At 60.5% G+C, this 461,373-nt stretch carries 302 protein-coding genes, 17 tRNA genes and 1 pseudogene (1 of these 320 only partly in view); 179 read left to right on the top strand and 141 right to left on the bottom strand.

Annotation, left to right across the window (positions count from 1 at the left end; all coding sequences use genetic code 11):
* The 3 genes from ACILSO_RS01600 to ACILSO_RS01590 form a co-directional block, all read right to left on the bottom strand.
* Window positions 1-241 carry the 5' portion of a DUF4442 domain-containing protein gene (locus ACILSO_RS01600; protein WP_395735600.1) on the bottom strand. 197 nt of this gene lie to the left of the window's left edge, so 241 of the gene's 438 nt are visible here — the first part of the coding sequence; its start codon is at window positions 239-241; its stop codon lies off the left edge, out of view.
* A 240-nt stretch (window positions 242-481) separates the two neighbouring features.
* Window positions 482-2,128: an FAD-dependent oxidoreductase gene (locus ACILSO_RS01595; protein ID WP_395735599.1), complete on the bottom strand. Its 1,647-nt coding sequence runs from the start codon at window positions 2,126-2,128 to the stop codon at window positions 482-484.
* Between the two features lie 362 nt (window positions 2,129-2,490).
* Window positions 2,491-3,603 carry a PepSY-associated TM helix domain-containing protein gene (locus ACILSO_RS01590; RefSeq protein WP_395735598.1) on the bottom strand — a complete coding sequence of 371 codons (1,113 nt, stop codon included), beginning with the start codon at window positions 3,601-3,603 and terminating at the stop codon, window positions 2,491-2,493.
* Window positions 3,604-3,802: 199 nt separating this feature from the next.
* Between ACILSO_RS01590 and ACILSO_RS01585 the strand changes: the two genes are divergently transcribed.
* Window positions 3,803-4,480, top strand: coding sequence for a hypothetical protein (locus ACILSO_RS01585; RefSeq protein ID WP_395735597.1), 678 nt, complete (start codon window positions 3,803-3,805; stop codon window positions 4,478-4,480).
* A 683-nt stretch (window positions 4,481-5,163) separates the two neighbouring features.
* Here the strand turns inward: ACILSO_RS01585 and ACILSO_RS01580 are convergent.
* Window positions 5,164-7,869: a right-handed parallel beta-helix repeat-containing protein gene (locus tag ACILSO_RS01580; protein ID WP_395735596.1), complete on the bottom strand. Its 2,706-nt coding sequence runs from the start codon at window positions 7,867-7,869 to the stop codon at window positions 5,164-5,166.
* Between the two features lie 90 nt (window positions 7,870-7,959).
* On the bottom strand, window positions 7,960-9,108 hold the full coding sequence (locus ACILSO_RS01575; protein ID WP_395735595.1) for a helix-turn-helix domain-containing protein: 1,149 nt from the start codon (window positions 9,106-9,108) through the stop codon (window positions 7,960-7,962).
* 272 nt (window positions 9,109-9,380) lie between these two features.
* Here ACILSO_RS01575 and ACILSO_RS01570 point away from each other — a divergent pair, with 272 nt between their 5' ends.
* Window positions 9,381-11,249: a serine/threonine-protein kinase gene (locus tag ACILSO_RS01570; RefSeq protein ID WP_395735594.1), complete on the top strand. Its 1,869-nt coding sequence runs from the start codon at window positions 9,381-9,383 to the stop codon at window positions 11,247-11,249.
* A gap of 71 nt (window positions 11,250-11,320) precedes the next feature.
* Entirely contained in the window at window positions 11,321-12,718 is a 1,398-nt protein-coding gene (locus tag ACILSO_RS01565; protein WP_395735593.1) for a serine/threonine protein kinase, read from the top strand.
* 177 nt (window positions 12,719-12,895) lie between these two features.
* On the opposite strand, the gene ACILSO_RS01560 is transcribed toward ACILSO_RS01565, so the two are convergent.
* From ACILSO_RS01560 to ACILSO_RS01545, 4 genes are all read right to left on the bottom strand, one after another.
* A complete protein-coding gene (locus ACILSO_RS01560; protein ID WP_395735592.1) occupies window positions 12,896-13,042 on the bottom strand; it encodes a hypothetical protein in 147 nt (48 codons plus the stop codon).
* Window positions 13,043-13,271: 229 nt separating this feature from the next.
* Complete coding sequence (locus ACILSO_RS01555) at window positions 13,272-13,655, bottom strand: hypothetical protein (protein WP_395735591.1); 384 nt, start codon at window positions 13,653-13,655, stop codon at window positions 13,272-13,274.
* A 162-nt stretch (window positions 13,656-13,817) separates the two neighbouring features.
* Window positions 13,818-15,593, bottom strand: a complete 1,776-nt coding sequence (locus tag ACILSO_RS01550) for a glycoside hydrolase domain-containing protein (RefSeq protein ID WP_395735590.1) — start codon at window positions 15,591-15,593, stop codon at window positions 13,818-13,820.
* A gap of 509 nt (window positions 15,594-16,102) precedes the next feature.
* Complete coding sequence (locus ACILSO_RS01545; RefSeq protein ID WP_395735589.1) at window positions 16,103-17,260, bottom strand: Gfo/Idh/MocA family protein; 1,158 nt, start codon at window positions 17,258-17,260, stop codon at window positions 16,103-16,105.
* An 81-nt stretch (window positions 17,261-17,341) separates the two neighbouring features.
* Here ACILSO_RS01545 and ACILSO_RS01540 point away from each other — a divergent pair, with 81 nt between their 5' ends.
* Window positions 17,342-18,433: a Gfo/Idh/MocA family protein gene (locus tag ACILSO_RS01540; protein WP_395735588.1), complete on the top strand. Its 1,092-nt coding sequence runs from the start codon at window positions 17,342-17,344 to the stop codon at window positions 18,431-18,433.
* Window positions 18,434-18,611: 178 nt separating this feature from the next.
* A complete protein-coding gene (locus tag ACILSO_RS01535) occupies window positions 18,612-19,043 on the top strand; it encodes a hypothetical protein (RefSeq protein WP_395735587.1) in 432 nt (143 codons plus the stop codon).
* A gap of 61 nt (window positions 19,044-19,104) precedes the next feature.
* Here ACILSO_RS01535 and ACILSO_RS01530 read toward each other — a convergent pair whose 3' ends face one another.
* Entirely contained in the window at window positions 19,105-19,980 is an 876-nt protein-coding gene (locus ACILSO_RS01530; protein WP_395735586.1) for a YicC/YloC family endoribonuclease, read from the bottom strand.
* A 114-nt stretch (window positions 19,981-20,094) separates the two neighbouring features.
* Between ACILSO_RS01530 and ACILSO_RS01525 the strand changes: the two genes are divergently transcribed.
* Genes ACILSO_RS01525 through ACILSO_RS01515 form a run of 3 tightly spaced genes read left to right on the top strand, consistent with a single transcriptional unit; the run spans window position 20,095 to window position 23,120 of the window.
* Window positions 20,095-21,006, top strand: a complete 912-nt coding sequence (locus ACILSO_RS01525; RefSeq protein ID WP_395735585.1) for a ParB/RepB/Spo0J family partition protein — start codon at window positions 20,095-20,097, stop codon at window positions 21,004-21,006.
* A gap of 30 nt (window positions 21,007-21,036) precedes the next feature.
* Window positions 21,037-21,528, top strand: a complete 492-nt coding sequence (locus ACILSO_RS01520; RefSeq protein WP_395735584.1) for a nuclear transport factor 2 family protein — start codon at window positions 21,037-21,039, stop codon at window positions 21,526-21,528.
* A 26-nt stretch (window positions 21,529-21,554) separates the two neighbouring features.
* Window positions 21,555-23,120: a fused MFS/spermidine synthase gene (locus tag ACILSO_RS01515; protein WP_395735583.1), complete on the top strand. Its 1,566-nt coding sequence runs from the start codon at window positions 21,555-21,557 to the stop codon at window positions 23,118-23,120.
* Window positions 23,121-23,301: 181 nt separating this feature from the next.
* Here the strand turns inward: ACILSO_RS01515 and ACILSO_RS01510 are convergent, their stop codons facing one another.
* Together ACILSO_RS01510 and ACILSO_RS01505 are read right to left on the bottom strand one after the other, a co-directional pair.
* Window positions 23,302-24,732 (bottom strand): S41 family peptidase, encoded by a 1,431-nt coding sequence (locus ACILSO_RS01510; protein ID WP_395735582.1) that lies wholly within the window; start codon window positions 24,730-24,732, stop codon window positions 23,302-23,304.
* Window positions 24,733-24,954: 222 nt separating this feature from the next.
* Window positions 24,955-28,647 carry a PVC-type heme-binding CxxCH protein gene (locus tag ACILSO_RS01505; RefSeq protein WP_395735581.1) on the bottom strand — a complete coding sequence of 1,231 codons (3,693 nt, stop codon included), beginning with the start codon at window positions 28,645-28,647 and terminating at the stop codon, window positions 24,955-24,957.
* A 157-nt stretch (window positions 28,648-28,804) separates the two neighbouring features.
* On the opposite strand from ACILSO_RS01505, the gene ACILSO_RS01500 reads away from it, so the two are divergent.
* From ACILSO_RS01500 to ACILSO_RS01485, 4 genes are all read left to right on the top strand, one after another.
* Window positions 28,805-30,283: a leucine-rich repeat domain-containing protein gene (locus tag ACILSO_RS01500; RefSeq protein ID WP_395735580.1), complete on the top strand. Its 1,479-nt coding sequence runs from the start codon at window positions 28,805-28,807 to the stop codon at window positions 30,281-30,283.
* A 48-nt stretch (window positions 30,284-30,331) separates the two neighbouring features.
* Complete coding sequence (gene araD / locus ACILSO_RS01495) at window positions 30,332-32,074, top strand: L-arabinonate dehydratase (protein ID WP_395735579.1); 1,743 nt, start codon at window positions 30,332-30,334, stop codon at window positions 32,072-32,074.
* The gene (locus tag ACILSO_RS01490) at window positions 32,071-33,558 is read left to right on the top strand and encodes an IS1182 family transposase (protein WP_395735578.1); all 1,488 of its coding nucleotides are present in this window, start codon (window positions 32,071-32,073) and stop codon (window positions 33,556-33,558) included. The genes araD (ACILSO_RS01495) and ACILSO_RS01490 overlap by 4 nt, the downstream gene beginning before the upstream one ends.
* 103 nt (window positions 33,559-33,661) lie before the next feature.
* Window positions 33,662-34,030: a hypothetical protein gene (locus ACILSO_RS01485; protein ID WP_395735577.1), complete on the top strand. Its 369-nt coding sequence runs from the start codon at window positions 33,662-33,664 to the stop codon at window positions 34,028-34,030.
* Here ACILSO_RS01485 and ACILSO_RS01480 read toward each other — a convergent pair.
* From ACILSO_RS01480 to ACILSO_RS01445, 8 genes are all read right to left on the bottom strand, one after another.
* Window positions 34,027-34,152, bottom strand: a complete 126-nt coding sequence (locus ACILSO_RS01480) for a hypothetical protein (RefSeq protein WP_395735576.1) — start codon at window positions 34,150-34,152, stop codon at window positions 34,027-34,029. The genes ACILSO_RS01485 and ACILSO_RS01480 overlap by 4 nt on opposite strands.
* Window positions 34,153-34,213: 61 nt before the next feature.
* Window positions 34,214-34,981 (bottom strand): hypothetical protein, encoded by a 768-nt coding sequence (locus ACILSO_RS01475; protein WP_395735575.1) that lies wholly within the window; start codon window positions 34,979-34,981, stop codon window positions 34,214-34,216.
* Between the two features lie 298 nt (window positions 34,982-35,279).
* Window positions 35,280-36,284, bottom strand: coding sequence for a hypothetical protein (locus ACILSO_RS01470; protein WP_395735574.1), 1,005 nt, complete (start codon window positions 36,282-36,284; stop codon window positions 35,280-35,282).
* A gap of 473 nt (window positions 36,285-36,757) precedes the next feature.
* Window positions 36,758-39,349, bottom strand: coding sequence for a secretin N-terminal domain-containing protein (locus ACILSO_RS01465; protein WP_395735573.1), 2,592 nt, complete (start codon window positions 39,347-39,349; stop codon window positions 36,758-36,760).
* Window positions 39,350-39,369: 20 nt separating this feature from the next.
* Window positions 39,370-40,122, bottom strand: coding sequence for a hypothetical protein (locus tag ACILSO_RS01460; RefSeq protein WP_395735572.1), 753 nt, complete (start codon window positions 40,120-40,122; stop codon window positions 39,370-39,372).
* Complete coding sequence (locus ACILSO_RS01455; RefSeq protein WP_395735571.1) at window positions 40,119-40,673, bottom strand: hypothetical protein; 555 nt, start codon at window positions 40,671-40,673, stop codon at window positions 40,119-40,121. Before ACILSO_RS01455 ends, ACILSO_RS01460 begins: the two co-directional genes overlap by 4 nt.
* The gene (locus ACILSO_RS01450) at window positions 40,660-41,901 is read right to left on the bottom strand and encodes a hypothetical protein (protein WP_395735570.1); all 1,242 of its coding nucleotides are present in this window, start codon (window positions 41,899-41,901) and stop codon (window positions 40,660-40,662) included. Before ACILSO_RS01450 ends, ACILSO_RS01455 begins: the two co-directional genes overlap by 14 nt.
* Window positions 41,898-42,866 carry a general secretion pathway protein GspK gene (locus tag ACILSO_RS01445; protein ID WP_395735569.1) on the bottom strand — a complete coding sequence of 323 codons (969 nt, stop codon included), beginning with the start codon at window positions 42,864-42,866 and terminating at the stop codon, window positions 41,898-41,900. Before ACILSO_RS01445 ends, ACILSO_RS01450 begins: the two co-directional genes overlap by 4 nt.
* A gap of 370 nt (window positions 42,867-43,236) precedes the next feature.
* On the opposite strand from ACILSO_RS01445, the gene ACILSO_RS01440 reads away from it, so the two are divergent.
* Window positions 43,237-45,000 carry a hypothetical protein gene (locus ACILSO_RS01440; protein ID WP_395735568.1) on the top strand — a complete coding sequence of 588 codons (1,764 nt, stop codon included), beginning with the start codon at window positions 43,237-43,239 and terminating at the stop codon, window positions 44,998-45,000.
* Between the two features lie 282 nt (window positions 45,001-45,282).
* On the opposite strand, the gene ACILSO_RS01435 is transcribed toward ACILSO_RS01440, so the two are convergent.
* Entirely contained in the window at window positions 45,283-46,011 is a 729-nt protein-coding gene (locus ACILSO_RS01435) for a PEP-CTERM sorting domain-containing protein (protein ID WP_395735567.1), read from the bottom strand.
* A gap of 31 nt (window positions 46,012-46,042) precedes the next feature.
* Window positions 46,043-47,095 carry a TIGR02597 family protein gene (locus ACILSO_RS01430; RefSeq protein WP_395735566.1) on the bottom strand — a complete coding sequence of 351 codons (1,053 nt, stop codon included), beginning with the start codon at window positions 47,093-47,095 and terminating at the stop codon, window positions 46,043-46,045.
* A gap of 349 nt (window positions 47,096-47,444) precedes the next feature.
* Between ACILSO_RS01430 and ACILSO_RS01425 the strand changes: the two genes are divergently transcribed.
* The 8 genes from ACILSO_RS01425 (at window position 47,445) to ACILSO_RS01390 (ending at window position 54,271) form a co-directional block, all read left to right on the top strand.
* Window positions 47,445-49,157 carry a GspE/PulE family protein gene (locus ACILSO_RS01425; RefSeq protein WP_395735565.1) on the top strand — a complete coding sequence of 571 codons (1,713 nt, stop codon included), beginning with the start codon at window positions 47,445-47,447 and terminating at the stop codon, window positions 49,155-49,157.
* Window positions 49,158-49,171: 14 nt separating this feature from the next.
* Complete coding sequence (locus tag ACILSO_RS01420) at window positions 49,172-50,404, top strand: type II secretion system F family protein (protein ID WP_395735564.1); 1,233 nt, start codon at window positions 49,172-49,174, stop codon at window positions 50,402-50,404.
* An 11-nt stretch (window positions 50,405-50,415) separates the two neighbouring features.
* Window positions 50,416-50,847, top strand: a complete 432-nt coding sequence (gene gspG, locus ACILSO_RS01415; protein WP_395735563.1) for a type II secretion system major pseudopilin GspG — start codon at window positions 50,416-50,418, stop codon at window positions 50,845-50,847.
* A gap of 6 nt (window positions 50,848-50,853) precedes the next feature.
* Complete coding sequence (locus ACILSO_RS01410) at window positions 50,854-51,330, top strand: Tfp pilus assembly protein FimT/FimU (protein WP_395735562.1); 477 nt, start codon at window positions 50,854-50,856, stop codon at window positions 51,328-51,330.
* Window positions 51,327-51,770 (top strand): type II secretion system protein, encoded by a 444-nt coding sequence (locus ACILSO_RS01405; RefSeq protein ID WP_395735561.1) that lies wholly within the window; start codon window positions 51,327-51,329, stop codon window positions 51,768-51,770. Before ACILSO_RS01410 ends, ACILSO_RS01405 begins: the two co-directional genes overlap by 4 nt.
* 10 nt (window positions 51,771-51,780) lie before the next feature.
* Window positions 51,781-52,581, top strand: coding sequence for a type II secretion system protein J (locus ACILSO_RS01400; protein WP_395735560.1), 801 nt, complete (start codon window positions 51,781-51,783; stop codon window positions 52,579-52,581).
* Window positions 52,582-52,823: 242 nt separating this feature from the next.
* A tRNA-Pro gene (locus ACILSO_RS01395) sits at window positions 52,824-52,900 on the top strand.
* Window positions 52,901-52,936: 36 nt separating this feature from the next.
* Window positions 52,937-54,271, top strand: a complete 1,335-nt coding sequence (locus tag ACILSO_RS01390) for a response regulator (RefSeq protein ID WP_395735559.1) — start codon at window positions 52,937-52,939, stop codon at window positions 54,269-54,271.
* Window position 54,272: 1 nt separating this feature from the next.
* Here the strand turns inward: ACILSO_RS01390 and ACILSO_RS01385 are convergent, their stop codons facing one another.
* On the bottom strand, window positions 54,273-56,360 hold the full coding sequence (locus ACILSO_RS01385) for an ATP-binding protein (RefSeq protein WP_395735558.1): 2,088 nt from the start codon (window positions 56,358-56,360) through the stop codon (window positions 54,273-54,275).
* Window positions 56,361-56,541: 181 nt separating this feature from the next.
* On the opposite strand from ACILSO_RS01385, the gene ACILSO_RS01380 reads away from it, so the two are divergent.
* From ACILSO_RS01380 to ACILSO_RS01370, 3 genes are read left to right on the top strand one after another with little or no spacing between them, the layout of a single operon-like run.
* Window positions 56,542-57,723 carry a Gfo/Idh/MocA family protein gene (locus ACILSO_RS01380; protein WP_395735557.1) on the top strand — a complete coding sequence of 394 codons (1,182 nt, stop codon included), beginning with the start codon at window positions 56,542-56,544 and terminating at the stop codon, window positions 57,721-57,723.
* Window positions 57,720-58,919, top strand: a complete 1,200-nt coding sequence (locus ACILSO_RS01375) for an N-acetylglucosamine-6-phosphate deacetylase (protein ID WP_395735556.1) — start codon at window positions 57,720-57,722, stop codon at window positions 58,917-58,919. Before ACILSO_RS01380 ends, ACILSO_RS01375 begins: the two co-directional genes overlap by 4 nt.
* Window positions 58,912-59,505: a DUF1287 domain-containing protein gene (locus tag ACILSO_RS01370; RefSeq protein ID WP_395735555.1), complete on the top strand. Its 594-nt coding sequence runs from the start codon at window positions 58,912-58,914 to the stop codon at window positions 59,503-59,505. The genes ACILSO_RS01375 and ACILSO_RS01370 overlap by 8 nt, the downstream gene beginning before the upstream one ends.
* Here the strand turns inward: ACILSO_RS01370 and recJ are convergent.
* The gene (gene recJ / locus ACILSO_RS01365; RefSeq protein ID WP_395735554.1) at window positions 59,493-61,223 is read right to left on the bottom strand and encodes a single-stranded-DNA-specific exonuclease RecJ; all 1,731 of its coding nucleotides are present in this window, start codon (window positions 61,221-61,223) and stop codon (window positions 59,493-59,495) included. The genes ACILSO_RS01370 and recJ overlap by 13 nt on opposite strands.
* Window positions 61,224-61,298: 75 nt before the next feature.
* Here recJ and ACILSO_RS01360 point away from each other — a divergent pair, with 75 nt between their 5' ends.
* The gene (locus ACILSO_RS01360; protein WP_395735553.1) at window positions 61,299-61,826 is read left to right on the top strand and encodes a DUF3592 domain-containing protein; all 528 of its coding nucleotides are present in this window, start codon (window positions 61,299-61,301) and stop codon (window positions 61,824-61,826) included.
* On the opposite strand, the gene ACILSO_RS01355 is transcribed toward ACILSO_RS01360, so the two are convergent.
* Window positions 61,812-62,738, bottom strand: coding sequence for a LysR family transcriptional regulator (locus tag ACILSO_RS01355; RefSeq protein WP_395735552.1), 927 nt, complete (start codon window positions 62,736-62,738; stop codon window positions 61,812-61,814). The two genes, ACILSO_RS01360 and ACILSO_RS01355, sit on opposite strands and share 15 nt — an antisense overlap.
* Window positions 62,739-62,808: 70 nt before the next feature.
* Between ACILSO_RS01355 and ACILSO_RS01350 the strand changes: the two genes are divergently transcribed.
* Complete coding sequence (locus ACILSO_RS01350) at window positions 62,809-64,281, top strand: MFS transporter (protein ID WP_395735551.1); 1,473 nt, start codon at window positions 62,809-62,811, stop codon at window positions 64,279-64,281.
* 4 nt (window positions 64,282-64,285) lie between these two features.
* Here the strand turns inward: ACILSO_RS01350 and ACILSO_RS01345 are convergent, their stop codons facing one another.
* Window positions 64,286-65,734: an arylsulfatase gene (locus tag ACILSO_RS01345; RefSeq protein ID WP_395735550.1), complete on the bottom strand. Its 1,449-nt coding sequence runs from the start codon at window positions 65,732-65,734 to the stop codon at window positions 64,286-64,288.
* 68 nt (window positions 65,735-65,802) lie between these two features.
* Between ACILSO_RS01345 and ACILSO_RS01340 the strand changes: the two genes are divergently transcribed.
* The 4 genes from ACILSO_RS01340 (at window position 65,803) to ACILSO_RS01325 (ending at window position 67,939) form a co-directional block, all read left to right on the top strand.
* On the top strand, window positions 65,803-66,390 hold the full coding sequence (locus tag ACILSO_RS01340) for a flavodoxin family protein (protein WP_395735549.1): 588 nt from the start codon (window positions 65,803-65,805) through the stop codon (window positions 66,388-66,390).
* Window positions 66,391-66,738: 348 nt separating this feature from the next.
* The gene (locus tag ACILSO_RS01335; RefSeq protein ID WP_395735548.1) at window positions 66,739-66,933 is read left to right on the top strand and encodes a hypothetical protein; all 195 of its coding nucleotides are present in this window, start codon (window positions 66,739-66,741) and stop codon (window positions 66,931-66,933) included.
* A 31-nt stretch (window positions 66,934-66,964) separates the two neighbouring features.
* Entirely contained in the window at window positions 66,965-67,360 is a 396-nt protein-coding gene (locus ACILSO_RS01330) for a DUF2809 domain-containing protein (RefSeq protein ID WP_395735547.1), read from the top strand.
* An 84-nt stretch (window positions 67,361-67,444) separates the two neighbouring features.
* Complete coding sequence (locus tag ACILSO_RS01325; RefSeq protein WP_395735546.1) at window positions 67,445-67,939, top strand: MauE/DoxX family redox-associated membrane protein; 495 nt, start codon at window positions 67,445-67,447, stop codon at window positions 67,937-67,939.
* 94 nt (window positions 67,940-68,033) lie between these two features.
* Here ACILSO_RS01325 and clpB read toward each other — a convergent pair whose 3' ends face one another.
* Both clpB and ACILSO_RS01315 read right to left on the bottom strand, forming a co-directional pair.
* Window positions 68,034-70,619 (bottom strand): ATP-dependent chaperone ClpB, encoded by a 2,586-nt coding sequence (gene clpB / locus ACILSO_RS01320; protein ID WP_395735545.1) that lies wholly within the window; start codon window positions 70,617-70,619, stop codon window positions 68,034-68,036.
* Between the two features lie 189 nt (window positions 70,620-70,808).
* The gene (locus ACILSO_RS01315; RefSeq protein ID WP_395735544.1) at window positions 70,809-71,999 is read right to left on the bottom strand and encodes an AI-2E family transporter; all 1,191 of its coding nucleotides are present in this window, start codon (window positions 71,997-71,999) and stop codon (window positions 70,809-70,811) included.
* A 63-nt stretch (window positions 72,000-72,062) separates the two neighbouring features.
* Between ACILSO_RS01315 and ACILSO_RS01310 the strand changes: the two genes are divergently transcribed.
* On the top strand, window positions 72,063-72,929 hold the full coding sequence (locus ACILSO_RS01310; RefSeq protein ID WP_395735543.1) for a M48 family metalloprotease: 867 nt from the start codon (window positions 72,063-72,065) through the stop codon (window positions 72,927-72,929).
* Window positions 72,930-73,003: 74 nt separating this feature from the next.
* Here ACILSO_RS01310 and ACILSO_RS01305 read toward each other — a convergent pair whose 3' ends face one another.
* A complete protein-coding gene (locus ACILSO_RS01305) occupies window positions 73,004-74,461 on the bottom strand; it encodes a sulfatase (protein WP_395735542.1) in 1,458 nt (485 codons plus the stop codon).
* Between the two features lie 100 nt (window positions 74,462-74,561).
* Between ACILSO_RS01305 and ACILSO_RS01300 the strand changes: the two genes are divergently transcribed.
* From ACILSO_RS01300 to ACILSO_RS01290, 3 genes are read left to right on the top strand one after another with little or no spacing between them, the layout of a single operon-like run.
* Window positions 74,562-75,356, top strand: a complete 795-nt coding sequence (locus ACILSO_RS01300; protein WP_395735541.1) for a hypothetical protein — start codon at window positions 74,562-74,564, stop codon at window positions 75,354-75,356.
* Between the two features lie 19 nt (window positions 75,357-75,375).
* On the top strand, window positions 75,376-76,095 hold the full coding sequence (locus ACILSO_RS01295; RefSeq protein WP_395735540.1) for an ABC transporter ATP-binding protein: 720 nt from the start codon (window positions 75,376-75,378) through the stop codon (window positions 76,093-76,095).
* 39 nt (window positions 76,096-76,134) lie between these two features.
* Window positions 76,135-76,659 carry a glutathione peroxidase gene (locus ACILSO_RS01290; RefSeq protein ID WP_395735539.1) on the top strand — a complete coding sequence of 175 codons (525 nt, stop codon included), beginning with the start codon at window positions 76,135-76,137 and terminating at the stop codon, window positions 76,657-76,659.
* 4 nt (window positions 76,660-76,663) lie between these two features.
* On the opposite strand, the gene recO is transcribed toward ACILSO_RS01290, so the two are convergent.
* Complete coding sequence (gene recO / locus ACILSO_RS01285) at window positions 76,664-77,209, bottom strand: DNA repair protein RecO (protein WP_395735538.1); 546 nt, start codon at window positions 77,207-77,209, stop codon at window positions 76,664-76,666.
* 50 nt (window positions 77,210-77,259) lie between these two features.
* On the opposite strand from recO, the gene prfB reads away from it, so the two are divergent.
* From prfB to ACILSO_RS01265, 4 genes are all read left to right on the top strand, one after another.
* Window positions 77,260-78,409 (top strand): peptide chain release factor 2 gene (gene prfB / locus ACILSO_RS01280; protein ID WP_395735537.1). Its coding sequence is split into 2 segments (ribosomal slippage): window positions 77,260-77,346 and window positions 77,348-78,409, totalling 1,149 coding nucleotides; the frame shifts between segments, so codons are not numbered across the junction.
* 101 nt (window positions 78,410-78,510) lie between these two features.
* Window positions 78,511-79,377, top strand: a complete 867-nt coding sequence (locus tag ACILSO_RS01275; RefSeq protein ID WP_395735536.1) for a helix-turn-helix domain-containing protein — start codon at window positions 78,511-78,513, stop codon at window positions 79,375-79,377.
* A 48-nt stretch (window positions 79,378-79,425) separates the two neighbouring features.
* Entirely contained in the window at window positions 79,426-80,223 is a 798-nt protein-coding gene (locus tag ACILSO_RS01270; RefSeq protein ID WP_395735535.1) for an Hsp33 family molecular chaperone HslO, read from the top strand.
* 85 nt (window positions 80,224-80,308) lie between these two features.
* The gene (locus tag ACILSO_RS01265; RefSeq protein ID WP_395735534.1) at window positions 80,309-81,394 is read left to right on the top strand and encodes a glycosyltransferase family 4 protein; all 1,086 of its coding nucleotides are present in this window, start codon (window positions 80,309-80,311) and stop codon (window positions 81,392-81,394) included.
* Here the strand turns inward: ACILSO_RS01265 and ACILSO_RS01260 are convergent.
* Window positions 81,354-93,017 carry a tetratricopeptide repeat protein gene (locus ACILSO_RS01260; protein WP_395735533.1) on the bottom strand — a complete coding sequence of 3,888 codons (11,664 nt, stop codon included), beginning with the start codon at window positions 93,015-93,017 and terminating at the stop codon, window positions 81,354-81,356. The two genes, ACILSO_RS01265 and ACILSO_RS01260, sit on opposite strands and share 41 nt — an antisense overlap.
* Window positions 93,018-93,026: 9 nt before the next feature.
* On the bottom strand, window positions 93,027-99,554 hold the full coding sequence (locus ACILSO_RS01255; protein WP_395735532.1) for a hypothetical protein: 6,528 nt from the start codon (window positions 99,552-99,554) through the stop codon (window positions 93,027-93,029).
* 1,741 nt (window positions 99,555-101,295) lie between these two features.
* Between ACILSO_RS01255 and ACILSO_RS01250 the strand changes: the two genes are divergently transcribed.
* A complete protein-coding gene (locus ACILSO_RS01250; RefSeq protein WP_395735531.1) occupies window positions 101,296-101,832 on the top strand; it encodes a YkgJ family cysteine cluster protein in 537 nt (178 codons plus the stop codon).
* 50 nt (window positions 101,833-101,882) lie between these two features.
* Window positions 101,883-104,111 carry a ribonuclease R gene (gene rnr, locus ACILSO_RS01245; RefSeq protein WP_395735530.1) on the top strand — a complete coding sequence of 743 codons (2,229 nt, stop codon included), beginning with the start codon at window positions 101,883-101,885 and terminating at the stop codon, window positions 104,109-104,111.
* Between the two features lie 230 nt (window positions 104,112-104,341).
* Here the strand turns inward: rnr and trpS are convergent, their stop codons facing one another.
* The 4 genes from trpS to ACILSO_RS01225 form a co-directional block, all read right to left on the bottom strand.
* Entirely contained in the window at window positions 104,342-105,307 is a 966-nt protein-coding gene (trpS, locus tag ACILSO_RS01240) for a tryptophan--tRNA ligase (protein ID WP_395735529.1), read from the bottom strand.
* Window positions 105,308-105,577: 270 nt separating this feature from the next.
* On the bottom strand, window positions 105,578-106,012 hold the full coding sequence (locus ACILSO_RS01235) for a universal stress protein (protein ID WP_395735528.1): 435 nt from the start codon (window positions 106,010-106,012) through the stop codon (window positions 105,578-105,580).
* A 7-nt stretch (window positions 106,013-106,019) separates the two neighbouring features.
* Window positions 106,020-107,375, bottom strand: a complete 1,356-nt coding sequence (locus ACILSO_RS01230) for an Nramp family divalent metal transporter (RefSeq protein WP_395735527.1) — start codon at window positions 107,373-107,375, stop codon at window positions 106,020-106,022.
* Between the two features lie 16 nt (window positions 107,376-107,391).
* The gene (locus tag ACILSO_RS01225) at window positions 107,392-108,204 is read right to left on the bottom strand and encodes a transporter (protein ID WP_395735526.1); all 813 of its coding nucleotides are present in this window, start codon (window positions 108,202-108,204) and stop codon (window positions 107,392-107,394) included.
* Between the two features lie 96 nt (window positions 108,205-108,300).
* Here ACILSO_RS01225 and mntR point away from each other — a divergent pair, with 96 nt between their 5' ends.
* From mntR to ACILSO_RS01180, 9 genes are all read left to right on the top strand, one after another.
* A complete protein-coding gene (mntR, locus tag ACILSO_RS01220; protein ID WP_395735525.1) occupies window positions 108,301-108,750 on the top strand; it encodes a transcriptional regulator MntR in 450 nt (149 codons plus the stop codon).
* A gap of 103 nt (window positions 108,751-108,853) precedes the next feature.
* Window positions 108,854-109,186, top strand: a complete 333-nt coding sequence (locus tag ACILSO_RS01215) for a hypothetical protein (protein ID WP_395735524.1) — start codon at window positions 108,854-108,856, stop codon at window positions 109,184-109,186.
* Between the two features lie 116 nt (window positions 109,187-109,302).
* Window positions 109,303-109,800 carry a hypothetical protein gene (locus ACILSO_RS01210; RefSeq protein ID WP_395735523.1) on the top strand — a complete coding sequence of 166 codons (498 nt, stop codon included), beginning with the start codon at window positions 109,303-109,305 and terminating at the stop codon, window positions 109,798-109,800.
* A 334-nt stretch (window positions 109,801-110,134) separates the two neighbouring features.
* Window positions 110,135-111,484, top strand: a complete 1,350-nt coding sequence (locus ACILSO_RS01205; protein ID WP_395735522.1) for a TolC family protein — start codon at window positions 110,135-110,137, stop codon at window positions 111,482-111,484.
* Between the two features lie 19 nt (window positions 111,485-111,503).
* Window positions 111,504-112,694 carry an efflux RND transporter periplasmic adaptor subunit gene (locus ACILSO_RS01200; RefSeq protein ID WP_395735521.1) on the top strand — a complete coding sequence of 397 codons (1,191 nt, stop codon included), beginning with the start codon at window positions 111,504-111,506 and terminating at the stop codon, window positions 112,692-112,694.
* A 5-nt stretch (window positions 112,695-112,699) separates the two neighbouring features.
* Complete coding sequence (locus ACILSO_RS01195) at window positions 112,700-115,912, top strand: efflux RND transporter permease subunit (protein WP_395735520.1); 3,213 nt, start codon at window positions 112,700-112,702, stop codon at window positions 115,910-115,912.
* Window positions 115,913-115,965: 53 nt separating this feature from the next.
* On the top strand, window positions 115,966-116,469 hold the full coding sequence (locus tag ACILSO_RS01190) for a hypothetical protein (RefSeq protein WP_395735519.1): 504 nt from the start codon (window positions 115,966-115,968) through the stop codon (window positions 116,467-116,469).
* Window positions 116,470-116,582: 113 nt separating this feature from the next.
* The gene (locus ACILSO_RS01185; RefSeq protein WP_395735518.1) at window positions 116,583-117,833 is read left to right on the top strand and encodes a TolC family protein; all 1,251 of its coding nucleotides are present in this window, start codon (window positions 116,583-116,585) and stop codon (window positions 117,831-117,833) included.
* Window positions 117,834-117,869: 36 nt separating this feature from the next.
* Window positions 117,870-121,004: an efflux RND transporter permease subunit gene (locus ACILSO_RS01180; protein WP_395735517.1), complete on the top strand. Its 3,135-nt coding sequence runs from the start codon at window positions 117,870-117,872 to the stop codon at window positions 121,002-121,004.
* Here the strand turns inward: ACILSO_RS01180 and ACILSO_RS01175 are convergent, their stop codons facing one another.
* The 4 genes from ACILSO_RS01175 to ACILSO_RS01160 are packed head-to-tail and all read right to left on the bottom strand — an operon-like array spanning window position 121,005 to window position 126,443.
* Window positions 121,005-122,297, bottom strand: coding sequence for a DUF1501 domain-containing protein (locus ACILSO_RS01175; protein ID WP_395735516.1), 1,293 nt, complete (start codon window positions 122,295-122,297; stop codon window positions 121,005-121,007).
* A gap of 13 nt (window positions 122,298-122,310) precedes the next feature.
* Entirely contained in the window at window positions 122,311-125,196 is a 2,886-nt protein-coding gene (locus ACILSO_RS01170) for a DUF1549 domain-containing protein (RefSeq protein WP_395735515.1), read from the bottom strand.
* Complete coding sequence (locus tag ACILSO_RS01165) at window positions 125,193-125,768, bottom strand: RNA polymerase sigma factor (protein ID WP_395735514.1); 576 nt, start codon at window positions 125,766-125,768, stop codon at window positions 125,193-125,195. The genes ACILSO_RS01170 and ACILSO_RS01165 overlap by 4 nt, the downstream gene beginning before the upstream one ends.
* A 51-nt stretch (window positions 125,769-125,819) precedes the next feature.
* A complete protein-coding gene (locus ACILSO_RS01160) occupies window positions 125,820-126,443 on the bottom strand; it encodes a septal ring lytic transglycosylase RlpA family protein (RefSeq protein WP_395735513.1) in 624 nt (207 codons plus the stop codon).
* A gap of 63 nt (window positions 126,444-126,506) precedes the next feature.
* Between ACILSO_RS01160 and ACILSO_RS01155 the strand changes: the two genes are divergently transcribed.
* Together ACILSO_RS01155 and ACILSO_RS01150 are read left to right on the top strand one after the other, a co-directional pair.
* Window positions 126,507-127,478 carry an alpha/beta hydrolase family protein gene (locus ACILSO_RS01155; protein WP_395735512.1) on the top strand — a complete coding sequence of 324 codons (972 nt, stop codon included), beginning with the start codon at window positions 126,507-126,509 and terminating at the stop codon, window positions 127,476-127,478.
* A 94-nt stretch (window positions 127,479-127,572) separates the two neighbouring features.
* Complete coding sequence (locus tag ACILSO_RS01150; protein ID WP_395735511.1) at window positions 127,573-128,343, top strand: hypothetical protein; 771 nt, start codon at window positions 127,573-127,575, stop codon at window positions 128,341-128,343.
* 5 nt (window positions 128,344-128,348) lie between these two features.
* On the opposite strand, the gene ACILSO_RS01145 is transcribed toward ACILSO_RS01150, so the two are convergent.
* Window positions 128,349-128,723 carry a type II secretion system protein gene (locus tag ACILSO_RS01145; RefSeq protein ID WP_395735712.1) on the bottom strand — a complete coding sequence of 125 codons (375 nt, stop codon included), beginning with the start codon at window positions 128,721-128,723 and terminating at the stop codon, window positions 128,349-128,351.
* 147 nt (window positions 128,724-128,870) lie between these two features.
* Between ACILSO_RS01145 and ACILSO_RS01140 the strand changes: the two genes are divergently transcribed.
* Together ACILSO_RS01140 and clpX are read left to right on the top strand one after the other, a co-directional pair.
* A complete protein-coding gene (locus ACILSO_RS01140) occupies window positions 128,871-129,515 on the top strand; it encodes a hypothetical protein (protein ID WP_395735510.1) in 645 nt (214 codons plus the stop codon).
* Between the two features lie 44 nt (window positions 129,516-129,559).
* Window positions 129,560-130,849, top strand: coding sequence for an ATP-dependent Clp protease ATP-binding subunit ClpX (clpX, locus tag ACILSO_RS01135; RefSeq protein WP_395735509.1), 1,290 nt, complete (start codon window positions 129,560-129,562; stop codon window positions 130,847-130,849).
* Here the strand turns inward: clpX and ACILSO_RS01130 are convergent.
* The gene (locus ACILSO_RS01130) at window positions 130,846-131,817 is read right to left on the bottom strand and encodes a metallophosphoesterase (protein ID WP_395735508.1); all 972 of its coding nucleotides are present in this window, start codon (window positions 131,815-131,817) and stop codon (window positions 130,846-130,848) included. The genes clpX and ACILSO_RS01130 overlap by 4 nt on opposite strands.
* Window positions 131,818-131,963: 146 nt before the next feature.
* Between ACILSO_RS01130 and ACILSO_RS01125 the strand changes: the two genes are divergently transcribed.
* Entirely contained in the window at window positions 131,964-132,929 is a 966-nt protein-coding gene (locus ACILSO_RS01125) for a sugar phosphate isomerase/epimerase family protein (protein WP_395735507.1), read from the top strand.
* A 41-nt stretch (window positions 132,930-132,970) separates the two neighbouring features.
* The gene (locus ACILSO_RS01120; RefSeq protein ID WP_395735506.1) at window positions 132,971-133,522 is read left to right on the top strand and encodes a PH domain-containing protein; all 552 of its coding nucleotides are present in this window, start codon (window positions 132,971-132,973) and stop codon (window positions 133,520-133,522) included.
* A 61-nt stretch (window positions 133,523-133,583) separates the two neighbouring features.
* Here the strand turns inward: ACILSO_RS01120 and ACILSO_RS01115 are convergent, their stop codons facing one another.
* Window positions 133,584-134,084, bottom strand: coding sequence for a hypothetical protein (locus tag ACILSO_RS01115; protein ID WP_395735505.1), 501 nt, complete (start codon window positions 134,082-134,084; stop codon window positions 133,584-133,586).
* Window positions 134,085-134,263: 179 nt separating this feature from the next.
* Here ACILSO_RS01115 and hflX point away from each other — a divergent pair, with 179 nt between their 5' ends.
* Together hflX and ACILSO_RS01105 are read left to right on the top strand one after the other, a co-directional pair.
* Entirely contained in the window at window positions 134,264-135,595 is a 1,332-nt protein-coding gene (gene hflX / locus ACILSO_RS01110) for a GTPase HflX (RefSeq protein WP_395735504.1), read from the top strand.
* A gap of 33 nt (window positions 135,596-135,628) precedes the next feature.
* On the top strand, window positions 135,629-136,402 hold the full coding sequence (locus ACILSO_RS01105; RefSeq protein ID WP_395735503.1) for an SDR family NAD(P)-dependent oxidoreductase: 774 nt from the start codon (window positions 135,629-135,631) through the stop codon (window positions 136,400-136,402).
* Between the two features lie 415 nt (window positions 136,403-136,817).
* Here ACILSO_RS01105 and ACILSO_RS01100 read toward each other — a convergent pair whose 3' ends face one another.
* The 5 genes from ACILSO_RS01100 to ACILSO_RS01080 form a co-directional block, all read right to left on the bottom strand.
* Window positions 136,818-137,294 (bottom strand): hypothetical protein, encoded by a 477-nt coding sequence (locus tag ACILSO_RS01100; protein WP_395735502.1) that lies wholly within the window; start codon window positions 137,292-137,294, stop codon window positions 136,818-136,820.
* An 86-nt stretch (window positions 137,295-137,380) separates the two neighbouring features.
* Window positions 137,381-137,887, bottom strand: coding sequence for a hypothetical protein (locus ACILSO_RS01095; RefSeq protein WP_395735501.1), 507 nt, complete (start codon window positions 137,885-137,887; stop codon window positions 137,381-137,383).
* A gap of 708 nt (window positions 137,888-138,595) precedes the next feature.
* A complete protein-coding gene (locus ACILSO_RS01090) occupies window positions 138,596-139,030 on the bottom strand; it encodes a hypothetical protein (protein ID WP_395735500.1) in 435 nt (144 codons plus the stop codon).
* A 465-nt stretch (window positions 139,031-139,495) separates the two neighbouring features.
* Window positions 139,496-142,747: an NACHT domain-containing protein gene (locus ACILSO_RS01085; protein ID WP_395735499.1), complete on the bottom strand. Its 3,252-nt coding sequence runs from the start codon at window positions 142,745-142,747 to the stop codon at window positions 139,496-139,498.
* Between the two features lie 405 nt (window positions 142,748-143,152).
* On the bottom strand, window positions 143,153-144,598 hold the full coding sequence (locus ACILSO_RS01080; RefSeq protein WP_395735498.1) for a Gfo/Idh/MocA family protein: 1,446 nt from the start codon (window positions 144,596-144,598) through the stop codon (window positions 143,153-143,155).
* A gap of 158 nt (window positions 144,599-144,756) precedes the next feature.
* Here ACILSO_RS01080 and ACILSO_RS01075 point away from each other — a divergent pair.
* Together ACILSO_RS01075 and ACILSO_RS01070 are read left to right on the top strand one after the other, a co-directional pair.
* Window positions 144,757-144,828, top strand: a tRNA-Arg gene (locus ACILSO_RS01075).
* 436 nt (window positions 144,829-145,264) lie between these two features.
* Window positions 145,265-187,882 (top strand): autotransporter-associated beta strand repeat-containing protein, encoded by a 42,618-nt coding sequence (locus ACILSO_RS01070; RefSeq protein WP_395735497.1) that lies wholly within the window; start codon window positions 145,265-145,267, stop codon window positions 187,880-187,882.
* A 424-nt stretch (window positions 187,883-188,306) separates the two neighbouring features.
* Here ACILSO_RS01070 and ACILSO_RS01065 read toward each other — a convergent pair whose 3' ends face one another.
* The gene (locus ACILSO_RS01065) at window positions 188,307-188,744 is read right to left on the bottom strand and encodes a GAF domain-containing protein (protein WP_395735496.1); all 438 of its coding nucleotides are present in this window, start codon (window positions 188,742-188,744) and stop codon (window positions 188,307-188,309) included.
* 84 nt (window positions 188,745-188,828) lie between these two features.
* Between ACILSO_RS01065 and ACILSO_RS01060 the strand changes: the two genes are divergently transcribed.
* Both ACILSO_RS01060 and ACILSO_RS01055 read left to right on the top strand, forming a co-directional pair.
* A complete protein-coding gene (locus ACILSO_RS01060; protein ID WP_395735495.1) occupies window positions 188,829-189,470 on the top strand; it encodes a hypothetical protein in 642 nt (213 codons plus the stop codon).
* A 16-nt stretch (window positions 189,471-189,486) separates the two neighbouring features.
* Complete coding sequence (locus ACILSO_RS01055) at window positions 189,487-192,222, top strand: helicase-related protein (RefSeq protein ID WP_395735494.1); 2,736 nt, start codon at window positions 189,487-189,489, stop codon at window positions 192,220-192,222.
* 53 nt (window positions 192,223-192,275) lie between these two features.
* On the opposite strand, the gene ftsH is transcribed toward ACILSO_RS01055, so the two are convergent.
* Window positions 192,276-194,435, bottom strand: coding sequence for an ATP-dependent zinc metalloprotease FtsH (gene ftsH / locus ACILSO_RS01050; RefSeq protein ID WP_395735493.1), 2,160 nt, complete (start codon window positions 194,433-194,435; stop codon window positions 192,276-192,278).
* A gap of 116 nt (window positions 194,436-194,551) precedes the next feature.
* Entirely contained in the window at window positions 194,552-195,415 is an 864-nt protein-coding gene (locus ACILSO_RS01045) for a phosphoenolpyruvate hydrolase family protein (RefSeq protein WP_395735492.1), read from the bottom strand.
* Window positions 195,416-195,599: 184 nt separating this feature from the next.
* On the opposite strand from ACILSO_RS01045, the gene ACILSO_RS01040 reads away from it, so the two are divergent.
* Window positions 195,600-196,418, top strand: coding sequence for a helix-turn-helix transcriptional regulator (locus ACILSO_RS01040; protein WP_395735491.1), 819 nt, complete (start codon window positions 195,600-195,602; stop codon window positions 196,416-196,418).
* Window positions 196,419-196,600: 182 nt separating this feature from the next.
* On the opposite strand, the gene ACILSO_RS01035 is transcribed toward ACILSO_RS01040, so the two are convergent.
* From ACILSO_RS01035 to ACILSO_RS01025, 3 genes are all read right to left on the bottom strand, one after another.
* A complete protein-coding gene (locus ACILSO_RS01035; protein ID WP_395735490.1) occupies window positions 196,601-197,179 on the bottom strand; it encodes a SixA phosphatase family protein in 579 nt (192 codons plus the stop codon).
* A 94-nt stretch (window positions 197,180-197,273) separates the two neighbouring features.
* On the bottom strand, window positions 197,274-198,377 hold the full coding sequence (locus ACILSO_RS01030; protein WP_395735489.1) for a 6-bladed beta-propeller: 1,104 nt from the start codon (window positions 198,375-198,377) through the stop codon (window positions 197,274-197,276).
* A 46-nt stretch (window positions 198,378-198,423) separates the two neighbouring features.
* A complete protein-coding gene (locus ACILSO_RS01025; RefSeq protein ID WP_395735488.1) occupies window positions 198,424-200,094 on the bottom strand; it encodes an ATP-binding protein in 1,671 nt (556 codons plus the stop codon).
* Window positions 200,095-200,282: 188 nt separating this feature from the next.
* Between ACILSO_RS01025 and rpmI the strand changes: the two genes are divergently transcribed.
* The 5 genes from rpmI (at window position 200,283) to pheT (ending at window position 205,672) form a co-directional block, all read left to right on the top strand.
* Window positions 200,283-200,498, top strand: a complete 216-nt coding sequence (rpmI, locus tag ACILSO_RS01020; RefSeq protein WP_294385490.1) for a 50S ribosomal protein L35 — start codon at window positions 200,283-200,285, stop codon at window positions 200,496-200,498.
* A gap of 121 nt (window positions 200,499-200,619) precedes the next feature.
* On the top strand, window positions 200,620-201,012 hold the full coding sequence (gene rplT, locus ACILSO_RS01015; RefSeq protein WP_395735487.1) for a 50S ribosomal protein L20: 393 nt from the start codon (window positions 200,620-200,622) through the stop codon (window positions 201,010-201,012).
* 280 nt (window positions 201,013-201,292) lie between these two features.
* A complete protein-coding gene (locus ACILSO_RS01010; RefSeq protein WP_395735486.1) occupies window positions 201,293-202,150 on the top strand; it encodes a metallophosphoesterase in 858 nt (285 codons plus the stop codon).
* A gap of 63 nt (window positions 202,151-202,213) precedes the next feature.
* Window positions 202,214-203,239: a phenylalanine--tRNA ligase subunit alpha gene (locus ACILSO_RS01005; RefSeq protein WP_395735485.1), complete on the top strand. Its 1,026-nt coding sequence runs from the start codon at window positions 202,214-202,216 to the stop codon at window positions 203,237-203,239.
* Window positions 203,240-203,281: 42 nt separating this feature from the next.
* On the top strand, window positions 203,282-205,672 hold the full coding sequence (pheT, locus tag ACILSO_RS01000; protein ID WP_395735484.1) for a phenylalanine--tRNA ligase subunit beta: 2,391 nt from the start codon (window positions 203,282-203,284) through the stop codon (window positions 205,670-205,672).
* Between the two features lie 14 nt (window positions 205,673-205,686).
* Here pheT and ACILSO_RS00995 read toward each other — a convergent pair whose 3' ends face one another.
* The 5 genes from ACILSO_RS00995 to ACILSO_RS00975 form a co-directional block, all read right to left on the bottom strand.
* A complete protein-coding gene (locus ACILSO_RS00995) occupies window positions 205,687-207,747 on the bottom strand; it encodes an InlB B-repeat-containing protein (RefSeq protein ID WP_395735483.1) in 2,061 nt (686 codons plus the stop codon).
* A gap of 140 nt (window positions 207,748-207,887) precedes the next feature.
* The gene (locus tag ACILSO_RS00990; protein ID WP_395735482.1) at window positions 207,888-211,775 is read right to left on the bottom strand and encodes an RHS repeat-associated core domain-containing protein; all 3,888 of its coding nucleotides are present in this window, start codon (window positions 211,773-211,775) and stop codon (window positions 207,888-207,890) included.
* A 714-nt stretch (window positions 211,776-212,489) separates the two neighbouring features.
* Window positions 212,490-213,659 carry an aminotransferase class V-fold PLP-dependent enzyme gene (locus ACILSO_RS00985; protein WP_395735481.1) on the bottom strand — a complete coding sequence of 390 codons (1,170 nt, stop codon included), beginning with the start codon at window positions 213,657-213,659 and terminating at the stop codon, window positions 212,490-212,492.
* A gap of 65 nt (window positions 213,660-213,724) precedes the next feature.
* Window positions 213,725-214,096, bottom strand: a complete 372-nt coding sequence (locus ACILSO_RS00980) for a type II toxin-antitoxin system RelE/ParE family toxin (protein WP_395735480.1) — start codon at window positions 214,094-214,096, stop codon at window positions 213,725-213,727.
* A complete protein-coding gene (locus ACILSO_RS00975) occupies window positions 214,093-215,100 on the bottom strand; it encodes a peptidylprolyl isomerase (RefSeq protein WP_395735479.1) in 1,008 nt (335 codons plus the stop codon). The genes ACILSO_RS00980 and ACILSO_RS00975 overlap by 4 nt, the downstream gene beginning before the upstream one ends.
* A gap of 149 nt (window positions 215,101-215,249) precedes the next feature.
* Here ACILSO_RS00975 and acs point away from each other — a divergent pair, with 149 nt between their 5' ends.
* Window positions 215,250-217,262, top strand: a complete 2,013-nt coding sequence (acs, locus tag ACILSO_RS00970) for an acetate--CoA ligase (RefSeq protein WP_395735478.1) — start codon at window positions 215,250-215,252, stop codon at window positions 217,260-217,262.
* 274 nt (window positions 217,263-217,536) lie between these two features.
* Complete coding sequence (locus ACILSO_RS00965) at window positions 217,537-219,426, top strand: hypothetical protein (protein ID WP_395735477.1); 1,890 nt, start codon at window positions 217,537-217,539, stop codon at window positions 219,424-219,426.
* Here the strand turns inward: ACILSO_RS00965 and ACILSO_RS00960 are convergent, their stop codons facing one another.
* Complete coding sequence (locus ACILSO_RS00960) at window positions 219,427-220,785, bottom strand: apolipoprotein N-acyltransferase (protein WP_395735476.1); 1,359 nt, start codon at window positions 220,783-220,785, stop codon at window positions 219,427-219,429.
* 143 nt (window positions 220,786-220,928) lie between these two features.
* Here ACILSO_RS00960 and ACILSO_RS00955 point away from each other — a divergent pair, with 143 nt between their 5' ends.
* The 10 genes from ACILSO_RS00955 to ACILSO_RS00910 all read left to right on the top strand — a co-directional run bounded on the left by ACILSO_RS00955 (window position 220,929) and on the right by ACILSO_RS00910 (window position 235,115).
* Window positions 220,929-222,068: a glycoside hydrolase family 75 protein gene (locus ACILSO_RS00955; RefSeq protein ID WP_395735475.1), complete on the top strand. Its 1,140-nt coding sequence runs from the start codon at window positions 220,929-220,931 to the stop codon at window positions 222,066-222,068.
* 28 nt (window positions 222,069-222,096) lie between these two features.
* Window positions 222,097-223,845, top strand: coding sequence for a hypothetical protein (locus ACILSO_RS00950; protein WP_395735474.1), 1,749 nt, complete (start codon window positions 222,097-222,099; stop codon window positions 223,843-223,845).
* A gap of 33 nt (window positions 223,846-223,878) precedes the next feature.
* Window positions 223,879-225,120, top strand: coding sequence for a PQQ-binding-like beta-propeller repeat protein (locus tag ACILSO_RS00945; RefSeq protein ID WP_395735473.1), 1,242 nt, complete (start codon window positions 223,879-223,881; stop codon window positions 225,118-225,120).
* A 578-nt stretch (window positions 225,121-225,698) separates the two neighbouring features.
* Complete coding sequence (locus ACILSO_RS00940; RefSeq protein ID WP_395735472.1) at window positions 225,699-227,210, top strand: DUF4139 domain-containing protein; 1,512 nt, start codon at window positions 225,699-225,701, stop codon at window positions 227,208-227,210.
* 51 nt (window positions 227,211-227,261) lie between these two features.
* Window positions 227,262-229,907, top strand: coding sequence for a hypothetical protein (locus tag ACILSO_RS00935; RefSeq protein WP_395735471.1), 2,646 nt, complete (start codon window positions 227,262-227,264; stop codon window positions 229,905-229,907).
* Window positions 229,908-229,986: 79 nt separating this feature from the next.
* On the top strand, window positions 229,987-231,306 hold the full coding sequence (locus ACILSO_RS00930) for a bifunctional UDP-3-O-[3-hydroxymyristoyl] N-acetylglucosamine deacetylase/3-hydroxyacyl-ACP dehydratase (RefSeq protein ID WP_395735470.1): 1,320 nt from the start codon (window positions 229,987-229,989) through the stop codon (window positions 231,304-231,306).
* A 15-nt stretch (window positions 231,307-231,321) separates the two neighbouring features.
* On the top strand, window positions 231,322-232,125 hold the full coding sequence (lpxA, locus tag ACILSO_RS00925) for an acyl-ACP--UDP-N-acetylglucosamine O-acyltransferase (protein WP_395735469.1): 804 nt from the start codon (window positions 231,322-231,324) through the stop codon (window positions 232,123-232,125).
* A 9-nt stretch (window positions 232,126-232,134) separates the two neighbouring features.
* On the top strand, window positions 232,135-233,268 hold the full coding sequence (locus ACILSO_RS00920; protein ID WP_395735468.1) for a glycosyltransferase: 1,134 nt from the start codon (window positions 232,135-232,137) through the stop codon (window positions 233,266-233,268).
* Between the two features lie 147 nt (window positions 233,269-233,415).
* Window positions 233,416-234,081: a GDSL-type esterase/lipase family protein gene (locus tag ACILSO_RS00915; RefSeq protein WP_395735467.1), complete on the top strand. Its 666-nt coding sequence runs from the start codon at window positions 233,416-233,418 to the stop codon at window positions 234,079-234,081.
* Window positions 234,078-235,115, top strand: a complete 1,038-nt coding sequence (locus ACILSO_RS00910) for an acyltransferase family protein (RefSeq protein ID WP_395735466.1) — start codon at window positions 234,078-234,080, stop codon at window positions 235,113-235,115. The genes ACILSO_RS00915 and ACILSO_RS00910 overlap by 4 nt, the downstream gene beginning before the upstream one ends.
* Here the strand turns inward: ACILSO_RS00910 and asnB are convergent.
* From asnB to glgX, 5 genes are all read right to left on the bottom strand, one after another.
* Entirely contained in the window at window positions 235,108-237,051 is a 1,944-nt protein-coding gene (gene asnB, locus ACILSO_RS00905) for an asparagine synthase (glutamine-hydrolyzing) (RefSeq protein WP_395735465.1), read from the bottom strand. The two genes, ACILSO_RS00910 and asnB, sit on opposite strands and share 8 nt — an antisense overlap.
* 6 nt (window positions 237,052-237,057) lie before the next feature.
* Window positions 237,058-239,196, bottom strand: coding sequence for a glycosyltransferase (locus ACILSO_RS00900; protein ID WP_395735464.1), 2,139 nt, complete (start codon window positions 239,194-239,196; stop codon window positions 237,058-237,060).
* Window positions 239,193-240,473, bottom strand: a complete 1,281-nt coding sequence (locus ACILSO_RS00895; RefSeq protein ID WP_395735463.1) for an O-antigen ligase family protein — start codon at window positions 240,471-240,473, stop codon at window positions 239,193-239,195. Before ACILSO_RS00895 ends, ACILSO_RS00900 begins: the two co-directional genes overlap by 4 nt.
* Window positions 240,470-241,846 (bottom strand): murein biosynthesis integral membrane protein MurJ, encoded by a 1,377-nt coding sequence (murJ, locus tag ACILSO_RS00890; protein ID WP_395735462.1) that lies wholly within the window; start codon window positions 241,844-241,846, stop codon window positions 240,470-240,472. Before murJ ends, ACILSO_RS00895 begins: the two co-directional genes overlap by 4 nt.
* A 520-nt stretch (window positions 241,847-242,366) precedes the next feature.
* Window positions 242,367-244,526, bottom strand: coding sequence for a glycogen debranching protein GlgX (gene glgX / locus ACILSO_RS00885; protein ID WP_395735461.1), 2,160 nt, complete (start codon window positions 244,524-244,526; stop codon window positions 242,367-242,369).
* 91 nt (window positions 244,527-244,617) lie between these two features.
* On the opposite strand from glgX, the gene ACILSO_RS00880 reads away from it, so the two are divergent.
* On the top strand, window positions 244,618-245,841 hold the full coding sequence (locus tag ACILSO_RS00880; RefSeq protein WP_395735460.1) for a GDSL-type esterase/lipase family protein: 1,224 nt from the start codon (window positions 244,618-244,620) through the stop codon (window positions 245,839-245,841).
* Between the two features lie 157 nt (window positions 245,842-245,998).
* On the opposite strand, the gene ACILSO_RS00875 is transcribed toward ACILSO_RS00880, so the two are convergent.
* Genes ACILSO_RS00875 through ACILSO_RS00865 form a run of 3 tightly spaced genes read right to left on the bottom strand, consistent with a single transcriptional unit; the run spans window position 245,999 to window position 249,584 of the window.
* Window positions 245,999-246,640 (bottom strand): response regulator, encoded by a 642-nt coding sequence (locus ACILSO_RS00875; protein ID WP_395735459.1) that lies wholly within the window; start codon window positions 246,638-246,640, stop codon window positions 245,999-246,001.
* Between the two features lie 12 nt (window positions 246,641-246,652).
* Window positions 246,653-247,621, bottom strand: a complete 969-nt coding sequence (locus tag ACILSO_RS00870; protein ID WP_395735458.1) for a hypothetical protein — start codon at window positions 247,619-247,621, stop codon at window positions 246,653-246,655.
* Window positions 247,614-249,584: an ATP-binding protein gene (locus tag ACILSO_RS00865; protein ID WP_395735457.1), complete on the bottom strand. Its 1,971-nt coding sequence runs from the start codon at window positions 249,582-249,584 to the stop codon at window positions 247,614-247,616. The genes ACILSO_RS00870 and ACILSO_RS00865 overlap by 8 nt, the downstream gene beginning before the upstream one ends.
* A 50-nt stretch (window positions 249,585-249,634) precedes the next feature.
* Between ACILSO_RS00865 and ACILSO_RS00860 the strand changes: the two genes are divergently transcribed.
* The 4 genes from ACILSO_RS00860 to ACILSO_RS00845 are packed head-to-tail and all read left to right on the top strand — an operon-like array spanning window position 249,635 to window position 256,011.
* Window positions 249,635-252,106, top strand: coding sequence for a DUF1592 domain-containing protein (locus ACILSO_RS00860; protein ID WP_395735456.1), 2,472 nt, complete (start codon window positions 249,635-249,637; stop codon window positions 252,104-252,106).
* Window positions 252,107-252,118: 12 nt separating this feature from the next.
* Entirely contained in the window at window positions 252,119-253,516 is a 1,398-nt protein-coding gene (locus ACILSO_RS00855) for a DUF1552 domain-containing protein (protein ID WP_395735455.1), read from the top strand.
* A 47-nt stretch (window positions 253,517-253,563) separates the two neighbouring features.
* Window positions 253,564-254,565 (top strand): leucine-rich repeat domain-containing protein, encoded by a 1,002-nt coding sequence (locus tag ACILSO_RS00850; RefSeq protein WP_395735454.1) that lies wholly within the window; start codon window positions 253,564-253,566, stop codon window positions 254,563-254,565.
* A gap of 21 nt (window positions 254,566-254,586) precedes the next feature.
* Window positions 254,587-256,011 carry a hypothetical protein gene (locus ACILSO_RS00845; protein ID WP_395735453.1) on the top strand — a complete coding sequence of 475 codons (1,425 nt, stop codon included), beginning with the start codon at window positions 254,587-254,589 and terminating at the stop codon, window positions 256,009-256,011.
* Window positions 256,012-256,174: 163 nt separating this feature from the next.
* Here ACILSO_RS00845 and ACILSO_RS00840 read toward each other — a convergent pair whose 3' ends face one another.
* The 4 genes from ACILSO_RS00840 to rnhC all read right to left on the bottom strand — a co-directional run bounded on the left by ACILSO_RS00840 (window position 256,175) and on the right by rnhC (window position 261,633).
* The gene (locus tag ACILSO_RS00840; protein ID WP_395735452.1) at window positions 256,175-256,975 is read right to left on the bottom strand and encodes a DUF1080 domain-containing protein; all 801 of its coding nucleotides are present in this window, start codon (window positions 256,973-256,975) and stop codon (window positions 256,175-256,177) included.
* Between the two features lie 94 nt (window positions 256,976-257,069).
* A complete protein-coding gene (locus ACILSO_RS00835; protein ID WP_395735451.1) occupies window positions 257,070-260,180 on the bottom strand; it encodes a c-type cytochrome in 3,111 nt (1,036 codons plus the stop codon).
* Between the two features lie 85 nt (window positions 260,181-260,265).
* Entirely contained in the window at window positions 260,266-260,640 is a 375-nt protein-coding gene (locus tag ACILSO_RS00830) for an HU family DNA-binding protein (RefSeq protein ID WP_395735450.1), read from the bottom strand.
* A gap of 36 nt (window positions 260,641-260,676) precedes the next feature.
* On the bottom strand, window positions 260,677-261,633 hold the full coding sequence (gene rnhC / locus ACILSO_RS00825) for a ribonuclease HIII (protein ID WP_395735449.1): 957 nt from the start codon (window positions 261,631-261,633) through the stop codon (window positions 260,677-260,679).
* Between the two features lie 88 nt (window positions 261,634-261,721).
* Between rnhC and ACILSO_RS00820 the strand changes: the two genes are divergently transcribed.
* From ACILSO_RS00820 to ACILSO_RS00795, 6 genes are all read left to right on the top strand, one after another.
* Window positions 261,722-262,759, top strand: coding sequence for an A/G-specific adenine glycosylase (locus ACILSO_RS00820; RefSeq protein ID WP_395735448.1), 1,038 nt, complete (start codon window positions 261,722-261,724; stop codon window positions 262,757-262,759).
* Between the two features lie 52 nt (window positions 262,760-262,811).
* On the top strand, window positions 262,812-263,756 hold the full coding sequence (locus ACILSO_RS00815; RefSeq protein WP_395735447.1) for a metal ABC transporter substrate-binding protein: 945 nt from the start codon (window positions 262,812-262,814) through the stop codon (window positions 263,754-263,756).
* Between the two features lie 918 nt (window positions 263,757-264,674).
* Window positions 264,675-264,749: transfer RNA gene (locus ACILSO_RS00810), tRNA-Trp, on the top strand.
* Between the two features lie 385 nt (window positions 264,750-265,134).
* A tRNA-Asp gene (locus ACILSO_RS00805) sits at window positions 265,135-265,211 on the top strand.
* Between the two features lie 10 nt (window positions 265,212-265,221).
* Window positions 265,222-265,296: transfer RNA gene (locus ACILSO_RS00800), tRNA-Ala, on the top strand.
* A gap of 8 nt (window positions 265,297-265,304) precedes the next feature.
* A tRNA-Asn gene (locus ACILSO_RS00795) sits at window positions 265,305-265,378 on the top strand.
* Between the two features lie 186 nt (window positions 265,379-265,564).
* Here the strand turns inward: ACILSO_RS00795 and ACILSO_RS00790 are convergent.
* Window positions 265,565-266,752 carry an MFS transporter gene (locus tag ACILSO_RS00790; RefSeq protein WP_395735446.1) on the bottom strand — a complete coding sequence of 396 codons (1,188 nt, stop codon included), beginning with the start codon at window positions 266,750-266,752 and terminating at the stop codon, window positions 265,565-265,567.
* A 344-nt stretch (window positions 266,753-267,096) separates the two neighbouring features.
* Between ACILSO_RS00790 and ACILSO_RS00785 the strand changes: the two genes are divergently transcribed.
* The 17 genes from ACILSO_RS00785 (at window position 267,097) to ACILSO_RS00705 (ending at window position 275,521) form a co-directional block, all read left to right on the top strand.
* Window positions 267,097-267,170: transfer RNA gene (locus tag ACILSO_RS00785), tRNA-Gly, on the top strand.
* 11 nt (window positions 267,171-267,181) lie between these two features.
* Window positions 267,182-267,257, top strand: a tRNA-Thr gene (locus ACILSO_RS00780).
* Window positions 267,258-267,617: 360 nt separating this feature from the next.
* A tRNA-Ile gene (locus ACILSO_RS00775) sits at window positions 267,618-267,693 on the top strand.
* A gap of 9 nt (window positions 267,694-267,702) precedes the next feature.
* Window positions 267,703-267,778: transfer RNA gene (locus tag ACILSO_RS00770), tRNA-Gln, on the top strand.
* A gap of 10 nt (window positions 267,779-267,788) precedes the next feature.
* A tRNA-Leu gene (locus ACILSO_RS00765) sits at window positions 267,789-267,863 on the top strand.
* 6 nt (window positions 267,864-267,869) lie between these two features.
* Window positions 267,870-267,942, top strand: a tRNA-Leu gene (locus ACILSO_RS00760).
* 10 nt (window positions 267,943-267,952) lie between these two features.
* Window positions 267,953-268,025, top strand: a tRNA-Arg gene (locus ACILSO_RS00755).
* Between the two features lie 10 nt (window positions 268,026-268,035).
* A tRNA-Arg gene (locus ACILSO_RS00750) sits at window positions 268,036-268,111 on the top strand.
* A 110-nt stretch (window positions 268,112-268,221) separates the two neighbouring features.
* Window positions 268,222-268,298, top strand: a tRNA-Glu gene (locus ACILSO_RS00745).
* A 936-nt stretch (window positions 268,299-269,234) separates the two neighbouring features.
* Window positions 269,235-269,310, top strand: a tRNA-Leu gene (locus tag ACILSO_RS00740).
* Between the two features lie 186 nt (window positions 269,311-269,496).
* Complete coding sequence (locus ACILSO_RS00735; protein ID WP_395735445.1) at window positions 269,497-270,033, top strand: GNAT family N-acetyltransferase; 537 nt, start codon at window positions 269,497-269,499, stop codon at window positions 270,031-270,033.
* 32 nt (window positions 270,034-270,065) lie between these two features.
* Window positions 270,066-270,140: transfer RNA gene (locus ACILSO_RS00730), tRNA-OTHER, on the top strand.
* A 200-nt stretch (window positions 270,141-270,340) separates the two neighbouring features.
* Entirely contained in the window at window positions 270,341-271,153 is an 813-nt protein-coding gene (locus tag ACILSO_RS00725) for a hypothetical protein (RefSeq protein ID WP_395735444.1), read from the top strand.
* Between the two features lie 627 nt (window positions 271,154-271,780).
* Window positions 271,781-273,208 (top strand): TROVE domain-containing protein, encoded by a 1,428-nt coding sequence (locus tag ACILSO_RS00720; protein WP_395735443.1) that lies wholly within the window; start codon window positions 271,781-271,783, stop codon window positions 273,206-273,208.
* Between the two features lie 82 nt (window positions 273,209-273,290).
* The gene (locus tag ACILSO_RS00715) at window positions 273,291-274,076 is read left to right on the top strand and encodes a nucleotidyltransferase domain-containing protein (protein ID WP_395735711.1); all 786 of its coding nucleotides are present in this window, start codon (window positions 273,291-273,293) and stop codon (window positions 274,074-274,076) included.
* Window positions 274,077-274,217: 141 nt separating this feature from the next.
* Entirely contained in the window at window positions 274,218-274,802 is a 585-nt protein-coding gene (locus tag ACILSO_RS00710; protein ID WP_395735442.1) for an HNH endonuclease, read from the top strand.
* A 293-nt stretch (window positions 274,803-275,095) separates the two neighbouring features.
* Window positions 275,096-275,521 carry an HNH endonuclease gene (locus tag ACILSO_RS00705; RefSeq protein ID WP_395735441.1) on the top strand — a complete coding sequence of 142 codons (426 nt, stop codon included), beginning with the start codon at window positions 275,096-275,098 and terminating at the stop codon, window positions 275,519-275,521.
* 44 nt (window positions 275,522-275,565) lie between these two features.
* Here ACILSO_RS00705 and ACILSO_RS00700 read toward each other — a convergent pair whose 3' ends face one another.
* Both ACILSO_RS00700 and ACILSO_RS00695 read right to left on the bottom strand, forming a co-directional pair.
* Window positions 275,566-276,483 carry a sugar phosphate isomerase/epimerase family protein gene (locus ACILSO_RS00700; protein WP_395735440.1) on the bottom strand — a complete coding sequence of 306 codons (918 nt, stop codon included), beginning with the start codon at window positions 276,481-276,483 and terminating at the stop codon, window positions 275,566-275,568.
* Window positions 276,484-276,569: 86 nt separating this feature from the next.
* The gene (locus ACILSO_RS00695; RefSeq protein WP_395735439.1) at window positions 276,570-277,385 is read right to left on the bottom strand and encodes an amidohydrolase family protein; all 816 of its coding nucleotides are present in this window, start codon (window positions 277,383-277,385) and stop codon (window positions 276,570-276,572) included.
* A gap of 49 nt (window positions 277,386-277,434) precedes the next feature.
* Between ACILSO_RS00695 and ACILSO_RS00690 the strand changes: the two genes are divergently transcribed.
* Window positions 277,435-277,830, top strand: coding sequence for a DUF4339 domain-containing protein (locus tag ACILSO_RS00690; RefSeq protein WP_395735438.1), 396 nt, complete (start codon window positions 277,435-277,437; stop codon window positions 277,828-277,830).
* Between the two features lie 3 nt (window positions 277,831-277,833).
* On the opposite strand, the gene ACILSO_RS00685 is transcribed toward ACILSO_RS00690, so the two are convergent.
* A complete protein-coding gene (locus tag ACILSO_RS00685) occupies window positions 277,834-278,619 on the bottom strand; it encodes an amidohydrolase family protein (RefSeq protein WP_395735437.1) in 786 nt (261 codons plus the stop codon).
* 78 nt (window positions 278,620-278,697) lie between these two features.
* Here ACILSO_RS00685 and ACILSO_RS00680 point away from each other — a divergent pair, with 78 nt between their 5' ends.
* Entirely contained in the window at window positions 278,698-280,098 is a 1,401-nt protein-coding gene (locus ACILSO_RS00680) for an enolase C-terminal domain-like protein (protein ID WP_395735436.1), read from the top strand.
* Here ACILSO_RS00680 and ACILSO_RS00675 read toward each other — a convergent pair.
* From ACILSO_RS00675 to ACILSO_RS00655, 5 genes are all read right to left on the bottom strand, one after another.
* On the bottom strand, window positions 280,076-280,855 hold the full coding sequence (locus ACILSO_RS00675; protein ID WP_395735435.1) for a cyclic nucleotide-binding domain-containing protein: 780 nt from the start codon (window positions 280,853-280,855) through the stop codon (window positions 280,076-280,078). The two genes, ACILSO_RS00680 and ACILSO_RS00675, sit on opposite strands and share 23 nt — an antisense overlap.
* Window positions 280,856-280,908: 53 nt before the next feature.
* Window positions 280,909-281,562 carry a family 16 glycoside hydrolase gene (locus ACILSO_RS00670; RefSeq protein ID WP_395735434.1) on the bottom strand — a complete coding sequence of 218 codons (654 nt, stop codon included), beginning with the start codon at window positions 281,560-281,562 and terminating at the stop codon, window positions 280,909-280,911.
* Window positions 281,562-282,965, bottom strand: a complete 1,404-nt coding sequence (locus ACILSO_RS00665) for a PQQ-binding-like beta-propeller repeat protein (protein ID WP_395735433.1) — start codon at window positions 282,963-282,965, stop codon at window positions 281,562-281,564. The genes ACILSO_RS00670 and ACILSO_RS00665 overlap by 1 nt, the downstream gene beginning before the upstream one ends.
* Before the next feature lie 88 nt (window positions 282,966-283,053).
* The gene (locus tag ACILSO_RS00660; RefSeq protein ID WP_395735432.1) at window positions 283,054-284,616 is read right to left on the bottom strand and encodes a TIGR03790 family protein; all 1,563 of its coding nucleotides are present in this window, start codon (window positions 284,614-284,616) and stop codon (window positions 283,054-283,056) included.
* Window positions 284,617-284,623: 7 nt separating this feature from the next.
* Entirely contained in the window at window positions 284,624-285,406 is a 783-nt protein-coding gene (locus tag ACILSO_RS00655; protein WP_395735431.1) for an MBL fold metallo-hydrolase, read from the bottom strand.
* Between the two features lie 288 nt (window positions 285,407-285,694).
* On the opposite strand from ACILSO_RS00655, the gene ACILSO_RS00650 reads away from it, so the two are divergent.
* Window positions 285,695-286,216 (top strand): hypothetical protein, encoded by a 522-nt coding sequence (locus ACILSO_RS00650; RefSeq protein WP_395735430.1) that lies wholly within the window; start codon window positions 285,695-285,697, stop codon window positions 286,214-286,216.
* A 33-nt stretch (window positions 286,217-286,249) separates the two neighbouring features.
* Here the strand turns inward: ACILSO_RS00650 and ACILSO_RS00645 are convergent, their stop codons facing one another.
* Window positions 286,250-287,455 carry a homoserine O-acetyltransferase gene (locus tag ACILSO_RS00645; RefSeq protein ID WP_395735429.1) on the bottom strand — a complete coding sequence of 402 codons (1,206 nt, stop codon included), beginning with the start codon at window positions 287,453-287,455 and terminating at the stop codon, window positions 286,250-286,252.
* Window positions 287,456-287,643: 188 nt separating this feature from the next.
* On the opposite strand from ACILSO_RS00645, the gene ACILSO_RS00640 reads away from it, so the two are divergent.
* The 3 genes from ACILSO_RS00640 to ACILSO_RS00630 are packed head-to-tail and all read left to right on the top strand — an operon-like array spanning window position 287,644 to window position 290,860.
* Complete coding sequence (locus ACILSO_RS00640) at window positions 287,644-288,582, top strand: polymer-forming cytoskeletal protein (protein ID WP_395735428.1); 939 nt, start codon at window positions 287,644-287,646, stop codon at window positions 288,580-288,582.
* A gap of 52 nt (window positions 288,583-288,634) precedes the next feature.
* On the top strand, window positions 288,635-290,410 hold the full coding sequence (locus tag ACILSO_RS00635; protein ID WP_395735427.1) for a hypothetical protein: 1,776 nt from the start codon (window positions 288,635-288,637) through the stop codon (window positions 290,408-290,410).
* Window positions 290,411-290,461: 51 nt separating this feature from the next.
* Window positions 290,462-290,860: a polysaccharide biosynthesis/export family protein gene (locus ACILSO_RS00630; protein ID WP_395735426.1), complete on the top strand. Its 399-nt coding sequence runs from the start codon at window positions 290,462-290,464 to the stop codon at window positions 290,858-290,860.
* Window positions 290,861-291,018: 158 nt separating this feature from the next.
* On the opposite strand, the gene ACILSO_RS00625 is transcribed toward ACILSO_RS00630, so the two are convergent.
* The 6 genes from ACILSO_RS00625 to ACILSO_RS00600 all read right to left on the bottom strand — a co-directional run bounded on the left by ACILSO_RS00625 (window position 291,019) and on the right by ACILSO_RS00600 (window position 301,278).
* Window positions 291,019-291,804, bottom strand: coding sequence for an alpha/beta hydrolase (locus ACILSO_RS00625; RefSeq protein ID WP_395735425.1), 786 nt, complete (start codon window positions 291,802-291,804; stop codon window positions 291,019-291,021).
* A 1-nt stretch (window position 291,805) separates the two neighbouring features.
* Complete coding sequence (locus ACILSO_RS00620) at window positions 291,806-293,212, bottom strand: DUF1501 domain-containing protein (protein ID WP_395735424.1); 1,407 nt, start codon at window positions 293,210-293,212, stop codon at window positions 291,806-291,808.
* A gap of 4 nt (window positions 293,213-293,216) precedes the next feature.
* Window positions 293,217-295,760 carry a c-type cytochrome gene (locus ACILSO_RS00615; protein WP_395735423.1) on the bottom strand — a complete coding sequence of 848 codons (2,544 nt, stop codon included), beginning with the start codon at window positions 295,758-295,760 and terminating at the stop codon, window positions 293,217-293,219.
* Between the two features lie 110 nt (window positions 295,761-295,870).
* Window positions 295,871-296,809 (bottom strand): DUF6807 family protein, encoded by a 939-nt coding sequence (locus ACILSO_RS00610; RefSeq protein ID WP_395735422.1) that lies wholly within the window; start codon window positions 296,807-296,809, stop codon window positions 295,871-295,873.
* On the bottom strand, window positions 296,806-298,224 hold the full coding sequence (locus ACILSO_RS00605; RefSeq protein WP_395735421.1) for a DUF1501 domain-containing protein: 1,419 nt from the start codon (window positions 298,222-298,224) through the stop codon (window positions 296,806-296,808). Before ACILSO_RS00605 ends, ACILSO_RS00610 begins: the two co-directional genes overlap by 4 nt.
* 3 nt (window positions 298,225-298,227) lie before the next feature.
* Window positions 298,228-301,278 carry a PSD1 and planctomycete cytochrome C domain-containing protein gene (locus tag ACILSO_RS00600; RefSeq protein ID WP_395735420.1) on the bottom strand — a complete coding sequence of 1,017 codons (3,051 nt, stop codon included), beginning with the start codon at window positions 301,276-301,278 and terminating at the stop codon, window positions 298,228-298,230.
* Window positions 301,279-301,402: 124 nt separating this feature from the next.
* On the opposite strand from ACILSO_RS00600, the gene ACILSO_RS00595 reads away from it, so the two are divergent.
* Both ACILSO_RS00595 and ACILSO_RS00590 read left to right on the top strand, forming a co-directional pair.
* Entirely contained in the window at window positions 301,403-301,966 is a 564-nt protein-coding gene (locus tag ACILSO_RS00595; RefSeq protein WP_395735419.1) for a sigma-70 family RNA polymerase sigma factor, read from the top strand.
* Entirely contained in the window at window positions 301,959-303,539 is a 1,581-nt protein-coding gene (locus ACILSO_RS00590; RefSeq protein ID WP_395735418.1) for a LamG-like jellyroll fold domain-containing protein, read from the top strand. The genes ACILSO_RS00595 and ACILSO_RS00590 overlap by 8 nt, the downstream gene beginning before the upstream one ends.
* Here ACILSO_RS00590 and ACILSO_RS00585 read toward each other — a convergent pair.
* The 11 genes from ACILSO_RS00585 to ACILSO_RS00535 all read right to left on the bottom strand — a co-directional run bounded on the left by ACILSO_RS00585 (window position 303,536) and on the right by ACILSO_RS00535 (window position 313,372).
* A complete protein-coding gene (locus tag ACILSO_RS00585; RefSeq protein ID WP_395735417.1) occupies window positions 303,536-304,624 on the bottom strand; it encodes a serine hydrolase domain-containing protein in 1,089 nt (362 codons plus the stop codon). The two genes, ACILSO_RS00590 and ACILSO_RS00585, sit on opposite strands and share 4 nt — an antisense overlap.
* Window positions 304,621-306,552, bottom strand: a complete 1,932-nt coding sequence (locus ACILSO_RS00580) for an MBL fold metallo-hydrolase (protein WP_395735416.1) — start codon at window positions 306,550-306,552, stop codon at window positions 304,621-304,623. Before ACILSO_RS00580 ends, ACILSO_RS00585 begins: the two co-directional genes overlap by 4 nt.
* A 36-nt stretch (window positions 306,553-306,588) precedes the next feature.
* The gene (locus tag ACILSO_RS00575) at window positions 306,589-307,890 is read right to left on the bottom strand and encodes an amidohydrolase (RefSeq protein ID WP_395735415.1); all 1,302 of its coding nucleotides are present in this window, start codon (window positions 307,888-307,890) and stop codon (window positions 306,589-306,591) included.
* Window positions 307,891-307,906: 16 nt separating this feature from the next.
* Entirely contained in the window at window positions 307,907-308,701 is a 795-nt protein-coding gene (locus ACILSO_RS00570; protein WP_395735414.1) for a DUF1080 domain-containing protein, read from the bottom strand.
* A gap of 139 nt (window positions 308,702-308,840) precedes the next feature.
* On the bottom strand, window positions 308,841-309,551 hold the full coding sequence (locus ACILSO_RS00565) for an SDR family oxidoreductase (protein WP_395735413.1): 711 nt from the start codon (window positions 309,549-309,551) through the stop codon (window positions 308,841-308,843).
* The gene (locus ACILSO_RS00560; protein WP_395735412.1) at window positions 309,548-310,252 is read right to left on the bottom strand and encodes a TrkA C-terminal domain-containing protein; all 705 of its coding nucleotides are present in this window, start codon (window positions 310,250-310,252) and stop codon (window positions 309,548-309,550) included. Before ACILSO_RS00560 ends, ACILSO_RS00565 begins: the two co-directional genes overlap by 4 nt.
* 37 nt (window positions 310,253-310,289) lie before the next feature.
* Window positions 310,290-310,670: a toxin-antitoxin system YwqK family antitoxin gene (locus ACILSO_RS00555; protein ID WP_395735411.1), complete on the bottom strand. Its 381-nt coding sequence runs from the start codon at window positions 310,668-310,670 to the stop codon at window positions 310,290-310,292.
* A gap of 47 nt (window positions 310,671-310,717) precedes the next feature.
* The gene (locus ACILSO_RS00550) at window positions 310,718-312,085 is read right to left on the bottom strand and encodes a hypothetical protein (protein WP_395735410.1); all 1,368 of its coding nucleotides are present in this window, start codon (window positions 312,083-312,085) and stop codon (window positions 310,718-310,720) included.
* Between the two features lie 32 nt (window positions 312,086-312,117).
* On the bottom strand, window positions 312,118-312,558 hold the full coding sequence (locus ACILSO_RS00545; protein WP_395735409.1) for an Rrf2 family transcriptional regulator: 441 nt from the start codon (window positions 312,556-312,558) through the stop codon (window positions 312,118-312,120).
* Window positions 312,559-312,723: 165 nt separating this feature from the next.
* The gene (locus ACILSO_RS00540) at window positions 312,724-312,912 is read right to left on the bottom strand and encodes a hypothetical protein (RefSeq protein ID WP_395735408.1); all 189 of its coding nucleotides are present in this window, start codon (window positions 312,910-312,912) and stop codon (window positions 312,724-312,726) included.
* A gap of 205 nt (window positions 312,913-313,117) precedes the next feature.
* Window positions 313,118-313,372 (bottom strand): hypothetical protein, encoded by a 255-nt coding sequence (locus tag ACILSO_RS00535; protein WP_395735407.1) that lies wholly within the window; start codon window positions 313,370-313,372, stop codon window positions 313,118-313,120.
* A 152-nt stretch (window positions 313,373-313,524) separates the two neighbouring features.
* Between ACILSO_RS00535 and ACILSO_RS00530 the strand changes: the two genes are divergently transcribed.
* From ACILSO_RS00530 to ACILSO_RS00485, 10 genes are all read left to right on the top strand, one after another.
* Complete coding sequence (locus ACILSO_RS00530; protein WP_395735406.1) at window positions 313,525-314,271, top strand: hypothetical protein; 747 nt, start codon at window positions 313,525-313,527, stop codon at window positions 314,269-314,271.
* A gap of 54 nt (window positions 314,272-314,325) precedes the next feature.
* Entirely contained in the window at window positions 314,326-315,246 is a 921-nt protein-coding gene (locus tag ACILSO_RS00525) for a sugar phosphate nucleotidyltransferase (RefSeq protein WP_395735405.1), read from the top strand.
* Window positions 315,247-315,310: 64 nt separating this feature from the next.
* Window positions 315,311-316,300, top strand: a complete 990-nt coding sequence (locus tag ACILSO_RS00520; protein ID WP_395735404.1) for a phosphotransferase — start codon at window positions 315,311-315,313, stop codon at window positions 316,298-316,300.
* Between the two features lie 242 nt (window positions 316,301-316,542).
* Window positions 316,543-317,454, top strand: a complete 912-nt coding sequence (locus ACILSO_RS00515; protein ID WP_395735403.1) for a phosphatidate cytidylyltransferase — start codon at window positions 316,543-316,545, stop codon at window positions 317,452-317,454.
* A gap of 19 nt (window positions 317,455-317,473) precedes the next feature.
* The gene (locus ACILSO_RS00510; RefSeq protein ID WP_395735402.1) at window positions 317,474-318,616 is read left to right on the top strand and encodes a 1-deoxy-D-xylulose-5-phosphate reductoisomerase; all 1,143 of its coding nucleotides are present in this window, start codon (window positions 317,474-317,476) and stop codon (window positions 318,614-318,616) included.
* A 256-nt stretch (window positions 318,617-318,872) separates the two neighbouring features.
* Window positions 318,873-324,872 carry an alpha-2-macroglobulin family protein gene (locus ACILSO_RS00505; RefSeq protein ID WP_395735401.1) on the top strand — a complete coding sequence of 2,000 codons (6,000 nt, stop codon included), beginning with the start codon at window positions 318,873-318,875 and terminating at the stop codon, window positions 324,870-324,872.
* 21 nt (window positions 324,873-324,893) lie between these two features.
* Complete coding sequence (locus tag ACILSO_RS00500; RefSeq protein ID WP_395735400.1) at window positions 324,894-325,124, top strand: hypothetical protein; 231 nt, start codon at window positions 324,894-324,896, stop codon at window positions 325,122-325,124.
* 8 nt (window positions 325,125-325,132) lie between these two features.
* The gene (locus ACILSO_RS00495) at window positions 325,133-326,416 is read left to right on the top strand and encodes a hypothetical protein (protein WP_395735399.1); all 1,284 of its coding nucleotides are present in this window, start codon (window positions 325,133-325,135) and stop codon (window positions 326,414-326,416) included.
* 21 nt (window positions 326,417-326,437) lie between these two features.
* Window positions 326,438-327,304, top strand: coding sequence for an alpha/beta hydrolase (locus ACILSO_RS00490; protein WP_395735398.1), 867 nt, complete (start codon window positions 326,438-326,440; stop codon window positions 327,302-327,304).
* Window positions 327,305-327,363: 59 nt separating this feature from the next.
* The gene (locus ACILSO_RS00485; protein WP_395735397.1) at window positions 327,364-330,843 is read left to right on the top strand and encodes a PAS domain S-box protein; all 3,480 of its coding nucleotides are present in this window, start codon (window positions 327,364-327,366) and stop codon (window positions 330,841-330,843) included.
* 67 nt (window positions 330,844-330,910) lie between these two features.
* Here ACILSO_RS00485 and ACILSO_RS00480 read toward each other — a convergent pair whose 3' ends face one another.
* Window positions 330,911-331,714 carry an alpha/beta fold hydrolase gene (locus ACILSO_RS00480; RefSeq protein WP_395735396.1) on the bottom strand — a complete coding sequence of 268 codons (804 nt, stop codon included), beginning with the start codon at window positions 331,712-331,714 and terminating at the stop codon, window positions 330,911-330,913.
* A gap of 123 nt (window positions 331,715-331,837) precedes the next feature.
* Between ACILSO_RS00480 and ACILSO_RS00475 the strand changes: the two genes are divergently transcribed.
* The 3 genes from ACILSO_RS00475 (at window position 331,838) to ACILSO_RS00465 (ending at window position 337,050) form a co-directional block, all read left to right on the top strand.
* Window positions 331,838-333,112 (top strand): efflux RND transporter periplasmic adaptor subunit, encoded by a 1,275-nt coding sequence (locus ACILSO_RS00475; RefSeq protein WP_395735395.1) that lies wholly within the window; start codon window positions 331,838-331,840, stop codon window positions 333,110-333,112.
* Between the two features lie 95 nt (window positions 333,113-333,207).
* On the top strand, window positions 333,208-333,936 hold the full coding sequence (locus ACILSO_RS00470; protein ID WP_395735394.1) for a sigma-70 family RNA polymerase sigma factor: 729 nt from the start codon (window positions 333,208-333,210) through the stop codon (window positions 333,934-333,936).
* Between the two features lie 42 nt (window positions 333,937-333,978).
* Window positions 333,979-337,050, top strand: a complete 3,072-nt coding sequence (locus tag ACILSO_RS00465; protein ID WP_395735393.1) for a protein kinase domain-containing protein — start codon at window positions 333,979-333,981, stop codon at window positions 337,048-337,050.
* Between the two features lie 57 nt (window positions 337,051-337,107).
* Here ACILSO_RS00465 and ACILSO_RS00460 read toward each other — a convergent pair whose 3' ends face one another.
* Window positions 337,108-338,457: a Gfo/Idh/MocA family protein gene (locus tag ACILSO_RS00460; RefSeq protein ID WP_395735392.1), complete on the bottom strand. Its 1,350-nt coding sequence runs from the start codon at window positions 338,455-338,457 to the stop codon at window positions 337,108-337,110.
* A gap of 91 nt (window positions 338,458-338,548) precedes the next feature.
* Between ACILSO_RS00460 and gmk the strand changes: the two genes are divergently transcribed.
* Complete coding sequence (gmk, locus tag ACILSO_RS00455; RefSeq protein ID WP_395735391.1) at window positions 338,549-339,151, top strand: guanylate kinase; 603 nt, start codon at window positions 338,549-338,551, stop codon at window positions 339,149-339,151.
* 6 nt (window positions 339,152-339,157) lie between these two features.
* Here gmk and ACILSO_RS00450 read toward each other — a convergent pair whose 3' ends face one another.
* The 3 genes from ACILSO_RS00450 to ACILSO_RS00440 all read right to left on the bottom strand — a co-directional run bounded on the left by ACILSO_RS00450 (window position 339,158) and on the right by ACILSO_RS00440 (window position 341,547).
* Window positions 339,158-339,928 carry a carbon-nitrogen family hydrolase gene (locus tag ACILSO_RS00450; RefSeq protein ID WP_395735390.1) on the bottom strand — a complete coding sequence of 257 codons (771 nt, stop codon included), beginning with the start codon at window positions 339,926-339,928 and terminating at the stop codon, window positions 339,158-339,160.
* Window positions 339,925-341,169, bottom strand: a complete 1,245-nt coding sequence (locus ACILSO_RS00445) for an MFS transporter (protein WP_395735389.1) — start codon at window positions 341,167-341,169, stop codon at window positions 339,925-339,927. Before ACILSO_RS00445 ends, ACILSO_RS00450 begins: the two co-directional genes overlap by 4 nt.
* Window positions 341,170-341,268: 99 nt before the next feature.
* Complete coding sequence (locus ACILSO_RS00440) at window positions 341,269-341,547, bottom strand: hypothetical protein (protein ID WP_395735388.1); 279 nt, start codon at window positions 341,545-341,547, stop codon at window positions 341,269-341,271.
* Between the two features lie 320 nt (window positions 341,548-341,867).
* Here ACILSO_RS00440 and ACILSO_RS00435 point away from each other — a divergent pair, with 320 nt between their 5' ends.
* The 9 genes from ACILSO_RS00435 (at window position 341,868) to radC (ending at window position 348,271) form a co-directional block, all read left to right on the top strand.
* The gene (locus tag ACILSO_RS00435; RefSeq protein ID WP_395735387.1) at window positions 341,868-342,758 is read left to right on the top strand and encodes a hypothetical protein; all 891 of its coding nucleotides are present in this window, start codon (window positions 341,868-341,870) and stop codon (window positions 342,756-342,758) included.
* A 47-nt stretch (window positions 342,759-342,805) separates the two neighbouring features.
* Window positions 342,806-343,375 (top strand): hypothetical protein, encoded by a 570-nt coding sequence (locus tag ACILSO_RS00430; RefSeq protein WP_395735386.1) that lies wholly within the window; start codon window positions 342,806-342,808, stop codon window positions 343,373-343,375.
* 12 nt (window positions 343,376-343,387) lie between these two features.
* On the top strand, window positions 343,388-344,125 hold the full coding sequence (locus ACILSO_RS00425; protein WP_395735385.1) for a TlyA family RNA methyltransferase: 738 nt from the start codon (window positions 343,388-343,390) through the stop codon (window positions 344,123-344,125).
* Between the two features lie 155 nt (window positions 344,126-344,280).
* Window positions 344,281-344,703, top strand: coding sequence for a type II secretion system protein (locus ACILSO_RS00420; RefSeq protein WP_395735384.1), 423 nt, complete (start codon window positions 344,281-344,283; stop codon window positions 344,701-344,703).
* 134 nt (window positions 344,704-344,837) lie between these two features.
* Window positions 344,838-345,245: a hypothetical protein gene (locus ACILSO_RS00415; protein WP_395735383.1), complete on the top strand. Its 408-nt coding sequence runs from the start codon at window positions 344,838-344,840 to the stop codon at window positions 345,243-345,245.
* 39 nt (window positions 345,246-345,284) lie between these two features.
* Window positions 345,285-345,785 (top strand): LysM peptidoglycan-binding domain-containing protein, encoded by a 501-nt coding sequence (locus ACILSO_RS00410; RefSeq protein WP_395735382.1) that lies wholly within the window; start codon window positions 345,285-345,287, stop codon window positions 345,783-345,785.
* 6 nt (window positions 345,786-345,791) lie between these two features.
* On the top strand, window positions 345,792-346,415 hold the full coding sequence (locus ACILSO_RS00405; protein ID WP_395735381.1) for an N-acetylmuramoyl-L-alanine amidase: 624 nt from the start codon (window positions 345,792-345,794) through the stop codon (window positions 346,413-346,415).
* A 101-nt stretch (window positions 346,416-346,516) separates the two neighbouring features.
* Window positions 346,517-347,527, top strand: a complete 1,011-nt coding sequence (locus tag ACILSO_RS00400) for a polyprenyl synthetase family protein (protein ID WP_395735380.1) — start codon at window positions 346,517-346,519, stop codon at window positions 347,525-347,527.
* Between the two features lie 48 nt (window positions 347,528-347,575).
* Window positions 347,576-348,271 carry a RadC family protein gene (gene radC, locus ACILSO_RS00395; RefSeq protein WP_395735379.1) on the top strand — a complete coding sequence of 232 codons (696 nt, stop codon included), beginning with the start codon at window positions 347,576-347,578 and terminating at the stop codon, window positions 348,269-348,271.
* A gap of 84 nt (window positions 348,272-348,355) precedes the next feature.
* On the opposite strand, the gene ACILSO_RS00390 is transcribed toward radC, so the two are convergent.
* Window positions 348,356-349,318, bottom strand: a complete 963-nt coding sequence (locus tag ACILSO_RS00390; protein WP_395735378.1) for a phosphoglycerate dehydrogenase — start codon at window positions 349,316-349,318, stop codon at window positions 348,356-348,358.
* Window positions 349,319-349,367: 49 nt separating this feature from the next.
* On the opposite strand from ACILSO_RS00390, the gene ACILSO_RS00385 reads away from it, so the two are divergent.
* Complete coding sequence (locus ACILSO_RS00385; RefSeq protein WP_395735377.1) at window positions 349,368-349,628, top strand: hypothetical protein; 261 nt, start codon at window positions 349,368-349,370, stop codon at window positions 349,626-349,628.
* A 137-nt stretch (window positions 349,629-349,765) separates the two neighbouring features.
* Window positions 349,766-350,182, top strand: coding sequence for a cupin domain-containing protein (locus ACILSO_RS00380; protein WP_395735376.1), 417 nt, complete (start codon window positions 349,766-349,768; stop codon window positions 350,180-350,182).
* On the opposite strand, the gene ACILSO_RS00375 is transcribed toward ACILSO_RS00380, so the two are convergent.
* Entirely contained in the window at window positions 350,179-351,414 is a 1,236-nt protein-coding gene (locus tag ACILSO_RS00375) for a hypothetical protein (RefSeq protein ID WP_395735375.1), read from the bottom strand. The genes ACILSO_RS00380 and ACILSO_RS00375 overlap by 4 nt on opposite strands.
* Before the next feature lie 93 nt (window positions 351,415-351,507).
* Here ACILSO_RS00375 and scpB point away from each other — a divergent pair, with 93 nt between their 5' ends.
* Genes scpB through ACILSO_RS00360 form a run of 3 tightly spaced genes read left to right on the top strand, consistent with a single transcriptional unit; the run spans window position 351,508 to window position 353,951 of the window.
* Window positions 351,508-352,218: an SMC-Scp complex subunit ScpB gene (gene scpB, locus ACILSO_RS00370; RefSeq protein ID WP_395735374.1), complete on the top strand. Its 711-nt coding sequence runs from the start codon at window positions 351,508-351,510 to the stop codon at window positions 352,216-352,218.
* Window positions 352,219-352,245: 27 nt separating this feature from the next.
* Window positions 352,246-353,331 carry a bifunctional chorismate mutase/prephenate dehydratase gene (locus ACILSO_RS00365; protein ID WP_395735373.1) on the top strand — a complete coding sequence of 362 codons (1,086 nt, stop codon included), beginning with the start codon at window positions 352,246-352,248 and terminating at the stop codon, window positions 353,329-353,331.
* A 17-nt stretch (window positions 353,332-353,348) separates the two neighbouring features.
* The gene (locus tag ACILSO_RS00360) at window positions 353,349-353,951 is read left to right on the top strand and encodes a CAP domain-containing protein (protein ID WP_395735372.1); all 603 of its coding nucleotides are present in this window, start codon (window positions 353,349-353,351) and stop codon (window positions 353,949-353,951) included.
* Between the two features lie 15 nt (window positions 353,952-353,966).
* Here the strand turns inward: ACILSO_RS00360 and ACILSO_RS00355 are convergent, their stop codons facing one another.
* The 3 genes from ACILSO_RS00355 to xseB all read right to left on the bottom strand — a co-directional run bounded on the left by ACILSO_RS00355 (window position 353,967) and on the right by xseB (window position 357,896).
* Entirely contained in the window at window positions 353,967-355,307 is a 1,341-nt protein-coding gene (locus ACILSO_RS00355; RefSeq protein WP_395735710.1) for an SUMF1/EgtB/PvdO family nonheme iron enzyme, read from the bottom strand.
* Window positions 355,308-355,650: 343 nt separating this feature from the next.
* Complete coding sequence (dxs, locus tag ACILSO_RS00350) at window positions 355,651-357,543, bottom strand: 1-deoxy-D-xylulose-5-phosphate synthase (RefSeq protein WP_395735371.1); 1,893 nt, start codon at window positions 357,541-357,543, stop codon at window positions 355,651-355,653.
* Window positions 357,544-357,548: 5 nt separating this feature from the next.
* Window positions 357,549-357,896 carry an exodeoxyribonuclease VII small subunit gene (gene xseB, locus ACILSO_RS00345; RefSeq protein ID WP_395735370.1) on the bottom strand — a complete coding sequence of 116 codons (348 nt, stop codon included), beginning with the start codon at window positions 357,894-357,896 and terminating at the stop codon, window positions 357,549-357,551.
* A gap of 177 nt (window positions 357,897-358,073) precedes the next feature.
* On the opposite strand from xseB, the gene ACILSO_RS00340 reads away from it, so the two are divergent.
* Window positions 358,074-359,153: a hypothetical protein gene (locus ACILSO_RS00340; RefSeq protein ID WP_395735369.1), complete on the top strand. Its 1,080-nt coding sequence runs from the start codon at window positions 358,074-358,076 to the stop codon at window positions 359,151-359,153.
* Between the two features lie 255 nt (window positions 359,154-359,408).
* Here ACILSO_RS00340 and ACILSO_RS00335 read toward each other — a convergent pair whose 3' ends face one another.
* The 5 genes from ACILSO_RS00335 to folD form a co-directional block, all read right to left on the bottom strand.
* The gene (locus ACILSO_RS00335) at window positions 359,409-360,704 is read right to left on the bottom strand and encodes a DUF1501 domain-containing protein (protein ID WP_395735368.1); all 1,296 of its coding nucleotides are present in this window, start codon (window positions 360,702-360,704) and stop codon (window positions 359,409-359,411) included.
* 47 nt (window positions 360,705-360,751) lie between these two features.
* Window positions 360,752-362,959 (bottom strand): DUF1549 domain-containing protein, encoded by a 2,208-nt coding sequence (locus tag ACILSO_RS00330; protein WP_395735367.1) that lies wholly within the window; start codon window positions 362,957-362,959, stop codon window positions 360,752-360,754.
* Between the two features lie 118 nt (window positions 362,960-363,077).
* Complete coding sequence (locus tag ACILSO_RS00325; protein WP_395735366.1) at window positions 363,078-364,565, bottom strand: arylsulfatase; 1,488 nt, start codon at window positions 364,563-364,565, stop codon at window positions 363,078-363,080.
* 9 nt (window positions 364,566-364,574) lie between these two features.
* Window positions 364,575-366,134, bottom strand: coding sequence for a S10 family peptidase (locus tag ACILSO_RS00320; protein ID WP_395735365.1), 1,560 nt, complete (start codon window positions 366,132-366,134; stop codon window positions 364,575-364,577).
* Between the two features lie 64 nt (window positions 366,135-366,198).
* Complete coding sequence (folD, locus tag ACILSO_RS00315) at window positions 366,199-367,071, bottom strand: bifunctional methylenetetrahydrofolate dehydrogenase/methenyltetrahydrofolate cyclohydrolase FolD (protein WP_395735364.1); 873 nt, start codon at window positions 367,069-367,071, stop codon at window positions 366,199-366,201.
* Between the two features lie 146 nt (window positions 367,072-367,217).
* Between folD and ACILSO_RS00310 the strand changes: the two genes are divergently transcribed.
* The 5 genes from ACILSO_RS00310 (at window position 367,218) to ACILSO_RS00290 (ending at window position 369,496) form a co-directional block, all read left to right on the top strand.
* Entirely contained in the window at window positions 367,218-367,598 is a 381-nt protein-coding gene (locus ACILSO_RS00310; protein ID WP_395735363.1) for a hypothetical protein, read from the top strand.
* A 21-nt stretch (window positions 367,599-367,619) separates the two neighbouring features.
* Entirely contained in the window at window positions 367,620-368,108 is a 489-nt protein-coding gene (locus ACILSO_RS00305) for a Spy/CpxP family protein refolding chaperone (protein ID WP_395735362.1), read from the top strand.
* Window positions 368,109-368,187: 79 nt separating this feature from the next.
* Window positions 368,188-368,775: an RNA polymerase sigma factor gene (locus tag ACILSO_RS00300; protein WP_395735361.1), complete on the top strand. Its 588-nt coding sequence runs from the start codon at window positions 368,188-368,190 to the stop codon at window positions 368,773-368,775.
* Window positions 368,756-369,061 (top strand): hypothetical protein, encoded by a 306-nt coding sequence (locus tag ACILSO_RS00295; protein WP_395735360.1) that lies wholly within the window; start codon window positions 368,756-368,758, stop codon window positions 369,059-369,061. The genes ACILSO_RS00300 and ACILSO_RS00295 overlap by 20 nt, the downstream gene beginning before the upstream one ends.
* Before the next feature lie 6 nt (window positions 369,062-369,067).
* Window positions 369,068-369,496: a hypothetical protein gene (locus tag ACILSO_RS00290; protein ID WP_395735359.1), complete on the top strand. Its 429-nt coding sequence runs from the start codon at window positions 369,068-369,070 to the stop codon at window positions 369,494-369,496.
* Here ACILSO_RS00290 and ACILSO_RS00285 read toward each other — a convergent pair whose 3' ends face one another.
* From ACILSO_RS00285 to ACILSO_RS00275, 3 genes are all read right to left on the bottom strand, one after another.
* Window positions 369,497-370,420 carry a prolyl oligopeptidase family serine peptidase gene (locus tag ACILSO_RS00285; protein WP_395735358.1) on the bottom strand — a complete coding sequence of 308 codons (924 nt, stop codon included), beginning with the start codon at window positions 370,418-370,420 and terminating at the stop codon, window positions 369,497-369,499.
* A gap of 80 nt (window positions 370,421-370,500) precedes the next feature.
* Window positions 370,501-370,707 carry a hypothetical protein gene (locus tag ACILSO_RS00280; RefSeq protein ID WP_395735357.1) on the bottom strand — a complete coding sequence of 69 codons (207 nt, stop codon included), beginning with the start codon at window positions 370,705-370,707 and terminating at the stop codon, window positions 370,501-370,503.
* On the bottom strand, window positions 370,704-370,955 hold the full coding sequence (locus ACILSO_RS00275) for a hypothetical protein (RefSeq protein WP_395735356.1): 252 nt from the start codon (window positions 370,953-370,955) through the stop codon (window positions 370,704-370,706). The genes ACILSO_RS00280 and ACILSO_RS00275 overlap by 4 nt, the downstream gene beginning before the upstream one ends.
* 180 nt (window positions 370,956-371,135) lie before the next feature.
* On the opposite strand from ACILSO_RS00275, the gene ACILSO_RS00270 reads away from it, so the two are divergent.
* A complete protein-coding gene (locus tag ACILSO_RS00270; protein WP_395735355.1) occupies window positions 371,136-371,834 on the top strand; it encodes a DUF1080 domain-containing protein in 699 nt (232 codons plus the stop codon).
* Here ACILSO_RS00270 and ACILSO_RS00265 read toward each other — a convergent pair.
* Both ACILSO_RS00265 and ACILSO_RS00260 read right to left on the bottom strand, forming a co-directional pair.
* Window positions 371,789-372,421 (bottom strand): hypothetical protein, encoded by a 633-nt coding sequence (locus tag ACILSO_RS00265; RefSeq protein WP_395735354.1) that lies wholly within the window; start codon window positions 372,419-372,421, stop codon window positions 371,789-371,791. The two genes, ACILSO_RS00270 and ACILSO_RS00265, sit on opposite strands and share 46 nt — an antisense overlap.
* On the bottom strand, window positions 372,421-373,533 hold the full coding sequence (locus tag ACILSO_RS00260; RefSeq protein ID WP_395735353.1) for a hypothetical protein: 1,113 nt from the start codon (window positions 373,531-373,533) through the stop codon (window positions 372,421-372,423). The genes ACILSO_RS00265 and ACILSO_RS00260 overlap by 1 nt, the downstream gene beginning before the upstream one ends.
* A 119-nt stretch (window positions 373,534-373,652) precedes the next feature.
* On the opposite strand from ACILSO_RS00260, the gene ACILSO_RS00255 reads away from it, so the two are divergent.
* Window positions 373,653-375,890 (top strand): redoxin domain-containing protein, encoded by a 2,238-nt coding sequence (locus tag ACILSO_RS00255; RefSeq protein ID WP_395735352.1) that lies wholly within the window; start codon window positions 373,653-373,655, stop codon window positions 375,888-375,890.
* Between the two features lie 269 nt (window positions 375,891-376,159).
* A complete protein-coding gene (locus ACILSO_RS00250) occupies window positions 376,160-377,059 on the top strand; it encodes a DMT family transporter (protein WP_395735351.1) in 900 nt (299 codons plus the stop codon).
* On the opposite strand, the gene ACILSO_RS00245 is transcribed toward ACILSO_RS00250, so the two are convergent.
* Genes ACILSO_RS00245 through ACILSO_RS00235 form a run of 3 tightly spaced genes read right to left on the bottom strand, consistent with a single transcriptional unit; the run spans window position 377,056 to window position 386,588 of the window.
* Window positions 377,056-379,140, bottom strand: a complete 2,085-nt coding sequence (locus ACILSO_RS00245; protein WP_395735350.1) for an outer membrane protein assembly factor — start codon at window positions 379,138-379,140, stop codon at window positions 377,056-377,058. The genes ACILSO_RS00250 and ACILSO_RS00245 overlap by 4 nt on opposite strands.
* Entirely contained in the window at window positions 379,137-382,937 is a 3,801-nt protein-coding gene (locus tag ACILSO_RS00240; protein WP_395735349.1) for a translocation/assembly module TamB domain-containing protein, read from the bottom strand. The genes ACILSO_RS00245 and ACILSO_RS00240 overlap by 4 nt, the downstream gene beginning before the upstream one ends.
* 60 nt (window positions 382,938-382,997) lie before the next feature.
* Window positions 382,998-386,588 carry a PVC-type heme-binding CxxCH protein gene (locus ACILSO_RS00235; RefSeq protein ID WP_395735348.1) on the bottom strand — a complete coding sequence of 1,197 codons (3,591 nt, stop codon included), beginning with the start codon at window positions 386,586-386,588 and terminating at the stop codon, window positions 382,998-383,000.
* A gap of 357 nt (window positions 386,589-386,945) precedes the next feature.
* Here ACILSO_RS00235 and ACILSO_RS00230 point away from each other — a divergent pair, with 357 nt between their 5' ends.
* On the top strand, window positions 386,946-394,112 hold the full coding sequence (locus ACILSO_RS00230; RefSeq protein WP_395735347.1) for a hypothetical protein: 7,167 nt from the start codon (window positions 386,946-386,948) through the stop codon (window positions 394,110-394,112).
* A 4-nt stretch (window positions 394,113-394,116) separates the two neighbouring features.
* On the opposite strand, the gene ACILSO_RS00225 is transcribed toward ACILSO_RS00230, so the two are convergent.
* Window positions 394,117-395,337 carry a hypothetical protein gene (locus ACILSO_RS00225; protein ID WP_395735346.1) on the bottom strand — a complete coding sequence of 407 codons (1,221 nt, stop codon included), beginning with the start codon at window positions 395,335-395,337 and terminating at the stop codon, window positions 394,117-394,119.
* Between the two features lie 102 nt (window positions 395,338-395,439).
* Here ACILSO_RS00225 and ACILSO_RS00220 point away from each other — a divergent pair, with 102 nt between their 5' ends.
* A complete protein-coding gene (locus ACILSO_RS00220) occupies window positions 395,440-398,361 on the top strand; it encodes a M28 family peptidase (protein ID WP_395735345.1) in 2,922 nt (973 codons plus the stop codon).
* A 15-nt stretch (window positions 398,362-398,376) separates the two neighbouring features.
* Here the strand turns inward: ACILSO_RS00220 and ACILSO_RS00215 are convergent, their stop codons facing one another.
* From ACILSO_RS00215 to ACILSO_RS00205, 3 genes are all read right to left on the bottom strand, one after another.
* Window positions 398,377-399,417, bottom strand: coding sequence for a hypothetical protein (locus ACILSO_RS00215; protein WP_395735344.1), 1,041 nt, complete (start codon window positions 399,415-399,417; stop codon window positions 398,377-398,379).
* 73 nt (window positions 399,418-399,490) lie between these two features.
* Window positions 399,491-401,002 (bottom strand): DUF1549 domain-containing protein, encoded by a 1,512-nt coding sequence (locus ACILSO_RS00210; RefSeq protein WP_395735343.1) that lies wholly within the window; start codon window positions 401,000-401,002, stop codon window positions 399,491-399,493.
* A 55-nt stretch (window positions 401,003-401,057) separates the two neighbouring features.
* Window positions 401,058-402,587, bottom strand: coding sequence for a DUF1549 domain-containing protein (locus ACILSO_RS00205; protein WP_395735342.1), 1,530 nt, complete (start codon window positions 402,585-402,587; stop codon window positions 401,058-401,060).
* Between the two features lie 86 nt (window positions 402,588-402,673).
* Between ACILSO_RS00205 and purD the strand changes: the two genes are divergently transcribed.
* Both purD and ACILSO_RS00195 read left to right on the top strand, forming a co-directional pair.
* Complete coding sequence (gene purD, locus ACILSO_RS00200) at window positions 402,674-403,924, top strand: phosphoribosylamine--glycine ligase (protein WP_395735341.1); 1,251 nt, start codon at window positions 402,674-402,676, stop codon at window positions 403,922-403,924.
* 7 nt (window positions 403,925-403,931) lie between these two features.
* Window positions 403,932-404,549, top strand: a complete 618-nt coding sequence (locus tag ACILSO_RS00195) for a suppressor of fused domain protein (protein WP_395735340.1) — start codon at window positions 403,932-403,934, stop codon at window positions 404,547-404,549.
* 51 nt (window positions 404,550-404,600) lie between these two features.
* Here the strand turns inward: ACILSO_RS00195 and ACILSO_RS00190 are convergent, their stop codons facing one another.
* Window positions 404,601-406,016 (bottom strand): DUF362 domain-containing protein, encoded by a 1,416-nt coding sequence (locus ACILSO_RS00190; protein WP_395735339.1) that lies wholly within the window; start codon window positions 406,014-406,016, stop codon window positions 404,601-404,603.
* Between the two features lie 67 nt (window positions 406,017-406,083).
* Between ACILSO_RS00190 and ACILSO_RS00185 the strand changes: the two genes are divergently transcribed.
* Both ACILSO_RS00185 and ACILSO_RS00180 read left to right on the top strand, forming a co-directional pair.
* Complete coding sequence (locus tag ACILSO_RS00185; protein WP_395735338.1) at window positions 406,084-406,761, top strand: M23 family metallopeptidase; 678 nt, start codon at window positions 406,084-406,086, stop codon at window positions 406,759-406,761.
* A 65-nt stretch (window positions 406,762-406,826) separates the two neighbouring features.
* Entirely contained in the window at window positions 406,827-407,402 is a 576-nt protein-coding gene (locus tag ACILSO_RS00180) for a hypothetical protein (RefSeq protein WP_395735337.1), read from the top strand.
* Window positions 407,403-407,414: 12 nt separating this feature from the next.
* Here the strand turns inward: ACILSO_RS00180 and ACILSO_RS00175 are convergent, their stop codons facing one another.
* Genes ACILSO_RS00175 through ACILSO_RS00160 form a run of 4 tightly spaced genes read right to left on the bottom strand, consistent with a single transcriptional unit; the run spans window position 407,415 to window position 413,013 of the window.
* Window positions 407,415-409,136, bottom strand: a complete 1,722-nt coding sequence (locus tag ACILSO_RS00175) for a hypothetical protein (RefSeq protein ID WP_395735336.1) — start codon at window positions 409,134-409,136, stop codon at window positions 407,415-407,417.
* 9 nt (window positions 409,137-409,145) lie between these two features.
* The gene (locus ACILSO_RS00170; protein ID WP_395735335.1) at window positions 409,146-409,868 is read right to left on the bottom strand and encodes an ABC transporter ATP-binding protein; all 723 of its coding nucleotides are present in this window, start codon (window positions 409,866-409,868) and stop codon (window positions 409,146-409,148) included.
* Between the two features lie 56 nt (window positions 409,869-409,924).
* Window positions 409,925-411,433 carry a hypothetical protein gene (locus tag ACILSO_RS00165; protein ID WP_395735334.1) on the bottom strand — a complete coding sequence of 503 codons (1,509 nt, stop codon included), beginning with the start codon at window positions 411,431-411,433 and terminating at the stop codon, window positions 409,925-409,927.
* 20 nt (window positions 411,434-411,453) lie between these two features.
* Window positions 411,454-413,013, bottom strand: coding sequence for a PA14 domain-containing protein (locus ACILSO_RS00160; RefSeq protein ID WP_395735333.1), 1,560 nt, complete (start codon window positions 413,011-413,013; stop codon window positions 411,454-411,456).
* 127 nt (window positions 413,014-413,140) lie between these two features.
* On the opposite strand from ACILSO_RS00160, the gene ACILSO_RS00155 reads away from it, so the two are divergent.
* Window positions 413,141-413,686 (top strand): hypothetical protein, encoded by a 546-nt coding sequence (locus ACILSO_RS00155; RefSeq protein ID WP_395735332.1) that lies wholly within the window; start codon window positions 413,141-413,143, stop codon window positions 413,684-413,686.
* A gap of 6 nt (window positions 413,687-413,692) precedes the next feature.
* On the opposite strand, the gene ACILSO_RS00150 is transcribed toward ACILSO_RS00155, so the two are convergent.
* Entirely contained in the window at window positions 413,693-413,950 is a 258-nt protein-coding gene (locus tag ACILSO_RS00150) for a hypothetical protein (RefSeq protein ID WP_395735331.1), read from the bottom strand.
* Window positions 413,951-414,090: 140 nt separating this feature from the next.
* On the opposite strand from ACILSO_RS00150, the gene ACILSO_RS00145 reads away from it, so the two are divergent.
* Window positions 414,091-414,474, top strand: a complete 384-nt coding sequence (locus ACILSO_RS00145) for an ATP-dependent Clp protease adaptor ClpS (RefSeq protein WP_395735330.1) — start codon at window positions 414,091-414,093, stop codon at window positions 414,472-414,474.
* A gap of 1 nt (window position 414,475) precedes the next feature.
* Here ACILSO_RS00145 and ACILSO_RS00140 read toward each other — a convergent pair whose 3' ends face one another.
* On the bottom strand, window positions 414,476-415,744 hold the full coding sequence (locus ACILSO_RS00140) for an MFS transporter (RefSeq protein WP_395735329.1): 1,269 nt from the start codon (window positions 415,742-415,744) through the stop codon (window positions 414,476-414,478).
* A 173-nt stretch (window positions 415,745-415,917) separates the two neighbouring features.
* Here ACILSO_RS00140 and ACILSO_RS00135 point away from each other — a divergent pair, with 173 nt between their 5' ends.
* Window positions 415,918-416,445, top strand: a complete 528-nt coding sequence (locus ACILSO_RS00135; protein ID WP_395735328.1) for a ferritin — start codon at window positions 415,918-415,920, stop codon at window positions 416,443-416,445.
* A 14-nt stretch (window positions 416,446-416,459) separates the two neighbouring features.
* On the opposite strand, the gene ACILSO_RS00130 is transcribed toward ACILSO_RS00135, so the two are convergent.
* Genes ACILSO_RS00130 through ACILSO_RS00105 form a run of 6 tightly spaced genes read right to left on the bottom strand, consistent with a single transcriptional unit; the run spans window position 416,460 to window position 424,722 of the window.
* Window positions 416,460-419,048, bottom strand: a complete 2,589-nt coding sequence (locus ACILSO_RS00130) for a hypothetical protein (RefSeq protein ID WP_395735327.1) — start codon at window positions 419,046-419,048, stop codon at window positions 416,460-416,462.
* Between the two features lie 54 nt (window positions 419,049-419,102).
* Window positions 419,103-421,199 carry a VWA domain-containing protein gene (locus ACILSO_RS00125; RefSeq protein ID WP_395735326.1) on the bottom strand — a complete coding sequence of 699 codons (2,097 nt, stop codon included), beginning with the start codon at window positions 421,197-421,199 and terminating at the stop codon, window positions 419,103-419,105.
* A gap of 5 nt (window positions 421,200-421,204) precedes the next feature.
* The gene (locus tag ACILSO_RS00120; protein WP_395735325.1) at window positions 421,205-422,233 is read right to left on the bottom strand and encodes a VWA domain-containing protein; all 1,029 of its coding nucleotides are present in this window, start codon (window positions 422,231-422,233) and stop codon (window positions 421,205-421,207) included.
* Window positions 422,230-422,790, bottom strand: a complete 561-nt coding sequence (locus ACILSO_RS00115) for a DUF4381 family protein (protein WP_395735324.1) — start codon at window positions 422,788-422,790, stop codon at window positions 422,230-422,232. The genes ACILSO_RS00120 and ACILSO_RS00115 overlap by 4 nt, the downstream gene beginning before the upstream one ends.
* Window positions 422,787-423,707, bottom strand: coding sequence for a DUF58 domain-containing protein (locus ACILSO_RS00110; RefSeq protein ID WP_395735323.1), 921 nt, complete (start codon window positions 423,705-423,707; stop codon window positions 422,787-422,789). Before ACILSO_RS00110 ends, ACILSO_RS00115 begins: the two co-directional genes overlap by 4 nt.
* A 13-nt stretch (window positions 423,708-423,720) precedes the next feature.
* The gene (locus ACILSO_RS00105) at window positions 423,721-424,722 is read right to left on the bottom strand and encodes an AAA family ATPase (RefSeq protein ID WP_395735322.1); all 1,002 of its coding nucleotides are present in this window, start codon (window positions 424,720-424,722) and stop codon (window positions 423,721-423,723) included.
* A gap of 126 nt (window positions 424,723-424,848) precedes the next feature.
* Between ACILSO_RS00105 and araD (ACILSO_RS00100) the strand changes: the two genes are divergently transcribed.
* The 7 genes from araD (ACILSO_RS00100) (at window position 424,849) to ACILSO_RS00070 (ending at window position 438,751) form a co-directional block, all read left to right on the top strand.
* Window positions 424,849-425,547, top strand: a complete 699-nt coding sequence (araD, locus tag ACILSO_RS00100) for an L-ribulose-5-phosphate 4-epimerase AraD (protein ID WP_395735321.1) — start codon at window positions 424,849-424,851, stop codon at window positions 425,545-425,547.
* A gap of 18 nt (window positions 425,548-425,565) precedes the next feature.
* Window positions 425,566-425,802 (top strand): hypothetical protein, encoded by a 237-nt coding sequence (locus ACILSO_RS00095; protein WP_395735320.1) that lies wholly within the window; start codon window positions 425,566-425,568, stop codon window positions 425,800-425,802.
* Between the two features lie 203 nt (window positions 425,803-426,005).
* Window positions 426,006-426,599, top strand: coding sequence for a hypothetical protein (locus tag ACILSO_RS00090; protein ID WP_395735319.1), 594 nt, complete (start codon window positions 426,006-426,008; stop codon window positions 426,597-426,599).
* A complete protein-coding gene (locus tag ACILSO_RS00085; protein ID WP_395735318.1) occupies window positions 426,587-428,197 on the top strand; it encodes a sensor histidine kinase in 1,611 nt (536 codons plus the stop codon). The genes ACILSO_RS00090 and ACILSO_RS00085 overlap by 13 nt, the downstream gene beginning before the upstream one ends.
* Window positions 428,198-428,204: 7 nt before the next feature.
* Window positions 428,205-430,286: a response regulator gene (locus ACILSO_RS00080; RefSeq protein ID WP_395735317.1), complete on the top strand. Its 2,082-nt coding sequence runs from the start codon at window positions 428,205-428,207 to the stop codon at window positions 430,284-430,286.
* A 196-nt stretch (window positions 430,287-430,482) separates the two neighbouring features.
* Complete coding sequence (locus ACILSO_RS00075) at window positions 430,483-433,581, top strand: PAS domain S-box protein (RefSeq protein ID WP_395735316.1); 3,099 nt, start codon at window positions 430,483-430,485, stop codon at window positions 433,579-433,581.
* Window positions 433,582-433,720: 139 nt separating this feature from the next.
* Window positions 433,721-438,751: a PAS domain S-box protein gene (locus ACILSO_RS00070; protein ID WP_395735315.1), complete on the top strand. Its 5,031-nt coding sequence runs from the start codon at window positions 433,721-433,723 to the stop codon at window positions 438,749-438,751.
* A gap of 4 nt (window positions 438,752-438,755) precedes the next feature.
* Here the strand turns inward: ACILSO_RS00070 and ACILSO_RS00065 are convergent, their stop codons facing one another.
* Window positions 438,756-439,556 (bottom strand): ThuA domain-containing protein, encoded by an 801-nt coding sequence (locus ACILSO_RS00065; RefSeq protein ID WP_395735314.1) that lies wholly within the window; start codon window positions 439,554-439,556, stop codon window positions 438,756-438,758.
* Window positions 439,557-439,688: 132 nt separating this feature from the next.
* Here ACILSO_RS00065 and ACILSO_RS00060 point away from each other — a divergent pair, with 132 nt between their 5' ends.
* The 9 genes from ACILSO_RS00060 to ACILSO_RS00020 all read left to right on the top strand — a co-directional run bounded on the left by ACILSO_RS00060 (window position 439,689) and on the right by ACILSO_RS00020 (window position 458,109).
* Window positions 439,689-448,514, top strand: coding sequence for a hypothetical protein (locus tag ACILSO_RS00060; RefSeq protein ID WP_395735313.1), 8,826 nt, complete (start codon window positions 439,689-439,691; stop codon window positions 448,512-448,514).
* 62 nt (window positions 448,515-448,576) lie between these two features.
* On the top strand, window positions 448,577-450,256 hold the full coding sequence (locus ACILSO_RS00055; protein ID WP_395735312.1) for a hypothetical protein: 1,680 nt from the start codon (window positions 448,577-448,579) through the stop codon (window positions 450,254-450,256).
* Between the two features lie 53 nt (window positions 450,257-450,309).
* Window positions 450,310-451,290: an AAA family ATPase gene (locus ACILSO_RS00050; protein WP_395735311.1), complete on the top strand. Its 981-nt coding sequence runs from the start codon at window positions 450,310-450,312 to the stop codon at window positions 451,288-451,290.
* Complete coding sequence (locus ACILSO_RS00045; protein ID WP_395735310.1) at window positions 451,287-452,153, top strand: DUF58 domain-containing protein; 867 nt, start codon at window positions 451,287-451,289, stop codon at window positions 452,151-452,153. Before ACILSO_RS00050 ends, ACILSO_RS00045 begins: the two co-directional genes overlap by 4 nt.
* On the top strand, window positions 452,150-453,859 hold the full coding sequence (locus tag ACILSO_RS00040) for a VWA domain-containing protein (RefSeq protein ID WP_395735309.1): 1,710 nt from the start codon (window positions 452,150-452,152) through the stop codon (window positions 453,857-453,859). The genes ACILSO_RS00045 and ACILSO_RS00040 overlap by 4 nt, the downstream gene beginning before the upstream one ends.
* 45 nt (window positions 453,860-453,904) lie before the next feature.
* Entirely contained in the window at window positions 453,905-454,111 is a 207-nt protein-coding gene (locus tag ACILSO_RS00035; protein ID WP_395735714.1) for a hypothetical protein, read from the top strand.
* Window positions 454,112-454,122: 11 nt separating this feature from the next.
* A complete protein-coding gene (locus tag ACILSO_RS00030) occupies window positions 454,123-454,608 on the top strand; it encodes a hypothetical protein (protein WP_395735709.1) in 486 nt (161 codons plus the stop codon).
* Complete coding sequence (locus ACILSO_RS00025; protein WP_395735308.1) at window positions 454,605-457,112, top strand: VWA domain-containing protein; 2,508 nt, start codon at window positions 454,605-454,607, stop codon at window positions 457,110-457,112. Before ACILSO_RS00030 ends, ACILSO_RS00025 begins: the two co-directional genes overlap by 4 nt.
* Before the next feature lie 40 nt (window positions 457,113-457,152).
* Window positions 457,153-458,109, top strand: a complete 957-nt coding sequence (locus ACILSO_RS00020; RefSeq protein WP_395735307.1) for a D-2-hydroxyacid dehydrogenase — start codon at window positions 457,153-457,155, stop codon at window positions 458,107-458,109.
* Window positions 458,110-458,691: 582 nt separating this feature from the next.
* On the opposite strand, the gene leuB is transcribed toward ACILSO_RS00020, so the two are convergent.
* Window positions 458,692-459,798: a 3-isopropylmalate dehydrogenase gene (gene leuB, locus ACILSO_RS00015; RefSeq protein ID WP_395735306.1), complete on the bottom strand. Its 1,107-nt coding sequence runs from the start codon at window positions 459,796-459,798 to the stop codon at window positions 458,692-458,694.
* A gap of 304 nt (window positions 459,799-460,102) precedes the next feature.
* On the opposite strand from leuB, the gene rpsO reads away from it, so the two are divergent.
* Window positions 460,103-460,363: a 30S ribosomal protein S15 gene (rpsO, locus tag ACILSO_RS00010; RefSeq protein WP_395735305.1), complete on the top strand. Its 261-nt coding sequence runs from the start codon at window positions 460,103-460,105 to the stop codon at window positions 460,361-460,363.
* 180 nt (window positions 460,364-460,543) lie between these two features.
* Window positions 460,544-461,373 (top strand): annotated as a pseudogene (locus ACILSO_RS00005) (polyribonucleotide nucleotidyltransferase); the annotation flags it as partial.

Genomic DNA, 461,373 nt, shown 5'->3' with positions numbered 1-461,373 from the left:
GGAATTTGGATTCGAGACGGCGGACGACGGGGATGACGCCGGAGTCGGGGCCGAGAGCGCGGAGGAGGAATTCGCCGCTGGTGGCCTCGGCGAGGGCGAGCTGGGCGCTGGCGTGGACGGTGCCGAGGTGGTTCAGATATTGAGGGCCGGAGGGGAGGCGGAGGAGGTGCGTGGGGTCGGTGGAGGTGGCTTGTTCGAGGCCGAGGAAGCGGTTGAAGGGGAGTTCGGTGACGCTGGTCATGGGGGAGTTGACGGTGGTTTACCGTTGTTGACGGTTGTTTTCCAGAAGTCGGAGAGAGGATGGCCGAAAGAGGGGGAAGAGGAGAGAAAAGGTGGGGAGGGGCAGAAAGATTTTGGGCAGAAAAATTTCAGAAGGGGGATGGGTTCGGATTTTGAACTGAGGAGATTTGGAGTCTGTGGAGACTCCGGATTGGAGTGGCGACGGAATACACGGAATAAACGGAAGTCGGAATGGGGGCTGCTAGGGCTGGGGTGGGGAGAGGATTTGGCCGCTTTTTAGCAGGTGGGTTTTTAGCTCGGAGTAGGGGACTTGTTGGATGTCGGACTGATGATCGAGGGCGATGGAGGCGGCGGTGGCGGAGGATTGGGCGGCGATCATGAAAGTGAACTCGATGCGGTAGGCGCCGTAGGCGACGTAGCTGGAGGAGGGACAGGTGGGGGTGAGGAGATTGGTGCACTCGGTGGAGCGAGGGACGAGTGAGCGGTAGGGGATGCCGCAAGGGAGCCAGTCGGGGTCTTTGGATTCATCGAAGACGGCGCCTTCATTCCATACGCGGCCGTCTTTGATGATGCGGCGGGCGTGATGCAGGTCTGGCGGCCACCAGATGAGGCCGACGCTGTCGGTGACGGGCTCGGGGCTGGCTTTGCGGGCGTGGGCTTCGGTGAGGACGAAGTCGCTGAGCATGCGACGGCCGTTGCGGATGTAGAAGATGCGGGGCCAGCCGTCGTTGTCGGTGAATTCGTCTTTGCAGCGGCCCCATGAGGCCCAGGTGGCGCGCTGGGCCTCGGGGACGCTGGTATCATGTGCCATGAACCAGTAGACGCCCTGGATGTGGTCGCGGCTGGTGCGGAGCATGTGCTCGCGCTCGGCGTAGGTGGCGATGGGGTAGCGATGATTCCAACCGGTGAAGTTGCCGGCGAGGGAGTGCCAGGAGCCTGGATCGGTCTTGCCATTGGGGACATTGGCGCCGGGTGGTGAGATGATGCCGCCCGCGGCGATGTAGCGGCGCTGAAGCTCGTAGTGCGCGGGATCGTAGCCGGGGGGCTTTTCCATGGGGATGCGGTTGGCGGCGTTTTTGGTGAGGCAGAGGCGGAAGGCGAAGCCCTGGATGCTTTCGTCTGCGGTGCCGTGCTGACCGAGGGGTGAGTCCTGAACGGAGAAGATGATGCCGCTGGTGGGATCGCCGGGGGTTGTGTAGGGATCGATGCGTTTATCGAGCTGGCCGTGGCGGGTGTCTGTGCGGATGCCGTTTTTGGTTTCGTGGTACTTTGCGTTGCCTTCACGGCCGAGGGTGAAACTGATGCCGGCGAAGGCGAGGAGATCGCCCTCGTAGGTGGCGTCGATGAACATCTTGGCGCGGACTTCGGCGCCGTTTTCGAAATGCAGGGCGGTGATGCGGGTGCCGGTTTTGGTGACGCCGTCTTTTTCTTTGAGGCGGTGGCCGCGGAGAACGGTGATGCGGGGGGATTCTTTGACCCAGTCGTCGAATACGGATTCGGCGACGTGGGGCTCGAAGCCCCAGAGGGATGAGTTTTTCGAACGCTGCTGCACCATGGCATCGAACTTGGCTTCGCGGTGGTAGCGTGCGCTGATGCGGCGGTAGAATTCGAGGGTGAGTCCGCCGACGGCGGGGCTGTTTTGGAATTCTTTGTGGTTGTCGATGTCGGTGCCGCCGAGGCCTTCGACGCTCATGCCGCCGAGATGCTGGCCGGGCTCGACGAGGACGACGGTGCGGCCTTCTTTGGATGCCTGCACGGCGGCGATGACTCCGGCGCTGGTGCCGCCGTAGATGCAGATGTCTGCCTCGGTGGCGGCTTGGGCTGGGAGGGTTAGCGTGAGCGTTAGCGCTGCGGTGAGGGTGAAAGTGAAGAGGAGAAGGCGAGTCATGGGGAGACAGACAGTGAGAGGCGGGAGGGAGGGGTTTTTGGACGGAGGGGAAGAGTTTAAAGTTTAAGGTTTGAAGTTTAAAGTTTGATTGGGCTTAAGAGGGCGGTGGAATGGAAGGGCGGCAGACGGGCTGAAGCCCGAACTACGTACGGGGAACCGGACCGGCTAAAGCCGGTACTGCAAAACTGCTTTGTGATGGTTTGGTGGCGGGGGAGATGGTGGGAGCGCTGGGTTCGACAGACAGGAGTGTCTGTCGTACTGCCGGAATGGGGTGCTGCATGTGGAAAGATATTATTATGTGGTATTAAGAGGTTTTGAGGTTTGTTTGAGTTTGTGGGAGGGAGCGGCTTTTTCGGCGGGATTTAGGCGGCGGGCCTTGGGGCTTTGGAGGGGAAGAAACGGCGCCAGCTGAGGGCGAAGCCGGTGTAAACGAGGACGAGGCCGGCGAGGCAGGAGAGGAGGCCAGCTAACTGGCCCCAGTTACCGAAGAATTCGCCGGTGTGGCCGAGGCGGACGATGGAGCGGGCGCGGCCGGAGCCGTCGCCGCTGCTCCAGCCACGCTCTTCGATGATCTGGCCGCTGTGGGTGTCGAACTTGATGTCGAGGGAGCGGGTGGTCTGGCGGAAGGTGCCGTATTTGACGGTGAGGGCGAGGATGCCGTTGGGGTTTGGCTTGCCGCCGTTTTGAAGGAGGATGGAGCGCCAGCCGGGGTATTGCTGCTGGATGCGGTGCATCCAGGCGGGCCAGGTGGTGGCGGGTTCGGCGTGTGGGGTGGGTTTTGTGGGGGCGATCGAGGGGCCGAGGACCTGGGTGCCGCCGAAGCTGCGCCACCATTGGTCGGCGAAACGGAATGACATCACGAAGCCGGTGAGGCAGATGAAGAGGAGGGGGAGGAGGAACCAGAAGCCGAGGGCGTTGTGCCAGTTCCAGTCGCGGGCTTTGCCTTTGACGTCGAAGCGGATGGCGAGGGAGTTGCGGAGGGCTTTCCAACGCCACTGGCGGGGACACCAGAGCCAGAGACCGGAGAGGATAAGGAAGGCGAAGGCGGTGTTTGCGATGGCGATGGTCCAGTTTCCGGTGTGGCCTGAGACGAGGTCTGTGTGGAGATTGGTGGTCCACTTCATGAAGGCGCGGAGGCCGGGGGCGCCGGTGCCGAGGATCTCGCCGGTGTAGCCGTTGATCTGGGTGGCGGTGCGTGTTTTGCTGATCAAGCGCACGGGCATGCCGGGGTCTGAGAACCATTCGGCATACTGGAGTGTGGACGCGGTTTGAGGGCCGGCTTTGGCGAGGAGTTCCTGAGGGGAGAGGAGCGCGGCGGTGGGTGAGGGTGGCTGCGCCCGTGGGTCGCGCTCGGCGTAGTCAACGATCTGGAGTTCGAAGGCAAGGATGGCTCCGGTGAGGCAGAGGAGGAAGATGAAGAGGCCGGTGATGAGGCCTGCGATGAGGTGGGACCAGAAGAGGAGTTTGCGGAGCATCGCGGGGAGGGGGGATGGGGAGGACAATGAGACAATCAGATGGGGAGATAATGAGATGGAGGGATGGCGATAACACCGCGAAGCGGCTAAGGTTGTTTTACGAGCGAATGGGCGAAGGATGAAGGTACCGGATGTTTGAACCACGGAATACTCGGAGCCGGGCCAAGTTTGAGGTGGGGAGTTTGGTTTTGGAAGAACAATGAATGAACAATTGAAGGGGTTCACGTACGAACTGGACATGCAACTTTCCGGTTATTCCAAGGTGCGCTCCATTTGTTGGGTCGTGTATTCTGTTGTCGCCCTGGCTCTCATAAGCTGCGCTTCAAAAACGACACGGTCCTTGGAGGCTGACAGGAATTTTGAGGCGATTGTTTCAACCTTGCCGCTTGAGGGGCCGCTTATTGACAACTCAGGGAACGAGGCTCATCGGCAAGTTAGAACGCACCTTGTCAACGCGACACGATTTGCTTTTGCTGAGCGCTTGGGCCATCGCAAAGTGAGGGTTCTCAACGCCGATGAGGTACTGCCGCCCATTGATGCGGCGCTGACAAAATCAGCTGCACATGCTTCCAAGTGGGGAGAGTTTCCTGTGCGATTGATAGGACGCAATCTTTACGTGGTTTTCTTTGATGAAAATGGCCAGCCCGCGGGTGCTCTCTACGGCAGGGACCGGCATTATGAGGTTTATCTGGGAGCGAAGCCAGTAAAGCCGGGGATCATCGTGTTGTCCGTCGCGGTGGATCCTTTTGTTCGAGCGCCTGATGGAAAATTTTTGGGCCGGAAAGAGTTTGTCGGAGGCATGAGCCGCGTGCGGATTTGTAATCAGGGGATCATTTTCAAGAAAGACCCGTTTGATATGAATCTGGAGAACTATTGACGGCGAATGCGGGCTGGGGTGCCTCGTTTCGAGGAATGAGGTTTGGGTGAGAATGGAGAAAAGGAGACGCTGTTTTTTAAGATGGGAATAGGAGAGCAGAGGATGTGCGGTGGGCGGAGTTTGTACCGCCGAGATTTGGAGGGCGCAGAGCCGCAGACCGGCTGAAGCTGCCACTCCGATACGTGGTGCGCGTTTTTTTGAAGCGCCGGGCGCGGGCAGAGATTTGTGCCACCGCTACGCGGTTCCACAGGATGGGGACGATCGTGAATGCGTGACCGTGGGTTGGCACCCACGGCTACGGTTGTGGCACCGCTACGCGGTTCGGTAAGGAGATGATATGCGTGTTATGTGACAGTGAACTTCTGGCTACATCATGGGCAGAGGATGGAACTGGTTCTGCGGAGCGGCCGGAGTTTGTACGTCAGCGGGCTTGAGAGCTGCACAGGGGGGGGGGGACGCGCTTCGCGAGGTGCGAGCGGATGGTCACAGCGAGTGGTGGCATAAGGTGCCCCGAAGACTCTAAACCTTGCGAAAGCGGTGTCGTCGATGCAGGCTTGCGCCTTGCATCTTTGCCACCGCAGTCCAAGACGCTGTCGCGTTTCTCCGGGACGCCAGTTTATGAAAGCCGCAACGGGGTTGGGCTACACCAAGAAAACTGCATGACCGGCATTGGCGCCTCGTTGTTATTTGAGCTGCTCCAGCTTCAAATTATCAATGAAGAAGGCGGTCTTTGTCGTTCCTAATGCGCTGAAGAGCATGTAGCTGGCGCTGGTCCATTCGGGCTTGCATACCAGGTCAGGGAAAGAATGCTTGGTGCCGTCTTGACGGGTGATCTCTAGGCACCATTTGCCTGCGGCGGTGGTGGCGGTGAGGGAGACGCGGAACCATTCGTTGGCGGGGATTTTGAGGAGCTGGACTTTGCCGTCGGTGCTGGCGGAGAGCTGGCCTTTCTGCCAGCGGAGATAGGGGCCATTTCCGAAGTCGCCGTTTTTGCCGCGGATCTCGAAGAACCAGTCGGCGCCGGGCTGGGCCATGACATCGAACTGAATGTGGAAGATGCCGGTGTCCCAGGTGGTGGGGTAGATGTCGAGGATGGGATCGTAGCTGTGTTTGAGGTCGGGGGCGTCCTGAACTTTGAGGGAGCGCTGTGAGGATGTGGGGGCGTTTGCGGTTGTTTGCGGTGGTTTGCGATTGTTTGCAGTGGTTGGTTCAGAACCAGAGGAGGAGTTGAATGGGGAAGAGACTTCATTGGTGACGCCGATGCTCTCGCCTTTGTTTTCGTGGGTGTATTTGGCGCCGCGAATGCCGAGGGTGCCGAGGCCGGCGTGTTCGAAGTCTTGATCGATCTTGTAGGCGGGAGCGGGCCAGGGTTTGGCGTCGGTGTCCCAGGTGGGGTAGTCGTGTCCTTCTGCGGCGAGGGTGCGCCAGGCGGCGTCGGTTTTACGAACTCCGGCGAGGGTGAGGTCCCAGGACTTGAAGCCGATTTTTTCGGCGGGGGAATTGGGTTTGAGACGAAAGTCGCGTGTGGTGAGGTTTTCGAAGAGGGGATCGGCAAAGAGGCTGTCTTTGTCGCGGCCCATCTTGCGCCACTCGTCCCAGGTGAAGTTTGTTTTGGTGAGCTTCGCGGGGATTTTGCCGTCGGTGGGCCAGTAGAGGTTTTTGCGGAAGACGAGGCTGTCTTTGGGATCGCCGCGCTCGGTTTTGTCGAAGAATTTCCAGTTCCATTCGCCGCCGTCGAGGAGAGGGGATGAGGGATCCCAGACGACGATGTTTTGGAGGTAGCGGAAGCGGAGGCGGGGTTCGTTGCGGGAGGCCTGGATCTGGGCGGTATGGCCGAAGGCGAAGATGTTGTTTCGGACGGTGTTGAAGTAGCCGTAGTGCTGATGGAAGCCGGCGTTCCATGTGTCGTGGACGAGGTTGTTTTCCATGAGGGTGTCGGCGCTGCCTTCGTCATTGTAGAGGCCCCAGCCGCCGTAGCGGTGGCTGGCGACGTGGTGGACGTGATTGCCGCGGATGATGGTGCCGGGGGATGTGCCGAGGCCGTAGTAGCCGCCCATGTCGCTGAGGTAGGCCCACCCGAGGTGGTGAATGTGGTTGTTTTCGACGGTGGTCTCGCGGGAGGCGGTGTCGCCGTAGCCCCAATTCCACCCGGCGCTGATGCCGGTGTAGTAGAAGTCTGCGATGTCGCAGTGGGTGACGGAGCTGTGCTGGGTGTGGGTGAAGACGACGCCGCAGGCGCTGGGGTGGAGGCGGCCGCCGTGCTGGATAATGGAGTCTGAGATGGTGATGTGGTGATTCACGCGATCGTCGGCAGGGCGGCTCGTTTCGCCGATATAGACGCCGCCGCCGCCGAGGTCGTGCAGATGGCAGTGGGAGACGGAGGAACCGGAGCAGCCGTTTTTAAACCAGATGGCGTGGAGGCCGGTGTGGGAGATCTCGCAGCCGGTGAAGTGGATGGCGGTGCAGTCTTCGAGCTCGATCGCGCCCTGAGTGGTCATGGCGGCCTGCATGTCGTGGAGGCCGTCTGCGGGGTAGAGGTACTGGCTGGAGGTGAAGGAGAGGCCGTCGAAAGTGACGTCGTGCGCGCCTTTGAGGGTGATGAATTTTTCAACGACGGGGGCGATGACGGTGGCCTTGGTCATGTCCTCGCCGGGGAGGGGCATGTAGAGGACTTCGCCTTTGGCGCGGTCGAGGAACCACTCGCCGGGGGCGTCGAGTGCGGCGCGGAAGTTTTCGACCCACCAGCGCTGGTCGGGCTCGAACTCGACGAAGGGGTAGCGGGAGCGGCCTTTGATGCGGATGGCGAGTACTTCGTCGTTGAGTTCCTTGATGCGGCACTGGCCAACGGCCCAGGCGTGGGTGACGGTGAGGAGGACGGAGTCGCGTTCGGGCTGCGGGATGGATTTAAGGATGTCGTACTGCTCTTTGGCGATGGAGAAAGCGTGGAAGTTCATGTTCTCCTTGAGGTCAGGGAACACGCCTGCACCGACGGCTTCGGTGATGTGGTAGTAGCCTTTGTTGGGCGAGCGTGCGAGGGTGGCGCGGCGGCCATTGATCCAGAGTTGTTCGAAGGTCCAGGCTGTGTCGGGCAGCGTGGCTTTCCAGAGGCCACCTTCGGTTTTTTGCCAGCCGGTGATGGGTTTGCCGGCGTTGAAGGTGGCGTCTTTGCCGGACCAGGTGACCTGGGAGTCCTCTGCGCCGAGGGTGAGGGTTTCGGTGAGAGGGTAGGAGCCGGGGGCTATGACGATGCGAGCGGGCTTGGGAGCTGCGCGTGCGGCATCGCGCGCGGCCTGTGGGGTGGAGATGGGACCCGCGGGGGAGAGGTAGATGTCTGCGGCGAGGGAGAGCGAGGCCGCTGGCAGGAGGAGGGCGATGTATCTGAGGAACATAAAAAGTGTGGACCCGGCAAAAGAGTCCACACTTCATGGCTCAGCTGAAATGCTGATACAAGTGCCTGCGCAGTGCGCGAAATGGCGGGATTACTGCATCATCTGCCGGATGGTGGTGGCGACGGGGTAGATCCAGACGATCTCGTCAGGAGTGAGGGTGACGGGAGGATACAGGGGATTGAGACTGGAGAGCACGATGGAATGACCGTGGTCCGTGGTGCTGTAGATGCGGAAAAGGACATCGCCGCCGAGGGAGTCGCTGAGGCGGGCGATGACGCGGTTGCCGGTGTGGGGGACGCTGTTGGGGTAAAGAACGGCGAGCTCGCCATCGTGATGCTGGGGCAGCATGGCATCGCCAGCGAGGCGCATGGCGAAAGCGTCGGGGTCGGTGACGCTGAAGGCGAAGTGCTCGGTGGCGGAGAAGGCGGCAAGTCCGGGAGCCGTGAGATCGCGTGCGGCAGGAATGGTGAGAACTGGGAGTGCGCAGATGCGGGGCATGCCGGAAACAGGCGCTGCGGGGATGGAATGATGGAGCGGCTGGGGTGCAGGAGCGGCGGGAGCTTCCTGAACAGCGGCAGGCTGGGCGGGCGGTGTGACTGCCTGGGCAGCAGGAGGAGCCTCGTGAAGGGGGGCGGCAGTGGTGTCCGTGGCTTCGTTGAGGACTTCAGCTTCGAGTTTTTCGATGAGCTTGATGACGGGGAGGGAGGCGTGGGCGCCGTTTTCGATCTTGGTGACGTACTGGCGGGAGACGCCGAGGCGCTGGGCGAGCTTGGGACGCGTCACTCCCATTTTGGCTCGGAGCGCAGCGACACGGAGGGCGAAGGCGGTTTTTTCCCGGAGGACGGGCTTCTCGGCGGAAGGGGCTTGTGGAGGGGAGGCTGGGGCGGGTGCGGGTGCGGGTGCGGGTGCGGCGGCTGCTTCGGACTGAGCAAGGCGGTCGAGGGCTTCGATGGCCGAAGGCGGAAGGCCTGCCAATTCTGTGGAGGGCGAAGTGCTGTCTGGCTGGGGCATGTGCATGGCGAGCTGTTTGAGATTGGCGGCAGCCTCGAGTTTTTCGATCAGCTGGAATACGGGCCATGAAGGAGCCTGGCGGCCTTTTTCCATGACGTTCACGTAGCCACGGCCGACGCCAAGCCAGTGGGCGAGTTCGGGCTTGGAGACGCGGAGTTTCTGACGCAGCGAGACGCAGCGTGCGGGGAAGCCAACGAGCTTTTCTTCTGAGACAGGTGAATGAGGCATAAACGGGGGATTTGAGGGGTGTGCGAGGAACAGGCACCGGGGGGGATTTTGGTGCTGATTTTTTTCCTATGCATAATCTGCGCCAAAAGGACTCGCGCATTTGAGTGAGGGACAAAAGTATTACACTGAGGCACAATGAGCTGACGCTTTTCGTGCGGTGTCTCTTTTTGCGCCGTGGGTGGGCGGATGACTCCCCGTGGATGTGGCGCTCGGTAAGGCTGATTTTACTCGCCGTTGACCCGCGTATCTGTCACAGTCCGCCGCTTTTTCCCATGTCCGAGGATTCCACCAGCCAGCAACAGCCGCCGTTCGACGTTCCAAGCGTTGAGGAGATGGCTGCGTTGCTGCCGCAGTATGCGTTTGAGAAGCTGGCGGCTTATGGGGGAATGGGGGCGGTGTATAAAGCGAAGCAGGAGAGCCTGGACCGGCCGGTGGCGATCAAAATCCTGCCGCCGGAGTTTGGGATGCAGGCGGACTTTGCGGAGCGCTTCAAGTCTGAAGCGCGGGCGATGGCGAAGCTGAACCACACTCACATCGTGGCGGTGTACGACTTCGGCATCACGAAGGAAGGGCACCTGTATCTGGTGATGGAATGGGTGGAGGGGCAGACGCTGCACACGCTGATCCAGAAGGGGAGCGTGCCGGTGAGAAAGGCGGCGAACCTGGCGATGCAGCTGTGTGATGCGCTGGCGTTTGCGCATCAGCACAAGATCCTGCACCGGGACATCAAGCCCGGGAACATCATGATCAACGAGGATGAGCAGGTGAAGGTGGCGGACTTTGGCCTGGCGCGACCGATCACGGGGGAGGCAGAGGAGAATCCGTATGGGACGCCAGATTATGCGGCGCCGGAGATCCTGGGAAAAGGAGCGGTGGACCAGCGCGCGGACATCTTTGCCGCAGGGGTAGTGCTTTATGAGATGCTGACGGGACGCGTGCCGCAGCAGCCGCGGAGATCGGTGCAGGAGTATGCGCCTTTGTCCGCGCGGTGGGATGAACTGATTGGCAAGGCGATGCATGCGGACCCGGCGCAGCGCTTTCAAGAGGTGGGGGAGTTCCGTGCCCACATTGCGATGCTGATCAACCAGGCGTCCCAGGCGGTGAGCGTGGTGGCAGTGGTGGAGGATGCGCCGAAAGCAGCGGCGGGAATCAAGCCGCTGCATCTGGTGCTGGTGGGGGCGGCGGTGATCGTGATCGGCTTTGTGCTGAGCGGTATGTTCAGGTCTGTGCCTGCCCCGGTTCAGGACGTGGTCGTGAAGAAGGGCCGGGCGAGTGCCGAGCACGCTGCTGAAGCGCCGGAAAAGCAGCCGGAGACGAAGAAAGGCGAGGAGACTGCAAAGAAGAATGAAGTGGTTGTGGTGCCGCCGACGGTGGAGCCGGAGACGAAGCCGCCGCAACCTGAGACACCGGCTAAAAACATGACGGCAGAGGCACCTGCGACGGGGCCTGCGCCATCGAATGCACCTGCGAATGCGCCTGCGCCAGCCACAGCACCAGGGAATGAGCCGACGACCGGGCCGATGGCCAAGGCAACGCCCGCCCCCGAGGTGGTGGTGATGCCTGCGCCGGTCACGCCGCCGCCGCCGGAGACACCGGCAGAAGCGATCCTGCGGCTGGAGGAGAGGGATCCGGAGCTGGCGAAGCTGGTGAATGATTTTGGCAGTGAATGGGGGGCCAATGAGGAGATCGACACGGAGCCGGAACTGAAGGAACTGGCGGGGAAATACATTCCGGCGCTGCAGCGGGGCCTGACTGGCACGACGCCGGAGCAGCGTGATTTCATTCTCAGCGAGATCTCCCATGTGGCGAATCGTGAGGCGGGGAATGCGCAGGAAGCGGCGTGGCCGCCTGTGCTGAAAACTTTGCGCAAGGCGTATCAGGCGCAGGTCGATGTGATCGAGTCGCAGGCGAAGGATGCTGCGCATAAGATGCGCGCTGCGCAGTGTGACCTGGTTTTGCAGAAGGCGAGCGAACTCAGGGCCGCCGGCAAGGTGGATGCGGCGAAGCGTGCTGAAGCGGTGGCTGCAGGGCTGGCGAAACTGAAGGCTGCTCCGTCACTCAAGGCGCTGAAGGAAACGGCCGCCGCTCCTGAGGGGAACGCCGGCGCTGTTCCGGACATGGCGGCTCAGCCGGTGAAGTAAGCGTTTGATTTCAAGATGGTTCGCTAAGGTTTTTTTCTCGCGGCGTGGGAAAAGGGACGGTAATAGGGGGCATGCCTGAAGCATCCATCTCCAGTGAAGCGCCTTCGTTTGACGTCCCAAGCATCGAGGCGATGAACGCCTACCTGCCGCAGTTTCAATTTGAGAAACTGGCGGCATGCGGCGGCATGGGGGCGGTGTACAAAGCGTATCAGGAGAGCCTGGACCGGCGGGTGGCAGTGAAGATTCTGCCGCCGGAGTTTGGCAGAGAGAAGGAGTTTGCGGACCGCTTCAAGGTGGAGGCGCGGGCGATGGCGAAGCTGAACCATACGAACATCGTGGGCGTGTATGACTTTGGCATCACGGCAGGCGGGCATTTGTATCTGGTGATGGAGTGGATCGAGGGGAAGTCGCTGCATGACATGATTCACAAAGGGAGTCTTTCGCTGCGCAAGGCGACGAACCTGGCGATGCAGCTGTGCGAGGCGCTGACGTTTGCGCATGAGCACCAGATCATTCACCGCGACATCAAGCCGGGGAACATCATGGTGAATGATGCGGACCATGTGAAGGTGGCGGACTTCGGGCTGGCGCGGCCAAACACGGGTGAGGTGGAGGAAGAGAACCCCTTTGGCACGCCGGACTACGCGGCGCCTGAGATCCGTGGCGGCAGTGTGGTGGACCACCGGGTGGACATCTACGCCGCCGGTGTGGTGCTGTATGAGATGCTGACGGGGACGGTGCCGCAGGAGCCGCGGAAGTCGGTGACGGAGTTTACCAAGGTCTCGACGCGCTGGGACGCCATCATCGCCAAAGCCATCGACCCCGATCCGGAGAAACGGTATCAGGACGCGGGCGAGTTTCGTGCGCACATCAATGTGGCAATGAAGCAGGCGGCAGAGGGTGGAGAGAGCGGAGGGAATCCCATGGCGATTGATCTGGGCATTGGTCTCGGAGCCAAGAAAGCTGCGAGTGCAGTACCCAACAAGCCGGCGGTGCCGGCGCAGGCGCCGGCGCAAAGAGCGAAGCCCGCGGTTCCTGCCAAGAAACCTGCGGCGCCGATGACGCAGCAGCAGCAACTGATGCTGACGGTGGGGGTGGTGGCGGTGGTGCTCGTGGGTCTTCTGGCGCTGCTTTTCTGGCCCTCATCCAGGAGCGGTGGCGGCAGTGCGATGGGCGCCGAGGCGACGGCGGATGAGATCCTGCAGGTGATGGAGAGACTGGAGCAGAACGACAGCGAACTGGCGAGGATGGTGAACTCCTTTGCCGAGGACTGGAAAATGACCGGAGCAGATAAAAGTCCGGCTTCCGCAGTGGCTCAAAAGCTGCGGGAGGCGCAGCTGGCCATGGTGCAGGCGAAAGCCAAGGACCGGGTGGAGGCGGCGCGGAGGGCTCAGATCGTGGCTGCGGAGCTGGAGAAGCTCAAGGGGGCACCGTCGGTCAAAGCACTCAAAGAAGCAGCGGAAAGGTAGTCCTTTGCCCATGCGGGCACCTTTCCGGCGGGTCTTTCAATGCAGCGGTGACGGTCATGGTTTGGCTGCGAGGCAGATGCGATGCGGAGAATGGGGTGCTCTGCATTCTCCCCGCGCTGCATGCCAAAAAAAGCCGCCACCCGATACCGGGTGGCGGCGTTGCTGGCCGGGGGCAGATTACTTGCCCTTGCAGCAGTCCTTGGTGCAGGTCTTTGTGGCTGCCTTGCAGCAGGCAGCGCAGTTGGCGCACTTTTCAGCGGAGAAAGCGCTGGTGGAAAGGGCGGCGACGGAGGCTGCGGCGATGAGGGTGAGGATGGTTTTCATGGTATTGGATGTACTGTGTTTGTGTTGCTGTTTCGTTGCTTGTGCCTGCTTGGAGGATTCCGGCTGCGGCGCAGGCATGCGCGTGCCGGGGGTGCCATCGAGTGGCAGTTGAACTGGCGGTGAGGCCAGACGGCCGGGCAGGCGGTCTGGGTGGCGGCGTCAATCGGTGCCGCAGGAAAAGCGAATCACTGCCCGGAGCGTCTGGCTTCCAGACGCTTGGCGCGTGGCTTCAAATGAGCAGGGCGCAGTGCCGCGCGTAAAGCGGCGGTGCGTGCAGGGGCGGCCCATGGTCGTGACGGGACGCGGTGGTGCAGGTGGAAATGGATGGAGCCGAGGCAGCCGCCGATGGCGCAACCCAGACGAGGTCGGTGAGGAGCTGCAGGGAAGGGGCGGGGGTTTTTACGAAGGTGGAGGCGACATCGCGCGAGTCCTCGTGTTTGGCGCAGGGGCAGCTTGGCTCCCTGGAATGGGACGGAGCATGCTCGGAGGCGGCGTGATGCTTTTTAGCACAACAGCTTGCCACCTTTTCCTGCTGCGGGGCCGCGATGCAGCACCAGCACATCGGCAGGCCGATGCAGAGGGTGAGGATCAAGGCTGTGAGGCGGGTGAGCATGTGTGCTTTGTGGTAAGACGAAGTACGTTATCATTTATTCCGAGGTTGCAAAGGAATGAGTGTGCGGGGTTTGCGGGCGGGTGTGCCAAATTCGACGCGGGCTGCTAGCGGGAGCGGACGTGGCGAGAAGGGACACCGAGCGTGCCTATAACCGTGCCATCCTCACGGCGTGAGTTTTTCGATCCAATCCGCGATCTTCCCACGCCATTCATGCGCCGTGGAGTTGCTTGTCGCGTTTTGGGTTTGCGTTTGAGCCATCGTTTCCGCATCGCCTCCGCCGCGCACGATTTGGGCGGCGGCGGTGTGGAGAAGTTGCTGGGCTTCGGCATTTGGCCGGGCCTTCAAGGCCTCCCGAAGCAGCCACAGGTACTCGTAGTCGTCGCAGCCTTCGCGCATGAGCTCCCAGCGCAGGCTGGCCAGTGGCGCACCGCTGAGCGGATCGGGGTAGAACATCTGCCCCATGCCCCAGACCGTCGCTCCATTGAACTGTGCATACACCAGCACCGGAGCCTCCCATGCGGTGCGGTAACTGCCGAGTGTCTCATAAGTCAGCCAGCCGCGGGCTCCGATCTGCCAGGCCAGCCAGCCGAAGCTGCGGGCACTGATGGCCGGGTAGTCGATGAAGCTGCGGTAGTTGTCGCAAAAAGTGACGATCTCGCCGTGCTTCTCGGCACGTTCCCTGGCCGCTGCGGCGTGATCGAGATTTCGCAGGCACCAGTGGTCGATGTGGCCGATGAGCCCCTCCACGGGATCAGCCGTGCAGAATGTGCGCAGGCCGGGAGCGACCTCCCGCACAAAGTGAACGTAGTTGCGTACCACCTCGTAGTTGTTGGCCGGGATGTCCTGGGCGCGATCACCCGTGTGGTAGGTGTAGGGCTCGTCCATTGTGGCGATGAAGGCGCGGTCCAGCCAGCCGCGATGCTTCAACACGCCATGCATGTGCTTCAGGTAGCTGCCAAAGAGCGTGGTGAACTCCGGCGTCAGCGTTTTGTCCGGCTTGCAGATCACCGCGCCCAGCCACTTCTGATTGGTCACCGCCGGAAAGTGATGCAGGAAGTACATCCCCTGCGCCAGGGCCGGTTCGGGATAAAAACCCCATACGGGCACAAACACATGCGTGCCGCCGTTTTGAAACAGAGCCTCCACCGCCTGCTCCCACGCGGCGCTATCAACCGTGAGCGCGCCGTCCTTGCCAATCTTCAGTTTGGGGGAAGGCACCAGCGGCTCCGGCGTCTGCCGGTGCTCGATGAAACCGCGCTGCATCTCTGCCAGACGCTCCGGAGTGCGCTGCGCCTCAGGGAGCTCGCGCAGATTTGCATAACTCGTGTTCAGCAGTGGCGAACGCTCCGGCAAAGCGAAGCGCCGCACGTTCAAAACCACGCGGATCGTGTCCTCCGGCGCGAGATCGGGCTTCATCCATGTCTCCTTGCGAAACACCAGCTTCACCGTGCCTTCGTAGCGCCCCGGATGCGCATCCCGCGGTACCTGCACCGTGATCAGAAACTGCAGATTGTGCCCGGGCCGCACCTCGCCGCGATTGGCCAGCAAGGGATCCGGAAACTGCCCCACGCCCACCGGATAAGGCATCGGCTGCTTGATCCGCGTGCCGCTTGGCTCGTCGATGAAAACGTAGCCCAGCCGCTGGGCCGTGACGTTTGAAGCAGGGATGACGCTGCCATCGGCATGCTTCAACATGCCCGCCACAACGCTCACCTCCCGCAGCGGCACCGAGGGTCGCAGCACGGCCACAAACGGCTCCCGCTCTCCGCGTGCCGCACTCATCGTCACCGCTGCGGCGACGGGCGTGACGGGCAGTTCCTCATCCGCCTTTACCTTCTCCACCGGATAGACCGCCCATACCCGATGATGCCAGCCCTCCGTGACGAGATCAGCGGCGGCGAGGCTTTGGAAAGCCAGAAGGAGAATAAGGAGGCGCATGGGGGAGTGTTTTGAAGCACACCTTGCCTTCTTGGCGGGAAACTGGCGAGCTTGATCTACCCAGTTTCGAGCAGGATGCGTCCTCGAAGGCGAGGCGGAATGTAAGCAGGCCATGGCTCGAAGAGGACGGGCCGGAGGCGAAAGACGTTTTGTGTCACCGCTACGCGTTTCCAGGAATTTAGGCACGATGTGTGATGCGCTTCCGTGGGCTTGCGCCCACGGCTACGATTGTTACAGCCCTACGGGCTTCTGAATGACTTTAGAGGAGTTTGACGATGGCGGATTGTGGTGTGCGTTGTCGAGAGTAGCAGAGACTCTTGGGCCTGTTTGCGCTGGCAGGAGGGGAGTCGGTGGAATGGATGGACAGGCCGGAGGCACTGTCTCCCCCTGACAGCCGGGACGGCCATCCTCCACGGGCTGGCGATGCATGCGGAAGGAAGAGGGTGCAAAAAACGCCGCACGGTTTCCCGGGCGGCGTTTTGATTTTGAATGAGCGCTGTCCGACTGGATTAGCGGAAGCTTTTGGCGAAGTCGTCGGCGGTGGCCTTGGCGACGACTTTGGTTTTTTGGAAGGTGGATTTCTCGCCCTTCTCGATGAGGAGGCGCTCGTAGTCGGCGGAGGACATGGGGAGCTCGATGGTCTTGTCCTGCCAGGTTGAGAGGAGGATGGCGTTGGCGAGTTCGACACTGCGGATGCCTTCTTCGGCGGGGGAGAGGAGTTTTTCTCCCTTGAGGATGGCGTTGGTGAAGTTTTGCAGGATCTCGACGTGCTGGCCACCGGCCTGATCGACGTGGATGTCCATGTGCCAGCTTTCGGGCATGGCGAAGGCGGCTTCGGCTTCCATGCAGAACTTGCTCATCTGCTGGCGGTTGCGCTGGAAGTGGATGCGGGTGCCGTCGGTGACGGTGAGGCGGCCCTGCTCGGCGGAGATTTCGAGCTTGTTGATGCCGGGGGCTTCGCCAGTGCTGGTGACGAAGGTGGCGGTGGTGCCGTTGTCATACTGCATGACGGCGGTGACGTCGTCTTCGACTTCGATCTCATGGAAGCGGCCGAACTGGCAGAAGCCGCGCACTTTCTGGGGCATGCCGAAGAGCCACTGGAAGAGATCGAGATTGTGCGGGCACTGGTTCATGAGGACGCCGCCGCCTTCACCCTTCCAGGTGCCGCGCCAGCCGCCGGTGGCGTAGTAGTAATTGGTGCGGAACCAGTTCGTGACTTCCCAGTGGACGCGGCGCACGGCGCCGATCTCGCCGCTGTCGATGAGGTCCTTGACCTTCTTGAAGCAGGCGTTGGTGCGCATGTTGAACATGGCGGCGAAGATCTTGCTCTTGTCGGTGTGGGCGGCGATGAGGCGCTCGCAGTCGGCCTTGTGAACGGAGATGGGCTTTTCCACGAGGACATGGAGTCCGGACTTGAGGGCCTCGATGCCGATGGTGGTGTGGCTGAAGTGGGGGGTACAGATGAGGATGGCATCGATGTGACCACTGCGGATCATGGCATTGACGTCCGTGAACGCTTTTTCGCCTTCGATGAGGTTCGGCAGGGTGCCGACGCTCTCGCAGAGAGCGGTGACGCGCAGGCCGGGGATCTTCCCTGCGCGAATGTTTGCAAGGTGTGCCTTGCCCATGTTTCCAAGCCCAACGATGCCAATTCTGACGGTTTCCATGGATGCGAGCCTAGCGGGGCATGCGTGACGGTCAAGCGACTCAACAGTTGCGCTTTTACGAGCAAGCCTGCATTTTACCCCATGCGACCGACCCGCCGTCTCCGTGATCTATTCATCCTGTGCATGGGATGCGTGGCGGCGCTGCTCAGCACACCTCTCATGGCAGACGACCTCCGCATTGGCATCATCGGCCTGGACACTTCGCACTCGGAGCAGTTCACGCTGCGGCTGAACGACCCGGCGAACCCGAACCACATCCCGGGAGCGCGGGTGGTGGCGGCTTTTCCCGGCGGGAGCCCGGACATCGAGGAGAGCAAGACGCGGATCGAAGGATTTACGGCCACGGTGAGGGACAAGTTTGGCGTGAGGATCGTGGGGAGTGTGGCGGAGGCGTGCAAGGATGTGGATGCGGTGCTGCTGCTGAGCCTGGAAGGGCGCCCGCGGCTGGAGCAGATGAAGGAGATCATCGCGGCGGGGAAGCCGGTGTTTATGGACAAGCCGGTGGCGGCCTCGCTGAGGGATGCGGTGGAGATTTACAAGCTGGCGGCGGCGGCGCAGGTGCCGGTGTTCAGCGCCTCGGCGGTGCGCTGGTACCCGGGTGTGCTGGAAGTGGCGAATGCGGAGCAGACGCCGGCGCGGAGCGCCATCTCGTACGGCCCGGCGCATGTGCTGCCGCACCATCCGGACCTTTTTTTCTATGGCATCCATCCGACGGAGGCGCTCTTTACTGTCATGGGAACCGGGTGCGTGTCTGTCGCGCGCACCACGACGGCATCCGCGTCTGTGGTGACGGGATTGTGGACGGGCGGGCGCATGGGGACTCTGGAGGCCATTCACGAAGGGGCGATGGCTTACAAGCTGATCCGCTTTGGCGACAAGCAGGTCACTGAGCAGAAATCGGACGGCGATTACACGCCGATGCTGAGGGAGATTGTGAAGTTTTTTCAGAGCAAGCAGCCGCCGGTCTCCCCAAAGCAGACGCTGGAGATCTACGCCTTCATGGCCGCGGCGGAGGAGAGCAAGCTGCGTGATGGCGCGCGGGTGACGCTGCGGGAGGTGATGGTGAAGGCCGACGCTCCGGAGGCGTGGCTGCCGGAAGATGGAACGGTGCAGCCAAAGCCGGAGGAGCCGAAGTCGGTGGAGAAGGGGCTGCCGAAGCCGGGGGGGAGCTAGGGGGCGACGTTGGTGGTGGGGCAAGAACCGGAGCTCAAAATGGGCTTGAATATTGGCGCACTTTTGGGTGTACTTTCATTAATGAAAGCAGGTCTCTTCGGCTCGTGTGATGCCAAGCTTCTCAAAACGAATGTCACTCTTGGTGCGAAGAGTTCATGAAACTTACAAACACCCGCTTATGAACCTGCGCCGATTGTTGTTCCTCGTGGCGGGTGCCGCATGTGCCGGTGTATTGGGGGCGGGGCTCTTCAGAATCAGCACAGCCCAAGGTCGAATTATGAAGTTTCAAACCTCTGATGAAGAGGGGGTGGAAATCTGGATTGGCAATCGACAGCTCGGAAAAACGCCTCTCGAAATATCTGCGGATCAACTTAAACAAATCATCCTCGCGGAGTTTCCCGATTCAGACTGTGCCAAAGCCAAGGACAACGAATTTGGATTTGTGTCCAATGACGACCGAAAGACGACGAAGTTTCAGTTTTTTTACGATGGTGCCCCCCATATGAAGTTTGTCAGAAACCGAAAGGAAGTGCAGGTAAAAGCAGGTGTCTTCGCGCGATCTGACTCCAACGTCACTCGGTTTACGCTCACCGTGAATAAACAAGGGTAAGGCTTCGGAAAGGGGGCCAGCCAGGTGCGGCACGATGGCTTGCGATTGGCGCCTTTGGGGCTCACTCCGCGTTCTGCACCTGCTCGCGGATCTTTTCCAACTCGGTTTTGGCGGTGACGACGTGGTGGGCGATCTCGGCGTTGTTGCACTTGGAGCCCATGGTGTTGAATTCGCGGAAGAATTCCTGGAGGAGGAAGTCGAGACTGCGGCCGGCGGGGGCGCCGCTTTCGAGGTAGGCGCGGAACTGCTGCACGTGGCTGGCGGCGCGGGTGAGCTCTTCGGAGATGTCCGTGCGGTCGGCGAAGAGGGCGATTTCTTTGACGAGGCGTTCGTCGTCCAGCGGCAGGGGCAGGCCGGCATCCTCCAGGCGCTGGCGGAGGACTTTGCGCTGGTGCTCGGGGACGGTGGCGGCTTTGGCGCGGATGGAGTCGAGGATAGAGACGATGAGGGCCAGGCGGGTCTCGATGTCTTTGCGAAGACTGACGCCTTCGGCGGAGCGCATGGAGTTGAGCTGCTTGAGTGCGGCGGCGAGGGCCTCCTGGATGGGTGGCCAGGCGTCTTCAGTGGCGATCTCGGTCTGCGCCTGGGAGATGACGCCGGGCATGCGGGTGATGTCCGTGAGGGAAATCTCCGGGGGAATTTCCAGCTTCAGCGCCAGTGCGTGCATGGCGTGAAAGTACTGCTCTGCGAGGAGCTGGTCGACCCGGATGGCCTCGGCGGTGGTGGACCCGGACTCCTTTCGCACGGCGACATTGACGCGGCCACGGGAGACGGCGGCGGAGACGTCAGAGCGGATGGCGTTTTCGAGTTCGGAGAGCTCGCGTGGGAGATTCACGGCGACTTCGAGCTGCTTGCGGTTCACGGAGCTGCACTCCACGCTCCAGGTGACACCTGAGCGCTGGGCTTCACCACGGCCAAATCCTGTCATGCTTTTCATAGCCATCAGATGGAACGATATTTGACATTGGTAAAGTGTTGGTATGGGGGTGGTGCAGATTCGCAACGATTCTGGATTGCAAGGTCCCGAGTGCTCCCTAGTCTCGCCCTCCCTATGGCAAAAGCGGTACTCGGCAAAGGTCTCGGCGCACTCATCTCGGCATCTCCCGCGGTGTCGGGAGTGTCGCGTCTGCCTGCTTTGGCCCAGCCTGCGCCAGGAGATGTGGTGAACCGTGTGACGCTGGACCAGATCGTCCCGAGCCCGCTGCAGCCGCGAAAGGAATTCCAGCCGGAGATGCTGACCGAGCTGATGGAGTCGATCCGCGAGCACGGGATCATCCAGCCGCTGATCGTGCGCCGGGTGGACGGGAAGCTGGAACTGATCGCCGGTGAGCGACGTTTCCGTGCCTCGCGTGAGCTGGGGCTGAAAGAGGTTCCGGTGATCGTGCGGGAAGCCAGCGACAAGGACGTGCTGGAGATGGCGCTGATCGAAAACCTGCAGCGCGAGGGGCTGAACCCGATCGAAGAAGCGCAGGCCTACTCGCGCCTGGCGAAAGATTTCCAGATGCGGCAGGAAGACATCGCACAGCGTGTGGGCAAGAACCGCGCGACGGTGGCGAACACGATGCGCCTGCTGGAACTGCCGACCGGCATCCGCGACATGCTGGTGGCAACGAAAATTTCCACCGGGCATGCGAAGGTGCTGCTGATGCTGAAGAAGCACGAGGAGCAGGAGCGCCTAGCGCAGCAGATCGTGGCGAAGAGCCTCACGGTGCGTGCCACGGAGAAAGCAGTGGATGCCATCCTGCATCCGCCGCCGCCACCGCCGCCGAAGCCGACGGAGACCGACCTGATGCGCGCCATTCAGGCGGTGGAGCAGAAGCTGATCCAGCACCTGACGACGAACGTGAGCATCCACCATTCCGAGAAAAAAGGCCGCATCGAGATCGACTATTACGGCGTGGAAGATTTGAACCGGGTGCTGAGCGTGATCGGAGTGCCCGAGGAGGCGTTTGTGGAGGAATAACCGGCGCTGAGCGCCCAAGATGGACTCTGCATGACAAACCTGGAACCGGCCCCGCTGCACCGCGTGATCACGAAGTTTGTCGTGGGCTTCTTCCTCCTGTTTCTGCCTGCGGCGCTGCTCGTGAGCTGTGGTACGAAAGAAGAGGCGCCGGATGGCAAGGATGCGGACGTGCGCGAATTCCTCACGCGCTATTTTTCCACGTGGTCTGCCAAGGACATGGACGGGTATGGAGCGTGCTTTCATGAGCAGGCGCGGATTTCCTTTGTGCATCAGGGGGCGCCGCAGAGCCAGGGGCTCACGGATTTTCTGCACGGGCAGAAGCTGAGCCATGCAACCACGACGGTGCCGATGACGGAGGTGCCGACGGACATGAAGATCCTCCGCGACGAACGCACCGCCCAGGCAAGCGTGCGCTGGAAGCTCACGAAGGGAACCGACATCACCCTCGGCACCGATTGTTTCACGCTCATCAAAACGCCCGCCGGGTGGAAGATCATGAGCCTCGTGTTTTACAACGACTGACCGCCCAACCGCGCCTGCACCCACCCATGTCCCGACCTGCACCCAAGACACCCGCACCACCTGCCGTGGTGGAAGACAGCTCCGCCCGGAAAACACGCCTGTTTCTCGGGCTGGTGTGCTTCTTTGCCGGGGCGGCCATGATGGTGGTGGAGATCAGCGCCTTCAGGCTGCTGGCGCCGAATTTTGGCAATACGATCTACACTTCCACCGCTCTGATTGGAGTAATCCTCATTGCTTTCAGCGTGGGCGGCTACCTGGGAGGCAGGCTGGCGGACCGGAGGCCGGCACTGGACCTGATCGGCTGGCTGCTGGCGGGCGCTGCGGTGCTGACGCTTTTCATTCCCGCAGTGCATATGATCTGCAGTGTGAAACTCAGCGAGTATGGCGTGATCAGCGGGCCGCTGATGATTTCGCTGGTGCTGTTTGCGCTGCCGGGTGTGCTGCTGGGGGCGGTTTCCCCTGCCTCGGTGCGCTTTTACAGCCTCACGCAAAAGGACACGCATGTGGGCGTGGCGGCGGGAACGATCAGCATGCTGGGTTCGCTGGGCAGCTTTGTGGGCACGTTTGTTTCCGGATTTTTTCTGCTCTCCACGTTTGGCGTGCGCGGCATTTTTATCGGGTCGGGAGTCGTGCTGCTGCTGCTGGCGGTGGCGTCGTTCATTCTGGCGCGCAATCCTTCCAAGCCGCATGTGCAGGTGCTCATCGCAGGATTGATCGCAGGCGTCATCGGCGGGACATCTGAAAAGCCGGCACTCAAAGGAGTGATCCATGAGCAGGAGTCAGTGTACCATCACATCAGCGTGTATGAAGAAGGCACCTCTCCAAACAAGCAGCGGCTGCTGGCGCTGGATTCCACCTCGGAGGGTGGGATGAACCCGGAGACGGGGGATCTGATCATGCCGTACCAGGAGTACTGGAAGCTGGCGCTGCTGCGGGAGCCTGCGGAAGTGAAGAGTGCGTTGTTCATCGGCGCGGGGGCTTTTGGCATGCCGGAGAATGTGTCGCGTGATTTTCCGAAGGCGGCGGTGGATGTTGTGGAGATCGATCCGCAGGTGATCGAAGTGGGGCGCAAGTATTTCAAGCTGGACGAGCACCCGCGGGTGAATGCGCATGCGGATGATGCGCGGCGCTTTTTGCGCATGGCGGGAGACCGGAAATGGGACCTCATTTTTGGCGATGCGTACAACGGCCGCCATGCCATTCCCTCCCACCTGGCGACACAGGAGTTTTTTCAGCTGGTGGCCGACCATCTGGAGCCACACGGTGTGTATGTGATGAACATCATTGCCGCGGTGAACGGGCCGAAATCTGAACTGGCCGGCGGCATGCTGACCACGCTGCGGAAGGTGTTTACCTCGGTGGAGGCGTTTGGCGTGGACTACCGGCTGCAGGCGACGCAGAACATCATCCTCTTCTGCTCGCGCGATAATTTGCGCCCGCTCCTGGTGGACCGCTATGTGACGCCTGGGTCATGGCAGGAGCGGCTGATCCGCACGCACATCCGCGCGGGAACGGTGCCGAGGTCCGAGGTCGTTTTTACGGACGACCACAATCCGGTGGATGCGATCATCGCGCGGGGATTGCTGGAGTAGCGGGCCGGGGCGCTGACGCCTCAACAAGGAACTCGAAAATCGATTGTGCGAGAAGCGTCAATCGGTCTGGCACACGAGTGCCCTGGGCGTGCGCGATTGACGATCCGTCCTTCGCTCTTCGAGCTCCGGAGGACAACGTTGATGAGCAAGGATTGCTGATTTTGAAGTGCCGAGCAGGGGCTTACTTCTCCAAGGGTTTGGCGGCGGGAGCGAGGGAGGGGGCGACGAAGGCGTCGAAGACGAGGACGCCTTTGAGGGAGTCGACGGCGCGTTCGAGCTGTTTGTCGCCGAGATTGGCCAGTTCGAGGGCGGCGGCTTCGCCGGTGCCGTGGGAGGCGCGCCATTTGGCAATGCGGAGTTCTTCCTCGGAGGTGAGGGCGGAGACGATGTTGGGCTCGACCCCATTTTCGTGAATGGTGCGGTGGCTGGGGGTGTAGTACCTGGCGGTGGTGAGGCGCATGGCGGCGCCGTTTTTCATGGGAAGGATGGTCTGCACGCTGCCTTTGCCGAAGCTGGTGGTGCCGACGATGATGGCGCGCTTGAGATCCTGCAGAGCGCCTGCGGTGATCTCTGAGGCGCTGGCGCTGCCGTGATTGATGAGGACGGCAATAGGATACTTGCGCGGCTCGCGGCCATTGCGGGAAGGGGTGCGGAAAGGAGGCGGATTCTGCGAGGCGACGCGGCCTTCGGTGGTGACGACGACGGTGCCCTCGGGCAGGAACTCGCCGCAGACGGCGACGGCGCTGTCCACGAGACCGCCGGGGTTGTTGCGCAGATCGAGCACGAAGGCCTGGATGCCCTGCTTTTCGAGATCGTCGAGAGCCTTGCTGAGTTCGCGCGCGGTGGGCTGGTTGTACTGGGAGATGCGGGCGTAGCCGATCTTGTAGGTGCCGGTCATCTTCGAAGACAGAAGCATGGGGTCATGCAGGGAGGTCTCGGCCAGGGTCTCGTGCTTCACTTTGAACTCCAGAAACTGCTTGGTGCCGGGACGGTGGACGGTGAGGGTTACTTCGTCGCCCGCCTTGCCTTTGAGAAGCTGCATCGCCTCCACGATGCCGACGGAATCGGTGAGCACATCGTTGATGCGGACGATCTGATCGCCCGAGAGAACACCTGCGGCGGCAGCGGGGCCGTCTTCGCGAACGGTGATGATGGTGAGATTGCTCTGGCGCAGAGCGATGGTGATGCCGATGCCTTCGGAAGTGTCCCGCTGCTCGCGCTGCATGTCTTCAAAAACGGATTTGCCCATGTATTCGCAGTGGGGGTCGAGGCGGTGGAGCATGCCTTCGAGTGCTCCTTCGACGAGCTCTGCGTAGGTGATCTTGGACTCATCCACGTAGTTCTGGCGCACCATTTCCATGGCGCGGGTGAGCATCTCCATCTGAACGTAGGCGTCTTCAGGTGGAGGCTTGACGGGCGGGGTGGCGGCAGTCTTGGGCTCTGATTTGGGTGCGGACTTTGGCTCGGCGGGTTTGGTGGCGGGCTTGGGGGCCGGAGCTGGTGCTGGCGTGGCTGCTGGAGGTGTGGCGGGCGCAGGAGCAGCGGGTGGCGGAGCCGCGTGAAGGCTCAGGCTAAGGGCCAGGAGGGTGAGGAGTGCGGGAGCGCGACGCATGGAGGCACAGTGCATGGATCAGCGCTTTGGAACAGGGGAAATTCTGGGCAGAATGTGAATGGTGTATGAGGAGGATGCGGGCGGGAAACCGAGTCCAGGCGGAGCGTTTCCAAATTTTGTCAGAGCGTTTTATTGGCGCAAAGGGCGTGAACGCGACGATTGGAGCGCTGACCGACAGACAGGAGTGTCTGTCGTACTCCATGCATTCGCTCGCGCGGGGGGCTACTCGAGAGTGATCGAGCCCCAGTAGGCGAACTCCATGTTCCAGCCGTTGGCGTGGGATTCGAGACGGACGGTGATTTCCTTGCCGGTGTATTGGGAGAGGTCGAGTTCGAGGATTTTCCAGCGGGGCTTTTCGTGGTCCACGGTCATTTCTTTGACGACCTGGCCGTTGACGGTGGCTTTGGCGGTCCAGTCGCCGCGATCATCCGCCGCGACGGTGGCGGTGAGTTTGGTTTTGCCGGGTTCGACTTTGAATTTGCGCTCGAAACTGGCGGGCGTTTTTTTGTCGGGGAAGGGGTGGATGAGGAGGACGTTCTTCTTGCCGTAGTACTCGCTGAGCTTCATGGGGGTGCGCTCGAAGTCGGGGGCGCTGACGATCCACGCGGGATTCCAGAGGCTGACGCTTTCCCAGTCGATGGCGCGGGTGCTGTTGGTCTTGGGTTTGGTGAGGCCGGCGTCTTCGACGCCTTTGATGAGGAGGTCTTTTTTCTCCTTGGTGAGCGGGCCTTCTTCCGGTGGTGCCAGGACATACCAGATGAGATCGCGGAAGGCGGTGTCAGGGAGATTGCCAAAGCCCATGGGCATGAGGCTCTGTTTGCTGTTAGTCAGGGTCGCAACTTGATCGCGTGGGACGATCTGGGTGGCGCCGCCAGCGCTGAGGAGTTTCACGTGAGCGGGTGTGTCCTCCACGACGCGACCGGCGAGGGTTCGGCCGTCTTTGGTGCTGACGGTGAAGTTTTCGTAGCCGTTGCCGATGATCTGGTTGGGGTCGATGACGTTGGCGAGGATGGCGTCGAGATTGCTGCGACCGCTGCCGATGAGGTCGGGGCCGACTTTCTGACCGCCGCCGTGGAACTCGTGGCAAACCATGCAGGTGGCGGTGAACATGAGCTTTCCATTGGCGAGATCGGGCTCGCCGGTGAGGCAGGCTTGTTTCTTCTGGGCGATGAGGGATTTCACATCGTCAGAGGAATCCTGCCAGGCACCGAGGACTCTGAAGGCGTGATCGCGGATGGCTTTGTCTTTGCTGGTGGCGAGGGCGCGGCGGACGGGGGCGGGGAAGCCGGTGGCGGTGACTTTGCCTTCGCCGATGGCGCTGAGCATGGCCTGCGTCCAGGTGGTGCGGCTGCTGAGGGCTTCGATGGCGGCGTTGTAGAGGAGGCCGCGGGTTTGAGGTGAGGAGGGCGAGCCGGAGGCTTGCGCTACGGCGAGAAGCGGGGCGATGAAGTCATCGGTGCCGAAGTCTGCAGCGGCGCGGATGGCGGCGATGGCGAGAGCGGGAGAGTTTTTTTCAGAGAGCAGGTGAAGCAGTGCTTTTTTGACGGTGTCTGACTTCACTTTGGCGATGGACTGGAGCAGGGCGACGCGGTCTTTTTCGGGCTTGGCGGTATCGCGCAAGGCGGTGATGGTTTCCTGCAGGGCGGCTTCATCGCCCCAGAGGACGGCGAGGGTCTGGGCGTGCTTGCGGACGTCGGTGTTTGAGTGGGCGCGCCATTTGGCGAGACTGGCGGAGATGTCCTGGGTGGGCTTGATGACACCGCTTTCCTGGCCTTTGACGAGGCCGCTGAGGGCGTGGGCGAGAAGGATGTCGTGGGCGGAGATTTTGTCGCAGAAGGCGATGGCGAGGTCGAGGTTCTCGGGCTTGCGGGTGTCGCAGAGGCGACGCATGGATTTGTGTGAGAGAACCTGGGAGAGGGGCTGGGTGGATGGCGCGATTTCAAGAAGCTGGTCGAGAGCATGTTGACCTAACGCAGCTAGTTCAGGCTCGAAGACCTCCCAGATCATAAAGGCCAGCACCTGATCTGCATCTTTGGATGTCTTAGCCGTCTCCATCCATTGGGTGAGAATGGCGCTCGGAGTTTTGAAGCCTGCGGCACCGGGCTTGGTTAAAAAACGAGTGCTCTCCACCCTCAACTTTGCCATCTGGGTCAGTCTCACAAGCGGATCCGGATCTTTGGCCAATGGCAGTTGAGTCGCTAAATTCTCTGGGGTGGAATGCCTTGCGGCAATGACCCGATGTTGTGAATTGGAAGATGCTGTCAGGGCGCGCACAATTGCGTCAGTCAACATCCCATAAGATCTGAGCAATAACGATGCATCATTGCAGGCTGACGGAGAAGGAAGTTTGACGAGCAGTTTTTGAAGCAAGGGACCAGCGCTGTCAGAGCGGTTTCTTTCCACCAGCATCCTGCGCGCCATGCGGCGCATCCAGTTGTTGGGGTGTTCGAGGGTTTTGACGAGATCGGGTGTGGAGAGCGATTTGAGGTCGAGTGCCTGTGACCAGCGGGATGGAGATTTGTGATCGGCGAACATTGGGAACGCGATGCCTCCTGGAGTGATTTTATTGGAGACATCTGCTGGAGCGGGCTGAGTCTCGCCATAGCACACCCGCCAGATGCGGCCGCGTTCGCGGTCCACGCCTTCGGGGTTGGCCTTGGCGTTTTGGTAGCAGGGGTATTTGTCGCACCAGTCCATGATCCAGAGAAAGCCGTCGGGGCCGGTCTGGGTGCTGACGGGGCGGAACCAGCCGTTGTTGGCGCGGAGGAAGTCGCGGCGGGGCTCGCATTTGAAGGTGGCGCCGACGGGAGTGAGGACTTCTTCGTGGATGGCGTTGTCGTGGATGTTGCCGATGAAGGCGTGGCCGTGGGTGTCGGCGGGGTAGCGGCCGCCCTGGTAGATCTGGATGCCGGCGTAGGCGGCGCGGAAGTGTTTATGCTTTACGATGCTGGGGAGAAGCTCGTAGGCGTAGGGGTTCTCGGGAGCGCCGCCTTGGCGGGTGTAGATGCCGCCGGGGGCCATGTGGAAGAAGTGGTCGATGACGCAGGCGCTGACGAAGAAGTTGCCGGCGGCGTCGTAATCGCAGCCCCAGGGGTTGCTGGTGCCGTCGGCGAAGACTTCGAATTCCCAGGAGGGGGCGGCACCTGCCGGATTGCCCCCGTTACTGGGGCGTGCGCGGCCGATGCCAGCGTCGAATTTGAAGCCTTCTTTTTCGGGCTGGCCGGGGCGGCGGACCTGGCTGTGGGTGAAGACGCCGTGGGTCATGTAGAGCCAGCCGTCAGGGCCCCAGGTGAAGCTGTTGACGAGTTCATGGGTGTCTTCGCGGCCGAAGCCGGTGAGGATGACGCGCCAGGCATCGGGTTTGTCGTCGCCGTTGTCATCGCGGAAGTGGATGAGGTGCGGCTGCTGGCCGACGTAGATGCCGTTGTCTCCGCAGATGATGGCGCTGGCGAGATTGAGGCCTTCGACGAAGACGGTGCGCTTGTCGGCGGTGCCGTCATTGTCGGTGTCTTCGAGGATGATGACGCGGTCGCGGGGGATGGGCGGGGGCGCAATCGTTGTGGCAACAGGGGTTCCTTTGCAAAGCTCGGGAACGGGGTGGTAAAAGTCGTCTTTGGCTTCGCCGCCGAAGGGGCGCTGGTTCACCGGGAGAGGAGTGCCTTCGGGGTATTCGTAGGCTTCGACGACCCACAGGCGGCCGCGGTGGTCCCAGGTCATGGCGACGGGATTTTGCACCATGGGCTCGTGGGCGAAGCAGCGGACTTCGTAGCCTTCGGGCACGGACATTTTGGCGCGGGCTTCTTCGGGCGTGGGGCAGACGGTGGTGGCGGCGGCGCGCTCGCCTTCGAGTTCCTTGCCTGCGGCGAAGAGGTGGGAGGTGAGAAGGCAGAGCGAGAGGGAGAGCAGCGAGCGCATGGGTGGGGGCTGGTTGTAGCAGAAGCTACGGAGGGAGGGCAAGAGGGATGTCGGACGCGGTTTGGGTGGAATCGGACGGGGAAGGCTTGCAGGCAGCACGGCCTACAGTCACAATGTTTGAACTGGCTCCAGCGTGTTATAAACAATCGAGTGACGCATGAAGTTCATTTTGTTCATCCTACTTTTTGTGGCCACCCGCATTGCCATGAGCCACGAACTGTTTGCCGATTACGCAAGATCGACTGAGCTGACGGTTGATCAGATTTACACAGTCGAGAGTCTGGTGGAATACGCGCGTGGAGAACTGGAGGAAGACTATTACTCCCACGGGTGGCAGGAGCGTGACGATGCGAGAGCCAAACCGGACTATCGCCCTGTCATTCCTCAAGAGTGGGCTGCAAAGGCCGGTCCGTGGCTTGCCAAGGCCAAGTGGATCAGTTTCCAACGACTTAACGAGAAAAAACGGCCGATACGTTCGCTGGATGCTTTCCAATACCTGCGGTCTCTGACAGAGCTGATCCTTCAGAGAAATGAGATCAAAGACATTCAGCCTCTTCATGCCTGCAAGGCACTGAAAAGGCTCGATTTGTCCCGCAATCAAATCGAGGATATGTCTGCGCTCAAAGCATGTCCTGCCATCAAAGAGCTGAACATCGCGGAGAACCCTGTGAAGAACTTGGCGGTTCTGGAGGCGCTGCCTGATCTCGAAACTTTGGAAATCTCATCGGATCAACTGCCTGTTTTCTCCAAGATTCGGAGGCTGTCAAAACTGCGCAAACTGGAGATTCATGGCGATACGTTTTCCTCGTTTGAAGGCTTTCCTGAGATGCCGGGGCTTCGCATCATCTGGGGAGCCCATGTTGATGATCTTGCTGGCGTGGAGAAGTTTCCGAGCCTGGAGAATCTGGCGAATATCTCGGGAGGTTTTGTTTCACTGGCGCCTTTGAAGGGTGTGAAACGACTCACTCACGCCAATTTGCATGGTGGCGTGATCACGGATTTGAGTCCGCTTTCGACATTGAATGAGCTGCGAGAACTTTGGCTCGGGACGAAAGCGGAAAAGGTTGATCTTACGCCTTTGGGCGGCCTGCCCAAGCTTCATGGACTCAATATAAAACGTGACAGCCAAGAGCTGCCGGGTGTGTCGGAGTTTCGGAAAAAGCTGTCTGGCTGGGACATCGAGTTTCAAGCGGAGAAGGTCAGGCATATGCCTTCGACAAGACTGGAGGTTGTCAGTCAGGAGGAGTTTGACCGATTTGATACCCATGAACCGTTTGGAATGCTGCCAACCGATGGAAATTATGAGCTCCTGGAATCTGAGTTGGAGTGGCTGCAAGAGCGGATCGAAACGTCATTTGCATCCGAATTCAAAGAACGTGAGGACTACAACATCCCGCTTCAGTGGGGAGGAGCAAGATCGACCACGATCGTGCTATTGAGTGAAGAAGCGATGCATGCATTTCCTCGCCTTGTGACTGGCATTCAGAAAGCACTCGCTCACGCCCGCAATGACTGGATTATCTACTTTCAGTCGGATGCGTCTGAAGATGATTTTATTGTCTGGGTCTATCCCGACAAGATTGTGACCACGCGTGAATTTGAGGGAAACGTGAAGAAACTGCTGCAAGCTCGCTAACCCCGAGGCATCCTGTTACACCCTCTGAATCTTGTTACTTCTCTCCTCATGTCCTCCCCTATAGATCCCGCACGCAAAACTCCTGAGCAACTTCGATCCTGGCGCTGGTATGGCCGTGATGAGCTTCGCTCCTTTGGGCATCGGTCACGGGCGAAGCAGGCTGGGTGGGGGAGTGAGGATATTGTGGGGAAGCCGGTGATCGGGGTTTTGAATACGTGGAGCGATTTGAACTCGTGCCACATGCATCTGCGGCTGACGGCGGATGCGGTGAAGCGTGGGGTGCTGCAGGCGGGCGGGCATCCGATGGAGATCCCGATCATGTCGGCGGGCGAAATGCTGACGAAGCCGACGGCGATGTTTCATCGCAACTTTCTGGCGATGGAGACGGAGGAGATGCTGCGGGCGAATCCGATCGACGGGGCTGTTTTGCTGGGGGGCTGTGACAAGTCCACGCCGGGGCTGCTGATGGGCGCCTTCAGCATGGACATTCCCGTGATCTACATGCCGTGCGGGCCGATGATCAAAGGCAACTGGCGTGGCGACACCCTGGGCAGTGGCAGTGATGTGTGGAAGTACTGGGATGAAAAACGTGCGGGGAATCTGAGCTGGGAGCAGTGGTGCGAGATCGAGGATGGCATCGCGCGCAGCCCTGGGCATTGCATGACGATGGGCACGGCGAGCACGCTGACGGCGCTGGCGGAGACGCTGGGGCTTTGCATTCCTGGGGCGTCATCGATTCCTGCGGTGGACAGTGCGCATACGCGGATCGCAGCGGCAGCGGGACGGCAGATCGTGGAGAACGTGTGGCTGGACCGCAAGCCGTCGGGGATCGTGAGCGAGCGCTCGTTTGAGAATGCGATCGCGGTGGACATGGCGCTGGGTGGCAGCACGAATGCGATTGTGCATCTGGTGGCGATGGCGGGGCGTCTCGGCATCAAGCTGCCGCTGGAGAAGTTTGACGAGATCAGCCGGAAGATTCCGCTGCTTGCGAACATGCGGCCTGCGGGCAAGTATTTGATGGAGGAGTTCTTCCTGGCGGGTGGTCTGCGCGCCTTGCTAAATGGCATGCGCGAGCTGCTGCACACCGATGTGCCGACGATCACGGGCAAGACGCTGGGCGAGGACATTGAAGATGCGATCATCCACAATGAGGATGTGATCCGCACGCCGGCGACGGCGCTGCAGCCGGATGGCGGCACGGCGATTCTGCGCGGGAATCTCTGCCCGGATGGCGCGGTGATCAAACATGCGGCGGCGACGAAGGAGCTGTGCACGCATACCGGGCCGGCATTGGTGTATGACAGCTATGCGGAGATGAAGAAGCACATCGATGACATGGAGCTGGATGTGACGAAGGACACGGTGCTCATCCTGCGCAATGCGGGTCCGGTGGGTGCGCCGGGGATGCCAGAGTGGGGACAGCTGCCGATTCCGAAGAAGCTGATCATGCAGGGCATACGTGACATGGTGCGCCTGAGCGACTGCCGCATGAGCGGGACGAGCTACGGGGCGTGCGTGCTGCACATCGCGCCGGAGAGCGCGGTGGGCGGACCGCTGGCGCTGGTGAAGACGGGCGATTTGATTGAACTCGATGTGCCGAACCGGAAGCTGCATCTGCATGTCAGCGATGAGGAACTGGAGAAGCGCCGCGCCGAGTGGAAGCCCGCGCCGGTGCGGTATCACCGCGGGTATGCGAAGCTGTTTGTGGAGCATGTGACGCAGGCGGATCAGGGCGCGGACTTTGACTTCCTGCAGTATGGCCCTGCGGTGCCGGAGCCGGATATTTTTTGATCGCGTGGCTTGAGGCGCGATTTCGCGAAAGGGATTTGGGCGACGTGCGGCGGCGGGCTGAGGACAATTACGTCGCAGCGGAAGCCGCCGTGCGTTTCATCGATGCGTATGCCGAGTCGCTCGACTTCAAGGCCCTGGGCTTTGAGCGCTGCACAGCCAAGGGCACCGGGCGTCCGCCTTACCATCCGGCCGACCTGCTCAAGCTCTACCTCTACGGCTACCTCAACCGCATCCGCTCCAGCCGCCGCCTGGAGGCGGAGGCTGCGCGCAACCTCGAAGTCATCTGGATGCTGCGCACCCTGCGCCCGGACTTCAAGACCATCGCCGACTTCCGCCGTGACAACCGCAAGGCGTTCAAAGGCGTGCTGCGCGAGTTCAACCTGCTGTGCCGCAAACTCGAGCTCTTTGGCGCGGAGCTCGTGGCCATCGACGGCAGCAAGTTCAAGGCCAGCAACGGCAGGCGCCGCCACTTCAACGCCGAGCAGCTGCGCGAGGTGATCAAACACATCGACCAGCGCATTGATGACTACCTGCGCGAGCTCGACACGCATGATGCAGAGCAGGGGCCGCCACCGCCGCCTTCCTCTTCGCCACCCGCCGGCGGCAGGAAGCCTGAGACCATGGCCGAAAAGATCGCCGGACTGCGCGCCAGCCGCCAGGAGCATGCCGCGCTGCTTGCAGAGATGCAGAAGAGCGCCCGGACCGAAGTCTCGCTCACCGACGCCGATGCACGCAAGATGTGCGACACGCAGCGCGGCGGGTTCTTCATCGGCTACAACGTGCAGGTCGCCGTGGATGCAAAGCATGACCTCATCGTCGCCGAAGAGGTGGTGCAGTCGGCCTGTGATCGAGGCCAGCTCGGCGCCATCGCCCAGGCCGCGAAGACTGAACTCAAGGTGCCGAGCCTCGAAGTGGTCGCCGACAAAGGCTACCATTCGGCCGACGAGCTCGAAGCCTGTGAAGCCGCAGACATCATCACCTATGTGCCTGCGCAGGGCAGCACCAGCGGACGCAGCAGCAGGGACGGCAGCAGAGTGTTTGGCAAGGAGCGCTTCACCTACGACGCGGTGGCAGACGAGTATCAATGCCCCGGAGACAAGCGTCTCAGGCTGCGGGGCAAATGCCGCAGCCACGGCAAGACCGTCCTGCACTATGCCAATGCAGCGGCCTGCCGCAGCTGCCCTCTTAAGGCCCGGTGCACCGGCGGCAGCTACAGGAAGATCCACCGTCTGCGCAATGAAGCCGTGCTGGAGCGGGCAGCGGCACGCATGGCCGGAAAATCAGCGATCAGCGCCCGCAGGCGCGAAGTGGTCGAGCATGTGTTTGGCACGCTCAAGCAATGGGGGCACGGCGACTTTTTGACCCGCGGACTGGAGCGTGTGAAAGCTGAGTTCAGCCTCAGCGCGCTGGCCTACAACCTCAGGCGCGTGCTCAATCTCAAACCGATGAGCGAACTGCTCAGAGCGCTGCCCAAGGCGGCATGACGGGAGTCAACGGGCCTCAAATGCCCTGCACCCTCCCTCTGATAAGCGCATTACAAGCGCTCAGGAAAGCAGCACAGCACTGAAGGCAAAATCGCTTGGCAGAATGCCAGAATTTAACCGGCATTCCGGGCAGGCCTCTCTAAAAAGAGTGTTTTCACACAGCCTGAAGCGCATTACAAGCGCTCAGGAAAGCAGCACAGCACTGAAGGCAAAATCGCTTGGCAGAATGCCAGAATTTAACCGGCATTCCGGGCAGGCCTCTCTAAAAAGAGTGTTTTCACACAGCCTGGACAGCCCGCCCTACCGACGCTGGGCGGCTGATATATTGGGGCGTTGCCATGCGCTGATGGACGGGCGTGCTTACGCCACACCCAGTCCTACTGGCGGACACAAAAAAACCTCCCGGTTTGCACCGGGAGGTTTTGAAAACCTTGAAGGGTTGAAACAATCGTTCAGAGAACGATTGGATTAGAAGCGGACGCTGAGGGTCACGCCGTAGTAGGCCACGCTGTGGAAAGCGGTGGCTGGGCCGCCACCGAAACCAGCGACGTACGGCTGGGTGGAGGAACGGGCTGCATTGGAGAATGGGCCCATTGGCAGGTTGAAGGCGACGTAGGGGGTGAGGGTCGCACGGCTGTTGAGCTTGATTGGGAAATCAAGACCAACGTTCAGTGCGGTCCAGCCGCTGAAGCCATTGGTAGCAGCGCTGGTGCCGAAGAGGCCACCGCCACCGATGAGGTTGCGGGAAGCCTGGGTGAAACCAGCATTGTAGTGCAGGCCGTAGCCAAGACCAGCGTGTGGGACGATGCTGATGGCATCGGTCACAGCGATGGTGGACTTGGCGTTCACGTCGAAGTACCAGCCCGTTGGTGCTGACGCCCAGAGTGAGCTGCTGGATGTCGTTCATGCCGTAGCCACCGGAGATGGGGGGACCAAACTGGTTGAGGCCCATGCCGTTGGCCAGGGCGCCCATGTTGTGGATGTAGCTGTAGCCGAAGCTGACGCTGGCAGGACCAAAGTCATGCGAGACGGCGGCGCCGAGCTGGAGGCGCTGGAAGGAGTTGGTGGTCTTCACCGGACCAGCCAGGGGGGCAGCAAGGGTAGGAGAGAAGCTGTCGTGGTCACCGGCAAGAGAGCCGTAGTCCACATTCCAGAGGAGGGAGGTGCTGCCTGCACCGTCTTCGGAAGCACCGCCGACGAGGAGGAGAGCGCCATTGAGGCCGGCACGGACCCAATGCTGGCCGTAGTTGATGCCACGCCAGACGTAGTTGGAATCATAGCCGAGGGAGGCGGTGATGCCGAGGTCGTCGTTCGCGGGAGGGGGAGCGACTGGGTTCTTAACGGGGGCGGACGGACCGGCCACAACAGGAGTGGCGGCCAGAGCCAGGAATCCCAGTGTTTTCAGCAATGCATTCAATTTCATGGTCTGATCAGGTTGGTACTAGGTTGGGTTGAGGTCGGGACACTCGCATGAATGGGCGCAAAACAAATGTTCTGGTCCACCTTACGGGGGTCGTTCGGCGGCGATGGTAGCCGGGGAGGTGACTCCGCAAAGCCTTTTTTACATTATATTCGATTATGGTAAATTATATTGACTGTAGAAATTTAGTTGATTGGAAAATGGGGAAAATCATTCGCCAGGGGATAAAAAGCAAAAAACCTCCCGGCTGAAGCCGGGAGGTTTGAGGTACCTTGGAAGGTTGGAACCGTGGAAAAAACGGTTAGAAGCGGACGCTGAGAGTCACGCCGTAGTAGGCCACGCTGTGGAAAGCGGTGGCCGGGCCGCCGCCGATGCCAGGAGCGTAGGGCTGCGTGGAGGAGCGGGCGAGATTCTGGAAGGGACCCATGGGCAGGTTGAAGGCCACATAAGGAGTGAGGGTGGCGCGGCTGTTGAGCTTGATCGGGAAGTCCAGACCCACGTTCAGTGCGGTCCAGCCAGTGATGCCCTTGGTGTAGGCGCTGCCGCCGAAGATGCCATTGACGCCACCGCCACCGATAAGGTTGCGGGAACCCTGAGTGAAGCCTGCATTGTAGTTGATGCCGTAGCCGAGGCCTGCGTGTGGGACGATGCTGATGGCATCGGTCACAGCGATGGTGGACTTGGCGTTGAGGTCGAAGTACCAGCCGCCGTTGACGAGATCGTAGTTGGCGCTGGAGGACAGGTTGACCGGACCAAGGTTGGAGCTGACGCCCAGCGTGAGCTGCTGGATGTCGTTCATGCCGTAGCCACCGGTAACGCCGGGAATGGAGTTAAGACCGCTGCCATTGGCGAGCAGACCCATGTTGTGAATGTAGCTGTAGCCAAAGCTGATGCTGACAGGACCGAGGTCATGGGAGACAGCGGCACCGAGGGACAGGCGCTGGAAGGAAGAGGTGGTCGGAACACCGACAAACGCAGGAAGAGTGGGGGAGAAGCTGTCCTGGTCTCCGGCGAGGGAGCCGTAGTTCACATCCCAAAGGAGAGAGGTGCTGCCAGCGCCGTCTTCACCGGCACCGCCGGCGAGAAGGATGGCGCCATTGAGGCCTGCGCGGACCCAATGCTGACCGTAATTGATGCCACGCCACACGTAGTTGGAGTCATAACCGATGGATGCAACGATGCCGAGATCATCGTCCACAGGAGCTGGAGCGATGGGGTTTTTGGGAGCGGGCGCCGTTCCGGCAAGAACAGGAGTGGAAGCCAGAGCCATGAGGCCCAGCGTTTTCAGCATTGCAGTCAGTTTCATAGTCTGAGTCGTTTGGTCGTGGGGTTGTTTGAGTTGAGGTCGGACCTTTCAAGTGCACCGGACAAAACCGATGTTTTGGCACGAGGCACATGAGAGATTCGGGGCGCTGAAATAGAAGGTGTCCCTGTCTCGCGAAAGCTGTTTGTGCCTCCTGATGGGTGGATCAGGTGTCGCCCCTATCCCCCCTCATTGGGGCCTTATCTTTCCGCCCTTGATGAGGCTGCCGGAACAAAAGCAAACGCCGGTTTGCGCGGGTAAGTTTAATCGTTCTGAGAACGATTCGAAGCGATGAGCCCCGCGCCGATGCAGCCAATGCTGCGGGAGGCATTGGGTGGGCCGTTGCCTCCGTCGAAGAAGGGCACGAGAGGGCCACGTTTCCCATGGACCCCACTTGCAAACTGACTGCGATTCAAAGGGGGAAGCGGGCGTGAGGATCGATCTATCCTCGTTCCCACACCAACGGGAATTCCAACTCAGGGCTGGGAGGTTTTCTTGCGGCTGAAGATGGACTTCATTTTGCCAAAGAAGCTCTTTTTAGGTTCAGCCGCAGGAGCCCCAGCGGGGGCGGCTGCAGGGATGGGGGGAGGCAGAAGATCATTGGGCTTCTGGCTTGCGACTGCAGCCGGCCGGGGCACTTCATTTTCAGGCATGCCGGCGAAGGCGGCTGTCTCGTCAAAGTTGCCGCTGTAGTCGCCGAAGCGTGCCTGCTCGAGCAGGAGGGAGTCGGCGTCAGAGAGAATGCGAGGCTGAACGAAGATCATCATCTCGCGGCGTTCCTTGGCCTGGTTGGTGCTGCCGACGAGATACTTGATGAGAGGAATGCGGACGAGGAAAGGAAGGCCGCTTTTGTTGTTGGTGTCCCGCTCGGTGATGAGGCCGCCGAGCATGGCGGTGGCGCGGTCTGCCACGATGAGGTTGTTGGACAGGCCCTGCTCGGAGATGTTGGGCACCTGGTTGCCGCTGATGGTGGTGTAGCTGGCGATGTCGTTTTTCTGCTGCCGGAACTCGAGCATGATCTCGGAGTCGTTGAAGATGTGCGGGGTGATGTCGAGCTGAAGGCGCACGGGAATGTACTGCGTGGTGGAAGTGAAGCCGCCGCCCACCACGCCGCTGGTATAACTCTGTCCAGCAATGGCGACCTGCTGGCCGATGTAGATGCGGGCGGACTGATGATTGAGGGTGGAAAGAGTGGGCTTCTGCAGGACGTGGAAGCGCTTGGTGCTCTCCAGTGTTTGAAGGAAGACGTTGAGATTTTTGTTGATCTGGCCGTAGGCGGTCAGGCCACCCAGCGCGGCAGGACCACCGGTGCCAAGGAAGCCTGCAATGTCCTTCAAATTGGAGGGATTGGCAAAGGCGGTGCCCTGCGTGTTGAGCACACCGCCGACGAGGCCGTCGTTGCCGACCTGCTTCAGGCTTTGAATCCAGTCGAGGCCGAAATTGAAGTTATCGGTGAGGGTGAACTCGCCGATGATGGCGGAGAGCAGGATCTGGCGGGGGCGCACATCGAGTTCCTCGGCAAGTTCTTCCAGCGCCTTGACTTGATCGGGCGGTCCGCTGGCCAGGAATTTGGAACTGCCGGGATCCGCGATGACCAGGGTGTTGGCGATGAGAATGCTGAGGGGTTTCTTGGTGATCTGCAGGTCCAGGGAGCCGGAACTGCCGCTGAAGCCCTGGCCGAGGCCGGAGCCGCTGCCGAGCATTCCTGAGGAGCTTCCACCCAGGCCGCCGAGGCCGCTGTTGAGCCCGCTGCCGAGACCGCCGCCGAGACTGTTGGAGCCAAGGGAGCCGTTGTTGAACCCCTGGTTGTTCGTGTTCTGATTCGTTCCGGTCTGCTGATTGCGCTGCTGAGAGGCCAGGGAATTGTCCTGCCCTTTGAGGTCATTGCGCATGAGGGCCTTCTCCGCGATGGTGAGGAAGGTGGTGAGGTCCAGGTAGTTGAGCTTGCGCGAGAAGTACCGATTGGTGGTGGGGGCGGCATCCAGCTCCCGCACCAGGGACTCGATTTTAATCATGTCCGAGGGCCTGGCGATGACTATGATGCTGTTCGTGCGCGCCACCGCCTGCATGACGGGTTTGACCGAGTCCGTGGAGGTGCTGCCAACGGAGGATGACTGGGAGGCCCCGCCGCCCGCGGCGGAGGGCTGAATGGAGGCAGGCACTGCACCGCCGCTGGGAGCGGAGGGCCTTCTGCTGGGGGCGGAGCCGCTGCTGCCCAGCCCGAGCAGCACGCCGAGCTGCTCGACGATTTCGTCCGCCTCAGCACGTTCGATTTTGATGGTTTTCTGCACCGTCTCCATCGGCGGCTGGTCGATGCGTTTGGCGAGTTCGACGTAAGCGCGAATGGTCTGCGAGGCCTCGGTGATGATAAGGGAGTGCACATTGGGCACGGCCAGCATCTTGCCGTAGGGATGGAGAGGAATGATGTCCTGGAGTGCGGCCTTGGCATCTTCGGAACCCAGATGGTTCAGCTCCATGACAAAGGTCACGACCTGGTCGGTGGCGGGAAGGTCTTCGCCGCGCAGAATCATGGGCACATTCTGGGTGGAAGGAACGGTGCCCTGCTCGGTGGCGACGAGCTTGTCGAAATTGTCGCCGCTGGGAACCAGGGCGTAGCCATGCATGAGGAGACCCTTTTCAATGATGATGCGGTATTCCTCATCGCTGAATTTTCCCGGCACATCGATGGTGACGGTGGAGTTCTCCAAGCCGCGGTCCTTGAGCACGCGGCGACCGGTGACGCGGTGATACTCGGCGATGACTTCCGCGAGCGGGGTTGCGACGAAGGTGATGACATTTTTGCCCGTGTCCGTGGGACTCGCCGGGCTGGTGGTGTCCGCTGCTGCGGGGGCTGGAGCCGGGCCTGCAGGCGCGGCCGGGTTTGCGGGGGTGCCGGGATTGGCCAGGCCGCCGGGTGTGGGAGGGCCCACGGGGTTGGGAGGAAAGCCTGGGCGGTTCGGCTGCGGGCTGGGAATGCCAACGGGCGGGCGGCTCTGCGCAGCGGCATGAAATGGCAGCGCGCCAAGGAAAACCATGAAGAGGAGGAAGAGAGGAAGGTGCTGTTTCATGGCTGGGAGCGCTCAGGAATTTACTGGGCTAGTGCTGGCTGATTGGTCACGGGGGCCACCACTCGAATGCGAGGAGGCACGACGGGAGGAGGGGCGGAGGGCTGGCCCGATGCGGCAGGCTGCGGCACGTTTCTGGGTTGTTGACCCGTGGAGAGCGCGGGCTGGGTGAAGGGGGGCTGAGAGCCGCTGGCTCCCTGCATGGCGGGGACGCCGGGCGGGTTGCCTGCCGCTCCCTGATTGGGAAGAGGAGGAGCCGGCACCATCGGCCGTGTGTTTGACGCGGCGGGATTCCCATTTGGCAGCTGGCGTGGCTGCTGACCCTGCGGCTGAGCGGCGGGGGCTCTGGCAGATTCGGCTGAAGCCACCTGCTTGCTGTAGCTGTCGTTGAAATGCAGAGTGGCCGTCTCAGGGCCGAGCGTGACGTCGGCAGCCACATCCTTCCGGCTGCTGCCATAGCTGATCGAGTTCAACTTCATGCCGCTCGAATGCACGACGCCTTTTTTGAGGGGGATGCGCTGATTGGTCTTGGTGTTGACGATGACCACGGTGGGATCTTCCTCCGCGCCGTAGAACGAGCCGATGGCGAGATCCGCCGCAAACGAGGCCGTCGCTGCGACGACGGGAGCTGTCTTCAGAGTGAACGGGTTTTTGTTCCAGCCGGCTTCATAGCGGTCCAGCGGATAGGCGGCGGGAGGAGCAAAGCCGTCAGGCTCCTGCTGCGCGAGGAGGCGCACGCAGGGGAGCAGCAGCAGAAGCAGACGAGGGAGGCTCATGATTCGGGAGCCTCCTTGGGTGCGGTGGCTGCGGACGCAGGTGCGTAGAACCGGCTGAATATCACCGTGCATACCACGGCGGATTTGTCTGCTTCATCGGGAGTGATTTTCAAAACGGAAATGGCGCGGAATTTCGAGGGCTCGAGCATTTCATGCAACCAGCGGAACATGGCGGGCAACTGCCCTTTCAGCGTGAGAGAAACGCCCACTTCGCGATAGAACGGCCGCGTCACGGGCTCCTGCAGCGCCCGCTTCTGCACCACAAGGTCGTTTTTGGTGGCGGCTGTCACCAGGGTGTCGAGGAGTTCGTTGCTGGCCTGGCTCTCGCTGGTCATCGAAGGCTGAGTACTCTGCAGCCAGTTCTGGCGCGCATGCCAGAGATCTTTGTCCGCCAGCATGCCATCCGCTTCAAGCTGGCGCAGGGCCAGTGACTCCTCCCGCCGCTCGATGAGATGCTGCTTGCGAAGCAGGAACTGGGAAAGGATGGCGCTGCCAGCCACCAGGGCCAGCACGACCAAAATCGTGAGGAGCCTGCGTTCACTGGGCTTCATGTCCTGTGGCGCCTCCGGTTAAAGTTCCTTCTGCGCGAAATTCAGCACGGTTGTCCTCATCACGGATGCGAGGCTGGGGGACGTTCCAGCTGTAACGCTGCAAGGGGACACAGGCGAACAGCTTGTCCCTGAACAAGGTGGCCATATTGACGGAGGCGGCCTCGCCACTGATGACGATGCGCTCTGCATTGACTTGAAACTCCTTCAAACGGATGCCTTCATCCGGGAGGAGCGAAACGACCTGATGAAACAGCTCCACGGGATAGAGATCGGGATTGATGGCAGGCTCCACATCCATCCACTGCTGCTGGGTTTCACGAACGCTGTCGATCTCCGGCTGGGCGGCGGCCAGGACGGCCTCGGTACGCAGCAAACGGGTCTCGCGCAGGCTGAGGCTGGCCCACCAGGCGCCAAAGAAGGCGAGGTAGATCATGGCTGCGGCCGCCATGAGAAGCACCCTCTGGCGGCGCTGCTGCTTCTGCCTGCGGATGTGCACCATCTCTGCTGGAAGCATGCCGGAAGGCTGGGCGGGGAGAACGGGAGCGGGGCGCTGGTCTTTGATGATGTCCGCAGCCTCAAAAAGGCAGGCCAGCTGCGGAGCGAAGTCGGGCTCGCTGTGGGTCCAGATGTGCAGGGTCTGGACGGCCTCAGCAAAGCCGTGCGCCTGAAGGGCGGCATGCAGATCCCGCAGTTCAAAGGCAGCGTCCGCATCCAGGCTGCGTGAGGTCAGCGTGGTGACGTGCAGCAACCTGGGGCCGTGGGTGAAGGCCGCCACGAAGCGTCCGAGCTCCTTCCATACGGTGATGGCATCCGGCGGCAGCGGCAGCAGGCAGGCGCTGGGCTCAAACCACTCCGGGGAAAGACGACGCCAGTCCGTGAGCATCGATTCGCCATTCAAGGCCACGGTGGCGATGAGCATGCGCTTGCCCGATTTTGCAACGGTCCAGTGCACCCACGGTTTTGCCTGGCCTTCGCTGGCAAGTCCCAGACTTTCCCAGCGGAGGGAGACTGCATCCGCAGCATCGGCGCTGCCCTCGCTGAGCAGCAGCCAGAAAGGGGAGCTGTCAAAAGCCAGGGTTTCGACGGCCGCCACGCCGCCTGTGGTGGCGGGCGCATCTGGGGTGAGCTGCAGCTGCTCACCGGACGCGCCGGTCCACGTCTCCCAGGCTTCCTCTCCCGGAAAACGTAGGAAATGCCCGGACTGGCGTTTCAACTGGAAGCCGCTCATGAGCGCCTCCTTTCAAGCATGAACTCACGCCATTCCGCAATGCGGGCACCGCCGCCGCCATCGCGCACAACTGACACCGCGATGCCGGCGCGTTCATCGCCAGCCGTTCCGATGCTCTCAATGCGCAAGGTGGGGCCGTGCAGGGTCAGCATTGGGAGAATCTGAGCCGCGCCCGGACCGCCTATGCCCAGCAATGCGACGACTTCATCGAGACTGTTCAAGGCCCGGTCATCCTCCGTGTGGGGCAGGCCGTCGAGACCATTGCGCAGGCTGACAAGCTGCTGGGCATTGGACAAAGAAGCACCCGTCAGCGCTGCCAGCACTTCCGCCGATGCTTCATTCACATCGAGCTGACCACTGCCGCGCAGGGTGAAGAGCGAGCGCCAGTCAGGGCGGACCTGGCGAATTTCTTCGATGCGGGCCACCAGATCCACTTCATCCAGGCTGGCCAGCGGGCGGTTGGAGGGGCGGTCACGAAAACCGAGGAACTCGTAATCGGAGCGCTCTGCGCTGTCCGGCCGGATTTTGAGGTCGTCCGCGTCGGTCCAATCCAGCAGGCTGGCGGCAACCCCCTGAGCATTCGCGGGAGAGAGGCCCCACGAGATGAACATGCGCTCAAGAACGGGCAGGCGGTCCTGTGTGAGCAGGCGGTTGAGATTCAAACGGGATTCTTCAGTGGTGACGACGGCATTGAAAGATTCGATCGCGGAAATGCTGGCGGAGAGGGCTGGATCGCCGGGTTTGACCATGGGATTGACCGCCACAGCCACACCCATCTCGGCGAGCTGCCGTGCGCGCAGCAGTCCGATGCGGGTCTGCTGCATGCCGGCATGCTGCATGGAAAGCCCCATGGTCGAAATGATGATGAAGGACAGCACCGTCACCAGGCAAAGCACGGCCAGCAAAGCCGAGCCAGCGGCAATGCGGATCTGATGGTGACGTCGGACTGGGGGCGTGGGCCTCATCAACTACGTAGATTACCCTGTCTGGCGGTGAAGGCCATATGAATTTCGCCATGGAGCCGGGGTCCGCCTCGAGGTTCGCGGACGGGTGTTCGCGGGGGGCACCCACCGTCCCGTCTGCGCGGTGGCTGCGCGGAGGTGAATGCAGGCAGAAAAGCGTGCCAATAATGTTGCACCTGGAATCTGGATTCGTGGCTCACGAGCCAGATTTTGAACTCCGCTGCGAGGCTCTGAATGCAGCAGGTTTTTGGCGTGGGCATTAAGGCAAGTACTTACCGTGGCCTCAGATGCAAGAGGATTTTGCGGAACGAAGCAAGTACAGCTTAAGACTTGCTTTGAGCGTGCTAATCCCCGTTTATGCCGGAGCGAACGCATGACGCTTCGCACCACCTCTGCCTGCGGCATGCCTGAATATCACAACGATGGATTGGTTCCTCCGAAACACGGAGTGCTCTCGCCCTTTGCCATTTTTGCGTGGTGTGCGGTGATCGCCGTTGTGCTAGGCTTCGCCTCTCTGTTTGTGATCAAGTTTGATTTGGAGCGCTTCCGTGGCTCTGCGCATTTTCTTGAGAAGGCGCGGAAGGCGATCGCCCAAAAGGACTGGGCGGGGGCGGTGAGCGGGATCCAGCATATCCAAGGCCGGGACCGGGAGGAGCCTGAGTTTTTGCGAGTGGTGGCGGATTACCTCGAGGCCACCCGTCTGGAACCTGCGGAACTCCACACCATCCTCGACAAACTGGAGGCCAAAGGACGGATGCTTCCAGTGGATTACATCTGGGCCTGCCGGCTCCATCTTGCGGCCGGCAAGATTGACGCTGCACGCCGGGCGCTGGAAAAGGTGCCGGCAGAGGACCGCAGCAGCGCTGATGCCCTCAAGCTGAGCATCACGATTTTGAACGCAGAGGGACACCCGAAAGAGGCGAATGCAGAGGGGGCCCGGCTGTTCCGCCTGTTTCCAGGCGACCCGGAGGTGGTCTTTCGCACCGCCATTAGAGACCTGTCGGGAACATTTCCTGAAATCCAGGAGGCGGCGCTGCGCCGGTTGTGGGACCTGGCGCGCCAGCCCAATGAGTGGGGGCAGAACGCTGTGCGGGTGCTCAGCCAGCAGAAGAACCTCACGGTGGCTGAAGCCAGCAGGCTGCTGGATCTGGCCAACAAACAGCCTGGAATCTCGCCCACTGACAGACTGGGTGTAGTCACGATCCTGCTGCAACTAGATCCGTCCCATCGCGATGACCTGATCAATGCTGAGGTCTCGCGTTACCAAAAAGGAACGAAGCTGGAGAAGGCCCATCTGGGGCGCTGGCTGGCCACGGAGAAGGAATATGACAAGCTGATGTCCCTGGTGCCGGAAGAGGAACTGATGAAATCTCCCGAGCTGTTTCCCATGGTCGCGCAAGGGCTGGCGGCGCAGCAGCGCTGGAGCGAACTGATGAGCCTGATTTCAAAGGACAAGAGGCTGCCGGTGTCCAACGCGCTGGCCGAAACGTGGAGGGCGCTGGCCGCAAAGAATTTGAAACCGGATGATTTCCGCGAACCCCGGGCCCACCTGGAACTGGCGCTGCGTGAAGCAAAAACAGGGAGAGAGCCGTTTGTGCTCTCCTTGGTGGGGCAGATGGGCAACGATGGGAACATGCCTGACATCGCGCTCCAGGCTTATCAGGCGCTGGCGGATCCCGCCTATGGGCAGGAATTTGAGATGTTGGTGAAGTGCTGGGACATGGCCATGCAGATGAAGGATTCGGAGGAGTTGATGAAGATCGCCGTGCGGATGGCGGAACTGCGGCCGGAAAATCATGGGTATGCCTGGAGGCGCGATTACCTTCGCCTGCTTCGGGGAGAAAGGGTGGAAGTTACCCTGGAAGAGGGCCAAGCCGGCCGGTCGGAGGATGAGAAGAACGACGTTCTTCAACTCATGCGGGCCTTGAAGGCTTATCGAATGCATGACATGGCGCAAGTCTCCGAGCATCTCGGCAAGATTCATTCGCCCGAGAGCTTCACGAAGGGGGAAGGGGCGGTGTGCGCGGGACTTCTAGCTGCCAACGGTGACCAGGCCCGGGCGTATGCGATCGCTGAAAAGATTCACCCCGACGTCCTGCTCAAAGAGGAAGAGGTTCTGTGGCGGAAAGCGCTGTAGGAAAGGACTGAAACAACCCGGAGGGTCGAATCAATAAACTGCCGCTGGGACGGGATGAACGTTTGATCTACCTTTTCATTATAGGGGGCTCTGCGTGAGGGAAGGGGCTTTTTTCAACAAAAGAACGCTCATTGATCTCAGTAAACGAAACGAACATGTTGGTTCGCGGATAGGAACGAGCGCGAAACTTTCGGTGATATTGCGGAGTGGCACGAATCAAAATAAAAGAGCGACTATCCGAGGGATAGTCGCTCTTTGTTGGTGAGAAATATTCCAGGAGAACTAGCGACGGCGGCGACGGATCAAGAAAATTCCGAAGCTAACACCAAGCAGGAGTGCGCGAGAAGGTTCAGGAGCTGCAGTAACTGTGGCAAGCTGAACAGCGTTATTTGTGGAAGCAAAACCCGCAGCTGTCAGGTTTGTATTGTTAGCTCCCGAAATGTAGCTGCCAAAAAGCATATTGCGGCTTGCACTGGAGAGGTCGGAGATATCAAAATTCTTCTGCCCGGAGATGTCGGAGGCAGGAAACGTCCAGCTTGGCAGGGTGAAAATCGCCTGTTGGGTTACTGAAGCCTCAGCTGCGCTCAGGGACGAATTATTTGTGGAATTCATCACCCAAAAATACGCTTGGTGACCCGCGATGAACGTAGGATTCGAAGCATAAGAGAAGTTATTGGTCAACTGCTGCCAGCCGCCAGGTCCAGCCGCCCCCAAGCCAGAGTTGGGCGTAGACGTTCCATTTGCAGAGATTTGCAGCGAGCCGAAAGTGTAAAAGTCGGCCGCAAGCGCAGCAGTGCCAGCCACCGTGGCGGCATCAGCGGTGACAGTAGCATCCGACAGGGTCTTGAAGTACCCAATTTGCACCCAACTTCCGATTGGAAGAGCTGCAGCAGTAGAAACGGTGCCTGTGTTAATGACGCCAGTGTCGTTAAAAGCATTCCATGCGACCGAGGCGGCGTTTGAAATATTGGCACCAGCAAGCGCCATCAAGAGAATCAGTGTTTTTTTCATTTTATTGTTCTTTCGGCTCAAACTTGCGGATTTAGTTGAAACTTGCTGGGAATTGAGGAGCTACCCATGAAAATGCGGCGCCATTGCGTTGGATAAACAGCGCGGCACCGGCAGGAATCGGAGTGCTGCTAGCATCGACGTTCGCATTACCCGCTTGCACCCATGTGTTCAAAAGACCGCGGCCGCTGGTCTGATAGTAATACGCAACGAAGGCCGTGCCATTCCAAAACATTACCTGATCTGCGGAGGTTGAACTTCCTCCTGCAACTCCAGTAGACGCATTCCCTGTATACAAATTGGAGGTGCCAAGGGTCATTCCAGTTGCGTAAACGTTGCCAAGAAGGGTGTAACCTGAATTAACGGGAATTGACGTCTGGCCAGTCTTGACGGATCCAGAAATAGTGACTGAAACGTTCGAACTCTGGTTTCGGACGATAAGAATACCATCATCGGGATAGATGACCGTCGTGCCAGCATCAACATTTGCATTGCCACTCTGAACCCAAGCGTTGGTCAAACCACGTCCAGAAGTCTGATAGTAGTAGCTTACGAATGCATTCGCACGAAACAGCTGAACCTGGTCCGCACTGGTGGATGAACCACCTTGCAGTGTGACGGAGGCGCCCGTTCCAAAGACGCTGGCGATGGTCCAATGCTGACGTATTGCATACGAAGTTCCTGCCGTAACGCCGAGTGATGCGAGGCTGACGGAATTAGTGTTCAGCGTCAAAGTCTGGCTTGATGCTGATGTCGCAGTGATATCGATGATATTTCCTGCGGCTGATCCTGACAAAATTTCGATAAAATGAGTCGGAAGCGCACCTGCAGTGGTGCTGTTATAGGCATTGTCCAGCCAAGTTGCAGCACTGTCCGTAATTGTGCTGGTGCCAAAGGAGGTGATTGTCGATTGCAGAAGTGTTGGATTTACAAGCCCCAACGAGGCAAACGTGTATGCAGGTTGCCCGCTTCCACCATTGCCTGCAATGGACATGGTTACGAAGCCCACTGGAGTGGTGGTCACCTGAGCCTGAGCGTAGCTCGCGAGCACAGACAGCAGAACAAGGGTAGGACGGAGGAATTTCATGGCAAGGTGGGCGGAGAATAACAGATTTAGGGAAAGTGGGTAGCAAAAAATTGTCGAATTTTGATCAACTTTTGATTCGTGGCGTACTTACATTGCTGTTTCTATACCCCGCCAGTGCTTCTTCGTTACAAAAAATGTACGAATTCTCCCAGTTTTTGTGGGTGCTGGCGTTCGCGGGTGGGTGGGGGAGGCGATGGGGAGGATGGCGCGGGGGTGGATGGGCGTGAATGCTTAAGAAGAGGGGCAGGGTGGCGTCGGTGCATCATAAATGGCACCTGCCGTATCAGTTGCTTGACGTCTGTTCGCCTTCAGCGTTCAATCATTGCTTTCTGTTGCCCCATTTTCCTCAATGACCACGCTCTTACAATCCAGCGCCCAAGCTGCTGGCGTGGACCCCGCGGACATGCACACCGCCCTGGAACACGCGGCCACAGGCGGAATGTCTCCAGTGCAGGCTCTTATAGAGAGCGGTGCCGTAGACGAACGGCAGTTCACGCGCCATCTGGCGGAGAATCTCCTGTGGGAATGGGTGGAAACTCCGCAGCCAGATCCGGCGGATACCGCAGAACTGAAAAGGCTGATCCCGGCGCGGTTTGCCGTCCGCCACCAAGTCTTTCCGCTGGGATTCAGCGGAGAGGCGCAGCAGAACAACCGCAAACTCCTGCTGGCCTGCCATGATCCGTTTGACCTGACAACCAAGCAGGCGGTGGCGAGGGTTTCGCTGCTGCCGGTGAAATGGTGCCTGACCCCGCGCAGCGAACTTCTGGGAGCCATTCAGCAGCTTTATGGCGTTGGCGCTGAGACGTTTGATGCGCTGATTGAGGCCCGCGGAGACGCCAATGCTGACGGGCACCTGCGCGACGAGGCCAATGTCATTGATGACGAAGACGAGGACGCCTCCGTGGTGAAGTTCGTCAATCAGATCATTCGCGAGGCGCTGGCGCAGAAGGCCACGGATATTCACGTGGAGCCGCAGCCGGACAGCCTGCGCATCCGTTACCGCATCGATGGTTTCTTGCACGAAATTCCCGTGCCGGAAAACATCAAGTCGCTGCAAGCCTCAGTGATCGCGCGCATCAAGGTGATGAGCAAGCTCGACATCGCCGAGAAGCGCCTGCCACAGGACGGACGTATCAATCTGATGGCGGACGGCCAGTCGATCGACGTTCGCGTGGCCTGCATTCCAAGTGTGGAGGGCGAGTCCATCAGCCTGCGTCTCCTGGGACAGGAGCGCTTCACCCTGGACCGCCTGGGGCTGAACCCAGAACACCGCGAGATCATCGAAGGACTGCTGGCCAAGCCGAACGGCATCGTGCTGGTGACGGGGCCGACGGGTTCCGGCAAGTCCACCACGCTCTACACCTTCCTCTCCCAGCTCAACAGCGTGCATCGCCGCATCGTGACCATTGAGGATCCGGTGGAAAACAAGCTGCCGGGCATCGTGCAGATTCCGGTGAAGAGCGAGATCGGCCTGACCTTCGCCAGCGGCCTGCGCAGCATTTTGCGCGGAGATCCAAATGTGGTGATGGTGGGGGAAATTCGTGATCTGGAGACGGCGGAGATCGCCGTGCGCGCCTCGCTGACGGGCCACCTCGTTTTCTCGACGCTGCATACGAATGACGCGCTTGGTGGCATCACGCGTTTGATTGAGATGGGCGTGAAACCCTTCCTGGTCAGTTCGTCTGTGCGCGCATTCATCGCCCAGCGGCTGGTGCGCTGCCTGTGTTCCGCCTGCAAGTCGCCCTCCCGCTACACGCGTGAGGAACTGGTGAAACTGGGTTTCCCCGAGGTGAAAACCAAAACGCTTTATCATGCCACGCCCGGAGGCTGCCAGCAGTGCCGGGGCACGGGGTATGCGGGTCGTATCGCGCTGTATGAATTCGCCATCATGAGCAATGCCATGCAGGCGCTCGTTTCCAAGCGTGGCTCGGAGGCGGAGCTGCTGGCGCAGGCGCGCAAGGAGGGCTTCACCACCATTCGTGAATACGGACTGAAAAAGGCGCTCGAAGGGATCACCACCCTGGAGGAAGTCGCGCGCGTGACGACGGATGAACTTTCCTGACCCGACTCCACGTCATGCCTGCCTTTCAATATCAAGCCCTGGCCGCGGACGGCACCGTCAAAACGGGCTCGCTCGAAGCCAGCGACCGCGGCGATGCGGTGCGCATGCTCTCGCGGCGCGGCTGGCAGGCGCGCTCCGTGCAGCCGCTTTCGGGCGAGCGCCCGAAAGCCGCAGCAGCGCAGGCGGCCGCGGCGGCGCCGGCGGAGATCCGGGTCACCAAGGCGGACGTGATTCGCTTCACCGAAGACATGGGCGATTTGCTGGCCTCCGGCCTGCAGGTGGAGCAGGCGCTGCATGCGATGGAAAACCGCACCTCCTCAGGTCAGGGGGCGCTGGCCAAAAAAGTCCGTGAACTGGTGCGCGATGGCGTGCCGCTTTCCGCTGCGCTGCGGCAGATTTCGACCTCGTTTGACGAATTGTACTGCAACATGATCGCAGCCGGGGAAAACAGCGGCTCGCTGCCGGAGATCATGGACCGCCAGTCACGGCACCTGCGTTTGATGGAGACGCTGCACGGCAAGGTGGTGGGAGCGCTGATCTACCCGGCCTTCCTCATCGTTTCAGGGGCGGCACTGGCCATCGTCATGGTCACCTACCTGCTGCCCAAGCTGGCCGGCCTGCTGGGAGGCGGGGGCAAGGAACTGCCAGCGATGATCAAGGCGAGCCTGTGGCTTTCCGATTTTCTAAAGCACTGGTGGTGGGCCTTGCTCATCTTTTTGGGCGTGGTGTTCATGGCGCTGTTTGCGCTGCGGAAGTCCGCCGCCTTTGTTTCGGAATGGCACAAGCTGCTGCTCACGCTGCCTGGCATCCGGGACATCACGCGTTCGCATTTTGAGCTGCTGTATTTTGAGACGCTGGGCAGCCTGCTGAGCGGCGGCGTGCCTCTGCTCTTTGCGCTCGAACTGGTGCGCAAGGCGGTGACCAACCTGCATCTGCGCAAGGGGCTGTCCAGGGCCGAGGAACTGGTGCGTGAGGGAGCTTCCCTGAGCACCGCCATGCGCAAGACGGAGGTGCTCGGCTCACAGTCCGTCGACGTCATTCGCATCGGCGAAGACACGGGGCACCTGTCCGAAGTGCTGGGGAAAGCGGCAGGCCGCATGGACGTGCAGCTCACGCGGACCATTGAACGAGTGACCGCGCTGATCCAGCCCTGCCTTCTGCTGGTGATGGCCGTACTTGTCGGCGGCCTTGTTTGGACGATGGTGAACATCGTTTTCTCCACTCTCAGCCAGTTGAATCATCGTTAACCACCCATCGTATGAAACACATCCGTCGCCAGCCCTTGCACACCCGTGCATTCACCCTCCTCGAAATGATGATCGTGCTGCTCATCATCGCCCTGATCATTGGCAGCGTGGCAGTGATGGTGAACGGCATTGAAAAGAATGCCGAGTCAGTCGCCGCCGGGGCCAAGATCAAGCAGCTCCAGAGCGCGCTGGTAGCCTACAAGATCGCGAATCTCATCCCGCCGACGCAGGAGCAGGGCCTCGAAGCATTGAACAAACGTCCGACCGCCGCCCCCGCGCCGAAGCGGTGGACCCAGTTGGTGAAAGAGGATGCGCTCATTGATCCCTGGGGGCGCAAGTACGCATATCGCAATCCCGGCAAACACAATGTCGGCGGTTATGACGTGCTCTCCTTTGGCCCTGATGGCATCGAGAACACCGAAGACGACATCGGCAACTGGTAACCGGCCATGCCGATGCAACGCCGCGCTGGATTCACCCTGCTGGAGATGATCGTGGTGCTGGCCATCGCGGCTCTCATCATTGGCATCGGTGCTGGTGCGGTGCAGCGGATGGCGCAGGAGAACGAACTGCGGAAGGTGTCGCAGGATGTGGAGGCGTTGTTCATGCAGGCCGCCCAGAGGGCCTCCGCCACCTCCATCACCCAGATGGTGGTGTTTGATCAGGACGGGGTGGAACTGACGGGCGCCAATCCCCAGGCCGGTGGCGCCGGGATGCGTGTGGCATTTCCGGCAGGCACCAAGTTCCAGCTGAGACGCATGGGCTCGGACCGATGGGGGGCTGCCGCAGGGCAGCGCCTGATGATTCTTCCCGGCGGATTGTGCGAGCCGCTGGGACTTCGGCTCGACTGGCAGAATTCCACGGTGCGTGCCTCGCTGGATCCGCTGACGGGCGGTTTCGTGGACGTGGAGGAGGTGCTGCAATGAATTCTTCCGCACATCTTCGCAGAGGCCTGCGCTTCAGGGCGGCGGCTTTCACCCTGCTGGAGGTGCTGCTCGCTGTCTTTGTCTTCAGCCTGGCTGCGGTCGCGCTGGTGGAGGCGGTGCAGCAGGTGGGGGATTCCACGGTGCTGCAACGTCAGGAAGGCATGGTGCAGGATCGCATGAACTCCCTGCTGACGGAGCATTCCCGTCTGCTATGGAAACAGCCTGCGCCAGCCAGTGCCACGAGCGAAAAGGTGCTCGAAGAAGACGGGGTCACCTACACTCTGCAGGTGGCTCCGCTGGAACTGAAAAACAAGGACGGACAGCCTCTCCCGGAGATGGTCCAAGTGGCGATCGTGGCGACTTGGAAAGAGGGCGCCAGCAAGCAGGAAGCCTCCGCCAGCACATGGGTCTTCCGCCCGCTGTTTCGTCCTGGCCAATAACTTTTCCCCCATGATCACGTCACTCCGCGCCGGCACTTCCAGAAGGGGATTCACCCTGCTGGAAATGGTGATCGTGCTGGGGATCACGGCCATGCTGCTCACGGCGATGTACAGCATCTCGCAGGGGACGATCACACTCGCGGACGACATTGAAAAGCATCAGCGCCGGGAGCGCCGCCTCTACTCCTACATTGATTTCTGCCAGCATCTGTTTTCCAACCTTCCCGCCAGTGCCGCCATGAACCTGAAGACCACGCAGGACGGCTCCTCCTACCTCTGCACCTTGGAGTTTCAAAACGTGCGCTCGCCTTTTGATGGAGCGCCCCAGCAGATCGTGACGCTGAAAACGGCCACGCTGGCAGGTGGAGGCCTCAAGCTCATCCTCACCTCCCAGAAGATGCCAGATCCGCAGGTGCTTCCTGGCCACAGCAGCCATCCCCTGACACAGGTCGTGCTGCTGGACAATCTGGCGCAGTATGAATGGCGGGCGTTTGACACCGCCAGTGGTCAGTGGACTTCCACCTGGCGCGAACAGCTCCCCAACCTCATGACCGCTCCGCCCACACCGCCGGCAGGAGTGGTTCAAGGCACAGGAGGAGCTGCCGGGACCGCCGTCGCAGGGGGCGTCGTCGCCGGTAATATCAATGTGGCGAATCCCAACACCGTGGGGAATGCCGCCGCTGTGCCTGTCATGGACACGGCGGTACGTTCCCTGCACCCGCTCATGCTGGAGTTGAAGATGGCGTCAGGCATTGATCCTCCGCACCGGTGGGTGTTTTGGATTCCGCCATCGGAGCAGCCGATGCGCTGAAGGCAGGCAGTTTTCAGAAGCTGTGGGAATGACGAATCAGCTTGCCCTTAAGAACGGGGAACGCATAATAACGGGCGTTTGACGGGCATGGGCCTGAGCCTGCTCCAACCTTCCCAGACTTCTGCGGGCCGCCTGCCGGGTGTGCCCACGGTTTGTGAAAGTGGAGCTTGCAAAGCCGGTGTTTCCGCGAACTTTTGGGGCCTGCCGGATCAGCTTCAAATTCTTTGAGTTAATGTATGATTCGGGCTGTAGCGCAGTCTGGTAGCGCGCTTCGTTCGGGACGAAGAGGTCGTGGGTTCGAATCCCGCCAGCCCGACCACGGCTCCTGCGCGTAATTGAGTTTCAGAGGCTAGACATGGCGACTCCAACCCCACCCAAAAAAATCCTGCTCGCCGAAGACGTGCGCGCACTCTCCCTGCGGCTTTCGCATGCGCTTGAAACCCACGGCTACATCGTGCGTGTGGCGGAAGACGGGGAGGAGTGCCTGGAGCAGATGGAAGAGTTCAAGCCGGACCTGCTGGTGCTGGACCTGATCATGCCGAAAATGAACGGGCTGGAGGTGCTGCGGCACCTGCGGTCTCAGCAGGCCACGCAGCACATGCCGGTGATCGTCTGCACGGCGAAAGATTATTCCACGGAACTCAAGCACATTCAGCAGACCGGGCCGGTGGACGTGCTGATCAAGCCGTTTGATCCCGAGCTACTGCTGGAAAAGCTGCAGCAGTATTTTCATGAAGCCGCCTCCACCAAGGGGATCACGCACCGGGATCATCTTCCCGTGACCGCGGAGCAGTACGCGCCGGTGCTGGACGTCAAGCGTCCGCACGTGAAGCTGTGGGGCACGCGTGGTTCCATTCCGGTGTGCGGGGCTCGCTACGCGCAGCATGGTGGCAACACCACCTGCTTTGAGTACAACACAGGAAAAGAGCGCATCATGTTTGATGCCGGCTCCGGGCTGCGGGATGCGGGGCAGTCCTTTCTGGCGGGCGGTCCCTGCCACATCCACCTTTTTATCACGCACACTCACTGGGACCACATTCAGGGCTTCCCCTTCTTCACACCGATCTACGTGCCAGGTTTTGAGATCACTGTCTATGGCGAGCGCGGCTTTGGCAAAAACATCGAGTCGCTGCTGTGCGGCCAGATGGACCGCGACTACTTCCCCATCCAGCGCGAAGATTTGCGCGCCAAGATCAACTTTGTGTTTCTGGATGACGCGCCGGTGAAGATTGGCGATGTCTCTGTGACACGCGAGTTCACCCAGCATCCCGGCGCCACGGTGGGCTTCAAGGTGACGCACAATGGATGGAGCGTGGCCTTCGTGCCCGACAATGAATTCCTGCAAGGTTACATGGGGCCTCCGACCCAGCTGACGCGGGACTCCAATCTTGTGGTGCCCTACGAACCCATGCTGGCCTTCCTGGATGGCGTGGACCTCCTGGTGCACGAGGCCCAGTACCTGCCGGCAGATTATCCCAAACGCATTGGCTGGGGACATTCCAATCTGGCCACGGCCTGCGCGCTGACCAGGCTGGTGGGTGCCAAGAAATGGATCGTGGTGCATCATGATCCAGATCACGATGACCCTGCGCTTCAGGCCAAGCTGAACCTGACGCGGCAGATTCTAAAGGAAGTGGGGCACCCGATCCACGTCGTGCATGGCTATGATGGCATGACGGAGTACCTTTGAATCAGATGCCGGGGTCAAACGATGCGGTGAGGGCGTCTCCAAGCAGGGCGCACTCCTTCTTCAACTGATCATACATCATTCGCGCGCCCTTCAGGTCTTCCGCGTGGGTGTATTCGCACAGCTCGTTGGCAAGCTTCAGCGCCTTGTTGGCGGCATAAACTCCCAGCATGCCCTTGAGGGAATGCGCGGCCTCATAGGCGGGTTTGGCTTTGCCGGAGGCAAGCGCCTTCTCGGCTTTGCGCAGGTACTTTTGCGAGTCTTCAGAGAAGATGGCCACCAGCTTGCGCATGAGTTTTTCATCCCCGGTGGACTCACGAAACTCGGCAAGATCAAATGGAGGGTCTTCAGGCTGGGGGCGGTCGGCCGCGGAGGCGGAATCTGCCGCGGCGTGGCCAGGCTCCTCTTCCGTCTTCCGCCTGGAAAACTGTTCCACGACCTGAAACAGTTCAGCGGAGCGCAGCGGCTTGGAAATGTAGTCGTCCATTCCTGCGGCCAGGCAGAGCTCGCGGTCGCCCTTCATGGCATTGGCCGTCATGGCAATGATGGGGACATGCCTGCCGGTGTCCTTCTCTCCCTGCCGAATTTTTGCGGTGGCCTCATAGCCGTTGATGCCGGGCATGTGGACGTCCATGAGAACGGCGTCGAACGGCTCCTTTTTGAGGAGTTCAATGGACTCCCGGCCTGTGGACGCCAGCGTCACCGTGTGGCCGCGTTTTTCCAGCATGCGGGCACCGACGAGCTGATTGATGTGGCCGTCCTCGACGATCAGCACCTTCATGGATGAATGAGCGGTGACGACCGGCTCGATGCGGGGGGACTTGGGCTTGATCGAGATGCCGCTGGTGCGCCCAAAAACGGCGTTGAAGTGGAAGGTGCTGCCCGTGCCGGGCTGGCTCTCCACCCAGATGCGGCCTTGCATGAGAGCAACGAGGTCCCGGCAGATGGCCAGCCCCAGGCCGGTGCCGCCATAGCGCCGCGAGGTGGAGGTCTCCGCCTGGGTGAACGCCTCGAAAATGCTCTCCTGCATCTCATTGGCAATGCCGATGCCGGTGTCGTTGATCTTGAAATGCAGGGTGACGAGGTCTGCGGTCTCGGACTCCACGGAGACCTCGATGGTGACGCCGCCCTTGTGCGTGAACTTGATGGCGTTGCCAATCAGATTGATGAGGATCTGCCGCAGCCGGCCGTCATCGCCGATGAGGCGCGCGGGAACCTCCGGGCTCAGGTGGTGGAGCAGCACGAGGCGCTTTTGAAACGCACGCACTCCCATGGCCTGGGCCACCTCGGTGACGATCTCATTGAGATCAAACTCATGCGAGTCCAGCTCCATTCTGCCGGCCTCGATTTTGGAGAAGTCGAGGATGTCATTGAGCAGCTCAAGCAGCGAGTCGGCGGAATGCTTGAGCATTTCCAGGTATTCGCGCTGGGTTTCGTTCAGGCTCGTCTCCAGCAGCAGCTCGCTCATGCCGATGACGCCGTTCATCGGCGTGCGGATTTCATGGCTCATGTTGGCCAGAAAGGCGCTTTTGGCATGGTTGGCGGACTCGGCGTCGTGCCTGGCCTTTCGCAGCTCCTCCTCGTCGCGCTTGCGCTCGGTCACGTCGGTGTGGGAGCCCGCCATGCGGTAGGGCTTGCCATGCTCATCCCTTAGCGCACGACCGCGGGCGAGAATCCAGCGCCAGCTGCCATCCTTGTGGCGGAAGCGGAACTCCACGGCATAGCGGGGGATGCGGCTTTCGAGGTAATCGTTCAGCGTGGCCATCACCCGGTCATGATCCTCGGGATGAAGGAGGTTTTCGAACGTGCTGAAGTCGTTGGCGATCTCATCGTCCGCGTAGCCGATCATGCTCTTCCAGGGCGGAGAGAAGAAGACCTTGTTGGTGCGGATGTCCCAGTCCCAGATGCCGTCACTGGTGCCTCGTACGGCGAGAGCGAAGCGCTCCTCGCTTTCCGCGAGTTCGCGCACGGCCTCGGCAGGCGCATTGGGCAGGCGCAGGCGGCAGGCATGGAGCATGGTCTCCAGTTCTCGAATACGCTGCTTTAACTCCGGTACGGAGTCTTTGGCGGCATGCTCTTGAGTCTCTGACATGGGGTTGGTGATGTCCGCGGCACGGTTGGGGACGGACACGGGAGATGAATAGACACAATTCTGCGCAAACAAACTCAAAAGGTGAATTCAGAGCGGCAAAGTACCACCCGGGGCCGGGGGAAAGCCGCAAAATCCATCTAAGTGCGTGTTTGCCACCGCGGCTGACGTTCTTGTCCCCCGCATGAACCGCCGCCATCTTCTCGCCTCCCTTCCTGCTGTTTTCGCCGCTTCCAGCTTTGCTGCCGCGGCTGACTCCAAACTCCGCGTCGCCGTAATAGGCCACACGGGCCGTGGCAACTACGGCCACGGACTCGACACGATGTGGCTCAAAATCCCCGCAGTGGAAATCGCCGCCGTGGCCGATGCTGATGAGAACGGGCTGAAGGCTGAACTGAAAAAGCTCGGGGTGGAAAAGGGCTACGCCGACTACCATGCGATGCTCAAGGAAGTGAAGCCGGACATTGTGGCGATAGGCCCGCGTCACCTGGACCAGCACCGGGACATGCTGCTGGCGGCCATCCAATCCGGTGCGCGGGGCATCTACATCGAAAAACCTTTCTGCCGCAGCTTGGCCGAGGCTGACGAGGTGATCGCCGCGGCGGAAAAGGCAGGAACGAAGATCGCCGTGGCGCACCGCAACCGCTACCACCCGGTGCTGCCCGTGATTGCGAAGCTGATCAAGGAAGATGCGATCGGCCGGGTGCTGGAAATGCGCGGCCGTGGCAAGGAAGACCCCCGCGGCGGCTCGCTGGATCTCTGGGTGCTCGGCACGCACCTCTTCAACCTGGCCACCTACTTTGGCGGAGCACCACAGGCCTGCTGCGCCACCGTGCTGCAGGACGGAAAACCCATCACCAAGGCTGATGTGAAGGAGGGCGACGAGGGCATCGGTGCGCTCGCGGGCAACGAAGTGCACGCCCGTTTCGAGCTGGCCGGCGGTGTCCCGATGTTTTTCGACTCCATCCAAAATGCGGGAACCAAGGAGGCGGGCTTCGGCCTGCAGATCATCGGCACCAAGGGCATCATCGATTTCCGCATCGACAAGGAGCCGGTGGCGCATCTTTGCGCCGGGAGCCCGTTCAATCCGGCGCTCAAGGAGCCGCGGCAGTGGCAGCCCATCACCACCGCAGGCATCAACAAGCCGGAACCCATCCCCAATCTCGGCGCGCAACTCGCCAGCCATGAAACCGCCGGGCTGGATCTCATAGCCGCGATCCGTGAAAATCGTGCGCCGCTGATCGATGCGCTGCAGGGGCGTGAAACCATTGAGATGGTCAGCGCAGTGTTTGAATCTCACCGGCTCAACGGCCAGCGGGTGAGCCTGCCGCTGAAGACACGCGTCAATCCGCTCACGCTGCTATGAAAACGGCGCCGCTGGTCATTCAAAATGGCACGCTGATTCTTCCTGATCGTCTGATCGAAGGTGGAGCGGTGCTGTGCGAGCGTGGAAAGATCAAGGCCGTGGGCAAACGCATCGCGGTGCCGAAGAATGCGGTGGTGGTGGATGCCAAGGGCGGTTACATCAGCCCCGGATTCATCGACATCCATGTGCACGGCGGAGCCGGGGCGGATTTCATGGACGGCACGGTGGCGGCGGTGCGGACGGCGCTGAAGGCCCATGCGCGGCATGGCACCACCTCGATCTTTCCCACCACCACGACGGGGGCGCCGGAGCAGATCCTTGCAATGCTGGGCGCATGCCAGGAGGCAAAAGGTGCGTGGCACCCGGAGCATGGCTCCCGCATCGCAGGGGTGCACCTGTATGGGCCGTATTTTGCAGAGGACAAGGTGGGCTGCCACTCGCGCGAGGGGCGGCGTGCTCCCTTGCAGGAGGAATATGCGCGGTGGTTCAAAGATGATCTGGTGCGCATAGCCACCTGCGCGGCTGAGCTGCCAGGAGCGGAGGATTTCTACCGCATGGCGCGCAAGAAGCGCTGCCTGATCACCTGCGGGCACTCCAACTCCAACTGGGCGGAGATGGCGCGTGCGTACAAGGCGGGCATGCGGCATGTGGACCATTTCTGGTGCGCAATGAGTTCCGTGGCCTCCCTGCGCACACGCTTTGGCACGCCCATGCAGGCGAGCATGGAGCAGTTCGTGCTCGCCAATGCGGAGATGAGCACCGAGGTCATTGCGGATGGCATGCACCTCGCCCCGGAGCTGCTGGATTTTGCCTTTCGCATGAAAGGGCCGCGGAGGCTGTGCCTCGTGACGGACTGCAACCGCGCGCTGGACATGCCGCCGGGCAGGTATCGCTTTGGTACCGAGGAGGATGGCTCCTGGTTTGAGAGTGATGGGAAGGTGGGCTTTGTCCCCGGGCAGGGGCTGGCGAGCTCGGTGGTGGGGCTGGATCACATGGTGCGCCACATGAAGAAGAGCACCTCCGCCACGCTGGCGGATGCCGTGCGCATGGCCAGCCTCACGCCGGCGGAGCGCACCGGCATGGCCAGAAGCTGCGGCAGCCTGGAGAAAGGAAAGCTGGCGGACGTGCTGGTGCTGAACCGCCGCCTTGAAGTTCAACGCACCTTCATCTCGGGTGTCGAAGTGCCGCATGACTGACCTGACCCGCCGCAGTTTTCTTTTTTCCGCCTGCGCCACTCTGTGCCATGCCCAGCAGAGCACTCCATCCTTTGCCGAGCGCTTGGTCCAGGCGGCGCTGGAACGCCTGAACCACCGGGTGCGCTACGATCCCGCGTATGTGCAGCTGGACTATCCCAATGGTGATGTGCCTGCTGACACCGGCGTGTGCACGGATGAGGTCATCCGCAGCTACCGTGCGCTGGGCATCGACCTGCAGAAGCTGGTGCATGAAGACATGAAAAAAGCCTTTGCCGCCTACCCGAAGGAATGGGGGCTGCGCACCACGGACAGAAACATCGACCACCGCCGTGTGCCGAATTTGCAGACTTTTTTCAAGCGCCGCGGAGCTTCACTGCCTGTTACGCAGAAAGCGGAGGATTACCTGCCCGGAGATCTCATTACATGCACGGTGGCAGGCAGGCTGCCGCACATCGCCATCGTGGTGCCAGCGCCAGACGGCGGTGCGGAGCCGTGGATCGTGCACAACATCGGCCAGGGGCCCAAGCATGAGGGGCGCCTGTTTGAGTTTCCGCTGACAGGACACTACCGCTATCACCCGCGCTGAACGGAAGCGGAGGTTCGCACGGCCTCCAGCGTGAGCTGCCACTGCTCCGTGCCACGGAACCAGCCGCGCTGGATGCGCATGGCCACATCCCACGGGGCAGGGGGGAGATTGCCGATGGGCGCATTGAACCAGCGTGCCTCCATGGAGGCGCCCTCCTGGGTGAGGATAATGCGCAGGTGCTTTTCCTTCATGGTGCGGCCTGGCAGCTTGGGCTTCACATTCCGGCAGAGGAAGAGCGGCTCGGGGTTCTTCTGGCCAAAGGGCTCCAGCAGCTTGTAGCTGTCAAAAAAGCTTAGCGAGAGATCGCGCAGCTTCACCTCGGCATCGAGCTCCAGAACGGCGGTCATGGCTTCCTTGCTCAGGGCTTCGCGTGCAGCCACCTGAAAGGCGGTGCGGAAGGCGTCGATCTTGTCTTCATGGACGGAAATGCCCGCGGCCATGGCATGGCCGCCACCGCCGAGAAGGTGAGCGCGGCAGATGTCGATGGCCTCCACCAGGGAGAAGCCAGGAATGCTGCGCCCGCTGCCTTTGCCGACGCCATTTTCATCGATCGAAACCAGAATGGTCGGCCGGTGGCACAAGCGTGAAATGCGGGAGGCGACGATGCCGATCACACCCGGGTGCCATTTGCGCGAGGCCAGCACAATGGCGGAGACTTTTTCCATGTCGCCCAGGGAATGGAGCATGGCCTCGGCCTCCAGGTGCACCTGCTGCTCCACGTTTTGGCGGTCCTTGTTGTGCGCTTCCAGCAGTTCGGCCAGTGCCTCCCCTTCTTCTGGATCTGACGCGAGCAGAAGCTGCAGCGCCGTGGCGGCGGTGTCGAGCCGTCCCGCCGCATTGAGGCGCGGCCCCAGGCGGAATCCCACGTGATGCGTCTGCACCAGGCCTTCCACGCCTGCGATCTGCTTCAGGGCCTTCAGGCCATGGCGCGTGGTCTGTGCCAGTGCCTCCAGCCCGCGCCGCACCAGCAGGCGGTTTTCATCGACCAGCGGCACAAGGTCCGCCACAGTGCCGAGCGCCACAAGATCGAGCGTCTCTTTGAGGTCGTAGCTGCTGAGCATGCGCGTCTTCAGCAGCGCATGAGAAACCTTGAAGACCAGTCCCGCAGTGCAGAAGTAGTGGTAGTCCTTGCCCAGCTTCGGATTTACCAGCGCCAGACAGTCCGGCCGGCCAAGCGGGGAAAGCTCGTGGTGGTCGATGATGACGCAGTCCACACCGTCGGCGCGCAGCTTGGCCACCTCCTTGATCGACGTCGTGCCGCAGTCGAGCGCGATGAACAGGTCCGGCTTGCCAAACTGCTCGTAGCATTTGGCGATGCCGTCCATGCTCAGCCCGTAGCCTTCCTCCATGCGAGTGGGCAGGAACAGATGCGTGGAGAGTCCGTAGGCCTTCAGGATGAGATGCATCAGCGCCATCGAGGTGACGCCATCCACATCGTAGTCGCCGTAGAGAACGACGCTTTGTTTGGCATCCACTGCGCGTAAAATGCGCTCCACGGCGGTTTTCATCTCCGGCAGCACGGTGGGATCTCCCAGGGTGGCGAGCTTGGGCACGAGGAAATCGCGCGCGAGCTCCACGGTGCTGAGGCCGCGCTGCACCAGAAGCTGCGCCATGAGCTGGGACAGCCCCATGTCCGCCGCGAGCTCGGCAGCGCCCTCCACTGCGGGCTTCAGAAGCCAGCGTGGCGGACGGATGGAGACGGGGACGGGTTCAGACATGCGGAAATTTGCGAGATGTGCGCATCTCTGTATGGAACACGCGTGAAGCGTAGTCAAAGCCTGCTTCCCGAACGCATGTCGCAGAATCAATTTGCATCTCAATCAGGCCGCTGGTGGCTTGGCACGGTGGGAGTCTTCCTCATTGTGGCAGGTTCCTTCTTTTCGTGGCGCATGTGGCTCTCGTACAAAGAGGCGCAGATCACGCGGCAATGGCTTCAGGTTTCATGCCGCATTCTGTCCTCCCGCGTGGTAAGCGAGCGCCCCACGCCGCACTCAGATCCCGCGCACCGCGCCGAGGTGCGCTATGAATATGAGGTGAATGGAGTGAAGCACAGCGGCATGCGCATCCGGAAGGTGGAGGCTGCGCCGACGCTGCATTTGGAGAACGCACGGCAGAAACAGCAGAAATATCCGCCGGGTTCGGAGCAGGTTTGTTTCGTGAATCCTGCGGCACCGGATGAGGCCGTGCTGGAGCACGCCTCCCGCGCGGCGCTGTACTCCATCTGGTTTCCGCTGCTCTTTGTGCTGGGTGGGTTTGGTATGCTGAGGGGGGCCTTCAGGCAGGTAAAGCAGCCGCTGCAGGGCGCCTCATGCAGCCCCTGAAAAGCGGGAGGAGTGTGCCAGTTCCCGTGCACAAACCTCCCGGACACAGTTTCGCAGCCAGCTATGCGCGGGATCGGCATCCAGCCGCGGGTGCCAGAGCAGCGACACAACAAACGGAGGCGCTGGAAAAGGCAGCTTGAAGCTGTGCATGTCCGTCCGCAGAACACCTGTGTGAAGCGCTGGCACCGTGGCGATAAGGTCCGACGCCCGAGCCAATGAGAGCGCGGTGGCAAAGCCCCCCACGACGACCGCCACCTGCCTTTGCAGACCCAGCGGATCCATGGCCGCCTCCACGAGGCCCTTTTCAAAGCCTTTGCGCGAGACGGAAACATGACGCCCTCCCGTGTAGAGAGAGCGGGTGATCTTCACCTTGCTCAGCGGATGTCCTTTTCTCACCACACCCACAAAGCGATCCTGGAACAGCGCCTTTGCCCGCACCTCAGGGCCGAGCGCTTCGTCCACAACTCCGGTTTCCAGGTCGACCGTCCCTTCGCGCAGCGGACGGCTGTCCTTGTCGGCTTTGGACATGAAGCACACCCTCGCGCGTGGGGCTTCTCTTTCCATGCGGGAAAGCAGCGCAGCGCCAAAGTTTTCCACAAAGCCCTCGCTGGTACGCAGGAAGAAGGTGCGCGTCAGCTGAGAAAGATTGACTGGCCGGGAAGGCCGCAGCACGGCCTCGGCCTCCCGCACCACCTGGCCGACGCGCGCGCGCAATTGCTCCGCCCGGGGAGTGAGCACCAGGCTGCGCCCGGCGCGGACTAGCAGGGGATCTCCGGTGGTCTCGCGCAGCCGTGCCAGCGCCCTGCTCATGGCCGAGGTGCTGAGCCGCAGCCTTTGTGCGGCGCGTGCCACGCTGCCTTCCTCAAGCAGCACATTCAATGTCGGTAGCAGGTTCAAATCCGCCGTGGTCATGCCGCAACGCTAACGCTCTGAGACATGGCGTCAAACGCAACAATGAAGTGCATACAGTGCGTCTTCCGCCATGTCTCAAAAGGGCTTTGCTGCGGGCATGTGGAAAACAAATCTTCAATCTGCCAGTGTCGCCGCCGGGGACGCTGCATCTCCCAAGGTTTCTCAGCGCGGGGCCCTTGCAGGTCTTTCGCTGGGCATGCTTCTGTCCTCCCTCGGGACCAGCAGCGCCAGCGTTGCACTGCCTGAGCTTGCTCGTGTCTTCCATGCTTCAGTGCAGCATGCGCAGTGGGTTGTTCTGGCCTATCTGCTCGCGGTTACCGCCCTCAGTGTCAGCGCGGGGCGTTTGGGAGATGTTTTCGGCAGCCGGAGATTGCTCATGGCGGGAGTCGCCCTCTTCACCACGGCATCCGTGTTCGCAGGTGCCGCTGCGTCTCTCGGCTTGCTAGTCGGTGCCCGGGCACTGCAGGGAGCGGGGGCAGCAATGATGATGTCTCTTTCGGTCGCCCTGGTGGGAGAAACTTTCCCCAAGGAGAGAACCGGCAGGGCCATGGGCTTGATCGGCACCATGTCAGCCCTGGGCACGGCGCTCGGGCCGTCGCTGGGGGGCATGGGCATCGCGGCAGCTGGTTGGAGAGCGATCTTTCTGATGAATGTTCCCTTGGGTCTGCTGACCTTTGCTCTGGTTGGCCACTACCTTCCATCCGATCGGGTGCAGCCCCGGGCGCGGATGAATCTCTCCGCCTTGGACTTGGCGGGAAATGTCTGGCTGGCTGTGGCGCTCTCAGCTTATGCACTGGCTATGACCACAAACCGGGGGCATTTCGGGGTGGGGAATCTGGGGCTGCTGCTCGCGTCGGCGGCTGGAGTCCTGACTTTTTTGCGAACAGAAGCAAAAGCAGAGTCACCTCTCGTGCCGCTGAAGGTGTTTCACCTGGCACCCGAATTGCGAAGCGGGCTGACCGCAGGCGCATTGGTTGCCACGGTAATGATGTCCACCCTGGTCGTCGGGCCCTTTTACCTCGCAGTCTCTCTGGGGCTGGATGCTGCTGCGGTGGGTGTGGTGATGACATGCGGGCCTGCAGTGGCGGCGCTTGCAGGAGTTCCCGCCGGCCGTCTGGTGGACCGCTTCGGCGCGCGGTGGACGGTCTTGACCGGCCTGAAGGGAATGACTGCGGGTTCCGTGCTGCTGGCCCTCCTGCCCCAGGGGGCTGGCATCGCCGGGTATGTCGCTTCTATCGTCCTGATCACAGCGACTTATGCGCTTTTTCAAACGGCAAACGTCACGGCCGTCATGAAGAACGTGGCGCCGGCTCAACGCGGCCTTGTTTCCGGCATGCTCAATCTCTCGCGTAATTTGGGCCTGATCACCGGAGCATCTGTGATGGGAAGCGTGTTCACACTGGCGACAGCGATGGCCGCAGAGCCTCTCCCGGCAGGCCCGGATGCCATCGCCCAAGGCTTGAAAGCGACCTTTGCGGTGGCGGCTCTTTTGGCGAGCATCGCTCACGTCGTGATATCAAGGCAGCGGCGTGCGGAGAGTTAAGCAATCACGGCGCGCGCCAGGAGGCCTGCATGAGCTTTTCCAGCTCCGCCACGATTTCGGGCTTTTCGGCAGCGAGATTCTTTTCCTCGCCGATGTCGGACTCCAGATTGTAGAGGAGTTTTTCGAGAGACCTGGCCTTGCCTTTGTTTTTGACCTTCGTTTCTGAAGGCTCGCCTCCTGTATTGAGGTGGATGAGTTTCCAGGGCCACTTCAGCACGGCAAGCTTGCCCCCTTGCTCATTGAAGGCCCAGTAGAGATGGGAATGCTCCCGCTGCCCCGGTTTGCCGAGCAGGGTGGGGGCGAAGGAAATGCCGTCGATCCGTGTTTCGCTTTCGAGCTTCGTCAGGCTGAGATCCGCCACGGTGGGGAGGAGGTCTTGAAAACCGCTGACGTGCTCGCTCACGGCTCCGGCTTTCACCTTGCCGGGCCACCAGGCGATGAAAGGCTCGCGGATGCCGCCGTCGGTCATGTCGCGCTTGATGCCCTTGAAGTCGCCGTTGCTGTTGAAGAAGTCGCTCTGGTGCCCGCCCTCCTGATGCGGGCCGTTGTCGCTTGAAAATATGACCAGGGTGTTTTCGGCGAGGCCGAGTTCCTTGAGGCGGGCCAGGATTTTGCCCACGTCATTGTCCAGGAAGCGCATGAACTGGGCGAAGCCTTTCTCAGCGTCGGGCCAGTCCTTGTCTTTGTATTCGCCGTAGTCGGGAGATTCCATGCCATGGCCGAGAGGAGAGGTTTTGCCGGCCTCGTTGTTGGCGTGGGGGATGTTGAAGGCGTAGTAGAGGAAGAAAGGTTCTTTCTCCTTGGCACGCTCGCCCAGATAGCGCTGCACATCGTCGGAAAGCAGCTGAGGTGCCCAGGCCTTGCGACCGTCCAGCGGCGCCACGCCGGTGCCCACGAGGTCGCTGTCAGAATAGTCTTTCGCATCTTTGGCGGAGCCTGGGATGACGGTGTTTGGCAAGTTCACGATCTTGCCGTTCCGGACAAGAGCCTTGGTGTAGAAATTGTGCGCGTGGCTGGTGCCCACGTAGCCGAAGAATTCATCGAAGCCCTTGCGCTGAGGGTCATCGAGAGGAAGCGGCTTTCCCAGGCCGTATTTGCCGATGCAGGCGGTGTGGTAGCCGGCCGATTTCAGCACCTTCGGCAGAGTCAGGTCCTCATCCGGGATGTGGCCTTCGCCATTCCCACGCACGCGGCAGTGGCCGGTGTGCAGGCCCGTCATGAGCACGCAGCGCGAAGGCGCACAGACGGTGCAGCCTGCATACATGCGCGTGAATTTCATGCCCTCGGCGGCCATCTTGTCGAGGTTCGGCGTCGTCAGCATTTTCTGCCCGAAGCAGCCGGCATCGCCATAGCCCATGTCATCGGCCAGGATGAAGATGATGTTCGGCTTGTTGTCCGCGGCGTGGGCTAGAGCGCCGAGCAGGAGCAGTGAGAGAATAAGGAAGGGCTTCATGGAGTGACACCAAAACGCGGGAAGTCGCGGGTTGCTTCAGGAAAAGAGGCTGTCTAGCGTGGAGAACCATGAACAAGATCCTCGTCCTGTATGATTCCCGCAGCGGCAATGTCGCGAAGATGGCCGCGCTTGTGGAGGAAGGGGCACTCCAGGTATCGGACACCGAGGTGCGCCTGCGCCATGTCGATCAGGCCACAGCAGATGATGTCGTGTGGTGTGACGGTCTCGCTGTGGGAAGCCCGACGAACATGGGCATCCTCTCTTGGAAGATGAAGCGCTTCTGGGACGAGACGATGGCCGACAAGTGGCTGGAGGTGGATGGCAAGATCGCCTGCGCCTTCAGCAGCGCAGGCGGCTGGGGCGGCGGCATGGAGATGGCCTGCCAGTCCATCCTCACCGTGCTCATGAATTTCGGTTTCCTCGTCTTCGGTGTCACCGATTACTCCGGCAAAAAGATGACACTGCATTATGGAGCGGTGGCTTCCAAGGCACCGCGAGAAGAGGAGACCCAAGAGGCCTGCCGCATCCTCGGCCGCCGACTCGCGGAATGGACCGCGCTCTATGTGCACGGCCGCAAGGATCAGAACCCGCTGACGAAGAAGGTGAAGCGCTTGTGCCCGAGTGATTTTGTGGAGGACAAGCCTGAGGCGATCTGATTTTTGAGGATTACCCGCCACTTGCTGAGGGGTAGAGATTGTGGGATTATGAGCCTTACCAGTGTGACAAATCGCTAACCGTAGGCACAGTCCATGGATAAACTTCAAACCATAGTCGATTGCATTCGCAGCCAGGTGGGCCCCCCACGTGAAATGTCCGAGATGTCGAAAATTGTGCTCGAAGCAGGTCGTGTAGCCACGGAAAAGATGCTCGACTATTACAAGCGCATGGGGATCAGGGTAACGCCGCAGATGACGCTGGCGCCGGAGAAAACTAGGAGGAGGCGAAGGAAAAAGCCTCTAGTCGAAAAGGTACATCCTATTCATGCCATCTCCACGCCTCGAACCATGCTTGCCTCCAACAGCCTTCAGGAAGTTCCACCGATGGAAATGTCGGAGATGGTGCGCATCGGCCTCGAAACCAGCCGGGTGGCTACTGAAGAGATGCTGGACTACTACAAGCGCATGGGCATCAAAGTGACGCCTCAGATGACGCTGGCGCCGGAGAAGCCGAAGAGGGCGAGCAAGAAGCGAGCCTCGTAAAGATCGGGAGGCATGCCGCTGATGGAGACCCATGACAGAAACCATGCGGCGTAACCGGCTTTTACAAATGGGATCGCTCATGCTGGTTCTTGGCGCGGGTTTGGTGTGGAAGTCTCGCTATCTTCCTCTGTCGCCGTTTCTCGCCAAATACGGTGGGGATGCGCTTTGGGCGTTGGCTATTTTTCTCGGAGCGGGGCTTTGCTTTCCCAGAGCATCCACGTGTCGGGTGGCCCTCATCGCTCTTGGCTTCGCGTGGGGAATTGAATTCTCGCAGTTGTATCACGCTCCCTGGCTCGACCAAATCCGCAGCACCCTGCCAGGGCGGCTTGTTCTGGGTTCCACCTTCAATGCGCCGGACCTGCTGGCGTATGTGGTAGGGATAGTCTTGGGAACCGGCGCGGAATTTCTTTGGCGACGACGACGATAAAGCTCAGGTGGTTGAAGGAGGACAAAAATGAATCGAAGGACGTAGGACACAACCGGCATGCCCGCGAGAGCCGTATCATGCTGCATGAGTGCGGCACACGCAGTTCAACCAAGTCACGAAGACAGGGATTCACATCTGGACGAGTATCTGCCGCTGGCGGTGAGCATTTTGCTGTCACTGCTGGCTGCAAGTGCCAGGCAAATGGAGATGGCCGGAGGCGCGTGGCAATGGATGAGCTGGATGCACGACTTCACGGGCATCTTTTTGATCATGTTTTCCATGTTCAAGTTCTTCGACCTTTCGGGGTTCGTGTGTCGGTTTCGAAGGTATGACCTGCTTGCAAAACGGGTGAGGGCTTATGCCTATGCCTATCCGTTCATCGAGCTGGTGCTGGGATTTGCCTACCTTGCGCATTGGCATCCGGGGAGCGTTTATGCAGCCACCATTGTGGTGATGCTCTTCGGAGCCGCGGGTGTGGCAGGAAGGCAAATCAAGAGTGCGCCTCTTTCGAGCGTGCCTCTGCTGGAGGATTTAGGAATCGCGGCGATCGCTTGTGCCATGCTAATCCATGGCATCTAGGAGCGCCTGCAGCTTGATGTGACATCCTTCCACAGACAAAGGTCTGTGGAAGGTGCTGAAGGAGGCGGAATGCAGGCAGGAGGGTTGAGCTGTCTCACCCCTTCACAAACTCCACCTTCCCCTTCTTCATCTCGGCGGTGATGTGGTCGCCTTCTTTGAAGCCGCCTTCGAGGACCGCGAGTGAGAGCGGATCGAGGAGATGCTTCTGGATGGCGCGTTTGAGGGGGCGGGCGCCGAAGACGGGATCGAAGCCAGCATCCGCCAGATAGCGGGTGGTGTCATCCGTGACCGTGAGGTGGATGTTCTGCTTGGCGAGACGGTCGATGACGCGCTGAAGCTGGATCTTCACAATGCTGTCGAGCTGCGCGGCATCGAGGCGGTCGAAGATGACGATCTCATCGATGCGGTTGAGGAACTCGGGGCGGAAGAACTGTTTCAAGCTGTCGCGCACCAGGGCGTCGCGCTGTTCAGGATTGGTGACGTCCTGGATGGCGCTGCTGCCGATGTTGCTGGTCATGATGAGGACCGTGTTTTTGAAATCGACCGTGCGGCCCTGGCCGTCGGTGATGCGGCCGTCATCGAGGACCTGCAGCAGCACATTGAAGACATCGGGGTGCGCTTTTTCGACTTCATCGAACAGCACGACGCTGTAGGGACGGCGGCGCACAGTTTCGCTGAGCTGGCCGCCTTCTTCATAACCGACATATCCCGGAGGCGCGCCGATGAGGCGGCTGACGCTGTGCTTCTCCATGTACTCGCTCATGTCGATGCGGGTCATGGCGCTTTCGTCATCAAAGAGGAATTCGGCGAGGGCTTTGCAAAGCTCGGTCTTGCCGACACCGGTGGGGCCGAGGAAGAGGAAGCTGCCGATGGGACGGTTTTCATCTTGAATGCCCGCACGCGCACGGCGCACCGCATTGCTGACGGCGGCGATGGCGTCCTTCTGGCCAATGACGCGCTGGCTGAGGCGCTCCTCCATTTTCACGAGCTTGGAGCGCTCGCCTTCCTGAAGACGTGAAACGGGGATGCCGGTCCAGTTGGCAACGACGCGGGCGATGTCATCCTCCGTCACTTCTTCGCGCAGCAGTGAATGAGCGGCACGCGGTTGCGAGGCTTCCACAGGGGCGGCGCTGAGTTTCTTTTCGAGGTCGGGGATGAGGCCATACTGAATCTCACCCGCGCGGCCGAAGTCGCCACGGCGCTGGGCTTGTTCGAGCTCGGTGCGGAGGCGGTCGATCTCTTCCTTAACCTTGCGGCCGGCATCGACGGTTTCCTTCTCCTTCAACCACTGGGCTTTCAGAGCGGCGGAGCTTTCCTTCAGATCGGCGATCTCCTTGTCGAGTTTTTCGAGGCGGGATTTAGAGGCGGCATCCTTTTCTTTTTTCAGAGCTTGGCGTTCCATCTCGCCCTGCATGATCTGGCGTTCGATGACGTCAATCTCCGTGGGCATGGAGTCGAGCTCGATCTTGATGCGGCTGGCGGCTTCATCCACAAGGTCGATGGCCTTGTCCGGCAGGAAGCGGTCGGTGATGTAGCGATTGCTCAGCGTGGCGGCGGCGATGATCGCACCGTCCTGGATGCGCACACCGTGGTGCACTTCATAGCGCTCCTTCAGACCGCGCAGAATGGCGATGGTGTCCTCCACGCTGGGCTCGCCCACCTTCACCGGCTGGAAGCGGCGCTCCAGCGCGGGGTCTTTTTCGATGTATTTGCGATACTCGTCCAGCGTGGTCGCGCCGACGCAGCGCAGTTCGCCACGGGCAAGCTGCGGCTTGAGCAGATTGCCAGCATCCATGGCACCTTCGCCTTTGCCGGCGCCGACGATGGTGTGGAGTTCATCGATGAAGAGAATGATCTCGCCTTCGCTGGAGGTGACTTCTTTGAGGAATGCTTTCAGACGTTCTTCAAATTCACCGCGAAACTTGGCACCGGCCATCATGCCGCCGAGATCCATGCTGATGAGGCGCTTGCCTTTGAGAGAATCGGGCACGTCCCCCGCAACAATACGACGCGCAAGACCTTCGGCGATGGCAGTCTTGCCCACGCCAGGCTCGCCAATGAGCACGGGGTTGTTCTTCGTGCGGCGGCTGAGCACCTGCATCACTCGGCGGATTTCTTCATCGCGGCCAATGACGGGGTCGATCTTGCCCTGCTTCGCGCGGGCGGTGAGGTCGGTGCCATATTTTTCCAGCGTCTGGTATTTGCCTTCGGGGTCTTGATCCACCACGCGCTGACTGCCACGCACGGCGGAGAGGCCTTTGGAGACGGTGTCATAGGTCAGCCCGGCCTGCTTAAGCAGATCGGTCAGTTCGGTCTTCGTTTTGAACAGGGCCAGGATGACGTGCTCCACGCTGAGGTATTCGTCCTTCAGCTTTTTCTGCTCATCCTCGGCCTTGGTCATGAGCTCGCGCATCTCATTGGAGAGATGCAGGCCGCTGGTGCCACCGCTCACCTTGGGCTGGCGGGCGAGGAGGGCTTCGACGTTGGTTTTCAGGCTTTGAGCCGCAGCGGGATTGACCGCTGACTTTTCAAACAGCGGCGTGGCGATGCCGCCTTCCTGCTCCAGAAGTGCGAGCAAAAGGTGGGAAGGCTTCAATTCCTGATGCCCATGGCGGGTGGCGATGGACTGGGAGGCATTGAAGGCTTCCTGCAGCTTAACGGTGAATTTTTCGGGTGACATGGTTGATGGGAGAAGGGTTGGTTTCTCTATCTTTCTTGCTGGAAGCATGCCACAGCCACGGCAGGGCCTGCTACGCCTGATTTGCCTAGTGAAGGGCCTCTTTTAATACGTTTGGTGTGCACGAATTGAGTGCATCGCTGTCACTGCGAAAACGCCGAAGTGGCACAGATGTGCAGCACAAAGGTGGCGCTACTTTTCCCGCCCCGGAAACTCCGTGCTCGCACCGCTGCCGATGGTTTCCTCGTCGTTCATCATGAGGTCATACCCCGCCATTTCCACCTCCCCATGGCGCACCTTCTTTTTCGCCATCGCGACGGAGATCCACTGGAACTCGGCGTTGTTGTCCAGCAGCACCTTGAGCACCATGGTCAGAGGCACGGCCAGGAACATGCCCAGCGGCCCCCACAGCCAGCCCCAGAAGATGACGGAGAGAATGACCACCAGCGGGGAGATGCCAAAGCGATTGCCCAGCATGGTGGGCTGCACGAAGTTATCGAGGAAGAAATTGATGCCGCCGTAGCCGAGAGCGACGAAGACCGCGGTACCAGGACCGTGTTGCACCAGCGCCTCCACGATGGCGGGCACGGAGGCCGCCGTGCTGCCCACGGCCGGGATGTAGTTAAAAAGGAAGGCCAGCAGCGCCCAGAGCAGCGGGTAGTGCAGATCAAAGAACCAGCACCAAAAACCTGCCAGCAGGCCTGTCAGCGCGCTGATGAGAGTTTTGACGCCCAAGTATTTCTGGATGTCATCCGCGCTGCGCAGCAGGCCGCTTAAATCAGGCCCTCCGGAAAGCTGGACTGCCTGCAGCCGGCTCTGGGTGCCGTGCGCCTCCATGAGGATGAACATCATCACGATGATGACCATGATGAGGCTGGCGAGAAACGTGGCCAGGGTGCCGAAAGTGCTGATTCCCAGGGAGCCGAGATTGCTCATGACATCCTGCTGGGTGGCCCAGCCGATGAGGTTGTTCCAGTCAAACAGCCCGCTCACCGTCGTTTTGGCGTCTGGCACACCGTTTGCCTCCAGCCATGTGGCGGCTTCATTGGAGTAGCGCTCCAGTCCGCGCAGGTAGTGGGGGAGATCCCGCCAGAAACTGATGAGCAACCGCACACCGACGGTCACCAGACCCGCCAGCACGCTCAGGTTTACCGCCATGGTGATGCCAAGCGCCAGACCAGCCGGCACCCTGCGACGTCGCAGCCAGCGCACCATCGGGTAGCTCAGCACCGCGAGGAAAAATGCATACACAATCGGAACCAGCACATTCGCCGCGATCTTCATGCCCGTGAGCACCACAAACAAACACGCGAGCGTCACCACCGCCTGCGAGCCTTTGCGGCCCCAATCCACGGTGTGGTCCTGATCCTGAAACAATGACATGATCTGCAATGCCGCAAAATAGCTGCTGGCTCAAGATTTTTCCATGAAGTATAGAGCACATCCATGATCTCCACGCACCGCCGCCTGTTGAATCTCAATCAAAAACACGTCTTCGGAGACGATCGCAATTCCCGCGGGCTGGGCCTCAGTCCCCGCGTCATCATGGGTCTGCTCATCATGGCCGGCACGTTGCTCTACTACCAGTTTGGCACAACCAGCTACCATAATGAGTTCACCGGGCGGGATCAGAAGCTCTCGCTGGCCACACCGCAGGAGGAAATCGCCATGGGATTGGAATCCGCCCCTCAGATGATCCGCCAGAGTGGCGGCCTCTCTCGTGATGCTGCCGGTCGCGCGATGGTGGACCGCGTCGGTGCACGTCTGATCGCCTCCACGGCAGCCCGGGAGACTCCTTATCAGTTCCAATTCCACCTGCTGGCCGACACACAAACCGTGAATGCCTTCGCCCTGCCCGGCGGGCAGATTTTCATCACCGAGGCCTTGTTTCGCCGGCTAAAATCCGAAGACCAGCTCGCAGGCGTGCTTGGTCACGAGATGGGTCACGTGGTGGGCCGGCACTCCAATGAGCAGATGGCGAATTCCCAAAAGTGGAGCGGCCTGGCGCAGGGCTTCGGCATCATGACCTCCGATGGCCGCAACAACAGCGGTGCCTATCTTGCCAATTTTGTGGCCCAGTGGCGTGTGATGTCTTTCAGTCGTGAAGATGAATCAGAGTCCGACGCCCTCGGCGTGCGCTTCATGATGCAGGCCGGCTACAATCCTGAAGCGCTCATCGGCGTGATGGAAATCCTCGCCCAGGTGAGCGGTGGCGGGGGCAGATCCGAATTCATGAGCTCGCATCCGAGTCCGGACAATCGCATGGAGCACATCCGGGCGGTGATTGCGCAGGAGAGAGCAGCGCGGCGCTGAGGATTGGGATCATCCTGATTCCTCAAGACTTCGCTCCAGCCAAGGCTCCCAAACCTGAGACGAAGAGACCCGTATTACGGTGCCATTCCCAGCGGGCGGTTTTCCGCGCCTTTCACTTTTTGCAAAGCATCCCCCAGCTCTCTGCGCATCGGCTCAGCAAGCTTTTGCAAACGCTCCACGATCTCCGGATGATCCTTCGCCACATCGCGTGTCTCGCCCGGGTCGTCCTCCAGGTTGAAGAGTGAAAGGCCGATGTTCTCCACGCGATAGCCATGCCGCGAGGCGATGCCTGAGATGCCGCTCTGCGTGATGGCCTTCGGCTTCATCTGCCCAAAGCGTGCCGGTTTCCCATCACGCCCCGGCTCGCCATCCACGGTGATGTAGGGGTGTGGAAAGTGCAGCTTCCACACTCCGCTGCGCACGGCTTGCAGTTCATCGCCACCATAGAAAATCAGCGCCTCATGCGGCGACTTGGCGCCCGCTTTTCCTTCCAGCAGCGGGAGAATGTTACTGCCATCGATTTTGCGCTCGGAGAGCTTGCCTCCGATCAAGGTGGAAATCGTCGGCAGCAGGTCAATTTCCATCACCGGTTCGTCGCACACCTTTGCCGCAGGCACACGTCCCGGCCAGCGGGCGATGAAGGGGCTGCGCACGCCGCCGTCAAAGGTCGTCAGCTTGCCTTCGCGCAGGGGCCTGGCACTGCCCGCGTGGTTGCCGTAGCTGAGGAAGGGGCCGTTGTCGGAAAAGAGGATGACCAGAGTGTCGTCCTCGATGCCGCAGCTCTTGATCGTGCCGAGGATCTGGCCCACCGACCAGTCGAGTTCCTCCACGACGTCGGCATACACACCTGCGCCTGATTTGCCACGGAAGGCCTCATTGGCAAAGATCGGCACGTGCGGCATCACATGCGGCACATAGAGGAAGAAGGGGCGGTCCTTGTTTCGCTCGATGAAGCTCGTCGCGCCTTTCGTGAAGCGCTGGGTGAACTGGCTTTGATCGGGGTCGGTTTCGACGACTTTCAGGCCATCATAAAAGGGCAGGGGAGGCATCTCCTGCGCAAGCGAGGGGTGGTACTTGCTGTTGTCATTGGAATAGGGGATGCCGAGGAATTCATCGAAGCCGTTGTTCAGCGGATTGAAAAGCAGGTCGGTGCCCAGGTGCCATTTGCCAAAGGCCGCCGTCGCATAGCCGCGCGCTTTGCACATTTCAGGCAGCAAGAATTCATCGGGATGGATGCCTTCCTTGCTCGTGTGGTTCAGCGCACCCTGCATGCCCACGCGGTTGGCGTAGCATCCGGTCATCAGCGACGCCCGTGAGGCGCTGCACACCGCCTGAGCCACGTAGAAGCTGGTGAACTTCGTGCCCTCAGCCGCCATGCGGTCGATGTTCGGCGTTTTAATTTTCTCTGCGCCAAAGCAGCCAAGATCAGCGTAGCCCAGGTCATCGAGCAGAATGACCACCACATTGGGAGGACGCTGATCCGCGGCGGAAAGGGACACGGTGGCAAGGAGGAAGGCGAGCAGCAGGCGCATGAGATCATCGTGGCAAGGGCGGGCGGAAGTGGCGAGATTTTTTGCAGCAAAATGCTGTGGCGCTTGCCAGCACGCGCGTTTCCTGGCTACTATTCAGGCAATGTTCTGGCGTGTGGCGGCAGTTTTGGCGGTGCTTTTCTGGGCGGTGATGTCCGGACTGCTGGTGCGTGACATTTATTTTCCGGAGGCCTCGCGCTTCGCCATCGTCCCGCCCAAGATGGTGATGAATCTGTTCTTGCGGCAGTCGGAAACCTTCGGCACCACGCTGCATCTCTATCATCATCGCGAAAAAATCGGCCATGCAGATCTTCAGGTAAGCCGCCGCAACAAGGCGGAAGGCCTGGTCATGTACGACCTGATCGCCCATGGTGTGGTGGAGCAGGCGGAGCCGGGCGATCAGATGCGCAGCATCGCCGCCACCTGGAGCATCGGTTCCACCCTGGCAGATGCGGAGCGCTGGCAGCATCTGACTCTCAAAGCCAGCTTTCCGCACCAGGATGCCAGCATGCACCTGAACTGGAACGAAGACCAGCCCTCGCCAGAAGTTCAGGTCAAGCAGGGAGACCGTGTGGTGATGAATTCAAAGGATGTAAAGATGCTCGTGGACATGGTTTCAGGCAAAGGCGGCGCCATGGCCGTGCTTTCCATGTTTGGCGGCAGCCTGCCGAAATCAGGCAGCACGCAGCCGGAGGCAATGACCTTGCAGGCGCGGGAAGGGCTCATGGCGCTCGCTGGCAGGCAGCGGAAGTGCTTCATACTCACGCTGCCCATCCTGGGAATGTACGAAGTGAAGATGATCTTTACCGAAGCCGGCGAGCTCGCGCGCATCGACCTGCCGGACGACTACGTGCTGCTGGAGCCCACCATCCACGGACTGCAGGACTCGGCGCACTGATCCGAACTTATTCTGACACATGATCGAGATCGAAGACCTCACGATGAATTATGGCGAACTGCGGGCGCTCGATGGCCTGAATCTCACCATCAAGCCCGGCGAGCTGTTTGCTTTCCTCGGCCCGAATGGCGCCGGCAAAACCACCGCCATGAAACTCCTCACGGGGCTGATGAAGCCGGATGCCGGGCGCGTGCGGCTGTGCGGGCACGATGTCCAGCTCGAATCTCTGCAGGCCAAGTCTCTGCTCGGCTATGTGCCGGACGTGGCTGTGTTTTATGAGAAGCTCACCCCGCTGGAGTTCATGGAATTCATCGCCGAATTGTTTGAGATGGATCCTGCCCATGCGCAGGCGCAGACGGCGGCCCTGTTCACCAAATTTGCCCTGCATGAGTATTCCCGGCAGCGGATTGAAAACCTCAGCCACGGCACGCGGCAGCGTCTCGCCATCGCCAGCGCCTTGCTGCATGACCCGAAGGTCTTCGTCATCGACGAGCCGATGGTCGGACTGGACCCCATTCATGCCCGCACGGTGAAGCGGGAGATCAAGGAGCGCAGCCTGGCCGGCACCACCGTGCTCATGAGCACCCACCTGCTGAACATCGCGGAAGAACTCGCCGATCGCATCGGCATCATTCATCATGGCAGGCTCGTGGCTCTCGGCACGCTGGAGGAGCTGAGGCGCGACCATGAGCAGCGCGGCAGCAGGCTGGAAGACATCTTTTTAAGCATGGTCGAATGACCTGAAACCCTCGCGCCGGTCCGCGCGTTCCTTCCCACCATGAAAGCCCTCCTTCTCTCCCTTCTTATGACATCCGTCGCTCTCGCCGCCGACACCAACGTTCAGGACATCAAGGTCAAGGACATCGATGGCAAGGAGGAAACACTGAAGGCCTATTCTGGCAAAGTTCTCCTCATAGTGAATGTGGCCTCCGAGTGTGGCTACACACCGCAGTATGCGGGCCTGCAGGCACTGTCTGAAAAGATGAGCGGCAAGGGCCTGGTGGTGATGGGATTCCCCTGCAACGACTTCGGTGGCCAGGAGCCCGGCAGCGAGTCCGCCATCAAGGCCTTCTGCACCGAGAACTACAAGGTGACGTTTCCCATGTTTGCCAAAGTGGCGATCAAAGGAGATGGCAAGCACCCGCTGTATTCCGCGCTGCAATCTGCCACGGGAAGTGAAGTCGGCTGGAACTTTGAAAAGTTCCTCGTCGGCAAGGATGGCAAGGTGTTGCAAAAATTTGGCTCGGATGTGGAGCCGAATTCACCGGAGCTGACAGCGGCGATCGAGGCGGCGCTGAAGTAGTCTCTTAATGCTTCGCCATCCAATCCGCGAGCTGCCGCCTTTGCACCGGCAGCTTCCTGTGAAAGCTGTCCTCAATCGCCGCCGCCGCCATGCCACTCTCTCCTTCAGGAATAATGCCCAGCATTTCAGCCAGACGCTGCTCAAAGCGCGTGATCAAAGCGGGCACGGGGTCCTTCCCTGAGAGATAGTCCAGCGCTTTGACGAGCAGTTCGTGAATCTCAGGAATGGGCGAATCCGTTTCGGCGACGAGGGTGACGAGTTTGACCAGGTAGGTGGCGGCAAGCACGCGACCGTAGCTTTCACGCAGGCCCAGGCGCGGATTCGTCCAGCGGGCTTCGGCCAGCGTGTGCAGATCGCTGGACTTGCTGCGCACAAAGCGGAGTTCGGCGGAAACAAAAAGGTCCAGCACGCCGGCGAGGGGGGATTTGGGCCGCAGCGCGCCTTTGGCGATGGTCTTGAAAAGACCGATGTCCGGCGAGCACCATTGCACAATGAGGCTGGCCTCCGCGTAGCGCGTGCGCCCGATGAGAATGGCCTCGGTTTTTTCCATGATGACAAAGGCGTTGAAGTCCCGCGCCCAGCCGCTATCTACGCTGCATCATGGAAAAAACCAGCAAGACCATCCTCACCGACCTCCAGGCCCTCGACACCACCGCCCTCAAGGCCAAGTTGGGGGAGCTCCGGAGGTATCTTTGACGTACCGAAATTAAAAGACGAACTGGCCATGCTGGAGGACCGCATGGCGGCTCCCGGCTTCTGGGATGACGCAAACGCGGCGCGCAAGCTGATCGACCGCACCAACGTCATCAAAAAGAAAATCGGACCGCTGCAGGAGCTGGAGACGCGTGCCGCCGACTTTGACGGACTCATCGAACTGGCCAAAGAAGCCGGAGACATGGAAACCTGGCGCGAGGTGGAGCTGGAGCACAAAAAGCTCACGGAAGACGTGGGCACCTTTGAGCTCAGCCAGCTGCTCAAAGGACCCTTTGACCGTGGCAATGCCTTCATCAACATCCATTCCGGCGCCGGCGGCACGGAGGCCTGTGACTGGGCGGACATGCTCATGCGCATGTACCAGCGCTGGTGCGTGCGCCGTGGCTACAAAGTGGAGCTGATCGACCATGAACCCGGCGACGACGTGGGCACTCGCTCCGCCACGCTCGAAGTCATCGGCGAAAATGCCTTTGGTTTCCTGCAGGCCGAGCGCGGCGTGCACCGGTTGGTGCGCATCTCGCCCTTCGATGCCGCGAAGAAGCGGCACACGAGCTTTGCCTCCATCGACGTGACGCCGGACTCCGAAGAGGACATCGACATCGTCGTGCGGGATGAAGACCTGCGCGTGGACACCTATCGTGCTGGCGGCAAAGGCGGCCAGAACGTGAACAAGGTGGAAACCGCCGTGCGTCTGACGCACATTCCCAGCGGCGTCATCGTCGCCTGCCAGATCGAGCGCAGCCAGCCGAAGAACCGGGCCAAAGCCATGGCCATGCTCAAGGCCAAGCTCTACCAGATCGAGGAAGACAAGCGCAAGGCCGAGATCGACCGCCAGTATGGCGAGAAGAGTGAAATCGGCTTCGGTTCGCAGATCCGCAGCTACGTCTTCCAGCCCTACCAGATGGTCAAAGACCTCCGCACCGGCGTCAAAACCAGCGGCATCTCCGACGTCATGGACGGCGAACTCGACCCCTTCATGGAAGCCATGCTCCGCGGCCAGAAAGCCGGGGAAGGGGACAAGGACGACGACGAGTAAAACCCGTTTGCGGTTGTTGGCAGTGGTTTGCTGTTGTTTGCGATGGTTCAACAATCGCAAACCATTGCAATCCATCGCCAACCATTGCAAACTCTCCGCCCATGAAGCCTGTCTTTGAAAAAGTGCCCAAGCGTCAGTGGGAGTCGTTTCACTGTGAGGTGGTGCGTGCGCTGGACTATGGCACGCGCTGGCATTTTCATCCGGAGTATCAGCTCACGCTGGCGATCGAGAGCCGCGGGCATCGGGTGGTGGGGGACAATATTGGGCCCCTGACAGATGGGGACATTGTTCTTATCGGGTCCAATCTGCCGCATGTGTGGCATCAGGACACGAGCGCGAAGTCGCGCCGAGTGAATGCCATCATCGTGCGGTTTGACGAGGACTTCCTGGGACGTGACTTCATGGCGCTGCCGGAAATGGAGCCGGTAAAGCGGCTGCTGCAGCGCGCCGCGCGTGGCCTGGAGGTGCGTGGTCCTGCGCGTGCAGCCGTGACGGAGCACATGAAGCGCCTTGCAGACAGCGAGGGGCTTGCGCGGGTGATCGAGCTGCTGGCGATTCTCAACGCGCTGGCGAAATCGGAAGATTTGAAGGCGCTGGCCAGTTCCAATTTCGAGCCCAAGCTCGAATCCGCCGACCAGGGCCGCATGGAGCGAGTGATCGACTTCATCCACACACATCTGACGGAGGAAATTGATCGCGAGCGCTTGGCCAAGCTGGCGCACCTCAGTCTCGGGGCTTTCAGCCGCTTCTTCCATTCACGCACGGGCAAAACCGTTCCCCAATATGTGAACGAAGTGCGCATCGGCCGCGCCTGCGGCATGCTCGCGGAAGATGTGTCCAACATCACAGACATCGCCATGGACTGCGGCTACCGGAACCTGGCAAACTTCAACCGTCGCTTCCGCGAAGTCATGGGCACCACCCCGAGTTCTTACAGGCAGAAATTTCGCGGCATGGCCGGGAAGTGACATCCAGCGCCACTTGCACCGCCGTTCATCTGGTGAGATATGCAGGACATGAGTCAGATGCTTGAACCGGATCTTTCCGTGGTGGACCTTCGCTCCTACTTCGTACGGAAGCGCAATGCGCTGCTGGTGCGGGGACGGTTCAGTCCGCTTTACCTCGACTACTACCTGCACCTCATGCAGCACGGCATCCAAAACGCCGAGCCTCTGGATCAGATGCTCAAGGACGCGCTGGCCGGACTGGCGCTGCACCTGTGCTCACGTCCGCAGGACGAGGGCTGCGCATGGACCATCCACGTCAAGGAACCGCAGCGGGCGAACATCTTCGTGACTGGGAGCACCCGTCCCGGCCGTGTCGCGGGGCGGGTCTTTACGGAAGATGTGCGCCAGGATGGAGAGGCCCTGTTCATCGCCCAGACAACCCGCCCGGACCAGCCGCCGCGGCAGAGCATGATCGAGTTTTATGGCAGCGACATGCTGAAAGCCGTGGAGACTTTTTACACCACCAGCGAGCAGCGCATCACCCGGTTTTTCCGTCTCGAAGATGAAGAATTTGTGCAAATCTCCGCGGAGCCCGACTGCGATGAAGAATGGCTCAATGCGCTGACGCTGGAGAAGGTGCTGGAAATCGAGACCGCGGAGCACCTCACGCTGCTGGAGACCCGCGGCTATGTGTTTGAGTGCGGCTGCTCCATCGAGCGGCTGATGCCCATCATCATGCGCCTGCCGCAGGATGACCTGGACCATATTTTTGCCGATGGCGTGGCCCAGATCACCTGCCCGCGCTGCGGCGCTGTCTTTCGCACTCCAAAGGAGAGCTTTGAGCAGTGGCGCTCCGCGCACTCGTAGGGCAAGCGTCCCGCTTGCATTTCCCAGCCGCAAACGAGACGTTCGCACAACCACCAGCCGCAAACGGGACGTTTGCGCCACTCCCATGAAACTCGCCCTCATCCGCCGTCAGTTCTCCGCCACCGGCGGCGCCGAGCTGTATGTGCAGCGGCTGCTGGCGGCGCTGACCGCCGCTGGGCATGAGACGCACTTGTTTGCTGAAAAGTGGCAGGGGCAGGCGCAGGGAGTGCAGTTTCACAGTGTGAACGTCCATGGCTCGCGGGCGGAGCGTCCGCTGCATTTTGCGGAAGCCGTGAGCGCGGAGTTGCAGCACCAGCGCTTTGACTGCGTCTTCAGCCTGGAGCGCACGGTGAGGCAGGATGTCTATCGTGCAGGCGACGGCCTGCACCGCGTGTGGCTGGAGCGCCGCAGGCAGTTTGCCCCTTGGTGGAAGCGCCCGTTCGTGGGCCTCGGGGCTTTTCATCGCAACATGCTGGAGCTGGAGGCGCGCACCTTTGATCCGCAGAACACCGGACGCATCATCGTAAATTCCGAGATGGTGCGCGATGAGATTGCGCAGCATTTTCCCGGCTTCCCACAGGAGCGGGTGCACACGATCCGCAATGGCGTCGAGACGCGGCGCTTCACATCCGTGTCGAAGGCCAAGGCACGCAAACGTTTCGGGCTTGAGGAAAACGACTTTGTGCTGGTTTTTGTAGGCTCAGGCTGGGAGCGGAAAGGACTGCCGTGGCTGCTGAAATTCATGGCAGGACGCGGCGATGATCCTCACCTCAGGCTGCTTGTGGTCACTCGAGACCGCATGCGCGGCAAGATCCCGCCGAATGTCATTCTCACCGGCCCGATGCCAGATGTGGAGGCGGCCTATGCCGCCGCCGATGTGCTCACCTTCCTGCCCATTTACGAACCCTGCTCCAATGTGGTGAGCGAGGCCCTGGCCACTGGCACCCCGGTCATCACCACAAGTTTCAACGGCGCCAGCGAGCTGATCGACTCCGGCATCAATGGCCACGTCCTGCACGATCCCCGGGACCTGGCCACCCTGGGCATGTGCGTCAACCACTGGCGCGCGCGCGGCAATGCAGGCCCGGTCAAAACCCGCATGCCGCTGGATCTGGAGGTAAACGTGATGCTCACTTTGCAGGTGCTGGAGCTGTCTGTGAGAGGAGCTTGAGCAGAGCCTGACGCTGCTGCAGATTCGCCAGCGTCAGATTCTGCTCCTTCATTTCATCCAGGCAGACGCGAGCCTCATTGAGTTTTTTCAGACGAATCAGAGCGCTGGTACGATTGAGCCGCCAGAGGTTGAGAAGTTGGCTGGAGGTGGTGTCCGGTGTTTGCTTTGCGGCCTTTTCCCACAGCGTCGCGGCGGTGTCGGCAAGATCATGCGGCCGCATAAAGCAGGCGAGGGCGTGGAGATGATCCGGCGGAATCATCTGCAGCGCCGCGACTGCTGCATCCCGTTGCTGAAGCAGTTCCTGTTCGTCAAAATAGTGCTTCTTCACCAGCGAATCCAATGCGGAAGGGTGGTGTTTTAGCAAGGATGTCTGACTGAGAAGACGGGCGTAAAAATTCAGCCGCTGCGGGTAGGTCAGCCGCTCTGCTCCCGTGCCGCCAATGGCCGCCACCATCGCGAGGGTGAGATCCGGGTCATTGTAACTGGTTATTTTGGGGACGTCTGCAGCGGCAGGTACAGGTTCGTTTTTCAGCACGGACTGCCAGGTCTCCAGCGCGAATTTTAGCTCAGGTACTGAGAAGCGGTGGTCGTCATAGCCCTTCGTGGAATCGTTCAGCACTGCGAGTCGCGCGATCTTCTCCGGTTCGCGCGCCAGACCTGCCTGCCAGAATTGAACCAGGCAGAAAAAAAGCGTGTGGCGATATTCGGACTTCGTGTTTGCGGTGGATGGTTGGTTCTTTAAGACCAGCGGATCACTTTTCACTCGCTGCAGATGGCTGTCAGCCGTCACATAATCACCGGTGCTCAGCTTCAGCGCCGCATGAATGGCCAGGAAGTCCGTCCAGAGACGAAGGCTGGAATTGGTGTCCTTGAACGAATCAGCCGTGAGGACCTTCGCCACGGCATCAAACTGTGCCAGCACGTGTCGCGCTGCCATCGGACTTGCCACTCCGAGTTTCACCAAGGTCCGGGCACGGTCCACGACCTGGACGGGCAGCGGCGTGGCTGAAAGCTTTTTGGCGAACGCTTCAAGGCCCTCGTTCCGCTGAAGCCAATGCTGATGTGGATACAGCACACGGGTGGCATCGTCGTCGATGTCCAAAGCAAGCACTTCGGCCAGCAGGACAGCTTCCGGTGATTGCGACTGTGTGACTTTGATCGGCTCGGCTGCGGGTGGCAGCCAGCCACGAAGGTCGCGGCGGAAGGTGGGCAGACGATGGTAGTCAGAACGCAGCCGTTCGCCAACGGCGTGATCCCAGTCATGCGATTCCAGGAGGATGCCAGTGCATTGGCGGCTGTCATCATCCCGTTGCTTCAGCAGCGTCTCCAGCATCGGGATATCTCCGGACCGGACAGCGAAACGCATGATGAAGGGCAGCAGGCTGCTTTCCACAAAGCGCATCTTCCGTTCATTCATGCTCGTCTCGCGCAGCTGCCAGCGCTGCAGCGCCAGGTCGCAAGTGCGCCGCCAGGCATCAGTCATTGGGAGCACTGAGGCGGACGTGAGGAGTGTTTCCATTTCGAAACGGGTGATGGGGCTGCCTTCGTGCCACGCCCTCGCGGCAGCCTCCCCCCAGAGCTGCCGTGTTTCCTCGCTCAGCAGGCCGGGATAGGCGGAGGTGAGGTGGGAGGCGAGGGCAAGGCGCACGTGAGGCAGAATCTTGACGTCTTGAAGCAGCGCGGCGGCCTCCTTGGCGGCTGAAGCAAAGTTTTTCTCCGCCTGTGGCGAGGAGGGCTGTAGCAGACGTGGGCTGCATGGCTCGGCCTGCAGCGGCTGAGTGAAATCAAAAAGCGTCCCGGCCAGCTTGAGTTCATCGGCGACGATCTTGAGACCTGGCGTGTTCTGTTTCGTCGCCCAGTCGTTCAGCTCACGCCTTTCCTGCGGGCTGACGCGCGAGAGCAAGTCGTGCAGTTGCGGCAGCCAGAGACCCTCTGTGCCGTTAAGGGGGATGAGCTTGGCCATATCCCGCACCAACGCATCCAGCACGGCCGCCGGTGCCGCATGTCCGCCACGCTGCTCCCATTCGGTGAAAACCTCCCCGCCTCCATAGATGTAGTCCTGCCCTCGGAGATCCTCCGGCATCATCCTCACTTCAGGCATTCGGGCCGCTGCTTGAAACAGGCAGGCGAGCAGCGCGGTTTCCTGCCCCGGCTGGAGTTTTGGGTGGCACAGAAAGTGGCTCAGTTTCTCGCCATCGCGGTGATAGCGGCCTTTGCCAAAGAGTGCCGCCGCATCCTCGGGCTCGAGCTGGCGGCGGAACGCACGCACCAGATGCATCGCTTCGTCGGTCTTGGCACCGTTCATCAGTCGGACAATCTCGCGCGTAACCACCACGTCACGCCCACGGCACGGCTCATCCAGCCTCGGCTTTTCCGCCTTCACCGCTTCGAGGTAGGCCTGCTCTTCGGCATCGCGCAGCTGAAACAGCGGCGCAAAGCTGGCCAGCTCTCCAACGGCCTGTTCGGCCTGCTCGATTTTGAGCAGTGCCGGGTGCGTGCTGGAGAATGCAGCCAGAACGGCGCCCGCGGCTTCTTTCCGCACCTGGGCAAACTGGGCGGCGCAGCGGGCGAGGTTTTCGTTCATGCCATGATCAGGTGCGCTGATCACAGCTGCCAGCAGCACGCTGCCAAACGGCGCGTCTTTTTTCTGCGTCAGCTGCAGGGCGATCTTTTGGCGCTGGTCCGCGTCTTTCTTGCAGAGTTTCCAGATCACCAGTTCCAGAAAGCTGCGCGTTTTGAGGTTCGTCAGCAGCACGGGATCGAATTCGGCTGCGCTTGTGCACAGGCCCATCTTAGCCAGCACGTCTGCGGTGGTTTCTGCACTGGCCAGGGTGGTGGCGGGAAGCGCCAGATCGATCAAGGTGTCTTCCGTCCAAGGCTCCCCGAACGAAAATGAGGGGATGCCATCACTGGGGCGTGTGGTTGCTGCGAACTTGAGCGCGGTGGCGGTCAAAGGCGGCGAACTGCACAACCTTTTGAACATCAAGTCCAGCGGGGGCTTGTGGAAGGGATCGTATTCTTCGGTCCGGAACTGGGAGTGATAGATGCTGGCAACATGCCGCAGTCCCTCCCTCGCCTTGTCAGGGTTGAGCGCGGCAAGCTGGAACAACTGCGACACCAGACTTCCGATGGCTGGATTGGACTCTCCAGGCGGGTAGAATCCCGAACGTCGCTGCATTTCTGGGAATGGCTGCTGTGGCATGCCGTTGGGCGGCATTGCTTGGCCGGAAGGTTGCGGTGTCTTATAATACATGTCTTCAATCTCCTCCCATTTTTTGGTGTGGAGCAGGTCAATGATGAATGCCTGCGATTTGGCCGCCTGTTTTTCAGCCGCCGCCTGCTTCTCGGCCTTCATTCTTTCCAGGATCGGAGCCAACTCGGAACTCAAGGCCGGAACATTGACGGCAAAGATTTCCGCCCATTGCTGGCGTGCGAAATAGCCCGCGAGCATCTGCTGCTGGGCGATGGTGCATGCACCGATTTCATCAGCGTACTTTCTGGCAAAAGCTTCGGGCGTGCCCTCCTTCGAGCCAATCGCCAGCATGACCAGATCAACGCCAAAGGTGCGCGGCTGGCGCTTTTGCAGTTCCTCCGCGAGCCCCGGCACGATGCGCTCATCTTTCAAATCATACTTCCAGCTCTCCAGCAGGGTGAAGGGAGTGGTTTGGAAGGTGCGTTGATCCGGCGAGAATCGCCTGTCCGCAGGCAGACCCGCCTGCAGGCGCTGATGCTTTTCCATGGCACGTGGGATGGGGCGCGGGTTGAAGGTGGCCGCTGGATTGAGCATGCCGGCTGCCTCCATCAGCGCGAGGACTCGCTGCGGTTTGCCGCTGAAGTGAGACAGGTGCTGGACGTGATCAAGCGCCTGCTCCATCCAGTCGTCTTTCCCCGCCGCCCCGCTTTCCTCAGCGCGTTGCATGACTTCGCCAAACAGTTCCGGAACATGAGTGGCATCTTTCAGCCATTCGCCCACCAGATTTCGATGTGGCTGTCTTTTCTGGCTGCCATTGTAGTACTGGCCCTCCTGCTGGTCCAACAGCCTGCTGATATGATCGAGCAGCTTGATGGCGCGTGCCTTGTCTGTTTGTGCCAGGCGGTCCAGCAAAGGTGCACAGCGAAGGCTGGCTTCGCTGTCTTCCTGATTCGCATCGCCCGAAGAGATCATCTGCATCCAGCGGCTGATGTCGGATTCAAACTCAGCCTCCTCGGCGATGTGCAAAGGCTGCAGGGCTTGTTTCAGCGCAGAGTCTTTCCTTTCTTTCTCCTCCAGGTCCGGGATGCGCGCCTTGAGCAGCACCATAAGATTGGCTGCCGCATCAGGCTGGAGTTTGCCCAGTTCATCACGGCGTTTCTGGATGAAGGCCAGGATGGCCGAGTCATCCGGACGCGTGTCATTGTAGAAACTGCGGCGGTACCGGTAATCACCCGAAAAAGGATGCAGCAGTGCCAGCAGGAGCTCATTGCCAAACGTGGGCGGCTGTCTGGCCAGGTGCTCACGCAGCCCCGTCGCTATCTCTTCCGAGCCCTCAATCTGGTCCACGAGATACGCCAGCAGAGTGGGTTTGTTGGTGTCGTTATACTTTGGATCACGAAACGTCGTCGCTTCTGCGACCCACGGGACTTCCGTGAAGATAAAGGGCAGGGTGGCGCGATCTGCCAGGGACGAGCTGAGGTAGTGGGCGAGGCGGCCGTTCCAGTCTCGTGATCGGGTCAGACCTTGCTGCTCGGCCAGATCCAGGGTGATGGGCAGCAGTTGCGGCTTTTCCGCGAACTTCCACAGCATCAGCGTGACGGGCGGCCCCTGATCTTTTTTGAGCATGAGCTCCTGCTGTACCGGGCTGGAGCGCAGCAGTTCCTGCGCATGGCGTGATGCGGCCGAGGCCTTGACAGGATCGATGAAAATCATGTCACGCATCATGGCGGGAAAATGATCGGTGAACTGCCACTCGTCCTCGTTCAGGTCGCTCCACGTTTTCGCGGCAAGAACCTGGTCAACTTTGCGCACGAGAGCCGCGGCCTCCATCTTGAGCAGCGGACCCAGAGCGTGAGTGAGATCCTGCCCCATCTGCTCCGGTTGCGGATACCCCTTTAACTCGATGCGCAGCAGCGCGGACAGCTCGCTCAGGCCGGTGGCGGACAAGCTGGCGATGTCACTCTCATGGTTCTGGAGCACCCGGTGCAGAGCCGCATCACGGCTGTTTTTGAGCAGGAGCGCCTGCATGAGATGGGCACCCAGGGTCGGCTTGCGCTGGTCAAGCCGGGCCCGCACGGAGTTGATCGTTTCATCATTCCACGTCTCCCGGTAATGAAGCGCCAGACCACCGAACCACGTCGTGCGTTGCTCGCCCCTGCCCAGAAGATAAACGCGGAAAGAGCCGAACTCGCCGAGGAAGCCGAGAGCATCTGCAATCTCCATGAAATCATCGACGGCATAGGCCCTGTCATTGTAGATGTAGCGACTGGCGATCTCGTTCAGCCACTCTGGCGAGGAGGCCAGATCGTCTTCCGTGATGAGATGGAGCAGTGGCAGGCCGCGACGGTCCGACAGCAGGTTTTGCAGCCATTGAACGTAGGATGCCACGGCCTGCCGGTCCTGCGAGGGCGGCACGGGAGCACGGCTGCGGCGCCGATTCTGGTACTCTCGCCAGGCGGCGATGTTTTGGGCGCGCAGTTCAGGGGTGGCGCCGATCCAGCGGTCACGCAGGCTGCGGATGAAAGTGCGCATGGACTCGGGATCCCGCTGGCCAATAGCAAGGGCGTAGGTGTTGAGAGCCTCGGGGATGTAACCGTATTGAAAGCCGGTGCGCCTCGGGTCCTGCTCCAGGAAGAGCTGGTCGAGGGGAGCCTTGATGCCGCGGATCTGCCAGACGCGGACGAGTTCGCCCAGGCGTCCGCCTTTTTGCTGGGTGCCATAGGGATCGATGGCGCCCGCAGGTTTCAGCCATGTCGTCGCGGCGGAGAGGAAATGGGAGTCGTCCGCAGTCAGAACGGCAGCGTAGGCGCGGCAGTATTCCTCGGCGGTCTTGCCGGAGGATTTGAGGATGGCAGGCAGGACCACTTCATCGAGCATGCGCTGATCTCCGCGCATGGCGACGCTGTAGGCGGCGAAGACAGAGGGCAGAGGCATGGCGATGCGCTCCGGAGTGGCGAACATGGAGTTGAAAGGCGAAACGAGTTCGCTGCCGCCTGAGTACTGCCGGCCATAACCTTGAGACACGAGGAGCCGCTTCACCTTGGGCATGGAGAACAGGCTGAGCAGGTCGAGAGCGATTTTTTCGACTTCATCGAGCCCGCGATTCTCGAAAATGGCCAGACCTGCGAGGGGCGCGAAGCCCAGGCTGGCGAGCTCCGGATGACGCAGCATGGCATGACACAGCTCGTCATGAGCCGCACGGCGCAGATCGCGCGCTTTCTGGCTTTCGGGCGTGAGCTTGAGAGAGCCGTCTTCATTGAAGGACCAGCGGCGTCCATTGCGTGAGTCCTCTTTTGAGAAGGGGGCCCAGAGGTCCGGGTAGGAAAGGTTCTGGCCGGAATCGCTGTTCTGGAGGGCGTTCAAAGCCTGATTGAAGTGCTGGGCGCTGTTTGCCGGCAGCGGGCGGTCTGCGGGCAGGGCGCGCAGCCATGCGGAGAGAAGACCGGAGAGAGCTGCGGGGCGGGGGATGGAGACATCGCTGCGCTCACTGAGCTCGTGGACGAGAGCCGGGACATACAGAGCCTGGGTGGCGGCAGGCATGGCGTTCCAATGTTCAAGCGCGGCCGGGAAATCTCCTTCGACGGCGAGCAGGGTGGCGAGGCGCTCATGGGATGCGTAGGCGCGTGGATTGGCGGCGATGACGGCGCGGTGAGCCTCAATGGCGGGCGAGGTCTGGAGTCCGGTGTGCTCAAGAAGGACAGCATATTCCTGCTGACTTTTCCAACCTGCGGCGGCGGAGGCCTGCATGGCCTTCATCACTTCATCGGCGAGCTTGTGCTGCTCGAAAACCTTGATGACGTTGTGGAGCTGGTGATGGGCGCTGGAGCTGTTCTGGGGATTGAGACAGCCCTGAACGGCGGCGCGGACCTGCTTGACCAATTCGCGCACCGCGGCCGGCTTGTCGCCTTTGTTCAGCAGAGACTCGATGGAGACGCGCCTGGGCTGGTTCTGCTGGTGGGAAAAGCTGCGCGCGTAGGGATTGGTGATCTGCGGGGCGCTCGCGTGCAGAGGGGTGCCGGAACCGGCGCGCGCGGCCTTGCCCATCTTCAGCGCCTCCTCCTGCAGGCCCATGCTGTTCAAGACCTGGGAGAGCTGGAATTTCTCGTCCGGAGTGGAGGCGGCCTGAGCCAGCCGCTCGAGCGTGAACTGCATGGAGGCGGTGAGCTTTTTGAAGTCCGCCTTTCCGGACTTGCGCTGCACATTCATGGTATGAAACAGCATGGCGAGATCGAGCTGGCGAATCTTGTCCGGCTCTGTGACGAGCACCTGGGCGAGCTGGAAATAGGCGAGGGCTTTGTCCGACTGATTGAGCTGCTGGCAGAGCCAGCCGGCGAAGAGGAGATCGTCCAGGGAAGCGTTGCCGCTGAGACGAGGGGCGAGCTCGTCGAGCAGGGCTTTTTCATCTCCGAGCATCAGGCGGAGAATGAACTTAAGCCTCGGGTCCTGGGCCTTGTCCGCAAAGGGGCGCATGCCAGCCCGGAATTCCTTCTGCCATTGCACCTGCAGATCCGAGAGGCGGGAATCTTCTTCCGAAGACTGAACCTGGGAGAAGGGGGAGACCCAGCTGAGGATTTCTGGCGGCAGCCTGAGCGACGTGGAAGGCATGGGCAGGGGGGCAGGATGAAAGCCTGCAGCGCGGCCGGAAAAGCGCGCGCCGGAGCGGGAGTTTGCAAAGGAGGGAAGCTGAGCCTGCGGCTTCTCCGGCAGGCTGAGCTGGAACTGAATGACCTCCACGACGGCCTCCCAGTCTTTGACCGCGGCAAAGGCATTGATCTCCTCGTTGATGTTGTAGTCCCGCATGTCCTCGGAGGAGCGCACCCAGCGTTTTAAAATTTCCTTGATGTCGAGAAGCTGCTCCGCACTGAGCTTGAGCTTGGAGGTGTTGGCATTCTGCTGGGGAAAGAGGTCTGACTGGCTGCGCAGCATGCCCAGGAGGATCTGGCGCTCGGCGTAGCCTCTTTTGGGCGAAGCCTCACAGAGGGCTATGATGCGCTGCGCCCAGACGGGGGACTGATCTCCAGCGACGCGCCAGGCGAGCGATGCGGTGCGCAAGGCCAGAGCAGGGTAGGGCTTCTGGAAAAGCTGAAAGCAGGTCTCCCAGACGGGAAGAGACTCCTCGGCGTCGGTTGAGCGAGGCTGCAGGAGCCATGCGGCATGAAGCGTGGTGTTCTGCGGCTGCTCCGCCAGCATCTCGGGAGTGATGACGAGCTGGGGCGAGGCCTCAGCGGCGGCGAGGAGGAGGTCAGCGTCTTTAATGCCTGCCTGGCGGAGACTGCGCAGTAGAGGCTCGCGGTCGGCAACATTCCACATGGCGATGATCTGCAGAACATGAGCGAGAGCGAGGACGGGGGATTCCGTGACGCCGGGAGCCTGCTGCACAAAGCCATTGGAAGGGAAACCGTTTGAGGCGCTGCCGCCAGAGGAATTGTGTGAGCCGTAGCTGGCACGGCCGCCCTGCTTCTGGCGGTGAACGTACGCGGCCTGGGCCATACCAGGAAGCACCAGCCAGTCCTCCGTGCCGGGCGGCAGGGAAACGCTGCTGAAGTAGCTGCTGCGACGCAGACCAACATTGCGCCCGGTGCTCTGCACACTGGGGAGCTCCTCATTCATGCTGATGATTGCGATGAAGGCGCGTACGGCTTCTTTTTCGCGGCCTGACTCCTCCAAGGCCACGGCATTGAGGTAATGGAGACGGTAGTCCGTCGGGTGCTTTTCGAGCACGGGTTCAAGGAAGACGATGACGCGCTCCCATTCGCCTTTTTCGGCGAGGGTGTCGGCCATCTGCTCCAGGGCGCGGGCGTCCATCTGGCTGCCGCCGGCGAGCTCGAAGAGCATGCGGTAGCCGAGGTCGGCATCACCGCTTTCGATCTGCAGACGGGCGATGTTTTCGCGGGTCTTGGTGGTTTTGTCGAGCTTGGCGGCGGTGTCGAGGGTGCGGAGGGCTTCGGCGGTGAGGCCGATTTCCTCTTCGCTGCGGGCGATGTCCAGAAGCAGGGCGAGATCCTGCGGGCGCAGGCGCGAGGCCTCGTAGAGGCAGCGGCGGCGCTCTTCATCGTTGCCGATGGCGCGGTGGATTTCGGCGAGGGCGAGCCAGGGCTGGGCGCTGGCGCGGTTTTGCTTCTGGCGATGCTGGAAGTTTTCGATGAGGCGGGGCAGGCTGTTGTGCTGCTGGGCGGCGAGTGCGAGCGGAGCGATGAGGCGGAGGCGGGCATTGGCATCCGTGGTTTTTTCGTAAAGGGAGAGGTAGGTCTGCTCCGCCTCCTCGGGCTGGCCGTTTTCCAGGCAGAGAGTGGCGTAGCTGGAGGCCAGCTCGATGTTGTCCGGAAATTTGCGCATGGCGGAGTGCAGGAGATTGAGGGAGTCCTTGGTGCGCCTGAGTGTGATGAGCAGGCGGGACTCATCGAGCCATGGCTGCACCGCGGAGGGAGAGAGCTTTTTCCATTCGGCGATCCAGGTGAGAGCGAGTTCGGGCTTTTCGGCACGGCGGTAAAAGTCCGCGATGCGCTGGACGCGGGCGGTGGTGCGTGCTCCGGGAAGATCGACAACCTGCTGCAGCGTTTGCGCGGCCCTGGCCCATTCCTGGCGGATCTGGAACAACTGCGCGAGCTGGGAAAGGGCGATGAGCTTGTCCTCTGAGGGAGCGTCGTTGAGGGCTTTTTCAGCCTCGGCTTTTTTGCCTGCTGTTTCGAGCAATGTGGCGAGGAGGCAGCGGTCCTGAATGGTGAGAGTGCCGGAGGTCTGAAGCTCCTGCAGGAGAGGAGCGGAGAGCTTGTTTTCTTCATCACTGCGCAGCGCGAGGAGGATGTCTTTGACGGCGGGCTCGATGGATTCGGCATCCTGTGCGAGGCGCAGGCGGGTCCGTGCCCAGGGAAGGGTGCGGGCGAGTTCTTTGTTGGCGATGCCGAGCTGAACGAGCAGTGCGAAAAAGCGGGGTTCATCGGCAAAGTCCTTTTCGCGTGGAAGCAGAAGATCGAGCGCGGTGCGTGACTCCTGGCGTGCCTGCAAGGCCTGGGTGATGCGGAGGAGGTCTTCCAAAGATGCGGATCTGGCGAGGCGGGTCCAGATGGCGAGTGCGGCATCGCGCTGGCCGGCGCGGTGGAGGTAGTGGGCCTGAGCCTCCTGAGCGCCGATGCTGGCAGGGTATTTTTCAACGACAGCGGCGTAAGCAAGAGCGGTGGGACTGCCTGGCTGCACGGGTGATTCCTCCCAGTTTTCCATCAGGCGGGCGACGCGGAGGTAGTCGGCCTCGGTGGCACCTGCTGCCTGAAGGAAGCGCTGCAGCGTGGCCTGCGCTGCGGTGTCATCCCTGGCGCGGTGCTGAAGGCTGGCGAGGCGGATGAGGAGTTCTTTGTCGGCAGTGTTTTGCTGGGAGAGTGTGTGTGCCTGCTGAACAGCTTCCTTGATGAGGTCGAGGGATTCGAGGAGATCAAGGAAGCCCTCCTGGAGATCGCGCCGGCCGGGATTGGACTGGAGGAGGGCACGGGCTTGGGCAAGCGCCGCGTCTTTCTGACCGGACTCGGCGAGGAGCCTGGCATGCTGCCAGGCGAGGGCGGTGCGCTGCGGGTTTTCTCTGGCCAGGGAGGCGAGGAACTTTTCAAGTCCTTCCACGTCATCGCTCATGCGGAAGACGCGGCTGATGCGGCCGAGGACATCGCCTTCGATCCAGGTGTCTGAGCCGGTGGCGGCGAGGGTGTCGCGCAGGTTTTTGAGAGCTTCATCGCGACGCTCCGCGAGAAGGAGGATATCGGTGAGACGAAGCTGGCGCAGGGCTTTGGAAACGGGATCGCGGGTGCGCTTGATCAAGGACTGGGCGGCATCGAGGGCGGAGTCGTACTGGCCTTCGTCGGTGAGGAGGTCGATGACTTCCTCGGCGAGATCTTCGTCATCGGGATGAGAGGCGGCGAGGTCGTGCCAGGTGCGGAGTGCGACCACGTTCTGGCCGAGGCGCATGAGGGCGCGGCCTCGGAGCTTGCCGATTTCGACGGAGCTGGCGGCATCGGGCTTGGCCTTGAGGGCTTCATCGAGAGACTTCAAAGCAGAAGCGAAGTCGATGGAGCGGGCTTCGAGGCGGGAGCGCTCGATCCAGGCGGAGGCATTGGCGGGGTCCATCTCCAGGGCGGCCTTGTAGGAGGAGAGAGCCGCCGGGTCATCGCCGCGATGGGCGTGGTAGATGGCGAGGAGGAGGTGATCCGAGGCAGTGGCGGAGGGGAGCTTGGACTTGGAGTCGAGGTAAGCGCCGAGTTCCGCGGCGCTGTGTTCCTCCAGCCAAGCGGCGTAGAAGCGCTCGAAGAGCGTGCCAGGCTGGGGGCGCCTGACGAGAATGTCGAGGTAACGCTGCGCGGGCGCTGGTACTGCTGGTGCGGGCGCTGGTACTTGTGCGCGTGCACCAAGAGACAGCAGCAGAAGAAACAGGACGATGCGTGGGTGCATGGGGAGGGATTACCGGTCCGATGGTGTGGCGGGCAAAAGCGGCAGGATGATCTTTGCCCACGGCTGAAGCTGGAAAAAATGGGTGAGGATTTTTTGCTGCTCGGGTGCGGCGGCGGCGAAGTCGGCGGCGTAGGATCTGGCGAAGGCGGCGATGCTTTCATCTGTGGGGTTGCTGGTGCTGAGCAGGAGCAGGAGGTCGGAGCCGAAGGTGCGCGGCTTGCGCGCGGTGAGGGCCGCGATGAGGCCGGTGTGGTGCTGAAGCTCCGCCTGCCATGCCTCGACCAGGGTGTGCGGATTTTCGGACTGGGGAACGGGCCAGGGATTGAATGTGGCGAGGGGATCGAGCAGATGACCGGCCTGAAGCATCGGCATGAGGCGTTCGGGCTTGTGCCGCAGGTGGTGGATGTCCATGACGTGGACGAGCGCGCGCTGCATCCAGACACCATTGCGGGCCGCGCCGCACTCAGTGGCACGCTGCATGATTTCATCAAAGACTTCCGGAGTGAGGGCGGCAAACTGCAGCCACTGGGCGACGGATGTGAGGTGCGGCGCCTGCACTTTGCCCCGGCTCTGAGCAAGGATCCCCTCAGTGGCCATGATCTTGCTGACGTGGTCGAGCACTTCGATGGCGCGGGGTTTGTTCACGGGAGCGAGCCGCTCGATCAGCAGCTGGCCCTGCTGCATGAGCTCGTATTCGGTGCAGCGGGCCTGCTTCAGATTGATGAACTGAAGGAAGGCTGCCGCTGCTGCGTCAAGCTGACGTGAGTCGGCCTCGACAAGCGGCTGAAGGGCGGCCTGGAGCGCGGGATCTGATGCCATGCGAGTCTTCAGGTCCGGCAGGCGCGCATGGAGTAAGGCGAGCAAGGGGCCGGCGCTCTGAGGAGAAATGAGAGTGAAGTCGTGGTGGTGCTGGCGGATGAAGTCGAGAAGGTGGGAGCCGTCCGGACGGCGGGGCTCGTCGTAAAAACTCAGCAGCCCCGGTGGATCTGCGGAGCCGCGCTGCATGAAGGCCTGGAGCAGGCGGGTGCCAAAAGTGGGTGGCTGGCGGGCCAGCCATTTGCTGAGCCTTGCGCTGATCTCGCGTTCATGCTCGACGCAGTTGATGATGCGTGCGAGGAGCGTGGGCTCATTCAGATCGTCCACGCGGAGGTCGCGGAAGGCGGAGGCATCTGCGGTGAAGGGGGTGTCCTGAAACACACAGAATGTGGTGTCGGGATTTTTGAGGGCCTCTTCAAAGACAAAGCTGTACTTGCCGCACCAGCCGAGGGACTGGTCCAGGCCGTCCTCTTCGGCCAGGGTGAGTGAGGTGCCGAGCAGCGGCGGCACGCGGGCCAGAGACATGATGAGACGGCTGGAAGGAGTGTCAGAAGATGCCTCTGCTGCGGCCACACGCTGCAGCCTGCCAATGTGCAGCAACTTCAACGCATGGTGCGCAACCGCTGTGGAGTGCGCCTGATCAGTGGCCACGAATTTGACCAGGAACTGGGGAAGGTCTTCACCAGGCCTTTGAGCATGGGTGAACTCCTCCCAGGTCTTGCAGGCGAGCATGGTTTCCGCCTGCTGACGCAGGCCATCGGCCTCGGCGCGCAGGATGGGAGCCACGGCGCGCATAAACGCCTCGTCCGCGATTTCGAGTTTGGGGAAAGCGGGGAGCTGGCTGGCGAGGAAGTCTCCAAGATTTTGGCGCTGTTCCGGAGGAAGAGAGGCGATTCCACTGGCATGACGGAGCAGCACAAGGTGAAACGCAGCCTGCCTGAGATCGCGGTCGCTGGTGGCATCCGCGGCTTGAAGCGGAACCGGTGAGCCTTCGAGCGAGAGGGAGGTGATGTGGGCACGCACCAGCATGGCCTGCAGCAAGTGGGCCGGGAGACCGGAGGAAGGCTCCGCGCCGATCTGGGCGATGGTGGCCTGAATGACTTGATCTTCCTGCAGGTCTCGGAAGGAGGTGGCGAGGGAGGCCATCAGAGCCTGGTGCTTGAGGCGGGTACTGGCAAACGTGGGGAGTGCTGCAGCCTGCGGCTGGTGAAGGAAGCCCAGCGCGCGAGAGACGCGGATGAAGTCATCCGGAGTCCGCATGCGTGCCTTCAGCTCGGCGGGATCGAGCTGGTCCATCCAGTCCGAGGACTCAAGCATGCCATCCTCCGCGGCGCTCTCCAAGGCGGCATAGCAGCTGTTTCCATTTCGAACGAGGAGCCGCAGCCAGTTCTCATATTGCGCGGTGCTGCGCTCCACCGGGGTGTAGCGGGCCTGCCTGCCACGTTGCTCTTTTTCGCGCATGGCGCCGAGGATTTGCCGGCGGGTGGAGGCCTCAGGGCTGACGAGCACATCGCGCATGCGACGGATGAAACGAGGCAATGACTCAGCATCACGGCGCATGAGCGCGAGAGCATAGTCATCGAGTGCATTGCGGTGAAGGTTGTAGGAAAACGGGTTGGTGTCTGGCAGAATGGCTGCGCGGTGCTCGATGAAGAGGTCATCCAAGGGGGCGCTGATCTGGCGGGCCGTCCACAGGCGAACGATCTCACGTGCCATGCTGCGAGAGCTGAAGGTGTTCGCCTGGCGTGCCCAGGGCCGGAGCCAGGTGGCGGCAGCGGCGGAAAACTCCTGATCGCCGGACAAAAGGAGGGCGGCATAGCCACGGCAGAAGTCGAGGAGTGTCTGGCCTCCGGCTTTGAGGATCGCGGGAAAGACGACGTCCTCGAGTGTGCGGACATCGCCACGCTGCGCAGCGCTCCAAGTGGCAAAAACGGCGGGAGACGGCTGTGCGGTGAGATCGCTGCTCTGAAAGCTGCGGTTGATGTCGTCGATCAAAGCCGGGGACGAGCGCGGACTTTTGAGCTGGCGCCGGATCTGCGGGCTGGTCTGAGAGGACATGATCTGCAGGGCGATCTTTTCGATGTCCTCCACATTTCGGCCCTCCAGCATGGCGAGACCAGCAAGCGGACTGAAGCCCTGGCCGGCGAGCGCGGGGATGGATACCAGTGCGTGACACAATGTGTCATGGGCGAGGCGGCGCTCGTGCCGCGCCCTGCGTGCGGACTCGCTGAGCCCGGGCATCCCGGCGTTGTTGATCTCACTGTTGGACCCGCCGAGCCGCGGAGGGGCGGGGGATGAAATCTCCCAAAGGGCCGGGTGGTCCGGACCGCTCATCTGGACCTGAAAAAGCAGCTCAGAGATGCCGGACGAACATCTGGCAAGCATGGGGTCCGAGGGGTTGACGTTTTTGAGCCATTGAGCGGTGAGGCGCGCATGGGCGATGGACCTGGCCGCGGGTTCGGCGCCGTAAACATGCTGCTGAGCGAGGGCGAGAGGCACCTCCGGCTGCCGGGCCTCTGGCAAAGCAAGCCAGTGCTGCAGCGCGGCGCGGGCGTTGGTCTGGGCGAGGAGGAGGACCAGGCGAAAGCGGGCTGCATGCCCCTGAGGATTGGCTTCAAGGACGGAACTGTATTCTGCGATGGCACGGGAGAGCAGCTCGTCGGTCGAAAGCGTGCGGTCGCCATCGTTGTTCGGGAACACCAGACTGGAGTCATGGAGCATGGCGAGCGTGGCGGCGTAGTCCTGGCGCTGCTGCCAGCTGGAGGCGGCGGCGGTCTTGATGCTCAGGAGCAGAGGCTGGCGCAGGCCCTCGACGTCCAGCCGGGAAAGAAGCAACTTTAGAGCTTCCTGGGCTTGTGTGGACTGCTGCTGCGGAAAGGGCTTGTGCCAGTCCGCGGCAATCCTGCGCATGAGGCGGCGTGCTTCATTGAGGGCGCCGGAGGCGTTGTTTTGGGTAAAGAGGCGCTCCAGCGCATCGAGTCCGCCGCCGGATTTTGTTTGCAGCAATGCGCGGGCGTAGGGATTGACGATGGCGGCGGTGGACTGCGCGAGGACGGGGACGGAAGCATTGGGGAGCGACTGGCGGAGCTTTTCCGCCTCGGCATGCATGTCGTTTTTTTCCATCAGGCTGACGAGGCTCTCTTTGTCAGCGCGGGTGGTGGCAAACGGGAGCACGAACTCAAGGGTGGAGCGGATGATGGCGGGAGCCTGGGCGGCCACGGCGGCCTCGTCCGCCCCCGCCAGCTTCTGCGCATTGAAGAGGATGGCGTTGACCGTTTGAAGGCGCAGGTCATTGGACGTGATGAGTGATTTTGCCTGCTGAAGATGAGCGATGGCGGCGGCATGCTGGCTGGACTCCTGGCAGATCCAGCCTGCGGTGAGGAAGTCTTCCGCCGTGGCGGCAGGGGTGGACAAGCGCGGCTGGATCTCCGCGAGCAGCGAGGCGCTTTTTTGGCAGAGCATGCCGAGCATGAACTTGAGGGGAGGGTCGGAGATGGTGGCAAGCCGGGGCTGAATGGCGGCCTGGAAGGCGGCGATGAGACGGGTTTCCTCGTCTTCTTCAGTGGTGGATTTGGCACGGATCTCTTCGAGAAGCTGCGTGAGCATTCTGGCTGCAAAGGGGGGCAGATGAGCGGCGGTGGCGGAGAGGGGAAGGGGGTTCGCCTGCAAGACATTCAACTGAGGCGGCAAGGCCTTTTGCTGCGCTTCAAGGGTGATCATGCGCTGCAGGCATTCGACGACGACATCCCACGCGCGGGCTTCGACGAGCGCCCCGAGCATGTTTTCCATGTCGTCCAGCTGGCTGCTCTCCATGGCCAGCATCCAGCGGCGGAGAATGGCGATGACGGCCTGCGACTGCGCCGGAGTGAGGGTGAGGAGTGGGTATGTCTCTGATGCCGGGGGGCTGCCAGCCTGGCTGGGAAGGAGGTTTTTCAGCGTGGTCCATTCATCGGTGGTGGAGCGTGGCAGCGGCTCGCAAAGACCGATGATGCGCTGCGCCCATGTGCTGGCATCGGCTTCCGATTCCGCATCGGTGAGGGCCCCATGGGCGGCGTTGAGCGCGAGCCTGGTGTAGCTGTCTTTGAACAGTTCGTAGCATTGCTGGTATGAAGTGGCATGAGGTGGCCTGTCCCTGCGCGACTGTTGAGTGAACAGCCATGAGGCATGCAATGCGGCATCCTCCGGATGGGCCGCGAGCAGATCCTCGGTGACAAGAAAATCCGGGGACTGCACGGCCATCTCCATGAGGAGCGGTGCGTGGGCGACACCTTCGCGCTGCAACTGGCGCAGCAGGGGCTGCTGCTCGCTTTTTGGCCATGCGCTGATGATCTGCAGCACGTGAGCCAGGGCGTAGGTGGGGGATGCGACGACGCTGGAGGGAAGGGCGATCTGGGAGCCGGTGCCGTTCGACTGGCGGGGGTTGATCCTCTCGACGCGGTATGCATAAGCCGTGCCGGCAATGTCTGGGAGTGAGAGCCAGTCTGCGGTGCCGGGGGGGAAGTCCTGAAGTGTGAAGGAGTTCTGAGGCCGGCTGTGCGGCAGCACGGGGGCAGGTGCGGGTGCTGGAAGGCTGGGTAGTTCTTCATGCATGGCGAGAACGCGCATGAAGGCCTGCACGGCGGCGGGCTCGCGGCCCGCTTCTTCCAGGGCGACGGCGTGGAGGTAGTGGAGGCGGTAGTCCGCCGGGTGCTTTTCGAGGAGGGGATCGAGAAAGAGGACGGCGCGCTCCCAGTCATCCTTGGAGGCGATGACGTTCGCGATCTGCTCGATTTCGCGAGCATCCATCGTGCTGCTGCCGGCAAGTTCGGAGAGGATGCGGTAGCCGGTGTCGGGATCGCCTTTTTCGATTTGCAGACGGGCGAGGCGCTCGCGGGTGCGGGTGGTTTTGTCGAGCCTGGCGGCGGTCTCGAGGGCGCGCAGGGCTTCTACGGTGAGTCCTTCCTCTTCTTCGCTGCGGGAAATTTCGAGGAGCAGGGAGAGATCCTGAGGACGGAGGCGGGAGGCTTCGTAAAGGCAGCGGCGGCGTTCTTCGTCGTTGTCGGTGGCTCGGTGGATCTCGGCGAGCGCGAGCCAGGGGTAGGCGGAGGCGCGGTTTTGTTTCTGACGTTGCGTGAAGTTTTCGATGAGCTTTGGGAGGCCGTCATGACTGCGTGCGGCGAGGGCAAGGGGGCCGAGCTGGCGGAGGCGGGAGGCGGGGTCGGTGGTCTTTTCGTAGATGGCGAGGTAGATGCGTTCAGCTTCGGCGGACTGGCCCACATTGAGGCAGGCGGTGGCACATGCGGTGGCGACTTCGGTGGCGTCGGGAAATTTGCGCAGGGCGAGGCGGAGGACTTTGAGGGAGGCCTCGGGATGAAAGGTTTCTTCGAGGATGCGGGCTTCGGTGAGCCAGGGCTGGACGGCGGTGGGGGAAAGGGTTTTCCATTCAGCGAGGTATTTGAGCGCCTGCTCCGGCTGCACGGCGCGGCGGTGGAGATCGACGAGTTTTTGGAGGCTGGCGCTGGTGCGGCCGCCGGGAAGATCGAGCATGCGCTGCTGTGTCTGCGCGGCTTTGGGCCAGTCGGTGTGGGCCTGATAAATCTGGATGAGCTGGCTGAGGGAGATCAAGGAAGGCTCGGCATTGAGCAGCTTTTCGGCTTCGACGGTTTTGCCGCTGAGATCGAGCAGGGTGGCGAGGAAGCAGCGGTCCTGGGGGGAGGGCGGGGATGGCCTGCAGCTCGGCAAGCAGTGGGGCAGCAAGTTCGCCGCGCACGATGAAGCGGATGTCTTTGAGGGCTGCCTCGACGCCATCGGAGTCCTGCATGAGGCGGAGGCGGGCGCGTGCCCAGGGGAGGGCGCGGTCGAATTCTTTGTTGGCGATGGCCTGCTGAACGAGGAGGGCGAGGAAGCGTGGCTGGGTGGCGAAGTCTGATTCGCGGGAGAGGAGGAGATCGAGGGCGGTGCGTGACTCGAGACGTGCCTGCAAGGCCTGGACTATGCGGAGGAGATCTTCGAGAGAACCGGTTTTGGCGAGGAGACGCCAGATGGCGAGCGCCTCTTCACGGCGGCCATTGCGGTGGAGGTACTGGGCCTGGGCCTCCTGGGCGCTGATGCTTTGCGGGAAGGTGGTGACGAGGCGGAGGTAGGCTTTGGCGGCGGGTGAGTCGGGCTTGGATGGCGGGTCTTCCCAGTTCTCGAGCATGCGGGCGATGCGGAGGTGGGAGGATTCGTTCTCGGCGTCAGCGGCCAGAAAGGTTTCGAGGGTGGTGCGAGCGGCGGTGGCATCGCCGGCGCGATGCTGCAGGGTTGCGAGGCGGATGAGCAGTTCTTTGTCTCCTGGGTTTTGGGCGACGATGAGCATGGCCTGCTCGACGGCTTCGGGGATGGAGTCGAGCGATTCCAGGAGATCAAGAAATCCATCGCGCAGGTCGCGGCGGCCGGGGTTGGATTGCAGGAGGGTGCGCGCGCTTTGGAGGGCCTCGTCGTTTTGGCCGGTGGCGGCGAGGTTTTGCGTGTGCTGCCAGGCGAGGGTGACGCGCTGGGGATGGGTTTTGATCAAGGAGGCGAGATGCTGCTCGAGGCCGCTGAGGTCGTCGCTCATGCGGAAGAGGTGATCGAGACGCGTGAGGATGTCGCCTTCGATCCAGGTGTCTGCGCCGGTGGCGGCGAGGGCGGTGTCGAGTGTGGCGAGGGCTTCATCGCGCCGTTCGGCGAGCTGCAGGATGTCCGCGAGGCGAAGCTGGCGGGTGATTTTGGCGACGGGGTCGCGGGTGCGCTCTGCGAGGGCGCGTGCGGATTCCAGCGCGGCTTCAAACTGGCCTTCATCGACGAAGAGGTCGGTGATCTCCTCGTGGAGGTCCTGGTCATCGGGATGCGAGGCGGCGAGGTTTTTCCAGAGTGCGAGAGCTTCCTCGCTCTTGCCGAGGCGGAGAAGGGCGCGGCCGCGGAGCTTGGTGATTTCCAGGGAGAGCGAGGCCTCGGGTTTTGCGGCGGCGGCGCGGTCGAGTGAGGCGAGTGCGGCGGCGAAGTCGAGCATGCGGGCCTCGATGCGGGAGCACTCGACCCAGGCGCTGGCATTGGCGGGATCGAGCCTGAGGGCGGTCTGATAGGAGGTGAGTGCGGCGGGGTCATTGCCGCTGTGAGCGTGGAAGATCGCGAGGAGGAGATGGTCGGCGGCCTTGGCATCGGGCTTGGCCGCGCGTGTGAGGAGGTGCTGCTGCAGTTCCGCGGCGGTTCCGTCCTCCAGCCATGCGGCGTAGAAGCGGTCGAAGAGGGTGCCGGGCTGGGGGCGCTTGAGAAGGATGTCGAGGTAACGCTGTGCGGCGGGCGTCACTGCCGGCGTGGGCTGCTGAGCCAGGGCAGGGGAGCAGAGCAGCAGCAGGCAGAATGCGGCACGAAGGAGCATCCGTGTTTTTTAGCGGATGAGGCGTTTGTTTGGCAATAGCGGAGGTTGATTTGATGGGTGAAAAGCATTTAGCAGTTAGGAATGATTCCCGAAGAATTTCCTGCAACCGCAGCGCGCCTCTGCGCGGCCTGCGGGATGTGCTGTGACGGGACCATGTTTCAGATCGTGCGGATGCAGCCGGGAGAGGTGCCGGCGGAGCTGGGCAGGCTGGGGCTGAAAATGAGATGCCGCGATGGCGAATACTTCATGGAGCAGCCATGCAGTGCGCTGGTGGAGAAGCGGTGCACCATTTATGAAAAGCGGCCGGTGAGGTGCCGGCTCTTCAACTGCCAGCAGCTTGGAAAAGTGGAACGAGGGGAGAGCGCCGCGGCGGAAGCGATGGCGATGATCGTGGAAACGCGCTCGATGGTGGAGCGGGTGAAAAATTTAATCGAGCAGTGCGGACTGCGTGAAGACGGGCAGGATCTGGTGACGCGCTATGAGCGGGTGATGCACACGCCGGTGAATGAAGCTCTGGAGCCGGAGATGGTGAGCGTGCGTGAAGAACTGGATGAGACGATGCGGAAATTGAAGCTGAGATTGAACCGGGAGTTTCGGGTGCCGCCGATTTCTCATTGACGGAATCAATCAACATGCGAAGGTAGCTTGATTAGATAGGTAAGAATAAGATGGAAAAGAAACTACTGAGGTTGCTCGGCAGTGAGGATTACATACCCTCCAATGTGCCGGAGCTTCTCTCCCAAATGGGCATGAAGCCCAATCAACAGCAGGTGCTGCAAAGCCTGCTCAAAAGCCTGGAGAAACAGGGTAAAATCGTACGGACGAAAGGCAATCGCTACATTGTGGCGCTAGAAGCTGATCTGGTGCCGGGTGTGATTCAGATCACACGCGGAGGCCGGGGTTTTGTACAGCCGGAGGAATCTGGCATTGGCGAAATCAGCATTTCGGAAAGCAATACAAGCACCGCCATGCATGGCGACCGTGTGCTGGTGCGGCTGGATGTGAAGCCGGGGCAGCAGGAGAAAAGCGGCAGCGTCGTGAAGGTGCTGGAGCGCAAGCGAACGCAGTTTGTCGGCACGCTGCAGCGCTCGAAAAACTTTCTGCACGTAACGCCGGATGATCCTCGTCTGCCTGGGGCGATCTATGTTTCGGAGCCACGGGATGTGGGCCGCAAGCCGAATGTGGGCGACAAGGTGGTGGTGGAAATCACGCAATGGGAGTCGAAGAAAACGGCGCCTGAAGGCGAGATCATCGAGGTGCTCGGTCCGCCGGACGAAGAAGGCGTGGACATGCTCTCGGTGCTGCGGCACTACGACCTGCCGCTGCACTTTCCGAAGAACGTGCTGCATGAGGCGCATGCGATTGCGAAGTCGCGGCCCGACAACCAGCCGAGCGCGCATGAATGCGCGGGGCGTGTAGACTGCCGGGCGCACAACGTCATCACGATTGATCCGGATGATGCGAAGGACTTTGATGATGCCATCTGCCTGCAGAAGCAGGGCGAGCAGTGGAAGCTGTGGGTGCACATCGCGGATGTGTCCCACTACGTGCAGCCCGGCAGTGCGCTGGATGTGGAGGCGAAGAAGCGCGGCAACTCGACCTACCTGGTGGACCGGGTGATCCCGATGCTGCCAGAGGCGCTGAGCAACGAGCTGTGCTCGCTGAAGCCGAACGTGGACCGTTTGACGAAATGCGTCGAATTTGTGCTGTCCAAGGACGGGCATGTGGAGAGCGCGAAATTTTACGCGGCGGTGATCCGCTCGAAGCGGCGCTTCACCTACAAGGAGGCGTTTGGGGTGATCCAGGTGCCGCCGAACAATGAGACGGAGCAGATGCTGCACGATGCGCATGCGATGGCCCAGAAGATCCGGCATCACCGCTTCAAAAACGGCTCGCTGGACATGGATTTCCCGGAGAACAAGATCCGTCTGGATGAGCATGGCAAGGTGCTTCGGATTGAGCGGATCGAGAACGATGAGTCGCATCAGTTGATCGAGGAGTACATGCTGCTGGCAAATGAGGCGGTGGCCGGACGCTTGATGGGACTGAACCGGCCTTCGGTGTATCGTGTGCATGAGTCGCCGAAGGAGAAGAAGCTCAATGATTATCGCGAAGAGGTGCTGAGCCATCGCGTGCCGTGCGGAAATCTCACGCACCGCGCTGAAGTGCAGAAGCTGCTGAGCCGGCTCAACACGCTGCCGATTGGCCCGGCGCTGAAGATTGGCTTTCTTCGCTCGATGATGCGGGCGCGGTACGCGGTGGAGCCGCTGGGGCACTATGGCCTGGCGAAGCCGAAGTACACGCACTTCACCTCGCCGATCCGACGCTATGCGGACCTTGTGGTGCACCGGTCGCTGTTTGAGAAAGTGGAGCTGAATGCGGGTGTGGCGAAGCAGATCGCCGAGCACATCAGCATCACGGAAAAGAATTCATCTGACGCCGAGCGGGACAGCAAGGAGGTCAAACTCTATGCCTATCTCAAGGCGCAGATCGCTTCGAAGAAGCCGCAGCCGTATGCAGCGCTGGTCACGGATGTACGGAACTTTGGGTTCTTTGTGGATGTGCCAGATCTGGGGCTCAGCGGCGGAGTGCCGCTCTCCGCGATCCGCGATGACTTCTATGTCTTCGACCCGGTCGCCCGTCAGATCATGGGGCGCCATACGCGCCGCGTTATCCGCCTCGGGGACAATGTGGTGGTGCAGATCTACAAGCTGGACACCTTCAAGAAGCAGGTGGATTTCCAACTGGTCGTGCCGAAGGAGGAAACGCAACGCACGCGCAAACCCGAGCGGTCTGAGCGTCGTGAAAGAGACCGCAGCGAAATCAAGAGCGCTCCGCCGCGCAAACCCGGCCATGGGCACAAGCGTGCGCAGCAGAATAAAAAGCGGAAGAGATGAGCGGCCGTGGCGAGAGATTGAGGATCGACAAGCAATCGATTTTTGATTGTAACCATTCAGGCCGGTAGGGATCTGGAAACGACAATTCGGGGGGCAAAGACTTCTTGTGCCGCCATCTTCCATCCCATTGCCACTGACATGGCGAGTGTTTTTGATTTTCAAAGTTCCGATGGAGCGGCCACGCATGCCATCATTTTGGCAGGCGTGGGGCTTCAAAAGCATGCGACCGCTTAGCCCAAGCCGACGGCATCGCGCACACGGCTCAGCGTTTTCCGCGCGACCGCCCGTGCCTTCTCAGCGCCTTCGGCGAGGACTTTGTCCACGTAGCCTTTGTCGGCGACGATTTCATCGCGGCGGGCGCGGAACGGGGCAAAGTAGTCGGTGACGCCCTGGAGGAGGCGCTTTTTGAAATCGCCGTAGCCGACGCCGCCGTTGAGGTGGTCGGCCACCATGGCGTCGTAGTCGGACTGTGACGCGACGAGTTTGTAAAGCGCGAGGATGCTGCTGCCTTCGACGGCCTTGGGAGCTTCGACGGGGGTGGAGTCGGTCTTGATCCCCATGATCTTCTTTTTGAGCGGGCCGGGTTCCTCGAAGAGCGGGATGGTGTTGTCGTAGCTCTTGCTCATCTTCTGGCCATCAAGGCCGGGGACGACTGCGGTGGCTTCCTGGATGCGTGGCTGGGGCAGTTTGAAGAGACCTTCGCCGAAGGTTTCATTCATCTTGATGGCGATGTCGCGGGTGACTTCGACATGCTGTTTCTGATCTTTGCCGACGGGGACGATGTCGCTGTCATAGATGAGGATGTCCGCGGCCATCAGGACGGGATAGGCGAAGAGGCCGTGGGAGGGCTTGATGCCATTGGCGATCTTGTCCTTGTAGCTGTGGCAGCGCTCGAGCAGGCCCATGGGGGTGATGGTGCTGAGGATCCAGGAGAGCTCGCAGTGCTCGGGGACATCGCTCTGGCGGAAGAAGACGCATTTGTCGGGGTTGAGGCCGCAGGCGAGAAAATCGACTGCGAGCTCGCGGACGTAGCTGCGAAGGGCCTTTCCGTCGTGAACGGAGGTGAGGGAGTGGTAGTCAGCGATGAAGTAGTAGGCGTCACCTTCGTGCTGCAGCTTGAGGGCCGGCTCCATCATGCCGAAGAAATTGCCGATGTGGAGTCTGCCGCTGGGTTGAAGGCCGGAAAGGATGCGCATGGTCTAGGAAAAGGAAAAATGAGGAGGGAGAGTTTGAATGGCGAATGGGGATTGTCGAATGCGGAATGACGGATGTGGAGCCGGGGCCGTGGAGACGTTCGGTTTGGCCGCAGAGGGGCGGAGAGGCAGAGAAGGCAGAGTTTTTGAACCCCGGAACGGAGGTCGGAACGGGCGCTTTCGAACACGTATGGCCGCGAACGTCCGCGAATTTTCAGGAATGATGACCTCAGGCGTTCGTGCCCAAATGTCTTAAAATGGGCGACATCGAAATTACGCAGGCCGCTTCGGCGGCACCACAAACAGCGGCACCGCCGCCTTGTGGCGCACGGCGTCGATGGTGCTGCCGTGGATGATGTCCCCGATCAACCGGTGTCCGTGCGAGGCCAGCGCGATGAGGTCAATGCGCTCCTCGGCGGCGACCTTGAGGATCTGGTCGGGCGGCTCGCCGAGGACGAGGCGGATGTTCACCGTGAGGCTGGAGTCGGCGCGCAGTCTGGCAGCGGTGGCCTCGAGATAGCTCAGGTCCTGCTTCATCTCCTCGGATTCGGCGAGCTTGAGCTGGTCGAAATTGCGCGCGGCCCAGCCGTCGGCGACGTGCACCAGGAGGAGCTCGCTGTGCATGAGGGTGGCGAGGGCGGTGATGGCGGGGAGCAGTTCCTGATCGGAAGCACCGGTGTCGAGGGCAACGAGGATTTTGCGGTACATGGCGGTGTTAGATTCCGAGGGCGTTGATCCAGGACTGAGGGGCGAAGAAATCGAAGAGCAGCTTGAAATTGAGGATGATGATGACGACGGCGCTGGCCCAGGCGAGGAGCTTGATCCAGGCGGGGTTGGCAAAGCGTCCCATCTTGGCTTTTTCATCGGTAAAGCGCAGCAGGGGCACGACGGCAAAGCTGAGCTGCATGGAGAGGATGACCTGGCTCCAGATGAGCAGGTTGGTGGTTTCCCCCTCTCCATAATAACCGATGACGCAGACGGCTGGGACGACGGCGATGAGGCGGGTGATCAGGCGGCGCAGCCAGGGCTTGAGGCGGATGTTAAGAAAGCCCTCCATGACGATCTGGCCGGCGAGGGTGCCGGTGAGAGTGGAGTTCTGCCCGCTGGCGAGGAGGGCGACGGCAAAGAGCGTGCTGGCGATTCCGACGCCGAGGACGGGAGTGAGGAGCTTGTAGGCCTCCTGGATTTCCGCGACCTCCCTGTGGCCGGTGGTGTGGAAGGCGGCGGCTGCGACGATGAGAATGCCGCCATTGATGAAGAGGGCGAACATGAGGGCGAAGGTGGAGTCGATGGTGGCGAACTTGATGGCCTCGGTCTTGCCGGCGTCATTGCGCTCGAAGTTGCGGGTCTGCACGATGGAGCTGTGCAGGTAGAGATTGTGCGGCATGACGGTGGCGCCGAGGATGCCGATGGCGACGAAGAGCATCTCGCGATTTTTCAAAATGTCGATGGAGGGGACGAAGCCGGAGGCGATGCCGCCGAGATCCGGCTTGGCAAAAAACATCTCGGCAGCGAAGCAGCCGCCGATGGTGAGGATGAGGGTGATGACGAGGGCCTCGACGTAGCGGAAGCCGCGGTTTTGCAGCAGGAGGACGATCATGACATCCAGCGTGGTGATGACGCAGCCCCAGACAAGGGGGATGCCGAAGAGGAGCTGGAGGCCGATCGCAGAGCCGACAACCTCGGCAAGATCGCAGGCGGCGATGGCGGCCTCGCAGAGAATCCAAAGGAACCAGACGACGGGGCGGGGGTAGTGATCGCGGCAGGCCTGGGCGAGATCGCGGCCAGTGACGACGCCGAGCTTCACGCAGAGGTGCTGAAGCAGGATGGCGATGAGGTTTGAGATGAGAATGACGGACAGCAGGGTGTAGCCGTAACGGGCGCCACCGGCGAGGTCGGTGGCCCAGTTGCCGGGGTCCATATAGCCGACGGAGACGAGGAAGCCGGGGCCGGCATAGGCGAGCATTTTGCGCCAGAAGGAGCCGCCCTGCGGCACCTGGACGGAGCGGAAGACTTCGGGCAATGAGTCACCTCCGCGGGAGCGCCAGCCAGTGTCAGGAGTGTTTTCCATGGGCATGGGGATCTAATTAGAAGCGGAAAGAGACGCCGACAAAGGGATTAATGGCCTCCTGGGCGTTGTAGTACCAGTTTACGCCAGCGTCGAACTTCAGATTCGGAGTAACGAGATAGGTGATGCCGCCATCGAGGGAGGACTGCCAGTAGCGCCGTTCGTCATTGAGGTAGCCCTGATAGGTTTCCACATAGAAGCCGAGTTTTTCAGTCAGATCCCGCCCGATCGCGATGGTGAAGGCGGGCTCAAAGTAGCGCGTCTGGTGGTCGGTCACCGCTCCCGCCAGGAAGATGCTGGAGCCAAGCTCCCAGCCGCCGCCGATGTCGAGCTCCTGATTGACGGTAAGGCCGTATTCCCAGCACTGATTTCCCAGGCCCTCCTTGGCGGTGGGCACTTTGAACCAAGGCAGCAGGGCGATGGCGTAGGGACCTTCGTCATTGCCTATGAGATTGGTTTTCGAGCGGAGGTACAAATCACCGCTGCCGGAGGTTTTGCCGATGAGCACGCTGCCCGCATCCTGGCTGCGGTGGAGGATGCGCGGCGCCCAGCCGATCTGCAGGTCGGTGTTGTGGGTGATGCCGTATTTGAAAATGAAATCGCAGAAGGAGGTGTCGTCCGAGCGCTCGCCCGCCTGACGGGAGCGGGTGAAGGAGATGAGATTGCTTTCGACCTGGAACCACCCTTTGGGGACGGTCTGGGCGGATTCGGTCTGGTCGGGGCGGTCGGTGCTCAGGGGGCGCACGTTTTTCCGCTCGGTTTCCAGCCAGTCATCGGCGGCGGCCAGCGGGCTGATGGCGGCAGCGATGAAGGAGAGGATGTGTTTTGTCATGCTACAAGTGTTAGTCATGGCTAATATTGTTTGCAAGAGCGAATATGCCTTTCGTGATTGAAGAGGCGGCGGGGCGCTCCATTTTTAAGGCTGCACATGCCCGCCAAACGCAAGGAACACACCAGCCATCTCGGTTCTCCCGCCATTGAGGATTACCTGGAGCAGATCCATAATCTGATCGCCACCAAGGGGTATGCCCGGGTGGTGGACATCGCGAAAAACCTGGACATCTCGCAGGCGAGCGTGACGAACATGATCCAGAAGCTGGATGCAGAGGGATTCGTTGTCTACGAGCGCTACCGGGGGGTGGTCCTCACGGAAGAGGGCAGCAAGGTGGGGGCGGCGATTGCGCGGCGGCACGAGGTGCTGACGCGGCTGCTGGCGGGGTTTGGCCTGGACCCGAAAACGGTGCACGAAGACGTGGAGGGCATGGAGCACCACATCAGCCGGCAGACGCTGGATGTGCTGACCCTGCTGATGGAGGAACTGGAGGGAAATCCCGTCTTGATGCGCAAGCTGAAGCGCAAACTGGCCGCGCTGGCTTGATTTAGAGTGGATAAAGGAAATCCGAAGATTGGTTGAAGAAGATGAAAAGCCCTTGATAGTCCCATCCACCAACCTTCGTTAAGACACGCGGCCGATATCAACCATGCGCTGGTGCCTGTCCATCCTCCCATGCCTCCTGATCCTGCTTGTGCTGGGGGCTGAGTGGTGCACTTCTCCGGGGGCGATCATGGTGAAGGATCCTTCGCATCTGGCCTGCCTGCTGGACGACGACAACACGGAGAACGAAACCGAGGCGAAGGACGGCATCCCGCGCGACGAATATTCCGGGCTGGACCTGGAGATGAATTTCGCAGGGCTTTTTGTGATGAGCCAGTGTGCAAAAACCGAAATGGTTTTGTCGCTGGAGGGAACTGCGGTGCCGAAACTCCTGATGGGAGTGAGGAGGCACCGGTGGCTGTGCAGGGAGAGTTGCTGAAGAGCGGAACAGATTCTGCTCACTTTTTACAACGGTCAGTCTGCTGAGGCCTCGCCCAGACCATGCCCGTGCAACTTTCTCCCGAACGAGGTCAGCCATACCCATTCCCTGCTACCATGAACATTCGTCTTACCCTTCTTTGCAGTCTTCTCCTCACCACCGCGGCTTCCGCCGGCTCCGTCATGCTCACAGTCAAAGCTGACAGTGAAAACAAAACCGCCGACAAGAAAAAAGCGGAGGTCACCCGCGCCACCTGGCTCAATGTGCGCATGACCAATACCAGCGCCACCAAACTGGAAGGGGTGACTTTGAAGTGGACCCTGTATGCAGCCAACCTCAGGCGTGGGTCGGATGACATCGTGGTGGAAAAATCCGGTGAGATGAAGGTGTCCATTGATGCCAACGGCCGCTATGCCGATGTGGCCACGCCGAAGGTGGCGTTTGTCTACACACCCATGCACACCGAAAGCTCGGGCAGCGGCCGCAGAATGCGTTCCAAGACAGTGGAGGAGTCCGGGCACCGGTATCATGGCTACCATGTCCAGGTGGTCAATGGTGACGCGGTTCTCGGGGAAGCATTCAGCAATGAATCTCTCAAGAAACACCTGAAATAACCGTCCATAGCCCGAACTGCTGATCCGACTGGCAAGCCTGGCTTTCATCCGCAGGTGGAGTTCCGCCGCCTGCGTTTGCGGGGGGGGGGAGGTGCCTTGAAGGGCGAGAGATAGTCGCGCCCTCTAGATATTACCGGAAAGTCCGGCGTGACATTTGAGTCCACGGCGGGCTAAAACCCCAGCTGTTTGTTCAGCGCTTTGAGGGCGGGAGTTACCGCTCAGCGATGCTGCAAATGTTTGAATATAAGTATACTGCCTATTTAACAAAGATTGCATGAAAGGGTATTGGTTGGTATTGCTTTGAATTATTTGTCGTGTTTTCCGCTACAACTTCATGAAAAATGTTACCTCTATTTTGCTGCTGGCACTTTGCCTCACCGTGCGGGCTTACGCGGAAAAACCAGCGGCTGCGCCGGAACCAACGGCAGGGCCTTCGGCAGAGCGCCTGGCTGAGCTGACGAAGCGCGTCACCCAGAAAAAGACGATCAAGCTGGAGGACTACCTGGCCAAGGTGGCAGCCTCGAATTTGGGCTATGCCTCGCAGAGGTACAATGTGTCCGTGGCTGATGCCGCGATCATGGCGGCCAGGGTTTTTAAAAATCCGGAAATCCAGATCAGCGGCATGAAGGATGTGACGAACTATGGGTCCAGCCAGCAGCTGCCCGGCTTTTACAGCGCATTCATCACCCAGACTTTTGAGACTGGGGGCAAGCGGCGCGAGCGCCAGCTGGTGGCGCGCAAAAATTACGCGGCAGTCTCCACATCGCTGCAGGGATTTTTGCAGAACCTTCGTCTGGATGCCGCGGCAGCGTATGCGGATGCGATCGCGATGGGGCAGGTGGCGGCGCAGTTTCAGCGCACCGCCGGCCTGCTGAAGGACCTGCTGAAGGCCCAGGAGGAGCGTCAGAAAGCCGGCGACATCAGCGATGTGGACCTGTTGCAGACCCGGGTGGAAGTGCGGCAATACGAGGCTGAACTGCTGGATGCCCAGGGCAAGGCGGCAAACGCAGAGCTGGGGCTGAACGCGTTTCTGGGACCGCAATTCTCTTCAACGCACTGGGTGCCGGTGGGCACGCTGGACGTCGCACCGCAGACCACCGAACTGCTGAACCTGCTTTCCAGCGCCATCCGGAACCGCCCGGATCTCATCGCCATGCGCTACCGTCGCGATGCGGCGGCGGAGAACATCAATTTGGAAAAAGCGAACCGCGTGCCCGATGTGACCGTGGGAGTCGGCTGGACCAACAGCACGTACTCGGGCAATGCGACCTCCCCTCAGCCGAACTACAACATGGCGGGCGTGCAGCTGAGCCTGCCGCTGCCGATTTGGAACCGGAACAAGGCGGGGATAGCCTCCGCAAAGGCGCAGGCTGAGCAGGCACAGCTGGATCTTGAAGCTGCCGAAGTGAAGGCCGGCGTGGATGTGCGTCAGGCACTTTCGCTTTACAACGTCGCCCGTGAGCGGGTGGGGCTATATCAGGCCGGCGTGCTCAAGGATGTGGATGCCGCGCTGGAAAAACGCGTGGTCAGCTACAAGCGCGGCGGCTCTTCGCTCCTGGAACTGCTGGATGCCCAGCGCAAGGCCAATGAAGTCTGGCAGAGTTTCTACGGTGCACAGAGCGATTACGCGAGGGCGGTGATCGAACTGCACCGTGCGGCAGGCATCTGGATCGTCCGCTTCTGACCCCCTTTTTTATTTCATCATGCAAATCGTCAAATTCTCATGGCCTCTGGTTTTGCTCCTCGCGGCCTGCAAGCCTGCCGCAGTCGTTGAGCCGGATCCTCACCCCATCAAGGTGGAGCAGAACCATCTCATCTTCACCCCTGGTGACCCGCAGATCAAAGCGATCGGCGTGCAAAAATCCAAAGAACGAGACGAAGTGGTGCTGCACCTCACCGGCAAGCTGGTGTGGAACGAGGACGTCACGACGAACATCTTTTCGCCGCTGGCCGGACGTGTGGCGAGCATCAAAGGAGCGCGCGGACAGAAGGTAAGCGTGGGGGATGAACTCGCGCGTATCACCTCTCCGGATTTCGGCCAGGCACAGGCGGACGCGACCAAGGCCGAGGCGGATCTGGCGCTGGCAAAACAGGTGCTGGATCGTACCAAGGATCTGGTGAAGCAAGGAGTGCTGCCGCAGAAGGAGCTCGACACAGCGGACAACGCCTTCCGGGATGCGCAGTCCGAGCGCGACCGCGCGGTGGAAAAGATGGCGGTGTGGGGCGGGCGCGGCGGAGATGTGAACGGCTCCTTTGCGCTGAAGGCGCCCATGGCGGGAGTGATTGTGGACCGCAACGTGCAGCCGGGCGCGGAAGTGCGATCGGATGCCATGCTGGCGGGAATGGCGGTGGTGGCCGCGCCGATGTTTGTGATCTCGGACCCGGAGTCGCTGTGGGTGCATCTGGATGTGAGCGAGCAGGATCTCTCCAATCTGCAGGTGGGGCAGAAGCTGGAAATCCGCTCACGCGCCTACGGTGGAAAAGTTTTCCCCGGCGAGCTGACCGTGATCGGCCAGTCGCTGAATCCGGACACCCGTACGGTGGTGGCCAAGGGCACCGTGTCCAATCCCGAAAGGCTGCTCAAGGCGCAGATGTATGTGGACGTGAACGTGATCACGCATGTGCCGAAGATGCCTCAGGTGCCGGTGAAGGCGGTGTTTCTGCGCGAGGGGAAGGCCTGCGTGTTTGTCCGCGTCTCCGAGACCAATTTTGAAATGCGGCAGATCGTGACGGCGGCGGAGGACTCCGGAAATGTGTTTGTCAGCAAGGGGCTCAAAGCCGACGAAGAAGTGGTGAATGAAGGCGCGCTCGTGTTGGAGAGCCTGCTGGACGCCAACACCAGCACCGCAAACGCCGGCGCAGAGAAGAGCACGGAGAAGAAGGCCGAACACTAACCTCCATGGGCACGCTCACCAAATACGTACTCAAGCATCGGCCGATTGCCTTTGCGCTGATGATTCTCTTTGTGCTGGCGGGAGCGCTGGCCTTCAACCGCCTGCCGGTCGAGGCGTATCCGGACGTGACCAACGTGTCCGTGCAGATCATCACCCTGCTGCCCGGACGCGCGGCGGAGGAGGTGGAGCGCCTGGTGACGGTGCCGATTGAAAACTCGATGAACAGCATTCCGAAGCGTTCGTCCATCCGCTCGGTGTCCCTGTTCGGGCTCTCGCAGGTGACGATTGTTTTCGAGGACGATGCGGACCGCGCCTACTGCCGGAACATGGCGTTTCAGCTGCTTTCCAGCGTAAGCCTGCCGCCGGATGCCGAGACGCGTCTTTCTCCGGACACGACACCGGTCGGTGAGATTTACCGCTACACGCTGGATGCGCCGAAGAGCATGCCTTCGACGGAGCTGCGTGCGATTCAGGACTGGATCGTCGAGCGCCAGCTGCGCACGGTTTCCGGTGTGGTGGATGTGATCGGGTTTGGCGGCGCCACAAAGCAGTATCAGGTGCTGATCGATCCGATGAAGCTGCTGTCGTATGACATCTCGCTGCGGCAGGTGCTGGATGCGCTTTCCGCCGGGAACAAAAACGCGGGCGGGGCCTACATCGAGCACGGACCGGAAATGTTCATCGTGCGCGGTCTGGGCTTTGTGCAGTCGCTTGAAGACATCGGGCTGATCGCAGTGGAGACGCGTGGCGGGACGCCGATCCGGGTGAAGGATTTGGGACGCGTGCTCATTGGCGAGCAGCTGCGGCTCGGACGGGTGGGCCGCAACATTCCTGCCGAACATTTCGAACTGGATGACGCCATCGAGGGCATTGTGATGCTGCGCAAAGGGGAGAACGCCATGGAGGTGCTGGAGCGCGTGCGGGCGAAGATCGACATCATCAACACCAAGTTTCTGCCGCCTGCGGTGCACATCCGCATGCACTACGACCGCACCAATCTGATCAACCGCACCCTGCACACGGTGCATAAAAACATGGCGGACGGCATCGGGCTGGTGCTGCTGGTGCTCATCATGTTTCTGGGGCTGGGGAACATCCGCTCCGCGCTGGTGGTGGCGGCGGTGGTGCCCTTGTCACTGCTGGGCGCCTTCTTCATGCTGGATCTGCGAGGTATTCCGGCGAACCTCATTTCGATGGGGGCCATCGACTTCGGCATCATCGTGGACTCCGCGGTGGTGGTGATCGAGGACCTGCTGCGCATGATGCATGAGCGACGGGAGAAAAAAGAGTCGCTGTTTAAACTGCTGCCGAAGGCCGTGGGGCAGATGGGACGCCCGATCTTGTTTTCGAAGGCGATCCTGCTCACCGCATTCCTGCCGCTGTACACCATGCAGCGAGTGGAAGGAAAAATCTTCAAGCCGATGGCGCTGACGCTGACGTTTGCGCTGATCGCCGGAACCATTCTGGCGCTCACGATCGTGCCGCTGCTGGCCAGTTACGCGCTGAAAAAAGGCCCGGGGCCGCATGAGTCCTGGCTCGTGCGCATTCTGCTGAAATTGTACCGCCCTTCGCTCGGGTGGGCGCTGAACCATGGCAAGATGATCGTCATCTGCGGTGTGGCCATGCTGGCGGTGGCGGGTGTCGTCTCCACGCACACGGGAACAGAATTCCTGCCAAAGCTGGACGAAGGCTCGCTCTACATCCGCTCCTTCCTGCCACAGACGATTTCGCCCTCGGAGTCGGCGCAGATCATGCGGAAGATGCGCGCGGTCATTGCTTCTTTCCCAGAAGCAAAATCCATCATCACGCAAAACGGGCGCCCGGATGATGGCACGGACGTGAACGGTTTCGACGTCAGCGAAACTTCAGTGGACCTCATCCCGCGCGAGGAATGGACCTCTGCGCCAGATCGTGACGGCCTGGTCAAAAAGATGAAGGCAAAGCTGAACATGGAAGTGCCCGGGGTGCAGTATCAGTTCAGCCAGATCATCGAGGACAACGTCAACGAGGCCATCTCCGGCGTGAAGTCCGAGCTGAGCGTGAAGATCTTCGGCGACGAGCCCGAGAAACTGCAGCAGCTCGCGGATCAGATCGTGGACATTCTGAACACGGTGCCCGGTGCCGCCGACGTCGGCACGGACCGTCTGATGGGACAGCCGCAGGTGCAGATCGCCGTGGACCGCTCCGCCATTTCTCGTGCTGGCTTGTCGATGATGGACGTGCAGTCCGTCATCGAAACCTCCATGGGTGGCTCCGTCGCCACCAAGGTTCTTGAAGGCGAGCGTACCTTCGACCTCGTCGTTAAGATGATTCCGCGCTCAGTCGCCAGCATCGACGGCATCCGCCGCATTCCCGTTTCTGGCTCCGATGGCGAGCGCCTTACCCTCGGCGCCCTCGCCTCAGTGGATGTGAAGCCGGGCTTTGCCCGCATCTATCGCGAAGAAAACGCCCGGCTCACCGCGGTGAAGCTGGCGGTGCGCGGGCGGGACCTCGGTACGCTGGTGGCGGAAGCCCAGGAAAAGGTGAACGCCCAGGTGGTGCTGCCCAAGGGTTTCCGGCTGGAATGGACAGGGGCTTTCGAAAACCAGCAGCGCGCTGTGAAGCGGCTGATCCTGGTGGTGCCCATCACACTCGTGGCCATCTTCTTCCTGCTCTTCACAGCGTTTGATTCGGCAAAGCTGGCCACGCTGATCCTGCTCAACGTGCCGTTTGCCGCCGTGGGAGGGATTCTGGTGCTGCCGCTGGCAGGGCTGGCGATGTCTGTGTCAGCCCTGGTCGGCTTCATCGCTCTCTTCGGTGTATCGGTGCAAAACGGGGTGCTGCTGGTGGAGCGAATACGCGAGCTGCGCAAAGAAGGCATGCGCATGGCCGAGGCGGTGCGTGAAGGCTCCATCAGCCGTGTGCGACCGGTGGTGATGACCGCCGCGATGGCCGCGCTGGGCCTGCTGCCCGCAGCCTTGTCCCATGCCGTGGGTGCGGAAACCGCGCGCCCCTTTGCCTGCGTGATCATCGGCGGCCTCGTCACCGCCACTCTGCTCACCCTCTTCATCCTGCCGGTTCTCTACCCGCTGTTTGATGCCGGCGAGGAAAGCCTGCACAGCAAGTACGTGCTGATCGAAGGTCCGGGGCATCAGCCCTTCCTCTCACTGCACAAGAAGAAAAAGCCCGCGGAGCCGGAGCCGCCGGCCGAGTCCCCAGGAGAGCACGGACCGGGGTGATATTTGGCGCTGGACTGTGGATTCAGCCGTGATAGCCTAAAGAAACCACTGCCATGAACCTCCGTCGCCGCGATACCAAGCCTCTGGCTGCGCTGGTGCATTTGCTGCTGCTGATCGGCCTGCTGTTCTCGTCTCAGGGAGTGGCTCCGGCCCTTTGCATGGTGGCCGCGGTGATCGATGGTGACCACCTGGTGAAGGTGGGCGTCTCCCAAGAAGGTGCGATGACGGTGGTGCTGTCCCATGCGGGAAAGTCCAAGGCTGAGCTGACGGCCCATGAGCATGATGCGCTGTGCCGGATGCTGCTGACCTTTGCCGAAACGCCTGCTCCCGGAGCTTCGGACCATGTGCTGGCCTTCAAGAGGGTGGAGGATGTGGCGCGTGCCCAGCGCTTCGTGTCCGGCATGCAAAATGTGGCCAAACAAGCCGCGCCCGCGATGATTTTGAATTCTATGCGCATTCAAGCGCCCGCCGCAGACATGGCGGACCGGCGTCTGCAGAGACGCGTGTGGACGCAGGGGCTGGCGCTCAAGTCCTGCAGGATGGTGATGCGGTGTTGAGAGCGGCAGGATGAACCTCCTGGGTCCGTGCTGCTCACGGACAAAGCGGGCAAGGGACGCGGATCAACTCCGTATCTGCCCGTTACGCGCCACCTATTTTCCAAGCCTGCACCATGAAATTTTCTGCCCGTATTCTCTGCCCGTTTCTCGTTTCCCTTCTGCCCGCCCTCAGCATGGCGGAGCCGGTCTCCGTCAATTCCCTCGTTCTCAAAGCCCTCATCACGCATCCCGAACTGCGCTTCTATGAAGCCCAGATCGATGTGGCCAGGGGAGGTAAAACCAAGGCGGGGGAGATCAAAAACCCTGACATGATGATCGGCGTGGGGAACTGGAGGCTGCGGGATCTGGCCACCAACTACGTCACCGACGGCCCGACCTGGGCGGTGCAGCTGACGCAGACCTTTGACTGGCCGGGACGGCTGACGCTGCGCAAGGCCATCGCTCAGAAGGACGTTGAACTGGCGCAGCTGGGGTTTGATCAGTTCAGGGCGGCGCTGGCAGGGCGGGTGCGCACCATCGCGTGGAAGCTGCTGGCAGCGCAGGAGCAGACGCGTGCGGCGGACGAGGTGGCAAAGCGCTTTAAATCCCTGGCCGATGTGCTGCTGCAGCGCGACCCAGCCGGAGCCGCGCCGCGTTTGGAGGCCCGCATCATCCAGGCCAGCGCCCTCACTCTGGGCGCGGAGGCCACGCTGGCACGCAATGAACTCGCGGCGGCGCGCTTTGAGCTGAACCAGCTGCTCGGTCAAAAGGCTGAGGAACCGGTCGAGATCACCATGGAAAAGCTGACGCTGAATCCACCGCCCCCCATTGAGAGCCTGATGGCCGAGGCACGGCGAAAAAACTTCGCGCTGCGGGCGCGCTTCTTGGATGTGGAGCAGCAGGGATATCACGTGGAGCTCGCCAAAAACGAGCGCTGGCCCAGCATCACCGTGCAGCCCTACATGCAGAAGCAGACCACGCTCACGCGCGAAACGCAGGTGGGCATCGGCGTCTCTATTCCGCTCCCTTTGTGGAACCGGAACAAGGGCGCGATCGACGCCGCCCAGGCCAAGCAGGTGCAGGCGGAGGTCATGCTCACCGCGCAGATGCGTCAGCTCGAGCGTGACGTGGCCGCGCAGGCAAGCCACTACCGCATTCATGTGGAAGAACTGGCCAAATGGCCGGCGGACACGCTGGAGAGTTTCCGCAAAGCCGCTGCCGAGGCGGACGAGCATTACCGCCTGGGAGCCCTGCCGCTTGCCACGTACACGGAGCTGCAGCGGCAGTACATTGCCTCCGTCAAAGCGGTGCTCACTTCGCAGATGGGAGCGGTGGATGCGCGCCTGCAGCTGGAGCAGCTGACGGGCACGGCCGTGGCGCAGTAAGGTCTGGCCTTTTCACAATCCTGAGTCTTTGCGGCCATGCTCAATTTCATTCTCGACTTTTCCGTACGCCAGCGCGCTCTCGTGCTGCTGGGCGCTTTTGGCCTGCTGGGGGCGGGCCTGTATTCCCTCATGCACCTGCCGATTGATGCGGTGCCGGATCTCACCGGCCCGCAGGTGCAGGTGAACGTGTCGGTGCCGGCGCTGGCGCCGGAAGAATCTGAACGCGCGGTCACGCGCCCCATCGAAATGGCACTTTCTGGTATGCCAGGGGTGCTGGACTCGCGGTCGCTGACGAAATTTGGCCTCAGCCAGGTGACGATCCAGTTCGAAGACGATGCGGACATCTTCCGCGCACGGCAGCTGGTGACCGAACGTCTCACTGCGGTGATGCGTGATCTGCCGCCGGGCAGCGCGCTCAGCCTCGCCCCCATCAGCACCGGTCTCGGTGAAATCTTCTACTACACGCTGCACTGGAAGAAAGGCGCCAGGGAGAAGCCTGCCGATGAGCGTGAAGGGCTGATGCGCCTGTGGGAGACGCATGAATACATCGTGAAACCTCACCTGCGCGTGGTGCAGGGGGTTGCGGAGATCAACAGCAATGGCGGCCATCAACGCCAGGTCACGGTGGAGCCCATGCTCGACAAGCTGAAGGCGGCCAACATGACCGTGGGCGAGCTGGCCGCCATCATCCGGGGCAATGTCGAAAACGCCGGCGGTGGTGTCATCAATCGCGACGGCGAGCAGCTCACCATTCGCAGTGTGGGCCGTGTGAGCACGGCCGAGGAAATCGCGAAGCTGCCGGTCAAGTTTGGCGCCGCCATTGAGCCGCTGCGGGTGCAGGATGTGGCGAAAGTGCAATGGGGCGCGGGGTTTCGCGGAGGTGCGGCGACGATGGATGGCGAGGAAGTTGTCCTCGGCACGGTGATGATGCTCATGGGCCAGAACGCGCGCGTGGTCTGCCATCGTGTGGCGCCCAAACTGGAGGAGCTGCGCGAGAAGCTCCCCCCGGGAATGGATGTGACGGTGGTGTATGAACGTTCGGACCTTGTGGAGGCTACGGTCGGAACGGTGGAAAAAAATCTCGTCGAAGGTGCGGTGCTCGTCATCGTCGTGCTGCTGGTGCTGCTGGGGAACTGGCGTGCGGCATTGATTGTGGCGCTGGCCATTCCGCTCTCGTTTCTCTTTGCCATCTGCGGCATGGTGCAGGGCGGATGGTCAGGGAATTTGATGAGCCTTGGCGCGGTGGATTTCGGCCTCATCATCGATGGCGCCGTGGTCATGGTGGAAAACATCATCCGCAGGCTCGGCATCAAGCAGCATCATCTGGGCCGCAGGCTCACCAACGAGGAGCGTTCACGCGAAGTACTCGCAGGCAGCAAGCAGATGGCCAGCCCGATGTTCTTTGGCGTGCTCATCATCACCATCGTCTATCTGCCGATCCTCACGCTTACCGGCGTTGAGGGCAAAATGTTCCGCCCCATGGCCGTGACGGTAATCTTTGCGCTGGCCGGAGCCCTGCTGCTGGCGCTCACGCTCATGCCTGCGATGTGCTCGTTCTTCCTGAGCGGCGACATTGCGGAAAAGGAAAACTGGATCATCGCGGGACTGAACCGCGTGTTTCAGCCCATGCTGCGTGCGGCCATCCGCCTGCGCTGGCTGGTCGTGCTGGTTGCCGTCGGTTTCTTTGCCTTTTGCGGCTGGCGCTTCACCACTCTGGGGGCGGAGTTTGTGCCCAAGCTGGATGAAGGTTCCATCGCCGGCATGATCTACCGCAAGGTGGGCATGAGCCTCAAGGAGTCGCTGCATGAGGATCTCGTGCTCGGTGAGATGGTGAGGAAAAAATTTCCCCAGGTGACGCGCTTCTTCTCCCGCAGCGGCACCAGCGAGGTCGCCACGGATCCGATGCCCCCCAATGAGACGGATTTCTACATCTTCTACACCCCGGTCTCGGAGTGGCCGAAAGGTCCCGGGCTGCCGGCCAACAAGGCCGAACTGTGCGAGGCCATCGAGAAGGAGGCGCTCAGCGAGCATGACGACCAGACCATCGAGTTTGGGCAGCCGATCGAGACACGCTTCAATGAGATGATGGAAGGCTCCAAGGCCGAGCTGACCGTGCGCATCTACGGCATTGAGTTTGATGTGCTCGAAAAGCTGGCGGAGCAGGTGCGGGAAATCATCAGAAGCACGCGGGGCGGAGATGCCGAGCTCGAAACAAACGGGCGGACCAGCACTGTCGTCATGCAGGTGAAACGCGACATTCTTACCAAATACAATGTCCCGCTCGCTGAACTCAATCATGCTGTTTCAGCCGGCCTCGGCGGCGAGGTGGCAGGCCAGGTCGTCGAAGGCAACCGCAAACGTGATATCGTCGTGCGCCTCCCCGAAGAGGAGCGTGCCAAGGAGGAGATCATGAAGAGCCTGCCGCTGCGGGTTGGAGATTTTGGAATGCTCGCGCTGGGCGATGCTGTGGACATTCGCACGGAGAAAACGGTCGAGCCTATCCGCCACAGCCGCACTCAACGGCGCGCGGCTGTGCTGGTAAAAGTGGGCGGAGGCAGGGACATGGAAGGCTTTGTGAACGAGGCCTCGGCACGGATCAAAAAAGAGGTGGTCTTCCCCGAGGGCTACAGCTTCGAGTTTGGCGGAACTTTTGAAAACCTGCAGGAGGCGCGCGCGCGCCTGATCATCGTGGTGCCCACGGCGCTGGCGCTGATTTTGATGCTGATCTTTTTCGCCTTCGGCAGCATCCGGCAGACGCTGCTGGTGGCCACAGGTATTCCGCTGGCGCTGACGGGTGGAATCATCGCGCTGGGGCTGCGGGGCATGCCGTTCAGCATCACGGCGGCGGTCGGTTTCATCGCGCTCAGCGGTGTGGCGGTGCTGAATGGGCTGGTGCTGGTGAACTACTTCAATGAATTGCGTGAGGAAGGCATGGGCGTGCGCGAGGCGGTGCTCAACGGCGTGGCCACTCGATTACGGCCCGTCATGATGACGGCGCTCGTCGCGGCGCTCGGCTTTGTGCCGATGGCCCTCGCGCACGGCGCGGGAGCAGAGGTTCAGCGCCCGCTGGCCACGGTGGTGATCGGCGGCATCATCAGCTCCACCCTGCTCACGCTGCTGCTGCTGCCGATGCTGTATGACTGGATCGAGCGACCGGTGAAAAAAGAATGATCAGATCAGAGCGGCGATCGGCACCCCGCGTTTGGCGCCGGTGCCGCCGTAGATGCTGAAGCTGCCGCCACCACCGGAAATGGTTTCTTGCGCAGGGATGCCGAGAAGCGCGCCGATGGTGGCGTGGAAGTCGAGCACGGTGACGGGATTTTCGACCACGTGCGTCCCCGTTTCATCCGTCTTGCCATACGCCTGGCCGCCTTTGACGCCGCCGCCGGCGATGAAGGAGGAGAAGGCTATGGGATGATGACCGCGCCCAGTTTTTTCGATCTTGGGAGTGCGTCCGAATTCGGTGGTCAGAACCACCAGCGTGCTCTCCAGCAGGCCGCGGGCCTCCAGATCTGCCAGCAGGGTGCTGACACCGTAGTCCACGCGGCTGGCGTTGTACTCGACCTTCGCAAAGTTGTCCTCATGCGTGTCCCAGCCGCCGAGCTCGATCTCGACGAACTTGGTGCCGCGCTCGACGAGCCTGCGGGCCAGCAGAAGTCCCTGGCCGAAGTAGTCGCCGCCGTATTCCTCCAGCGTGCGGTTTTTTTCCTGGGTGATGTCGAAGGCTTCAAGATCCTTGCTGGTCATGAGCTTGATGGCATCGGCGTAGACATCAGCATGCGCCTTCACATCGGCCATGGGATAGCGGTTGAGGAAGTCGCTGTTGAGCTTTTCGGCGAGGCCGCTGCGCTTGCGCAGATTGGTCATGGAGTCGCCGTTTTGCAGCTGGGTGTGCTCCAGGCCTTTGGCGGCATCCAGCACTGGGACCGGGGCATAGCGGGCATCCATGAAGCCGCTGCCGGGATGACCTGCGAGACCTGCGAGTCGGATGTACGGCGGCAGGGTGCCGTGACTTTGGGTGACCTGCCGCGCCACCCAGGAGCCGAGGGTGGGATGACGAACGGACGCGGACATCTCGAAGCCGGTGAGCACTTTATAAACGCCCGGCTCGTGAGCGCCCTGCGTGTGGTGCATGGAGCGGACGACGGCGATTTTTTTGGCATGCTCCGCCAGCATGGGGAAATAGCCGGAGAACTGCAGATCGTCCGCCTTCGTCTTGATGGTGCGCACAGGGCCCTGGTGGCCGTCGGGGGCATCGGGCTTGGTATCAAAGGTGTCGATGTGGCTCATGCCGCCGCGCATGTAGAGATAGATCACGTGGCTGGCGAACTTGGGCGCGCTCGTTTCCAGCGCGCGCGCCAGGCCCGGTGGCGGCACCAGGCTGACGCCGAGGCATGTGCGGGCCAGACGTGTGATCAGCTCGCGGCGGGAGATGTCATCGAGGCGGTTGAGCGAGTGTTTCATAAAAGCCGGGCGGTTATTTTTGGAACATGAATTCGGCGGTGGAGAGCAGGGTGCGGGCGAGCGCCTTGGCGTTGCGTGTTTCTCCCAGCGTCTCCTTGCAGGCGTCGAGTTCGGCCTGAGTCGGCTCACGCGTGAGCACGGCCAGGAAGGAGCCGCGCGCAACTTCGCGGATGTTGTTGAGTCCGCGCAGGCTGTCGGAAAGCGGGCTGCCGGAACGGGCTACATGGTCGAAGAAATCACTGTTCAGCATGAGCAGGGCCTGAGGCACGGTCGAGGCGCTCCAGGCATCGCCGATGAAGTCGCGGTTGCCCTGGCCAAACATGCGCAGGAAGTGGCCGTCCGGAGTCGGCTGCGGCAGTTCAGAGGCACGCTCCAGACCGCCGCCGGCAAACTCTTGCGCCATGTCTTTGCGCAGGCGGGCGCGGCGCTCCTCGACGAGCATGGCGCGCTCTTCCTGGCTGGCGATCTTGCGCGCCATGGCGGTGACCTCGCTGACTTTTTTGGCGGCGACGGCGGCTTCCAGTGCCGCGACACCCGGCGCTTCGAAGTCCAGAGTGGCATCGAGATCCTTCACGGCGAGGGACATCATGGAGTCCCACACTTGCTCGGCCGTGAGTCGGCGGATCACCGGGCCGGGAAAGCGATAAGCCACGGTGGAATCTGGCGGCGGCATGCCGGCCTCGCGCTGGTACGCCCTGGTGAGGCAGAAGATTTGCAGGATCTCACGCACGTTGTATTTCGACTCGCGCACCACGTTGACCAGGTACTGCGCGAGGTCGGGATTCGCGCAGTCCGCAATTTCACGCACTTGATCGACCCGGCCGGCGAAGGGCACGCCGAAGAGCTTTGCCCAGAGGCGATTGGCCAGAGTGAGGCTGAAGCGGGTGTTGTTGGGTTCCGTGATCCATGCGGCCAGCGTGTCCGCCGGGCGTGCACTGTCAGGGGGCGGTGCACCGTAGAGCACTGCCGCGGGAATCATTTCACCCGGCTTGCCATCCGGGTATTGATAGTCTTCGGGAAGCTTGGCAGGGCTGCCTTCTCCATTGACCACGCCCGCGCCGCCTGCCGCACGCTGGAGGGCCAGCAGGGCATCCCGGATGCGCTTGTACTTTTCTTTTCGTTCGTAGTCGTAGTCGTTCTTGGCGTTGGCCAGTTTGTTGTAGTGAGCGACGGCTTCGCGAATTTCTTTTTCGTCAACAGCACCGACAGCTTCTTCCTTGCTGGCCGTGCGGATGCCGGAGGTCCACGCGAGGAACTGATGGTAGTCTTTGCGCGTCCAGCGGTTGTAAGGATGGTCGTGGCACTGCGCGCAGGAAATCTGCGTGCCGAGGAAAAGGGTGGCGGTGCTCTCGATGTTGGCGGCGCGGTTTTCGCCATCGCGCAGGTAGTAGCCTGCGGCGGGTGCGCGCCAGCCGTAGCCCTGCGGGCTGAGCAGTTCGCGCGTCCACTGATCAAAGGGTTTGTTGTCACGGATGCTCTGCTTGATCCACGCGAGGTAGAAGTCTCCCTGCACGTCTTCGGCGAGCTTGTCTTTGGCGCGGAGAAGATCGCACCAGTAGTTGAACATGTGGCTGATGTGGCCGTTGGAGGCCAGCAGTTCATTGATCAGGTGGGCGCGCTTGTCCGTTTCCCTGGCAGTGATGAAGCGTTTGGTTTCATCGCTGGTGGGAATGCGGCCGATGAGATCGAGATACACGCGGCGCAGCCAGACGTAGTTGCTGGCCATGGGGCGGGGCTCCTCCGCGTGCTTGCTGAGATCCTGCTCAATGAGCTGGTCGATGCGCGCGGCGACCGATTGCAGGTGAGAGAGATCAACGGTTTCGTTCAGGGTGGTGATGGTGACCTCCTTGGAGCGCGCCGAGGTCCATGAGCCGAAGTTTGCCCCTTCCTCGACCCAGCGCCGGATGAGAGCGATCTCCTCGGCGCTCAGCGGCTTGCCATCGTTGGCAGGAGGCATGAGATCGTCGTCACCGGGTTTGCGGGAAATGGATTTCACCAGCGTGCTTTTGGCGGCCTTGTGTGGGAGCACGAGATTGTCGGTCTGGCTCTTTTCACGGATCGCCTCCACGTCATCCAGGCGGATGCCGCCTTTCGGCTTCTTCATCTGGCTGTTGTGGCATTCAAAGCAGGAGCGCTCCAAAATGGGAAGGACCTGCTTTTCAAAATGGACCTTGCCGGAGATGCCGGGAATCTCAGCGGACATGTCGTGCACGGGTTTTGATGCAAGACTCTTGGAAGGGACCATGCCGGTCTCCCTTTTCTCGGGCGCCGGTGGTGTGGGGGCTGGAGGCGCTGCCACGGGAGCCGCCTCAATTTTTGGCTCCGCGACGACGATGACGGGTGCTGGCGGTGGTGGTGGCGGAGCCGGAGAAGGGGCGACGATCGGCACGCTGGGTGGAGGTGGCGTAGGCGCAGGCGCAGGTGGCAGCTGAATGGGTTCCGCTTCCACCACCACGGGCGGTGCCGGTGGATTGGCGATGATGCGGCCGTCCATGATCACGCGTTTGCCAGTGCGCTGGGCCACGGTGGGGGCGAGGTCGAGCCAGAGAAAGGCCTGCGGCCACAGGAACGTGCCGCCGAGGAAGCCGATGATCAGGGCTGCCGCCGCTGTCTTCCAGTTTGGCAGGAAGGTGAACCAGCGCCGCTGACGGCGGCCGATGGTGGCGGCCTCGATGCTGCGCATGAGGTCGTCGATGGGGGAGACGTTCACGCTGGCTTCGATGGCGTCCTGCAGTGCGGCCGGAGTGTCGCTTTTTTCCAACTCCAGGCGCAGCAGCGCATCCATGCCGAGCTGCAGCTCAAGCTCCTTGAGCGTGTCAGGATCGCTCATGAGCACCTGCCACTCCTGATTGGAAAGCACTCCTTCCAGGGCTTTGTCGATGGCTTCGTCGAAGTTCATGCGGGGCGTTGCTCCAGCTGGGATTCGATGCATTTGCGCAGCTGCTGGCGCACACGCATGAGCAGGGTGCGCACGGCGAGGGTGCTGCGCCCGGTGCGCTGGGCGATCTCCTCGCTGGAGAGCTGCTTCTCGTAGCGCAGGTCAACGATGGTGCGCTGATGGTGGCGGAGCTTTTCAAGGCAGGCTGCGAGGTGGTCCGACTCCGCGCTCACCGGATGGTCGGAAGCCTCCAGCGCCATCTCCCAGCGCACCTGTTCGGAGTAGCGCTCGTGTTTGACGCATTCGCGCGCATAGGCCTTGAGGCGGTCGCGCAGCAGATTGTGGGCAATGCTGCGCAGCCAGGGCTGCAGGGAGCCTTCGGTGAAGTCGGCCATGTTTTGATAGGCAAACACAAAGGCGTCATGCGCCACCTCGTCGATCAGGTCCGGAACGGGAGCACGCAGGGCGAGAAATCGGCGCAGCGGCTGCAGGTGCCGTTGCATGAGCATGCGAAATGCAGCTTCATCGCCACGCTGGACCTGCCCGGCCAGAGCGGCGTCGTTTGGAGCTTCAGAGTCGGAGGGTGTTGCCATGCACTGGGGATATGGACGCCCGAAGCTGAAGTGTGGCAGAAATTTTCAATTCTATCTCCCCTCGTATCCCGGAGGTGGCGGCGGCAGCCCGGCCGGAGGAGCCATGGTGCCGGCGCCTGCAGGTGGAATCGCTGTGGGCCGGCGGTAGTTCGAAGCTGGAGGGGAGTAGTAGTTTTGCGGTGCTGATTTCTTTTTCACCGCCACGGTCTTTTTGGGTGCGGGAGCCGGAGCCCGGTAGTTGGACGGCGGAGTAGGGTAGGTGGCAGGCGCAGGGGCGGCATAGCCGGAGGACGGAGCGGCACCGCCGGGAATCGTGTCGGCCGTCACCGTGACATCGCTGAGCTGGTGATAAGGAATCTGGATGTACTCGGCCGCTCTGCGCGAGAGATTGATGACCCGGTTGGGATAATAAGGGAAGCGGTCGTTCACGGTCACGTTCACGGTGCGGCCGTTGTAGTTGTTCTTCACTTTGACCACGGTGCCAAAGGGCAGCGTGTTGTGTGCAGCGGTCCAGTCCTGGGGCTGGTAGATGGCGCCGGAGGTGGTGTAGTGACCGGCATACTGGTCGGCGATGTAGGACGCATATCCGCGGGCCTGGTAGGCGGGCTTGGCGCAGCTGGCCAGCAGGGCGGGCAGTGCGATGACGAAAAATCGGAACAGCGCAGAATGATTCATGATTTTCAGGGCGCCGATCATAACCCGATTGGCACCTGGCACAATCCCGCTCATCATCGGCACGTGAAAAGAAAACGAATCGTGCTGGGAGCCGTGCTGCTGCTGGTGCCACCGCTGGCGGGATGGCTGGCGGCGGATCAACTGGCGCACCCGGCGCGCCGGCCCTTGCAGGATTACCACCATGAATTTCTCGCGAATCCGGCCGCGCACGGGGTGGCTCTGAAAGCCTTCACCTGCGCCGATGGCACGCCCTGCCTGATGTGCGAACCCCTGCCGGGCGGAGAGGTGGGAAAACGCGGGCAGTTGATCCGCGAGCAGATGCAGAAGAAAAACATCACGCTGCCACCGTCGGCAAAGATCGTGGGCAGTCTCGTGCTGGTGCATGGCCGGCGTGGGCGGAAGGAGGACTATCTGCTGATCGCGGAGCGTTTCTGCGCGGTCGGCTTCCGCTGCATCCTGCTTGATCTGCCAGCGCACGGCGACCACCCCGGAGCTACCGCCTGCTATGGCGTGAAGGAGGCCCACCTGCCGGCGATGGCGCTGAAGGAGGCGGTGTCCCGCTTTGGGTTTGATCCGCAGCCTGCGGGCATCATGGGCATGTCCATGGGCGGCGCGGTCAGCATTCAGGCCGTGGTGAAGAATGAAGTGCCCTGGCGGACCTTGGTGCTGGTCTCGACCTTTGACACTCTGGACAACGCCGTGCGGAACCAGGCTGCGAGCATGCTGGGCTCATGGTGCGGCGCGGGGCTGCGCAGCCTCGCCGGCCCCGTGTATGAGTGGCAGACCGGGATGAAGATTGAAGAGGCAAATTCCGTGGCGCTCGTGCCTGCACTGAAATGTCCGGTGCTGGTGGCGCATGGGACGGCAGACCGCGTCATCCCGATTGACTGCGGGCGTCGCTTGTACGGCGCCCTGCCGGAGGGCATCGAGAAACGCTGGATCGAAATACCCGGCGCGGATCATGACAATGTGCTGATCACGGATTTTCCGATCTACGCGGAAATGGCGGAATGGATGCTGCGCCATGTGCCTTGAATGAGAAGGCGATTCTAGGATTTTGCCAGATTCGTAATTGGCAGCGGGAGTCCGAGGCGGCATGGTATCGGGTTGTTGAAGCTCTTTTCATCGCATGTCTGAATCGAATCCTGCACCTGCTCCCCGCCGTCGGCCGGGATGCTTTGGTCTGATGGCCCTGACATTTTTCGGGGCCGTGATCGTCGGCGGCGTTGTCGCGTGGAAGTTTATGGATTCGGGGTTCGGCATGAAGTGGCTGGCGGAGCATTTTCAGAAGCAGACCATCTCCCACAGCTTCCGCGAAAACGTGCGCCGCATCGCCTCCACTCAAGGAGATGTGTTGGAACTCGCAACGCTGGACACGGAGGAGACGGTGACGAAATACGATACGAAGACCCTCTTCAACGATGCGGTGTACCTCGGCACCTCCGTCGCGGAAATCCGGGCCATGGTGGTCTTTCGCTACCACTTGAAGCTGTCTGACGAGTGGGACATGTCCGTCGAAAACGGGCGCTGCACGGTGATCGCGCCGCACATCCGGCCCTCACTGCCGCCGGCGGTGCGGTCCGAAACGATGGAAAAAAAATCCGAGGCGGGCTGGTTCCGCTTCAATGCGGCGGAAAACATGGCCGCACTGGAGAAGGGGCTGACTTCGATCTTAGAGGCACGTGCCGCCGCTCCAGGAAAGATTCAGCATGTGCGTGAGGCCAGCCGGCTGTCCGTGGCAAAGTTTGTGCAAAACTGGGTGCTGAAGGAGCAGAAAGCACACGAGTACGGCGCCATCCGCGAAATCGTGGTGATCTTTTCGGATGAACCCGCGGCGGCTCATTCGGCGGAAGCTTCGAAGCAGCCTGCCACCCTCAAGCTGGAAGTGCGCGCTGACTGACCACATCAGGGCTGCCGGCCTTCAGGATCGTAGAGCAGGAGGCCGGCTTCGAACTTCACAAAGGTCAGGGCGCCCGGCAGGTCAGCGGGCCTGAGATTGGTCAGGCGGAAGAGTTTGTCCTTCCACACGCCTTGCTGCCCGGTGACGCCAACGACCAGATTGACCGCCGTGGCCTGCTTGTCTCCCGGCACAATGAAGTCCGCACCGCCCATGGTCGCACACACGCCCAGAGAAACGATTTCCTGCGCATTGCGCTGATGAATCACGCGTTCGATGGCTTCCTGGTTGTTGCCACCATACCAGCCCAGCGCCACGCTGCTGAGAATGCCGACCAGGCAGATCACTGTGAGAAGTTCCACGATGGAAAAGCCCCGTGCCATCTGGATCCTCAGACGAAAGCGCGAATGGAAAGGCTGGTAAAAAGAGGGTGGCACTGGTTTATAATTACCATAAACATCTTTTTGCCGCAATCTCTCGTTTTGACGGATGGCAGTCTGCCATTAGGACAGCATTAAGGACAGCTTTACATGAAACCCAACCCCATCGCAGAACTCCCAAGAACCCAGCGCGAAGCTGTCGAGTCGGCGGGTTATCGCGTGATGCGCTGGAAGGCGGCGCGGGAGGTGCTGCGGGCACGTGTGGACAAAGGGCGCATCGCCGGCGAGCTGGGAGGTTTTCTCAGCCACTGGATGGCGCTGGCTCCCGCCCATTCGCCGGAGGGAGAATTGTGGCTCTCCTTTGATCACTCGCCTGTTCCCATGAAGCTTTCGCTCAGCGGTGGGAACGCAGCGCTGGCGGATTCCCCGCTGGAGCAGGCGCTGCTGCATCTGCCGGCATTGCGCGGGTTTTGGCGGCAGGAATTGCGGCAGAAGCATTTCGCAGCCTTGAGAGCTGTGGTCCCGCAGGCGTGGCTGCTGGACCCGGCGGCCGTGCCGAATGGCGCTGTGATCGCGGGTCTGGGCACCGGCTCCTGGGAGCAGATCATCCAGGAGCGCGGCCAGCAGGGGGAGATCCACAGTCTAAGAGATTCCTTAAAGACTGACTGGCGTGCTGCGTTGGAAGCGCGGGACAGCGTCTGGATCCCGCAAAAGTTCTCCGAAGTAAAACTCAACGCCGGCTATGGGCGTAATGACAAAGGTCAGGTTGTTCTGCGTTCGGTGGAAGCACCTTGACGTGCATCCTGCTTCCGTGCGACATTGCAGCATCCTCCAAAATCATGGCACGCGGTTCCAACGTCACTCTCTGCTCCTTCTGCGGCAAAAGCCATGCAGAGGTCAAAAAACTCATCGCAGGTCCGGGGGTGTACATCTGTGACAACTGCATCCACGTCTGCAAGAACATCCTCGACAAGGAAACCTCCATCGATTCCGAGAGCGGCCCCTCGCTGCTCGTGCCGCGCCCGGCGGACATCGCCGCCTTGCTGGACCTGCACGTGATCGGCCAGCCGCAGGCGAAGAAAGTCCTCAGCGTCGCGGTGCACAACCACTACAAGCGCATCCTCCACACGCAGCAGCAGGCCACTCGCGCCAGCAGCGGCGCGCGCAAAGTGACGACCGCCATGCCGGACATGAACGATGTGGAGATCGAAAAGAGCAACGTGCTGCTCATGGGACCCACCGGCTGCGGCAAGACGCTGCTGGCCAAGACCCTCGCGCGCATCCTCAATGTCCCCTTCAGCATCGCCGATGCCACCACGCTGACCGAAGCCGGCTATGTCGGCGAAGACGTGGAAAACATCGTCCTCCGCCTCCTTCAGGCCGCCGACTACGATGTCGCGCGCGCCGAGATGGGAATCGTTTACATCGATGAAATCGACAAGATCGGCCGCAAGACCGAAAACGTCAGCATCACTCGCGACGTCTCCGGTGAAGGCGTGCAGCAGGCCCTGCTCAAAATCATCGAAGGCACTGTTTGCAACGTCCCACCGCAGGGCGGGCGCAAGCACCCGCAGCAGGAGTACATCCAGGTGAACACCGAGAACATCCTCTTCATCTGCGGCGGCGCCTTTGTCGGCCTCGATAAAATGATGGAGCGCCGCCGCGGCGGCAAGACCATGGGCTTCGGCAATGCCCACCTGATGAAACAGGACACCGGCAAAACCGCGATGCAGGTCGAGCCCGAGGACCTCCTCTCCTTCGGCCTCATCCCAGAATTCATCGGCCGTCTCCCCGTCGTTTGCTCCCTCGAGTCCCTCACCGAGCAGGAACTCATGCGCGTGCTCACCGAGCCGAAGAATGCGCTGATCAAACAGTATGCAAAGCTCATGCACATGGACGGCGTCGAGCTCTCCATCACTCGCGATGCCATGCTCGCCATGTCCAAGGAGGCCGTGAGTCGCGGCACCGGTGCCCGTGGCCTGCGCAGCATCTTCGAGCGCATCATGCTCGATGTCATGTACGACGTCCCCAGCCGCATGGACGTCCGTGGCGTCACCATCAACGAAGGCGTCGTCAAAGGCGAACGCGCCGCCATGCTGCGCAAGCGCGTCGAACGCAAAGCGGCTTAAAGCACGGTCACAGCACCCGCGGGCGTTTTGCTGAAGCCATGCAGCACCCTGCCCTCCGTGGAGACATGGCGCACCACCAGCGCCTGCGCGCTGATTTCCAGATGACTGAAGCCCTGGACTTTCTGTCCAAAAGGCCCGCGCTTTTTGGGATCTTGCTCGATCTCCGTGAGGCTGGCCCCACCCGCACCCGAGATCACGAAAGACGTGGGATGAGCGTCCAGCTCCAGGTGCTGCATGTCATGATCGTGCCCGCACAGATACAGATGCACACCATGCTCGCGGAACAGCGGCTCCCATGCCTTGATGAGCGTGCTGCTGTCTCCATGTTTGCCATTGGAGTAAAGCGGATGATGCGCAAGCACGATGAGAAAAGGCGTCGCGCGCGGACGTGCCAGCTCCACTTTCAGCCACGCCATCTGCGCCGCCTTTTCCTCCTCGCTCAGCCCGCCTTTGCCCTTCTCAGGTTTGCGGTAGTTGCTGTCGAGCACCAGGAAAGTGGCGGTCGGGATCTCAAAGCGGTACCACTTCGCAGGCAGCGTCCAGCGGGTGCCGCCTTTGGCCGCATACGCCAGCTGATCGTCCGGCTTGCTCACGGGCTCCTCGTGGTAGTCGTGATTGCCCAGCATGGCGTAGCAGGGGCAGTCGAAGGCAGATCGCGGATACATCTCTTCAAACTGCGTGCGCCAGCGCGGGGAGTTCACGCCGCCTTCAAATTGGCCGTAAAAATTGTCTCCCAGCAGCAGAAGAGCGCGGGTCTGGAGCGCATTCCTGGCGGTGTAGTCCTGCATCGCGCGTGCGACGGAGCGCTGGCGGTCAAGGCTGCCCTCGGAGCCCCAGTCACCAATCGCCAGGAAATGCTGCGCATCCGGGCTGGGGGCGGCGGTGGAATGAGTGTGCCAGGATGCGGCTGAGAGAGCGCTGAAGGCAAATGTCTGGCGGAGAAAGCGCCTGCGGGTGGAGGGACTCATGGACAGGGGGGAACGCGCTGAGGATGGTGCGTCATGCGCAAGAAACGCACAGGTGCAGCCCCTGCCGCTGTCTTTTGTTACAAAGGGGAGGCGAAAATTCTTCTGGAGGTTTGAGATCGCAGGTCATAGTGCGGTCAACCACGCTTATGAGTTCCAGTTCCTTCTCCCGCCGCCATTTCCTGCAAGCCCTCACCACCGCCGTCGCCGCCGCGGGTTCTCCGTCTGTCTTTGCGGCAGACAAGAAGGAGCCCTTCAAAATCTCCCTCGCCGAGTGGTCTCTGAATAAAGGCATCTTTGGCAAGGGCAATGCGGAGCGCCACGAGCACCTCGATTTCTGCAAGATCGCGCGCAGCCTCGGCATCGATGGTGTGGAGTACGTGAACCAGATGTTCTTCGACAAGGCCACCGACGCCGCCTACCTCGGCGAAATGAAAAAGCGCCAGGACGGCGAAGGCGTGAAGGGCCTCCTCATCATGTGCGACCGCGAAGGCAATCTCGGCGACCCCGATGAAGCGAAGCGCGCCAAGACCGTGGAAAACCACCTCAAGTGGCTCGATGCCGCCAAGACCCTCGGCTGCCACAGCATCCGCGTGAACGCCGCCAGCGACCCGAAGCTGAGCTGGGACGAGCAGATGAAACTCGCCGCCGACGGCCTGCACCGCCTGAGCTTGGAGGGCGACAAACGCGAACTCTTCGTCGTCGTCGAAAATCACGGCGGCCTCTCCAGCAACGGCCTCTGGCTCACCGGCGTCATGAAAGCGGCGGACCACGCCCGCGTCGGCATCCTCCCCGACTTCGGCAACTTCTACACCGACCGTGTGAAGGGCGAGCTCTACAACCCCTACAAAGGCCTGCGCGAGTTCATGCCCTGGGTGAAGAAAGGCATGAGCGCCAAAGCCTACGACTGGGATACCGGCGCCGGCAAATTCTACACCGAGGACCGCCGCGAAGGCCGCGAGATGACCCTCGACTTCGAGCGCCTCATCAACATCGTCGTGAAGGCCGGCTACAATGGCTACATCGGCATCGAGTACGAAGGCGACAAGCACACCGAAATCGAAGGAATTAAGCGCACCAAGCAGGCGCTGGACGAACTCAAGGCGATGCTCTGATTTTTCCGACCGCATCCTCAAACCCGAACACTCCGCACATCATGAATCCTGTCGATCCCCCCATTCCCGCCGCTGCTGTGGAAACCCACCTCTGGTCCGGCCACACTTCCCAGTGGGTGCACTTCTGGTACTACTTCTTCTGCATCCTGCTCGCCGGGGGCATCGGTTTTGCGGCCACCGTGTTCGGTCTGGCCACCGCTGGCATCGGCGCACTCGGCTACGTGGCCCTCGTCATTCCGCTCCTGATGTGGCTGATCCGCTGGTGGGCCACGAAGTGCACCACCTATGAGCTGACCACCCAGCGCCTGCGCATTCGCTCCGGCATCCTCAACAAACGTACCGATGAAATGGAGCTTTTCCGCGTGCGCGACTACACCATGGACCAGCCCTTCTTGCTGCGCCTCGTCGGCCTGGGCAACATGACGCTCATCACCTCGGACGCCACGACTCCCACGCTCAACATGCGTGCCATTCCCGGCATCGAGGATGTGCGCGAAAAACTGCGCACCGCCGTCCAGAATGAGCGCGACCGCAAGAGAGTGCGCCAGATGGACGTGGACAATGTCGAGGACGGCGCCTCTCCGCTGCATTAAAACGAGCCGGGCCGCATGGACTTCACTGGCATGGCATTCGTGTCAGTCCATGGCGCATTCCTCACGAAGAGCCTTCGAGCTTCTCCGCCTTCACCACGCTGGTCTTTCCGTCTTTGACTTCCAGGCTCAGCTTCAGGCGCGCAAATTCCTTCTTGTAGCTCCAGCCGGCCTCGGCCTCCCAGGTGCTGGCGCTGGCGGGTTGGAGTTTGCGAAGCTGAAGAACGAATGCCGGCAGGCGTGTCTCGGGATCGGCGATGGTGTGGTTCGGCTCGATGTCCTTCAGATTCTGCGCGTTGATGAACTTGAGCTTCAAGTCGGCAAAACGCTGGGTGAAGGCATCGCTCGCGGGCGTCATGCCGTCTCGGTTGATCTCGCCGAGCACGATGGAGTAGCTCTTCGCCACGCCGGGATTGAGCTCGGGCAGGCTGGAGATGAGATGGCGCACGGCAGCCTCTCCGGCATCGCATTCATAGAGGTTCAGCGGCAGAGGGGCGGTGTCCGAGGAATCGCAGGCGGCGAGACCAAGGCAGAGGCTGAGCAGGAGGAAAAAGCGGCGGGTCATGTCGGCCTTTTCATGGCATGGATTCGAGGGCAGGGCGAGGGGGAAGTTTGCCGGCACCGACGGTCGTTTGCAGCAGCCGGCGGGTGGGGAGGGGGGAAGGTGGCGGAGCCGCCGTTAGGGGAAAGAGAGGGTGACGAGTTGCTTGGCAATGGTTGGCGGCGCTCCATACTGGGAGCCTCATGTTTGATATCCGAGAGAAACCCAACCAGGTGGAGAATGCGTTTTTGATTGCGGCTTATTTTGACCGTCGGCAGAAAGAGGAGGCCTCCGACTTGCTGGACGAGTTGTGCGAGCTCGTCGGCACCCTCGGCATCAATATCATCGGCAAGGAGCTCGTCTTCGCCCGCGAGCACACCGCCCGCTACCTCATCGGCAGCGGCAAATCCGCCGAGCTCATGAAGCAGGCGAAGGACCTCGGCGCTGACTGCATCGTCTGGGACAATGAGCTCAGCCCCGGCCAGCAGCGCGCCTGGGAAAGCGAAGGAGACATCGCCGTCATCGACCGCCACGAAGTCATTCTCGACATCTTCAACATGCGCGCCAAGACCCGCGAAGCACGCCTCCAGGTCGAGCTCGCCCGCCTCGAATACTCCATCCCCCGCCTCACCCGCATGTGGGCGCATCTTGACCGCCAGGGCGGTGGTGCCGGCGGCGGCATGGGCGGTGCAGGCGCCGCGCGTGGTGAAGGTGAAACCCAGCTCGAAGTCGACCGCCGTCTCGCCAACAAGCGTCTGGACCGCCTCAAGGCCGACCTCGAAGAAGTCAAAAAGCAGCGCGATACCATGCGCAAGGAGCGCAGCCGCGTCCCCGTCCCCCACGCCGCCATCGTCGGCTACACAAACGCCGGCAAATCCTCCCTCCTCAACAAGCTCACCGCCGCAGACTCTTACGTCGAGGACAAGCTCTTCGCCACGCTCGACACCACCACCCGCCGCATGGAGCTGCCCGACGGCCAGCCCCTCCTTGTCACAGACACCGTCGGCTTCATTCGCAATCTCCCACACGACCTCGTCCAGTCCTTCCGCGCCACCTTGGAAGAAGCCATCCAGGCCGACTTCCTCATCCACGTCATCGACTCCAGCTCCCTGCAGGCCATGGAGTTTTACCAGACGACCACCCAGGTGCTGAGCGAACTGGGCGCAGGCGAGAAAAAAGTGCTGCTCGTGCTCAACAAGGTGGACCTCATCGATGACGCGCGGGTGATGGAGCTGAAGCGCGAGTTTCCGGAGGCCGTCTTTGTCTCCGTGAAGTCAGGGCAGGGGATGGAAGATCTGCTGCACCGCCTGCACGACTTCATGATCGACCGCGTCGTGCGCCTCACCCTCAGCCTTCCGCTCGACCGCATGGACCTCGTCGCCCTCGTCCATCAGGAAGGCAAGATGCTCAGCGAAGACTACGAAACCGGCCGCGCCGAAATCCAATGCGTCATCCCCAAACGATTTGAGAGCCGGTTTGCGGCATTTCTGCCGGAGAATCCAGAATTGGCTGGCCGAAAAAAAGGAAAGAAGTAAAAAAGCATCACCAATCTCTGTTTCTTTTTGCTCATGTTTTCACTCGCCAATAAAACCGTCATCATCACCGGAGCCGGCTCCGGCATCGGCCAGGCCATTGCCATTCTTTTTGCCAAGCAGGGAGCGCATGTGGAAGTCCTGGACCTGAAGCAGGAGGCCGCCCAGAGCACCGTCGATCAGATCAAGGCCGCCGGCGGCAGCGCCCGCGGCTCCGCCTGTGATGTCGGCAACTACGCCGAAGTCAAAGCCCTCTTCGACGACGTCGCCAGGACCCACGGCAAGATCGACATCCTCGTCAACAACGCCGGCATTGCCCACATCGGCACCGCCGCCACCACCACCGAGGAAGACATGGACCGCCTCCACCGCGTCAATATCAAAGGCGTCCACGCCTGCGCCCAGGCCGCCCTCGCCCACATGACCCCGAACAACAAAGGCGTCATCCTCAACATGTGCTCCATCGCCGCACAGATGGGCCTCGCCGACCGCTTCGCCTACTCCATGACCAAAGGCGCCGTCCTCATGATGACCTACTCCATCGCCAAAGACTTCATCAAGCAGGGCATCCGCTGCAACTGCATCGCCCCCGCCCGCGTCCACACCCCCTTTGTCGACGGCTACCTCGCCAAAACCTACCCCGGCCAGGAAGCCGAAATGTTCCAAAAGCTCAGCGAAGCCCAGCCCATCGGCCGCATGGCCAAGCCCGAAGAAATCGCCGCCCTTGCCCTCTACCTCTGCAGCGACGAAGCCTCCTTCGTCACCGGCAGCAGCTACCCCATCGACGGCGGCGCCGTCAATCTCCGCTAAAGCATTCCAATCAAACATGCAGCCGGTTGGTGGAGTGAAATCCCCACAGCGCCTCGCGAGTGCGCCAGCATAGTAGTCCGCTCAGTCCCTGAGCGGCATCTGGGATTTCGTACACACTGGAAACCGCACAGAGAACCATGCGGACCACAACCTGCGCCAGCTTCCCCTAGCTCATCTGCCGCAGCTCCATTCGGCCATGAGACAATCAAAACGCTCCAATCGCGTTCGTCGCGCTATCCTCAGCCCCAAAGGGGCGGCATAATAGAGCCCAAGGCAAAACGAGCCTCGGCGAGTGCCGCCCTGGGTTGCCGCAAGCACATCGGGAAGCAAACCCACCACTCCGCCGCATCCATCGCTTGCCAGCAGCGTCTGCACAAAACGCCGCCACACGCCCACACACCTTACAGCGTCCCCCTCACTCAATCACCTTCACACACCGCAGGCACACCCGGTTCGCCGGCTGCAGCTCAGTCGGCAGCAACTCCAGCGCCGCACGGCGGCCATTCGTATAGGCCTCACGCACGCCCTTGTAGGCCTCCCATCCGCCCTTCTCTTTCTTCGACTTGAAGATCACGAGAATGCCGAGCACCACCGCCACAAGGCCCAGCGGCACCAAAGGCACGCACGTCAGCCCCGCCACGATCGCCAGCACTCCAAACACAACGGTGGCTTTTGAATGCCCCGAAGTGGGCAGATGGTAAGTCACAACCCCATTCGTTTTCACCCGCAGGATGTGTTTGGGAACCTCGCCCGTCCAGTAGCTGTCCCACTGATGAACCAGCGAGCGCGATTCCCAATGCTCCGACCACGATTGAAAAGCATGCAGTTCCTCCCCGCTCAGGCAGCCAGACATGCGGACCTTTTCGACGATCTGATTTTGGATGGGATCCATGGTGTTCGATTCAATTCAGTTCAATTCGCAATTTCTCGTGTTTCTCTCAGGCGTTCAGTCCCGCGTCGTGTTCAGTTCAGAGACCGCTACTCCGTGCATTGCAGACACTTAAGGCAGATGCGTGCACCCGGACGCTGCGCAGCCGCCAGCTGTTGCAGCTGCAGGCTTCGAGCCGTTGAATAAGCCTGCAGCAGCGGCCGATACTTCTTGCCGCTTTGAAAGCTGGTCACCGTCCAGAAAAAAAGCACACAAGCCACCACGAAGCCGCCCACCGCAGTCCAGTAACCCAGCGGGCTAGGTGCCACGCCCGCGTTCGTCTGCACCACAAAGAAAACGCCCAGGGCGAAGGAAAGAATTCCAAACACACCATAAGCCACCGTGTCACTGATCGTGGGCACATGCGGCTTCCCTAGCTTGGCCACCCGGTAAACGTGCTGCTTCAGATCAGCCTCCCATTGACGGTCCAGTTGATCAATCTCCAGCAGCGCCTGCCATCCATGCAGCATCCCTTCCTGCCTCTGCATCTCCTCATGGTCCAGACAGCCCGAATCCTGAATTTTAGCCAAAATACGATTCAACTCCTCAATGTTCATGCCTCTCATCAAACAAGCATTCCCAAATCTTGGCCACCGCTTTTTGAATCACAGCATCTAAAGCTTTGGCTCTCCCCTGGGACCGCGGCGCTCCGATGCCGCAGAGCCCCGCCCTCCCACAACACTCCCACCTCCCCCACCCCAGCCTTCACGCGCAAAGCCCCCCTGGGAGCGCGGCACTCCGATGCCGCAGCACCCCGCGCCCGCACAACGCCCCGCACCTCCCCAGCCCGCCCTTCGAAGCTTCAGCGAAGAATGGGCACTCCGTTCGTAGGTCGGCCGTGTTTGGCGTCGAAGTCATTGCCATGCTCCATGACATCCCCCGCCAAACCGCCCGACTGCGAGGACATCCGCACGCCACAACTCACCCTCACTCCGACAGACGCCCCCGGAGCGCGGGCCTCCGAGCCCGCAGCGCTCCGCAAAAACACAAGACTCCCCTCTGCCACAAAACCGTCTCGCTCTCTTCTCAGCCCCAAAGGGGCGGCATAATAGAGCCCAGGGCAAACGAGCCTCGGCGAGTGCAGCCCTGGGTTACCGCAAGCAATTCGGGAAGCAAACCCAGCACTTCGTCGCATCCACAGCTAACCAGCAGCTTGTCCTTCATAGCTTTAGCGAAGAATGGGCGCTTGCAGAAAGCTCCGCCGCATCTGGGAGCATTCTGCGTCCTTCGTCCCGGCCACCCCACCATTCAACGTTGAGCTCCCCTCAAGCAATCACCCACCGCCCCTGATAGCTCACCCTCCCCAGCCTCGCATCCGCAAACTCCGGCAGCCTCCTCAGCCGCAACCAGATCGCTCGCACCCGCTCATCCGAGTATGCTTGGTGATACCGAATCTGCGCCCCTTCCGCAGTCACCAACCCCGCCAGCGCATTCCCCTTGTAATCATCTTCGTAACTCAGGCCATGCGATTTGCAGTCCCTGTGCTGCACCGCCAGCGGAAAAAACACCACCGTCGTATCGCTCAGCAAAAACTTCACACTGGCCCCCTGGCTCGCCAGCGTCTCCCGCAGCAGTTCCGGATGGATGATTTTCATAGCACGGCTGAAAGCCGAATCGAGCATATCAAACTCCCCCGAAAACCGTAAACCGAAATTGTCGTGTAATACCATGAGCAGTTGAAAACAGGTCTGGACGTTCAACCTGCTGCTGAGGCTGCGGGTATGAATGAAAATGGCAGCCTTTGCGAAGGGTTGCGGGACCAAGATGGTCCCGCTCCTGCCAGAGCTTCGCTTCGCGGATGCCTTGGAGGAGAGGGATCATCTTGATCTCTCAACGCTGCGCAATCACCCGGCGTCTTGTGTTGGTGCAAGCTCCTGCTGGACAGGCCGAGACCTGTTTTTAACTGTCTGTGGTATAAAATGCCAGTCCACACTTCCAGAGGACTGTCTCGCCAAAATCTCCGCGAAGACCAGCCTATCGGTCGCATGCCCAAGCCGACGAAACCGCCCTCCCAACCTCTACAGTGACGAAGCCTGCTTCGTCACCGGCCACTACTATTCCATTGACCGCGACGCCGTTAATATATGTAAGGTGAGGCGCATCGCTGGCCGCACCAGCATCGTGACGTCCGGTGACAGAGATGCACGTCGTGAACCCGTATGTGATCACACTTCTCTCAACGCACCTATTTCTTCTATTTTGATAATATTGCAGTCCGGCAAAGTCTGCTTCAGCGCCGCAACTTCCTCTTCAGTCACTTTGGCGCAACCGGTAAGGTCAAGTGACCGCAGGGGCAGCCCACGCAGCGGCTCTAGGTTCGTCACGTCCTCGCAGCCAAAGAGTGAAAGCGATTGCAAGGGCATGGCGATTAGTGGTTCTAAATCCGTGATCCGATGGCAATCCGCGATGAAAAGCTGCTCCAAGCGCAAGCCACGCAGCAGTTCCAAGCTCGTTATCTTTGTGCAGCGTATGAGGCTTAGTGACCGCAAGGATAATGGCAACGACTCTAAATTAGGCAGCTCAGAACAATCACAAAGGTCGAGGGAAAGCAGCTGAGGCAGGCGGGTGAGAAATGTGAAATCGGTGAGTTGGGAGCATCGTTGCAGGCAAAGATGTGTCGAGCTTGCAGCCTGATCGACCAAGGCTTGAACCACCTGCGACTGGTAAGGTGTAGCTCTCAGCAACACGGGGGCAATAAGCCAGTTGTGCCATAATTCATGGTTGAACGGCCAGCGCAAATAGGCCTGCCAGAGACTGTTCCAGATCCTTTGCCGGTGGCTGTCGTGAAGACTCACATCGCGGTTGATCGAAAGACTGGCAAGCAGCTCGGCGGCGGGGAGAGGCAGGCAACGTTGTAACTTGTCGTTTAGGTCGGGTTCCTTTTCTTCCTCATTTGCTGCGTCTGTAAGAAAGATTTTCTGCACTAGCGCCCAGGTGATATGGACATCCTCCTTCTGGCTCTCCACCAGAAAGATGAAGACCTCCCGCCATGTGTTTCCGCGCGACCACTTGATGAGCTTCTCATAGCTGGCCTGAATCGCTTCCACAGGTAAGCTCTCAGGGTCATCGCTGCCGAAGCTGAGGCGGCTGAACTCTGCCTTCAGATGCCGGGCGGCGTAGTATTCCTGAAAGGAAAGATGCGCAAAGGCGAAAACCCCCTCACCACGGGGCAGCAGCAGGCCGGCGCGGCGGGCAACAAACTGGACGAATTCATCCACCGCAGCACAATCCTGTTTTTTTTGCGCTCCCTTGAAACTCCTGGCTAGCCACTGGCGCAACTCCGCGCTTGTAGCCAGCACCTCGCCCTCGTGTTTTTCGTTATACCTTTCTGCTTTACTTGCTAGTTCCCCGCGTCGCACTTGCATGTGCATGGCGATGGTGGCTAGAAAACTCTCTTTTTCCTGGAGCGTGTAGGGTACCGAGAGTCCTGGCTGATGCTGAAGCTGTCGCGCCAGAGTGATGCCCTCTAGATACGCATCCGATATGGCGGCATACACCTGCGCTCGACCGTCGGGCAGGTGCGCCTTGTGTCGGTATAGCAGAGCCAAGAGATAGAGGAGATTCGGCACACGGCCGATCACTTGCGTGGAAGAATGCCGCCGCACCGCTTCCATGAAGTTCGCCGCCCGCTCTATGCCCGCAGTCGCGCCGAGGCGAGGCAGATACCAGTTTCGGGCAAAAATGTCCTGCTGGGTGTCATCGAAGGGGGCTAAGTAGAAAAGCGTGGCAAGATGTTCAGTAACGTTTGCATTAGGCACTCGGGATCGAGGCAACTCAAAAGGGTAACGCTCGGCATCTCCGCGGCTGGTTACATCCATGCCGCCATCTGGGTTGATTAGCGCCAAATGCTTTTCGCCGCCAATTTGCTGTTCCTCCAAGTCTGAAAGCACAGCGTGACGCACATCGACTTGTGCCTCATCATACCCAACGATTCGCGAGGTAACGAGGAACCGTGCCTGAGGATGTGCACCGAACCCTTGCCACAAACTTTTGCGCATTGCCCTTCGTCGCTCGGGATCACCAATCTCATCGAGACCATCAATGAGGAAGAAAGCATTCTCCGAGTTAAGCAGCGTAGCGAAGGCAACCTTGTCATTGACCAACGGCGCAGCTAGAGCCGCGGCAGCGGTGCGGCCGGGTTTGTATTCCTTGAATGCTTTTAACAAGGCTGGCCAGTCCCAATTGTGATGATCCTTCGGGAGCAAGGACACGAGATCTCGTAGGATGAAGGGCAGCGGTATTGCTTTGGGAAAGGGTGTGCTGATCTCGGGGTCAAGCAACTGCCCGGCTAGGCTGCTGATGAGCCACTGTACCAAGGTCGATTTGCCCATGCCTGGATCTGCCAGTAGGACGACCCTCTTGTCTTTTACTAGTAGCGGAAGCAATGGATTGGCGGGATTTTGCTCCTCCCGTAATGAGGTATCAAAGTCGTTAGGAGTGAAATACCGCTCTGTGCATGTAGGGCTGACGAAAAGCTGCCGAATGCGCAGCGGTTCGTCTTTTTCCTCCGGGTTTCCAGGTGGCGGCAGGCCAAGGTTTTCATGGACCTCGAAGACGCGCTGTAACTCTGCGCAGTAAGTCATGATGGGATCATGACGGGCGAGGGTGGTAGCAAGCATTTCATTGCCTGCTTGCTGTCCTGCTTCAAGGCGCGCCTGGTTCTCGTGTGTTAGTTGGTGGTTTTCACAATTCGCCGCATCAAGCGTCTGGACCATGTCGCTCAGTTGCTTATCGTTCTCCGCGCAACGCATGAGCAGTTTCAACGTGATGGAAGCAAAGGCTCGACCGTGTATGCGCGAGCGCTCCGCGTCGAAATCGAATTTCAGCACTTCAAAGAGCTGCCGATGAAACCGGCGCGCGATTTCGCCACCCAAAGCATCGAGCACGGTTTGATTGATCGCTGGCAGGCTGTCGAAAGCCTGGATGACTTGATGTAAGAATGCTGTCCACAGCGATGGTGAACCAGCCTGCTCTTGTTGAAACGCGCTTCCCTTTGCCAAGGATTCTTTAACCTCATCTTCCGTGATCACCGACATGGGCATGTCATCATCAATCTTGTCGTAGTAACTGGCGGCGCTTTCGGCGAGCTTGATCACCGCTGCTTCGGTGGCTGCGTTAAACTCTGATGCCTGCCCCTTGATGATGTCGCTAACCGCCAGCGCACTCGCTTTCAGCAGATCGTGATTCCACCTCCGTGCATCAAGATCTGGGACTGGGCGATTGAGTTTGTCATGGAGGTCCGTAACCAACGAATTACCCGCCAGCCCGCTTAGGGCACCCAAGACGACATTTGACAAGCCTAAGGTCGCGCTCGGAGGAAGGTTCAACATGACCGAGGCAGCACTCAGCCCTGCCTGCACTGCAAGAGTGGTGCCCGTGACAATCATTCGAGTGTGTGTATCTTCGAGCGGATTCATATGGGCTGAAAGGAGCATAGGTCAGCAAATCAGCTACCAGACTTTTTCAAGCTACCCTTAGAACTTGTCCTCGGCGTCTTCCCAAAACGGAAGCTCCGATGGCCCCAAGCCCAATCCAACTGTTCTGCAATCACCAAACCTCGCATCCCTTCGGCCCCCTCTTTTGCCGAATCCGACACACACAATCGCCAAAAGCGTTCCCCAAACTTCCTCAAAATCGATCCCTCAAACGGCCCCTTTTTTGCCGAATCCGACACACAACTCCCCTCCAAACGACGCTCCAAATCACCCAAAAACGGCTTCCTCCACTTCCTCTCAACAGCCCCCAAGGTGCCCTACGCACAAAAAAGCGGCAGCAGGTTGCCCTGCTGCCGCTGAGGTCGTTCGAGGTGCTGACAGGTCCGATCAGGCCTTCCACCCAGCCCGATAAGACGGACGGGTGATGAACTTGTTCGGAGCCTCCACATTCGTCACCTTCATCGCCGACTTGTCCCACTGCACCGTCTGCTGGGCGCGGATCGCCAGATTCCCCAGGAGAACGAACTCCGTGAGCGGGGCCGAGTAGTCGAAATTGGAGGAAGGCAGGCCGCCATTCACGATGTGGTGCGCCCACTCGCCCTGTGGATTGTCCGGCATCACGCTACGCGTCTCCGTCTGCTTGATCTTGCCAGACTTCATGTCCTCACGGACCTGCTTGTACTTCTCCAGAGGATAGATGATCGGGCTCTTGCAGTACGCATCTCCTTCAAACACAACGCCATCCGTGCCGATGAACATCATGCCGCTCGTCGCCTTCTTGAAGGTCTCCTCGGGAATGTCCGGGTGGCGCTCCGGCTTGTTCGGCACACCATCTTTCTCCCCATCGTGCCACGAAACCGTCAGGGCAGGGTGCTTGCCCGCAGGCATGTGATACACCAGCTTGCTCCACATCGGCGCATTAAGGTCCGAGATGGGACCACTTTCCGCCTCGATCTTCTCCGGAATCAACTGGCCCAGAATGCTGAAGCTCGAGTCCATGATATGGCACCCCATGTCCCCCAGCGCACCCGAGCCAAACTGCCACCAGCCACGCCAGTTGAACGGCGCCGGACCCGGGGAGCGCTGCTTCTTCTTGGCAGTCACCGGGTCCAGATCGAACTCAAAGTAAGGCTCAGACGGCTCACAGGACAGCCAGAGGTCCCAGTCTAGATTGGCCGGACACTCCACCAGCTTCTTCTTGATAGGCCCCTGAGGCCAGATCGGCCGGTTCGTCCACAGGCGGATTTCCTTCAGGGTGCCAATGGCACCCTGCTCAATCCACTCTTTCGCCATGCGCTGTCCTTCCATCGTACGCCCTTGGTTGCCCATCTGGGTCACAATTTTCGCCTCCTTGGCAGCCCGGTGAAGGTCTCTCACTTCTGAGATGTAGTTGCACAGCGGCTTCTGCACACAGACATGCTTCCCATGCTTGATCGCATGCATCGCCGCCAGGTAGTGGGTATGGTCCGGGGTCGAAACGATGACCCCGTCGATCTGGTTCGACATCTCATCGAACATCTTGCGGAAGTCCTGATACAGCTTCGGCGCGGGAGGGGCGGGCTGGCTGGAGTCGAGGTGGTGCTTCTCGCGCTTCTTGGCGGCTTCATCGAGGCGCTTGGTGTCCACATCCACCATGGCGACGATGTTGTGATTCAGCGTCACCATGCCAGTATCTGCCAGCCCTTTCCCATTGGCGCCAATCTGGACCAGGTTCAGGCGCTTGGCCGAGGCGTCCTGGCCGCGGAGGAGAAGATTGGGGCCTGTAAAGGCGCTGGCGGCGAGACCGGCAGAGGTGGTGAGGAAGCGGCGGCGGGAGAGGGCGGGGGTGCTCATGAAGGGCGGGTTGGTGTGAATGCGGAACTCTTGGCAGCATGGGGATGCCGCAGTCGCAGGGGAACGTGGAAGCAAAGAAGATGTTGCATCCCCTTGCAAGCTTCATTCCGCTGTTGAATGCTGGTCTGATCCGGTGAAAACATGCCGGGTATCCGTTTGTCCCCGTAGTTCAATGGATAGAACGAGGGTTTCCTAAACTCTAGATACAGGTTCGATTCCTGTCGGGGATACGAGGTTTTAAAAGAATTGGGGGGCGGGCGAAAAAAAATTTAAATGGGTGAAAGGATTAGAGGGATGCGGCGCGGGGGGGGGGTGAACGCCCATTTGGGTCAATTTGTCGTGCTAAAAGCTACAAAACACTGAGTCGCAGGCCTATTTTGCGCCTATTCGTTTAAGGCAAAAGCTTACCGATTAAATGACCCGGTGAAGTTATTCACATCATTGGCAATCAATGAGTTATATTTTTTTTCCAAAAGAAGAAAAATGCGTTGGCGCGTAAGGGTTCATTGTGTTTTCATACAAAGACTACCTTTAGATGTTACCAACCACAGTCTGCTCTCAAACAAAGAAAGCATTTGCCGCGTCCTTTACCCGAAGGAGCGCGCAAATGCTTCGCTGCGTTTGTGGCTTCAGTCCCGTGCGTTGATCCACCCATTTTTTTTACTTATGAATACATTACGCCGCCACCGCTCAATCATCGGATGGTTCATGCTCTGCCTAATGGTCATGTGGATGCCTGTCTCCGCCCGGGGGGCAGTGCTCTTTTACGATGGATTTGATGGTCCTTGGGACACCATCACAGGCACCTGGAACAGCGGGACGGCCACCTGGACCAATGGCGGCGACATCGCCAACTTCACCACTGCGCCATCGGGACTGGTCAGCTTGAACGAGGCGATCACAGCGGGCGGTCTCGTCTTTGGCCGGGATGCTTATCGAATCGACGGTGGAGGAGATCCAGTGAACAACACACTCACCCTCATCGCACCCTTGGGCTCGAATTCGCCGGTGATCAATGTGGCGAGCTTTAACCGGGCGACGATGGATGTGCTGCTTGCGGGCACCTCAGGCTTCACCAAGACTGGCAATGGAACGCTGCAGCTGACCAACAGCAACAACACCATTTCGGGAGATATCGTGATCAATGGCGGCAACCTGGTGATCACCAACCAGGCCCAGCTGGGGACCGGGACCAAGGCCATCTCGGTGAACGGCATCGCCAACACCGGCAATCCTGGTTTCAGCGGCGGCAGTCTTGTTTTGATGGGAAATGCAGTCGGAGCGGGCATGACGATCAATCGTGAGATCAGCATCACAGGTCGTGGTCCTCAGGCCGCGAATGCCAGCGGTGGTTTGATCAGCGTGGGCAACAACACCATCGCCGGGGACCTGATCTTTGGCAGCACCGGTTCGGAAGGCCGTGTGCTCGCGACCTCCGGCATCACCACGATTTCGGGCGGGGTGCAGCTGGGTTTAGGGGCGGGCAACATCATCTATGGCAACGGCAACGTGATTGTCTCGGGCCAGATCACCGGCTTTGACAACAACACACAGGACCGGTTCATCAAGACTGGCACGACGATCGTCAGCACGCTCTGGCTGCAGAACACAGCCAATGCCTTTGGTCAGACGTTGCGCATTGACACCGGAACGGTGCGTGTGACTGACAACGCTGTCCTGGGTTTAAGCAATTCGCTGCGCGCAGTCGATTTGAATACGAGTTCCTCAACCTTGGGATTGGAAATCCGTACCGACACCCCCAACTTTGACACCCGCAATGTGGCGGTTCGCGGTAATGCCAACAGCATCTTTCTCAGCCGCGGCCTGAATGGTTCCGGTCTTAACAAGACCGTTAATTTTGGCATCCTCTCGCTCGATGCGAACGCCAACTTTACCCTGAATGGACGTGACGGCTACAATGCGACCTTTCAAGGCGTCTCCGGTGTCATGAACTGGGCCAATGGTGGCACGCTGACGCTGGCCAATTCCAGCGACGGCATTCTGACCTTGAACGCCAGCATCAACCGACTGAATGAAACCACTGCGAGAGCATTTGCGTGGAACGGCAACGGCGAGTCGGTGCTTACTGGGAGCATTTTGCAGACTGGCACCGGGCCGGTGAGTTTCTCGAAGGGTGGGCAGAGTCTCCTGACCATTCAGGGGAATGCCTCCAGCTATGCGGGCAGCACCTTTGTGAACGCCGGTACTCTGGCGGTGAAAAGCATCGGGGGCGCCTCGGGCGGCAGCCTGGGAGGTGTGGCCGGTGGCGCGCTCAACCTGGGTGCCACCACTGTGACGGGAACGCTCAATTATATCGGCTCGGGAGAAACCACCGCCAAGGAAATCAACCTGGCTGGCACGACGGGAGCCGGGGTCATCCTGGCCAACCAGCAAGGGGCCTCTCCCTCGGCGCTGGTGCTTACCAGCAGCATCAGTGCGGCGGGGGCGGGTGCAAAGAACTTGATTCTCGGCGGCTCGAACACCCTGGCCAATGAGATCGCAGGTGTGATCCAGAGCAGCAGTGGCGCCACCTCGCTGGTCAAGATCGGCTCGGGCAACTGGCTCTATGATCCCGCTGCCTCCACCTACAACGTGGCCAGTTCTCCCGCCACCACGGCGGCCAGCGCAACCAACTCCACGACTCTCACGGTGGCGAGCACCGCAGGCCTCACTGTCGGCCAGACTGTCACGGGCACCAACGTTCCTGGTGGTTCGGTGATCACCGCGATCACCAGCAGCACCACCTTCACCATCAGCAACAATATCAGCACGGCGGTCGCCAGTGGCACCACGCTTACCATTGGTGCGGCTACCAACTTCACCGGCAATGTCACGGTGTCAGGTGGCACCTTGACCTTCCGCCCGACGGCTGCGAGCGGCAATGGTTCGGATCTGATCAACTCTGCTGGCCAGCTCATTTTCGCCGCTGACACGCTGACTGGCAATGGATTTGCGGGCGGTACGTTTGAGTATCAGGGACGTTCCGGCACTACTCTCACGGAATCCTTGGGAGCGCTCACACCGAATGCCGGCCTTGGCATCGTCAAAATCACAGCGAACGGCGGCACGCCAACGCTCAGTTTTGGCTCCTACACGGCACGCAGCGCGGGTGCGGTGGTGAATTTCCAGCCGACGACAGTCGGGGGCATTCAGTTCGCAGCCGTTCCGACGGCCGTGTCGAGTGGCATGGTCAGCGGCACTTACATCACGAATCCCACCACCGGCGCGATCGATTTTGTGGCAACGCCGGGGGCCGCTTCCAACATCGCAGCCTTGGGGGCGGCCACTGCGCTGCCAACAGCAACGGGGTCTGCCACTGGCAATTATTTGATGAGCGCCAACAACACCACCACCAACGGGGTGGCGGCGAACTCGATCCGCATTACCGGCGGAAATCTGACCCTGGGGGGCGACCTGAACATCACCTCCACGGCTGCTGCCACGATGGGTGCCATCCTGCAGGACAATGCAAGTTCAGCATCCACCATCAGCGGTGCCTTCAACATCGGCACGTCAGGTTCGAATCAGGAACTGCTGATCATTACTGGCGGAACTGGAACAGCCCTTAACCCGCTGGCGACCACCAATACTCTGACCATTTCCTCAGCGCTTGCCAACGGCAGCGGCCAGGTGACGAAGGCGGGCAGCGGCGTCTTGGTGCTGAGCGGTCAAAACACTTTCACCGGTGGGCTGAACATTGATGAAGGAGTGCTCCGTGCATCTGGCACCAACACCCAGACGCTGGGGGCTCCGGGTCCCTCGACGGTCAATGTGCTGCGTCAGAATGCCATTTTGGATGTGAATGCTGCGGGAGCGGTTGCTGCTGCGTACACTGGCACGGGGGTCACCTCCATCTCGACTTTGATTACGGCGCCCGTCAATGGAGCCGGCTCGATCACGACCACCGCGGCAGGTGCGCAGGCGATCCAGTTTGGCACCAGCGCGAGCTCGGGCAACGGTGTGTTTTCGGGCGTTATTTCGGATGGATCTGGCACGATGACGGTGATCCGTAACGGAGCCTCGGGTACGCAGGCGCTTACGGGCTTGAACACCTATACCGGAGCCACGATTCTGAGTGGCGGTGCGATTCTGCAGGCCAATGTGCTGGCCAACGGTGGGGTGGCGAGCTCCATCGGTGCCTCCAGCAATGCGGCGGGGAACCTCGTCTTCAATGGAGGCACGCTGCAATACCAAGGCGCCAACTCGCTGGTTTACAGCCTCACGGGGACTCCATCCGTGAGCACCAACCGACTCTTCACCCTGGCGGGGAATGGCACCATCGACTCTTCCGGCTCCTTTGGCAGCAACATCCTGCAGAACACCCAGGACAACGCCAGTCTGGTTTTCAGCAATACAGGATCGGTAGGCTTTGCCGGCAATGGAGTGCGGACGCTGACACTTACCGGCAACTCGACTGGCGACAATGAGATAGCGCTCAAGCTGACCAACAACCCGAATGACAGCTCAGCGCTGTCAGTGACCAAGTCCCTGGCGGGTCTCTGGATTTTGAGCAACGCAGGGAACAACTACAGCGGTCCGACGACCATCACCGCAGGTGCTTTGCAGGCCACGGATGGTGCGGGCCTGTCCAGCGGCAGTGCCTTGCGTCTGGCTGGAGGCGTGTTCCAAACTTCGGGGACGTTTACCCGCAGTATTGGCACCGGCGCGGGTCAGGTGGCCTGGACCGATGCAGCCGGTACAGCGGTGAATCAAAACGGTGGTTTTTCCGCCGCTTCGACCAAACTCACAGTGAACATCGGCGGAAATCCGACTCCATCCACATTGACCTGGGGGACGGGCGGCATCGGCAACGGCACCGGCACGCTGATCTTGAGTTCCACCACAGCGCTCGCGGATGTGGAAATCGTCAACAGCATCGACCTCAACGGTGGCAACCGGACCATCCAGGTGGATGACAACGGTTCCACCGGCCTGGACTTTGCCACTATTTCCGGCACCATCGTCAGCAATACGGGCACCGGCGGCCTGACGAAGACCGGTGGCGGAAACTTGATCCTGGGAGACGCGAACACCTACAATGGCAACACCAACCTTCAAGTGGGTGCCCTGGTGGTAAGCTCCATTGGTGCGAGCGGCGCCACCTCCTCCAGCCTGGGCACCAACGTGTCAGGGGGCAACCTCGTCATGGGTGCAACGACCAACACTCCCAACCTGCTTTATGTGGGCGGCGGTGAAATAACCACCAGGAACATCACCTTTGCCGGCAGCACAGGCACAAACACCATTGACTCCTCCGGCGGCGGGGCGCTGGTGCTGACGAACATCACCAACAGTGCCACCGGGGCTTTCACGCTTCAGCTGCGTGGCACGAACACCGATGCCAACATGATCACGGCTTCGCTTACCAACAGCGGGGCCAACTTGCTGGCTGTTTCCAAGGCTGACGGTGGCGTTTGGGTTTTGAATCCTACGAGCGGCCCAAATACCTTTACCGGCGCAATCACCGCTGGCGGCGGCTCGCTTGGCCTTACCTCAGACGGCATTGGCAGCGCGTCCCAGATCAACCTGAGCAACGGTTCCATTTTTGCCTATGGTGGCGACCTGACGACCGCCGCGCTGGTGCAGATGAACAACAACACGACGGATGTCTTTGCCGGACAGTACAACATCACCATCAACAACAATTTCCAAAAGCAGGCCGGTGCCAACGACCAGACGATCAGCAACAATCTGGAAAACGGCTCAGTGCTCACGATCAACGGCAACATCGTCAATCTGGAAGCAACTGCGAACGCCACGCGCATTCTGAACTTCCGCGGGTATGGCTCCACGGTCATCGCTGGAACCGGGGTGATTGCGGACAACGGGACCAACCTGCTCAAGCTGGATATCCGTCTGGCAAACAGCGCCAGCTTCACCTTGGGTGGCAGTTCCGCCAGCACCTTCACCGGTGGTGTTTTGCTCGGCCAGGGAACGCTCGTGCTGAACAAGGCCAGCGCACTTGGCGGCACGGCCGGAGCTTTCACCTGGGATGGTGGTGTTATTCAGTCCACACTTGACCTCTCGGGCTCCAGCAAGATCACCAATGCGGTGTTCATGCAGGGCGATCCGATGACAGCCAATGGTTCAAACAACATCGAACTTGGGGGCTTGGTAACGCTGAATGGCAACCGCCTGCTGCTCAACAACATCGATTCAGGGGGCATCCTGACCATTTCAGGCAACGTGACCAACTCCGCTGCGGCAACGCTGACCATTGCAGGTTCCAGTGCAACGGTCATCAGTGGCAATGTGACCACTGGCACCGGCGCACAGGGGCTGCAATACGCAGGTACTGGCACCCTGACTCTGACTGCTGCCAACAATTCCATCGGCGCGTTGACCGCCAGCCGTGGGGTGACCACGTTATCCGGGGCCGCTGGTGCCTGGACCGCGGGCACCTTTGCCTTGAATGCTGGAGCCACGTTGAGCTTCGACAACAGTGTGACGAACAACAACAACCGCTTGTTTGACACCGGCGCCATCACCTTCAATGGCGGAACACTGCAGCTCATCGGCAACAACACCACGGAAACCGCGGGTGCGGTGACGGTCAACACGATCATGGGAACGATTCAGATGTCGGGAACGGGCACCAACTCCCTGACCTTCGCCTCGGTCAGCCTCGCCAACACCGGTTCCACGCTGGATCTGAGCAGCATCAGCGGCCTGGGCAGCAGCAACAAAGTCCTCTTCACGACGAGCACGGGACTTAATATGACCAACAATGTTGTTCCCCGAGTTTTCATCGGAGGCACGGATTTTGCCACCTACGGTGCCAATGGTCTGGCGGCACTGCCTGCCGGCTCTTACAACAGCGGCAACAATCTGAACACTGCCGCAGCAACGGACACGATGAACCTGACCGCGAGTGCGACCATCAGCAACAACCGGACGGTCAACGCCATCAAGATCAACGGCTCCGGCCTGACACTGGGCAGCGCCAACGGCAATACTCTGACCCTGAGCAGCGGCGGTCTGCTCAACACGGGCGGTGACAACACCCTGGCCCAGTCAAACATTGCTCTCGCTGGCAACACTGGTTACTTCCAGGTGCAGACTGGCACCACGCTGACTGTGACCGGTGCCATCACGGGCACCGGCAGCTTTGCCTCGGCACTTGGAGGCACTCTGGTGCTTTCGGCACCGCAGTATTTTAGCGGCACCACAAACATTTTGGGTGGAACGCTGAAACTTAACGCCGGAACAAACACGATCTACCCAAGCAGCGGCGTGATGAACATCGCCGTTGGCGCCACACTCGATCTGAATGGTACGACACAGTATGTGGGGCAGCTGCAGGGTGCAGGTACGATGCCCGGCACCGCAGGAACGGTGAACAGCAGCACCGGAGCTGGCACCCTGGTGACGAACATGAATGCGGGCAATTCCAACTTTGCCGGCGTGATCGACGGTGCCAATGTCAGCTTGGTGCGTGTCGGGGGCAATACCCTGACTCTGGCCGCTGCCCAGACTTATGGCGGACAGACCATCATGATGGGTGGCGCCCTGGCCTTGGAAAACGATGCCACCATTCTGAACACCTCCTCCCTGGTGCTCAACTACTCCACGCTGAGCCTGAACAACAACAGCAACCTGCAGACCACTAACAACAACCGAATCAGCGACACGGCGGGGATCACCCTGCGCGGAGGCACGATCACCTTCAACGGCCGCGTGGACGATGCTGCTTCTGAAACCCTTGGAGCTGTCAATGCCGCCCAGGGAGCGAACGTGATTTCCTCCAATACGGGTGGAACTGGCACGGCGGGTGCCTTCGTCTCCGCTGATCTCACCATCGCCAGCCTGACCCGGAGCGCTGGTGCCACGGTCAACTTTACCGGCACGAACCTGGGCAGCCTTGGAAACAACGCCCGCATCTATTTTAGCACTCCGTTGACCACTTACGCTGCGGGTGTGCTCGGCGGGTGGGCGATTGCGAACACGACTGACTACGCCGCTTACAACACGACGAATGGCATCGGTATCGTGGGCAACGGTGGCTTTGCAGGATATGACGCTGTCTTTGGCAGTGGCAAGATCACCGACTTGGGCTCGGTCTCCACGGTGCCGCTTTCCACTTCGCTCACCAGTCCCACCACCACGGCTGCGTTGCTGCGCCTCAGCGGCAACTTCACCAACAACATCACGTTCTCCAGCGGAAGCAATGTCTTGAACCTGGAACTGGGCGGCATCCTGCGCAGCAACAATACTTTTGACACCAGCATCGGCACAGTGGCGAGCCGCGGTGTGATTACTGCAGGCGGAAGCGAAACAAGCGGTGTTCGTGAACTGGTCGTTTACAACAATGCCACGGGCAATCCCACGTTTACGACCACCGGTACAACCACACTCGGCTCCAATGTGATCACCATGGGGTCAACCCAGGGAATTCAGGTCGGCATGACCATCGCCAATGGCAACTTGCCTGCTGGCACCACTGTGGTGTCCATCGACAGCATCGGCCAGGTGACAGTGAGCAATGCGGCCACCGCCACGGGGGCTGGCAACCAGACTTTCACCGGCGGTTCCTACGTTCTTGGCACCACCACTCTGGGTTCGGCGGCCATCACCATGAACTCCACCGTGGGAATCGCCCCGGGTATGACCCTCACAGGCACAGGCATTCCTTCGGGCGCGTATGTGGTTTCCGTGGACAGCCCCACGCAGGTCACGCTCAGCCAGCCGGCGACAGCCGCTGGAACGGCCATTACCTTCACGGCTGGTGTCAGCAACATGATCATCAACTCGGTGATTGCAGACAATGGTGCGGGCAATTCCGTGATGATGGTGAAGTCGGGGGGCGGTGTCTTGAATCTCTCCGCAAACAACACTTACACGGGCGGGACGGTCATCAATCAGGGCACGCTTAACTTGATCGGCACGGGAGCGGTCCTGCCGGCTGGTGGAGTGACTCTGAACGGGGCGACCTTGGTGGTGAACACGGCGGTCAACCAGATCAATACGGCCAACACGGTGACCTTGAACGGCAGTTCAACCCTCACCTTCAACACTGCCTTTGCGGTCGCCAACACGCTTAACAGCCTGGTCTTTAACAACAACGGCGGCACCGGCAACCCGGCCGTGAACATTCCAACCGGTGGCATCCTGGCCCTGACGAGTGCGACGCCGATCACGGTCAACACCAGCAATGCGCTGACAGTGCCGACCATCGCGGGTGGCTTCCTGTCTCTGAGCAGCGGGACAAACACAATCAATGTCGGGGCGATCCAGTCGGCCGGGCAGACATACACCACCATCAATTCGGCGCTGAACATCAGCTCCGCCATCATTGGCACGGGAAGCCTCAACAAGACCGGCAATGGCGTGCTGCAGCTTAGCGGCCAGAACACCTTCACCGGCGGCGTGAATCTGATGGCCGGCGGTCTTCTGCTCGCGGCCAGCAGCAATCCAGCGCCGAGCGCCAACGGTGTTTTCTCCGGCCCGCTGGGGCAGGGGACTCTGACCGCCTCTGATGGCACCTGGATCGTTGCCACGGGCACACAGACCGTGCAAAACCCCATGAACTTCTCCGCAATCACCTCCGGGGTGCAGTTCTACAACCAGACCAATTCGGCCTCGACCCTGACCCTGAACGGACCGATCACCATGCGGAATGGCGCGGTGGTTATCGGCGTCAATCATCCGCTGCTGACGGTGAACCTGGGGTCATTGACCAATGCTGCATCGGTCACTTCCATCACGAAGAATGGACTTGGTGCGCTTAACATCGGCCTGGATGGTTACTCAGGCTCCCTGACCATGAACGACAGCAACACCTTCGGTCTGCTGATGGATGGCAACGGTTCAGGTGTTGCAGAGACGCTGACCTACAGCGGTGCCATCACCTTCACAGGCTTCCCGAACATCACGGTGGGCCGCTCTGGAGCGCTGGTGCCGTATTCCCAGGCCGCAAACAAGATCATCAATGCGACCAATTTCGCCGCGCCTTCGGGTTTTGGTGACGGTCTGAACCTCACTCCGGTGAATGGCTATGGTCTGCAGATCTCCCAGGCCTTCACGGTCAACTCCGGCGCCACGTTCAACGTTGGCGGCTCCGCCACGGCCTCGAATGTGACCCAAGGCTTGTACCTCAGTGGTGCACTGACTGGTACCGCAGGATTTACGAAGGCGGGGGCCGGCACGTTGGTGCTGACTGCAAACAACAGCGCTTCTTTGACCGGAACGCTGACGATCGGACAAGGGGTGCTCTCCGTGAATGCCGACAACCAGCTGGGCAACGCCGCCAATCAGGTGACGATCAATGCCACCACCGGCACCTCCGCACTGCGCGCCACAGGCAGTTTCAGCACCGCCCGCACGCTGAACTTCAACAACGCCACCGCCGCCAACAATATTTTGGAAGTGTCCGACGGCAGCACTCTCACCATCAGCGGCACGAACACCCTGGTAAATGCCGTCGGCTTCGTGAAGCAGGAAAACGGCACGCTCGACATCACGGGCAGCCAGAATTTCGCGGGCTCAATCACGGTGAATGCGGGAGCGGTCAAACTCAGCAACGCCAGTGCGCTGGGAACTGGATCCATCACCGTGGCAGGACAGATCGGAGCGGCCATTCAGCTTAACGGTGTGAGCGTCTCGAACGCTCTCAACCTCAACACCTCCGGGACCAACGTCGCGCGAGGTGGTCTCAACTTTGGCGGCCAGCTGCAGGCGCTCGCGGGCACGACCAATACGACCACCGGTGTGGTGCGAATGGATGCTGACTCCGCGATTGGTGCTGACACAGGCGCCACGCTCAACATCAATGGCACGATCAACAACACCACCACCACGGCACGTGCGCTGGTGTTTAATGCGGCTGGTACGATCAACCTCAACAGCAACGCCACTGCGGCCACGGCCACTGCGAACCAGTATTTCAGCATTGAGAAGTGGGGGGCGGGAACGCTGAACATCACCACGGCAAACACGATTGTTTTCACCAGCAACCTGACCGTCTTCCAGGGGACGATGAGCCTGAACGGAGCCGGCACGCTTGCCGGGGGCAACACGATTGCAGCCACAGTGAATCCCAACGGCACACTCAACCTCAACAACAGCGCGACCAACACCAGCAACCGCCTTGGTGGACGCCCGGTGACGCTCCAAGGCGGCAGCTTTACGCTGACGCCTTCGACCACGGCTGCCGTGGCCGAAACGATTGGTGCCCTGACCTTGGGCCGAGGCAACAGCATCATCACTGAAACTGCCAACGCCGGCTTCCAGTCCAATCTGGTCGCCGCCAGCCTGGCACGATCCAACCAGGGAACTGCGCTGATCCGTGGCACTGGCCTTGGCACAGCGGCGGGCAATGGCGTGGCAACCGTGGCGTTCACGGCAGCGCCGACTTTTGTGGGCGCCGGAGCAGCCGGTACAACGACCAAAGGCATCCTTCAGTACATCATTGTGGATGCCAGCGCGAGCGGTCTGGGCACCAGCTTTGCCACGACTGATGGTGCAGCCTCGAACATTCTGCGCCCGCTGAACACGAGCACGGAAATGGTCACGAATGCCTTCACAAGCGGCACCAACGTGCTGCTGACCAGCACACCGGCGGCGGTGGTGACGGGGACGGCGATCAACTCGCTGACCATCAACACGGGCGGTGGCGTGAGCATCAACCCGCTCGTCACACTCACGAATACGAGCGGTGGCTTCCTGGCCACGGACAATGCAACGATCAGCGGGGGTGTTTTGACCTCGGCTGGTGCTGATTCGATCTTCCACGTGATTGGAGCCGCCAAGACGGTGACGGTTTCCAGCGTGCTGGCTGGAACGGGCGGCCTTACCAAAGCGGGTGACGGCACCTTGCTGCTGACCAATTCCACCAGTGCCTATGCGGGCTTCTCCGGCAACGTGATCTCTGGAAACACCAACCTCGGCCAGGGCACCATTCAGCTCGGCGCCAATAATGCGCTCTTCCCCAACAGCTTCCTGGTGCTCAACGGCGGAACATTTGATTTGAATGGCAAAACGCAATTCATCAGCGGACTCCTGAGTGACACGGTGGCGCCCGGAGCCGGGGGCCGCGTGCTTGGCATCTCGGCAGCTGGAACGCTGGTGGCCAACCAGGATGCGCGCACGTTTGCAGGCACCTTTGAAGGGGCCTTCACCTTCGCCCGCAGCGGCTCGGGAGCTCTGGCATTCACCAACACCAGTGCGCTGTTCACCGGCAACCTGCTGCTGAACAACAACACGACCACGCTGCAGGATCTGGGGGCTTTCACCGGTCTGACCGGCACGTCCACCATCGACATCAACTACGCCACCCTGAGCATCAACAATCAGGGGCTCTATGACATGACCGACCGTTTGAGCGATGCGGCGGGCATCTCCCTGCGTGGTGGTACACTGACCCTTCTGGGGCGCGCGCAGACCAACTCCACTGAAACCGTGGGATCGGTGAGCATTGCCCAAGGCGCCAGCTCGATCACAGCCACCCAGGGTGGTACAGGTGTAAACTCCGCGCAGCTGACCCTGTCTGGACTTACCCGCACTGCGGGTGCGACGGTGAACTTCAGCGCAGCGGGACAGCTTGGCAGCAGCACACGCATCCTGATTGGCGGAGTTTCCAACAACGCGGTTCTTGCGCCTTGGGCCATTGCCAACAGCGGTGATTTCACCACTTACAACAGCACGCTCGGTATCGGGTCTGTGGGCAGCGTGGGCTTCCGCAGCTATGATGGAGCGTTTGCAAGCGGCAACATCACCAACATCAGCTCCACCTACAACATCCTCGCAAACACCACGACGGGCATGCTCCGTCTGAGCGGTGGTGCGACCACGGATGTCGGGTTCCTGGGATCCAACTATGTGCTGAATCTTGAACAGGGCGGCCTGCTGCGCAGCAACAACAACAACAACTCCACGATCGGTGTTTCCGGCCTGGGCCTGTTCCCCGGCGTTCTGACCGTCGGCGGCACCGCCACCAGCGGCACCACGGAACTGATCACCTATAACAATCAGGCCACCATCACGATCAATTCGGTGATCGCCGACAACGGCCTTGGCAATTCCCTCGCCCTGGTGAAATCCGGTGCCAGTGTGCTGACGTTGCAGCCATCCTGGATCGTCACCAATGTGGTGAACAATGCGGGCAGCGCAACGGTGACGGTGCCGGATGCCACGGGATTGACGGCTGGCATGCTGGTGGGTGGTGCTGGCATCCCGGCGGGAACCACGATTGCTTCCATTTCCGGCAATGTCGTCACGCTTTCGGCCGCGACGACCGCCATCATCACGCAGCTGCAGGTGGGTCTTTCAAACACTTATACCGGTGGCACGACGGTGGATCAGGGCACGCTCAACCTGAGCGCCACCAGTGCAACGACGGTTCTTCCCGCCGGTGGTCTGACCATCAGTGGTGCGACTGTGACGATGAACAACGTCTCCGGCCAGATCGCCGCGAGCAACGTGGTGACCCTCAACGGTGCCAGCACCTTGAACCTTTTTGGCACCAATTCGCTTGCCGGGTTCATCTTCAACAACAACGGCGGCGCTGCACCGACTCTGAACGCCAGCGGTTCCATCGGCGGCCTGCTTACCCTGACGGGTGACATCTCGGCAAGCTCCTCGAACGTCACCACTTCAAGCACCATCTCCGGCGGGCTCAGCCTGGGCTCCAGCTCGCGCACCTTCACGGTGAACCCGGTCACAGTGAACGGCGCCGAAGTGGCTCCGTTCGTTTCCGCACTGACCATCACCGGCGCGATCCGCGGTTCCGGAGTGGGTGTCACCAAGCTCGGAACCGGGGTGCTGCAGTACAACACCATGAACACCTATACAGGTGCGACCGTGGTGAACGCAGGCACCTTGCAGTCCGGCGCCAACTCTTCAGGCGACGTGTTTTCCGCGCTGACCATTGGTGCCAGCGGGCGCGTGAACCTGAACGGAGCTTCGCTGCTCTTCGGCAGCCTTGCGGGTTCAGGGCAGGTGACCAATGCATCGGGCACTGCGGCCGCTCTCGGGGTCGGTTTCGACAACAGCAGCACCACATTCTCCGGATCGTTTGCACGTTTCAGCGATGGTCTCTCCAACACGCTGAACATCACCAAGTTCGGCACGGGAACGCTGACGTTCACAGGATCCGGAACTTCACTCGGCACCCTGCTTGTCAATCAGGGAGCCGTTGTTTACAGCGGCAGCGCGAGCAGCGCGTTCCTGGGCAATACTCTGAATGAAGGCGGCACCCTGACGCTTGATAACAGCACGACCAATGTGAACAGCCGTCTCGGCGGTGGTGCCATCCTTGGGGCAGGCACGGGCGCCACGCTGACGCTTGCTGGTGGCAATCTCAACATTCTCGGCAATGCCTCTGTCAACACGACCGAATCCCTCGGCAACGTGGTCAGCCTGGGCAGCGTCACCACGACGGCGAGCACCACGGTCACGGTGGGAAGCACTGCCGGGCTGGTTGCGGGCATGGTGGTTTCCGGTCCAAACATTGCGTCGGGCACCACGATCGCCTCCATCACCAATGGAACCACTTTTGTGCTGAGCGCAGCCGCCACGGCGGGCACCGGCGCGATCACTGCCGCTTCGGGTGGCACCACCACTCTGGCGGTGGGAGGCAGCACCATGACTCTGACTCCGAACGCCACGAAGTCGCTCGTATTCAACACAGGTTCTCTTTCGAATGTGGCTGCGGGAGCGTCCCTGCTGCTGCGCGGCACCAATCTTGGTGGCACCGTTGGTGCGGCCAACACGACGAACTTTGTGGCGCTGACCACGCTTCCTGCGGGCATCGGTGGTGGGGGTGCGGTGGGATCTCTGACCATGAGCATTCGTCCGGACATCCTGGTGGACGGCTCGCTGACCGGCAATGGCACCTCGTTCGCGACCTACATTGGTGCCACGGGCGCCAACACCATCGGCGGACCAGGCTTCAGAGCTCTGGCGGCCAGTGAATTCACTCAGGCAGTCACGTATGCAGCCACGAACAACGTCAGCCTGGTGCATTCCAGCGTCGGCGGCCTGATCGCTGGCGCGCAAAGCACCAACAGCATCACCTTGAATTCCGGTGGTGGATTCACGGCGGTCGGACCTTTGCTCGGCGCGGATGTTCTCACCATCACCTCTGGTGGTATCCTTGCACTGGCTGGCAACACCGGTCTGAATGGTGGCGTGCTCGCCGCTCCGGGCACGTCCATGTTCCTTTGGACGCCGGGTGCTGGCACGAACTTGAATCTGAACAGCGCCATCACCGGCAGCGGTGGCATCACCAAAGATGGTGCAGGCACCGTGGTCGTAGGCACCCGCCAGCTCTTCACCGGCACCACGAACATCAACAACGGCACCTTGAAGCTTTCCGGTGGTGACAACCGCATTTTTGTCAGCGGAGTCGGCGGTGTGCAGGCCGTGAACGTGAACAACGGCGGCACCTTGGATTTGAACGGCACCAACCAGGCTATCGGCACCCTTGCCAGCAGCAACACCACCGTTCAAAACACCGGCGGCTTTGTGACCAACTCCTCCGCAACAACCTCGACCTTCACTTCGGCCTCAGCTGCGGGAACTTTTGCCGGGGCCATCACTGGCAATCTGAACTTCACCCGTTCAGGCAATGCCACCAGCGTCTTCCTCAGCAACAACACCTACACCGGAGCCACGGTGCTGCGCGGCGGCAACCTGACCCTGCAGCAGGGCGGCGCTCTCTCCGCCACCTCTTCTGTGACGAACTATTTTGGCACCCTGGTGCTGGACAGCACCAACAACCCGCTGGCGGACGTCAGCCGGCTCAATGCAGCGGCTCCGATCACCCTGCAGGGCGGTACTTTGCAATACCTTGGATTCAGCGGGGCTGATTCCACGCAGAGCTTGGGCGCGGTTTCGCTGCTTGCAGGTGCATCCACCATCACAGCGACGCGCGGAGTGGGTGGTTCGGCGGTTCTTACGCTGGCCAGCCTCACCTCCAGTGCCAATTCCACCCTGAACTTCACCGCAGGTGCGGGCACCCTCGGCCTTGGCGGCCAGCTGGCCGTGGGCAACAGCCAGATCCTCATCACAAGCACTCCGACGCTGACCAATGGCATCATCGGCGGCTGGGCCATCGTCAATGGCACGGACTTTGCCACCTACCGCAGCACCATGGATGCCAACACGGGAGCGATCGGTGTGGGAGCCTTGGGAGCGAACCCCGTCGGCGCCTTCCCGAATCCGTTCGGTGCTTATTCCACAGCCGCTCTGACCGCAGGTGCGGGTGCGGATAACATCAGCATTGCAGCCAGCGTTGCGGGTGTGACTACTCGGACGATCAACAGCCTGAGGATTAACGCGGCTTCGACGGTGACCATGACTCCGGCGAACACGCTGACGATTGGCACGGGTGGCCTGCTCTCCTCGACCGGCACCAGCGTCATCACCCTGGGGCAGTTGACCGCTGGCGCGACCGCCAACTCCGCGTCCACACTGTATTCTTACAACAACACCGCCCTGACGATCAACAGCCAGATCGTTAACAACGCGAACCAGGTCATTGCCTCCAACACCACCATTGGCTCCAATGTGGTTACTGTGAGCAGCACCACGGGAATGTATGTTGGAGAAGCCGTGAGTGGATTGGGGATCCCTGCCGGTGCAACGATTGCGAGCATCGTCAACGGCACGACCTACACTCTTTCTGCGCCAGCCACCGCCATTGGCACGGTGTCGGCAACCTATGGCAATGGGGCGAGCGGTGCCCTGACCTTGGTGAAGTCCGGCGCCAGCACGCTGACGTTGACACCTGCCAACCAGCAGGTCGCCACCACGACTGCGGGCAGCACTGCGGTGACGGCCATGAACAACACTGCGGGACTCATCGTTGGACAGGCCATTTTTGGCAACGCAAGCATCCCGGCAGGAACGACCATTTCCGCAATCACGGCAGGGACGACCATCACCTTGTCTTCCGGAGTGGGTGTGCTGGCGGGAACCACCCTGGCCACCACCTTTGGCCCAGTGCCCGTGACCGGAACGCTTACTGTCGGGTCGAATGTGATCACGGTGCCCAGCACCAACGGTCTGACAGTGGGTTCCGCCATCAGCGGCGTCGGTGCTTCCATCGCGCTTGCGGGTGGTGTGACCGCCGCAGGCAATAACACTGTGACCGTTACATCGACCTCCGGTCTGGGTGTCGGCATGGTGGTGACAGGTGTCGGCATCCCCGCCGGAACCACGGTCACAGGCGTCACGAGTGCGACCCAGTTTACCATGAGCAACAACGCCACGGCGACCATCGCCTCCGGCGGTGCCTTTACGGCGAACTCGGCCATCCCCGCCGGTGCGGTCATCACCAGTCTGACGCCAACGACGATCACCCTCTCCCAGCCTGTGACTGCCGGCGGCGCAGTGGCGCTTTTCGTGGCTCCGCTGCAGCTGAACACGACCACGACTGCGGGCAGTGCCGTGGTCACGGTCGGCAGCAACGCGAATCTGGTCATTGGCCAGGCGGTGACGGGAGCCGGCATCCCAGCCGGCACGACGATCGCCTCCATTTCAGGCACGAACATCACGCTTTCCGCGGCGGCGACGGCCACGGGTTCGTCCAGCTTGACCTATTCGTCCTCGCTTTCGAACACCTACACAGGCCCGACGATTGTGGACCAGGGTACGCTCAATCTTAGCGGCATCGCCGGAACCATCGTCGTCCCAGGGGACTTGGTGCTCAACAACGCCGCAGCGACCATGAACACGGTGGCGGGGCAGATTGCCGCATCGGCCAACATCACCATCAATGGAGGCAGCACCCTCACTTATGTGGGCAACAACGCTCTCAATGGCACTCTGGCCTTCACTAATGATGGCGGTAATGCCAACCCGACCCTCGCCGTGGGAGCGGGCATTCTGACTCTGGGAGGCAACATCACCAGCAGCAACAACAGTCTCAGCTTCATTCCGACGATTTCCGCCACTGCTCCGGGCTATGTGAACCTGACCGCGCAGAGGACCATCACCACCTCGGGCCTCGCGCCAATCAGTCTCGACATCACTGCACCTGTGCAGGGAACCGGCGGCCTGACCATCGCTGGCACCGGTGGCGTGCGCCTGACCTCGGCCGGCAATGGCTACAGCGGCGCGACAACGCTGAGCGGCGGCACCTTGTTCCTCGGAGTGGCCAACACCATTCCGGACTCCTCGGTGTTTACGATGGCGGCGGGCTCCACCCTGGACATCAATGGATTTGGTGAAGTGATCAGCCAGCTTTCGGGCGCCGGCACCATCACCAACAACGGTGGTTCCGCGACGCTGACCTTCGGTGCCAACAACACCAGCACGACCTTCAATGGCAGCATCAACGCTTACAGCCTCTCCACGCTGGGCAATGCGAACATCACGAAAATCGGTTCCGGCTCCTTTGGTCTGACCGGCGGCACCAGCACCTCCACCGGCACCTTCACCATCAACGGTGGAGCAGTGACCTATTCTGGCAACGCCAATACCGCTTTCACTTCCACTGTGGTCAACCAGTCCGGCTCGCTCATCCTTGATGACAGCAGCACGAACGTGAACAACCGCCTGGGCGGCCTGCTGAAGAGCCTCACGGTTGCGGGTGGCGAGTTTAAAATCCTCGGCAGTTCGGCCGGCAGCTACGAGTCGTTCAACGTGCTCAATCCAGGTTCTGGTGCCGGATTCCTGACCGTCGTGCCAGGGGCGGGATCCACCACGCTGAACTTTGCATCGGTGGCAACACTGGCCGCCAATGGTGCACATCTGGTTGTTCGTGGCTCCAATCTGGGTTCGGCACCTGGCGCAGGCGTGGCGAATGTTTATGCCACAACAGTGAACAACCTCACTGGTGGCGCCAACCTGCCGGGTCTCGCCAACCGCAGCATCCGTACTGACATGCTTGCGGACACGTCCGCAACAGGCACGGGGACTTCCTTTGCGACTTATCTTCCCGGCCGCGGCTTCCAGGCCCTCGGAGCAGGTGAAGTCCTTGGCAGCATCACGAGCATGAACACCACCACGGCGAACCTGAGCCTCACCAGCGGCCAGTCGTTCTCCACGGACACCATCAACACGCTGACTCTTGAAAGCGGTGGTGGAGTCACCGGCTACAACAACGGCAGTATTCTGACACTGGGTGGCCTGGCATTCCTGGCCAAGAGCGGCAACACGGGCTTCAATGGCGGCCAGATCACCAACGGCGGCTCGCACTTCTGGGCCTACACTCCTGGCGATGTTACGGTCAACAGCTACATCATCAACACCGCCAACGGCTTCACCAAGGCCGGGGCAGGAACGATGACGCTGCAGAAACCGATGTTCACCATCGGAACCCATTTCGTCAACGAAGGTACGTTGATGCTCAATGGCGCGGCGGACAACACTCTGGTGGTCAACCCGACCGCCACTGGCATTGGTCTGCAGGCTGTCACCGTCAATGGTGGCGCTCTGGACCTGAATGGCCGCAGCCAGGCCGTGGGTGCGATCTCCAGCAACAACACGCTGCCTGGAGCCGGCGGCATCATCACAAACAGCAGCGGCACGGCGGCCGTTTTCACCACCAGCGGCGGCGGCACATTCGGCGGCAGCATTACGGGCAACCTCGCATTCACCCGCTCCGGTAACACCACCACAACGCTGGTCAGCGGAAACACCTACACCGGTGCCACAACGATTCGTGGCGGTGTCCTGCAGTTGCTGAACGCCGGTGCCATCGCACCTGCCAGCGGAGCGCCTGCGATCAACAACTACTTCGGCACGCTGAACATGGACTTCAGCGGTCTGACGACCTACAATTCCACGAACCGCGTGGCGGACACGCTGCCGATCGGACTTCAGGGCGCGACCCTGACACTCACCGGCGCCCCCGGCCTGCTCACAACAGAATCCGTCGGTGCGGTGACGCTTCTCGGCGGCGCAAATTCCGGCGGGTTCAACACCATCAGCGCCACCGCTGGCAACACCGGAACGGCTACATTGACGATGGCCAGCCTGGCCCGCCAAACGGGTGCCGCTGTGAACTTTACGGGCACGAATCTGGGCCTCAACAACTACGCCAGCACGGCAGTCGAAGGCAATTCGAATATCTTTATCACTGCCACTCCAACGCTGACCAACAACTTGATCGGCGGCTGGGCGGTGGTGAACGGTCTTGAATTTGCCACCTACAATGTGAACGCAGGTGTTGGTGCTCTTGGCTCCGGTGGCTATTTTGCCAACTATGATGGTGTCATTCTTCCAGCCGCATCCCAGGCTGCCTACAACATCAAGCTTTCTGCTGCAGGCGCTGTTCCAGCCATCCCTTATCAGCTCAATTCCCTCAACCTGGTGGGTGCAGCCAACCTGACCTTCACCTCGGATGCCACAGCCAATGCGCTGAATCTCGTGAGCGGCGGTCTGCTCCACAGCGGTGCCACTGCCACGATCGGTACAACCACGGCGGGTGCTCGTGGTGTGCTGACCTCGGGGGGCACGACGGCATCGCTCGCCTCTGAACTCCTTGTTTACAACGCCGCCAACACGCTGACGATCAACTCGCAGATCGTCAACAATGGTGCGGCTGGAGCAACGACGGCGCTGGTGGTGACCAATGCAGGCACCGTCACTCTTTCGCCTCAGGTGGCCAACACCTACACCGGTGGCACCGTCTTCAACGGTGGCACGGTCAACACCACCGGTGCTGCAGCAGTCATCGTGATTCCTTCCGCCGGCGGCCTGACGATTAACAACGCGGCGGTGACAATCAGCACGGCGGCGCAGATCGATACAGCCACCGCGATCAACATCAACGGCGGCGGTTCGCTGACCCTGACCGGAGCGAACACCTTCAACGGCGGCGTCACCTTCAACAACACCGGCGGTGCCGGCAATCCGACACTGACCAGCGGCGGCACCCTGACCCTCGGCAGCAACATCACGGCCAACAACGACAGCTTCAGCACCTTCCCGACGCTGGCAGGCACCATCGACTTTGGCGGAGCGGCCCGCACGTTTACCACCAACGGTCTGTCCACCGTGAGTCTGGTCAGTTCGGCGGTTCTTCAGAATGGTTCGCTGGTGAAAGCGGGTTCCGGCCTCCTCTCGCTCAACGCGCAGAACACCTTCACAGGTGGTGTGACCTTGAATGCAGGCATCCTGATGATGGGTGTCAGTGACACGCTGACGGGTGGTGTCAAAACCACCGGCCCCCTGGGCACCGGCACACTCACCATCGCAAACGACGGTGTGAAGGTCACCGGTGTGGGCAGCACGATCTACAACGCGGTCACTGTTTCCAACCCCAGCAACACCCTCGTTATTGACGGTATCAGCTCCAATAACCTGGTCCTCAACGGACTCGTCACCTTTGGTGCCGGTACAAAGACCATCAACGTGGACACTCCCGCCGTCGTCGGCACCCTGGGCGCTGCCTACACTGGTTCCTTTGCGTTCACCAAGACCGGCCCGGGCGTGCTCGTGCTGGCGAACATTGGCAACACCTACAACGGCACCACCACCGTCAATGATGGCACCCTGCGTGTGGGCAACACCAATGCCTTCTCCCGATTCTCCAGCATCTCGCTGGCGACTGGCGGGACTCTCGATCTCAGCGGTGCATCGACCGCGAGCGGATCCATCACCGGCACTGGATTGATCACCAACAATTCGGGCACGGGCGCCACCCTGAGCACCGGTTTCGACAATTCGTCATTCACCTTCTCGGGTGTCTTTGCCTCCAGCAACCAGACGGGCACGTCCTTCAACCTGTTGAAGCTCGGCACCGGCAACATGACGCTGAATTCAGCCACGGGTATGAACACCATGAGCAACGGCATCTTTACGACCTCGCAGGGCACTTCGACCCTGAGCGGCGCGGGAAGCGCGAAGTTCACCACTTACACGGTGAACCGCGGCGGCATGCTCGTCCTCGACAACAGCGCCACCAACACCAACAACCGCCTTGGCGGTACCGACTATGCGGTTGGTTCCGGCTTGTTTCGCAACCTGACCCTTGTGGGTGGCGAGTTCAAGATGATTGGAAACAGCGCTTCCGACACGGTCGAATCCCTGAACCTCGGCACCAACGGAGCTCTGAACGTCAGTGCCAGCGGCGGCATCATCACTCTGGACGCTGATCTTAACAAGTCGCTGATCCTCAACGTCGGCAACATCGCCGCTATCACTGCAGGCGGCTCCCTGATCGTGCGTGGTGACAACCTCGGTGCCAAGCCGGCTGCAGGCGTCGCCAATCTGTTTGCTCCGAGCATTGTCAACTTCATCGGTGGTGCCACCGGTGACGGCAGCAATACCATGAGCATCCGCAATGACATCATTGCCAGCGCGGACATGACCGATGCCATCGGAACGACAGCCTTTGCGGCCAGCGCAAACTTTGCCACCTATTCCTCGATTGGTGGTCTTCGTCCGCTGACGGCTGCCGAGCTTGCGCCTGGATTGTTCCGTGCGGTTGCCACGACCTCGAACGTTGCGATGACGGGATCGCAGATCTTCGGCACCGCCACGGTGAACAGTCTCACGCTGACCAGCGGTTCTTCCCTGACAGCCATTGGCAATGCCGGGGCTTTGACCCTGGGTGCCAGCGCCATCCTGGTGAAGGACGCCAGCGGGGCCGACTTCAGCGGCGGCATCGTCGGAGCGGGCGGCGCCCAGCTTTACGTTCACCAGCTCGACACGGTGAACATGTTCACCTTTGGCAGCTATGGCCAGTTCTCCAACAGCTTCGTCAAGGCCGGTCCTGGAGCGATGGAGTTCACCAAGCCGCAGTTCTTCTTCAACGCCGGCAATTTCACCACCATCAATGACGGCATTCTGAAACTCAACAGCGGTCAGGACAACACGCTGCCTGTGTTCGTCACAGCCGCCGGCGTTGCGATCAACAACGTGGCGGTCAACGGTGGTTCTCTTGACCTGTTCGGCAAGAATCAGGCGGTGGGTACGCTCAACAGCCAGAGCGTGCTGGCGGGAACTGGCGGCATCATCACCAACAGCGGTTCCACAGCGGTGACCCTGACTTCAGTCGCGGCGGGCAGCTCCACTTTTGCAGGAGTCATCCAAAACGGCACGGGCGTGATGAACTTCACCCGTTCAGGCAACAACACGACCACGCTGGTCAGCAACAACACCTATACGGGTGCCACGATCATCCGCGGCGGCGGCCTGACACTGCGTGATCAGGGCCGTCTCTCCGGCACCAGCGGAGTGACCAACTACTTTGGCACCCTGACGCTGGACGACACCGGCCTCTACACCGCCTCCGATCTCGGAGCCAACCGCGTGGCCAGCAGCATCGACCTCTACGGCGGCACTCTCACGTATCTCGGGGTTCAGGGCAGCGCCTCCACGGGCACGGTCAATCTGCAGCCCGGCCAGAACACCATCACGGTGACTCCTGCCACGGGAACCGTGCTGCCCACATCGTTCACCATCGGCAACCTGGTGCGCAACACCTCCTCCGCTGTGAACTTCACCGGGACCAACCCCGGCCTCGGCGGCACCAACAACAGCCAGATCATTTTGACCCAGGTCAACGGCGTTGCACCAGCGACGACCAATGGCATTCTGGGCGGCTGGGCTACCGTCAACGGAACTGACTTTGCCGGTTACATTGCGCCGAGCGGAACCAGCGGCGGCGTCGGTGCCTTGGGAACGACGGGTTATCCAGCCTATTCCGGCAGTGCGCTTACGGCAGGTGGCGCGACCGACAACATCACGGTTGGGGCGAACGTGACGGACACCGGTTCCCGGACGATCAACTCGCTGCGTATCAGCGCGGTTTCGACCATCACCCTTGCGGGTGGTGAAACCCTGACCCTGGGCACGGGCGGCTTGCTGGCCAATGGCGCTGCGAGCACCATCACCGGCGGCACCGCGCTGACCTCTGGCGGCAGTGAACTGTTTGTGTTCGCCAACAACACGCTGACTATCGCCACGGCCATCACAGGCGCGAACATGTCGCTGGTCAAGAATGGCGGCAGCACGCTGACGCTGACTGCGGCCAACACGTATGGCTCCACCAGCGGCGGCACGGTGGTCAATGGCGGCACGCTCACACTCAATGGTGTCGGAACAACGATCCCTGCGGGCACCACCGGTTTGACGATCAACAACGCTGCGGTCACTGAGACGACCACGGCCAACCAGATCGCAGCGGCTACGAACATCGTGCTCAACGGCGGCAGCACGCTCACCTACACCGGCACCAATGCGGTGAGCGGCAACATCACCTTCAACAACACGGGTGGAGCGGCTACTCCGACGATCACAGGTGGCACGATCACCTTCACCGGTGGCAGCATCACTTCCACGAATGACAACCTGAGCTTCATCCCGACTATCTCCAGCATCATTGACCTGGGTTCTGCACAACGCACGATCAACGTGGGCGGGGTTTCCCCCGTGGGTCTGATTCTCAGCGCGGCCAACATTGGAACGGGCTCGATCCTGAAGAATGGCACGGGCGGCCTCGTCCTGAGCGGTGCCAATACCTTCTCGGGTGGCGTGACTCTCTCCGCCGGTTCGATCATCATCGGCAATGCCGCAGGCTTGGGAACAGGCACGCTGACCATCTCGGGCGACAACACTCGCCTGCTGGCAGGCGGCGGCGCGATCACCGCCACGAATGCGATCAACGTCACGAATCCATCGAACACCTTGAACTTTGGTGTGACCCAGCAAAACCTGACGCTGACGGGTGCAATCACGTTCAACACCGCGACGCCGACGATCACGGTTGAAAACGCCTTCCAGGCCAACACTGCCGTCACTTCCACCATCGGCACCGCCTTTGCAGGAGGCACGATGACCGGCTTCATCAAAAACGGCCCGGGCGTGCTGTCCATCACTGCCGCATCGAACGCTCGTCTCACTGCAGGTGGCAGCGGCATTACCGTCAATGATGGCACGCTGTCCGCCGGTGCCCAGTATGCCCTTGGCGGCTCACTGTACACAGCGGGTTCGACCATCACGCTGGCCACCGGCACCTACAACGCGGGCGTCACCAACACCTTCTTCCTCAATCCGGTCAGCGTTACTTCCTCCGGCATCCTCAGCGCCACCGTCGCGAGCACCGCTGTCGGTGCGGTGACCATGGGATCGGGAAGCACTTCCCTCGGCGTCCAGGGTGGCAATACCAACACCATCTTTGGTGCGCTCACCATGAACGGCACTGCGGCCACGACGATCTTCACCAGCAATCAGCTGAACGTTCTCGGCACGTTCACGGGTTCCACGCCTTCCATCACCAAGGTGGGCACTTCGAACCTTGTTCTCGGCGGTGCCTCCAGCTACGCCGGCAACATCATTGTGGAGCAGGGCGTGCTTGAATCGCGCGTGGGCAGCACAACGCCTGCGAACGAAAAACTTACCTCCGCAGGGACGATCACCGTCAATCCGGGTGCCGCGCTTCGCGTGCTCAGCGCCGCAAACATCGGCACCACGGCCACCACCATCAACACAAGCAACGACGGCATCGGCGCCTTCGGCATGGGCTACAATGGCACGATCCCTGGCAGCGTGACGTTCTCCTCCACAAATGCCAATGTTGATGGCACGCTGGCGATCGACGTTCTCGGATTCAGCACTGCGCTCACGCAGGCTGGCACCAAGCTCTACCTCGGCTCCACCGCAGGCGGCAACTACACTGCCGCCACGCTCGGAGCAGGTTCCGGCAACAGCTACCGCATCGGTACGGGTGGCGGCACGCTGCAGATCAACAGCGCAGTGCTCAGCGGTGCGAATGCAGCGATCTTCGGCGCTGTTTCCGGTACTCCTGGGGCGAACTTCATTGGCAACGGTGGCACGGTGATCCTGAACACCCCAAACACCTACAGCGGTGGCACGACCATCAATGGCAACGCCACCGTGCGTCTCGGCAACGCCGGTGCGCTGGGCAGCGGCACGATTTCCTTCAACAGCGGCACTCTTGAAGTCAACCAGACGGGTCTTGGCGTCACCACCACCATTGGTCTGCTTCGACCGATGACGATCACCAATAACATCAACTTCACCTCCACGGGTGTCATCGGCGCCCTGGCCGGTCCGACAACCACCATCGGAGCATTTGGCGCTGACGCATTCATCGGCGGCGGTGCGCAGGGTCAGATTGATCTGACACTGAGCGGAGCGGTGGATCTTGGCAGCACGACTACTTACCGTGCTCTGAACATTGCGGATGCCACCCGCATCGTCACCCTTTCCGGTGTGGTCTCCGGTTCCTCCACCCTGATCAAGACGGGTGCCGGCATCCTGCGCCTTACCAACGCTGGCAATTCTTACACCAGCACCGCCATCAGCCAGGGTACGCTCGCGCTAAGCTCCACAGGCGTGCTTCCAGGCAGCATCATCCTGAATTCCGGCACGCTGGCAGGCTGGGACCAGAATTTCACGGTCGCCAACAACATGCAGTTGATCCAGACCAGCACCATCGACGTGGGCGCGGCCACGACACTGACGGCCTCCGGCATCATCAGCGGTGATTTCACCTACGTCAGCGCTCAAACCGGATTTGCCAAGACCGGTCTCGGCACGCTGGTTCTCAGCGGCACTAACACCTACCTCGGCACGACGACCATCACCGCTGGTATCCTGAGCATCAGCAATGACGTGAACCTCGGCAATGTCGGCGGATTGAACGTGCTGCCGGGCGGTATTTCGATGAACGGCGGCCAGCTTCTGGTCACCGACAACATCACCACCAACCGTGTGATCACCATGACGGCCGCGGGCAGCATCAATGTGGCCGCCGGCAAGACATTCACCGTCAACGGCATCACCGCCAACAGCACCGGCCTGCTGACCGTCAATGGTCCTGGCACATTGATTCTCAATGGCAACCAGACGGGCGGCAACGCACACGACAACACCGCCATCAGCAATGGTGCCACCTTGATGACCCAGAACACCCAGGGCACGCCGTTCGGCGACGTTGCGGTCACCATCAATGGCGGTTCGCTTCGCGTGAACACCAATGGCCCGGGCGCTGCATTCACCATCCCGACCCTGAACTTTGCCGGTGGTTCCTACCTGCGTCTCGATGCGCAGATGGGCAATGACATTCAGGTCACCGCCACCACCCTTGCCCGCGTGGGTGCCGGTGTTCTGGCCATCGTCCCGGGTGTGGAAGGCAGCCTCGGCAACACTGCCGGCTCGGACGCCCGCGTGCTCGGCACCACCATCCTGAACCAGACCACGGCTTCTCCTGGCAACGGACTGCTCACTCTCAACAACTTGGGAGTCGGTTCCAATTCGGGCATCGTCGCTGGCAGCATCCTCCGCCTCGCCTCCCCGACAGATGCAACGGCCGATTTCGTCAATTATGACCCCGCAGTCGGTTTTGTCACCGCCACGCCGTTCTCAACACTGACCAACACCTTTGCAGGTGCCACCACGGCCAGCGTCGTCAGCATCAACAGCACCACTTCGGTGGGCGTCGGCAGCTTCGCGGACGTATTCGGCCTCAAGGTCACCGGCAACATCACCGACGGCACCATCAGGCTGCGCAGCGTGAACCTGAATGACATGGGTGCGATTCTGTTCAACGCGGGCAGCACCGTTTCTTCCAACCTTGTGGTGAATGGCCAGGCTCCGGCCATCAGCATCACCAATGCTTCCACCAACTCCTCGACGACGGTGACGGTGCCAAGCACGGCCGGTCTGGTTGTCGGCATGCCGATCACCGGCCCCGGCATCCCTGCCGGTGCGACGATCGCTACCATTGCCAGCGCCACCACCATCACCATCAGCGCAACGGCCACGGCCACTGCGAGCGGCATCACGCTTTCGGTTGTGCCATCCACCAGCGGTGCGGGAGAAGGCATCGTCTATGTCAGCGGCACAGCCGGTGCTCCAGCCACCATCAGTGGCAACATCGAGGCCAGGACGGTCACCAAAGCGGGCGCAGGCACGCTGGTTCTCTCCGGCAACAACAGCATCTATGGAGCGCTCAACGTGAACAACGGTACGCTCGCGCTCGGCAGTGCTGTGGCGACCACCCGGCAGACCACCGCCCTGGTGCTCACAGACACCGGCACGCTCGACCTTAATGGTGGCAAGGCCACCTTTGCCAGCCTGGCTGGGACCGGCGGCGGCATCGTGGGCAACTCTTCCAGCACGGCCAACGGCACTTTGACGATCAGTGGCATCACCAGCACCACCTTCCTCGGCAACATCGTCGATGCGATCGGAGCCGGCACCAAGAAGACATCTCTGGTCAAGAACGGCTCCAGCACGCTGACACTCGGCAACATCACGGCCAACAACACCTATGCGGGGCAGAACAGCTTCACGGGTGGAGTGCTCATCAATCTCGGCCAGCTGACGGTTCAGGATCCGCTTGGTCTGGGTGGTGCCAATGGCACGACACCCGGCACGGTCACCCTGAATGGCGGCACGCTGGCACTTAACAGCAACGGTGGTGGCCCGAACGGCGTCATCATCTATGGCAACCAGTCCTCCAGCGGCATCTCCCTGGCGGTGACCGGTTATGGCACGGTCAATGTGGACCGTCCGTCGGCCAATACTGGCAATCAAATCCAAATCGGCGCACTGTCTGTGGCCAACAACACGCTGACGCTCTCGGGCGGGAACAGCTACTCGCTCAAAGTCGCCGGCACGACGACGCTTGGCGGTGCTTATGCCAATGTGAACACCACCACCGGTGGCGCCAGCTTCCTTGAACTGGCCGGCCCCATCACCGGTGCGGGCGCCCTCAACAAGTTCGGCGGTGGCACCACCACTTACGGCACGCTGCGCATCTCCAGCTCAGGCAACACCTACAGCGGTGGTACCTTTGTACAGGCCGGCGCGGTGCAGGTGACCACGACGGCAAGCGGTGCGCTCGGCACCGGCCCTGTCAGCGTGCTGCCCGGCGCGGCGCTCCGCATTGCTGGCAACGGCAGCCTTGGCGGTGTCTCCAGTCTCTACCTCGACAGCCAGATCAACAGCCTCTCTGCCCTTGTTCTCGACACGGATTACAATCCTGGCACCGGTCTGAATTCGATCATCAAGGCGAGCGGCGGCTTCGGTGCGGTTCTTCAACTGGCGGTCCCTGAGTGGAATACGCCGCTGAACATGGCCAGCTACGGTGACGGCACCTGGTTCCTCGGGGGCTACGGCTCGACGGAAATCCAATATGTTGCCCCGACGCTTGGCGTTGGTGCGGGCAATGTTTACCGCCTCGGGGCAAGCACTGGCCCCAACCTCGCCTTCACGGGCTCGGACAATGTTCTGGGTTCTGCCAGCGGTGCCACCACGGCCAGAGTCATCATTGGTTCGATGCTGGGCAACATCAACGGCCTGACCACCGGCAGCGGCGGCGTCATCTTCCGCAACTCCAATGACTACACCGGTGGCACCAGCATCTACAGAGGCTCCACGGTCACTCTGGACACGGGATCTACATCCACCCCTCTGGGCACCGGAACCGTTGAAGTCTATGGTACTCTGCAGCTGGGCGGACCTGGCGGCTTGAACAGTCCTTCATTCTTCAACTCCATCCTCAATGCCAACAGCAACGTCATCCAGCTTCGCCCGGGTGGTGCTCTGACCATCACCGACCAGATTGGTGCGGTGGCGGATGGCCAGGGCCGCTGGGCGGATGCCACCGGCCAGGATCTGAACGGCGCCACCTTCCGTTACAACGGCGCAGCCAATGCCCAGTCCTATGAAAAGGTGGGCACGCTCACCGTGAGCAAAGGCTCCACGCTTACAGTGATCCGGGCTGCCGGCGCTGGTTCGGCTGCTTTTGAAGCACAGGATTTCTCACGTGTTTCAAACGGCACGTTGAGCCTGACCCACACGGCACTCACGCTCGGCATTCCGACCAGCGGGGTGTCCACCGCGTTTGAGCGCATCATTCTCACGAACGGTCTTGCCAGCATTGGTGCGCGCGGCGGAAGCACCACCAACGGCACTGGCGTGACCAACGGCGGGATGGTGGCACCATGGATCGTTGATGCGACCGAAAACAGCTTCGTGGGCTATGATCCGATGGGCATTGGGTCCGGCTTCCAGGCGCTGCTTAGCACGGGCTCTGCGGCAGCAGGACAGATCGAATACAGCGCTCGCATGACGGGCACGGGCACTTTCACCACCGGCCTTGCCTCGAACTCGATTGTTGATGTCAGCGGCGGCGCGCAGACCTTGGGCGACAATCCGAACGTGTACGCCCTGCGCACCAACCAGAACATCACCGGAACAGCAGCCTTCAGCAATCTGACCATCAGCAGCGGCGGCCTGCTCTTCAACAACACCTCCGGCACTGCAACGATCAGCGTCGCGCAGACAGCATCCACCTCTGTGTCTGCGATCACTCTGCCGATGAACCTCATCTTCCCAGGTGAAGCCATCATCTACACGGCGTCTGGCGGTACTGCTCAGATCAACGCCCAGATCACGGCGACCGGACTGACCAAGTTTGGCGCCGGCACTCTGCTGCTGACAGGCGCCAACACCATCACCGGACCGGTCACCTTGAACCAGGGCACGCTGTCCCTGGCCACTGCTGTGGTGAACTCTGGGCTGGCCGCTCTGAAAACTCCGACCAATGGCCAGGCGCTGATCATCAACGGCGGTGTGCTCGTTCTTGACAGCCTCATCTCCAATGATGCGGGTCGTGACTCCCAGATCGCCAGTGGCTACCGCGTCACCGGCGACCTCCTTAGCGCTGTGACCGTCAATGCCGACGCCACCATCACGAACAACAACAGTGGGGTGATGCAGCGGATCGGATCTCTGACGATTGCCGACCTCGGTGCCAACTCTCCGATCTTCCTGAACTTCTCGCAGAACGGTGTCACCGTCACCGGCACCACCACGCTGGGGGCGAACAGCAACATCATTGGCAGCAGCTTTGGCACTGCCAATCAGACCATCTTCGAAGGCACAGTCGTCGGCGGCGCCAACGGCAAGCTTATCAAGGTGGGCAACGGCGGGCTGATGTTTGCCAATGCCGCCAACACCTTCGGCACTGCCGGCCAGACCAGCCTGGAAGTCTGGGCATCCACGCAGAACACTGCCACCAGCCTCATCGGCAGCACGACGCTCACGGGCACTCCGTTCGGCGCGGGCGACGTCAACCTCCTGCCTGGCACGCTGATCCGCCTTGCGGATGCGAGCAACATCGCCTCTCAGAAAGTCACCTCAAACAGTGACAGCTACGGCTACTCCGGTGTGTCCTTTGGTTACAACAACAACGGCACGAAGCTGACCCAGGCCAACATCCTGAGCCTGCTGACCACCGCCGGTGCGACCAATGGCAAGGTCCAGTTGAACTCGACGGGTCCTGCCCTTGGCGTTATCTCGCTCGACAATTCCTGGCAGTATGGCGCCCTCGACCTCGGTGCCATGGAACTGGCCCTTAACGGCGGCTCCAGCGGACCGAAGCTCTGGCTCGGCACCTCGATGAGCGGAGTCAACAACCAGCTCTACTTCAACCCAACGCTGGGAGCCTCCACGGATGGCGTTTACCGCTTCGGCGGCGGCGGCAACCAGGGTACTCTGCAGATTGGCGCGGGTGCGTTTGAAAACGTCCTTACCGGAGCCACCTCCGTCCAGGTCGGCGCCACGGTTGGCGGAATCGGTTACGACAGCCAGTCGGTCATCAATGGCAACTTCAACCTGACGCTCATCAACCGGAACAACTTCTCCGGAGACACGTGGGCCAACCGCGGAACGAGCCTCAACATCTCCAACAACTTTGCCCTCGGCACGGGCAACCTGGTGATCAACCACACCAGCAGCACCGGGGTGAACATCGGTCAGGCGGCGGAAGGTGCGGTCAGCGCAGGCGGCATCAGTCTTTTCAACAATGTGAATCTGGTCGGCGATTTCCGCACTGCGGGCGCCAACTTCGTCCTGCGTGGCAATGTGAATCTTGCCCCGAACGGTGTTGCAGCCACCCGCACGATCGAAAACACCGCGGAAATGAGCATCCTGGGTGTCATCAGCGGTGCAGGGAGCAACCTGATCAAGACCGGGGCCTCCGCCTTGGTGCTGAACGGCATGAACACCTACTCCGGCACCACGACGCTTAATGGCACCGGCGGTCTCTTCGTCGGCAACAGCGTGATGAACAACACCAACGGCGCCCTGGGCAACAGCGACACTCCGCTGGCTGTGACCACCGCGGCCTCGACACTTGGCCTCAGCGGTCAGGTGAACTTCGGACGTGACCTGATCCTCAACACGACTGCGCTGACGGTTCTGGGCAACTCCATGTACACTGCGCGCTTCAGCGGTGGCACCAGCCTCATCACCGGCAGCACGCTCACCATCCAGTCCCTCACCACGGGCCGCATTGAAATGGCAGGCGCGATCACGGGCCCTGGAGCGCTGGCCGTGGGCAGTGCCGCAGCCACCAGCTCCGGTGTGGTGTATTTCGGCGCGGATGCCAGCGGCTACTCGGCCAACACCTTCACGGGTGGCACAACGCTGAACAATGCACGTGTCATCATCGGCGCTGACAGCTATTATACTGGCACTGCGGCCATCCCGACCGTCGTCAGCAGCCCGTTCGGCACCGGAGCCCTTACTTTCGGCTCCGGCAATGCAAACGGGGGCACCTTGATCGGATCGAACGGTGTGAACCGGACCATTGTGAATGCTCTCGGCGCTCTCTCTACTGGGGCTGCCCTGCCGATCACCTTCGAAGGGCGCGGCAACCAGGTGTACAGCAACACAATCGCGGTCTGGGACGTGAACTCGAATGCCGCTCTGCAAAACCGCCAGTTCGTCGTCAACACCACCCAGGGCATCATTGAATTTGATGCCAGCATCACCTCCAGCGGTGCTGGTGGTGTCGCCCTCTTCAAGCAGGGACCGGGCGTGCTGGTGCTCACCGGCAGCAACGTGGCAGCCTACAACAAGACCACCGCCGACGGTAGCTACGGCACGTCCTGGGCCGTTGACGCAGGTCAGCTGCGTGTGACTGCGGATGCCCAGCTGGGTGATCCGACCCTGAGCCTTGCCGTGGGCTCCACCGCCCACCTGGTGGCCGGCCTCGCTGCGGATGTCCGCCTGCGTGGCGGCGTGCTTTCCATTGGCGGTTCCTTTACCACCTCTCATCAGCTGATTCAGACGGTTGCCAGCACGATCGAAGTCTCCAGCGGCAGCACCTTCGGTGAAGCGCTGCCGATCACGGGTGCCTTCGGCCTGACCAAGATTGGCGGCGGCACGCTGGTGCTCAACTCCACCACCAACGCCTTCACCAGCCTGACCATTGGCAGCTTCGTCGGTGGTGGTGCTACGGTGACGACTGCGATGGGTGCGATTGCTGGCCAGCAGCCGTTCGGCACTGGCACGGTGACCTTGGGCGGCGGCACGCTGCAGATGACGGCCGTGACAGGCACGGCACCCGCTGGTGTGACCGTCGGCACGACCCAGGGCGCGGTCAGCTACATCCTCAATGTGAGCAACTCCTCGGGCATCGTTCCCGGCATGACGATCACCGGCACAGGCATCGCCGCAAACACGGTGGTGACGGCGGTCAACGGCAACAACATCACTCTGAGCGCACCCACAACGGCGGCAGCTACCAATGGCACGACTCTGACCTTCGGCATTGCCAACCAGGCGCTGACGGTCACCGGCCTCACCTACAATGGCGGCAGTGTGCAGGCGCTCAAGGGGCTCTCAGGCGGCGTCACCACGGTGACTTCGGCCCTGACGGCCACAGCGCTCACGCGCGGCACCAACGGCATGCTGACAGTCATCAGCTCCAATCTGACCTCCGACCTGGGAACGAATGAAAAATTCATTCCAGGCGCCGCATTGGGCAACACCAATGGCATCCTGACGACGCCATCGATCGTCGGTCTTGGCCTGAACGACGGCAGCCTGAACTTCCTGCGTTATGTGGATGCGACGAGCGGCCTGGCATTGAACAATGCCACCACGGTCGGCACGCTGGGCGCCTCTGCCGCCACCTCCCTGGCGGACATCAGCAGTGTGCAGGCGGTGGCCGGCAGCACTATTGATGTGCTGGCCCTGCGCACCAACAGCAACATCACTGCCACCAATGGCACCTCCCTGCTGCGCATTGCCAGCGGCGGCTTGATCATGAACAACGGCCTGAGCGCCGCTCCCGTCATCAGCAGCAATCTGCGCTTCGGCACCGGTGCCACAGCACAGGAAGCCCTGGTCTTTGTCAGCGGTGGTCAGACGGGCAGTTCAGTCCTTTCCGGCAATATTGAAGCCACCGACTTCACCAAGGCTGGCCTTGGCACCCTCCTTCTCTCGGGCACCGCGAACGTGATGGCTCCAACCGCCACCCTGTTCCGCAACCTGACCATCCAGGAAGGCACCCTGATGTTTGCCGCCCAGAGCGCCGTGCCTTCCGGCGGTCTGATCAACCTCGTCGTCAACAATGCGGGTGTGTTTGATCTCAACAGCCAGAACATCTCTGTCGGCGGCCTCGCTGGCACGGGCACTGTCACCGGCACATCAGGCAACCTTACGGTCAACGCCGGACTTGGCCAGGCCACCACCTTCTCCGGAGTCATCACCGGCAGCGTCGGCCTGACCAAGACTGGAAACGGCACCCTCACTCTGAGCCAGCCGATCAACAAAGACGGAGCACCGCTCGCCAGCACCTACACCGGCGGCACGGTGATCGGAGTCGGTCGTATCACCAGCGCAGTGGCGGCCAACTCCTCGCTGCCTACGGGCACATCCAGCAGCCTGATCGTTCGCAACACGCTTGCACTTGGCACCGGCGGTGTCTCGCTGCAGGGGGGGGCCCTCGACCTCGCGGCGGTCACCGGCAACGGCTATGTGACCGGCGAACTCGTGGACGGCATCAACGTGATGCAGTTTGGCGCCGGCAGCGGCCTGAACATCACCGTTCCCGCGCTCAACAGCGGTGGCCAGGCAAACACCACCTCCGCGCTTTCCACCAGCACCGCACCGGTCGCCTGGAACATGGTCAACAACGTCATCCTGAATGCACCTGCACTGACATGGACAGGCGGCCAGGGCACCAACGTCTTGATTGGCGGCACGCTTGATTTGAGCGCCAATGCCAACTCCAACGTCATCCTGAACACGCCAACCGCTTCCGGCACCGTCGGCGGCAACGGCGTGATCTCCGGCCAGATTTTGGCTGCGAACCAGACCCTGACCAAGATCGGCGGAGCCACGCTGTTCCTGACGAATGGCCGCACAAGCATGCTGCCGGATGGCAGTGCCGATCCGCTGGGCCAGGGTGCCAACAAGGTGGGTGCCTGGCAGATCATGGCGGGAACTTTGGAAGTGCGCACTTCGGGCAATGCTCTCGATCCGTTTGGCGGCACCAACGCCAGCGCGCTGGTGGGCAGCCTCAACGGCATGGCCTACAGCAATGCCTCCATCACGCTCAATGGTGCCACCCTCAACATCCGTAATGATGGTGACAACACCGCCGACATGCAGGTGCTGACCTCCTTTGCCAACAACAGCCTGACCATCGGCTCCACCGCCGCCATCGGCAGCAGCTACATTGGCAGCACCAATACCACCATCAGCCTGGACCGCCTTGCAACGGCCACCTCCAACAAGACCGTCCGCTTTGGCGATCTGAACTTCGGCGGCCCGCTGGGGACCGCCTTCCTGACGGTGAACACCGCCAACAATTACAGCATCGCGTTCAACAGCGTCACCATGGTACGGAATGGCTATCTGAGTTTGGGCGCGAACAACCCGAATGCCACGGTCAATGGCGGAATCTCCGGCGATGGAACGCTGTATAAACAGGGTGCTGGCAATTTGTACATCAACAGTGACAACAGCGCCGGCTGGCAGGGTGGCACGGTGCTCAACGGTGGCATCACCTTCTTTGGGGTGTTTGAAGGCAACATGGCCGCCCTGAGCGACACGGCTGCGGGCCTGGTCCCCGGACTTGTGGCCAATTCCAACCTGGGCCGCGGTAACATCTTGGTCCAGCCGGGCGTTGCCCTGCAGTTCAACAGCCTGAACAACATCGTCTCCGGCTGGACTGGCATTGTTGATCTGCGCAGCAACCTCATGGCAAGCTATGGCATCCTCCGCATGGCGGCGAATGCTCCGCTGTCCTCTTTCAACCTTCGGATCGGCAGCCTCGGCGGACCGCAGAGCACCTCCTGGTACGGCCTCGCGGGTGGCAACGGCTTCAATGGCGGCGGCAAGAATCCAGGCGGCGCCGTCATTGCTTTGAACACGGTTTACAACCAGGTCATCAACCTGATGAACATTGGTGACGGCACTGCCTTCCTCGGCTCGACCACCAACGGTGTGGGCCTGAACGGCAGCTACAATGCCTCCACCCTTGGTTACGGCCTCGGCACCACCTACCGCCTCGGCAGCGGTGGCAGCACGCTCTATGTCGGCAGCGACATGGCCAGCAACAACATCCTGACCAATGGTCTGGTGCGCGACGCCAGCCTCATTGTTGGCATGATCCACAGCGCGCTGAACGTCGATACCCTCACAGGTAGCAATGGCCGCGGCACGGTGGTGCTGCTGACCAATAACGACTACCGTGGCTCCACCACGGTGAACCGCGGCAGCGTTCTGGACTTCCGCGGCACTCTGGCCTCGAAGAATTACGATGTCTGGGGCACCATCATCGCGGGTGGTCTGGGCGGCACGTTCCTCAATGCAGCCGGCACCGACAGCATCTTCAATGCATCCGGCGGCAGCTTTGTCCTGCGTCCAAGCTCAGAACTGCGGTTTGATTACGCCACCGGTCTGCTGGCCACCAGCAGCCTGGAAGGCTACGGCGGCCAGGGCCGCTGGCTGAACACGCAGGGCGTGACCCTTGACTCCGCCACACTGCGCCTGCTGGGCAATCGTGACATCGAAGTGACTGAAACCGTCGGTGATGTCACGGTGAAGGGCTTCGGCCAGCTGCTGGTGCAGCGTGATCTGCTGGACCGCACCGTCTCCCTCGTGGTGGGCGGTGGCTCCGGAACCGATATCAACCGCACCTTGAACCGCACCGTCAATGGTCTGGCCATCACCGGCAACAACGCCACCCTGCAGATCAACGAAGCCAATGGCAGCCAGATCGGCAATGACGAGCGCATCAAGCTCTTCTCGGGGCTCGGTGCCAACGGCATCGCCGCACTCGGTGGAATCACCAACGGCATGCTGGCTCCGTGGATGGTCAATGCCACCGACGTTCAGTTCCTCACCTACACGGCCGCCAATGGCTTCGTGAATGCTGGCTTTGACGCCACCCGCTCCGGTCTGATCACCAATGGCACCGCGGTGGCAACCGAGCGCACCTTTGTCAATGCAGCTGCCACGATCAACGGCGCCGGCGGCACGGTCCTCGACACCTATGCGCTGCGCATGGATGCCAACATCACCTTCGCCAACAACACCACCGCCGCAGCGACCGACCTCATCCGCCTCCAGAGCGGTGGTCTCATCACCAACGGTGCGGTCAGCCTTGTGCCAGGCCTGGATGTGGGCCCCACCGCCAAGGAACTCGACATCTACAACAACAACACCTTGGTCATCGGCAATATCTTGACTCAGGCTGCGTCCTCCACCCAGCCAGGGATGACCCCGGGCACCACCGGTCAGATTGTCAATGCCACCAATGTGGTGAAACAAGGCGGCGGCACGCTTCAGATCGACTCGCCGCAGGCCAGCTTCAACGGCAACTGGATCATTAACCAGGGCAACCTCACTTTCCGCGCTCCTGCCACAGGGACCACAGCCTTTGCGGCTGGAAACCTCGGCGGTACGGCCACCCTGGCGCAGATGAATGCGGGCACCAACGGTCTGGTCGTCTTGAACAACTACAACACCACCCTGAACCTTGCGTCCGATGTCGGTGCGGTCGTCACCAGCACCTTCACCAGCACCTCGGGTTCCAGCTCCATCACGGTCACCAGCGTCACGGGTCTGGTGGTTGGCCAGCCGATCGCTGGCAACGGCATCCCTGCCGGAACCTACATCGGTTCGATTGCCGGCTCCGTCATTGGTCTTGTGAATGCCACGGGAGCTGCGGTGACTGCCACCGTCACCCAGGCCTCCGCCACCAACAACAATTTCGTCGCCAATGCTGGCGGTGTGGTGAACCTCACAGGCGTTACCACCTCGACCGGCACCACGGTCACGGTGGCCAGCACCGCCGGCCTTGTTCCTGGCATGGTGCTCTATGGCCTGGGTTCAGCCGGTCTCACCGTCACCCAGATCACCAGCCCGACCACCTTCACCATCAGTGCCGTGCCTGCCGCGACCTTGACGGGTGGGCAGCTCACAGCGGTGGTTGGCACCACCACCTTCAATGTCGGTCTGGCCATTGGTGAAGGTGTGGCGCAGGCCATTCTGACCGCCAACCGCGTCGGTGCGAATACCGGCATCACTTCGGGCAACCTCGTCATGGCGGGTGGCATCCGCTTTGGCGGCTCTTCGGGTGAGCAGGGACAGACACTGTATGTGAACAATCCGACCGGCAGCACCACCTTCAACGTCCTTGCGCGGGGTGGTTTGGATCTTGGACCCGGAACCATCGATGGCAACCCGGCCTTCGCCTTCATCAACACCGGTGCCAATGGCATTGCCACCACCCTTAGAATTGACGGTCAGGTGACTGGCGGGGCGACTCTGGTGAAGACCGGCGGTCAGACTCTGGAACTCAACAACGTCAGCACCGGCCTGCTGAACACGAACTCCGGCGGCATCCAGGTGCAGCAGGGTACGCTGACCATCCGTGGTACCAGCGTGGGCGTGCCGATGACCGGCGCCACGGTTGCGGCCAGCGCCACTGTCACTGTTCCTTCGACGACAGGCCTGGTGGTAGGCATGCTGGTGTCTGGCCCTGGCATTCCTGCGGGTTCCACCATCCAGACCATCCCCAACGGCACGACCTTCACCATTGGCTCGGCGGCCACCGCCCAGACTGGTCCACAGACGCTGTTCTTCTTCGCTGCCGGTTCTCTGAACTCCTTCGCCAGCGGCAATCCGAACGTGCTTGGCAACTCCAGCACGATTGTCGGGGGAGTGACCACGACCGCCCTGTTTAATGGCGGCATGGGCACGGGAGCGCTGACGCTTTGGGGCGGTGCCACCAACTTCCGCCTGGACGTCGGCACCAATGACAGCACCCGCCAGCGCTTCTGGCTGGGCAACAGCGCCACAGGCAACAGCCTCATCGTCAACGGCAACTCTTCGCTCACCATTGACCGCAACTCCGGCTCTTACTCGAACAAGCACCTGGCATTCAGCGACATGACGATCGGATCGACCACCCTTGGCGTCACCAGTGGCAACTATGTGCTCGAAATCAACGGTGGCACGACTCTTACCGGCACTCCGGTGCTGAGCATTACGGGCGGCCAGATGCTGCTTAACGGCGCCATCACCGACGGCGGCACCGGCCAGGCAATCATCAAGAACGGCGGCAGCGATCTGTGGCTGAACAGCAGCTCCAGCCTCTTCGGCGGCCTGTATGCGGGCACCGTCGGCACCAATGGCCTCGGCATCGTGGTCAATGGCGGTCTGCTTCGCTTTGGCGATGTGAGCAGCGAAAACCCGACGCTGAATCTGAACACCATGCTGCGTGGCAGCCAGATCCGCATCAATCCGACAGGCAACATCTTGATTTCCGCCGCTGGCGGCGCGACGCCAAATCTGACCTTCGCCGCCGGACAGATCGTCCAATACAGTGTGAATCCGCAGCTGTCCTTGTTCCGTGTGAACAACGCCAGCATCACCGGTGCCAACCTGCAGAGCTGGCTGTCGAACGACTCCAGCGGCGTGATCGCCCTGAACGTGAGCAACGCCAATGCGATGGATCTGTCCGTCATTGGCAACGGCCAATACTTCCTTGGCGCAGTCGCCGCAGTGAACTACACCGGCACGACGCTGGGCGTGGGCGCCGGCAACCTCTACCGCATCGGTGGCGGCGGCAACACGCTTACTGTCACCAACGGCGTACTGGCCGGCTCCGGCAACTCGGTCATCGTCGGCACCCAGGGCGGCAATGGCAACAGCACGGTCGTCCTCAATGCCGTGAACACCTACACTGGAACCACGGTCATCAGCCGCAACAATACGCTGCGGTTCACGGCTGCCTCCTCTGGCGCCAACAGTGCCCTCGGCACCGGCGGTCAGGTGGATGTGTATGGCCAGCTGCAGGCGGAAAACGCCGGCACGTTCCGCAACTCGGGCGGCACCGCCAACCAGAACGCGATTGTGCTGCATCCAGGATCGATTCTCCGCTTTGAAAACAACGTCACAGCGCAGAATTTCAACCGCTGGGATGACAACACGGCGATCGATCTGAACGGCGCCCAGCTGCAGATCAACTCCCTTGGCAGCGCACCGGCTTTGACCAACGTGGAAGCCGTGGGTGCCATCACCTTCCGGAAGAACGCTGTGATCCAGGTGGCTGCAACGGCCAACGGATCCGTGGGCCTGCAAACTCCGTCTCTGACCCGCAGTGGCGCGGCCACCCTGCAAATCACGACCACCGCAGGGACCCTTGGAACAGGAACCCTGGCGACTCTCAACCACAGCAATCTCCTTGTGGGCGGCGGCGCGGCTTCGATCACCGGTGGAAGCCTCGTCAATACCATCCTGCCCGCCTATTACATCAATGGCACGGACAACACTTTCGTGACTTATGGTGCGAATGGCTTCACCAACGCCACCTACACCTCTGGCTTCTCTCTCACGACCGGCGCGTTTACCACCAACGGCAACGGCACACAGATCGTCGATATCAGCACGGCGGGGATGACACTGACGCAAGACCAGAGCATTTATGCCCTGCGCACCAACCAGAGCATCAGCCCAGGGTTTGGCCAGATCAACACCATCACCTTTGCCGATGGCACAACGGATGATGACCGCGGTGGTCTGCTCAACACCGGCACACCGACCATTTCGGTGAATCTGAAGTTCGGCACCAACGGCAACAAGGAAGCCATCTTCTACAATGCCGGAAACCTGACCATGAGCGGCGACATCTATGCCGGCAGCATCACGAAGTTCGGCGGCAGCGCTCTCATCATTGCCAAGGACCAGACCACGGCTGCCCGCGGCACCGGAAACGGCTTCGGCGGCAATTGGGTGGTGAACCAGGGAACACTGCAGTTCAACACCTTCGGCGGTGGCGGCGACGGCGGCAGCATCACGCTGAATGCGAACGGCACCACCTCCGGTGCAGGAACCACACTCCAGCTCAGCGCCACCAGCGGCAGCACGCTGACCGGTCAATACAGCTTCGGCCGGATCATTGTCGTGGACAATGCGCTGATCAATGTGGACCAGGGCGCGGACGACCGCACGGTGAACATCAACGATGTTGAGATCAACTCCACCGACACCACCGGGCTGTCGCCTGCTCGTGTGCGCTTCACCCTGAACCGCAACCGCAGCATGGTGAATGCCGGAACGCTCTATCTCTCGGGCACCGGTGCCTCCATCCTGGACGTGAACGCCACTGGCACGAACAACCAGATCACTTCGGGCGCCACCACCGGCATCTCCTTCACCGGCCTGTCCGGCAGCCAGAACCTCATCAAGTGGGGCAACGGCTACGCCTTCATCGGCGGCGACAATTCCGGGTACACCGGCAACACCGTCATCGAACAAGGTGCGCTGGCGGTGACAAGCGCCAACGCCCTGGGATCCGGCTCGCTGACAGTGCGCCGTTATGGCATCCTCGACATCATGACCACCGGCTTCACCAAATCCGCCACTTACGAAGCGGGTTCCATCGAGCGCTGGAGCATGGACAACGCCCGCAGCGGTGCCATCAACCTGGGTGGTGCCTCCCTGCAGGTGAACGCCGACCAGTTCAGCACCAACGCCACCGTCACCCTGAACGGTGGTTCCATCGAGGGCTTCCTCCGCTCTGATGACCTGATCAGCGGTGCATCGGGCGCCGTGTTCCGCACCCTGGGTTCGGGAGTGAGCGTCGTGCTCGCAGGCAATTCCTTTGTGGGACAGAATTACCTCACGGACGGGCCGAACGGCACGGACAATGGCCGTGCAACGGACGGCAGCCCTGGCCTTGGCCAGCCAGACGTCAACAACAACAGCGTGCAGAACGACTCCGCACGTGGCGTCATTCTGGAAATCAAAGGCAACATCAGTGGTGCCGGCAGCCTGACGAAGCAGAGCGGTGACACGGTGATTCTTTCCGGCAACAACACCTACACGGGCGGAACCAACATCGTGGATGGCACGGTGCGCCTGAACTCCAGCACGGCCCTCGCACAGGGTGGCGATCTGAGCACCAACGGACGTGGTGTTCTGGACTTGGGAGGCTTCAACGCCAACGTCAAACAGCTGACTGCGGCGGCTACGACCGGAGCCTTTGTGAGCAGTTCTGGCTTCATCACCAACTCCGCCACCACCGTGAACACCCTCACCGTGGGAACGGGATCCACCGCTGATTACACCTACGGTGGCGTAATTCAGAACAATGTGGCTGTCACCAAGACGGGGACAAACACCATGACTCTCACCAATGTGAACACCTACCTGGGGAACACGCAGATCAACGCCGGTGGCGTCACGCTGGGAGCCAATGCTTCCATCGACGACACCCCATGGATTGGCATGAACACTGCCACCACGCTGGATGTGAGCTCCAAGGGTGGAGCTGGCTACACCTATGATGGTGTCATCAGCGGCGGCGGTGTCGGAGCCCTGAAGGCTGACAACGGCAACCGTGCGACGATCGTGGGCAACTTCGTGGTGGGAGATTCCACGGGCAGCGTCGGTTCGGTCGGCAGCATGTCTCCTGGCAATTCCAGCGTCAATACTCTGGCTACGGCGGGAGATCAGGTCGGCCATATCAATGTCACCGGCAATCTGACCTTGAGCGGAGCCATCACTGGAACCACGACGAACACGACCCGCCTGACTCTGCAGGCCAACACACCCACGACGAATCTCTCCGCCCTCGGCTGGGATGGAAGCACCGACATCACCACCTTCATCAATGGCCTTTCGACCGGAACGGCCGACCAGCAGGGTGCGCTGAACGGAACCTTCGGCAATCTCACCGGCCATGACTACGTCAATGTCGGTGGCACGCTGAATGTGAACTCCCTTGGAAACATCGTGGTGACGCACACCGCAGGGTCCATTGGTGGCGGCGATGTCTTCAATCTCCTCGACTGGAGCTCAGTGACCGGCTTTGGGTCCTCCTACGGCACCGGATTCTTTGTCGGCAGCAGGACTCAGGATGGCACGGCGTTGCTTTCCACACAGGATCTGCAGCTCGCCACTCTCGGCTCGGGTCTCCTTTGGGACACCAGCCTCTTCGCCAGCTACGGTGTCTTGATCGTCGTCCCAGAGCCTTCCAAGGCGCTGTTCCTCATGTTTGGCCTCCTGGGCCTCATGCTGCGCCGCCGCCGCCGCTCCGGCGTCTGCTAGAGCTCCGCTGCTTTGTGCACAAGCAGAAAGCCCGATCCGCCCTGGAGGCTGGATCGGGCTTTTCGTATCACGAGTGGTTGAAAACGAGACTTGCTCTGACCCAGCGAAGGTTTTCGGCAGGCCTTTCCGACATTCATACGCGGGAGGCGGGACGGCCCCCCATCTGTCAGCATGTTGAAAGGCTTATGACGCGCGAATGTCCTCGTAGGCGGGCGGTTTGGCGGAGTGCGCGCTGGAGCAAACTACGTCCATGGAGCCAAACACGGTCGACCGACGGGCGGGGGCTATGCTGCTGGCCCTGTTCGGAATCGGGCTCCGGCTTCGATTCTGAAATAGACCCAATTTCAAGAGGTCGTGGTGTGATGGCCGGCTACCCCGCTGGAAGCAGGCCTTGCCCGCCACGCTGCCTTTTGCTTGGTTGAAATCAACCGGGCAGGAGTCGCGCAGCCACCTGCCGGGCGATATTGAGCAGGCGTTTTTTCTCTTCCTCGGTGAAGTCATAGGGCACCAGTTTGCCGATGCCCAGCGTGCCGCACAGGCGCGCTCCATCCATCACAGGCACGGCCAGCGTGCCTTGCACCTGAGTTTGTTTTGCTCCCGGCTTGGCGACGCCAGACGTGTCCGTTTGCAAATTGCACATCTCCACGGGCTCCTGCCGCTCGGCCGCCACTCCGGCGATGCCTTTGCCTACCGGAATCGACTGGATGATCGGCATCAGAGCTTCTGGAATGCCTTGATGCGCCACCAGTTTCAGGTGGCGGTCCGCAGGATCCAGACGGTGCAGCGTCCCAGTCGTGCAGCCGAAATCCGTGATCGTTTGGGAAAGGAACTCTGCCCAGGTGGGAGGAGGGGTGGAAATCATAGGAAAAGGGGGACGGATGAAGGCAGGATTTGTCGTTGTCGCGGCGGGCGCAGGCGTTACTCTGGTGCAATCTTCGTTTCTGTCATGAAATCCTGCTTTGCTTTTTTTGTCCTTCTTTGGCTGACATCTGCCGCTGCGCAGCCGGCCGTCCAGTCCAATGCGCCCATTGTGGCCAAGAGCACCTATCACAAGGACAACTCACACTCTGAGACCATCCTCGACAAGACCACCAACGAGCTCATCGAGTCCACCTACAACCCTGGCGGCGCTCTTGTGGCCAAGAAACACTATCTCCTCAACGAGCGCGGCCTGCCCACCCAGGGGCACATCTACGACGGCCGGGGCAATCTCGTCGCCCGCTCCCAGGTCTATTTCGACGCCTATGGCCGTGCCACTGAAATGCGGTCCTTCAATCTCAACGGGCAGTGCTATCAGCAGGTGATTTATGGCTACGATGCCCAGGGCAACGCCAAAAAGCCCCAGGTCATCAATGTGGATCCTCGGGCCGCCCCCACCATCCGTCCTGGCGTGATGGACTTCACGCAGACCACGGCTCCTCCCAGCCAGGTTCCGACTCAAATGACACCCCAGATGCAGATGCAGCTGCAATATCAACAGCAGCAGATGCAAATGCAGCAGCAAGGCTCTGCCCAGCCGGCCCCTGCTCCTGAGCCCCCAAAGCAAAAGTCTCTTTGGAAGCGTATCTTTGGCCCCAAAGAAAAGTAAACAGCGTTCCTACCGGATGGAAGTCCCCGCACCCGGCCAGCGCTGGATCAGTCAAAGCGAGCCCGAACTCGGCCTCGGCATCGTCAGCAGCATTGAAGGCAGCTTCATCGACCTGCGCTTTCCTGCCGCAGGCGAGCAGCGCCGCTACGCACGCAATGGCGCCCCCCTCCGGCGCGCCAGTTTCCAGGCTGGCGACAAAATCACCCTGCGGGATGGGGCCGAGCATCAAATCGACTCTGTCAGTTCCATTGACGGCGCCTTGCTCTACCACTGCGGCCCGCACCGCATACCCGAGGCTGACCTCGCGGACACTCTGAGCCTGGGGGGGCCGCAGGAACGCCTCCTTGCCGCCAGCATTGATGATCTTCAGGCTTTCGCCCTGCGCGCTGAAGCCGTCGAGTGGCGCTGCCGCATGCAGGCTTCCCCGGTGCGCGGCTTTATCGGAGGCCGCGTCGATCCCATCCCGCATCAGATGTCCATCGCCGCGGATGTCACTGCACGACTCCTGCCGCGCGTGCTTCTGGCGGATGAAGTGGGGCTTGGCAAAACCATCGAAGCCGGCCTTATCCTGCACCGCCTCCATCTCACCGGCCGCGCCTCGCGCATTCTCGTGCTGGTCCCGGATGCCCTGCCGCACCAGTGGTTTGTCGAGCTCCTGCGCCGCTTCAATCTCATGTTCAGCCTCTTCGATGAAGAGCGCTGCGCCGCCATCGAAGCCGGCGACCCCGAGGGCAATCCCTTCCTCGACAGCCAGCTCGTGCTCTGCCCTCTGTCCCTGCTTAGCGGCTCGCCAAAACGCGCCCTGCAGGCCGCAGAGGCTGCCTGGGACCTGCTGATTGTCGATGAGGCTCACCACCTTGAATGGACGGTCGAATCGCCAGGAACCGCCTATCAGGTCGTGGAGGCCATTGCCCGGCGTGTGTCAGGCGTTTTGCTGCTGACAGCTACGCCGCAGCAGCTCGGTGCCGAAGGCCATTTCGCCCGTCTCCGCCTTCTTGATCCCGACCGCTATGGCGATCTGAACGAGTTTCTGGCCGAATCCTCCCGCTACGAGGCGGTGGCCCAGGTCGTCGATCGCATCCTGCAAGGGGGGCAGATGAGCGATGCGGATCGTGAGCTCTTCGCCAGCCACTCTCCGCGTGTCCAGCAGCACGCTGCTCAGCTGGCAGCCGGGGAGGAATCCGCCCGCCAGCGCCTGGTGGCCGACCTCCTCGATGAATTCGGCACCGGCCGCGTCATGTTTCGCAACACGCGCGCCGTTATCCAGGGCTTCCCGCCGCGCCGGTGTCATCTCCGTCCGCTCGGCGTGCAGGACCATTCCACGCCGGAAGACACGCTCATCCGCTGGCTTGCCGCCACGTTGCGGGAACTGGGAGAGGCCAAGGTCCTTCTCATCTGCCGCACCCGCAAGCTGGCCGAAGACGTCCACGAGCGTCTTCTGCGCGAGATCAATGTCCACGCGGTGCTTTTTCACGAGGGGCTCACCCTGATGCAGCGGGACCGCCACGCCGCTGCCTTTGCCGATCCCGAAGGCGCGCGCATTTTGATCTGCTCAGAAATCGGCAGCGAAGGGCGCAATTTTCAGTTCGCCCAGCACCTCGTGCTCTACGATCTCCCCCGCGATCCCGAACTGCTGGAGCAGCGCATTGGCCGTCTCGACCGCATCGGCCAGAAGGGAGCCATCAACATCCACGTGCCGTTCATCACCGGCGGGGAAGGGGAGGTGCTTGCCCGCTGGTACCATGAAGGGCTGGATGCCTTCGAGCACAGCCTGCAGGGCGCCACGCAGCTGTTGCACAGCTTTGCCGCTGAAATCGAAGCGCTGTGCGCGGAGTTTGATTCCAAAAAACTCGCTGCGTGCATCCGCCGCAGCAAGGCGCTGCGGCTCGAAGTGCGCCAGAAGCTTGAACGCGGTCACAACCGCCTCCTCGAACTCAACTCCTGCAAGCCCCGCCTCGCCGCACGCATGATCGAGCGCATCCGCGATGTCGACGCCCAGCTCGACTTCGAGCGCTTTTTCATCCGCCTGCTGGATCACTTTGGCATGCATGTGGAGGAGATGACGCACCGCACCTGGTACATCCGGCCGGACAATCTCATCACCGATGCCCTGCCTTCGTTGCCGGAAGAAGGTCTCACGTTTTCCTTTGATCGGGAGCGCGCCCTTTCCCGCGACCATGAAGCTTTCATGAGCTGGGATCATCCGCTGGTCTGTGCAGCCCTCGATGTGCTGCTCGGCTCTCCCGCAGGCAATGCGGGCTTTGCCTTCTGGAAAGCCTCCGGTGGCGAAGGGCTCGTCCTGCAGACCTGTTTCATCGCCGAATGCATCGCACCTCCGGCGCTGCATGCCACACGCTTCATGCCCGCCACACCTCTGCGCATCGCGGTCGATCACCAGGGCCGCGATCTCAGTGCAGATCCTGCTTTCAGCCGCGCCAGGCTCACCCCGGGAGATCCCACCCGCACCGTCGAAAACGAAGCCGTGCGTCACAAGCTTCTTCCCGCCATGCTCAGCAAGGCGCAGAAGCTTGCCGAAGCCCAGCTCAAAACGCAGCAGCAGCGTGCCGTCACTGCCATGCGCAAGCAACTGGACGAAGAGATAGCCCGTCTTGAAGACCTGCAGGCGCGCAATCCCCACGTGCGTGCCGAGGAAATCACCGCGCTGCATGCACAGCGGGAGGCTCTTTCTACTGCGATCGCGGCCACCGCCCTGCGCCTTGATGCGGTGCGGCTGGTGCTGAGGCTGAAATAAAAAGCCGAAGTCTTTCGACTTCGGCTTCGGTGTGAGTGGTACTCTGTCGTCGGTTACGCCGGCACTCCGGTCAGCCCGGGAGCCAGACCGCCATCGTCTTCGTCCTCACGCTTCACAGGACGTGAGTCCGTCGCCTTGGGCAGCGGCGGTGGGGGCGGGGGCTTGCTCCGGCTTTCCGGCGGATTGATCAGGCGGCCATGCTCCATGAGTTCCTTGATGTGCGAGCCGTCCAGCGTTTCGTATTCCAGAAGCGCCATGGCGATGGCATCGAGCTTGTCCTTGTATTTCAGCAGGATGGCCTTGGCTTCGGCATAGGCTTCATCAATGAGGCGCTTCACTTCCTCGTCGATCTTCTGTGCCGTGTCCGGGCTGTAGTTGCTGGTGCCGCGGCCCATGAAGGCGGCGCTTTCGTTTTCGCCGTATTCCACCATGCCCAGTTTGTTGCTCATGCCCCAGGAGCAGACCATGCTGCGGGCGATGCGCGAGGCCATGCGGATGTCTCCGCTGGCGCCGTTGGTCACATCGCCAAACTGGATTTCTTCGGCCACTCGGCCACCCATGGCCACCACGAGGTCGTCCACCAGTTCGCTTTTGCGGTCGTTGTGCTTGTCCTCCTCTGGCAGCCACATCGTGGAGCCGAGCGAAGGGCCGCGAGGGATGATGGTCACCTTGTGGAGAGGATCCGTGTGTTCGAGCACCTCGATGAGAATAGCGTGTCCGGCCTCATGGTAGGCGGTGTTTTCCTTTTCTTTCTCCGTCAGCGCCATGCTGCGGCGCTCACGGCCCCAGCGCACTTTGTCACGGGCTTCTTCCAGCTCCGGATTGGTGATGGACTTCATGTTCTTGCGGGCGGCCAGCAGCGCCGCTTCGTTGAGAAGGTTGGCCAGCTCCGCACCGGAGAATCCGGGAGTGCCGCGGGCGATCTTGGAAAGGTCCGCACTGTCGGCCAGCTTTACCTTTTTGGCATGCACGCGCAGGATTTCCTCGCGGCCCTTCACGTCTGGAAGATTGACGGTGACCTGGCGGTCAAAACGACCGGGACGCAGGAGCGCAGGGTCCAGAACATCGGCACGGTTTGTGGCAGCGATGATGATGATGCCTTCCTGCGTGTCAAAGCCGTCCATTTCGACGAGCAGGGCATTCAGCGTCTGCTCACGTTCATCGTGTCCGCCTCCCATGCCATGTCCGCGATGACGGCCCACGGCGTCGATTTCATCGATGAAGATGAGGCAGGGGGCGTTCTTCTTGCCCTGCTCGAACATGTCGCGCACACGGCTGGCACCCACACCGACAAACATTTCGACGAAGTCAGAACCGCTGATGCTGAAGAACGGCACATCGGCCTCGCCGGCGATGGCCTTGGCCAGCAGGGTCTTGCCGGTGCCGGGAGGGCCGGTCATGAGCACGCCTTTGGGGATCTTGCCGCCGAGGCGCTGGAACTTCTTCGGGTCCTTGAGGAATTCCACGATTTCCTGCACTTCTTCCTTGGCCTCTTCCACGCCTGCCACATCCTTGAAGGTGACCTTGTTGCGGTCCTGGGCCAGCATCTTGGCCTTGCTCTTGCCAAAGCTCATGGCTCCACGTCCGGCGCTGCGCAGCTGCTGGCGCACCAGGAAGTAGAAGAAGGCCAGGATCACCAGCAGCGGCAGCAGAAAGCCGATGACGGAGGACCACATTTCGGGATCAAACTTGGGGATCAGGACCAGGCCGTGCGCTTTCAGGAGCTCACGCAGCTCTTCCTTCTGAAAATTCACGTTCACCTGCACATTGAACTCCTTGGAGTCCAGCTTTGAGACGCTGTGCGCCGGCAGCTTTTCAGGGGTGCTTTTTTCAGGAGCGCTCTTGTCCGTCTCAGGCGAGAGGGGCTTGCTCAGATCCGGAGCCGCCACCGGCTCGGCTGCTTTCGCAATGGCAGAGGCGCCAGCAGAAGGCATCGGGAAATAAAATCCTTCGATGGTCTGTTTGGACGTGGCGTCCGAGTTTTTGAGGTAGAGTTTCTTGGTTTTGTCGATCCGGTCGTTTTCGACGTGGGTCTTGAATTCTGCGTAATCGAGCTCCTTGGAGCCGCCGTTGATTCCTTTGTTCATCACAAAGGCCGCGATCAGCAGCATGATCGCGAGCGCAAAGAGCATGAAACCACGCCAGTTGAACTGCGGATCTTGGTTGCGGCGGTTGGGGCCCTCGGGGCGGTTGTTAAAGGGGTCGTCTGACATGAGCTGGGGGTGTTACATCTTAGTAACGCGAGTCCCAGCATACACGCCGGTAATTTTTTTGCAAAAAGCGTTTCTTCGCGAGTGCTAAAGTGTCCTTTATGGGGGATACGGGGATTTTAGCGTCCGAAGGGCACCTTTTTGAACTCCCGGGTCAGGCTCGTCAGAGACTCCTCCACTCCCATTCGTTCCAGGCTGCTGGCTCCCACAAACCCGTCCGCTGTGGTCTTGCTCAGAATGTATTCCACGTCCTTCGGGGTGTTGATGGGGCCGCCGTGGGTCAGGGTGAAGACATTCGGATTCACGCTCTTCGCGGCATCGATGATCTCCTGCGTTACCTTCACCGTGTGGTCCCAGCTCACCACTGCATTTGTCACGCCGATGCTGCCACCCACCGTGGTGCCCACGTGGGCGATGATCGCGTCCGCGCCGTTTTTGGCCATTTTGATGGCCTCCTCAGGCGTCGCCACATACACGATGCTGAACAGGTCCATCCGCGTGGCCAGTCCTACCATCTCAAATTCCTTCTCCACGCTCATGCCCGTCTCTTCCAGCACGCCGCGGAAGTGACCGTCCACGATGGTGTGGGTGGGGAAGTTGTTCACACCCGAAAAGCCCATCTCCTTCACTTTGCCCAGCCAGTGCCACATGCGGCGGCGTGGGTCCGTGGCATGCACGCCACAGACCACCGGGATCTCCTTCACCACCGGCAGCACTTCATATTCGCCGATCTCCATGGCGATCGCATTCGCATCTCCATAAGCCATCAGGCCGCAGGTGCTGCCATGGCCCATCATGCGGAAGCGCCCGCTGTTATAGATGATGATCAAATCCGCGCCGCCCTTTTCAATGAATTTGGCGCTGATGCCTGTGCCCGCTCCCGCCGCGATGATCGGCTCTCCCTTGGCCCGGGTGGCTTTGAGACGGTCCACGACTTCTTGTTTCGTGTAGGGATTTCCGATTCCGGTCCAGGGATTGGGCATGGCAGTAGGTGGTTGGCAGTTGTTTGCAGTGGTTGGCGCTGCGCGCGCTTGCAGTTGATTGGGAAACCATTGCAAACCACGGCCAACGACGGCAAACAATCGCAAACTCACGTTTATGCACGCTCAAAATGCCATCCAAGAGCTATCCGAAACGCACACTCACGGACCTGACACCGTGTATCGCATGGTGCGCGGATCGGAGCGCGACACCCGCGCCTGGCTGCGCAGTGCGCCGCTCTGCACCACGCTGGCCACCCATCGCATCGCGCATGCCGGCGTCATGACGGCGCGTGCGCCCTACCGCATCGTGCGCATGCATCAGGGCGGGCTCTACTTCCTCGCCTGCCTGGAGGGGGAGGGGCGCGTGCTGGTGGACGGTGCCTGGAAAAAATGCAGCGCGGGCATGGCCGTGGCGCTGCCCCCCTTCATGGTGAATGCCTTCCATGCCGTCCCCGGCAAGATCTGGCGCTGCTGCTGGGTACGCTATGAGCAGCAGCCCGAGCAGACTCCCATCCTCAGCAGCAGCTCCCCCCTGATGGCTCCCTTTGCCGGCGAGGCGCTGTGGCATGCCATCGAGGGTGTCATTGAAGAAGCCGGAAACGCCGCCCAGCCCGCCGCCATGTTTCACTGGGTGGAGCTGATTCAGCACTACATTGAGCGCTTCGCCCAGCCCTGGCAGGTGGACGACCGCCTGCACCGCATCTGGGAAAAAGTCTCCGCCAATGTCGGCTACGACTGGACCCTCGACGAACTCGCCCATCAGGCCCACGTCAGCGCCGAGCACCTCCGCCGCCTCTGCCGCCGCGCCCTCGGCCGCACCCCCATGCACCACGTAACCTGGCTGCGCATGCGCAAAGCTGCCGAACTCCTCTCAACCACCAGCCTCAAGATCGAAACCATCTCCCACGAAGTGGGGTATCAGAACCCGTTTGTGTTTAGCAACACGTTCAAGAAATGGATCGGCTGGCGGCCGAGTGAGCATCGGAGCCGGGTGGGCGGGTGAGCAACTGCTGCACGGCAATCCGTATAATCATTCAATCCAAGGAAGCTGAGCGCCGCAGGTTGCGTGCATTGCCATGGTTGGAGAAATTGGAAATGCTTGACAAGCTCCGTCAACGTCATGTGTGGCTGCAAACGATGCGTCCTGTGACGAAGAAGCGGCCTGTGTGAACTGTGGCAGATTCCTCAATCATCCCCATCCTCACGCGAAATCCCCGCATACAATTCCGGGAACCGCCGCTCCAGCGACTTGGGTGTGATGTAGCCGATCAGCTGCGCTTCGTTCCAGTCTGCCAGGCCCCAGAATTCGTGGGGGAAGGCCATGATGATGGCCGTGCAGGTGGGCACTTTCGGGATGTTTGCACGCGCCAGGATGTGCTCCGCGAAGTCATGCAGGCCGGGATTGTGGCCGAAGGCGATCACATGGTTCCAGCTCTCTTCAAACCCCCGCATCACGTCCAAAATGGTGTCGGCCTCCGCGAGGTAGAGCTTGGACTGCAGCACCAGGCTTTCCACCGGCATGGCAAAGACCTCTCGCATGATCTGCGCCGTGCTCAGCGCGCGCAGCGCCGTGCTGGTCACCAGCCTATCCGGCCGTGGCAGCAGGGCAGGGGAGCCGTTCCCCCCGAAATAGGTCCTGTGCAGAAACGTTGCCACCGCAGGCGCCGCGCGCTGCCCTCGTTCATTCAGCGGGCGATCATGATCCGCGAGTCCAGGCTGTCCCCAGCTGGATTTGGCGTGTCGCACGATCGTAAGGTACTTCATGAATAGGGAGCTGACTTGGTGGATGGCGGGAGATTTGACAGAGCCTAAATGGCTGAACCTTGCGGCTGCGCAATCATGAAAATGGGGGGCTGGCCTACACGCCCACTTTTTCAAGCTTGACCGGGTATGTCTGAAAAGCGTTCCACTGGCAGACGATGAGATCCCCGTTTTCGAGCACACAGACATCGTGGCCATGATCAAAAATGCGCTCGGCCTGCATCAGCGGCTTGAGCTTGCCCTCTTCATACACAGGCTCGGTGCCACCAGGGGCGCTCACCACTTTTCCGCCGGCGTCCAGCACCACGGTGAAGCCGCTGGGGTTTTGCGGCAGTTTGTTGATCTCAGGCGTCTTGGACCAGCACACGCCTGCGTAAAGCTCCTGGCCGGCGATGACCGGGCGGCAGACCATGGCCCCGGGCACGGCCAGCGTTTCGAGGTATTTGCCATCCAGCGTGAAGCGGCGGAAGCAGTTGTCCGCGCGTGAGGTCACAATGACCGTGGCCTTGTCCGCTCCGGCCCGGGTGTCAATGGCGATGCCATGCGCGTTGTTCAGGCGCTCCTCGGCAGGCACGCCTTCCTTGCCGCCGAAGCGCTGGATGAACTTCCCCCGCGCATCGTAGCGCAGCACAAACTGCGAGCCGTAGCCGTCCACCACATAGATGTCTCCATTTGGCGCGATGGCGGTTTCCGTGGGATTGAAAACCATGTCCGGTTCATAGGCGCCCACGCTCATGGGATGGCTGATGGAAAAAATCTCCTTGCCGCTCAGGTCGGTCTTGGTGACGCGCCCCGTCTGCCGATACCCACCGCTGCCGGACTTCCACAATCCGCTGTCGGTCACGAAAAGAAACTCCGCGCCATTCTCATCGGAAAGTGTCAGCCCATGGCCGCCGGGCCACACGCTGCCCCAGGAGTCGAGGATGGTGCCGTCCGGTTTGAAGACGAGCATCTGGTTGTCCCAATGATCGCCGACCATGAAAAGGCGGCCGTCTTTCACCTGCACCATCTCGTGGCAGTTGAGGATCGGGTGATGCCGGCCCTGGCCTGCGGGCACCCATTCCTTGTTCACTTTGTACCGATGGGCGCCGTGGCCAATGACCACGTCTTTTTTCGGGTCGGGCGCCGCACGCAGGGTTTCAGTGAAAGTGGCGGCGGCTGCTGTGGCCAGGCCGGAAAGGAAGTGGCGGCGTGTTTTCATGCGGAGGGAGCGGAAACGGTCACTCAAGCACGCAGGTGGCCCTCGCTCAATGGCGTTTCATCATCGTGGCCACCTGGTGCACCACCTGTGTCAGCTCGCCGGCCTCGTAGGGCTTGGGCAGCACGCCAACAAAGCCTCGCTCAAGGAAGACCATCTGCACTTCTTCAGTCACGCTGCCGCTGGTGCAGACGATGCGTGCGTCAGGATCCAGCTGCAGGATCTCGGCCGCGGTTTCCGTGCCGTTCATGCCTCCGCGCAGCGTCAGGTCCATAAGCACTACGTCCGGCGGCGTACCCGTGCGGAAAAGGCTCTGGTAAATGCGCACCGCGTCCTGCCCGTTGTCACACTGCACGACTTCATAACCGCAGCGGCTCAGGATCATCTGCGCGACTTTGCGCAGGTCATCCTCGTCATCAACTATGAGCACGGTCCCCTTGCCATGCTTCAGCGGCACCGGCGCTGTGTCTGCGGGCACCAGCGGCCGCGTGCCATCGGCGCCTGCTGCGGCAGGGAGAATGAGCGTGAATTCCGTGCCAATGTTCGGCGTGGATGCCACTCGGATGTCGCCTCCCATTTCATCAATGAAGCGCTTGCACGTGGTCAGGCCGATGCCGTTGCCGTCCGGCTTCGTGGTGAAGGATTCGCGGAACAGCCGGTCCAGGTTTTCCTGCGCGATGCCACAGCCGCGGTCACGCACGATGATCTTCACATGCTTGCCCGGCTTCAGTTTGCCCTCCCCTTCGGCGCCCACGACGTAATTGAGCGCCTGCACATCCATGTAACCACCGTGCGGCATCGCCTGGATGCCGTTCATCACCAGGTTTTGCAGCACCTGGCTCAGCTTTACCGGATCCGCCATGCCCTGCCGCAGATTTTCGTCGTTGCGCACGCACACATGCACATTCGAGCCCGCACCGGCAAATTCCACGGTGTCTCTTATGACGGACAGAATGTCGGTCGGCTCCAGCTTGCGCGGCGTTGACCGCGATGCCGTCACCACCTGGGAGGTGAACTGTTTCGCCCGCTTCAGGCCCGCAAACACCAGCTGCAGTTCATTGGCCAGCGCCGGGTGGTCCTGCACCTGTTGAATCAAGGCGGAAAGGCGCACCGTCACCGGACCCAGCAGATTATTCACGTCATGGGCGATCCCCTGGGCCAGTGCAGCCAGGTTTTCCTTCCGCAGCTGCGCGGACTGGGCATCCAGATCATCCACCGCCGGTTTCACCTCGGCTTTGTTTCCACCGGCGGCAGCCATGCTCTGCGCCGCTGGGCTGATGAGAATCGTGTAGTTCAGCAGCTTGCGCATGCCGTTAAAGACCGCACGCACCCGCCATTTGCTGGGCACCGGCGTCTGGGTGCGCAGGCTCTGCAGCGCGCATTCGCACTCATGGCAGCCGCCCTGGTCCACGGCCAGACGCAGGCTTTGGCGCAGGGTTGCCGCATCTTTTTCTCCTGCCACCAGATCATTCAGGCCAAGGCCGCGCAGGCCGGATTCTGGGTCGGCACCGGCCAGCATGGCAGCCGCCGCGTTGCTGAACAGCACCTTGGGCCCGCATTTTGGATCGCTTGCTTCGCTTTCCACGATCACCACGCCGTCCGCCACCTGGTCCAGGGCCACGCGCAGGTAATAATTCGCCACCTTCAGGTGCTCCAGCCCCTGCTCCAGCTCAGCGATCGCTGCTGGATTTGCGGAGGAGGTGGAGGGAGAAGAAGTCATGAATTATCCGCGTGATTCCAGTTCATTTAGCAATCTTAGATTATTAAGACAACTTTAATTTTTGATATTCTGGAGTTTTTTGACTCCCATAATTGAGAGGCGGCGTATAGGCCACCACGCCACAGACTTCCGTACAGTGTGAAAAACACCTTGCCGAAACGTGCTTCTCCTTTACCATCGCCGCCCCTATGTCCAAAAATGCCGGTATCGCCAAGACGAGGAAAGCTTACGCCAAGCGGTTCAAAATAACTGCCACGGGTAAGGTGCTGCGCCGTAAACAAGGCAAGCGCCACATCCTGCAGAACAAGAATCGCAAGCGGAAGCGTAACCTCGGTAAAGTCGCCCTCGTGGCGGAAGTGGATGTCAAAGCTATCAAGGCGAACATGCCGTTCTCCCATCGCTAAGACTCCCACGGTCTCTCAATAGAGACCACGATGAACATGCCTGGCCTCACTCGTGAGGCCTTCGACCAGGTGAGGCAGGTCATCGCTACCCAAACAACAGCCTGATCATAGAGAAAGATACATGTCCAGAGCCACCAACTCCCCCGCCAGCCGGAAGCGCCGTAAGCGCGTGCTGGCAAAAGCCAAAGGCTACCGCGGCTTCCGTTCCACGCATTTCCGTTATGCGAAGGACGCCGTCCGCAAGGCCGAAACCTATGCAACCCGCGACCGCAAGGCCAAGAAGCGCAGCTTCCGCAACCTCTGGGTGCAGCGCATCAACGCCGCTACCCGTCCTCTCGGCTTGAGCTATTCCCGTTTCATGGAAGGCCTCAAGTTCGCCGGCATCGAGCTTGACCGCAAGGTCCTCGCCGACCTCGCCGTCAAGGACATCGCCGCCATCGAAGCCCTCGTTCAGCAGGCCAAGGCCGCGCTGGGCAAGAAAGCTGATGAAGCGCCGAAGGCCGCAGCAGCTTAATCTGCCGGCAACAACCAACTTAATTAAACCAACAGCCGGGGCCACAAGCTCCGGCTGTTTTGTTTCGATACAGTAGCCATCTCGCTCCGCGAGATGAGCGCAACGCTCTCTTCCCTGCCGCAACCCCTCGCGAATCCAAGATTGAATTTCGAGCGTTTGCGGTGCATGATTGTCAGCATAAAGGAGACGTCGCCCTCCTGGTGCGTCGTTCCTTCATGCGCCTTCGTATCATCACATGCGCGCACATGCTCTCACTGAGCCAGCCCATTGATCATCCATCATGCCCGTAACTCACTCCCGCCGCAACATCCTGCGCCAGCTGACCATGCTGGCTGCCGTTGGCGCTGCTTCACCCGCCGTCGCACGCGAACGCAAACAAAAGCTCATCGTTGAGCGCGTCGAAATCCAGGTGCCCGGCCTCCCTCCAGCCATGGACGGGTTCCGTATCGCCCAGCTTAGCGATCTGCACCTGGAACCCTTCACCACGGAGGAAGACATTCTTCACAGCGTCACCGCCTGCAATGCCCTGCAGCCGGACATGATCGCCCTCACCGGCGACTTCGTCACCCACACCGCACGCCCGGCACCCAAGGTTGCTGAAATTCTCTCCCAGCTTCACGCGCCTTATGGCGTCTATGCCAGCCTGGGCAATCACGATTTCCAAAGCGGCGCGCCCGAAGTCATCCGCGCCCTCACCGAGCGCCGCATACCTGTGCTGCGCAATGAGACCCGCAGCATCCGCACCGACAAAGGGACGCTGTTTCTCGGCGGATTTGACTCCCGCTACGTGTGCAAGCCGGACCTCCGCAAGACCCTGCAGAACTGGAAGCAAAGCCAGCCCCTCGTGCTCATGATGCATGAGCCTGATGCTGCGGATACGATCGCTGCCGCAGGCGTGAAAGCCCTGCAACTTTCCGGACACACCCACGGCGGCCAGCTCATCTTCCGCGGCAAGGCACCCATGTCCCTGCGCCGTGCCCCCTACGGCAAAAAATACCTCGCCGGCCATTATGAAGTCGGGGGCCTGCAAATGTATGTGAACCGCGGCATCGGCTGCATCGGCATCCCCCTGCGCATCGGCTGCCCTCCGGAGGTGACCGAGCTGACCCTCCGCAGCCCGGTGCTCGCCCGTGCTTGAGCCGCGGAGACGCTCGTTCCAACGGTTGCATGCAGGCCGGGTCGCAGCTATGTGGCCGGTTCCATGCTTTCCGACCTCGACTCTCTCAAAACCCAGGCTCTCGCCGCCCTCGAAGCCGCCCAGGATGAATCCGCCCTCGAAGCCGTTCGGGTAAACTTTCTTGGCAAAAAAGGCAGCGTCACCGCCCTCAGCCAGGGCATGAAGGATGTGCCCGTCGATCAGAAGAAGGAAGTCGGTGCCAAGCTCAACGAAGTCCGCACCGCCATCACCGAAGGCATCGACACCAAGAAGCTCGCCCTCCAGGCTGCGCAGGATGCCAAGGCCGTCGAAGGCATCGACATCACGCTGCCCGGCCGTCCTGGCGCAGGCATCGGTGCCTTGCACCCACTCACACAGATCCGCGATCTCGCCATCCGCACGCTCCGTCGCATGGGCTTCGCCCTCGCCGAAGGTCCTGAGATTGAAACCGAGTGGCATTGTTTCGATGCGCTGAACACACCGGCCGATCACCCTGCTCGCAATGAGAAGGACACCTTCTACCTTCCCGATGGCCGCCTGCTGCGCACCCACACTTCCAGTGTGCAGATCCGCACCATGGAGGCCGCCAAAGCGCTGCCCATTCGCATCATCGCTCCCGGCGCTGCTTATCGCCGCGATGAAATTGATGCCACCCACCTCAGCGTCTTCAATCAGCTCGAAGGCCTCTACGTCAATACTGACGTCAGCCTCGGCGATCTCAAAGGCACGCTCGAATACTTCTTCCGCGAGATCTTCGGTGCCGGCACCGCCGTGCGTTTCCGCCCGCACTTCTTCCCCTTCACGGAGCCAAGCTTCGAGATCGACGTGAAACTCGAAGCGAAAGGCAAAGACGCCCGCTGGATCGAAATCGCCGGCTGCGGCATGGTCGATCCCGCCGTCTTCGCCGAGGTCAACAAAGCCCGTGGCGATACCCTCTTCGATCCCGCCACCACCACCGGCTTCGCCTTCGGCCTCGGCCTCGACCGCCTCGCCATGATCATGCACGGCATCACCGACATCCGTCACCTCATCGAAAACGACGTCCGTTTCCTGCAGCAGTTCGCCGCGTGATCTTCCTGTCCCTTTTCTGATTTTTTTCGCCCTTCTTCTGTCATGCAAGTTTCTCTCTCCTGGCTCAGCACTCACCTTGACCTGAGTTCCTACACCGTCCCGCAGCTTTCCGATCTCCTCACCTTCGCCGGTGTGGAAGTCGAAGGCATCGAAGAGCGTGGCGTCTCCACAGACAAAGTCGTCGTCGCGCAGATCCAGTCCTTCGAGCAGCACCCGAAAGCGGACAAGCTCAGCGTCTGTCAGGTGGATGATGGCAGCGGCACGCCGCGCCAGATCGTCTGTGGCGCGAAGAATTTCAAAGCCGGAGACAAAGTGCCGCTCGCTCTTCCGGGTGCCGTTTTACCCGGTGGCTTCGCCATCAAAGAAGGCAATCTTCGCGGCGTCGATTCCATGGGCATGATGTGCAGTGGCAAGGAGCTTGGCCTCGGCGAAGACCACGGCGGCCTTCTCATCCTCGCGCCAGATGCCCCCGTCGGCACCGTCTTCAACAAGCTCTATCCCGCCGATGTGCTGTTCGATCTCGAGATCACGCCGAACCGCCCGGATCTCCTCAGCCACCTCGGCCTCGCCCGCGAACTCGCCGCCCTCACCGGCCTGCCCCTCAAAGGCCAGCGCGACTACGCCAAGACCTCAACTGCAGCTCAACCTGCAACTTCAAACATTAAACTTGAAACTCCGTCTGCCTGCCCGCTGTACACCGCCCGCATCATCAAAGGCGTCAAAGTCGGCCCCAGCCCCGAGTGGCTTCGTCTTCGTTTGGAAAGCATCGGCCTGCGCCCGATCAACAGCATCGTGGACATCACCAACTACGTCATGATGGAGATGGGCCAGTCGCTGCATTGCTTTGATCAGGACAAGCTCAACGGCGGCATCACCGTCCGCATGGCGGCTGAAGGAGAAAAATTCCTCGCTCTCGATGGCCAGACCTACGAACTGAAAACCGACGACCTCGTCATCGCCGACAACCAGCGTCCCGTCGCCATCGCCGGCGTCATGGGTGGTGAAGAAACCGGCGTCACCGAAGCCACCGTCAACGTGCTCCTGGAAGCCGCCTACTTCGCACCCAGCGGCATCCGCCGCACCTCACGCCGCCTCGGCCTCAGCAGCGACAGCAGCTACCGCTTCGAGCGCGGCATCGATCCCCAGCAGGTCCAGGGCGGCTCCGAACTCGCCACCAAGCTCATCCTCGAAATCGCCGGCGGCACTGCTGAAGACGTCGTCCACGTCGCAGGTGCGGCGCCCGCTCTCGTTGGTGAAGTCACGCTCGATGAAACGCGTGGGCGCAGCCTGCTTGGCACGCCAGACATGCCCGCCGCTGAAATCCACGCCATCCTCACCAAGCTCGGCCTCATCAAGAAGTCTTCCGGCGCGGACGAAAGCCTCTGGACCATCCCGACCTATCGCCTCGATCTCCAGCGCTCCGTCGATCTCGTCGAAGAAGTCGCCCGCGTCATCGGTCTCGATCGCGTGCCATCACGTCAGGCCGCCGTCGCATCGCCCGTCGAGGCTGCGGACCGCACCTATGACTTCGCCATGGGCCTGCGCCAGACCCTCGCCAGCCGTGGCTTCTTCGAAGCCCAAACACTGCGCCTCATCGCTGATGCCCAGCTCGCCGACAGCCTCGGTGGCGGTCAGGGCGTGGCCGTGAAAAACCCGCTCAGCGAAGACCACACCACCCTGCGCCCCAGCATCGTCACCGGCCTCATCGCCACCGCCGCGCTCAATATCCGCCAGGGCCTCCACCGCCTCCGCTTCTTCGAGCTTGGTCGCGTCTTCCTCACCCAGCCAAAAGGTGGCAGCCGCGAAGAAGAGCGCCTCGCCCTGCTTCTCAGCGGCCCAGTATCACCCACTAGCTGGCACGGTCGCGAAACATCGCCTGCGGACATCCACGAACTCGTCGGTCAGATTCAAAACCTCACCCGCACCATCATCGAAGTCCGTCCCGCCAAGGAAAACCCCGCGAACTTCCTCCTCACCAGCGAGCTTCGCTCCGGCAATCGCATCCTAGGCTGGATCGCTCAGCTTCATCCGGCCCGCGCGCGCGAAATCAATGCGCGCCATCCCGTCTATGTCGCCGAGCTTCTCCTCAGCGCCCTGCGCCAAGGCGTTGCCGGCCCCGCCAAATTCGAAGAACTCCCACGCTTCCCCGGCATGACGCGAGACGTCGCCATGGAAGTCCCCGCCGACCTGCCTCACGCCAAGGTCGCCGCCTTCTTCGCCACGCAGAAGCACCCGCTCTTCGTCGGCGCCGAAGTCTTCGACGTCTTCACCGACCCTTCCGGCACCAAGATCGCCAAAGACCGCAAATCCATCGCCTGGACCCTCACCTACCGCTCCTCCGACAAAACCCTCGAAACCGCCGAAGTCGATGCCGCCCACACGGCTATTCTCTCGGCGCTGGAGAAGTCCTTGCCGGCCGTGGTTCGGAGGTAAAATCCTGTCATAGGCTATGGCTGGGTGACAACGATGCGCAGAAAGCGTCGGTTGGCGCCCGTCAGTGGGACGGTCGCAGTCCAGACTTCGACACTGGCGTCCTCGCTGATTTTGGCGTGCGTGATGCCGGTGCCCGTCCAATCCTGCTGGAGAGTGGTTGAGGTCTGAGGTGCCCAAGATATGCCAGTGGCATTCTTGCTGCGGCGATAGGTGCACACAAGGTTGTTGCCTGCTTTGCCAATGCTGGGCAGTGCAACAGCAGCCTGATCCAAGGGATGCACGCCAAAGGCATAAGCGAGCAGATTGGGAACACCATCTTTGTTCGGATCATCGACCGCGCCATTTTGACCAGAGGGTAGCCCGTAATCTCCGGTCCACAGGGCAAACGTGCGGGGACCGGTGGGGGTGAAACTGACGGCGTCCAGCCAAGCCGTGTCTTGACCGGAAGCGTTGAAACTGTTTTTGAGATAAGTCCAGCGTACGGTCTGCGAGCCGCTGCCCAGTGTGAAACTACGCTGCACCCAGTCGAATTCGCCTGAGGTGCTGTCCACGGAGGTGCCATTGACGGCGAAAACGATGCCATCGTTGCCTGCCTCAGAGGACACCTTCCACGAGAAGTTGAGTGTTCCAGGCCCCACGACCGTGGTCTCCAGCCAGGAGGTTTGCCCGTCGGTAATCGTGCCTGCCTGGGCGGCTATGCCATCATTCTGGGTCACATAAAACTGGCTGTGCCAGTCAGCATCCCCGCCTGTGCGCCAGGTGAGCAGCGGAGCGCCAACTGCAGGGCCGAGGTTTTCTTTAAAGACGGCGGTAATAAACTGATGTGCGGACGTCGTGAGATTCAGTGGATTTGTGGAGCTGGAGGTCGTTCCGGACCAGCTGTCGAAGTAGTAACCATTTCCCGGTGTTGCTGTTAGCGTAACGCCGGAGCCGTTGGCATAGGTTGTTTGATCGGGGCTTCGGCTGACGCTGCCGTTGCCGGACGGGCTGGCGGAGAGGTACCAGCCTGGAGCAAAGCTAAGGTTCGCCACCCACCCACGATCTTGGCCGCTGCTTCCAAAGCCATCTTTGGCATAGTACCAGGTCAGCGTGTTGCTGCCAGAGTCGAGAAGGAAGGCCTGTTGAGTCCAATCCTGCTCTCCAGAGACGGATGTAAGGGGGCTGCCATTTAGATACACGACTATCCCGTCTGCATTCGCCTGGGAAGACACCTTCCAGTTCCAGTAAATGATTCCTGGCCCGTTGATCGTGGTGGAAAAACTGGTGTTTCCACCATCAGCCACAGCCCCGCTTTGCAGTGCGGGGCTGCCGTCGAAGCTTACAGCTGTCTGGGAGAACCATGGGGGGGACCCTGCGTAACTCAGGGGCAGCCCATAGCTCTCTCCACCGATGGCCCAGGGCTGGAGGTAATCGACTCGGGCGCTGGCCGAGGTTGCGCTCCCGGCTGCATTCGTCACGACGACGGAGTAGTTCCCCGCATTGGCGGCTGTGAAGGAGGGAATGATCAGGCTCATGCCTGTGGCTCCGCTGATTGGGACTCCGTTCTTCAGCCATTGGAAGCTAAGCGGCGGCGCTCCGTCCGCATCCACGAACAATGAAGTCATTTGCCCCAAAGTCGTGGTGTAGCTTTGCGGGTCTCTCAGGATCACCGGCGTGTTTGCTGCTGGCCTTACTTGGATGTTTATGACGCTCGTGCTGTTAAATGCCCCCGAAGTCACCGTGACCGAGACCGGATAGCGCCCGGCAGTGGTGGGACTGCCCGCGATGACGCCCGTGCCACTGGTTAGCGAAAGCCCCGGCGGCAGCCCGGTGGCCGCAAAAGTGGCCGGTGTACGGCTGGAAGTCAACGTGTGCGTAAAGGCCACGCCCACCTGCCCCCAAGGTGCCGGATCACTCGTCAGCACCGGCGTCGTGCCGCCGCCAGGAGTGACGGCCATCGCAGTGATGTTGCCGGTCGCATCGTAAGTGTAGGAGATTTGGGAGCCAGTGGGCTGGGTGGCGGAGGTGAGATAGCTAGTGGCTTGATAAAGGTGAGTCGCTGCGTAGCAAAACTGAAATGGAAATAAGAATAGCAAGCCAGTTATGAAAAGATATTCATGCAGTCTAGCATGCGTTTTTAAGCAGCTTGGTGATTGGCTCTTTTTATTCACAGGAAATGGCAGTGCTGAGAATTTGTGTTCCAGATTTTCATATGTTGTTTCAATTGAATTAGCGTTCAACGCCTGACCCACAGTGAAAAGTTTTCCGCCCAGCGGTTTGGTGCGGCCATGACTCGTTCTGAAAATGTTGACGGATCGTTTGAGGCGTTCCCAAGCAAGACGTACGGAACTACGTCAAAGGCTCCATGGAGATTCGGATATCTTAGCGGATCAAACAGATTATAGGATCCTATGTTCCTCGGATCCAAAACTAACACACCGTTGCGATTAAAGACTACTTCGCTGTGCCCGTCCGGTGAAATATATTTCGTGTTGTATCTGGCACATGGCGATTCGTTTGTCTGTTGATGGAATATGCTCTCATCATCCGTTAGCCTGCGCCATTTTTGATCTATTGCTTCATTCGGATTGGCTGGCGTCACATTAAACATGTTTCTCTCGTAATGAAGGAACACTAAAACATCATGCAACAATTGGACCTGTCGTCCGAAGGACAATAGAGCATGACGAATGCCTCCATCATTCGGCTTATAGGCGCTTAGCCCAAAAGGATCCACAAAGTTGATTGGGTTACCATTTGCAAAAGAAAATCTGTTTAATGAAGACTGATCAACAAGCGTACCAAATACGATATCCTGATTCACAAACCGCCTGATCCCCGGATGGTAATACCGCGCCCGCATGTGGCAGAGACCGTTGGGATCCGTCATCACGCCGTAGATGCCATTGAAAAGAAACGGCGTGGCGGTGTCATTCACCCGGCTGGCGATCTCGCCGTAGGGACCGTATTCGACACGGCCGGTCACGGTGCCGGAGGCATTGGTGAAAGCCACGGCGCTGCCGCGGTAATCATAGTGGTAAAGGCGCAGGGTGGAGCCTGTCTCTTCGTAGATGAGGCCCAGGCCATGCACCGCGCGGGTAATGGTGCCATCGGGTGCGGTGCGGACAAGAACCTGGCTGAGTGCGGCATTGGGATTGATGACGAAACGGGTGGTGCCCGTGCCATCCGTCCAGGAGACGCGGCGGTTCTCGGCATCATAGCCGTAGGAAACCCCACCGAAACTGGTGAGGCGGTTGCGTGAGTCATAGGTGAACGCGCCGAAGCCTGAGCCGCTGACGACGGGTCCAGTGGTCATGTTGCCATCGACATCGAACGTGACGGACGTGCCGTTGAACGTGGCGAGACGATTGCCGGTGTCGTAGGTGGCGGTGAAGGGAGTGGGCGTAAAGGCAGCTGGCAGGGGCTGTGGGTTTTCCGAAACGATGCGACCCGCCAGATCATAGCTGTAGGTGTATTGAGCGAAGATCGTCGTTCCTTTGCGATCATCGAGCGAAGCCAGCTCGCCCGTGGGCAGCCAAGTGCGCGTCTCGACCGAGCCATCCGGCCTCGTGGTGGTGGCCAGCCGCCCGTCCGCATCATAAGTATAGCTGGTGACGCGTGATGCCCAGTCTGTGACGGTGATCAGCCGGTTGGCAGCATCGTAGACGTATGTCACCGTCTTGTTGTCCGGATAGGTGAGCACGGTGAGGTTCCCCGCACTGTCATAGGCATACTTGAGCAAATTCCCCGCTGCGTCGGTGAACTGGGTGAGCCTGCCCGCGGCATCATACACCCGAGTGATGGTAACGGCGCCCTCGGTCATCGTGAGCAGTCTGCTGGCGGCATCGAAACCGTAGCTGATGGTGCCAGCGGGATCGACAGACTGCGTGAGGCGACCCGCATCATCATACGTCAACGTCGTCTGTTGCCCGGATGGCTCGGTGACGGTGCTGAGGAGATCGCGCGAATTGTAGCCGTAGCTGGTGGTGCGGTTGTCCGGGACGGTGACGCCGGTGAGCCGCCCTCCAAGGTCAAAGGTGAAATTGGTGGTGGCGTTCCGTGCGTTGGTGAGCGTGATGCGGTTCCCATCGGCGTCGAAGGTCTGGCCGGACACCTGATTGAGCGGGTCCGTCACCGACACGAGTCTGTCCAGATCATCATAAGCCATCTGCAATACCTCCCCGAGGGCATTGGTGGACTGGGTGAGACGGCGGAGGTTGTCAAAGCTCAAGGACGTCTTTCTAGCATGAGGGTCTTCGATGGAGGTGTTGACGTTGCGACTGTCATAGGTGGTTCGCGTGCGGTTGCCGCGCGCGTCCACAATGGCAGAGCGATTGCCTGCGGCGTCGTAACGCAATGTCTCAGTCTGACCGACCTGGTTGGTCATGGCAACGAGGCGGCCGACCGAGTCATAGATCATGTCCGTGCCACCACCGCGTGGGTCCACGATGCGTGCCAGCCGGTCTTCGCTGTCATAAAAAAAACGCGTCTTGTTTCCCAGCGGGTCTGTACGGGTGCTCAGGTTTCCATTGCCATCATAGGTGTAGGTGATGATCTGGTTGAGCGGGTTCTTCTCCGTCAGTCGCCGGCCGCGCTTGTCGTAGGTATAGGTGGAGGTGTTGTTCAGTGGATCCTTGGCGGTCAGGATGCTGTCTGCTGCATCGTAGGTGATGGTGCGTGTTTTGCCAGCCGCATCCGTGATCGACAAGAGGCGTCCCGCCGCATCGAATCCCATCGTCGTCGTATTGTTGTTGGCGTCCGTGATGCTGGTGGGAAGGCCTGCCGTGTAGGCATAGGTGGTGACGCCATTGCGCGCGGAAGAGCGCTGCGTGGGCAGACTGTTGGAGTTGTAAGCAGTCGTGATAGACTGATTCAACGCATTGGTCACCGTCAGCACATTGTTGTTGGTGTCATAGGCAAAGGTTGTGCTCTTTTGTGCAGCATTGGTGATCCTTGTGAGATTGTTCTGTGCATCGTACGCCATCGAGGTCACGGCATTGGCCGGGTCGGTTATTGAGGTGACGTTTCCCTGCGCGTCGTAGCTGAACGATGTGGTGTGCCCCAGCGCATCCGTCGTGGACAGCCTGTTGCCATTCACGTCATAGGTGTAGGCCGTCGTTTCGCCATTGCCATTGACGATGGACAGAAGCTGGTAGGCAGTGTCGAAGGTGTAGGTTAAAACCTTTCCATTGCGATCCGTTACACGGGTGATAAGACGGCCTGCTGTGCTGGTGGCATCGTACGCAAAACTGGTAAGCGGGGTTTCTTGACGCCCATCGTTCTGTGTGATGACGCGGGAACCATCGTCATAAGTGTTTACCAGGAAGGTCACGCCATTGTAGTCCTGCGCAGCGGTGATACGGGACAGCCCATCATACGCATAAAGCGTGCCCGACACGATGGTGCCGTTGCTTTCAGTAATTTGCCAGCCGTTCAGAGTGTCCGCCCCTGAAGTGTAGCCTAACATCGCCATGCGTCCCAGCGTGTCCGTAACCTGGGACACCCTCCCATTCCCGTCATATTGAAATGACAAGGTCTTTCCCGAAATCGCCTCTGTAACGGTGACGAGCTGGTTTGCACCATTGTAGGTGAGGTTGATTGCCTGCCCGTGCTTGTTGCGTTTCTGAGTTAGACGACCGGCGGAGTTAAACTCCATTCGCGACATGTCGGAACGAACGAGGGTGAAGCTGCCATCGCCATTTTTGGTGAGCGTGTCATAGCGCATCGCCAGATCTGTCGTCGTGTAATTGTTCGTAGTGCCGACGCGGTCAAAATAGTTGCGCCGGTTCTGGGTCCAATTGAAGATCAGTGTCTGGCCGGAATTGATTGAATCCACGCGGGTTTCAAAATTGTGCCCCCAGCCGGCACCTAATGGCCCAGTTGCTCGCAATGTGGATCGATATTCAATGGTGAAGTCCAGAGATGCAGGGCAGTTTTGTTTGAGAAGAGTGTAACTGGCGTAATAGGCACCCGTTGCAGTATCCACCGGATCATTAACGAGAGCCTCGGGATGGGTTGACAAAGAGAAAATTCCTTTCGTCGTCTCCCATGTGCCTTGCACTGGCAGACGGCCATCGGTGTAAGTCAGCGTCACGGTGCCGCTTGCCCCTCCTCCACCCGGCATGACAGTTCCTTTCCAGTTTCCATGTTCACCTGGGAAATCCGAAACCAACGAAATCGAACCGCTGGCAGACACAGATCCAGAAAAGCTCGGCCTGCCAAAGCCCCCCCGGCCACCTGACCCAAAAAAATCCACCAGCTGGCCCGAGGTATTGAAATCTAACTGGATGAAACTGTAGTTCGCGATGCCTCCCGTCAATGAGTAGTCGCCCACATACCTTCCGGCAAAAGAACTGACTGCAGCAGGTGCTTGAGCGGCGGAATCCTGCCCTTCTTTTGGCTGCACAATCGTCGGACGTGTCTCACGATGGTCAGCATCTGGGATGGCTGTGGGCTCAGCCGACGAGTGACTGAATTGCGCAGGCAGATTGCCAGCCGCAAACATCGCAGTGGCTAAAACAATAAAAAAGCATTTACTCATAGTTCGTGCCGAATAATGATTAAATGAGCTTGTGTGAATGGAACAAGCAATGTTTTTGAATTTGGGTGCACGATATCGCAAACCTATGAAAAAAGCTGAAATCGGTGCTCGCAATCAGCCTGGCCTATAAAAGTATTAGCGGCACCTGAACACCTGATTTGAACAGAGATTGCCCAAATCTTGGGATCACTTATTCCAACAATGCTGTGGATTCTGCACTAGGCCCTACCGTGCGGGGCTTCATGCGCAGCTCCCTGTCCATGCTTCAATCGATTTCAGTGAGGAGAGCGACGGCGGTTATACACCCTTCCCGATCACCCTCGCCACCCGCTCCATCTCTGCTTCCGTATTGTAAAAATGCGGGCTGAATCTCAGCAGCGGCTGACCTGCGCGGTTGTGCCTCAACGAAGTCGCGATGTTATTCTCGCTCAGCTTCTGCGACACCTCCTCCAGCGAGCGCTGCGGATGCTGCACCGTCGTGATGCCTGAGGCATGGGCGCTGTCCTGCGGATCAGGACCTAGGAAGGTAAACCCCTGCGGTTGCAATCCCGCATGCAGTCTCGCTTTGAGCTTCAAAAGCTGCGCACTGATGGCTGGCAGTCCTACTTCCAAAATCAGATCAATCCCGGCCTTCATGCCAAGGATACCGGAGATGTTCAACGCACCCGGTTCATAGCGCCTGCCACCTCGTTCAAAGGCGATCTCCTCCTGCGCGATGAAGTTCGGGCTGCGCACATTCCACGAGCCGAGCAGGCTCGGGCGCAGCATCTCCTGCAGTTCTTCGCGCACATAAAAAATGCCCGCGCTCATCGGTCCCAGCATCCACTTGTGGGAATCCGCGGAGAGGAAATCGACGTGGTCCACCCGCGTCTCAAACGCACCCACCGTTTGGATGGCATCCAGGCAGAAGAGCACGCCGCGTTCCCGCAGCATGCGGCCGATGCGGTCGATCTCGATGCGGTAGCCGCTTTGAAAATGGCAGGACGCCAGGGCCACAAGCTTCGTCTTTGGGGTAAGCATCGCCTCGACCAGTTCCGGCGTGATCTCTCCCGGCGCGGCCGGTTTGAGCCGTTTCAGCACCACGCCATGCCGCTCCAAATCCGTCCACGGGTACACATTCGCAGGATAATCATCGAGATAGCTCACCACCTCATCACCCGCCTGCCACGGCAGCCCATTGGCCACCAGGCTCAAGCCCACGGAGGTCGGCCCGATCAGCGCGATCTCGCTCGCCTTGGCGCCGATCAGTTCCGCCGACACCACGCGTGTCTCATTCACCGCTCTCCAAGCCTCCGGGTATTCCTGCATGCGCAGGCTGCAGTGCTCCAGGTAGTCCTGCATCGTCTTCGCCACACGGCGTGGCAAAATGGTGACACCGGCATGGCCGAGGAACAGGCTGTCCTTGATCACCGGAAACTCCTGCTGGCGCAGGGCTTCATCAGACAGCAGGGCATCGAGAGTAAGCATGGCTGTAATAACGAGCGAACACTGCCCTGCGCGACGAAATTCGTCATGCGTGAGGCGTCATTTCACTACGCCACCTTCAGCGTCTTAGCTCCCTCATCAATCAGGTGCCAGAAGCTCTTCGACTGGCTGAGAGCCTCGTCTTCGCCGCCACCTGGCAGGTTGCTGCGGAAAAGGAAATCTGTCAGGGTGTTTTTGTGCAGCACCCGGTGCACGCGTACATTTCCTTCCACGATGGCGAAATAGATGCGGTGATCTCCCGCGCGGCAGCGGTAGAGCTTTTTGCCGCCGCGTTCCAGCACGCCGTAGCGTTTGGCCAGGACGGTTTCGTCGACGTCCGCGGGCTGGATGTTCAGCGCCTCCAGCAGATGAAACTGCACCTGCGTGGGCAGGTGGGAAAGTTCGGCGGCGCTGATGTCATTGAATACGATCTGGATCATTGAGCTGCGGGTGTTTTCGTGGTGGTCGCCTGAAAGCGCTTGATCACATGCTTTTTGCGCACGCTCTCCATCCAGCGGTCAATGTTCGCCTTGGACTTTTCAGCGTTGATCATTCGCTCGATTTCCGCGCGATACTGCTCCAGCGACGGCGCTGCGCCGAGTTTTTTGGCATCGCACGAGACAATCACGTAGCTGGTTTCCATGTCCAGCACCGGGCTGATGCCGCCCGTTTTCAGGCTCATGGCTGCATCCGCAATGGCGGGCATCAGATCAGTCTTGTACATCCACTCCCACGCACCGCCGTTTTCGGAGTGGCTGTCTCGGGAAAATGTTTTTGCCAGCGCTGCAAAATCCGCCCCCTGGAGAATCTTGGTGCGCAGTTCCTCCGCTATTTTCTTCTGCTTTTCAGGAGTGGATCCCGACTCCGGGGCAAACTTCAGGATCGTGATGGTGGAGATTTTGATCTGGTCGCCTTCACGCCACTTGTCCACGTTCTTGTCGTAGTATTCCTGCACTTCGCGCGGCGTGGCCGGCGGGTGCTCGCCGGAATGGCGCTGCCGCATCACCTGCATGATGAACATCTTCTCCTGCTCCTCGCGGTATTTTTTCATCGAGGTCCCCACCTTTGCCAGTTCATCCACCAGGGCGTCTCGATTCCCTTTGAACACATCCCGGATGATGGTGTTGATCTGTTCGTCAATGTATCGCGGCATGATGACGCCGCCCATCTTGCGGAATTCTGCCAGCAAGATCTCGCGGTCGATCAGGTTTTCCAGAGCTCCTTCTCGCACGAGGGCCAGTTCTTTCTTCAACTTCGCCGGATCATTCTGATATTGAAACATCAGCATCTGCTCACGCTCCCGGATGTTCTGCGCCACCTCGGACGACATGATCGGCACTCCATCCACGACGGCCGCGATGCCAAACGAGGTCTGCTGGGCTGGAGCGCTGGAGCAGAAGGTGGCCGCAATGAGGAGGATCAGACTATGACGCAGGGGGTTCATGACAAAGAAGAAGGCATCTATCGTAGGGCTTGGGGGCGCGGTGGCAAGACGAAGTTCGCCCGTCTGTGCCCGGTGGATGCAGCTTCACCTTGCACGCGGGCGGCTCCGGCTTCTAGTCAGCGCCTCCCAATCGCCGACCACCACCCGCCATGAGCAAGAAAGCCGCCGCCAAATCCTCCCCCAAAAAAGCTGTCAAATCCGCCGCCAAGTCCGGCAGCAGCTCCCAGTCCCTCCTGATCGAAAACCGGGTGTTTAAACCCAGTGCGGAGTTCTCCAAAAAAGCCCGCATCAGCTCGATGGCGCAGTATAAGAAAATGCATGAGGAGTCGGTGAAGCAGCCCGACAAGTTCTTCGGCCGTGAAGCCAAGGAGCTGCACTGGACCAAGCCTTTCACCAAAGTCCTCGACTGGAAATGCCCGAACGCCAAGTGGTTCCTGGGCGGCAAGCTCAATGTCAGCGAAAATTGCCTCGACCGCCATCTCAGCGGTCCGCGCAAAACCAAGGCCGCTCTCATCTGGGAAGGCGAGCCCGGCGAAAAACGCGTCCTCACCTACCAGCAGCTTCATCGTGAAGTCTGCCGCTTTGCCAATGTGCTGAAGCGCAACAAGGTGAAAAAAGGCGACCGCGTCATCATCTACATGCCCATGGTGCCTGAGGCAGCCATCGCCATGCTGGCCTGCACCCGCATCGGCGCCATGCACAGCGTCATCTTCGGCGGCTTCAGCGCCGAATCCATCAAGGACCGCGTGCTCGACTGCGGCGCCAAGATCGTCGTCACTGCCGACGGTGGCTACCGCCGCGGCGCCGTCGTGCCTCTGAAAAAGAATGTGGACGACGCCCTCAAGGCCAAGGACACCCCCGTCGAAACCGTCATCGTTTACAAACGCACCGGCCAGGACGTGCACATCGAGGAAGGCCGCGACGTCTGGTGGCACCGTGAGCTGGAATACGTGGACTCCCATTGCGCTCCCGTCGCCATGGACTCCGAGTCCCCCATGTTCATCCTTTACACCAGCGGCTCCACCGGCAAGCCCAAGGGCATCCTCCACACCACCGGCGGCTACCTGCTGCATGCGCAGATGACCTGCAAATACGTCTTCGACCTGCGTGATGACGACGTCTACTGGTGCACCGCGGACATCGGCTGGGTCACCGGCCACACCTACATGGTCTACGGCCCTCTCGCCCTCGGCGCCACCTCGCTCATGTTTGAAGGCGCGCCAAACTGGCCTGAAAACGACCGTTTCTGGAAGATCATCGAAGAATACGCCGTCACCGTTTTCTACACCGCACCCACCGCCATCCGCGCCTTTATGAAGTGGGGAGACGAATGGCTCAAGAAGCACGACCTCAGCAGCCTGCGCCTGCTTGGCACCGTTGGCGAGCCGATCAATCCCGAAGCCTGGATGTGGTACCATAACAAAGTCGGTGGCGGTCGCTGCCCCATCGTCGATACCTGGTGGCAGACCGAAACCGGCGGCCACATGATCACCCCGTTGCCCGGCGCCACTCCCACCACTCCCGGCACCGCCACGCTGCCCTTCTTCGGCGTCGATGCCGCCATCGTTGATGACCTCGGCAAAGAGGTCGGCGTGAATGAGCAGGGCAAGCTCGTCATTCGCAAACCTTGGCCTTCCATGCTCCGCGGCATCTGGGGAGACAAGAAGCGCTACCAGGACGCCTACTGGGGCGACTTCAAAGGCTGGTACTTCGCGGGCGACGGAGCACGTCGCGACAAGCAGGGGAATTTCTGGATCATCGGCCGTATCGACGACGTGCTCAACGTCGCCGGTCACCGCCTCGGCACCGCCGAAGTGGAGAGCGCTCTCGTTTCCCATCCCGCCGTCGCAGAGGCTGCTGTCGTCGGTCGTCCGGATGAAATGAAAGGCCAGGGCGTCGTCTGCTTCGTCACCGTCAAGGAAGGCGTCACCTCCAACCGCGACCTCGGCGAAGAACTCAAGAAGCACGTCCGCAAAGTCATCGGCCCCGTCGCCACTCCCGATGAAGTCCGCTTCGCGGCCGCACTGCCGAAGACCCGCTCCGGCAAAATCATGCGCCGCCTCCTCAAGCAGATCGCCGCCGGCGAACTCATCAAAGGAGACACCACCACCCTCGAAGACATCAACGTCATCGCGCAGCTCGCTGCCGGCGGCGAAGACTGATCTAGTTCTGCGATTCCGTGGCTGCCGCGCATCTTCCTCTCAAAGATGCCGGCAGCCATTTTTTGTACGCCCGAGCTGCGCGGCAACGTTTTGGAGTGCGGTCGCGCAGATGCAAGGCGCAAGCCTGCATCGCAGCTACCGCTTTCGCAGGGTCTTAAATCCTGTCTTATCTGACCACGTCGTTGGCCGTGCAAAGTTCACGATCGACACCTCCTCAATGCCCACCCCGTGCCTTGACATCCCCCCAGCCACTTCCGCTATCCTGAGGTCCATCATGAAAATGAACCTCGCGCTGCCTCTGCTCCTCGGTGTCTGCCTTCCGTTGTTGGCTGAGGACCCGCTGCCACTGGATCAATACTGGCCCACCAAAAAATTTGTCCCCAACCACGCGAGAGTCACCCTCCGCCTTCCTGAGTCCGTCATCCTCGGCCAGGAAGTCCCGGCCGCACTCGTGGTGCACAATGACGGCAAAGAGCCCTTCGAGATCACCCCCGGCGGTGACTACCGCAGCACCGGCTACCCCCAGCGCATGAAGGTGCGTGTGCATGATGCCGCTGGAAAGATGCTCACCGAACTGCCACGAGAGGCCTATGGCTTCGGCGGCGGCGGCATCTCAGTTCCATACACCATCGCTCCCGGTGCCAGCAGAGAAGTGGATTTCCCGCTGGACTGCTACGTTAGTTTCCAGCAGGCGGGAGAATACACCGTCACTGCTGGGCATGATCTCGGCTGGAAGCTCGATCCGCTTCATCCTCATCCGATCGCGAAGGCGACAGTGAAAGTCGTGCTTCCGACTGAGGACGAAGCGAAACGCTACATCGATGCCGCCTTTGCCCGCCAGCCCGCCGTCCCGCCCAGTGACACATCGGATGCCTTGAAACTTCAGATGGAGCTCGATAAAACGCTCTGCGTCCTGCGCCATCCGCTCTACCTGCCCCTGCTCATTCCGCATGCCAGGGCCGGATCAAAGTCTGCCATGAAGGGCATCGGCCATATGACCACACAGGAAGCCACGCAGGCACTGCTGGACTTGCTCGATCACGCCTCTGCCGATGTCGTTGAAACCAGTGCCGTGCAGATCCTTCGCCGCCTGCCTTCTCTTGAAGACGGCAGCAAACCCGCGCAGGGCTTCTACTGGGGCTCCGAGTATCAGATCGACCCGCTGCTGCCAGCCTCTTGGGACGCGCGTTTTGAGAAGCCCCTGCTTCAATCTTCCCTCAAGCTCCTCTGGCACGACTCAGTCTCGGTGGTGCGAACCGCGGCCCAGATCCTGCAAACGCGCGCACGTCCGGAACATGCGCCGCAGGTGCTGGACGTCCTGGAGCAATCCTTTTCGCGGCAGTATCCGCTCCCTGCGGGGTGGAAGCCGAACAGCCTGGACCTGCCAGGGCCACAAGGCCTCCTGCTGGAAATTCTGGATGGCATGCGCAAGCGCGGCTGGCGCCTGGAGAACGGCAATGGCGGCACCGCGCACCAGGTGGCGTGGCTGCGCCAGCTTGCTGACAAAGAGGTGCCAAAGCCAAAGGGTGAGAAATGGAAAAACAGCATGCTCGATTCGGTGGAGCACGGTCAGCCCGCGCTAAAAATCTGCTCCCTGCAGGCCATTCCGCAGCCACTGAATGATGCCGCTGCCAAGATGGTGCTGAAGGCGCTTGATGACGACGATCTGCGGGTGCTGCGCATCGCATGCAAAGTCGCAGGTGAGTCAAAGCGCGCGGAGTTTGCCCGCCCTCTGGCGCAGATCGTCGAACTCGAGCACGAGAGCTTCTTACAGAGAGAGGCTCACCACGCGGCGCTTCTCTGCGGCGGCGGATTGCCCCTCTGGCAGGCCTGGGCCGCCGCCATTCCCGACAAGGAATGCATGCACACTGCCATCAGCGCCTTGATTCGCGGCACCATCAGTCTTCCCGCCTCCTCAGGCAGCAGTGGCAACTCCAACTTCACCCGCGAGCAGCGCTTTGCCATTCGCGCTGCCTGGCTCGCCTTCTTGCAGCAGCATCAGAAGCAGTTTGCTGCCGGAGAAAAAATCTCCCCTCCAGACGCGGAGACCTCAGCCAGACTGACCGGGGCAGACATTCATCCCACGATGCCAGCCGCGCGGATCAACCTCAAGGACGGCTCAGAGTGGCCCCCTCGGCCCGGGAAGGCAAAGAAACGAAAGTGATCAGTTTCTCGTCCTCCGTTTCACAAATCCCAGCAGCAGTGCCGTCCACATCACCAGCACGCCCAGCGCCACCCACGGAATCAGCCATCCCAGCCTGGTATAAAATGTCAGATCCGTCTGCCGCTCAATCGCGCCGCTGAGGATGCCCGTCTTCAATGCTCCCAGCGACTTCATCGCCCGGCCGTGAGAGTCGATGATCTGCGAAACCCCCGAGGACGCCGCCACCACCATGCTGCGGCGGTTCTCCGCAGCACGCACCCGGAACAGCTGCGAGTGCATGATGTGCTGCCGCTCCGACCAGCTTGCGGCGTCCATGGAAGGCACTGCAAAAAACTCAGCCCCCTCCAGCGTCATCCGCCGCACCACATCCTGGAAGTCGCAGTCAAAGCAGATCGGCGTACCGATTCTGCCCAGCGGTGTCACCACCGGCAGTGCGGTCTTGCCGTGCTCGCCATCGTTGAAGAAATGCACCGTGTGGTTCTTGCCATGCTCTCCCAGCACGTTCGTGCCGTCGATGGTCAGTGCTGTGTTCTGCCACTTAGGCCCTTCGAGACGTGTCTGCGTGCCAAACACCAGCAGCGCCCCGCGTTCCTTGGCAAACGCCTGCACTTTCTCCAGCTCGCTCCTGGCCACGTTGCGAACATCGATGGGAATGGTGTACTCCGGCCACACGATGAGCTCCGTGTCATCAGCAGCTCCTTCTTTGGCCAGCGACATGTAAGTGCCCGTGGCAGCTCCTTCCGCCTGAACCGCGACGACCTTGATCTGCGACTGCCCCGGAGTCCGCTTCGAAACCACCAGCGTATCAATCTGCACGATCATCAGCACTCCGAAAGCCACCCACCCGGCTTTCGCTCTGAAAAGCGCCGCAGCCAGCGTCAGCATGCACACAAACCCCAGTCCATACACCCCCACTGTTGACACCAGCGGCCACGGTTCCAGCGCCAGCCCCAGATGCATCCAGGGAAACTTCAGCGGCATCACCTCGCACCGCACAAACTCCGTCCCCGTCCAGGCCACCGCAGTGAAAAACGCCAGCCGCCACCCTGCGGTCACCCCGCGCTGCTGCGCTAGGCAGATCAGCCAGCCAAACGCTGCCGGAAACACCGCCAGAATGCCCCAGAGCAAAAGGCTAAACGGCCCGAACAGCTGCCACAGCCACGACAGCCCCGTGCCAAAAGCGATCATGCCCCACCAGTAGCCGGTCATGAGCCCATGCATGGGACGCGCTCCATGCAGCAGGCCCGCCAGCACTCCTACACTGAGCAGTGCCAGCGGCCACCAGCCATGGGGTGGAAAGGCAAACGCATACGCCACGGCGCTGGCCACCAAAAGAAGGATTCGATTCGCGTGCACCATGGTTCGGGTGAAATTACAAAAATGCTTCCTTCATGTGCAAGCCCACATCTTCCCGCATGATCAAGAACATCTGTTTTGCATCGACGTCAGCACCAAACAGACCGAAGCATGCGCTGCCTTCCCCTCTCATCGCACCCATGATCATGCCGCGTTCCCTTTTTCTGCTGATGTTTCTCGCCCCTTTGTTCGGCTGCTCCAAAAAGCAGTCGCAGGAAGTGTCTGTGGCAACCCCAGGCCTCCCTGCATGGGTCGTGGGCGATACCGAATCTCTGCCCGTCAAAAAATCCACCTCACCTGCCTACCTGCATGTCGAAAAGACCGTCTCGGTCCTTCGACCTCGCGCACTGACAAAAATCGAGGCGCTCGAAAAGCTCAACCCCGGCCTCTCCTCAGCCCTCCCACAACTCGCCGGACTCCTCAGCAGCGCCGAGGTCTCCCCCAAGTTCAAATCCTTCTACGATGCCAAGATCAGCGCCATCAAAGACGGCGATACCATGAGCACGGACGACTACTTCGACTGCGCCACCGTGCTCCACCTCACCGCTCCCGCCACCGGCCGAAAAGCAGTGCTCTTCCAGTCAGACATGGACGTGGACACAGACGGCACCGACCCCGTGCGCCTCGCCCGTTTGCAGGATTACGATGACGCCCGCATCTCCCGCAGCTTCCAGCCGCTCCTCGCCTACTCCTGGGCGCAGTCTCCCGGTCAGCAGGCTGCCAATCCCTTCGTGCAATACTACGCGGACACTCTCACCAAGCTGCGTGGCTTCCGTCAGCAGGTCTCGCAGGAGGCCGCTCAGGATCACGGCTACATCTGGCAGTCCCTGCAAAAGCAGCTCGATGAAACCATCTCCAGCCTCGACCGCCGCGCCAAATACTACGACGAAGACCTTCGCACGCGCCGCTCTCTCGTTGGCAGTCTCGATCCCTTCATCGTCGTTCCGCAGACCTGGCCGGACCGCCTGAAGCAGCCCTTCAGCGTGCAGGTGGGAGATTTCGTCGCCGTCATCGCCGGTGGCAAAGTATACCCCTGCGTCGTTGGCGACACAGGTGGCGATGCCAAAATGGGCGAGGCTTCGCAAAGGGTCGCGCAGGCCATCAACCCCAAAGCTTCCGGGCGAAACAGTGCGGCTGATGATGTCACTGTGACCTACGTTATTTTTCCACAAACAAGGCTTGCCATGACCGCGCCGGACCTGTCAGTCTTCCAGACCGAGGTGGCCCGCCTGCTGCAGGAATTCGGCGGCCTCGGCGCAGACACCCCTTTGCACCACTGGCAGTAACACGACCCCATCCACGATTCGACATCCCATGAGCAACGACGTGACGCCTCCGCCCTCTCCTTCGCCGCAGCCCACGCCTGCCGTTCTTCCGCCGCCCTCGGGAGTGCGTGTCAAAAACAAGCGTCTCACTGAGCTCATCCAGCGCCTGCGAGTACTCCTCGCCCCCGGCACCTTCAATCCCAAGTTCAGCTTCCTCGCCCTCATCACCGTCCCGCTGATCGTCTTCGGCCTTCATGCCTTGTTCAACAGCGGCATGATCATCATCAAGCCTCTCGGCGAAGTCGTCGTGCCCGTGGGACCCGATGTTCCCTCTCAGGTCGTCTTCGCTGCACGCCTCGGCGAATGCGCGGACAAAGGCGAGCAGATGGACGGCGCACGCGGCGTGTTCATGCCGCCCATGCTCACCGTCTGGGTGCGCAACTTTGACGGCTGGCTCATGGACCGCGCGGAGGGAAATGAAGCCCTTCTCAAAGACTCCGGCTTCACACCCGCCACCTATCGCACCTACCTCTCTTTGCGCGCCAACAAAGGCCGCGTCCAGAGCGCCGCGCAGGAAGCCGGCTTCCGCAAATGGCTGCGCGAGATCATCGTTGACCCGCGCCTCATCGGCAAGCCAGGCGTGCCCGAGCCCGCCTCGCTGGAGCAGATGTTTGCAGATGCAGATGTGCACAGCCAGACGGACAAGCGTCCCGAGCTCGCCCCCGTCATCGTCACCCCCAGCATGCTCACCTTTCAGGCCAGGCTCCTCGAGTACGTGCAGCAGAAGCCCGAACTCCTCGGCAACTTCAAAATCACCGAAACCCTTTCTCACAATGTGGAAACCTTCACCCGTTTCCTGGCGGAGCGCGGCGTCCGCTGGGAGCAGAAGCTCCGCGATGACAAGCTCAAGTTCCAGTCCTGGCTCGAGTCCAGCCGGCGCAATCTCTGCCTCACCATTGGTGGGCGCGAGTTCACCAGCATGAAGCCGGATGCCAAAGGCCACAGCACCCTCGCCGCCGGTACGCTCAAAGGCCAGACCGACGACGACACGCTCAATATCCTTCTCTTCCGCCGCCTCACACCCTCCAGCACAGAGGAGGAGCAGTGGCGCGATCTCGTGTCCACCTATGGCGTGGACAGCAAGGCCGCCATCACCGTCGCCATGCGTACCTCGGACGACAATGGCAAAATCACCTCCCTCAAAATGGCCACCGTGGTCAATGGCGGCACGCTCGAGCACGACAGCGTCGTCGCGCTGCCGCTGCGTCCCGTGCTCATGCGCTCCATCGCCTGGGCCGCGCTGGCAGGCGTGCTCTGGCTCATCATCCTCGTCTCCATGCAGACCGGTACTCTCCGCGCCTCCCTGCCGGAGAATGATCCCGTCATCACCGACTGGACGAAAAGCCCCTGGAGCGCCTCCCGCGTCGTTTTCGCCTGGTGGCTCGCCATCTGCACCGGCTGCTATCTTTTCCTTTGGGCCATGAAAGCCCAGATGGATGTGCTCTCCGGCTCCGCACCGCTCCTCCTTGGTATCAATGGCGGCACTCTGCTCGCCTCCTCCTTTGTCGGCGGCAGCGCACCTGCTCCCCATCGCAGTTTCCTCGAAGACATCGTCTCCGAAGGCGGACAGGCGGAAATCTCACGCCTCCAGCTGCTCGTGTGGAATGGAGTTCTCGGCCTCGTCTTCATCTGGCAAAGTCTCGCCGACTGGCAGATGCCCACCTTCGATCCCTACCTGACCACCCTCCTCGGCATCAGCTCCACCGCTTATGTCGGTTACAAGGTTGCCGCCAAATAGTGCCGTCATTTTTTCCACCCACCTCTCCCTCTTATGAAACTCGTCCTCCTGCTGAGCCTCGCCCTGGGTCCCATCGCCGCGTTGCATGCTGAGAACTGGCCCATGTGGCGCGGACCGAATGGAGACGGCACCACCACCGAATCAGGTCTGCCCGAAAAATGGAGTCAGACGGAAAACGTCGTTTGGAAAGTGGCGCTGCCAGACCGTGGCAACTCCACCCCCGTCGTCTGGGGAGACAAGGTGCTAATCACCCAGGCCATCGAGAAGGAAGGAAAGCGCTTGCTGCTCTGCTTTGACAAAAAGACCGGCAAGCAAGTGTGGGAGGCGGGCATCACCTACAAGGAGCCAGAGCTCACTCACGGCACCAATCCCTACTGCTCCGCCTCGCCCGCCACCGATGGCGAGCGCATCATCGTCTTCTTCGCCTCCGCCGGCGTTTATTGCTACGACATGAAGGGAAAAGAGATTTGGAAGCGCACCGATCTCGGAAAGCAGCATCACATCTGGGGCAATGGCACCTCGCCCGTCATCGCAGGCGATCGCGTCTTCCTGAACTTCGGCCCCGGTGAAAACACCGTGCTCTATGCCTTTGACAAAAAGACCGGCAAAACCCTTTGGCAGCACAAAGAACCCGGCGGCGCCTCCGGGGAAGGGGAGGGCAAAAAATGGCTCGGCTCCTGGGCCGATCCCCTCCTGCGCAAAGTCGGCGCACGCGATGAACTCCTCATGTGCTTTCCACGCCGCGCCTGCGCCTTTGATCCGCTCTCTGGCAAAGAACTCTGGACCTCCGCCGGCCTCACCGACCTCGTTTACAATTCCCCTCTGTATGCCGATGGCGTCATGATCGCCATGAGCGGCTACAACGGCGCCGCTCTCGCGGTCAAAGCCGGCGGCTCTGGTGACGTAACGGAGAAGAACCGCGTCTGGCAGCTTCCCAAAGTCAGCCAGCGCATCGGCAGCGGCGTCGTGCATAACGGTTATCATTACATCCTCAGCGACGGCGGCATCGCCGAATGCCGCGATCTCAAAACCGGCCAGATGGTTTTTCAGGAGCGACTCAAAGGCAACAACTGGTCCTCCCTCGTCCTCAGTGCCGATGGCAAATGCTACGCCGCCAATCAGATCGGCGACTGCTTCGTCTTCAAAGCCGCCCCCAAATTCGAACTCCTCTCCACCAACTCCCTCGGCGAAAAAATCATCGGCTCCATCGCCGTCAGCGACGGCCACCTGTTCATCCGCGGCTACAAAAACCTCTGGTGCATCGGCAAGAAGTAAGGCCGCGTTAAACCACCGCTGAGTCAGGCGTTCTTCATCCTGCTCTTACTCATACTCCTCTCCCCGGAGGTACGGCCTGCGTCGTGCGCACAAGCCCATCGTTGCGCACGATGTTCGTAGGATGGGTGTGGCGTAAGCCCGCCCGTCTGCGAGCGTGTCGCAAGCACCATGCCGTGCGAACATCCTCGCAGTCGGATGCTTTGGCGAAAAGCACTTTCGAGACAGTCAGATCTCTCGACGCCAAACCGGCGAGCCTGCAAAACAGATTGCCGTCTGGTTTGAAAAACAAGGCTGCTCTTCTCCGCGTTCTCCAAATCTTTGCGACGCAAATCTCCGGCTATTCCCTTGCTCCTTATTGATTCGCTCCGCTCACCCTCCGTACTCACTTCGTTCGTCTGTCTCGCTCCGCTCGGCTCCTCTGCCAAAAGAGGCAGCGCCCTCTTTCCCGCAAAACCTCCAAAATCCTTCCCCTTTTTTCCTCTTTCGGCCAATCCCTCCTCCCCAAGACACCATGCCCCCTCCACGTCATCACATCATTGACATCCACCCGCCTCCTACGGCTAAACTCCACCCAACTCATGAAAACCCTCTTACCCGGCCTCCTCCTCTTCGCGTCGTTTCTCCATGTCCGCGCTGAAACCTCGCTCACCATCTACAATCAAAACTTCGGCGTCGTCCGTGACGTCGTTCCCCTCGATCTGCAGCAGGGCGTCAATCAAGTGCGCTTTGCCGATACCACCGCGCATCTCGAACCAGATTCCGTCATTCTGCGCGATCCCAAGACCGGCATCAAGCTCAGCATCGTCGAGCAAAACTACCGTGCCGATCCCGTCACCTCCGGCCTTCTCCTTAATCTCAACGAAGGCAAGGTCATCGACTTCTTCGTGCGCGAGCCCAACAAGCCCGACCGCGTTGTGAAAGGAAAAATCATTCGCAGCGGCTACGTCATGCACAATCAGCAGGCCATGCAGCGCTACGGCAGCCGCTACTACCAGAGCCAGTCTGTCATGGCTCAGGGCACCTCGCAACCCGTCATCGAGGTGGATGGCCAGCTCCAGTTTTCCCTCCCCGGAGAGCCGCTCTTTCCCGCCCTCGCAGATGACACCATCCTCAAGCCTACCCTCGACTGGCGCATTCACACCGACAAACCCGCCAAGCTCGACGCCGAGCTCTGCTACGTCACCGGCGGCATGGGCTGGGAGGCCGACTACAACGTCGTCTCCCCCGAGAAGGGAGATCTCATCGACTTCACCGGCTGGGTCACCCTCGACAATCAAAGCGGCAAGACCTTCAAGGATGCGAAGCTGCAGCTCATCGCGGGCGATGTGGCAAAGCTGCAGAATGCTGACGCGCGGAGCTATGGCATGAACGAAATCGTGGCCTTTGCAACGGCCAATGGCAGCCGTCCGCAGGTCACCGAAAAAGCCTTCGATGAATTCCATCTCTACTCGCTGCCTCTCCCTTCCACCCTGCATGACCGTGAAACGAAACAAATCGAGTTTGTCCGCACCGCAGGCGTCAAGTCACAGCGCCTTTACATCTACGATGGCGTTCAGATCGATCAAAATCGTTACCGTGGCTCGCGCATGGAAAACATTCGGCACGACGAAAACTACGGCGCTCTGAGCAACCCCAAGGTCTGGGTCATGCGCGAGATCAAAAACAGCGCTGCAAATCACCTCGGCATGCCGCTGCCAAAAGGCAGGGTGCGCTTCTATCGTCAGGACGATGACGGCAGGCTCCAGTTCGTTGGCGAAGACGTGATCGATCACACCGCCCGCGATGAAACCCTGCGCCTCTACACCGGCAATGCCTTCGATCTCGTCGGCGAGCGCAAGCGCACCAACTACAAAAGCGACAACGGCAATCACTGGGTGGACGAAACCTTCGAGATCAAAGTGCGCAATCGCAAGCAGGACGAAGCCGTCGAAATCCGCGTCGTCGAGCATCTCTACCGCTGGACGAACTGGGAAATCCGCGAGTCCAGCAACACCCATCTCAAGACCGACGCCCAGACCATCGAGTTCCGCATCCCGCTCAAAGCGGGCGAGGAAAAGACCATCACCTACACAGTTCATTATTCGTGGTGAGTTATGGGCCGCATTTTCACTGCGTGTCTGCTGGTCTGGCTGCTCTTGACAATGGCAGCACCCGCTGAGTTCGTCAGGCCAGTTATCGTCGGCATCGCATCTTCGGCGGAGGACGACTCGGACGAAGAGAGCCGGGATCGCATCATGTCCATCGTTGCCGATGGAGAGCATCACGTCTGGGGCATCTTTGGCTCTCAGGGCGCGCGTCTGGCGCTGTTGAAGGAGGGCAGGTGGTCACTCGTTACGCCCAAGAACTTTCCAGAGACGCTGCGTGCGTTGCAGATCGCGCGTCTCAGCGATGGCAGTGTCGCCTGTCTCTGGCGGGATGAAGCAAGGGAGGACGTGCACGCCCTCAGCCGTCACACAACGACATCTCATCAGGTCATCGTCAGCGGTCCGGCCAGGCTGCCCCAGCCTCTGCTGCTGCCGCTGGCAGAAGGGGGCATGCTCGTCACCGCCGCGAGTCGCGAGCTCTTCTGCATTCCCAAAGCCGGTGCCCAGCCCGAGCACATCACGCTTGATGAAAAGCTCTTCATACCCCCAAAAAAGAATGATGACGGCTCTCCGCGGACCGATGTCCTGCAAGTGCAGGCGGTGCAAGATGCGCGCGGCAGCGTCTGGCTCTGGTGCCCCGCCATGCGGTCGGTGGACTGGATGTGGCGTCTGCGTGGCATGGGCAGGCTGGCAAACAAGCAGCTCCGTCTGCAGCAGTTTCCTGGCGCTTCTCCCGAGCAGCCCATTTCCGTCCTCGCTCCCTGGAAGGACGGCCATCTCGCCATTGCGGTGGCTGGCACCGGCTGGTTCGACTTTGATGACGAAAAGCACCACGTCACTTCGTTTCAGGGCACTGGAGACGAGATGAAATATGTCGAGCGCATATTCTCCGCCGGCTCCGGATGGCACTTCATCACTACGCCGCGTCCCACCGAGACCACCGTCGAAGGCTCAATGGCATTCAATGGACAGATGGTGTTTTCCGAGCAGCGCTTTTACGATCCGCTGAAACGCACCAGTGCACTTTTCAGCCTTCACGACTCCACGCTCGAGCTGCGGACTTGGAAGCTGGATGCCGAGCCGGAATTTGGCTGGACGGACCGGCCGGTCATCCAGGCCCGGGATGGCTTCTGGACCTGCGCCGGCACCTGCCTCGCCTTCGTTCCTTACGATCCCAAGCTGCCACTTCGCCGCGTCGACTGGCGTCATGGTCTGGATGTGAGCGAGCCACGGGAGCTGGCACAGTCTGGAGACTCGGAGCTTGCCGTGCTGGACCGTCGGACGGGGAAAGTTCACTTGCTTTCCCTCAACCAGCTCCCTGTGGAACCAGCTGCGCTGCGCGTGGACAGGCTGGAGACACTCTCCTTGCTCCTGGAGGACTCTCAGGGGCGCATCTGGGGCCGCTTGGCGGATGGCGCTTTTCAGTGCTGGGAAGACGGCCGCTGGCAGACGCTCAAAGTGCCTGAGGCTCTCAGCACCATGAATGATCATGCCTTCGTGGCCGACTCGCACGACCAAGGCTGGCTTGTTCCCATGCATCAAGGCGCGGCTGCCGTGTGCGATTTCGCCACCCGCGAATGGTCTGTCTTCGAAAGCTTGCAGGCGGCCCTGACCGCAAAGATGCACCCTGGAGATGCTCTCAAGCTGCGGGACTTTCCCAGTCTGGCTCCCATCTCCTCCACGGAGACTCCATGCCAGATCGCTTTTATGCGCAAGGCAGGCTCCCTGCATCACTTTGACGGGCATCGATGGCGGGACTGGACCCTCGCCGATGTCGCTGGTCCAGATGCGCGGTTTACCAGTTCCTTATCCTTCGCGGGGCCGCAGCTTTCTGTGGCCATCAGCGGGCGCCGCTGGAAACTCGTGCCGGAAGGCCGGTGGCAGAGCACCGAAGACGAGCCCGAGGTGGAGGATAACATCTATCGCTATCAGGAGATCTCACCCCCGTCTGACTGTCCGGTGTTAAAGATTACCAGCACGGCCTATGATCGTTATGGCGTCTGCTGGCTCACGGATAAAGCGGGTGGATTTTGGAAAAGCATTCCCGGCTGCACGGTGCCCATGTTGCAGCCGGGCGAGTCCATTCCTGCCCTTGCTGGCATGCATCTTTATGATGTGCGTTCGGACTTAAACGGAAATGCCTTCCTGCGCCTCAGATTCGGCTGGCAGGGCGGGCTTCACCTCGCTGTCCGCTCCCGCCTCCCTCTGCCGGAGACTGTGGCAGCTTTGACAAAAGTTCAGGCCGATACTGCGCACCTCACCTTTGGTGCCGGCGCATGGCACACCTGGCGCATCGATGGCGGCGCGTGGTCCCTGGCTACCGATCAAAAAGAGCGCGCCATCATCGGCCTTCTTCCCGGCCCGCATGAATTTGAAGTCTTGGCCTACAATGCCGACCTCACTCCCGCCAAAGCTAGCGTCAAACTCAAGGTCACCATCGAAGCCGCCGCCATCGCCGAAACGAATGCCCTCATCCAAAAGCTCGGCGGTGACGATCTCGATGCCAGCGAGTCCGCCGCACGCCGACTCCGCAGCCAGGGCAGCAGCATTCTCCCCGCCCTCAGGATTGCCCGTGAGACAGCGTCAGACAGCACACGCTGGTGGCTCGATGCCGTGATCCAGCACATCGAGTCGCCACCCTCAGCCCAACGTGCCGCATCCGCAGGGGCTGCGCCACTCCTGTCACCGGTGAACGAACCCTAGCCTAAAGAGGGGACACCCTCCCCCTGCATTTCCCTTTGACCCTGCCGGGGCACGACGCTAACGAACGGATTCCCAGCCTATGGCAGCCTCCGACCGTCAGCACACTCTCGCCAAGCCCGTCTCCATGAAGGGCACCTCGCTGCATACCGGCGAGCAGGTCACCCTCACCCTTCAGCCAGCCCCGGAGAACTTCGGCTTCAAATTCCGCCGCATCGACCTGGAGGACAAGCCCTTCATCCCGGCCCTCGTCGAAAAAGTCCAGAAGGTCGAGCGCGCCACCACCATCTCCGAGGGCGGCGTCAATGTGCACACCGTCGAGCACGTCATCTCCGCACTCGCGGGCATGGGCGTGGACAATGCCATCATCGAGATGGACGCCAACGAGCCACCCATCGCCGATGGCAGCTCGATGCCCTTTGTCGAGCTGATCAAATCCGCCGGACTGCAGGAGCAGAAAGAAGCACGCAAGTTCTTCGAAGTGCGCGAGCCCATCTACCAGGAGACCCGCGACGGCACGATTTTGACCATCGTCCCCGATAAAAAATTCCGCATCTCCTGCACCAACGTCGGCCCCGGCGGCCGCTTCACGCAGTACTTCAGCACCGAGATCACGCCCGAGACCTACGAGAAGGAAATCGCCGCCGCGCGCACCTTCGTGTACTACGAGGACATCGCCCCGCTGATGGAGAAGGGCCTCATCAAGGGCGGCACGCTGGAAGCCGCCGTCGTCATCCGTGGCGATACCCTTCTCTCCAAGCAGCCCCTGCGTTTTGCGGATGAATTCGTCCGCCACAAGATCCTCGACATCGTCGGCGACCTTATGCTCTCCGGCAAACGCATCCTCGGCCACGTCATCGCCGTGCGCCCCGGCCACGGCCCGAATACAGAACTGGCCCGCGCCATCGTCGCGCAGTACAATCAGATGCGCAGCATGGTGCCCGCCCCGGTGAACATTCCGAGCGGCGAAGCAGTCCTCGATATCAACGAGGTCATGAGCATCCTGCCGCACCGCTATCCCTTCCTGCTGGTGGACCGCATCATCGGTTTCGAAGGCGAGTCGAAGTGCACCGGCATGAAGAACGTCACGATTAACGAGCCTTTCTTCCAGGGCCACTTCCCCGGCCACCCCATCATGCCCGGAGTGCTTCAGCTTGAGGCCATGGCCCAGGTCGCCAGCATCGTCCTCCTGCGCATGCCCGGCAATCAGGGCAAGATCGGCTACTTCATGAGCGCCAACAACGTCAAGTGGCGCCGCCCCGTCCTTCCCGGAGACACCCTCATCATCGAAACCGAAATCCTCAAGACCAAGCGCAGCATCGCCAGCGGCATCGGCCGTTGCAGCGTCAATGGCCAGGTCGTTTCCGAAGCCGAGCTGATGTTCAGCGTGGTGGACCGCTAAAAAATCTGTTCACGCATGCCAGCCTCGATCCACCCGACCGCCATCATTGATCCCTCCGCCAAGATCGGGGCAGACGTCCACATCGGGCCGTATTGCATCATTGGCGCGGATGTGGAGCTTGGGGACGGCTGCTGGCTTCAGCATCACGTCACCGTCATGGGGCCGTCGAAGATCGGCAAGAACAACAAGTTCTACGCCTACGGCTCCATCGGCCAGCAGACCCAGGACCTGAAGTACAAGGCCGAACCCACCTGGCTCGAAGTAGGAGACAACAACACCTTCCGCGAGTTCTGCTCCGTCCATCGCGCCACCTCCCCCGGCGACAAAACGATCATCGGAAGCCACAACAATTTCCTCTCCTACGTGCATATCGCGCATGACTGCATCGTGGGAAATCACGTGATCTTTTCGAACAACGGCACGATCGCCGGCCACGTCGTTGTCGAAGACCACGTCATCATCGGCGGCCTCACCGCCGTGCACCAGTTCTGCCGCATCGGTACCCGTTCCATCATCGGCGGCTGCGCCAAAGTCGTGCAGGACATCCCGCCTTACTGCACCGCCGATGGCAACCCCGCCCGCGCCCGTGGCCTCAACATCGTCGGCCTGCAACGCGCCGGTTTCTCCCGCGAGCAGATGCGCTCCCTGCGCGAGGCCTTCCGCAAGGTCTACCGCTGCGGCTTGAACAACGCCCAGGCCGTCGAGGAACTCCGCGCCGGAGACCTCACCCCCGAAGCCGCCGCCTTCACCGATTTCGTAGCCTCCACCAAACGCGGCATCATCCTTGGTGGCAAGGCCACAGCAGACGAAGAAGAATGACCTCCGTCGATGCAAGTCCTCCTTGTCACCGAACCCGGCGTTGATGGCGTGTTTCGGCACGTCGAGGCCCTCGCGTCCTTTCTGCTCTCGCACGGCCATCGCGTTCACCTCGCCTACTCCGACGTTCGCGGCTCGGACCGCCTCACGCAACTCGTCGCCAAAGTCTCCGCCGCCGGCGGCATGACCACCAACCTCGCTGTCAGCAACTCTCCCGGCCCCGGCGATGTGGGAGCCATCCTCCGTTTGCGCAAACTCGTGCAGCAGTCCCGGCCAGACGTCATCCACGCCCACAGCTCCAAAGCCGGAGCACTCGCCCGCGCACTGCCCTTCCTCGGCATCCGCCAGCCCATCTTCTACACCCCCCACGCCTACTACGGCCTCTCCGGCAAAGGCGGAATGAAAGCCCGGGTCTTCAACGCCGTCGAAACCCTCCTCGGCCGCGTCGGCACCACCATCAATCTCTCCGAAGGGGAGAAAGCCTTCGCCGCAGACACCCTCCACATTCCCCAGCCCCGCCTCCGCCTCATCCCGAACCCCGTGGACTGCGTCCGCTTCCAGCCCGCCGATAAGGCCAAGCGCCAGCAGATCCGCACCTCCCTCGGTGTCCCCGATGGTGCCATCCTGCTCGGCTCCGTCGGCCGCCTGGCATTCCAAAAGGACCCCCTGACCCTTTACCGGGCATTCGCCAAGGCCTCCCAAGCCCGCCCCGATTTGTGGCTTTATCATCTCGGCGATGGCGAACTTATTGCCGAATCCGACACACTAGCGGGTGAATTGGGCATCCGTTCCCGCATCGTCCGCCAGACCTATTTGTCCGAGCCTTTGTCCTTCTATCAGGCCCTGGACGGCATGATTTTGACCTCCCGCTACGAAGGCCTGTCCTTCGCCGTGCTGGAGGCCCTGGCCTGCGATCTCCCCGTCATCCTCAGCCAGGTCCCCGGAAATCTCGATTTCACCGAGATGGGCCTCTCCCACTGCTGGTCCGCCCCCAAGGAAGATCCCGACGCATTCTCGCGCGTCATCGCGCAATGGGCGGCAGATTGTGGCAATGGACGCCCTTCCAACCACCGCCAGATCGCCGAATCCCGCTTCAGCCAGGAGGCCTGTTTCGGTGCCATCGTGCGCGAATACGAAAGTAGTTAAGAGCTTCAGCTCGCTCTGGAAAGCCCCCAAACCACCCAGAACGAGCTAAAGCTCTGCACTACTTTATTAGCTCCCAACCCCTTGATCTCCTGAGCGCAGGGCCTTAGCTTTTAGGCTGAAATGCTAGCTTTTCGATATTTTCTAGGCTTGTTATGTCTTTCCACTTTCTGGGGGCATGCCGCCGAAGTGCCATGGGAACCCGCCCCCCGCGACGCGACTCCGTACTGGGAAGGCGTCGTCAAACAGCAGGCCGAAACCATGAAGCAGTCCCAGGCCAAGATCCTCTTCATTGGCGACTCCCTCACCGAAAGCTGGGACAAAACCATCTGGGACACCCGCATCGCCCCCGCCAAGGCCCTCAACTTCGGCATCGGTGGCGAGGGGCCTCAGCACGTCCTCTGGCGTATCGAGCACGGCATTCTGGAAGGCCCATCGCCTGAAACCGTGGTCCTCATGATCGGCATCAACAACTACTGGCGACACTTCACCGCCGCAGGCACTGCCAAAGGCATCGAGACGATCGTGCAGCGCATCCATGCACGTCATGCCACTTCACGCATCGTGCTGCTCGGCCTTCTGCCGGTGTATGAGGTTGAATCGCCCATCCGTCCCTGGATTGCCGAGATCAACCAACAGCTCAAGCAATGCCCCGACGCGGAGTTTCACGACCTTTCCGCGGCTTTCCTGGAAGCCGATGGCAACCAACGCCTGCAACTCTACCAGGAGGATCATCTGCACCTTTCCAAAGCGGGCTACATCGTGCTCACGCGCGAGCTTGCGCCTGTGCTCAAACTGCCAACGGCCCTGCCATGAAGTCCATCAATCCCACGCTGCGAATTTCGGAACTGGACGCTTTGCGTGGCATTGCCGCCATGGCGGTGCTGCTGTTTCACTTCACCAGCGGCATCGCCAAGAACTGGACCTTTCATCTCTATGACCCTCCATTCCAGTTCCCGCATGGCGGTGCAGGGGTGGATCTGTTTTTCATGATCAGCGGCTTCGTCATTTTCATGACGTTGGACCGCGCCCGCTCGGCCACGCATTTTGCCATCGGGCGCTTCTCACGACTTTATCCCACCTTCTGGGCCTGTGCCGCCATCACGCTGCTCGTCACGGCAAACTGGGGCCTGCCGGGCATGGAGGTGACGCCGCGCGATGCGCTCTGGAACATCACCATGCTGCCACGCTTTGTGCGGGCGCAGATGATCGACGGTGCCTATTGGTCGCTGGAGTTTGAGCTGCTGTTCTATGTCGCCATGCTCATCCTGCATCAGCTTGGTGCTTTTAAAAAGCTCACCATTCCCTTGCTGCTGCTCTGGCTCGCGGCGGCTGCGGCAGCCCATGGCATCTTGACGCATGGGAGCGCAGATTCGACGCTCTATCGCCTCACCGGAAAGATCAAAGCGGTCACCAGTCTCGACTACATCCACCTGTTTGGCGTCGGCATGATCCTCTACGATGCTCACCGCCGCCGTGCCTGGAGTGTGGGGCACACGCTGGTGCTGCTGGCCTGTGCGGCGATTGCGTGGTGGAAGGCAGCCTTCCCGCTGCATTTCCCGCTGGTGGTCGGCTTCGCCCTCCTGCTGCATCTGGCCACCACCGGCTGGCTTCCCTTCCTCAATGTGAAGCCGCTCGTGTTTCTAGGTGCCATTTCCTATCCGCTCTACCTCATTCATCAAAACATCGGCTTGGTGTTGCTGAATGCTCTTGGCGCTGTCACGCCGAACGCGTGGCTGCGCCTTGGAGTTACCATCGGTGCCATGGTGCTGCTCGCGTGGGTGGTCTCTGTGTGCATCGAGAGGCCCTCAATGCGCTGGATTCGAGACAGGATGAAGCGCTTTACTTGAAGTTCGCCTGCTGCCACGCCTGGAACATGAGGATGTCCCACAGATAGAAGTGCCAGTTCCTTGTGCCGCTGAGGTGTTCCCGCCATTTCTGGCGGATGGGGGCGGGGTGGAAGAAGCCTTCGCGTTTGAGGCGGGATTCGCTGAGGAGGTCTTCGGCCCAGTCGCGCAGGGGGCCGCGCAGCCAGATTTCAAGGGGGATACCGAAGCCTTGTTTTGGGCGGTCGATCATGGCTTTGGGAACGTGGCGATAGAGAGTCTCGCGCATGAGCCACTTGCCTTTGCCGTCGCGCACTTTCATCGAATACGGGATGCGCCAGGCGAACTCGATCAGCTCAGTGTCTAGAAGCGGGATGCGGCCTTCGAGGCTCACGCCCATGGCGGCGCGGTCCACCTTGGTGAGGATGTCGCCGGGGAGATAAGTCTCCATGTCGAGGTACATCATGCGGTGGGTGAAGTCGCTCACACGCGGCCAGGACTTGGGATTGGTGAGGGCGGTCACGGGGTCCTTGCCGTTGATGACGATGTCCGTGGGGTTTTTCCAGTAGGACATGAGATTGAGATACAGCGCCTCCGTGCCGGGAGCGGCGACGACTTCGGCCAGCTTGTGCAATTTATCACCCACAGGGATGTGGCGCTTGCTCTTGGGCAATACCTTGGCACCGACGCTGTTGAGCACTCCAGGGGGCGTGAGGGTGAGTGCGGCTGCTGTGAGCTTCTTCAACGGTCGCGGCATCCAGGAAAATTTGTTCCAGATGCTGCGGCCCATGGCGTAGCGCTCGTAACCGCCGAAGAGTTCATCGCCCGCATCGCCACTCAGGGCCACGGTGACGTGCTGCCGGGCCATCTTGCAGACAAGGTGCGTGGGGATCTGCGAGTAGTCGGCAAAGGGTTCATCGTAGAGCGAAGGAAGCTGTGGAATGACATTGAGCGCGTCCTCGCCGGTGACGTACATTTCGGTGTGCTCGGTGCCGAGATGGTTGGCTACGCTCTTGGCGATCTCCGCTTCGTTGTACTGTTTTTCGTGGAATCCGATGGTAAAGGTGCGCACGGGGCGGGCGCTTTGCTTCTGCATCATCGCCACGATGAGCGAGGAGTCGATGCCGCCGCTGAGGAAGGCACCGAGCGGCACATCCGAAACCATGCGCATGCCCACGGCTTTCTTGAGCATCGATTCGAAGGTGTCGATGGCTTCGGCTTCGCTGCCGGTGAAAGGATTGTCGAGACCGCGTTCCACGGCGTGTGGCAGGCTCCAGTAGTAGCCGGGCCGGGGGCGCTCTGCGGGCGCTTGCAGGCTCAGCATGGCAGCAGGTGGCAGCTTGTGGAAGCCTTGGTAAATGCAGAGCGGATCTGGGATGTAATTGAAGCGCAGCAGCGAGGTCAGTGCTTCACGATCCACGCTCGCATTGAAGCCGGGGAAGCGCTGAATGGCCTTCAACTCGGAGGCAAACACAAACGTTTCGCCGATCCATCCGTAGTAGAGCGGCTTCTCGCCCATGCGATCCCGCGCGAGGTGGAGCACGCGCTCCTGCTTGTCCCAAACCGCGAAGGCAAACATGCCGTTGAAGCGCTTGGTGGCCTCGATGACGCCCCACTGGCAGAAGGCGGCGAGCATGATCTCCGTGTCGGAATGTCCGCGCCAGGTGTGGCCGTGGAGTTCGAGTTCAGCGCGCAGGTCCTGGAAGTTGTAGATCTCTCCATTGAAGACGAGCACGAAGCGGCCGTCGGAGCTGTTCATCGGCTGATGGCCGAGCGGTGAGAGATCAAGGATGGAGAGGCGGCGATGCCCCAGAGCGACACCGCTGGTGGACTCCACCCACGCGCCTGCATCATCGGGGCCGCGCAGGATGATGGCGTCCGTCATCGCGGTGACGATGGCGTTCATCTCGTGGGAGGGACGCGCCGAGGGAGGATTGAAGAAGCCTGCGATGCCGCACATGGTGGGTCAGGGATGGGGAAGGGGAGTGGCGAGAGGAAGCGGTGAAGGCGCCTCTGCCTGAGTGGAAGGCGCAGTCACCGAGTGGAGCAGGGCTGCAAATTTCTGCAGCACGCTGTCGATGGAGAAATGCTGCTCAATGCGTGCGCGTGCTGCGAGATCCTGCGTGGGGCCGGCATCGAGCAGTTCAATGCAGGCCTGCGCGAGCGCTGCGGGATCGCCAGGAGGCACGAGGTGGCCGGTGTCTCCGGTGACCCAGCGGGTGTCGCCGATGTCTGTGGCGACGACGGGCACGGCGCAGGCCATGGCCTCGCCGACGACATTGGGGAAACCTTCGCCAAAGGCGGAAGAGGACACCGCGATGTGCAGCGATGCGGTGAGCGCGGGCAGATCGTGGCGCTCGCCGAGAAGCTGGATGCACGACGGCACTTCAAGCGTCTCGGTGTCGGCACCCACGATGATGAACTGCGTGCCAGGGCGCTGCTCGCTGATGATTTTCGCGGCAGCGATGAAGGTGGGATAGTCCTTCATGGACGCATTGCGACCGAAGCGGCCGATGAGGCCAGCGACCTGTTTTCCAGGCTGCCATTTGGCGAGATCGAAGCCGTTCGGAATAAGCTGTGTTTTCTCCGCACGGAAGCCGAGTGCTTCGTGCTGACGTGCGCCGGTTTGCGTGTTGTAGGTGATGCGCTGCGTCATCCAGGACAGCCACGTGAGTGCGCGAATGACGAGGGCGGAGCCGCGCTTCTCGTGCTTCAGATCGTAGAGGCTCTGGCGCACGTTCCAGATGATGGGCACGCCTTTGAAACGCATGAAACGGGCGAGCACCGCGGCGAAGCAGCCATGGTACATCCAGCCCATCATCACATCCGCCTTGGTGGCACGAACGACCCTGAACAAGCGCCACAAGGAACCAAGCGTCGGTTTGCCCGCAGGCATGTCGAGGCTGTGAACCTGGATGCCAGCCTCGCGCAATGCCGTGGCGTGTTTGCCGCCAGCGGTGAGGGAGACAACGACGTGCTGAAACTGCGGCAGTCCGCGAATGAGCTGCACCAGCATCATCTCCGCGCCGCCACTGCCGAGGCCGGTGCTGAGCCAGAGGACTTTCTTGGAAAGCTGGCGTGTGGTGCGCTCGACGAGCTTGGCCACGCTGAATTCTTCGACGATGCGCTCTCGCGGGTCGCTTGGCTTGAAACTGCGCATGCATTGGGCGAGCGCCGCGTGATCGCCCACGGGAAAGACTTGCGACTTGTTCCCGATGATCCAGGCGCTGTCGCCCACATCGCTGGCGATGCAGGGGACGCCGCTGGCCATGGCCTCGCCGATGACGTTGGAAAAACCTTCGCCAAAGGCGCTGGAGTTTACGAGGCAGTCAAACTGCGCATACACAGCGGGCATGTCGTTCTGCGCGGGCATCCAGGTGAGGCGATTGTCGAGACCGAGCTGGGTGGCAAGATCACGCATCTGGCGTTCATACGTGGCATCGCCGGAACCGACGATGATGAATTTGGCATCTGGCACCAGCGCCGCCGCTCGGAGGAAGGTGGCGATGTCCTTCATCGGGTTCATGCGGCCGACGAGGCCAAAGGTGCGCACTGCGGATGGCGTGCGGGCTTGCGGCTGGAATTTCTCGGTGTCGATGCCGTTGGGAATGACGTTCATCTTATTTCGCGGATAACCACGGGCGGCGTAGTAGTCGCGTCCGGCCTGCGAGTTGCAGAGGATGACGTCGGCAAAGCGGGCGAGGAGGCAGTTCAGGCGGAAGCTGGCTCTGCCGAGGACGCCCCAGAGGTGCGCGTCTGTCTGTGAGTCGCGTACGCCCCAGGCGATGCGTGGGAAGCCGCAGAAGGGCTTCAGGAATAGCGCCATGAGATTGGACTCCGCGAGGTAGCCGTGGATCACGTCGGGGCGGATTTGGCGCGCGGTTTTGACCAGACGCAGGAAGAAGCCCGCGAGATCCCAGCGGCTCTTTTTGCCAATGCACAGCGTGCGCACGCCGCTGGCTTCGAGCTCGGTGCGGAACGGACCGTCGTAGAAATGAAGCACGCTGACTTCATGCCCTTCTTTGACCAGGCTGGCTGCGAGCATGACGAGCTGACGCTGCGCGCCGCCGTGGCCGAGATCACGGATGATGAAAGCGATTTTCATGACTGCGGCAGCGGCTGGTGAGGGGTGGTCTGCGCCTTGGCTGGCGCGGTGAGCACGATGCGGAAGCGGCCGGTGTAAACGAGATTGCTGCACACGGCGGCGGCAAACCAGTAGTGCGGTGACTCCACCAAAATCTGGCTGCATGGTATGAACAACCAGAGCGGTACGAGGCAGTAAGCACCATGCAGCCTGCTGGTGACGCACCGGAAGGTCAGCAGCAGAAGGCCGCCGATATACAGCAGCGGACCCATGATGCCGATGTCGATCCATAGGGAGACGATCTGATTGTGCGGCTTCCACACGCTGGTGCCAGCGCCGGTGCCATGGCCCCACAGCGGCTCCTTGCCAGCGGCCTCCCAGCCATCCTGAAGGTCCTTGCCTCGTTCGGGTGATTTGATGCGCTCGAAGTCAAGCTCGTAGATCGCCTTCAGGCGGTCTGTGGTGTCCTTGTTGGTCATGAGGCCGGACTTGGTGGAGGTCTGCGCGAGGATGGCTACGCCGCCGACGGCCAGAGGCACACTGATGACGACCATGATCAGCATGCCCATGAAGTGCTTGCGCAGATTGGCCGCGATGTAGCAGAGCATGAGGCAGGAGAACACCGCCATGCCGCTGCGGCTGAGCGTGAGGGCGATGGCAGGTGCGACGAGCCCCACAAGCACCATGTTCCACCAGAAGCGCGGATTGAGCGTGAAGATGACGCTGAGCATCAGGCTGATGATGATGGGCGGATCATTGGGATCCTCCGGGAATCCGGCCATGCGGCCCGGGATGCGCGTGAAGGCACGGAAGCCCAGCCATTCATAATAGACACCCGCCGCACAGAGAAGGCAGGTGCAGACACCCACCCACACGGCCACGCGCTTCCACGGCTCGGCGGAAAGGCAGAACACCACGGTGAGGGTGACGAGGAAATTGGAAAGCAGGGACATCACCACTATGCTGTGGTCTCCCAAAGCGGTGATGGTGAAGCGCTGCAGGAAGGTGACGTCCAGCACGCGCAGCAGCGGCACGATCAGCATGAAAAAGGCGGGCGGGCAGAGGCTGGGCTTGTTCAGCATGACCATGGTCCAGACACCGGCGACCGTGAGCAGGGTGTAGTCTCGCGGCTTGAAGGGAAGGACGCCCACGGAATCTCCCCACATGAGGTATTTGGTCATGGTGGGGACCAGCAGCGCGAGCGCGGCGAGGATGAGCAGCTTCACCATGCGCTCGCGGCTTTTGGCAGCGGCTTTCATGAAGGCCGGCAGCATGGGACTGGCGGGCGCGGAGTTCATGCGCTGGCGGCCTCCCTCCGGCGGATGACGATGAGACAGGTGGCGCAGGTCGCAAAAGCGCAGATGCAGTGAACGATGGTGGTGGACAGGGCGATGCCCGCCGCACCCATCTGGCGCATCAGCAGCCAGTTCAGCGAGGCATTCAGAAAGAGTGCGCTGAAGGCCGTGGTGAGCATGAAGCGCGAGGCCTGCAATGAGACCGCTACCCGCGCGGCGACGATGCCGAGGATGTAAAAGGGGATCTGGAAGGCGGCGCAGCGCAGCACCTCCGCCACGCGCTGGGTGTCCTGCGGGCCGAAGGCTCCGCGCTCAAACAGCAGGCTGATGATCCAGGGCGCCATGAAGAAGAGCGCCAGCGTCATGGGCAGAGAGGCCGTGACGATGATGCCCGCGCTAGTGAAAAGGCGCCTGCGCAGGCCGCTCCAGTCACGCTGGGCCACGAGCTCGGCAAAATGCGGAAACAGCACGTCCGAGGCCGGTCCTGCGGTGACGGCCAGCACCACGGCGCAGACTTTGTCCGAATACCCCAGCACGGCCACGGAGCCAGCGGGCAGCCATGCAGCCATCGCTTGATCGACCACGGCCGCACTGCCAAAGGCGACGCCGCCGATGAGGAAAGGGGTGGCATTTCGCAGCACGGTGCGCAGTCCTGGCTCCCAACGCCGCAGGGTGCAGCGCCACCAGCTGAGTCTGCGCGGCAGCCGCCGGGCGATGGCAAAGGCCACCACAGAGAGATGCGCGAACGAGCCGCAGACCGTGCCATACACCAGCGTCCAGGCGCTGAGCTGATCTCCCGAAAGCAGCAGGAAGATCACGATGGTCAGTGGCACGAGCATGGGAGCGGAGGCGGCGAGAAGGAAAGTTTTCCCCACACGCAGCCAGGACCCCAGATGCATGGACAGGCCAAAGAAGACCAGGAAAGGCAGCAGCCCGCGCAGCAGTCCCACCGCCAGAGCCTGCTTGGCAGGGTCAAAGCCCTTCGTGGTCCAGGCGATCATCCAGGGGGCTGCCAGCGCCAGGACCACGCCGCAGGTTAGCAAGGCAGCGAAGTGACAGGCGTTGGCCTGCACACCCAGACGATAGGCCCTGCGCAGGCCGCGACGCTCGCGCAGCTCTGCGTACGCTGGTACAAAGGCCTCCGGAATGCCGCAGCCGAGCACGGAGCAGACAAAGGTCAGATAGCCAAAGACGAGGACGAAAGCATCCAGCTCGCTCGCCGTGCCGAATTTGTCCGCGACGAGGGCGTCCTTCGCAAAGGAGACGATCTTTCCCACCATGGTGAACACCGCCACAACCAAAAACCCCGAGACCATGGCGGACCCAGCCCCTCTGAAGAGCAGGGAGCGGAGCGGCGCAGGCAACGCGAGACGCATGGAAGGCATTCGCATAAACTATAAACACCATAATATGATTGAGCAATGCGGAATGACGAGGGAAGACTCCACATTGCCGAATATTGGCACCCGAAACCAGCCCACCAGAGCCTGCGCTTACTGCCTCGGGATTGGGGTCAGGTCCACAGGCAGAGGGTTGTTGGTGGTTGTGTGACCTAACGAGGTTGACGTTACATTTTGAATGTCTCGCTAGGCGGCTACGCACGGTTGGGAGGTTGTTCACACCCATTACCCGGCGGAGTCATGGTGAGAGACCAAGACGGTCTGGCTTCCTGCCGGAATTTCCGCTAACGGAGCGAGAGCTCTCTTAACCTCCCGGTCCCCAGCGGAGAAGGGGACAGACGATGCTGAATATAATAATGCCAGGCATTATTTAGTCAATTCCCTCGCAGTTTGTTGAAAATCAACGGTGAGACTTGCGATTAGAGATCGATGATTGGCGCGTGATCACGCTTGGGCCGGTTGTTACTGCCCTCTTTGCTTCAACTCCACACTCAGCTCACCCTTTCGGTTCCAGCGTCTCCCGATCGCCAGAGGCGAGGGTGAGGCAGACGACGCCTTGGGAGACCAGGGGGTAGGCCTGGGTGCCGGTGTAGGTGGAGGGTTTCGTGGGGAAGGACGGGGAGAGGGCGGTGTCGAAAACGAGGCTCCAAGAGATGCTCGTATTTCCCGGCAGGACAAAGGGCTGGGGATCGGCGCTGTTGTTGAAAAGCAGCAGCAGGGGGCTGGTGGACTCGCCCACGGTGCCAAACAGGGCGCCGAAGCAGCGTCGGGTCTCCTGATGCCACTCCTCGTGGTGCAGCAGGGTGCCGTCATTTTCCAGCCAGATGACATCACGCAGGCCGGTGGCAGGATTCAGTTTGCCATCAAAATAGCTGCTGCGGCGGAAGACGGTGTGGCTGCTGCGGAAGGCGGTCATCTGGCGGACGAAGATGAGCATTTCTTCGTCGCAGTCAGCCCAGTCGAGCCAGCTGATGGGGCTGTCCTGGCAGTAGGCGTTGTTGTTGCCGCCCTGGGTGCGGCCGCGCTCGTCCCCGGCGGTGATGAAGGGGACGCCGAGGGAGCACATCATGGTGGCGATCATGCCGCGGCGGAGGCGCCCGCGGGCCTGCAGGATTTTGGGGTTGGTTGAGGGGCCTTCCACGCCGCAGTTGCTGCTGTGGTTGTTGCTGTCGCCGTCGCGGTTGTCCTCGTGGTTGGCCTCGTTGTGCTTGTTCTCATAGCTCACGAGGTCCATCAGCGTGAAGCCATCGTGGGAGGTGAGGAAATTGATGCTGGCCAAAGGCGGGCGCTGATTCCACCCGAAGACGTCCTGGCTGCCGCAGAAGCGCTTGGCAAATTCGGCGGTGCAGCCCGAGTCGCCGCGCCACCAACTGCGCACGGTGTCGCGGTATTTCCCATTCAGTTCACGCCAGGGCTCGGGGAAATTGCCCACCTGGTAGCTGTCCATGCGGGAAATGTCCCAGGCTTCTGCAATGAGTTTGACCCTCGAGAGCACGGGGTCCTGCGCCACCGCGCTGAGGAACTGGGACTGGCGGTTGAAGCCATCTTTCTCATCGCGCGCCACGGTTACCGCGAGGTCAAAGCGGAAGCCGTCCACGTGCATTTCGGTGACCCAGTAGCGCAGGCTGTCCAAAATGAGGCGCAGTGCGGGCTCGCTGGCGGAGTCGACCGAATTGCCACAGCCGGTGACATTGATGTAGTCCGCGCCGCTCTCGCCAAAGTGATGGCGGTAGTAGCTGTGGTCGTCCAGCCCGCGAAACATGAGCGAAGGACCGTGCTCATTGCCCTCGGCAGTGTGATTGTACACCACATCCAGAATGACCTCGATGCCGGCGGCGTGCAGGGCCTTGACCATGGATTTGAACTCGCGCACCTGCTCCTGCGGCTGCGTGGTTGAGGCGTAGGTATTGTGCGGGGCGAAGAAGCCGATGGTGTTGTAGCCCCAGTAGTTGGTGAGCTCGCGGCCCAGCAGGAAGCCGTCATCCAGATGCTGGTGCACGGGCAAAAGCTGCACGCTGGTGACGCCGAGGCCTTTGAGGTAGGATGTCACCGAGGGGTGGGCCAGTCCGGCGTAGGTGCCGCGCAGTCTGGCAGGCACGTCCGGGTGCATCTGGGTGAAGCCTTTCACATGCAGCTCGCAGATCACGGTGTCCTGCCAGGGCACGCGGGGAGAGGTGTCGCCGGTCCAGTCGAAGGATTCATCGACCACAACGCATTTGAGGGCTGTGGCGCCGTTGTCGATGCGGCCGTGGGCGTGGCGTGGGTCGGGTTGGGTGCGCATGTGCTCGGCCTCGTGCGGAACGCCGTGAATGGCGCGGGCGTAGGGGTCGAGCAGGAGCTTCTTGGCATTGAAGCGCATGGCATTCTGCGGCAGCCAGGGGCCATGGGCGCGGTAGCCGTAGAGGGTGCCCGCGCGGATGCCGTGGACGGTGACGTGCCACAGGTCGCGCTCAGTGCGCTGCATGCGGATGCGTGCCGTCTCACGGGATGGATCCGCCAGATCGTACAGACAGAGATCCAGCGCTGTGGCATGGCGGGAATGGACAACGAAGCGGGTGCCTTCGCGCAGTAGCGTGACTCCAGGTGCCAGGGGCTCGCCACCCGTGGCAAAGGACACGGGAAAGGCGCTCTCGCTCACGGTCGTACGGATGGGCACGACAGGGGCGGGCTTTCGGGCAAATCTTCGTTTCCAACTTGTGAGCAAAGGCTGCATGAGTTCCACAACGCACAACGTTTGCCATGCTGCCATGAATTATCGCTGTTTTCCCGTCCTTTTTCTTCTGCTGACCTCGGTCTGGGCTGATACCGTGAAGCCAGCGGATCCGGCGCGCTTTGAGAAGGCGATCCAGGCCTTTGAGGCGGAGGACGCGGCCAAGGCGCCGCCGCAGGGCGTGACGTTGTTTACCGGTGCCTCAAACATCCGCCGCTGGCAGTCGCTGCAGGACAGGTTCAAAAAAACACCGGTGTTGAATCGTGGCTTTGGCGGCTCGCAGCTGAGTGACGTGGTGCATTTCGCCGAGCGTTGTGTCATCAAATACCAGCCGAAGCAGGTTTATCTGAACGCGGGTGGCAATGACATCCACGCCGGGCGCACGCCGGAGGAAGTGCTGGCGTCTTTTGACGCGTTTGTCACCAAAGTGCGCGCAGCACTGCCAAAGACGGCCATCGCCTTCATCTCCATTCCGCCCTCGCCCTCGCGCTGGGGGGAGGTGGAGCAGGTCAAAAAGGCCAATGCGCTGATCGCCGCCTCCTGTGCAAAGCAGGGCGTGGATTACATAGACACCTTCTCGCTGCTGCTGGGTGCGGACGGCCAGCCGCGGCCCGAGCTGTTTGTGGAAGACAGGCTGCACTTCAGCGAGGCGGGCTATGACGTGGTGACCTCCGCCATCCGCTGGCAGAAGGAGATCCTGGCCTTTGGCAGGCTGGATGAGCAGCTGACGCCGCCGCAGAATCCCATCATCTTCACCGGCAGCTCCAGCATCCGCCGATGGGCGACGCTGGCGTATGACTTCCCCGGTCTGCCCGTGATGAACCGCGGCTTTGGGGGCTCCGAGGTGTTTGATTCCCTCAACTACGCGCATCTGACGGTGATCAAGTACAAGCCGCGAATGGTGGTCTTTTATGCGGGTGGCAACGACATCGCCGGAGGCAAGACGCCGCAACGGGTGTTCACCGATTTCAAGGCCTTCGTGGCCAAAGTGCATGCCGCGCTGCCTGACTGCCGCATCTGCTACATCTCCAATGCGCCGAACCCGAGCCGCTGGAAGATGATCGACAAGATGATCGAGGCGAACCGTTTGATGGAGGATTTTGCCAAGTCGGACAAGCGGCTGCAGTTCATCAACGTCTATCCACACATGCTGGGGCCTGATGGGATGCCGAAGCCGGACATTTTTGTTTCAGACAACCTGCACATGAATGGCAAAGGCTACGCGATCTGGAAGGAAGTGGTGGGCCCGTATTTGAAGTAAAGCAGCCCAGGTGTGCGGCAACTGGGGGAATGGATCTGCGTGACAGCGTGCGCGGAGCGTTTTGGAATGCTCCAGTCCTCTGGAGCTTTTCGCGAGCGACAGGACATTCGAAAGCGCCGGAGGGCCGGCGCAGTCCACGACGCTGGCGCGTGCTACTTCACACCAGCCCTTCCTTCACCGCCTTTGCAATCGCGCTGCCGCGGCTGCGCACCTGCAGCTTCACATACACGCTGCGGATGTACTCGTCCGCCGTGTAGTAGCCGATGCCGAGCTGGGCGGCTGCGTCCTTGATGGTGCTGCCGTCCACGAGGAGCTTGAGGATCTCCAGTTCACGTGGCGTGAGGCCGTAGTCCTTCTGCGGGGTGTTGGCTTTGGAAAACATCTCCAGCACCCGGCGTGCGATGTGCGGATTGATCGGCGAGCCGCCCGCTGCGGCGCTGCGGATGGCGGCGGCGATGTCTTCCGTACTCGAGGTTTTCAGCAGATAGCCCGCAGCACCGGCACAGATGGCGCGGAAGATTTTGTCGTCCTCTTCAAACACGGTCAGGATCACAATGGCCACCTCCGGCGCTAGCTGGCGCAGTCGTGCGATGCCTTCGATGCCGTTCATGCCGGGAAGGCCCACATCCAGCAGCAGCACCTGTGGTGCAGGCTCGGTGGTGAGAGCGGCAAAGGCATCTTCGCAGGCGGTGAAACGCTGCGTGCATGCGATGCCATCGAGGCGATTCAAGGCGCGGGCGAGGCGCTCGCCGTAGGTCTTGTGGTCTTCGATGATCCAGAGGTGGATGGGGTCAGGCATGGAGTGAGTTGATTAAATTGAGCCGTTCTTCTTCAGTTGATCGCGGATGGCTTGGCGCACCACCTTGCGGACGTGCTCGTTCGTGAGAGATGCTCTTGTGGGGGCGCCGAATTGAGGCTGCTTCATCAAGACATGAATCATGGCGGCGGCCGGAGTCCATTTTTCAGAACGGAGCGCGTCTTTGAAACCCGCCACGTGAGTGCCATGAAGCGAGGTGGCAGTGCCATTGCACCAGGAGAGCCAATGGCATTTCTCTGCGGTGCCGCAGGCGGCGGCATTGATGTGGATGCCGTCGACCTCGATGTCCACCTTGAGCGTTCTCTGATCTGGATTTGAGAACGGCTCGTCTTTGGCAGAGAAAAACTCGGCGAGATCGATCAAGCCGTGCGGCGAATGGAAAACTTCCTCCTGCAGTCCCAAGACGATACCTGGAAAAAGATGAGCCGTGTCGAAGAGCTTGCGGCGGACCAGAGACCAAGATGGAGATGATGAAAGCAGCGTTTTGGCATCGGGCACAAAAGTGATGCGTGTGCCGCGGTCTGTGGATGGACGTTTTTGCGGGCTGGAAACGGCGCAGCCATTTTCAAACTGCTGCTGCCAGCGGAAGCCGCCGCGATGGGAGACAACTGAGACCGTGCAGGACAAAGCGGTCACGACAATCAAACCGACTCCTCCCGGATTCAAATGCACGTGAGGACTGTGCCCGTCCGCCGTTGGCGTTTGATGGTATTCGGTGAAGTAAGTTTCCGCCAGCGATCTGCCTTCCGCTCCTGGCTCGTTAAACGGCAGACCGGCGCCATCATCTGACACGCAGATGGCTGTCCCCTGATGCGTGACGATGATCCTGCTCGCATGGCCCGCAATGTATTGATCCAGCCCATTGGCCACCAGTTCTTGCACCAGATGCGCCACACCACGTGGGCCGGTGTCTCCAATGTACATACCGGGTCTCTGGCGGATGGCAGCGATGGCTTCAGACATGCAGCGGCAGAGTGAGGGTTAAAACGGTGCCTTGTGGCGAAGACGTGATCTTTGTGGAGCCTTGGTGTTTGGCGGCGCGGCGGTGGAGATTGGTGAGTCCCATGCCGGAGGTGGTGGCGGTGGTGTCGAAGCCGTGGCCGTTGTCGCGGATGGTGAGGACGAGGTCGTTGTGAGTCTGCGTGAGGGAGATGTGCACTTCGGTCGCGTGGGCATGCTTGGTGATGTTGTGCAGCGCTTCTTTGAACATCAGCATGAGGTCGCGCTGGCGGTCCACGGGGAGGCGGCGGGTCTGGGCGTGCTCATCGAGGTCGAGCGTGTGCGTGATGCCGCGCAGCATGCGGGCGGCGGTTTCGCGCAGGAGTGTGGGCAGGTCATCGGTGCCGTAGCGCTCGCTCTGCATGAGGCGGGTGATGTCGCGCATGGCGCCAACGGTTTCATCGGCGATTTCTTTGATCTCAATCAAGTCCTCGCGGGCTTGGCCGCTCTGCGCTCCCTCGGCCAGAATGTCCTGGGCGATGAGGGCGATGCTGCCGAGGCTGCTGCCGATTTCATCATGCAGATCCTGCGCGATGCGGGCACGCAGCTTCTCGATTTCGACCAGGCGGGCACGCCGTTGACGCTGCAGCCAAAGGAGCAAAACGATGATGCCTACCGCGATGATACCGATGAGCAATCCCACCACGATGCGCTGCCAATGTTGCATGACGAGCGCGCGTTTTTTCTCTATCAGGCCGAGCTGCTGCATCAGCTCGCGCCGTTGTGAAAGAGCGGCCAGCCATTCGGGCCAGTCCACGATTTCCGCGCTGCTGGCAAAGCCGTCCACCAGAGCGGCGCGGGACCAGCCATCGCGCTCCGTGGTGTCGGGAGAATTCACATCGCAGCCGAGGGCGATATTTTTTCCTTCGGACCACACCTGCATCTCCGCCATGGCCAGCACGACGGCCCCATTGCTCACATGTGGGGCCAGCACTTGCATGCGCACAAAGCGCGCACGGTGCGCCCCGACGATGGTGACCACGTTGTCTCCGGGCAGGGCATTGTAGCTGCCGGATTGCGGCTCGGGCAGGAGGCGTGGCTCGTCATTGTCCTCCTCGCGAAGCTCGATATTATAGCGCACCGGAAAGCCGTAGCCGTGGCTGTGCGCAAACAACGGCGGATGCGCGGGAAAGAAGCGGATTTCATCAATGGGCCGCACCGTGCCGAGATCGACCTCCAGCCATGGATTGTTATAAGGGCGGCCCTCGCTGGTGGGCACGCTGCGAAAGCCCAGCGTGGGGCTGTGGCGTGTGCCGAGCGGCGGCCCGAGCACGGTGTGGCCATCGACGAGATTGATGCGGCCCCAATCAGGCCGTGTGCCCTGGCTGCTGCTGGCACGCACGGCCTGGGGGCCGATGACTTCCAGACGTGCGCCGAGGTTTTCTTTCCCTTGGAGCAGCATCACTTCGCCAAAAGCACAGAAACCGCGCTCGCCGGTGGTGCAGAGGCGTGTGGCGGTGATGCGCACCTTTTGCGCCATGCGCCCGCCTGCGGGGATCACCACGGGCATCGAGCCCGGATTGGGGAAATCGGCATTCGTATGATCGGCGATGATGGTGCGCTTGTTGTCTTCGCCTTCATCCAAAAGCTCGACGTAAAAGCGCAGAGGGAAGCCGTAGCCGGGCGTGACGGAGGCACCATTCGGTGGCGGCGCGATGAGCACCACGGAGTCGATCTGTTGTGCCTGCCCGAGATTCAGCTCCACCCACTCCGCTCTGTCGCGGGAGGTGGAGTACTCACTGTGCCATCCCAGGCGCTGGGTGAACTGCACCTCCGGCGCCGCCGGCATGCTGCTGAGCTTTTGCTGCAAGGCGTTGCGCTCTGCTGCGAGCGCACGCATTTCAGGAATCCACTCCGAGATCTCGCCACAGGCTGGCTGGCCCCACAACAGCAGGAAAAACAGACAGGATGGGAGGAGTCGCCGCACGGTGCGTGGATCTTAGCGAGGAGGACGCCACACTGCCACAGCCTTCTGCCATGACTGCGGCCCCCGAACATTCGGGGGCGCTGCACAAAGGCCCGGCGGGTACCGTTTTGTCTCCCGACCGACCGATGACACGCCTTCCCATCTTTGCGCTGACCGCCTCCACACTGCTGATCTCCCACACATTGATGGGTGCTGAATCGCGTGAGCTTACCGGCCTTGTGCGTCCGTTTTTCCAAGAGCACTGCAACAAGTGCCATGACGCCAAAAAGCAGAAGGGTGATCTGCGCGTGGACAATCTGGTGGTGGATCTGCAGTCGCCAAAAATCATGGGGCAATGGGAGGAAATCATGAGCCGCATCAATTCGGGGGACATGCCGCCGGACGATGAGGCAAGGCCAAAGCCGGAGCAGATTTCGGCGGTGTCTGACTGGATCGTGCAGCAACTGCGCGAGGCGGAAACCGCACGCCAGTCCTCCGCTGGGGAGCGCGTGGCTTTTCGCAAACTGACGCGGGATGAGTATGCGAACACGATCCGCGATTTGCTGGGCGTGAACTTCGATGTGAAAGCGCCTACCGGTTTGCCAGAAGATCCGGACTGGAAGGGCTTTGAGCGCATCGGCTCCGTGCTGACGCTTTCGCCTGCGCATGTGGAGAAATATTTGAGCGCTGCTGATGCCATTCTGGATGAAGCGCTTTCTTTGAGGCCTGAGCCAAAGCGCGAGGTGATCCGTTGGGAGGCGTTTGATATGCGGTGGAAGGGCTTCAAGGAGGAGTATCAGTCCCGTGGCATCGGGGACAAGGTGCGCATCGAAATCGTGCCGCGGAACTACACCACGGATTCGTGGAATGTGGAGATCAAGACGACCGGAGACTACCTGCTGCGTCTCAAGCTCAGCGGCCTGCGACCTGAGGGTGGCCGTGCGCCGCGTCTGAAAGTGTACATGTCCAGCATCAACACCACGCTCATCGAGCAGGATGTGGATGCGCCGGAGGACAAGCCAATCACCGTGGAGGCGCGTGTGCATCTCGTCGCAGGCAAGTATCCCATCCGCATCATCAATTCCGTGCCTGGGCCGAACCCCGAAGGCCGGCGCTCGCGCCACAGCGGCACGCCGAATGCCTTCACCACCACGCGCAGTCGCGTGCCCTGGCAGCTCAAGCTCACGGACGATGACTTTAAGCCCATTCAGCCCACGCTGATCATCGACACGGTGGAGTGGGATGGCCCCATCGTGGACTCCTGGCCGACGAAGGCGCATCAGCAGATCTACAGCAGCAAAGATGCGCGCGAGATCCTCACGAACTTCGCCACGCGCGCCTGGCGCAGGCCGGTGCAGGCGAGGGAGATCGAGCGGCTGATGCAGCCCGTGAACAAGTCGCTGGAGCTGGGGGACTCCTTTGAGGTGGCGGTGAAAAATGGCCTCATGGGAGTGCTGTGCTCGAAGAGTTTTCTTTATCTGGAGGAAGGCGATGCGGCGAAGGCCTCGCCCACACTCAGCGATTACGAACTCGCCTCCCGCCTTTCCTATTTCCTGTGGAGCACCATGCCGGATGCACGCCTGCTGGATCTCGCCAAACAGGGCAAGCTGCACGAGGCGAAAACGCTGGGAGCGGAGGTGAAGCGCATGCTCGCCGATGCCAAAGCGCAGGAGTTTGCCGACAGCTTCCCGCGCCAGTGGCTGCAACTGCGCAAGGTGGGCATGTTCCCGCCGGACAAGGAGCTGTATCCGGACTACGACGAAAATTTGGAGCAGAGCATGGTGGCGGAGACGCTGGGATTCTTCAATGAGGTGCTCAAGCGCAACGGCAGCCTGCGCGAATTTCTCGACTCCGACTGGACCATGATCAACGAGCGCCTGGCCATGCACTACGGCATCGAGGGCATTCGTGGTGATCAGATGCAGCGCATCGCGCTGAAGCCGGACGATCATCGCGGCGGATTGCTCACGCAGGCCTCCGTGCTCAGTCTCACCTCAGATGGCACACGGCATCGCCCGGTGCATCGCGGCGTGTGGATGCTGGAATCCATCATCGGCAAGCCCCCGCCTCCGCCGCCCGCCAACGTGCCCGCGCTGAGCACGCCGGATGCGAAGGCGAAAAAGACGACTGTGCTCGAAAAGCTGGAGCAACATCGTGCCGACCCGAACTGCACCGCTTGCCACAACAAGATCGACCCGCTGGGCATCGCCTTTGACAACTACGACGCCATCGGCCGCTGGCGCACGGTGGAGACCATCAAGGATGGCACCGGAGCAGACCCGACGCTGGACCCCAGCGGCGTGCTGCCAGATGGGCGCAAGTTTGCCGACTCGGTGGCTCTGAAAATGATTCTGCTGGAGGACGAGGACAAATTCGCCGCCGCCGTGACCGACAAGCTGGCAACGTATGCGCTGCGTCGTGGCATGACTTTTTCGGACCGCGAGGAACTGAAACGCATCACCGAAGAGTCCAAGGCGAATGATTACAAGCTCGCTTCGCTGATTGAGGCGCTTGTGACCAGTCCGCTGTTTTTGAAACGTTAATCTGAATTCACCATGAGCAACATCCAATCCCAACGCTGGCTTCTCAACCGACGTCACTTTTTGCGCGGACTCGGCACCACCATGGCGTTGCCTCTGCTGGAGGCGATGGTTCCTTTGCGTGCAACGGCTGCTGCCACGGCCAAGCCGCGGCGCAGTGTGTTTGTGTACATTCCCAACGGGGTGAACGGCATGACGTGGCAGTGCAAGCAGGCTGGGCGGGGTTATGAGCTGTCTCCTTCATTGAAACCGCTGGAGAAGCATCAGGAGGATTTCACAGTGTTCAGCGGACTGCATCATCCGAACGGCCTGGGGCAGGCGCATGTGTGCGCGGATACGTGGCTCACGGGCGCGAAGATCGATGCGCAGGGCGGGCGCAAGTACGAAAACACCATCTCGTGCGACCAGATGATGGCCGAGGTGGTGGGGCAGCAGACGCGCTTCAATTCGCTGGAGCTTTCCATTTCTTCGGGCACCGGGCATCCCTTTGGAACGAACACGCTGGCCTTCTCCCGCGATGGCGTGCCGCTGCCGGCGGAGGACAATCCGAAGCTGATTTTCAATCGTCTTTTTGGCGAAGAACCGGGTGGAATCGGTGCGCAGCGCGCACGCCTGACCAAGCGCCGCAGTGTGCTGGACGCCGTGCTGGATGACGCTAAGTCGCTGCGTCTCGCGCTAGGCTCTGACGACCGCACCAAGTTGGACGAATACATGCATGCCGTGCGCGATGTGGAGCAGCGTACCGAACGCCTGGATGCCTGGCTTGATATTCCGAAGCCTGTGGTGGAAAAGAATCTGGCAGCGCCGTTTCAGCGCGATGTGCCGAAGGCGCAGGCGGGTGAGTATTGGCGCACGATGTTTGACATCATCGTGCTGGCGCTGCGCACGGACATGACACGCGTGGTTACTTATATGAACGGCAGCGAGGGCAATGGGCTGGCGATTCCTGAGATTCAGATCACACAGGCGCGGCATAACCTTTCCCATCACAACGGCGATTCGCTCATCCTGGATCGTCTGGCGAAGAGCGATGCCTTCATCATGCAGCAATTTGCACATTTCCTGGATGAACTGCGTGCGGTGAAGGATGGTGATGAGCCCCTGCTGGACCGCACGATGGTGCTCTTTGGCAGCGGCATGAGCTACGGCCACAGCCACTGCAACAGCAACCTGCCCATCCTCCTTGCCGGTGGCAAGGGCCTTGGCTTAAAACACGGCCAGCATCTGGACTACAACCGTCCGCACCTCAAAGAAGACTACACGCTGAGCTACGACGAGTGGCGCAGCCTTTGCGGCAAGCCGAAGGACGGCAAGGCCCGCCTGAGCAACGTGCTGGTGACCATGCTGCAAAAGATGGAGGTCAATGCCGAGACCTTCGTGGACAGCCTCGGGCCGGTCAGTGAGATCGTGTAAGACGACTTTCACCATTCACTCCTACTTCCTCTCTCCCAACCACACTCATGAAAAAGACCGTCACATTGATCACCCTCCTCTCCTTTGCCGCCAGCCTCTCCGCCTTGGCGATGGATCCGCATGCTGAAGCCGTTGCCAAAATTGTGGAAGGAGCCAAGGGCAAAGTGGAAAAGACCGAAGACGGTCTGAACCTCAAGCTGGTGGACCTCGCGGTGCCAAACACCGGTCCGCATGACCACCGCACGAGCGATCCATACGATGCCGTTTTCTTCGAGCACCTCGGCCACGTCACCACGCTGGAGTCGCTGAATATCATCTCCACTAAGTTCAATGACGAGTGGATGCCGAACATCGCCAAGCTCACAAAACTCAAGACCCTGCGCTTCACCAACAATGGCTCGCTGACGGATGCGGGCATGGCGCAGCTCGCGGGGCTGAAGGATCTCGAGTCTTTCTCCTTTGTCGGCACCAAGATCACCGGGCGTGCTTATGCGAAGTTCGAAGGTTTTACGAAGCTGATGAAGGTGAGCCACCGTGGCAGCAGCATCGACGATGAAGGGTTGAAGGAGCTGTGCGGTCATCTGCCGAACCTGGAAAGCATCAGTCTTGCGCATGCCAAGTTCACAGACGCCGGTGCGCCGAATCTGGCCAAACTGACCAAGCTGAAAGGGCTGGAACTCGGCGCGCATGCCACGCCCGCTGCGCTGAAGAACATCACCGCTCTGCCGCTGGAGTACTTGCAGCTCGGTGAAGGTTTCGATAAATCCGAGTCGCTGCCGATCATCAAGGACATCAAGACTCTGAAGCGCCTGACGCTGACGAACTGCAAGACCACGACTGATGATGATCTCAAGGTGCTGGCCGGCATGACACAGCTCGAGTCGCTCGAACTCGGCAGCCCGGCCATGCCCGAAGAACGCCTGCCGATGCTGCAGGGCTTCAACTTCCTGAAGGAGTTGAAAATTATCGACCGCCAGAAGGGCTATCCGGAAGAGACGCAGGCGAAGATCAAGGCCCTGCTGCCGAAGGTGGACGTGAAATTCAAGTGACACCGGCATTTCTGACTTCTCATGCGACTTCTCTGTTCTCTGCTTCTTGCCTCCTCGTTGCTGGCTCAGGCGCTGGAATTTCCATCGCTCAACAATGCCAGGCGTATTCATGGCGAACTGGTCAGCGTGGACTACATCCTGCGCAAAGGCGAGTTCCGTGCTGATGACGGCAAACTGACGCCCTTCTCCATGCCGCCCTATGCGATCATGAAGTACAAGGGGGTGGAGGCGGATCTGCGCGAGGTGCCGCTGGGGACGAAGATGACCTTTCTCATGCTGCCGGACTCACAACTCGTCACCACGGATGACGGTCAGCCTGCGGATGCGGGGCAGTTGAAGAAATTCCGCGAGTTTACGGAGAAGCGTGGCGTAGCAGGATGGATCGACAAAACGACGGGCAACACTGTCACACTGACCTTTTTCAGCGGTGATCCCGCAGCCTTTCAGGCTGCCTATGGCGATCTTATTGCCGTGGGGAAGGAGGGCAAGATCTGCGTGGCCAATGACGAGTTGCGCACCTGGAATCCCGGTGTGGATGGTGAGCGCTGCAGCATCACGGAAGTGAACAAGGTGCCCACCGAGTATTTCGGCAGCAGCGGCGTGCAGATCACGCTGAAGGTGAGCAACATGCTGGAAGGCTTCCGCCGCGGCCGAGTGGTGCGCGTTTTCCTGGGCGGATGGAAGGTGCAGGACCAGTTTTATGGCGAAAGCCTCATGGGCTACGGCTTTGGCCGCATGCTGAACCAGGAACTGGTGGAAAACGTGGCCCACGACTACCCGGAGCAGTTTCCATTCCGCACGGACTACGGCAATGCGGATCTACCATGGTATCAGCTCAAAGGCGATGTGAAGCCGCCGCCCTTTGCCGAGCATGTCGTCTTTGGCGAACTGACGAAGGCGGACGCAAAGAATGGCACAGGGCAGTTTCTCACGGAACTGACCGGCGAACCTGTGAGCTTCACGCTGATCAAGCACCACACGCTCAAGCTCCTCGGTGCCGATCCGCAGTTTGCCCAGCTTGCTACCGGGCAGCGCTATCGCTTCCATCTGTTCCAGGATGAGAATGGGGCTTTTACTCGAGTCAGTTTCATCAGCGATGATTTCAGCCATGCAAGTGCGAACGCCATCACCGCCCGTGTGACCGCCATTCAGGGAGGCCAGGTCCAGGTGGCCTGGCAGCTTCCGCTGGTGAAGGACTACAATGGCGACATGCAGCGGTCGCAGGACATCGGAGGCCGCATTTTACTCGTGAACGACACGACGCGAGTGTGGAAAGGCGATCAACAGGTGAAGCTGACCGATCTGAAAGAGGGAGATGCGCTGCTCTTCAACCGCAGCGCCGAACTGCCCGGGAAGCCATCTGTCTGCACCGACCTGTGGATTGGCGAAGACACTCACAAGATGGTTACGGAGAAACTGCGCAAGCCAGCGGTGGCGAAAAAGTAGGTGGACAGGGCTGTGGGGGCGTCAATGACCGTGGAAGCATTTTGGAGTGTGCTGATCCACCGATGCTATCGAATGTCCACAAGTCTGCGGAAAGTTCCAGAGGACTGGAGCACTCCAGGACGCTGTCGCACCTGAGTAGGTGCTTTGTTCCCTCACAGCTGCTCTACTTTGCCGCCTCGTTCTTCTTCGCGTTTTCATCTCGGCGGTGCAGGGGACGCACCCAGATGTTGCGGTAGCGGGTGGGATTGTGGTGGTCCTGCAGCGCGAAGCCGAACTCCTGGACCGTTGTTTCAAGGGGGACGGCATGCTGCACGATGACGCCGTTGTGCAGCACGGTGATGCGTGCGGGTTGGAGTACTTTGCCTTTGTCATCAAGCGTGGCGCATTCGCAGATGATGTCATAGCTCTGCCACTCGCCTGGCTTGCGGCTGGCGTTCACCAGCGGAGGATACTTGTTGTAAATGGCACCAGCCTGGCCGTCGGGATAGGTGTCGTTTTCATAAGAGTCGAGCACCTGCACTTCGCCCCAGCCGTGGATGAGCACGCCGCTGTTGCCGCGACCCTGGCTGTTGCCGACCACTTCAGCAGGAGTGGCCCACTCGAGGTGAATCTGGCAGGAGCCGAACTTGTCCTTGGTTTCAATGTCGCCGCCCTTGGGTTTGATTTCAGCGTAGCCGTTTTCGATCTTCCAGCTGGGCACGTCGCTTTGGTCCGGATCATCTTTGCGCGGCTTGCGGATGAACCTGGAGAGGTCTTTTCCATCGAAGAGCACCATGGCATCGCCTGGGGCTGTGGTGGCCGTGGGTGGTGTGATGACCGTCGGACGAGGGCGCTGCATGTCCCCCTGACGATAGATGCCGCCTGGTGTGAAGGGCTTTTCCTTTTTAGGTTCGGCTGGTTTCGCGGGATCGGCGGCGATCGCGATTGTGGCAAGGGCGGGAAGGGCGAGAAGCAGACGGGTCATGAGAATGATAACGGAATCAATTCAGGTGATTTACTGACAAAAAGAAGGCCGGCTCAAGGCCGGCCTTCCGTGATCAAGTTTCAATGCAAACAATTTACTTCTGGAATGCCTTGTCCTTCGCATTCCCGCCGCTGACGAGGTATGCGATGAGATTGAGTAGTTCCTCCTGGTTGAGGGAGTTGATGAGGCCAGGGGGCATCATGCTGACTTTGCGGGTGCCTTTCCTGGCGATGTCGCTTTCATTGATGGCCATGTGGTCATTGGGGGCAAATGGATTGGTCATGACGAAGACCTTGCCGTTTTCCTCCACGATAATGCGGCCGACGATGACGCTGCCATCCTTTTTGGTGATCTCGTGGCTGTCATACTGGTCGGAAATGACTTTGCTCGGATCAACAATGTTTTCCAAAAGGTCGCGCATGGTGTAGCGGTTGCCGGAGCCTGTGAGGTCGGGGCCGATGCTGCCGCCTTCACCATTGAAGCGGTGGCAGGTGGCGCACATGATGCTGCGGTACATGGCCTCGCCGTTGGCAAAGTCGCGTCCTTTGAGGCCGCCTGCGGTCAGGGCCACGGCTTCGTCGACTGTCCAGTTTTTGCCGGGGCCTTTCGGCGCGACATAGTTGGGAATGGAAGTGCTAGCCTCGACTTTGTTGCTGACAGCTTCGAGGGAGGCGAGCTCCTCCTGGGGAACAAAGGTGGCCATAGCGTCCTTGCGGATGTTTTCGATGAAGCCTTTGAAGCTGTTGCCGCCTTTCCAGGTGCGGGCGTGGGGGAACCAGGAGAAGAAGGTTTTGCGGTGCTCCGGCGTCCAGCCGGCTGTGGCATTCCGCAGCGCAAACATGTAGCTGATCTGCTGGGCATTGGGGCGGCTGCCCGAGGCGGCGCGGGCGGCATTGGCGTAGCCGTCGTTGCGGCTCAGAACGGCATCGCTGGCGACTTCCTGGAAGTCATCCTTGGCGGTGGCCATGATGGCGAGGGTTTTGGAAACGACCTGAGTGGAATCAATGGCGACAAGGATCTGGCAGAGCTCGCGATTCACGAAGGGATCTTCCACTGGATAAGCGGCATCAAGCACCGTGGCGATCTTGGCGCACACATCTGCGTCGGGCTTGCCAAGACGAATCAGGATGAGCTCAAGGGCGCGCAGGGCTGCGAGTTGTTGATCGAGAGGGAGCTTGGCCCCCGCCAGCTTGCCCAGGGAAAGGAACATGCGGCCTTGCAGTTCGGCATTCTCTCCGGAAACCTGGCCAATGGGTTCGGAAGAAGTGCCGGTGGGCTTGGCGGCGGGACGTCCTCCTTCGTGTCCGGCTTTGGCACCGGTGACGCGGGCGAGGGCGATGATGCCTTCGATAAGCGCGGTGGGATTGTTTTCGGAGAAAACTTTCTCCTGCCAGAGAGACACCGGGAGTTTTTCAATGGCCACGCGTGCGGCGTATCGCACGTGGCGGTCATTGTGGCCAAGATTGCTCCAAGCTTCCTGGAGGGCCTTGGCTGCATCGACTTTTCCTGTGTGGAAAGCCTCGAGAGAGGCGCGCAGCTTGAAGTCTTGACCGAGAGCCTGTGGCTGTGCTGGAGCGGTGGATTCAGCACCGACATAGGTGACGCGGTAGACTCCGGACTGGCTCTTGCGGCCACCCACTGCGAAGTACATGGCGCCATCCTGGGGATGAACGATCACGTCGGTAAGGGGCAGTGGCTTGCCAAAGACGAACTCCTCACGGGTGGCGGCGTAGCTTGCTCCCTTGGGCTCCAGATTGACGGCCCACATGGTGCCATAGGTCCAGTCGTTGATGAAGATGGCGTGCTGATATTTGGCGGGGAATTTTGCGCCCGTGCCAGCGACGACGCCCGTGGGGCTGCCTGGGCCGATGTCGAGCGTGGTGGGGAGGGAGTCAGGATAGTAGTTCGGCCATTTGCCGCTGCCGCTGCGCCAGCCGTAGTCGGCACCGCTGACGCAGTGGTTCACGCGGGTGGGGCGGTACCACGGGCTGCCGATGTCCCACTCCATGTCCGCATCATAGGTGAAGAGCTGGCCCTGGTCGTTGAAGCAGATGTCGAATTCATTGCGGAATCCGTAGCAGAAGAGTTCCAGGCTGCTGCCGTCCGGATTCATGCTGCAGATGTAGCCGCCGGGTGCCAGGATGCCACGGGCGTGCCCGTTGGCGTCCCACATGCGGGGGAGGATGTGGTCTTCGCTCCAAATTTTGGCCGGGCGGCTGTCTTCCAGGCCTTCGGGCAGCTTGGTGTGGTTGCCGCAGTTGAAGAAAATGCGTTTGCCATCCGGGCTGACGGTCATGCTGTGCAGGCCGTGCTCGCCGCCACCGGCCATGGTGTGGAGCTTGGTGATCTTGTCGTATTGGTCATCACCGTTCGTGTCCTGCAGGCGGTAGAGGCCGTTGTTTTTGCCGTCCTCATTGACCATGACGTAGAGGCTGTCGAATGCTGCGAGCAGGCCGTGGGCCTTGCCGATTTCGATGCCGAGTTTTTCCGGCTTGAGATTCTCCGTTTTGGCGAGGGCGGGAACGCTCATGCGATAGATGCTGCCATACTGGTCGCAGGCGATGAGGCGGCCTTTCGAATCTACCGTGAGGGCCACCCAGGATCCTTCCTGGTCCTTGGGCACGTTGTAGAGTTTTTCGACTTTGAACCCCTTTGGCACCGTGATTTCGCTGGCTGCGATGCTCTCCGCCGGGCCGCTGCCGCCGCCTCCTGGTTTGCCATCAAGAGCGAGGCCCCAAGGCCCCTTGCCGTACTCACTGACGACTAAAGCAGGCTTCCACTCTTCCTTGCCCGTGGTGGTGGCCTCCCATTTGTCATTGGTTTCCACGAGGACTTTGGACTGGTCCTTGGGCAGCTTGACCGTCAGCCGTGCGATCAAGGCTGCGACCCCGCCTTTGTTGCGACCGTGGACAATGATTTCGTTCGCAGAACCGGGCTTCAGGTCTTTGCTGACGTCTGCTTTCGTGGGCTCCTGCCAGTCGGGATTGGTGAGGACTTTCCTGCCATTGATCATGGCGTCAGCGCCGTTGTCACAGGTGAGTTCCAGCGTGGCGGACTGCACCCCTGCCGGGACGTCAAAGCGGTAGCGGAAGGTGACTTTGGGGTCCTTGTCGCCGTTTTTGGCGCTCCAGATCCACTGGGGGGCGGCAGAAGCGGTGGTCAGCAGGATGGAAAAAGCGAGCGTGGGTAGTAGACGAGGCAGCATGGTGGGCCAAAAATACGCACCAAAATGCCAGACGTTGCACGGGAAAACCGAGCCGGGGCGATCGACTGCCTGCCAGAGGCAGGAACTATACGGCGCTGCCGTTCAAGGCCTGGCCGTCGTGCATCTTTTGCACTGAGAGGGCTGCGACACGGGATTTGAGCTCCTTGCTGGGCTTGAAACGCACGACGCAACGGTCCGGGATCATGACTTCAGAGTTCGGCTGCTTGGGATTGCGGCCGATCTTTCCACGTGCCACACGGAGGTCAAAAGTGCCAAAGGTCCGGAGCGTGACTTCATTGCCTTCGGCCAGGTTTTTTGAAACCAGTTCCATGAAGGCTTCCACCATGGCCAATGTGTCGGCATGTTTGATGCCCGTTGCATTGCTGAGCTCCGCGACCAAATCTTTTTTGGTGATCGTTGTCATAACGAGGTGACTAGCGAGACGATTAACGGGGTGCAACTAAATTCTGTGTCGAAATATCCTGCCCACCTACGATTATCTCGGGATATTTATTTGGGGTGTCTCCGAAACAGCCCCGAAAAGAACTTCGGAAGAAGTCCTGAAGTGCATTTTGCACAGCGCGGACAAAATGTCGCCTCCATGTTGTTCTACTAAGCTGGCGGCCACTTGTTTCACTGAATTTGACACTCCCTTGGGAAATTCCAAGCCATGTGCCTGCCCCTGCGCCTTCAACCAGCCCAGAAAAGCCTCCCGAGCCAGAATGGAGGCGGCAGCCACGGCGGGATCGCTCTCCGCCTTGGTGCGCTGAACCAGTTCGATCTGCCTGCCACGGGTTTGCAGGGCGCGCTGCAGGACGGCGGGATTGGCAAACTGATCAGAGATGGCCCGCTGGCAGCCGGGGACACGTTCGAGAAGGCTTTCGATAACCCGGGCGTGGCCCCAGGCCAGCAAGCGGTTCAGATTGCCGAACTTGGAGTAGAGCTCGTTGTAGCGTTCCGGGCGGATGGAGATGACCTCCCAGGCCAGGCCCGGAATGGTGCGGATGTCTGCGGCGATCTTGAAAATACGAGCGTCGCTGCTGATGCGCTTGCTGTCCACGGCACCGATGTCCCGCAGGCGGTGTGCTGCGTCCCCATCCACATAGACACCGGCGATGACGAGGGGACCGAAAAAATCTCCTTTGCCGCTTTCATCCACTCCGATGTGGGGCTGAAACATTTCCGGGTTGTGAACTTCCTCGTAGCCGAGCTTTGCTTCTCCAAGAACCTCAGGTTCAAGGATGTTGGTGATGAAATCCTCGGTCTCCTTGCCCTGAACGACGATTTTGGGCCCCTTTTCATACACGCAAACGTTGACCTTGGCCTTGGCGGCGGCGTACAGGCAGTAGGGTTTGGCTTGAAACTCGAAGCCTCGTGCTTCCAGGAGCGTCCGCAGCTTTACCGCCTGATCTGCGGTGAGGGCGTGGGTGTAGCTGGTCAGGGGGGCAGGCATAGACACGACTGTAAGCAGAAGAAGCGCGAAAGCTTCATGAAAAATACACAGCTTCTCCGCGCAGCTTCGTTCATATATTGATTTTACGATGCCCTCCCCAGCCACCAAGCCCGACCTCCACGCCATAGCCGAGGAACTGGTGAACTGGTTTGGCAACAACGCACGTGACTACCCTTGGCGCCGCACGCATGATCCTTATGCTGTCCTCGTTTCGGAAGTGATGCTGCAGCAGACGCAGATCGCGACAGTGCTGGACCGGGGGTTTTACTCGCGATGGCTGGAGAGATTCCCTGACTTCAAGGCGCTGGCCGCCGCCCGTGAAGATGAAGTGCTCAAAGCCTGGGAGGGGCTGGGCTACTACAGGCGCGCACGAAACCTGCAAAAACTGGCACGAGAGGTTATGGAGCGCCACGGCGGGGAGTTTCCACGCGAGCCAGCTGCCATTCTCGCGCTGCCTGGCGTAGGGCCGTATACGGCTGGGGCGGTGGCAAGCTTTGCTTTTGGTCTCGCGGAACCCATTGTGGATGGGAACATCGCGCGAGTGCTCTCCCGCCTCTACAACGATGCGACCCCGGTCGACTCCACCGCAGGGTCCAAACTGTTGTGGGAACGCTCGAAAGCCCTGGTGCAGACGACGGAGAATCCTCGTGCGCTGAATTCGGCCCTGATGGAGCTCGGCCAGACCCATTGTACGCCGACGAAACCTGCGTGTGATCTCTGTCCGGTGCGCTCGCATTGCCGTGCCAAAGATCCCGAAGCGCTGCCTGTCAAACAATCCCGTCAGGAGATCACGGCCGTCACAGAGCGCGTCATTTTTCTGCGCACCTCGGAAGGGGTGTTGCTGGAGCTGGAAACCGGCAGACGTCGCACCGGATTGTGGAAGCTGCCCGAGCTTCATAAAGCATATGTGGACCAACCGCCGCCGGTGCTGCTGCGCATGCATTACGGAATCACTCGCTACAAGGTCACACTTTGGGTGCATGAACCGCATGAACAGAAAGGGGCGTGGCCTGATACGCACCGGGTGATCCCTTTTTCCGAACTTGAGTCCACACCGATGCCGGCACCGTATCGTAAAGCGTTGCGTGACCTTCTGCAGCGCGGTGAGTTCCGGCTCGGTGACTGAAAAGTGAATTTGCCATTGATCGCACATGACCTAACAAATGTCCTAATCCCTCATGAAAACGCGCACTCTTCTTTTTTCCTGCCTCGCCATTGTCCTTGCGGGTTGCAAGCCCTCTGCTCCGGCCCCTGCTGAAAAAGCCGCTGAAAGTCCGGCCTCCCCTGCTGCGGCGAAGTCTGGCAAGCCTCAGGTGCTGGTGGCGAACTATCCGCTGCAGTACTTTGCACAGCGCATCGCGGGAGATGCCGTTGATGTGCGGTTTCTCGCTCCTAAAGGTGAAGATCCAGCCTTCTGGCAGCCGGATGAAGCGGCCATTACCGCCTTTCAAAATGCGGATCTCATTCTCATGAATGGTGCCAATTACTCGAAGTGGGCGGACAAAGTGACGCTGCCAGAGTCGAAGGTGGTGGACACTTCCGCCGCATTTTCCTCGGGCTTTATCGAAGTGCGAGACGCTACGACACACAGCCACGGCCCGGGCGGCGAGCACAGCCATAGCGGCACCGCTTTCACTACATGGATCGCTTTCAACCAGGCCTCCATGCAGGCACAGGCTGTGAGTGAAGCGCTGATCAAACTGGTGCCATCCGCCCAGGAGTCCATAACCAAGAATACACAGGCTTTAAAGGGTGAACTGGATGCGCTCGATGCGCGCATGACGGCAGTTGGCCGTCGTTTGGTGCAGTATCCGCTGGTAGCCTCGCATCCGGTCTATCATTACATGGCGCGACGTTATGGCTTGAACATCAAATCCGTCCTTTGGGAGCCTGAAACAGCAGTCGATGACACAGCGCTGAATGATCTCCGCGGAGTTCTCGCGAATCACCGGGCGCGCTGGATGATCTGGGAAGGGGAGCCGAGCAAGGCGAACGTGGACAAACTGGCCTCCATTGGAATCCAGAGCGTGGTGTTTGATCCTTGTGGCAATGTGCCAGCAAGCGGAGACTTCATGAGTGTAATGAAGACGAACGTCGAAGCTATGGAGAACGCTTTTCGCTAAGCTGATTTAGTTTTAGGGATGAAATCGCCGGTGAAGATCGGCTGCATAAGAAAAATATAGAATCTTTGTTGACGGCCCAATAAAGCCGTGTCATCATTCGTTACCTTCAACACAAGCCATGAAAACCAACCAGACACATCTTAACTCATCCGCGCTGCTGATAGCGCGTGGGGGAGAGATTTTGTGTGTGAGACTGGGTCGTGGTTTTATGCCCGCCTATGTGGCACAGCAAGATTGGAGTCTCCCGACAAAGAGATATGACGAGCAGGGTGCTTTGAAGCCCCATTAGGTCCCAGAGGCCAAGTTTCCGAAGGAAGCCCTGCTCGCCCACTCCAAGGCAGCAGGGCTTTTTCTTTTGTATCGAACCGAACCAACCACCCCATTTTTCAAATCATTGATTGAACCCGCGGTCGCCTGACCGCACCCCCCATAGCACGAAAAACCCCGGCATCCGCGCTAACGGACACCGGGGCAAGGCCAGCCAAGCTGACTCCGGGAGGAGTCGTTTAGATACGCAAGAAGCAGACCTGAGAACAGGTTCGCACCCCTCCTACCGAATGTCAACTGAAGCAGTCTTCAAATACGCAATATTCCTACGTCTAGGCGAGGAATACGGGGATTTCTTGTCCCTTTTTGACATCATGAAACGGCTTCCCTGGGAGGTGTGCCATAAACACCGAAACATCCGCCGTGAAATACCTGCGGGTGCGACGCCAGCGATCGAGTGACCAACACTCCATCCCGTGCGTGGCAGCGGTGTTCGTTCTTTATTTGGCAGATCACCTCACACAATGAGGCTGATCTGCCATTCAAGGGCACGGAGCACGGCAAAAGTGGTGTGATACTCTGTGGGAGAGAGTGGTGATCGGCCGACTCCGTGTCCTTGAATGGCAGAACTTGATGATTCTCGAATAAGATACGGCGGTGGCAGACAAGCAATGCACGGGTCTCCAAAACCCGAAGATGTGGGGGCAGTACCCACCCGCCGTGCCATTTTTTTCCAATTCAAAGAACGCGGCGGTAGATCGTTAAAGAGGCGACCTGGACTGTAACCCCAGTGCTCACAAGGCCCCCACGGAGCATTACCGTGACGCCGCACCATTCATTCATGCCCACGAAACACGGGGCGCACGGCAGCAGTTTCAAATGCCGTTCTCGGCCCACCGTGGCGGTTCCTGTGTCCCTCGTGGGTGTTTCCTTTTTCATTCAAAATGCAGGGAGAGCCAGTGCTCTGACGGGTTTCATAAGCCTGTCTCGGTTGGTGCAACTCCATCCCCTGCGTCCAATTTCATGGGACCGTAGTGTAGAAGACTGCACGGCTGGGTGGCACCCAGCAAGCGACGGAGCATTACCGTCCGGCTCCACCACTTTTAATAGAGGTCCGTTAGCTCAGTCCAGTAGAGCGCCCGCTTGTCGAGCGGAGGGTCGCGGGAGCAAAGCCCGCACGGACCGCCAATTTTTTCATGGGACCGTAGTGTAGAAGACAGCACGGCTGGTTTGCACCCAGCAAGAGACGGAGCGTTACCGTCCGGCTCCACCATTTTAGAATCCTCGGTGATCTAGCAGTAGGATGCCGCTCTGTTAAAGCGGCTGCGTTGGTGCGAATCCAACCTGAGGAGCCAATTTATTGCCCGCAAGGTGTAACAGAATTGCATACGTCGCTTCTAACGGCCGTGGTTCCAGGTGCGACTCCTGGTGTGGGCACCATCTTTAATAAGGAGCACGTCCGGCACAGACGAGGAAACGGTCTCGAAAACCGCTGCGCCCTCTAAGGGCGTCCAGAGTGCGATTCTCTGGTGCTCCGCCACTTATGAAAGACTACGATCCAAACGCAGGAGCGCCTCATGGATCAACAGCAGCGCAGCAGACATGGCCACCGTGGCTAATGTCACTGCTTCCAGTCCACGTGACTGAGCCAGCCAGCCGCAGACGCTCGGAAAAAGAGCCGCGCCGATCATGGCTGCGCTGACTTGAAAACCGATGGCATGCGCTGCGCGCGCTTTGCCCAGCCGCTGCGGCGTCCGCGTCATCAGGCACGGATAAATGGAAGCCAGTCCAAGTCCCACCAAGGCAAGTGCGCCTACGGAGAAAGGCAAGTTGGCTGTAAACAATCCCGTGCCGATCAGCGCTGCCAGCATGCTCAGACGCAGAAGCCGGTCGATGCCAAGTCGCTCAACGATAAAACCAAAGACCACACGACCCGTGGCGAGGCTGGCCCAGTAAATCGTGACCCACATTCCAGCGGCTTCCTTGTTCATGCCGCGTGCCTCCGTCATCACTGTAAAGCTCCACTGACCGACCGTCACTTCGAGGCCGGTGTAGATGAAAAAGAGCAGCACATGCGCCCAAACGCCGGCGTGCTGCAATGCTCCAAGCATGCTCACGGAATCTTCCGTTTCAGAAGTCGTGCTCGTGGTTTCACCCGGAATGTCCCAAAGCTTTCGGGTGTAGATAAAGAGGCCTGTTAGCAACAGCAGCAGCCCACCCACAGCCGCATAACCCGCCCGCCATGATCCCAGCGAAACCAGCATCGAGGTCATGATCAGCGGCCCCAGTGTGGCACCGATGCCGTAGCACGCATGCAGCCAGTTCATGTGCCGAGCCGAAAAATGATTCGCCACATAATGGTTCAGTCCGGCATCGATCGCCCCTGAGCCAAGGCCGTGCAGCAGTGCACAGGCCGCAAACAAGATCCATATCGGTGCGACGGCATAACCCAAAGCACTCGCTGTCACCAGCAGGCTGCTGCCCGCCAGCAGTATGCCGATGCCAAACGACTTGAGCAGTTTTCCCGTGAGCAAACCGGAAACAAAGTAGCTGGCCCCCGCGCCAAAGAAAATCCACGCGATCTCGCTCTGCTGCCTGCCGAAGAAAGCTCGTACAGACGGCCAGGCCACTCCGATGAGCGTGTCCGGCAGCCCCAGACTGATGAAGCCCAGATAGGCAGTCACCAGCAGGAGGCGGCGGAAAATCGTTGGAGAATTGGAGGCCTGCATTTTTGACCCGGAAGTCTGATGCAGAACCTACGTTTGTCGCCGCTGCCTTGCGTGCAGCAACTCGCACTCACCTCTTTTCATCCCTCTGTAGCTCAACAGCAGAGCAGCCGGTCGATAACCGGCAGACCGTGGAGCGTCACCACGCCGAGGGACCATTTTTTAATTCTATTAACGCTGGATGGCTTAGACAGATGAGCGGCGGGTTGAAGATCCGCACAGGTTGGCGCGCTACCAACTCCAGCGACCATTTCTTTTTTGAATGTGGCATTGATGTAACAGCAAGCATGCCTGCCTTCCAAGCAGGGCGCGTCGGGGCAGCACCGACATGCCGCACCAGATTCAATGTGGTCATCGTCCAGCAGCAGGACACGGCTATGCCAAGGCTGAAACGTCGGTGCGAGTCCGACTGACCGCACCACTTTCCAAAACTCCTCCGTGGCCGACCTAGAAAGGCACCCGTTTCGTAAACAGGACCATGTGAGCGCGAATCTCACCGGAGGATCCATTCCATTTCAACACTCCCTTCATAGTGTAACAGCAGCATTCTTCGTTGTGGACGAAGCGGTGCCGGGGCAGATCCGGCTGAGGGAACCATTTTTTAGATCGGATACGAGAGAGCCAGCAGCACTCGCTTGCCTTGGAAGCAAGAGTAGCCCGGGGCAGCACCGGGGTATCCGACCATTTTCTTCATTCGTGCGCAAGACAAAGAGCCGAGTCAGCGGTCCGCAAAACCGAATTACCCAGTGCGAGCCTGGGGCGCACGTCCATTTCATTTCATCGGATACGAGAGAGCCAGCGAACTCGCTTGGTTTGGGACCAAGACAAGCCCGGGGCAGCACCGGGGTATCCGACCATCTTCATCAATTGGTCTGTAGCTTAACAGTCAGAGCGTCGGGCTCATAACCCGGAAGATGCTGGTGCAATTCCAGCCGGACCGACCATTTCAAAACAGCCTTGTAGCTCAATCAGCAGAGCATCCGCCTTTGAAGCGGAGGGTTGGTGGTGCAAACCCACCCGAGGCTTCCAGTTTTTACATGCCCATGTAGTCCAATGCAGAGACAACCGTCTCAGAAGCGGTCCAGTGCAGGTGCGAGTCCTGCCATGGGTACCATTTTATGCCCTTGTAGTCCAACAGCAGAGACGGCCACCTCAAAAGTGGCGCAGTGTGGGTGCGACTCCCACCGAGGGCACGCCATTTATGTCTCCGTAGCTCAGCAGAAAGAGTGGCTGATTACGAATCAGCAGGCCGCAGGTGCGAATCCTGCCGGAGACACTTTTCCGAGACTCTTGTAGCTCAACCGACAGAGCGCCGCGCTTCGAACGCGGAGGTTGCGGGTGCAAGTCCTGCCAGGAGTACCATTCAAAAGGAACGCCAACCGGACCAGCGAGCCGGGACTCGGTGCTAACGAGATCGTGCCGCCATTGCGCGGCATGAGGAGCATGTCCTCGGCGTTCCGCCATCTTTCAATGACCCTGTCGTCTAACTGGCCAAGGCACCCGACTTTCTATCGGGTTATTGCGGGTTCAAATCCCGCCAGGGTTGCCAATTTCAATTTTAACCAACGGCGCGTCGGTGCCGTGAGGAAACTCTAAAACCGATGGGGGCATGGCCCCGACAGCCGGCGTGAGCCGGTCAGAGGCGAAGGTGCCTGATAACCTTCGCGCCGTGAGGGATCACGGACAGCCCATGCAAGCCCAGGCTTCCCGCGAAAGCGGGCGATCATGGCCCCGAAAGGCCGTGGTCGTTTTGGGAAAGCAGTGCGTCGTGGAAAAAACGGCGGTTTAGATGCCCGGAAACGGGGAACATCAGCCGCCGGAGAGCAGCGGGTGGTGCCGGCCTCACGACCAACCAGACTGCGATCCATAAAGTCAAGGGTAGTGCCAGAAACATCCGAGCCTTGTCGGCAAGGGTGATGGCGCAGAGCAAGAGGTGGCGGACGTGTGCAAACACGGACGTTGTCTTGAGATTCCGTTGAGTAACCGACAGGTGAAAGGCAGACGATGTGTGGCATTTCGCAGCCCAAAAGGCGGCGACAACCACCGGACATCCACATCGTCGCAGGTATGCAGCTTCGCGAGAAGCATCTGACTAAGAATCAGCAAAAACGCAAAGAGGTGTCCGGCGTGACGAGTGAAATAGCTCAATCCTCCAGCCCCACGGGGCAATGGAGGCATCCGAGGGCCGCAAGCCTGGAGATGTCGGTGTGAATCCGCACATAAGGGGTAGCTCCCCTGCACGGCCGAAAGGTCGGTGGTAGGTGCAGCGCCGACAGTCGTCACGCGACAAGTGAGAAGCCACACTTTAAAAAAGGCAGCTATGCTGTTCGACCTCGCTCGGCGGGGTGGATACGAGCCGAACCAGGGGCCGCAAACCCCTGGATAATGGCTCCAACGGAGCAGCACGCGAGGTGTAGTCTCAGCCCTCGCATTCCATTTTCAAAACTCGCGGTCTGCATGCCGGGACCGCGTTCAAATTTCAAAAGCTCATGTAGCCCAACAGCAGAGGCACGACGTCGAGAACGTCGCTAGTGCGGGTGCGAATCCCGCTGTGAGCACCATTTCGGTCCAAAGCTTAGACAGCGAAGCAGCCGGCTTTTAACCGGCATAGCAGGGTGCATGTCCCTGTGGACCGACCACCATTTATACGCCTGTTGGTGAAACAGCATCACGTCTGGCTTACATCCAGAAATAGAGGGGGCAGCACCTTCACGGGCGACCATTTTTCATCAACTCAACCACTCACCATGAGCATCGCCATCACGCCCGACATTCATCTCAGCGCCATTACGATGGCAGACGCTGAAGACATCAATGCCCATCTGCAAGACCACGAGGTCAGCCGTTACACTCTGCTCATTCCCCATCCTTATACCTTGGCGATGGCCCATGAGTGGATCGCCATCATCGCGGATGATGTGCAACGGAACGGTTGCGAAACGATCTGGGCCATACGGGAATCCTCCGGGCGCATGATCGGTGCCGTCGAACTCCATGCCGGAAGCGCGGGCAAGCAGCACGTTTCCGAAATCGGTTACTGGCTGGCCAAATCTCACTGGGGGCGCGGCATCATGACTGCGGTGGTCAAAGCCGTCGCCGAGCGTGGCTTTTGTGAGTTTGGCGTGAGGCGCATCACTGCCCCCATCTTTGCGCCGAATGTCGGCTCCGCCCGCGTGCTGGAGAAAAGCGGCTTCGTCGTCGAGGCACCGCTTCTACGGCTCGCTTATCATCGGGATGGCCAGTTTCACGATGGCAGACTCTATGCGCTCGTGCGCGAAGAGTGATGCCTCCACCCCTTTGCGGCAGCGAGAGCGGAGCTCCTTCGTAGCTCATCGGTAGAGCACTTGTTTTTACACAAGTGGCAGCAGGTTCGAGTCCTGCCTAAGCAGCTGGGAAACCGGCTGTTCAAAAGCTCTTCTCACTTTTCTCCGCATCTTCCCATTTCAACCCCATACAATCCTATGAAAACACATACCAGCCAGCCGGTGCATCTTTCCACCGGCGACATTCTTGTCTGAAAGATCGCTGTCACATCCGTCCAGCGTGCCCGTTAGCGGGCAGATCGCACGGATGATGATTCGATCGTTCTCTATGAAACTCGAACATCTCGAACGTGCGTTTGAATCCATCGGTGCACGGCTTCGTGTGGAGGCTCCGGTTCGCAGCCGGGGCGTCTCTTCGGGATACTCGCTCGACATCGGACATGACCGTCGCGGACAGTTCTTCGCCCTGCGTGGCGATGATGCGAACCTTGCGGTGGTGGAGTTCTTCCTGCTGAATATGCAGGAGGACAGCCGCCATCTGCTGCTCCTTGTGAAAAGCGAGGGAAGCAAACGCAAGGACCGCTTTCTGTGCGGTCACGAAGAGCGCGAATGGTTTGTCGCCGCCGTTCCAGGCACTGCATCCACCGTGGTGCAGGCCAAGGAGGCGCTCAAACCTGCTCCCGTGCGTGAGGCGCAGGCTCGCAAGAACCTGAATGCCCGCCAGGCCAACACCCGACACAACGCGGCCTTTCGCCGCCAGGGTGAGTGGTTTTTCCTGCCATTGGAAAAACCACTGGCCGTCGATCCCAGACTCATCCTGCGTCATGAGCCCATCTCCCGTGGACGCGGCAGCAAGCCGCACCTCGTGGAGCAGCTCTACCGCACCGGCGGTGAACTGGTCTATGTCAACCGAGAGCACCCACAGGGCATCTCCGAGGTTCAGTATTCCCAACTGGTCCGCCGGAATCCTGATGCGAAGAAATGGATCTGGCATGCCAGACGGCGCAATGCAGGCGTGTTTGCCCGCGGCGCGATCCGGCATGGTGACCATGCCACCATCGTGCTTCAGGACTGGCACCAGGTATTGATGAACGAGGAGCATCTTGCTCCTTCGCGCAGCTACCTGGCTTTCCTTGACTGATTCAAACCGACACGTTCAACCACTCGCGTGTGCGGCATGCCTCATCGGTGTGCCGCACACGCCCTTTTTCTTTTTAATTTCATCTGAGGCAGCGAGGCCGGGGATACTCCGGAACTCGTGGGTTCAAATCCCATCATCCTGGCGACAGGGTGAAGCCCTGGCCGGCTTTCTCCTCAGATTGCTTTTCTTCCAATTTCGCGGCAGTGAAGACAGGATTTCTTCGCTCCATACACAAACTGAAGTGCGGTGCTCATGAGTTGAGGTCTGGCGCAAGCCGGATCCGGGTTCGATTCCTGGCTCCTCAGTTAGAGCCTGTCTAGTTTTCTCCGCGAACACCTTTTTGGGGCAGTGAGACTGAAGTTACTTCGCCGGTTCAACTCCGACTTGTTCCACCAATAGGGGCAAACGCTCTGTGGAAGAGCATTCCAGCCACGTGCAGGCCATGTTCGTGGCTGGATTTCCCTTCGGTCACTTTTCTCCCCAAATCCTTTTCCGAAATCCAGCACCTTATGCGGCAGCGATGCCGGGGTTACCTCGGGAGCCGGTCTGCTCGCAAGGGCACCGGCGGCTTATCACGGGCCGTTTCCCTGGCAAACTTTCTCCGCATTCAACGACCCAGATACCACCATGAAATTCAACTTCCTCAAACAGCGCCCACGTGCCGACACGCTTAACCTCGCGGGTGGCGAGGCGTTCACCGAAACGCCCAAGCTCGAGCTGGCCTCCCTCATGCTCACGTCCATGCTCAAGGACGAGTTCTACCGCAGCGCTGATGCCACGGCAAACCGGCTGCGCGAACTCATCGCTGCGCAGAACGACAAAGTCTTTGTGGCCAAGGCGGCGCTCTATGCCCGCAAGCAGGCTGGCATGCGCAGTGTGAGCCACCTCACGGCGGCCGAGCTGGCGAAAAGCGTGAAGGGCCAGTCGTGGACGGCGCGGTTTTATGACCGCGTGGTTCACCGCCCAGACGACGCCATCGAGATCCTCGCCTGCTATCAGGGCGCGCATGGCAAAACGATTCCGAACTCGCTCAAAAAAGGGCTGGGCCGCGCGCTATCGCGCTTCGACGAGTATCAGCTCGCGAAATACCGCAAGGACCGCGCCGAGCTCTCGCTGGTGGATGTGGTGAACCTCGTTCACCCACCTGCCACGGAGGCGCTGGGAAAGCTTGTCAAAGGCACGCTGACCGCCGCTGAGACATGGGAAACCAAGCTCACTCAGGCCGGTGCTGCGGCGCGGAACGACGACGATCTCGCTTCGCTCAAACGCGAGGCATGGTCGGAACTCATCCGCACGCGGAAGCTGGGCTACTTTGCCCTGCTGCGAAACCTGCGCAATGTGCTCGAAGCTGCTCCAGAAGCCGTGAATGAGGCGCTGGCGATGCTGCGCGATGAAAAACTCATCCGCAAATCGCTCGTGCTGCCATTCCGTTTCCAGACAGCGCTCGAAGCTGTGCAGGCCAGCAACCTGCCCCGTGCCGCCGATGCCCTGGCTGCCCTCAGCGATGCCGTGGACATCTCGCTCGCGAACGTGCCATCCTTCCGTGGCCGCACGCTCGTCGTGCTGGATGGCTCCGCATCCATGATCGGCCGTCCGCTGCAAATCGGCTCGCTCTTTGCCGCGACGCTGCTCAAGGCCAATGATGCGGATGTCATGCTTTTCAGCAATGACGCCAAATACGTCACGCTAAACAAGCGCGACAGCACGCTCTCGCTGGCCGCATGGCTGCAAGGCCAGGCGCAGTCCGCCGGCACCAACTTTCACTCCATCTTCCAGTGCGCAGACCGGGCGTATGACCGTGTCATCATCCTCTCTGACATGCAGGGCTGGGTGGGACACCACACGCCTGTGGACACGTTCCGCCGCTGGAAGGAGCGCCACCGCTGCGATCCAAAAGTGTTCAGCTTTGACCTGAACGGTTACGGGTCTCTGCAGTTTCCAGAGCGCCAGGTTTGCTGCCTGGCGGGCTTCAGTGACAAAACACTGGAGACTCTGAAGCTGCTGGACTCCGACCCAGGCGCGCTGATCCGCACGATCGAAGCCGTGGAGCTTTAAGAAAGTGTGCGCCCCACACTCGTGCGCCGTCCTTCACAGGGCGGCGCACTTTTCATTTTCACTCATCACTCTCTAGAAAGGAATATCACCCCTGAAAACCGACCCTGTATCCGAGCGCGTCCGTCATGCGCTCACCCGTCTCGAAAAAGAAAAGAACGTCCGTGTGCTGTATGCCTGCGAAAGCGGCAGCCGCGCCTGGGGTTTCGAATCTCAGGACAGCGACTACGACGTCCGCTTTCTGTACGTGCACCGTCGTGAATGGTACATGTCCATCGAGCTGGGGCGCGATGTGATCGAGCAGCCCCTGAGCGATGAACTCGATGTGAGCGGCTGGGAGCTGCGCAAGGCGCTTCGCCTTCTGCGCAAAAGCAATCCGCCGCTCCTCGAATGGATGAAGTCGCCGACGGTCTATCATCACGACCCGGTCTTTACCCACGAGTTCGGAGAGCTGACGGAGATGTTTTATTCTCCGCGGCGCTGCTTTGCGCACTACCTGCACATGGCCTACGGCAACTGGAAGGATTATTTGGAGGGACGCGATCAGGTCAGCCTGAAAAAGTATCTCTATGTCTTCCGTCCGCTGCTGGCCTGCCGCTGGATCGAGCGTTCGCTTGGCCAGGTGCCCATGCTCTTTCAGGAGCTGGTGGATGCCGTGCTGGAGGAACGCGAGGTCCGCCTTGCGCTTGAAGCTCTCGTGGCCCGCAAGCGTGCAGGCAAAGAGCTCGGCAAGTCCGCGCCTGATGCCGTGCTCTCGCGCTTCATCACCACGGAGCTGCAGAGGCTCAAGGCGCTGGGCGATCCCGAGGACAGCCTTGGCGATCTCGATGAACTCGACATCTTCTTCAGGCGTTACGCGCTGAAGAACTAGCAGGGCACGCATGCCTGCACCCGCAGCCTGGAGGGAGCGTTCCTCCTTCCAGGCTGCCATTTTCACTTCAAGAACGAACACCGCTGCCGGGAAGTACGTGCCGGGATGTCATGCACACCATCCAACTCCATCCCGCATCCCATGAGCGAACTCCTCAGCAAATCCACCGTCCTCGTGCTCAACCGCAACTGGCAGGCCATCGGCGTGAAAACGCCGCTGGAGGCCTTTGGCATGATCGCCACCGGCGCTGCGACAGCTCTCGACATCGAAACAGACGGAAACATCCGTCCGGTGACATGGAAGGAGTGGCTCACCCTTCCCGTGCGTGAAGGGGACAACTCCATCGGCACCGTGAACGGTCTGGTGCGCGTGCCCTCCGTGCTGGTGCTGGCCCGCTATGACAAGGTGCCGAAAAAACGGCCCAAGTTTGGCGTGCGCGGCATCTGGGAGCGCGATGGCGGCCTGTGCCAGTACACCGGTCGCAAGCTGCGCCCGCACGAGGGGAACATCGACCACATCGTGCCGCTCTCCCGTGGCGGACCCACGTCCTGGGAGAACTGCGTGCTGGCGGACAAGCGGGTGAACAGCCGTAAAGGCAACAAGCTGCCTGAAGAAGCCGGCCTGAAGCTGCTGCGACAACCAGCCGTGCCGCGCGAACTGCCCGTCACGAACCTGATTCGCAACACGCACCAGGTGCGCGACTGGGAGATGTTTCTGGGCAAATAACCACTGCCGCCGGGGTGCCCCACCCCGGCGGCTTTTTGCCTATAGGGGCGGAGAAACCGCGCAGGGAGGCAATCTTGGCACTTGGCAAATGGTCAAGACTCGCCAGCATAGCGGTCCAACATCAAGGAACGAACACCGCGAGTGTGAGTTCCTTCGTGCCGAAATTCCAAATCAGGAGCTGTGCATGAATGAAACGTTGACCAAAACGACCGTACTGGTGCTGAATCGGCACTGGCAGGCCATCGACTCTAAAACGCCCATGGAGTCCTTCAGCATGATGGCAGCAACTCGAAGTGCGGGAAGGGGACAACAGCATCGGCACCGTTCAAGGGCCGGTGCGTGTGCCTTCCGTGCTGGTGCTGGCCCGCTTTGACAAAGTGCCCAAACGTCGCCCCAAATTTTGCGCCAAGGCCATCTGGGAGCGCGACGGTGGCATGTGTCAGTACACGGGTCGCAAACTGCGCCCGCATGAGGGGAACATCGATCACATCGTTCCTGTCTCTCGAGGAGGCCTCAGCAACTGGGAAAACTGCGTGCTGGCGGACCGCAAGGTCAACAGCCGCAAGGGTAACAAGCTGCCGGAAGAAGCCGGCCTGAAACTTCTGCGACGCCCGGCGATTCCACGTGAGATCCCCGTGACGCATCTCATCAAAAACCACCACCGCGTGCGCGACTGGGAGATGTTTCTCTCAGGTGCGACAGGAGTGTTTGAGGTATAAACTAAAAGAGGGACCCTCAGGTCCCTCTTCTGTTACCAGATGGCTCAGGAGAGCTTGGCGCCCACCTTCTTCAGTATGGCTTCAAGCATGCGGCCATACTTGATGTAGCTGTCGTACTGCTCCTTGGCCTTCTGCTCAGGGGAAAGGTCATCCGCTGCACCTGCGCCGTGGAAGACGACGGCCACGTGTGGCTCGATGCTGATGTAGCCGTTGTAGCCGGTTTCCACCAGATCCTTCATGATGCGCTCGGTCTGGCCTTCGCCTTCGCCGGGGAAGGTGTAAACGGCATCGTTTTTCGTCTTGTCCCAGATGCCGTCCTTCACGTGCACATGAGCCATGAAGGGCTTCACAGCCTGGTACATCTCCCAGGCATCCTGCTTGTGGCCGGGCTTGTCGCGGTCGTCGATGAAGACGGGATTACCGGTGTCAAAGACCCACTTCATGCCGGGGACGGCCTCGGCCATGCGCTTCACATACGTGGGGCTCATGCCGCCCCAGTTCATGCAGTTTTCATGGAGCACGGTGATGCCGGCGTCGGCAAAGCGTTTGTTAATCTCCGTCATGCGGCGGATGCGCTCGGGGGCAAACTGCTCCTCCACATCCTTGCCGCCTTCGTCTTTGCACACGGCATAGCTCATGACGCGGATCATCTTGGCGCCGAGGCGCTGCATGCGCGGAATGGCGCGGCCGATTTCCGCCTCGGTGATGCTGAAGTCATCGGTGATCTTCTTGGCCCAGTTACCGATCAGAGAGCCGAAGCCGCTGACCTTCATGTTCTTCTCGGCCAGACGGGCCACGACCTTGTCAAAGGTGGCCTCAGGGATCTCATGCAGGTTTCCCTTCACGCCGTCGAGTTCCACGATGCGGGATTCGATGCTGTCCCAGCCAAGTTCCTGGTGGGCCTGGATTTGCACATCCAAAGATGCGCCTGCTTCGTCTGCGATGCCGGTAAGTTTGATCATGGTCTGGGGGAGGGGATACGGGTGGGCAAGATTGATGGATGCTGGGCGCTGGAGCGCAAGGTTTGGCTTTGACAAAACGCAGCCCCTCAGGCCAGCAAACCGGCGGCGTTTTGCCACAGCACCGCGGCCGATTGCGCCGCATCCAGCGCGGACTCCTGGATCTTCAGCCGGGCGGACTCCCAGTAGAAAACGGGGGCGAACGAGCCGAAGACGACGCGCTCCACCGGCCACGTCTTGAGCAGATTTTCCACGCCGCCCACGCCTTCGATCATGGCGAAATCCACCCAGACATTCGGGCACTCCTGCAGGTGACGCATCAGCATGGTGGCGTTGGTGTTGAGGAGCATGAGGCGAGCCTCTTTCATCTCCTGCATGATGGCGGGGAGAGGTTTCAAATCGACCGGTGCCACCTGCACCCGTGGGTTTTGGGTGCGGATGTCCTCCATCTGGACGACGAGCTGCACCAGGAGGCGGTGCTTCACGGCCAGGGCGAGCAGTTCGCGAAAGGCGGGCGTATTCAGATCGTAGCCGTGGTAGTTTGGGTGAAGCCGGATGACGCGCATGCCGTGGACCAGGGCGCAGCGTTTGACGTCGTCCTGCCAGTCCGGCAGCGAGAGGTTGATGGTGCCGCAGGGGCGCAGGAGGTGGCTCTGGCAGGCCTGGGCAAGCTCGCGGTTCACATTGGCCACATCACGGCGCAGCAGCCCCTCGAAGGCTCCGGCCCAGGCTTCCGTGACACCGCGTTTGCCCAGGCTCATCGGGGCCGTGAATTCGCCGAACTGGCGAAAAGGATATGAGCCAAGATAAACGTGGCAGTCGGTGAGCTTTGGCTTGTCTTCTGCCTGCAAGGTGGAGGCCGCGAGAGCGGCGCTGGAGCTCAGAAGGAAAGTCCGGCGGTTCATGCGGGCAGTGTGAACGGTTCGGCCGCATAGAAAAGCATTTCCTCCCGCCTTGCGCTATTTTGCCGGATGCGTAGCCTTGAAGAACAACCCGATGAACTGGTACTACAACAATGCTGGCGCCGCCGAAGGTCCCATGGATGACCAGGCCATGACCGAGCTGGCGCGTGCCAACAAGCTGGCTTCGGACTCCCTCGTCTGGCATGCCGGGCTGGAGGCATGGCAATCGGTCGCGGTGCTGTCGCCTGCCTGGTGGGCGGCGGCCTTGCCCACTCCCGCTGGCAGGCCGGTGCCGGAGACCAAGGCAGCAGGCAAAGCAAAGGCGACCAGTGCGGGCACGCGTCGTTTGTCTGGGCCGAATGCTCCGACGACGGAAGCCGCTGAACCGAAAGAAAGCGGCGGGTTCTTCAAGAGACTCTTCGGCTTTGGGAAAAAGAAAAAAGACTGAACCTCACGCCTTGATACCTTTGGCCTTCAGGATCGGCAGCATCAGGCCGCGCAGGTTGTCGCAGAAGATCTTCTGTTTGTCGGCATCGCTGATCTCCGCGCCATGCACCTTGGCCAGCTGGCTGGCAAAGCTGCGGCCCCCGCAGTCACTGCCGTAGATCACGCGCCCGACGCCAAGCTCGCGCACCGCCATTTCCGTGAAGCCGGCCGTGGGATCTGAGCCGGCGAGATCCGCATAGAGATTGGTTTGGGCGCGAATGGCCCGGATGCCCAGCTCCCAGGTGCCGCCGGTATGGCCGCAGATGATGGGCACCTCAGGAAAGCGCTTCGCCAGCGCCACGAGATCGTCAGGCGTTGATTCGCCGACGTAGTTGCCATTGGTCTTGAACCAGGTGTGCTGGAAAATCACCGCTTTCAATTCGGCCGCACGGCGGATGATGGCATCGATGTCGGACACGCTGCACTTTTCCGCCACCCAGAGCTTCACGCCCACCATCGGGCCATTGGCCACGCAGCGCTCCAGTTCGGCCAGACTTTCCTCAGGATGCTTGGCGCTGACATAAACAAAACCAAAGGCCCGGTCTGGAAACTTGGCGATCGCGCGCAGCACCTCGCTGTTTTGCTGCACCAGATCAGCCGGGGAGGGATCCTGGGACCACTTGAGGCCCATGTAAACGCACAGGCGCTCAATGCCCATGCGGTCGGCATAGACGAGCAGGGCCTTGAGGCGTTCCTCCGGCGTGAGGCCGGGAACGCCGGACATGTGACAATGCAGATCCCAAATGCGCATGTGGAGGATTGAAGCGGAAGCAGCGCACCCCGGCAATGTTTTCTTTGCGGGGCAGCAGAGGCGCTTCATTTTGCACCCATGTCCAACCACAAGCCCACCGATGTCCGCGTCACCGCCGCAGAAGTTTATTTCCTCCCCGTGACGATGCGCGTGCCGCTGAAGTTCGGCCCCGAAACCGTGACCAGCGCCGTCTGTCTGCGTGTGCACGTGACGGTGGAGGACCGGAGCGGTCAATCCGCCCAGGGCTGGGGCGAGACACCGCTCAGTGTCTCTTGGGTCTGGCCCAGCAGTCTGAGCGTGGCGGTGCGGGCGCAGCGCATGCAGGATTTTTCCACGCTGCTGGCCAAGCGCCTCGTGGAAAGCGGCTTCACCGGCCACCCGATGGAAATCGGCGCGGACTTCATGCATGGCCCGCTGGCGGCGACGCTGAAGGAGGCGAATGCAGCGGCAGGCGGAGATCCCATGCCTTACCTCGGCTCGCTCGTGGCCTTCAGCGCCTTCGACATCGCCGTTCATGACGCCTATGGCGTGCTGCACAATCGCGACATCTACTCCACCTACAACGCGGAATTCATGAACCGCGATCTCTCCGCCTTCATCACGCCGGAAGAGGGCAGCGGCATTGATTTCAAAGGACGCTATCCGCAGGACTACCTGGTGATGGATGCGCCAAAGCAACTCCCCGTGTGGCACCTTGTCGGCGGTGTGGATGCTCTCGAAGCCTCCGATTTGAACGGCACCGAACCCAAGGACGAACACCCCCTGCTGCTGGCGGACTGGATCCAGCGCGACGGCCTGAAATGCCTCAAGGTCAAGCTGCGCGGCACCGATGCAGCGTGGGATTATGAGCGCATGCAGCGCATTGGCCGTATCGGCTTTGCCAATGGCGTGAAGTGGCTCAGCGCGGACTTCAACTGCACTGTCAAAGAACCCGGCTACGTGAACGACATCCTCGACAAGCTGCTGCGCGACGAGCCGGAAATCTACGCACGCACCCTCTATGTGGAGCAGCCCTTCCCATATGATCTGGAAGCGCATCAGATCGACGTGCGCAGCGTGTCGGCGCGCAAACCGCTCTTCCTGGATGAAAGCGCGCACGACTGGGAATTCGTGCGCCTGGGCCGCCGCCTTGGCTGGTCTGGTGTCGCTTTGAAGACCTGCAAAACACAAACCGGCGCGCTCCTCAGCCTCTGCTGGGCCAAAGCCCACGGCATGCCCCTCATGGTGCAGGATCTTACCAATCCCATGCTCGCCATGGTCCCGCATGTCCGCCTCGCAGCCCATGCAGGCACCATTCAGGGCGTGGAGTGTAATGCCATGCAATTCTATCCTGATGCTTCACTGCCTGAGCAGGAAATCCACCCCGGCCTGTTCCAGCGCCGCAATGGCATCGTGGACCTGAGCACCCTGCGCGGCCCCGGCTTTGGCTATCGTGCGGACGAGGTGAAGCGTATGCTTACTGCAGTTCCTCAATCGTGAGCGTGTAGCGGTGCGGGCTGTCGCCGTTGCCGAGAATGATCTTGTTTTCGCCGGTCTTCAGCGGGCTGGTGATGCAGCCGGCATCGACGGAGACATGCTCGCCATTGACCCAGGAGCCAAGTTTGCTGCCGCGGTCGCGCAGAACGAAATGGCCGTGCTCGAAGTCGATCTCGCAATGATTGCGTGAGAGCTGATACGGATGCGGTTCCTCAATGGAGAGATCGTTCCGCGCGAGGGATGACACCGCGGTGTCAAAATACGTGCGACCGATGCGGAAGGGCAGCTTGGTGATGGTCTTTTCCACGCGCGGATGGTCCAGGCCGGTCTCTTCGTAGTGCGAGCGAATCTTCACGCGGAAGACGGGCTCCTTGGCAGGCTTGGGCTTGGTCACCAGTGGCACGGTGGCGTTGGTGGTCGTGGTTAGGAGCAGGTCGGTTTTGCGGATACGTTCAAAAAGCGTGGCCAGGTAAACGTGCAGGCGGTCAGGTCTTTGAATGATCTGCTGCTCGAACTCCTCCTCAACGATGGTTTCGAGCGTGGTGTTCTCAATGGCCGTGGCCGTGGCGGAGCGCGGACGGTCCATGATCATGCCCATCTCACCGAATATTTCTCCGGGGCCGATCTGTGCGAGGGACTGCACACCGTGGGAGGTGTTGATGGAGATCTCGACCAAGCCGCTGACGATGAAGTAAGCCTCTTTCGACTTGTCGCCTTCACGGAAAATGACCTGTCCACGTTGAAAATGCTCGGTTGCCATGGGCCTGAGAATATGGGGTGGCCCGCCAGGGGTCAAGCCTTAGGTCGGCCCGTTTAGAGCCGTCGCAGCACCACATTGCGAACGCGTGACTGCGAGAGATAACTGGCAAATCCAAACGGGGTGCATTTCTCGATTTCGCCGTCCCGCATGCCAAGTTTGTGGCCCTTGGTGCTGGTGTTCACGAAGAGCTTGCCATTGATCCAGGCTTTCAGTTCGTCGTCGCGCACTTCGATGCGCACCTGGTGCCAGCGCTTGTTTTCAAAATAGCCATTGCCGCGGGTGTTGTTCTCGCTGGCATCCATCTCGTCGATGCTGGAAATGCCCACGAGGGTGCCACCCCAGCCGCCTACCACAAGGGAGACATGGGACTCATTCACAGGAAAGGTCACAGTGCCGAAGAAGTCGTTCCCCTCCACGCGCATGGCCTCATATTCGATGCTGTAGCGCATCCTGGGCATTTCAGCGGCTTTCCATTTCTCCGCATCAAACCGTACACCGGTCATCGGCTGGCCGGGTTGGAGTGTAATCTCGCCGCCCTGAATCAAGACCTTGCCTGCCTCAGGGATCTCCGCGGCTTTCCAGGCCGGGGTAAACTCGTCCGAAAGCAGCTTCCATTCGCCGCGCCGGGGAGGGCCGCACTGCGTGAGCATAAAAAAGAGGCAGAGCCATGCGGCCCTGCCTCCTAGATGCTTGTTGGCGCGCTTCATCAGCCTTTCACATCGTAGCAGGAGATGAACTCCTGATCACGGAGGTAGAGCTTGCCGTTGCTGATGACGGGGTGCGTCCAGATCTTGCCCTTGGGATTGCGCTGAGAGGAGGTTGCTTCAAGTTTGAAGCTGCTGACTTCCTTCCAGCCCTTCTTGGAGACTTCCACCAAGGCCACCGTGCCGTCATTTTCACTGAGGCAGTAGAGCATGCCGTCCGCACTTGTCACAGCGCCTTTGCCGATGCCCTTGTCCTGCCAGACGATTTCGCCGGTTTTGAAATCCTGGCAGGTCCAGCCGCCCTTGTCGGAGTGGCCGTACAACAGGCCATCGATGAGAATGACGCCGCCATGGTGGTTGACCATGTTGGTATTGGAATAGACTTCAGTGACGTTGTTACCGTCGATTTTCACCGATTTGCAGCCGACACCGTAACCGGCGGCCACATAGACCTGGCCATCGCTATAGATGGGGGTCGGGATGACGGCGGTTTTGCCCGGGAATTCGGTCTTCCAAAGTACTTTGCCCTTCTTGGAGACGCCCAGGATGCTGTTCATGAGCAGCTGCACGTACTCGCGTTCACCTCCCTGGGTGATCGGAATGACAGAGGAGTACTGCGCGTTCTCAGTCACATCGGTGGTCTGCCATTCGACCTTGCCCGTCTTGGCGTCCAGAGCAGCAACAGCTCCCTGCGAGCCCCCTGGCGTAACGATGACGAGATCGCCGTCCACAAGAGGAGATTCTGTGTAACCCCAGCCCTGAATTTTGCCGCCGAGATCCTTGGTCATGCTCTTCGTCCATACGACTTTTCCAGTCGCAGCGTCAGCACAGAGGATTTCGCCCGTGCCGTTCGTGGCATACACCATGCCGTTGGCCACAGTGGGGGTGGCGCGCGGACCATCGCCCCAGCCGTTTTTGAGAATGGGTCCCACAGGTGCGTCCCAGAGCTTCTTGCCCGTGGCGGCGTCGATGCAGACAAGCTTTTCCTCGGCATCGAAGAGGCCCATGGTGTAGAGTTTGCCACCCACCACTGCGAAGCCGGAGTAGCCGAGACCGGCTTCCTGACTCACCCAATCACGCTTGGGCCCGGCGGCGGGCCACTTTTTGAGCAAGCCGGTTTCCTTCGAGACATCATCACGGCCCGGACCACGCCATTGCGGCCAGTCGCCGGGGGCCGCGCCACCGGATCCGCCGGCCAGAAGTGCCTGATCAGCCTTGCTGAGTGAGGTGACAGCCAGGGTGAGCAGGGTGCCGTTTTCACGCTTCAAGGTGACTTTGCCACCTGCCACGCTGACCAGTTCAGCTTTGATCTCGTGGGTGCCGGAGGCATCCTTCCAGATGCGGATTTCAGCACTGGCCGCGAGGGTCAGGCAAAGTGAAAGCAGGGCAGTGGATAAAGTCTTCATAATTGGGATGGGAACAAGTGGAGTGAACTAAACGGGCGAGTGGGGGCTGCTTTTAGCACAGTCTGCCTATTTTCGACGAGAGAGTTTTTCAGCCGCCCATGTCCTTGAGCAGAGAGTCGGCTGCAGCGCGCGCAGGCTGATCATTGAAACGAGCGTCTTTCAGCACTTCGCGCAGCAGGGAGCGCGCGGAGCCCGCATTTTCACTGCGGCGGAGCAAATCAGCACGGTACAGCCTCAGACGCAACAGTTCGGCGGCATCTTTGGTCGTGGATTCGGCGTGTTCGAGCAGGTCGAGGGCCTGGGGGAGCTTGGACTGGAGGGCTGCAAGCAAGGCGGTGAGTTCCAGGAGGCGCGGTCTCTGGCGTTTCTCCGCGAAATCCGTGAGGGCTGCCTTGATGTGTCCGTCCGGCTCACCTGCCAGACGCAGGAGCATGCCTTGGTAAAGCGCGTAGTCACGGTCAGAGCCTTCGCCAAGCTTGGTGCCGATGCCTTTCCCAAATGGTCGATACAAGGGATCTCCAAGAACGATGTTCATCCAAGACAGGGCAGGGGTGGCATTCCACGCGGCTTCGCCAATGGTGAAGCCTTCAAGGAGGCGTCTGTTGAAAATGTCGAAGTGCAGTGTGAGGGCGAGGTAGGGCTCATGCACATTTCCAAAAGTGACCGCGGCTCCATGAGACAGCAAAGGTCCGGCCCAGGCTTTGTCCGGGGAGCGAATGCTGCTGGCGCTGAACGAATGGAGGTGGCAGGCGATCGCACCCGGTTTGAAGCGGAATGTGGGTGAAGCCAGCGCACCTGAGATGTGGTCCGTGTACCAGCCGAAATAGAGAATCGTGTCCGGCAGGGGCCATGCGGGCGGCAGCAATTCTGCGGAGCGGTCCAAGAACACCGGAATGCCTGCTTTACGGAAAGACTCCGCGCTGCTCCTGAGCCAGTCTTCGCCATCCTGATACACTCCTGACTTTTGCGCGAGATCGATCACTGCACGGCCGAGCAGACCGGTGTCCTCCGCAACGATCGCATCGTCAACCATGCGCCTCACCATGGCGTCATCGGGGCCGTCCAGCCTGCCCACGATCAGCAATCCGGACGTGTTTTGAGCATGGGGAAAGCGGGACGGCTGGTCAAAGTAGGGATTGCGCAGGCCGCCTTGGATCGGCGGGCTGGTGAGGCCGAGCGCGGTGAGTTCGGAGTCAACGCTGGCTTCATCCTCCTGCGACTGCTTTGGTTTTTGCGCCGCCCGGCGGATTTGAAAAGGAACTCCACGCATGAGCACCAGAACGCGGACTTTGTTGAGCGGGGCCATGGTGGAGGGGCTGCCGCCGCCCGCCCTGGCTTTGTTTTGGAGCGGCGAATCTGCGGACCACCAATGTCTGGACTCAAACAGCTGCAGCAGCGGGCCGCGCAGCTGGGCTTCAAATTCACCACGGGACATGGAGTCCTCCTTCGAGCAGCGCAGTCCGATGAGGTGATCCTTTGGAATATGGCGCCTGGCAGCGTAGTAAGCGGCGAGCTCCGGGGAGCCGGGAAAATCGGGGTTGAAAACGACCACCGTTTCAGATGCGGCGTCCCATTCTGGCAGGTGCTGAGCCTGGAGGAGGGGCGTGAGCGCCAGAAGTGCAATGCAGCAATGACGGAGAAATGAAGTCATTGCAGGATCAGGACCATTCCAGTTTCAGGCCGTCGTAGGCGATCTTTACGCCGGGCGGCAGCTTCGGCTCCTCCACGGCATGCATGATCTCGCATTGGATGTGGGTGAACCAAGTCTGGCGGGGCTGCAACTCCCGGTGCACGGCCAGGCTTTCTTCAAAGCTCATATGGGTGGGGTGCGGGGTATGGCGCAGGGCGTCGATGATGAGTGTGTCCACTTCCTGCAGCAGATCCAGCGCCTCTGGCTCCAGGGTCTTGCAGTCTGGAATGTAGGCGCAAAGTTTTTTCCCGCCACGCTCAAAGAGGTAGCCGATTGTGTGCACTTTCCCATGCAAAACGGGTAGGGGTGAGACCCTGGTTTCTCCGAGATGGAAGGGGCCATGCACCGGTTTGGGGAAAGGCTTCAAATAACCGCGGTAACGGTTCTCTCCATTGAAAGCGTAGAGGAACATCCGCTCCAGCACAGCCAGGCATTCCGGCGTTCCATAAACCGGCAGGAAATGATCGGCCTCAGTAGTGAACCGGCGCAGGTCATCAAAGCCGGTGAGGTGGTCCATGTGCGGATGCGTGAATATAGCCGCGTCCAGACTGCGAATGTTTTCGCGGAGGCACTGCATGCGGAAATCTGGCCCCGTGTCCACCACCCAGGCCGCCTCCGGCGTGTGGATGTGCACCGAACTACGCAGCCGCTTGTCCCTCGGGTCGGTGCTGTGACACACCGCACAGTCACAGCCAATCACCGGAATGCCGACGGACGTACCGGTGCCGAGGAAGGTGAGCTGCATGGACATGGGAGGATAATAGTGGTCTTACGAGTGATAGCCACGAATTGAAACTTTCACAGGGGAGATGCTACTCTTTGTGCTCGCAACGGCGTTTTCCTCGAGTTTATGACGCTTGATTAAGCAGACTTTGCTTTCCCCATGAGTGAACCAATCATTACGGACGCACGGCGAGGACGAATTTAGAAGTCCTTCAATTTTAATGGATGCGCCATTTAGGTGCATTTGTGCATCTTATGCCTATATCACAAAACCAGTCTTCTCATGAACACCCGTTATCTGCTTGTGCTCATTCCCATGGCTGCGGCAGCCTCCTTCTACCTTTGGCAGCCGGGCCAGCAGCCGGCGCAGAGCGGCAAGGCGTTCGTTGTGCAGCATGCAGCTGTGAAGACTGTTGCCAGGGCTTTTGAACTCGATGAGTCTGAGAGAGAAAAACGCAGGCAGGTCAACGCGTCCTTGGCGAGAATGGCTTCCGTTGAATTTCAGCGGGAGATTGATGAGGCAGCCTTCCAAATTCGCGAGCCAAAATACCGGGAGCTGTTTGCCAGGTGGAAGATGAGCGATGCCGCAGTGAACAAAGCGCTGGAGATCATCAAAGAAAGGGAGCTTCAAAAAGGGGCTGCGTTTGTGACCTATCTCAAAGCAGAAGACCGGCCCGGCAGCGGCAAAGATATGAGAATCTCAGGTCAAGTCGAGGATACCCTGGCGGCGCAGGAGCTTGACCGCCTCCTGGGTGTAAACCGAAATCGTGAACTGTCCCTGCTGGATGAAAGGTTGGACAACGAGCATGCGGCGCGGGCAAGATCGCAGGACGATTGACCCGCATCGGGACCGCGCCCAGCGCGGGCATGCTCACTCCACTTCCGGCACCGGCCGGTCCACCGAGCCCTTGTTCCAGCGGCCGTCCAGAGTGAAGGAAAGGTGTGGCGTATAAAGCTGCGGCTCCAGCAGGAAGGAGTCGTGGCCTTTGTCGGAATGGACTGTGATGTGCATGTTGGAAACCTCGGCTTTTTCCAGGTGGCTCACGAGTTCGGCCTGCTCCTCGGGGTAAAAGCAGAAATCACTGTCGATGCTAAAAATCAGGTAGTGCTGGCCGGCGGCCGCACTGCGCGCAAACAAGGCCTCATAGGTGTCAACGCCGGCATCTCCGAGAGGATCATAGCGCAGCCACATGTCGGCGATGCGCAGGTAGGTGTTGGCATCGAAGCGCTTCACGAATTTTTTACCCTGATGCAGCATGTAGCTTTCCACATTGTGCTGCACACGGTACCACGAGAGCGAGGCACCGCCAGACTTCACATCCTGCCGCGCGCGGCGCTCGATGGCATCGAGGTGAACAAAGGTTTTGTGGCTGATCATGCGTGCCAGCGCGAGGCCGTACGTGGGCGCAGTGCCTTCGTAGTAGTCGCCGCCCTTGAAGTGCGGGTCGTTCTCGATCGCGAGCACCTGCTCAAACAGCGTCAGGCGCGTGAGCACCGTGGTGCGGCAGCCGCTGGCAATGGGGACGACGAGCCGGGTGCGCTCGGGATGCAGGGTGGCAAGATTAATCGCAAGCAGGCCTCCAACTGAAGCCCCGATGACGGCATGAAGCTGCTTGATGCCGAGGCTGTCGAGCAGGGCCAGCTGCGAATTGACCACATCGCTCGTGCGCACTTCGGGAAAGGAGCTGCCGTAGGGTTCGCCGGTGGCGGGGTTGATCGAAGCCGGGCCGCTGCTGCCGTAGCAGCCGCCGAGGTAGTTGGCGCAGATGATGAAGTAGCGCTTGGTATCGAGCGCCTTGTCCGGACCGATGAAGAGATCCCACCAGCCGTTGTGGATGTCTTCCGTCCAGCGTGCATCCGTGCCCGGGACTTCCCGGGTGATGCCCGCCGCGTGCTGACTGCCGGAGAGTGCGTGGAACAGCAGGATGGCGTTGGATTTGTCAGCGTTCAGCTTGCCATAGGTTTCGTAGGCGACCGTGATTTCAGGCAGCTGGGCCCCGCAGGCGAAAGTGAACGGTTCTTTTGCGCTTCCGGTTTGGAAAAATTTGGTTTCTACAGTTTTGACGGCCTTCGACATGAGGCGCGGAAGAAACAGGGATTTGGAGTTGCGGCAAGGCAGATTGCTCGCCGGAGGCAGAGATGTTTCCCAGGCTACTGGCAGGAAGACCCGATCAATATCGTTGGTGCTTTGCGTGATTGTGCTTTGGTACCTGAGTTCATTGCCGATAAACTTGTGCATTAAATTCCTGCCTCCGGCCCTCTGCCATGCTCGATCCCTTTGTCACTCTCGAAGAAGCAGGCTTCTCCCTGCGGGGGAGTGGCGGCGTGGACCGGCTGGCCGGCTGGTCGCCTGAGTTGATCGCGGGGCTGGACTGGGCGCGCCTGTCCGAACTGGCGCGGGCGATCGCTTCGACGGCAGGCTGCGAACTGGCCGGTTCCAAAATCATGCCGGATGGCGCGGTGCATTTTGGCATGATCGAAGAGCCCAGGTCTCCGAAAGCACGGCGGGCGATGGTGAAGATCGCCGCATGGAACGAATGGGGTGCCACGCCTGAGACTGTGCAGAAGTTTGCGCAGGAGGTGAGCACCGCGCGCAATACCCGCGGGATTTTGATCGCCCCGGCGGGGTTCAGTCCGGCGGCTCTGCGAACGGCTCAGGAGTTGCGCATCGAAGCGGTGGATGCGGTGGCGCTGGATGGCGCAGTGCGTGCTCTGCCTGGGGACAAAAGTGACTTCCTCTTTGTCGTCACCACCGCCGGAGACTTTTCCATGCCCACCTGCCCGGTCTGCATGAAAAAACTGCAGCGCGTTGAGCAGGAGTCTCTGGCATTGGCCTCACGCACCATCGATGCGGACGGTCTCATCGCCGATGTCGTCGTCTGTGACCGGCTCGAAATAGCCAGCGGCTGTGAAGTGACCTTTTTGCAGGAGGTGCGGGCACGCTCGATCACGGTTTCCGGGCATGCTTCAGGGGATTTTGTGTGTGAAGGCCCGGTGACATTGGAAAAAGGGGGCACTTTGTCCGGCAAGGTGGCTGCGCGCTCACTGGTGGTGCGTGACGGCGGCGAGCTTCTGGGGCAGTTCCGGATTTTGGAGGGAGATCTGGGTTCGTTTGCCAAGCCTGCGGTGCGCTGGCACTGGCGCTGTGCTGGCGTGGACGGGCAGCGCCAGTGCGCGTGGGTGGTTTTTGAGCCGCATCAGTGAGGGGTGTAGTTCGTTCTTGGCACGCATGGCCCGGCTGTGGCATGTAACGGCCATGTCTTCCCATTCCTCCGGCCCCGGCGCTCTGCTTCGACTGGTGTTTTACGCCGCCGCCATCGTCATGGCCCTGCTGCATGTGTTCGTGACGTTTCGCGGACTTAGCAGTGCCGAAGGGATGAACCAGGCGCAGCTCGCACGGCAGATTTCGAGGACGGGATCTTTTCAAACGCATGTCATCGAACCTTATGCCTGGGCGCAGATGGAGGCGGCACAGAAGAAGCCCACGCCGCTCGCCATGCCGGAGACGGTGCAGCCCCCATTGCAGCCGTTGCTATGGTCTGCCGCGTTTCGCTTCATGAAGCCATGGTTGGTTTATGATCCAGCCACCAACGGGGCTGTCTTCATCATGGACCGTGTGATCGCCTGTTTTGGAGTGACGTGGTATCTGCTGGCCATTTATTTTACCCATGGCGCGGCGCGGCGCTTGTTTGATGAGCAGGTGGCCAGTATTTCGGCGGTGGCGATGCTGGTGTGTGAACCGGCATGGGAGCTCATGGTCAGCGGCGCGGCGCGCGGCCTGCTGGTGCTGCTTTTCGCCCTGGCCTTTCGTCTGTACGCGTCTGCAGCGAACCGTGCGGTGGAAAACCGCGGAGTGCTGCAGCCGCTGATATTGCTGGGCGGCGTGTGTTCGCTGATGGTGCTCACCCACTGGCTGTCTTTTTGGATCGTGCTGGGCATCGTCATCGGGACAGCGGTCTTCATGCCAAAAGGCAGGCTGGGGGCCGTGGTGGTAGCCTTGCTACCGTTGCTTACGCTCGCAGCCTGGGGCTGGTGGAATACTCAGCTTTGTGGAGATCCACTCGGCGGCATCAAAGCTTTGTTTCAGGCGCAATCCTCAGCCGTGGCCCATGACCTATTGCTGCGGGATTTCACTCCGACCGTGCCGCTGCTGCAGGTGGACGATCTGGTGCGTCGTGTGGGACTTGGCTGGCAGGATCAGCTGGGCATGCTGGTGGCTCATCTGGGATATGTCGTGCCGGGGCTGTTCTTCTTCCTCGCGCCCATGCACCGTTTCCGCAAAGGAGATGCGGCCTCCGCGCGCTGGACGCTGGTGCTCATCTTCATCTCTGTGACCGTGGGCATGGGGCTTATAGGGCTGGCGGACAAGGTGAAGGATGACAACGCGCTGTACATCGTGCTCATGCCCGCGATGGCCACCTTTGGAGCCGCCATGCTGGTGGTGTTGTGGTCTCGTTTTCAGGTGTCCGGCGAATTTATGGCGCGTTGGGGGGCACCGCTGGCGGCACTCGTCATTACAGCTCTGCCCATGGCGGTGAATCTGCCTGTGGTGATCAAATTTGGCCTTACCATGCGCGGCAAGATCCCGCCACACTGGCCGCCGTACATGCCGGACCGAGTCTCCGTCCTGCACCAGCTGACGGAAAAAGACGAGTTCGTCTTTTCCGACTCGCCCGCCTTTGTCGCCTGGTATGGCGACATCCCCTGCGTAAACCTATGCACCCAGCGCGGTGATTATGAACAGATGAAAACAAAGGCCGAAGAGCGTGGTGCCAGGCTCGCGGGTTTTGTCATGACCCCCGTTTCCGCCAAGGTCGAGCACATCACGGACCTTTATACCGGCCCCTATTCGGAATGGCGTGACCTCATCATCCGTGGTCCCATGCTAGCGTTTGACCGCGATTTTTCGCCAAGCCCCGAATTTCCATTTAAAAACCCCATTCCTCTTGTCGGACAGGCCGTGGGAGACAAAGAGCATCTCAGCCTGCCGATGGTCTTTTACACGGACAAGGCGAGGACAATTAAGAAATAGAGGGGTGGGCATTGAACAAGAGTGCGCATTGGTGGGTCTATGCCCGCACCTATGAACAAGCGTGCGAACATCCTGTTATTTGCCGTACTCTGCTTTGCCCTCACGAGCTGCTCTCCCTATGACGAGCATGAAGCCAAAGTTACAGCGAGGATGATCGAGCGGCTGCAGGACGAGAGGGCGTTCATGGTGACGGGCGTGGTCGTCAGGCCGGGCAAATACTACGCGGACGGCTCGAAAGAGACCAAGGTCTCTCAAGCGATTCAACAAGCAGGCGGCTTTGCTCAATTTGCCAACAAGCGCCGGGTGATTCTTCGCAGAGGCACCGGTGGTTCAATGCAGCGCATATTCGTCAACTTGGATGAAAAATATCACAGCAGGAGGTCCATGCCGGACATAACCATTTGGCCTGGTGATGTCATCATCGTTGAAGAGAGAAAGGTCTCGTTCTAATCCTGCTTTCAAACTCAACCTGATGATCCTGCCCCGCTTCATTGTTCATCTTGCGGCGCAAAACGGATTCGGACGAAGACGATGCGACGATCAAGGCAGGCGATGTGATCATCGCTTATGGTCGGGACTTGCTTTCGGCATTTGAATAATGACCTGAGTCAATCCAGGCACGTTCTGAAAAACCGAAGCGAATCCGCCAGATGCTCATGCCAGTAGTCCCAGGTATGTCCGCCGGGAAACTCCTCATACACATGCGGAATGCCCGCTGCCTCCAGATCGCGGTGCAGCTTGCGGTTGTATTCGATGAGGATGTCTTCAGAGCCGCAGTCAAAACGCAGGTGCGGGACCTGGGACGCCTGCTTTGCGCAATCGAGGACGGCCAATGGATTTGTGTCCGTCAGATCGTATTTCGCCAGCGCCTCCTCCACAAAGCCCTGCATCTGCGCCGGCGCATCCGTGATGCTGCTGTGGGCGCTGATGGCGGCAAATTTTTGCGGATTCAGCAAGCCCAGCCGCAGAGCTCCATAGCCGCCCATGGACAGGCCGCCGATGAAACGTGGCGCGTCTTTGCAGCGGGAATCGATCTCCGCCGCCGCTTCGGGCACCTCTTCCACGATCCACCGGGCGAAATCAGCGTTGCGATGCTGCACATACCCGGAGCCATCGCCCCACAGGCCATCGGATGGCATCGCCAGCATCATTGGCGGCAGGCCTTCTTCTCGGATCAAACGGTCCATAACCTCCCGCGCTCCGCCCTTGTACAGCCATGCCCAATGGCTGCCGTAAACACCGTGCAGCAGAATGACCAGCGGCAGTTTTTCCGCCGTCGTATCGGGCGGCACATAGAGGCTGAGGTCGGCACGATGGCAAAGCGCCGCGGACTTCACCGTGACATGATAAACGCCATCGCCTACGGCGGCGGATTCAAACGTGCGGAAACTCATTTCACGCGAGGATGTCTTTGATCACCTTCGCGCCTTCCACGCCGCTGAGGCGGGCATCCAGTCCCTGGAACTTGAAACTAAACGCGTCATGATTGATGCCAAGCTGGTGCAGCATGGTGGCATGCAGATCGTGGACGGTGGTGATTTTGTCGATGGCGGCATATCCCAGATCATCCGTGGCCCCATGGACCATGCCGCCCTGGATGCCGGCACCCGCCAGCCAGACGGACATAGCCTTGTTGTGGTGATCGCGTCCGCTGCCGCCCTGGGACATGGGTGTGCGACCAAACTCGCCCGCCCAGACAATGAGGGTCTCTTCGAGCATGCCGCGCTGTTTGAGGTCGGTGATGAGCGCCATGCAGGCGCGGTCGATTTCCTGCGCTTTGAGCGCAACACCGTCCTTCACGCCGCCATGGTGATCCCAGTCCTTGTGGTAGAGCTGGATGAAGCGGGTGCCGCGCTCGGCGAGACGGCGTGCGAGAAGGCAGTTGGACGCAAAGGAGCCATCTCCCGGGGTGCAGCCGTAGAGTTCCAGGGCCTTTGCGCCTTCCTTGCTCACGTCCATCAGATCGGGAACGCTGGCCTGCATTTGAAAGGCCATCTCATACTGAGCAATACGGGTGGCGATTTCGGGATCGTCCACGAGGCTGCCGCGCTGCTTGTTGAGCGAATTGATCGCAGCCACATCGCGGCCCTGCTGATCGCGCGAGATGCCACCCGGATTGGTAAGATATAAAACCGGATCTCCCTGGGCACGAAGCTGCACGCCCTGAAATTTGGAGGGGAGGAAGCCGCTGCTCCACTGCCGCGCGGCGATGGGCTGGTTCTGGCCGCCTTTGCCGAGGGAAGTGAGAACCACAAAGCCGGGCAGGTCCGAGGCATCGGTGCCGAGACCGTAGGTGATCCATGAGCCCATGCTGGGGCGGCCGGCAATCTGCGAGCCGGTGTTCATGAACATGTGCGCCGGGTCGTGATTGATGGCGTCCGTGGTCATGGAGCGGATCAGGCAGATGTCATCGATGACGCTGCCGATCTGCGGAAAGAGAGAGCAGATTTCGATCTGATTTTTCCCAAACTTGGCAAAGGGATGCTGCGGGCCGAAGCAGTTCAGCGGCTTGCCCTGGAGCTGTGCGAGCTGCTGCCCTTTGGTGAAGGACTCCGGCATGGGCTTGCCGTCCATTTCGGCCAGCTTCGGCTTGGGATCAAACGTCTCCAGGTGTGATGGCCCGCCAGCCATGGTCAGCCAGATCACTCGCCTGGCCTTCTGCGGCAGGGGCAGGGAACCCAGCACACCCCGTACAGGCGCGGCGTATGAGGGACGCATCAGAGAGGCCAGGGCCACCGCTCCCAGGCCCTGGGATGTCCTGCCAAGAAAAGCGCGACGATGGAGCGGTGATGGAGAATGCATGGTATTACTTGGTACTGGGCTTTTTGCCCAAATTTTTCAGCTCTTGCTCGGTCCACATGGTCATGTGGCTTTTGCTTTGTTCGCGGATGGTGGAGACGGTCTTGGTATCCACCGGGGAGGCGGTGTGCTCCCATTCACGCCGGATGTAGGTGAGCACACCGGCGATGTCTTCATCGGAAAGCTGGGGCAGCGGAGGCATGGCGAGGTTGAAGTTACGGCCGCCAACCTTCACAGGGCCGGCAAGGCCCTGCATGACGATGCGGGCGGTGATGTCCGGCTTGCCAAGCACCCACTCGCTGTCCACCAGTGGCGGGGCGAGCCCGTCAAGCCCAAAGCCGTGCGGTTGATGGCATGCGGCGCAGAGAGTGGCGTAGATGGTTTTGCCTTTTTCAAACAGAGCGGTCTGCGCCTCATTCAATGGAACGATTTTCGGCGGGGGCGGTGCGCCTGGTTTGCCGGGCCAGGCAAGGCGTGCTTCCACGCTGGTGAACAGCTTGGCGCTGGTCTTGTCCGTCATGGCGGCTTTGAGTGTCTTGAACGAGGTGGGTTCGGCCTCCAGCCAGAGCAGTTTAACGGGTGTTTTGGATTTGGGATCAGCGCCCGTGGTGGCGAGTCCTTTGATGGTGGCGACCTGCAGTGCTCCACCCTTCGGCTGTGCGGCAGCGAGTTCGAGCATGTCTTCAAACGGCCCTGCCTTGTTTGCCGAGGCGAGCAGTGCGCCAAGTGCTTCCATGACCGGCATGATCTGCGTGCCATTGTCTTTGTTAAGCTGTCCGGCCAGCAGCTTGGCAAAGGCCGCCTCCCTGCCACGCAGGCCGGTGAGTGCACCTTCGCGCACGAGAGCGATTTTGCCATGGCTGGCGAGCAGCCTGGCCACAGCAGCATCAGCATCTGGCAGATTGAAAGAAGTCAGCTTGATGGCGAGGTGTGCGAGCACGAGCGCGTCTTTTTCCGAGGTCAGAGCGATGAGGTCCGGTGCGAGATCGCGTCCGGCAATGCGCACGGCTGCCGCACGCACCTGGGCATCTTTGTCAGCAAGGACGCTGCGCAGCACATCTGGCGTGATGGAGGCGAGGCCATCCAGGGCCCACAGCGCGTGCAAACGGGAGAGGGGCGTGCCGGTGGTGAGAAGCTCCTTCAGCGCGGGAACGGTGGAGGCGTCGCCGGACTCCACGATCAGACGCTGGGCAGTGTCTCGCACCCAGCCGCTGGCGTGGCTGAGAAGTTTCACATCCTTGCTCACCTTCACCGGCTGCGGGCGCTCTTTGGTGTCTGGCACGATGCGCCAGATGCGGCCCTGGTTGAACGGGGTCTCCAGTTTGCGGTCCTTGATGTTCGCGATGAGGTAGTGCGTGAGAAAGCTCTGGTGCTGGATGATGCCGCGGTACATGTCCACAAGATAGAGGGCGCCATCCGGGCCGTCGGCTGCATTGACCGGGCGGAAGCGTTCGTCGGTGGAGGTGAGGAACTCGGTGGTCTTGGCTGTGTTCGTTGCTGTCACGATGCCACCCTTCTCGCTCATGGTGAAGCGCTTCACCAGATTGGCGCAGGGCTCGGGGATGAAGGCATTGCCACGGTAGGCCGCAGGGAAGGCATCGCCGCGATAGATCAGCGCGCCGCAGGTGCCGGTCGGCTTGCTCAGCGTGCCGTCTGCGCGGAGGGATTTAGGATCGTAGCCGCGGTTCACACCCGGGGTGGGGTGGGAAGGATAGAGCGTCTGATCCGCCGCCACCTTGGCGTTGACGCTGGAGGCATTGCGCAGAAGCGGATTGCGTGTGAAGGCTTCCGTGGGCAGGAGGTCGGCACGGAGCATGTCGGAGTTATAGTTGAAATAAAGCCGGCCGTAGTCGTCCTGGCAGAGGCCCCACTGGCCGCGGCCCAGGCCGCTGTCCTTCTGCCACACGCCGCCGCGCAGCTTGAAGCGTGTGGAGTATCCGGCGCTCCAGATGGCATTGTCCATGGCCCAGACCGGAGTATTGGCCATGTGCTCAGGCTGGCCGCCGAGCGTGCCATAATCGGTGGCGACGACGTCCTTCACATCCGCCTTGCCGTCACCATCGGTGTCTTTGCAGAAAAACAAATTCGGAGGCACGGCGATCAAGGCCCCGCCGTTCACCGCCATCACAGCGCGGGGCATGACAAGGTTGTCCAGAAACGGTGTGGTCTTGTCCATGCGGCCATCGCCGTCGGTGTCTTCGAGCAGCGAAACGCGACCGGTGGGCTCGGTTTCGCCACCTCCTGCGAGGTCGTGCATGTAGCCGCGCATTTCGACCACGTAGAGGCGGCCCTGATCGTCAAAGCTCATGGCCACCGGAGATTCGATCATCGGCTCGCTGGCGACGAGTTCGATGCGGAATCCTTTTTCGAGTTTGAAGGTCTTCATCTCCTCCTCCCAGGACAGCGGGGCTGGAGGCGGCAGCTTGAACTTCAACTCGACCTTTTCCGGGCCGGCATTTTTTTGATTAACGGCATGCGCGGAAGGCAGCAGGGACAAGGCGAGGACGACCAGCGACGAGCGTAGCAGAGCGGGGAACCTGGGGGAAGGCATGAGGGGCATTTTTTGAATGTGAGCGGGGCAGGGGAAACCAACCCAAATTCCGGGCGAATCCTAGTCGCTCAATGACCAATTTTGATATTTCTGGAGTCGCTCTGAGCGCCTCACTTTTCCTTTTTTGGCTTCGGCTGCTCGGAGCCCTTGATGGTCAGAGCGGGAACAGGATCGTTCTTTCCGGTAAACGTATTCCAGGCCTGCTGGAAGGCCGCCGCGTCACGCACATCTCCTTCGGCCACAAGCCATTGGTAGTGCAGCTTGAAGGGAGCCTTCGCGCTGGCCCTGCCCTTCGGGAACATGCCAAAGCGGCCATAGTCGCGGTAGGCGGAGGTGGCGGTGTCCTTCGGGTTCTCGGGGTGGTTCAGAATCAGGACGGTAAAGGTCTTGCCCTCGACCGTGAAGACCTCAGTGGCCCAGGGTAGGTCTTTGACCTTGTGGGCGTCGATGTTCTCACCGGGGAAAATGTAGGTCGTTGTTTTGGTGTCCACCTTCTCAGAGGGGCGGAACTGCGCGCCTGCGTGTTCGGGGTCGCCTCCCATTTCAGCCTCACCGCTCACGGGCTTGATGGCGCTTGTCATGTCGATGCCGAGATAAAACGGCTTCGGAGGTGTGGTGAAGGTGAAGCGTCGCTCTTCCGTGAGGAAGGCATCCTTGGTGTCTCCCTGCCAGTCGATGGCGGCCGTGAAGCTGGAATCTCCTGGCGTCACTTGGGTGACGACCTGGTCCCCGCCCTTCATATGCCAGCGGTCGTAGGATTTGCCGCCATAGCTGATCTTGCTGAAGCCGAGGAAGATGCCGCGGTGGTGGGTGAAATTGGAGCCGTGCCCTTTGGTGAGGCGGGTGGCTCCGCTGGGATCAAAGACGTGGAGGTAAGGCTTGTACGTCTCGTGGTGCTTGTCGGGCGTACTCAGGTCATTGGCGGTCATCAACCGGGCCACGACCTTGCCATCGGCGGAAACATCGACGTGATCTTTTTCAACGACCGTGATGTCGAAGGCGGCGGCCTTGAGAGAGAGGGCAAGGAGGAAGAGGGCGGTGGGTTTCATGCGAGGATTTTCTTGATGACCTTGGCACCTTCAACGCCGGAGAGGCGGGCGTCCAGTCCCTGAAACTTGAAGCTGAAGGCGTCGTGCCGGATGCCGAGCTGGTGGAGCATGGTGGCGTGGAGGTCGTGCACGTTGGTGATGTTTTCCTGGGCGGCGTAGCCGAGGTCATCAGTGCTGCCATAGGTGACGCCACGCTGGATGCCCGCGCCGGCGAGCCACATGGACATGGCCTTGTTGTGGTGGTCGCGACCGACGGGGCCTTTGTTTCCCTGCGCCATGGGCGTGCGGCCAAACTCGCCGCTGAAGACGATGAGCGTGTCGTCAAACATGCCACGCTGCTTGAGGTCCTTGATCAATGCGGCGCAGGCCTGGTCCACTTCTTTGGCACGGAGCGGAAGCTCCTCCTTCAGCAGGCTATGGTGATCCCAGTCCCGATGGTAGAGCTGGATGAAACGCGTGCCGCGCTCGGCGAGGCGGCGGGCGAGGAGGCAGTTGGAGGCAAAGGAGCCATCACCGGGCTGGCAGCCGTAGAGTTCCAGCGTCTTGGCTCCCTCGCCGCGGAGGTCCATCAGCTCCGGCACGCTGGCCTGCATCTGGAAAGCCATTTCATACTGCGCGATGCGGGTGGCGATTTCAGGGTCATCACAAATGGCGGCGTGCTGTTTGTTGAGGCCGTTGATGGCGGCAAAGTCGCGCCCCTGACGATCTCGCGTGACGCCATTGGGGCTGGTCAGATAGAGAACCGGATCTCCCAGGGAACGGAGCTGGACGCCTTGAAATTTGGAAGGCAGAAATCCGCTGCTCCACTGGCGGGCGGCGATGGGCTGGGGATTGCGGCCTTTGCCTGTGGACATCATGACGACGAAGCCAGGAAGGTCTTCGGCCTCGCTGCCGAGACCGTAGGTGACCCAAGATCCCATGCTAGGGCGGCCGGCAATCTGCGCGCCGGTATTCATGAACATGTGAGCGGGGTCGTGATTGATCGCGTCCGTCGTCATCGAACGCACAAGGCAGATGTCATCCGCCACGCTGCCGATGTGGGGCAGGAGTTCTGACATCTCCGTCTGGCATTCACCATACTTCTGAAAGCGGAACATGGGGCCTTTGCACACGAGCTTCTGACCCTGGAGCTGCGCGAGCTGCTGCCCTTTGGTGAAAGATTCGGGCATGGGCTTGCCATCCATCTGCGCGAGCTGCGGCTTGTAATCGAAAAGCTCCAGCTGCGACGGCCCGCCTGCCATAGTGAGCCAGATGACGCGTTTTGCCTTTTGAGGCAGCGGCAAAGAGCCGAGCACACCGCTGGAGGCCGCGTTCAGCAGCTTTGGCTGCAGGAGTGAGGCCAGCGCCACGCTGCCGAGTCCTTGAGTGGTGCGGCCGAGGAAAGCGCGGCGGGTTTGAGGAGAGATCGCATTCATGGATCAGCTGCGAGTGATGGTTTCATGCAGGTTCAGCAGCACACGTGCGACGTGTGTCCACGCGGCAAGTTCGCTCTTGTTGAGGTTTGCGGGAACCACAGACGCTCCTGTTTTGAGCAGGGCTTCAGCAGAGGTGGCATCCTTCTGGTAATCGGCCAGCTGCTGCGCGTGCAAGGCCGAGAGTGTTTTGAGTTCTTCCGCGCTCGGTTTGCGCTGCAATGCCTGCTGCACGGCCCAGGTGATGCGCTGGGCGGCATCGCCGCTGCATTCCGTGAGGATGCGTGCGGCAAAGACGCGGGCGGCTTCGACATAGGTGGGGTCATTGAGGAGAACGAGCGCCTGCTGCGGGATGTTGGAGCGGTTTCGCTCGGCCACGCATTCCTCACGGCTGGGGGCGTCGAAGGCGAGGAGGGAAGGGTGGGTGAAGGTGCGCTGCCACCAGGTGTAGAGCCCTCGGCGGTACAATCCTTCGCCGCTGTCGTTCTGCCATTCGCGCGTGGGGAAGTTCAGGTTTTCCCAGTACTTGGCGGGCTGGTAGGGCTTGACGCTGGGACCGCCGATTTTCGGAACGAGCAGGCCGGAAATGGCGAGCGCATTGTCACGCACGAGTTCGGCATCCAGTCGGAAGGGGCTCTGCCGGGCGCATTCGCGGTTGTAAGGATCGGCGGCGGTGAGCTCTTTGGTGGAGGTGGAGACCTGCTTGTAGGTATCGCTGTCCACAATGACGCGAATCATGTGCTGCGTGTCCCAGCCGCTGTCCATGAACTCACAGGCCAGCCAGTCGAGCAGCGCGGGATTCACCGGAGGCTCGCCCTGCGCGCCGAGGTCGTCGAGCACCTTGCTCAAGCCGGTGCCGAAAAACTGCTTCCACAGGCGGTTCATCACCGTGCGGGCGGTGAGCGGGTTGTCCTTGGAGACAAGCCACTGCGCCAGATCGAGACGGGTGAGGTCACGGCCTTCGATTTTGGGCTTGGGCAGGTAGCCGGGGAGGGCGGCTTTCACGACCTCGCCGCTTTCGTCCATCCAGTTGCCACGTGGCAGAATGCGCACGGTACGCTTGTTGGCGTCACTGACAGAGACGATGCACTTGGGCGCGCCGTTTTCAAAATCCGCCTTCTCTTTTTCCACGGTGGCGATCTTGGAGCGGAGCTCGCTGAGTTCCGGGGCGATCTGCTTGTAGGCGGCGGTAAGCTGCTGCTTCTGTGCGGGGCCACGCTTTTCGGGTGCGGATTTGAGAATGGCTGCAATTTCGGCGGCGGGAAGCCCGGTGCCGGGCGCGCGGATGGGTTTCGGTGCGCTCGTGGTGCTGACACGGAGATTTGCCATTTCGTGATTCTCTCCCCAGCCAAAGGTGAGGGTAAGCATCACATGGGTCTGGGCTTCGGCGAGGGGTTCGGCCAGTTCAAGATAGAGGGACTGATCCGCCTTCATGCCACCCAGTACGCCCCAGCCGTTGTTCTTTTGGTCGGTAATGCCATCGATGGCGGCCGCGGCGGGGAAGCTCTTTTGCTCATACGTGGCGCTGGCATGTGAAACCGCGATTTTGGCTTGCTGCTTTTTGTCACCGCTGGTGAGAGAGACTTCGCTAAGCACAAAATTGCCGTTGGAGGCGAGGCCGATGCCGGGCAGTTTTTCCTTGAGCGCATCAATGCGGATACTGGTGGTGCCTGCGGGAAGCTTGGTCGTGAGCGTGTAGGTCTCGGTGCCGTCGTTCTGCTTCCGTTCGTTGCGCTTGGCATCGATGACGCCGCGCACGATGCCATCCTTGTCGGCTTTGAGCGCGACGTTTTTCTTTGCTGATGCAGCGGCGATCTGCTTCACAGGCTGCCACAGGCCGCTTGAGTTCACGGCTTCCAGCGCCAGCTTTTCCCATGCTTCCTGCGCAGGTGCGAGATCGGGACGCGGTTTGGCGAATTCAGCCTGCAGAGCGGCCAGGCGTTGCGCGATGTCCGCCTGCTTCTTCTCTCCTGCCGGGTCGAGAACCATCATGCCGGGCTCGCGACGGCCGAGGATGGGTTCCTTGATGTCGGCAAAGAAGGCGCCCAGGGAGTAGAAGTCGCGCATGGTCCACGGGTCAAACTTGTGGTCGTGGCATTGGCAGCAGCCGGTGGTCTGGCCCATCCAGGCATTGCCCACGGCGCGCACGCGGTCGGTGAGCATACGTTGCTCGTAGTCCTTGGCCTGTGCGCCGCCTTCCTCGGTGGTGAGAAGGAGGCGGTTGAAGGCGGAGCCGACTTTGGACTCCTGGTTTGCATCCGGCAGGAGATCGCCCGCAATCTGCTCCAGCGTGAAGCGGTCAAAGCGCTTGTTGCTGTTGAAGGACTGGATGACGTAGTCGCGGTAGGGCCACACGTTGTGCGGGTTGTCGCTGTGGTAGCCGATGGTGTCCGCAAACCGAACCACATCCAGCCAGCCGATGGCCATGCGCTCGCCGTAGTGCGGGTTTTTGAGCAGACTGTCCACGATCTTCGCATAGGCCGCGGGGGAGGGGTCCTTTTCAAAGGCAGTTACCTCTTCCGGCTTGGGAGGCATGCCGAGGAGGTCCAGGTAAAGCCGGCGGATCAAACTGCGCGCATCCGCCTGGGGCGAGGGCTTGAGGCCGATCTGAGCAAGGCGCTGCTGCACCAGAACATCCACGCCGTTTTTGCCTGCGGGGATGGCGGCCTTCACCGGTTTTTCATAGGACCAATGCTGCTGATAGGCCGCCCCCTGGTCGATCCACCTTTTCAAAATTTCCTTCTGCCGCTGAGTGAGCTTCTTGTGCGAATCCGGTGGCGGCATGAGGTCGTCCTCATCCGCGGTGAGGATGCGCGACACGAGCTCGCTTTTGGCCGCTTTGCCGGGAATGAAGGCCTCCGCCTTTACTGCCTCCTCACGAATGTCCAGCCGGAGATCCGCCTCCCGGTGCTTGGGGTCATTGCCATGGCAGTAAAAGCAGTTGTCCGAGAGGATCGGCTGCACATCACGATTGTACTCAATCTTGGCAGGCACCGGCGGCTCGGCGGCGTTCAGCCCCAGCGCGGCAAGCAGAAGGAAACAGGTTGGTTTGGTCATAAGCAGTCGGAAAAGAATACGCGCCCACAGAACGCGATATTGACACCTGATTTGCCGTCTGGCGGCTGATCTCACAAAAAATGTTTTTGTGTGAGATTTTCCTGGCTGCGGCAAATTCACATGAATGACAGACCCTTCACAACTGGACGCCGTGCTCGATGCCGTGGCGCGAGGTGACTCAGCCGCCTTCATGCAGGTGGTGCAGGCGCATGGGCTCATGCTGCGCAGCTACATCGGCGCGCAGGTCTTCAACACCGGCGATGTCGATGACCTGGCGCAGGAAACGTTCATCGCGGCCTACCGCACCTTGCACACATTTCGCCGTGGCGATGATCTGGGTGCGTGGCTGCGCGGCATCGCGCGCAACAAGGTGCTGATGTATTTTCGCAGTTCTCAAAGGCGGACAGGTGCGCTGGACCGCTTTCGCGCCGAGGTGGTGGAAATCATGGGCGAAGAATTGGATGCAGCGAGCGCTGGCGACCGGCATGAGCACATTGCGGCGCTGCTGCGCTGCATTGCGAAGCTGCCGGACAAGCTGCGGCGCGTGGTGCATGCGGGCCTGGACGGCATCAAAGTGTCCGCACTGGCCGAGGCGCTGCAAACCTCCACCGGGGCTGTTTATCAACTGCACTACCGCGCCAACCAGCTTCTGCGGGAATGCGTAATGAAGGAGGTGCAGGATGTCTGAAGATTTGCATGAGATCATCGCGGCCTGGTTTGGCGAAGAGATGCCGGAAGCACGGCGCGAGGCCCTGCTGCTGCGCTTGCGCACCGATCCAGAGTTCCGGAGCGACTTTGTGACCGAGCTGCGCACCTTTGCGATGCTGCATGCCGTGCAGTCGCCAGAGCCGCGCTGGCTGGCGCTGCAGGATGAACTGGGCATAAAGAATCCGCAGAATGATTTCTCGGAGGAGCGCATCCGTGAAGCCATCCGCAAACAGCCACGCCCGTTTGTGGCTTCATGGTGGAGGCCTGTGGCTGCGATGGCTGCTGGTCTGGCGGCTGTGTTCGCGGTTCTGCTGTTGATGAATCCGTCACAACCCGCCAGCCCAAACCGTGAAAACCTTGCAGTGGCGGTGCGTGTGGACGGGGTGAAGTGGAGCGCGGCGCAGAGGAATGCACCGCAGATGGGCGGACTTGTCGGCTCGGGGGATCTGCGATTGGACAGCGGCAAACTCACGCTGGCCTTTTTGAGCGGAGTCAGCGTGCACATTGAAGGTCCGGCAGACATCACGCTGCTCGGACCGGAGCGTATCGCATGCCGCCGTGGCAATGTGCGCACGCTGGTGAATGAGGGCGCGGAAGGGTTCACCATCGAAACTCCAGGCGGTGCTGTGGTGGATCTGGGCACCGAGTTTGGCGTGAATGTGGAAGGAGACGGCAAGGCGCAGGTGGTGGTATATCAAGGACAGGCCGAGCTGGCGCTGCTTTCGCCCGATGGCAGCCCCCGCCGCACGCGGTTGCTGAATGCGCAGCAGTCCTCGGAACTGGACCCGCAGGCGGACACGTTCCGCGGCATCGAGCCGCGTGAGATCCTGGCGGCTCCGGACCTTCGCATCCCCGCGCTGGAGCTGAGTGCGGATTATTCTCAGCGCATTTTCAAGTCCAAGCCGCTGCACTACTGGCGGGGTCAGTCCGCAGCCAGCGGCAGCATCGCCGATGCGGCTCACGGCGCCAAAGCACTGCATATTCACGGCGCTGTGGTTCCGCAGCCTGACGGCAGCCTGGCCTTTGCGGAAGGGGACGAGCCGCAGTTTCTTCGGGCCGAGGGAGAATGGACACCTCCGGCGGAGTTTGCAGTTGAACTGTGGTTTGCCAGCGGTGGCTTTCACAACAGCGCGCTGGCGGTGATGCACGCGCTGGATGACGAGCATGACACACTCTCCCTGCTGCAGCTGACAAGGCGGGATGCGCGCAATGCTCTGCGCCCGGCGCGGGTGCGTTTTCTCTTCCGCTGGCCTCCCGGCAGCCGGGATGGCATGAATGTGTACAGCGCGCCGCTGTACACGCCGTACCGCTGGCAGCACCTCGTCTGTCAGCGCCGCGGGGACGCGCTGGAAATGTATCTGGACGGCAGGCGGGTGGGGGAAACCTCATTACAAGGAGACGAAAAAACCACCGCCTGCGTGCTGCGCTTTGGCCGTCTTTTTGAGGCCGCTGGGAAGCGTGACTCCCGCCCGTTCGTTGGGCGCATGGCCGAGATGGCCGTGTATGATCACCTGCTCAGTGCGGAGGAAATTCACGCGCACGCCGCACGCTAGCGGATGGTTGAAACGACGTCCGAGACGGGGTGCAAAATCGTGTTGCCTGAGATGCGCGAGGGCAGGGAGGTGAGGATGACGCAGGTCGTGTCGGTGGCCGGATCGGCCCAGGCGAGCGTGCCGGTGGAGCCGCTGTGGCCGAAGCTTTGCTCAGAGCAGCCTTTGCCAAAGCCATTCGGGCCCAGAGCAAAACCGAGGCCTCGGCGAGCTTCCAGCCCCTGGGTGTGGCTACTCAGCATCAGGCGCACGGTTTCCGCACGCAGCACGGTTCCGGTCGGATGCAGAAAGGAATCGAGGAAGCGCGCCACATCAGCGGCGGACCCGTGTGCACCGCCCCAGGGCGCCGCAAGATTGCGCCAGTAGGGGCTGTTCCAATCCCACGAGGCGGCCTTCGGATCGCCCGCGCCGGATTCGGGTGCCGCATGTTCCGACTGACAGCGCACAGTGTCCGTCAGCTTAAACTTACCCAGACCCAAGGCGCTGCGGCTCATGTGCCACGGAGCGAAGACTTCCCCGGCGAGAAAATCCGGCAGGGACGTCTTGGTGATGCGTTCAACAATTTCCGCCGCCAGCAGGATGCCCATGCTTTGATAGTGATACTTCGTCCCCGGCGCAAACAGCAGCGGCGTGCGGATTGCGCCCTGCACAAATTCGGCCAGCGGCGCGTGACGCGCGCGCAATTCGGTGTTGTTCTCCAGTTGGTCCGGCAGTCCTGAAGTATGGGCAAGCAGGTGTTCGATGGTGACGCGCTTGCGGTCTCCTTCATGAAACTCCGGGATGAATTTCATCACGGGGTCAGTGATTCGCAGCTCACCACGATCTGCCAGCACCATCACGCCCGCGGCAGTCATTGTCTTCGTGATGGAGGCGAGCAGGAAGATGGCGTCTGCATTGGCTGCTTTGCCAAAGGCCTGCTGAAAGGTGTCCTGGCCCCGCCGCACATGCAGCACGGCAGATTCGAGCATTCCGGCATCAATCTGTTTCTGGATGATCTGGGCGGCGGCTTGCATGCGGTCAGGAGGAGTGCTGCGGGTTTTCGTCGCCGCAAGGGTGGCCATCAGGGTTAGGGCAGAGCGGCGGTTCATGGCTTGGCGTCCTTCTTTTCAGTTTCTCTGGCCTGGAGGATGAAATCAAAGAGCTGGCCGTAGTGCCTGCCATCGAGGGTGATGTCCATCGGCACCACCTGCACGCCCGCGGGCACCTGGGCGGCATCCGCGCTGAGTTTCACCTTGAAGCTTTGGCGGGATTTCGGGGGCACGCTGCCTTCGAGCACCGCTGGCTCCGCATGGACGCCGGGCGGGAGCCGAAGTTCCACGCGGTGCTTCTGCCCGGAGTCCCTGAAATTGCGCACCGTGATGCTGACCTCCTGTGTGGACTGCTGCTGGAAATCCACACGATAGGGATAAGCGCTGACCCAATAGGGATCATAGAGGTATTCATAGTCCGCATCGGGCAGCAGTTCTTTGTATTCGCGGATGATGCGCAGAGCCCAGTCATGGTAGCGTTCGATGAAGGCTTTGGGCTCCGTCATGAGCACGCCGTGCGCGCCCATGATGATGTCCGGCTGGAGCTTTTGCAGGTATTTGGCCGCGACGAGGTATCCCTCGTCAATGATGGCGCTGTTGCGGGCATTGACGCACTCATGGCCGTTCTGCGCAGGATCGGCGGGGTCGCCAAAAAGGTTGTCGCCAGTGAAGACGATCTTCTTTCCATCAAGCTCCAGCCACAGCGCGTTGCCAAACTCCGTCTGCCCCGGCATCCAGTCGATGTGCAGCTTGTAGCCCTCCCAGTCGATCACATCGCCCGCTTTGAGAATGCGGTCGATCTTCGCCTGTTCAAAGCCCGCGTTATAAGCGCCGATCATCGCGGGGTAGTCATAATAGCGCGGGTTTTCACATTTGTCGGCGATGCTGTCCATCGTCCAAAACTTCACGCCGTGGTCCTTCAGTGCGGGGAAGAGGGTGAAGTGGTCGCCGTGGGAATGGGAGATCCAGCAGGCATCGATCTGCTTGAGCCCCAGAAACTCTTTCATGTCGCTGATGATGCGTTCGAGCACGAGCTTTGGGAACAGGCCGCAGTCCAGCAGCAGGGCGTGGCCGCTGTCGGCGATGATGATGGCAAAGTTTTTTCCCGCCATCTCCGGGCCAAACATGTACAGGTGCGGGCTTACCTGCACGATGTAGTGAGCCTGGGTGGTTTTCACCGCCGGGTGCTGCGGGCGTTTGCCAAAGGATTCCACCGGATAGCCGCGGACATAGTCGGGCCGGAAGCGGGCAAGCCGTTCCTTGTAGACTTGAAGCTGCGCGGTGGCATTCGCAATAACCGGCCCCTGCGTGGAAAAGGCGGTGTCCGGCTTCAGTTCGATCAGCTTGTCCACCGTTGCAGTCAGAGCATCAAGCCCCTTCGCAAAGCCATAGTCCCATTCCGTGTCAAACCAGTTGGTCATCTTTGCCCCGTCATGCATGACCCCGCCGCTGAAGATCAGCGTGCGGTCATTACGCCTCAGCACGAAACTCATTCCCCCCGGCGAATGCCCTGGAGTGCTGATGCAGGCGAGAGAAAGGCCATTCCAGGTGAGGGTGTCGCCATCCGTGAGCACCCGGTCGATCCTTACCGGCTGTGCCGGGGGCCGGATGTAGCTGGCACCGTGGACAGTGAATTTGTCGCCGAGGCGCGGATTCCATTTTCGGAACTCGTTCGGCGTCTCAAAGAAAGCGCGTTCATCACCGGAAGCGGCGGTCAGCGTCGCTATCCGGTCCAGCTTCAGCACCCCCTGGCAGAGCTCGCGATGGTGATCCGTGAAGAGTACCCATTCGACCCGTTTCACCCCAATCTCGGAGAGGTGCTCCAGCACGCTGCCATCGCCCAGGTTGATGAGCAGGGCGCTGTCGTTTTGCTTCAGGACATACACATTACAGGTATCCTGCCAGACAAACACATCAGGCGCTGGCTGTTGGAATCCGGCGAGCGCGAAGCTGTGGATGACGAAGAAGGCGGCGAGGAGACGGATCATAGAACATCAATGGAGCGAATGAGTGATTCGCTTCCGTTATTTGTGATTGAGCTCATAGAGAACCGCGAGCGTCATGGCTTTGACGCCAAAGGTGATCGAGGGCGCGGGCTCCGGGCGATAGAACGGCGAGTGCAGGCTGGGCAGGATTTCACCGCTCGCTTTCGCCCGTTCCATTTTTTCAGGTGCCACGGTGCCGAGCCAGGCGAGGAAGACGGGAATCTTGTCGGGCGTCATCGTGTAGCGGGAGAAATCCTCGCCGGCCATCGTCGGCTTGCGCTCGATCACACTGGTTTTGCCAAAGGCCTCCGCCCAGACCTGAGTCACGCGTGCGGTGAGGGCGGGGTCATTGTAAACGGAGGGCGTTCCAGGTCCGGTGATGGCGATTTCCGGCAGCAGGTTTTCCGGCAGTCCAGCAGCGATGCCAAGGCCGCGGCAGATGCGTTTGATGGCCTCCAGCACCTGTGTGCGTGTCTCGGTGCTGGTGGTGCGGACGGTGAGACCGAGTTCCACCTTGTCGGGGATGATGTTGCTCTTGGTGCCGCCGATGAACTTGCCAACCGTGATCACGACCGGCTCCACCGGATGCAGTTCCCGGCTGTCGATCGTTTGCAGCGCCAGCACGATCTGCGAGGCAAGCACAATCGGATCCTTGGTCAGATTTGGCATGGCGCCATGACCGCCAATGCCTTTGACCATGATCTCCACGGTATCGGTGCTCGCCGTGGCCGGGCCGCTGGTGAATCCGAAAGTCCCCACCGCGAGACTTGAATCGCAATGCAATGCCAGGCAGACATCAGGCTTGGGGAAGCGCTGATACAAGCCGTCCCCGACCATTGCCAGCGCACCCAGGCCGCGCTCCTCCGCTGGCTGAGCAATGAAGACGAGCGTGCCCTGCCATTGATCTTTCGAGGCCGCGAGCGCCCGTGCCGCGCCGAGCCAGCAGGTCATGTGCATGTCGTGCCCGCAGGCATGCATGACGGAGACATCATTGCCCGCGTCATCCTTGGTGGTCGTTTTGCTCACATAGGGCACGGAGCCGATTTCCCTTACGGGCAGACCGTCCAGATCGGTGCGCACGAGCACCGTTTTTCCCGGTCCGTTTTTCAGCACGCCCACCACGCCAAATCCCCCGACTTTCTCCGTCACTTCAAAGCCCACTTTTCGGATCTCCTCCGCCATGCGAACACTCGTTTTCTCCTCATGAAGAGAGAGCTCGGGATGCGCATGAAGGTGCTCATAAAGCTGGATCAACGAGGGTCGTTCCTTCTCGATAAAAGTATCGAGCGGTTCCGCAGCATTCAAGCTGGAGACGAGGAATAGGAAAACGAACGGCTTCATGGTTTGAATAGGGGGCTCACTGGCCGAGCTCTTTGATAAAGATGCGCCTGAACTCCACGGCATCCTTGTGGTTTTGCAAAGTGATCGGCCCTTCCGCGGGAATGTCCTTCACCTGCGCTCCTTGGATGACATCCCTGCCATTAAGGCTCACATCCACACGGTCTCCACGCAGCGTGATGACGAACCGGTTCCATTCGCCCGGCCCCTTGTCGGCGCGGGCGCTGGGCATGGTCTTCATGCGCTCCTCCTTGCTGGCGGTGGTGTCCTTGAATTTGGTGCCTACCTCGCCGCTTCCACAGGGCTGGCACCAGATGTTGACCTGAGCCGCACGCATGCCACGCAGGTAGACCCCGCTGTCTCCCCAGGTGAGATTGTCTTTCATGATCACCTTGCCGGCTGCATCCGTGTGAAACTGGCCATCATCCATGAGCCACTGATGAGGCTTCACTACAGGCTTCCCAGTGAGCCGCCAGTCCAGCATCAGCGTGAAGTTTTTGTATTTTTTGAGGGTGGAGAGATTGTAGTCTTTGCCGCGTATGCGTGGCGGTTCATCCGTACGCAGGCGGATTACGCCGTCGGCGATTTCCCACACACCTTCCAAGTGTGCCTCGTGCTGCCAGTTGGCCCAAGTCTTGCCGTCAAAGAGGGGGATGAACCCCGGCGGTGGCCGGTCGCCGACCCCGGTGTCCAAGCCCACGGCTGCTTCACTGTGAAGAACCGTGCTTGGAGCGCACACGCTGTAGAGGATGCCAAGAGAAGCCGCCTTGCAAAAGTCACGTCGGGAGGTGAGCAGGAAAAACGGGTGTCTCATGGTTGGGTGCTCAAGGTGCAGAATAGGGAGGTGCCCACGAGCCAGTCGGGAACCAGCGGCCTGCGGCTGCGGGCACAAATCTCACCATCAAATACGGGTCGGGAGAGAAAAAATGTCCGGTGGATCGCTCTGTTTGCGATTACGCCGGCTTTACCGAGAAATCGCTGTCATCCAGCGAACGCAGCACCAGCTCCCGCGGCACGCAGAAGTCATCCATCTCGATGCAGCGTACGATGCCGTCGGCGATGTGCTCCGGCTTGAGGAAAAGCTGCTTCGGCGCCTGGCGCTGGGAGGCATCGTCCCAGAAGGCGGTGTCCACGCCGCCGGGCAGGATGGCGGTCACGCGGATGCGGTGTGGCGCGGCCTCCTCGGCCAGACCCTGGGTGAATCCCCGCACGCCCCACTTCGCGGCGCAATAGACCGTCTCGCTCGGGATGCCACGCAGGCTGGCGGTGGAGATGACGTTGATGATGTGGCCCCGCTTGTGTGGTACCATGGCCTTCAGCGCCGCCTGGGAGCCGAGGATGGTGCCTTTCAGGTTCACGTCCAGCATCAGGTCGATCTCGCTTTCCGTGTAATCTTGAATCCAGCGATGGCGCGCGAGTCCGGCATTGTTCACCCAGACGGAGACGGGACCAAGACGCTCGGTGATTTGATCGACGGCGGCCTGGACTTCCGCAGCGCGGGACACATCGCAGCGAACGGAAAGCGCATTCGGGTGATCGAGCGCAACATTTTCCAGGTCCAGCAAAGCCACACGCGCGCCACGTGCGAGAAGGGCTTGAGCTGTGGCGAGGCCGATACCTTTTGCGCCACCCGTGATGGCGCAGACTTGGTGGGTGAGATTCATGATTCTAAGTGGGTGGTTTTTTCGAAGGGCTGGGTCATGGCCAGGAGGTCGTTCTCCTTGCCGTACGCGGTCAGAACGTCACCGGCCTTGATCAGATCATCCCGGGCAGGGATGCCGGACTGAGTGTGGCCGTCGCGCTTGATGGAAAGGATTACAACGCCTCGGTCCCATGGGCGTGACTCTCGCAGTGTGCGTTCGGCTAGAAAAGTTCGGGGCAGAACCTCGATCTCTGATACCACATAGCCGTGCTGAATGCGCAGCAGCAGTTCATAGTCCAGAGCGCGCACCATTCCAGTGCGTTCCAGTGTGCGCTGGATGATGTGGTCGAGCATCTTTTGAAACCAGGCGAGGCGGGAGACGAAGAGCATGAGCACCAGCCCGCCGACGAGCCAGAGAAGCATGAGCATGGTATCGCCACCGGAGCCGCTCTGCAGGAGGGTAACAATGAGAGTGGCAAGCGCGGAAGTAAGGCCCACGTTTCCAGCGAGAATGAGATCGCGGATGATACGGCGGCGCACCGGATGGTTCACGACCAGCTCCGCCTCCTTGGTGGTGAAGCCCACGCCGAAAAACGCTGAGTAGGCCTGAAAGCTGGCCGTGTCCCAGCTTATGCCGGTCATCATGAGGGCCGTTGCGCCTACCCTCACCACGAGGAGTGAGACCAGTGCAATGACGAGCAGCGCGATGACAGGTGCGGCCATGAAGGGAAGTGAGAGAGGCTAAACCGGCAGGACCGATCTAGAGATGTTTCTCGCTCACGGATTTATCGTGATCGTAGATTTGTTCTTTGGTCTGCCTCCCCTTGAGGTCCCAGTAGCGGTTGAGTCCGTGGCGCTGGCCGCGGTCGAAATTGGTTTCAGCGGACTTCTGGCCGTTTTCATACCATTCCAACATGACGCCGTGCATCTTGCCGTCCACGTAGGGGTATTTGCCCTTGTCCTTGCCGTTGGAATGCTTGCTGAGGATGGTGCCGGTGTAGGGTTTGCCTTTGTAAGTGGCTTCTTTGCCTTCGTTGAGCATTTCGACATTTTTGTCGGCGAAATCGACCACGGCAGGCTGTTTTTCTCCGCAGGACGTGAGACAGAAGGCGCAGAGCAGGAAGGTGAGGAGCTGTTTCATGCGTGCAGGGTGGAGAAGGCGCGCGCGTTTTCAACCAGCAGCACGACTCACTTCACCGCCAGCGCCTTCTTCCACGCCGCCGGTGCCCCTGGCAGCGTCTCCGCTAAAATGCGGCGGATGTGGCCGCGTTCTTTCTCAGAGAGGTAGGTGAAGTGGCCGGTGGTGTCCTTGCCGTCCAAGATGGTCCACAGGCGGCTGAGCACCGTCTGCTTCAGCGGCGCGGTGAGGTGCTGGAAGGTGAGGGAATAGACCATGTAGCTGCAGCGGTATTTGAAGAGCCTGTGCAGGAGCTGGAAATCCTTCAGGCTGCGGCCGTCGCTGCTCTGCGGGGCGTTTTTAGTGAAGGCGGTCTGGAAGGCGGGATCGCCTTCGATGCCGCCTTCGGGCAGGGCGGCCTCGTCTTTGAAGAGCAGGGCCTCCACCACATCCTCGGCGCTATGGTCAATGATCCGGCGCGCGCTGCCGGTGGGCTCCGTGGTGACCGGCTCTCCCAACTCCTTCTGCAGGCTGGTCTGCATGTACATCGCGCGCAGGGAGGTGTGGTTCGCCTTGGTCAGGATGTTTTGCACACTGGTCTGATGCTCCAGCACCATGAGGGCCACGATGTCGCTCTGCTTGCGCTTGTAGGGGCTGGTGTCGAAGAATTTGCCGAGGCTGGCAATGTTCGCGCCCGCTTTGAAATTGATGTCGATCGTCTGGTCGTTCTTCTCAGTAGCGGTCACATTCCCGCGATGAAGGATGCTGCCGTGCCTGCCCGTCACGTACCAGCCGCCCCAGCGGTCGCTGAAGGGGGTGGTGGTATCCACGACGGTGCTGCCCTGGCTCATGATGGGGTGGCCCTCAGGTCCTGGATACACCGAGCGCACGATGACGCCGGGCACCCCCGGAGAGAAGGGCCCGCCGTGGCAGCTCAGGCAGCTGTTGTCGCGCTGAAACTGCAGGGGCTTGGACGGTTCTTCATGAGGATCCAGCAGATAAAAAATGGGCCCGAGCTTCGGGTCCACCGTGGCCACTTCAATGCTGCCACCGAGGCAGTAGCCCACGTAGGCATTGTCGCCAAAATAAACCACGCGTGGTGTCTGCGGGCTGATGCGGTCATTCTGCTTGCTGGTCTTGGAGAAGACCATGACCTGCGACTCCTGCGGGATGTCGAACTGCTTCATCACATCCCGCAGCACCGTCCACGCGTCTGTGCGGTCGATTTTCACCTTGCCTGCCGCCATCATGCGTTCCAGGCGCTGGGCCGCGTCATTGGGCTCGGTCTCGGAGTAGCGGATGGGCGCATTTTCGTATTCGTCCTCTGCCTGAAGCGGCAGCCATGCGGACAGCAGAATGACCAATGACGAAGGCAGAATGAAGCTCCAGCGTAAGTTCGAACTGAGTGGAGCCAAAGAACATGGAAGAGAGGATTTCATGACCGGAAGAGGGATGTCTGTCGTTTATTTCGTCATGCCTTCGGCAGCAGCTGCTGCCGCATGCCCGCGCCCGCCGACCCGACGACGAGATCCCGCAGCGTGTGGCGGTCCAGCGTTTCGTAAAAAGCGTTCACCGCCTGGGCGAGGGCCCCTTTGAGGCGGCAGGAGCCGTTGATGGGGCAGGTGTTGTGCTGTTTGTCGAAGCATTCAACGACGATGGGATTGTCCTCCGTGCGGCGCACCACCATGCCAATCCGGATTTGCTCCGGGGGCATGCCCAGCGCGATGCCGCCGCCCCGGCCGCGCCGGGTTTCCAGGTAGCCCAGCTTTGCCAGGTAGTTTACCACCTTCACCAGATGATGACGCGAGATGTCATAGGCCTCGGCCACCTCGCTGAGCGAAAACGTTTCTCCCTTCAGCGCGGCAAACATGAGCACGCGCAGGGCATAGTCGGAGAAAAGGCTGAGTCGCATGACTCGGTTTACGGGAGCAGATGTTTAAACTTGCATTTGGGGTGCAAGTTTAAACTGACTGCCGCAAAGGAGGCGCGGTGGTGCGCAGGATCGGCGTAATTTGGGCACAAAAAAGCCCGGAGGTCCGACCTCCGGGCTTCCATCGAAACGAGAGTCGATCAGGCGTTACTTCTTCTTGGCAGGAGCGGCGTGGCTGTGGCCCGTGCTGGAGCAGCAGGAGGCGCCTGCGCCGGAGCCGGAGGAGCAGCAGGAAGAGGAGGCCGCTTTGTTCTTTGCGAAGACGCAATGGCCGTTGGCGCAGCTGCTCAGCAGAAGGCTGGAGGAGGCGAGGGCGAGGGTGAGAAGCAATTTCATGGATGTGTGGTGTGGTATGTCTTGGTGCGAGGCAGGGGTTTGCACCGCTGCCCAGCATTAAGAGGATCAATCAAACAAATTATTTCATGGGACTGCAAGAATAAATGCAAAATCCTCACAAGCAGGAGTCTTGAAACGAGGACATGAAAAAGCCCGGAAGGGGCACTTCCGGGCTTTCATGGGTGAAAGATCACCGCAAAATGGATCAGCCTTCCTTGAGGGATTCCACCTTCTTGTGGGAGCTGGTGGCGGTCACCTTCTTGCCAACGAGCTTGTCAGCGCCGGAGACGGCGGCGGTGAGGGTGAGCTTGACTTCTTTGCCACCGGATTCGATGACGATGGACTTGGAGTCAGCATCAACGGACTTGAGGGTGCCGCTGGTGGTGTCGATTTTGCCGCAGCCTGCGAAAGCGGACACGGAGAGGCCAAGAACGGCGAGGGTGGTGACGATGGATTTCATGTTTGAGTTTGGGTGTGGTTAGCTTTCCGTCAGGAAGTGACCGAGCGGATTTGCGCTTATTCAAAACGAGAGTCGCCCCCCCTGACAATCAAAAAATGTGGGGTTTTTGAAAAAAGCTCGTCATAGGGGCTTGGGCTGTGCCACGCTGGGGGATGAAGAACGCGCTACCCAACCTCACGATGTTCGCCTTTCTGGCGTTTGCTGCCTCCAGCCTGGCGCATCCGCTGCCAGATATAGCGGTGAGGGCGAGTTTTGAGCAAAACGAGGAGTGGACGCTCCAGGTAGAGATCGACCCGCGGAGCTTTCAGCCGGACCCGAATGTGGCCCCCTACTTGACGAATGCCGACCTGGGTGTGACCCCGGTGGACCAGCAGGAAAAGCTGAAGGCGATGGCACGTGAGTACATCAAGAAAGCTGTGGAGGTGGTGCTTGAGCCGGCAGCGGAGGTGAAACCGGAGTTTGTGTGGGAGTTTACGGCCATGGAAAATGCGCCCCTGAAGATTCCTGAGGATCCGGTGATGCTGACGGGGACGTGGCACTCCAAGCTGCCCGCCGGAACGACGGGGTATTCGATCAAGGCGCTGAAGATGGAGACGCAGAGCGTGCCGCTGAGCGTGCTTTTTCAGAATACGGCGCTGGGGAAGAAGGTGGATCGGGAGCAGATCCGCTTTCCTGGAGAAACGAGCTACATACTGGATTTGAAGACCTACCTGCCGCGCACCGCAGCACCTCCGCCCATCACTGCGGATTCGGTGCAGGCAGCGGCGGGGAGCACGTCGGATGAGATGTGCTCGCTGTGCGGGACAAGTGCCGGGGACAACTACATGCTGCCGGTGGCGGCGTCTGTGGCAGGCATCGTAGTGCTGGTGACCTACATGCGAAAGAAACGTCCTGCCTGACCCGCATTGGCAACTTCTGTTTGCACGGGCATCACGTCCGCGTAAATGCCGCGCGTGAAACAGGCATTTGTATTGGGCGCAGGCATTGGTGAAAGACTGAAACCGTTGACGGAGCAGCTTCCGAAGCCGCTCGTGCCCGTATTTCACCGGCCGCTCATCACCTATGCGTTCGACCATCTGCTTGCGGCGGGGGTGGAGAGGCTGGTGGTGAACACCCACCACATTCCGGATGCTTATGCCGAGGCCTTTCCAGATCAGAGCTACCACGGCGTGCCGATTCAGTTTCGCAATGAAAGCCCGGTCAGGCTGGAGACGGCAGGGGGCATTTCCAATGTGCGCGACCTGCTTGGAAACGAGCCCTTCCTGGTCTATAACGGCGACATCCTGACCGACCTGCCGCTGAAGCCCCTGCTGACCGAGCATCGTGAAAAGGGCAATCTCGTCACTTTGGTGCTGCGCAGCCATGGGCCGTCCCTGCACATCGCTTATGATCCGCAGAAGGGGCTGGTGACGGACATTCGCAACAAGCTTGGCACGGGAGACGAGGGGAAATACCTGTTCACGGGCATTTACGCTTGCGACCCGGCCATCCACGACTGGATCACGCCCGGCAAGGTGGAGTCCGTCATTCCCATCTTTTTGAACATGATCCGCGCTGGCGCCAGACTCGGAGCGGTGGTGGTGGACGAAGGCAGCTGGTGGGACCTGGGCAGCCGGACCGCCTACCTTTCTGCGCACTCAGCTCTGAATGGCATGTATGGCGCTGCGATTGACCCGGGAGCGCACATCGAGCCGGGGGCGGTGCTTCGTGGCATCAATGTTGTCGGGGCAGGGGCGGTGGTGGAGGCTGGCGTCCATCTGGAGGACAGCATTGTCTGGCCCGGGGGGCGCGTGCAGTCGGGTGCTGACCTGAAACGCTGCATTGTGCGTTGCGGGATCGTGGCATCCGGAAAGGCCGAAGACGTCGATTTTTGAGGAATCGCGGCTTTGCATTGGACATTCGCTGTTCTGCACCCGTCATTCTGCATTCCCTCCACCCATGCTCCCCGAACACGAGGCTTTGCTGATCTTCACGCGCGAACAGTTCCCCGAACTGAACGGCACCCCGTGCGATGTCGAGGTGATCCTCAAGGGGGCCTCCGACCGCCACTTCTATCGTCTGAACTGGCAGGCTGAGCGCGAGCCGATGATCCTGATGGTTTACACGCTCGCACGTCGGGACAATCCGAAATTTGTGCCGGCCACCTACCGGCTGAAGAAAATCGGCGCGAATGTGCCGCAGGTGTATGCCTTTGACCAGCAGCGCCTCTGCGTGTGGCTGGAGGATCTCGGGCGGGTGGACCTTCAGTCTTTCAATGACCAGCCCTGGGATCTGCGTTTTCCCCTTTATCAGGCCACGCTTCGCGAAGCGGCCAAATTTCACGGGGTGGGGGAGAAGTCGCTCGCCCAGGCAGATCTCACTGAGCTCGAGCCCGGCTTTGACGAATCGCTCTACGAATGGGAGCAAGGCTACTTTCTGGAGCATTTCGTGGGCGGTTTTCTGGGACGGGAGCATTCACTGGCCGAATACAATGCTGCTCATGAGTGCCTGAGGCAGTTGCGCCGGCGCCTCGCCCGTCTGCCGCGGTGCCTGGTCCATCGCGACTTTCAAAGCCAGAATGTGCTCATTCGCGGGGAGGAAGCCTGGCTGGTAGATTACCAAGGCTTGCGCCTTGGACTTGCGGAATACGATCTTGCCTCGCTGCTCTACGATCCATACGTGACCCTCACGCGAACCGAACGCGCCGGCTTGCTGGGGTATTATGCGGAGCATCGGGCGCTGGTGCTGAAGGATCTTCGTGAAGTGTTTTACCTCTGCGCCGCTCAGCGTCTGATGCAGGCGCTTGGCGCTTATGCAAATCTGAGCCGAAATCTTGGCAAGCCGCACTATGAGCAGCACATTCCCGCTGCGGTGTCGAATCTCGCCGAAGTATGCGCCGAGGGGCAGGGGCTGCAGGATCTGCGCGCGTTTTTTGCCGGAGGGCTGTGATTCCCGCCTTTGGCGCTTCACCCGGGGCGGCCGGAGGCCTGCAAGGCCCCCGGTGGGGGTGTGCTTCGGGCGGGCAATACCTTCTGCAAATCCGCCCGTGTCAGGTCGTAAAGGCGTCTGAGTGAATGAATCCGTAGGTGGAAGGCGGTCATTTTTACAAGGCAGGAAGAGGCTTCAAACGCGAAATCGCATTGCTCTGACCAGCGGTATACGCTCTAAGTGCCCTACCCCCAATCCGCCGCATGTCTGAAACCGCCGCCGCCTCGCCGACTCCCGCGCCCAGCAAGCGTCGCGTTTTCGCCTCCCGCTTGTTCAGCACGTTGCTGCTGTGGTCGCTGCTGGCGGTGGCCTTTTTGCAGTGGCAGAACAACTGGCTGATCATTGCGATCACCGGCTTCTTCGGAGTCGCCGGTGCCGTGGAGTATTTCCGCCTGCTGCGGAATGATGCGCACGCGCGCAGCTTCAATGCGCTGGGATTTGTGATCTGCATCACCTACTGGGCGGCGGTGTTGTGGTACACGACGACGCGGCACAAAGCACCGCCGATGGAGTTTGACCTGGCGGCGCTGACGGCGAGCGTGCATGGCTCGTTCATCCTGTGCTACCGCCACCAACTGGAAGGAGCGACTACCCTCCAGCGGATTTTCAACACCGTGTTTGGCACAGTGTACACAGTGATCTTTTTCGGGTTCATGATCCGGCTGATGTATTTCCACGCGGACGGGAAGGGGATCACGGACATCCTCCTGGTGCTCTTCCTGATCGCGGTCACCAAGTTCAGCGACATGGGTGCCTACATTGTGGGGGTGTTGTTTGGGAAACATAAGATGATCCCGCACATCAGTCCGGCGAAGTCATGGGAGGGATTTGTCGGGGCCTTTATTGGATCTTTTACCGCTGCGATTGTGGTGCTGTGGGTCGCGACCCCCGAGAAACTGGCACCGCTCACCTGGGTGCATGGCATGATCCTCGCGCCTCTTTTGTGCGCCACAGCCATCACGGGAGATCTTGCGGAGTCCGTGCTGAAGCGCTGCGTGGCCATCAAGGACAGCGGCCATGCGCTTCCGGGCATCGGCGGCATTTTGGACCTGACGGACAGCCTGCTTTTCACGGCGCCGGTGTTTTATTTTTACTTGTCCGCCATCGCGCGATGAGCCAAAGCAAGCCTTCGTGATGCGCAAAGTACTTCTTCTCGGCTCCACCGGATCCATCGGCACCAGCGCCCTCAAAGTCGCGCGCGACATCCCCGAACGCATGCAGATTGTGGGGCTGGCGGCAAACTGCAGTGTCGAGGCACTGGTCGGGCAGGTGAGGGAGACCGGCGTGAAGCAGGTGGCGCTGACGGATGCCGCCGCTGCGGAAAAAGCTCGGGCGCTGCTGCCTTCGGATGTCATACTCCACACGGGCGCGCAGGGGCTGGTCGATCTCGTCAACGAATCCGAGGCGGACATGGTCCTCGTCGCCATCGTCGGCACGGCCGGCCTCGCCCCGGCCCTCGCCGCCATCGAGCGTGGCATGCACTTGGCCGTGGCCAGCAAGGAAATTCTCGTCATGGCTGGCGAAGCCGTCACGGAGGCTGCCAAACGCAAGGGCGTGAACATCCTCCCCGTGGACAGCGAGCACAATGCCATCTTCCAGTGCCTGGAAGGCCACCGCCACAGCAGTGTCCAGCGCATTTTGCTGACTGCCAGCGGCGGACCTTTCCGCACGTTGCCTGCGGATCAGCTGCCAGATGTCACCGTCGCACAGGCGCTGAAACATCCTACCTGGACGATGGGGCGAAAAATCACCATCGACAGCGCGACGCTCTTCAACAAAGGGCTGGAGATGATCGAGGCGAAGTGGCTGTTTGATGTGCCGATGGACAAGATCGAAGTCGTCGTGCACCCCCAGAGCATCGTCCATAGCATGGTCGAATTTGCCGACAACAGTGTGATCGCCCAGCTCAGCCACAGCGATATGTGCTTCCCGATTCAGTATGCGGTGACGTGGCCGGACCGGGTGCCGAACAACCTCAAGCCGCTCGACTTCGCCAAAGTCGGAGCGCTTCATTTCGAAGCCCCCCGCGTGGAAGACTTCCCCGCGATCAATCTGGCCCGCCACGCCGGAACCGTCGGAGGCACTCTTCCCGCTGTCCTGAACGCCGCGAATGAAGTGGCCGTCGATGCCTTCCTGAATGGAAAGCTCTCGTTCCCCGGCATTTGGCAGACGGTGGAGCACGTCATGACGGCTCACGAGGTGGTGGAGCATCCTGGGCTGGAATCGCTCATTCAGGCGGATGCCTGGGCACGGCAAAAAGCTGACGATTGGATCTGAACAGCTTGCACTTTGGCATCCGAAGCTCGACTTTTTGAGGCGAGCTTCAGGGAGAAACCTGCGGTGCCGGACGGCGGAAGTTGAACTTTGGAACATTTGACTTCTGTGTCGGCAGTTAGGATGGGCAGGAGATCGCCGTCGACGACGTCAAGGCGGCGGCGCAAAAACAGGCAGCCCTGAGATTTCCAAAAACTCTCCAAAAATATCCTCGCCCCGGCGGGTGGCGTGCTAATCTCTGGCGAACCCACTGTTCGCCATGAAAAACACTTTCAGCTTCGCGCTGCGGCCGGCCATGACGCTGGCGTTTGTTGCCGCTTTAGTCACTGCATACGCGGCTCCGGCAAAAACCGGCTCTCCCTCCAAAACACCGCCTCAGCAGGAACTGCATGCGGACATCACCATCAATCCTGAGGAACTCGCACCTGAATCCACCATCGAAGTCGTGTTTCCCACGGCCATGGTGGCAAAGGACCAGATCGGCAAGACGGCGGCGGCGTCACCGCTGATCGTCGTGCCGGAACTGACCGGCACGTTTGAGTGGACAAGTACGCGCAGCGGTCACTTTCACCTCACACAGGCGCCCAAGTTTGCCAGCAGCTATGATTTCAAGTTGCGTGCCGGCCTCACCGATCTTGCCGGCAAGCCGCTCTCGGCTGAAAAGCTCGATTCCGTAAACAGTGCGCGCTTCCTCATCGTGGACCAGCATCCGCGGTGGTTTGATGATGACGCACAGAATCGCAGCCCGCGTTTCCTGTTTGAGTTCAATGATAGCGTGGTTCCTGCGGAGGCAGCCAAGCACATCAAGTTTGTCTCCGAATCTTCACCGCAGCCGGTGGCTGCAAGGGTCCGCCATGCGACGGGCAAAGATTTCAACCGCATGAGCGCCGATCCCCAGGCGACGTGGGCCGAGCAGATCTCCAAGGCAAAACCTGCCGTCGCGGATGATGCTGCTCGTCTCAGCGCGCTTATTGTTGAGCCTGAAGCCCAGCTTTCCATCGGCAAGTGGCGCCTGGTCATCGCTCCAACTCTCAGCAACGCCTCAGGCGCCAATCAGATCGCTGCTGGCAATGAAGTTCAGCTGGGTGAAATCAAGCCGTTTGAGGTGAGGGAGGTTGAGGCGCACACACCTTTTGACAGCGACTATTACATCGACGTCGACTTCAACAAAAGACTGCTGCCACCGTCGAATGATGAAATGACGAAGGAGATGGTGGATGCCTTTGCGCAAAAGCTTGCTCCGTTTGTCACAATCCGCCGCACTTCGCTCGGTCAGAAGCTGGCGGCTGTGGTGAACAAGGATGAAGGACCTATGACGGGCCTCAAGGTCGAGATTCTCGGCAGCACGCTGCGCTTCTCCGGGCCCTTCGAAGTTAACAAAAAGTATAGCGTGGCCGTGGCCATGGCGATGACTTCGGGGGACAATCTGCCACTGCAGGCGAACTACAAAAATGAAGTCACTTTCATCCCAAATCCTCCCTACCTTGCCGCGCCGTCCTTTCTCAATGCACAGCTTGCGAAAGGAGACGGAAATTATGAGTTCAGCGCCGCCAATGTGAGCCAGGTGCGTGTACGCGCTAAGCGCCTCAATGGTCCGGAACTGCTCAAAACACTCGACCAATACCGCGCCTATCGCAGCGCCTACTACGGCAACGACAAGCAGAAGGCGGCGTACAAAATGCAGTCCATCGAGACCTACCCCGGCACGCAGGTGTTTGACCGCAGCTTCCCCGTAAACAAGCCGCTGGATCATAGTGAAATCCTGAAACTGAACTGGCGCGAGGTGCTGGGTGATTTTGCTGCTGCGCCGCTTTTCATCGAGCTGGAAGGTACGGCTGCCGCCGGTCTCACGCAGAAGGGTGTCGTGACACAGACGCTGGTGCAGTTCACCGACTTGGGCATCATGCAGAAGAGCAATGGCCGCGAGACCATGATCTTCGTGACTTCGCTGGAAACGGGCAAGCCCGTTTCGGGGGTGCGCCTCACTCTGGTGGACAGCGATCTGAAGCTCATCGGATATGGGGACACCGACGCCAGCGGCATCGCGACCGCGCCGGGCGCCTCGCCTTCCTTTGTCCTTGCAGAAAAGAACGGAGACTGTGCCGTCATCGAGTGCAGCGACAGCTCCGTAGGCGTGCCATATGACATCTCGAGGTCCTACGAGGATGTGTGGCAGCCGCAGCGGCGCACGTTTGTCTTTTCCGACCGCCCTCTCTACAAGCCGGGTGACGCGGCGCATTTCAAGGCTCACACGCGGCTCCTGACTGGCGATGATTTGAGCCTCGACCCCGCACCAGTCCAGGGAAGGCTGGTGGTTCGAGATCCACGCTACCGCATTGTCATCGACAAACCGGTTACTTTCACTGCCAACGGAGCGTGGGCGGATGATGTGGTGCTTCCGACTGGCCCGGCGGGCTGGTACGACCTCTCGATCAATCTGAAGGCGGCAAATCCCAACAGCCAGAGCAATGACGGCGGAGGCATGACCTTCCGCATAGACGACTACAAGCCGAACACTTTTGAGGTGAAGCTCGACACCAAGGCGCTCAAATTCCAGCCGGACCGCATCCATCTGCCGCTGAGCGCGAACTACTACATGGGCAAGGCGCTGTCTGTGGCCAAGGTGCAGTGGAGCGCAAGCTCGCAGCGTGATTACGAGGCGCCGGAGGCGTATCGGCGGTACCATTTTGGCGAAGCGGACAAGTGGTCCCATTATGGGCAGGATCGAGATGCCGACGGTGATTACGAAGGCGGCTCCACTGACGAAACGGACAACGAGTGGTTTTTGAATGGCAATCTTTTCCTGGCCGACGACGGCACTGCCACTCTGGAAATGCCACAGCCGCCGCCTGACCGTGCCGCGCTGCCCCAGCGCGTGCGGGTAAATGCCGAAGTCACGGACATCAATGAACAGACCATCAGCGCTGCGACTGAGTTCGAAGTGCCGGGAGCTGATTTTCTATTGGGACTCAAGGGGCCGGAGTATTTCGGAACCGCAGGCAAGGCGATGCAACTTGAGGTGGTGGCGATTGATTCCAAAGGCGCACCCGCCGCAGGCAATGTGCACGTGGACCTCAGGGTGGAGCGCCAGGAATACCATACGCTGAAGATCGCCACCGCAGGTGGTGGCTCGACGACGAAGGATCAGGTGGTGCTGCGCGAGGAGCTGAAACAGAGCCTGGATTTGAAAGCAGCGACCGCGGGGTCGGCACCATCGACCACGGTCGCGTTTACTCCCGCCGCAGGTGGCGTGTACTTTGTGACGGCCGAGGCGGTGGATGCCAAAGGCACGAAGGTGCTTTCTCGCATGCCGTTCTATGCCATCGGCGGCAAGGAGTTTCCGTGGGCGATGGAGGACGGCAACCGCATGAACCTCCAGCCCGAGAAAACCAGGCTCAAGCCTGGTGAGGATGCAGTCATCGTGGTCAAGACCCCCATCGCCGGCACCGCCCTTGTCACCTTGGAACGCAACAAGCTGCACCGCCAGTTCGTGACGGAGTTGACGCTCGAAAATCCGATCATTCGTGTTCCATTGGGCGAGGACGAGTTTCCAAATGTCTTTGTTTCCGTGATTGTCATTCGCGGATCCGCCGCCAGCACCAGGCAGCATAAGATGCCGGAGTATCGTGTAGGCTACTGCGCTCTCACTGTGGAGTCAGACGCCAAAGAGCTGAAGCTCGCGGTCAAACCGGATCGTGAAGAGGTGCGCCCGGCGGAGGCGGTTAACATCACCACGACGATCACGGATGCGAAAGGGACGGCAGTGTCCGGTGCAGATGTGACGCTTTATGCCGTGGATGAAGGGGTTCTTAGCCTCATGAAGCACGAGACGCCCGACCCCTCCGCCTTCTTCCACTCCGAACTGCCGCTCGCCATCGACAGTTTCACCTCCTTTGACAGCCTGCTGTCTGAAGAAGCCGGCGCACGAGATCGCGGCAACAAGGGGTTCGTCGTGGGTGGGGGCGATGGCGATGGCAACGGGCCGGAAATGAACCTTCGTAAAAACTTCGTGGTCACGCCTTTGTGGCTCGCCTCCGGCACCACGGACGCGCAGGGCAGGCTGAGCACCAGCGTCACAGCGCCGGATAACCTCACGCGCTATCGCATCATGGCCGTTGCCGCTCACGGAGCAGACCGCTTTGGCAGTGGGGAGTCCGCTTTCAAGATCAACAAGCCGCTCATGGTCGACCCAGCGGTGCCTCGCTTTGCGCGCCTGGGCGATGAATTTCTCGTGAAAGCCGTCGTTCACAACACGACTCCGAATGCAGGCGCTGTGGAGGTCACTCTTGAGCTGGATGGCACGGCGAACTTCATTCAGGACAAGCGCGATTTCATTCCTGCCTCCCTCAAGGCTGACGCCGGCGGCAGCGCGAAGCTGCAGAAGGTCATCCTGCAAATCAAGGCGGGCGAAACTGCGGCGACGGCATTCCCTGTGCAGTTTGTACAGCTCGGCACCGCAAAATGGAAGTGGACCGCTCGCGGTGTGGACTGGCCCTCCGCGGCGAGCGACGGCACAGAGTCTGTTTTTGAAGTGAATCATCCGGTGCCCGAGTTGAAGTATGTGAAATACACTCGCCTCAAGGCGGATGAACCGCAGGAGAACCTCATCAAGGACGTCAATCCTGCATTGCTTGAAGGAGAAGGCTCGCTCTCACTCGGCATCAGCAACAGCCGTCTATACGAAGCGCGGGATGCTCTGGACTACCTGCTGCATTATCCTTATGGCTGCGTGGAGCAAACGACATCCGCCACGATGCCCTGGCTTGCGCTCGGCAAATACGAACCGCTCTTTCCAGACCAGCTGGGTGGAGGCAGGACAGCAAAAGTGGTGCAGGCGGGTGTGGACAAGCTGCTGCAGATGACCACGGATGAAGGTGGCCTGGCCTACTGGGCGGGTGGCACGGAGTCCAGCCTGTGGGGCAGTGCCTACGGCGGACTGCTGCTGCTGCGGGCACGCGATCAAGGCGCGAATGTTCCGGAGGATGCCGTCAACAAGCTCGTCGAATATCTCTCCAAGAAACTTCGTGGTCTGGAGGAGGAAAAAGACCTCTACAACATCACCGATTCCGCCCTGGCTCTCTACACCCTGGCAAAGGCGGGCAAGCCGGAGCCGGCGTATCAAAACCTTCTCTTTGGCAGGCGCGAGCACCTCCCTGAAACCGCGCGGCTCTACCTGGCGCTCTCCATGTGCCTGAGCAACGCCCCCGAGCAGCAGATCAAGGATACGCTTGGCTGGAAGCCAGCGGCCCCACCTGCGCCGCCAAAAGCGGACAGCAAAGCCAAGGTCGCCACCTCCAAGAAAAAAACCGACACTAAGACCAAGAGCAAAGCCAAGACAGCGGCTCCTGCGGCGCCAGCCGCGCCCCGCCCGGTGGTATGGAGTCATTGGGCTGGCAACGGGGCGAACAAGGCGCTGCGCCTGATTTGCTACACCCATCTTGGCCTCACCGAAGATGCCGAGCATCTGGCGGTGTCGATCCTGCAATCTCGCAATGGCCGCGGTGAATGGGGCAATACTTTCACCAACGCGTGGACCTTGACTGCGCTGGCCGCGTATGAACGCAGCTTGAAGAAAGTCGGCGAGCCACTCACGGCGACCGGCCATTGGGACACGCAGGCCGTGCCCCTCACCCTCGGTGCAGGATTCGCCAGCACTCATGTGAACTTTGCGCTCAACCAGGCGCTGAGCGCCAGGCCTCTGAGTGTTGAGCTTCCCGCAGGCCGTGAGATTTATGGCCGCATCGAAGCACGCAGCTACCCGCCGCAGCGCGACTTTGCCGGCGAGAACAAGGGATACGCCATCGAGCGCAGCTACGAGAAGCTCAACATGGACGGCTCCACCTCAGGCACCGAAGACCTTCGCGTAGGCGACATGGTGGTGGTCACGCTGAAGATCGAAATCGGCGGCGGTGATCGCTATCTCGCCATCGACGATGCTTTGCCTGCCGTCTTCGAAGCCGTCAATCCTGAGTTCGGCACTCAAAGCGAACGCGAAGGGGATCAGCTCCCCGACGGCACACAGCAATGGTTCTGCGATCATCGCGAAATCCGCACCGACCGCGCCTTGTTCTTTACTGACTTTGCTCCAGCGAAAGGAAAATTCAGCCTCCAGTATTTGGCCCGCGTGATTGCGGAAGGAGATACAGTGGCTCCGCCTGCGAGAATCGAAGCGATGTACCAGCCTGACAAGTATGGTCTCAGCCCAACGCTGCGTGTGCGCACGCTGCCTTCCGCTGGAGCGAAGGTGGCAGGGAAATAAACACAAGGTTTCCATTACCCTATGTCGTGGCACTGGTTCGCCCTGCTGATTCCAATCTACTTTACCGGTCTGGCCGTGAGAGCGATCATGCGAGGCTCGGTCGAGAGCGCATGGCAGGGAAAAACCAGGGTTTTTCGTCGGAGCGATGATCCATGGATGTTTTGGTTTTTGACAGCCACGCTCATCGGCATTTCCATCATCATCCTGTGCTGCGGAATCATCACTGTTGCCAACGCACCAGTTAAACCGTAGTCTCATCATTGTCTGCCGCATCCTCCATCTCCCAAATCCGTGCCTCCTTTCCGGAGGAGGGCTTTTTTGCGGAGAAGGAATGGGTGCTTTCGCCTGAGGCATTTGCGCTGGATGAAAAGACAGTGGATTTGATCCAGGCTCTCGGACCGGCGCTGCGTGCGTTTCAGCGGGCGTGCAACCGCTTGTATTTCGATGATGCATATCCCTGGGTCGCAAAACTGCTTGATCAGGGCAAGCCGCAGCGCGTGCTCGATCTCGGACGCAATCCGCGCTGGCATGAAGACCTGCCGCGGGTGCTGCGGCCTGATCTGGTGCTGACAGAAACGGGCGTGACCATCTCGGAACTGGATTCTCTGCCCGGTGGCATCGGTTTGACCGCATGGCTGAATGAAACCTATGCGGCGCTGGGACAGAAGGTGATCGGCGGTCCAGCAGGAATGATCGAAGGATTTGCCGCGGCGTTTCCGAGCGAGGATATCCTCATCTCGCGTGAGTCGGGTGATTATCTTCCCGAAATGAGCTGGCTTGCAGAGCGGCTGGGGCGCCGTGTGCTACGGCCATGGGAGGTGCAGCCCTATGAGCTGAGCGGGGCGGCGATCTACCGCTTTTTTGAGCTGTTTGATCTCGCGAATGTGGAAAATGCGGAGGTCATGTTGCGCATGGCAGAGCGTGGAGAGCTCAGCTTCACTCCGCCTATCAAGGCCTTCCTTGAAGAAAAGCTCTGGCTCGCGTTGTTCTGGTCGCCTGTCCTTGAGGGGTACTGGAGGTCTGCATTGAGCGTCCAACACCTGAATCTATTGCAGCAGTGCATTCCCATGGCATGGGTGGTCGATCCGGCGCCGTTGCCACCCTTTGCCGTCTGGCCGAAGCTGGACATCCAAAGCTGGCATGAGATGAAATCTTTCGGCGGCAGGCAGCGGCAGCTGGTGCTGAAGATCAGCGGATTTTCAGAGCGCGGGTGGGGATCGCGCGGAGTGTTCATCGGCCATGATCTGTCACAGGAACAGTGGGGCGTGGCGATCGATGAGGCGCTGGCGACCTTCTGGACAAATCCATTTGTGTTGCAGGAGTTTCATCGCGCCAGGGTGGTGGCTCATCCGGCATGGGACGAAGCAAAACAGGCGACATGGGCCATGCAGAGCCGGGTGCGTCTCTGCCCTTATTATTTTGCCATGTCGGAGGAGGACGGCGATCCGGCTCTGGGCGGGGTTCTGGCCACCGTCTGTCCAGCGGACAAAAAAATCCTGCACGGCATGCGGGATGCGATGATGCTGCCTTGCGTTGCGCGCTGATTTCCGCTCCATTAGAGCACCATGAAGCTTATTCCCGCTCTTCTGTTCATCTCAACTTCTGTCTTCGCCGCAGATCCGATTGTCGTGAAACTCTGGCCCGGCGGAGCGCCAGAAAAACCCGGTGTGAAAATCGAGGCGGAAAAGGAGATTCCCAAGAAGTCGGCGGATGACGTGTTGCGCATCACAAACGTGACGGATCCGATGATCACCGTTTTCAAGCCGGAAAAACCCAACGGCACGGCGGTGCTGGTGTGCCCCGGCGGAGGCTACGGCATCCTGGCTTATCAGCATGAGGGTTCGCAGGTGTGTGAATTCCTCAATCAACATGGAGTGACTGGCATCCTGCTCAAATACCGCGTGCCAAAGCGCGATCCGAAAGACCCGGGCCGCGAAGCACTGCAGGACGCGCAGCGGGCGATGGGCATCATCCGCCATCATGCAGAGGAGTGGGGCCTGAAGAAGGACCGCATCGGCATTCTCGGCTTTTCCGCAGGGGGGCATCTTACTGTGATGACTGCGCTGCATGCCAATGATCGCACCTACACGACGGACCCCGCGTTGGACGTGGAGGACGCGACGCCGAATTTCGCCGTGCCGGTCTATCCGGCGTATCTGGTCAGCAAGGAGGACATCACGCATCTGCTCCCCGGGTTCGAAGTCACCGCCAAATCTCCGCCGATGTGCCTGATCCACGCAGGGGACGACCCCTGGCCCGCCAGCGCCAGCGCCTTGCTTTATCTTGAATACAAAAAGCTCAGCATCCCGAGCGAACTGCACATCTACGCCAAGGGCGGCCACGGCTTCGGCATGCGCAAGAGTGGTGGTCCCGTAAATGACTGGCCAGACCGCGTGGCGGAATGGATGAAATCCATGGGCTATATCCCTTGAACCGTGCATCTCTGCGATAGAGAGTGAGCCACGGCGGGGTATGCTGTGGCAATGCCAGAATGAAGACACGCAAGTCCCGACTCCCTGCGCCGCCGCCTGCAGCCTCGCACGCGATGCTGGCACCAGATCCCTACCGCACGGTGGTGGAGGACCTGACGGAAACGATCTGCCGTTTTCTTCCCGATGGCACGCTGACCTATGTGAACGAAGTGTTTTGCCGTCTCTTTGGCAAGGAACGGGCCGATATAATCGGAAGGTCCTGGCGGCCCAACGCCGTGGTGGACGACCTGCCTTTGATCGAGACGCGGCTGAAACTGATCGCGCCACATAACCCCGTCGTGGTCATCGAGAACCGTGTTTACGATGGTAAAGGGCAGCAGCGTTGGATGCAGTTCGTCAATCGCGGTTTTTTTGACGCGCGGGGGGAGCTGATCGAAACCCAGTCGGTCGGCCGCGATGTCACGGAGCGTGTGCTTGCCGAGCAGCGCCTTCAGGAAGGAGAGCAGCGCTGGAAATTTGCGCTTGAGAGCTCCGGATTTGGCGTGTGGGACTGGGAGCTTGCGCGGGACAAAATCTTCCGCTCCAGCCAGTACAGAATGATGCTGGGCTACGGTGCCAATGAACCCGTGGACGACTCAACCGAAAGCTGGCGCGCTGCGGTGCATCCGGAGGATCTGCCTGGGATCGAGTCGGACATGCACGACCATCAGATTCAAAAATCTGACAGCTTCGCCCGGGAGTTTCGCATGCGCTGCAAGGACGGTTCATGGAAGTGGGTGATGGGGCGTGGCAAAGCCATCAGCCGCGATGAGCAGAAACAGTTCGTGCGCATGACCGGCACGCTGGAGGATATCTCCAGACGCAAGGCGGCTGAGGAACGTGAGGCGCACAATTTGGAGCTCATTGTGCAGGGGGCGCCATGCGCCGCCGTGCTTGAGGCCATCGTGCGCAGTGTCGAGGCCGGGCATCCGGGCATGCGCTGCAGCGTCATGCTGGCAGACGAAACCGGCAGTCGACTGCACATGCAGGCGGCGCCCAGTCTGCCAGAGTATGTGCGGAAGGCGCTGGATGGAGCTCCGGTCTCTCCGGACATCGGCGTCTGCGGCGTGGCCACCTACAGTGGCAGGCGGGTCATCTGTCCGGACGTTCTGGCGGAACCGCGTCTGGAAACCTTCCACAAGCTGGCGGAAAAAGCCAAGCTTCTGTCCTGCTGGTCGGAGCCGGTGGTCAGCGGTTCGGGTCAGGTGCTCGGTGCCTTCGCCTGCTACCGCCGTGTCGTCCATTCGCCAGACCAGGCCGAAATTCAGGCCATCACCGCTGCAGCGCGCCTGGCGGCTCTGGCCATTGAAAATGAAGAGCGCAAACAAGCGCTGCAGGTCAGCGAAGAACGTTATGCGCGCGCCATGCGTGCCACGACGGACGGACTCTGGGAGTGGAACATTGTCACGGGGGAGACCTATCTCTCTCCACGTTGGAAACAGATGCTGGGATTCTCAGAGGCGGATAATCTCGGCAAGGACCAGGAATCGTTCATGTCGCGCCTGCACCCTGATGACTGGCCGCGGGTCCAGGCTGCCCGCAAAGCGCACTTTGAGCTGCGCGTACCCTATCAGGTGGAGTTGCGCCTCTGCATGAAAAATGGCGAGTACCATTGGTTTCTCACCCGTGGCGAGGCGGATTGGAATGAGAAGGGAGAGGCGGTGCGCATCACCGGCACCATCTCCGACATCTCCGACCGCAAAAGGGCGGAAAATGCCCTGCGCGAAAGTGAGCAGCGTTTTCGTGCGGTCTTCGAGCAGGCTGCTGTTGGCGTGGCCGAAATGGAAACCGCCACGGGGCGTTTTCTCAACGTCAACCAGCGCATTTGCGAGATCAATCAGCTGACGCGCGAGGAGATGCTGCAACGGACCTTCAAGGATGTCACATACGCGGAAGATTTGCAGAAATCACTCCAGTGCATGGAGGATTTGAAGGCGGGAAAAGTTCGCAGCTACAACTTGGAAAAGAGAAATGTTTTGCCAGACGGCAGCTTCAAATGGGTGAATTTGACAGTTTCTCCCATGTGGCTGCCCGGAGAGCCGCCTTTGCGCCACGTCGCCGTGATCGAGGACATCACGGAGCGCAAACGGGTCCAGCAGGCGCTGCTCGAAAGCGAGCAGGGATTCCGCGCCATTTTCGAACAGGCGGCCGTGGGCGTGGCGGTGATCCACACTTTCACCGGCCGCTATCTCAGCGTGAATCAACGGATGTGCGAAATCAACCGCCGCACACGTGAGGAACTGCTGCAGCTTACTTTCATGGATGTCACCTATCCGGACGATCTGCAGGATGACTTGAGCCAGATGGACGATCTGAAAGCCGGCCGCATCTCCAGTTTCAGGATGGAAAAGCGCATCGTGGCTCCCGATGGATCGCTGACATGGGTCAACCTTACCGTCTCGCCAATGTGGCAGCCTGGAGAGCCGCCAGTCAGGCACGTTGCCGTGGTGGAGGATATTACGGAGCGCAAGCAGGTGGAGCTTAAATATCGGCGTGAACTGGCCTACAACGAGGCGCTCGTGAGCCATACTTCCGCCTTCATTGTCGTGCTGGATTTGAGAGGCCGCTTCGTTCACGCAAACGCTTCATTCAACACCACCATGGGGTACACCAAAAAGCAGATTGTCGGCAAAACACCGTGGGAGATCGGCCTGATGGACGCGGCGGAAACGGCACGTTCGAAGGAGCGCTTTGAGCGCCTCCTTCGTGGGGAGACCAATCCGCCTGCCGACTCGCGGCTGCGAACCAAGGATGGTGAGTGGCGCAGTGTCGAGCTGCGCAGCACCGTCACTCTGAAGCCGGACGGAACCCTGGACCGCATAGTCGTGACCGGCACGGACATGACGGAGCGCAACCGCTTGCAGCAGGAAGTGCTGCGCGTGGTGGAGCAGGAGCAGGCGCGCGTAGGGCATGACCTGCATGACGGTGTGGGACAGACGATGACGGGCATCGTCTCCCTGCTGGAGGCCTTGGAGTCAGATCTTCAGGGCGAGCCCCGCCAGCAGGCGCAGCGCATTCATGAACTTCTGCGCCAGTCCATTTCCGAGGTTCGCCGTATGTCCCATGGGCTTTCGCCCACCAGCGTCAAATACCGCGGCCTTGTCGGTGCTTTGCAGCTGCTGGCCGAGACCGTGCGCACAAATTTCCGAACCCCCTGCGTGTGCGATGTGGATGCCAGCATCGTGATTCAGTCCAGCGACATCGAAACACATCTCTTCCGCATCGCCCAGGAAGCGGTGAACAATGCTCTGCGGCACGGCAAACCAACGCTGGTCACGCTTTCCCTCCAGCATGTGAGCCAGACCGAGTGCGAGCTGCGCATTGAAGACGACGGCGCTGGCCTGAAGAAGTCCAAGGCAAAGAAAAGCAACGGCATCGGCGTGAGGGTGATGGACTATCGCGCCAACCTGATCGGTGCGCGGCTGGTGGTCAAAGCCAAGCCCAAAAAGGGGGTCGTCGTGACCTGTCGTTTCCCATTTGATAAGAAAGGAGGCACCTGAACACAAAACAGGCACGCGAGCTCCGTGGCCGCGTGCCTGTTTTTCTGGCGACATATGCCAGGTCAGATCAATGCTTCAGCAGCCACTCCGTTGTGCGGGGATTGAAGTCGGACAGGCATTCCCAATGGAAAGCGTGTCCGGCATTGTCGTAGAGGTGAAGATCGGCGCCGGGGATGGCGGCCGCGACTTCCTTGCCCATCCACTGCGGGGTGAAGGTGTCATCCTTGCCACCGATGACAAGGGTGGGGCACTTGACGTTTTTGAGATCATTGAGCGTGTTGTGCGTCATGGCGGCGGCGCTTTGCGCTTCCGTGGCGTGGAGGGGCTGCGGGGCGGAGTTGGTGGCGGCGTCTTTGAGGCCCTGCTGCATGTTGTTCCAGCAGTCGTCATTGTCGAACCAGGGCTTGGTGAAGATGAGCATCTGGATCCACTGCATGAAATCTTCGGGGCGCATGTTTGCCTTCGCCTTCATGAGGTGCTGCCAGGTATAGAGGCCGAAGCGGTCCTGACGCGCCCAGGTGCACATGAGGATCATGCTTTTCACCTTTTCAGGATGACGCAGGGCAAGCTGCTGGGCGATGACGGAGCCGAGGGAGCAGCCGACGACGCGGGCCTGCTTGATGCCGAGCTTGTCCATGAGGCCGGCATAGTCGTCGGCCATCATCGCGGTGGTGTAGGGGCCGGCAGGCTTGTCGGTTTCGCCGACGCCGCGGTTGTCTCCGAGGATGCAGCGGAAGTGCTTTTCCCAGGCCTGCGCGTGCGCATCCCAGACTCCGCCCGGGGCCGTGACACCCATGATGCAGACGAGCGGTTCGCCGCTGCCGCGTTCCTGGTAAAACATTTTGATTCCGTTGGTTTCGACGTGAGGCATGGCGTTTAGGGGCTGGGTTGTGCGTGGTTGTGGAAAGAGAAGCGGATTTGAACAGGGAAGCCCCGGTGCGACAAGTAAAAATCACCTGCCGCTGCACGAACTTCGCGCATAGTAGGAGCACCCATGCCAGACGTTTCCACCGACTCATCCAAAGCCGCCGCTCCTCCCTGGGAAGCGAAAGCCCCGATCACACGCCGCAGTCTGTCTCGCAAGCTGCTGTTCTGGACGGTGCTCGGTGCCTTGGGGGCGGTCATGTTTTATGCCCTCCAGCCCCGTCCGGTCGAGGTCGAGACCGGTGTGGTCCACCGTGGACCGCTGACTGTCTATGTGTCTGAGGAAGGCAAGACGCGCATTCGCAATCGTCATGTGGTCGCCGCGCCGGTGGCGGGCAGCATGCAGCGCGTGGTTTTGAAACCGGGGGATGCTGTGAAGGCGGGTGAAACGGTGCTCGCACGCATTGAGCCGACTCTATCGCCCCTCCTGGACGCGCGCGCACGCGCGCAGGCTCAGGCCCGTGTGGACGCAGCGCTGGCCACCCGCAGCCGCGCCAATGAAGACATCGAAATGTCCCGCACCGGGCTGAGATATGCGCAGGCAAACTGGGACCGTGTGAAAAACAACACGGACAAGGGAACCATCAGCGCGACGGATCGCGACACCTTTGAGCGGGAGGCCGAGATAAAAACGCGTGAAGTGCGCTCGGCCGAATTTGCCCTCCAGGTGGCCGACTTTGAACTCGAGCAGGCCAAGGCCGCACTGCAGCAGATCGACAAACCAGGCGCAGGCGGGGCCTTCATTGAAGTTCGCGCGCCTGTGAGCGGCGTGGTGCTGCGCGTGCAGCAGGAAAGTGCCACGATCGTGGCGCCCGGCGCGCCGATTTTGGAAATCGGTGATGCCACGGACCTGGAGATCGAGGCAGAAATCTTGTCGAGAGATGCGGTAAGCATCAAGCCCGGAGCATTGGTCACTGTCGAGCAGTGGGGTGGAGATGAGCCTGCAAAGGCGCGAGTTCGCCGCGTGGAACCCGCGGCATTTACCAAGGTGTCTGCACTGGGAGTCGAAGAGCAGCGCGTGCTGGTGCTGAGTGATTTCGTGGATCAAACCCCGGCCTTGAAGGCGCTGGGGGATCGCTACCGCGTGGAGGTACGCGTGGCGGTTTGGCACAGCGATGACACCCTGCTGGTGCCGGCTGGAGCACTTTTTCGAGAAGGCAGCGACTGGAAAACTTTTGTTTATGACGCTGGCAGCGCCAAGGCCGTAGTGGTCAAGGCGGGACGTACAGACGGCAAGCTCACGCAAGTGCTGGAAGGCCTCAAGGCGGGAAATGAAGTCCTGATGCATCCTCCGGACACCGTGCGGAATGGCACCAAAGTAGTGAAGCGTGAGCTGCCGAAATAGAGGCAGGACATCGCCTGTCACAGCCCTGGGCTGCAGATTGTGTGTAAGCTTCTTCTTCCCAAACGTCATCAAGTTGTGCAGCATAGACAAAACTGATGACCACCTCAGCAGCAGCCGTTCTTCAAGGCTCTCCGTTTCATACCACGAGGTGGACGCGGGTTTCCATGGCGAAGGCGGATTCCGAGGATGGGCGCAGGGCGCTGGCGGATCTGTGTGATGCGTACTATGAACCGGTGGTGGCCTATCTGCGCATGGTGCTGCGGGATGCGGATGCAGCGCGGGAGATGAGCCATACTTTTTTTGCCGAGATGCTGGGAGGCGGGACGATCCACACGGCGGAGCGCGAGCGGGGTCGTTTTCGTTCTTATCTGCTGGGGTCGGTGAAGCATTTCATGGCCAATCAGCGGGACGCGGCACGACGGCTGAAGCGTGGCGGAGGTGTGGTGGCACTAACGCTGGATGATCCGGAGGCGTACTCGGTGCCGGACGTCAAAGCTTCATCGCCTGATGCTGAATTTGACCGGCAATGGGCGGTGACGGTGCTGGAGCGGGGCATGGAAGCGCTGCGTGCGGAATGCTGTGGGGAGGGACGGGGAGAGTTTTTTGAAAGCGTGCGGCCTCTGCTGACGGGGGATTCGACCTATGGCGATCAAGGGGCGCTCGCTGCCGGCTGTGGCATGAAGGTGGAGGCTTTTCGCGTGGCGGTGCATCGGCTGAAAAAACGGCTGCGTCAGTCTGTGAAGGACGAAGTGGCCGGCACTCTGGAGGACCCCACCAGCGTGCAAGATGAGATGCAGACGCTCTTTGCGGCGCTGGGCGGATAAGAAAATGTGTAAGGTTTGACCGGCATTCCATCAGGTATCGACATGAGCGATTCATCCACCGTCAAACATTGCCCGCAATGCTCCGCCACGCTGCCGCCGGGATCGCTGGATGGTCTGTGCCCGCGCTGCCTGATGGCGCAGATTATTGAACCTACGCAGGCGGGAGAAAGCGCCGCGCCGCAGCCAATGCTAACGCCAGCAGAGCTGGCACCGCATTTTCCGCAGTTGGAAATCATGGAGTGCCTGGGACGCGGAGGCATGGGCGTGGTGTACAAGGCGCGTCAGAAGTCGCTGAACCGTTGGGTGGCCCTGAAGCTGCTGGCGCCGGAGCGGGCGGATGATCCGCAGTTTGCGGCGAGGTTTGAAAAGGAGGCGCAGGCACTGGCGGCGCTGAATCATCCGCACATTGTGGGTGTGTATGACTTTGGGCAGGCGGGCGGGTTTTATTTCCTGCTGATGGAATTCGTGGACGGGGTGAATCTGCGGCAGCTGCTGAAGACGAAGCATCTCACGCCGAAGGAGGCGCTGAGCATCATCCCGCCGGTGTGCGAGGCGCTGCAATGCGCGCATGATCACGGCATCGTGCACCGGGATATCAAGCCGGAGAATTTGCTTATTGATAAAGCGGGGACGGTGAAGATCGCGGACTTTGGGATTGCGAAGATGTATGGGCGTGAGAGTGAGGCTGTGGTGTATGACCCGGAACTGCGGGCAGAGGTGCCCGCATCACTGGGGTTTGGGACGCCCGACTATGCGGCACCGGAGCAGCATGATGGTGCCGCGACGACCGATCATCGGGCGGATATTTACAGCCTAGGGGTGGTGCTTTATGAGATGCTGACAGGGGAGCGGCCGGGTGAAGGAATGGTGCCGCCTTCGCGCAAGGTGCAGATCGATGTGCGGATCGATGAGATTGTGCTGCGTGCGCTGGAGAAGACGCCGGAGCTGCGATACCAGACGGCCGTGGAATTTCGCACGCGGGTGGAGGCGGTGGGGAGAACGGGGCCTGGGTGTGTGGCGGCACGCCAGCAGTCATTCATGGAGGTGTGGCGCTGGCCGTTGATAGCGGCGAGTTGTCTTGTGCTTGGCGGTGTGTGCATGGCGATGGGGACCTATGGACTGTCCGCTTGGGGGGCGGGGCCCGGTGAATGGGATCATGAGCTGGCTACTTCTGGAGCCATCGCCTCTCTTGCAGCCGGAGTCATCGCCTTCTGGCGTGTGTGGAAGGAGCCTTCGGGTGTGCCCCTCAACCCGATCGCGCGCGCGATCTTCGCTTGGATGATCGCCTATCTTGGATTCGCACCAGTGACCGTACTGCAGTCCTGGTTTATGAGTCACCAGCTCGCATTGCGCATCAAGCGAATGCCAGAGCAGGTTATGTACCTGGGTTCAAGCCTGAGCAACGTGGCCAATCTGCTGCATGTGATGCTGGTGTTCGCCCTGTTTGTGTGGTCACAACGCCGTGCAGCACGGCAGGCCACTCGCACGATGGGTCTCTGGATCATTTGCTGTGTGGTATTAAAGACTCTCATCACCTTCGCACCGCTTTTGATCGTCATGACTTTTGGGCAGGATGTGCAGCATGCGGAAGCGAAGGCTTCCACTTTGAGCTTTGGCGTTGTGACTGAGAGAGAGATCGCGCCGAATGTGCTGCTCGATTTTGACACGGGCAAAGTCGGGAACTTTTTGCCGCAAGCGGTGAACAAGCGTCTCTCGTGGGAAATGGAGTTTGGCATGGATGCAGTGCATGCTCCTGCGCGAGATGCTGGCAAGCTGGTGGTGCTTGGCCTTAAGACCGAGGCGCTGGACCGCGATGCGTGGGGAATGCTGACGGCTACGGAAGTTCAGCAACGTCTTAGCGGCACGATCAACCGTTTGTCCGAAACGTTGTATGCGGGTGACAAACAGTTCGCGACCTATGCTTTTCAGACACGCGAGGGGGCGGAAGGGATGCTGCAGATCCTGAGTGTGTCTGAAGCGGGGGTGAGACTGCGCTACAAGCTGGTGCAGGATTCATCGGTTGGAGGCCGGAAGTTCAAGCCCATTCCGCGCGCTGCGGTGGAGATCGTGGACTCGATCCGAGCGCTTCCCGAATCTCTGCTGCCTCCTGACGATGCGACCGATCCCCTTCAGGCCATTCTCGCGGAACGTAGCAGCAGGAGAAGGGAACTGTCCATGTTGCTGCAAGGCACGGAGGCGCAAGAGCTCATGGAGCGTGGAGAGTCACTTGACCGCGAGCTTCTGAATTTGAGCAAACATCCTGACCCAGCGCGGCATGAGGTGATCATCGAGGAGTTTGATCATATCGAACAAAAGATCCTGGCGCTGGTTTATCAGAAGGCGGGCCAATCGTTTAAGCCGGTGCCGTGGCAGGCCAGCCAGGTGATGGATTCGATCAAGAGCTTGGTGGACTCTTCCGCCAAGGTGAAGGGGCTGCCTGAAGCAAGCGGAGCGGTTAATGTGGAGAGGCTGGCGCAGATGAAGGAGCTGGCTGTTTTGCTAGAGGGCACGGAGGCACAGGCGCTGATGGTGCACGGGTATGAACTGGATCGCAAAATGTCCAATTCGCTGACGCGGACTGAGGCCAAACAGCGTGAGGCGGCTGAGAAAGAGTGCGTGGCGCTCGATGAGAAGGTTTGGGCGCTGGTTCATCCTGCGGCAAAGGCGTTCAAGCCAGCGGTTGGGCCAGTTATGCAAATGCGCTGGGTGCGTGATGCGGCCTCGGATGAAACGGAGGAGATGAGGCTGGAAAACAGACACCGAAGCATGGCCCAGAGGGAGGTTTTGCACGTCGAAAAGACGATCCGGATAACCCAGGACGATGTGCAGCTGGTGGGCGTGATCGGCAGTGAGGGAGAGGAGCGGGGAGGGCTGCGGATCGGCCTTTCGTTTACTGGCAAGGGCAGCGAGCGTTTTGGAGAGCTGACTTTCGATGGCAAAGGAAAGCGCCTGGCGATCATCATCGACGGAAAGCTTTATGCAGCACCGATGATCCAGGCGCCGATCATGGGTGGCACGGTCGAGATCAGCGAGCAGGAGGCCAGAGCGCTGGCGGACAAGATAAGAGCAGCGTTGCCCGCTCCTCGAACTGACGGTGGTGCTGACAAACCGTAGCGCAAAAAAAGGCGGCCTCACATGAGGCCGCCTTGAAGGGAACGGAATGACGGATGCTTAGACCACCCAACCGGCGCGGTAGTCGCGGGTCAGCCACTTGGCATCGCCGCCACTGACGTACTCGTGCTTCTCGGGGTTCCACTTCATGGAGCCACCATGGTAGTAGGCCTGGCTCATGAGGTGGCAGGAGATGGCGGTGCTGGCGCCGATGGCCACATCGCAGATCGGCCGCTCACGAGTCTTGATGGAGTTGAGCCAGTCTTCGTGATGGTTCTTGGAGTTGTAGAGCTTCACCTTGGCGTCAGCGAGGTATTCGCGCTCGGTCAGGACAACTTCGCGGTCGAGGGATGTGCCTTTGTCGGCATCCTTGTCCCAGAACTTATGAATAGTCTTGCCGCCGAGCACGAGTTCAAACTTGCCGCGGTTCACATGCACTTCGCCATTGGCTCCGAAGAAGGAGACACCTTTGCCCTTGCCATTGTGGAAAAGAGGAATGCCGCTGGCGTAGATGAGCTTGGCGCCGTCGGTGGCGTCCGCGTATTTCTCGGGGGCGATGATTTCGACCGGGCCGTGTTCGTCTTCACCGAGACCCCACTGGGCGATGTCGATGTGGTGAGCGCCCCAGTCGGTGATCATGCCGCCGCCAAATTCGCGGGTCATGCGCCAGGCGGGGAAGTGATTGTGGACGCCGCGCGGGCTGAGGATGCTGCTGTAGGGCACGAGCGGGGCCGGGCCGCACCACATGTCCCAGTCGAGACCAGGCTCCATGGGCTCTTCTGGATTCGCATTCGGCTTGGCAGGAGCGCCGAACTGAGTCTCAACATGGTCGATCTTGCCAATGATGCCGTTGCGGACGAGTTCGCATGCCACGCGGAATTCCTTGCTGGAACGCTGCTGGGAGCCGGTCTGCAGGATCTGTTTGCTGCCACGCACCGCGTTGATCAGGGTCAGGGCTTCGTGGATGTTGTGGGTCAGCGGCTTTTCGCAGTACACGTCCTTGCCTGCATTGATGGCGGCAATGGCGATGAAGGCATGCCAGTGGTCAGGCGTGGCGATCACGACGGCGTCGATGTCCTTGCGCTCAAGCAGCTTGCGGAAGTCGGCATAGGCCTCGCAGCCTTTGAAACCGGCGTCCTTGTCTTTGGCGTAGCGTTCTTCGACGGTCTTCTTGGCATTCTCGCGGCGGTTGGTGTCCACATCGCAGACGGCGACGATCTGCACTTCCTTGCGGCCGAGGAAGCTGCCGAGGTGGCCGCTGTTCATTTTGCCCATGCCGATGAAGCCGAGCGTGAGGCGCTCGCTGGGGGCGGTTTCAGCGCTCCAGACGCGGGAGGGAAGGATGAAGGGAGGTGCCACCGAGGCGGCGGCCACTTTGACGAACTGACGGCGTGAGGATGCGGTTTGCATGGTTGATTTACGGGATGGGTTTGAAGGGTGGAGCATTACTGTCCATTTGCCAAGTCTCTTGCACTCGGTGTTCGCGTGAGTATTCGACAGGATGGAATTTTCAAAACAGCGCCTGGGCCAGCTTATCGTCGTTTCCGGCCCCTCGGGCACCGGCAAGACCACGCTGGCGCGGAAAGTGTGTGACCGCGGTGAGGCGGTGTTTTCCGTCTCCTGCACGACGCGCGCTCCCCGGACAGGCGAAGTGGATGGGAAGGACTACTTTTTTCTGACCGAGACAGACTTTCTGGCTCGGGTGGAGCGTGGCGAGCTGTTTGAATACGCCCGTGTGCATGGCCGGCTGTATGGCACGCTGAAGAGCTATGTGTATGAAAACCTGCGGCGCGGGGTGGATGTGATCATGGACATTGATGTCCAGGGCGCGATGCAGGTGCGCGCCTGCGAGGATGAACTGGTGAAGCGCTGCCTGCTGGAAATCTTTGTGCTGCCTCCAAGCCTGGACGAACTGCGCAACCGCCTGTCCGGACGCAACACGGAGGATGCAGCCGCTTTTGAGCTGCGCATGCAAAACGCCGCGGCAGAAATGGAACACTGGCGCCGATACGATTACGTACTGGTCAGTGGCGACCGCGAGACGGATGCGCGGAGGTTTGATGCGATCCTCGAAGCGGGAAGAATGAGAACGAGCTTGATGTGATGGTGATCAAGCCTGCATGCCTGCATCCTTGAGCGCAGGAAACTGGGCGCGCCATGCGCGGACGATGGCAGGATCGATCTGGGTGCTGACGACACACTCCTGCTCGGCGGCATCGGCAATGACGAGGCCGTGGGGATCGACCACGAGGCTGCGTCCGGTGTAGGTGAAGTCGGGGTCGGTGCCGCAGCGGTTCACACCGATCGCGTAGGCGAGGTTTTCGATGGCACGGGCTTGCAGGAGCGAGATCCAATGATGGATGCGCTTTACCGGCCATGCGGCGATGTAGATGAGCACTTCGGCTCCTGCGCGGACGGCGCTGCGGGCGAGTTCGGGAAAGCGCAGGTCATAGCAGATCAGCGGTGCGATGCGCAGACCCTGCCATTCGAAGAGGGCGACCTCTGTGCCTGCCGTGTGGACGGTGCTTTCGCCACCGAAGGTGAAGGGGTAGTTTTTAGTGTAGCGGGCGAGGATGCTGCCATCGGGCGCGAGCGCGAGGGATTGGTTTTTGCCGAGGCCGTCGGCGGTTTGTGTGACGACACCGCCGATGACGCAGCTCTGATAGTGCGCGGCCATTTCGCGCAGGAACTGCTCGGTGGGCCCGCCTTCGGGTTCGGCGGTCACGGCGAGGTTCATGCTGAAGCCGGTGGAAAAAGTCTCGGGGAGGATGATGAGCGAGCCGGGCTGAGGGGCTGCGCTGGCGATCAAAGTGCGCGCTTTGGCATGATTGGCGGCTCGGTCTTCCCAGACGGAATCGATTTGGACGAGATGGAGTTTCATAGGCGTTCTTGGCTGGCACCCGGGCGAAGGCGGTCGGCGGACTCAGAGCTGTTGCGCGCACGCACCGTGATGAACCCGCTGGCGGAAAGGATGGCGATGCCGCAGACAATGGCAAAGGCATCAAACGACATGAACTTGATCATGGTGAAAGCCAGGGTGGGGGCGATGAGGCCGCGCAGGCCGGTGAGGAACGTGTGCACGCTCATGTATTCCGCGACGGCATGCTTCGAGGCGAGTTTGGTAACCCACAGTGCCCACGTCACGTTTCCGCCGGCATTGGCCATGCCCCACAAAGCCATGCCGAAGGTCCACCAGAAGAGACTGTGGCCCAGGAAAAAACACAGGATGCCCGCGGCAAAGAAGACATTGAGCACCGCACGCACGGTGAAGAGGTGGAAGCGGTCATACACCAGACCCCAGGGGTACGAAAAGATGACGCGGGCGAGCACCGGCACCACGCCGGTGATCCAGGCGACCTCAAATTCGGGAAGGTTGATGCCGTGCCGGGGATTGGCGAGGTATTCCACGAAGAGGCATGCTGCGGCGAGATTGCCAATGCCCATCATCATCCACGAGATGAGCAGGGTGCGGAAGTCGGGATCTTCTTTGACCCAGCGCATGGAACTCCAGAGGCTGGTGCTGGAATTTTCCGGGGCCTCCCATGGAGTGATCGGCAGACCATAGGTCCAGAAGCCGGAGATGAAGCCGCTCGCGGCAAAGGCCCACAGCAGCCAGGTGTAGTTGTCGATGTCCCAGCCGAGCATTTTCCCGCCCACAAAACCGAAACACATGGCCGCTGCGGCGCGGGTGACCCCCGTGACGGCATAGAGCTTGCCGCGTTTAGGGGCAGGGTAGTTGATGCGGTAAATCTGCGTCATCAGCGGGATCTGCATGGTGAAGCAGAACAACCCCAGGCTGAGACCGCCGATGTAGAGGAGCGGATCGTGTGGAAACGCCGCTGAAACGGCCATGCAGGCACCGCCGAGCAGTTGTACTTTGGCAGCCGTCCTTGCAATGGTGCTCTGGGCCCGGAGCAGCAGCGGCACCACAAACAAACTGGCCACCATGCCTCCGCTGGTGGCACTCAGGAAGATGGACTTCGCCTTGTCGCTCATGTGAAACACGCGCACGGCGATAAGCATGCCGAAGGTGGCGGTCAGGGTGTCGATGACCCCGGACGGAATCGAGCGCCACAGTTCATTGCGCAGGGTCCGGGTGGTGATGGCATCGGCTTCGGTCACGCGGGCTATTCGCATGAACAAAGATGCGCGTCCAGCACGGAGGCGGGACGCGCATCAGACGCGAGATCGAATTAGCGAGGCACGAGGCCTCTCCGCTGATTAGGCGACTTTCTTCGTCTTCTTGGCGGCAGGAGCCTTGGTAGCCGGAGCCGCTTTGGCGGCGGGGGCGGCCTTGGCAGCAGGGGTCTTCACCAGTTTTGGCTCAGGCATCGGAACGACTGTAAGCCATTCCTGATAGTGAACCCAGCTGTCGCTGCCTTCATCACGGAGGTAGTCGCTGTCGGAGAGTAGGCCACGCTTTTGGAAATCGATGATTTCCTTCTTAGCGAAGGGGCCAAATTCAACGAAGGAGCGGCTGAGGTATACGAGGTCTTTCATGGAGTGTTTTTTTATTGGGTTTTAGGTTAGGGGGAGTGGGCCTTACCATCACATCGGCTGTGGAACAAGCAGCAATCTTGCCACAGTTCCACAAAAAGTGCCCCCGCCCAATTGAGGGCCACTTTTTGCTCTGTTTTGGGCACTGTCTGCTTGCGGCGTCCGCTTCTGACCTCTAGTTTATATGACAATTAATGATTATTTGCCTCGAATCATCCATCCTGGGTGGGTACCTTTCCAACGAAGTGCCCGGATTGGTTACAGGTGTGCTGCATCTCGCTGGAGAAAACCAGCCCGTGAGAGTCGAATTGGTGGGTAATTTCTTGCGCGACATCGCTGGCTGCCGCGTGGATTTTCACAACCCGCTGCCTGATGGCAATGAAGGCCATGTCGATGCCATCGCCCACATGCAGCATGGCTACGGCGGCCTCATGACCGCCTCCTACCGCGTGGCAAAACTCCCGCGTCGCAGATCGCAGTCAGGAACCGTTATGACTCTCCCCGAGCCTCCCGGATTGAAGAATCTCCTCTTCTTTGAGTGGTTCAATCAGGAGCACCAGCGCATTTTGATTCAGTCCTGGCACCTGCAGCTGCGGGTATCTTCACCGCGCTGGCAGCTGAGCAAAGATGAAGAGGCTGCTTTGCTGCGTCAGAATCGTGCGCGGCGGAAGCATTTCTTGCTGGGGTCCAGCCGTAGTTCTAAAGCTGCCGACGCCCTGCACAGTCCTGGGTTCGACGATCCTTTTCAACCCGCGAAACCGGGCGGCGATCCCTTCGCGATCGTGAATCGGGATCATGCCATCGAGCCACCGCGCAAGACCCCTGCCAAGCCTAGAGGCAGCGCGGAGATGGATCCCGTCCCCCGCTCCGCGGCATTGGCAAAAGAACTGCGCCGGTTTCAGAGCCTGCTCGTTTTTAATGAAGAAGTGCGCACCCGCCCCGCAGTCCTGCGCCTGCTCTCCACCGTTGCTGACCTTGCCGCGCATCTCGTGCATGTGTTGCGTCAGTTTGCGGAGGCAGAAAAAGACCAGTGGCAGTTTCTGGTGGTCGATCTGGAGCAAAGCCTGCCTCTGTTCGCTGCAGCCCTGAATGCCACGGACAAGCTGGTGCAGCAGCACCCCCACGGCGCAGACATGGATTGGCTCGCCGGCGTTCAGGCCAGCCTCCTGAACATCGAACTGCGCATGCGGGAGCTTTTGGGACTGCTGCGCTGAGTGGGAGAAGGGTTGATCAGCAGCAGGCTTTCGTCTAGCATGGCACCATGCGTCTTTCTCACTATGCCCTGGCTCTGACCGTTATTCTGCTCGCCATCACCGGCTATCTGGCATGGGAAGCTGGGGAGGAGGCCAAAGGAGCGCGCAAGGAACTCGAACTGGTTCGCCGGCAGCAGGCTGCTCATGAGGCGGCCATGCCGCTCAAGCCGAGTACGGTGGCTGCACTGCCTCCTCCGCCCGAAGCGCCTCCCAGCGCGGTGCCACCTCTGGCCGGCAGTTCTCTCATGCCGGGTACACCCGCTACATATCCTTCTCCACCTCCTGCCGCCGCTCCCTTGACCGATTTGCAAAAGCAGGTCATGGGCATGCCCGTGTTCGCCAAAGTGATTGAAGTCCACAACGATGAAGGGTTTGCCGTCATCGATGCGGGCAAAAACAAGCAGCTTACTAGTGGCACCAAATTCGACGTGCGGCGTGGCAGCGGGCTTGTCGGCCGTGTGATCGTCGGGGATACCATCGATGCCGCTGAGTCTGTCGTGGATATCGACACCTCGGCGGTGCTTCCTGGCGTCCGGATTGAGCCCGGAGACGAATTGATCCACGCCGTTCGGAAATAGCTGTTCTTCAAGATGCCGCGTGAACGCCTCGATCTCGCCTTGCTGAAGCTCGGCATTGTACCCTCACGCGAGCAGGCCAAGCGCCTCATCATGGCCGGTGAGGTCAGCGTGATGGGTAAACGCATCACGCAGCCTGGCTGGCTCGTGGGCGAAGGGCAGCCTATCGTTGTCCGGGAGCGTCCCAGATTCGTCAGCCGTGGCGGTTTGAAGCTCGAGGGCGCCCTCAAACACTTCGAAATCGATGTCACCGGCATGACCGCTCTCGATGTCGGAGCGTCCACGGGGGGCTTCACTGACTGCCTGCTGCAACGCGGTGCGGCCAAAGTGTTCGCCTTTGATGTGGGGACGAATCAGCTCGCTTGGAAACTTCGCAGCGATCCCCGCGTCGTCTCTCGTGAGCAGTTCAATCTCCGCCACATGCAGCCTGAGGATGTTGGCCAGGAAGTTGACTTTCTCGTTGCCGATCTCTCCTTCATTTCTCTGACACTCGTCCTGCCTGCTGTGCTGCAGGTGTTAAGGCCGGGCGGGCAGGCGGTCGTTTTGATCAAGCCCCAGTTCGAACTGTCTCGCGAGGAGGTGGGGAAAGGCGGCATTGTCAGAGAGCCGGAATTGCATGCCAAAGCCTGTTCGCGCATCGAAGCGTTTGTGCGATCCCAAGCACACTTGGAATGGATGGGCTTGATCGAGTCTACTCTTCAAGGAACCGACGGAAATCGCGAGTTTCTGGCGTGGTTCCGAGTTTTATCCTAGCTCGTCACCCGGATTAAAAATCATAAATTTCACCGGAAGTAGAGTGACTCTCTCATTTTTGCGACGCTGCATCGATTGTTTTACCGAAATTTGACAATTTAGGGTTGCACGGTTGCAATAATTATCATAAAATACTATCACAGACACAACGCGCCATGAAAACTCTCACCCATTCTTCATTGCATCGCCGGGCTCGCTCAGCGTTCAGTTTCTTTGAGGTACTGATGTTTGTGGCAATCGTCGGAGTGATGGTCGGCATCGCCGTGCCGATGATCAGCCAGAACGATGCCGTATACGCCGCTCGTGATCGTCGAAATGCCCAGGAGCTTTGCTCCACCTGCATGATGGCTCAGGCTGCCCAGCTGGACTTCGTTCAAGGAGACAGCGTGATGGATACTGTGCGTGCGATCGTTCGCGGCGGTGTTTCCGTTCGTGGTGCGATGAGAGGCCGCGTTTTTGTGGTGCCGGGTCTCAGCGAAGAAGACATGAAGGGGGCTGCGAAGTACCTCCAGGTACGCGATGGCCAGCTGGTGTACACAAGCGAAGAGGTCTCGACCGGCGGCGGCCAGCGCCTCTGACGGGTCTACTGGCCGCGGTGCTGGCATAAACGGCGGTTGAGGAAAATCGGCCGCCTGTTCGCCTGTGGCTGCAGTTCAATTTGCCACGTGTTTTACCTTGCCTGCCGCCACCGTTTCCACCAGCATGTCTCTTCATGAATTCTGCTTTCATTAAAAAGAACTGGTACTTCTTCACCCCGGCTGTCATCCTCGTCATTCCGGCGCTCATCGTTTTGTTTTTCACGGTCAGCTATGGTTACAGCGTGTCGGATTCCATCAATGCGATGTTCCATATCGGTTCTACCAGCACGCGCCTCTCCCAGGGGTTTTCAGAGCATAAATTCAAAATGGTGCAGGTGGGCATGGATGGCAGGGCCGTCTTCAACACCATCCGAAATCCGATGGAAGGCAACGACCCCGGCGCTGATGTGGCCAACTGGCGCTACAGCCTGCCAGGCAGCGGCGCGAGCTACTACCACGAGCGCACCATTGTTCTGGCGAAGGACAAAAACGGCGTGCCGCGGGTCAAGCAGCGCATCAGCCGTTTCCGTCCTGCCAATTGATTCATCAAAAAAAGCGGCGTAAATGGCGCATCATCACGCATGAATCATCTCACGCCCCATCTTTTCAGAGCCTGCCTGGTTGTCCCGCTGCTGCTGCTGGCGGCGTGTGAAAGTTCCTCCCATATCAAGGGACTGCCAAAGGACCTTCCGGTCATCAATCTGCATGGCTCCGCGGACACTCCTGCGCACAGCATGGGACATGCGGACTATCCTTTCGCGGATAACGGCGACTATAAAACCGACTGGGCGGCCCAAGGCGGGCAGGGGGCTGGCATGGACTACTCATCGTGGCGTTCGTCTCATGGCGGATCCTCCTCGCGCAGTTCTTCGAAAAAGAAGACTTCGTCAAAGTCTGGGAGCAAGAGCAAGGCTACTGCGGGCAAAAGCTCATCCCGCAAAGGTGGCTCCTACACCATCAAGAGCGGGGACAGCCTGGGGGCCATCGCCAGAAAAAACGGCACCACGGTGGCTAAGCTCAAAGCGGCCAACGGCCTTTCTTCCGATTTCATTCGGGCGGGCAAAACCCTCAAGATTCCCTGAGAACTTGTGCGTCATGGACTCCCTTGCATCGCGGCAGCATGCCTGGCGTTGATCTTGGGCGGTGCTGCGGGAGTGCAGGCAGTCGCCTCCGAGCCTCTGCGTTTTTCCACCGTGGTCATTGATGCGGGGCATGGCGGAAGGGATGGCGGTTCTGCATGGAATGGGCTGGTTGAAAAAAACCTTTGCCTGGACGTTGCCATGCGCGTGGAAACGGGGCTGAAAGCGAGGGGCCTCAAAACCGTCATGACCCGCCGCACGGACACCTTTGTGGAGCTTGGGCAGCGGGCGCGCATCGCCAACCGCTCGTCCTCATCCATTTTTGTCAGCATTCATTTCAACGGTTCGCGGAAGACGAGCATCGCCGGCAGTGAGGTGTATTTCCGCAGCCCGCGAGGCAGAGGAATCGCCACCTCCATCAGCCGTTCGCTCCAAAGCGGCGTTTCGGGCAGTGTCCGGGGAGCTTTTTATGCAGACTACAAGGTGCTGCGTGAGACAGAGATGCCTGCCGTGCTGGTCGAATGCGGTTATCTTAGCAACAAGCGCGAGGCCCGGCGCTGCGCTGATCCCGGCCACCGCCAGAAGCTGGCAGATGCCATCATACGAGGGCTTTTGACTGCTCGAGGGAAGTGAGCCAGACGCAGCTTTCATTTCTTTTGAAAATTCACCTTTGCGAGGCTTCTGCGCGGCATTTGACGAAGCCCCTGCCGTGGTGGATGGAATAGGCAGTCCCCATGCCAGCCCCAGTCATCAACGCCAGCAACCCTGTTTTCCCGTTTCATCTTGTGCGGGCGGATTTGGAGCGCGTTGAGTCTGCCATCCTTGAACAGGCACGTGCCTTTGATCCCGGTGTCGAAGGCTATGTGAGTTATGTTTGCAAGACCTCGGGCAAGCGCATACGCCCCGCCCTCGCTGTCCTTGCCGGCGGTGCCACTGGCGGCACGCATGAGGGGCACACGCGCCTCTCCGTCATCCTCGAACTCGTCCACATCGCCTCTCTGGTGCATGATGACATCATGGACGGCGCGGACATCCGCCGTGCCCAGCCGACGGCGGTGGCGAAATGGGGCAGCAGTCTCAGCGTCCTTCTGGGAGACAGCCTCTTTGCGTATGCGCTCGAACTCGCCACCGAGTTTGACGACACTCATGTCTGCCGCACCATCGCCAGAGCCTCGCGAGATGTCTGCACCGGCGAGATCCTTCAGACTCAACGTCGTTTTGATTTCAACCTCTCTGTTACCGATTATCTCAAGATGATCGAGATGAAGACCGCCGCGCTCTTCGCTGCTGCCAGCGAGCTCGGGGCACGTCTCAATCAGCAGTCCGATGCCGTGCAGGCTTCCCTGCGTGACTACGGTCTGAAACTCGGCACCGCCTATCAGATCTACGACGACTGCCTCGACATCGTCGGAGACGAAAAAACGGTCGGTAAAACCCTCCGCACTGATCTGGCTCGCGGCAAGCTCACGCTGCCCATCCTTTACCTTCTCGAAGGCGCCACGGACGCTCAGAAGCAGAAGCTTAACCGCATGCTGCTCAAAGGAGAGCCGATGGACACCACCATTCTCGCCGGCATTGCCGACTACGAGGGGGCGGTGGAGCGCGCGGTGAAATTCGCTCAAAACATGCTCCTTGAAGCCCGTGCCGATTTGATGTGTCTCGGCGCGTCTCCGCATCGGCAGGCGCTTGAAGACATTGTCGGCTACCTGCACAGCCTGCTGGATCAGTGCCGGGCCATCCATTGAGTCTTTTGAATTGCGGCAAACGGTGGACTGAGAACAGCGCATCGACTCATGAGCCGCATCCATGACATCCCGGAAAACGACCGCCCGCGCGAGCGCCTGCTGCGCCTGGGGCCGCAGGCGCTCTCGGATGCCGAACTGCTCGCCCTATTCATCAATACAGGCACCAAAGGAGAAAACGCCCTGCAGATCGGCCAGCGCATCCTGCGCGACTACAAATCACTGCGTGACCTTTCCCGCCTGGAGCCGGCTGTACTGAGGAAGATCAAGGCCCTCGGCCCAGCCAAAACGGCCTTGCTCGCCGCTGCTTTTGAACTTGGACGCCGCTCGGCGCAGGAACCTTCCCATGCGGAGATCATCCTCGACCGGCCGCAGCTCATCTACGACTACATCGGCCCGGAGATGCAGGCCTTGGGGCACGAATCCGTCCGCATCATCCTCGTCAACACCAAGCTGGCGGTGGTGCGCAGCGAGGAGGTTTTCAAAGGCAGTTTGAATCAATGCATCGCCGAGCCGCGCGATCTGCTTCGCAAGGTGATCATTCACAACGCCTACGGCTATATCCTTGTTCACAACCACCCCTCGGGAGACCCCAGCCCAAGCGAGCCCGACCGGAGCCTGACCCGGCGCCTGCGGGATACCTCAGCGGCCGTGGGCATCCAGCTCCTGGATCACCTCATCGTGGGTGCACCCTCAGCCTCACGGGCGCAGCCGTATTTCAGCTTTAAGGAGCACGGGATGTTGTAGCTGATTCACTCATGAAAGCTCCAGATGGCGGAAGCCTCAAAGCCGGCTGGCAGTTTGGATGTAAGAAAGGATCGCGGTTTGCCTTCACCACTTGTTCGCCTGAATCACGTCCTTCTCTCCCTTGAGAAAGTTTACCAGATTCAGCGTGGCACGCATCGCCTGACGCGGCACGCTTTCATAGGTGCGTGAGCCGATGTGCGGGGTGATCAGCGCCTTGGGGTGCTTGAGCAGCGGGTGGTCGGCAGGAGGCGGCTCCACATCGAGCACGTCAGTGGCGTATCCGCCCACTTTGCCTTCATCCAGCGCGGCAATCATGTCAGGCATGTGAACGAGTTCCGCACGGGAGGTGTTCACCACGAGCAGCTCTGGCTTCGCCAGTTTCAGACGTTCATCGTTGACGAGGTTGCGCGTGCTTTCGCTGAGGTTCGCATGAAGGCTGAGGACGTCGATGTGCGGCAGCATCGTTTCGATCTGCTCGTGCTGGGTGATGCCGTGAACGTCCGCAAAGGCTTTGGGCCAGTACTGGGGCAGGTCCATCGCATGGATGTTCATGCCAAAGGCGGTGGCGCGCTTGGCGACTTCCTGGCCGATGCGGCCCAGGCCCACGATACCGATGGTCTTGTTCCAGATTTCATGGCCGGTGACGCGCTTCCACTGCCCGTTGCGCACGGCGTTGGCGGAATCGACGAGATTGCGCACCAGGGCCAGCAGCAGGCAGAACGTGTGCTCTGCCACGGTGGTGTGGTTCACGCCCGGAGTGAAAAGCACAGGCAGTTTTTTCTCGGTGCAGGCCGCCACATCGATCTTGTCCAGGCCGATGCCGTATTTGGAGATGACGCGAAGGCGGGGCAGGGCTTTGTCCAAAACAGCGCGGGTGATCTCGTCGTCGCCGCAGAGGAAGGCATCAAAGTCGCCAGCCAGTTCCAGCATGCGGCTTTCAGGCAGGGGGCCACGTTCGCGGTGCACCTCATAGCCTTGTGCGGCGAGCAGTGCGTGGTGTTCGCCGGGGGTGTCCTGATAGCTGGTGGTGGTGAGAAGGATGCGCATGGCTGGAATTCAGATTGCAGAGGTCGGTTTGCGGAAGCAGAGAGTGAACATGGGACAAGACGAAATCGAGCGCAACTTGGGTGTGCAGCCTCTGGACGGGATCATGACCGAGCATGAACTGGGAAATCACGACCTCGTGACTGCCAGCACGGAGCCCATGACCCACAAGGCCGTCCAGCGCGCCCGCAAAGGCCGCCGCCTGACCAAGCACATGAAACAGCGCATGGCAGATGCCCTGAATCTGCTCTTAAAGCAAAAAGGCGTGGAATTGGAGCGCCCGTGGGGAGTGAAGGACCTGTTCACGTACTGAATAATTCTTTCTCCTCCTCCCTGTTTCGTGATCACGGAGGTACGGAGGGAGAAGGACCATTGGTGTGGTGTTCGGATAGTCCGACGTGTATCACCCGGCTTGATGGCTGGCGCGGACCACGCTACGGTCACGCCACCATGTCCGACGCCATCGCCAGCCGCCGTTTCGTCACCTCAGCCGAAAAAATCGACTTTCTTTCCCCATGGACGCTGGAGGAATGGATCTGCCGCGGGGATATCGTGAACAATGAGCACCTCATGATGGTGCGGGCCAACATGGAGCCAGGGCGCAGCCATCCTTTTCATTCCCACCCCACCCGCGAGGAGTTGATCTATGTCATCGCCGGCAAAGCCGAGCAGTGGGTTGGCCAGCAGAAAAAAATCCTGGGCCCTGGTGACACCGCCTTCATTCCCATGGGAGAAATCCATGGCACCTGGAACGTGGGGGACGAAATGCTCGTCTTCCTCGCCATTCTCTCTCCGGCCAAGGCTGACGAGCCCGGTCTCGTGGATCACAGCGAAGAAGAGCCTTGGAAGTCCCTGCGGCAGGCCTAGTCTCCGCGCAGTTGCTTGCGCAAATCATTGATGCCGTCGCGGATGGCAAAGAGTTCGCCGCGGAATTCGTTGAGCAAATCCTGCTTGTCGCTCCATGCCGCATCCTCCATCAGCTCGTTCAGGGCCGCGAAAGCCTCATTGGCCCAGTTGAGGCAGCGGCGCAATATGGCCAGCGTATGGCCGGTGTGGAATGATCCGTCGAAATCCTCCATCCCGAGCGCTCCGGCCAGCTTCCCGCTGATGTTCATGGAATTGCGAATGAATCGGTCCAGCGCCGTGTTTCCATCGCTCGTGGCGGCATTTTCAGTGCGTTCCTCCGGGAGCTCCGTCAGCAGACGTATCACAAAGTCACGGGCCATGGTTTGCAGCGGGTGGGCTTCCTGGTCCTCCTTTTCCAGCAACTCTTCGAAATCCTCGCCAGCGAGTTCGTCCTGGAGGGCGGCGGTTTCAGGCATCCCTTCAAGATCTTCTTTCCAGGCTTCGCCCGCATCGTCCCCGTCTTCATCATCGTCCGCCTCGGATTCGCGATCCCGGCTGCCGCCAAGCATGTGGTCCCAGCCCATGACGAAGGCGATGCGGTCATCATGCATGCCCTCGATGCCGTATTTGTCGATGGCTTCCATGTTCGCGTCGGTGAGACGGTCGGACTGCTTGAGAGAATCTTCCCAGGATTCCTCGCTGTCATCAAATTCCCCGTCGTCATCTTTCGGCTCGGGGCGTTGAATGATGCCCGCCAGCCACTCGCGCATGGCGTGGAGATTGCTCATCTTTTGCGCATCCTCCTGCGCCTCGTCCATTTCCCACACCCATGCAGAGATGCTGACGTTAAAGTCCGTGGTCTCGATAAAAACGCGGCCGTTCTCTGCGGAAAACCATTCGATGTACAGAGAATTGTGCCAGGCGGACGCTGGTCCGACGAGGTCTTCATCCTCGTCACCGGAGGCCGTCTCCTGCTCCTCCGGCGCCGTGTGAACCTTCACTTTGCGGGAGGCCGTGATGTCGCCCACATGCCCCTTCTGCTTTGTCTGCAGGGTGGCGGCGGCGGACTGCCGCGCGGGATTGGGATTGGTAAAAATCACTTTGCAACCAGCCACGTCGCGCCAGGCGTCGCCCCTCAGATCGATGATGACGGGGTCTTCCCGGCCGACCAGCCAGAGCTTGCCGCGCACGTTGCCACGGGTGGTGTTGTCGATTTCGCCACGAATGATGGCGGTGTCCAGACGCAGGGCCATGCCTGCATGAGAGCGCCGTTCGGGCGGGATTGTCAAGAGTAAGGCACGGCTTGACTCTCCCCTCTGGCTCGCTTGAGATTGCCCGTCCGCGCCATGGAACTGATCTCGATCGTCGAAGCCCTTCTTTTTGCCACCCAGGAGCCCCTGGGCGTGCCGCAGATGTGTGCCGCCGTGAAAGAAACGGCGAAGGACATTCTGGATGCCGCCGCAGAGTCTGCCGGCGAGGATGGAAAGCCGCAGATGCAAATCCCGGAATGGGTGGCACCTCTGGCTGAAACAACGGAGGAGCAGGTGCGTGGCATTTTGGACGAACTGATCGCCCGCTATGCGGCGGAGAAGCACGCGTTTACCCTTGTGGAGCGCGCCAATGGCTGGCGCATCGCCGCCCGTGGCGAATACGCCGAGTGGTGTCGCGCTCTTTACCCCGGGAAAAAAGTGCAGCGCCTCAGCCAGCCGGCGCTAGAGACTCTCGCCATCGTGGCCTACCGCCAGCCCATTACGAAAGCCGGGATCGAAGCCGTGCGTGGTGTTTCGGTGGATGCGATGGTGCAGCAGCTTATCGACCGCGGCTTGATGAAAATCGAAGGCCGTGCCGACCTCCCTGGCCGCCCGCTGCTGTATGGCACCACAGAAGCCTTCCTCGATCATTTTGGTGTTCGTAGTCTCGATGACATGCCAAATGCTTCCGAACTCCGCCGTGTGAAGCTGCCGACTGCCGAGGAATCAGCCCCCGCCTCCGATCAGCCGCAGGAGCACCAGCTCTCCCTGGCTCCCGTGGCCCCTGCCGCGGCAGACGCGTCCTAAACCACCCCTTTTTTTCTCCAGCGGCCCATGTCCCTCGAAGAAGTGCGCATCAAGATCGACAGCATCGATCAGCAGCTGCTGCGTCTGCTGAACGAACGTGCCGAGCTGGTGCACGCGGTGGGCGAGATCAAACGCAAGGACGACCTGGACATCTATGTGCCGGGCCGTGAGGACAAGCTGCTGCGCAAGCTGGCGGAGATCAATCGGGCGCAAAACGGCCGCCTCACCGAGCGTGCGATCCGCGCGATCTATCGCGAGATCATGAGTGCGGCGCTGGCTTTGGAAGACAGCCTCAAGATTGCCTACCTCGGCCCCACCGGTTCATGGACGCACCAGGCGGCGGTGAACAAATTTGGTCACTGTGTGGAATACCTCGCGGAAGCCAGCACCGAAGGCGTGTTTGGCTGCGTGGCCACGCAGACGGCGGATTATGGCGTGCTGCCCATCGAGCACTCCACTGAGGGGGCGGTGCATCACACGCTGGATCATCTGGCTGACAGCGCGCTGCAGATTTATGCGGAGATTTTGTGGAAGGCGGATGCCGCCGTGATGGCGCAGGGGCCGCACAGCACGATCACCGAGATCCATGGCCGGGCGCAGATGCTGGCCCACTGCCGCCCTTGGCTGGCACAGAGCTTCCCGGGTGCCAGGCTCATCGAGTCTGCCAGCTCCAGTGCCGCGGCCTCGCTTGCGGCGCAGAATCCCACGGTGGCGGCTCTGGGCACGCCCTTGAGCGCGGAACTGCACGATCTGCGCGTCATCGCCACTTCGCCTCGCGAATACGCCACGCAGACCCGCTTCATCATCCTCGGCCGTCGCTCCGGACCGCCATCTGGCAATGACAACACGATGCTGATGATCCATTCCAAGGATCGGGTGGGAGCGCTGATGGAAGTGCTGCAGGTATTTGCCTCCCGCAATGTAAACGTGCGGCAGATCGAAAACCGTCCCACGGCGAGCGGTGCCGAGGCACGCTTTTTCCTGGAGATCAGCGGGCACCATTCGGACAGCACTCTCAAGCAGGCCATCTCCGCCCTCGAAATCGAAGGCATCGCGGTCCAGGTCAAAGTCCTTGGCAGCTACCCTGCTCCGGGGTGGGTTGAGGAACGGTAAGCCATGAAACTCCTGTGATGCGTTTGCTCCTGCTCCTGCTCGTTCTCATGCTGCCGTTGGGAGCGGAAGAGCCGGCGAAACCTGTGGAAAAGGCCGCTCCGTGGACAACAGAAGACTATGCGCGTTTCACGCCCGAGACGTTTCGCCTCCATCCGCCGGTGCTGCAGGTGATGGAGCGTGAGAAAATGGATCTGGGACTGCTGAGCGCGGCGATTTTTTACGCGACCAATACGGAGCGGGAGAAGAACAGGCTGCCCCCGTTCCAGACTTCGCTCGCTCTGAGAGCATGCGCGTATGAGCACTCGCGGGAGATGGCAGCGGGAAAGTTTTTCTCTCATGAGAATCCGCATGATCCCGCAAAACGCACGCCATGGCAGCGCATGGAGGCCTGGGGCGTGAAAAGTGGGGAGCGGGCTGAGAACATCGCCATGCGCACCTCGAACGGTCTGACCTACCTGGCTTTCGCGGATGAGATCGTGAGGCTGTGGATGAACTCAGCCAGCCACAGGGCGACCATTCTGAACCGCAACCTGGTTTTCCTAGGCTGTGGTGTGCATCCCTGCACCTGCGCCCAATTCCACATCTATGCCACGCAGAACTTTGCGTCGGTCGTGCCGTAAAAGCTGGGCGGAGAGTCAGTGGCTTCGCGCCAGACGAAAGCCTACGTAGGCCGCCGGCCGGTCCCCTGCCAGGCTGAAACGACTCGCGCAGCGTGCGTCGTCGGCTGTGTGTCGCCAGCTGCCGCCGCGGATGACGCAGGCTTTGCCCATGTCCGGACCATGCGGGTTGTTGGTCAGCTGTAGAGTGGCGCCATACTTGGGTTCATAAAAATCCCAGCACCACTCCGCCACGTTTCCGATCATGTCATAAAGGCCGAAACGGTTGGGCTGAAACGTGCCTGTACCTACGGTGTAGGGGGGGCTGCTGAGGGCGGCTGCGGACACTCCCGAGCGCCCGCTTTTGTCATACGGAATGGAGGGAGATCCGTGGTAGTTGGCCTGTTCCTGCGTGATCTCATTGCCCCACGGGAAACGCATGCCCTCCCGGCCGCCTCGGGCGGCGAACTCCCACTCCGCCTCGGTGGGCAGGCGATAGCCGTTGGCCTTCCAGTTGACCTGCTGGTTACCCACGTCTGCCATGCCGCTGCGAACCACGTTCTGCCGGCTGGCCTCGGCATAATAACACGGCGTGAGCCCTTCCATTTCACTCAGCGCATTGCACCATTTGACGGCATCGCCCCACTTCATGCCATAAGCGGGGTGTTTTAGCGCTTTGCCGGTGCCGGCGGGAATGTCCGGATAACCATGTTTCCTGCCCCACAGCATGACCCTGTCCCATAGCTCCAAGGTGACTTCGTACTTGGCGATCATGAACGCGGAAACGCTGACTTTGTGAGGCCGGGCATCTGTCATATGATCCAGCGTATCTCCCATCAAAAAAACCCCGCCTTTCAGAGACACCAGCTCCGTCTCGACCGGCTTGGAGGGTAACGGTGCAGGGATGGGAACTGGTGCTGGGGTGGAAACGGGTGCAGAAGTGGGACCAGATGCTGGGGCAGGAACAGGGGCAAAAGCGTGAACGGGTGCCGAAGCGGAAACCGGTGCAGGGGCGGTAACTGGAGCTGGGGCGGTAACTGGAGCTGGGGCAGGAACTGGAGCTGGGGCGGGAACGGGCGCAGAAGCGGAAATTGGTGTCGGGGCAGAAACCGGTGCAGGGGCGGGAGCTGCTGCCACGGCGGAAACGGGTGCAGCGGCGGGAACTGCCGCTGCAGCGGAAACTGGAGTTGGAGTAGCAGTTGGGATAGGAGCTGGCACCCGGGTAGGAGCATGTTCAACAGCCGTGGCTGGGGCAGGAGCAATACTCGTCACTTGCTGCGGCCCTCTGTTAATCCCAACCAGATAACCTATTGCCGCTGCTGCCACCAGGCTCGTTCCGAAAATCCAGGGCGGCAACGGTCGAGCCCGCCTGTTACGCATTGATGGCCGGGAGTGAAAAGGCCTTTCCCTTTCTTCCGTGGGTGCGACATCCCCAACCAATTTTTCTTCAATGCTGCACGAATCCTGCCGATGATGATCTGCCTCACCCGAGTCTTGGGTGGGTGTAGAGGCAGCTTCATCATCTGAAGTAAGCATGACGATGGACGAGTGCAGAAAGGATGGGAATGGCGGACCACTATTCATGGCCTGCGCCAGCTTCCCGTCAGTGGACTGAAACTAAGGCTGACAAGGCATGGCGCTTTGCATGAGAACTACGAGCGAAAAGTGCCATGGTTTTGCCGGCTTTGGAAGTCCATGCTCCAAGACAAGTTGTCTTATCACATTACTTCCGGCCCAGCGCACCAAGCACCTTTGCGACCGTATTCTCGACGCTGAGGCCATGCTTCTTGCGGAGAACGGAAGGAGTGCCGTGCTCGACGAACTGGTCAGGCCAGCCGATGCGAACCACCGGTGTTTGGATGCCCGCGTCGCTGAGTTGCTCGATGACGCCCGCGCCGAAGCCATTGCGGAGAACGTGGTCTTCCAGCGTGCAGACCACTTTCACCTTTTTGGCGTAAGAGGTGAAGCAGTCCATGTCGAGAGGCTTGATCCACCGAGGATTGATAAGGGCCACGGACAAGCCTTTGGCTTCGAGCTCTTTCTTCGCGGCCTCGGCCACCGGGAACATGTCGCCGAGCGCGATGAGGGCGACGTCGTTGCCGTCAGCGACGACTTCGGCCTTGCCAATCTCAAGGCGTACCGGTTTGCCTTTGGGCAGGATGCCGGGGCCGTTGCCACGGGGATAGCGGATGGCGATGGGGCCGCTCTCGTACTGGGCCATCGTCCAGAGCATGTCCACGAATTCATCCTCGTTGCGGGGCTGCATATGGACGATGCCGGGGATGCCGCGGAGGTAGGCGATGTCAAAGAGGCCGTGGTGCGTGGGGCCGTCGTCACCGCTGAGGCCGCCTCGGTCCATGCACAGGCGCACGGGGAGGTTTTGAATGGCCATGTCATGCACGATCATGTCAAACGCACGCTGCATGAAGGTGGAATAGATCGTCAGGAAGGGCTTCAGGCCACGGGTGGCAAGGCCGCAGGCAAAGAGGGCGGCGTGTTCTTCGGCGATGCCGACATCGAAGTAGCGTTCGGGGATTTCTTTTTTGAAGACGCTGAGGCCGGTGCCGCCGGGCATGGCACCGGTGATGGCTACGATCTTTTTGTCTTCCTTGGCGAAGTCGGTGACGCTGCGGGCGAAAACCTGGGAGTAGGTCGGCTTGTCGCTGGCGGGGGTTTCGCCAGTTTCGACGGTGTATTTGCCGAGGCCGTGGAATTTGCCCGGGTCGTTCAGGGCAGGGGTGTAGCCGCGGCCTTTTTCGGTGATGATGTGGAGGATCACCGGTTCATCCTGGGTTTTGAGGAACTCAAAAGTCTGGATGAGGAGGGGGATGTTGTGGCCGTCAATGGGGCCGTAGTAGCGGATGCCGAATTCGTCGAAGAGGGAGCTGCGGTTGGACGGGGTCTGGCTCTGGGGAAGGAGAATGTTCTTGGCGTGGTCCTCGACTTTTTTGGCGATGCGGCGCACGTCTTCGCCTAGCATGAACTCCAGAAGCTTGCCGGCCTTCTGGTGAAGGTTGGCGTAGGCCGGGCTGGTGGCGATGGTGTTGAAGTACTTGGCAATGGCGCCGACGTTGCGGTCGATGGACCACTCGTTGTCGTTGAGAACGCAGATCAGGCGCTTGGTGTGAGCAGCGACGTTGTTCATCGCTTCGAACACAGGGCCGCAGGTGAAGGCGGCGTCTCCGGCGACGCAGACGACATTCTCGTCTCCACCAGCAAGGTCGCGGCCGGTGGCCATGCCAAGGGCGGCGGAAAGGGCAGTGCCTGCATGGCCTGCGCCGTAGCAGTCGTGTTCACTTTCTGTGCGGAGGAGGAAACCGTTCAGACCGTCGTGCTGGCGGATGGTGTGGATGCGATCCCAGCGGCCGGTGAGCATCTTGTGGACATAGCCTTGATGAGCGACGTCGAAGACGAAGCGGTCCTTGGGGGTGTCAAAGACGCGATGCAGGGCGATGGTCAGCTCCACGACACCGAGATTGGGGCCGAGGTGCCCGCCGGTCTGGCTGAGGGTCTCGATGAGAGTCTTGCGGATTTTCTCGGCAAGAAGAGGCAGTTTCTCAAGCGGGAGGGCTTTGAGGTCGGCAGGGGAGTTGATGTCAGGCAGTTGGGTATCCACAGGTCTTAAAAAAGTCGGATTTCGCCACCTTCTGTCTCGGCGTTTTTACGGCGGCGGGCTGGAGGGCGGGGCTTGTCGGTGTCTTCGGCGCTGTCGTCGTTATCATCGCCATCGTCAAATGAAGTGAGCGAGGCTTTGCCACCTTCCAGATCGGCGCTGATAAGGTCCACGCGGCGGCGTGCGCCGTCAATTCGCTGACGGCAGAGCTTGAGTAGGCGGACGCCGTCCTCGTAGCTCGAAATCATTTCCTCCAGCGAAAGCTGGCCATCCTCCATCCCAGCGACGATCTCATCCAGACGCTGCATGGCGTCTTCGAAGGAAGGTTCATCAGACTGAGGGGAGGGTTTGCTCATGGGACAACAGGGGTGCCAATAAAGGCGGGGAAGGGCGGCCATTATCAGGGCTTCGCAGGTGGCCGCAAGCAGGAAAAGCCGGGTGTGGAAAGCTGCGCCAAGTGAGATTGACAACCTATGGAATAATTCAATAATTATTGAAATTATATTCAGGGCGACTAAGGTAAGTCTTAGTCCGTGAAGAAAACCGTACCCAGATTCAATCTCCTCGCTTGCCTCTTCGGAGCCTTGGTCTGCTCCCCAGACGCCGAAGCCTATTTGGGCGGATTTGAGGAGCAGGATGGCTACCGAATACCGCTCAACGGGCAGATTGCCTCGGGAGCATTTGCCGGAGATGCGCAGTTCTATTTCAGCAACAACCCGGTGGGTGGGTTCACGGGAGTAGTGCCGTGGGGTGCCTACCCCAATAACTTCAGCGATGGCACCAATGGACCAGACGTGACGCGTTACAACGCGGGGCAGTTTGGGACGAACAACGGCGGTCCGGGCGGGGCTGCGGCGGATATCGCAGACAATACCGGATTATGGCAGGCCTTGAGCGGAGGGCGGCTCAATGAAGACGCCAATGCGCCCTACTACTATGGGAGCCAGTTTGCGCGGGATTCGATCGTGGCCTACCGCAACACCATGCCGCACGGGGGATCGCAGACCTTGAACCTGCAGGCGTCGGATCAAAATTTGAGCTATCTCTACAGCCTGGATTCGCGCGATCTGGGCGGGATCGATCCTGCGAGCACGACGGCAGCGCTGATTCAGATGTCGTTTTGGGTGAAGCCTTCGGACTGGGATGATCCTGACACCGGCAACCTGTTTGGGCTGTCGCTGATGGATGCGGCGAACAAGCCGGTCTTTGAGGTTGGCTACACGGGAGACAACTGGCTGGAGTATCGCCTGAACGGCGGCGCGTGGCAGCTCACGCCGTATCAGATGGGCAGCGCCGGCTACTCAGAAATCACCGTGATGCTGAACACCGCTGACAACACAGCAGGTCTGGCGGTCAACGCGTACAATGACAACAGCTCGCTGCTTTCAGGCAACGTGGATGTCTTGACGAATCAGGGCCTTGGCGTGGCAAGCGGTGCATTGACTGGCCTGCAGTGGGATCTACGGGGTGGTTCGCTGGACAACGGCGCGGTAAGCTACATCCACAGTTTTGACGATTTTAACTTTGCGGTGACGCCGGTGCCGGAGCCGGGATGCCCGGTGCTTTTGCTGGTGGCGGCGGGACTTTGGTGCTGGCCGCGCAGGCGGCGGTGATCTTTTTGCGGGAGTGGCGGGGCATTCGGAGGACCGGGAGAAGTCAGGCTGCGCTTGGAGGACCAGGCGCCCTCCCTTCGGAACTGAAGCTCTATCTTCGTAGCTAGGCTCTGCCTTCAGAGCCGAAACTCCACCTGCGGAACCGGAGCTTGACCTGCGGGTCGAACGAAGTCTGACCCGGGGAACTGCAGGGCATAAAAAAACACCCGGTCTTGCGACCGGGTGTTCTCGTTGAAGAGATGATTCTGCGCGGGATTACGCGAAGATGTCGAGGACAGGCACGCCCTTGTCGCCGACCGTGAACGGACGGTTGGAGGGGGACATGACCACTTCGTCCACAGGAAGGCCCATGGCGTGGCCGATGGTGGCCTGGAAGTCCTGCGGTGTGCACTGCTTGTCAGCGACACGACGGCCTTCCTTGTCGGTGGCACCGTAGACGAAGCCGCCCTTGACGCCGCCGCCTGCGAAGACGGTGGAGTAAGCGAGAGGATAATGGTCACGACCATCGTTCTCGTTGATGTCAGGGGTGCGGCCGAACTCGGAGCCCATGACGATGAGCGTGGAGGAAAGCAGGCCGTGGCTTTCAAGGTCTTCGATCAGGGTGGCGAAGACATTGTCCATCGTGGCGGCGGTATTGCCGAGCGCCGTGTCGATGGTGTTGTGCATGTCCCAGCCGCCGGACTGAACTTCGACGAAGCGCACGCCGGCCTGGACCAGACGACGGGCAAGGAGGGCACCCTGGCCGAAGTTGTTGCGGCCATACTTGGCGCGAAGGTCGGCAGGCTCCTGGCTAAGATCGAAGGCCTTGAGGTCTTCGCTCTTCATGAGCTTGACGGTTTCGTCGTAGAACTCGGAGTAGGACTTCACATCGTCCGACTGGAACTTCTTGCGGAAGGAGGTGTCGAACTCGTCGGTCAGGGACAGACGCTTCTTGAACTGATCGTCAGAAGTGGTGGGCTTGATGTTCTGCAGGCCGGACTCCGGATTGGAGATCGGGATGGGGCTCATCGTGGTGGGGAAGAAGCCCGCGCCAGGGAAGGCATTGCCGCTGTTGACGACGACGCTGTCCGGGAGGGTTGGTCCCTTGATACGACCCAGGAAGTGGGAGGCCCAGGCGCCAATGCAAGGATGGACGATGGTGCCGCGAGGCTCATAGCCCGTCTTCATGACGTAGGTGCCCTGATCATGCACGCCCGTCTTGGAGCTCATGGAGCGGATGATGGAAAACTTGTTGGCCACCTTGGCCATCTTCACCATGGTGCCGCCGAGGCGGTCCATGTTGCCGGAACCCGAATTCGCCTTGATGGGATCAGTCGGGCCTTTGGTTGGGCCGTCCTTGGGATCCCAGGTGTCGATGTGAGTCATGCCGCCGCCCATCCAGAGGAAGATGACGTTCTTGGCCTTGCCGAAGCCGGGGGTGCCGGCGCCGGTGGTGGGAGCAGCAGCCAGATTCAAGGCTGGCATGACTGTCACGCCGAGAGCGGCCTGGGCGGTGCGCATCATGAAGTCACGACGAGCGATGGGGTTGAGCTTGTTAAGTTCGGATTTCATAGGTGTAAGTTAAGCGCGTTGTATTTAGTGGTTTGTTCTGTTTGAAATTACTGGATGAAGATGAACTCGCGGGTGTTGATGAGCGCCCATATCATGTTGGCGTAGCCGTCATCGCCACCGGAGAGCGCACGCTTGGCGATGTCCTTCTCCGCAAGCGTCGGGCGGCGGCTAAGGACGGAGACAAACAGAGCTTCCACTTTTTCAGGCGGAGATTTCACTTTTTCCATCGTGCGGAAGATGAGTGAATCGGAGCTGGTGAGCATCGCCTGCGCCTTGCCGTTCATCATCATGAGCACCTGGGGAACCGAGCCGGTCTTGACGCTGCCGTCGATGAGGGCGCGGGGGGACTGGCCGAAGTCGATGAGGAAGTGGCCGTTGGGGGCGGGCTGCTCCAAGGTGGACGCACGACGAAGGATCATGCCGTTGTAGGTGAGGGTGGCGTTTTCCATCATGTCGCCGCCGGACTTGGTTTCGGCCTTGCCTTTTCCTTTGGCCTTGGTGTCCATCATCATGTCGTCGCCACCAGCGTCAGCCAGGGTGCCGCCGTTGAGGGCGCGTTCCTTTTCAGCCATCTTGCGGAAGGCGTCATACTTCACGAGCACGGTCTGGGCGTCCAGCTTGGGGTTGCTCAGATCGAGGTCGATGGAGCGGCTGTAGAGGTCTTCCAGCGGCTTGGCATACTTGTCGGGGTCGCCGAGCACGAGGGTCATGTAGGAGTCCCAGGCCTGTTCAGCGCTCATGCGGCGAAGAAGAGGGCCCTGGAAGTAGTAGGGCTCGCCCATGGCGATCTTCTCGGAGGTGGCTTCGGACTGGTAGGCGCGGGTGTTGTAGAGGATGCGCATGAAAGCCTTGATGTCGAACTTCACGCGCTTCATTTCCTCAGCCAGGTGGATGAGGAGCTCCGGATTCACGGACTGCTTGGGATCGTCAATGTTGGTGACAGGCTCAGAGATGCCCTGGCCGAAGGCACGCTTCCACATGCGGTTGGCGATGGCCATGGCGAAGCGAGGATTGGAGGGGTCGGTGACCCAGTGAGCAAAGGCGGGGCGAAGCTCTTCAGCGGACTTCATCTTCTGCTTGTAAGCAGGAAGGTTTTTGTCGTTCTTGCTCCAGGTGATGAACTTGGGTTCAACCGGGTCGTTGGGCTTGGCGTCCGGATACTTGTAGTCATGCGGCAGCTTCATGCTGTTGGTGTCGGTGTCTCCGACGATGAAGCGGTTGGCGCCCATGTAGTTCTGGATGCCATTGCGGATGCGCTTGATGTCGCCGCCGCCTTTGGTGACCATTTCTTCGATCTTGGGCATCAGGTCCCGCATGGCGTTCATGGCGGTCATGCCAGAATCCTTGCTCTTGCGGTTTTCCTTGGCGCGCATGTTGGTGGTGGTGGCGCCGAAGAAGGAGGCCATTTCATAGAACTGGTGCTGGGTCCAGTCGGAGAAAGGATGGTCATGGCACTGAGCGCAGGCAACGTCTGTGCCAAGGAACACGGCGAGGGTGTTGGCCAGGTTGTCGAGAGGCATGCCGGCATCACGGAGGAGATAGCCTGCAGCGCCGTCCTGCCACATCTTGCCTTTGGCGGTCAGCATTTCAAAGACCATCTTGTCCCAGGTGGTGTTCTTCTCAATGGAGTGCTGCATCCAGTTGATGTAGGGGACGCCGCGGAGGTTGTCCTGTTCGAGGCGGTCCTTCACGCGGAGCATTTCCGCGAAGTAGTTGAAGGTGTTGCTGTTGTAGCCAGGGCTGTCGAGCAGCATGTCGATCAGCTTGGCGCGCTTGTTCGGATTGGAGTCCTGAATGAACTGCATGGCTTCCGCATAGTTTGGAATGCGGCCCACGATGTCGAGGTAAACACGGCGCACGAACTGCTCGTCGTTGGCCATGGGGTTGAAGCCGGTAATGGGCTTCTTGCCACCTTTGGCGCGCTCAGGATTGGCACGAACAAGGCCGTTGGCCACGAGCTTGTCGATGGCGGCGGAGGCCTGGGCCACCGTGGCATTGGCAAGCATCACCGGCTGGTCCGAAGGCTTCATGCTTTTCGCCAGCGCCTGATCCTCTGCCGACAGCTTGGTCAGCGGGAACTTGTGAGTGGCGCCGTCTGCGGTTTGCAGGATGATGTTCTCACCATCGAGGCCGATGAATGAGGCGGTGACTTGGCGGCCGGAGGTGTCCGTCCAGGTGCGGACTTCCGCCATGGCGGAAGACGCAACGAGTGCGGAAACAAGCAGGCTGCTGAGCAGTTTCGTGGTTTGTTTCATGGTGGTGTGGAATGAAAGGGGAAATACTTCCAGCGGCACAAACGCGCCGGATGGACCCTCAATTAGAGAAATTTGCTGTTTTTTTGCGGTTTCGGCAAGAGCAGAGGCGGTAAACACCCTATTTTGCGGAGGTGGAACGGGCCTTTTCCAAGGCCGCGGCCATGTTTTGGGCCTGAGATGGGTCGCTTTTGGCGAGGTTTTGGGTCTCCCCAAGGTCCTTGGAGAGGTCATAGAGCTGGGCGTCGGGGGCGTTGCCTGTCTCGCTGTTGGTGTTTTTGTTCCTGGCCATACCAGCATTGGCGGGGATGTACTTCCAGCTACCCTGCCGGAGGGCAACGGGTCCCCCCTGTTCGAGCAGCTCGCTCCGGCCAACCGGGTCTTCACCGAGCAAGGCGGAGAGGACATTCTGGCTGTCCGATGCCGTCCCCGGTGCGTTCTGGCCGGTCAATGCCGCAAAACTCGCGGGAAAGTCAACCTGGCAGACCAGGGCGGAACTCACGCCGGGCTTTACCCGTACGGGCCAGCGGACGATGAACGGAACGCGGGTGCCACCCTCAAAGGCGCTGTACTTGCCTCCGCGGAGGGGGCCGGCGGGCTTGTGTGCGCCAAGTTTGGCGACGGCGTCGTCCTGGTAGCCGTCATCCACCACGGGGCCGTTGTCACTGCTGAGGAGAACGAGGGTGTTCTCTGCGAGACCGAGGCGGTCAAGCGCCGTAAGGATGGTCCCCACGCTGTCATCGAACTGCAGTATGGCGTCTCCACGGGGACCCATGCCACTTTTACCCACGAAACGCGGGTGCGGCACGCGCGGCACGTGAGGATCGTGCGCGGCGAAATAGAGGAAGAAGGGGCCGCCCTTGCTCGCCTCAATGAACTTGACCGCCTGGGTGGTGAAGGTGTCCGCCATGTCTTCGTCCTTCCAGATGGCGGCTTTCCCACCTTTCATGTAGCCGATGCGGCTGACGCCGTTGATCAGCGCCATGTCATGGCCGTGGCTCGGGTGCACGCGCAGCAGTTCAGGATTGGCCTTGCCGGTGGGTTCGCCGGGAAAGGGCTGCTTGTAGCTGACCTGGATGGGATCCGAGGGATCCAGCCCGACGATGCGATGGTCTTGCACATATACACAGGGCACGCGGTCGCCGGTGGCGGCCATGATGAAGCAGTGGTCGAAACCGATCTCGGTCGGTCCGGGTTTGATCTCCTGATTCCAGTCCAGCTCCCCATCGCCGAGTCCGAGGTGCCATTTTCCTACCACGGCGGTCTGATAGCCAGCTCCTTTGAAAACGGAGGCCAGGGTAGCCCGGCCTGGGGGGATGATCATTTTGGCATCCCCTGGCAGGATTCCGGTGCCTTTCTGCCGGAAGGCGTACTCGCCGGTGAGCATGGCAAACCGGGACGGAGTGCAGGTCGCAGCTGAGCAGTGTCCATCCGTGAAGCGCAGGCCTGCGGCCGAGAGTTTGTCGATGTGAGGCGTCGAGATCGTTTTCGAGCCATAGCAGGAAACATCGCCGTAACCGAGGTCGTCGGCATAGAGCAGCACCACATTCGGTTTATCCGCGGCAAAGGCCGCGGTGGCCGCCAGAGTGAGGAAAAGCATCGATTTCATACCGCAGGATTATTTGAGGGCCTTGGCGATGAATGCGGCGATGTCCGTATGCATCTTCTCCATGTCCGGACGGTTGGTGTACATCATGTGGCCGGACTCGTATTCGGCGAACTCGATGTTGCCGCGCAGCTGCTCGGGCAGCTGCATCTGGCGGACGCTGAGGAGCATGTTGTCCGGTGGCGTCACCAAATCCCTCCAGCCGACCAGGGCCAGGACTCGGAGGTGGGGATTCTGGGTGATGGCGCTGGCGAGCTGGCCGCTGACGCTGGTGTAGCTGTTGCCCTTGCCGTGGTTCCAGTTTGGCAGCGGAGCCAGCACTTCATAGGGGAGGTCCTTTTCATAGTGCAGCTCTTCGCGGAGGTAGGCATTCATGGAGGCGGCGGCGATGCTGCCGACCACGCGCATGAAGGGCTCGATCTGCGGGTGATTCTGCGACTCGTCTCCGTCACTGCCGGTGACACGGGCATCGTAGGCGCCGAGCACGAGCTTTTCTTTGCGCAGCAGCATTTCGCGGAACAGGCCGCTGTCGATGCGCAGCTCATGCTGATCGATCAATGTGGGCTCAAGGCTGGTCAGGCGCGCCAGTTTTTTGATCACGGCATCGCGTTCGGCCTTGCTCAGGTCGCTGCCTTTGAGCAGGGCGCTGGCGTAGTCGCCAAAGGCGAAGGTGCGGGCTTCTGCCACGGCCTTTTTAAAGTCTGCCTGCAGATCTGGAGCCAGCTTCTTGTGGTAATGCGCCGTGGCGGTCATTGCGGGCAGGCCCACCAAGAAGGGCGTTTCGTTCAAAGGGCCTGGGACCAGCGTGGCATAGTCCAACAGGCCGGAAACGATGATGACGCCATTGAGGTACATGCGGTGGCGCTCCTGCAAATGCTGCGCCAGACCGCCGCCGCGAATACCACCGTAGCTTTCTCCGGCGACGAACTTGGGCGAGCGCCAGCGCTGCTCGCGGGTGACCCAGAGGCGCATGAACTCGCCGACACACTGAATGTCTTCGTGGACGCCAAGAAATTCGCTGACGTTTTTGGGATCTTCCGCACGGCTGAAGCCGGTGTTCACCGGATCGATGAAGACGAGGTCCGTCACATCTAGCAGGGAGAAGTCGTTGTTGACCAAGCCGCCGGGAGGCATGGGAGGGGTGAGGCCGTCGGCGGGGAGATCGACGCGCTTGGGGCCGAAGGCGCCGAGGTGCAGCCACACGGAACTGCTGCCTGGGCCGCCATTGAAGCAGAAGGTGACGGGGCGTGTGGTGGCGTCCTTCACATCCTTCATGGTGTAGGCGGTGTAGAAGACCTGAGCCGAAGGTTTGCCGTCCGGCTTGAGAATCGGCAGGGTGCCGGCCTTGGCCTCGTATGAGATTTCCTTCCCGCCGATGGTCACCTTGCCAGACGTGACGACGGGCTTGTCGCCATCGGGCTTCTTCTCGTCTTTCTTTTCTTCCTTTTTGTCGCCGTCTTTTTTCTCCGCAGGCGGGGCCTCGGGAGGCTTGGGCTTGGCTTCTTCGGCGGCTAGACAAACTGGCAACGCGAGAGCCAGCACGGAGGTGAAAAGGGTCGGTCGGATACGCATGGTAACCGGAACCATGGCACGCACGTCACATCTTGAGAATCAAATTCTCACGAATCCGGCGCGATCAGGCCTGCTTGCAGGCTTTGATGGTGTTGGCCATGAGCATGGCGATGGTCATGGGACCGACGCCGCCGGGGACGGGGGTGATGGCGCGGCATTTAGGCGCGACCTCATCAAAGGCGACATCGCCGACGAGCTTGTAGCCTTTTTCGCTGGAGAGATCGTCCACGCGGTTGATGCCCACATCGATGACGACGGCGCCCTCTTTCACATGCTCTGCCTTGATGAAATGGGGGCGGCCAATGGCGGCGATGATGATATCCGCCGTTTTAGTGATTGCGGCGAGATCCTTCGTCCGAGAATGCGTGACGGTCACGGTGGCGTCTCCGCCTTTGCCCTTGGCCATGAGAAGCAGGGCCATTGGCTTGCCGACGATCATGCTGCGGCCCACAACGACAGCATGCGCGCCGCTGGTTTCGATGTCGGCATCGATGAGCAGGCGCTGGCAGCCCAGAGGCGTGCAGGGGACGAAGCCGGTGGGATCTTCAAGGGCGAGCTTGGCGACGTTCACGGGATGGAAGCCGTCCACGTCCTTGGCGGGATCGATGGCACGCACGATGGCGGCTTCATCGATGTGCTTGGGCGGCGGGCTTTGCACGAGGATGCCGTGGATGGCAGGGTCGTTGTTCAAAGCATGCACGTGGGCGAGCAGCTCCTCCTGCGTGGTGGTGGCGGGGAGTTCGAGCTTCACGGAGTGCAGGCCGAGATCGCGGCACTTTTTGTCCTTGGAGCGAACGTAGGCGCGGGAGGCGGGATCGTCGCCAACGAGGACGACGGCGAGCCCAGGCTTGCGGCCCTGCGCGGCGAGTTCCGCGATGTCACGGCGGCATTCTTCGAGTACTTTTTCGGCGACGGCGGGTCCAGAGATGAGCTGCATCTTTTCTGGTGGTGCATGGGGGGCGGCGAGTCAACCGCCGAGGGGAAAAACCGTGCGCGGATTTTTCTGTAACCGCCGCGGTGAGGGCGGCATTCGGGTCAGTGTGCGGCGATAAGGCCGCGACTGACTCAAACCCAAAACACATCATGAAAAGCATCCTTATTCTCATCACTCTCGGTCTCAGCCTCGGCAGCGTGCAGGCGCGAGACTTTGGCCGCAGCTCCTCCTTCACCGGCAAACGTGGTACGGGCTCGCGTGCTGTGGCGGGAAACGTCACGCGTGGCGCAGCCAGCCGCACCGCCACCACCACGGGGGCCAAGGGTCGCACGGTGACTGACAGCCAGCAAGTGAACCGCACGGCCAACGGCCGCACCTCCACCGGAACCGCGACCGGCCCGAATGGAAAGACAGCGACGACCAGCGGCAGCGTGACGCACGCCGACGGCACCCGTACTGCGACGCGCAGCGCGACGGGAGCAAACGGTCAGACGAAGTCGGAAACGACGACGACTACCAGAAACAAATAACTTCTCGCTCCCTGACCTACTATGAAAACACTCACTTTGTCCCTCCTGGCCGTTTTTGGCCTGGCCGCGGCGGTGCCTGCGATGGCATTTGGCCGCAGTTTTGACATCGGGGAGGGTATCATCCCTGATCAAACCCGCTCCTCCATCCGTGATATTGTGCGCACGGCGGCGCGGCACTTTTTGAACTTCCGCAAGCAGACCCCGCTGAGCGATGAGCAGAAGACGGCGCTCAGCAAAATCCTCGCAGAGCATCGTGAAGAAATCCGTGCTCAGATCACTGAGGGCCGTGACGCCCGCCGTGCGATGGAGAAGGCGGTGAAAGAAAATGGGAGCACTAAGGCCGCGGCGGACAAAATCGGCGATGCGGCACGTGATCGCGCACTGCTGATGGCGCGCATCGCCAAGCAGATGCGGCCGCTGCTGACGCCGGAGCAGCAGAAACAGCTGGAGGAGGCGCACAGCGAAATCGAAAGCTTGGTGGACAGTGCGCTTGCTTCGGCGTTGCGCTGACTGTGACTGATCCCACGGCAACGAGGCGTGCTCCGCCTCGTTGCCATTCTGTGTTTTGGAACTATCTGCATCACCTGCCGTGACCGCCGCCACCCAAACTGAAAGGCCTGTGGACGATGACCTCGTCCTGGTGCAGGCGGCGCAGGCGGGAGATCTGGATGCCTTTGATCAAATCATCACACGCCATCAGTCCACCATGACCGCCATGCTGCATCGCTTCGCCACCAATCGTGCCGACCTAGAGGACATGGTGCAGGAGACGTTTGTGCGTGCGTGGCGGGCGCTGCCGCAGTGGCGACCGGACCGGCCGTTTCTGCACTGGCTGAAGCGCATCGCGGCGAACATCGGGCTGGAGTTTTGCCGCAGGCATCAGCGCTCGCCCTTTTCGCGGTTGGTGCAGCCGACGGAGGAATCGCATCCGCTGGATCACATCGCCAGCGAGGAAAGCGCCACCGCGAATGACTCGCTGGCAGGGGCACAGTTCATTCTTTCCCACCTGCCGCCGGATGACCGGGCGCTGCTGACGCTGCTGCACCTGGAGCAGATGCCGCTGGATGAAATCGCGGCGCATTTTGGCTGGAGCAAAGTCAAAGCGAAGGTGAAAGCCTTCCGCGCAAGGCAGCGACTTAAAACCATTCTTACACGCCATGGATACACCCTCACCTAAACCCAAGTCCTGGGAGCAGCTCGCGCAGCAGGCACGCTCGGCAGGTGCGCCGGCGGACATCGACATGCGTGCGGCGGTCCGCGCGGAGATCAGCTCGCCGAAGACGCAGGTGCCAGCGGCTTCATTGCTGGATGATGTGCTCAGCCTATGCCGCTCCGGCTGGCTGCGCACCGGCTTTGCGGTGCTCGCTTTGATGGCAGCGCTGGCCTGCCGCGAAAGCTTTGAGGCCGTGAATGAACTGAGCTGGATCTGGCAGATTCAGGGGCCGGTACTCGCTGACATTTGACACCTCATGAGCACTTCATCTCCCACGACATCGCGCTGGAAAGCCGTTCTACTGCTGCTGCTGGTCTTCGTCCTTGGCGCTGGCTGCGGCATCGGCGGCGGGCTTCTGGTTGTGCGCCGCATCGCGCAGCATGCCATCGCGCATCCGAATGAAGATCATGCGCCGATGGACCGGGTGGTGAGCAAGATCGAAGCGCTGATGGTGGCGGAGCTGGATCTCACTGAAACCGAGCGCCGAGCGGTGCATGGGGAGCTGCAGCAAACAGCGGCGGAGTTTAAAACGCTGCGCCATGAAATGTGGCAGAAGGCCGGGGCGAATGTGGATGATTCCCTGGACCGGCTTTGCAAGCACCTGCCCGCTGAGAAGCAGGCGATGCTGCGCAAGAAAGCCGCCGAGCGCCTGGGGCCGTGGGGGCTGATGAAGGAGAAGCCGTGACTACTTTTTAACCGTGCCACCTTTGGCGAAAAGCCAGGCGTGCATCTCTTCCTCCTCAAACACCTTGCCGACGATGCCGTGGCCGCCGGTGGGGTATTCGGTGTATTTGCATTCCTTGTCGCGCTTCAGGGCCTCAGCGAGAGCGCGGGAGTAATCGACCTTCACATTGGAGTCATCGGCGGCGTGGAACAGCCAGAGGGGCACCTTTTTAAAGGTGTCCGCTGTTTCAGGGCCGGTGCAGCCTGCCACGGCGACGCCAGCGGCGAAGAGGCGTGGCTCGGCGTTGATGAGGTGGCAGGTGCCGAAGCCGCCCATGGAATAGCCGACGCAATAGACGCGGTCCTTGTCGATGGGCAGGGACTTCATCAGTTCTTTGACCATGGCGACGGCTTCCGTCCCCGGTTTGGCGCTCCAGCCTGAGCCGGTGATGCCGAAGGGCTGATAACACAGCGGTGCCACGATGATGCAGGGGTTTTTGGCGTAGTGGGCTTCCGTGGTGAAGCTTTTGGTCCAGCCGCCGACCTGCTTGCCATTTTCGTCATTGGGGCTTTTGCCATGCAGGACGAGGACGAGCGGGTACTTCTTGGAGGCATCGAGTTCTTTTGCTCCGTAGAGCGCGAAGGGCAGGTCTTTGAATTTGGACAAAGCCCAGTCTCCGGTGAACAGCGGGGCAAACGGGCCTTCAATGGGCTTGCCGGCTCCCGCAGGCTTGCCGGCCTGCTCCTTCACCCAAGCCTGATCAGCTGCTGAGAGCCGGGAGAGCGGAATGCGGGTGTCTCTTCCCGCTATTTTCACCGTTACATCCGCGGCGGTGGCGGAGACATAGTCGCCCTGGATTTTCCGCCCGTCGGAGGACGTCCATTCGCGGGCCTGGAGGGGAAGGGTGGCGAGCAGCAGGAGGGAGAAAAGAAGCGAGCGAGGCATGGTTGGGTAGGATTCGGAATGATCAACGTCGGATCACGTAGAATCATTGGACTTCTTACCTAACAAGTTACGCCAAAGTTTTAAGCCGCCATCAGCTTCTGCCTGCCGCCTTCGGCCAGCATGGCGGCGAGCTCGGGCATGTAGCGGGTGATTTCGTGTGAGAGCATCGAGAGGCGCGTTTCGGACTTCCAGTTGCCTTTTTTGCTGCGGTCGGTGTCGGTCATTTCGACTTCGACGAGGGTGGAGAAGACGGTGGAATCAGCCTGAAGATCGTGTTGCAGTGTCATGAGGAGAGGGAAGGTTGATCCGGCGTCAGAAGAACGAGTTCGCCGTTCTTGAGAGTCCATTTGCGTCTGTCCAAAGCCCCCGAGTTCAACATGGCATCAATCCCATTGCTCAGAAGCATCCTCGCCGCCTCGGCGGGGCTGCTGCCAAACGTGCCCTTCAAGGTCATGTCTTCGAGGTACTGCTTGATCTGCGGGGTGATCGCGATCGTCAGCGAGAGTGAATCGAAGGTGTTTGAAGGGCGGGCCATCCAATAATAACCGGGTAATAACCCCATTTTAATTCCAACCTGACCCGATGGTCAAGGTTGGTTTCGATTTATTTGGGGTTTTAACCCCATTAAAACCGCTGTTTTATTTAAGGTTTATTAAGCATCTGGTGGTTATGCGATGAAAAGAGGCGGCGAGCGGCGTTCAAAGCCGCCCAACTTATGAAAAAACTCCTCTCCATTTCCCTGTCCGTTGCCCTTCTGGGTGCTGCTCTGTTGAACCTGAATGCTCAAACGCAGGGGGAAGATGGCTGGCAGAAGTGGTTCGCGGATGGTTCGCTGCAAGGCGGGCAGGTCATCAGCGGCAAAGCCACCTACAAAGTCGAAAACGGAGTGCTCACCGGCACGACGACCGAGGGCAGTCCGAACACCTTCCTGGCCATTGGGCCCTTCAAGGATTTCGAGCTCGAGTTTGAGGTGAATGTGGATGACGCGCTCAATTCGGGCGTGCAGGTGAGAAGCCACATCGCCAAAGAGGGCGATCCGGTGCCTGAAGGCGCCAAGGGCAAGCTGCCAGCGGGTCGCCTGTATGGACCGCAGTGCGAGATCTCGATCGATGGCTCGGCGGGTAATTTTTACGACGAGGCACGTCGCGGTACCTGGTGGAGCATTTTAACGAATACGAATGCCGTGCGCACGGATGCGGCGAAGGCTGCCTTTAAAAAGGGCGAGTGGAACCACTACCGCATCGTGGTGAAGGGAGATCACTACCAGAGCTTTATCAACAGCGTGCCGACAGCTGACTTCACGCAGCCCAATGACCCGGAAGGCTACATCGGCTTCCAGGTGCACGGCATCAAGGCCGGCACCGGCCCTTACAGCGTGCGCTGGCGCAATGTGAAGTTCCGCGAGACGAAGTAAGCGGCCAGCAACAGCAGGCCGCCTGCTACGGCGGCCACCATCCAGCTGCGCCACCATGGCGGGAGCTGGATGGGAATGGGGCGGGAACGGTCTCCTGCCAGCAGGAGCATCCACCGGGGCGGGGCTTCAGGGTGCGTGGCGTCCTGGGTCCAGAGCAGCACGTCGTGGAGTTTGCCCTTTTGCATTTCAAAGACGATCTCCGGCTCTGAGCTGCGCCAGCGCCAGGCGGAAGTGATCAGGGAATGGTCTCCGCCCTCAATATCCGAGGGGAGATAGGAGGCTGGGGCGTATTCGGCCCAGTTCTGGTGCTGGGAAATCTTCGCCGTTCCCAGGGAATTCAAGGGCGTGAGAGAATCGCGCTGGCGCAGGCGGATGGGATCGGCCAGGGCCTCGAGAGCGGCGGATTCGTCCGCCATCATGGGATTGCCGCCGTAGTCGGCGGTGATTTCGAGGAGGACTTCGGCGTCGGGAAGGAGAGTGAGCTTGGCGCTCAAAAATTCTGTGCCATGCCCCAAAGCACACAGGGGGGCCAGAACGGCTCCCCCTGCGGCGAGAATGAGGATGATGGATCGCGCGAGGCGCATCATTATTTCTTCACGTTCCACTTCAGCACGCGGCCCCACTTGTTCCACTCGGTTTCGAGGATGTTGCCGTCGTTGTCGAAGGTGATGCCATGCGGGCTGGTCACCACGCCCTGCTTCCAGTCTTTGGGAGCGATGCCGGGGGTGTTGGTCGGATCAGGGCTGGTGCCAAGGTCGGCCACGCGCTTGTTGGCCTTGTCCCAGACGCTGACGTTGCCGGCGATTTCAGCCACGCACATCAGGTCGCCATGGAAGCTGGCGGAGCTGGGGTTGCGCATTTCGGTGGCGATCTCTCCGATGAAATTGCCAGCCAGATCGGTGTGCAGCATGCGCTTGTGGCCGCGGTCGCAGATCATCACGCGGGCGGGCTGGAAGCGGGTGTCGATGAAGATCTTGTGGGCGTTGGCGAGGGCGAGGGGTTTATCGGGGCCGCCGAAGACGCTCTTGAACTTGCCATCGGCGCTGAAGACGAAGATGAAGCTGCGGCCGTAGCCATCGACGACGTAGATGTCGCCGTTGGGAGCCACATCGCAGTTGGTCAGGCGGAGACCGCCGCCGGCGGAGACGCCCTTTTCCTTGGCGATTTTTTTCTCGGTGCCATCGGCCTGCTTCACGGTGATTTCGGTTTTGGAATCCGCGACCTTCACGCCGGCGGCAAGAGTGGTCTTCTTTTTCGGATCCGCTTCATCGCTCTTGCTCACGGTGACGAAATCGCGCTGCTCGGCCGGGAAGGCGCTGGTGGGGATTTCCATGACCACGGTGCCATCGAGCTTGCATTTGATCACGCGGGCTTCATTCAGCACTGCTGCGTAGATGTGCTCTTCATTGCCGAGCTTGCGGATCACAAAGCCGTGAAGGGAAGGGGGCAGAGGGAGGGTTTTGATGAACTTGCCATCCTTGCCATACACCTGCAGGCCTGCGAGCGCGGGGTCCTTGTCCTGCACGCTGACGTAAATGTTACCGGCGGAGTCCACCGCGATTTCGCCATGACCGTCGCCGATTGTTTCCTTGCCGGCAGGAGGAGTGATGAAGTTTGGGACGAATTCATAGGACACTTCGGCGGCAGCGGTGCCGGCCAGGGCCATGACGGACAGGAGGGAGAGAATGCGGTTGCTCATCAGGCGGATTCAAACGAAGCCGGGCGGCAGCGTCAATCGTACAACCGCGATTTTGCTGGATGATCCTGTCATACGGCAGGAAACTTCAGGTCACACAGCGTGTTCCCATGCACTTTCCCATGAAAAAAGTCCTCACCATCCTCCTCGGCACCGCGGCGCTGGCCGGCTCCGTCGCCGTTCTGCGCGCGCAGGCACAGCTCGCTGAATTCGACGAAAAATTCAAGGCGTTCGACACGAACAGCGACGGCATCATCAGCGGAGACGAGATGAACGGTGCCAGCTACCTTCCCCGGCTGGACCTGAACAAAGACGGCAGGCTGACACGCGCCGAGGCGCTGGAAGCGGTGCAGAAAATGCGCAAACTCGCAGGCAGTCCGGCCGCCGGAATCGGAGACGAGCCCACTGGGGTCCTTTTCAAACGATTGGACAAGAACAGCGATGGAAAGCTGACGGCCGATGAACTTCCCAACCAGAAATGGTTCAACGGCCTGGACACGGACAAGAACGGCAGCGTGACCCTTGATGAAGCTGAAAAAGTGATCGCAACCTTGCGCAAACGCGGCGGCGGGGAGAGCAGCAGCACGGCGACGGCAAGCCCGATCAAGCCTGCCTCCGAAGACCCTACCTTCAAGGAAGCGCCGCAACTGCTGAAAGGCAGCGAGCATGGGGTGGGCCGCATGGTGGAGAATGCCACCCTGAAAGATTTGAAGGGCGCAGAAATCAAATTGACCAGCGCCGCTGGAAAGAACGGCCTCGTGATCGCACTGTTCAGCGCCACCTGCCCGATCAGCGGCAAGCTTGCGCCGGAGGCAGCGAGGTTGGAGAAGGATCTGAAGGAACAGGGCGTGGGCATGCTGCTGGTCAATGCACCTCCAGGGCAGAAGACCGACGAGATCACCAAGTTCATTGCCGACCACAAGCTGGTATCTCCGGTGGCCGTCGATGCGGATGGCAAACTGGCACAACAACTGGCGGCGACCACCACCACCGAGGTTTTCCTGCTCGATGCAACGCGTACCCTGGTCTATCGCGGTGCGCTGAATGATCAGTATGGTCTTGGCTACACGAAGAACGCAGCGCAGCATCACTACCTGCGTGATGCCGTGGCTGCGATGCTCAAGGGAGAGCCGGCCGATCTGGTTGCGACCAGTGCGCCGGGCTGTGCGCTGGATTTGCCTGCAAAGGTCGCCGCCGCCAGCACGTCCGTGACGTACCACCGTGACGTGGCGCGCATCATGCAGGCCAATTGTGTGGAGTGCCACCATAAGGGAGGTGTGGGACCGTTTGCACTCGACTCGTACGAGGCGGTGATCGAGCACGCGGGCATGATCCGCAAGCAGGTGGAGCGTGGTGCCATGCCGCCATGGTTTGCCGCGCCGCTGGAGGGCAGGGCGCATTCTCCTTGGGCCAATGACCGCTCCCTCTCCGAGCGCGACCGCAATGATCTTCTCGCCTGGCTGGGTTCTGACCGTGCCAAGGGCGATGTGGCAGAGGCACCCAAGCCGCGAGTATTTCAGGGGGAGTGGACGATCGGCAAACCGGATGCGATCATTGCCGGAGCGCGACCGGTTTCTGTGAAAGCCGAGGGCACCATGCCCTACCAGCATGTGACGGTGACCACGGATTTTCCTGAGGACCGCTGGGTGCGCGGCTATGAGATCCTGCCAACAGCACGCGAGGTGGTGCACCATGTGATCGTGAGCGTGTTTGCGAAAGGCAGCCGTGTGAGCCAGGGCGGGGAGGAAGGTTCGCAAGGCTACTGGGCCGCGTATGTCCCCGGTAACTCCAAGCAGGTCTACCCCGAGGGCTTTGCACGCAAGCTGCCTGCAGGAGCCACGGTGAGCTTTCAGATCCACTACACCCCCAACGGAAAAGCCGTGGAAGACACCGTGCGCATGGGGCTGCTCTTTTCGAAAGAACCGCCCAAATACGTCATTCACACGACCGGTCTGCCCAATGCCCGGATCAGCATTCCTCCGGGGGAGGCCGATCACGTCGAAACAGCATCGCGCAAGCTGCCCACGGACATCAATGTGATGGCGTGGATGGCGCACATGCATGTTCGCGGCAAGGCGTTCAAATTTGAGGTCACCCTGCCGGATGGCAAAACCGAGACGCTGCTGGACATTCCCAAATACGACTTCAACTGGCAGCTGCGGTATGACTACGCGACACCGCATTTCCTGCCGCGCGGAAGCACGGTGAAAATCACCGCGGTGTACGACAACAGCACCGGAAATCCAGCCAATCCGGACGCCACCAAAACGGTGCGCTGGGGGCAGCAGACGTTTGATGAAATGATGATCGGCTACATGGAGCACTACACACCGCTGAATCCGGTGGTGGCTGACAAGTGACAGGTTCTTAAGGCCACGAGCTGAAAGCCTTGCGCGGGGAGTGCGGGAGAAATGCTGATTGCACAACCTGCAATCAGCGCCACTCTGCCTCCGTCTGATGAACCTCAAACCTGCCAGCCGAATTGCGATTCGTGCCGTTGTAAAAACGGTACGAGCCCTCTGGCATGCCTAACACCACGGTTTGAGGAACCTGCGCGAAGCGCGATCATCATCACAAAAGACAACGATCAGATATGATGCCCAAAGGTAGCCCTCAAACCGGCACCTCCATGAGCACTCCTGATACCACAAAACTCCTGCTAGATCCCCGGCGCGGCGCGAAGGCGATGCTGCTGTCCCTCACGTGTTTTTCCGGCAATGCCCTGCTGCTGAAAGACCTGGCCTCCCACCGCAATGTGGATCCATGGATGTCTCTGACCTTTCGCGCGGCGGTCGGACTGGTTTTGACGATCATCTTCTTTGCGCCTGCAGGGACGCTGAGGCTACGCCGCTCGTTCCAAAGCTGGCTGCTGGCTTCCCGCGGCGTGCTCGGTGCGCTGGGCACGGCGGCGTACTACACGACCATCGGGCCGCTGGGGGCGGGCAAGGCCACGCTGATCGGCAATACCTGGGCGATTTTTGCGGCGATCATGGCGGCGTTCGTTTTGCATGAGCGGCTGGGCCTGTTGAAGCTGGCTGGCATTCTGCTGGCGCTGACCGGCCTGAGTCTGCTGACCGGACTGGCGCCCGGTACGATGGCGCAGTTTGGCAAGCATGAGATGATCGCGCTGATCGGGGCTGTGATGGCCGCGGCGGTCGTGGTGGTGATCCGCCAGCTCACGCGGACGGAAACCAGCGCGACGATTTTTTCATCGCAGTGCATCTATGCGCTGCTGCTTGCCCTGCCGCTGGCCATGGGAGGATTTGGCGCATTGAACACGATGGATGTGGTGCTGCTCACGGCGGCCGCCTTGTGCGCGAGCGTTGGACAGCTGGCCATGACGGAAGGTTTCCGGTTTCTCTCCGTGGCTGCCGGTGGCGCCTTTCAGATGACGGTGCCACTGGTCATTTCGCTTTCGAGCATCGCGTTGTTTGCCGAGCCATTCAGCGTCGCGCAGGCGATCGGCGGCGTGCTGGTGCTGTGGGGCAGCTACCACACCGTGGTGGGCGGGTTTAGCAAAAAGGTCTAGAACGCAAACCCCACCGTCACATGCAGGAAGCCGCTCTGCTCTCCGGTGCGGCGGTTGGGATTGTGACCGTAATCAACGCGGATGGGGCCGAACGGGAGCTTGTAGCGAAGCCCTGCGCCGATGGCTTCGCGAAAGTCGGAGGAATAGGATAACGGTGAAGAATTGTTCCCCTGGCCGAGGCTGCCGATGTCGCCGAAGACGGCGAACTCCAGGTTGGGCATGACTTCATAGGAAAACTCGGCGCTGGCAAACAGCGAGGACGTGCCGCCCAGCGGCGTGCCACCCGGCGTCACCGGGCCGAGCTTGCGCATGCCGAACGAGCGGACGCTGAAAGGGCCGCCATTGAAGACACGGCTGTCGATGGGGATCTTGTCGGCTGTGGCGCCTTGGATCGTGGCCAGTTGTGCGCCGGTGGCAAAACGGAACTTCTTGGTGATGGGGATGTACCATCCGCCCTGCAAATCCGAACGGATGAAGCTTACGCCCGAACCTAGAGTGTCTGTGGAGCTCTCCACACGGGCGGAGACATACCAGCCTTTCCGCGGCAGCAGCGGGCTGTCCCGGTGGTCATACATCACATTTCCGCCAATGTTCATGAGGGAGTAGTTGGTCGGACCGGTCTGGGGAAGCGTGAGTACTTTGGAGCTGACGGTGTTGGCGGTGGTGCTGATGAACAGGGAGTAGCTCAGTGCCTGATTCACACGACGCGCCACATCCAGGCTCAGGGTGGTGCCGAGACGGTCATACTCAAAGCGGTTGAACTGTTCCAGGGCGAAGCGGGTGGTCGCTGAATACTGGGTGTTAAACACGGCCGGATTGGTCAGGCTCACAAACCCCACCGGCCCCGCCATGCTGTAGCTGAGTTCAGCTGCGAGGGTGTTGCCGGAATCGCGCCAGTTCGTGTTTTTGTAGGTCACGCCTGCCTGCGCTCCAAGGAAGGTGTCAAAGCCTGGCTCAAAGCCGAGCGTCACCGGCCTGGCCTCTTCTCCGGTGATGCGCAGGTTTCCTGCGGCCATGTTGCCGCCGTCCGGCAGGACCTTGGTGTCCAGCAGGGAAAACATGCCCGTGTCCAGGGCCCGCTTGAAGAGGAAGTCCGCCTCCTCCGCCTCGTATATCTGGCCGGTCAGGGGCTTGAACTTCGCCATCAGCACTCGTTTTGCACCATGGCTGAAGGCTTCGTGGGGAGTGATGCTGGTGATGCGTACACGCTCGCCTGGCGCCACGCGAAACACGACATCCACCGTGCCTCCGGCCTTTCCCAGGGTGTAGTCCGCAGTCGTGGCAGCATGCAGCCAGCCGTGATCCGAGCAGATGGAGGTGAGCTGCTTCTGGATCTGCTGCACTCGTGCTTCATTGAAGGGCGTGCCACGTGCCTGCGTCATCTCGGCCTGCATGCGTTTTTCCAGCTCTGGAGGCGAGCCGATGATCGAAGCCTGGCCAAAGTTGAATTTCGGACCTGCCTTGATTTCCAGCGTGACATCCTGCCGTGTGCTCCTTTCCGCCAGCGGCGCGGGGAGCAGCTTCGCTTCTGAATTCAGGTAGCCTTCGGCACGCAGGCGGCGCTGCACCATGCTCGCGCCCTGCTGAATGTCGGCCTTCACCCACTGGGGATCTTTCTTGTCCACATCCTCACGCTCCAGCGTGGGCTTCATGAAATACTTTTTCAGCTCTTCCGCTGGCAGCGGCAGGTCGCCTTTCAGCGTCACGGTTCCCACATGCACGGCTTTGCCGGGTTTCACCGTCAGGTAGATGCCCCCTCTCTGCATTTTCCAAAAGGTTTCCGCATCAGGCCACCCTTCGCGGATGTAGTGCTGGCGAACAAAGAAAGCCAGATCGTCCGCCAGGGGCTCGCCGGGAAGTCCGCTGCCATTCAGAGTGAGCTGGTCCATGAGCATGCTGCGCACATCCTCCCATTGCGCCGGGGCCACTCCCTGCACATCCACCCGGGTCTGGCCAAAACTCACTTCGTATCCCATGGCTCCGCGTGTCATCAGCGACACCCAGAGAAGCAGCACCGGTGCAAGCAGCCGCAGCCATGGTGCATGGTCGCTGAACTTCGAGGTGGAGGTGCCTGGCTTCATGGGGTGTCGTCATCCATGGCGCGGGTTGCCTTGCCAAACTTCATGACATAGCCCAGCAGGGCCTTCATGCGCCCGGACTGGGTGAAACGCCCGGTGAACCTGATTTTGGGCGTGATCTCATACATGGCCTGGACGCTGTCGTTGGCACGGTCCGCGCCGGAGGGATTGAAAGTGGTGTGCAGCTTGGGAGGGTCTGCGCTCACGGTCTTTTTCTTGTGGAAGATCTTGCGGTAAGTTTCCGCGATCACGACGAAAGCCGCACGGGTGATGGCTTCGCTGGCCATCTGCGCGTTGTCACCACCCAGCGTCATTCCCGTGCCAAGGAGCGTGACGATGTCTGCCTCTGAAAGCGGCGGCGTGCTGGTGAAACGGGTCTTCGGATTGGAGGTGTCTCCATACACATAGAGGGTGATGTCCGTGCTGCCCACGTTTGATTCCCCACGTACGTCCAGCTTGGGAGTGAAAGGATTGTCCGGATTCATCATCACCACGCCTTTGGTGATTTTGAGCAGGCTGAAGGGCAGGCGCAGCACCATGCGGTCCACGTTGGCCGCGCCCGTCAGCTTTGGCGCTGCGCCGGTGCCACCGAGTGCGATGTCGGCGGAGATCGCCCCGTTCATGAGATTGCCTGCGATCACCACCGGGTCGTGCGTACGCACCTTCACATCAAAGGTCCAGTCCTTCAGCATCGGTGGAAGCACCAGCTTTTGTTCGGTTTTAGAAGTGGAGGGAGGCGGGGGGGGCAGTTTTTCGCCCTGATGGATCATGCCCGTCACCTTGGGCAGAAGGTCCACTTCCTGGAAAATGCGGCCACGCACGATCTCCACATTTCCGCTGACGCGAGCCGCCTTCAAAGTGCCTGCACAGCTGACGTCTGCGTTTGCGCGGACCGTGGAGGTGGGATTCCGCATCACCAGCGCCTCGCGAGCGTCTGCTTTGAAATCGAAACGCGGGTCCTGGAGATTGGCCGCATCCAGCATTCCAGCGAGCCGCACATGGCCGCCCGCGAGAGTCACCGAGATGTCTTCAACGGAGACTTTGCGGTCATGCGAGTGGACCTTCACCCGCAGGTTGCGCACGCTGGGCATGTCCGCGCTGACAAACTCGATCTCCGGCGCATTGAGGTCGATCACCGAATCGATCAACGGTGCTTTTACCGTGCCACCGACATTCACATGCATCTTCATCTTCGCGGGGGACGAGCGTACCATCTCGGGGGCAAACTCGCGCGCGAAGCTCAGATCAGTCTCCGGGAGTTCCAGCGTGGCCTTCAGCGGCAGGTTCATCGCGGCAGATGGATTTTTCGTCAGCGACATGACTTCCACTGGAATGTCCGCCTTGAAGGTCAGGGGCTGCAAAGGCGCCTGAACTACCTTGGCATCGACCTTCAGGCGGTTGGCCTTGAGCGTGGTCAGAAGATCGACGGTGGCTGGTTGAAACGACTTGGGCAGACCGGGGGCTTTGAGTTCCTTCAGCCCCACCTTGATGGAGGCGTCCGTGGTATCCAGCCGGCCGGCGATTTTGACATCCAAGCTCAGCAGCCCTGGCGGCACACTTTTCACGCCGGCAGCAGCGGCGATCTCATGAAGCGGCAGTTCATGCGCGTTCAGCACGACATCCAGTGGTGCACCATTCGCCACGCCAGTCTGCATGACATCAAAGGGAGCATGGGCGTGCCCGCTCATGAGCCGCCGGTCTTTTTGCCAGAAGCTCAGATCGGTCAGGTTCGCCTCCTTATTTGTGACCGAGCCTCGGGTGAGAAGCTTCCATGGACCGAGCACCGCCTGCAGGGTTTCGATCTGCGCCGCTGTGCCGGCAAAGGAGGTCTTCAAATTGACATCCGCCGCCTCGGGCATGCCTGCCACTTTTGCCTTCACCACCTGCATGTCCAGCCGCCCTTCGGCACGCCACGGGCTGGCGTCTCCACTGACCTTCATCTGCACCGCCACGCTTCCGGATTCAATGAGCGGGACGTTGGAGGCGGCTCGCAGCGGGTTCAGATTTGTCAGCACTGGCATGGAGATGTTGCCATCCACGTCAAATCCCCACGGTGCCTGCAGCTTCGCTTTTCCGCTCAGGTCAATGTGGTTCTGCTCGTCCATCACGATCCGGCACTGCTGCAGGGACGCCTCTCCCCTGGCCACCGCGACCTTCAGATCCACCTTCGGCAGCGGCGCACCGGCATAGAGGCCGTCCGTCACGCTCAGAGCCATGTCGGCGTCCATGTTCATGACGTCTTTCGCTTTGAAGACAGCCTTGCCCGAAATGGCGATCTTTGCGGCCACGGGTTTCTCCTGCGGCGGCAGACCCACGGTTTGCATCAAAGCCATCGGGTCATCGATTTGGATCTGCCACTGGGCATTCACCGGCAGTGCATCGTCCAAAGCCACCGTCGCGTTTATGTCCACGCGGTTTCCAGCGCCGAGCGTGAGGGCGGGGATGCTGACCTTGGCCTGCTTTCCCTCGAGATCGAGCTGCAGACCCAGCTTGGGCAGCTTGTAGGTTTGAAAGCCCAGGTCTGTGCCATTCACCTGTGCCGTAGCTTTTTCAGGGGTGGTGCCGGTTCCCGAGGCACTCGCGGTCAGGTCGATGATTCCTCGAGCGGGCGGGGGATTTGTGAGGAGCTGGGTCAGGTCGGCTATCCGTGCGTTCACTTTTGCCGTCCAGGGGGACTTCATCACATCCGCCGCCAGTTTGGACTCCAGCTGGACGACGATCTCATTGGCGCCGCGCAGAACTTTGAGATCCTGCACCTTTGTCACACCGTCTTTGACTTCCAGAGTGGTGGTTATCGAGTCCAGAAGGGTGCCGGCAGCGCGCACATCCGGAATGCTGATTTGGCCAGTGGCCGCCAGCGTCATGGGTTTCAGCGGATCGCCTTCGACATGCAAATCCACCTTCACGGGGCCGAACTCAATGCCCTCCGGCAGGTGCAGAGCCCCCAGTTCGCTGGACGCCAGATCATGCACATGCACATCGGCCTTTGTTTGAAGATTGCCGCCAAACATTCCATCTGCCAGCGCTTCAACAACCACGGCGGCCTGGCGCATGCCTGCATCGATTTTCACGCTGGCCGCATCTTGGTCCCACTTGCTCAAATCCACCGCGAGTGATTTGAGCTTTGCGCCATAAGGAAGGTCGAGTCCTGCGATAATGAGCGTGCGATCGCCCCACTGAACATTCGCCTTCACGTTCGCCACACGCATGTCCCCAGGCTCCATCTTGAATTCGGCGAGTTCAAAAGTGCCGGGCATGCCCTCGCCAACGCGCAGGGAGAGGCCGCGGATGGTGATCTTGCGGCCATCCGCCAGCACCACCACGGCATTGATGTTTTCGATGTCGATGGTCTTTGGCCACACAAGGGGCGGCGGTTTGCCTGAGGGTGGCTTCTTGACCTTCACCTCCACTTTGGTTGCCGGGGTCAGCTTTCGGAGATCCAGCGCCACATCCGCGTCTTTCAGCGCCACGCTTTTGACGACATCGATGTTGCGGGTCCTGAGGTAGGCCCAGGTGTCGTAATTGACGGCGATTTCGCCTATGGTCGCGTGCTCCACCAGCGATCCACTGGCTTCAATGTGGCTGAGCTTTAAATCGTGCAGCACCGAGCCTTCGACCTTCCACTTGAGCTTGATGCCGGCCATCTCCGCGCCTTTGAAACCACCGTAGCCGACGGCCCAGCGCAGCAGGGGGCCACGGAAAATGACGGCGACCACCAGCAGCACGAGGCCAGCCAGCAGCAGTCGTTTGATCCATCTCCACCAGCGGCGGGTCTTTTTTGGGGCTTCGGAGGAAGGCACGCTCATTCGATGCCTTAAATCGCAGCAAGTTCAATGCTAGCCGTGGTCCTTTTATCCAGCCTATTTTGCGAGGTCCTCCGCCGTCCACATGGCAGAGCGGTCCGCGGTGGCGGCACGCACGGCTTTTACCTGCTCCGCCGTCACGGCGGGCGCCTGGTTGCTGAAATTGGAACGTACGTAGCTGAGCACGTCCGCCACCTGCTGGTCATTCAGGCCCATGGGCGGCATGGGGAGAGGGGCCAGTTGTTTAAATTCGACGTTATTCACACGGATGGGGCCCGTGAGGCCATGGGTGAGCATCTTGATCAAACGTGCCGGATCTCCTGAGGCCCAGTCGCTGGCCGCGATGGAGGGGTAGATGCCGGGCAGGCCCTTGCCCTCGGGCTGGTGGCAGTTCAGGCAGAGCGCGTCATACACCTGCTTGCCCGGATGATCGACCACGGCTGCGGCACTGGCGATCTTTTTCACGTATTCGGCGTGTTTCGTATTGCCCCCGAAGTCGAGGATGGCCAGCACTGGCACATAGTTCGGCTTCAGGCTTTTCACCACCTGCTTAAGCGCATAGTCGATAAACCTGTCTGTGGGATGGTCCAGCGCCTGCACGGCCACCGTCACGGCTTCGGGCTTGGCCACCCGAGCGCAGGCGACCACCGCCTCCAACCGCACGCGTGGATTTTCGTCGTGAACCGCCTGGGTCAGAAGCTCCAGGGAGGTCGTGGCCCTGGCTCCATAGGCGCGCACGCGTGCATCCTTCGCCTTGAGCAGACGCTTCACCAGATCCGAGTTTGGCGCCTCGTGGGACTGATACACGCCGCAGACCTCCATGAGCAGATGCTCGTCATCGTTTTTCGCGATGAAGGCATCCGCCGCTTTGAGGACATCTTCGGTGGAGGCATCAAACAGCAGACGCTTGGCCTGATAGCGCGTCCAGCGTTCGGGGGATTTGAGCTGTTCGAGTAGTTCCGCAGGTTTCATGTCTGCCAGCTTGGGCTGTTTCACCAGCGGGCGGCCTTTGGCGGTGATGCGCCAGATGCGGCCATGCGAGCGGTCGCGGCGTGGGTCGGCGTAGCTGGCCTGATAGTGGCCGATGACGGGATTGAACCAGTCGCAGAGATACATCGCGCCATCGGGGCCTATGCTGACGTCCACAGGTCGAAATGACGCGTCGCTGGATTTCACCAGCTTTGGCAGCTGGGTGCTCTTGAAGCCTGCTCCGTCGTCTTCCAGGCGGTGAAGCTCCACTACACTGCCGAAGTAGCCGCCGATCAGAGCGCAGCCCTGGATGTCATCCGGAAGCGCCTTGGTGCCGATGAACTCCAGGCTGTTGGTCTTCGGGTTCGTGTCAAACAAAGCGCCGGTGGGATGGTATTCGTCGGGATCTGGCAGCGCCACGAGGCCGGGCACGCTGTAATAACCTACGGGGCGGTCGCCGCTCTTGTGGAAGACCTGGTTGTAGTCGTCAAAGGCGACGCCCCAGCAGTTGTGTCCTGCCTTGCCGCCATTGAAGTAGCCTTCCATCTTTTGCGTGCGCGGGTTCAGCTTCCACACGCCGGCTTTTTCCAGGCGCGCGAGGCCCCAGGCGGTTTCCACGCGCGAAAAGGCATGCAGCCCTTGCGTGAACCACAGCGAGCCATCGGGACCGTGGCAGATGGAATTCACCAGCTGGTGTGTGTCGCCGATGCCGAAGCCGGAGAAAAGCACAGTTTTCTCCTCCGCCTTGCCGTCGCCATCGGTGTCTTTGAGATGGGAGATTTGGTCGAAGTCGCAGACATAAACACCGCCAGCGCCTGGTTCCACGCCCTGCACCATTGTCAGCCCTTCAGCAAAGCGCGTGGACTTGTCCGCCTTGCCATCGCCATTCGTGTCTTCCAGAACGAGGATGTAGTCGGAAGGCTTGATGCCGGGCATCGTCTGCGGGTAGGTCGGCGAGCAGGTGACGTACAAGCGTCCGCGTTCGTCCCAGGAGAACTGCGTGGGCTTCGCCACGCCTTCGACTTCTGAGGCGAAAAGGTTCATTTCATAACCTTCCGCCACGGTGAAGCCCGCCATCTGCTGCTCGGGCGTCAGCACGGTTTCCGTGACCACGCGGGGCGCCGTCTTTGGCTCCTCGGGAATTTTCTCGCCTTTTGCCAGCGCATGAATGCGGGCGTCCAGTTTGGCGACGAGCGGTTTGCGTGCTTCAAAGCTTTCCCGCAGGGAAGGGGCATCCAGCGCGGGCTTGCCAAACATCTGCGTCACACGGTCGCCATAGACGAAGGACCAGTTGGCGGGACGCCAGCAGTCAAACCACAGTCGGTTCTTTTCCACGATCGCCGCCTTAACCGCGGTGAGGTCGTCCGCCTCGCTCGAAGAAGCGCCAAGCTGCTGCGCGATTTCATGTGCCACCACACGCAGGCCCTCAGCATTCAAATGCAGGCCGTCGTCCGTAAGACGTGGCTGATTCGCTCCGCGCTTTGAGAGAGGAGTGAAGAGATCGACAAACACAGCACCGCGCTGTTTTGCGATCTCGCGCACCGCATCCGCGTAGGCTTTCACATCCGTGTTTCTCAGCCGCAGCTCCGGCGCGTGCGATGCCATGGCCTGCTCAAACGGCATGGGGGAGAGCAGCACCAGACGTGGCGTCTGGGCCGAGAACTGATCCAGAAGACGATGGTAGGCCGACTTGAACTCTGCGAGGCGCTTCACTCCATCAAAGGATTCCGTCTGACCGAATTGTGCGATCACGATGCCCGCGCCGGCTGCATCGAGCTGCGCCTTCCAGTCTCCGAAATTCAGATCGCGCCACTGCTCATACACCGTGTCCCCTTCCCAGGCCATGGAGCGAAACCGCGGCTGCCTGGCAGCGAAGGCGGTGCCGAGCACGGCTTCGAGGTCGCCCACTTTTTGTTCTCGCACCAAGTTTTCCTGGCCGGCCATCACGATGACTTCGTCCTGTTCGAGTGCGAACTTGCCGTCCTTGAACGGCTCACGCCTGGCCACGGCAGCGCCCGGATTGCCGAAGCGGTTGAGCACATCTTTTTCCTCCGGAACCATGGCGTCTGGCAGCGCCTCGATGGTGATGTTGCGGAAGGAGATCTGCGCCTTGCATTTGCCGTGGATTTGCAGGGCGATGAGGCCCTTGAGGTCGATGCCGGGTTCGCGTTCGGTGTAGTCCACCGTGCGCACCTTGTTCACGAAAAGCTGGATGCGCTGTTCCTCGGCGCGGATTTCGTACTGATTCCACTCACCCGGCTTTTCCGCTTTTTCGATCAGCTCCTTCGCGGGCTGCAGCAGCATCTTCTTGCGCCGTGACTCATCATAGAGGCAGCCGGAGTAACCCGCGCCGATGTCCGCCTGGTAGCCGCTCATCTCATTCGGTGGCTGAGGGATGCGAACGCTGCGGAACTGCACGCCCCCGTTCACAAATCCCTCTGTTCCCTCCAGCTTGTACTCCAGCCGCAGGATGAAGTTCCGATACACCTTTTTCGAAGTGAGGAATTCGTTCTGCGGGTTTCCTTCCAGCGAACCGCCGACGATAACGCCGTCCTGCACACGCCAGACTTTTGTCGTTTCACCGTCCCAGCCTTTGAGCGTCTTGCCATCAAACAAAGATACCGGTTCGGCTGCGGAAACTAGAATGGGAAATAGAGCGAGAAGGGGGATCAGGCGCATGGTCGGAAAATGGTCGGGCGGATCAAACGCGGCTTGAAGCCGGATGCATGCGCAAAGTTCTGCAATCACTGTGCGAGAGGAGCCTGTGTATTGACTGAACAAAAGGAAGTCATAACCAGTACGGATCAAGATTGTTAGAGGACCTCTATAGGCGCTAAGGTTATCATTTATAAGGAATTAAGCAGTCCTATTTCGCTTTCAAAAAGTCGGTTTCAATCTTTCATCCGAAGCATGAGACCGCGCAAGGGTTCCCCGTCCTGTTCTTGTCAGGGATGTCTTTGCCTTGGCGTGGTGCATTTGAGCAATGGTTCCGCTTAAGCGGAATGAACATTCTCAGGACACTCATGCCCTCCTGCGATGAAACGAAATCCTTTTGTGCTTCTAACGGTGCTCCTCCTGGGTGGAGTGGGCATGTTTTTTGTGTTGAAATCACCGAAGCCTGAAGAGCGGAGGGTCGAGAAGCCTAGATCCCAGGGAGGCCCATCCGTGGTGACTGGCCTGCCAGATGCTGCACCGGGCGGCGTGGCTGTGACGGCCCCACCAGCCGGTGGTGCTTCGGATGGGTTTTGGCGCTTTTCAGCGCAGCCCGGCGGAAATCCTGAGGGGCTGGATAAAAAGCAGGCTGCAGAAAGTCGTGGCAATGGTGTGCTGCCTTCTGGCAGGCGCTTTCGGATCGAGTCATTTCCCAATCTGCGTTCGCTGTCCGAAGGTTCCCAGGTCAGCCTGAGTCTTCCAGACGGACGCAGTTTTTCAGGCATCGTGAATTACAGCCGCCTCGACAAAGGCTATGAAAACACCCACCAGGTGGCTATTGGATTCACTGGAGACAAGGGCGGGCTGGTGGCCATCGACGATGCTGTTACGCGACGCGTGCAAGGCCGCCTTTTGATCGAAGGAGACCGGCTTGGCTGGACGGTGGAGACAGATGCGCAGGGGGATCTGTGGCTGGTGGAGCATCTGCGTGAGGACATGGTGTGCGAACTGCCGGCGATCCCCATGCTGGTCAAAGCCCCCACGGCCCGGGACCCTGCCGCCGAAGCGGCGCGCAGCAGCCCGCTGCCCGGCGACTCCACCGTGACAGGCACGGCCTCGGTGCCTCCCACGCTGAACAGCCGGCCAACTGCAACGGCGGTGCTGTACCTTGATTTCGACGGCGAGCCAACGCAGACCTATCCTGACTGGCCGGTCAGCAATCCCGCCACCCCGATCGCTGCGCCTGCATCAGGGCTTACGGCGGATCAGATGACGAAGGTCTGGCGGCGGGTCGCGGAAGATTACGCCCAGTTCAACATCAACATCAGCACCGAACTTGCGAAGTACAATGCGGTGTCTGCCGGTCAGAGAATGCGCATCATCGTGGCCAATACGCTGCCGGTGAAGCTGACGAAGGCGGGGGTGGCTGGCATACAGTCCTTCCGGACGAATGCGGTGTCGGGTTATTCGACCGCGAGCAACATCCCTGCCTGGATGCCGGTAACTCCCAATTATGGCACCACGGCATCGACGATGACAGACTCCCAGCTGTCATCGCTCGCAAGCAATATCACGCATGAGTTTGGGCACACGCTCGCGCTGTGGCATGACGGCAATGACGGGGTGCAGCCGACTGATTTAAATCCGGGGAATTATTACCCGGGCCACGGAACTTCTCCGTTCGACTGGTCTCCAATTATGGGAGCCCCCTATGCAGGCGGGTCAAGCGCGAGAGCCATCATTCAGTGGGCTAAGAATGACTATCCCGGCGCCAACAATGCGCAGGACGATCTTGCCGTGATCGCCGGATCATTGAATGGCTTTGGCTACGCTGCTGACGAGTCGTCCAGCTTTATTTCCTCAGGCGTGTTGACGTCCACCGGAACCAATCAGGTCGGCGGGGAAGGCATCGTCTCGAACAAAGATGATTTGGACTGGTGGCAGTTTCAGGTGAAAAATTCTGGCAGCACAACGGTGGAGGTGGTGCCGGCGGACGAGAGCACGTCTCTGCCCAATCTGGACTGCGGCTTCCGCATCGAAGATGCCACGGGTACCGTGGTGGCAGGGCCGTTTGCCACAGTGGACAGCATGGAGGCCAGCGCGACGATGAACCTGGCGCCGGGCGTCTATTACGTGGTCGCCTACGGGACCGGGAACCGCCAGTTTTCTGACAGCACGGGCTACAACAACTACGGCAGCACCGGGCGCTATCTGGTCACCGTGGGGCTGCCTGCGGACACTGAAGATCCCGTGCCGGTGATCCTCTCTCCTGTGGCAGGCACGCTGGGGAGTCCAACTTTGCAGTTTAACGGAACGGCCAATGACAACGACCACGTTTCCGGGCTGAGCATTTTTCTCCGGCGCAACAGTGACAGCGCCTTCTGGAATGGAAGCTACTGGCAGGTGGGTACGGCGGGGCTGAACCGTAGTTTTGACTCGGGGAATTGGAATTGCACCTCGCCGCTGCCCCAGGTTGGAGGTGCCGGTCCCGGGTCGTTGAATGCGGGAAGTTATGATTTCATTGCGATTGCGGAGGATCCGGCAGGGCATTCCAAACAGGCAAGCGTGACAGTGATGGTGGACTCAGCCGGTCCGGTGGTGACCATTGGCTCTCCGACGGTGATACTTGGTGCCAGCGGTTATTCGTTTAACGGCACCTCGCAGGACGCAGGCGGAGTACAGGCGGTGAACTGCTTCATCCGTCGAGAGAGTGACGGACAGTATTGGAACGGATCTGGATGGGGGGCTCCGGCCATCAATCTGCCGACGGATCATGTCTCCCATACGACGGCCGCCACCCGTACGTGGCAGTGCGTCTCTCCAGGGCTTCCACAACCCGGGGCGCAACTGACGCAGGGGGCCTACACCTTCATCGCCATCGCGAGCGACCAGTTGGGAAATCCCACCCAGACCGATTCCTTGGTGCTCATCGATGACAACGCTCCGCCGCAGGTGGCCGTCACCACGCCGGTCAATAATGGCTTCGCGAGTGTGCTTTCGAGCATCTCAGGAACGGCAACCGATCTGAGTGGCATCAAAGAGGGATCGGTTTCACTCACATTGTTTCAATCAAGCACCGGCTTTTTCTGGAATGGTGTGGACTGGGTGTCTGACATCACCGCGCTTCAAGCCAGCCTGAGCGGGAGCATCTGGACTTACCCGTCCGTGCCTTCCGGTGCCAAGCTGACACCGGGGCAGTATTTCATCAGCGTGCATGCGCGTGACAACGGAGGCACACTTTCCGATGCAGTGCCCGGGGTCAACCAGACCTCGTTTCAGGTAGATCTGAGCCCGCCCACGGTCTCCATCGAGAGTCCGCTTCAGAATGCCACGGTCTCAGCGCTGCCATCGGTTTCAGGTTTGGCGGCAGATGGCAACGGCATCTCGACCGTTCGGTTGTACCTGTATCGCTACAACGATGGCAAATACTGGGATGGCAGCAGCTGGGGCGGCGGTGGCTCCGCCATTCTTCCCACGCAGGTGAGCGGAGGCACGTGGAGCAGCGTGGCGGGCTCCCTGCCGGCACCGGGTTCCAACCAAAGCACCAGCCTGACCGGCGGCACCTATGACATCATCGCCTTCGCCGTAGATACCGCGGGCAATCAGACACGGGCCGATGCCGTCGTAACGGTGGAAATCATCTATACATGGACCGGTGCGACACTGCGCGACAGTGACCCGGCCAACAACAGCACCTACTGGGGCACGCCGGAAAATTGGTCTCCGGTGGGCGTGCCGGGTGCCGGTGACACCGCGGTCATCGATAACGGTGACACGGTCGATTCTTCGATCAACCGGGTGGTCGCGGGATTCAAACTGATCTCCGGCAACCTCAATTTCACCAATGGCCCGGGTCCGCTCGGGACTCTCTCGACCAGCGGCAAGTCAACATGGGCGAGCGGCCTTTTTAACGGCATCTGGACCAACGGGCCTGACGCCACGCTCGAACTGACAGGAACGTCTGCAAAACAAGCCGGTGGCAATGTGGTGATCAACAATTCAGGCCTGATGAGATGGACGGGCACTGGCGTGCTGCTTGGCGCGGGAGGAGGCTGCACGCTCAACAACCTGCCTGGAGGAACGTATGAGATCGCAGCGGACGGGCCTCCGTTTGAAAACTACAACGGCAACAACGTTTTCAACAATGCGGGCACGTTTGTGCGCACGGGCGGCGCCGGGACCTCGGTCGTCGAGGCATGGGGCTTTAACAACAGCGGGACGATCCGGTGTGATGCCGGCGTGCTTCAGTTTGACAGCGCTCTCAATCTGAATGCGGGCACGGCTTTTGGTGGAACGGCGCAGACGAGGCTCAATGGCCCGACCACGGTGAATGCTGACTTTGCGATCCCCGCCGGGGTGAACGTCACTCTGACGGGCGGAGGCTTGAACTGCGCGGCGCCGGGCGGCGCTTCTTTGGTCGGTGGCATGAACTGGCAGGCGGGAACTCTGGGCGGCACTCTCAACATCGCGGCGGGTTCCACACTGAATCTCGTAGGCGCCGTGGGGAAGGACATGGCGGGATCGACGGTGATCAACAACGCCGGTACCGTCAACTGGAGCGGCGGAAGCTCGGGGCCTCTTATCGGCACGGGTGGCGGCTGCACGATCAACAATCTCGCAAGCGGCGTTTACAACGTGACAGTGGACGGCGCACCGCTGGTGAACTACAATGGCAACAATGTCTTCAACAACGCCGGAACGCTGGTGAAAACGGGCGGCACGGGGACCTCAAGCCTCCACGACTGGACCTTCAACAACAGCGGTGCGATCCGCAATGATGCTGGCACACTGGCGTATGAATCGACTCTGAACATCAATGCTGGCGCGGTGTTTTCCGGCGCGGCTCCGCATCAGTTTAACGGCACCGTCAATGTCACCGCTGGCTTCACCATTAACCCGGCAACGAGCGTGACATTCAAGGGGGGATCGCTGAACTTTCCCGGGGCGGGCGCGGCGTTTAATGGCGTTCTGAACTGGCTTGCGGGCAGCCTCGGCGGCACGCTCAACATTCCTTCAGGCTCCACGCTTAATCTGCTCGCGGGCTCGGCAAAAGACATGGCGGGAGCAACGGTGATCAATAACGCCGGTACCGTCAACTGGAATGGCGGAAGCACGGGGCCTCTCGTCGGCACGGGTGGCGGCTGCACCATCAACAACCTAGCGAGCGGCGTCTATAATGTGAACGTGGACGGCGCGCCGCTCACGAACTACAACGGCAACAACGTGTTCAACAACGCGGGGATTCTGGCCAAAACGGGTGGCACGGATATCTCAAGCCTCCACGACTGGACCTTTAACAACAGCGGGACAGTCCGCAATGACGCCGGGATGCTGGCGTTCGAGTCCACCCTGAACATCAATGCCGGATCGCTCTTTTCTGGCGCGGCGCCCATTCAGTTTAACGGCACGCAAAATACCAGCGCTCCCTTCGGCATCGCAGCCGGGACGCAGGTGAAAATGATCGGCGGCAGTTTAAACTGCGCCGACGGCATGGCGGTGGTGGGCAGGCTGGCCTGCACGGGGGGCATGATCAATGGCACACTCACCGTTCCTGCCGGTTCCGTGCTCGACCTCATCGGCGGTGACGGCCATTCGGTATCCATGGGTGGATATGCTGTGATCAACAACTCCGGAACGATCAACTGGGACAACGACTGCCTCCTCGGCAGCGGCGGTGCCTGCACGGTGAACAATCTTGCCGGAGGTGTTTATAATCTCCTGCGTGATGGGAACCCCTTTCAAAACTACAATGGCGGCAATGTCTTCAACAACGCCGGAAGGCTGGCCAAGACCGGTGGCGCTGGCACTGCTCATCTGACCTCGTGGGTGTTCAACAACACCGGTGAAATTCGCTGCGACAGCGCTGTCATTTCCCTGGAAAGCCCCTTCAATCTGAACAGCGGCTCGGCCCTCACCGGCTCGGGAGCGGTGAACTTCAACAGTGATGTGCGCATGAACGCGCCGGTGATGATTTCCACCAGCGCCAGCCTTTCTAGCGGCTCCCTGACGAGCACCGGGGGGCGGTTGGACGGCACTCTGAATTGGAGCAGCGGATCCGTGTACGGCACGCTGGTCATCGCCGCGAACTCAACACTCAATTTTAGCGGCATGGGAGACAAGAATCTGGGCAACAACGCGGTGCTCGACAATGCCGGCACCATCAACTGGAGCGGGCTGGCCATTCAAAATGTCAACGGCTTCGGGGGCGTGAACAATCAATCGGCCGGGGTCTTCAATGTGACGGGAGACGGCACCGTGTTTGCCAACTACGGAGGAACCGGCACCTTCACCAATGCCGGGGTGTTTCGCAAAAATGGAGGCTCCAGCTCCGCCTATGTGAACTCGTGGGTTTTCAACAACACGTCTCAAGTCATCTCCAATTCGGGCTCGATCAATTTCAATGGCGGCGAGCTTGATCTGAATGCTGGCGGTCAGCTGACGGGCAGCTCGGACATTCATCTCAGCGGTGGTACCACCATTCTGCGGGGAGACACTTCGTCTGTCGGCGGCCATGTGATTGTGGATGGTGCCAATGTCAGAGGACACGCTGACGGCACGGGCAGGATCCTCGGCGGTGGGTGGGACTGGTACAATGGCACATGGTCGGGAGCCATCACCGTCGGCCCGACAGGCGTTGTTTCGCTGGTGAACGATGCGGAAAGAAATCTGGACTTCGGCGCGCAAATCGACAATTACGGCACCATCACAGCCACGGGCACGGGCAGTGTGCGTGCGCTCGGCAGCTCACGCGTGGCCAATCATACAGGTGCGACGCTGGCCGTCGGTACGCTGGCCTTTACGAATTACAATGGTGGAAACCAGCTGACGAACGATGGCGTTGTCACGGTCGGCTCTTCAGTCGCCAGCTGGTCGATGGCCTGGGACTTTGTGCAAAGTTCGGCAGGCAGGCTCAATCTCGATGTGGGCGGGCTTGCGGCGGGCACCCAGTTTGACCAAGTGGCCTTTACCGGCAGCGTCACGCTCGGCGGCACGCTCAATGTCACGCTCATCAACGGCTTTGTGCCTGCGCATGGCAGCACTTTCAGCGTGCTGACCTATCCCTCGCACACCGGGACCTTCGCCACGTTCACCGCTCCCGGAGCCTTGTTCACACGCAGCTACAATGCCGGCGATCTCACGCTTACCGCGGCAAACTCACCTGCGAACCTGGCCGAATGGAAGAGCATCTACTTTGAGTCCGGCTCCCCGGATGCGGATGATGGTGCCGATCCTGACCGCGACGGGGTGCCAAATCTCCTGGAATACGCTACAGGAGGAGATCCGCACTCATCCTCACCTTTGCACACGCCGGTCGGCAAGCCGGACGCGAGCTTTGTGGAGTTCGACTACCCGGTGAACATCGTCGCGCTCAATGAGCTGACTTTTGCCGTCGAATGGCGGGACAGTCTGTCCGGCGGAACGTGGAGCACGACGGGGGTCTCCGCGCCGAGTGTCATCAGCTCCACAGACACGATGGAGCTGATGAAGGTCATGGTTCCGACCGGTGGCCGGACCTCCCGCTACATGCATCTCTCAGTCACCAAAAACTAACAGCTTACTTTTTCAGCAGCACCTCTTCGCTGTCCACCCAGCAGGCAAGGTAGGGCCATTCGGCGTCGTTCATCCACAAGGCTGCAAGGAACGGGCCGTCGAACGAAAAGATCCTGGGCAGGAAGGGCAGGGTCTCAATCTTTGGCGTGCCTGGGGCGGTTGTCGGCTCGCCGCTGGAAGAAAGAAAATCTGGAGAAATTTTAAAAACGGCCTGGGTCATCGAGCCCTCTTCATCCAGCCGGAAATTCAACAGCTGCTGGGCCTCACGGATCATCCAGTACCTGTCAGTAGTTCCGACTTTCTCGTGCAAGTATGTTTTGCCAATCAGTTCGCCATAATCACACGAGATGGTGGTTTTGAGTTTGGGCATCCAAAACTTATCCACAGCACTGAGCTGGTTGGAGTATCGCCACCACTTGTCATTTTGCTTGATGGCCTGATCAGGGGGGAGTGGCGATTTGAGGGCCTGACGCACGCGTTGAATGCCATTTTCAATGCGGAGCAGCCCAGGTATTTTGGCCAGCGTAAGAAAGCTGGGCCTGGCTTTTCCTTCCGTGAAAAAGGGAAGCTTGAGAATGAAGGTTCCTTTGAGATCATCCGCGAGGATCTGGAGCGCATCGCTTAGATTGGCGGCATGGGGGCCTTCGCTGCCAAATCCTTCCACCGTGGTTTTCTGGCCATTTGAAAAAGCAAAGATGTTTCTTTTCACCACAAAGCCGACGGGGAAACGCGGGGAATGAGACAAGCAGCTGACAAACAGCGCTGAACCCAGGCGCTCCGTTGCTTGATCGAGTCTTCCAGGCGGCCGGAACGGACCGATCATCGCCGCCGCCTGGGGGCCGACACGCTTTCTGAGCGTCTCCCGAATTTCCGCGCGCAGGGCTTCGGAGTCTTCACCGCCGTAGACGACGGTGCCGTCCGGCAGCGTCTTGGCAGGGTCCCACTGGAATTGATTGAGCACATCGGCAATGGGAGTTGGCGGGACGAGATCGATGGTTTTTACCTTGTGGAACTCTCTCATTTTGTCCCAGGCGGCCTGTCCGGAAGGACTCCATAGCAGGCTTACTCCGCTCTGAAATCTCTCGCCTGGATCCAAGGTCGCCGTCACTTTGCCCTGAAGAGGAGGCTCAGGCGACTGTGCGGAGATAAAAGTCCGGGTGCAGGCGATGGAGAACACAGCGAGCAAGAATGCCTTGGTTCTGAAAGCTCCTGTTCGTGTCTTCATCTTTCGAGCATGGCTTGAAAGAAGGCTTTTTTTCAAGCTTGAATATCGTGACTGTTGTTCACGATGTCTATATTCGCCCGTTCCCGCCGTATTTACCTAGCCATGCGCCCCCTTCTCTTTTTTGCATTAGCCTCCACCGCCGTCTTTGCCCAGACCGAGGCGGATTTCATCACCGGCACCCGCCAGCTTACGTTTGAGGGCAAACGTTCGGGGGAGGGGTATTTTTCCGCCGATGGTAGGAAGATGATCTTCCAGTCCGAGCGGGAGGAGGGGAATCCTTTTTATCAAATCTATCTGATGGACCTCGAAACGGGGGATCAAGAGCGCATTTCACCCGGCATGGGCAAGACGACCTGCGCGTGGATTCACCCCGATGGCAAGCGGGTGATGTTTGCCTCCACGCATACCGATCCTGAATCGAAGAAGCTGCAGGCGGCTGAATATGAGGAGCGCAAGAACGCCAAGGTGCGCCGCTATTCCTGGGACTACGACGAGCACTACGACATCTGGGAATACTCGCTGGTGGACAAATCGCTCAAAAACCTGACTCACACGCGTGGCTACGATGCGGAAGGAGACTACTCGCCCGATGGCAGGAAGATCGTCTTCGCCAGCAACCGCCAGGCTTATGAAGGCAAGCTGAGCAAGGAAGACGAGGAACGCCTGAAGATCGACAAACAGTACTTCATGGAGATCTACACCGCCGATGCCGATGGCTCGAACGTGAAGCGCCTCACTGAGGTGCCTGGCTACGATGGTGGCCCGTTTTTCAGCGCGGATGGCAAACGCATCTGCTGGCGCCGCTTCACCCCGAAGGGGGATGTGGCCGAGGTCTGGACCATGAACGCGGATGGCAGCGAGCAGCGCGCCATCACCAAGCTCGGTGCCATGAGCTGGGCGCCGTATTTCCATCCGAGTGGTGAGTATCTGATTTTCACCACGAACCTCAACGGCTTCGCCAACTTTGAGCTCTACATCGTGGATGCCGCTGGCAGGCACGACCCGGTGCGTGTGACCACCACGGACGGCTTTGATGGTCTTCCGGTTTTTTCCCCCGATGGCAAAAAGCTCTCCTGGACGAGTGGCCGCGGGGCAGGTGGAGCCTCGCAGATTTACATCGCGGACTGGGACCATGATCACGCCCTCGCGGCGCTCGGCCTCAAAACTGATCCGCGAGCAGTTGTCGCTAAAGCTCCTGAGCCTGATTTCTCCGCCACCGCTGGTGAAATTCGCCCCGAGGACATGAGGCAGCAGGTGACTTACCTAGCCAGCGATGCACTCGGCGGCCGCCTTACCGGCACCGAAGGCGAAAAGCTCGCGACCCAGTATGTGGCGGACTTTTTCCAAAAACTCGGCCTCGCTCCCATGGGCGATGACGACACCTACTTCGACAACTTCGACTTCACCGCCGGCGTCGCTCTGGGACAGGGAAACACGCTCGCCTTAGGCGACAAGGCTCTGGTGGTTGACCAGGACTGGAAGCCGCTCTCGTTTTCGCAAAATGGCGAGGTCAAAGCTGCAGGCATCGTCTTCGCCGGTTACGGCATCGAAACGCCGGATGAGGCGACCGGGAATGACGGCAAGAAGATCGAGACTTACAGCAGCTACGCGCATCTGGATGTGAAGGACAAATGGGTGCTCGTCTTCCGCTATCTGCCCGAAGGCATCTCCCAGGAACGTCGCAACGAACTCAGCCGCTACGCCAGCCTGCGCTACAAGGCGCTGACCGCGCGCCAGAAAGGGGCGCGCGGATTGATTGTGGTCAGTGGCCCGAACTCGAAGGTGGTGCAGCAGCTCTCGCCGCTGACCTTTGACGCCTCGCTCGCCACCAGCGGCATCGCCGCCATCAGCATCACGGACGCGGTGGGCGAGACATTGCTCGCCAGCGCGGGCAAGAAACTCAAGGAGCTGCAGGACAAGCTCGACAACGGTGACCTCATGGGAGGCATCGACTGCAAGGGGCTCACTCTCAGTGCAAACATTGTCATCCAGCAGGAAAAGAAAAAGGGCCGCAATGTCCTCGGTGTGCTGCCCTACGGCGAGAAGCCTGATCCACACGTCGCGCCGCTCATCGTTTGCGCCCATGTGGACCATCTCGGCAGCAGCGGTGGGTCCAATTCCCGTGCGAAGGGCGATGAAGTGAACAAAATCCACCACGGTGCTGACGACAATGCATCCGGCACCTCGGGCGTGATGGAAATCGCCCAGTGGCTGGCCGATTTGAAGAAGCAGGGCAAGCTCGCGCTGAAACGCGACATCATTTTCGCGGCATGGAGCGGCGAGGAACTCGGCCTGCTGGGCAGCAATCATTTCGTGGAAGTGTATGCGAAGATGATCAAAGGCGACCCCAACGCCAAGCTTACAGGCATGTTTGCCGCATGTCTGAACATGGACATGATCGGCCGCTTTCAAAAGTCACTGGTGCTGCAGGGCCTCGGCAGCAGTTCGCTGTGGGCGAAGGAGATCGAAAAGCGCAATGCACCCATCGGCCTGCCGATCACCACGCAGAATGATGCGCACCTGCCCACGGACAGCACGGCGTTTTATTTGAAGGGCATTCCCACGCTGAATGCCTTCACCGGCTCTCATGCCGACTACCACATGCCCAGCGACACAGCGGACAAGATTGATTACGAGAACGCTGCGAAGATCGCGAAGCTCATGGGCCTCATCGCACGCGGCATCGCCACCACCGATCCGGCGCCGGACTACATAGCCATGGAGGCTCCAAAGAACCAGGGGGTGCGCACCGGGCTGCGCGCCTATCTCGGCACCATTCCCGACTACTCCCAAGGCGATACCAAAGGCGTGAAGCTCAGCGGCGTCTCCCCCGTGGGGCCTGCTGCCAAGGCAGGTGTCAAAGCCGGAGACATCATCGTCAAACTCGGCGGCAAGGAGATCACCAACATCTACGATTACACCTACGTCATGGGAGACCTGAAGATCGGCAAGGAGACGACCATCAGTGTCCAGCGCGAAGGCAAGGAAGTGGAGATGAAGATTACACCCGGATCGCGAGACTGAGCCGGGTTTGCCGGCTCACAGGTACAAGGACTCCTGCACCAGTTTGCCTTTGCGGCGGATGGCCTGGTGCCAGCCGCTGGCATCGTTCAGCACGATCCAGCGGCGCTCCTCGGTGCGGTAAAACCAGTCTTTGTCCTGCTGGAAGTAGATCTGGCAGCCCTCGCGTTCGAGGATGTTGATGATCTCGTTGCTGTGGGATTCGGTGTCGCTGATGTCGGTGGTCGCCTTCTGGCCCATCTCGCTGTAGATGTGGTTCAGGTCCAGCAGCATGGAGGCCACGTCGGGATCCATTGGCAGGGCGTTGAGGCCGATCTTCCGCGCTTCATCGATGAGGATCGGGTAGGCGTGGGAGGGATACTTGGAGTTCAGTGTGACGGCGATCTCGTTGCGCCTGGTCTGGTCCTTGATGTGATGGGAGAGAATCTCCTCGCAAAGCATCAGGGAAAGCGAATCGGCCCGGTCCACCGCGCCGATGACCAGAGGATGAATGTATTGAAACAGAGCATGGTAGGGGTTCATGTCGCGTGTGGCGCTTTCATTTTTCCTCCACAGGTTGATGATGCGCTTCACTTCATCCAGACTCACGCTCACGCGGTCATTGTCGCGGTCGATCGGGGAAAGATCGTGAGTGAGGGAGGTGTCCACTGCGGTGAGATAGGCGATGGAACCCATCTGAATGTCCTCGGCGCCCAGAGCGATCATCGTCGCGGCAGAAGCGCACTCCAGCGGCACCAGCGCGACGAGGTTTTTGCAGTAGCGGCGGATGAGGTTCACCATGCGCAGGGCGGCGCGCCCGTTGCCACCGTCCGACTTGATGAAAATGTAGAGCTTCTCCTGCGTGCCGATGTGTTCGAGGAGCTTGAACAGCGCGGTGACGTCACTGTGGCACACCGAACCGCGCGGGTTGTTCCAGTAGGTCAGCAGCTTGCCACCCAGTCGTTCCTGGATCTTCCCGATCATCGTCTGCGTTTTGTCGAACAGCACCGGCGGCTGTTTGAACTGGGAGGCTGCAGCGCTTTTCTTGCTTCGGGAATCTTTGGCCTTGGTGGACGGCATGACTGCGGGGGTTGGATTTGCTTCCAGCCTAAACAGCCTTTGAAAGCAAACTGCAAATGCTACATCGCCGAACTCACGGCCTGAACATGAACTCACGCGTGTTCAGCAGCGCCCAGGCCACATCTTGATTGGAAGAGGCGCTGCGTTGAATGGCCGCTTTTTCTTCGTCCGTGGGTTCACGCCCCAGCAGCCCGAGAAACATCTCCTCCGCGCTGCCTGCGTTTGCCGTCGCTTGTGCCACTGGCTGGCTGTTCATCATGAAGCGTGCGAGCTCATGGGAGAGAGGTGTGACGCTTTCATCCGTCCATTCGCGCGTGCCGCGGCCCAGCATGCGCAGCGGGTGCCCGGGCTGCGGAATCTGTGGCAGCTGGAGGTCGCCTTGACCTGTGAGCGTTTTCCAGATGACCTCGGATGGCAGGCGGCGGATCTGCGGTGCAGGAGCAAGGAGGCAGCCGCTCCATGCAAATTCATGACCGATGCCCGCGCGGCTGTACGCCTCCGTTCGCGCCAGCATGCGTTGGAATTCACCCATCCGTCCGCTACAGCGTAAGAACTCCTCCATCATCAGCTTTGTCGCCTGAGTAAAATCCCCGGGTTCATTGACGTCCATGTCGATCCACGTCGCGCTTCCACGGCGCGAAGAGAAGAAGCAGTTCCCACGCGTCTCCTGCCAGCTTGGTTCATCGTCCGCACCGCCTACGGCGGGGTCGATGATCCTTCCGGGCATGCCAAACAGTTCGTTCCATGTGCGCATCACCGCCACCAGTGCAAACCGTCTGCTGGCCTCATTCTCCGTCATCCATTTCACGACTTGGGCCAGTTTGGTTTCGTCCTCATAGATGCCGGGTCTCCAGCTTTTGGTCAGATCAGGCAGTGCGGGCAGCACCACATCGCCCGGTTTTGCCCGGGGATATTTGTAGTCGTGCGGCAGCCGTACTTCTCCTTTGCCTGCAAAGCACGCGGCAAACTCATAGGTCTCCATTTCCGTGCGGTCACTGAAGGGATGGTCGTGGCACATCGCGCAGCGGGTGTTCACTCCCAGCACACTGTAGGAGGTCTCCACGCTGGTGCGCATCGCGTCGCCTTCATCGCGCCGGCTCATGTGGCCGCCGCTGATCATGACGGCGATGATTTCAGCATACGGATAATCCTTCGTGGCCGCCTCCCGCAGCCAGGCGATCGTCTCCGCATCCTCATCCCTGACCCGGAAGGCTTCTGCCAGCATGCGGAAACGCACTTCCGCGCCACCGGGTTCCCGCGTGAGGTCATCGGTGAGCTTTGCGCGTTTTTCGGCCGACCGGTCTGCCACAAAGGCGCGTACTTCATCCGGGCGCGGCAGCCTGCCAGCGAGGTCGATGCAGGCGCGCCTCAGAAAGGTGGTGTCGTCTGCCGTCGCCGGCAGCGCGGGCAGGGGCGGCATGTTCGGCTGCGTCTGCCGCTGCTCCGCCATGAACCGATAGTCATGCATCAGCGCCGCATCCATACGTGCCGCGGCTTCACGGGCGGTCTGGGAAACCGTCTGCGCCGCTCCCTTTCCGGGAACGCAGGCCAGCAGGAGCATGCAGGGCAGGAGACAGCATTTCATGCACGCTGTAACGGCCCAGGGCACCGCAGCCTTAGGTGGAGCAGAAACATGGATCTCAAGGCCTGAACATGAACTCCGCCGTGTTTAGCAGCGCCCAGGTGATGTCCTGTACCGCGGTCTGCGGCGACTCATTTTGCTGCTGTTTTGCCAGCGCCTTTTCGAGACCGTTGGGGTAGCGGCCGAGGATGGCAAGAAACAGATCTTCCGCGGAGCTGTCCGCAGGCCGTGAGGCGGCGGCGTTTTCCATGAAGGCACTGTTCATCATGAAGCGGACCAGCTCATGCGAGACAGGTGTGGTGCTCTCATCTGACCACTCACGTGTGCCGCGTCCCAGCATGCGCAGGGGATGCTCAGGCGGAGGCACCGGCGGCAGTTGTGAGCTCTTTTCGGCGGAGAGCGCGTCCCAGATGACTTCGGCTGGGAGCCGTCGCACCACAGGGGCCGGCACCAGATTGCCTACGATCCATCGCCTGTCGGGCGCTATGGCGGCACGGTTGTAGGCCGTTGTGCGGGCGAGGACTCGCTGAAACTCGCCAATGCGGCATCCGCAGCGGCGGAATTCTTCGCCCAGTGCCGTGTAGATGCTTGGCGCGGGTGCCGGGGAGGAGAACAGGCCGACCCAGAAAACAGGGTTGGCATGCGGGGCTCCACCACATGCCCGGTAGGTATAGCTCATGCTCCCGTTCACCTCGTTCCAAGACGGGGCGGGATCAACACCTCCGAGCGTTTTATCTTTTTCAATTCCAGGCATCCCAAAAAGCCCGCTCCACACACGCAAAGCCGCCACGCTGGCAAAGCGATGGGTGCTTTCAGTGACGATCCATCGGGCTGTCTGGACGCGTGCGTCTGCGTTGTGTTTGATTTCCGGAGGATTCTCGCGCGAGTTCAGGCGCAGCAGCCTGGGTTTCACCAAATCACGGGGCTTGCCGCTTCTTTGATGGTAGTAGCCGGGCAGCTGCAGGGAGGGGCTTCCCGGGGCTAGAAAACAGGCGGCAAACTCATAGCACTGCTTCTGCTGGTGGTCGTTGTACGGATGGTCATGGCAGACTGCGCATTGCAGATCTTCGCCCAGCACTGCGGCAGCCACTTCATTGGCGGTATGGATCGCATTTTCTCCATCACGCTGACCGAGGCGGCCTTCGCCGATCAGGCTGGCGATGATTTGATCAAACGGGCGGTCGTCTTTGGCGGCCTGCAGCAGCCATGCGGCAAAGGCGTCGTCCTCCTTCACGCGGAAGGCTTCGGAGAGAATGCGGAAACGCAACTGCTCTGCACCGGGTTCCCGCACCAGGGCGTCAGTCAGCCGGGCGCGTTTGTCCGGCGCGGGATCTGCCAGAAACTGGCGCACTTCGTCCGCAGCGGGCAGCCTTCCGGCGATGTCGATACAAGCCCGGCGGAGAAAGACGGCATCATCCGCCACAGGAAGAGCAGGCGCGGGCGGCGGCGCGATGCTGTGCTTGCGCAGCTCCTGCAGGGCCTCGTAATGATCGCGGATCAGCGCTGCGTCGATTCGTGCAGCGGCCATCTGCGGAGCGTCTGCAAAGACTGACGCGGCGGCGGCAAGGCAGCAGAGCAGGTGTTTCATGCAGCTTGGAACGTTCGGGCCTGCCCGTTCTTAGAGCCCGACAGGCTGCTTGCGCAGCGGCACCGACTCGCTAAGCATCCCGGCCCATGAAAATCCTCGTTACTGGCAAAGGTGGCCGTGAACACGCGCTCATCACCGCACTCAGCGAATCTCCGCAGAAGCATGAACTTTTTGCGTACCCGGGCAGCGATGCCATCGCCACGCTGGCGACGCGGGTGGATGTGGCCGGATTGCCCGAGCTGATCACCTGGATGAAGCAGAACGGCATCGACCTCTGCATGGCTGGGGAAGAGGCGCTGCTGGTGAAAGACAGCGGCCTTTCCAATCTCTGCGCCGAGGCGGGCATCCCATGCTGGGGGCCGCGCAAGGAGATCGCGCAGCTTGAGGCATCGAAGACCTTCGCGAAGAAATTTTTGAAACGCCACGGCATTCCCACCGCCGATTTCACCATCTGCACGAATGCCGCGGAAGCCAAGGCCGCACTGACAGAGATGCCCATCGTGCTGAAGTTCGACGGACTCGCCGCCGGCAAAGGCGTGGCCGTTTGCACTGCCAAAGACGAGGCCGAGGCCTTCGTCGATGACGTGATGGAAAAGCGCTGCTTTGGCGCGGGCGATCTGCTGGTGGAGAAGTGCCTCACCGGCCCTGAGATCTCTGTCTTCGCCTCCGTGTGCGATGACAAGTATCAAATCCTTATGCCAGCGCGCGATTACAAGCGCATTCGCGACAACGACCAGGGACCGAATACCGGCGGCATGGGTGCTGTGGCCTCGCTGGAGCTCGCAGAACCGGCGCTGATGCAGCGCATTGAGCGCGAGATCGTGCAGCCCACGGTGCGGGGCATTTTGAAGGACGGCCTGAAGTATCGCGGCTTCCTCTACTTTGGCCTCATGCTCACTCCCACCGGTCCGCAGGTCATCGAGTACAACTGCCGTTTTGGTGATCCAGAAGCCGAAGCCGTTCTGCCAATGCTGCGGGGAGATTTTGCGAACTATGCGTTTGAAGCGGCTAAAGGAAATCTGCAGCCGGATCTCATTCAATTCGCGCCCGGCTGGAGCATCTGCCTCATCAGCGCCAGCGCCGGGTATCCTGCGTCATCTCGCAATGGAGATGTCATTGCCGGTTTGGAAAACGTGAGCGGCGCGCGCGTGTATCACTGCGGCACGAAGCGGAATGCAGCGGGCCAGTTTGAAACCAATGGCGGGCGGGTGCTCGCCGTGGTGGCCCAGGGTACGACCCGAGTCGAGGCGCGGGAGAAGGCATATGCAGAGAGTGAGAAGATCACCTTTGATGGGCTGCAGCGGCGGTCGGACATCGGGAAGATGCACTTTGAATGAGAGTGGCATGAACCCATTGCAGGTTGTTCAGCGCTACGCTGCTGTATTTTGGCGTGCTCCCGCGGTGGTTCGTGAATCGGACAGTGGCCTTCCGGTCTTGGCATGTTGGTTCCCGGCTCTGAAGAAGAGTTTTTGGAAAGGCCTCTTTGCCGAGGCTCACGACATGCATGTATGGATCACAGCAGGCCTTTCATCATATCAAATGGCAGTCCCACCTGACCTGCAATCGGGGTGCCAAAGACGTATCGAACTAATGGCACTTGCAGAAAATGCCATCGCAGGCGGCGAATCAGGCGACTTGGATATTTGCACTTTTATTCTTCAGTTGATTGCCTGCCATGTCATCGAGCAGAAGATTTTTGTCGATGTTGGACACACTCTGAATTTTGGCGAACCCATGTCCAGCAATTCGGAGATGACGGGTGTTCTTTTTGCACTTCCATTCGACATTGATCTGAAGCGGGTGTCCAGGTGCTCCCAGGCAAAGGTAATTTTGAGTGTCATGCCACTCACTGCTGCCGAGCTGGCTTATGCCAGGAAGGAAGGGACCGAGGCATTGATTGATCGGTTCGAAGATGCCGGGGTGGCGGCTATGTTTGATGTGTTTCGTCCCAGCGTTGTCTGAAATGTTCGGGGAACGCACTGCCGGCATAAACACACGTCTCTTCGCACGCCATTAGATTGACGATTTGGCTTTCGCCAGCCTCTCATCGCTTTCAAGATGTCCCGCCCACCCGAAGTGGCACTGAAACTCGAAGCAGTTTTTCATCTGCTCAAACGGGCCGGTCCACTCGGGTTTGTTCGAGGCGACGGTGATGTCTGACGGTGCAAAACCCACGATGGGCAGGCGCTTTAGCTCAAAGGAATCTTTGAGCAGGCGCGTCTTCTTCCAGTTGAAGCCCATGAGCTGGGCGCTCACGCAATCGACCGCCACCGGATGCGTGCCGGCCATGATGACGCCGCTCGCCACGGGATCGCAGGACATGGGGCCGTCGCCATCGCCGCCGATGATGCCATCGACGATGGTGAGGTAGCGCAGCGGCTTCTCGCGCCGAACGCCGCGTCCGTCGAAGTAGAAGAAGCATTTGTGCAGGTCCAGGATCATGCGCCAGGCGGTGTTGTTGCCGTGCCAGTTGCCGGAGCGCACCACTTCCTTGGTATCTCCGAAGACCATCCGGCCGAGTTTTTTCAGCGGCACAAAGAGCTTGGAAAGGAAGAAGCGGCCAAACAGGATCTTCTTTGCATTGCGCATCAGCGTGCCTTCGAGTGCGCGCTTGGCGGAGGACTCCGCGAACTGATCCCCGCCTTCAGCGGGCGTGCCTTCGGTGTGGCGTGGCAGCCAGTTGGTACGCGGCGTGGTGCCCACGAGGTTCTTCAGCGCCACGGTGAGACCGACCTTTTTGTGGGTTTTGAGCTTCGGCACATTGATCAGCACATCCGCATTCATCGGTGTGCGGCAGATGCGGTATTCGTGATGCGGATCCGTGTGCTGGCGGTTGGTGGTGGCAAAATCAAACGATGCCCCATACAGCTTGCCGAGGCCGGGATGTCCTAGAAACTCGCTGTCTGCATCCAGATGGATGTCCACGGCGCCGGAGGGATCGCTGGGCAGTTCGCGTTTGGCGATGGTGACGCCGTCGTCAATGGTCCATTCCTCACAGCGCATGTCGAAGAGCAGGAATGCGACGCCAGAAAACTCCCGCGTTAGGTCCGTGACGAGATCGTCCAGCCGGTGGAGACGGCGGATGGTGGCAAAGGAGGAATCACTCTGTGGCGCGTCACACAGCGTGACGGAGCCGCGCCCCTGAAGCTTCTTCGCGGCCCAGCGCGCCACTTCACGCACGACGGTGGGATGCGTGATGATGGTGAGCCATCCGCCTTCGTCCTCCGGCTTGCTGGCGTTGTGCTCTTTGACCCAGTTGGGTTTGATGACCACGCGGTCTCCGGGAGTGATGAAATCTGCGGAGAGTTCGAGCACGTTGATCGCGGCTTCGATCTGCTGGCGCAGGGCGTCGGTGTCATCGTAGCTGGCTTTGCCGCTGAAGACGGAGACTTTGGGAGATCCAAAAGTGGTAGGAGAGAGCGTGTTCACAGGAATGCACTTATTTAGCGGCGGCACCTTCTCTTTGCAACGCTGCGGCAGCGGCCCAAGCTTCGGCATGCGGAAAACCCTGCGGATCATTCTTGTGCTTTTGACCCTCGTCCTCCTGGGGTTGGTGGGCGGGTTGGTATGGCGCCGGTTCTGCATGCCCGACTTGCCAGCACGACTGCTGGACCCAGCTTTCATTCGGCTTACGCCGCTTGAAGTGGCCGCACTGCCCCTGGCCACCCGGTTTGACATGCCGATGGGGTCTGAGCACGGAGCGCTGACTTACAATGCGCGGGCATTCCGCATCTCACGCCATCTCGGCGACGACTTTAATGGCATCGGGGGTGGAAACTCTGATCTGGGAGATCCTGTTTATGCCGCGGGAGCCGGTCGGGTGGTCTACGCTGGAAATCCTGGGCCGGGATGGGGAAAGATGATCCTCATCGCGCATCGCCTGCCGGAAGGGGACGAACTTGGTCCGGTGGTGCAGACGATGTATGCTCATCTGGCGACCATTCGTGTGCAGACAGGTCAAATAATTCAGAGAGGTGAAACAATTGGCGCGGTGGGAACCGCAGAGGGTGCCTATTTGGCACATCTTCACTTTGAAGTGCGGGTGGGGCCTTATGTGAATCCCGGCCAGGGATACGCAGATACTCCCCTGAATCGCGTGGCACCCGAGCAGTTCATTCGAGCACACCGGGGTGCGGCGGGGGACGTCTTAAACCCCGCCCCAGAAAAAGAATAAATACCCCAAAAGATGATTTGAAGGAAACCACTTTAAACCCGTCATTCCTCACAGCTCCTCTTCTCATGCGTACGACTCTTGCATTTTGCTGTCTGCTGCTCCTGGCGTCTTCGCCCGGAAAGGCGCAGCCGGTGAAAGCGCAGCCATCATCGATCAACTGCGAAACGCTTTGCGGGGAATTGTTTGCCTCCATCCGTGCGGATCCAGATAAAATGGTGATGCGGCTGGAAGAGGCGCTCGTCATTCATGAAGCCTGCGCGGGAGACATTGTGACTGCGGCGATCGACGCGGTGAATGCCGAGCCAAACCGGGTGCGCAAGATCGTGGAAACAGCCATGGAACTTGCACCCGCGCGCGCTGCGATGATCACGGCTGCGGTGAAAAACTACACGGCGCCGGTGGTGGTGGCCGCTGCGGAGGAGCAGATGGAGGTGCGCCGTGCCGTGATACCCGATGCACAGCCGCCCATGCCACTGGCTGGGGAGGTGGTGCGGCGTGCGGAACTGCCGCTGCAAACCCGCAGCATTCCGATTGTGGAAGTACGGCGTGCCGAACCTGTGGCAAATGCAGAGATCATCGTCCAGGAGCCTGTGCTGCCGAAGAAGCTGTCGAATGTGCCGAGAGCAAGACGGTCGAAGTAGCCGCCGCTTTCTTCAGGGCTCGATGATCCAGTCAATCCTGCGGCTGCGAGCGCGCCAGTGAAACACGGCATACATGCCACGTGCACAGCAGGCGGTAAGAGGCAGAAAAACGAACAGCCATTTCGGATGCTCCAGAAAAAGCCCCACGCTGGAGATCACAGAACCGCACACGCCTAGAAAGAGCGGCACATAAAGCAGGTGGCTGCAAAAATGCCCGAGGAGGTGCCGGCGCACGGGGCGGCACATTTGCTGCAGGCGGTAGTAGATGAACACGGGGCGCATGCCCACCCATGAAATGCCGAGGATCACCGCACCTCCGAGAGCCGATGGAATGAATTTAGCATGGCCCAGGATGAGGCACTGCACCGCGATGACCGGCAGCACCAGGGCGAGAAAGCCGGCCATGCGTGCCGCCGTGATGCGCAGGGAGATGCGCAGAAGCTCGTGCACCGTGACAGGCAGCCCGGCGAAGAAAGGCATGCCGTGCTGAGCGAGCGGCCATGCAGAAGTCGCCAGCGGGATGGAATTTGAAGCAGGGAAGGTGTACCCCAGGGCGGCAATGAGCGGCACCAGCACGATCCAGAACACCTGCGTGTCTGCGCTGACCAGACGGGTGCCGAAGTTCAGCATGCCATAGGCGGCCAGAAGCAGCAGAGTGCACATGCGCATGCCGCTCCGCCACCTGCGCGTCCAGTTCGGATGTAATCCTGTCAGGATGGGCGCGAGCACGCGGTCTCGCCCACGCATCAGCGCGAATGTGAGCCATTCGATCCATCCGTGGGAGGCGTGCGAAACCTCCCTGGCGCAGGCGTTCTGAATGGACTCCAGAACATGCACAGGCGCGGGCTCTCCGACCTCTGGCCCGGCAGGCAGTGCTGCTCCCTCGTCGTCTGTTTCTTCTGGCAGAGCTTCTGCATCCATGCCAGGAGCCAGACGATCATAAGCAAACGCGGTGAAGTCAGGGAAGCGCCACCAGAGCAGACCACCTGCGGCGAGGCATGCCAGTGTGAGCGCGAATGCAATGCGCAAGTCCGTGGCATGCATGGCCCATTGAGCCGGCAGAACCCATGAGACAGGCTTGCAGAGGGAAATGACCCATGTGGGGAACACCTGCCCATGGGAGAGGTTTTTTTCCCACCACCACGTATACAGCATCATGCAGCCCCAGATCATCAGCGCCACATTCCAGATCTTTCCCAGCAGCCGGCCCAGCCCCTCCTTATAGCCGTAGAGCTGCACGCAGGCCAGCATCACCAGCCAGAGGCACAAGCCACTGCAAAGGACCGGTGCCCACGCGGCGGCGAGGGCAGGGAAACCCAGCCAGGCCCACGCGGCAGCGACCATGCGTGGCAGCAGTGCCAGAGAAGCGAGCAGATGTTTGCGGCGCGCCCAGCGGCAGATGTCATGCCCTGCGACGGGCAGGTGCCACAGCACAGCCATGGTTGGGTGGGACTGCAGCAGCCAGTAGAACTGCTGGCTTGAGAGCCTGCAGGTCAGCATCACCGCGCCTGCCAGCATGAAGTCACGCCATGCTGGCGCGCGCAGTTGCTGGACTTCGAGCCCCCCGAGCAGACACATGACGTAGATGATCAGGGCCTCCCACCCGATGGATTTCAAAGTCGCCTTGATGCGTGGCCACAAGCGGAGGTCGGATGGCTCCATGGCGGTGCCGCGCAGGGCATTCGCGGCCATTTGCCTGAGGCTGGCTTCGGAGTCTGGATGGTGGAAAAACATGGCGGATGATCAGCGCAGGCCTCGCAGCACATTTTCCTGTCCTTCGGGCGTGGCGTGGATCATTTCCAGCACCCGCGCGCTGGTCTCCCACAGCACGATCTTCCCTTGGCGCAGCACGCACACGTGGTCGGAAAAGCCCGCGGCCAGGTCCACCATCTGCGTCGTGTAAAAAAGGGTGCTGCCCGCGTCCGCCAGCTTGCGCGCCAGCCGGCGGAACACACCCATCCCGATCACATCCATGCCGGAGGCGAAAGGTTCGTCCACCAGCCAGAGCTCTGGCTCGACCGTGGCCGCGCATGCCATAAAAGCTTTCCAAAGCTGGCCGCGTGAGAGCGAACCCGCGCTGCGGTTCAGCAGTGCGGCGATGCCCGTCTCCTCCAGCTGCTGCGTGAGGTCTGCTTCGTGGTCTTCGACCCTTTTGCCGTAAAGGGAGGCGAAGGTGGCGATGTTCGCAGCGATGCTGCGGTCCGTGAACATCAGCGGGACATCTGGCGTGTAGAGCAGGCGCTTGCGCAGGTCCAGCCTCTCGCGGCTGTAGGGCTGTCCGTCAAAGCGTATCAGACCGGCGTCCGGAGCCAGCACACCGGCGAGCAGCGAGAGCAGCGTGGACTTGCCGGCGCCATTTTCCCCTAGCACCGCGATGATCGAACTCGGCGGCACATTGAGATTTACATGATCAAGTGCGGTCGTGCTGCCGAAGCGCTTCGACAAATCGTTCAATTCAATGTGCATGCGCCCGTACTAGACCGGGGCTGTGCAGCATGGTCAAGCGCTCACGCGGTCAGCTGTTACTTCGCCGGGATCTCATTCAGCGTGTAATAGCCCACCTTGTGCAGCAGCGGAGTTTTTTCACTGTTGAGCACTCCGTCCAGATGCAGCTCATGGATGTGGCCCTTGGTGAGCGGCGAGATCGTCAGGCGCACGGATTTGCCATCTGCGGCCACGGTGGCGGCAGTAATCTTCGGCAGGATCTCGGAGACTTCATCGCCACCGTATTGTTCGCGATAGGCGTAGGTGAACTCGCGCATGCTGTAGCTTTTCACATCGCCGGCAGTGGCGGCATCAACAGGCTGCGTGAAGTTGACCTCAAAACCGTCTGGCTTCGCGTGCATCTCATGTACTTCGAAGGGCGTCCTGCCGGTCCATTCGCATTTCTCAAAGCAGAACGGCTTGCCGCCGCGTGCGCCCCAGCCTCGGTCGCTGCCGCCCACAAAGACACGGCCTTCTTCATCCATGCGCCCGCCAATGATGCCGCTGGCAAAGCCGCTGCGGAAGGGGATGACCACCCCTTGCTTGATACCGTTGACGGTTTCCAGATAGACGCGGCTGAGATTGCTGTGGCTTTGATCGGCCACAAAGAGCTGCTTGCTGAAAGGGCCAAATTTGCCAGCGCTGAGATCGCAGATGATGGCGCTGGCGGAGTTGCCGATTTTGCCGTGCACGAGGTAAACCGCGGGAGGCAGCAGCTGCTTGATGCGTTCACGCTCCGTGACCATGCGGTCAGGGTCTCCACCCTCGCGTTTTTCTTTGCGGCCTCGGTCGCCTTGAAAGGCCTCTGGCAGCGGATCGATCGGGCGTGGTCCCATGTTGGGGGCTTGGTCGTACCAGATGTTGCCACCGGGATGTCCCTGAAACGTGCCAGGAACCAGATGCTGCAGCGTGCAGGAGCCATGCCATGGACCCTGATTGTCGCAGTAGTAGGCTTCTCCATCCGCGTCAAAGCCGATGCCGCCTGGGCTGCGGATGCCGGAGCAGGTGGGCACCATGGTGCCGTCAGGCTTGATGCGCAGCGCCCAGCCGCGAAATGGCACCGCGCTGCTGAAGGAGCCCGTCAGGCACAGCGTCACCCACAGATCTCCTGCTTTGTCAAAGCGGCTGCCAATGGCGTATTCGTGGTAATCACCGGAGACGCCCCAGCTGTCGTTCACGTTTTCAAACACATCGGCGCGGCCGTCGTTGTCAGTATCCTTGAGCCGGGTGATCTCATAGCGCGTGGTGGCGTAGAGATTCTTGTCCTTCGGATTGTAGGCGATGCCCAGCACCTCATGCAGGCCGGAGGCAAAGAGCTTGTAGCTCACGTTGGAAGAGTCGCTGCTGCCCGCTCCGCTGACGATCCAGATTTCTCCACGGCGTGTACCCAGGGCGAGCTTGCCATCTGGCATGAGGTCGATCGAGCCCACTTCCATGGCGGTTTCCTTCGGCGTGGCAAAGGTGGTGATCTTGTAGAAATCAGCCTCGACCGGATCAGCGGCGAACAGCGGTGAGCAGAGAAGAGAGAGAATGAAAAAGCGTTTCATGGCTGTGCGTGGCGGAACTGTTACTTGGCCCACTGGTAGGTGATGGTCATCGTGCCTTCTTTGGCTGGGATCACGAGATTCTGGCCGGCGAGCTGGGCGCCCGCGGCGGCGATGCTGTAGGGGATGGCGCCTTTGCTGAGAAAGATGCCGTCCTTGTTTTCAAACGCACCGCTGCCGATGCGGTACCACGCCTTGGCGGGCAGCTTGCCTGAGACTTTCACGCTGCGGATGAGCCTGGCTTTGCCATCCGGCTGATTGCCGTTTCCTTCCACGCTGAAGGACTCCTCGATCTCCGCCCCCTGCCAGGTGTAGCGGAAGGTCGGGCTGCGTTTGCCATCCAGTGAATAGCCCTGCCAGTGAAAGCCTTCGTAGCGCTTGGTCTTGTCCCACTTGGGCCATTCGGCATCCGGCTTCTCGGCGATGAAGAAGGCGGGCGTCGCTTCGCCCGTGGGCATCAGCACATCGTAGCCCAGCGGTTTTTCATGGCCGCCGCCGCGTGAGTTCCAGTGCCTGGAGGCATCCATGAACGCCCCCCGCCAGATCAGCGCCAGGTTCATGCTCTCCGCGCTCCAGGCGATGTTGACTCCGCCGGGATAACCCACGCCGATGCCACGGTTGCCAGCTCCCTGGATGAAGTTGCGGTAGATCACGGCTTCGTCCTTCACCACGAGCGGGATGGGGTCGAACTCCTTCTGCTTTTTCGTGCCGCCCTGCCAGCGCGGATGCAGCCAGGTGGACAGGGGTGTGATCTGCGTGTCCGCCCCTTTCCAGGCCGCATAGATCTCGATCTGCCCGCCGCCTTGGAAGTACTCCAGCCGAAACTCATGCTCACCTTTTTCAAGGGTGGTGCCCTGCTCCTTGATGTCTCCCGCAGGATGAATCCCGTCGTAGGTGACGATCTCCTTGCCGTCGATCAGGATGCGCGCGCCGTCATCGCTGGAGAGGTAAAACCGATAAGACCCCTTCTTCGGCGCGACCAGCTTGCCGGTGAAGACCACGCCAAACTCGTTCTTGTAGTCGTCCAGCTTCACCTGGATGAGGTTGTCCTCGATCTTGCCCTCACGGTGCGGTGTCAGCTTGGAAAAATCGGGAAGCTGCTTCCAGTTGCCGAGATAAAGGGCGAATTTGAGATCATGAAGGATGTCTCCCAACGGGGCGACTTTCAGCACGCCGCGCATGGTGAGAGCGTGGCCCGGGAAGGTGCAGACGTAGGGATAGCTGCCAGGCTTTTCAGGCGCGGAAAAACTGAGCGTCTCCTTCTCGTGCGGGTTGAGCATTTTCGAATGCGCCCAGATGCGCGAGTCCTCGGGCAGCCAGTTGCGCTTGAGGGCCTCCTCGGGCTTCTCCATCTGCTTCAGCGCCATGGCGGCGGTGTCTGTGCCCGGCTGGCAGAAGACGAGGTTGTGGGGCAGGTCATCCCCGTTTTCGAAGGAGATCTTCACCGGCTGCCCTGGCTTCACCACCAGTTCAGCGGTGTCGTATTTCATCTGCGCCGTCATCGTTTTGATGGAAAAGACGGCGGGCTCGGCGGCCCCGGCGGATGCCGCGGCGAGGAAAAGTGCGTAAAGCAGTCGGGTCATAGGAGGCACGTTGAAACGAAAGTGGCGGAGGTTGCCTTGCGAAACGCCAGCGTCAATTCACCCCTGAGTTTATTTCATTCGAACTTTCGGCTTGGCGCAGGGCATGGAATTTGTTTATCTCTCCCCCATGCACACCTGGTATCTGCTCAAAGCCTCGGACAAGGAAATCTATGAGGCCAAAGATCTTGAAACCCTTCGGGGCTGGGCGGCCGACGCCAAGATTTCGCCGCTCGACAAGATCTCCAGCGACAACCGCATGAGCTGGCAGCGCGCGCCGATGATCGCAGAACTGCAGATGGACTTCCTGGTGCAGATGCCGGACAACTACCTCTACGGTCCGACGAATGTGGCGACCATCCAGGAATTCCTGGCCACAGGTGAAATCGACGAGACCGTGACGATCATCAACTGCCTCGATAACAGCGAAGCGCGGCTCGTGGATCTGTCCTGGTTCCAGGCCAGCCCGCATCACGTGCGCAGCGCAGCCACCACATTCATCGGCACGGGGCGTCCGGACGACAAGGCAGTCGTGGGAGATGTGATGCAGCAGTCGCGCATCGCCATGCTGGAAAAGCAGGTGATGGAGCTGCAGCGCGTCGTGGACGAGTGGCAGCAGGCCTACAACGGCCTGCGCCAGCAGTTCGTCGAATCCACCGGTCGTGAGCCGATGTGATTCACTTCAGGATCCTTCGCCCTCTTCGTCGCCTTTCAGTCCGGGCAGCTCTTTCGCTTTGTCTGCATAGCGGTCAAAACGGTTGGAGAGAATGAGAAGCGTGGGAGCCCACAGGCCAATGAAAATGCCCAGGCGCTCGGCGTGAGCAGCCTGCTCTGGCGTCTCACCGTTGAAAAACCACCAGCTCCAGATGGAAAGTACGACGGAGAGTATTCCGGCCTGGAAACAGATCGTGCTCAAGGTGCGGCAGATGGATGGGTTCATAATTAAAGTCTGCCATGCATCCAAGCGCTGCGGCAAGCTTCTTCCCGGAGAGCGCAAGTTTTGCATAATAAATCGCATTGGTGGGCGTGCGCAGCATGCAGGAGCTTGAGAAACCCGGCTTCTGAGGCATGGTGTTGGAAATGATCCCCCCTGCTGATATTCGCTGCGCCACCTCGCCCGTGGCACCGCGGCAGCCGCGCGTGGTCCCGCAGAGGCCGCGTGAGCAGCCGTATACCTCTCCTCCTGCTTTGGAGCCTCCCTGGCACGTCATCCTGCTGGATGATGAACTGCACTCGTTTCAATATGTGATCGAGATGCTCAACACGATATTTGGCTACTCGCAGGAGATCGGCAAACGCATGGCCAATGAGGTGAACGACTGCGGACGTGTGATCGTGGCGACGGTTCACAAGGAGCTGGCCGAACTGCGCCAGCAGCAGATTGAGGAGTTTGGTCCGGACCCTCTGGAAACCAGCCCGCAGGGGCAGGTTTCCATGCGCGCTGTGATCGAGTGCTCCGAGTAGGCTAGGTGCTCTGCGCCCTCGGTTCAGGAATGCCGCGCAGAATCCAGATGGAAATCGCCGACATGACTGCGGCAAGGCAGGCCACGAGGTAAAACGACCCCGTCTGGGAGTAGATGCTGCCACCCAGGCTCGTGGCCAGCAGCAGAGAGCCCACATTGCAAAAGCCGAGGATGGCCAGCAGCGTGGAGCGGCGTTCGAGTGGGCAGAGCTCGGCTGCGAGTGTCAGATCTCCCACGCGATCGAGGTAGAGGCCGAAACCGAGGACAAAGAAGGCGGCAGTGAAACCGGCAAATGAATGGGTCACGCTGGCCCAGAGGCACAGGGCCACGCAAACGAGCCGGGACAGGATCAGCAGCATTTTGCCTCCTTGATGATAGCCCAGCCAGGCTGCGAGCAGGCTGCCCAAAATGGTCCCGATGTACTGGAAGGAGACAAAATGCCCGACATCTGCCTCGGGTCTGCCCATGCTCTTGAGCGCATGCAAAGTGAGGAAGGAAACGACCATGAGATACCCTGTGCCGGTGAACCGCGCGGCAATCAGCCGCAGCAGCAGCGGCTGCCTGCGCAGCAGACGCGGCAGGCTGCTCAGGTAGCTCCAGTAGCTGCCCGCATGCGGATGGTAGTGGTGCGCGGCAGGCAGTTCGTGCATGAAGCTCTGGGAGAGCCAGGAAAGCAGCAAAAATCCGAAGGTGATGAGGTGCAGCACCGCGTACCCGCGCTGGCCGGGCAGGTGGGTCAGTACCTGCAGGATGACCGCGCCCGCCACCATGCCGATGCATGCCTGGGTGATGTAGCGCACGGCCCAGCCTGCGGCGCGAACGCGTTCCGGAACCATGCGGGTGACCATTTCCATCCACGCCACCACCCCCACGCCGCCGATCAGGCCGGAGACTGCCGGGGTCAGCACCACCAGGGGTAAGAGCCACGGGCCCGCATCCTGCCAGAACCACAGCAGCAGGCCGGTGATCAGGTAGGGCAGACGCTGGAGAAAGCCGAATCCCATGACCCAGGGCTTGAACTTTTGGAGGCGCTCCACCAGCGGTGAGACAAACAGCCCCGCCATCGCAAATGCCGCCGGCAGAATCGCAGGCATGATGGCGATGATCAACGAGCGGCCGCCGAGCTGCTCCACCATTTTTGGCATGACCGTTTCAGGCTGCAGAAAGGCCACGCCTCCCATGTACAAGCCTCCCTCCAGGCAGTGGCAGATGAAGTTCCGCCGCACTACCTGCGGGTGATGTTGAGGGGGCGTTGCGGTGTCTGGGGGCATCGCGGGAGGTCGTTCATCGTGGCGTGTACTGGCCCAAATGAAAGCAATACATCCAGCCTGAAGCGATTGAATGAAGGCCTCAGTTTTTTCGCGTAAAAAAACGGCTGCATGCTCTTGCGCTGCGATCTCATTGCTGATTCAATCAGCACACAATCTTCAACCCTGCGCACGCCATGACTCTTGATCCCAAACTCACCAAGCTGCTCAACGAACAGATCAACAACGAAATGTCCTCCAGCTATGTGTACCTCGCCATGGCGGGGTGGTTTGAGCGGACTCCCTACACAGGCTTTGCTAAGTGGATGTTTGCCCAGAGCGGCGAGGAAACCACGCATGCATTGAAGTTCTACCAGTATTTGGTGGACCGCGATGCGAAGGTGGAGCTGCAGCCGATCGCTCAGCCGAAGATGGACTACTCATCAGTTGTCGATGCTTTTGAGTACAGCCTGAAACAGGAGGAGAAGGTGACGCAGCAGATCAACGATCTTTACGAAGTGGCCGAGCAGGTCAAAGACCACGCCTCCAAGAATCTGCTGCTGTGGTTCCTCAACGAGCAGATGGAGGAAGAGAAAACAGTGCGTGACATGCTCGACCGCCTGAAGCTTGCCGGCAATGACACAGCCAGTCTGCTCGTCCTCGACCGTGAGGCTGGCAACCGGCCGGGCGCAGGTGGCGGTCCCGGCTCAGGCGGCCGCCCGTGAGCGCGGACGCGCCTTTACGGCAGGAGATTGGTGTCCCAGGGCCAGAGTGGAGTGTAGGTGGCGGTTTCGATCCAGCCGCGCAGGTTTTCCTCGCTCCGTGGGATCTCGACGTAGCTCCACGCCCCTCGCTTTTCAAGCAGGCGCACCTGGCTTCCGGGCGGGATGACGATCACATCTCCCGAAGTTACCGTCGCGGCGGTGTAAGCACGCACGTCGCGACTCGTGACAACCATCACATCTTTCACCCGGTCTGCCGGAGCGGGACGGATGGTGGCAAACGTGGCGGACGGGATGAACACGAAGAGGCCCACGATGCTGAAAATCACCGACGAGATACCACCGCCAGTCCCTCGGGAAGCCCCAAGAATATAGCGCACGAGGGCCAGCAGGATGATCCACACACCCACGGAGGCGGCAATGATCCAGGTGTTTTTAGGCAGCAGCAGGCTCACTTCAGCCAGCGGAGAGCTTTCCGTGTATCGGAAAAAACGCAGCTTGTCATCCACGTGGCGGAGATTCTGCCGCACTTCGGCATTCAGCGGTTCCAGCAGCTGTGCGCGCTGGTACCAAAGGGCGGCGCGGCCCAGATCCTCCTGCCGGTAACGGGCGTTGCCGATGATCGAGAAAACGGCGGAGCTCAATGCCGGCGGCTGTCTTTTAGTGAGCGTTTCCCCGAGGTACTGAGCGTCCGTATATTTGCCTTTTTCCATGGCCTCACGGGCCTTCTGATAGCTTTCGTCAGGAGTAAGTTCGGCAGCACCTGCACTGGCTGAGAGCATGACAAAGGCCGCCGCGACCATGACAGCGCGCTTCAGCAAAGGTGCCAGGGTGGACAGGATGCGGCTGCGCTCTGCCGGGCCGAGCGCCTGTTCATTGGCGGGAGTCGCAGTAAAACTCTGTGTCTCATACCGGCTGAGAATCTGCCGCAGTTCTTCATCTTTGACTCCGCCCGGCTGGCTCCGGTGGATGAAGTGCGCTGCCCGCTGAAGGAAATCACGGTCAGAAAGCGAGCTCTCCTCCAGGCCATGCCAGAGCTGCTGCAGTTCACCTCGGAGCCCTTGGGTGGACTCGTCACGCCGGCGTCTGAACCACGAGACCAAAGATGCAAGAATCACCAGCGCCGCCGGGATCGACTGAATGGCCCAGAAGCGGGAACTGCTCGTCAGCGGAGCGGTGGCGATCGCTGTGTCCAGCCAGCGTGCCTTGGCGGGGACGTTCATGAGGATGTCACTGATCTGCGGCTTGGGCTGAAGCACAGGCGGTGGCTTGGGCGCTTCCGCGCTTCCGCCGCTGCCTTCTGACGAGGCAGTCGCGGCTGCCAGCGTGCCTGGTTTGATGCGCAGGGCTATCGGTGAAGTCCGTGCGGAGATGTATTTCTTTTGCGTCGGACTGAAAAAGCTCAGTTCAAATGGCGGCAGTTCGGTCTGCACTTTTTCGGGCACAAAAATCATCGCATACCCAATCCGGCGCTGAGAGGATGGAGGTGCGTTTGGATCGATGATGCCATCCACATTGTACCGTCGTGGTGGGTAGGCCTTCCAACCATCCGGCGGCACGAGGCTGGGCGGATTGAGTGCTTCAAAATTACCGGTTCCATCGATGGTGATGTCCACAGCCAGCGGGTCACCCACGCTAAGCTCGTTCGGAGTGGCTGTGGCGGTGATGCTGAAATCACCGACGGCACCGCTGAAGCTGGCCGGCTTGCCTTCCGTGGGCAGAGGTAAAACCTTCATCTTCACCTCCTGGCTTTTGACGACGTGCTTGCGTGTCTCGGAGGCGCCCATCCCCAGACCGAAGGGCAGGGGCAGGTTGCGACGCATCTGCGTCTGAGTGTCCTGCGTGTAAACGTCAAACACCAGTTCACTGGTGGCGGGGCCCACCTTCAGATCCCCCGCGTGCAGCGCGGAAAGCGTGCTGCGGTAGGTGATGACGGAGTAGGCGACGCCATTGATGACGGTGTCGGAAGTTTCCGCCTGCTGAGGGAAGCGTGGAATCGCGAAGTCGCTCTTGTTCACGTCGATGAGGCCGACCCGGCGCAGCGCGACGACGTTTCGCGGCACGAAAAGACTGGCGCTGATGGGCACCACCTCTCCCTGATAGACTTCCGTTTTGCCAACTTCAATCTGAAGCAAAGGGAGGTTCGCATCATCTGCGGCGGCATCGGCAGGCGCCGCCTCGCTCACCACCAGACGTACTTCATTGGTCTTGACTACCTCTCCGTTGACCACCACATCCTGCGGGGGAATGACGAATTCGCCGGGCTCGGTTCCTGTGACGTCCCAGACGAACTGGATGCCGACGCTGTTGCCAACCGCGCTGCGGGAGACCTGAATGCCGGAGTTCATGCGGACCTGCGTGGGCAGGCGCAGCTGCGGCACGCTCTGGACCGTGCCATTCTGCACGGTGATGACATACTTCACTGACCCGCCCGTCTGCGAATGGTCGGGCTGCAGATAGGCGCGCACCGTGGCTGCGGACGCGCTTCCCAGCAGGAATGTCAGCAGCATCAGCACCTGCAGGCAGGCAAAATACGGACGACTCCGATGACCGGCAAAACCTGCGGTCCGTGCCTGGACTGAGGGGGAGGGGATGCGTTGAATCATTCGGGCTGGAGTTGCATTCGTCATTCGGAATTCGTCGTTGCGTCAGCCTGCGGCTCACCAGTCTTTCTTGTTCACCGGAGGCGTGTGGTAGCGGTTGGTCAGCGGCGCGGTGATCTCGTCCATGTACTGGCGGATGATGCCCTCCGCCTCTCCGCGGGTGTATCCCGTGCGCGGATTGCGTTCGTCGCCCCGTTTGTCCTGGGCGGTCTGCTTCTTTTGTTCGCCTCCTTCGCCACCGGGCTTCTGGCCGTCTTTACCTTTCTGGCCTTCTTCTTCGCCAGGTTTTTCACCCGCGGCCTGGAGGCGCCCTTCGGGAAGTTCTTTGGCGTCTTTTCCGCCGATGCCATCATCAGCCTCTTTCTTCTCGCCTTTGACTTCTTTTTGTTCTTTGGGTTCACCGTTGCCGTCGGTTTCATTGCCTTGGTTGCCGGATTCGCCCTCTTCTCCTTCTTCACCAGACTGGTCTTCCCCCTTTTCGCCCTGCTGGCCTTTCTGGCCCTTGTCACCCTTCTGGCCCTTCTTGCCCTGTTTTTGCTCCATCTCTTTGATCGCCTGGTTGAGTTGGGCGAGCATTTTGGCCACGTGATCGCGGTTTTCCTTCAGGTCCTTGTTGTCGGGGTCGATCTCAAGCGCCGCATCCAGATGTCGCAGAGAATCGATCCAGCGCTGGCGGGTGATCTTCGGCTGCTTTTGCAATCCTAGCGCGCCCTGATCATACAGGGTGTGCCCGATCCCCCGGTGCGCCCGTGCCTGCACCGCTTTGTCCTGCGTGTGCAGAAGCTCGCTGAAGTATTTCACAGAGGAGTCGTAATTCGTCAGGTCATGCTCTGCCGTGGCCAGACCGTAAATCAGCTCGTCTTTCAATTTTTGGTTCTCCCCTGCGGAGCGATTGACGCGCTTCACAGCTCCGAGCGCCGAATTCAGGGGGCGCCTGGCCCCCGGGGATGTCACCACTTCATCCGTGTATTCCTCCAGCAGCTTCGCGTAAAGGTCGCGCGCCTGCCGGTATTCGCGGTTCTCGAGTGCCTGACGCGCATCTTCCGGCGTCGGCCCGCTCTGGGAGAAAATGGCGGACAGCAGCCCGCCGGCCTCCGCCGACTGAGCAGCGGGTGAAGGCATAAAGGTGGCGGCAGCCAGTGCCAGTACGACCGGGCGTGCGGCAGGGCGGGGCAGGGCGCTGATGATCCAGGCAAACATAAGCAGCAGTATACCCAGACTCAGGGGCCAGGCAAAGCGCTCAATCGGCTTCGACGTCTGGCGGTTGGCTGACTGCTGCTCGGACAGGCGGTCCAGCACGGGTTGAAGCGCCTGGCGGTTCAGCGGCTGGGTGTCCAGCTTGAGAAAACGCCCGTTGGTGGCGTTGGCCAGCTGCTGAAGCACAGCCGTTTGAAGCTGGGAGCGCACCACATTGCCGGACTGGTCGCGGATGTAGTCCCCCTCGACCTCAGGATTGGGAATGAGCGTGCCGTTCTCAGTGCCGACCCCCACGGTGACGACGATGACGCCCGATGCGTTGAGCCGCTGGATGTAGGGCACCAGGTTCGCGTCTGCGTCTCCGCCATCGCTGAAAATGACCAGGGCGTAGTTGCTCTTTGGCAGGCCTTTGATGGCGCGCAGCGTCACATCCAGCAGGTCGGGGAGATTGCTGCCGCCCCACTCAATGATCGTATGGTCAAACGACAGCAGCGACTCAACGATGGCGTCGTGGTCGGTGGTGAGCGGGGCTTGAAGGTACGCCCGGCCCGCAAAGGCCAGCAGGCCGACGCGCTCGCCTCCCAGCTCCATGACGAGGTCGTGCGCCGCCAGCCGTGCACGGGTCAGCCGGTCAGGGTGCACATCCCGCGCCAGCATGGACCGCGAGGTATCGATGGCGATGAAGACATTTCGGCCTTTGTCCGGGATTTCCAGCTTTTCGTCGCCCCAGCGCGGTTGCGCCACTGCCATGATGATGAAGGCCATCGCCAGCGTATAGAATGCGTAGGCCAGCCAGGACCGCCACTGCGAGCGCCCCAGCACCAGCGCGGGCCGCAGACGTGCCGCGGTGAAAAGACGCTCGGCCTTTGAGCCGTGCGCATCCACCAGCAGCTTCATCCCCACCAGGGCGGGGATGATCAGCAGAAACCAGAGCAGATGGGGGTGGGCAAAACTCATGTCAACTAGGTGGCGACCGGTTCCGGGGCTGAATGCAAAACCGTGAGGGAGAGCAGAAGAGCCAGGAACAGCGCGATGGCGGAGACACTCAGCGGCCAGGGGAAGAGCTCCTCGGTCTCAATGATCTTGTGGTGCTCGATCTTGGCTTTCTCGAGCTTGTTGATCGTCTCAAACACATCGCTGAGGGAGTTGAGGTTCTGCGCCATGTAAAACTGGCCGCTGCCGATCGAGGCCACCTCCTTGAGTGTGCCTTCGTCGAAAAGCTGCTGCCCCAGCGGCGTGAAGGTGCCCCGCTTCGGATCCGGAATGCTGTGGATGCCCGGCGTGCCGATGGCGATGGTGTAGATCTTGATGCCCAGGGTGGCGGCCAGTTTCGCCGCATCCTGCGGACTCAGGCGGCCGGAGTTGTTCGCTCCGTCCGTCAGCAGCACGATGACCTTGCTCGGAGACTTTTCCCGGCGCATGCGGTTGGCTGCCGATGCGATGCCAGATCCGATGGCCGTTCCATCCCCCACGCGCTGGGTCTGCACGCGGTCCAGGTTGTTGATCAGCCAGTCGCGGTCCAGCGTAAGAGGGCAGGGCAGGTAGGTTTCTCCGGCAAAGGCCACGATGCCGATCTTGTCGCTGCGGCGGCCTTTGATGAAGTCCGCCATCACGCGTTTGGCGGCGGTCAGGCGGTTCACAGGATGCCCCCCGATGTAGAAGTCTTCGATCAGCATCGAAAGCGACACATCCACCGTCAGCATGATCGCGATGCCTTCCGCCTTTTCCTCTTCATAGGACAGCACCTTTTGCGGACGCGAGAGAGCCATGATGCCGAACGCCATGGAGGTCAGGACCAGCCCGAAGACGAAGCCGCCGAGTCCTTTGCGCGCCGGCCTGCCCAGATCACGCAGCAGAGATGTAGTGGGAAATTTGATGGCCGCACGTTTGCGGCGCCCGCCCCGCAGCAGCGCCAGCAGCGGCAGCAGTGGCAGCAGCGCCAGCCACAGCGGGTGCAGGATCTGAAATGCAGGTATGCCCGGGATCATCATGGCTTCTCCTCCTGCATGCGCGCCAGCGCCTGGTCGATGAGCATGGTCGATTCTTCAATGGTGCGCGGAGCAGGCATGAAAGAAATGTCGTCGCACAGGTGCGCCACGGGTTCAAACCGCTCCAGCCACAATCCTTGCGCCCGGGGGGCGGGCGCTCCCGCCCGCCGGTCCGATTTGACGTCAAAGATTTCACGTGTCGTACGGGCCTGCGCCGGCACGGCGTACCGCTCCTGCAGGTAGCGCCGCAGGATGTTCGAGATGCGGTGGCTCATGTCCTGCGGGGGAATGGACTGGATGCGCGAGCGCAGGTCACTCAGCGCTCGAAACGCCGAGGTCCACGGCTGCCGCTGAGGAAGCGGGGGCGGTTGTTTTGGGCGCAACAGCAGCCAGATGATCAGGATGATCAACAGCACCACGAGCAGCATGACCGCCCAGAAAATCCACCACGCAGGCGGCAGGTCCACCTTGTCCGGCGGTGGCAGTTCAGGGTGCGGCAGCGGTGGCACGCCTGGAAACTGTGCCACCAGTGGGTGCAGGATGGAAAGCCCGTTGATCATCCCCGTTTCCTCCTTCGGCGTGAACGAAAGTAGGCCTTCAAGGCAGGCACGTAGTCTTCGTCGGTGCGGATGGTGATCCTCTCCACTCCGCAGCGGCGCAGCAGGTGCACCAGTGCGTCCTGCCGTTCTGTCACACGCTGCTCATAGAGGTCGCGCACCGCAGGGTGGGAGGTGTTGACGAGGATCTGCTCTCCGGTTTCCGGATCTTCGAGGCAGACCCTGCCCGCATTCGGCAGAGTGAGCTCGCGCGGGTCCTGGATCTGCGCCGCCACCACATCGTGCTTGGCCGCCACGGCGCGCAGGCTTTTCTCCCAGGCCTGGTCCGGCGTGATGAAGTCTGACACCACAATCACCAGGGCTCGATGCGCAATTCTTTCGAGCGCCAGATCCAGCGCAGGTTTGATGTCCGTGCCCATTCTTTTAGGCTGAATGTTCAGGATGTCGCGCAGAATGCGCAGGGCATGTGGCGCCCCTTTGCGGGCCGGCAGGTAATGCTCGACGCCGTCGGAGAACAGCGTCAGCCCCACCTTGTCCTGGTTCTGCACCGCACTGAAGGCGAACACCGCCGCGATCTCCGCCGCACGTTCGCGCTTGGAGTCTTCCTGGCTGCCGTAGTCCCCGGAACTGCTGACATCCACGCAGATCATCACCGTCAGTTCGCGTTCCTCCACGTACTTCCGCACAAACGGATCGTTCATGCGCGCGGTCACATTCCAGTCGATGAAACGCACGTCGTCTCCCGGCTGGTATTCGCGGAAATCATCAAACTCAATGCCCTGGCCTTTGAAGCGGGAGTGGTACTGCCCGCCCAGCAGTTCCTTCACCATGCCACGCGTGAGCAGCTCGATGCGCCGCACGCGCTTTAAAATGCGCGTGAGCCTGGCGTCGTTGTCGTTCTGCGCTGTTTCCCCGTTCACGGTTTGGGCGGTGTTAAGGCACGGGCAGCTTGTCGAGCAGCGTCTTGACCACATCATCCGCAGTCACTCCCTCCGCCTCGGCTTCATAGGAAAGCAGAATGCGGTGGCGCAGGATGTCCGGTGCAAGGTCCTTGATGTCCTGCGGGATGACGTAGTTGCGGCCGTTGAGGAAGGCCAGCGCCTTGGCGGCCAGGGCCAGATTGATCGTGCCGCGCGGAGAGGCCCCGCAGCGGATGAGCAGCTTCAAATGCGGCGCCAGCACTTCGGGATGACGTGTGGAGTGAATCAGGGCCACGATGTAGTCGCGGATCTTTTCGTCCATGAACAAGTCGTTCACCACCGCGCGGCTTGCGCTGATGGCGGCGGTGTCGGTGACCTGGCTTACTTCCAGCTTGGGGGCGGAGGTGGCCATGGCGTCCAAAACCATGCGTTCCTCGACCGGCGTCGGGTAGGTCACGCGAACTTTGAGCAGGAAGCGGTCAAGCTGCGCTTCCGGCAGCGTGTAGGTGCCCTCCTGGTCGATCGGGTTCTGCGTGGCCAGCACCATGAAAGGATCCGGCAGCTTGTGGGTGTTTTCACCGATGGTCACCTGACGCTCCTGCATCGCTTCCAGCAGGGCGCTTTGCACTTTGGCCGGAGCGCGGTTGATTTCGTCCGCCAGCACCAGGTTGGCAAAAATCGGGCCGAGACGGGGGGTGAAGGTGCCGTCCTTCGGATGATAAACCATCGTGCCGATGACGTCCGCCGGCAGCAGGTCGGGCGTGAACTGAATGCGCTGAAACTTGGCTTTCAACGTCCCCGAGAGCGTGCGCACCGCCAGCGTCTTGGCGATCCCCGGCACCCCTTCCAGCAGCACGTGGCCGTTGGTCAGCAACGCCACAAGGAGCCGGTCCACCAGCGCCGTCTGGCCCACAAGCACACGGGCGATTTCAGTTCGAAGCGGGGCCACCCAGGAGGAGGCTTTGAGGATGGCTTCCTGATCAGGAACAGTGGGGGGAGCGGCAGAGGCTGGCATTGTGGGTAAGCGTACAGGTCAACGGGGGCATTCTCCACGTCAACCTTCAAGGATCAATGTATTAACGCCTCGCGGGCCGGTTTATGTTGCTGGAATTGTAAGACGTTTGGGGCTTTCATGCGTCAGATGACCCTCCAAGAACTCCGCGAACAAGTCTGTGCAGCCAACCGCGCCCTGGAACCCAGCGGCCTCGTACGCCTCACCTGGGGCAATGTGAGCGGCATCGACCGTGCCTCCGGCCTGTGGGCCATCAAGCCCAGCGGCGTGGACTATCTGGCGCTGAAGCCCGCGGACATCGTCGTGCTGGATCTCGAAGGACGGGTGGTGGAGGGGACGCTGAGGCCTTCCTCAGACACCAAAACCCACCTCGTGCTCTATCGTGAGTTTCCGGAAATTGGCGGCATCACCCACACGCACAGTCTGCATGCCACCATGTTCTCGCAGGCCGGTCGGGAGATCCCCTGCCACGGCACCACCCATGCGGATCACTTTCATGGCACCGTGCCCGTCGTCCGCGCCCTCACACCCGAGGAGGTGGCGGAGGACTACGAACATTTTACTGGAGTCGCCATCGTCGAGCGCCTGCGCGAGCTGAAGCTCAGCCCGCTCGAGATGCCCGCCGTGCTCCAGCTCCACCACGCGCCCTTCACCTTTGGCAAAAACGCCATGGACTCGCTGAACAACAGCATCGCCCTCGAAATGTGCGCCCACATGGCGTTGGGTTCCGCCGCTCTCAATCCGGCCATAGGCTCCATTCCCAGCCACATCTTGGAAAAGCACCATTTGCGCAAGCACGGGCCGGGCGCCTATTACGGTCAGAAATAACACACCCTCTTTCCTTCTGTGAAGACCTCCCATTTTTCCCTCCGCCATCCTCTGCAGGTTCTGACAGGCCTGCTGATGGTGCTCCTCCTGGCGGCATGCTCCAGTGAAAAACGGGACCGCCTGTGGCGCACGATCGATCCCGCAGGGTACAAACATGCCCACAGCGAAAGCTTCAATGGCGAGCGGGCCCTGCGCACTCCCATGCCTCAAGGTAATCCCGAGTCCCAAGACCTGCCGCTGGACAGCGGCCTCTAGAAACCGGGAACCATGAAAATTTCGATCTCTAAACGGTTCGGGCGTGTGAAATAAAGCATAGCTTAGTTGGGTGTATTTATGGCTGATACTTATATTTATGAGTGTTCAAGTCCAATGCGCCCAGCCCAACCCACTCAGCCCCAACGCATGATGCGTTGCTAGGCGGCACCTGCTGCAATCCTTCGGCATCGAAGGGCACCGCTGTGCTTGCCGCAGTCTGGCTCGTGGTGGTGCTCACCGGCAGCCTGCTGATGGCGCAATACTCACAAACTGCAGGTGCGGCGGGTGAAGCTCCAGTCCAGTGGCCCGCAGCTAGCGTGGTACTGCGTGATTCCACCCGGGCCCAGCTCGTCATGTTTCTTCATCCTCGCTGCCCGTGCTCGCGTGCGAGCATCAGCGAACTCGAGCAGATCGTCGCTCATTGTCAGGGAAAATTCAGCGCGCAGGTGCTTTTCATTCAGCCTGAAGGTGTGGCCGAGGACTGGGTCAAAACCGATCTCTGGCATGCCGCGGCGGCCATCCCCGGCGTGAAGGTCGGAATTGACTATGAAGGTCAGGAGGCTCGTCGTTTTCAAGCCATCACCTCAGGGCAGACACTGCTCTACGCAGCAGCAGGCGGGCTGATGTTTCAGGGGGGGATCACCCTTGCCCGTGGTCATGCCGGAGACAATCCCGGGCGCGATGCCATCGAAAGTTTGTTGAACCAGACAACCACCCACTCACTCAGCACTCCAGTTTTCGGCTGTGCGCTTGGGTGGAATACAACCCCAGAGAAATGCTCCGCATGTCAGCCCTAGCCGCAAATCCAACCGTGCCCTCGGACACCAGCTTGCTGCGTGTACCCGCCCAGCAGTCCCGCTCCTCGTCACGCCCGCAGACAGCGCCTCTGGCGCAGGAGGAATCTGCGCTCCAGCAGCGCGCCTCCGTGCTCTTCCGCGCAGCGGAAAACGAGCTGCACCGTCATACTGACCAGCTCTTTGCCAGGCTCATGATTGTCCAATGGCTGGCCGGTCTGGCGGCGGCTCTGTGGATCTCTCCTCAGACCTGGATCGGCGCCTCCAGCCAGGTCAATATGCACGTCTGGGCCTCCCTCGTGCTCGGCGGATTGATCTCGGGCTTCCCTGCGTGGCTGGCGTGGAAATTTCCCGGGCTGGTCGTGACACGCCATGTCATCGCCGCGGCGCAGATGCTGACCTCCGCCTTGCTGATCCACCTGACGGGCGGACGCATCGAGACCCACTTTCACGTCTTCGGCTCCCTGGCCTTCATCGCTTTCTATCGCGACTGGCGTGTGCTGGTCACGGCCACCGTGGTCGTCGCTGCGGACCACCTCATGCGCGGCCTCTTCTGGCCGCAGTCGGTGTTTGGCGTGCTTACTGCAAGTCCCTGGCGCTGGGTGGAGCATGCTGGCTGGGTTCTCTTCGAGGACGCCATTCTCATCGTGGCCATTCGCCGCATGCTGCAGGAGATGTCTGAGATAGCCCTGCGCCGTGCCACTCTCGAAGGCAGCAATGTGGAGATTGAGCGCCAGGTGGTGGAGCGCACCGCGGAACTGAACAAAACCCAGGCGGAGCTGCTCGAAACCTCCCGCCTGGCCGGCATGGCGGAGGTGGCCACCAGTGTGCTGCACAACGTGGGCAACGTGCTCAACAGCGTCGGCGTCTCGGCGGAGCTTGCGGCCACCAAGGTGCGTGAGTTCAAAATCGACAGCCTCAAAAAAGTGGCGGATCTGCTGCAGCAAAACGCGGCGGATCTTCCCGCATTCCTCACCACTGACCCGCGTGGCAAGGCGCTGCCGGACTTCCTGCAGAAACTCGCGGTGCGTCTGGTGGAGCCCCAGCAGGCCATCCTGCAGGAGATGGCCATGCTGCAGAAAAACATCGACCACATCAAGGAGATCGTGTCCATGCAGCAGAGCTATGCTCGCGGCACCGGCGTGGTCGAAACCCTCTCCGTCGAGGATCTTGTGGATGACAGCATCCGCATCAACGCCGCCAGCTTCAGCCGGCACGATGTCAATGTCGTACGGGACATCGCACCGGTCCCGCAGTTGAAAACGGACCGCCACAAGGTGATGCAGATTCTTGTCAATCTTCTCAGCAACGGCAAGCACGCCCTGGACCGCTGCGAAGGCGACCGCCTGCTGAAGGTGCGCGTGGTGCAAAATCAGGAGGGAATGATCGAGATTTCTGTGACGGACAACGGCGTCGGCATTCCTCCGGAGAACCTCACCCGCATCTTTTCCCACGGCTTTACCACCAAAAAGCAGGGGCACGGTTTCGGCCTGCACAGCGGGGCTTTGGCCGCCAAGGAACTGGGTGGCACGCTGACCGCTTTCAGCGCAGGCAAAGACCGGGGCGCCACCTTCACCCTGACGCTGCCACTCGAAGTTTAATCCAACCATGACAACCATACCGACCACCACCAACCGGCGCATTCTGGTCATTGATGACAACCGGTCGATCCACGATGACTTTCGTAAGATCCTGGCCCCCGCCGATGCTGCGGATGACGATTTCGATGCCGCCGAAGCAGCCCTCTTTGGCACGGCAAAGCAGTCCCAGACATTCACCATCGACACGGCCTCCCAGGGCGAAGAAGGACTGCACATGGTCCAGCGCGCCATGGCGGAGGGCCGGCCTTATGCCATGGCTTTTGTGGATGTTCGCATGCCTCCGGGCTGGGATGGCATCGAGACCACGCGCCAGATCTGGCAGGTCTGCCCGGACATGCAGATCGTCATCTGCACCGCCTACGCGGACTGCTGCTGGAGCGATGTGCAGGAGCAGATCAAGCCCCGTGACCGCATGCTCATATTGAAGAAGCCCTTCGACATCATCGAGGTGCTGCAGCTGGCCATTTCTTTGACGGAAAAATCCCGCCTGCTGCTGGAGTCCAAAATGCACATGCAGGAGCTGGAGCAGCGCGTGAAGCAGCGGACGCAGGAGCTGGAGGTCGCTCGGCAGGCGGCCTTCGAAAAGGCTTCCCTCCTCGATCTCTCCCGAGATGCCATCATGGTCTGCGGACTCGACCACCGGATCACCTACTGGAACAAGAGCGCGGAGCGCCTTTATGGATGGACGGCCGCGGAGGCCATCGGACGTTTGATGGCTGACCTCAGCGACCGCAGCACCGATACCTTCCAGTTGGCATGCAGCGCAGTCATCGAAAGCGGAGAATGGGACGGCGAGCTCCAGCAGATCGGCCATGACGGCCGCAGGCTGGTGGTGGAAGGACGCTGGACGCTGCTGCTGGAGGCAGACGGCAGGCCGCGCAGCATTCTCGTGATCAATACAGACATCACCGAGCGCAAGAAAGTGGAGGAGCAGCTCCTGCGCGCCCAGCGCATGGAAAGCCTGGGCACGCTCGCAGGCGGCATCGCCCACGATCTTAACAATGCGCTCACGCCGATCATGATGTCCATCGAGCTGCTGAAACTGCACGAGCAGGATGCCGTCCGCATGGGCGTGCTTGCCACCATTGAAAACAGCGCGCGGCGCGGGGCGGACATGGTTCGCCAGGTGCTCTCTTTTTCACGCGGTGTTGAAGGCCAGCGTGTGGAGGTGCAGGCCGGGCATCTGCTCAAGGGCATTGAAAAAATCGCCAGTGAAACATTCGTCAAGAACATCCGGGTGAACAGTGACATCCCGACCGACCTGTGGATTGTGCTGGGAGACCCCACACAGATTCATCAGATGCTGCTCAATTTGTGCGTCAATGCGCGCGATGCCATGCCCAACGGTGGCAGCATCAATCTCAGCGCCAGCAATCATCTGCTGGATGCTCAGTGCGCCGCCATGATCACAGGCGCCAAAGCCGGTCCTTACATCGTCATTGAACTGGAGGACACCGGCACCGGCATGCCGCCGGAGGTGATTGACCGCATCTTCGAGCCGTTTTTCACCACCAAGGAGCTCGGCAAAGGCACCGGTCTGGGGCTCTCCTCAGCACTTGCCATCATCAAAAGCCACCAGGGTTTCATTCGCGTCTCCAGCGAACCGGACAAGGGCTCCAAATTTCAAGTGTATCTTCCCGCCCAGATGCAGGAGGGTTCCAGCACTCCGTCTCAGGTTCCAGCCGCCATGACCCGGGGCAAAGGCGAAATGGTGCTCCTCATCGATGACGAGGACGCCGTGCGCCAGATCACCGGCCAGACGTTGGAATCATTCGGCTATCAGGTGCTGCCTGCCTCGGACGGCGTCGAGGCATCCACCCTCTACGCTGCTCACAAGGAGAACATCTCAGTCGTGCTTACAGACATGATGATGCCCGTCATGGACGGTCCCGCCACCATTCAGGTGCTCATGCGCATGAACCCGGATGTGCGCATCATCGCCGCCAGCGGTCTGAGCGTGAAGGACATGGTGGCCAAGGCCACGAGCGCCGGCGTGAAGCACTTCATTCCCAAGCCCTACACCGCGGAAACTTTGCTCAGCATGCTGCACACCGTCCTGGCCGCGCAGCCTGTCGCGCTTTCCGCCTGAGCCCATGAATATCACCTCCCTCCCAATGCTTGCGTGCGGTTCCTCTGCACGCCTGAACCGGATTTGAAGAATGATGGATGCATCTGCCAGTCTCACCGCCTTGGATCCATGCTGTTCCATGGACAGGGGGAGTGTGGGAACTCGCCGCGCCAGCCTGCGCTTTGGCCTCGTTCTCTTTTCATTCCTGTTCTGTTGCATGGACCTGCGCGGGCAGCCGCCGCAGCCCACGCACACCATCAGCGTGGTGACGGATGACAATTTCCCGCCCTATGTTTTCAGGGATGGCGAAGGCAGGCTGCAGGGGATCATCATCGATCAATGGCGTGTCTGGGAAAAACGAACGGGTGTCACCGCGGAGATTCACGGCATGGACCTAAGCGATGCCGTCCGCCGCATGAAGGCTGGCGAATTCGATGTCATCGATGCCATTTTTAAAACCGAGGAGCGCACCGCCTACCTGTCATTTGGCAGGCCTTACGCAGCCATTGAAGTCCCCATTTTTTTCCGCTCGTCGATTTCGGGTATCAACAATCTCGCTTCCCTGCGCGGCTTTCCAGTGGCGGCCAAGCTGGGGGACACCGCGGTCAAACTCCTCCAGGAAAATGACATCACCCCCATGTTGTTGTACAACAACTACGAGGCGATCATCACCGCCGCCAACGAGCGCAAGGTGAACGTCTTTGTGGTGGACAAGCCGCCTGCTCAGTACTTCCTGCAGAAGCTAGGCCTTGAGTCTGAATTCAGGATGACCGAGCCCGTCAGCATCGGGGAGTTTCACCGTGCGGTTCGCAAGGGCAATGCAAGCCTGCTCCAGCTGGTCGAGAAGGGTTTCGATGACGTGGGGGCAGGTGAGCTTGGCCTGATCGAAAAGAAATGGTTCGGTCAGACATTGGATGGTCACCCCTACTTGCGCGGCCTCGGTTATGCCGCCCTCGGGTTTGTCTCCCTGGTCACATTGCTCGGCGGCTGGGGCTGGATCCTCGCCGGTCAGGTCAAATCGCGCACTCTTGCGTTGCAGGAGCGTGAGGAGCAGCTCCGTCTCAGCGTGAAACACAGCCCGGCAGCCATCGCCATGCTGGACCACAACATGAGATATCTGGTCGTCAGTCTGCGCTGGATGGAAGACTACCGGCTGGGAGATCAGGTCGTCATCGGGCGCAGTCACTATGAGGTCTTCCCTGACGTCCCGCTTCGGTGGATGGAGATTCACCGCCGGTGCCTTACAGGCGTGGTGGAGAAATGCGAAGACGAAAAATTCGTCCGTGCGGATGGCTCCATTGACTGGATTCGCTGGGAGATCCGGCCCTGGCACAAAGCGGACGGCACCATTGGCGGGCTCATAATTTTTTCCGAGGACATCACCACTCGCAAGCAGGCTGAGCTGGCCCTCCGGGCGAGCGAAGCCGAGTTTCGCACCCTCATTGAATCCGCCTCTGACGGCATTCTCGTTTCAAATACTGCTGGCCGCCTGCTCGAGGTAAACGCCGCTGCCTGCCAGATGCTGGGCTACTCTCGCGAGGAGCTGGTGCGCATGGGATATGTGGACATGGTGGCCTCTGGCGAAATGGCGCGCATCCTCCCGGAGGTTGCGCAGTTGGGTGAAGGCGAGGTGGTGCGCAGCGAGTGGCTCTGCCGGCGCAAGGACGCCACCCTGTTTCCTGCGGAAGTCAGCGCCACCATTCTTCCGGACGGCCGTCTGCAGTGCATCATGCGTGACATCACGCAGCGAAAAATGGCCGAGGATAAAATCCGCGAGCAGGCGTCCCTTTTGGACAAGGCGCGGGACGCCATCATCGTCTGCGGGCTGGAGGAGCACCGCATCGTCTACTGGAATCGCAGTGCTGAGCGTCTTTACGGCTGGCAGGCATGTGAAGTGCAGGATCGTTCGCAGATGGATCTGCTCAGCCGTGATCCGGCTCAGTTTCTAGCGGTCGTGAAGGAGGTCATGACGAAGGGCGAGTGGGCCGGGGAATTGCAGCAATACGATAAAGAGGGCCGCATGGTCATCGTCGAATCGCGCTGGACGCTGATCAGCGATTCTCTTGGGCGGCACAAATCCCTCCTCTCGATCAACACCGACATCACAGAGCGGAAAAAGCTGGAGCAGCAGTTTCTGCGCTCACAACGCATGGAGAGCATCGGCACGCTGGCCGGCGGCATCGCTCACGATCTTAACAACGTGCTGGCTCCCATCCTGATGTCCATTGAGCTGTTGAAGCTGCAGGAGCGGAGCGCGCAGAAGCAGAACATTCTTGGCACCATCGAATGCAGCGCCAAACGCGGGGCGGATCTCGTGAAACAGGTGCTCTCCTTTGCCAGAGGCGTGGAAGGACGCCAGCTCGCCGTGCAGGTTGGCCATTTGCTCAAGGAGATCGAAAAGATCACCAACGAGACCTTTTTGAAAAGCATCCAGGTCCGCTATGAAACCTCGGCGGGCCTCTGGCCGGTGCAGGGAGACCCAACACAAATCCATCAGGTGCTCCTCAATCTGTGCGTCAATGCCAGGGATGCCATGCCCAATGGTGGCATCTTGAGGCTGTCTGCGAATAACCTGATTTTGGATGAACAGGCTGCTGCTATGACTTCCGGAGCCAGGCCGGGCCCCTACCTGCACATTCAGGTGGAGGACAACGGCACAGGCATGCCACCGGAGGTCATGGAGCGCATTTTTGAACCGTTTTTCACCACGAAAGAACTCGGAAAAGGCACCGGACTCGGACTGCCTTCGGTCATGGCGATCGTCAAAAGCCATCATGGCTGGCTGCGCGTAGAGAGTGAAGTCGGAAAAGGCACCACATTTCATGTCTATCTGCCGGCACATATCACTGCCGGCACGGAGGTGGAGGTGCATGCGCCTGCGGAACTGCCACGTGGCAATGGGGAACTGGTGCTTGTCGTCGATGACGAAGCCGCGGTGCAGCAGATCACCAAGCAGACTTTGGAGACGTTCGGCTATCGCGTCTTGCTGGCCGCAGATGGTGCCGAGGCCGTTTCCCTTTACTCCGCCCATCGCTCTGAAGTTGCTTTGGTGATCACAGACATGATGATGCCCCTCATGGATGGCCCCGCCACCATCCAGGTTCTCATGCGCATGAACCCGGAGATATGCATCATCGCCGCAAGTGGCATGAACGCTGCTGGTATGGAGGAGAAAGCCGCTAACGCAGGCGTCAAAAACTTTATTCCGAAGCCCTACACTGCGGAAACGTTGCTCAAAACTCTCGATGCAGTATTGCGGGGCCGGGATCATCAGCTCCTGGCACTGATGAGCACACCCAGGTCCTCAGCATTGTAAATCTAAAAGTGTCTGGTGTTCAAAGCGTTAGACTCATTGAAGTTGGTGCGTTATTGAATGCAGATGAACCTACGTGCTCAGACATAAGTGTGGCATGGAGAATACATCCATAAACGCTGAAACGAGTGAAGCTTGTTCGATGATGCAAGCTACAGGCCTGCTGCCTCGTCTTGCGATGGCACGAATGCTCGTGCGCACGGCAGGCTTCTTTGCCGCATTCCTTTTCTGTCTTTCCCTCGTATCATCGGCTTTCGGGCAGCCGCCTTCGCTGAAGCCCAGGATCAGAGTGGTGATGGATGACAACTTTCCTCCCTATTCTTTCAGGGACAGCACCGGAGGGCTGCAGGGCATCATCATTGATCAATGGCATGCGTGGGAAAAAACCACAGGCGTCACCGTTGAAATCCACGGCATGGACTGGAGCGAGGCCGTCATACGCATGAAAGCCGGGGAGTTCGATGCCATTGACACCATCTTCAAAACTCCGGATCGCGTCGCTTTTCTGGATTTCTCGGCGCCTTACGCCACGATCCAGGTTCCCATCTTTTTCCGAACCACCATTTCCGGCATCACCGACATGGCTTCGCTGCAGGGATTTTCTGTCGCTGTCAAAGAGGGGGATGCAACAACACAAATGCTCCAGGCCAGGGGCATCGGCCCTCTGCTTCTCTACAAAAACTATGAGGCCATCATCAATGCCGCCCATGAGCGCAAGGTGAATGTCTTTGTGGTGGATAAACCACCGGCGCTTTATTTCCTCAACAAGAGGGGCATCGAGGGCGACTTCCGCATGTCCGAGCCTATCAGCGTTGGTGAGTTTCACCGTGCCGTCCGCAAAGGCAATGCAAGCCTGCTGCGAGTCATCGAGAAAGGCTTTGCGGATGTCGGCAAGGCCGAGTTCGCCCGCATCGAAAAAAGGTGGTTCGGCCATGCTCTGAGCAGTCCGCGTTATCTTCGCTACCTGGGGTACACCGCGCTCGCTGCAGCGGCGGTGGTGGCCCTGCTTCTCGGCTGGAGCGGTCTGCTTGCCAGGCTGGTCAAAAAACGCACCGGTGCATTGCGTGAGCGCGAGGAGCAGCTCCGCCTGTACGCTGAGCACAGCCCCGCAGCCATCGCCATGCTGGATCGTGACCTGAAGTATCTGGTGGTCAGCCGCCGATGGATAACGGATTACCGGCTCGGAGATCAGCCCGTCGTCGGTCGCAGCCACTACGAGGTCTTCCCTGAAATCCCGCAGCACTGGAAGGCCATTCACCAGCGCTGTCTCGCCGGCGAAATAGTCAAATGTGATGAGGAGGCGTTTGCCCGGGCGGATGGCAGGACAGACTGGATTCGCTGGGAGATCCAGCCCTGGCGTCAGGCAGACAACTCGATCGGCGGCCTCATCATGTTCACCGAGGATGTCACCGTGCGCAGAAAGGTCACGGAGATGGTGCGGGAAGGGCAGGCTCGTCTGATCAAGGCATTTCGCAGCAGTCCTGTTGCGCTTGCAATCGGACGGCTCAGTGATCAGCATTTGGTGGAGGTCAACGACGCCTTCTCGAGCCTTCTGGGTTGGTCACGCGAGGAGGCTGTGGACCATTCCCTCGTTGAGCTCGCTGTCATCGATGAGCAGGCGGAGGCCGTTCTTCGCCGAAGTCTGGATGAGAAGCGTTCGATTCGTGACCTGGAGATCTCGTTGCGCGCGCGCAGTGGCGCGACCCTCCATGCCATCGCTAGCATGGAGACGATCGAACTTCAGGGAGAGCCGCATGTGGTCGCGACTTTCGTTGACATCACCAGTCGCAAGCGTGCGGAGGCGTCGCTGTCCCAGGTCAGTGCCGACCTTGGGCGCGCTCAATTGATCAGCCACATTGGCAGCTGGGAATACACGGTTGCCACCGACACCATCAAATGGTCGGACGAGCTCTACCGCATATTCGGTCTCCAGCCCCAGTCCGTCAGCCTGAATTACACCCTGCTGCGGGAGATGGTGCACCCCGAGGACCGAGTGCGCCATGACGCTTATCGCGCGCAGCTCACCGCCGCAAAACCCGGGGCCGTCATCGCTCCGTTTGAGTATCGCGCTTTGCGCGCGGACGGCCAGATCGCGCACGTGCTCGTGAAGGTGGAGGTACGCTTTGATGACCGCGGAGACACGCTCATTCAGTGTTTCGGCACCGTGCAGGACATCACCGAGCGCAAGCGCGCGGAGGAGGCCCTGCGCGAAAGTGAAGCCACTTTTGCCGCAGCCTTTGAAAATGCCCCCATCGGCAAGGCTCTCGTCGCCCCGGACGGCCGCTTCATCCGCGTGAACCGCGTTCTTTGCGACATCGTGGGCCGCACGGAGGCGGAGCTCCTTGCGCTCTCGTTCCAGGACATCACCCACCAGGACGATCTTGGTTCGGACCTCGAACAAGTGCAAAAAATGCTCAGGCATGAGATCGAAACGTTTCAGATGGAAAAGCGTTACCTGCACAAGAAGGGCGGCGTCGTGTGGGTGCTTCTCAGCGTGTCGATGGTGAATGATGAGCACGGCCAGCCTGCGTTTTTTGTCTCGCAGATGCAGGACATCACCGATCGCAGAAAGGCGGAGCAGCGCGTTCAGCAGCTCAATCGTCTCTATGCCGTCCTCAGCGGCATCAATGAGACCATCGTGCGGGAAAAAAGCTCCGAGGCACTGCTCACGGCCGCCTGCCGCATCGCAGTTGAGAAAGGCTTGTTTGGCATGGCCTGGATCGGCCTGCTGGATGCCACCACGGGCGGGCTGCGCATCGCAGCCCAGGTGGGCGCTTCTGCAGACACGCTGGAGAAGCTTGAAGCCATCCTCTCTGAGAACGGATCCAGCCCCGGCTGTGCCATCACCGCGCATGCGTTGCAGTCGGGCGGGCACGCCATTTGCAACGACATCGAAAACGACCCCGCTGCGGTCAGCTGGCGCGCCGACGCCCTTTGTCACCATTACCTTTCCATGGCCTCGCTGCCACTGAAGTCCGGGGGCAAAACCATCGGTGTGTTCAATCTCTACGCCGACACCGCGCACTTCTTTGACGCGGAGGAGCTCAAGCTCCTGGACGAGCTGGCCGTCGACATCGGCTTTGCGCTCGACATCAACCGCCGGGAAATGGAGCTGCGTGAAGCTGACAAACGCTTCATCAAGCAGCGCAAGACCCTGATCGAACTCACACGCCACTGGGGTGGCGATGGTGATGATGCCCTGCTGCTTCTGCGCAAGATCGCCGAGGGTGCCGCACAGACTTTGAGCGTCTCCCGCGTCAGCATCTGGCGCTATAACAGCGACCGCTCCGCCATCCGCTGCGTGGATTTGTATGAATGGGAGGACGGCAGGCATTCCTCCGGTTTGGAGCTTTCTGCCAGCACTCATCCTGCCTATTTCCGCGCTCTCATCGAACTGGAGATGATCGTTGCCGATGACGCCGCCACCGATCCAAGCACCAGCGAGTTCGTCGATGACTACCTCCGCCCCAATGGCATCCAGTCCATGCTGGATGTGCCCATCGTTGTAGGCGGGTTTCGCACCGGCGTGCTCTGCCTTGAACATGTCCGCACCCAGCGGGAATGGACCGCCGACGAAAAGACCTTCGCTCTGGCCATGTCGAACCTCGTCTCCCTTGCGCTGGAAGGTGTGGAGCGCAGGCAGGCGGAGACTTCGCTGCGTGAGAGCGAGAAGCGTTTCCGCCAGTTTGCGGAGACCATCGAGGAGGTGTTCTGGATGACAGATCCCAGCGGTGTCGAAATGATTTATGTCAGTCCGGCCTATGAGAAGATCTGGCACCGCACATGCGCCAGCCTCTATGCAAATCCGCTGAGCTGGCTGGAGGCTGTGCATCCGGACGACCGTGAACGACTGGCGGCGGCCACGGCGGTCAAGCGGACCAGCGGCGAATACGATGAGCGCTACCGCATCCTGCGTCCGGACGGCACCCTGCGGTGGATTCATGATCGCGCATTCCCTGTGCGGGACTCACACGGCTCCGTGCTGCGCATCGTTGGCACGGCGGAGGACATCACGGAGAGCAAGCAGGTGGAGGCGCAGCTGCTGCGCTCTCAGCGCATGGAGAGCATCGGCACTCTGGCGGGCGGCATTGCGCATGATCTCAACAACGTCCTGACTCCCATCATGATGTCCATCCAGCTGCTGAAGCTGCAGGAAAAAAATGCCCGCCGCTTGAACATTCTTTCCACGATTGAAACCAGCGCCAGGCGCGGGGCGGACATGGTGCAGCAGGTGCTCTCATTTGCGAGGGGCGTGGAAGGCAGGCAGCTGGCGGTGCAGGTGGGGCGCCTGCTCAGGGAAATCGAAAAAATCGCCAACGAAACCTTCCTGAAGAACATCGAAATCCGCAGCAGCTTCGAGAACGACCTCTGGGTGGTCCAGGGAGATCCTACCCAGCTGCATCAGGTGCTGCTCAATCTCTGTGTCAACGCCCGCGACGCCATGCCGGGTGGCGGCGTCCTCAAGCTCTCCGCGTGCAATCTTGTTCTCGACGGGCAGTGCACTGAACTCAGCACCGAGGCCAGACCCGGGCCGCATGTGCTCATTGAAGTGGAGGACAGCGGCGTCGGCATGCCCCCTGACGTTCTTGAGCGCATCTTCGAACCCTTTTTCACCACCAAGGAGCTTGGCAAAGGCACCGGTCTGGGCCTGTCCACCACGCTCGCCATCATCAAAGGTCATCACGGCTTTATGCGCGTCCACAGTGAGCTGGGGGTGGGGACGAAATTTCAGATCTACCTGCCGGCGAACGATGCCGGCGGCGTTCCCGAAGCGGTTCGGCCGGAGGCCCAGCTCCCACGTGGCAGCGGCCAGCTCGTGCTTGTGGTCGATGACGAAGTCACCGTCCGGCAGATCATCCGCCAGACACTGGAAGCCTTCGGTTACCGTGTGCTTCTCGCCGCAGACGGTGTCGAAGCCTCCACCGTGTTCACCGCGCGCCAGGGGGAGATCGATGTGGTGCTTACGGACATGATGATGCCTGTCATGGATGGTCTTGCCACCATTCAGGTTCTCATGCGCATGAATCCCCACGTGCGCATCATTGCCGCCAGCGGCCTGAGCGTCAAAGACATGGTCGCCAAAGCCACCGCCGCCGGCGTAAAACACTTCATCCCAAAGCCCTACTCGGCGGAAACTTTGCTCAAGACTTTGGACCAGGTGCTGCGGAGCTAGGCGCTTACTTCTGCTTCGCCTCGTAGCCCGGCAGCGGCTTGCCGTTCTCATCGAGCTTGCCGCAGGCCCACAGCAGGCCGCGCGCCACGAGGTCGAGGTACACTGGAGACTGCATCGTTTCATTGCCATGCCCCAGCGTGGTGCCGAAGACCTTGGCCTTGCCGTATTCGTTCACCCAGATCACGTTGTGGTCCTTCTTGGTGTCTTCGCCGTAGGCCTTTGCCAGGGGAACGAAATGCTCCCAGAGCTTTTCGTTCTTGTAGAGTTCATCCTTGGCATCGAGCCACTCGGCGGGAAAGCCCTTCATCACCGGGTGCCCTTCAGCAATGTTTTTCACGTGCAGATCGCGGTTCTTCTCATGGCTCATGGAGGTCTGGCCCACGCACTTGCGCCATTCATCGGTCTTGGCAGCGCGGTAGCTGTGGGTGGAGCAGTGCAGCATCACCGCCGGCACGCCGTCGTGGTGCGCCTTGGCGATCCGCTCCACAAACGCCACGTCCTCGATCGCTCCAAAGCATTCGTTGTGCAGGACCACATCATACCCCTGGGCCCAGTTTTCCTTCTCGTAGATCGAGATCTTGTGGCTCTTGTCCTTCTTTCCCTCCGGCCCTTCCTCATGCACGATCGTGAATTCCACGTTCGCGCGTGAGCTCAGCCCCTCGCTGAGGATGAGCTTTTGGTTTTCATAGTCATGGCAGCACCCGCCGGTGACCATCAGGACCTTCAGCGGTTTTACCTCCGTGTTCGGTGCGGCGACGGCAAACAGGCAGGCGATGGAAAACAGGGAGATGAGGAGGGGGCGCATGGCGGCGGGGTCGGGTTGGGTGGCCGAGTATGCGCGGTTTCCGCCACCTGTCTTGCACGAATCTTGTGCTGCACTGGTTCTACCTTGCCTGAGGCATAGGATATTTGTTAAAAGGAGCCGGAAATTTCTTTTATGCGAATCTGGTTCTTTTTTCTCGCCTCCACCCTCGTTTGTTTCGGACAGTCCGCGCCGCCCCCGGGATCTGAGGCGGAAAAGTACCATCTCATGCTGCTGAAGCGCCCCCAGCCTGGGCTGGTGTACGACAGGTTCTACTCCGCCTGGATGGAAACAGGCACTGCCGAGTCTCTGGCGGCCTTTCTAGCAGGCAGGGCCAGCACGGCCGCAGATCTGCTCCTGCTGGCGATTTTTCATGACCAGCGCGGCAACGAAGCCGAGGCCCTCAAAGCCTACACCGCCGCCTTGGAGCGCGACGGCTCAAACACACGCGCCTGGCTGCAGCGCGCCAAGCTGGAGGCGCGCATGATGAACTTCGAGACCGCGCTGAAATCTCTCGCCTCCGCTGACAAGGGGGCGGCAGACGGAGAAATGGGCCGCGAGATTGGCCAGTTGCGCGGTCGCTGGCTGCTGCGCACGGGCAAGCCGGAGGCGGCGTTGCAGGCGTGGCGGGATTTGCTCAAGGCCAGCGCGGATGACGAGGATCTGGTTGAAGAGGTGGTGGAACTCCAGCTCGATGAAGGCCTCTTTGTCGAGGCCGAGGCGCAGATGCTCGCGCTCATCTCCAAGACCAAGGACGCCTATGCCAAAGTCGTGCGCCAGCTTCGTCTGGCGGAGATCCAGCTCCGTGCCTCCAAGAAAGAGGCCGCCCTGGCCATGATGACGGGCACGCTTGCAAACACCGGACAGGGTACCTGGATCGAAAGCGAAGTGCTGGCCCAGGTCGAGGCTGTGTTCCGCCGGGACGAGAACCTCAGCGGCCTGGTGAAGGAGCTGGAAAAACTGCAGGCTGCCCACCCCCAGCGCACCGCGTTGGAGCGCCAGCGGGCGCGTCTGCTGGCGGAGCTTGGCGAAAAAGACAAGTCGCTGGCAGCATACGCTTCCCTGCTGCAAAAAACTCCCGGTCAGCGCGATCTGCGCGAGAGCTACCTCGATCTGCTCGCTCGCTTCGAGAAGTATAAGGATGCCATCGACCAGACCCATGTCCTGCTGGAACAGTCCCCGGACGACCGTGAACTGCTCATCCGTCTGGCCACGCTTCAGGAAAGTGCCAAGGACAAGCCCGCATCGAAGGCCACCCTCGAAAAATTCCTCGCCGCAAAAGGGGCCGCTGAGTTCGATCATCTCCGCGTGGCACGACTGTATGAAAGCTGGGACCGTGCTGAAGACGCCACACAGGCCTACGAGCGCATGGTGGCTGCTTTCCCGGACAGCGCTGCTGCAAAGGAAGCCCAGGCTCATTACCTCCACCGCAGCGGTCGGCGGGACGCCGCTCTCGCCATCTGGCGGGCGCTGGCAAAAAACGGCGATCTTCCCCAGGTCATGGCCGTGGGCCAGGCGCTCATGACCCGCCTCGAATCACAGGCGGCCTTGGAGGTATTGCAGCAGCGCCAGGCGGAGTTCGCGGGAGACGATCGTTTTCTAGGTTTGCTGATCAATGCGGCGCTCAGCGTCAAAAAGCCGGTCGAGGCCATCCCATGGGCGCTGGCTCGCGTCCGGGCCACCACGGATGTCAACTTTCTGGATGATGCTCTGCGCCAGGTCATCCTCTGCCTGAATGCGGACGAAGCCAGGTTTGCAGAGACTCTCTCTGCGCTGCAAAAAGCCTCCCCGACGGTTCAGGAGCGCGTTCTGCTTGCCGCTCTTCTTGAAGAAAAGCAGGACCGCATGGGCGCGGAAAAAACGCTGCGGGAAATTCCCGCCGAACACGCGTTCGCGGCACAGACCCGTCTTTTAAAGCTCATGGAGTCACGCCAGGACTGGCTGCGGGCTTCCGCCGAGGCGGAAAAACTCATCGCCATGCCGCAGGGCAGGACCTCGACCAACCTGCAGCGCCTCGTGGATCTGGCCGAACGTTCGGGCAAGCCGGATCAGGCGCTGAAATGGGTTGCCGACTGGAAGACGCTTTCCCCCGGCTCCTCTTCTCCATGGCTGCGGGAGGCAAATCTGCTGCAGCTTGATGGCAAAAGGCGCGAGGCCCTGAAGGTCCTGCAGTCTGCTGCACGGAAATTTGAAGATGATGAGGCTGTGGCGGATGCTCTCGCCGCCGCTTACACCGAGTTGGGCCAGATGAGCGATGCGGAAAAGATCTATCTCTCGCTGTTTGAAAAGAAGGACAAGCCTGAGGACAAAATGCGCTGGGTCGGCACCCTTGCTCGTCTGGCCAATGATCGCGGGCAGTTGAAGGCTCTCACCGAGAAGTTCGTCGAGCGCCAGCACACCAATCGTGCAGACGCCGCGCCCTGGCTGGCTTTGGCGGAGATCTATCGCGTGGCCGGCCATACCTCAGACCAGGAGCGCGCCCTGCGCGAGGCCCTGCGTCTTCGTCCTGAAGACGTCAACCTCGCCATGCAGATCGCACGCACAGAGCTGGAAATGGGCCAGTGGAAGCGTGCCATCGAGGATCTGCAGCGCGTCGCCACACGGGCCAAAGGCGGGCGCGTGCAGCAGATGATCGCATCCATCCAGATCGAATACGGAGACGCAAATGCCGGCTACCGCATGCTGTATGAACTCGCGGGTGGTGCCCAGATGGATGTCGATGACGCGATCACTCTCGCCAAAAGCATGTCGGCCCAGCAGGACTGGCCGAGGGTCGTCAATTTCCTGGAGCCGCTGCTGCGTCGCTTTCCGGAGGATTACCGGCTTGGGTACATTCAGGCGGTCGCAGTGGAGGAGTCGGGCAAGGGGGATGCCGCCGCCTCGCTCTTCCTCCGCTTGATGAGCCAGACGCAGGAGCTCCCATCGGTGCTCTCCGCCGGCAAGACCAATGCGGTGAACCAGCTCCAGCCGGAGCGCACCGAAAAGAACATCCCCAAGGGTTATGAAGAGCTGTCCCGTTTGACAGGTTCTGGCTCCTTTTACCAGGCTTACAACTATCGTTCAAACTCGTTCCGTGTGTCCGGTCAGAACGTCAAGGCAGTGGTGGCTCCAGCCAACCTGGGCCAGCTCAGGGCCATGACTCTCGCTCATCTGGTCAGCGTCATGAAAGGGGAGGCCGCGCAGAAGCAAAAAGCTTGGATCGTGGAAGCCGAGCGTGCGGGTGTTCCCGGGGCTCGATACCTCGATGCGCTCGAAATAGACCAGTACTTCAACTTGCGTGAAAGTGCTGACGCCCTGGAAAAACATCCCGACGACGACGGCTTGCTCGCCTGGATCGTCGGAAATTCTGAAAACGTCCCCTTCGAAACTGCCGCGAAAGCTTTCGCGCGTTTCAAGTCCACGCACATGCCGCTGTGCTTCCAGGCCGCCCTCAAGGCTGTGCGTGCAGACGCCGGTCGCGGCGCACCTCTTCTCACCGAAGCCATGGATCTTTTTGACAAAACACCTGCGGACGAGCAGAAAAAATTCGGTGTGGTAGACTACTACCTGCGCAGCATGATCGGCGGCGGTCAGAGCATGCGGGAAGAGGAAGCCGCGGGTGAACTCCCTGCGTCGCTGCGCAGCCGTATCTTGACCCTTGTCCTGAAAAACCTGGACCACACTTATGAAGGTCCTCAGCAGCAGAAGCTGTACCAGTCTGGCCTGCCTTTTGAAGCCAATGCCTGCCGCACCCAGGAGGCATGGAAAGAGTTCGCAGCCCTTCTCGAGCGTGAGGTGCGGTATTGGGCGGAGCACGAGCCGACCCGCCAGCAATGGGCGAAATACACGGCCCAGTTTCGGCAGCGCAGCCGCGGGCCTGCCAGCGATTTGATCTCCCGCCTGCCTTTCCCCGCCGGAACCCAGCTGCCTTCCACCCTGGTGCTCTACTTCGGGCGCAAGGACATCTACAATCCTCGTGAAGACGACAAGCTCGAGCCCGAGCCTGAAGAATATGCCGGGTTGAAGCCCTTCATCGCCGGTTTCAAAACGCCCGCCTTGCGCGCGGTGCTGTATTACAAGGCCGGAGATGTGGCCCAGGTGGAAAAGGAAATCACTCAGATCCTCGCGGCTTCAGATCCCAGCGTGGATGATCTCCTGCTCGCCGCCTCCTGGTACAGCGTTGAGGAAAAATACGACCGTGTGGCCGCACTGCTCATGCGGGCCTCCCCCATGAACGTTCCCCTCAGCGTCCGCCCCGCCTTTGACACCGCCGTCGTGCATGCGGCGCTCAAGTTAAAGCCGCAGCCGGGCAGTCCGCTTCTCGAACCCGCTCAGATGGCGCTGCGCCGCCTTCGCAGCACTCTTGTCAGTGTCCCGCAGAAGGAGGAGCTCGTCACCGCCATGAAATCCCTCAGCATGCAGGATGAAGCAGAGCAGTGGTCCCGCATCGCCATGGTGGCTCCTCTTCAGTCCACCACACGCTCTCAGCCCTATGTCTCCACTTCCAGCATCGATACCAACAAGCTGAAAACACTTCTCGCAGGCGGCGATGACGAAGCCATCCTCAAGGAGGCTGTGGTCCAGCTGCGCCGTGCGCTGGCCTATTCCGCAAACGGCAATGGCAGCTACGCTTCCAGCCGCGCCAAGGAGATCATCCGCCTGGTCTCCAGGCCCGGCATGTCAGCAAAAATTCGCGCGGTGTTTGACCCCGGCGAGAGCGCTTCGGTCTCAAAGTTGTACGAGCAGGCGCAGTTCTTGATGCTCATCGAGCAAAAACTGGACGCCATCAAAGTGCTGGAAAAGATCATGGAGGCCAATCCCAAGCACTTCGAGTCTCGTCTCCATCTGTGCGCCTTGGTTGCCTCCACCGATTCGGCGCGGGCGGTAAAACTGCTGTTGGAAGTCCCCCTTGCCGCCTACCAGCAAAGCGCTGTCGGCAATCAGATTGCCGACATGCTGCGCCGGGACGACTCTGTTTCCTTTGATGGGCGCATGAACATCATCGCCGCGCTGACGGGCATGCTGGACTCCCTGCCTCCCGGCCCTGGCATCAAAGGCTTGGAATGGATGATCGATCTTCCCGCCATCATGGCCAATCAGACCTACCGCGCTCCCCGGCTGGTCCATCTCTACTCCCGACCAGGAGCGTCCCACGAGGACGACGAGGACCGCTTCCTGCCCGCGTCTTCTCCCGAAGCCATGAAGCGTCGCGAAGTGCATGACGCCCTGTGCCGTGCACTGATGAAGCACCCCGCGCTGGCAGAAGAAGGCTTCCGCCGTTTTGCCTGCCTCGCCATCCATGATGGAAATAAAATCGAAGACCTGGCCGCCTCTGCCCGTCGTCTGCTCGAGGAGGCCAGGAGTTCTTCCAGCGGCAGACGGTCGGGCTCTCTATCCCGCCGGTACAATTTTTATCAGGAAGTCACCGGTTTGTGGGCTCCTTCGCCCGCAGAATTTCTTTTCTGGAAAGCCTGGAAGGATAACCAGCCGGAGCGTGTGGAGCAGGAGATCATGCCGCTGGCCTCAGGCGCTCTGGACAGCGCACAGACCAGCCTCCTGCGGGCGCAGTGGAATGTCTGGTCCTGCAAGCCCGAGGAGTTCGTTCAAAAGGCAAAGACTTTTTTCACCACGGTCAGCGGGCGGGGATCCTCCGGCTACGGCAACGATCCCTATTTGGTCTGGCTGGTTGACCGCTGGGAGGAACGCGGCATTGCGGGCACTCCGTTGGATGAGTTGATGGCCGGCAGCTTGAAGCAGTCGCGCAATTTTGGTGAAGGCTACGCCACCTCTCACTACCTCGCCGCGCGCCGCAGGCTGCGCCCCGACGCGGCTGTGGGGCCCTTTCTTCTCCAGGTCATCACCGGAGCTCTGGGCTCCAATCAGAGCTCCTGGGCCAAAAACATGAGCTCCACCATTGATGCACGCTACGGCCGTGGCGGTTCTTTGAGCAATCCCTCGGCCTACACCCTCCTCCAGATCATCGACAGCTTGATCCGCAAGCCCGCTACCTTCGGCGCGGGTCTGCAGATGGCCAGTCTCGTCGGAGCCGTCGAAAATCCCAACTGGACGCGCAATGTCGGCTACAACATGACCGCGGTCGTGAAGTCCCCCGAGCATACGCTCTCCGGTTTGGAGGCCCTCGGCTGGCTTGGCGCCCCCGAAGAGGTCATCCTCCCCAATGATCCCAGCTGCCTTCAAGTGCTCTTCCTCAAAAAGGTGCGCGAAAATCGCGACTCCATGGCCGGTTTGCGCGTCAAGCTCGCGGCCATGAAGCAGCGCACCTTTGGGGTGGAGCTGTGTGAGGCCTTCGTTCAGGACGCTCCCGGCGGCCCCCTCACGGCTCTGGTGAAACGTCGCGCGGCAGATGTGGCGAAGATCCCGGTGAAAAGCGGCCCTGCCTTCATCAGCCTGCTCAAGACTCAGATCCCCGCGCTTGGCCAGCCCGCCACTGCCGATCCCGCCTTGGTGAAGGCCCTCGATCCTCTTCTCGGAGCCGAACGCCAGAAAGCCGGCGAAGAGGTCGACAAATGGATCGCTGCCACCCGCACCGAAGATGTTCACAGCGATCCCAGCAGCTACGCGGAAAAGGTTAAAGACATCCTGAAGTCGCTCATCCCCGGCGACATGGACAAGGCGCAAAAACTGTTTCTCCACGCCTGCGAGCTGATGGAAGTCAAGATTCGTAGCGGCGGATGGAATGGCTACTCAGGTGCCAACGCCTGGACCAGCCGCTCCAACATTCTGGACGAGTTGAAAAAGGAGTGGCCCAAGCCCGAAACCATGGCCTTCGCCATGCGCCTCTGCCATGAGGACACCACGGGCAGTCTTTCCTCGGACGGCTGGGCAGCCAACAGCGGCTATGGCCAGGTGCTGGTGGAAATCTGGCGCAACAACGGCGGTGCCGCCGCCATGGGGCGCGGTATTGACGCCATGCTGGCGCGCACGGCGGAGGTCATGCAGGACACGCCGCACACCCTCATGCCTCTGGCCTTCTTCGATTTTTATCAAAGGCTGCCTCAGAGCCTGCGCGTGCCCGCCATGAAGTATGCAGCCAAGATGCCCGCGTCCCACCCGCAGTTCGCACTTGGCCGGGAGCTCGACTTCGCCGGTCGCTTCTTCCTCAGCACAGATTCGCAGTCGCGCCAGAATGTCGCCGCTCAAAAAGCCGTCGAAGAACTCGGGGGCATTCAGCCCGCGTGGGAGCACCACCGCACCCTGCTCCGTGCGGACAAGGCCAATCCACGCGTGCGTCAGGCCCTCGTGCATTTCCTTTCCTACTGGTCTCATGACGAAATCGACCCCGAGTGCGCGAGGCTCGGTGCCGCTGCGGCCCTTGTGTCCATGAAGCAGAAAGACTGCATCCACGGCTATCAGTACGGCTGGATCCTTCGCGCCTTCAATCTTCTCCCGGTGGACGATGCCTGGCTGGCGGACGCTCAGCAGCACTGGGATGCCTGGCAGTCCCGCGTCGTCAACGGTGGCACGAGCAGATACGAACCCTGTGACTGGGTCATCAACAGCATGCTGCGCATGACTGCTCGCTCCGGCAAGGATGACTGGATGCGCGAGATGCTGCGCCGCTTTCATCACACCTTCAGCAATGAGCAGTCCGGCATTGTCAGTCTCATGCTCGGCGGCCAGCCGAAGCTCGCCGCAGAACATTTCAAATCCGAATGGCGCGGCTTTTTGATGGACCCGCAAAAGGAGCTGCTTTGGAGCAAGGAGATCGTAGACAATCTCCCCGCGTTCAAGGAAGCCTGTGGCGACCCCGGTCTCGCCTTGCTTGGCGAGCTCTACCTCTCCTACATCAAGGATCCCTCCAAGACCGAGCAGGCCTCCATCCCCCGCTTCAAGGGCAGGGACGATCGTTTCATCGACATCGCCAAGCGTCTCAAGGACACCAAGTTTTCCGATGAAGAGATGCGCAAGGACTGCGTCGAAATCCTCTGCAACGTTTACGGTGCCGCGGACGCCATTCGCGATGTCGTGGATGAAGTCGCCGCCAAGACCAACATCGAAGCAATCGGTGCCATGGATCAAACCTGGGAGCACTGGCGCCAGCTCAAGCCCCTTCAGTTCTCATGCGGTTGGAAAGCCGCGCATGGGGATCTCAAACCCGCCCTCGCCGCTTACGATCGCGCTCTTGCTGTCCACTCCAGCCAGAGCTACCTCCAGCGCTCCGTCCTGAAGGAATCCGGCTGGGGCCCCACCTGGGTGGCCAACTGGCACTGGGTCCGTGAATCCGAGGCCGGACGCGTGCCGGACATCCGTGGGCTTCTCCCTTTCCACGATTACGTGATCTCCAAAACTCCCGCCGACATGCGCGACGACCATGTGTCCGACTGCGTCAGCCAGAAATGGTTCATTCACCTCGCTTTGAACGAGCCCGAGGTGTTTGCTTCCTGGCGCAAAGGTCTCAAGGAGGAGGACCGCCGCGATCTCAAAAAGCGCGTCATCGATGACTGGGATATCTGGACCTTCGTCCGCCAGTATTCCGGCACTCAGAAAAAGATGCGCCTCACTCCCGAGGAGCGCGCCGGGTTGGTGGCCGCTGTGGCAAAGGACGAATGGTGCGTCGCCAAATATCCCGCCGCCGGTCCCGGCATTCCAAACCTCGTCGCGGACGTCGTGCAGAAGAGCACCATATTTAAACCGGACGAACTCGCACTCGTCGCCCCTCAGATCGCCACAGCCCTGCCACGCATGGGACGCACCGCCGGCGAAGCTGGCGACCTCCTCTCCGCCAATGGCAAAAACGATGCTGCCGTTCCTCTCTTCGCCCTGGCCTTTGAGCAAGCCAGAAAAGAAAACGAAAAGGACTACAACCTCGCCGCGGGCTACGCCGTCAAGCAGGCCGAAATCCTGGAGCGCACCGGCAAGAAGCCCGAGGCCCTGCAAGTGCTGAAGTCCCTCGAAGAGAAGCGCCTGGGCGGAGGTGTTAAAAAAACCGTCGAGACTGCCATCACTCGGCTTTCCAAGTAAACCCAAGCAAAGCCTTGTCTTAAACGTCTTGCTCTGGTAAAACCCATTCAATTCCGCACCCCATGCCTGCTCACGATCGAATCCTCGCGTTTCTGTCTGCTGTGAAAGCCCGTCTGGATCTCGCCTGGCTCGTCCGGGCCTTCAGCGGTTCGCTGTTGGTCGTCGGCACCGGGCTCAGCCTTTGGTGCCTTGTCTGGGTGCTGCAAGGTTATGCGGTACCCTCCACCGGCTACCTTGCCGCGGCGGTCGCTCTGCCCGTCATCGCCTTCGTCGCCTGGCAGTTCGGGCGTGCCTCCCAGCGCAAGGCAGCACGTGCCGCCGATGTGTTTTTCAATCTGAAGGACGCCATCAGCTCCCACCTCGGTTTCAGCGATGAGCATCGCGAAGGCGACTTCATCGCCCTCCAGGCCGAGGCCACCGCCGTCCGTGTGCAAGCCCTCTCACCGCGCAGCATTCCTGTTCAGTGGCCCCGGCGTGTGCTCACCATCGCCGGTGTTCTGCTCCTGTCCTGCTTCGTCATGGGTTTCAAAAAGAACTCCCCCATCGTCGTCGAACGCCTCGCGCTTGAAACAGAGACCGCCTTGAAGAGCGACGAGATTAACAAGGAGCTCGAAAAGCAGGTTGAGGAGCTGCTCAAATCCGCCAGCGAAGACGAGAAGGAACTCCTCCATCCCGACGAATGGCGGAAGTGGGTCAAAGAACTGCGCGAGACCAAAGACCGCAAGGAGGCCATGCGCCAATACGCCGAGCTTGAACGCAAGATCGCCGAAGCCGCCCAAAAGCTCAGCCAGCGCGAAACCGAGCAACTTCTTGCCAAAGCCGCGCAGGAGATGAAGCAAAACGCCGAGCTCAGGCCCATCTCCAAATCCCTCGAAGAGCAAAACTACCGCCACGCCGCCGAGCAGCTAAAGCAGATGAAGCTCACGGCCGACGTCCGCAAACCTGACGAAGCCCAGAAGGAACTCGCCAAGCTCAAATCCGCCGCCCAGCGCATGGCCTCCGCTGCCCGCAATTTCCAGCAGCGCACCGGCCAGCAGGGAAATCAGGGGAAGGGGAATCAATCGCAGTCCAGCCAGAATCAGAACTCTCAGCAGAGCGGTCAGAATCAGCAGCAGTCTCAGGGCCAGCAAGGCAGCCAGGGTCAGCAAAGCATGGACCAGCAGATGACCGCCCTCGAGCAGTCCGTGCAAAATCTGGAACAACAGCTCCAGCAGCAGCAACAGAATCCCAATCAAAATCAAAGCCAGTGCCAGAACTGCCAGAACCAGGCCAATCAAGCCCTGCAAAGCCTCTGCCAGAGCATGTGCCAGTCCTCCGCAAAGCGTGATGTGATGAAGAAACTCCTCTCGCTCGGCCAGTGCACCAGCAAATGCCAGGGCTTCATGTGCGACAAAGAATGCCAAAGTCTCAAGGCCTGCCTCAAGCCTGGCAAAAAAGCCGGTTCAGCCACCGTCGAAAGCCGTCGCTCTGAAAGCGAAGCCACCCAGGACAATGGCAATCGCGATCAGCTCACCGGCCAGAAAGGCAGCGGCCCCAGCAACACCAGCATCGAGTCCGCAGACAGCGGCACCGGTCGCGCCACCCGCACCGCCACCCTCCAGGAAAAAGCCTTCCAGCGTCAGGTCGAAAGTTTCATCCAGCGCGAAGACGTGCCCGCCGAAGTCAAAGAAGGCGTGAAGGAATACTTCAAAGGCATCCAGCAGGTCGGCGATGAAAAAGCCGCAACACCTGCAGCCAAGTAAAGCTGACTCTGAGAGGTCGCTTCTTTGTTCGTCATTTCTCCCAATCTATCCACATGCCTGATACACCCGCTTCCGTCGTTCACTTCAAAGAGACTTTCGAAAAACTCCGAGCCGAAGTTTCCAAATTCATCGTCGGACAGCAGGACATCATCGAGCAGGTATTGAGCGCCGTGATCTGCGGCGGTCACGTCCTCCTCGAAGGCGTCCCCGGCCTCGGCAAGACCGCTTTGGTCAACACCCTCGCCAAAGCCCTCCATCTCAAATTCCAGCGCATCCAGTTCACCCCCGATCTTCTCCCCGCCGACATCGTCGGCACCCAGATCCTCGTCGAACGCGCTGGCCAGAAAGTCTTCGAGTTCCAGCCCGGCCCCGTCTTCTGCAACGTCCTGCTCGCAGATGAAATCAACCGCGCCACTCCCAAGACCCAGTCCGCCCTGCTTGAAACCATGCAGGAAAAGCGCGTCACCGTCGCCGGCACTTCGCACAATCTCGGCTCGCCCTTCTTCGTGCTCGCCACGCAGAATCCCATCGAGCAGGACGGCACTTATCCTCTCCCCGAAGCCCAGCTCGACCGCTTCTTCTTCAAGCTCTTCGTTCCCGTCCCGAGCCACGGCGACTTCATCGAAATCCTCAACCGTACCGGCGGCAAATCGACACCCGAAATCAATGCCGTCGCCACCGGCGATGACATCCTGCAAATGGGCCAGGTCGTCCGCGAAGTCCCTCTCGAAGCCAGCGTGCAGGACTACCTCGTCAAAATCGTCCGCGCCACCCACCCCACCGATGCAAATTCAACGGACCGCGTGAAAAAATACGTGCGCCACGGCTCCTCTCCTCGCGGTGCTCAGACCATCCTCGCCGCAGCCCGCGTTCGCGCGCTCCTCGATGGCCGCTATCACGTCGCCCGCGAGGACATCGCCAAAGCCGCCACTCCCGCTCTCCGCCACCGCATTCTCCTCTCCTTCGAAGGCGAGGCCGAAGGCGTCAAGACCGACGAAGTCATCGCCGATGTGATCGAAAAGGTGAAGGCATGACGCTCACCGATCCAGCCTTCATCCGCCGCCTCGAATCGCTCTACTTGCTCGCGCGCAAGATCCTGGGTGGTTCGTTGCAGTCGGATCGTCGCAGCACCAAAAAAGGCGCGGGTATCACCTTCGCCGACTACGCCCAGTACTCTCTCGGCGATGACTACCGCAGCATCGACTGGCGCATCTACGCCAAGTTCGAGTCCCTCCTCATCAAGCTCTTCGAACTCGAAGAAGACGCCACCATCTACCTCCTCATCGACTGCAGCCCGTCCATGGCTTCGAAGCACGCTTACGCCAAGCAGCTCACCGCCGCCCTCGGCTACATCGCGCTCAATACCCTTGACCGCCTCGCCGTCTATGGCCTCGCTGATCGCCTGCAGCCTTTGTTCGAGCCAAGCCGCGGCCGCAATCAAGTCATCCCTTTTCTCCGCTCTCTCGAAGCCGCACAAACCTTCGGCGGCAACACCGACCTCAACGCCTGCGCCCGCGAGTTCGAAGCACGCCATCGCCGCAAAGGCCTCGTCTGCGTCATCTCAGATTTCCTTCTCCCCGGCGGCTACGAAGAAGGCCTCAGCCGCCTCCAATGGCACAAGCACGAAGTCTTCTGTCTTCAGACCCTCGACGACAACGATCTCCGCTGTGAGTGGAAAGGGGACGTCACCCTCGAGTGCGTCGAAACCGGCCGCAGCGAGCGCGTCACCATCTCCCCTCGCGAGGCCAAGCTCTACGAAGACGCCATCACCGAATGGAACACCGGCCTGAAGCAAACCTGCGCCAAGCGCGGCCTCGGCTTCCTCTCCACCAATACCGACGTTTCGTTTGAAGCCGTCATCACCGATCTCCTGCGTCGCGGAGGTCTCGTCACATGACGCTTCTCGCTCCAGCATTTCTCTGGACGCTCGCGGCCCTCGCACCGCTGGCCGCCATCTATTTCCTCAAGGTCCGGCCGCGCAAAAAGCCCGTCACCGCCTTCTTCCTCTGGCAGAAAATCTTCACCGAGAAAAAAGCCTCCGCTCTCTTCAAGCGCCTGCGCGATGTCTTCTCTCTCCTCCTCATGGCCCTCGCCTTCGCCGCCATCGCCTTCGCCTTGGCAGAGCCGGACTTCGCCGGAGATGAACGCAAAGACCTCCTCATCGTCGTCGATCACTCCGCCTCGATGTCAGCCAAAGACGGTGCCACCACGCGCCTCGAAAAAGCCAAGAAGCGCGCCCGCGATCTCATCGCCGGCATGAACGGCACTCAGCGCGCTGCCGTCGCCTCTTTCGCCGAAGTCACCCGCATCCTCGAGCATCCTACGCGCCATCGCAAAGCCCTGCTCGAAGCCGTCGATGCCATCCAACCCACCGAACTGCCCTCCCGCGTCGAAGCCCTCCGCGCTCTGCAACCCGGCGACGAATGGATGAAGGACACCCGCGTCCTCCTCATCACCGATGGCTGCCTCGATCTCCCCGACCGCCTGCCCAATCTCGAAGTCCTGCGCATCACCGACTCCGCCAAAAACATCGGCATTGCTCGCGCCGATCTCCGCAGCGTTCCCGGCGGCCCCGCACGCCTCGGCCTCTTCATCCTCCCCGTTTCCTCCTTCACCGAACCCGTTAAGACCGACATCACTCTCACTCATGTCGATTCCAATCGCATGGTGAAGATCATCCCCGTCACATTGACTCCCGGCGAAAATCCCGCCATCACCCTCACGCTCGATGACGCTCCCACCGGCCGCTGGAAAGCCTCGCTCGGTCTCGAAGACTCCTTGGAAAGCGACAACACCGCCTACCTCTACGTCCCGCCACGTCAGCCCGTGCCCGTCGCCGTTTTGGCCGACGATCCCTTCTTCTTCCAAAACGCCGTCAGCGCCTTCGAGCGCAGTGATCAGCTCCTCTCCCTCGCGCAAGACTCCAAGACCGCGCAACTCATGCTCAGCAAAGGCAAAGTCCCTGCCGACATCAGCACCGTCGTCTTCCAGCCCTCGGGCGCATCCACCGTGTGGTCCAATGTCGGCGCTGAAATCGCCGCACCCGTTCCCAAAGTCCTCGCCAAAGATCATCCTCTCCTTCGCTATCTCGATGCCGAGACCATGACCTTCGCCGGCGCCCGACAAATTACCGCTCCCACCGGTGCCGTCGTTCTCGTCGCCGATGAATCCGGCCCGCCGCTGATCTACCTCATGCGCCAGGGTGCACAGACCGTCTGCGTCGTAAATCTCGATCCCCTCGCCGCGCAGTTCTACCTCAGCGCCTGGTTCCCCGTCCTCATCCACAACGCCGCCGCCCACCTCACCCATCGCGAGGACATGCCGCCCGCCACGCTTGCCACCGGCTCCTCCGCCCGCGTTCCCGGCCGCGCCGATCCCACACCCTTCGGCCCCATGCTCACCACCGGCTTCCACGAAGCCGACTCCTGGACCTTCGCCACCTCCCTCGTCTCCCCCGAAGAAAGCCTCCTGAAAAACGACACGCTCAAAGAAAGCGTCAAACCCATCGCCAGCGGCGAAGCCCCCAGCTACTGGCTCCTCGTCCTCGCCCTCGGCGTCCTCGTCACCGAGTCCATCCTCTACGACAGGAGGAAAGTCGGATGAGTGCCGAGTTTGACATTCACACCGGATCAGAGCAATCTTTGCCCCATGGTCACAGGTCCGGACGCTCTCCGCAAAGTGCGCTTGAATCAGCGCAATCCTACCTATCTGGAATTTCTTGCCCAGATGGAGCGGAACCATCCGGAGAACGCGAAACTCTACGCCGAGTTCAGACGCAGGCACTTGTTGGATCCTCAAGACAAGCCGGGTACCATTTCTCTTTCGGCGCACCTTGTGAATGGCGTGACCGGCTAGGCTCCACGGAGATCGCTTTTGGTCGTGAGCACCGCACGTGGAAGCACCCTGACTTTAGTCGGATCTACAAATACACTTATCCGAATCAGTTTGGACGCACTGCTTTCTATGGCAGCGGTGGCCTAGGGAGCACGGATGCTCTGCCATTTGAATACCTGACTCGAATGGCCTTGCACAACAAGGTCTTTGGTGACGACGTGATCATTGAGGTCACATTTGATGACGAGCAGGGCCTCGTGATTGTGGTGATTTCACAAACATTCATTCTGGGTGATCATCCAGCTCAGAAGCTGATTGATGCCTACATGACGGCGGAAGGATTTGTGAAGACACGATCAAACGACTGGTATCGTGTCGATGACGATCTGGCGGTCTTTGATGCGCACCCAGGAAATTTCATTGCTACGCCGGACGGTCAGGTGGTGCCCATTGACCTTGTCCCGATTCGCCATCCCGACCCAGACCACCTTTTCATGATGGGGGTGCGCCAGCCATGAGCTTCACCACCTTCACCCCTCTCCTCTGGCTCCTCATCCTCCTCGCCGCAGGCTGGGGCTACTGGCGCTCTCTCGTTGACCGCCCCACTGGCCTCAAAGCCACCTCCTTCGCTCTCCGCATCCTCGGCGTCGTGCTCCTCGCGCTCGCCCTCTGCCAGCCCTATGCCGGCGAAGAAACCGACGAAGCCCACGTCGTCTTCCTTGTGGACGTCTCCCAGTCCGTCGATCTCGAATCCGCCAAAGACGCCCTCAAACAAATCGATGCTGGCATCAAAGCCCTCCGCCCGCAGGACACCCATTCCCTCTTCGCCATGGCCAATGGCCTGCGCGACAAGAAGCTCCCCGACTTCACCAAGATGCTCGAGGACTGGACCAAAGGCGTCGCCGATGATGCCTTCCGTTCTCACACCCGCCTCGGCGACTCCCTCCTCGCCGCCCGCCTCGCATTCCCCGCCGGCAAAGCCAAACGCCTCATCGTTTTCAGCGATGGCATCGACACCGAGAACGGCGTGGACACCTCCCTCGAACAACTCCAGCGCGAAGGCGTGGACGTCAAATTCGCCACCCTCAAAACCTTGAGCGAACCCGAGGCCGCCCTCGTCGCTCTTGAGAGCACCTCCCCCTTCGCCTTCCACGGTGAAGTCCTCCGCCTCACCGCGCGCGTCATCGCCAATCAGCCCATGAACACCCGTGTGCGCCTTCTCAATAAAGGCGTCGCCGTTCAGGAAAAAACCGTCGCTCTCAAGCCCGGCGAAGATGCCAAAGTCTGGTTCGATACCGAGATGACCACCCCCGGCCCCAGCGTCTGGAGCGCTGAGATCGTCCCCGAGCGTGATCATTTCCCCATCAACAACCAGGCCACCACTACCATCACCGTCCGTGGCAAGCCGCGCATCCTCGTCATCCATCAGGACGAGAAAAAAATGCGCCCCTTCATCCGCTCGCTCAAAGAGCAGGATTTCGATGTCGATCTCCGCGGCAAACGCGGCCTGCCCGAAGGCATGGAAGACATGCTCTCCTTCGATGCCATCGTGCTCGCCAACATCTCCGCCACCGACATGACCCCGCGCCAGATGAGCCTTCTGCGCAGTTACGTCTCCGACTTCGGCGGCGGTCTCTTCATGACCGGCAGCGAAAATAGCTTCGGCCTCGGCGGCTACTACAAATCCCCCGTCGAAGAAGTGCTCCCGCTCGTTTCCCGCTTCGAAAAAGAAAAAGAAAAGCCCTCTCTCGCCATGGCCTTGGTCATCGACAAAAGCGGCTCCATGTCTGGCCTGCCTTTGCAAATGGCACGACAGGCCGCCAAGAGCGCCGCCGAACTTCTCGGCCCGCAGGATCAGATCGCCGTCGTCGCCTTCGATGGCGATGCCCAGATCATCTGCGAAATGACTCCCGCTTCACAACAAGGCACCATCCAGGCCGCCATCGACTCCATCGCCGAAGGCGGCGGCACCTTCATGTACACCGGCATGGTCGCCGCCAAAGACATGCTGGAGCGCACCACCGCCAAAGTGAAGCACATGATCTGCCTCACCGATGGTCAGACGCAGGAGGCCGATCACATGGGCCTCGTCCAGCAGCTTGTCGACAGCGGCGTCACCGTCTCCACCGTCGGCCTCGGCGAAGGCGCGGCGCGCGAACTCCTCGCGCAAATCGCCGAAGCAGGGAAGGGGCGCTATTACGAAAGCAACGACCCCGCCACCCTCCCGCAGATCTTCACCAAGGAAACCACCCAAGCCTCGAAGAGCGCCGTGCAGGAAGGCGTCTTCACCCACATCGGCATCACCGAGCACCCCATGCTCGCCGGCTACGAAGCCGAAGGCCTCCCCGTCGTCCTCGGTTATGTCATGACCGAAGCCAAGCCCGCCGCCCAGGTTCTCCTCGGCGCGGAGAATGGCGATCCTCTCCTCGCTGTCGGCCGTTTCGGTCTCGGCATCGGCCTCGCCTACACCGGCGATCTCACCGAAGTCTGGGGCGGCGAATGGCTCGCCTGGGACGGCTGCGGCCGCTTCTGGGCCCAGGTCCTGCGCGGTGCCTTGCGCAAAGCAGACGTCGAAGGCATGGAATCTCGCGGCGAAATCCGCGACGGCGCATGGATCATGAAAATCGACCGCCGCAGCGACGATGGCACGCCCGTCTCCGGCATCCATTGGGCCGCCCAGTCGCTCGACGAAAATGGCAATACGCAGGACGTCACCATTCGCGAAACCGGCCTCGGTCGTTACGAAGCCCGCATTCCCATCGGCACCCGCAAGCACCTCAGCCTCCGCATGCACGACCGCGATCACGACAAGCTGGAAGTAAAACACTACCACGCCCCCTATCCCGCCGAATACCGCCTCAATGGCAAAACACCCGAGAGCCTCGCCGCCCTCGCCAAATACGACACCGCCACCATCACCGCCGGACTCTTGCCTGCAAAGCAGCTTCAGCCCGTCGGCCACTGGTTCGCCTGGAGCGCCCTCGGCATGCTGCTCGGTGGCATCTTGCTCCGTCGAATTTGAGTGGAGCGCCGCCAATTCGTCGCCATAGGGTGCGGCTCTCATGAAAATCGTTCTTCTCGACGCCCACACCGCAAACCCCGGCGACCTCTCCTGGCAGCCTCTCGAAGCCATCGCCCCGTGTGAAGTGCACCCCCGCACCCCGCTTGATCAAACCGTGGCCCGCTGCTCCGGTGCCGAGATCGTCATCACGAATAAAGCTCCTCTCACCCGCGAAATCATCGCCGCACTCCCCGATCTCAAATACATCGGCGTCACCGCCACTGGCTTCAATGTGGTCGATGTCGTCGCCGCCAAAGAGCGTGGCATCATCGTTACCAACGTCCCCGGTTACAGCACGCCCGCCGTCGCCCAGCACGTCATCGCCCTCATGCTGGAAATGACCAACCACGTCGGCCACGCCGCGCAGAGCGTCGCCGATGGCGGCTGGGTGAAATGCCCCGACTTCTGCTACTACGACCATCCCATTATCGAGCTCTCCGGCCGCACCCTCGGCATCATCGGCTATGGCGAAATCGGCAGCGCCGTCGCCCGCATCGCCGTCGCCTTCGGCATGAAAGTCCTCGCCTCCAAGCGCACCTGGAAAGAGCCGCCTCCCGCCGGCGTCACCGCCGCCGAAATCGACGACATCTTCCGCCAGTCCGACGTCATCAGCCTCCACTGCCCCCTCACCGATGCCACCAAGCACCTCGTCGGCGAACGCACTCTCGGCCTCATGAAGCCCACCGCCATGATCATCAACACTGGCCGTGGCCCCCTCGTCGATGAACCCGCCCTCGCCAAAGCCCTCAACGAAGGCCGCATCGCCGGCGCCGGCCTCGACGTCCTCTCCGTCGAACCCGCCAAAGCCGACAACCCTCTCCTCACCGCCAAAAACTGCCTCGTCACCCCCCACGTCGCCTGGGCCAGCCGCGAATCCCGCTCCCGCCTCATCGACATCACCGCCGCCAACCTCCAAGCCTTCCTCGCAGGCAAACCGGTGAACGTGGTGAATGGGTGATCCATCCCAAATCGAATGAACTCATCCCCGCCATCGGATTTGTCCCCTGAGTATCACGGGCCTGATCGCATCAGGTTCGAATCACTGCGCAACGACATCCAGGTGGGCTTGGATCAAATCGCACGCAACGAGGTCGTGACAGATTTTGATGTGGATGAATTCCTGCGTCAGATGAAGTCTAAAAACGCTGCTGTCCAAAGCAGCGCTCCCTCTCCACGCCACTGACGTACATGGCTCCCGGTTACTCTTCGGGGAACCGTAGCGCAGCGGAGATAGACTGCCGAAGGCAGCCCGGAAGGCGAACGCAGTGAGTCAAAGGGTTGGGGTGAGGGGACAACGCTTCCCCTTCGCCATCAGGGCTGGCCCTCTGTGCAGCTCACGGCCTCTTGCAGCAGCAGCGGCTGCACAAACATCAGCCGAAACCGATTCCCGGGATTCAGCCGGTCAAGCCTCTTCCTGTCAGCCTTCCGCTCCTCCAAAGTCATCGGCAGAGCCATCGGCTCATTCTCCAACCTCAAACGCTGCACCTACAAAAGCGGTTCCTCTGTCAGCACAGCGTTCGATTTTGGAATCATAATCAAATCACAGCGCCGCGATAATCGCCTCGCCGATCTCCTTCGTGTTCACCTTCTTCGTACCAGGCGCGTTGCTGAAGATGTCCCCGGTCCGCAGCCCGTCATCGATCACCTTCTTCACCGCCGACTCAATGCTCGCCGCTTCCTTCTCCAGGCCCAGCGCAAAACGCAGCAGCAGCGCCACCGAAAGAATCTGCGCGATCGGATTCGCGATGCCCATGCCCGCAATGTCCGGGGCCGTGCCACCGGAAGGCTCAAACAGACCGAAATAGAGGCCATCGCCCTTCGGCTTGCCCAGGCTCGCACTCGCCAGCATGCCCAGCGATCCCGCGATCATCGCCATCTCATCGCTGAGGATGTCGCCAAACAGGTTCTCCGTCACCAGCACGTCAAAGCTGCGTGGCGCCTTGATCAGCTGCATCGCCGCATTGTCCACATACAGGTGCGCCAGCGTCACATCAGGATATTCCTTCGCCACTTCCACCATCGTCTCGCGCCACAGCACGGAGTTCGTCAGCACGTTCGCCTTGTCCACGCTCGTCACATGCTTGCGGCGCAGCTGCGCAGCCTTGAACGCCACATGTGCGATGCGCACGATCTCGCTCTTCTTATAAACCATCGTGTCGATCACCTCGATGTCGCCATCCGGAAGCGTCGTGCGGCTTTTCGGCTGGCCGAAGTACATGCCGCCCGTCAGTTCGCGCACGCACAGCACATCAAATCCGCCTTCCACCAAATCCGGACGGATCGGCGAGGAGGAAGTCAGCGCCGGGTAGCAGATCCCCGGACGCAGATTCGCAAACAGCCCAAAGTGCTTGCGCAGCGGCAGCAGCGCACCGCGTTCCGGCTGCTCATTTGGCGGCAGCTTCTCCCATTTCGGACCACCCACGGAGCCAAACAAAATCGCATCGCTCGCCTCACAAGCCGCCACCGTTTCCGCTGGCAGCGCCTTGCCCACCGCATCGATCGCCGCACCACCCACAAGCTGATGGTTATAAGAAAAAGAAAGGCCAGAGCGGGCCGCAACGGCATCAAGAACTTTGAGCGCCTCAGCCATGACTTCAGGGCCGATGCCATCACCTGGGAGAACTGCGAGTTTGTACGTACGTGACATAAATAGATGGGTAGGGAAGGGGGGGCTTCCAGTGCATCCAAATCCCCCCCCTGGCAAGTCCCCGCCCCAAATTATGAAAATTCCAAAAATCGCCTCTTCAACCTTCCGGCTCTGCCCAACCACTGCAAACAATCGCAAACCACCGCCAACGATGGCAAACCTCCCCTGCCGGCCAACCATCGCCAACAACCGCAAACTCTCTTAAACTTCCCCTTGCCAAAGAAGCCATCTATGGTTCCTTCGCGGCCCCACATCCCAGAATATCACCACGCCAGACAAGTTGTCCGGCCATTCTTAAAGAACCATGAGCGAAGCAACCACCATCGATTCCACCTCCTTCAAGATCCACGAAAAAGACACCGGCAGCGCCGACGTCCAGGTGGCCCTCTTGACGAAGCGGATCAACGCTCTGACGCAGCACCTCGCCGCGCATGAGAAAGATCATTCCACACGTCGCGGCCTCCTTCAGATGGTTGCACGTCGTCGCAAGCTTCTTGACTACCTCAAGCTGACCGCCAACGAGCGCTATTTAAAGCTGCTCAAGAGCCTCGGTCTCCGCCGCTAGCAGAATTTCAAAAGGGGGGTGATGTCTCGCACATCGCCCCCTTTTTTCTGTTTCTGGCTTCCTCACGCATGTCGGCTCAGCCGATGTTCATGCTGCTTGGTGCGCACTGACGTACCTCCGCCGGGCCGAAGCCTGGAATCTTAATTTCCCCAAAACCAAACAAACAACACACGCCAACCTATGGCCATCCATACCCAAAAAATCCAGCTCGGTGCTGGAACCCTCGAAATCGAAACCGGCAAGTTTGCCAAGCTCGCTGACGGCGCCGTCACCGTCCGCATGGGCGATACCATCGTCCTCGTCACCGCTGTCTCCGCCACGAAAGTGAAGGACGGCCAGGACTTCTTCCCCCTCTCCGTCGAGTACAAGGAAAAAGCCTCAGCTGCAGGCCGCTTCCCTGGTGGTTACTTCAAGCGCGAAGGCCGCCCCACGGAAAAGGAAATCCTCACCTGCCGCATGACGGACCGCCCTCTGCGCCCGCTCTTCCCGAAAGGCTACTACTACGACACCCAGGTCGTCGCCATCCTCCTCAGCGCTGACGGCGAAAACGATCCGGACATCTGCGCCATGAACGGCGCCTCCGCCGCTCTTTGCGTTTCCGACATCCCCTTCGCGGGCCCAGTCGGTGCCGTCCGTATCGGCCGCATCAATGGCGAGTTCATCATCAATCCTACTCAGGACCAGCGCCTCGACAGCGACCTCGACCTCGTGTACGTCGGCAACAAGACCGACGTCATCATGATCGAAGGCGCCGCCAACGAACTCCCTGAAGCCGAGTTCGTCAAAGCCCTCCACTTCGCCCAGGGCGAAGTCGCCAAGATCGTCGCCGCCCAGGAAGAGCTGACCAAGCTCGCCGGCAAGCCCAAGCGCGAAGTTCCTCTCATGCTGGTGAAGGACGAGCTTCTCGAAATCGCCTACGCCGTCGCTGGCGACCGTATCGAAGGCGCTCTCTACACCCCCTCCAAAGTCGCACGCGGCAAAGCCGTCGGCGCTCTCAAGGACGAAGTCGA

Origin of the sequence: Prosthecobacter sp. (assembly GCF_044226605.1) — a bacterium.
In the GTDB taxonomy this organism is placed as follows: Bacteria; Verrucomicrobiota; Verrucomicrobiia; order Verrucomicrobiales; family Verrucomicrobiaceae; genus Prosthecobacter.
Note: the sequence above shows the minus strand (reverse complement) of the source record. Positions and strands in the feature narration are given on the sequence as shown.

Coding starts and splice junctions, on each gene's coding strand:
- ACILSO_RS00420 (WP_395735384.1), top strand. CDS start 344,281: ATGAAAACTCTCACCCATTCTTCATTGCATCGCCGGGCTCGCTCAGCG.
- ACILSO_RS00910 (WP_395735466.1), top strand. CDS start 234,078: ATGAAGTCCATCAATCCCACGCTGCGAATTTCGGAACTGGACGCTTTG.
- ACILSO_RS01380 (WP_395735557.1), top strand. CDS start 56,542: ATGAACCGCCGCCATCTTCTCGCCTCCCTTCCTGCTGTTTTCGCCGCT.
- ACILSO_RS00275 (WP_395735356.1), bottom strand. CDS start 370,955: ATGGCCCGCCCTTCAAACACCTTCGATTCACTCTCGCTGACGATCGCG.
- ACILSO_RS01515 (WP_395735583.1), top strand. CDS start 21,555: ATGTCCCGACCTGCACCCAAGACACCCGCACCACCTGCCGTGGTGGAA.
- ACILSO_RS00295 (WP_395735360.1), top strand. CDS start 368,756: ATGGATACACCCTCACCTAAACCCAAGTCCTGGGAGCAGCTCGCGCAG.
- ACILSO_RS01315 (WP_395735544.1), bottom strand. CDS start 71,999: ATGTCATTGTTTCAGGATCAGGACCACACCGTGGATTGGGGCCGCAAA.
- ACILSO_RS00265 (WP_395735354.1), bottom strand. CDS start 372,421: ATGATGCGCCTCGCGCGATCCATCATCCTCATTCTCGCCGCAGGGGGA.
- ACILSO_RS00725 (WP_395735444.1), top strand. CDS start 270,341: ATGAAACTCGAACATCTCGAACGTGCGTTTGAATCCATCGGTGCACGG.
- ACILSO_RS00220 (WP_395735345.1), top strand. CDS start 395,440: ATGCGCCCCCTTCTCTTTTTTGCATTAGCCTCCACCGCCGTCTTTGCC.
- ACILSO_RS01205 (WP_395735522.1), top strand. CDS start 110,135: ATGAAAAATGTTACCTCTATTTTGCTGCTGGCACTTTGCCTCACCGTG.
- ACILSO_RS01410 (WP_395735562.1), top strand. CDS start 50,854: ATGCCGATGCAACGCCGCGCTGGATTCACCCTGCTGGAGATGATCGTG.
- ACILSO_RS00935 (WP_395735471.1), top strand. CDS start 227,262: ATGGCAGCACCCGCTGAGTTCGTCAGGCCAGTTATCGTCGGCATCGCA.
- ACILSO_RS00640 (WP_395735428.1), top strand. CDS start 287,644: ATGCTCGATCCCTTTGTCACTCTCGAAGAAGCAGGCTTCTCCCTGCGG.
- ACILSO_RS01130 (WP_395735508.1), bottom strand. CDS start 131,817: ATGAGTCCCTCCACCCGCAGGCGCTTTCTCCGCCAGACATTTGCCTTC.
- ACILSO_RS01435 (WP_395735567.1), bottom strand. CDS start 46,011: ATGAAAAAAACACTGATTCTCTTGATGGCGCTTGCTGGTGCCAATATT.
- scpB (WP_395735374.1), top strand. CDS start 351,508: ATGGAACTGATCTCGATCGTCGAAGCCCTTCTTTTTGCCACCCAGGAG.
- ACILSO_RS00610 (WP_395735422.1), bottom strand. CDS start 296,809: ATGAAACCCACCGCCCTCTTCCTCCTTGCCCTCTCTCTCAAGGCCGCC.
- ACILSO_RS00415 (WP_395735383.1), top strand. CDS start 344,838: ATGAATTCTGCTTTCATTAAAAAGAACTGGTACTTCTTCACCCCGGCT.
- ACILSO_RS00670 (WP_395735434.1), bottom strand. CDS start 281,562: ATGAAGCGCGCCAACAAGCATCTAGGAGGCAGGGCCGCATGGCTCTGC.
- ACILSO_RS00975 (WP_395735479.1), bottom strand. CDS start 215,100: ATGAACCCCCTGCGTCATAGTCTGATCCTCCTCATTGCGGCCACCTTC.
- ACILSO_RS01210 (WP_395735523.1), top strand. CDS start 109,303: ATGAACATTCGTCTTACCCTTCTTTGCAGTCTTCTCCTCACCACCGCG.
- ACILSO_RS01360 (WP_395735553.1), top strand. CDS start 61,299: ATGTCGCAGAATCAATTTGCATCTCAATCAGGCCGCTGGTGGCTTGGC.
- ACILSO_RS01475 (WP_395735575.1), bottom strand. CDS start 34,981: ATGAAATTGAATGCATTGCTGAAAACACTGGGATTCCTGGCTCTGGCC.
- ACILSO_RS00255 (WP_395735352.1), top strand. CDS start 373,653: ATGAAAAAAGTCCTCACCATCCTCCTCGGCACCGCGGCGCTGGCCGGC.
- lpxA (WP_395735469.1), top strand. CDS start 231,322: ATGCCAGCCTCGATCCACCCGACCGCCATCATTGATCCCTCCGCCAAG.
- ACILSO_RS01040 (WP_395735491.1), top strand. CDS start 195,600: ATGGTGCGCGGATCGGAGCGCGACACCCGCGCCTGGCTGCGCAGTGCG.
- xseB (WP_395735370.1), bottom strand. CDS start 357,896: ATGAGCAAACCCTCCCCTCAGTCTGATGAACCTTCCTTCGAAGACGCC.
- ftsH (WP_395735493.1), bottom strand. CDS start 194,435: ATGTCAGACGACCCCTTTAACAACCGCCCCGAGGGCCCCAACCGCCGC.
- ACILSO_RS01010 (WP_395735486.1), top strand. CDS start 201,293: ATGCCCGTAACTCACTCCCGCCGCAACATCCTGCGCCAGCTGACCATG.
- ACILSO_RS00250 (WP_395735351.1), top strand. CDS start 376,160: ATGAGCACTCCTGATACCACAAAACTCCTGCTAGATCCCCGGCGCGGC.
- ACILSO_RS00390 (WP_395735378.1), bottom strand. CDS start 349,318: ATGCGCATCCTTCTCACCACCACCAGCTATCAGGACACCCCCGGCGAA.
- araD (WP_395735579.1), top strand. CDS start 30,332: ATGTCCTCCCCTATAGATCCCGCACGCAAAACTCCTGAGCAACTTCGA.
- rnr (WP_395735530.1), top strand. CDS start 101,883: ATGGAAAAGAAACTACTGAGGTTGCTCGGCAGTGAGGATTACATACCC.
- ACILSO_RS00560 (WP_395735412.1), bottom strand. CDS start 310,252: ATGGCCGCACCTGTCATCGCGCTGCTCGTCATTGCACTGGTCTCACTC.
- ACILSO_RS01325 (WP_395735546.1), top strand. CDS start 67,445: ATGAGTGCGGCACACGCAGTTCAACCAAGTCACGAAGACAGGGATTCA.
- ACILSO_RS01375 (WP_395735556.1), top strand. CDS start 57,720: ATGAAAACGGCGCCGCTGGTCATTCAAAATGGCACGCTGATTCTTCCT.
- ACILSO_RS00595 (WP_395735419.1), top strand. CDS start 301,403: ATGACAGACCCTTCACAACTGGACGCCGTGCTCGATGCCGTGGCGCGA.
- ACILSO_RS00960 (WP_395735476.1), bottom strand. CDS start 220,785: ATGGTGCACGCGAATCGAATCCTTCTTTTGGTGGCCAGCGCCGTGGCG.
- ACILSO_RS00210 (WP_395735343.1), bottom strand. CDS start 401,002: ATGAAATGCTGTCTCCTGCCCTGCATGCTCCTGCTGGCCTGCGTTCCC.
- ACILSO_RS01590 (WP_395735598.1), bottom strand. CDS start 3,603: ATGCTCCGCAAACTCCTCTTCTGGTCCCACCTCATCGCAGGCCTCATC.
- ACILSO_RS00040 (WP_395735309.1), top strand. CDS start 452,150: ATGACGCTTCTCGCTCCAGCATTTCTCTGGACGCTCGCGGCCCTCGCA.
- ACILSO_RS00310 (WP_395735363.1), top strand. CDS start 367,218: ATGAAAAGCATCCTTATTCTCATCACTCTCGGTCTCAGCCTCGGCAGC.
- ACILSO_RS00550 (WP_395735410.1), bottom strand. CDS start 312,085: ATGAAATCCTCTCTTCCATGTTCTTTGGCTCCACTCAGTTCGAACTTA.
- ACILSO_RS01355 (WP_395735552.1), bottom strand. CDS start 62,738: ATGACCACGGCGGATTTGAACCTGCTACCGACATTGAATGTGCTGCTT.
- ACILSO_RS01200 (WP_395735521.1), top strand. CDS start 111,504: ATGCAAATCGTCAAATTCTCATGGCCTCTGGTTTTGCTCCTCGCGGCC.
- ACILSO_RS00245 (WP_395735350.1), bottom strand. CDS start 379,140: ATGAAGCCAGGCACCTCCACCTCGAAGTTCAGCGACCATGCACCATGG.
- ACILSO_RS01225 (WP_395735526.1), bottom strand. CDS start 108,204: ATGACAAAACACATCCTCTCCTTCATCGCTGCCGCCATCAGCCCGCTG.
- ACILSO_RS01580 (WP_395735596.1), bottom strand. CDS start 7,869: ATGTTCCTCAGATACATCGCCCTCCTCCTGCCAGCGGCCTCGCTCTCC.
- ACILSO_RS01485 (WP_395735577.1), top strand. CDS start 33,662: ATGCCAGAATTTAACCGGCATTCCGGGCAGGCCTCTCTAAAAAGAGTG.
- ACILSO_RS00485 (WP_395735397.1), top strand. CDS start 327,364: ATGAAGACACGCAAGTCCCGACTCCCTGCGCCGCCGCCTGCAGCCTCG.
- ACILSO_RS00600 (WP_395735420.1), bottom strand. CDS start 301,278: ATGACCAAACCAACCTGTTTCCTTCTGCTTGCCGCGCTGGGGCTGAAC.
- ACILSO_RS00930 (WP_395735470.1), top strand. CDS start 229,987: ATGGCAGCCTCCGACCGTCAGCACACTCTCGCCAAGCCCGTCTCCATG.
- pheT (WP_395735484.1), top strand. CDS start 203,282: ATGCAAGTTTCTCTCTCCTGGCTCAGCACTCACCTTGACCTGAGTTCC.
- ACILSO_RS00980 (WP_395735480.1), bottom strand. CDS start 214,096: ATGATCCAGATCGTATTCAATGACATCAGCGCCGCCGAACTTTCCCAC.
- ACILSO_RS00130 (WP_395735327.1), bottom strand. CDS start 419,048: ATGATTCAACGCATCCCCTCCCCCTCAGTCCAGGCACGGACCGCAGGT.
- ACILSO_RS01085 (WP_395735499.1), bottom strand. CDS start 142,747: ATGAATCCGCTCGAAGATACACACACTCGAATGATTGTCACGGGCACC.
- ACILSO_RS01045 (WP_395735492.1), bottom strand. CDS start 195,415: ATGCCCAATCCCTGGACCGGAATCGGAAATCCCTACACGAAACAAGAA.
- ACILSO_RS01190 (WP_395735519.1), top strand. CDS start 115,966: ATGAACCTCCGTCGCCGCGATACCAAGCCTCTGGCTGCGCTGGTGCAT.
- ACILSO_RS00430 (WP_395735386.1), top strand. CDS start 342,806: ATGCGTCTTTCTCACTATGCCCTGGCTCTGACCGTTATTCTGCTCGCC.
- rpmI (WP_294385490.1), top strand. CDS start 200,283: ATGTCCAAAAATGCCGGTATCGCCAAGACGAGGAAAGCTTACGCCAAG.
- ACILSO_RS00205 (WP_395735342.1), bottom strand. CDS start 402,587: ATGAAACACCTGCTCTGCTGCCTTGCCGCCGCCGCGTCAGTCTTTGCA.
- ACILSO_RS00020 (WP_395735307.1), top strand. CDS start 457,153: ATGAAAATCGTTCTTCTCGACGCCCACACCGCAAACCCCGGCGACCTC.
- rnhC (WP_395735449.1), bottom strand. CDS start 261,633: ATGCCTGCCCCCCTGACCAGCTACACCCACGCCCTCACCGCAGATCAG.
- ACILSO_RS01235 (WP_395735528.1), bottom strand. CDS start 106,012: ATGTACCGCAAAATCCTCGTTGCCCTCGACACCGGTGCTTCCGATCAG.
- ACILSO_RS00635 (WP_395735427.1), top strand. CDS start 288,635: ATGTCTTCCCATTCCTCCGGCCCCGGCGCTCTGCTTCGACTGGTGTTT.
- ACILSO_RS00320 (WP_395735365.1), bottom strand. CDS start 366,134: ATGCGTATCCGACCGACCCTTTTCACCTCCGTGCTGGCTCTCGCGTTG.
- ACILSO_RS01195 (WP_395735520.1), top strand. CDS start 112,700: ATGGGCACGCTCACCAAATACGTACTCAAGCATCGGCCGATTGCCTTT.
- ACILSO_RS00385 (WP_395735377.1), top strand. CDS start 349,368: ATGGGACAAGACGAAATCGAGCGCAACTTGGGTGTGCAGCCTCTGGAC.
- ACILSO_RS00335 (WP_395735368.1), bottom strand. CDS start 360,704: ATGAAATCCGAACTTAACAAGCTCAACCCCATCGCTCGTCGTGACTTC.
- ACILSO_RS00180 (WP_395735337.1), top strand. CDS start 406,827: ATGCGTACGACTCTTGCATTTTGCTGTCTGCTGCTCCTGGCGTCTTCG.
- ACILSO_RS00735 (WP_395735445.1), top strand. CDS start 269,497: ATGAGCATCGCCATCACGCCCGACATTCATCTCAGCGCCATTACGATG.
- ACILSO_RS01230 (WP_395735527.1), bottom strand. CDS start 107,375: ATGGAAAACACTCCTGACACTGGCTGGCGCTCCCGCGGAGGTGACTCA.
- ACILSO_RS00590 (WP_395735418.1), top strand. CDS start 301,959: ATGTCTGAAGATTTGCATGAGATCATCGCGGCCTGGTTTGGCGAAGAG.
- ACILSO_RS00895 (WP_395735463.1), bottom strand. CDS start 240,473: ATGAACTCCGCGCCCGCCAGTCCCATGCTGCCGGCCTTCATGAAAGCC.
- ACILSO_RS01125 (WP_395735507.1), top strand. CDS start 131,964: ATGAGTTCCAGTTCCTTCTCCCGCCGCCATTTCCTGCAAGCCCTCACC.
- ACILSO_RS00365 (WP_395735373.1), top strand. CDS start 352,246: ATGTCCCTCGAAGAAGTGCGCATCAAGATCGACAGCATCGATCAGCAG.
- ACILSO_RS00555 (WP_395735411.1), bottom strand. CDS start 310,670: ATGAAACAGCTCCTCACCTTCCTGCTCTGCGCCTTCTGTCTCACGTCC.
- ACILSO_RS01510 (WP_395735582.1), bottom strand. CDS start 24,732: ATGCGTCGCGCTCCCGCACTCCTCACCCTCCTGGCCCTTAGCCTGAGC.
- ACILSO_RS01250 (WP_395735531.1), top strand. CDS start 101,296: ATGATTCCCGAAGAATTTCCTGCAACCGCAGCGCGCCTCTGCGCGGCC.
- clpX (WP_395735509.1), top strand. CDS start 129,560: ATGGCACGCGGTTCCAACGTCACTCTCTGCTCCTTCTGCGGCAAAAGC.
- ACILSO_RS01290 (WP_395735539.1), top strand. CDS start 76,135: ATGAAAGCCCTCCTTCTCTCCCTTCTTATGACATCCGTCGCTCTCGCC.
- ACILSO_RS00225 (WP_395735346.1), bottom strand. CDS start 395,337: ATGAAGACACGAACAGGAGCTTTCAGAACCAAGGCATTCTTGCTCGCT.
- ACILSO_RS01400 (WP_395735560.1), top strand. CDS start 51,781: ATGATCACGTCACTCCGCGCCGGCACTTCCAGAAGGGGATTCACCCTG.
- ACILSO_RS00120 (WP_395735325.1), bottom strand. CDS start 422,233: ATGATGATCCCGGGCATACCTGCATTTCAGATCCTGCACCCGCTGTGG.
- ACILSO_RS00530 (WP_395735406.1), top strand. CDS start 313,525: ATGAAGAACGCGCTACCCAACCTCACGATGTTCGCCTTTCTGGCGTTT.
- ACILSO_RS00285 (WP_395735358.1), bottom strand. CDS start 370,420: ATGCCTCGCTCGCTTCTTTTCTCCCTCCTGCTGCTCGCCACCCTTCCC.
- ACILSO_RS00880 (WP_395735460.1), top strand. CDS start 244,618: ATGAATTATCGCTGTTTTCCCGTCCTTTTTCTTCTGCTGACCTCGGTC.
- ACILSO_RS00450 (WP_395735390.1), bottom strand. CDS start 339,928: ATGAAACTCCATCTCGTCCAAATCGATTCCGTCTGGGAAGACCGAGCC.
- ACILSO_RS00380 (WP_395735376.1), top strand. CDS start 349,766: ATGTCCGACGCCATCGCCAGCCGCCGTTTCGTCACCTCAGCCGAAAAA.
- ACILSO_RS00070 (WP_395735315.1), top strand. CDS start 433,721: ATGATGCAAGCTACAGGCCTGCTGCCTCGTCTTGCGATGGCACGAATG.
- ACILSO_RS00075 (WP_395735316.1), top strand. CDS start 430,483: ATGGACCTGCGCGGGCAGCCGCCGCAGCCCACGCACACCATCAGCGTG.
- ACILSO_RS01185 (WP_395735518.1), top strand. CDS start 116,583: ATGAAATTTTCTGCCCGTATTCTCTGCCCGTTTCTCGTTTCCCTTCTG.
- ACILSO_RS00820 (WP_395735448.1), top strand. CDS start 261,722: ATGCCCTCCCCAGCCACCAAGCCCGACCTCCACGCCATAGCCGAGGAA.
- ACILSO_RS00505 (WP_395735401.1), top strand. CDS start 318,873: ATGAAAAACACTTTCAGCTTCGCGCTGCGGCCGGCCATGACGCTGGCG.
- ACILSO_RS00145 (WP_395735330.1), top strand. CDS start 414,091: ATGATCCCCCCTGCTGATATTCGCTGCGCCACCTCGCCCGTGGCACCG.
- ACILSO_RS00540 (WP_395735408.1), bottom strand. CDS start 312,912: ATGAAATTGCTTCTCACCCTCGCCCTCGCCTCCTCCAGCCTTCTGCTG.
- ACILSO_RS00950 (WP_395735474.1), top strand. CDS start 222,097: ATGAGCAACGACGTGACGCCTCCGCCCTCTCCTTCGCCGCAGCCCACG.
- ACILSO_RS01065 (WP_395735496.1), bottom strand. CDS start 188,744: ATGATTTCCACCCCTCCTCCCACCTGGGCAGAGTTCCTTTCCCAAACG.
- ACILSO_RS01115 (WP_395735505.1), bottom strand. CDS start 134,084: ATGACCCGCCGCTTTTTCCTCCTGCTCAGCCTCTGCCTTGGTCTCGCC.
- ACILSO_RS01160 (WP_395735513.1), bottom strand. CDS start 126,443: ATGAATCATTCTGCGCTGTTCCGATTTTTCGTCATCGCACTGCCCGCC.
- ACILSO_RS01270 (WP_395735535.1), top strand. CDS start 79,426: ATGAGTCAGATGCTTGAACCGGATCTTTCCGTGGTGGACCTTCGCTCC.
- ACILSO_RS01560 (WP_395735592.1), bottom strand. CDS start 13,042: ATGAAAACCATCCTCACCCTCATCGCCGCAGCCTCCGTCGCCGCCCTT.
- ACILSO_RS00875 (WP_395735459.1), bottom strand. CDS start 246,640: ATGCCTGACCCCATCCACCTCTGGATCATCGAAGACCACAAGACCTAC.
- ACILSO_RS00575 (WP_395735415.1), bottom strand. CDS start 307,890: ATGAAGCCGTTCGTTTTCCTATTCCTCGTCTCCAGCTTGAATGCTGCG.
- araD (WP_395735321.1), top strand. CDS start 424,849: ATGACCCTCCAAGAACTCCGCGAACAAGTCTGTGCAGCCAACCGCGCC.
- ACILSO_RS00135 (WP_395735328.1), top strand. CDS start 415,918: ATGACTCTTGATCCCAAACTCACCAAGCTGCTCAACGAACAGATCAAC.
- ACILSO_RS01425 (WP_395735565.1), top strand. CDS start 47,445: ATGACCACGCTCTTACAATCCAGCGCCCAAGCTGCTGGCGTGGACCCC.
- ACILSO_RS00720 (WP_395735443.1), top strand. CDS start 271,781: ATGAAATTCAACTTCCTCAAACAGCGCCCACGTGCCGACACGCTTAAC.
- ACILSO_RS00860 (WP_395735456.1), top strand. CDS start 249,635: ATGACTGCGGCCCCCGAACATTCGGGGGCGCTGCACAAAGGCCCGGCG.
- ACILSO_RS00475 (WP_395735395.1), top strand. CDS start 331,838: ATGCCAGACGTTTCCACCGACTCATCCAAAGCCGCCGCTCCTCCCTGG.
- ACILSO_RS00845 (WP_395735453.1), top strand. CDS start 254,587: ATGCGACTTCTCTGTTCTCTGCTTCTTGCCTCCTCGTTGCTGGCTCAG.
- ACILSO_RS00650 (WP_395735430.1), top strand. CDS start 285,695: ATGGCTGCGGCAGCCTCCTTCTACCTTTGGCAGCCGGGCCAGCAGCCG.
- ACILSO_RS01420 (WP_395735564.1), top strand. CDS start 49,172: ATGCCTGCCTTTCAATATCAAGCCCTGGCCGCGGACGGCACCGTCAAA.
- ACILSO_RS01105 (WP_395735503.1), top strand. CDS start 135,629: ATGTTTTCACTCGCCAATAAAACCGTCATCATCACCGGAGCCGGCTCC.
- ACILSO_RS00645 (WP_395735429.1), bottom strand. CDS start 287,455: ATGTCGAAGGCCGTCAAAACTGTAGAAACCAAATTTTTCCAAACCGGA.
- ACILSO_RS00955 (WP_395735475.1), top strand. CDS start 220,929: ATGCCGCGTTCCCTTTTTCTGCTGATGTTTCTCGCCCCTTTGTTCGGC.
- ACILSO_RS01025 (WP_395735488.1), bottom strand. CDS start 200,094: ATGACTTCTTCTCCCTCCACCTCCTCCGCAAATCCAGCAGCGATCGCT.
- murJ (WP_395735462.1), bottom strand. CDS start 241,846: ATGCGTCTCGCGTTGCCTGCGCCGCTCCGCTCCCTGCTCTTCAGAGGG.
- ACILSO_RS00850 (WP_395735454.1), top strand. CDS start 253,564: ATGAAAAAGACCGTCACATTGATCACCCTCCTCTCCTTTGCCGCCAGC.
- ACILSO_RS00565 (WP_395735413.1), bottom strand. CDS start 309,551: ATGAATCTCACCCACCAAGTCTGCGCCATCACGGGTGGCGCAAAAGGT.
- ACILSO_RS00400 (WP_395735380.1), top strand. CDS start 346,517: ATGCCAGCCCCAGTCATCAACGCCAGCAACCCTGTTTTCCCGTTTCAT.
- ACILSO_RS00790 (WP_395735446.1), bottom strand. CDS start 266,752: ATGCAGGCCTCCAATTCTCCAACGATTTTCCGCCGCCTCCTGCTGGTG.
- ACILSO_RS01140 (WP_395735510.1), top strand. CDS start 128,871: ATGAAACCCAACCCCATCGCAGAACTCCCAAGAACCCAGCGCGAAGCT.
- ACILSO_RS00490 (WP_395735398.1), top strand. CDS start 326,438: ATGAAGCTTATTCCCGCTCTTCTGTTCATCTCAACTTCTGTCTTCGCC.
- ACILSO_RS00125 (WP_395735326.1), bottom strand. CDS start 421,199: ATGAGTTTTGCCCACCCCCATCTGCTCTGGTTTCTGCTGATCATCCCC.
- ACILSO_RS01265 (WP_395735534.1), top strand. CDS start 80,309: ATGAAACTCGCCCTCATCCGCCGTCAGTTCTCCGCCACCGGCGGCGCC.
- ACILSO_RS00990 (WP_395735482.1), bottom strand. CDS start 211,775: ATGCCGGGTGGAGGAGGGGCAAGCGGCACCGTGACGCTGACTTACACC.
- ACILSO_RS01095 (WP_395735501.1), bottom strand. CDS start 137,887: ATGAACATTGAGGAGTTGAATCGTATTTTGGCTAAAATTCAGGATTCG.
- ACILSO_RS01335 (WP_395735548.1), top strand. CDS start 66,739: ATGCTTGCCTCCAACAGCCTTCAGGAAGTTCCACCGATGGAAATGTCG.
- ACILSO_RS01260 (WP_395735533.1), bottom strand. CDS start 93,017: ATGCACCCACGCATCGTCCTGTTTCTTCTGCTGCTGTCTCTTGGTGCA.
- ACILSO_RS00840 (WP_395735452.1), bottom strand. CDS start 256,975: ATGACCCGTCTGCTTCTCGCCCTTCCCGCCCTTGCCACAATCGCGATC.
- recO (WP_395735538.1), bottom strand. CDS start 77,209: ATGGAAAAAACCGAGGCCATTCTCATCGGGCGCACGCGCTACGCGGAG.
- ACILSO_RS01480 (WP_395735576.1), bottom strand. CDS start 34,152: ATGGGCCCATTCTCCAATGCAGCCCGTTCCTCCACCCAGCCGTACGTC.
- ACILSO_RS00665 (WP_395735433.1), bottom strand. CDS start 282,965: ATGAAGACTTTATCCACTGCCCTGCTTTCACTTTGCCTGACCCTCGCG.
- ACILSO_RS00170 (WP_395735335.1), bottom strand. CDS start 409,868: ATGCACATTGAATTGAACGATTTGTCGAAGCGCTTCGGCAGCACGACC.
- ACILSO_RS01575 (WP_395735595.1), bottom strand. CDS start 9,108: ATGCCTCATTCACCTGTCTCAGAAGAAAAGCTCGTTGGCTTCCCCGCA.
- ACILSO_RS01570 (WP_395735594.1), top strand. CDS start 9,381: ATGTCCGAGGATTCCACCAGCCAGCAACAGCCGCCGTTCGACGTTCCA.
- ACILSO_RS01585 (WP_395735597.1), top strand. CDS start 3,803: ATGAATGAACAATTGAAGGGGTTCACGTACGAACTGGACATGCAACTT.
- ACILSO_RS01390 (WP_395735559.1), top strand. CDS start 52,937: ATGGCGACTCCAACCCCACCCAAAAAAATCCTGCTCGCCGAAGACGTG.
- ACILSO_RS00680 (WP_395735436.1), top strand. CDS start 278,698: ATGTCCAACCACAAGCCCACCGATGTCCGCGTCACCGCCGCAGAAGTT.
- ACILSO_RS00440 (WP_395735388.1), bottom strand. CDS start 341,547: ATGAAAGACCTCGTATACCTCAGCCGCTCCTTCGTTGAATTTGGCCCC.
- ACILSO_RS01550 (WP_395735590.1), bottom strand. CDS start 15,593: ATGCGCCTCCTTATTCTCCTTCTGGCTTTCCAAAGCCTCGCCGCCGCT.
- ACILSO_RS00105 (WP_395735322.1), bottom strand. CDS start 424,722: ATGCCAGCCTCTGCCGCTCCCCCCACTGTTCCTGATCAGGAAGCCATC.
- ACILSO_RS01005 (WP_395735485.1), top strand. CDS start 202,214: ATGCTTTCCGACCTCGACTCTCTCAAAACCCAGGCTCTCGCCGCCCTC.
- ACILSO_RS01525 (WP_395735585.1), top strand. CDS start 20,095: ATGGCAAAAGCGGTACTCGGCAAAGGTCTCGGCGCACTCATCTCGGCA.
- ACILSO_RS00945 (WP_395735473.1), top strand. CDS start 223,879: ATGAAACTCGTCCTCCTGCTGAGCCTCGCCCTGGGTCCCATCGCCGCG.
- ACILSO_RS01175 (WP_395735516.1), bottom strand. CDS start 122,297: ATGAAACACTCGCTCAACCGCCTCGATGACATCTCCCGCCGCGAGCTG.
- ACILSO_RS00585 (WP_395735417.1), bottom strand. CDS start 304,624: ATGAACCGCCGCTCTGCCCTAACCCTGATGGCCACCCTTGCGGCGACG.
- ACILSO_RS00675 (WP_395735435.1), bottom strand. CDS start 280,855: ATGGCAACCGAGCATTTTCAACGTGGACAGGTCATTTTCCGTGAAGGC.
- ACILSO_RS01275 (WP_395735536.1), top strand. CDS start 78,511: ATGAAGCCTGTCTTTGAAAAAGTGCCCAAGCGTCAGTGGGAGTCGTTT.
- ACILSO_RS01430 (WP_395735566.1), bottom strand. CDS start 47,095: ATGAAATTCCTCCGTCCTACCCTTGTTCTGCTGTCTGTGCTCGCGAGC.
- ACILSO_RS01310 (WP_395735543.1), top strand. CDS start 72,063: ATGATCTCCACGCACCGCCGCCTGTTGAATCTCAATCAAAAACACGTC.
- ACILSO_RS00055 (WP_395735312.1), top strand. CDS start 448,577: ATGCCTGCTCACGATCGAATCCTCGCGTTTCTGTCTGCTGTGAAAGCC.
- ACILSO_RS00580 (WP_395735416.1), bottom strand. CDS start 306,552: ATGATCCGTCTCCTCGCCGCCTTCTTCGTCATCCACAGCTTCGCGCTC.
- ACILSO_RS01215 (WP_395735524.1), top strand. CDS start 108,854: ATGCGCTGGTGCCTGTCCATCCTCCCATGCCTCCTGATCCTGCTTGTG.
- ACILSO_RS01295 (WP_395735540.1), top strand. CDS start 75,376: ATGATCGAGATCGAAGACCTCACGATGAATTATGGCGAACTGCGGGCG.
- asnB (WP_395735465.1), bottom strand. CDS start 237,051: ATGTGCGGCATCGCAGGCTTCTTCAATCCTCCCTCGGCGCGTCCCTCC.
- ACILSO_RS00270 (WP_395735355.1), top strand. CDS start 371,136: ATGAAAAAACTCCTCTCCATTTCCCTGTCCGTTGCCCTTCTGGGTGCT.
- ACILSO_RS00175 (WP_395735336.1), bottom strand. CDS start 409,136: ATGTTTTTCCACCATCCAGACTCCGAAGCCAGCCTCAGGCAAATGGCC.
- ACILSO_RS00815 (WP_395735447.1), top strand. CDS start 262,812: ATGAAAACGCGCACTCTTCTTTTTTCCTGCCTCGCCATTGTCCTTGCG.
- clpB (WP_395735545.1), bottom strand. CDS start 70,619: ATGTCACCCGAAAAATTCACCGTTAAGCTGCAGGAAGCCTTCAATGCC.
- ACILSO_RS01100 (WP_395735502.1), bottom strand. CDS start 137,294: ATGGATCCCATCCAAAATCAGATCGTCGAAAAGGTCCGCATGTCTGGC.
- ACILSO_RS00280 (WP_395735357.1), bottom strand. CDS start 370,707: ATGACACTGCAACACGATCTTCAGGCTGATTCCACCGTCTTCTCCACC.
- ACILSO_RS00655 (WP_395735431.1), bottom strand. CDS start 285,406: ATGTCCATGCAGCTCACCTTCCTCGGCACCGGTACGTCCGTCGGCATT.
- ACILSO_RS00325 (WP_395735366.1), bottom strand. CDS start 364,565: ATGAAATCGATGCTTTTCCTCACTCTGGCGGCCACCGCGGCCTTTGCC.
- ACILSO_RS00035 (WP_395735714.1), top strand. CDS start 453,905: ATGGTCACAGGTCCGGACGCTCTCCGCAAAGTGCGCTTGAATCAGCGC.
- ACILSO_RS01385 (WP_395735558.1), bottom strand. CDS start 56,360: ATGTCAGAGACTCAAGAGCATGCCGCCAAAGACTCCGTACCGGAGTTA.
- ACILSO_RS00700 (WP_395735440.1), bottom strand. CDS start 276,483: ATGATCAAACTTACCGGCATCGCAGACGAAGCAGGCGCATCTTTGGAT.
- ACILSO_RS00480 (WP_395735396.1), bottom strand. CDS start 331,714: ATGCCTCACGTCGAAACCAACGGAATCAAAATGTTTTACCAGGAACGC.
- ACILSO_RS00460 (WP_395735392.1), bottom strand. CDS start 338,457: ATGCAAACCGCATCCTCACGCCGTCAGTTCGTCAAAGTGGCCGCCGCC.
- ACILSO_RS00410 (WP_395735382.1), top strand. CDS start 345,285: ATGAATCATCTCACGCCCCATCTTTTCAGAGCCTGCCTGGTTGTCCCG.
- ACILSO_RS00330 (WP_395735367.1), bottom strand. CDS start 362,959: ATGAAACAAACCACGAAACTGCTCAGCAGCCTGCTTGTTTCCGCACTC.
- ACILSO_RS01565 (WP_395735593.1), top strand. CDS start 11,321: ATGCCTGAAGCATCCATCTCCAGTGAAGCGCCTTCGTTTGACGTCCCA.
- ACILSO_RS00685 (WP_395735437.1), bottom strand. CDS start 278,619: ATGCGCATTTGGGATCTGCATTGTCACATGTCCGGCGTTCCCGGCCTC.
- ACILSO_RS01330 (WP_395735547.1), top strand. CDS start 66,965: ATGACAGAAACCATGCGGCGTAACCGGCTTTTACAAATGGGATCGCTC.
- ACILSO_RS00185 (WP_395735338.1), top strand. CDS start 406,084: ATGCGGAAAACCCTGCGGATCATTCTTGTGCTTTTGACCCTCGTCCTC.
- ACILSO_RS00605 (WP_395735421.1), bottom strand. CDS start 298,224: ATGAATGCGATCTCTCCTCAAACCCGCCGCGCTTTCCTCGGCCGCACC.
- ACILSO_RS01555 (WP_395735591.1), bottom strand. CDS start 13,655: ATGCTCACCCGCCTCACAGCCTTGATCCTCACCCTCTGCATCGGCCTG.
- ACILSO_RS01180 (WP_395735517.1), top strand. CDS start 117,870: ATGCTCAATTTCATTCTCGACTTTTCCGTACGCCAGCGCGCTCTCGTG.
- ACILSO_RS00360 (WP_395735372.1), top strand. CDS start 353,349: ATGCGTTTGCTCCTGCTCCTGCTCGTTCTCATGCTGCCGTTGGGAGCG.
- ACILSO_RS01145 (WP_395735712.1), bottom strand. CDS start 128,723: ATGGCACGGGGCTTTTCCATCGTGGAACTTCTCACAGTGATCTGCCTG.
- hflX (WP_395735504.1), top strand. CDS start 134,264: ATGTTTGATATCCGAGAGAAACCCAACCAGGTGGAGAATGCGTTTTTG.
- ACILSO_RS00355 (WP_395735710.1), bottom strand. CDS start 355,307: ATGCGTAACAGGCGGGCTCGACCGTTGCCGCCCTGGATTTTCGGAACG.
- ACILSO_RS01465 (WP_395735573.1), bottom strand. CDS start 39,349: ATGAAACAGCACCTTCCTCTCTTCCTCCTCTTCATGGTTTTCCTTGGC.
- ACILSO_RS00140 (WP_395735329.1), bottom strand. CDS start 415,744: ATGCCCCCAGACACCGCAACGCCCCCTCAACATCACCCGCAGGTAGTG.
- ACILSO_RS01520 (WP_395735584.1), top strand. CDS start 21,037: ATGACAAACCTGGAACCGGCCCCGCTGCACCGCGTGATCACGAAGTTT.
- radC (WP_395735379.1), top strand. CDS start 347,576: ATGAGCCGCATCCATGACATCCCGGAAAACGACCGCCCGCGCGAGCGC.
- ACILSO_RS00625 (WP_395735425.1), bottom strand. CDS start 291,804: ATGAGTTTCCGCACGTTTGAATCCGCCGCCGTAGGCGATGGCGTTTAT.
- ACILSO_RS00870 (WP_395735458.1), bottom strand. CDS start 247,621: ATGTCTGAAGCCATCGCTGCCATCCGCCAGAGACCCGGTATGTACATT.
- ACILSO_RS00470 (WP_395735394.1), top strand. CDS start 333,208: ATGACCACCTCAGCAGCAGCCGTTCTTCAAGGCTCTCCGTTTCATACC.
- rplT (WP_395735487.1), top strand. CDS start 200,620: ATGTCCAGAGCCACCAACTCCCCCGCCAGCCGGAAGCGCCGTAAGCGC.
- ACILSO_RS01370 (WP_395735555.1), top strand. CDS start 58,912: ATGACTGACCTGACCCGCCGCAGTTTTCTTTTTTCCGCCTGCGCCACT.
- ACILSO_RS01080 (WP_395735498.1), bottom strand. CDS start 144,598: ATGAGCACCCCCGCCCTCTCCCGCCGCCGCTTCCTCACCACCTCTGCC.
- gmk (WP_395735391.1), top strand. CDS start 338,549: ATGGAATTTTCAAAACAGCGCCTGGGCCAGCTTATCGTCGTTTCCGGC.
- ACILSO_RS00465 (WP_395735393.1), top strand. CDS start 333,979: ATGAGCGATTCATCCACCGTCAAACATTGCCCGCAATGCTCCGCCACG.
- ACILSO_RS01445 (WP_395735569.1), bottom strand. CDS start 42,866: ATGAGGCCCACGCCCCCAGTCCGACGTCACCATCAGATCCGCATTGCC.
- ACILSO_RS00520 (WP_395735404.1), top strand. CDS start 315,311: ATGCTCCCCGAACACGAGGCTTTGCTGATCTTCACGCGCGAACAGTTC.
- ACILSO_RS01540 (WP_395735588.1), top strand. CDS start 17,342: ATGCGACCGACCCGCCGTCTCCGTGATCTATTCATCCTGTGCATGGGA.
- gspG (WP_395735563.1), top strand. CDS start 50,416: ATGAAACACATCCGTCGCCAGCCCTTGCACACCCGTGCATTCACCCTC.
- ACILSO_RS01455 (WP_395735571.1), bottom strand. CDS start 40,673: ATGAAGCCCAGTGAACGCAGGCTCCTCACGATTTTGGTCGTGCTGGCC.
- ACILSO_RS00900 (WP_395735464.1), bottom strand. CDS start 239,196: ATGAAAATCGCTTTCATCATCCGTGATCTCGGCCACGGCGGCGCGCAG.
- ACILSO_RS01055 (WP_395735494.1), top strand. CDS start 189,487: ATGGAAGTCCCCGCACCCGGCCAGCGCTGGATCAGTCAAAGCGAGCCC.
- ACILSO_RS01460 (WP_395735572.1), bottom strand. CDS start 40,122: ATGAGCCTCCCTCGTCTGCTTCTGCTGCTGCTCCCCTGCGTGCGCCTC.
- ACILSO_RS00065 (WP_395735314.1), bottom strand. CDS start 439,556: ATGCGCCCCCTCCTCATCTCCCTGTTTTCCATCGCCTGCCTGTTTGCC.
- ACILSO_RS00695 (WP_395735439.1), bottom strand. CDS start 277,385: ATGAACCGCCGGACTTTCCTTCTGAGCTCCAGCGCCGCTCTCGCGGCC.
- ACILSO_RS01345 (WP_395735550.1), bottom strand. CDS start 65,734: ATGAAGCCCTTCCTTATTCTCTCACTGCTCCTGCTCGGCGCTCTAGCC.
- ACILSO_RS00615 (WP_395735423.1), bottom strand. CDS start 295,760: ATGCCTTCCCCCAGGTTCCCCGCTCTGCTACGCTCGTCGCTGGTCGTC.
- mntR (WP_395735525.1), top strand. CDS start 108,301: ATGCCCGCCAAACGCAAGGAACACACCAGCCATCTCGGTTCTCCCGCC.
- ACILSO_RS00080 (WP_395735317.1), top strand. CDS start 428,205: ATGACAACCATACCGACCACCACCAACCGGCGCATTCTGGTCATTGAT.
- ACILSO_RS01545 (WP_395735589.1), bottom strand. CDS start 17,260: ATGGAAACCGTCAGAATTGGCATCGTTGGGCTTGGAAACATGGGCAAG.
- ACILSO_RS01305 (WP_395735542.1), bottom strand. CDS start 74,461: ATGCGCCTGCTGCTCGCCTTCCTCCTTGCCACCGTGTCCCTTTCCGCC.
- ACILSO_RS01150 (WP_395735511.1), top strand. CDS start 127,573: ATGTCTGAATCGAATCCTGCACCTGCTCCCCGCCGTCGGCCGGGATGC.
- ACILSO_RS01300 (WP_395735541.1), top strand. CDS start 74,562: ATGTTCTGGCGTGTGGCGGCAGTTTTGGCGGTGCTTTTCTGGGCGGTG.
- leuB (WP_395735306.1), bottom strand. CDS start 459,798: ATGTCACGTACGTACAAACTCGCAGTTCTCCCAGGTGATGGCATCGGC.
- ACILSO_RS00150 (WP_395735331.1), bottom strand. CDS start 413,950: ATGAACCCATCCATCTGCCGCACCTTGAGCACGATCTGTTTCCAGGCC.
- ACILSO_RS00160 (WP_395735333.1), bottom strand. CDS start 413,013: ATGACCCGACTGCTTTACGCACTTTTCCTCGCCGCGGCATCCGCCGGG.
- ACILSO_RS00855 (WP_395735455.1), top strand. CDS start 252,119: ATGAGCAACATCCAATCCCAACGCTGGCTTCTCAACCGACGTCACTTT.
- folD (WP_395735364.1), bottom strand. CDS start 367,071: ATGCAGCTCATCTCTGGACCCGCCGTCGCCGAAAAAGTACTCGAAGAA.
- ACILSO_RS00050 (WP_395735311.1), top strand. CDS start 450,310: ATGCCTGATACACCCGCTTCCGTCGTTCACTTCAAAGAGACTTTCGAA.
- ACILSO_RS00195 (WP_395735340.1), top strand. CDS start 403,932: ATGAACCCATTGCAGGTTGTTCAGCGCTACGCTGCTGTATTTTGGCGT.
- ACILSO_RS01505 (WP_395735581.1), bottom strand. CDS start 28,647: ATGCGCTCGCTGCTCTCCCTCTCGCTCTGCCTTCTCACCTCCCACCTC.
- recJ (WP_395735554.1), bottom strand. CDS start 61,223: ATGTCTGAACCCGTCCCCGTCTCCATCCGTCCGCCACGCTGGCTTCTG.
- ACILSO_RS00920 (WP_395735468.1), top strand. CDS start 232,135: ATGCAAGTCCTCCTTGTCACCGAACCCGGCGTTGATGGCGTGTTTCGG.
- ACILSO_RS01070 (WP_395735497.1), top strand. CDS start 145,265: ATGAATACATTACGCCGCCACCGCTCAATCATCGGATGGTTCATGCTC.
- ACILSO_RS01440 (WP_395735568.1), top strand. CDS start 43,237: ATGACGCTTCGCACCACCTCTGCCTGCGGCATGCCTGAATATCACAAC.
- purD (WP_395735341.1), top strand. CDS start 402,674: ATGAAAATCCTCGTTACTGGCAAAGGTGGCCGTGAACACGCGCTCATC.
- ACILSO_RS00940 (WP_395735472.1), top strand. CDS start 225,699: ATGAAAACCCTCTTACCCGGCCTCCTCCTCTTCGCGTCGTTTCTCCAT.
- ACILSO_RS00260 (WP_395735353.1), bottom strand. CDS start 373,533: ATGAGCAACCGCATTCTCTCCCTCCTGTCCGTCATGGCCCTGGCCGGC.
- ACILSO_RS00545 (WP_395735409.1), bottom strand. CDS start 312,558: ATGCGACTCAGCCTTTTCTCCGACTATGCCCTGCGCGTGCTCATGTTT.
- ACILSO_RS00290 (WP_395735359.1), top strand. CDS start 369,068: ATGAGCACTTCATCTCCCACGACATCGCGCTGGAAAGCCGTTCTACTG.
- ACILSO_RS00165 (WP_395735334.1), bottom strand. CDS start 411,433: ATGAAACGCTTTTTCATTCTCTCTCTTCTCTGCTCACCGCTGTTCGCC.
- ACILSO_RS01030 (WP_395735489.1), bottom strand. CDS start 198,377: ATGAAAACACGCCGCCACTTCCTTTCCGGCCTGGCCACAGCAGCCGCC.
- ACILSO_RS00535 (WP_395735407.1), bottom strand. CDS start 313,372: ATGAAATCCATCGTCACCACCCTCGCCGTTCTTGGCCTCTCCGTGTCC.
- ACILSO_RS00305 (WP_395735362.1), top strand. CDS start 367,620: ATGAAAACACTCACTTTGTCCCTCCTGGCCGTTTTTGGCCTGGCCGCG.
- rpsO (WP_395735305.1), top strand. CDS start 460,103: ATGAGCGAAGCAACCACCATCGATTCCACCTCCTTCAAGATCCACGAA.
- acs (WP_395735478.1), top strand. CDS start 215,250: ATGAGCAAGAAAGCCGCCGCCAAATCCTCCCCCAAAAAAGCTGTCAAA.
- ACILSO_RS00515 (WP_395735403.1), top strand. CDS start 316,543: ATGTCTGAAACCGCCGCCGCCTCGCCGACTCCCGCGCCCAGCAAGCGT.
- ACILSO_RS00985 (WP_395735481.1), bottom strand. CDS start 213,659: ATGCTTACTCTCGATGCCCTGCTGTCTGATGAAGCCCTGCGCCAGCAG.
- ACILSO_RS00375 (WP_395735375.1), bottom strand. CDS start 351,414: ATGGCCCTGCGTCTGGACACCGCCATCATTCGTGGCGAAATCGACAAC.
- ACILSO_RS00710 (WP_395735442.1), top strand. CDS start 274,218: ATGAGCGAACTCCTCAGCAAATCCACCGTCCTCGTGCTCAACCGCAAC.
- ACILSO_RS01595 (WP_395735599.1), bottom strand. CDS start 2,128: ATGACTCGCCTTCTCCTCTTCACTTTCACCCTCACCGCAGCGCTAACG.
- ACILSO_RS01120 (WP_395735506.1), top strand. CDS start 132,971: ATGAATCCTGTCGATCCCCCCATTCCCGCCGCTGCTGTGGAAACCCAC.
- ACILSO_RS01340 (WP_395735549.1), top strand. CDS start 65,803: ATGAACAAGATCCTCGTCCTGTATGATTCCCGCAGCGGCAATGTCGCG.
- ACILSO_RS01165 (WP_395735514.1), bottom strand. CDS start 125,768: ATGGCAACACCCTCCGACTCTGAAGCTCCAAACGACGCCGCTCTGGCC.
- ACILSO_RS01470 (WP_395735574.1), bottom strand. CDS start 36,284: ATGAAACTGACTGCAATGCTGAAAACGCTGGGCCTCATGGCTCTGGCT.
- ACILSO_RS01450 (WP_395735570.1), bottom strand. CDS start 41,901: ATGAGCGGCTTCCAGTTGAAACGCCAGTCCGGGCATTTCCTACGTTTT.
- ACILSO_RS00060 (WP_395735313.1), top strand. CDS start 439,689: ATGCGAATCTGGTTCTTTTTTCTCGCCTCCACCCTCGTTTGTTTCGGA.
- ACILSO_RS00155 (WP_395735332.1), top strand. CDS start 413,141: ATGCACACCTGGTATCTGCTCAAAGCCTCGGACAAGGAAATCTATGAG.
- ACILSO_RS01405 (WP_395735561.1), top strand. CDS start 51,327: ATGAATTCTTCCGCACATCTTCGCAGAGGCCTGCGCTTCAGGGCGGCG.
- ACILSO_RS00570 (WP_395735414.1), bottom strand. CDS start 308,701: ATGAGACACCCGTTTTTCCTGCTCACCTCCCGACGTGACTTTTGCAAG.
- ACILSO_RS00835 (WP_395735451.1), bottom strand. CDS start 260,180: ATGCTGCCTCGTCTACTACCCACGCTCGCTTTTTCCATCCTGCTGACC.
- ACILSO_RS01500 (WP_395735580.1), top strand. CDS start 28,805: ATGAAGTTCATTTTGTTCATCCTACTTTTTGTGGCCACCCGCATTGCC.
- ACILSO_RS00425 (WP_395735385.1), top strand. CDS start 343,388: ATGCCGCGTGAACGCCTCGATCTCGCCTTGCTGAAGCTCGGCATTGTA.
- ACILSO_RS00235 (WP_395735348.1), bottom strand. CDS start 386,588: ATGCGCCTGATCCCCCTTCTCGCTCTATTTCCCATTCTAGTTTCCGCA.
- ACILSO_RS01530 (WP_395735586.1), bottom strand. CDS start 19,980: ATGAAAAGCATGACAGGATTTGGCCGTGGTGAAGCCCAGCGCTCAGGT.
- ACILSO_RS01060 (WP_395735495.1), top strand. CDS start 188,829: ATGAAATCCTGCTTTGCTTTTTTTGTCCTTCTTTGGCTGACATCTGCC.
- ACILSO_RS00085 (WP_395735318.1), top strand. CDS start 426,587: ATGTCAGCCCTAGCCGCAAATCCAACCGTGCCCTCGGACACCAGCTTG.
- ACILSO_RS01350 (WP_395735551.1), top strand. CDS start 62,809: ATGTCTCAAAAGGGCTTTGCTGCGGGCATGTGGAAAACAAATCTTCAA.
- ACILSO_RS00115 (WP_395735324.1), bottom strand. CDS start 422,790: ATGATCAACGGGCTTTCCATCCTGCACCCACTGGTGGCACAGTTTCCA.
- ACILSO_RS00630 (WP_395735426.1), top strand. CDS start 290,462: ATGAACAAGCGTGCGAACATCCTGTTATTTGCCGTACTCTGCTTTGCC.
- ACILSO_RS00045 (WP_395735310.1), top strand. CDS start 451,287: ATGACGCTCACCGATCCAGCCTTCATCCGCCGCCTCGAATCGCTCTAC.
- ACILSO_RS01535 (WP_395735587.1), top strand. CDS start 18,612: ATGAACCTGCGCCGATTGTTGTTCCTCGTGGCGGGTGCCGCATGTGCC.
- ACILSO_RS00215 (WP_395735344.1), bottom strand. CDS start 399,417: ATGCCGTCCACCAAGGCCAAAGATTCCCGAAGCAAGAAAAGCGCTGCA.
- ACILSO_RS00500 (WP_395735400.1), top strand. CDS start 324,894: ATGTCGTGGCACTGGTTCGCCCTGCTGATTCCAATCTACTTTACCGGT.
- ACILSO_RS00965 (WP_395735477.1), top strand. CDS start 217,537: ATGAAAATGAACCTCGCGCTGCCTCTGCTCCTCGGTGTCTGCCTTCCG.
- ACILSO_RS01170 (WP_395735515.1), bottom strand. CDS start 125,196: ATGAACTTCGACGAAGCCATCGACAAAGCCCTGGAAGGAGTGCTTTCC.
- ACILSO_RS00025 (WP_395735308.1), top strand. CDS start 454,605: ATGAGCTTCACCACCTTCACCCCTCTCCTCTGGCTCCTCATCCTCCTC.
- ACILSO_RS00620 (WP_395735424.1), bottom strand. CDS start 293,212: ATGCATTCTCCATCACCGCTCCATCGTCGCGCTTTTCTTGGCAGGACA.
- trpS (WP_395735529.1), bottom strand. CDS start 105,307: ATGCGCATCCTTTCCGGCCTTCAACCCAGCGGCAGACTCCACATCGGC.
- ACILSO_RS00510 (WP_395735402.1), top strand. CDS start 317,474: ATGCGCAAAGTACTTCTTCTCGGCTCCACCGGATCCATCGGCACCAGC.
- ACILSO_RS01035 (WP_395735490.1), bottom strand. CDS start 197,179: ATGAAGTACCTTACGATCGTGCGACACGCCAAATCCAGCTGGGGACAG.
- ACILSO_RS00230 (WP_395735347.1), top strand. CDS start 386,946: ATGAAACGAAATCCTTTTGTGCTTCTAACGGTGCTCCTCCTGGGTGGA.
- ACILSO_RS00660 (WP_395735432.1), bottom strand. CDS start 284,616: ATGACTTCATTTCTCCGTCATTGCTGCATTGCACTTCTGGCGCTCACG.